Origin of the sequence: Paenibacillus sp. NPDC056722 (assembly GCF_042790635.1) — a bacterium.
Taxonomy (GTDB): Bacteria; Bacillota; Bacilli; order Paenibacillales; family Paenibacillaceae; genus Paenibacillus_AQ; species Paenibacillus_AQ agri.
The window spans coordinates 115,344-508,373 of the sequence record NZ_JBHTYV010000005.1 but is presented as its reverse complement, the minus strand read 5'-3'; the positions used below and the strand labels follow the sequence as shown (position 1 = coordinate 508,373).

The 393,030-nt window shown below is 49.1% G+C and carries 334 protein-coding genes, 1 tRNA gene, 1 rRNA gene and 3 riboswitches (1 of these 339 cut by a window edge); of the genes, 240 read left to right on the top strand and 96 right to left on the bottom strand.

The window, feature by feature from the left end:
• The 3 genes from ACFRAM_RS16230 to gyrA all read right to left on the bottom strand — a co-directional run.
• A 16S ribosomal RNA gene (locus ACFRAM_RS16230) occupies window positions 1–61 on the bottom strand; the annotation flags it as partial.
• A 395-nt stretch (window positions 62–456) separates the two neighbouring features.
• Window positions 457–1,554: an HD-GYP domain-containing protein gene (locus ACFRAM_RS16225; protein WP_379466691.1), complete on the bottom strand. Its 1,098-nt coding sequence runs from the start codon at window positions 1,552–1,554 to the stop codon at window positions 457–459.
• Window positions 1,555–1,776: 222 nt separating this feature from the next.
• Window positions 1,777–4,311: a DNA gyrase subunit A gene (gene gyrA / locus ACFRAM_RS16220; protein ID WP_379466690.1), complete on the bottom strand. Its 2,535-nt coding sequence runs from the start codon at window positions 4,309–4,311 to the stop codon at window positions 1,777–1,779.
• Window positions 4,312–4,662: 351 nt separating this feature from the next.
• Here gyrA and ACFRAM_RS16215 point away from each other — a divergent pair, with 351 nt between their 5' ends.
• The gene (locus ACFRAM_RS16215) at window positions 4,663–5,520 is read left to right on the top strand and encodes a YheC/YheD family protein (RefSeq protein ID WP_379466689.1); all 858 of its coding nucleotides are present in this window, start codon (window positions 4,663–4,665) and stop codon (window positions 5,518–5,520) included.
• 108 nt (window positions 5,521–5,628) lie between these two features.
• Here the strand turns inward: ACFRAM_RS16215 and gyrB are convergent, their stop codons facing one another.
• The 6 genes from gyrB to dnaA all read right to left on the bottom strand — a co-directional run bounded on the left by gyrB (window position 5,629) and on the right by dnaA (window position 12,166).
• A complete protein-coding gene (gene gyrB, locus ACFRAM_RS16210) occupies window positions 5,629–7,539 on the bottom strand; it encodes a DNA topoisomerase (ATP-hydrolyzing) subunit B (RefSeq protein WP_379466688.1) in 1,911 nt (636 codons plus the stop codon).
• A gap of 47 nt (window positions 7,540–7,586) precedes the next feature.
• Window positions 7,587–7,835, bottom strand: a complete 249-nt coding sequence (gene remB, locus ACFRAM_RS16205) for an extracellular matrix regulator RemB (protein WP_066377786.1) — start codon at window positions 7,833–7,835, stop codon at window positions 7,587–7,589.
• Window positions 7,836–7,851: 16 nt separating this feature from the next.
• A complete protein-coding gene (gene recF, locus ACFRAM_RS16200) occupies window positions 7,852–8,970 on the bottom strand; it encodes a DNA replication/repair protein RecF (protein ID WP_066377787.1) in 1,119 nt (372 codons plus the stop codon).
• Window positions 8,971–9,204: 234 nt separating this feature from the next.
• On the bottom strand, window positions 9,205–9,432 hold the full coding sequence (yaaA, locus tag ACFRAM_RS16195; protein ID WP_066377793.1) for a S4 domain-containing protein YaaA: 228 nt from the start codon (window positions 9,430–9,432) through the stop codon (window positions 9,205–9,207).
• Between the two features lie 49 nt (window positions 9,433–9,481).
• Window positions 9,482–10,624 (bottom strand): DNA polymerase III subunit beta, encoded by a 1,143-nt coding sequence (gene dnaN, locus ACFRAM_RS16190; protein ID WP_175373534.1) that lies wholly within the window; start codon window positions 10,622–10,624, stop codon window positions 9,482–9,484.
• Window positions 10,625–10,819: 195 nt separating this feature from the next.
• Window positions 10,820–12,166 (bottom strand): chromosomal replication initiator protein DnaA, encoded by a 1,347-nt coding sequence (dnaA, locus tag ACFRAM_RS16185; protein WP_175373533.1) that lies wholly within the window; start codon window positions 12,164–12,166, stop codon window positions 10,820–10,822.
• 676 nt (window positions 12,167–12,842) lie between these two features.
• Between dnaA and rpmH the strand changes: the two genes are divergently transcribed.
• From rpmH to ACFRAM_RS16125, 12 genes are all read left to right on the top strand, one after another.
• Complete coding sequence (gene rpmH, locus ACFRAM_RS16180; protein ID WP_019914530.1) at window positions 12,843–12,977, top strand: 50S ribosomal protein L34; 135 nt, start codon at window positions 12,843–12,845, stop codon at window positions 12,975–12,977.
• A 392-nt stretch (window positions 12,978–13,369) separates the two neighbouring features.
• Complete coding sequence (gene rnpA / locus ACFRAM_RS16175) at window positions 13,370–13,720, top strand: ribonuclease P protein component (RefSeq protein WP_175373532.1); 351 nt, start codon at window positions 13,370–13,372, stop codon at window positions 13,718–13,720.
• An 86-nt stretch (window positions 13,721–13,806) separates the two neighbouring features.
• A complete protein-coding gene (locus ACFRAM_RS16170) occupies window positions 13,807–14,691 on the top strand; it encodes a YidC/Oxa1 family membrane protein insertase (protein WP_379466687.1) in 885 nt (294 codons plus the stop codon).
• On the top strand, window positions 14,688–15,416 hold the full coding sequence (gene jag, locus ACFRAM_RS16165; RefSeq protein WP_379466686.1) for an RNA-binding cell elongation regulator Jag/EloR: 729 nt from the start codon (window positions 14,688–14,690) through the stop codon (window positions 15,414–15,416). The genes ACFRAM_RS16170 and jag overlap by 4 nt, the downstream gene beginning before the upstream one ends.
• A 352-nt stretch (window positions 15,417–15,768) precedes the next feature.
• The gene (gene mnmE / locus ACFRAM_RS16160) at window positions 15,769–17,145 is read left to right on the top strand and encodes a tRNA uridine-5-carboxymethylaminomethyl(34) synthesis GTPase MnmE (RefSeq protein WP_379466685.1); all 1,377 of its coding nucleotides are present in this window, start codon (window positions 15,769–15,771) and stop codon (window positions 17,143–17,145) included.
• Window positions 17,146–17,294: 149 nt separating this feature from the next.
• Window positions 17,295–19,181: a tRNA uridine-5-carboxymethylaminomethyl(34) synthesis enzyme MnmG gene (gene mnmG / locus ACFRAM_RS16155; RefSeq protein ID WP_379466684.1), complete on the top strand. Its 1,887-nt coding sequence runs from the start codon at window positions 17,295–17,297 to the stop codon at window positions 19,179–19,181.
• Between the two features lie 3 nt (window positions 19,182–19,184).
• Window positions 19,185–19,907, top strand: a complete 723-nt coding sequence (gene rsmG / locus ACFRAM_RS16150) for a 16S rRNA (guanine(527)-N(7))-methyltransferase RsmG (protein WP_379466683.1) — start codon at window positions 19,185–19,187, stop codon at window positions 19,905–19,907.
• 1,002 nt (window positions 19,908–20,909) lie between these two features.
• A complete protein-coding gene (noc, locus tag ACFRAM_RS16145) occupies window positions 20,910–21,725 on the top strand; it encodes a nucleoid occlusion protein (RefSeq protein ID WP_175373526.1) in 816 nt (271 codons plus the stop codon).
• Between the two features lie 232 nt (window positions 21,726–21,957).
• On the top strand, window positions 21,958–22,719 hold the full coding sequence (locus ACFRAM_RS16140) for a ParA family protein (RefSeq protein ID WP_066377813.1): 762 nt from the start codon (window positions 21,958–21,960) through the stop codon (window positions 22,717–22,719).
• Window positions 22,712–23,557 (top strand): ParB/RepB/Spo0J family partition protein, encoded by an 846-nt coding sequence (locus ACFRAM_RS16135; protein ID WP_175373525.1) that lies wholly within the window; start codon window positions 22,712–22,714, stop codon window positions 23,555–23,557. The genes ACFRAM_RS16140 and ACFRAM_RS16135 overlap by 8 nt, the downstream gene beginning before the upstream one ends.
• 96 nt (window positions 23,558–23,653) lie before the next feature.
• Window positions 23,654–24,820 (top strand): aminotransferase class V-fold PLP-dependent enzyme, encoded by a 1,167-nt coding sequence (locus ACFRAM_RS16130; protein ID WP_379466682.1) that lies wholly within the window; start codon window positions 23,654–23,656, stop codon window positions 24,818–24,820.
• A gap of 16 nt (window positions 24,821–24,836) precedes the next feature.
• On the top strand, window positions 24,837–25,337 hold the full coding sequence (locus tag ACFRAM_RS16125) for a DUF4446 family protein (RefSeq protein WP_175373523.1): 501 nt from the start codon (window positions 24,837–24,839) through the stop codon (window positions 25,335–25,337).
• Here ACFRAM_RS16125 and yyaC read toward each other — a convergent pair.
• Window positions 25,309–25,914, bottom strand: a complete 606-nt coding sequence (gene yyaC / locus ACFRAM_RS16120; RefSeq protein ID WP_379466681.1) for a spore protease YyaC — start codon at window positions 25,912–25,914, stop codon at window positions 25,309–25,311. The genes ACFRAM_RS16125 and yyaC overlap by 29 nt on opposite strands.
• A 119-nt stretch (window positions 25,915–26,033) precedes the next feature.
• On the opposite strand from yyaC, the gene ACFRAM_RS16115 reads away from it, so the two are divergent.
• The 4 genes from ACFRAM_RS16115 to ACFRAM_RS16100 all read left to right on the top strand — a co-directional run bounded on the left by ACFRAM_RS16115 (window position 26,034) and on the right by ACFRAM_RS16100 (window position 27,667).
• Entirely contained in the window at window positions 26,034–26,303 is a 270-nt protein-coding gene (locus ACFRAM_RS16115; RefSeq protein ID WP_379466680.1) for a putative Se/S carrier protein, read from the top strand.
• The gene (locus tag ACFRAM_RS16110) at window positions 26,296–27,321 is read left to right on the top strand and encodes a mechanosensitive ion channel family protein (protein WP_379466679.1); all 1,026 of its coding nucleotides are present in this window, start codon (window positions 26,296–26,298) and stop codon (window positions 27,319–27,321) included. The genes ACFRAM_RS16115 and ACFRAM_RS16110 overlap by 8 nt, the downstream gene beginning before the upstream one ends.
• Window positions 27,321–27,533 carry a DUF951 domain-containing protein gene (locus ACFRAM_RS16105; RefSeq protein ID WP_066377834.1) on the top strand — a complete coding sequence of 71 codons (213 nt, stop codon included), beginning with the start codon at window positions 27,321–27,323 and terminating at the stop codon, window positions 27,531–27,533. Before ACFRAM_RS16110 ends, ACFRAM_RS16105 begins: the two co-directional genes overlap by 1 nt.
• A 43-nt stretch (window positions 27,534–27,576) precedes the next feature.
• Window positions 27,577–27,667 (top strand) — tRNA-Ser (locus tag ACFRAM_RS16100).
• Between the two features lie 373 nt (window positions 27,668–28,040).
• On the opposite strand, the gene ACFRAM_RS16095 is transcribed toward ACFRAM_RS16100, so the two are convergent.
• Window positions 28,041–28,238 carry a YjzC family protein gene (locus ACFRAM_RS16095; RefSeq protein WP_066377836.1) on the bottom strand — a complete coding sequence of 66 codons (198 nt, stop codon included), beginning with the start codon at window positions 28,236–28,238 and terminating at the stop codon, window positions 28,041–28,043.
• 213 nt (window positions 28,239–28,451) lie between these two features.
• Here ACFRAM_RS16095 and rpsF point away from each other — a divergent pair, with 213 nt between their 5' ends.
• The 21 genes from rpsF (at window position 28,452) to ACFRAM_RS15990 (ending at window position 52,445) form a co-directional block, all read left to right on the top strand.
• On the top strand, window positions 28,452–28,736 hold the full coding sequence (gene rpsF / locus ACFRAM_RS16090; RefSeq protein ID WP_025706808.1) for a 30S ribosomal protein S6: 285 nt from the start codon (window positions 28,452–28,454) through the stop codon (window positions 28,734–28,736).
• A 48-nt stretch (window positions 28,737–28,784) separates the two neighbouring features.
• On the top strand, window positions 28,785–29,297 hold the full coding sequence (gene ssb / locus ACFRAM_RS16085) for a single-stranded DNA-binding protein (protein WP_175373518.1): 513 nt from the start codon (window positions 28,785–28,787) through the stop codon (window positions 29,295–29,297).
• A 20-nt stretch (window positions 29,298–29,317) separates the two neighbouring features.
• On the top strand, window positions 29,318–29,590 hold the full coding sequence (gene rpsR, locus ACFRAM_RS16080; protein WP_019914552.1) for a 30S ribosomal protein S18: 273 nt from the start codon (window positions 29,318–29,320) through the stop codon (window positions 29,588–29,590).
• A 556-nt stretch (window positions 29,591–30,146) separates the two neighbouring features.
• Entirely contained in the window at window positions 30,147–32,144 is a 1,998-nt protein-coding gene (locus ACFRAM_RS16075; RefSeq protein WP_379466678.1) for an endonuclease MutS2, read from the top strand.
• 311 nt (window positions 32,145–32,455) lie between these two features.
• Window positions 32,456–34,177 (top strand): oligopeptide ABC transporter substrate-binding protein, encoded by a 1,722-nt coding sequence (opp4A, locus tag ACFRAM_RS16070; protein WP_379466677.1) that lies wholly within the window; start codon window positions 32,456–32,458, stop codon window positions 34,175–34,177.
• A 219-nt stretch (window positions 34,178–34,396) separates the two neighbouring features.
• A complete protein-coding gene (locus ACFRAM_RS16065) occupies window positions 34,397–35,350 on the top strand; it encodes a D-alanyl-D-alanine carboxypeptidase family protein (protein ID WP_379466676.1) in 954 nt (317 codons plus the stop codon).
• 360 nt (window positions 35,351–35,710) lie between these two features.
• Complete coding sequence (locus ACFRAM_RS16060) at window positions 35,711–36,736, top strand: LCP family protein (protein ID WP_379466709.1); 1,026 nt, start codon at window positions 35,711–35,713, stop codon at window positions 36,734–36,736.
• Between the two features lie 192 nt (window positions 36,737–36,928).
• Window positions 36,929–37,354 carry a CBS domain-containing protein gene (locus tag ACFRAM_RS16055; protein ID WP_066378522.1) on the top strand — a complete coding sequence of 142 codons (426 nt, stop codon included), beginning with the start codon at window positions 36,929–36,931 and terminating at the stop codon, window positions 37,352–37,354.
• A 175-nt stretch (window positions 37,355–37,529) separates the two neighbouring features.
• Window positions 37,530–37,832 carry a MazG-like family protein gene (locus tag ACFRAM_RS16050; RefSeq protein WP_175373556.1) on the top strand — a complete coding sequence of 101 codons (303 nt, stop codon included), beginning with the start codon at window positions 37,530–37,532 and terminating at the stop codon, window positions 37,830–37,832.
• Window positions 37,833–37,838: 6 nt separating this feature from the next.
• Window positions 37,839–38,756 carry a DUF2232 domain-containing protein gene (locus tag ACFRAM_RS16045; RefSeq protein WP_379466675.1) on the top strand — a complete coding sequence of 306 codons (918 nt, stop codon included), beginning with the start codon at window positions 37,839–37,841 and terminating at the stop codon, window positions 38,754–38,756.
• Window positions 38,757–38,767: 11 nt separating this feature from the next.
• Window positions 38,768–40,774, top strand: coding sequence for a DHH family phosphoesterase (locus ACFRAM_RS16040; RefSeq protein ID WP_379466674.1), 2,007 nt, complete (start codon window positions 38,768–38,770; stop codon window positions 40,772–40,774).
• Window positions 40,771–41,217 (top strand): 50S ribosomal protein L9, encoded by a 447-nt coding sequence (gene rplI / locus ACFRAM_RS16035; RefSeq protein WP_175373511.1) that lies wholly within the window; start codon window positions 40,771–40,773, stop codon window positions 41,215–41,217. The genes ACFRAM_RS16040 and rplI overlap by 4 nt, the downstream gene beginning before the upstream one ends.
• 1 nt (window position 41,218) lies before the next feature.
• Window positions 41,219–42,580: a replicative DNA helicase gene (dnaB, locus tag ACFRAM_RS16030; protein WP_175373510.1), complete on the top strand. Its 1,362-nt coding sequence runs from the start codon at window positions 41,219–41,221 to the stop codon at window positions 42,578–42,580.
• Between the two features lie 214 nt (window positions 42,581–42,794).
• Window positions 42,795–44,081 (top strand): adenylosuccinate synthase, encoded by a 1,287-nt coding sequence (locus ACFRAM_RS16025; protein WP_379466673.1) that lies wholly within the window; start codon window positions 42,795–42,797, stop codon window positions 44,079–44,081.
• A gap of 167 nt (window positions 44,082–44,248) precedes the next feature.
• Complete coding sequence (locus ACFRAM_RS16020; protein WP_379466672.1) at window positions 44,249–44,920, top strand: hypothetical protein; 672 nt, start codon at window positions 44,249–44,251, stop codon at window positions 44,918–44,920.
• A 309-nt stretch (window positions 44,921–45,229) separates the two neighbouring features.
• On the top strand, window positions 45,230–46,804 hold the full coding sequence (locus ACFRAM_RS16015; protein WP_379466671.1) for a peptidoglycan DD-metalloendopeptidase family protein: 1,575 nt from the start codon (window positions 45,230–45,232) through the stop codon (window positions 46,802–46,804).
• A 150-nt stretch (window positions 46,805–46,954) separates the two neighbouring features.
• Entirely contained in the window at window positions 46,955–47,692 is a 738-nt protein-coding gene (gene yycF, locus ACFRAM_RS16010) for a response regulator YycF (protein WP_175373506.1), read from the top strand.
• Window positions 47,689–49,518 carry a cell wall metabolism sensor histidine kinase WalK gene (gene walK, locus ACFRAM_RS16005; protein ID WP_379466670.1) on the top strand — a complete coding sequence of 610 codons (1,830 nt, stop codon included), beginning with the start codon at window positions 47,689–47,691 and terminating at the stop codon, window positions 49,516–49,518. The genes yycF and walK overlap by 4 nt, the downstream gene beginning before the upstream one ends.
• Window positions 49,515–50,837 (top strand): YycH family regulatory protein, encoded by a 1,323-nt coding sequence (locus ACFRAM_RS16000; protein WP_379466669.1) that lies wholly within the window; start codon window positions 49,515–49,517, stop codon window positions 50,835–50,837. The genes walK and ACFRAM_RS16000 overlap by 4 nt, the downstream gene beginning before the upstream one ends.
• Window positions 50,838–50,862: 25 nt before the next feature.
• Window positions 50,863–51,603: a two-component system regulatory protein YycI gene (gene yycI, locus ACFRAM_RS15995; protein WP_175373503.1), complete on the top strand. Its 741-nt coding sequence runs from the start codon at window positions 50,863–50,865 to the stop codon at window positions 51,601–51,603.
• 35 nt (window positions 51,604–51,638) lie between these two features.
• Window positions 51,639–52,445: an MBL fold metallo-hydrolase gene (locus tag ACFRAM_RS15990; protein ID WP_175373502.1), complete on the top strand. Its 807-nt coding sequence runs from the start codon at window positions 51,639–51,641 to the stop codon at window positions 52,443–52,445.
• On the opposite strand, the gene ACFRAM_RS15985 is transcribed toward ACFRAM_RS15990, so the two are convergent.
• Window positions 52,414–52,620 carry a hypothetical protein gene (locus ACFRAM_RS15985; RefSeq protein WP_379466668.1) on the bottom strand — a complete coding sequence of 69 codons (207 nt, stop codon included), beginning with the start codon at window positions 52,618–52,620 and terminating at the stop codon, window positions 52,414–52,416. The two genes, ACFRAM_RS15990 and ACFRAM_RS15985, sit on opposite strands and share 32 nt — an antisense overlap.
• A gap of 344 nt (window positions 52,621–52,964) precedes the next feature.
• Between ACFRAM_RS15985 and ACFRAM_RS15980 the strand changes: the two genes are divergently transcribed.
• From ACFRAM_RS15980 to ACFRAM_RS15945, 8 genes are all read left to right on the top strand, one after another.
• A complete protein-coding gene (locus tag ACFRAM_RS15980) occupies window positions 52,965–54,206 on the top strand; it encodes a S1C family serine protease (RefSeq protein ID WP_175373500.1) in 1,242 nt (413 codons plus the stop codon).
• Between the two features lie 290 nt (window positions 54,207–54,496).
• A complete protein-coding gene (locus ACFRAM_RS15975; RefSeq protein WP_039878010.1) occupies window positions 54,497–54,697 on the top strand; it encodes a cold-shock protein in 201 nt (66 codons plus the stop codon).
• 188 nt (window positions 54,698–54,885) lie between these two features.
• Window positions 54,886–55,116 (top strand): cold-shock protein, encoded by a 231-nt coding sequence (locus ACFRAM_RS15970; protein ID WP_066377880.1) that lies wholly within the window; start codon window positions 54,886–54,888, stop codon window positions 55,114–55,116.
• Window positions 55,117–55,340: 224 nt separating this feature from the next.
• Window positions 55,341–56,744: a cytochrome ubiquinol oxidase subunit I gene (locus ACFRAM_RS15965; RefSeq protein ID WP_379466667.1), complete on the top strand. Its 1,404-nt coding sequence runs from the start codon at window positions 55,341–55,343 to the stop codon at window positions 56,742–56,744.
• Complete coding sequence (cydB, locus tag ACFRAM_RS15960) at window positions 56,731–57,747, top strand: cytochrome d ubiquinol oxidase subunit II (protein ID WP_066377886.1); 1,017 nt, start codon at window positions 56,731–56,733, stop codon at window positions 57,745–57,747. The genes ACFRAM_RS15965 and cydB overlap by 14 nt, the downstream gene beginning before the upstream one ends.
• A complete protein-coding gene (cydD, locus tag ACFRAM_RS15955; protein WP_379466666.1) occupies window positions 57,747–59,621 on the top strand; it encodes a thiol reductant ABC exporter subunit CydD in 1,875 nt (624 codons plus the stop codon). Before cydB ends, cydD begins: the two co-directional genes overlap by 1 nt.
• On the top strand, window positions 59,618–61,546 hold the full coding sequence (locus ACFRAM_RS15950; RefSeq protein ID WP_379466665.1) for an amino acid ABC transporter ATP-binding/permease protein: 1,929 nt from the start codon (window positions 59,618–59,620) through the stop codon (window positions 61,544–61,546). The genes cydD and ACFRAM_RS15950 overlap by 4 nt, the downstream gene beginning before the upstream one ends.
• A gap of 549 nt (window positions 61,547–62,095) precedes the next feature.
• On the top strand, window positions 62,096–62,263 hold the full coding sequence (locus ACFRAM_RS15945; RefSeq protein ID WP_066377900.1) for a CxxH/CxxC protein: 168 nt from the start codon (window positions 62,096–62,098) through the stop codon (window positions 62,261–62,263).
• A gap of 179 nt (window positions 62,264–62,442) precedes the next feature.
• Here ACFRAM_RS15945 and ACFRAM_RS15940 read toward each other — a convergent pair whose 3' ends face one another.
• Window positions 62,443–62,724, bottom strand: a complete 282-nt coding sequence (locus ACFRAM_RS15940) for a hypothetical protein (RefSeq protein WP_379466664.1) — start codon at window positions 62,722–62,724, stop codon at window positions 62,443–62,445.
• A gap of 218 nt (window positions 62,725–62,942) precedes the next feature.
• On the opposite strand from ACFRAM_RS15940, the gene ACFRAM_RS15935 reads away from it, so the two are divergent.
• The 3 genes from ACFRAM_RS15935 to rlmH all read left to right on the top strand — a co-directional run bounded on the left by ACFRAM_RS15935 (window position 62,943) and on the right by rlmH (window position 66,134).
• Window positions 62,943–64,355 carry a hypothetical protein gene (locus ACFRAM_RS15935; RefSeq protein ID WP_379466663.1) on the top strand — a complete coding sequence of 471 codons (1,413 nt, stop codon included), beginning with the start codon at window positions 62,943–62,945 and terminating at the stop codon, window positions 64,353–64,355.
• Between the two features lie 261 nt (window positions 64,356–64,616).
• Window positions 64,617–65,474, top strand: coding sequence for an EcsC family protein (locus ACFRAM_RS15930; protein WP_379466662.1), 858 nt, complete (start codon window positions 64,617–64,619; stop codon window positions 65,472–65,474).
• Window positions 65,475–65,654: 180 nt separating this feature from the next.
• Complete coding sequence (gene rlmH, locus ACFRAM_RS15925) at window positions 65,655–66,134, top strand: 23S rRNA (pseudouridine(1915)-N(3))-methyltransferase RlmH (RefSeq protein ID WP_066377914.1); 480 nt, start codon at window positions 65,655–65,657, stop codon at window positions 66,132–66,134.
• 71 nt (window positions 66,135–66,205) lie between these two features.
• Here the strand turns inward: rlmH and ACFRAM_RS15920 are convergent, their stop codons facing one another.
• Entirely contained in the window at window positions 66,206–66,370 is a 165-nt protein-coding gene (locus tag ACFRAM_RS15920) for a YjzC family protein (protein ID WP_379466661.1), read from the bottom strand.
• Window positions 66,371–66,617: 247 nt separating this feature from the next.
• Between ACFRAM_RS15920 and ACFRAM_RS15915 the strand changes: the two genes are divergently transcribed.
• Genes ACFRAM_RS15915 through ACFRAM_RS15905 form a run of 3 tightly spaced genes read left to right on the top strand, consistent with a single transcriptional unit; the run spans window position 66,618 to window position 67,482 of the window.
• Window positions 66,618–66,923, top strand: a complete 306-nt coding sequence (locus tag ACFRAM_RS15915) for a hypothetical protein (protein WP_379466710.1) — start codon at window positions 66,618–66,620, stop codon at window positions 66,921–66,923.
• Window positions 66,904–67,116 carry an FRG domain-containing protein gene (locus tag ACFRAM_RS15910; protein WP_379466660.1) on the top strand — a complete coding sequence of 71 codons (213 nt, stop codon included), beginning with the start codon at window positions 66,904–66,906 and terminating at the stop codon, window positions 67,114–67,116. Before ACFRAM_RS15915 ends, ACFRAM_RS15910 begins: the two co-directional genes overlap by 20 nt.
• Window positions 67,117–67,167: 51 nt before the next feature.
• Window positions 67,168–67,482: a hypothetical protein gene (locus ACFRAM_RS15905; RefSeq protein WP_379466659.1), complete on the top strand. Its 315-nt coding sequence runs from the start codon at window positions 67,168–67,170 to the stop codon at window positions 67,480–67,482.
• Window positions 67,483–67,650: 168 nt separating this feature from the next.
• Here the strand turns inward: ACFRAM_RS15905 and ACFRAM_RS15900 are convergent, their stop codons facing one another.
• Complete coding sequence (locus tag ACFRAM_RS15900) at window positions 67,651–68,064, bottom strand: MerR family transcriptional regulator (RefSeq protein ID WP_379466658.1); 414 nt, start codon at window positions 68,062–68,064, stop codon at window positions 67,651–67,653.
• A gap of 176 nt (window positions 68,065–68,240) precedes the next feature.
• Here ACFRAM_RS15900 and ACFRAM_RS15895 point away from each other — a divergent pair, with 176 nt between their 5' ends.
• Together ACFRAM_RS15895 and ACFRAM_RS15890 are read left to right on the top strand one after the other, a co-directional pair.
• Window positions 68,241–69,185, top strand: coding sequence for an MBL fold metallo-hydrolase (locus tag ACFRAM_RS15895; protein WP_379466657.1), 945 nt, complete (start codon window positions 68,241–68,243; stop codon window positions 69,183–69,185).
• Window positions 69,186–69,383: 198 nt separating this feature from the next.
• A complete protein-coding gene (locus tag ACFRAM_RS15890) occupies window positions 69,384–70,085 on the top strand; it encodes a DKNYY domain-containing protein (RefSeq protein WP_379466656.1) in 702 nt (233 codons plus the stop codon).
• 187 nt (window positions 70,086–70,272) lie between these two features.
• On the opposite strand, the gene ACFRAM_RS15885 is transcribed toward ACFRAM_RS15890, so the two are convergent.
• Both ACFRAM_RS15885 and ACFRAM_RS15880 read right to left on the bottom strand, forming a co-directional pair.
• Entirely contained in the window at window positions 70,273–70,836 is a 564-nt protein-coding gene (locus ACFRAM_RS15885; RefSeq protein ID WP_379466655.1) for a sugar O-acetyltransferase, read from the bottom strand.
• Between the two features lie 249 nt (window positions 70,837–71,085).
• Window positions 71,086–72,174, bottom strand: coding sequence for a sensor domain-containing diguanylate cyclase (locus ACFRAM_RS15880; protein ID WP_379466654.1), 1,089 nt, complete (start codon window positions 72,172–72,174; stop codon window positions 71,086–71,088).
• Window positions 72,175–72,460: 286 nt separating this feature from the next.
• On the opposite strand from ACFRAM_RS15880, the gene ACFRAM_RS15875 reads away from it, so the two are divergent.
• Complete coding sequence (locus tag ACFRAM_RS15875) at window positions 72,461–73,042, top strand: sensor domain-containing protein (protein WP_379466653.1); 582 nt, start codon at window positions 72,461–72,463, stop codon at window positions 73,040–73,042.
• 121 nt (window positions 73,043–73,163) lie between these two features.
• Window positions 73,164–74,954: a response regulator gene (locus ACFRAM_RS15870; RefSeq protein WP_379466708.1), complete on the top strand. Its 1,791-nt coding sequence runs from the start codon at window positions 73,164–73,166 to the stop codon at window positions 74,952–74,954.
• Between the two features lie 126 nt (window positions 74,955–75,080).
• On the opposite strand, the gene ACFRAM_RS15865 is transcribed toward ACFRAM_RS15870, so the two are convergent.
• On the bottom strand, window positions 75,081–77,132 hold the full coding sequence (locus ACFRAM_RS15865; protein ID WP_379466707.1) for a serine hydrolase domain-containing protein: 2,052 nt from the start codon (window positions 77,130–77,132) through the stop codon (window positions 75,081–75,083).
• A 271-nt stretch (window positions 77,133–77,403) separates the two neighbouring features.
• Here ACFRAM_RS15865 and ACFRAM_RS15860 point away from each other — a divergent pair, with 271 nt between their 5' ends.
• The 7 genes from ACFRAM_RS15860 to ACFRAM_RS15830 all read left to right on the top strand — a co-directional run bounded on the left by ACFRAM_RS15860 (window position 77,404) and on the right by ACFRAM_RS15830 (window position 82,840).
• A complete protein-coding gene (locus tag ACFRAM_RS15860; protein WP_379466706.1) occupies window positions 77,404–77,940 on the top strand; it encodes a DedA family protein in 537 nt (178 codons plus the stop codon).
• A gap of 112 nt (window positions 77,941–78,052) precedes the next feature.
• Window positions 78,053–78,214, top strand: coding sequence for a Spo0E family sporulation regulatory protein-aspartic acid phosphatase (locus ACFRAM_RS15855; RefSeq protein ID WP_379466652.1), 162 nt, complete (start codon window positions 78,053–78,055; stop codon window positions 78,212–78,214).
• Between the two features lie 216 nt (window positions 78,215–78,430).
• Window positions 78,431–78,673 carry a restriction endonuclease gene (locus ACFRAM_RS15850; RefSeq protein ID WP_379466651.1) on the top strand — a complete coding sequence of 81 codons (243 nt, stop codon included), beginning with the start codon at window positions 78,431–78,433 and terminating at the stop codon, window positions 78,671–78,673.
• Window positions 78,674–78,876: 203 nt separating this feature from the next.
• On the top strand, window positions 78,877–79,932 hold the full coding sequence (locus ACFRAM_RS15845) for a LytTR family transcriptional regulator DNA-binding domain-containing protein (RefSeq protein WP_379466650.1): 1,056 nt from the start codon (window positions 78,877–78,879) through the stop codon (window positions 79,930–79,932).
• A gap of 142 nt (window positions 79,933–80,074) precedes the next feature.
• Window positions 80,075–80,920 carry an ABC transporter ATP-binding protein gene (locus tag ACFRAM_RS15840; RefSeq protein ID WP_379466649.1) on the top strand — a complete coding sequence of 282 codons (846 nt, stop codon included), beginning with the start codon at window positions 80,075–80,077 and terminating at the stop codon, window positions 80,918–80,920.
• The gene (locus ACFRAM_RS15835; RefSeq protein ID WP_175373462.1) at window positions 80,917–81,639 is read left to right on the top strand and encodes an ABC transporter permease; all 723 of its coding nucleotides are present in this window, start codon (window positions 80,917–80,919) and stop codon (window positions 81,637–81,639) included. The genes ACFRAM_RS15840 and ACFRAM_RS15835 overlap by 4 nt, the downstream gene beginning before the upstream one ends.
• Before the next feature lie 439 nt (window positions 81,640–82,078).
• Window positions 82,079–82,840: a leucine-rich repeat domain-containing protein gene (locus ACFRAM_RS15830; protein WP_379466648.1), complete on the top strand. Its 762-nt coding sequence runs from the start codon at window positions 82,079–82,081 to the stop codon at window positions 82,838–82,840.
• A 154-nt stretch (window positions 82,841–82,994) separates the two neighbouring features.
• Here the strand turns inward: ACFRAM_RS15830 and ACFRAM_RS15825 are convergent, their stop codons facing one another.
• The 6 genes from ACFRAM_RS15825 to ACFRAM_RS15800 all read right to left on the bottom strand — a co-directional run bounded on the left by ACFRAM_RS15825 (window position 82,995) and on the right by ACFRAM_RS15800 (window position 93,140).
• Window positions 82,995–85,619: a family 16 glycosylhydrolase gene (locus ACFRAM_RS15825; protein WP_379466647.1), complete on the bottom strand. Its 2,625-nt coding sequence runs from the start codon at window positions 85,617–85,619 to the stop codon at window positions 82,995–82,997.
• Window positions 85,620–85,785: 166 nt separating this feature from the next.
• A complete protein-coding gene (locus ACFRAM_RS15820) occupies window positions 85,786–87,357 on the bottom strand; it encodes a response regulator (RefSeq protein ID WP_379466646.1) in 1,572 nt (523 codons plus the stop codon).
• A gap of 3 nt (window positions 87,358–87,360) precedes the next feature.
• Window positions 87,361–89,199 (bottom strand): sensor histidine kinase, encoded by a 1,839-nt coding sequence (locus ACFRAM_RS15815; RefSeq protein WP_379466645.1) that lies wholly within the window; start codon window positions 89,197–89,199, stop codon window positions 87,361–87,363.
• A gap of 148 nt (window positions 89,200–89,347) precedes the next feature.
• Window positions 89,348–91,006 (bottom strand): extracellular solute-binding protein, encoded by a 1,659-nt coding sequence (locus ACFRAM_RS15810; RefSeq protein ID WP_175373457.1) that lies wholly within the window; start codon window positions 91,004–91,006, stop codon window positions 89,348–89,350.
• Window positions 91,007–91,316: 310 nt separating this feature from the next.
• Complete coding sequence (locus tag ACFRAM_RS15805; RefSeq protein ID WP_175373456.1) at window positions 91,317–92,201, bottom strand: carbohydrate ABC transporter permease; 885 nt, start codon at window positions 92,199–92,201, stop codon at window positions 91,317–91,319.
• Window positions 92,202–92,219: 18 nt separating this feature from the next.
• On the bottom strand, window positions 92,220–93,140 hold the full coding sequence (locus tag ACFRAM_RS15800) for an ABC transporter permease (RefSeq protein WP_066377994.1): 921 nt from the start codon (window positions 93,138–93,140) through the stop codon (window positions 92,220–92,222).
• Between the two features lie 147 nt (window positions 93,141–93,287).
• On the opposite strand from ACFRAM_RS15800, the gene ACFRAM_RS15795 reads away from it, so the two are divergent.
• Window positions 93,288–94,031 carry a glycoside hydrolase family 16 protein gene (locus tag ACFRAM_RS15795; protein WP_379466644.1) on the top strand — a complete coding sequence of 248 codons (744 nt, stop codon included), beginning with the start codon at window positions 93,288–93,290 and terminating at the stop codon, window positions 94,029–94,031.
• Between the two features lie 210 nt (window positions 94,032–94,241).
• Complete coding sequence (locus tag ACFRAM_RS15790; protein WP_379466643.1) at window positions 94,242–95,114, top strand: phosphotransferase family protein; 873 nt, start codon at window positions 94,242–94,244, stop codon at window positions 95,112–95,114.
• Between the two features lie 44 nt (window positions 95,115–95,158).
• On the opposite strand, the gene ACFRAM_RS15785 is transcribed toward ACFRAM_RS15790, so the two are convergent.
• Entirely contained in the window at window positions 95,159–96,013 is an 855-nt protein-coding gene (locus tag ACFRAM_RS15785) for a LysR family transcriptional regulator (RefSeq protein WP_379466705.1), read from the bottom strand.
• A gap of 338 nt (window positions 96,014–96,351) precedes the next feature.
• Here ACFRAM_RS15785 and ACFRAM_RS15780 point away from each other — a divergent pair, with 338 nt between their 5' ends.
• Window positions 96,352–97,341, top strand: a complete 990-nt coding sequence (locus tag ACFRAM_RS15780) for a zinc-binding dehydrogenase (RefSeq protein WP_379466642.1) — start codon at window positions 96,352–96,354, stop codon at window positions 97,339–97,341.
• A 61-nt stretch (window positions 97,342–97,402) separates the two neighbouring features.
• Here ACFRAM_RS15780 and ACFRAM_RS15775 read toward each other — a convergent pair whose 3' ends face one another.
• Window positions 97,403–98,845, bottom strand: a complete 1,443-nt coding sequence (locus ACFRAM_RS15775; RefSeq protein WP_379466641.1) for a serine hydrolase domain-containing protein — start codon at window positions 98,843–98,845, stop codon at window positions 97,403–97,405.
• A 188-nt stretch (window positions 98,846–99,033) separates the two neighbouring features.
• Here ACFRAM_RS15775 and ACFRAM_RS15770 point away from each other — a divergent pair, with 188 nt between their 5' ends.
• Window positions 99,034–99,663 carry a type 1 glutamine amidotransferase family protein gene (locus ACFRAM_RS15770; RefSeq protein ID WP_379466640.1) on the top strand — a complete coding sequence of 210 codons (630 nt, stop codon included), beginning with the start codon at window positions 99,034–99,036 and terminating at the stop codon, window positions 99,661–99,663.
• Between the two features lie 87 nt (window positions 99,664–99,750).
• On the top strand, window positions 99,751–100,974 hold the full coding sequence (locus ACFRAM_RS15765; RefSeq protein WP_379466639.1) for an ATP-binding protein: 1,224 nt from the start codon (window positions 99,751–99,753) through the stop codon (window positions 100,972–100,974).
• 106 nt (window positions 100,975–101,080) lie between these two features.
• On the opposite strand, the gene ACFRAM_RS15760 is transcribed toward ACFRAM_RS15765, so the two are convergent.
• The 3 genes from ACFRAM_RS15760 to ACFRAM_RS15750 are packed head-to-tail and all read right to left on the bottom strand — an operon-like array spanning window position 101,081 to window position 103,703.
• Window positions 101,081–101,989: a DUF5643 domain-containing protein gene (locus tag ACFRAM_RS15760; protein ID WP_379466638.1), complete on the bottom strand. Its 909-nt coding sequence runs from the start codon at window positions 101,987–101,989 to the stop codon at window positions 101,081–101,083.
• A gap of 21 nt (window positions 101,990–102,010) precedes the next feature.
• The gene (locus tag ACFRAM_RS15755) at window positions 102,011–103,168 is read right to left on the bottom strand and encodes a DUF4179 domain-containing protein (protein ID WP_379466637.1); all 1,158 of its coding nucleotides are present in this window, start codon (window positions 103,166–103,168) and stop codon (window positions 102,011–102,013) included.
• Entirely contained in the window at window positions 103,161–103,703 is a 543-nt protein-coding gene (locus tag ACFRAM_RS15750) for a sigma-70 family RNA polymerase sigma factor (RefSeq protein WP_379466636.1), read from the bottom strand. Before ACFRAM_RS15750 ends, ACFRAM_RS15755 begins: the two co-directional genes overlap by 8 nt.
• Before the next feature lie 312 nt (window positions 103,704–104,015).
• Between ACFRAM_RS15750 and ACFRAM_RS15745 the strand changes: the two genes are divergently transcribed.
• From ACFRAM_RS15745 to ACFRAM_RS15700, 10 genes are all read left to right on the top strand, one after another.
• Window positions 104,016–106,907 (top strand): S-layer homology domain-containing protein, encoded by a 2,892-nt coding sequence (locus ACFRAM_RS15745; protein ID WP_379466635.1) that lies wholly within the window; start codon window positions 104,016–104,018, stop codon window positions 106,905–106,907.
• A gap of 185 nt (window positions 106,908–107,092) precedes the next feature.
• On the top strand, window positions 107,093–107,740 hold the full coding sequence (locus ACFRAM_RS15740; protein ID WP_379466634.1) for an MBL fold metallo-hydrolase: 648 nt from the start codon (window positions 107,093–107,095) through the stop codon (window positions 107,738–107,740).
• Window positions 107,741–107,899: 159 nt separating this feature from the next.
• Window positions 107,900–109,396, top strand: a complete 1,497-nt coding sequence (mqo, locus tag ACFRAM_RS15735) for a malate dehydrogenase (quinone) (protein WP_379466633.1) — start codon at window positions 107,900–107,902, stop codon at window positions 109,394–109,396.
• Between the two features lie 239 nt (window positions 109,397–109,635).
• Window positions 109,636–110,697: an LLM class flavin-dependent oxidoreductase gene (locus ACFRAM_RS15730; protein ID WP_379466632.1), complete on the top strand. Its 1,062-nt coding sequence runs from the start codon at window positions 109,636–109,638 to the stop codon at window positions 110,695–110,697.
• 49 nt (window positions 110,698–110,746) lie between these two features.
• Complete coding sequence (locus tag ACFRAM_RS15725; protein ID WP_379466631.1) at window positions 110,747–112,399, top strand: ABC transporter substrate-binding protein; 1,653 nt, start codon at window positions 110,747–110,749, stop codon at window positions 112,397–112,399.
• A 20-nt stretch (window positions 112,400–112,419) separates the two neighbouring features.
• A complete protein-coding gene (locus ACFRAM_RS15720) occupies window positions 112,420–113,346 on the top strand; it encodes an ABC transporter permease (RefSeq protein ID WP_175373444.1) in 927 nt (308 codons plus the stop codon).
• Window positions 113,347–113,376: 30 nt separating this feature from the next.
• Window positions 113,377–114,261, top strand: a complete 885-nt coding sequence (locus tag ACFRAM_RS15715; protein ID WP_379466630.1) for an ABC transporter permease — start codon at window positions 113,377–113,379, stop codon at window positions 114,259–114,261.
• A 20-nt stretch (window positions 114,262–114,281) separates the two neighbouring features.
• Window positions 114,282–116,339 (top strand): ABC transporter ATP-binding protein, encoded by a 2,058-nt coding sequence (locus tag ACFRAM_RS15710; RefSeq protein WP_379466629.1) that lies wholly within the window; start codon window positions 114,282–114,284, stop codon window positions 116,337–116,339.
• 36 nt (window positions 116,340–116,375) lie between these two features.
• Window positions 116,376–117,461: an LLM class flavin-dependent oxidoreductase gene (locus ACFRAM_RS15705; protein ID WP_379466628.1), complete on the top strand. Its 1,086-nt coding sequence runs from the start codon at window positions 116,376–116,378 to the stop codon at window positions 117,459–117,461.
• A gap of 117 nt (window positions 117,462–117,578) precedes the next feature.
• Entirely contained in the window at window positions 117,579–118,061 is a 483-nt protein-coding gene (locus ACFRAM_RS15700; RefSeq protein ID WP_379466627.1) for a GNAT family N-acetyltransferase, read from the top strand.
• A 71-nt stretch (window positions 118,062–118,132) separates the two neighbouring features.
• Here ACFRAM_RS15700 and ACFRAM_RS15695 read toward each other — a convergent pair whose 3' ends face one another.
• Both ACFRAM_RS15695 and ACFRAM_RS15690 read right to left on the bottom strand, forming a co-directional pair.
• Window positions 118,133–118,798 carry a GntR family transcriptional regulator gene (locus ACFRAM_RS15695; protein WP_066378080.1) on the bottom strand — a complete coding sequence of 222 codons (666 nt, stop codon included), beginning with the start codon at window positions 118,796–118,798 and terminating at the stop codon, window positions 118,133–118,135.
• 141 nt (window positions 118,799–118,939) lie between these two features.
• Window positions 118,940–119,881: a phosphotransferase enzyme family protein gene (locus tag ACFRAM_RS15690; RefSeq protein WP_379466626.1), complete on the bottom strand. Its 942-nt coding sequence runs from the start codon at window positions 119,879–119,881 to the stop codon at window positions 118,940–118,942.
• A 171-nt stretch (window positions 119,882–120,052) separates the two neighbouring features.
• Between ACFRAM_RS15690 and ACFRAM_RS15685 the strand changes: the two genes are divergently transcribed.
• The 4 genes from ACFRAM_RS15685 to ACFRAM_RS15670 all read left to right on the top strand — a co-directional run bounded on the left by ACFRAM_RS15685 (window position 120,053) and on the right by ACFRAM_RS15670 (window position 124,046).
• Complete coding sequence (locus ACFRAM_RS15685) at window positions 120,053–120,760, top strand: DUF421 domain-containing protein (RefSeq protein WP_379466625.1); 708 nt, start codon at window positions 120,053–120,055, stop codon at window positions 120,758–120,760.
• 137 nt (window positions 120,761–120,897) lie between these two features.
• Entirely contained in the window at window positions 120,898–121,851 is a 954-nt protein-coding gene (locus tag ACFRAM_RS15680) for an aldo/keto reductase (RefSeq protein WP_379466624.1), read from the top strand.
• Between the two features lie 218 nt (window positions 121,852–122,069).
• Entirely contained in the window at window positions 122,070–122,930 is an 861-nt protein-coding gene (locus tag ACFRAM_RS15675; protein ID WP_379466623.1) for a helix-turn-helix transcriptional regulator, read from the top strand.
• Between the two features lie 225 nt (window positions 122,931–123,155).
• Window positions 123,156–124,046 carry an SMI1/KNR4 family protein gene (locus tag ACFRAM_RS15670; protein ID WP_379466622.1) on the top strand — a complete coding sequence of 297 codons (891 nt, stop codon included), beginning with the start codon at window positions 123,156–123,158 and terminating at the stop codon, window positions 124,044–124,046.
• A gap of 69 nt (window positions 124,047–124,115) precedes the next feature.
• Here the strand turns inward: ACFRAM_RS15670 and ACFRAM_RS15665 are convergent, their stop codons facing one another.
• Window positions 124,116–124,517, bottom strand: coding sequence for a RidA family protein (locus ACFRAM_RS15665; RefSeq protein WP_379466621.1), 402 nt, complete (start codon window positions 124,515–124,517; stop codon window positions 124,116–124,118).
• Between the two features lie 363 nt (window positions 124,518–124,880).
• Between ACFRAM_RS15665 and ACFRAM_RS15660 the strand changes: the two genes are divergently transcribed.
• Window positions 124,881–126,863, top strand: coding sequence for an ABC transporter substrate-binding protein (locus ACFRAM_RS15660; RefSeq protein ID WP_379466620.1), 1,983 nt, complete (start codon window positions 124,881–124,883; stop codon window positions 126,861–126,863).
• Between the two features lie 107 nt (window positions 126,864–126,970).
• Here the strand turns inward: ACFRAM_RS15660 and ACFRAM_RS15655 are convergent, their stop codons facing one another.
• Together ACFRAM_RS15655 and ACFRAM_RS15650 are read right to left on the bottom strand one after the other, a co-directional pair.
• Complete coding sequence (locus ACFRAM_RS15655; RefSeq protein WP_379466619.1) at window positions 126,971–128,443, bottom strand: Na+/H+ antiporter NhaC family protein; 1,473 nt, start codon at window positions 128,441–128,443, stop codon at window positions 126,971–126,973.
• Window positions 128,436–129,668 (bottom strand): pyridoxal phosphate-dependent aminotransferase, encoded by a 1,233-nt coding sequence (locus ACFRAM_RS15650; RefSeq protein WP_379466618.1) that lies wholly within the window; start codon window positions 129,666–129,668, stop codon window positions 128,436–128,438. Before ACFRAM_RS15650 ends, ACFRAM_RS15655 begins: the two co-directional genes overlap by 8 nt.
• A 178-nt stretch (window positions 129,669–129,846) precedes the next feature.
• On the opposite strand from ACFRAM_RS15650, the gene ACFRAM_RS15645 reads away from it, so the two are divergent.
• The 4 genes from ACFRAM_RS15645 to ACFRAM_RS15630 are packed head-to-tail and all read left to right on the top strand — an operon-like array spanning window position 129,847 to window position 132,306.
• Window positions 129,847–130,230, top strand: coding sequence for a YybH family protein (locus ACFRAM_RS15645; protein WP_379466617.1), 384 nt, complete (start codon window positions 129,847–129,849; stop codon window positions 130,228–130,230).
• Window positions 130,231–130,276: 46 nt separating this feature from the next.
• On the top strand, window positions 130,277–130,924 hold the full coding sequence (locus tag ACFRAM_RS15640) for a helix-turn-helix transcriptional regulator (RefSeq protein ID WP_066378122.1): 648 nt from the start codon (window positions 130,277–130,279) through the stop codon (window positions 130,922–130,924).
• Window positions 130,925–130,955: 31 nt separating this feature from the next.
• Window positions 130,956–131,372: a RidA family protein gene (locus tag ACFRAM_RS15635; protein ID WP_379466616.1), complete on the top strand. Its 417-nt coding sequence runs from the start codon at window positions 130,956–130,958 to the stop codon at window positions 131,370–131,372.
• Window position 131,373: 1 nt separating this feature from the next.
• The gene (locus ACFRAM_RS15630; protein ID WP_379466615.1) at window positions 131,374–132,306 is read left to right on the top strand and encodes a DsbA family protein; all 933 of its coding nucleotides are present in this window, start codon (window positions 131,374–131,376) and stop codon (window positions 132,304–132,306) included.
• Between the two features lie 123 nt (window positions 132,307–132,429).
• Here the strand turns inward: ACFRAM_RS15630 and ACFRAM_RS15625 are convergent, their stop codons facing one another.
• Complete coding sequence (locus tag ACFRAM_RS15625; protein WP_379466614.1) at window positions 132,430–133,011, bottom strand: TetR/AcrR family transcriptional regulator; 582 nt, start codon at window positions 133,009–133,011, stop codon at window positions 132,430–132,432.
• A gap of 335 nt (window positions 133,012–133,346) precedes the next feature.
• Between ACFRAM_RS15625 and ACFRAM_RS15620 the strand changes: the two genes are divergently transcribed.
• Window positions 133,347–134,408: an LLM class flavin-dependent oxidoreductase gene (locus tag ACFRAM_RS15620; RefSeq protein ID WP_175373427.1), complete on the top strand. Its 1,062-nt coding sequence runs from the start codon at window positions 133,347–133,349 to the stop codon at window positions 134,406–134,408.
• A 22-nt stretch (window positions 134,409–134,430) separates the two neighbouring features.
• Complete coding sequence (locus tag ACFRAM_RS15615) at window positions 134,431–135,369, top strand: alpha/beta hydrolase (RefSeq protein ID WP_379466613.1); 939 nt, start codon at window positions 134,431–134,433, stop codon at window positions 135,367–135,369.
• 191 nt (window positions 135,370–135,560) lie between these two features.
• Here ACFRAM_RS15615 and infC read toward each other — a convergent pair whose 3' ends face one another.
• Together infC and ACFRAM_RS15605 are read right to left on the bottom strand one after the other, a co-directional pair.
• Window positions 135,561–136,079: a translation initiation factor IF-3 gene (infC, locus tag ACFRAM_RS15610; RefSeq protein ID WP_379466612.1), complete on the bottom strand. Its 519-nt coding sequence runs from the start codon at window positions 136,077–136,079 to the stop codon at window positions 135,561–135,563.
• A 55-nt stretch (window positions 136,080–136,134) separates the two neighbouring features.
• The gene (locus tag ACFRAM_RS15605) at window positions 136,135–139,254 is read right to left on the bottom strand and encodes a hybrid sensor histidine kinase/response regulator (protein WP_379466611.1); all 3,120 of its coding nucleotides are present in this window, start codon (window positions 139,252–139,254) and stop codon (window positions 136,135–136,137) included.
• A 175-nt stretch (window positions 139,255–139,429) separates the two neighbouring features.
• On the opposite strand from ACFRAM_RS15605, the gene ACFRAM_RS15600 reads away from it, so the two are divergent.
• Window positions 139,430–140,578, top strand: coding sequence for an SMI1/KNR4 family protein (locus ACFRAM_RS15600; RefSeq protein ID WP_379466610.1), 1,149 nt, complete (start codon window positions 139,430–139,432; stop codon window positions 140,576–140,578).
• 27 nt (window positions 140,579–140,605) lie between these two features.
• Window positions 140,606–140,770: an Imm51 family immunity protein gene (locus tag ACFRAM_RS15595; RefSeq protein WP_379466609.1), complete on the top strand. Its 165-nt coding sequence runs from the start codon at window positions 140,606–140,608 to the stop codon at window positions 140,768–140,770.
• Here ACFRAM_RS15595 and ACFRAM_RS15590 read toward each other — a convergent pair.
• Window positions 140,736–141,203, bottom strand: a complete 468-nt coding sequence (locus ACFRAM_RS15590; RefSeq protein WP_379466608.1) for a VOC family protein — start codon at window positions 141,201–141,203, stop codon at window positions 140,736–140,738. The genes ACFRAM_RS15595 and ACFRAM_RS15590 overlap by 35 nt on opposite strands.
• 159 nt (window positions 141,204–141,362) lie before the next feature.
• Here ACFRAM_RS15590 and ACFRAM_RS15585 point away from each other — a divergent pair, with 159 nt between their 5' ends.
• From ACFRAM_RS15585 to ACFRAM_RS15570, 4 genes are all read left to right on the top strand, one after another.
• Complete coding sequence (locus ACFRAM_RS15585; protein WP_379466607.1) at window positions 141,363–141,797, top strand: Lrp/AsnC family transcriptional regulator; 435 nt, start codon at window positions 141,363–141,365, stop codon at window positions 141,795–141,797.
• A gap of 172 nt (window positions 141,798–141,969) precedes the next feature.
• A complete protein-coding gene (locus tag ACFRAM_RS15580; protein ID WP_379466606.1) occupies window positions 141,970–143,769 on the top strand; it encodes a sensor histidine kinase in 1,800 nt (599 codons plus the stop codon).
• 24 nt (window positions 143,770–143,793) lie between these two features.
• Window positions 143,794–144,954, top strand: a complete 1,161-nt coding sequence (locus ACFRAM_RS15575; RefSeq protein ID WP_379466605.1) for a response regulator — start codon at window positions 143,794–143,796, stop codon at window positions 144,952–144,954.
• Between the two features lie 31 nt (window positions 144,955–144,985).
• Complete coding sequence (locus tag ACFRAM_RS15570) at window positions 144,986–145,954, top strand: quinone oxidoreductase family protein (RefSeq protein WP_379466604.1); 969 nt, start codon at window positions 144,986–144,988, stop codon at window positions 145,952–145,954.
• A 26-nt stretch (window positions 145,955–145,980) separates the two neighbouring features.
• Here the strand turns inward: ACFRAM_RS15570 and ACFRAM_RS15565 are convergent, their stop codons facing one another.
• Window positions 145,981–146,502: a DUF6886 family protein gene (locus ACFRAM_RS15565; protein ID WP_379466603.1), complete on the bottom strand. Its 522-nt coding sequence runs from the start codon at window positions 146,500–146,502 to the stop codon at window positions 145,981–145,983.
• 18 nt (window positions 146,503–146,520) lie between these two features.
• Window positions 146,521–147,435: a phosphatidate cytidylyltransferase gene (locus ACFRAM_RS15560; protein ID WP_379466704.1), complete on the bottom strand. Its 915-nt coding sequence runs from the start codon at window positions 147,433–147,435 to the stop codon at window positions 146,521–146,523.
• Window positions 147,436–147,531: 96 nt separating this feature from the next.
• On the opposite strand from ACFRAM_RS15560, the gene ACFRAM_RS15555 reads away from it, so the two are divergent.
• Complete coding sequence (locus tag ACFRAM_RS15555; RefSeq protein ID WP_379466602.1) at window positions 147,532–148,068, top strand: hypothetical protein; 537 nt, start codon at window positions 147,532–147,534, stop codon at window positions 148,066–148,068.
• A 24-nt stretch (window positions 148,069–148,092) separates the two neighbouring features.
• Here ACFRAM_RS15555 and ACFRAM_RS15550 read toward each other — a convergent pair whose 3' ends face one another.
• The 4 genes from ACFRAM_RS15550 to ACFRAM_RS15535 form a co-directional block, all read right to left on the bottom strand.
• On the bottom strand, window positions 148,093–148,866 hold the full coding sequence (locus ACFRAM_RS15550) for an isocitrate lyase/PEP mutase family protein (RefSeq protein WP_379466601.1): 774 nt from the start codon (window positions 148,864–148,866) through the stop codon (window positions 148,093–148,095).
• 4 nt (window positions 148,867–148,870) lie between these two features.
• Entirely contained in the window at window positions 148,871–149,917 is a 1,047-nt protein-coding gene (locus ACFRAM_RS15545) for a bifunctional transcriptional activator/DNA repair enzyme AdaA (protein WP_379466600.1), read from the bottom strand.
• Between the two features lie 745 nt (window positions 149,918–150,662).
• The gene (tlp, locus tag ACFRAM_RS15540; protein WP_175373413.1) at window positions 150,663–150,887 is read right to left on the bottom strand and encodes a small acid-soluble spore protein Tlp; all 225 of its coding nucleotides are present in this window, start codon (window positions 150,885–150,887) and stop codon (window positions 150,663–150,665) included.
• A gap of 163 nt (window positions 150,888–151,050) precedes the next feature.
• Window positions 151,051–151,914: an aldo/keto reductase gene (locus ACFRAM_RS15535; RefSeq protein WP_379466599.1), complete on the bottom strand. Its 864-nt coding sequence runs from the start codon at window positions 151,912–151,914 to the stop codon at window positions 151,051–151,053.
• Window positions 151,915–152,105: 191 nt separating this feature from the next.
• Here ACFRAM_RS15535 and ACFRAM_RS15530 point away from each other — a divergent pair, with 191 nt between their 5' ends.
• From ACFRAM_RS15530 to ACFRAM_RS15515, 4 genes are all read left to right on the top strand, one after another.
• Complete coding sequence (locus tag ACFRAM_RS15530) at window positions 152,106–154,031, top strand: ATP-binding protein (RefSeq protein WP_379466598.1); 1,926 nt, start codon at window positions 152,106–152,108, stop codon at window positions 154,029–154,031.
• A 265-nt stretch (window positions 154,032–154,296) separates the two neighbouring features.
• Complete coding sequence (locus ACFRAM_RS15525) at window positions 154,297–154,533, top strand: ribbon-helix-helix domain-containing protein (protein WP_379466597.1); 237 nt, start codon at window positions 154,297–154,299, stop codon at window positions 154,531–154,533.
• A gap of 24 nt (window positions 154,534–154,557) precedes the next feature.
• Window positions 154,558–155,685: a DNA polymerase III subunit beta gene (gene dnaN, locus ACFRAM_RS15520; RefSeq protein WP_379466596.1), complete on the top strand. Its 1,128-nt coding sequence runs from the start codon at window positions 154,558–154,560 to the stop codon at window positions 155,683–155,685.
• 89 nt (window positions 155,686–155,774) lie between these two features.
• Complete coding sequence (locus tag ACFRAM_RS15515; protein ID WP_066378195.1) at window positions 155,775–156,119, top strand: zinc ribbon domain-containing protein YjdM; 345 nt, start codon at window positions 155,775–155,777, stop codon at window positions 156,117–156,119.
• Window positions 156,120–156,297: 178 nt separating this feature from the next.
• Here the strand turns inward: ACFRAM_RS15515 and ACFRAM_RS15510 are convergent, their stop codons facing one another.
• Window positions 156,298–157,401: a GIY-YIG nuclease family protein gene (locus ACFRAM_RS15510; protein ID WP_379466595.1), complete on the bottom strand. Its 1,104-nt coding sequence runs from the start codon at window positions 157,399–157,401 to the stop codon at window positions 156,298–156,300.
• A 173-nt stretch (window positions 157,402–157,574) separates the two neighbouring features.
• Between ACFRAM_RS15510 and ACFRAM_RS15505 the strand changes: the two genes are divergently transcribed.
• The 5 genes from ACFRAM_RS15505 to ACFRAM_RS15485 all read left to right on the top strand — a co-directional run bounded on the left by ACFRAM_RS15505 (window position 157,575) and on the right by ACFRAM_RS15485 (window position 161,872).
• Complete coding sequence (locus ACFRAM_RS15505; RefSeq protein WP_379466594.1) at window positions 157,575–157,844, top strand: hypothetical protein; 270 nt, start codon at window positions 157,575–157,577, stop codon at window positions 157,842–157,844.
• 235 nt (window positions 157,845–158,079) lie between these two features.
• The gene (locus ACFRAM_RS15500; protein WP_379466593.1) at window positions 158,080–158,649 is read left to right on the top strand and encodes an ECF-type riboflavin transporter substrate-binding protein; all 570 of its coding nucleotides are present in this window, start codon (window positions 158,080–158,082) and stop codon (window positions 158,647–158,649) included.
• Window positions 158,650–158,764: 115 nt separating this feature from the next.
• Entirely contained in the window at window positions 158,765–160,471 is a 1,707-nt protein-coding gene (locus ACFRAM_RS15495) for an ABC transporter ATP-binding protein (RefSeq protein ID WP_379466703.1), read from the top strand.
• The gene (locus ACFRAM_RS15490) at window positions 160,468–161,298 is read left to right on the top strand and encodes an energy-coupling factor transporter transmembrane component T family protein (RefSeq protein WP_379466592.1); all 831 of its coding nucleotides are present in this window, start codon (window positions 160,468–160,470) and stop codon (window positions 161,296–161,298) included. The genes ACFRAM_RS15495 and ACFRAM_RS15490 overlap by 4 nt, the downstream gene beginning before the upstream one ends.
• A gap of 91 nt (window positions 161,299–161,389) precedes the next feature.
• Window positions 161,390–161,872, top strand: a complete 483-nt coding sequence (locus ACFRAM_RS15485; protein ID WP_379466591.1) for a GyrI-like domain-containing protein — start codon at window positions 161,390–161,392, stop codon at window positions 161,870–161,872.
• Window positions 161,873–161,982: 110 nt separating this feature from the next.
• Here ACFRAM_RS15485 and udk read toward each other — a convergent pair whose 3' ends face one another.
• A complete protein-coding gene (gene udk / locus ACFRAM_RS15480) occupies window positions 161,983–162,618 on the bottom strand; it encodes a uridine kinase (RefSeq protein WP_175373403.1) in 636 nt (211 codons plus the stop codon).
• 371 nt (window positions 162,619–162,989) lie between these two features.
• On the opposite strand from udk, the gene ACFRAM_RS15475 reads away from it, so the two are divergent.
• From ACFRAM_RS15475 to ACFRAM_RS15460, 4 genes are all read left to right on the top strand, one after another.
• Window positions 162,990–164,198: a nitric oxide synthase oxygenase gene (locus ACFRAM_RS15475; RefSeq protein WP_379466590.1), complete on the top strand. Its 1,209-nt coding sequence runs from the start codon at window positions 162,990–162,992 to the stop codon at window positions 164,196–164,198.
• 223 nt (window positions 164,199–164,421) lie between these two features.
• A complete protein-coding gene (locus tag ACFRAM_RS15470) occupies window positions 164,422–164,979 on the top strand; it encodes a TetR/AcrR family transcriptional regulator (protein WP_379466589.1) in 558 nt (185 codons plus the stop codon).
• A 104-nt stretch (window positions 164,980–165,083) separates the two neighbouring features.
• The gene (locus ACFRAM_RS15465; protein ID WP_379466702.1) at window positions 165,084–166,070 is read left to right on the top strand and encodes an NAD-dependent epimerase/dehydratase family protein; all 987 of its coding nucleotides are present in this window, start codon (window positions 165,084–165,086) and stop codon (window positions 166,068–166,070) included.
• A gap of 94 nt (window positions 166,071–166,164) precedes the next feature.
• On the top strand, window positions 166,165–166,521 hold the full coding sequence (locus ACFRAM_RS15460) for a nucleotide excision repair endonuclease (RefSeq protein ID WP_175373400.1): 357 nt from the start codon (window positions 166,165–166,167) through the stop codon (window positions 166,519–166,521).
• A gap of 117 nt (window positions 166,522–166,638) precedes the next feature.
• Here the strand turns inward: ACFRAM_RS15460 and ACFRAM_RS15455 are convergent, their stop codons facing one another.
• Window positions 166,639–167,625 (bottom strand): BadF/BadG/BcrA/BcrD ATPase family protein, encoded by a 987-nt coding sequence (locus tag ACFRAM_RS15455; protein ID WP_379466588.1) that lies wholly within the window; start codon window positions 167,623–167,625, stop codon window positions 166,639–166,641.
• Between the two features lie 149 nt (window positions 167,626–167,774).
• Here ACFRAM_RS15455 and ACFRAM_RS15450 point away from each other — a divergent pair, with 149 nt between their 5' ends.
• The 3 genes from ACFRAM_RS15450 (at window position 167,775) to ACFRAM_RS15440 (ending at window position 170,674) form a co-directional block, all read left to right on the top strand.
• Complete coding sequence (locus ACFRAM_RS15450; RefSeq protein ID WP_379466587.1) at window positions 167,775–168,437, top strand: glycosyltransferase; 663 nt, start codon at window positions 167,775–167,777, stop codon at window positions 168,435–168,437.
• A gap of 273 nt (window positions 168,438–168,710) precedes the next feature.
• Entirely contained in the window at window positions 168,711–169,370 is a 660-nt protein-coding gene (locus ACFRAM_RS15445; protein WP_379466586.1) for a hypothetical protein, read from the top strand.
• 5 nt (window positions 169,371–169,375) lie between these two features.
• Window positions 169,376–170,674: a polysaccharide deacetylase family protein gene (locus tag ACFRAM_RS15440; RefSeq protein WP_379466585.1), complete on the top strand. Its 1,299-nt coding sequence runs from the start codon at window positions 169,376–169,378 to the stop codon at window positions 170,672–170,674.
• A gap of 83 nt (window positions 170,675–170,757) precedes the next feature.
• On the opposite strand, the gene ACFRAM_RS15435 is transcribed toward ACFRAM_RS15440, so the two are convergent.
• On the bottom strand, window positions 170,758–173,538 hold the full coding sequence (locus tag ACFRAM_RS15435; RefSeq protein ID WP_379466584.1) for an O-antigen ligase family protein: 2,781 nt from the start codon (window positions 173,536–173,538) through the stop codon (window positions 170,758–170,760).
• 224 nt (window positions 173,539–173,762) lie between these two features.
• Between ACFRAM_RS15435 and rlmN the strand changes: the two genes are divergently transcribed.
• Window positions 173,763–174,860 (top strand): dual-specificity RNA methyltransferase RlmN, encoded by a 1,098-nt coding sequence (gene rlmN / locus ACFRAM_RS15430; protein ID WP_379466583.1) that lies wholly within the window; start codon window positions 173,763–173,765, stop codon window positions 174,858–174,860.
• 175 nt (window positions 174,861–175,035) lie between these two features.
• A complete protein-coding gene (locus tag ACFRAM_RS15425; protein ID WP_379466582.1) occupies window positions 175,036–175,326 on the top strand; it encodes a DUF6509 family protein in 291 nt (96 codons plus the stop codon).
• Between the two features lie 69 nt (window positions 175,327–175,395).
• Here the strand turns inward: ACFRAM_RS15425 and ACFRAM_RS15420 are convergent, their stop codons facing one another.
• The 3 genes from ACFRAM_RS15420 to ACFRAM_RS15410 all read right to left on the bottom strand — a co-directional run bounded on the left by ACFRAM_RS15420 (window position 175,396) and on the right by ACFRAM_RS15410 (window position 178,891).
• Window positions 175,396–176,145 (bottom strand): esterase family protein, encoded by a 750-nt coding sequence (locus ACFRAM_RS15420; RefSeq protein ID WP_379466581.1) that lies wholly within the window; start codon window positions 176,143–176,145, stop codon window positions 175,396–175,398.
• Window positions 176,146–176,147: 2 nt separating this feature from the next.
• Entirely contained in the window at window positions 176,148–177,323 is a 1,176-nt protein-coding gene (locus tag ACFRAM_RS15415; protein ID WP_379466580.1) for an ATP-grasp domain-containing protein, read from the bottom strand.
• 119 nt (window positions 177,324–177,442) lie between these two features.
• Window positions 177,443–178,891 carry an FAD-dependent oxidoreductase gene (locus tag ACFRAM_RS15410; protein ID WP_379466579.1) on the bottom strand — a complete coding sequence of 483 codons (1,449 nt, stop codon included), beginning with the start codon at window positions 178,889–178,891 and terminating at the stop codon, window positions 177,443–177,445.
• Window positions 178,892–179,114: 223 nt separating this feature from the next.
• Between ACFRAM_RS15410 and greA the strand changes: the two genes are divergently transcribed.
• From greA to ACFRAM_RS15345, 13 genes are all read left to right on the top strand, one after another.
• Entirely contained in the window at window positions 179,115–179,594 is a 480-nt protein-coding gene (gene greA / locus ACFRAM_RS15405; protein ID WP_175373389.1) for a transcription elongation factor GreA, read from the top strand.
• A 173-nt stretch (window positions 179,595–179,767) separates the two neighbouring features.
• Window positions 179,768–179,871, top strand: a riboswitch (purine riboswitch).
• Between the two features lie 176 nt (window positions 179,872–180,047).
• Entirely contained in the window at window positions 180,048–180,668 is a 621-nt protein-coding gene (locus tag ACFRAM_RS15400) for a xanthine phosphoribosyltransferase (protein ID WP_379466578.1), read from the top strand.
• Window positions 180,662–181,960 (top strand): nucleobase:cation symporter-2 family protein, encoded by a 1,299-nt coding sequence (locus tag ACFRAM_RS15395; protein ID WP_379466577.1) that lies wholly within the window; start codon window positions 180,662–180,664, stop codon window positions 181,958–181,960. Before ACFRAM_RS15400 ends, ACFRAM_RS15395 begins: the two co-directional genes overlap by 7 nt.
• Window positions 181,961–182,064: 104 nt before the next feature.
• Window positions 182,065–183,399: an MFS transporter gene (locus tag ACFRAM_RS15390; protein WP_379466576.1), complete on the top strand. Its 1,335-nt coding sequence runs from the start codon at window positions 182,065–182,067 to the stop codon at window positions 183,397–183,399.
• 4 nt (window positions 183,400–183,403) lie between these two features.
• On the top strand, window positions 183,404–184,558 hold the full coding sequence (locus ACFRAM_RS15385; RefSeq protein ID WP_379466575.1) for a hypothetical protein: 1,155 nt from the start codon (window positions 183,404–183,406) through the stop codon (window positions 184,556–184,558).
• A 28-nt stretch (window positions 184,559–184,586) separates the two neighbouring features.
• Complete coding sequence (gene wsfD / locus ACFRAM_RS15380) at window positions 184,587–186,119, top strand: glycan biosynthesis hexose transferase WsfD (RefSeq protein WP_379466574.1); 1,533 nt, start codon at window positions 184,587–184,589, stop codon at window positions 186,117–186,119.
• A complete protein-coding gene (locus ACFRAM_RS15375) occupies window positions 186,116–187,660 on the top strand; it encodes a hypothetical protein (protein ID WP_379466573.1) in 1,545 nt (514 codons plus the stop codon). Before wsfD ends, ACFRAM_RS15375 begins: the two co-directional genes overlap by 4 nt.
• Before the next feature lie 28 nt (window positions 187,661–187,688).
• A complete protein-coding gene (locus tag ACFRAM_RS15370) occupies window positions 187,689–188,939 on the top strand; it encodes a glycosyltransferase family 2 protein (protein WP_379466572.1) in 1,251 nt (416 codons plus the stop codon).
• Window positions 188,940–189,011: 72 nt separating this feature from the next.
• Complete coding sequence (locus ACFRAM_RS15365) at window positions 189,012–191,105, top strand: cellulose biosynthesis cyclic di-GMP-binding regulatory protein BcsB (protein ID WP_379466571.1); 2,094 nt, start codon at window positions 189,012–189,014, stop codon at window positions 191,103–191,105.
• Window positions 191,095–191,949 (top strand): diguanylate cyclase domain-containing protein, encoded by an 855-nt coding sequence (locus tag ACFRAM_RS15360; RefSeq protein ID WP_379466570.1) that lies wholly within the window; start codon window positions 191,095–191,097, stop codon window positions 191,947–191,949. Before ACFRAM_RS15365 ends, ACFRAM_RS15360 begins: the two co-directional genes overlap by 11 nt.
• 173 nt (window positions 191,950–192,122) lie before the next feature.
• A complete protein-coding gene (locus ACFRAM_RS15355) occupies window positions 192,123–192,371 on the top strand; it encodes a type B 50S ribosomal protein L31 (protein WP_175373381.1) in 249 nt (82 codons plus the stop codon).
• Between the two features lie 154 nt (window positions 192,372–192,525).
• Window positions 192,526–193,047, top strand: a complete 522-nt coding sequence (locus ACFRAM_RS15350) for a YcxB family protein (protein WP_379466569.1) — start codon at window positions 192,526–192,528, stop codon at window positions 193,045–193,047.
• A 130-nt stretch (window positions 193,048–193,177) separates the two neighbouring features.
• Window positions 193,178–194,752 (top strand): histidine kinase N-terminal 7TM domain-containing diguanylate cyclase, encoded by a 1,575-nt coding sequence (locus tag ACFRAM_RS15345; protein ID WP_379466568.1) that lies wholly within the window; start codon window positions 193,178–193,180, stop codon window positions 194,750–194,752.
• A 98-nt stretch (window positions 194,753–194,850) separates the two neighbouring features.
• Here ACFRAM_RS15345 and ACFRAM_RS15340 read toward each other — a convergent pair whose 3' ends face one another.
• Complete coding sequence (locus ACFRAM_RS15340; protein WP_379466567.1) at window positions 194,851–195,903, bottom strand: copper amine oxidase N-terminal domain-containing protein; 1,053 nt, start codon at window positions 195,901–195,903, stop codon at window positions 194,851–194,853.
• A gap of 203 nt (window positions 195,904–196,106) precedes the next feature.
• On the opposite strand from ACFRAM_RS15340, the gene ACFRAM_RS15335 reads away from it, so the two are divergent.
• Window positions 196,107–198,674, top strand: a complete 2,568-nt coding sequence (locus tag ACFRAM_RS15335) for a DUF2339 domain-containing protein (RefSeq protein ID WP_379466566.1) — start codon at window positions 196,107–196,109, stop codon at window positions 198,672–198,674.
• Complete coding sequence (locus ACFRAM_RS15330; protein ID WP_379466565.1) at window positions 198,643–199,974, top strand: DUF3999 family protein; 1,332 nt, start codon at window positions 198,643–198,645, stop codon at window positions 199,972–199,974. The genes ACFRAM_RS15335 and ACFRAM_RS15330 overlap by 32 nt, the downstream gene beginning before the upstream one ends.
• Before the next feature lie 83 nt (window positions 199,975–200,057).
• Here ACFRAM_RS15330 and gdhA read toward each other — a convergent pair whose 3' ends face one another.
• Window positions 200,058–201,443 (bottom strand): NADP-specific glutamate dehydrogenase, encoded by a 1,386-nt coding sequence (gene gdhA, locus ACFRAM_RS15325; protein WP_379466564.1) that lies wholly within the window; start codon window positions 201,441–201,443, stop codon window positions 200,058–200,060.
• Between the two features lie 356 nt (window positions 201,444–201,799).
• On the opposite strand from gdhA, the gene ACFRAM_RS15320 reads away from it, so the two are divergent.
• A complete protein-coding gene (locus ACFRAM_RS15320; RefSeq protein ID WP_175373374.1) occupies window positions 201,800–202,078 on the top strand; it encodes a hypothetical protein in 279 nt (92 codons plus the stop codon).
• 188 nt (window positions 202,079–202,266) lie between these two features.
• Here ACFRAM_RS15320 and ACFRAM_RS15315 read toward each other — a convergent pair whose 3' ends face one another.
• The 6 genes from ACFRAM_RS15315 to ACFRAM_RS15290 form a co-directional block, all read right to left on the bottom strand.
• Window positions 202,267–204,198, bottom strand: a complete 1,932-nt coding sequence (locus ACFRAM_RS15315) for a glycoside hydrolase family 30 beta sandwich domain-containing protein (protein ID WP_379466563.1) — start codon at window positions 204,196–204,198, stop codon at window positions 202,267–202,269.
• A gap of 175 nt (window positions 204,199–204,373) precedes the next feature.
• Window positions 204,374–205,762, bottom strand: a complete 1,389-nt coding sequence (locus ACFRAM_RS15310; RefSeq protein ID WP_379466562.1) for an MATE family efflux transporter — start codon at window positions 205,760–205,762, stop codon at window positions 204,374–204,376.
• Between the two features lie 312 nt (window positions 205,763–206,074).
• Window positions 206,075–207,307, bottom strand: a complete 1,233-nt coding sequence (gene pepT / locus ACFRAM_RS15305) for a peptidase T (protein ID WP_379466561.1) — start codon at window positions 207,305–207,307, stop codon at window positions 206,075–206,077.
• Between the two features lie 97 nt (window positions 207,308–207,404).
• A complete protein-coding gene (locus ACFRAM_RS15300) occupies window positions 207,405–208,052 on the bottom strand; it encodes a sortase (protein WP_379466560.1) in 648 nt (215 codons plus the stop codon).
• Window positions 208,053–208,083: 31 nt separating this feature from the next.
• Window positions 208,084–209,379 carry a hypothetical protein gene (locus ACFRAM_RS15295; protein WP_379466559.1) on the bottom strand — a complete coding sequence of 432 codons (1,296 nt, stop codon included), beginning with the start codon at window positions 209,377–209,379 and terminating at the stop codon, window positions 208,084–208,086.
• 407 nt (window positions 209,380–209,786) lie between these two features.
• Window positions 209,787–210,800, bottom strand: a complete 1,014-nt coding sequence (locus ACFRAM_RS15290) for an LLM class flavin-dependent oxidoreductase (protein WP_379466558.1) — start codon at window positions 210,798–210,800, stop codon at window positions 209,787–209,789.
• A gap of 461 nt (window positions 210,801–211,261) precedes the next feature.
• On the opposite strand from ACFRAM_RS15290, the gene ACFRAM_RS15285 reads away from it, so the two are divergent.
• The 4 genes from ACFRAM_RS15285 (at window position 211,262) to ACFRAM_RS15270 (ending at window position 216,326) form a co-directional block, all read left to right on the top strand.
• Complete coding sequence (locus ACFRAM_RS15285; protein ID WP_175370816.1) at window positions 211,262–212,266, top strand: LacI family DNA-binding transcriptional regulator; 1,005 nt, start codon at window positions 211,262–211,264, stop codon at window positions 212,264–212,266.
• A 329-nt stretch (window positions 212,267–212,595) separates the two neighbouring features.
• Complete coding sequence (locus ACFRAM_RS15280; protein ID WP_379466557.1) at window positions 212,596–214,023, top strand: ABC transporter substrate-binding protein; 1,428 nt, start codon at window positions 212,596–212,598, stop codon at window positions 214,021–214,023.
• A 129-nt stretch (window positions 214,024–214,152) separates the two neighbouring features.
• Window positions 214,153–215,235: a carbohydrate ABC transporter permease gene (locus ACFRAM_RS15275; RefSeq protein WP_175370814.1), complete on the top strand. Its 1,083-nt coding sequence runs from the start codon at window positions 214,153–214,155 to the stop codon at window positions 215,233–215,235.
• Window positions 215,235–216,326 (top strand): carbohydrate ABC transporter permease, encoded by a 1,092-nt coding sequence (locus ACFRAM_RS15270; protein ID WP_379466556.1) that lies wholly within the window; start codon window positions 215,235–215,237, stop codon window positions 216,324–216,326. The genes ACFRAM_RS15275 and ACFRAM_RS15270 overlap by 1 nt, the downstream gene beginning before the upstream one ends.
• Window positions 216,327–216,644: 318 nt before the next feature.
• Here the strand turns inward: ACFRAM_RS15270 and ACFRAM_RS15265 are convergent, their stop codons facing one another.
• The 3 genes from ACFRAM_RS15265 to ACFRAM_RS15255 all read right to left on the bottom strand — a co-directional run bounded on the left by ACFRAM_RS15265 (window position 216,645) and on the right by ACFRAM_RS15255 (window position 219,196).
• Entirely contained in the window at window positions 216,645–217,106 is a 462-nt protein-coding gene (locus ACFRAM_RS15265; protein ID WP_379466555.1) for a DinB family protein, read from the bottom strand.
• Window positions 217,107–217,157: 51 nt separating this feature from the next.
• Window positions 217,158–218,135 (bottom strand): LacI family DNA-binding transcriptional regulator, encoded by a 978-nt coding sequence (locus ACFRAM_RS15260; RefSeq protein WP_379466554.1) that lies wholly within the window; start codon window positions 218,133–218,135, stop codon window positions 217,158–217,160.
• A gap of 137 nt (window positions 218,136–218,272) precedes the next feature.
• Window positions 218,273–219,196, bottom strand: a complete 924-nt coding sequence (locus ACFRAM_RS15255) for a LysR substrate-binding domain-containing protein (RefSeq protein ID WP_175370810.1) — start codon at window positions 219,194–219,196, stop codon at window positions 218,273–218,275.
• Between the two features lie 129 nt (window positions 219,197–219,325).
• On the opposite strand from ACFRAM_RS15255, the gene ACFRAM_RS15250 reads away from it, so the two are divergent.
• Entirely contained in the window at window positions 219,326–220,507 is a 1,182-nt protein-coding gene (locus ACFRAM_RS15250; RefSeq protein WP_379466553.1) for an MFS transporter, read from the top strand.
• A gap of 60 nt (window positions 220,508–220,567) precedes the next feature.
• Here the strand turns inward: ACFRAM_RS15250 and ACFRAM_RS15245 are convergent, their stop codons facing one another.
• Together ACFRAM_RS15245 and ACFRAM_RS15240 are read right to left on the bottom strand one after the other, a co-directional pair.
• On the bottom strand, window positions 220,568–221,542 hold the full coding sequence (locus tag ACFRAM_RS15245; RefSeq protein WP_379466552.1) for an aldo/keto reductase: 975 nt from the start codon (window positions 221,540–221,542) through the stop codon (window positions 220,568–220,570).
• 5 nt (window positions 221,543–221,547) lie between these two features.
• Window positions 221,548–222,429 carry a LysR family transcriptional regulator gene (locus tag ACFRAM_RS15240; protein ID WP_379466551.1) on the bottom strand — a complete coding sequence of 294 codons (882 nt, stop codon included), beginning with the start codon at window positions 222,427–222,429 and terminating at the stop codon, window positions 221,548–221,550.
• 104 nt (window positions 222,430–222,533) lie between these two features.
• Between ACFRAM_RS15240 and ACFRAM_RS15235 the strand changes: the two genes are divergently transcribed.
• A complete protein-coding gene (locus ACFRAM_RS15235; protein WP_379466550.1) occupies window positions 222,534–223,418 on the top strand; it encodes a DMT family transporter in 885 nt (294 codons plus the stop codon).
• A 76-nt stretch (window positions 223,419–223,494) separates the two neighbouring features.
• Here ACFRAM_RS15235 and ACFRAM_RS15230 read toward each other — a convergent pair whose 3' ends face one another.
• Together ACFRAM_RS15230 and ACFRAM_RS15225 are read right to left on the bottom strand one after the other, a co-directional pair.
• Window positions 223,495–225,351, bottom strand: a complete 1,857-nt coding sequence (locus tag ACFRAM_RS15230) for a flagellar assembly protein A (protein ID WP_379466549.1) — start codon at window positions 225,349–225,351, stop codon at window positions 223,495–223,497.
• 103 nt (window positions 225,352–225,454) lie between these two features.
• Window positions 225,455–225,546: riboswitch (cyclic di-GMP riboswitch) on the bottom strand.
• Window positions 225,547–225,857: 311 nt separating this feature from the next.
• A complete protein-coding gene (locus ACFRAM_RS15225; RefSeq protein WP_379466548.1) occupies window positions 225,858–226,958 on the bottom strand; it encodes an FUSC family protein in 1,101 nt (366 codons plus the stop codon).
• A gap of 293 nt (window positions 226,959–227,251) precedes the next feature.
• On the opposite strand from ACFRAM_RS15225, the gene ACFRAM_RS15220 reads away from it, so the two are divergent.
• From ACFRAM_RS15220 to ACFRAM_RS15205, 4 genes are read left to right on the top strand one after another with little or no spacing between them, the layout of a single operon-like run.
• On the top strand, window positions 227,252–228,376 hold the full coding sequence (locus ACFRAM_RS15220) for an ABC transporter ATP-binding protein (RefSeq protein WP_379466547.1): 1,125 nt from the start codon (window positions 227,252–227,254) through the stop codon (window positions 228,374–228,376).
• The gene (locus ACFRAM_RS15215) at window positions 228,366–229,172 is read left to right on the top strand and encodes an ABC transporter permease (RefSeq protein ID WP_066378370.1); all 807 of its coding nucleotides are present in this window, start codon (window positions 228,366–228,368) and stop codon (window positions 229,170–229,172) included. Before ACFRAM_RS15220 ends, ACFRAM_RS15215 begins: the two co-directional genes overlap by 11 nt.
• Window positions 229,169–229,996, top strand: a complete 828-nt coding sequence (locus tag ACFRAM_RS15210) for an ABC transporter permease (protein ID WP_066378375.1) — start codon at window positions 229,169–229,171, stop codon at window positions 229,994–229,996. Before ACFRAM_RS15215 ends, ACFRAM_RS15210 begins: the two co-directional genes overlap by 4 nt.
• Window positions 229,993–231,066, top strand: a complete 1,074-nt coding sequence (locus ACFRAM_RS15205; protein ID WP_379466546.1) for an ABC transporter substrate-binding protein — start codon at window positions 229,993–229,995, stop codon at window positions 231,064–231,066. Before ACFRAM_RS15210 ends, ACFRAM_RS15205 begins: the two co-directional genes overlap by 4 nt.
• Before the next feature lie 124 nt (window positions 231,067–231,190).
• Here the strand turns inward: ACFRAM_RS15205 and ACFRAM_RS15200 are convergent, their stop codons facing one another.
• From ACFRAM_RS15200 to ACFRAM_RS15180, 5 genes are all read right to left on the bottom strand, one after another.
• The gene (locus ACFRAM_RS15200) at window positions 231,191–231,577 is read right to left on the bottom strand and encodes a retropepsin-like aspartic protease (protein WP_379466545.1); all 387 of its coding nucleotides are present in this window, start codon (window positions 231,575–231,577) and stop codon (window positions 231,191–231,193) included.
• On the bottom strand, window positions 231,574–231,831 hold the full coding sequence (locus ACFRAM_RS15195) for a hypothetical protein (RefSeq protein ID WP_379466544.1): 258 nt from the start codon (window positions 231,829–231,831) through the stop codon (window positions 231,574–231,576). Before ACFRAM_RS15195 ends, ACFRAM_RS15200 begins: the two co-directional genes overlap by 4 nt.
• 452 nt (window positions 231,832–232,283) lie before the next feature.
• Complete coding sequence (locus ACFRAM_RS15190) at window positions 232,284–233,105, bottom strand: class I SAM-dependent methyltransferase (RefSeq protein WP_175370799.1); 822 nt, start codon at window positions 233,103–233,105, stop codon at window positions 232,284–232,286.
• A gap of 437 nt (window positions 233,106–233,542) precedes the next feature.
• Window positions 233,543–234,394 carry a 1,4-dihydroxy-6-naphtoate synthase gene (locus tag ACFRAM_RS15185; protein WP_379466543.1) on the bottom strand — a complete coding sequence of 284 codons (852 nt, stop codon included), beginning with the start codon at window positions 234,392–234,394 and terminating at the stop codon, window positions 233,543–233,545.
• Window positions 234,394–235,074, bottom strand: a complete 681-nt coding sequence (locus tag ACFRAM_RS15180; RefSeq protein ID WP_066378390.1) for a futalosine hydrolase — start codon at window positions 235,072–235,074, stop codon at window positions 234,394–234,396. The genes ACFRAM_RS15185 and ACFRAM_RS15180 overlap by 1 nt, the downstream gene beginning before the upstream one ends.
• 370 nt (window positions 235,075–235,444) lie before the next feature.
• On the opposite strand from ACFRAM_RS15180, the gene ACFRAM_RS15175 reads away from it, so the two are divergent.
• The 8 genes from ACFRAM_RS15175 (at window position 235,445) to mprF (ending at window position 245,311) form a co-directional block, all read left to right on the top strand.
• Complete coding sequence (locus tag ACFRAM_RS15175) at window positions 235,445–235,918, top strand: MarR family winged helix-turn-helix transcriptional regulator (RefSeq protein WP_083205492.1); 474 nt, start codon at window positions 235,445–235,447, stop codon at window positions 235,916–235,918.
• Between the two features lie 155 nt (window positions 235,919–236,073).
• The gene (locus ACFRAM_RS15170) at window positions 236,074–236,475 is read left to right on the top strand and encodes a DoxX family protein (RefSeq protein ID WP_379466542.1); all 402 of its coding nucleotides are present in this window, start codon (window positions 236,074–236,076) and stop codon (window positions 236,473–236,475) included.
• 17 nt (window positions 236,476–236,492) lie between these two features.
• Complete coding sequence (locus ACFRAM_RS15165; protein WP_379466541.1) at window positions 236,493–237,443, top strand: ring-cleaving dioxygenase; 951 nt, start codon at window positions 236,493–236,495, stop codon at window positions 237,441–237,443.
• Window positions 237,440–238,039: an alpha/beta hydrolase gene (locus ACFRAM_RS15160; protein ID WP_379466540.1), complete on the top strand. Its 600-nt coding sequence runs from the start codon at window positions 237,440–237,442 to the stop codon at window positions 238,037–238,039. Before ACFRAM_RS15165 ends, ACFRAM_RS15160 begins: the two co-directional genes overlap by 4 nt.
• Window positions 238,040–238,200: 161 nt before the next feature.
• Entirely contained in the window at window positions 238,201–238,764 is a 564-nt protein-coding gene (locus ACFRAM_RS15155) for a glycerol-3-phosphate responsive antiterminator (RefSeq protein WP_379466539.1), read from the top strand.
• Between the two features lie 15 nt (window positions 238,765–238,779).
• Window positions 238,780–240,273, top strand: coding sequence for a glycerol kinase GlpK (gene glpK, locus ACFRAM_RS15150; RefSeq protein WP_379466538.1), 1,494 nt, complete (start codon window positions 238,780–238,782; stop codon window positions 240,271–240,273).
• A gap of 132 nt (window positions 240,274–240,405) precedes the next feature.
• Window positions 240,406–242,067 (top strand): glycerol-3-phosphate dehydrogenase/oxidase, encoded by a 1,662-nt coding sequence (locus ACFRAM_RS15145; RefSeq protein ID WP_379466537.1) that lies wholly within the window; start codon window positions 240,406–240,408, stop codon window positions 242,065–242,067.
• A 592-nt stretch (window positions 242,068–242,659) separates the two neighbouring features.
• Complete coding sequence (mprF, locus tag ACFRAM_RS15140; RefSeq protein WP_379466536.1) at window positions 242,660–245,311, top strand: bifunctional lysylphosphatidylglycerol flippase/synthetase MprF; 2,652 nt, start codon at window positions 242,660–242,662, stop codon at window positions 245,309–245,311.
• Between the two features lie 292 nt (window positions 245,312–245,603).
• Here mprF and ACFRAM_RS15135 read toward each other — a convergent pair whose 3' ends face one another.
• From ACFRAM_RS15135 to ACFRAM_RS15125, 3 genes are all read right to left on the bottom strand, one after another.
• Window positions 245,604–247,073 (bottom strand): alpha-amylase, encoded by a 1,470-nt coding sequence (locus tag ACFRAM_RS15135; protein ID WP_379466535.1) that lies wholly within the window; start codon window positions 247,071–247,073, stop codon window positions 245,604–245,606.
• A gap of 121 nt (window positions 247,074–247,194) precedes the next feature.
• A complete protein-coding gene (locus tag ACFRAM_RS15130; protein WP_379466534.1) occupies window positions 247,195–248,040 on the bottom strand; it encodes a DUF72 domain-containing protein in 846 nt (281 codons plus the stop codon).
• Window positions 248,041–248,144: 104 nt separating this feature from the next.
• Complete coding sequence (locus ACFRAM_RS15125) at window positions 248,145–248,648, bottom strand: GNAT family N-acetyltransferase (protein ID WP_379466533.1); 504 nt, start codon at window positions 248,646–248,648, stop codon at window positions 248,145–248,147.
• A gap of 192 nt (window positions 248,649–248,840) precedes the next feature.
• Between ACFRAM_RS15125 and ACFRAM_RS15120 the strand changes: the two genes are divergently transcribed.
• Together ACFRAM_RS15120 and ACFRAM_RS15115 are read left to right on the top strand one after the other, a co-directional pair.
• Complete coding sequence (locus ACFRAM_RS15120; RefSeq protein ID WP_379466532.1) at window positions 248,841–249,458, top strand: TVP38/TMEM64 family protein; 618 nt, start codon at window positions 248,841–248,843, stop codon at window positions 249,456–249,458.
• 81 nt (window positions 249,459–249,539) lie between these two features.
• Window positions 249,540–250,457 carry an aldo/keto reductase gene (locus ACFRAM_RS15115; protein ID WP_379466531.1) on the top strand — a complete coding sequence of 306 codons (918 nt, stop codon included), beginning with the start codon at window positions 249,540–249,542 and terminating at the stop codon, window positions 250,455–250,457.
• Window positions 250,458–250,555: 98 nt separating this feature from the next.
• Here ACFRAM_RS15115 and ACFRAM_RS15110 read toward each other — a convergent pair whose 3' ends face one another.
• From ACFRAM_RS15110 to ACFRAM_RS15095, 4 genes are all read right to left on the bottom strand, one after another.
• Complete coding sequence (locus ACFRAM_RS15110; RefSeq protein WP_379466530.1) at window positions 250,556–252,070, bottom strand: aminotransferase class V-fold PLP-dependent enzyme; 1,515 nt, start codon at window positions 252,068–252,070, stop codon at window positions 250,556–250,558.
• A gap of 75 nt (window positions 252,071–252,145) precedes the next feature.
• On the bottom strand, window positions 252,146–252,622 hold the full coding sequence (locus ACFRAM_RS15105; RefSeq protein WP_175370783.1) for a DsrE/DsrF/DrsH-like family protein: 477 nt from the start codon (window positions 252,620–252,622) through the stop codon (window positions 252,146–252,148).
• Window positions 252,623–252,753: 131 nt separating this feature from the next.
• Window positions 252,754–253,068 carry a hypothetical protein gene (locus tag ACFRAM_RS15100; protein WP_379466529.1) on the bottom strand — a complete coding sequence of 105 codons (315 nt, stop codon included), beginning with the start codon at window positions 253,066–253,068 and terminating at the stop codon, window positions 252,754–252,756.
• A gap of 176 nt (window positions 253,069–253,244) precedes the next feature.
• Window positions 253,245–253,868: an acetate uptake transporter gene (locus tag ACFRAM_RS15095; RefSeq protein ID WP_066378447.1), complete on the bottom strand. Its 624-nt coding sequence runs from the start codon at window positions 253,866–253,868 to the stop codon at window positions 253,245–253,247.
• A 213-nt stretch (window positions 253,869–254,081) separates the two neighbouring features.
• On the opposite strand from ACFRAM_RS15095, the gene menA reads away from it, so the two are divergent.
• From menA to ACFRAM_RS15075, 4 genes are all read left to right on the top strand, one after another.
• A complete protein-coding gene (gene menA, locus ACFRAM_RS15090) occupies window positions 254,082–255,035 on the top strand; it encodes a 1,4-dihydroxy-2-naphthoate polyprenyltransferase (RefSeq protein WP_379466528.1) in 954 nt (317 codons plus the stop codon).
• Between the two features lie 247 nt (window positions 255,036–255,282).
• Entirely contained in the window at window positions 255,283–256,083 is an 801-nt protein-coding gene (locus ACFRAM_RS15085) for an ABC transporter ATP-binding protein (RefSeq protein ID WP_379466527.1), read from the top strand.
• On the top strand, window positions 256,076–257,740 hold the full coding sequence (locus ACFRAM_RS15080; RefSeq protein WP_379466526.1) for a hypothetical protein: 1,665 nt from the start codon (window positions 256,076–256,078) through the stop codon (window positions 257,738–257,740). Before ACFRAM_RS15085 ends, ACFRAM_RS15080 begins: the two co-directional genes overlap by 8 nt.
• 207 nt (window positions 257,741–257,947) lie before the next feature.
• A complete protein-coding gene (locus ACFRAM_RS15075; protein ID WP_379466525.1) occupies window positions 257,948–259,966 on the top strand; it encodes a putative bifunctional diguanylate cyclase/phosphodiesterase in 2,019 nt (672 codons plus the stop codon).
• 185 nt (window positions 259,967–260,151) lie between these two features.
• Here the strand turns inward: ACFRAM_RS15075 and ACFRAM_RS15070 are convergent, their stop codons facing one another.
• Window positions 260,152–261,846 carry a methyl-accepting chemotaxis protein gene (locus ACFRAM_RS15070; protein ID WP_379466524.1) on the bottom strand — a complete coding sequence of 565 codons (1,695 nt, stop codon included), beginning with the start codon at window positions 261,844–261,846 and terminating at the stop codon, window positions 260,152–260,154.
• Window positions 261,847–262,079: 233 nt separating this feature from the next.
• On the opposite strand from ACFRAM_RS15070, the gene ACFRAM_RS15065 reads away from it, so the two are divergent.
• Window positions 262,080–262,511, top strand: a complete 432-nt coding sequence (locus ACFRAM_RS15065) for a MarR family winged helix-turn-helix transcriptional regulator (protein ID WP_175370776.1) — start codon at window positions 262,080–262,082, stop codon at window positions 262,509–262,511.
• 80 nt (window positions 262,512–262,591) lie between these two features.
• Here ACFRAM_RS15065 and ACFRAM_RS15060 read toward each other — a convergent pair whose 3' ends face one another.
• On the bottom strand, window positions 262,592–264,457 hold the full coding sequence (locus ACFRAM_RS15060) for an LTA synthase family protein (RefSeq protein ID WP_379466523.1): 1,866 nt from the start codon (window positions 264,455–264,457) through the stop codon (window positions 262,592–262,594).
• A gap of 283 nt (window positions 264,458–264,740) precedes the next feature.
• Here ACFRAM_RS15060 and ACFRAM_RS15055 point away from each other — a divergent pair, with 283 nt between their 5' ends.
• Window positions 264,741–267,047, top strand: a complete 2,307-nt coding sequence (locus ACFRAM_RS15055) for a helicase C-terminal domain-containing protein (RefSeq protein ID WP_379466522.1) — start codon at window positions 264,741–264,743, stop codon at window positions 267,045–267,047.
• Between the two features lie 52 nt (window positions 267,048–267,099).
• On the top strand, window positions 267,100–268,068 hold the full coding sequence (locus ACFRAM_RS15050; protein WP_379466521.1) for a Gfo/Idh/MocA family protein: 969 nt from the start codon (window positions 267,100–267,102) through the stop codon (window positions 268,066–268,068).
• A 102-nt stretch (window positions 268,069–268,170) separates the two neighbouring features.
• Here the strand turns inward: ACFRAM_RS15050 and ACFRAM_RS15045 are convergent, their stop codons facing one another.
• Window positions 268,171–268,851 carry a CidB/LrgB family autolysis modulator gene (locus ACFRAM_RS15045; protein ID WP_066378604.1) on the bottom strand — a complete coding sequence of 227 codons (681 nt, stop codon included), beginning with the start codon at window positions 268,849–268,851 and terminating at the stop codon, window positions 268,171–268,173.
• Window positions 268,851–269,222: a CidA/LrgA family protein gene (locus ACFRAM_RS15040; protein ID WP_379466520.1), complete on the bottom strand. Its 372-nt coding sequence runs from the start codon at window positions 269,220–269,222 to the stop codon at window positions 268,851–268,853. Before ACFRAM_RS15040 ends, ACFRAM_RS15045 begins: the two co-directional genes overlap by 1 nt.
• A 112-nt stretch (window positions 269,223–269,334) precedes the next feature.
• On the opposite strand from ACFRAM_RS15040, the gene cidR reads away from it, so the two are divergent.
• The 8 genes from cidR (at window position 269,335) to ACFRAM_RS15000 (ending at window position 280,032) form a co-directional block, all read left to right on the top strand.
• A complete protein-coding gene (cidR, locus tag ACFRAM_RS15035) occupies window positions 269,335–270,222 on the top strand; it encodes a cidABC operon transcriptional activator CidR (RefSeq protein ID WP_379466519.1) in 888 nt (295 codons plus the stop codon).
• Window positions 270,223–270,332: 110 nt separating this feature from the next.
• Window positions 270,333–270,617, top strand: coding sequence for an aspartyl-phosphate phosphatase Spo0E family protein (locus ACFRAM_RS15030; protein ID WP_175370770.1), 285 nt, complete (start codon window positions 270,333–270,335; stop codon window positions 270,615–270,617).
• Window positions 270,618–270,763: 146 nt separating this feature from the next.
• Complete coding sequence (locus ACFRAM_RS15025; protein WP_379466518.1) at window positions 270,764–272,164, top strand: DNA-binding protein; 1,401 nt, start codon at window positions 270,764–270,766, stop codon at window positions 272,162–272,164.
• A gap of 522 nt (window positions 272,165–272,686) precedes the next feature.
• Window positions 272,687–273,127, top strand: a complete 441-nt coding sequence (locus tag ACFRAM_RS15020; RefSeq protein ID WP_246316980.1) for a MarR family winged helix-turn-helix transcriptional regulator — start codon at window positions 272,687–272,689, stop codon at window positions 273,125–273,127.
• Window positions 273,120–274,880, top strand: a complete 1,761-nt coding sequence (locus ACFRAM_RS15015) for an ABC transporter ATP-binding protein (protein WP_175370767.1) — start codon at window positions 273,120–273,122, stop codon at window positions 274,878–274,880. Before ACFRAM_RS15020 ends, ACFRAM_RS15015 begins: the two co-directional genes overlap by 8 nt.
• Window positions 274,877–276,775, top strand: coding sequence for an ABC transporter ATP-binding protein (locus ACFRAM_RS15010; RefSeq protein ID WP_379466517.1), 1,899 nt, complete (start codon window positions 274,877–274,879; stop codon window positions 276,773–276,775). The genes ACFRAM_RS15015 and ACFRAM_RS15010 overlap by 4 nt, the downstream gene beginning before the upstream one ends.
• A gap of 327 nt (window positions 276,776–277,102) precedes the next feature.
• Entirely contained in the window at window positions 277,103–279,319 is a 2,217-nt protein-coding gene (locus ACFRAM_RS15005) for an MMPL family transporter (protein ID WP_379466516.1), read from the top strand.
• A 302-nt stretch (window positions 279,320–279,621) separates the two neighbouring features.
• Window positions 279,622–280,032: a hypothetical protein gene (locus ACFRAM_RS15000; protein ID WP_379466515.1), complete on the top strand. Its 411-nt coding sequence runs from the start codon at window positions 279,622–279,624 to the stop codon at window positions 280,030–280,032.
• Between the two features lie 1,146 nt (window positions 280,033–281,178).
• Here the strand turns inward: ACFRAM_RS15000 and ACFRAM_RS14995 are convergent.
• The 3 genes from ACFRAM_RS14995 to ACFRAM_RS14985 all read right to left on the bottom strand — a co-directional run bounded on the left by ACFRAM_RS14995 (window position 281,179) and on the right by ACFRAM_RS14985 (window position 283,943).
• The gene (locus tag ACFRAM_RS14995; protein WP_379466514.1) at window positions 281,179–281,490 is read right to left on the bottom strand and encodes an antibiotic biosynthesis monooxygenase; all 312 of its coding nucleotides are present in this window, start codon (window positions 281,488–281,490) and stop codon (window positions 281,179–281,181) included.
• A 51-nt stretch (window positions 281,491–281,541) separates the two neighbouring features.
• Window positions 281,542–282,261, bottom strand: coding sequence for a 3-ketoacyl-ACP reductase (locus ACFRAM_RS14990; protein WP_175370762.1), 720 nt, complete (start codon window positions 282,259–282,261; stop codon window positions 281,542–281,544).
• A gap of 125 nt (window positions 282,262–282,386) precedes the next feature.
• On the bottom strand, window positions 282,387–283,943 hold the full coding sequence (locus ACFRAM_RS14985) for an FAD-dependent oxidoreductase (protein ID WP_379466513.1): 1,557 nt from the start codon (window positions 283,941–283,943) through the stop codon (window positions 282,387–282,389).
• A gap of 161 nt (window positions 283,944–284,104) precedes the next feature.
• Between ACFRAM_RS14985 and ACFRAM_RS14980 the strand changes: the two genes are divergently transcribed.
• The 3 genes from ACFRAM_RS14980 to ACFRAM_RS14970 are packed head-to-tail and all read left to right on the top strand — an operon-like array spanning window position 284,105 to window position 287,674.
• On the top strand, window positions 284,105–285,478 hold the full coding sequence (locus ACFRAM_RS14980; RefSeq protein ID WP_379466512.1) for a spore germination protein: 1,374 nt from the start codon (window positions 284,105–284,107) through the stop codon (window positions 285,476–285,478).
• The gene (locus ACFRAM_RS14975; protein ID WP_379466511.1) at window positions 285,471–286,580 is read left to right on the top strand and encodes a GerAB/ArcD/ProY family transporter; all 1,110 of its coding nucleotides are present in this window, start codon (window positions 285,471–285,473) and stop codon (window positions 286,578–286,580) included. The genes ACFRAM_RS14980 and ACFRAM_RS14975 overlap by 8 nt, the downstream gene beginning before the upstream one ends.
• 5 nt (window positions 286,581–286,585) lie before the next feature.
• Complete coding sequence (locus tag ACFRAM_RS14970; protein ID WP_379466701.1) at window positions 286,586–287,674, top strand: Ger(x)C family spore germination protein; 1,089 nt, start codon at window positions 286,586–286,588, stop codon at window positions 287,672–287,674.
• Here the strand turns inward: ACFRAM_RS14970 and ACFRAM_RS14965 are convergent.
• On the bottom strand, window positions 287,667–288,809 hold the full coding sequence (locus ACFRAM_RS14965) for a GGDEF domain-containing protein (RefSeq protein WP_379466510.1): 1,143 nt from the start codon (window positions 288,807–288,809) through the stop codon (window positions 287,667–287,669). The genes ACFRAM_RS14970 and ACFRAM_RS14965 overlap by 8 nt on opposite strands.
• Before the next feature lie 186 nt (window positions 288,810–288,995).
• Here ACFRAM_RS14965 and ACFRAM_RS14960 point away from each other — a divergent pair, with 186 nt between their 5' ends.
• The 9 genes from ACFRAM_RS14960 to ACFRAM_RS14920 all read left to right on the top strand — a co-directional run bounded on the left by ACFRAM_RS14960 (window position 288,996) and on the right by ACFRAM_RS14920 (window position 299,115).
• Complete coding sequence (locus tag ACFRAM_RS14960) at window positions 288,996–289,391, top strand: Fur family transcriptional regulator (protein WP_175370756.1); 396 nt, start codon at window positions 288,996–288,998, stop codon at window positions 289,389–289,391.
• A gap of 249 nt (window positions 289,392–289,640) precedes the next feature.
• Window positions 289,641–291,629 (top strand): methyl-accepting chemotaxis protein, encoded by a 1,989-nt coding sequence (locus ACFRAM_RS14955; protein WP_379466509.1) that lies wholly within the window; start codon window positions 289,641–289,643, stop codon window positions 291,627–291,629.
• Between the two features lie 87 nt (window positions 291,630–291,716).
• Window positions 291,717–292,529, top strand: a complete 813-nt coding sequence (locus tag ACFRAM_RS14950) for a uroporphyrinogen-III synthase (RefSeq protein ID WP_379466508.1) — start codon at window positions 291,717–291,719, stop codon at window positions 292,527–292,529.
• Window positions 292,530–292,733: 204 nt separating this feature from the next.
• Complete coding sequence (locus ACFRAM_RS14945; protein WP_379466507.1) at window positions 292,734–293,372, top strand: ThuA domain-containing protein; 639 nt, start codon at window positions 292,734–292,736, stop codon at window positions 293,370–293,372.
• Window positions 293,373–293,478: 106 nt separating this feature from the next.
• The gene (locus ACFRAM_RS14940) at window positions 293,479–293,826 is read left to right on the top strand and encodes a phasin family protein (RefSeq protein ID WP_175370753.1); all 348 of its coding nucleotides are present in this window, start codon (window positions 293,479–293,481) and stop codon (window positions 293,824–293,826) included.
• Complete coding sequence (locus ACFRAM_RS14935) at window positions 293,827–295,497, top strand: AarF/UbiB family protein (RefSeq protein ID WP_379466506.1); 1,671 nt, start codon at window positions 293,827–293,829, stop codon at window positions 295,495–295,497.
• Window positions 295,498–295,986: 489 nt separating this feature from the next.
• Window positions 295,987–297,744 carry a DEAD/DEAH box helicase gene (locus tag ACFRAM_RS14930; RefSeq protein ID WP_379466505.1) on the top strand — a complete coding sequence of 586 codons (1,758 nt, stop codon included), beginning with the start codon at window positions 295,987–295,989 and terminating at the stop codon, window positions 297,742–297,744.
• A 187-nt stretch (window positions 297,745–297,931) separates the two neighbouring features.
• On the top strand, window positions 297,932–298,807 hold the full coding sequence (locus ACFRAM_RS14925) for a M15 family metallopeptidase (protein WP_379466504.1): 876 nt from the start codon (window positions 297,932–297,934) through the stop codon (window positions 298,805–298,807).
• 80 nt (window positions 298,808–298,887) lie between these two features.
• Window positions 298,888–299,115, top strand: a complete 228-nt coding sequence (locus ACFRAM_RS14920) for a hypothetical protein (protein ID WP_379466503.1) — start codon at window positions 298,888–298,890, stop codon at window positions 299,113–299,115.
• A 522-nt stretch (window positions 299,116–299,637) separates the two neighbouring features.
• Here ACFRAM_RS14920 and ACFRAM_RS14915 read toward each other — a convergent pair.
• The gene (locus ACFRAM_RS14915) at window positions 299,638–300,486 is read right to left on the bottom strand and encodes an AraC family transcriptional regulator (protein WP_379466502.1); all 849 of its coding nucleotides are present in this window, start codon (window positions 300,484–300,486) and stop codon (window positions 299,638–299,640) included.
• Between the two features lie 210 nt (window positions 300,487–300,696).
• Between ACFRAM_RS14915 and ACFRAM_RS14910 the strand changes: the two genes are divergently transcribed.
• The 7 genes from ACFRAM_RS14910 (at window position 300,697) to ACFRAM_RS14880 (ending at window position 310,567) form a co-directional block, all read left to right on the top strand.
• Complete coding sequence (locus ACFRAM_RS14910) at window positions 300,697–303,162, top strand: glycoside hydrolase family 38 N-terminal domain-containing protein (protein ID WP_379466501.1); 2,466 nt, start codon at window positions 300,697–300,699, stop codon at window positions 303,160–303,162.
• 177 nt (window positions 303,163–303,339) lie between these two features.
• Window positions 303,340–303,816, top strand: coding sequence for a glutathione peroxidase (locus tag ACFRAM_RS14905; protein WP_175370411.1), 477 nt, complete (start codon window positions 303,340–303,342; stop codon window positions 303,814–303,816).
• Window positions 303,817–304,046: 230 nt separating this feature from the next.
• Window positions 304,047–305,678, top strand: coding sequence for a formate--tetrahydrofolate ligase (locus ACFRAM_RS14900; protein ID WP_379466500.1), 1,632 nt, complete (start codon window positions 304,047–304,049; stop codon window positions 305,676–305,678).
• A 297-nt stretch (window positions 305,679–305,975) separates the two neighbouring features.
• Entirely contained in the window at window positions 305,976–307,340 is a 1,365-nt protein-coding gene (locus ACFRAM_RS14895; RefSeq protein WP_379466499.1) for an FAD-dependent oxidoreductase, read from the top strand.
• A gap of 192 nt (window positions 307,341–307,532) precedes the next feature.
• Window positions 307,533–308,360, top strand: a complete 828-nt coding sequence (locus ACFRAM_RS14890) for a formate/nitrite transporter family protein (RefSeq protein WP_379466498.1) — start codon at window positions 307,533–307,535, stop codon at window positions 308,358–308,360.
• Window positions 308,361–308,748: 388 nt separating this feature from the next.
• On the top strand, window positions 308,749–309,975 hold the full coding sequence (locus ACFRAM_RS14885) for an MFS transporter (RefSeq protein ID WP_379466497.1): 1,227 nt from the start codon (window positions 308,749–308,751) through the stop codon (window positions 309,973–309,975).
• 61 nt (window positions 309,976–310,036) lie between these two features.
• Window positions 310,037–310,567 (top strand): GNAT family N-acetyltransferase, encoded by a 531-nt coding sequence (locus tag ACFRAM_RS14880; RefSeq protein WP_379466496.1) that lies wholly within the window; start codon window positions 310,037–310,039, stop codon window positions 310,565–310,567.
• 75 nt (window positions 310,568–310,642) lie between these two features.
• Here the strand turns inward: ACFRAM_RS14880 and ACFRAM_RS14875 are convergent, their stop codons facing one another.
• Together ACFRAM_RS14875 and ACFRAM_RS14870 are read right to left on the bottom strand one after the other, a co-directional pair.
• Window positions 310,643–311,191, bottom strand: a complete 549-nt coding sequence (locus ACFRAM_RS14875) for a GNAT family N-acetyltransferase (RefSeq protein ID WP_379466495.1) — start codon at window positions 311,189–311,191, stop codon at window positions 310,643–310,645.
• Between the two features lie 36 nt (window positions 311,192–311,227).
• Complete coding sequence (locus ACFRAM_RS14870; RefSeq protein ID WP_379466494.1) at window positions 311,228–311,476, bottom strand: DUF2164 domain-containing protein; 249 nt, start codon at window positions 311,474–311,476, stop codon at window positions 311,228–311,230.
• 210 nt (window positions 311,477–311,686) lie between these two features.
• Between ACFRAM_RS14870 and ACFRAM_RS14865 the strand changes: the two genes are divergently transcribed.
• Complete coding sequence (locus ACFRAM_RS14865; protein ID WP_379466493.1) at window positions 311,687–313,396, top strand: glutamine--tRNA ligase/YqeY domain fusion protein; 1,710 nt, start codon at window positions 311,687–311,689, stop codon at window positions 313,394–313,396.
• Between the two features lie 103 nt (window positions 313,397–313,499).
• Here the strand turns inward: ACFRAM_RS14865 and ACFRAM_RS14860 are convergent, their stop codons facing one another.
• The gene (locus tag ACFRAM_RS14860) at window positions 313,500–314,705 is read right to left on the bottom strand and encodes an MFS transporter (RefSeq protein ID WP_379466492.1); all 1,206 of its coding nucleotides are present in this window, start codon (window positions 314,703–314,705) and stop codon (window positions 313,500–313,502) included.
• 385 nt (window positions 314,706–315,090) lie between these two features.
• On the opposite strand from ACFRAM_RS14860, the gene ACFRAM_RS14855 reads away from it, so the two are divergent.
• The 3 genes from ACFRAM_RS14855 to ACFRAM_RS14845 are packed head-to-tail and all read left to right on the top strand — an operon-like array spanning window position 315,091 to window position 318,609.
• Complete coding sequence (locus ACFRAM_RS14855; protein WP_379466491.1) at window positions 315,091–316,956, top strand: ABC transporter ATP-binding protein; 1,866 nt, start codon at window positions 315,091–315,093, stop codon at window positions 316,954–316,956.
• A complete protein-coding gene (locus ACFRAM_RS14850; protein ID WP_379466490.1) occupies window positions 316,886–317,563 on the top strand; it encodes a response regulator transcription factor in 678 nt (225 codons plus the stop codon). Before ACFRAM_RS14855 ends, ACFRAM_RS14850 begins: the two co-directional genes overlap by 71 nt.
• A complete protein-coding gene (locus ACFRAM_RS14845) occupies window positions 317,560–318,609 on the top strand; it encodes a sensor histidine kinase (RefSeq protein WP_379466489.1) in 1,050 nt (349 codons plus the stop codon). Before ACFRAM_RS14850 ends, ACFRAM_RS14845 begins: the two co-directional genes overlap by 4 nt.
• Window positions 318,610–318,634: 25 nt before the next feature.
• On the opposite strand, the gene ACFRAM_RS14840 is transcribed toward ACFRAM_RS14845, so the two are convergent.
• The gene (locus ACFRAM_RS14840; protein WP_379466488.1) at window positions 318,635–319,237 is read right to left on the bottom strand and encodes a TetR/AcrR family transcriptional regulator; all 603 of its coding nucleotides are present in this window, start codon (window positions 319,235–319,237) and stop codon (window positions 318,635–318,637) included.
• A gap of 157 nt (window positions 319,238–319,394) precedes the next feature.
• Here ACFRAM_RS14840 and ACFRAM_RS14835 point away from each other — a divergent pair, with 157 nt between their 5' ends.
• On the top strand, window positions 319,395–323,123 hold the full coding sequence (locus ACFRAM_RS14835) for an immunoglobulin-like domain-containing protein (RefSeq protein ID WP_379466487.1): 3,729 nt from the start codon (window positions 319,395–319,397) through the stop codon (window positions 323,121–323,123).
• A gap of 163 nt (window positions 323,124–323,286) precedes the next feature.
• Here the strand turns inward: ACFRAM_RS14835 and ACFRAM_RS14830 are convergent, their stop codons facing one another.
• A complete protein-coding gene (locus tag ACFRAM_RS14830; RefSeq protein ID WP_379466700.1) occupies window positions 323,287–324,828 on the bottom strand; it encodes an aminotransferase-like domain-containing protein in 1,542 nt (513 codons plus the stop codon).
• Window positions 324,829–325,118: 290 nt separating this feature from the next.
• Between ACFRAM_RS14830 and ACFRAM_RS14825 the strand changes: the two genes are divergently transcribed.
• The gene (locus ACFRAM_RS14825) at window positions 325,119–325,739 is read left to right on the top strand and encodes a LysE/ArgO family amino acid transporter (protein ID WP_379466486.1); all 621 of its coding nucleotides are present in this window, start codon (window positions 325,119–325,121) and stop codon (window positions 325,737–325,739) included.
• Between the two features lie 426 nt (window positions 325,740–326,165).
• Window positions 326,166–326,846 (top strand): TorD/DmsD family molecular chaperone, encoded by a 681-nt coding sequence (locus ACFRAM_RS14820; protein ID WP_175370396.1) that lies wholly within the window; start codon window positions 326,166–326,168, stop codon window positions 326,844–326,846.
• Between the two features lie 263 nt (window positions 326,847–327,109).
• Here ACFRAM_RS14820 and ACFRAM_RS14815 read toward each other — a convergent pair whose 3' ends face one another.
• The 3 genes from ACFRAM_RS14815 to ACFRAM_RS14805 form a co-directional block, all read right to left on the bottom strand.
• Window positions 327,110–328,054: a 1-phosphofructokinase family hexose kinase gene (locus ACFRAM_RS14815; RefSeq protein WP_379466485.1), complete on the bottom strand. Its 945-nt coding sequence runs from the start codon at window positions 328,052–328,054 to the stop codon at window positions 327,110–327,112.
• Between the two features lie 366 nt (window positions 328,055–328,420).
• Window positions 328,421–331,624: an efflux RND transporter permease subunit gene (locus ACFRAM_RS14810; protein ID WP_379466484.1), complete on the bottom strand. Its 3,204-nt coding sequence runs from the start codon at window positions 331,622–331,624 to the stop codon at window positions 328,421–328,423.
• Complete coding sequence (locus ACFRAM_RS14805; RefSeq protein ID WP_379466483.1) at window positions 331,621–332,541, bottom strand: TetR/AcrR family transcriptional regulator; 921 nt, start codon at window positions 332,539–332,541, stop codon at window positions 331,621–331,623. The genes ACFRAM_RS14810 and ACFRAM_RS14805 overlap by 4 nt, the downstream gene beginning before the upstream one ends.
• 214 nt (window positions 332,542–332,755) lie before the next feature.
• On the opposite strand from ACFRAM_RS14805, the gene cls reads away from it, so the two are divergent.
• Window positions 332,756–334,264, top strand: coding sequence for a cardiolipin synthase (gene cls / locus ACFRAM_RS14800; RefSeq protein ID WP_066379137.1), 1,509 nt, complete (start codon window positions 332,756–332,758; stop codon window positions 334,262–334,264).
• A gap of 293 nt (window positions 334,265–334,557) precedes the next feature.
• On the opposite strand, the gene ACFRAM_RS14795 is transcribed toward cls, so the two are convergent.
• Window positions 334,558–336,090, bottom strand: coding sequence for a phospholipase D family protein (locus ACFRAM_RS14795; protein WP_379466482.1), 1,533 nt, complete (start codon window positions 336,088–336,090; stop codon window positions 334,558–334,560).
• Between the two features lie 303 nt (window positions 336,091–336,393).
• Here ACFRAM_RS14795 and fni point away from each other — a divergent pair, with 303 nt between their 5' ends.
• The 48 genes from fni to ACFRAM_RS14555 form a co-directional block, all read left to right on the top strand.
• Entirely contained in the window at window positions 336,394–337,509 is a 1,116-nt protein-coding gene (fni, locus tag ACFRAM_RS14790; RefSeq protein WP_379466481.1) for a type 2 isopentenyl-diphosphate Delta-isomerase, read from the top strand.
• A gap of 40 nt (window positions 337,510–337,549) precedes the next feature.
• Window positions 337,550–338,041: a GNAT family N-acetyltransferase gene (locus tag ACFRAM_RS14785; protein ID WP_379466480.1), complete on the top strand. Its 492-nt coding sequence runs from the start codon at window positions 337,550–337,552 to the stop codon at window positions 338,039–338,041.
• A 157-nt stretch (window positions 338,042–338,198) separates the two neighbouring features.
• On the top strand, window positions 338,199–339,299 hold the full coding sequence (ychF, locus tag ACFRAM_RS14780; RefSeq protein WP_379466479.1) for a redox-regulated ATPase YchF: 1,101 nt from the start codon (window positions 338,199–338,201) through the stop codon (window positions 339,297–339,299).
• A 229-nt stretch (window positions 339,300–339,528) separates the two neighbouring features.
• Window positions 339,529–340,596, top strand: coding sequence for a peptide chain release factor 1 (gene prfA / locus ACFRAM_RS14775; protein ID WP_379466478.1), 1,068 nt, complete (start codon window positions 339,529–339,531; stop codon window positions 340,594–340,596).
• A 4-nt stretch (window positions 340,597–340,600) separates the two neighbouring features.
• Entirely contained in the window at window positions 340,601–341,569 is a 969-nt protein-coding gene (gene prmC / locus ACFRAM_RS14770) for a peptide chain release factor N(5)-glutamine methyltransferase (protein ID WP_379466477.1), read from the top strand.
• A 146-nt stretch (window positions 341,570–341,715) separates the two neighbouring features.
• A complete protein-coding gene (locus tag ACFRAM_RS14765; RefSeq protein ID WP_379466476.1) occupies window positions 341,716–342,906 on the top strand; it encodes an FtsW/RodA/SpoVE family cell cycle protein in 1,191 nt (396 codons plus the stop codon).
• A 695-nt stretch (window positions 342,907–343,601) separates the two neighbouring features.
• On the top strand, window positions 343,602–344,804 hold the full coding sequence (locus ACFRAM_RS14760) for an FtsW/RodA/SpoVE family cell cycle protein (RefSeq protein ID WP_379466475.1): 1,203 nt from the start codon (window positions 343,602–343,604) through the stop codon (window positions 344,802–344,804).
• 82 nt (window positions 344,805–344,886) lie between these two features.
• Window positions 344,887–345,639 (top strand): stage II sporulation protein R, encoded by a 753-nt coding sequence (gene spoIIR, locus ACFRAM_RS14755; protein ID WP_379466474.1) that lies wholly within the window; start codon window positions 344,887–344,889, stop codon window positions 345,637–345,639.
• Between the two features lie 266 nt (window positions 345,640–345,905).
• A complete protein-coding gene (locus ACFRAM_RS14750; RefSeq protein ID WP_379466699.1) occupies window positions 345,906–347,018 on the top strand; it encodes an L-threonylcarbamoyladenylate synthase in 1,113 nt (370 codons plus the stop codon).
• Window positions 347,019–347,117: 99 nt separating this feature from the next.
• The gene (locus ACFRAM_RS14745) at window positions 347,118–347,690 is read left to right on the top strand and encodes a manganese efflux pump MntP (RefSeq protein ID WP_379466473.1); all 573 of its coding nucleotides are present in this window, start codon (window positions 347,118–347,120) and stop codon (window positions 347,688–347,690) included.
• 131 nt (window positions 347,691–347,821) lie between these two features.
• A complete protein-coding gene (locus ACFRAM_RS14740) occupies window positions 347,822–348,409 on the top strand; it encodes a low molecular weight protein arginine phosphatase (protein ID WP_175370378.1) in 588 nt (195 codons plus the stop codon).
• A 46-nt stretch (window positions 348,410–348,455) separates the two neighbouring features.
• Window positions 348,456–348,538: riboswitch (ZMP/ZTP riboswitch) on the top strand.
• A 242-nt stretch (window positions 348,539–348,780) separates the two neighbouring features.
• Entirely contained in the window at window positions 348,781–349,440 is a 660-nt protein-coding gene (locus ACFRAM_RS14735) for a TIGR01440 family protein (protein WP_379466472.1), read from the top strand.
• A gap of 56 nt (window positions 349,441–349,496) precedes the next feature.
• Entirely contained in the window at window positions 349,497–350,744 is a 1,248-nt protein-coding gene (locus ACFRAM_RS14730) for a serine hydroxymethyltransferase (protein WP_175370376.1), read from the top strand.
• Window positions 350,745–351,186: 442 nt separating this feature from the next.
• Window positions 351,187–351,816 (top strand): uracil phosphoribosyltransferase, encoded by a 630-nt coding sequence (upp, locus tag ACFRAM_RS14725; RefSeq protein WP_066379093.1) that lies wholly within the window; start codon window positions 351,187–351,189, stop codon window positions 351,814–351,816.
• A gap of 66 nt (window positions 351,817–351,882) precedes the next feature.
• Window positions 351,883–353,043 carry a non-hydrolyzing UDP-N-acetylglucosamine 2-epimerase gene (gene wecB, locus ACFRAM_RS14720; protein ID WP_175370375.1) on the top strand — a complete coding sequence of 387 codons (1,161 nt, stop codon included), beginning with the start codon at window positions 351,883–351,885 and terminating at the stop codon, window positions 353,041–353,043.
• A 178-nt stretch (window positions 353,044–353,221) separates the two neighbouring features.
• Window positions 353,222–353,455 carry an AtpZ/AtpI family protein gene (locus tag ACFRAM_RS14715; RefSeq protein ID WP_379466471.1) on the top strand — a complete coding sequence of 78 codons (234 nt, stop codon included), beginning with the start codon at window positions 353,222–353,224 and terminating at the stop codon, window positions 353,453–353,455.
• Entirely contained in the window at window positions 353,448–353,825 is a 378-nt protein-coding gene (locus tag ACFRAM_RS14710; protein ID WP_066379087.1) for an ATP synthase subunit I, read from the top strand. Before ACFRAM_RS14715 ends, ACFRAM_RS14710 begins: the two co-directional genes overlap by 8 nt.
• A 28-nt stretch (window positions 353,826–353,853) precedes the next feature.
• Window positions 353,854–354,621, top strand: coding sequence for a F0F1 ATP synthase subunit A (gene atpB, locus ACFRAM_RS14705; protein WP_379466470.1), 768 nt, complete (start codon window positions 353,854–353,856; stop codon window positions 354,619–354,621).
• A gap of 105 nt (window positions 354,622–354,726) precedes the next feature.
• Window positions 354,727–354,939 carry a F0F1 ATP synthase subunit C gene (gene atpE / locus ACFRAM_RS14700; RefSeq protein WP_039877624.1) on the top strand — a complete coding sequence of 71 codons (213 nt, stop codon included), beginning with the start codon at window positions 354,727–354,729 and terminating at the stop codon, window positions 354,937–354,939.
• 98 nt (window positions 354,940–355,037) lie between these two features.
• Complete coding sequence (atpF, locus tag ACFRAM_RS14695; protein WP_379466469.1) at window positions 355,038–355,526, top strand: F0F1 ATP synthase subunit B; 489 nt, start codon at window positions 355,038–355,040, stop codon at window positions 355,524–355,526.
• Window positions 355,523–356,074 carry a F0F1 ATP synthase subunit delta gene (locus ACFRAM_RS14690; RefSeq protein ID WP_175370373.1) on the top strand — a complete coding sequence of 184 codons (552 nt, stop codon included), beginning with the start codon at window positions 355,523–355,525 and terminating at the stop codon, window positions 356,072–356,074. Before atpF ends, ACFRAM_RS14690 begins: the two co-directional genes overlap by 4 nt.
• 11 nt (window positions 356,075–356,085) lie before the next feature.
• On the top strand, window positions 356,086–357,597 hold the full coding sequence (gene atpA / locus ACFRAM_RS14685; protein WP_175370372.1) for a F0F1 ATP synthase subunit alpha: 1,512 nt from the start codon (window positions 356,086–356,088) through the stop codon (window positions 357,595–357,597).
• Between the two features lie 241 nt (window positions 357,598–357,838).
• A complete protein-coding gene (atpG, locus tag ACFRAM_RS14680) occupies window positions 357,839–358,708 on the top strand; it encodes an ATP synthase F1 subunit gamma (protein WP_175371450.1) in 870 nt (289 codons plus the stop codon).
• 163 nt (window positions 358,709–358,871) lie between these two features.
• Window positions 358,872–360,272 (top strand): F0F1 ATP synthase subunit beta, encoded by a 1,401-nt coding sequence (atpD, locus tag ACFRAM_RS14675; protein WP_175371451.1) that lies wholly within the window; start codon window positions 358,872–358,874, stop codon window positions 360,270–360,272.
• Window positions 360,273–360,337: 65 nt separating this feature from the next.
• Window positions 360,338–360,754 carry a F0F1 ATP synthase subunit epsilon gene (locus tag ACFRAM_RS14670; RefSeq protein ID WP_175371452.1) on the top strand — a complete coding sequence of 139 codons (417 nt, stop codon included), beginning with the start codon at window positions 360,338–360,340 and terminating at the stop codon, window positions 360,752–360,754.
• Window positions 360,755–361,005: 251 nt separating this feature from the next.
• Complete coding sequence (locus ACFRAM_RS14665; protein ID WP_066379048.1) at window positions 361,006–361,263, top strand: DUF1146 family protein; 258 nt, start codon at window positions 361,006–361,008, stop codon at window positions 361,261–361,263.
• Between the two features lie 207 nt (window positions 361,264–361,470).
• Window positions 361,471–362,841, top strand: a complete 1,371-nt coding sequence (gene murA, locus ACFRAM_RS14660; RefSeq protein ID WP_379466468.1) for a UDP-N-acetylglucosamine 1-carboxyvinyltransferase — start codon at window positions 361,471–361,473, stop codon at window positions 362,839–362,841.
• A 150-nt stretch (window positions 362,842–362,991) separates the two neighbouring features.
• The gene (gene spoIID, locus ACFRAM_RS14655; protein WP_379466467.1) at window positions 362,992–364,119 is read left to right on the top strand and encodes a stage II sporulation protein D; all 1,128 of its coding nucleotides are present in this window, start codon (window positions 362,992–362,994) and stop codon (window positions 364,117–364,119) included.
• 60 nt (window positions 364,120–364,179) lie between these two features.
• On the top strand, window positions 364,180–364,920 hold the full coding sequence (locus ACFRAM_RS14650; protein ID WP_175371455.1) for a M23 family metallopeptidase: 741 nt from the start codon (window positions 364,180–364,182) through the stop codon (window positions 364,918–364,920).
• Between the two features lie 246 nt (window positions 364,921–365,166).
• The gene (gene spoIIID / locus ACFRAM_RS14645) at window positions 365,167–365,454 is read left to right on the top strand and encodes a sporulation transcriptional regulator SpoIIID (protein ID WP_019915029.1); all 288 of its coding nucleotides are present in this window, start codon (window positions 365,167–365,169) and stop codon (window positions 365,452–365,454) included.
• A 216-nt stretch (window positions 365,455–365,670) separates the two neighbouring features.
• On the top strand, window positions 365,671–366,669 hold the full coding sequence (mreB, locus tag ACFRAM_RS14640; protein WP_379466466.1) for a rod shape-determining protein: 999 nt from the start codon (window positions 365,671–365,673) through the stop codon (window positions 366,667–366,669).
• 50 nt (window positions 366,670–366,719) lie between these two features.
• Window positions 366,720–367,595, top strand: coding sequence for a flagellar hook-basal body protein (locus ACFRAM_RS14635; protein WP_379466465.1), 876 nt, complete (start codon window positions 366,720–366,722; stop codon window positions 367,593–367,595).
• Between the two features lie 12 nt (window positions 367,596–367,607).
• Window positions 367,608–368,429: a flagellar hook-basal body protein gene (locus tag ACFRAM_RS14630; RefSeq protein WP_175371458.1), complete on the top strand. Its 822-nt coding sequence runs from the start codon at window positions 367,608–367,610 to the stop codon at window positions 368,427–368,429.
• 8 nt (window positions 368,430–368,437) lie between these two features.
• Complete coding sequence (locus ACFRAM_RS14625) at window positions 368,438–368,665, top strand: DNA-directed RNA polymerase subunit beta (protein ID WP_066379025.1); 228 nt, start codon at window positions 368,438–368,440, stop codon at window positions 368,663–368,665.
• A gap of 295 nt (window positions 368,666–368,960) precedes the next feature.
• Complete coding sequence (fabZ, locus tag ACFRAM_RS14620) at window positions 368,961–369,383, top strand: 3-hydroxyacyl-ACP dehydratase FabZ (RefSeq protein WP_379466464.1); 423 nt, start codon at window positions 368,961–368,963, stop codon at window positions 369,381–369,383.
• Between the two features lie 37 nt (window positions 369,384–369,420).
• Window positions 369,421–371,139, top strand: a complete 1,719-nt coding sequence (locus tag ACFRAM_RS14615; RefSeq protein ID WP_379466463.1) for a phospho-sugar mutase — start codon at window positions 369,421–369,423, stop codon at window positions 371,137–371,139.
• Between the two features lie 180 nt (window positions 371,140–371,319).
• Complete coding sequence (locus ACFRAM_RS14610; RefSeq protein WP_175371461.1) at window positions 371,320–373,383, top strand: DUF5693 family protein; 2,064 nt, start codon at window positions 371,320–371,322, stop codon at window positions 373,381–373,383.
• Entirely contained in the window at window positions 373,359–374,558 is a 1,200-nt protein-coding gene (gene csaB, locus ACFRAM_RS14605) for a polysaccharide pyruvyl transferase CsaB (RefSeq protein ID WP_379466698.1), read from the top strand. The genes ACFRAM_RS14610 and csaB overlap by 25 nt, the downstream gene beginning before the upstream one ends.
• Window positions 374,559–374,564: 6 nt before the next feature.
• Window positions 374,565–375,323, top strand: a complete 759-nt coding sequence (locus ACFRAM_RS14600) for a WecB/TagA/CpsF family glycosyltransferase (protein WP_379466462.1) — start codon at window positions 374,565–374,567, stop codon at window positions 375,321–375,323.
• A 113-nt stretch (window positions 375,324–375,436) separates the two neighbouring features.
• Window positions 375,437–376,564, top strand: a complete 1,128-nt coding sequence (locus ACFRAM_RS14595) for a glycosyltransferase family 4 protein (protein ID WP_175371462.1) — start codon at window positions 375,437–375,439, stop codon at window positions 376,562–376,564.
• A gap of 161 nt (window positions 376,565–376,725) precedes the next feature.
• Window positions 376,726–380,604, top strand: coding sequence for an S-layer homology domain-containing protein (locus tag ACFRAM_RS14590; protein WP_379466461.1), 3,879 nt, complete (start codon window positions 376,726–376,728; stop codon window positions 380,602–380,604).
• Between the two features lie 249 nt (window positions 380,605–380,853).
• Complete coding sequence (locus tag ACFRAM_RS14585; RefSeq protein ID WP_175371464.1) at window positions 380,854–381,195, top strand: hypothetical protein; 342 nt, start codon at window positions 380,854–380,856, stop codon at window positions 381,193–381,195.
• 544 nt (window positions 381,196–381,739) lie between these two features.
• Complete coding sequence (locus ACFRAM_RS14580) at window positions 381,740–384,622, top strand: Ig-like domain-containing domain (RefSeq protein WP_379466460.1); 2,883 nt, start codon at window positions 381,740–381,742, stop codon at window positions 384,620–384,622.
• A gap of 86 nt (window positions 384,623–384,708) precedes the next feature.
• On the top strand, window positions 384,709–385,260 hold the full coding sequence (locus tag ACFRAM_RS14575) for a hypothetical protein (protein ID WP_379466459.1): 552 nt from the start codon (window positions 384,709–384,711) through the stop codon (window positions 385,258–385,260).
• Between the two features lie 202 nt (window positions 385,261–385,462).
• Window positions 385,463–385,723 (top strand): alpha/beta-type small acid-soluble spore protein, encoded by a 261-nt coding sequence (locus tag ACFRAM_RS14570; RefSeq protein ID WP_379466458.1) that lies wholly within the window; start codon window positions 385,463–385,465, stop codon window positions 385,721–385,723.
• A gap of 213 nt (window positions 385,724–385,936) precedes the next feature.
• Complete coding sequence (metK, locus tag ACFRAM_RS14565) at window positions 385,937–387,139, top strand: methionine adenosyltransferase (RefSeq protein WP_175371468.1); 1,203 nt, start codon at window positions 385,937–385,939, stop codon at window positions 387,137–387,139.
• Between the two features lie 231 nt (window positions 387,140–387,370).
• Window positions 387,371–391,402 (top strand): Ig-like domain-containing protein, encoded by a 4,032-nt coding sequence (locus ACFRAM_RS14560; protein WP_379466457.1) that lies wholly within the window; start codon window positions 387,371–387,373, stop codon window positions 391,400–391,402.
• 263 nt (window positions 391,403–391,665) lie between these two features.
• Window positions 391,666–393,030, top strand: partial view of a stalk domain-containing protein gene (locus ACFRAM_RS14555; RefSeq protein WP_379466456.1) — the start only. It continues 1,365 nt past the right edge of the window; only the first 1,365 of its 2,730 coding nucleotides appear in the window; it begins with the start codon at window positions 391,666–391,668; the stop codon falls past the right edge of the window.

The window sequence follows — 393,030 nt, the reverse complement described above, 5'->3', positions numbered from 1 at the left end:
CTTGCATGTATTAGGCACGCCGCCAGCGTTCGTCCTGAGCCAGGATCAAACTCTCCAAATTGGTATTTAGAAAGAGCGATTGCTCATTTTGAAACATCTGACGAGAATTAAAATTCTCATTTTTGAATTCACTTTCGTGAATTCGATACTCACTCGTTGTTCAGTTTTCAAAGATCAAGCTGTTCTCGTTGTCCGCTTAATGTCTCAGCAGCAACTCTTATACTATATCATGTCCGGCGTTTTAATGTCAAGCTCTTTTTTTGAATTTCGTTTTTCGAACTTCATTTTCGAGCTCGGCATCGTTATTTCTTGGCCGGAATTAGAATATACCATGTATAGAAGACCATTGCAAGTGTTTTTTTGAGAAAAACTGAATAGCTGCTATATATCTTTAGTTCTCTCTCCATAAAGCCATTAAAAGCCCAGGATATATAGCAGCTATACTGATGATATACATTAAGCAATGATTTCATCAATATACAGCTCACGTTCGGTGGCCAGGTTAACAATAGTGCCCTCAACCTGAACCATAGGCCGGGTAGGATGTGTGCGGTCAGTAAAGATAATCTCTCCATGACGACCATCACTAAGACGGATGCGTGTTCCGTTATACAGCTCTGTCGATTTCTGAATAAAGGTTTGAACGATAGCTGGGTCCAGCTTGCCGAAACTCTCCGTTAAGATCTGCTCTAGCACAAGATAAGGCGACTGGGCCTTCTTGTAGGCTCTCTCCAGCGTCATAGCATGGAAGATATCCGCTACAGCTACAATCTTGGCGTATACATGAATCTGGCTGCCTTCCATCCGAAGTGGGTAGCCTGATCCATCCACCTTCTCATGGTGTTGCAGTGCCGCAAGCCTTACTCCCTCATTTATCGCCGTTACGTTGCGTAGCAATTGATAACCATAAGTAGTATGTCTGCGTACCTCTTCCTTCTCTTCGTTCGTTAAAGATTCAGGCTTCAGCAACAGTGAAGGGTCTACCTTTACGTTCCCTATATCATGCAGCAATCCTGCGAAGGCAGCCTGCAGCCAGTCCTTTTGCGGATAACCACACCATTGGGCAATCTTATATGAAGTCAACGCCGACAACACGGCATTATGATAATTATAGTCCTGTTCGTTCAATGTCCGCGGCGCAAACTTCAGAACATGATATTCCTTCAAATGGCCAATCAGTATTTCGAGTTGGTTTCTCAATTCAAGAATCGGGAGGGGTGCTGCCGCAGCAGAACGATAACAGTTCTTAATGAGGGCTATCATCTTCTCATATTCATCATGCAAAACCGAGTTTCGGGATAGTGTTGACTCATTGATGAGCGAACCTGTTTTTGCCGTAGCAGCTTTATTACCGGACTTGGCCGGCTCACTAGCCTTGGCCTCACTCTCGCTGCCCTCAATCTCCACCTGTTGAATCAAAAATGCCTGAAGAATCTCCATATCGCGCGGCAGCAACACCTTGCCCTTGGGAAACAACGTTCCTCCTAATGGCGTAACAACATCTTGTATAATTTTCGAACCTGGTTTAACTTCTCCAACTGCTATGTATGGCATAAGCTCAGCCCCTTTATTCACTAACCCATTAATAGTGACGCTCTTGTAGATTGAAACATATAACGTCCGGCTGATCGCAGTCCGAAGTTCCTTATTTCACCATGTCCCTAATTATAGTATGTAAGGGGGCAAGCGACCAGTATGAGGCAGGAGAATCCTGAATTTTATTTAAAAAAAGAGTGAAAGTCTCTGTAAAAGAAACTTCCACTCTTCAAATATACTTTATTCCAGATGATCGTCTTCGCTCTTCGTCTCTACTACTGACTCATCGCTTACGCTTTCCTCTGTAACCTGTCCTTCTTCGCCTTCCTCTGATTCAGACAAATCGTCCTCCTCATTCTTGTCGGCCCGGCAAAGGGTAGCCACTGCATCATCTTCACGAATATTGATCAATTTAACACCTTGTGCGTAACGACCCATGGTAGAAATGCCATCCATGCTGGTACGGATCAAAGTACCGCTGGTCGTAATAATCATAAGGTCCTCATCCTTCTTGACGACCTTCAGACCGACCACCAGACCGTTCTTGTCTGTAAGGTTGATCGTCTTGATCCCCTTACCACCACGCGTCTGGGAGCGATAATCGCCAGCTGGTGTACGTTTACCGTATCCCTTGGCCGTTACGATCAGCACCTCAAGATCCAGATCTACACAGTCCATACCAATAACATGGTCGTTGCTGTCTAGGGTAATCCCTTTGACACCCGTTGCGCTCCGTCCCATCGACCGTACATCGTTCTCGGAGAACGTGATCGACATGCCGCGCGCCGTACCGATAATAAGATTCTGCTCCCCGTCAGTCAGCTTCACTTCAATCAGGGAATCCTCTTCACGGAGATTGATAGCAATCAAACCGCCTTTGCGGATGTTGTTATAGTCTTCCAGAGGTGTCTTCTTAACGATACCTTCACGAGTGGCAAAGAAGAGATATTTATCGCTGTCTGCATCCTCTACCTGAATAACTGCACTGATCTTTTCTCCCTGCTCGATTTGGATCAGGTTAATGATCGGCGTCCCCCGTGCAGTGCGGCCAAGCTCCGGAATCTCGTAAGCCTTGATCCGGTATACTTTACCCTTATCTGTGAAGAACATCAGGTAGTTATGGGAGTTACTCACAAAGAGATGCTCCACGAAATCCTGATCCTTCGTATCCATACCGATTACGCCGCGGCCTCCGCGCTTTTGACTGCGATAGGTCGTCACTGGCAGGCGTTTGATGTAGCCGGTGTGCGTAATGGTAATAACAACCTCTTCACGCGGAATCAAATCCTCGTCCAGGATGCTTTCTTCCCCGACAGTGATTTCTGTGCGGCGGTTGTCGGCATATTTATCACGCAGCTCCTGCAACTCATTGCTGATAATCTCCAGAACGAGGTGCTCGTTGGCCAGAATCTCACGGTATTCCGCAATTTTAGCCAGAAGCTCATTGTATTCGTTCTCGATCTTCTCGCGTTCCAGACCGGTCAGACGCTGCATCCGCATATCGAGGATAGCTTGAGCCTGCTCAATACTGAGGCTGAAGGTATTCATCAGTCCTTCACGGGCAATGTCTGTGGTGCGGGAAGCTCTAATGAGAGCAATAACCTCATCAAGGTGGTCAAGCGCAATACGCAAGCCCTCCAAAATGTGGGCACGGGCTTCAGCTTTTTTCAGATCAAATTCTGTACGGCGGCGAATGACCTCAATCTGATGTTGCAGATAGTGGTACAACACATCGCGCAGATTCAGAATCTTAGGTTCGTTGTTTACAATCGCAAGCATGTTGATCCCGAATGTAGACTGCATCGAAGTATGTTTGTACAGATTATTCAGCACCACGCTTGGATTAACGTCACGTCTCATCTCTACAACGACACGCATACCGTTTCTGTCGGACTCGTCACGAAGATCAGTAATACCGTCAATCCGCTTCTCACGTACCAGTTCGGCGATCTTCTCAACGAGCCGCGCCTTGTTCACCTGATACGGCAGCTCATGCACGATAATACGCGCCTTGCCGTTGTACTCTTCGATCGTAGCCTTCGCACGCATCGTAACCGAGCCCCGGCCTGTACGGTAAGCTTGGCGGATCCCTTCACGGCCCAAAATATATCCCGATGTAGGGAAATCCGGTCCTTGAATATATTCCATCAATTCCATTGGCGTAATCTCGGGATTACGGATCATTGCCTGTACCCCATCAATAACCTCTCCCAGGTTATGCGGCGGAATATTGGTCGCCATACCTACGGCAATACCAGATACACCGTTGACAAGCAGGTTGGGGTAACGGGAAGGCAGCACCACTGGCTCGTGCTCTTCACCATCATAGTTTGGTGCGAAATCTACGGTCTCCTTATTCAGATCCCGGAGCATTTCCATTGCGATTTTGGACAGACGCGCTTCCGTATACCGCATGGCAGCTGCCATGTCACCATCAATCGAACCGAAGTTACCGTGACCGTCAACCAGCATATAACGCATCGAGAAATCCTGAGCCATACGTACCATTGTTTCATATACGGCAGAGTCTCCGTGAGGGTGGTACTTACCGATAACCTCACCGACGATTCTCGCTGATTTCTTATGGGGTTTATCCGGAGACATTCCGAGTTCCGACATCGCAAACAGAATGCGCCTGTGAACCGGCTTCAATCCGTCCCGCACATCGGGTAAAGCCCGACTAACAATGATGCTCATTGCGTAATCCATAAATGAATCGCGCATTTCCACGCCAATGTCCCGGTCTTTGATTTGCGGGTTATTTTGTTCAGCCATGAGTGCTGGACCTCCTTCAGTTAAAAAACCGCTACCCTTTATTATATTACTTTCACAAAAGTAGCACAATTAAACATAATAGCCTTTTATCTTTTAAACCTGATTTCTTTTGTTCCTGTAAGGGTATATGCCCTGTCCGCGAACGCCCTCCACACATAGACTGTATAGAGAGAAAGATAGCTTTAATCGTTACATGTTCGTCCAATAAAGCATAATCCCATATCCTTGTATTATACCATTGTTTAAAGAGCTTGTCCTGAAATTTCAGGCCACAGGAGATTAAGCTCCCTAAGGAGTTCTGCAAGCAAGACTCTAAGGAGCAGTACCTGCATATAACCTTTAAGGAGGAGAATGATGAAAATTCAACGAGTCTCCAGCAAATGGGCCAAAACAAATGCAATCCTTCTCAATCCCACATTATCAAATTACATTCCTGACACTCGCAAATACAATTTCTCTACACTTGTAGAAATGCTCGCCGTGCACGCAACAGTGTATGTTAAGCCTGACCGAGGAACATATGGCAGCGGTGTGATGAGAGCCGAACAGCGAGTGGTCTCCCTGGCGCCCAGCATTCAGGCGGACGGCAGCGAAGACCGCAAGGCGATTCGGAAGGAAGAGAAAACGATGTACATTCTGCGCTACAACAAAACAGCGCAAATTTTTGCTTCCCCCCAGGAACTGCATGAGGCTATATTAGGCCGAACACAGGGGAAATTCTATCTGATTCAAAAAGGAATCGATTTGCTGCGGCATCATGACCGTCCATTCGACCTGCGGGTGCTGGCCCAGAAAACGCCGGTCGGCATCTGGGAAACCACCGGAATGCTTGGCCGGGTCGCAGCACCGCATAAAATTGTGACCAATTATCACAACGGAGGCCGCATTCTCCAGGTGAATACTTTATTCAAGGAGCATATGAACCCCTCTGAGTCCAGCACCGCCATCCAGCAGTTAAAGCAGCTTGGTGTTCAAATTGCAGACCAGCTCGAGCTATCCTATCCGGGAATCAAAGAAATTGGTCTGGATGTCGCCCTGGATCAGCATCATGACATGTGGCTTTTGGAAGTGAACACCCTGCCTTCCATCATCGTTTTCAAGTTGTTCCCCGACAAATCCATCTATCGTAAAATCCACCGTTATGCCGTCGCCTACGGAAGGGTCAAGAAATCCGAGAGCACCCTTTCCTCCCGTCGCAAAGCACTCTGACGTCTTTTATTATCATTGTCTAAAAAAGAAAACCTCCGGCCTGCTTATTCCGAGCGGAATAGCAACCGGAGGTTTCTGTATTACTAATACTAGTTATTCTTGTTCAGCCTATACGTCAAGGTTCTTGACGGACTTGGCATGTTCTTGAATAAAGTCACGCCGCGGCTCGACATTGTCGCCCATCAGCGTATCGAAAATGCTGTCAGCCAGTATCGCATCTTCAATCGTGACTTGCAGCATCGTCCGGCTCTCAGGATCCATAGTTGTATCCCAAAGCTGCTCTGCATTCATCTCGCCCAGACCTTTATAGCGCTGGACATTGACTTTCACGTTCTCTCCGAAAGCGGCAATGATCTCATCCCGCTCTTTTTCGGTGCTGGCATACCGTACAACCTTGTTGCGCTCAATCTTAAAGAGCGGCGGCTGAGCGATATAAATATATCCCGCGTCGACCAGTTTACGCATATACCGGTAGAAGAACGTCAACAGCAATGTTCTGATATGGGCTCCGTCAACGTCTGCGTCCGTCATAATAACGACTTTGTGGTAACGTGCTTTGGACAGATCGAAATCATCCCCGATGCCCGTACCCAGAGCGGTAATAATTGCCCGAATCTCAGCATTGGACAAAATACGATCCAAACGGGCTTTCTCTACGTTCAGGATTTTACCGCGCAGCGGCAGGATCGCCTGGAAATGACGGTCCCGGCCCTGTTTGGCCGATCCACCGGCAGAGTCACCTTCGACGATATACAGCTCACTGATGGAAGCGTCCTTGGACGAACAGTCGGCCAGCTTACCAGGCAGGGCACTGACCTCAAGCGCACTCTTACGACGAGTCAGCTCACGCGCTTTACGCGCAGCTTCACGGGCACGTGAAGCCTGCAGTGATTTCTCCAGTACACGGCGGGATACTGCCGGATTCTCCTCCAGGAATTCCTGAAGCTTTTCTCCGAACAGGGATTCTACAATACCGCGGACTTCACTGTTGCCGAGCTTGGTCTTGGTTTGACCCTCGAACTGAGGCTCAGGGATTTTGACGGAAATAATCGCCGTCAGGCCTTCACGCACATCATCCCCGGTTAAATTGGAGTTACCATCTTTGATCACACCGGATTTACGGGCATAATCGTTAATAATACGCGTTAAGGCGCTCTTGAAGCCCGATTCGTGGGTTCCGCCCTCATGTGTATTGATATTATTAGCAAAAGAATAAATATTCTCGGTGTAGGAATCGTTATATTGCAGCGCGACTTCAACCTGGATCATATCGCGTGAGCCTTCTACGTAGATAGGATCCTCGTGCAACGCTTCTTTTTTCTCATTCAGGTATTTCACGTACTCCACAATACCGCCATCGTATCTGAAGGCATTGGACACACCAGTGCGCTCATCTGTCAACGAAAGCTCAATTCCCTTGTTCAGGAAAGCCAGCTCACGAATACGGGTAAGCAGCGTCGTGTATTCAAAGATTGTAGTCTCGGTGAAAATCTCAGGGTCCGGATGGAACGTAGTTGTCGTACCTGTCTCTTCCGTCTCACCGGTAATCTTGATATCGTACTGCGGAACGCCACGTCTGTATTCTTGCTGGTGAACATGACCTTCACGTTTTACAGACACCACGACTCTCTCGGACAAGGCGTTCACTACGGAGATCCCCACGCCGTGCAGACCGCCGGATACCTTATATCCCCCGCCGCCGAATTTACCGCCAGCATGCAGTACAGTCATAACCACTTCAAGCGTCGACTTCTTGAGCTTTGTGTTCTCCCCTACAGGGATTCCCCGCCCGTTGTCGATAACGGTGATGCTGTTATCCTCGTGTATAATCACTTGAATCCGGTCGCAATAACCTGCCAGCGCCTCGTCGATACTGTTATCTACGACCTCCCACACCAAATGATGCAGACCTTTAGCGCTTGTAGAGCCGATGTACATGCCCGGGCGTTTCCGAACCGCTTCCAGCCCTTCTAGTACCTGAATCTGGCTCTCATCATATGTCGGTTGATTCATTGACATGCCTTCACCTACTTCTTTCAGATTATCTCTTTGTTACTGCGGTAGAGCTATATTTCCAACAGCATCTTGGCTCTTTTCTTGAGAGTGGAGGAGGAAATGGGGGAGTAGTACACGCTATTCTTGGTTACGACAATAGATTTCGCTTCCTCTTCGCCAATCCGAACCAGCTTCTTATCCTGCTGGGACTGAATGACGAACTGTTTCGATACCTTGGAAGATTTCTCAATCGAAATATCAAATATAGCAATCAGCTCTGATGACCGGATGATCTTTTCCCCGCCCAAATGAATATACATCTTCTTCCTCCGCTCTTTATAGCTCCACTTGTCCGTCACGGACATGATATAGGCTTGCGCCTTTTAATTTATCGGCATGCAGACCTTCAATTCCCGTAGCGGTAATGAATGTCTGTACCTTGCTTTGAAAGGTTTCAATAAGCTGAGTCTGGCGATAAGGATCAAGCTCGGATAGCACATCATCAAGAAGCAGCACAGGATACTCCCCGATCTCCTCATGGATCAGCTCGATTTCCGCCAGCTTGAGCGACAAGGCTGTCGTGCGCTGCTGTCCCTGAGACCCGTAGACCTGGGCTTCACGTCCGTTGATAAAAAAGGACAGGTCATCCCGATGGGGACCCGTCAGCGTCATGCCGCGCCTGATTTCCTGCTCTCTCGTTTGTGATAACTTTAACATAAAATTGTCTAATAAGACAGCTTCATCTTCTTCCTCTCTCTCGCCAAAAGAGGGTACGTAGCGCAATTTGAGCTCTTCTCCGCCATTTGTAATTCCCTTGTGGATGCTTTCCGCCCAGATCTGCAGCTTCTTTATGAATTCTTTCCTTTTTTTGACGATTTTAACACCATGCTCTACAAGTTGGGCATCCCAGATCTCCAGCATCTCTGTTCCGCCGGCGGGCTTGCCCCATAATTGCTTCAGCAGATTGCCTCTTTGCACCAGAATCTTCTGGTACTGCTGCAGGTGAAACAAATAGCCTGGCTGCACCTGTCCGATCTCCATATCGAGGAAACGGCGGCGAATACCCGGTGTACCTTTGACAATCTCCAGGTCCTCCGGAGCAAACATCACCACATTGAGCGATCCTACGAACTCACTCAGCCGGCGCTGCTCCAGACCGTTGACCTTCGCCTTCTTCCCTTGGGCAGAGAGACTGAGCTCCAGCTTCAGATCTCCGTATTTGCGCTGAATCTCGGCATAGATCTGCGCACTGCCGCTCGGGGCATCGAACGAGATTAGCTCACGATCCTTGGAGGTGCGGTGGCTTTTGGTCATCGCCAGGACGAACAAGGCCTCCATGAGGTTTGTTTTGCCTTGGGCGTTCTGACCGAGGATCAGATTGACATCCCCCAGGCTTTCCAGACGCAGCAGCCCGTAATTGCGATAATGCTGCAGGCCGATATTTTTAACAAACACGAAATGGTTCCTCCCAAGACCCCACAGGCGTGGAGTTTATGCTACAAAGCTTATTTCTTAAGCGAAAATCATGTGGTCCAAGATCGTATGAAGCTTCCACGAGCGTAAAATGCCCTAAAGCTTTATTTTATACCAAAAACACCGATTGTTGTAGTCTCGCAAATACTAGCCGTTCTTCGAACTCAAAAAAGCGACTCCAAAGAGCCGCTCTGATCACTAAGGGGTCTCCCCCTCTTATTTCTGCACTTCCCCGCCAATGACCTCGAACGTGCCTTCATCCTGCACTTCGATACGATCACCCGGATAGAGCTTTCTGCCCCGGCGTTCTTCCTTCTCCCCATTGACCAAGACTAGTCCTTCCTGCAACAGGGCCTTGGCCATTCCCCCTGTGGATACACAATCCGACAGTTTCAGAAATTGATCCAGCTTAATATATCCACTGTGGATAAGTATTTTTTTCATGATTTTTTATCCTTTCCACCACTTATCCACAGGCTCGTGAACAGTGAATTTAGTTAGTCGTACGATATGGCAAAATCACATACATGCTGCGGCTGTCATCCAGCGGACGCAAAATAATCGGACTCATCATTCCGGTGAAGGCAATGACAAGCTGCTCGCTTTCGATAACTTTGAGCACATCTAGCATATATTTGGAGTTAAACGAGATTTTGAGGGGTTCCCCTTTAAAATCAATAGTCTCCAGCTCTTCACGCACTTTACCCAGCTCTGAGGAACTGGAGGAAATTTCGATGCCGCCCTGATCCAGGGTCTGCATGCGGACAATGTTCGTTTTTTCCTCACGGGACAGCAAATAAGCACGGTCAATGGACTCACTTAATTTTTTTGTGTCCAAAGTTAGTTCTGTTTTGTATGCCGTTGGAATAATTCTAGAAGTATCCGGATAAATACCGTCCAAGATGCGGGAATAGAACAGCACTTTGTCGATTTTGAAGAGAACCTGGTTATCGGCTACGACAATATCCACCAGCATATTTTGGTCAGGGATGATTTTGCTCAGCTCGTTCAACGTTTTACCGGCTATAACAACATTGCCAAAATGAACATTCTCTGTTCCCTCCAAATGGGCTGCCCGGGTAGCGAGTCGGTGACGGTCTGTAGCGGTGAACTTGAACTCGTTGTCGCTCAGATTCCAGAGAATTCCCGTAAGAATCGGTGTCGTTTCCTGAGTGGAAATGGAGAATGCTGTCTGCTTGATCATATTTTTGAGCAAATCACCCGGGATAGAGATCATATCATTTTCTTCGATGTTCGGCAGCACTGGGAATTCTTCCGGGTCCAGTCCTACGATCTGAATCTCGGTGGAACCAGAGGAAATATAGGTTTGGAAGCCTTCTTTGACTTCCATGTGGATTTCTTTGGACGGCAATTTCTTGATAATTTCGACGAAAAATTTAGCTGGGAGCACAACACTGCCTGGCTGCTCAACTTTTACGATGGTATGGCTATCATTCTCGGCAGGAATAAACGACTGAATGGAAATATCGGTGTCGCTTGCTGTCAAAGTTACGCCTTGATGGGTAACTTCCAGCTTAATCCCGGTCAGAATGGGAATAGTCGTTCTGCTGGAGATCGCTTTGGATACATGTCCAATGGATTCGTTGAGTTCGTTTTTGAGAATGCTTATTTTCATGATTTCACTCCTAGCTGAAAATTGGGAAGTTGCGTTATGCAGTGAGTTGTTCACACCGTTTATAGATGATGAATTATTATAGTTATTTAATAGTATTAGTAGTAGGGGCGTCTAATATGTGGATAACCTTCGCAAGCCGCATAAAATTAAGCCTACCCACATGTGTATAGATTGTGTATAGGCTCTGTATTCCTCTTATGAAGGATTTTTAATTTTCTCCGCAAGATTATTTACCACTTTGTACAGCTCCTGATCGACCTTTAGTGATTGCGTTATTTTCTCGTGTGCATGAATAACTGTCGTATGGTCACGTCCCCCGAAAGCTTCACCGATCTTGGGCAAGGAATAGTCTGTTAATTCACGAGAGAGATACATGGCGATCTGGCGCGGGAAAGCTACGGCTTTCGTGCGTTTGCGTGCCTTAAAGTCCTCCAGGCGCAAATTGTAGTATTCACCAACTTTTTGCTGAATATCACCGATGGTAATCATCTTCGGACGGCTGGATGGAATGATATCCTTCAGCGCTTCCGCTGCCAGATGGGTGGTGACATCCTGATTGGTCAAGGAAGAATAGGCCACGACCCGAATCAGCGCACCTTCCAGTTCGCGAATGTTCGTATCAATCTGGTTAGCAATGTACATCATCGCTTCATTAGGGATGTCGAGGTTCTCCGCTTTCGCCTTTTTACGCAAAATCGCGATCCGTGTCTCCAGATCCGGCGGCTGAATATCCGTAATAAGACCCCATTCGAACCTGGAACGCAGACGTTCCTCGAGAGTCGGGATTTCTTTTGGCGGTCGGTCACTGGAAATAATGATTTGTTTGCGTTCTTCATGCAGGGCGTTGAATGTATGGAAGAATTCCTCCTGCGTCGATTCTTTGCCGGCCAGGAATTGAATGTCATCAATAAGCAGGATGTCTACGTTGCGGTATTTGTTGCGGAAGCTTTCCCCACGGTTGTCACGGATGGAGTTAATGAACTCATTCGTGAATTTCTCGGAGGAGATATAAATAACCTTGTTATTGGGGTTATGCTCCAGCACGTAATGGCCGATCGCATGCATTAGGTGGGTTTTTCCGAGACCCACTCCGCCGTACAGGAACAAGGGGTTGTAGGCTTTGGCCGGCGCCTCGGCGACGGCCAGCGAAGCCGCGTGGGCAAAACGGTTGCCCGAACCGATGACGAATGTGTCAAAGGTATATTTGGGATTGAGCAGATGGGTCTGCGCCTCTTCGCGCGATACGGCAGGGGATGGGGCAGACTGCTGAATGATCAGCTCAGCCGGCTTATTCTCCTCGATGACGAATTTGACATCCACTTGTTGCCCGGTAACTTCCATAACTGTAGCTCCCACCAGCTTGGTGTAGCGACTTTCCAGCCATTCTACTGCGAATGTTGTCGGAGCCGAGATGATGAGTGACTGTTGGTTGAAGGTTAACGCTTTGGTTGCCTTAAACCAGGTATCGAAACTCGGCTTGCTCAGTTTGGATTGGATGATTGATAATATTTGCTGCCATAATTCGGAAGTATGGCTGTCCACAGACTGTCACTCCTTTAAATCTTCCAAATGTGGCATCAGCCATGAAGTGGAAATGTCGAAGAAAATATATAGATGCTGATATTTATCCCCAATACAAAGGACGAGGGGACAAAAAAATATGGATAAATTTGAATTGTTCACAACTTTATCCACAGCTTGTTGATAATATAGAGAGCAAACAAATCTATTCACATTCAAAAGTAATACCATCATAGCAAAAGCACCCCTGTTTTTCAATGATTCGGGCTATTTTATCCACAAATTCAATCACTTGTGTACAAAATTTAAGAACAACACTACATATTGTTGATAAATTGTTCACCGTTCGACATGAAGCGTCAGAGCTCCGATATTTTTATACACAGGTTGTCCTAGTTTGCGAACAATCGACTTCTTTTTTTAATCACAGGTGGATAAGTGTAGAATGCTGTGGATTATTTTTTGACGAATGGGGGTTGTGGATAATAGCCTTCTATAAGAGGGGAAGGAAGTCTGCAAAGACTGGTTGACTTTTGACCAATTATTGTGTTTAAATATATAAAGGTGTTTTCTGTGAGGATATGTCTTCAAACATTTAAATGATGATACTGTAGATACTGTCCCTACTTTAAGGACGGCCAAGCCGTTTCTGCTTAGATATGACAGTAATTAAGATCCTGTAAGGGAGGTGCAATACATGAGACCGACGTTCAAACCGAATGTGAGCAAACGCAAGAAGGTACATGGTTTCCGCAAAAGAATGAGCACGAAAAACGGCCGTAAAGTGCTGGCAGCTCGCCGCCTGAAAGGCAGAAAAGTTCTGAGTGCGTAAGTTAGGCCATTAAGGACCACTGCGGTGGTCTTTTTTTCAACATATAAGACTGTATTTGATCTCTATTCGTACTCCGCTTTCTTATAGTTCACATGTGAAACGGGTATCGTCTTTCGGAAAGGGCGGTACCCGTTTTTCGCTTGTTGCATTCATACTTTTCCGGTGAAACCCTGCGAAGGTCTAGATTACGCTAGTATGCGTCGGCTACACTTTGTGGGGCTATTCGTATACACCTATATAGGAAGTAATCGGAATTGTCGCACCGTTAAGCGTTGCTCAATCAGTGTACAAGCTGCCGTTTACGGCTATCGCCGGGTGAGTATACTACTAAATAGAAGGAAAAATTCCGGACAACCTAAAACAGACCGGTCTTTTCAAGTAAGGAGATTCTCGTGCACAAAAGTTTGCGATTACGAAACCGCGCCGACTTCAGCCGCGTATACCGCCATGGAAAGTCATTTGCCAACCACCAATTTGTGGTGTATTGGTTCAATAGAAAAGAGGTGGAGCGTTTCCGGCTCGGAGTGTCGGTTAGCAAAAAAGTGGGGAACGCTGTTGTCCGCAACCGGATGCGAAGACTCGTGAAGGAAATTGTCAGGCATCATGAGCCAGAGATCGCCAGCGGGTTGGATCTGGTGTTTATTGTGCGAAAAGGGGCTCTGTCCATGGAATACACAGAGCTTGAGAAAAGTGTGCTTCATGTGCTTCGCAAAGCCAAGCTACTAAAGGCTTCCCGCAAATAAGAAGGGCCGAAGAGGCTTGTTTATTTGTATTCATAATTATGGTATGATTTACGGTGCAATGGAATGTTCAAGAGAGGGGTTTTGAAGTGTCTCTAATGAAGACTAGACGAGGAAAATGGTTCTTCCTCATCGCTGTAATGGTGTTGATGATCGCTGTTTTGTCAGGTTGTTCTCCGTCAGCCACTGTTACACACACTACGGAGGATTTGAAGAATGGCGGTTTCTGGCAAAGTAACGTAGTTTATTATTTTGCTATCGCGCTGGAAACGTTCGCAAAGTGGTTTAACGGACAATATGGACTAGCCGTACTTGTTATGGTTCTTATTGTGCGCACGCTAATTTTGCCGCTTACCATGAAACAGGTGAAGAGTTCGCGTGCGATGCAGGCCATTCAACCGGAGCTCCAGAAGATCCAGAAAAAATATAAAGACACGCCTGAAAAAGTGCAGCAGGAAACAATGCGCCTCTTCCAGGAAAACAAGGTTAACCCGATGGCAGGATGTCTGCCGCTGATCGTGCAAATGCCGATTTTTATCGCACTGTACAACTCGATTTATTACAACCCGCATCTGCGTGAGCATTCCTTCCTGTGGCTGGAGCTTGGTAAGCCGGACCATCTGTTCATTCTACCGGCACTGGCTGCAATCACGACGTTCCTGCAGACCCGCATGATGACGAAGATGAACCCGATGCAGCAGCAGGGGCCTATGCAGTTCATGATGATGGTATATCCTGTCCTGATTTTCATCATGTCCTATAATTTCCCGTCTGCACTTCCACTGTACTGGTTCTACAGTAACATCTACACCATTGTTCAGAACTACTTCTTATACCGCAACAACGATACATCTAAATTCGCTGTCGTAAACTCCGCGAACGACAAGGAAGACAGTCCTGCGAAGAGCAAGAATACATCTTCCGCGAAGGGTAATGGCAGCAAGGCATCGAAGGGGGCCAAAAAGTCGAAATGAGCAAAGTCGTCGCGACAGGAAAAACCATTGAAGAAGCTGTAGAACGGGGAATAGCCCAGCTTGGCGTTAACAGGGACCGCGTTACAATCAATGTACTTGAACAGCCCTCAAGAGGATTCCTGGGATTGATCGGTGCTAAGGAGGCCAAGGTTGAAGTGACCTTGATCCCTGCACCGGCGCCCGCGGCGAGTGCTCCGTCAGTGCCTCAGCAGTCAACCAGAGAAAGTACACAGGAGGCTATCGGCGGTGTACCACGCCAAGATTCCGGACAACCGGGGGAAGAAGCTTACCAGCAAGCTGTACGTTTCATTGTGGATGTCGCCAAGAGCATGGGGCTCACGGTGGAAGTAGAAATCGTCCATGCCAAGGAATCGACTACTCTGCAAATATCCGGTCCTGATCTTGGACTGGTTATTGGCAGAAGAGGACAAACGCTAGATGCCTTGCAGTATCTGGCGAATATCGTAGCCAATCGCTACTCGGACAGCTTCATCCGTCTCGTCCTGGATGCAGAGAATTTCCGGGAACGACGCAAGAAGACACTGGAGGAGCTGGCTGATCGGCTTGCAGGCCGCGTCATCCGCACACGTAAAGAGGTTGTGCTGGAGCCGATGTCGCCTCAAGAACGGAAGATTATTCATTCCAGGCTACAGGATCACAAGCAGGTGAACACACTCAGCAAGGGCGATGAACCCAATCGCCGCGTCGTAATTACTTTGAAGTAGAGACTATATGCCGCAATGACTCCTAGTCTAATCTAAGGGGTCATTGCTTTTTTACAAATAAAACAGATTATATTAGATGAATAAAAGAGTGAAACAAAAAGCGAGAAGGAACGAAGGGGAAGTTTGGAACTGTAGGAGCGAATGCGATCGCCTGAAAGCTTTTCGTAGAAAAGCTGGCATCGAAAGCACAAGCTGTCCCCGGATTTCAACCGCTAGAAGCGGTATATATAGAAGAAATCTGGGGACAACAGCGACCGAAAGTCCAAACATTCTCCGTAGTGACGACTGAGCCTTATATTCGTATCTTAAGTTTATCTTATATAGTTTGTCATATAACGAGGTGAAAGACAGCATGTTCAGCGATACTATAGCCGCCGTCTCGACAGCGCTCGGAGAGGGCGGTATTGCCATTATTCGGGTAAGCGGCCCTGAGGCTATTCCACAAGTAGCTCCACTGTTCCGCAGTAGAGTTCCATTGACAGAAGCGGAATCCCATACGGTTCATTACGGGCATATCGTCAGCCCTGGGAACGGAGAAACCATGGAAGAAGTCCTGGTGACCGTGATGAAGGGTCCGCGCTCCTTTACAACTGAGGATGTTGTGGAGATCAGTGCCCATGGCGGTATTATTTCTGTGCGCCGTGTGATGGACCTGCTGTTGCAGCAGGATATCAGGCTGGCCGAACCCGGGGAGTTCACCAAACGGGCTTTCCTGGGAGGAAGAATCGACCTGACACAGGCTGAGGCGGTTATTGATCTCATCCGTTCCAAATCAGACCGTGCCTTCTCAGTAGCCCTGAAGCAAGTTAGCGGCTCTCTGTCGGAGCGAATTCACGCCCTTCGTCATACTTTGATTGAGACTTTAGCTCATATTGAGGTTAATATCGATTATCCCGAACACGATGTGGAGTCATTGACCGCTGAGTTTATTAAAGATAAGAGTAGTGAAGTGATGGAAGGCATCACTAAACTGCTGAAGACTGCAAGTGAAGGCAAGATACTTCGCGAGGGCATTACGACAGCGATTGTTGGACGTCCTAACGTTGGGAAATCCTCACTCCTTAACGCGCTGGCCCGTGATAATAAAGCGATTGTTACCGATATTCCTGGAACTACGCGTGATGTGATTGAGGAGTATGTAACCATCAATAACATTCCCCTGAAGCTGCTCGATACCGCTGGTATCCGTGAGACAATGGATATTGTGGAACAGATCGGGGTGGAGCGTTCCAAGGCTGCGGTCACCGGAGCTGACCTGATTCTGCTTGTGCTGAACTCCAATGAGGAACTGCATGAGGACGAATTGGCACTCATGGAACAAATCCACGGTAGACAATGCCTGGTGATCATGAATAAAATGGACTTACCGTCCAAATTGGATAAGGCCAAGCTGCTTGCTCATTTTGAAGAAAGCAGTATTGTCCCGATGTCCGTTCTGGAAGAGGAAGGTCTGGATAAACTGGAAGATGCTATTTCAACACTGTTCTTCGGCGGCAAGCTGGAGTCTGGTGATTTGACATATGTGAGCAACGTCAGACATATCGCCCTGTTGAAAAAAGCGTACAAATCGCTGCAGGACGCTTATGACGCTGCGGAGCAGTTCATTCCGATCGACATGATTCAAATTGATGTGCGGCTGGCTTGGGAACAGCTTGGCGAGATTGTCGGCGATACTGCTGCTGATTCGCTGCTCGACCAAATCTTCTCGCAATTCTGTTTGGGTAAATAGGCTTACAACCAAAATCGAAGCTGTCTCTTACGAACAGAGCCGCTACGGGTTCGAAAGGTTCTTACGACCCTCGGCTATGTTCACAGGAGAACGGTAATCACTGATTTTTAGGTTGAGCCATTAATTATTATAATAGGAGGCAACAGGACATGAGTTATGATGGAGGCAGCTATGACGTAATCGTCATCGGCGCCGGTCATGCCGGATGCGAAGCAGCTCTGGCTGCCGCCCGAATGGGCTGCAGTACACTAATGATCACGATCAACCTGGATATGGTAGCATTCATGCCCTGCAATCCGTCTATTGGCGGACCAGCTAAAGGACATGTGGTGCGTGAGATCGACGCTCTTGGCGGCGAGATGGGCCGTAATATAGATAAGACTTATATACAACTGCGGATGTTGAATACAGGGAAGGGGCCTGCTGTACATGCTCTGCGTGCACAAGCAGACAAGTACCTCTATCAACATGCGATGAAAGAAACGATGGAGAAGACACCTAACCTGACGCTGCGTCAGGGGATGGTAGAGCGCCTGATTATCGAAGATGGCCGCTGTGCGGGTGTTATTACGAAGACTGGAACAGAATATCACAGTAAGACTGTTATTCTGACTACCGGTACTTATCTGCGTGGTAAGGTGATTATGGGGGAACTCGCTTATGAGAGCGGACCTAACAATCAACAACCCTCCATTAAGCTGTCCGAGCATTTGCGGGAGCTAGGCTTTGAACTGGCCCGTTTCAAGACGGGTACACCACCGCGTGTACACAAGGATAGTATTGATTTCTCCAAGACTGAGATTCAACCGGGAGATAACAAGCCTAAATTCTTCTCCTTTGAAACAAAGTCTTCGGACAACGAACAGCTTCCTTGCTGGCTGACGTACACTTCGGAAGAGACGCATCAGATCATCAATGACAACCTGCACCGGGCACCTATGTTCACAGGGGTTATTGAAGGTACTGGTCCGCGTTACTGCCCATCCATTGAGGATAAGGTAGTCCGGTTCAGCGATAAATCCAAACATCAGATTTTCCTGGAGCCGGAAGGCAAAAACACATCGGAATACTATGTACAGGGTCTGTCCACGAGTCTTCCCGAAGATGTGCAGCTGGCCGTACTTCGCTCTATTCCTGGTATGGAAAAAGTAGAGATGATGCGTAATGGCTACGCCATCGAATATGATGCTATGGTACCTACTCAGCTCTGGCCATCTCTTGAAACGAAACGGCTACCTGGTTTGTTCACTGCTGGACAAATCAACGGAACTTCCGGTTATGAAGAAGCGGCAGGACAAGGGGTTATGGCTGGTATTAACGCTGCCCGCAAAGTTCAGGACAAAGAGCCTGTTATTCTGGACCGTTCGCAAGGCTATATCGGCGTGTTGATTGATGATCTTGTAACCAAGGGAACCAACGAGCCATACCGTCTGCTCACATCACGGGCTGAATACCGTCTGCTGCTTCGCCATGACAATGCGGATCTGCGCCTGACGCCGATCGGTTATGACATCGGATTGATCAAGCAGGAACGTTACGATGCTTTTGTGGATAAGAAGGAGCGGGTAGAGCGTGAAATCATCCGCCTGCAAGAAACCAAGGTAAAACCAACGGAAGTGAATGCCATTCTGGAACAGTACGAATCTGCACCTATTGTGGATGGCAGCAACCTGCTGGTGCTCATGCGTCGTCCGGAAGTGGATTATAGTTTGGTCGATCAATTTTCCCCATCTCCTGTCGAATTGGATGAGGACATGAAGGAGCAAGTGGGAATCCAAATCAAGTATTCAGGCTATATCGAGAAACAGTTGCAGCATGTGGAACGTCTGCAAAAGATGGAGAAGAAGAAGCTTCCAGAGGATATTAACTATAATGAGATTCACGGCATTGCCATGGAAGCGCGCCAGAAGCTGTCTAACATCCGTCCAATCTCTATTGGTCAGGCTTCCCGGATCTCCGGAGTAACTCCAGCCGATATTTCCATCCTTCTTGTGTACTTGGAGCATTATAACCGGGTGACGGCGGCGAAAGGATAAGTTATGGATCAGACTGTAGCACAATTTACAGAGCTTTTGGGGCAGCATGGGATAAAGCTAAATTCTACCCAACTACATCAATTTGAGCTTTATTATCAGGAATTGGTGTCCTGGAATGAGAAGATGAATCTGACGGGGATTACCGAACGTGATCAAGTCTACATGAAGCACTTTTACGATTCCATTTCGCTGGCCTTTTATCTGAATCTGGAGGAGAGAGGAAGCTTAGCGGATATTGGCTCGGGTGCAGGCTTTCCAGGTATTCCTCTGAAAATATGCTTCCCGCATCTAAAGCTGACGATTGTAGATTCGCTCAGCAAGCGGATCAAATTCCTGCAGCATATCTGCGATACGTTGCAGCTGGAGGGTGTGCAATTGATTCATGGACGCGCTGAAGATATTGCCAGACAGGGTGCCCACCGTGATGCTTATGATGTAGTAACAGCCCGTGCAGTGGCACGGATGGCACTGCTGAACGAATTCTGTCTTCCTTTTGTGAAGAAGGGTGGCGTCTTCGCAGCCATGAAGGGTAGCGATCCTGCCGAGGAATTAACAGAAGCTAAGTACAGTTTGAAGGAACTGCGAGGCCAACTCATGAAGGTAGAGCCTTTCAAGCTTCCTGTAGAGGAATCGGCACGGCATATTATTCTGGTTAGTAAGACAGCCACTACACCAGCGAAATATCCGCGTAAGGCAGGAATTCCTGCTAAAACACCGTTGGTATAAAATGTTTCACGTGAAACATCAGCAACCCTGGATTTCATAGTGGTTGTCCAAGAGCCACTCTCATCGTTGAAGATGGGAGTGGCTCTTTTTTTGTATCCGACAAATGTGTCTCAGATTTAAGCATTCACTTGTGAATAGTTAATAAGTGAGGTTCATAAGTTGTGATTTCGTGTGTACGTGTTTAGTGCTGGCGAGTGTATTCGAAATCAATCAAGCTCTTGTTCTGATTACTCAGGGGGGGAACTGTACATAGAAGGTGGCAGCGATCATTTTTTATTAATAGAGATGGGGCCGTCTATATAAGATGGACAAAAGAAAATAACAGTAGCGAGAAGGTATGAAGGTGGGGGCTGGGACTGTAGGGGAGCAGCGCTCGTCTGAAAGTCCGCTTCAGGAAAGTACTCGTTGAAAGCTCACGTCTAAAGTAAAAGCTGTCGCAAGATTTTAACTGCTAGAAGTGGCTATTAGAGAAGAAGTCTAGTGACAACAGCGAGAGGAAGTACAAACATTCCACCTTAGTGACGACTTATCATAATGTTTTGATCTTAAGCTTGTCTTTATAAATATGCTGTTCATTTAAAATAAAAGCAGGTCGTTATATAAGGTGAACAAAAAATAACAAAGAGCGAGAAGGAACGAAGGAGAAGGTTTGGAATTGTAGGAGCGATGGCGCCTGCCTGAAGCTTTCCATAGGAAAGCTCGCATTGGAAGCATTGCAAGTGACGACACTCACGACACTCACTTATGAAATGTAAAGAGACGCATATTTGATAAATGCAGGAAAAATAGGTCTATATGGAGAATAGGATTATAGAAGAAAAAGTGATAGAATAATATAGTAAGAATTTTATGGGGAATAAGGCTCTCTTCAGTATTTATAGCGGGGGAGAGGGAAGAACTTGCTGGCCTAGGCGAGCAGTTTCCATTGCTGTACGATATGCTTTTACCGGGAATAAGGTCAAGAAGATCGTACTATAACGAAATTAGGTGGTTATGAACGGAATGAAAGAACAATTCACCAAGCTTTTTGGATTTTCCGAGCGGAGCAGCGGAGATGAGATCAAACAAATCCCGGTTCATGAGGTCATCAGCAGTCCTTATCAGCCACGGACAATATTTGATGATGAGAAGATAGACGAGCTGTGCCAGACGATAAAGACGCATGGCGTGATTCAGCCTATAGTCGTTCGCATGCGCGAATCACAGTATGAGATCATTGCCGGTGAACGTCGCTGGCGGGCTGTGAAGAAGCTCGGTATGGAGACCATTCCAGCTATTGTTCGCGAGTTCAATAATTCCCAGGCGGCCTCTATTGCATTGATCGAGAATCTGCAGCGAGAGGATCTAACCTCTATCGAGGAAGCCTACGCGTATCAGAAATTGATTGATCTTCATCAATTGACTCAGGAAAGTCTGGCCCAACGGATTGGTAAGAGCCAATCAACCATCGCCAATAAAATAAGGCTGCTTCAGCTTCCTGAAGAAGTGAAGACAGCGCTTATGGAACGCCAGGTAACAGAGAGGCATGCACGTTCATTGTTGTCTCTGGATAGTGTGGAAATGCAGCTGAAAGTTCTGGAAGAGATTATCTCCAAGGGCTTGAATGTTAAACAAACAGAAGCGCGTATCGCATTTTATAAAGAAGTAACACAAATTAAAAAATCAAAACGGGTTTCCTATACAAAGGATGTTCGTCTAGCTCTTAATACAATTCGTCAATCTATTGATATGGTGACAGGCTCGGGGATGGAAATCAAAACGTCGGAGAACGACCGTGGTGACCATTACGAGATTGTAATCCAAATTCCTAAAAGATAAATTGTTTCAGTAGCTGAAGGCGACCCTGGGGTGTTTGGTCGCCTTTTCTGTGGCCTAGCCAAGGATATACAGCGAATATTCATAATGTTATATCATCTGCTTCTTCGGAAAGGCATCCATAGATGCTTTGCTTATAATTCTCGCAGAAAGTGATGCTGTCCATCAGGTCAGCAACGCCGTTTCTACTTGCGACCTACAAGAAGACTCTTCCTAACTATTCGAGGTGAAATAAGTGTCCAAGATTATTGCCATAGCAAATCAAAAGGGTGGTGTCGGTAAAACAACGACCTCTGTGAATCTGGGTGCCGGCATGGCTACTCTGGGAAAGAGAGTGCTTCTTGTCGATATCGACCCTCAAGGCAACACTACCAGCGGCGTTGGCATCAACAAAGCAGATGTAGCAAATTGCATTTATGATATTCTAATCAATGAAGCGGAACCGGGGGAAACGATACTGGAGACCAAGATTGAAGGTCTGCATATTATTCCTGCCACCATCCAGCTCGCGGGTGCGGAGATTGAATTGGTATCCACCATCTCACGGGAGCTAAGGCTCAAGAAAGCCTTAAATACAGTGAAGGCTAATTATGATTACATCATTATTGACTGTCCACCTTCTTTAGGGATACTAACTATCAACTCTTTGACTGCTGCAGACTCTGTGATTATACCGATCCAGTGTGAGTATTATGCGCTTGAGGGATTGAGTCAACTATTGAACACGGTACGACTTGTTCAGAAGAACTTAAATCCTCAACTGAAGATCGAAGGTGTACTGCTGACGATGCTGGATGCCCGGACCAATCTGGGGATTCAGGTCATCGAAGAAGTTAAGAAGTATTTCCAAGAAAAGGTATATAGAACGATTATTCCACGGAATGTGCGGCTTAGTGAGGCTCCGTCTCATGGACAGTCTATTATTACGTATGATTCCCGTTCCAAGGGAGCGGAAGTGTACTTAGAGTTGGCAAAGGAAGTGATTTCTTATGAGTAAGCGTTTGGGTAAAGGACTGGATGCATTGATCCCGTCCCTGTCTATTAATGAAGATGATAAGGTGGTAGAAATCTCTTTAGGACAGCTTCGTGCTAACCCTTATCAGCCTCGTAAAGATTTCAACGAAGAGGCCATTCAGGAATTGGCAGAATCCATTCGGCAACATGGTGTTATCCAACCGATCATTGTTCGCAGTGTGCTAAAGGGATATGAGATTATCGCGGGGGAACGCAGATTCCGTGCTTCTCAATATTGTGGAAAAGCAACCATCCCTGCGGTTGTTCGCAACCTGAGCGATCAACAGGTTATGGAGATCGCATTGATCGAGAACCTGCAGCGTGAGAATTTGAATGCAATGGAAATCGCCGTTGCCTACCAAGGTCTGATGGATCAGTTCTCGTTGACCCAAGAGGAACTTTCTCTCAAAGTTGGAAAATCCAGATCACATATTGCCAATTTCCTGCGGTTGCTATCTTTACCTGAGGAAGTGAAGGAATATGTTTCACGTGGAACAATTTCTATGGGTCATGCCCGTGCCATTGTCGCATTGAAGGATGCTGACTTAGTCAAAGAGTTGGCGAAGCAGTGTGTGGAGCAAGAGTGGAGCGTACGTGAGCTTGAGGAGACAGTTAAAAATCTTGACCGCAAACCGGCAGGCGCAGCTAAGGCGAAAAGCGTGAAACGCGATCCTTACATTGATAATGTTGAGGAGTTACTGCGGGAACGGTTCAAGACTACAGTCAAGATCAAGCAGGGGAAAGAGAGAGGGAAGATCGAACTGAATTACTACAGTGCCCAGGACTTGGAGAGACTTCTGGAATTGTTAGGTAACTTGTAAGCGATAGTCACTGAAAAACATATCCTGAGATATCCTGGAATGGATAAGGAGGGGTATGTTTTTTAAAGTCAAAATAGAATAGAAGGTGGGCGAAGCGTGGAAGAGTTGGTGTACCTGGATCATGCAGCTACATCTTGGCCTAAACCACCAGAGGTAGCTTCGGCTATGATGGATGCCCTGCAGCATTCGGGGGCGAATGCAGGAAGAGGTAATCATTCCCTCGCCATGGGTGCTGGGCGTGTTTTGATACGGGCTCGCAGTTTGTTGGCTGATTTGTTCGCAGTATCTAATGCGCAGGATATCGCTTTTACTCACAACACGACCATGGGTCTTAATATGGCAATCAGAGGCGCACTGCGTGCTGGAGATCATGTCATAGCGACGATGACTGAACATAACTCTGTTCGTCGCCCGTTGGAATATTTGCGGAGGACTCAGGGCCTCGAAGTGGATTACATCCGGGTGAATGAGGAAGGGCAGCTTAATCTGCAGGAATTACAGACAGCATTTAAGCATAATACTAAGATGGTTATCTGTAATCACAGTTCCAACCTGTTAGGCAGTATTCTTCCGATAGGTGACATTGGCGATCTGGCGAAATCTCATGGCGCAATATTTCTGGTGGATGGTGCGCAGAGTGCAGGGGTGCTGGATATTAATGTGGCCGCGATGAATATTGATCTGCTGGCGTTTCCTGGACATAAGGGACTACTAGGTCCGCAAGGAACAGGTGGGTTGTATATCGCACCACATCTGGATCTTGAGCCGCTAATGCTTGGAGGAACAGGAAGTCAGTCTGAGAATATCGAACAGCCTTTGGTTCGTCCAGACAGGTATGAAGCAGGGACACAGAATGCAGTGGGGATAGCAGGACTGATGGCGGGTGTGAAGAAGGTGAGATCTATCGGTGTAGACGTCATTCGCGAAAGGGAATGGAGTCTGGCTCAAACGATGATGGAGGGTTTGACCGTTATTCCGGGTATCCGATTGTTAGGCCCTGCGTTTGGGGCGCCGCGAACTGGTATCGTCTCCTTCGTGATTGAGGGGCAGGATTCTGCTGGAATTGCCCATCAGCTGGATCGTGAATACAATATAGCTGTACGTGCAGGCATGCATTGTACACCCTTGGCCCACACGGCAGTAAATACGCTGGCCAGTGGGGCCGTGAGGGCAAGTGTAGGTGTTGATTCAACCGAACAAGATATTAGTAGAATGCTGGCAGCTATGAAAGAACTCTACGGTAGTGCCCGCAGCACCAAATAAAAAGGATGGTCCATTCATGTCAGAAATGAATCAATTGATTAATGAACAATTGCAGTGGTTTGTATTGGGGTTCACAGTGTTAATTCTGGTGCTGTTGATTGTGGCCATGGTGCAGGGCAGCAGGCTGCGCAAAATGAAACGCAGATACGAGGCGATGATGACCGGCACAGGGGTAGAAGATTTGGAAAGCCTACTGATTGATTTGAAAAATCAAAGTGATATGCTGGAAGATGGAATGCGTGATCAAGCTGCCCAACTGGAGGCTGCCCAGGTGAAGATCCGCAGTATGAAATCTAATGTAGCACTAAAGCGTTATAATGCTTTTGGTGAGCGGGGCAGTGACCTAAGCTTCTCCTTGGCTGTTCTGGATGAGGACCGCAGCGGGGTCGTGCTGACCAGCCTCCACAACCGTGAGAACTCCTATATCTATTCCAAGCCACTACAGAATGGTGAATCGTCATACCCGCTGTCCCCGGAAGAAAAAGAAGTTATTGCTCTCGCGCTGCAGCGGTCTTAGCATGAAGATTCCATTGCTTCAGGGCTGAATAGAGGCTAGAAGCGATAATGTCCGACAATCGCATCACCAGACTTAACCTGGTATTCTGAAGTACAAAGTATTCCATAAAGCCGCCGACGTTAACGATTCCTGTCAAATGGATATCGCCTACCGGCGGCAATTGTTTATTTACGCCGGCCCCAGGCTTGAGTGGGCCGTCCACGACTTGTATGCATCCAACACTGGTGGAATGGCCCAGGCAGGCATCGATTCCAATAATGAACGGATTGCTGTATCTATCATTTATTAGTGCCAGGGTTTCTTCGAGATTCACGGCATGGACAGGTTCCTCCAGGGTTCCGTATAGCTCGAATAACGGGCTGTGAAAGCGGGTGAGTGCCGTGCCGACAAGCGGGCCGAGAGAATCGCCTGTGCTGCGGTCTGTGCCGATGCAGACGACCACAATCTGAGTGTCAGGAGTGGTGCGGGCAAAATGAAAGAGCAGTCTGTGCGTGATGGCGGAATAGATATCAGGATCAGTATGTGATATTTTTAAACAGGACAATTCTTGCATGGATGATGCTTTAGGCGAGTTCATCTCATCTTCCTTTCTGCTGCTGATTCTATTTGATGATATCTAGTATATGGATGGAAGAACGATTTTATACTCTGGCAACAAGAGATAGGACGAGATACCCAGAAGGAGGCGTGAGAGCGATGGAGGATGAGCTGTTGATTGCTTTTGACTCTACTCAGCAGGCGCTGCGCGCCGAAATGCTGCTTGAGTATGCAGAGCTTGAGATTGATATCTTTCCAACTCCGAAGGAGATTACGGCGGGCTGCGCGATTTCCATTCAGTTCGAAGGGGAGAGGCTGTCAGAGGTTAGGCATATTATTGCGGACCAGAAGATTGAGATTCGCGGGATATTTGGTAAGAATAATGAAGGGTATGTTCTGATTGAAAGTGGGGGAGAACACCATGAATAAGTGGGTGCTTGAAGCTACGGCAGGTGATCAAGTACAGGCTGCACTTCGTTTCAAGGACAAGGTCTGGAACCTGATTACGGATGTAGATATGTGGACCAATATATTATTCTCTGGGCTGAGACTTCTTCTTATTTTCATCCTGACAAGGGTTATTATTCGTGTGGTCTATAAGGTGATAGACCGTTCCCTGGATCGGAAAACAGGGGGAAGACTTCTGGCGAACACCCGAAGGTTCACTACCGTAGGTGAACTGCTCAAGAATGTAGTAACAGTAATCTGCAATTTTGTAATGATTCTGCTGCTTCTTTCAGAGTTCAACTTTAATCTGGCACCGCTATTGGCCAGCGCAGGGGTTCTTGGGCTTGCGATCGGTTTCGGGGCGCAGAGTCTGGTGAAGGATGTTATTACAGGCTTCTTTATCATTCTGGAAGACCAGTTTGCAGTCGGCGATGTTATTCAAACGGGCACGTATAAAGGGACTGTGGAGCTGATTGGACTCAGGACCACCAAGCTGCTTAGTTCGACCGGGGAGATGCATATTATCCCGAATGGCTCTATTACGAATGTTACCAACTACTCGTTGGCCAATGCGCTGGCGGTAGTTGATGTACCGGTTAAAATGGAACGTAGTCTGGAATCCACACTAGGCCTGATTGCTGAAGCGCTCAAGGGGATTGAAGAGCGTAACGCTAATGTATTGGCTTATCCGAATGTACTGGGCATCCAATCGATGAGCACCTCTGAGTACGTGATTCGTGTGGCAGCGCATTGTCTGCCTAATGCCCGGGATGAAGCGCAGCGGCAAATTCAAAGTGATATCAAGCACGCACTGGAGAAGCAATACGAGCTGGAAGCCGCTGAGGCCGAAGCTGAGGAGCGCGCGAAGGCTGAGGCTGAGGAATGTGTAGAAGCGGATAGGGCGGCCACAGAAGCGGCTGGAGAAGCTCAGAAGCCGGGTGGCGTTCAAGGACGTCAACAGGCGGCTGCAACACTGGAAAAAGAGGAGGAAGGGAAGTAATGGAACGTAAGGTATTTCAGCTTGGTGATGTGGTACAGATGAAGAAGTCCCATCCCTGCGGTACCAATGAAATGGAGATTATCCGTATGGGGATGGACATTCGTGTGAAGTGCACAGGCTGTCAGCACAGCGTGCTAATTCCCCGCGCCAAGTTCGAGAAGAACATGAAGAAGGTACTGCGATCAGCTGAGGGCGGAACTAACAATAATTAGACTTGCAAAAAGACAAGCTGCATGATAAAATAAATCTTGCTGCGGAGAGGTACCCAAGAGGCCCAAGGGGGCTGACTCGAAATCAGTTAGGCGTGTCACAGCGTGCGTGGGTTCGAATCCCACCCTCTCCGCCATTTAGACCTTAATATCAACTATCGAAACCTTCGTTCTCTGAACGAAGGTTTTTTTGTGTTTTATAAAGGATCGTTGTTACGTTAAGTTACTCCGGACATACAAAAAGAAGGACCCAAGGGTCCTTCTTTAGGAGGCAGCACATTTTTGATGTTCGGAATTTCTCTGTTTAAGCCCTAGAGTGACGATAGGCTTCGTGCAGGCTGCCGCTTTTTTAAGGCGGCAGCTGTTACTGTTCCCAACTTACAATAGATGCTGATTCAGAATTCCAGTGATTTGGTTCGACTACGAAGTCCAACGGAACCACACCTCTCTTTTGTACTGCCTGAGAATAGTATGTGTCAGGCGAGATTTTTTATACATCCTATTTTAAAATTAATGAACGCGGGCTTTCTCAACCTTTTTCCACTTGCGGTTCTTATTGCTGGTTTCGGGAAAAGTATCACCCTTCTCCATGTGAATACGCTTGGGGTTCTGGATTTCAGTGTGGAAGCTGCGCGCTTCTCCGACCTCTGTATACATGCCGGGGTTAGGGGCTTTATCGCCCTTTTCGTATTCTGTCTTCTCACCCATGGTAATCGTCCTCCTTTTGAGTATTTAAGTCCGTCTTTATTGTGTGCGGAGAGGGAGGGGTTCATGTACAGCAGTAAAGGATTCGTGTCATCCAGAATATAGCTTGCACTTGACTGGCCATTTTGGTATATTAATATGGTTCGAGTTTATGTTTGTGCTCGATCCTTGCTCCTGACGTGATCAGGGGCCTCAGACCATAAGGAGGTGAAATTTATGCGCAAATACGAAGTGATGTATATTATTCGTCCTGACATTGAACAAGAAGCCGTTCAAGCAGCAGTCGAAAAATTCCAAGGCATCATCTCCAACGGCGGGGAAATTACAAAGCACGACGTGCAAGGTAAACGCCGTCTTGCGTATGAGATCAAGAAATTCCGTGATGGCGTTTATGTTTTGGTTAACTTCACTGCAGAACCTGCAGTTGTTACCGAATTGGAACGTATCATGAAGATTTCCGACGAAGTTATTCGTTATCTCATCACGAACGACGTTGCCTAAGATTTTGACAAGCTTTGTAATCAATCGCTCTAAAGGAGGGGAACAGAATTGTTGAACCGTATCATTCTGATCGGACGGTTGACCCGTGACCCAGAACTTCGTTATACTCCCGCTGGTGTTGCCGTAACACAGTTTACGCTTGCCGTAGACCGTAACTTTACGGGCCAGAACGGCGAACGTGAGGCGGACTTCATTCCAGTTGTAACCTGGAGACAGCTTGCAGAGACCTGTGCCAATTATTTGCGCAAAGGACGTCTGGCAGCCGTAGAAGGACGTATCCAAGTACGGAATTACGAGAATAACGAAGGCAAACGTGTATACGTTACTGAAGTTATTGCCGATAATGTCCGTTTCCTGGAATCATCGCAGAACCGTGAAGGTGGAAATACCTCAAGTGGTGCAGGTATGCCTGAAGAACCATCCTATGGTGGTGGATCTGGTAATGGCGGTAACAGTGGACGCGGAAATAACAACAATTTCTCGCGTAACAACAATACTCAAGATCCTTTTTCGGGCGATGGTAAACCGATTGATATATCGGATGATGATTTGCCATTTTAATAAGGAAGGACTGAACTGACATGGCTTTCAAACAAAGAGAAGGCGGAGACAACGACAAGAGACCAGCTCGTCGTGGTGGACGCAACAAGCGTAAAAAAGTATGTTACTTCACTGTGAACAAGATTACTCACATTGATTATAAAGATACTGAGCTTCTCAAGAAATTCATCAGCGAACGCGGAAAGATTTTGCCGCGTCGTGTAACAGGCACAAGTGCAAAATACCAACGTGCTCTTACCATTGCTGTAAAACGCTCGCGTCAAATCGCGTTGCTGCCTTACACAACGGAATAGTACGCTTTACAGAGGCAGCCGGGCAACCGGCTGCCTTTTTTGTTGTATTCAGACTATTGTGTCCAGAAAAGGCGACATGGGCGAAGTGTTACTTGTATAAGACACAAGAAGTTTGACGTTAGCTGGTTTATGTAGTAAATTACAATTATCCTATAACTAAAGGGGAAATTTTGATGTTGGTGAGCGTTCTTAACTAGTAATTTCATATCACCTGGAGAAAAGACAGCAAGGCCCGTCTTAACAATAAGACGTGCTCTGTTTGAGTCCGCGTTACAGCGGTTTCTGAAGTCCGAAGGGTGAATGAGTTAGTTAAGAACACACGAAGCGTCGAATAGCCTGTTTACGGCTGTTATTCTCTTTGTATTTAACCGTGCTCTTGCAGCACGGTTTTTTTGGTTTCATGGGCTCTGCAGGGGATCTGCAGTGTCATAGGAGCTGAACAAAGGACAATAGCCGGAAATGAGGGCAAAGACTGCCGTAGTGGCATTCTTTGCCCTTTTTTGCGTTGAAGGATAGTTAGATGGAAGCGAAAAGCAAGCCAAAGGAGGAAGAAAGCTTGGACAGACAAAGTATGATCACGCTGGAATATGAAACCATTAAAGAGGAGCTTGAACATTTTGCGGTTTCTTATGTGGGTAAGAATTTAATTCAGAAATTAGAGCCGATGAAGACTCTTACCGTGATAAGGAGAGCATTGGAGGAGGCAGAGGAGGCCAGGGACCTTCAGGTCAGAGGGGCGAGTGTACCCATTCCTTCACTGGAAGGGATGGAATGGCTCATGTCACTGATAGGAACGGGATATCTTTACAGTGAGAAGGATTTTACAGCGGTGGCCACCTTTCTGAACAGCTGCAGCCAGTTACGTAAATATATGGCCTCGAAGGAGCAGATTGCCCCCCGGATTGGCGCTTATGCGTCATCATTAATGGAGCTAAGGCATGTACAGGATGAGATTAACCGGTGCATACGTTTTGGTGTCATCGATGATGGGGCCAGCAAGGGGCTGGAGCGGGTACGAAAGCGGCTTAAAGCAGCCCGGCTTCGTCTGCAAAGAAAAATCGAGGGGATCATGTCCCGTCACCAGTCAATTTTACAAGAACAGCTCTTCAGTATGCGTAACGGCCGGTATGTCATCCCCGTGAAACGGGAGTACCACAAGCAGGTCAAAGGGAGTGTGCTGGATCAATCCACAAGTGGGCAGACAGTCTATGTGGAGCCTGATGAGATAGCTGCGCTCCAGAACGAACTGGATCTGCTGTCAGCTGAAGAAGCACGGGAGGAGGCAATAATTCTGAGTATGCTAACCGGGCTTGTAGAGCGGGAGCAGGAAGCGCTGCGACTGAATATTGAGGTCACCGGGACGTATGATTTCATCTTTGCCAAAGCCAAATATGCCCGAAGTATCGGTGGAATTGCCGTCAGGCTCAATGAGCAAGGGATTCTGGTAATGAACGGCGGACGGCATCCGATGCTCAAAGAGATGATTCCCATCAACCTGAGCATTGGCAAAGGCTATCAGTCCTTGATTGTGACCGGACCTAATACGGGTGGCAAGACGGTGGTGCTTAAAACACTAGGCTTGCTAGCGCTTATGGTTCAATCCGGTCTGCTGATTCCGGTGGCGGACGGCAGCGAATTTCCTATTTTCACCGAGATCATGAGCGTAATTGGAGATGGACAGAGTCTGGCGCAATCGCTCAGCACATTCTCGGCACAGATGAAGAGTATCGAGGGCATGCTGCGCAATGCCAGTAAAGGTGTCCTGTTGTTGATTGATGAGCTGGCGGCAGGCACTGACCCAGGGGAGGGGATTGCCCTTTCTATAGCTATTCTGGAAGAGCTGAGCCGCCAAGGAGCTAATATCATCGTCACCACCCATTTTAATGAGCTGAAAAGCTTCGCCGCCGCTACTCCCGGATTTCAGAATGCACGAATGGAGTTTGATAAAGATACATTGCAGCCTTTATACCGGCTGACCATCGGCGAAGCGGGCGAAAGCTATGCCCTGCAAATTGCGGAGAAGCTTGGCATTCCGGTCGAGGTCATCCGTCGTTCCCGGCAAATTGTAGAAGCACAGCATGGGCAAGGACCGCGGGATATCAATCTATGGAGTACCAAGTTTGCAGACCAAGCTAACAATATGGCACAGATAACGGGGAATGAGAACAAGAAAGAGCGGGACCCATATAACAGCGGAAAGGGACAGCAAAGAACTTCTGAGGGAGCCCAAAGCCCGATTGAGGAGGGTCAGCAGATTCAAGTTCCGCGGCGGGATTTTGAAATAGGAGATGCTGTATTTGTCAGTTCACTGGGAAGGACAGGTATTGTCTACGAGCAGCGGAATTCGCTGGGAATGGTCGGCGTGATGATTCAGAAGCAGCGGCTAAGCATCAATCATAAACGTCTTAAGCCGTACATTTCGAAGGAGGAGCTGTATCCAGAAGATTATGATATGGATATTATTTTTGAGAGTAAGGAGAACCGCAAGAAACGCAAGCTAATGAACCGCAAGCATGTGGAAGGATTGACGGTTGAACTGGAAGAAGAACGGTAATAAACATACAAAGATACAAGGGTCTGCCCGCAGGGGCAGGCTCTTTTGCGCGCTCTTTTGCCATGAATGGAGGTGTATTGGTTAAATTATAGACTTCACTTTGCCCGAATTATTGTATATATTCTTCTATAGTATAAGTATAGTGGTGACTACTAGGCATTTTTAACAGACATATATTGAATTGACCAATGGTTTATTCTTCTCTAGAGGAGTACCCCGTTACAATCCAAAGGGATCTACATCCCTTTGCCTTTCATCCATCCTGTCACAGACACCCATGGCATCACAGAATAAGAGAAGGGAAGGAACATATGATTAACAAGAGAAGGAGCGGGATCGCACTGTGGCTGCTTATGATAGCAGTCCTGGTGTCCGCGTGCAACGGAAGGGACTCCAATAGTGCTCTGTCTGTTGCAAGCCACTCAGAAGCGGCAGAACAGCCACAGGCGGGCGGTATTGTTACGTATGGCTACGCTTCGCCATTCCAGGGGTTATTTGAGCCCGCATTCTATGAAGGTGAAGATGATTATAACGTACTACAATTCAGCACAGAAGCGATGTTCACTATAGAGGATGATTTATCGACGAAACCGAATATTGCCACTTGGATGGAAGCGGAGGATCACAGAGTATTCACTTTCAAAATTAAGCCGGGTATCCGTTGGCACAACGGGGACGAGTTAACGGTGGAGGACTGGAAGTTTGCGCTGGAAACCATTGCGAGTCCCGATTACACGGGTTCGCGTTACTATAGTGTGGAAATGATCCAGGGAGCCGAGGCTTATCATACCGGCAAGGCTAAGGAAATCTCCGGCATCAAGGTGGTTGATCCCTATACCATTCGCATTACGATGGCGACTGCAAGAGTGAACTCGATCGACAATCTGTGGCCGTATCCGATGAATAAGAAATACTTCACAGACGTTGCGGTCAAGGATATGCCAAGCAGTGACCAGGTGCGGAAGCACCCCATCGGCATCGGTCCGTTTGAGATCACCCAAATTCAGCCGGGCCAGTCCGTGGAGCTGAAGCGTTTTGACAATTACTATCAGGGAAAAGCACATTTGGATGGTGTACTGTACAAAGTGTCTGATGAGAAGCGGATCACCAGTTTGTTCGAACAAGGTGAGGTTGATATCGAAACGGTGCCCCGCGATGCCTATGAGAGCTTAAGCAAGCTGGATACTGTGGACTTACTGCAGACACCGGAGCTGTCATATGAATATATCGGCTTCAAATTTGGACACTGGGATAATGATGCGCAGAAGGTTGTCATGGACAACCCGAAATTCAAGGATAAAAGGCTGCGCCAGGCCATGTACTACGCACTGGACCGCCAAGGTATTATCAATACCTTTTCCTACGGGCTAGGCCGGCTTATAGAAACACCGATTCCAAGCAGTAGCTGGGCCAAAATCCCGGATTCCGAGATCAATACGTATCCTTACTCACCGGAGAAGGCTAAGGAGCTGCTTGATCAAGCGGGCTATGTTGACAGGGACGGCGACGGATTGCGCGAAGATCCGCAAGGCAAGAAATTCACGATCCATTATGATGCAATGATTGGTAGTGCGATGGCTGAACCACGCACAGCGGCTATTATCCAGGACTGGCGGGATGTTGGACTGGATGTTCGTCTGAGTGACGGAGGTCTGAAGGAGTTAAATACCTTCTACGATGCGGTAGAAAATGATGACCCCTCTATAGAGCTATTCAACGGAGTCTGGGGTCTGGCCAGCGACCCTGATCCATCAGGCTTATGGCGGGAGAATGATCTGTGGAACTACCCAAGGTGGTCATCACAGCGGAATGAAGAACTGATTCGTGACGGAGTTAGTATGAAGTCTTATGATAAGGAATACCGCAAACAAGTGTACTATAAATGGCAGAAGTTGATTAATGAAGAGGTACCTATGATCTTCTTCGCCGAACGGGAGACCATTACCGCAGTTAACAAGCGCCTTCAAGGCGTGCGGGTTAACTCTATGGGCAATATTATTGAACCACAGAAATGGTGGATCAAGGAAGAATAGGGGCTCTGCCCTTTGCGATCTAACCGCAAGCCGGGTTTGTTATTTCAGCCCGCTTGCGGTTTTTGTATTTTCATGGCGGTTATACGTTTCTTAACCTTGTGATTTTGGTGAAAAGTAGGTATCTGAGGGGTATTTTCCAAAAAAATATTTATTTTTTTCAAAAAATATGAAATCAAAATGGGGTTTCATTCGTCATATATATTATGGAGGATGACGACGATGAAGAGACGGAGCATAATATGGGTCGCAGTAGCCCTAATAATCGTTGCCATACTTGTAGTGAGCCGGCCGGAAGGCCTGGGGTTCAAGCCGCGCATTGACGCTAGCGCGTCTGTGCTGCTGGATATGGATAGCGATAGTATATGGATGGAATTGAACGGCGATAAGGCGATGCCGACAGCGAGCGTGACGAAGCTGATGACAGAGATGATTGTGCTGGACCGCATTTCCACGGGAGCCATCCACTGGGCCGACAGAATAACGGTTAGCCCCTATGCAGGCTCTCTGGGAGGCGCAACTTTATCCCTGAAACGAGGGGAGACCTACACCGTTAGAGAGCTGTTCGAAGGAATCACCGTGTACTCTGCCAATGATGCCGCAGTGGCCTTGGCTGAATATACGGCTGGTTCGGAGAATGCGTTCGTGATGCTGATGAATGAGAAAGCCCGCAGTCTGGGGCTGTCGTCAGGCACAGTCTTCACCAATGCCTCCGGGCTGGCATCCAGCGAGCTGGGACCGAGCCGCCCGCCGGGATATATTAGCGGCGAGACCCTGATGACAGCCAAGGACACAGCAAGGCTGGCGGCGGCCCTGATCCGCAGCCATCCCGAGGTGCTGAATGCCAGCAGCCGGACACAGATGCAGTTGAAGGCCAAAGGGCTGTATGCCAGCAATACGAACCTGATGCTACCCGCCATGGGCGGAGCGTTTGCCTATGCCGGAACAGATGGCTTGAAGACCGGATATGATATCCGATCGGGCTATTGCATCGCAGGAACGGCTCAGCGGGACGGACACCGGCTGATTGCCGTTGTGCTGGGGGCGGAGAGCAGCCAGAGCCGTTTTGAAGCCGCTACGAAGCTATTTAACCATGGATTTTACAGAAGTTTGCCGACCGGGGAGAGAGTGAAGCATATCCTGAATGCGACCTTTTCCTTACTGAGCTGGAGATAAAGCATCATGCCGATTTACATCATCGGTATGGTGCTTTACCATTAATACTGTCGTTTTTTGTTGTTTCTTTTTGAGCTCATAGTGATTACAATAGAAATATTGTTCTACAGGCAGATTCAAAGGAGTGCAGTTTTACATTTCCGGCCAAGCCTGAAGTCAAACGAAATTTCCAAATGTTTATTTAATAATTGGTATGACCCTATTTCCGGAAAGGGGGAACAATAAGGCAACAGAATAGGGACAACTATCATTACAGCCGGAGAAGTCCTATCATGGGTGCCTGCGTTAAGAACGAAGGTGACCATTGTCAATATATTGTTATCTGTTATTCTTTCATTCCACAATAAAGAAGGTCAAATGATGAAAAAATTGAAAAAGCGATATATCGCGTTAATTGTGCTTCTGATTCTCGTGACGGGAGGATTCATGTTCCGTAAACCTTTGATGGTGCTTGCGTTCGATCTGTTCCTCTCCGACCAAGTGGAGAGCAAGCTGGTGGAGAAGTCGTATCAGCCTTTGGTGAATGACGACAAGCCCAAGCCGGAGCCCATCGTGTATAAAAATGATCCGTTTTCCCTCATGCTGCTGGGAACAGACCAGCGCGGTAATGAGACCGCACGGTCGGACACGATGATCTACGCGGTGGTGCGCCCGGAGGATTACAAGATCCTGCTGGTGTCGATTCCACGTGACACCTATACGGAAATCATCGGACATAACGGCAACAAGAAAGACAAGATCAATCATGCCTTTGCTTTCGGTGGCCAACAAATGGCCAAGGACACGCTAGAGGCCCTGCTCGGACATGATATTCAATATTATGCTACTATTAATTTCCAGGGACTGAAGGATGCTGTTGATGCTATCGGCGGGGTACCGCTGCCGATCAAGAAAGATATTGTCAACAAGGGCAAGGATCATGAGAAATTCACGATCAAGGGCGGCAAATCCAATTACAACGGTGAAGAAGCGTTGAACTATACACGCTATCGTGAAGATAGCGATTTTAACCGGACCAAACGTCAGCAAGTGTTCATTGATGTGGTTGCGAACAAGATGCTGTCGATCAGCCAGATCGGCAACATTCCGGAGCTGCTCGATATTATGGGTGACAACTTCAAGACGGACATCCAGCCTTCCTTGATTCTTGATTTGGCTAAGAAGTTCATGAGCGGCAAGGAGATGGATATCTCCAGCTTCACCGTCATGGGTGAAAGCAAGCGAATAGACGGTATTTCCTATGACATTGTAGATCAAAAGGATTTGAGTGAAGCTAAGCTGATGATCGATAACTGGATCAATGCGGGAACGCCAGCAGATCAACTGATTCAGCCGGGCAAGGCACTAAACGCGCTGGAGCCGAAGTCTACGCCGGCAGCAGAATAAACCCTAATAAATTCATACCATAAGTTGAAAAAAGCAGCAGCCATTCATAATGTTAGTGGCTGCTGCTTGCTGTCTTCATGGTATAATGAGCTGGAACTATTCATGCGTTTCCGCGTATAATTACGGTGGCCCTATGATAAGGGGAAGGTTAGGCACGTTATTCCTTCGGAAATCTTTGAGGAGGATCAAGACATGAACATTGCATTTTTTCTGCTCCCGAAGCAGGAGGTGGCATGCGTTACGCTCGACTCTACACTGCGGCAGACGCTGGAGAGGATGGAGCATCACCGTTACACAGCCATCCCGATACTGAACAGGAACGGAGAATACGCTGGAACGGTCACAGAGGGTGATCTGCTCTGGTATCTTAAGGATTCGGAAGGCAAGGTTACTTTCGAGAATGCCTCCAAATATCAGCTTAAGGATGTACCACTCAGAATGAACAACAAGCCTGTATCCATTGAAGCGGATATGGAGGATCTGATCAACTTGGCCAAAGTTCAGAATTTTGTGCCAGTCGTCGATGATATGAACCGGTTCATTGGCATTGTCCGTCGCAGTCAGATCATAGAATACTGTGAGAAGTTTGTCTCGCGGCAGTCACAGGAATCGTTATAACTAGCTTATTCTAGTCATCTTAGAGAGCGAAACCAAGGCCTGTATTTCCGGCACCAGCGGAATGCGGGCCTTTTTTGAAAGCGCCGCTGCCGCTGGTGGGCTTGTGTGACCGCAATTTTTTTATGCTATAATGGAGAATAAAGCTTTTAGCCGGAGGTAGAGAGACGTGCCCAATGTGCCGAAGGATCTGGATGTAGCCAAACGCGCCAAGGTGATTGAATGGCTGAAAACCGAAGTAATTGATCAAGTCTCGCGGTTATTTAAAGCCTTATGGGAGGGCAGTACGACCCGTGTAGGTGACAGTCTGGCAAGCTTGCTTATGAGTTCTTATATTCTGGGGCGCAGACTCGGCATTTCTTATCGTGAAATGGATGATCTGCTGCTGGAGAAGCTGAGAAAACACCGCCAGGAAGGCCATCAGCTGGAAGAGTGGTACCAGGATATATCCGCATTAGAAGACCATATGCGTAAGAGGTGAATACTTTTGAAATTTCGTTGGACATCGGTAGCTTGGAGTATTGCTTATTTGCTCTTGCTGCTATCTCTATCGACCCCGCTGCTAATTATCACCACATTATTTATGATTGTTCCGGCTGTTGTGTTGTTCACGAGCCTTAGTACCAAGCAGTTTATTCTGCATGTAGTGCCGGTGCTGCTGATTATTGCTTTAATTACCCCGGTATACTTATTGATTGCGCTTTATTTCTTAATTCCGGCCCTGGTGATGGGCAGATGGTACAAGAGGCGTGCTTCGGCAATGTCCACCTTGCTGGCAGGGACGATTACCATTCTTGGTGAGTTCATGCTTATGCTGCTGCTGGGGACAGCGCTGTTCCATTTTGACCTGACTGGCTATGTGAACGATGTGCTGGAAATGGTGACTTCACCAATGTCGCAACTAGGTACGACCAATCCGCTATTGAACGATCTGAGCTTCACATCTGAGGATGTACGGATGATCAGTCATATGACGATCCAGATGATTCCGATGACGCTGATTGTCAGTTCCTTCATGATTGCTGTTATTACTCACTCCATCGTCCGTCCTATCCTGAACAGCATGGATCTTGCGGTTCCGAAGCTCAAGCCTGCACGGGAATGGAGACTGCCGAGATCTTTTATCTGGTACTATTTGATTGGAATTGTGATTCAACTGATTTTCTCAGGTTCAAAAAGCAACTATATGCTCATGATCGCCGCCAATCTGCTGCCACTCTTAAGAATCGGCTTTATGATTCAGGCCATCGGATTCTTCTTCTTTTTGGCGCATGAACGGAAATGGAATAAAGTGATGCCGATTTTGCTGGCGGTTCCTGTTATCCTGCTTCCGCCGCTGCGGATCATCGGGATCATTGATCTGGTGTTCCCGCTGCGCGAGCTTGTGACGAAATCGAAACGATAGGGTGAGAGGTCATGCCTAAATTTCTGCAACGACGCTGGCACGGCTATCATACCGTCTGGGCGTTCATGCTGCTGCTGGTTCTTATCATAGTCGTGAGCATCTATAATTGGGCCCTGGGGATCGTCAGCTTGTTTCTGGCGGGCACCTTGTGTTTCACAATGCTGAAGGCGGAGATCTCCTTCCGCCGGAATCTGGTGGAGTATATTAACGGGCTGTCGTTTCGCATCAAGCGGATTGAAGGGGAAGCGGTCAGTATGTTGCCGCTCGGGATTATCCTCTACAGCGAAGACCGTACGGTAGAATGGCACAACCGCAATGCGGGTGACATTTTTGCCCGCAAGTCATTGGTTGGGGAAGCGATTCAGGAACTACTGCCTGATCTGCTGCCTTCTCTTGCCGGAAGTGCGCAGGGGAAGCGTGAAGCCGCCAAAGACGGGGCGGTAAAGGACCACCGTGTGGAAATTACCGTGGATGAGCGGTATTACCAGGTGGTGATTATCCCCAGTGAACGTCTGCTCTACCTGTATGAGATTACAGAGCTTGTTGTTCTGCGTGAACGTTATGAGGGTGAGAAACTTGCCCTTGGTATAGTCATGATGGACAATCTGGATGAGTCGGCGCAAGGGATGGATGACCAGCAGCGGACCTCGCTGATTGCCAAGGTAACGAGCGAGATTACCGAGTGGAGCAAGGAGTATGAGGTATATCTGCGGAGGCTTTCGTCAGAACGGTACCTTATGCTGCTCAACCACCGCAGCTTGCAGGCACTGGAGGAGAGCAGATTCGTCATTCTCGACGAAGTGCGGGAGATGACTGCTGATCTGAAGGTGCCGATGACACTGAGCATCGGGCTGGCCTTCGGGGCCGACTCCGCCAGTGAGCTTGGGGCGCTGGCCCAGTCCAGTTTGGACATGGCGCTGGGGCGGGGCGGCGATCAGGCGGCCGTCAAGTCCGGCCAGCGGCTGTCCTTCTACGGCGGCAAGAGCAACGCCGCTGAGAAGCGGACGCGGGTGCGTGCGCGGGTCATCGCCCACGCACTGCGCGATCTGATGCAAGAGAGCGACCGGGTGCTGATTATGGGGCACCGGACGCCAGACATCGATGCCGTCGGGGCATCGATTGGGCTGCTCAAGGCAGCACAGATGTACAACGTGGAGGCTAACATTGTGCTGGAAGGTCCCAACCCGTCCATCACGCGTATGTTGGAACAGATCCGTAAGGATGAGGAGCTGCACAAGTCTTTCATCTCCACTGAGCAGGCTATGCAGATCATGACCGAGCATACGCTGCTGATTGTGGTGGATACCCACAAGGCATCGATGACGATGGAACCGCGGCTTGTGCAGCACGCCAGCCGGATTGTGGTTGTCGATCATCATAGGCGGGGCGAGGAATTCATCAATGAAGCTGTGCTCGTGTACCTGGAGCCGTATGCCTCGTCCACCTGCGAACTGGTCACGGAGCTGTTGCAATATATCCATGACAAGGTTCAGCTAAGTCCGTTGGAAGCGACAATGCTGCTGGCGGGAATCACGGTGGACACGAAGCATTTCGCGCTCCATACAGGCTCGCGCACCTTCGAAGCCGCAGGGTTCCTGCGCCGGATCGGCGCGGATACGATCCTCATTCAGCGGATGCTGAAAGAGGATCTCGAAGAATACATCTCCAAGGCGGAGATTATCAAGCACGCACGTATGGTCTATGACCATATCGCTCTGGTAGTGACTCAGCCGGGGATGAAGATTCCCCAGCTTCTGATTGCACAGACGGCAGATACGCTGCTGGGCATGACGAATGTGGTGGCATCCTTTGTCATCAGTGAGCGGCCTGACGGCCTGATCGGCATCAGCGCCCGTTCACTTGGGCGCATGAATGTGCAGGTCGTAATGGAGAAGCTGGGCGGTGGCGGACATTTATCCAATGCTGCAGTTCAGCTTGAGGCAACTTGCAAGGAAGCAGAGGCCAGACTGCTTAAGGTGCTGGCAGAAATTGAAGCGAAAGAGGGTCTGTTCGAATGAAGGTCATTTTCTTAAAAGATGTTAAGGGACAAGGTAAAAAAGGTCAGGTCAAAGAGGTATCTGAAGGCTATGCTACTAACTTCCTGCTGCCACGTGGTCTGGTTCGCCCGGCTACAGAGGGCAATGTGAAGGTGCTGGAAAATCAGGCTGCTGCTGAACAGCGCCGCAAGGATAACGAGAAGGAAGAAGCACAGAACCTTGGCAAGAAGCTGGACGAGTTGACGCTGACAATGAAGGCCAAAGCCGGTGAAGGCGGCCGTTTGTTCGGTGCTATCACCAGTAAGCAAATTGCTGAAGCCCTGGCTTCCGCAAACGGCATTACTATTGATAAACGCAAAATTGAGCTAGGCGAACCGATCCGTCACCTGGGTGTAACTCAGGTAAGTGTGAAGCTGCATACGGAAGTAAAAGCTACGCTTAAGGTTCAGGTAACGGAGGAATAAGATGGGCGGAGATCTCTTTTTCGATCGGATTCCCCCGCAGAATCTGGAAGCGGAGCAGGCTGTCATCGGTGCTGTTCTACTCCAGGACGAGGCGTTAATTACCGCAATGGAGCGGGTGAACACCGAAGACTTCTACGATAAACCGCATCAGATGATCTTTGAAGCGATGGTGCAGCTCGGAGAAGAGAGCCAGCCGATTGACCTTGTTACGCTGACCGCCAAGCTGCAGGATAAGGGCGAGCTTGAGGATATCGGAGGTGTCAGCTACTTGGCCAAGCTGGCACATGCGGTGCCGACTGCGGCCAACGTCGATTATTACGCGCAGATTATCGAAGAGAAGGCGATGCTGCGGCGGTTAATTCGTACAGCAACGCAAATTGTGAGCGAAGGATACACGGGCGGCGAAAATGTCGGCGATATGCTGAGCGATGCCGAGCGGCGGATTCTGGAAATCTCCAACCGCCGCAGCGGCAGCGGGTTCGTCGCTATCCGTGATGTCCTGATGGAAGTCTTCGAGCGGGTGGAAGTGCTCCATCAGAACAAGGGCAATACCTCCGGTATTCCTTCCGGGTTCGCCGATCTTGACAAGATGACGAACGGCTTCCAGCGGAATGACCTTATCATCGTGGCGGCACGGCCTTCCGTAGGGAAGACGGCCTTTGCGCTCAACATTGCTCAGAATGTCGCGGTTCGTGCCAAAGAGACCGTCGCTATCTTTAGTCTGGAGATGGGGGCAGCCCAGCTTGTGCAGCGGATGATTTGTGCCGAGGCCAATCTGGATGCCAACCTTATGCGTACTGGTGACTTCAAGAGCGATGATGATTGGTCCAAGCTGACGATGGGGATTCAGTCCTTATCAGAGGCTGAGATCTATATTGATGATACGGCGGGGATTACCGTCACCGATATTCGTTCCAAATGCCGTCGGTTGAAAAAGGAAAAGGGCCTCGGCATGATCCTGATCGACTATCTACAGCTGATTCAAGGTCGCGGCAAGGCCGGTGAGAACCGTCAGCAGGAAGTCTCGGAAATCTCCCGGACCCTGAAGATGATCGCCCGTGAGCTGGATGTGCCGGTTATCGCACTGTCACAGCTCAGCCGTGGCGTGGAACAGCGCCAGGATAAACGGCCGATGATGAGTGACTTGCGGGAATCGGGTTCTATCGAGCAGGATGCCGATATCGTTGCCTTCCTGTATCGCGACGATTATTACAATCAGGAGACCGAGAAGAAGAATATCATCGAGATTATCATCGCCAAGCAACGTAACGGACCGGTGGGTACGGTGGAGCTGGTGTTCCTTAAGAATTTCAACAAGTTCGTCAACTACGAGAGGGCCCATGCAGAACCTTTTGCAGGCTAAACCTAATTCTGACAATATCCGAACGATTGTACATTTCGATGTATAATCGTTCGTTTTTATTTGACTTTAAAAATGGCGGCTGGTACACTGGTTATTGTGCTTTAACGGGAAAAACCGCTGAAGCGCCCGCAAGGGCTGCGTACATAAGATCAGTGTACAGGGCCCATATTATGAAAAATAATGGTGCTGTGCGAGCACCTACGGAGGAATGAACATGTCAACGGTAGTCGTCGTGGGAACACAATGGGGAGACGAAGGCAAAGGGAAAATCACTGACTTTCTAGCAGAGAGCGCAGATGTAGTTGCCCGGTATCAGGGGGGCAACAATGCCGGTCACACGATTCTGATTGACGGTAAGAAATTCAAGCTGAGCTTGATTCCATCAGGCGTATTCTATAAAGAGAAATCTTGTGTCATCGGCAACGGAATGGTTATCAATCCGGTTGCGTTGATCGAGGAAATTAATTATATTCACGAGAACGGTTTTGACACAGAAAATCTGGTCATCAGCGACCGTGCCCACGTTATCATGCCATATCATATTCTGCTTGACGCACTAGAAGAAGACCGCAAAGGTCCGAACAAGATCGGAACGACCCGTAAAGGGATTGGCCCATGCTACATGGACAAGGCAGCCCGTAACGGAATCCGGATTGCTGACCTGATGGATGCAGAAGAGTTCGAACTGCGTCTGCGTCATCTGATGGGTGAGAAGAATCAGGTTATCACTCAAGTGTACGGTGCAGAGCCGCTGGACGTTGAAGAGATTCTGACTCAGTATCTCGAGTATGCTGAAGTGCTTCGTAAGTATGTGGCTGATACGTCGGTTGTCCTGAATGATGCAATTGATGCTGAATCCAAGGTATTGTTCGAAGGTGCACAAGGGGTAATGCTTGATATCGATCAAGGCACATACCCGTTCGTGACCTCTTCCAATCCTTCAGCTGGCGGGGTCTGCATCGGTTCCGGTGTGGGTCCATCTAAAATCAAACAGGTTATAGGGGTTGCCAAATCCTACACTACCCGTGTGGGTGACGGTCCATTCCCTACTGAGCTGAATGATGAGATTGGCGATTATATCCGTGAGACCGGACATGAGTACGGTACCGTTACTGGACGCGCCCGTCGTGTGGGCTGGTTCGATAGCGTAGTTGTTCGCCATGCTCGTCGTGTGAGCGGGATTACAGGCTTGTCGCTCAATTCGCTTGACGTTCTGAGCGGACTGAAGACAGTAAAAATCTGCACCGGCTATAAATACCGTGGCGAGGTTATTACACATTACCCGGCTAGCCTCAAAATGCTGGCTGAATGTGAAGCTGTCTATGAAGAGCTGCCAGGCTGGAGTGAGGATATCACGTCTGCTAAGACCCTGGAAGATCTTCCAGCCAACACGCGGAAATATGTAGAGCGTGTGGCGGAACTGACAGGCATTCCAATTGCGATCTTCTCCGTAGGACGCAACCGTGAGCAGACAAATCAAGTATTGCCAATCTATATCTAATTTTGCAGGGGCCTCGTCAGGGGCCTCTTTTTTGTTGCCTTTTTTCCGATTTCATGGATACTTCAAGGTTTCCCGAGGTCTGTTCCCGTCAATACTGGAAGGATGGATGTAGAAGCGGCATGATCCTTAAGGGTCAGCGTTGAACAGATACTAAGGGAGTGGTAAACATGAAACTGGTAAAGCGTGCGCTTGCCGTATGCATGATTGTAGTGCTGGCGAGCACCCTTTCGATTCTGACGACGGGAGTTGTGGTGAATGCCTATATTCAATCGGTGCTGGCGAGCTTCGATATCAAGCTGGAGAAACCTGCACCGGGGATAGTCGGGATGATGCGGAGCCTGATGGGTACGAAGGAGAAGCCTGCTGTAGCAGAGGTTGTGAATGGGGACAAGGGGAAGTCGGTACAGGATAAGGGCAGCAGCAACACGGATACGCCCAAAGCGTCAAGTTCCCCTTCCCCGTCCGGTGGCGATAAGCCGGCCGAGGAGAAGGTGCCGGAGGATGCGCTCCCGGTCATGGGACAGGCTGCTGGCGAGTCCACAGATTCTCATAACCAAGGGGGAAGCGCCCTGGACCAGCAATTGGTGATGACCCCGGAGGCTATGCGTGACCTGAAGGACAACCTGCCGTCTGCAGAGAAGGTTAACATTTTCAATATCCTGATGAACAAGCTGCCTCAGGAGGAGATGCAGAAGATTTCGGCTGCGATGGAGGACGGGCTGACGGAGGCGGAGGTTAAGGAACTTCAGGCGGTTATCGCGAAATATGTGGACCCTAAGGAATATGACGAGTTGATGAAAATGCTTACGCCTACAGTGCCGGAGACTTCACTGCATTGAAATCTGTCATTATTTGGACACGGAATTACCCTTTAATACCCATATAACTGGGAAAAACCCGCTGAAAACGCGGGTTTTTCCATACCGGTAAAGTTGAAAATCCTCGGCTGGCTATGTTAAAGTAGACAAGGACTAAATAAGGTTAATATTTTGTAACCTTTTTCGAGGCCATATCACCAGAGATAATCATACGAATCTAAGCAGCAATAGAAGCAGAAATATATACAGCAGAGGATACACGTGGGGTCGTAATTCTAAGCTTGGCCGCTGACCTGCGGCATGGAGATGCAAGCTGAAAGGGAGAGTTTCATGAAAGGATTCAATTTTATACGCCGGATGGGGAAGCTGCAGAACAACGCGGAGACGCCTGCGGAATCCGGAGTGAAGGATGTTCATGAAGAAGGGAAGCCTCGAAGACGGTGGCGCTACTGGATAGCGGCTTCAGCCGGTCTGGCGTTTCTCACCGTATTTGGCATCAATGCAGAGAAGAAGTATGTGGCTGCCAACACGGAGAGCTTTTACCGGGTAATGCTGCATGATAAGGAAATTGGCACAATCCGCGAGGCGGAAGAGCTGTCCGTCCTCTTTGAGAAGAAGAGACAGGAATATCAGACCAAGTACCCGGGAGCACTGATGGTTGTACAGACGGAAGGGATTACGACGAAGCCTGACCGGGCATACAAACCAACGGTTGAAAGCGAAGCCACTCTGAAGAAGCTGGATGGCATGCTCAAGGCGTATGCGGTAGGTGTGCAGCTGATGGTGAACGGCAAGGCTGTCGGCATCGTCAAGGATCAGGAAACTGCTAATGCTGTGTTGCAGGGAGTGAAGCAGCATTATGTGCCAGAAACAGGAGGATCACAGGGCGCCCAGCTGAAGCGGACATCAGCGAGCGGGACGGCAGCGGCCAATGCTTCCAAGTCCTCTCCGGAGCTATTAGGATCGGCTAAGATTCGTGAGCAGGTGACGATCGAACCGACTAAGGCGGACCCGAACAAGGTGCTGAATATGGAAGAAGCAGTCAAGGTGCTGACGGAAGGCAAAGATGCCCCGCTGCTCTATGAGGTTCAGGAAGGCGACACCATCTCGGCTATCGCCAAGCGGTTTGGGATCACGCAGGCTGATATTTTCCGCAACAATCCGGAGGTCAAGGAATTGACACTACAGATTGGGGATGAGCTACAGCTGACGGTGCCTCAGCCCGAACTTACCGTTGTGACGGTAGAGAAGGTATCCGAGCAGATTGTAACGGAACCGGAAGTGGTCGTGCGTACAAGCGATCTCTTGGAAGCGGGCAAGAGCAAGGTGGTTCGTCCCGGACAAACCGGACTTAAAGAAATGCAGTACCGGTTGACCAAGGAGAACGGAACTGTGGTGCGAGAGGAATGGCTAGGCCAGACGGTGCTGAAGGCCTCACTCCCGGAAGTTGTATACCGGGGGACCAAAGTGGCCATGCAAGCATCTGGCACTAAGGCGGCCATGCAAGCCTCCGGCACCAAAGTGATCGGGCAAGCCTCCGGCATGTTTGCATGGCCAGTCAGCGGTGCTACGATCTCCAGCAGCTTTGGTGAACGCTGGGGCCGTGCCCATAAGGGCGTAGACCTGGTGTCAGGCAACCGGAGCATCAAGGCCTCAGATGCGGGTACAGTCTCCTTTGCGGGCGTGCAGAGTGGCTATGGCAATGTAGTGATTATTAATCACAACAATGGCTATGAGACCTACTATGGCCATCTGAGCAGTATTTCAGTATCCCAAGGACAGCGTCTGGAGAAGGGTGCGAAGATCGGCGTCATGGGCAGTACAGGACGTTCCACCGGCACGCATCTGCATTTTGAGATCCGCAAGAACGGATCGGCATTGAATCCTATGAAGTATTTGAAATAATTCATATCTTCTAACAGGCCGTCCGAAACTTTCTTCGGACGGCTTCTATTTTCCCTGTGCAGACTGCTTAATTGGTAGGATGTGAGGCCACGGCAGGTATGTTAGAATAAAGGAATGTAAGCAAGTACAGATAGAAAGGTGAAGCCGCATATGCAGATGGGAACGATTCTGGTGGTGGACGACGAGCAGCCTATTGCTGATATTTTGAAATTTAATCTTGAAAAAGAAGGCTATGAGGTCATTTGCGCCTTTGATGGAAATAGCGCAGTAGAGTTGGCTTTGTCCAAACGGCCCGATCTCATGCTGCTGGATCTCATGCTTCCCGGCAAGGACGGGATGGATGTATGCCGGGAGGTACGCTCGGCCCATCTGGACATTCCGATCATTATGCTCACAGCCAAGGACGGGGAGATTGACAAGGTGCTTGGGCTGGAGCTGGGAGCTGACGATTACGTAACGAAGCCGTTCAGCACGCGTGAGCTGCTGGCCCGGGTCAAGGCACAGATGCGCCGGCAGCACAAGCCCAGTACGGCGGAGACGCTCAGTAACGAGTCTCCCGTTGCCAAGCAGGGCATTCACCATTTCGATTTGTTTATAGATACGGATATGTACATGGTTTATAAAGACGGAGAAGCGCTCGATCTAACGCATCGGGAGTATGAACTACTCTATTACATGATCCGCCATGCCGGCAAGGTCATGACCAGGGAGCATTTGCTGCAGGCCGTTTGGGGTTTTGAATACTTCGGCGATGTGCGGACCGTGGATGTTACGATCCGGCGTCTGCGGGAGAAGATTGAGGAGAATCCCAGCAAGCCGGAATATATCTTTACCCGGCGCGGTCTTGGCTATTTGATGCATAGCCCCAAAAACGGAGGGTTAGGATGAAGGGACTGTCCTTTTTCCGGACGATTCAGGCCAAGTTCATTATCATTTATGTCCTGCTGATCCTGATTGCGATGCAACTGATCGGCGTCTATTTTGTCAGCTCGATGAAAAATTCACTGACTGATAACTTTACGAAGGACCTCAAGGCGAGGGCTGAGATGCTATCCATTCTGACTGCCGACAAGTTCGGTAGTGAGGCTGGTACCATTGACGAGGAGACAGCGGTAGAGAGCCTGCGCGGCATGGTGAACAATCTCTATATTAACGGTGCCGAAATACAGGTGCTGGATGCCAGCGGCAAGATTATCACGACGTCTGTCCCTTCACAGAATGACTATGTAGGTCAGCGGAATACGCAGACCGTGGTCAGCCGTGCCCTTCAAGGTATCAGCGACAATGAAGAATATATTATTGGCGATGACAATGTGCGGAAGAAGGTTGTAGCGAAGCCGGTACTCTCCGGTGGCAAGGTTGTTGGCGCTATCTACATCGCCGCCGATATGAAGGATCTCTATGCCACGATGAGCCGGATTAACAGTGTATTCATCTCCGGGCTGCTGCTGGCACTGACCCTTACGGCGGTGCTGGGCGTTATCATCGCCCATACGTTCACACAGCCGATCAAGGAGATGACTCGTCATGCTACGGCAGTGGCTGAGGGACGCTTCAATCGGAAAATGCCGGTGTTTGGCAATGACGAGATTGGCCAGCTGAGCCAGGCCTTCAACTATATGACAGGCCGATTGCATGAGGCGCTGTCACAGAATGAGGAAGAGAAGGAGAAGCTGGCCTCCATTCTGACGAACATGAGCGATGGCGTGGTAGCAACTGACGAGACCGGCGTTGTCATCCTGATGAACCGCCGTGCCGCGCTGATGCTGGGTGCCGAAGGGCCGCTCCCGGAGGGCGCGCCCTTGAATGAATTACTCGGCCTCGACTCTGAGCAGGCCGGTGCCTTGCCGCGCGACAATGCACACTCGGCCATGCTGCATCTGTCGCCGATCGGCGGTGGTGACCCCAATATTGTGCGTGTCACCTTCACGCCGATCCACCGCCGGGAAGGCGGGATCGCGGGAACGATCGCCGTGCTCCAGGATGTCACGGAGCAGGAGAACCTGGAGGAATCCCGCCGCGAGTTCGTGGCGAATGTATCGCATGAGCTGCGTACGCCGCTCACGACGATCAAGAGCTATGCCGAGGCGCTGGATGATGGCGCGCTGGATGATCCGCAGCTGGCCGCCCGCTTTGTCGGAGTCATCCGCAACGAAACCGAGCGGATGATCCGGCTGGTAACGGACCTGCTGCATCTGTCGCGGCTCGATTCCAAGGAGGCTCGTCTGCGTATACAGCAGACGGATGTGGCCGAGATGCTAGAGGATGTGGCGGACCGCTTCTCCTTCCAGATCCGGCAGAAGCGGATCCATATCAGTACGAGAGTGCGCAGGGAGGCTGCTTCCGCCTGGCTGGACCGTGATCAGATTGATCAGGTGCTAGGCAATCTGGTGTCCAATGCACTCAAGTACACGCCTGAGGGTGGCAGTATTGAGCTGGAAGCCTTGCAGAATGAGGAAGGCATGCTATCGATCTCTGTACGAGATTCCGGAATCGGGATTCCGAAGAAGGATATTGAGCGCATTTTTGAACGCTTTTACCGGGTAGATAAGGCCCGCTCACGCAACATGGGAGGAACCGGACTTGGACTCTCCATTGCCCGGGAAATTGTGAAGGCGCATGGAGGCTCTATTTCCTTGCAATCTGAAGTCGACCAAGGCTCTAAGGTGACCTTCACGCTGCCTCCAGACGAGCAAAGGGGGAGTGAAGCGTGAAGGAGAGAGTAAAGACATGGATTCTTGCGCTGCTCGTCCTCAGCAGTCTTGTGGAGAGTTATTATCTGATCTATCGCCTGCCGGGCAGCGACTCAGCGGTGATGTCAGAGAATTTGTATGTAAAGACAGACAACATGGGACCAGAAGAAAAGGTTGAGAACCTGCTCTACCCGGACAAGATGATTATTCATATGGGCGAGGACAAGCACACGTTGTTCTATCCCAGTTCAACGTTCTATAACCTGATTATCAACCGGATAAAGGGACGCACCTTCGAGAGCTTCCAGCGGCGGTCGGTGGATGACTTTGACTGGAATAAGATTCGCAAAGAGAACCCCGGCATTGAGCTTTCCTTTGGCGCGGGGATTCCCGTAACGTTACTGCAACGGGTGATGCAGCTTTCGCCCGACTCCCTGTTCGCCGGGGAGAGCATCAACCGAATCTGGATCTACAATGTTAAGAACGATTCCAAGGCGCATGCCATCTTCTTCAGTACGAGAGGCGATATCGTCTATGAGGCGGCCAAAGCCGACCTGACGGTGCAGGACGTCCAGCAGCATGTGGACTTCGGCAAGAACTGGACGCCGTATACAACGGCGAACGGGGATTATTATGTGCCGTCAGACAAGCTCTCACTGGTGCAGGTCGAGATTCCTTCCGGCCTGTATACGATTGAGCAAATGCAGAGTAATCTATTCTTCGATACTAGCAGCACGCGATATATCCGCGAGAAGGACGGATCGGAGATCTATACGGACAGCAAGCGCAGTCTCCAGGTGGATCAGGAGCAGAACTGGATGAGCTATAGTGATCCGGCGGCTCTGCCGGCCGGGGAGAGCACGCCTGCAAAGGATGCGCTGGAAGCCGTGGACTTCGTGAACCAGCATGGAGGCTGGAATGGAACCTACCGGCTGGCTGCGGCGGAAGACGAGTCGCAGGATCAGGTGCCTATCGGGGACGGCGGCAAGGAGCGGCGTGTATCTTTTCAACAATATTATGGTTCTTACCCGTACGGATCGTACCCGATCCTGAATCGTCCACAGCTGAAATTCGGCGTGATTCATCTGGAGCTGCAGAAGGGCACTGTCTCTTCTTATGAGCGTTCGCTATTGTATCTGAACGAGAATCAGGCGGTGAAAAAGGTGGCCGAGCTATCGGGTGGTGAGACGCTGCTTAGTCAATTGGCCCAAATCAGCAAGACCTCGCCGGTTCAGGATTTAACGCCGGCCTACATCCCATCTCTGAAGGGAGAGAAGCTGCAGCTCGTGCCGGTATGGAAGGTTACGCTGCGCGACGGCAGTGTGCTTACCCTGAATTAAGCTATTCACTTGAAGGAGGAACGGTATGGATTGGGGAAGAGCCAAGAATGTGCTGATCTACGCTTTTTTACTGTTGAACCTACTGCTGTGTTATCAGTTGTGGATTGACCTGCGCGATCAGGTCAGCGCCAATCTGGATTTCACTTCCCTCTCCGAAACGACACAGCAGGTGATGGAGCAGAAGGGAATTCGTATTCTGTGCCCCATCCCGGCGGCAACACCACAGCTTCCTGGGATTACATACCGCTACTCCGGGGATGAGCAGAGCGAGCAGCCAGTGCCACTGAAGCGGCCCATAGACAGTAAGCTGATTTTTACGTTCTCCGAGCTTAGTCGTGAGCTGCAAAGTGAAATTCCGGATATCTCTGATTATCAGTTCGATCCCTTGGAGAGCGAGGCAGGCAAATTCGTGCTGCATCCACTGGTGAAAAAGGAGTGGCCGCTGTTCAGAGTCAGGCTGGAGCTGATCTATAACAATCAGAAGATTGTGGCGTACCGCCGCCCCAATATCGAGATAGGGCCCGGTAACAATGAGGATGTGCAGAAGGTGCTTCCAGCATCCAATGCCCTAAGCAGCCTGATTGAAAAATATTTTCCGCCGGACACGGCAGTCAAGGAAATTGTACTTGGTTACTACGGGGAGTTATTCAATTCCGAAAGTCAGGTGGCTGCCCCGATGTGGCGGTTCATGCTGGAGAATGGCAAGTCCTATTATGTGGACGCCATCAGTGCGGACATCATTAGTCCCAAGACAACAACAGATTAGAATATCGTGATTTCAGGATAGAAGGAGTAGTAAACATGGGGATATCTTTTTCAGTATTGTCCAGCGGTTCTACAGGTAACGTGACTGTGGTGCGTAATGGGGAGACGACGCTGATGATTGATGCGGGTCTTAGCGCGAAGCGGATTGACGAACTATTGGGCATGCGTGAGCTGACCGGGCAGGATATAGACGGAATTCTGGTGACCCACGAGCATTCTGATCATATCAAGGGGCTCGGGGCTATGGCCCGCAAATATGAGCTCCCCATCTACGCCAACACCAATACCTGGAGGGCAATCGAGAAGGGCATCGGGAAAATACCGGATCATCATCGCATTATTATGGAGACCGGACAGCAGAGGGATTTTGGCAGCCTGCGCGTAGAGTCGTTCGCAATCTCTCATGATGCAGCAGAGCCGGTGGGCTACAACTTTTATGATGGCAAAGAGAAGCTATGCGTGGCTACAGACCTGGGGTATGTCAGCGATAAGGTAAGGATGGCGATTGCCGATTCTGATGTGCTGGTGCTGGAGGCTAACCATGATATCGAGATGCTGAGGATGGGACGCTATCCGTGGAATACCAAACGCCGTATTCTCGGCGACATGGGTCACCTCTCTAACGAAGCTGCAGGCGCAGCCCTGAGTGAGATCCTGACAGGGCGGACGAAACGCACCTATCTGGCACACTTGAGCCTGGATCATAACATGATGGATCTAGCGAAGATGTCTGTACGCGGCGCCATGGAGGACCGGGGCTGCTTCTACAAGGATAGTGAGTTCAAGCTGTGCGAGACATATTATGACCGTCCTACGCCATGGGATATGGTGAGCCAGCCATAAGCTGGTCCAGTTCGGCCGTCTTGTGCTCCAGTTCCTGACGGGTGATCAGGCCCTTGTCGATCAACAGCTCGATGATGGCGCTGAGGGCAAGTGTCATATGGTAATGCTCATCTTTTAAATCACCGAGCTTACCGATAAATTGCACCAAATCCATGCTTATCGAAGAGGATTCCATTTCTTTGCACCTCCTTTGGGGATGAGATAGGGGTTTGGGAAAAATGTGCAGAATAATTACGGCGGAAAATCCGCGAAAGCGTGCCCGCCTGTGATACAATCAATACAGAGCGTTTAGGCGTAAGTGACAATTGGAGCTTTCTACTATTGTAGTCTTTTAAGTCGTAAAATATTCCCTGATTGAAAGAATATGAGACCCCTACGCTTGGAACCCGCCTATTTGGGTGAATGGATAAAGTGAAACCTTTTGGCACTCTTTGGAGTCTTAGAAGAGTACGAAGCCGTTCGGGTGTTGCTTGGCGTTCAGGTATGAATGCAGTAGCAATAGAGGGGAGAGGATTACCGTTGGGATTGTTTGATGATGATTTTTATTCAACGAAGGTACCACGGCGGAGCAGAGAACAGGATAAATCCAAAGGCTTGTCACGGGGTTGGCGAACTAGCAGATCGCGCCGGAGTCTCTCAACATGGCAAATCTCTGCACTTAGCTCTGTAATCAGTGCGGTGGTAGCAGTATTGCTGTTCAGCCTGGTGACCGGGCATTGGGCGCCGGAGAGAGCAGCAGGGTCTACCGTCATTGAGAACGTGACGCCGAGCAGTGGCGATCCTTACGATCGTATTATTCAGGCGGCGGCGATGGTTCGTCCTGCCGTAGTGAGCATTGTTAACCATAAGGAAGACAACAAGGAAGAGAATATTCTGGATCAGTCATCACTGGGCTCCGGAGTTATTTATAAAAAAGATGCCAATAAGGCCTACATCATTACTAATAACCATGTCGTTCAGGGTGCAGGCAAGCTGGAGATTGTTACGGTGTCTGGGGAGACCCGCAGAGCGGAGCTGGTCGGCGCAGATAAAGTAACCGATATTGCTGTGCTGTCGATTGATGCCAAGGGCATCAACACCATCGCTCAGATTGGTGACTCTTCCAAGCTGCGTCTTGGGGAGACCGTCATAGCTATCGGCAATCCACTTGGTCTTGGTGATACGCTAACTTCCGGTATTATAAGCTATACGGAGCGGAAGATTCCCGTATCGCTCAACCAGGATGGTGTGTACGACTGGGAGCAGGAGGTCATTCAGACCGATGCGGCGATCAATGAAGGTAACAGTGGTGGCGCGCTAGTTGATCTCAACGGCAAGGTGATCGGGATCAATACGATGAAAATTTCGGATACCGGCGTAGAAGGGCTTGGCTTTGCCATACCGACCAATCATGTTATGGAGACGGCAGATGAGCTAACCAGCAAGGGTAAGATCTCACGATCCTATCTGGGCGTCTACACGGTGGATCTGAACAATCCTTATGTCCCGTTGGCCGAAGACCAGCGCAAGGAGCTGAATCTGCCTGTGGCTGTTAAGGACGGTGTAGTCGTACTTGATGCTGTTGGACCGGCAAAGGTTGCGGGACTCCAGTTCAACGACGTTATCACAAAATTTGACGGAGAGCCCATTACGTCTACCCTTTCACTGCGGAAGTATTTGTATAATCACACTAAGATCGGTGATGAATTACAGATTACTTTTTACAGAAACGGGGTTCTAAAGCAGGTATCGGTAAAACTTTTGGAGAAGCCTGAGGAATAAAACCTTCAGAAATGGTATATAATGATATAGCAGTCATGACCAGCCAGGCTGACAGCCCTTACATTGGGAAGTCAGCCTTTTGTGGGAAAAAACGGAGATATTCGGATGGGTCAGCTTGCCTTTACTTCGAAGGTGTGGTACTATGAGAACAATCATACATTTGATACCTAATTCTCGTGTTGAAAAGGGCTGTCAAGTTAAGTAATATACAACCTTTTTCAATGTGTGAATTTTTTCTTTGTTTGAAGATAAAAAGAACATATTAATTTAAATTTGTGGAGGTTACACACATGCAAACAGGTACAGTTAAATGGTTCAACGCTGAAAAAGGATTCGGATTTATCGAAGTTGAAGGCGGTAGCGACGTATTCGTACACTTCAGTGCGATCACTGGCGAAGGCTTCAAAACTTTGGACGAAGGCCAACGCGTTGAATTCAACGTTGTTCAAGGCAACCGTGGTCCACAAGCCGAAAACGTTGTAAAACTGTAATAATAGAAGGTACCGTCCCCGCTTGTTGAAAGTTGGGACGGTCTTTTTTTAACAGAACTCAACAACCTTTGTAAGGGCTCCGTACTGGGGCTTTTCTTATTATTATAGAGGTGTAAGCATAAATCTTAACATTTTGGGGTATCATGTATCGTTAATCCACTTGTGACATAAAGGAAGGAGGAACGGCAATGAACTACCGGAAGAAACCCGTGGAGGAAATCCCGGAAGAGAATACCGCGATTTGGGCCTGTACTAACGAGGGGTGCAATGGATGGATGAGGGACAATTTTGCTTTTGACACTGTGCCTTCTTGTCGTCTCTGCAACGCTCCAATGGTCCGCAGTATGAAGATGCTGCCGCTGCTGCTCAATTCCAACGGTGATCTGAAGTCGCTGAAGAAGGGTATTTCCATTACGTGACCGGCGCCTTTATGAGCCAAGCTTAGTATAGAATAACGCACAAACTCCGAGACGGTTAAACCGTCTTATTTTTTTTGCTTTTTTGTCACTACTTTGTGATATTTGTCACAAAATTATTATTTTTATAGCAAAAATAGAGCGTATAATGTGATTTACATCACACAGTTCCCTTAAAATTTTTGACAAAATAGACGTATTGATAAGGGAGAGGGAAGGGGAGAAATATGGATACAATCATGCTGTCACGTATTCAATTTGCGTCGACGACAATTTTTCACTATTTCTTTGTGCCGGTGTCTATTGGGCTAGCGCTTTTGATTGCCATCATGGAGACTATGTATGTAAGAAAAGGCGATGAAGAGTACAAGAGAATGGCGCAATTCTGGGGAAAGCTATTCCTCATAAATTTTGCAGTCGGGGTAGTTACAGGTATACTGCAGGAATTCCAGTTTGGGATGAACTGGTCCGATTATTCACGATTCGTTGGTGACGTGTTCGGTGCACCGCTGGCCGTGGAAGCTCTACTGGCTTTTTTCCTGGAGTCTACATTCATCGGGCTATGGATCTTCGGCTGGGACAAAGTCTCTAAGAAGGTGCATTTGCTCTCCATCTGGATGGTTGCTTTTGGTACGATGATGTCGGCGTTCTGGATTCTGACCGCTAACTCATTCATGCAGCATCCGGTGGGCTTCACGATCAACAATGGACGTGCTGAAATGAATGACATCTTCGCTCTCATTACGAACGGACAATTACTTGTGGAATTCCCACACACGGTGCTGGCGGCCTACGCTACAGGCGCGTTTCTTGTAACAGGTATCAGTGCCTACAAGCTGCTGAAGAAGCAGGAAGTATCTTTCTTTAAGAAATCTTTTCAAATTGCAGCAATTGTCGGCATTATCTCTTCGGTGGGTGTAGCGGTGGCAGGACATGCTCAGGCGCAATACCTGGTAGAGACTCAGCCGATGAAAATGGCGGCATCCGAAGGACTATGGGGCGAGAGCGGCGATCCTGCACCTTGGACGGTGTGGGCGAATATTGACCCTACGAACAAGACTAACAGCGGTGAATTCAAAATCCCGTATTTGCTTAGCTTCCTGTCTTACAGTAAGTTCTCCGGTGAAGTTAAAGGGATGAACCAATTGCAGGCTGAATATGAACAGCAATACGGACCTGGGGACTACATTCCTCCGGTACGGACCACCTTCTGGAGCTTCCGGATCATGGTTGCTGCGGGTACGGCAATGATCGTGCTTGGTCTGTATGCAATGTACTTGATTTGGCGTAAAAAGATGGACCGTCCGAACACCTGGTTCATGCGGTTCATGTTCTGGGGACTGCTGCTTCCGCCAATCGCCAATACAGCGGGCTGGGTGATGACTGAATTTGGCCGCCAGCCGTGGACGGTATTCGGCTTGATGCAGACCAAAGACAGTGTGTCGCCTAATATCACGAGCGGACAGGTATTATTCTCGGTGATTTCTTTTACAACGATCTATTTAATTCTGGGTCTGGTATTGGTCGGCTTGTTCATCAAAGTTATCAAAAAAGGTCCTTATGCCATGGATAACGATCACGGCGATTCGCATGATCCATATAACAAGGAGGGGTCCCATGCTTTCTCTTAATGAATTGTGGTTTGTATTGATTGCGGTTCTGTTCATCGGGTTCTTCTTCCTGGAGGGTTTTGACTTTGGTGTAGGAATGGAAACACAGCTCTTGGCCAAGAATGATACGGAGCGCCGGGTGCTGATCAACTCGATTGGACCGTTCTGGGATGCCAATGAAGTATGGCTACTGACGGGTGCAGGTGCGATGTTCGCGGCCTTTCCGAACTGGTATGCTACGCTATTCAGCGGATTTTATATTCCCTTCGTGTTCGCGCTACTGGCGCTGATCGCCCGGGGTGTAGCATTTGAATTCAGGGGCAAGCGGGATTCCCTGGCCTGGAAAAGAACTTGGGATGTCTGCATCTTCCTCGGCAGCTTCCTCCCGCCGTTCCTGCTGGCTGTCGTCTTCGCAAGCTTCATCAAGGGCTTGCCGATTGACGCCAATATGCAGATGTATGCCGGATTCACGGATATCGTTAATATCTACACCGTTGTTGCCGGAATTACAGTAGTTCTGCTCTGTCTGGTACACGGCCTGATGTTCACGACGCTGCGTACGATTGGTGATCTGCAGGTTCGGGCCCGAAAGCTGGGGCAGAAGCTGTTGATTCCACTGGGCGTACTGCTGCTGGGTTTTGTGGTAATGACCTACTTCATGACCGATATCTTTGAAAAGCGTGGAACAGTGCTTCTGAGTATAGTAATATTGGGTATTATTGCATATGTACTGGCAGGCTACTTCATGTTGAAGAAGAAGGACAGCTGGGCATTCGGCATGACTGGAGCGGTATTCGCCTTGTCGGTGGCTTCGATCTTCGTGGGACTGTTCCCGCGGGTGATGATCAGCTCCATTGATCAGGCGTTCAACCTGACGATCACGAATGCGGCTTCCGGACATTATTCACTGAAGGTCATGACGATTGTGGCATTGACGCTGCTGCCGTTCGTATTGGGTTATCAGATTTGGAGTTATTTTATCTTTCACAAACGGGTTCACGAGAAGGAGCATCTTGAATACTAATGGATAAAAATTTGCTTGGGTACAAAGGAGTTAGGCCGGTCTTTCTGATCGTCGGCTTCCTGACCCTGGTGCAAAGCCTGTCCATTCTTCTGCTGGCCAAAGGGCTGGCGGAAGTTGTCTCTGCGCTGTTTGCGGGAGCACCGCTGAAGGAACAATGGGGTACTTCCCTATTGTTCCTTCTTGCGTTTCTGGTGCGCCATGTGTGCGCCCTGCTGATGAGCCGGGTATCCTACCGGTTCGCGGAAGCGACCGGAAGCAGCATGCGGCAGCAGATGATGGATAAGCTGTTCCAGCTAGGGCCGAGATTGGCAGGCGACCGGGGCACCGGTACGCTGGTTACACTGGTATTGGAAGGCGTAACAAAGTTCCGCACTTATCTGGAGCTGATCATTCCACGGATGGTTGGAATGTCAGTCACACCGCTAATGCTGCTCGTCTATGTGTACACACAAGACACGACAAGCGGCGTGATTCTCACCGTGACGATGCCGATCATTATTGCCTTTATGATTCTGATCGGAATGACGGCTCGCAAACAAATGGACCGTCAGCTCAAGTCCTATCGGACACTGTCCAATCACTTTGTCGATTCGCTGCGGGGCTTGGAGACGCTGAAGTTCCTGGGCCGCAGCCGTAGTCATAGCGAGAGCATCGCTCATGTCAGCGATCGTTATCGCTCAGCTACGATGCGTACCTTGCGCGTGGCGTTCCTGTCTTCCTTTGCTCTGGATTTCTTCACCATGCTCTCGGTAGCTTCCGTGGCTGTCAGCCTCGGTCTGCGGTTGGTCAATGAGCAGATGACGTTGGTCACCGGGCTGACCATTCTGATCCTGGCCCCGGAATATTTCCTGCCGGTACGGCTTGTGGGTGCGGATTTTCATGCTACGCTGGACGGAAAAGAAGCCGGTGAGGCCATGAAGAGTATTATTGACCGGGAGACCGTACAGGCGGTGAAGTTGACGGCGAGTGGAGCAGGGCAAGGGGTTGCTGAAAAAGGAGCTGCCTCGGGTGCTGTGGCTGGTAATGTCAGTAGTGCTGGACGTGTTGGTGGTGCTGGTCGGGCTGGAACTAATAGAACTGCTGGTACTACTCTTGTAGGGCAACCGTCCTCTGCATCCGACTTTGCTTGGACTAACGGCGCCATTCTACAGTTGAATGGCGTGGGTGTTAAGTATGAAGAAGGCGGATTGTCCTCGCTGGAAGGGGTCAGCCTGCGTTTCGCAGGGGCGGCTAAGATCGGAATTATTGGGGAGAGTGGAGCAGGGAAGTCCACACTGGTGGATATCCTGGGTGGCTTTCTGCATCCTACGTCTGGCAGTATTACCGTGGGCGCTAGCACGTTCAGCTCACTGACAGACGAAGCCTGGCGGAAGCAGACGGCGTATATCCCGCAGCGGCCGTATATCTTCAGTGGCACGCTTGCGGACAATGTGCGCTTCTATTATCCAGAAGCTTCAATGGAGGAAGTTCGCCGAGTAATCGGCGAAGCCGGATTGTCGAGACTGGTAGATTCTCTACCGAACGGGTTGGAAGAAATGATTGGCGGCGGCGGTCGTTCCCTCAGTGGCGGTCAAGAGCAGCGGGTAGCGCTGGCTCGGGCGCTGCTAAGCAGTCGACCGATTATGCTGCTGGATGAGCCGACGGCCCATCTGGATATTGAAACAGAGTACGAGCTCAAGGAAACGATGCTTCCGCTGTTTGCCGGGAAGCTGGTCTTTCTCGCGACACATCGCTTGCACTGGATGGTAGATATGGATCTCATCGTCGTGATGAAGCAGGGGCAAGTAGCTGAGACCGGCACCCATAAGGAACTGATCGCCCGCAAGGGTGCCTATTATGAGCTTATTCAATCGCAATTGGAGGGAATCCATTGAAACGAGAAGGATGGTTCGCCCCATATGTATCTTCATACTTCTGGCGGTTTGTGCTGATTATTGTCCTTGGGGCACTGACGGTGTTCTCAGCTTCTTCTCTGATGTATACCTCGGGGTTCCTAATCTCCAAGGCCTCCATCCCGCCGGAAAATATATTAATGATCTATGTACCGATCGTCGGTGTGCGCACCTTCGGAACAAGCCGGGCCGTGATCCACTATGTGGAACGGCTCGTCGGTCATGACACGATCCTGCGGATTCTCTCTAAGATGCGTGTCCGCCTGTATCATATACTGGAGCCACAGGCGCTGTTCTTGTCCTCACGCTTTCGGACAGGTGACATCCTCGGCATGCTGGCCGACGATATCGAATATTTGCAAAATGTATACCTGCGCACCGTCTTTCCTAGTATTATTGCGCTGTTGCTGTACGGTGCGGCAGTAATTGCTCTTGGCACTTTCGATCTGACCTTTGCACTGCTGATGGGTCTGTATATTCTGGTGCTGGTGGTTGTACTGCCGCTGGTCTCGCTGCTGTTCACGCAAAGACGGCAGCGTGAAGTGAAGCAGGAGCGCAACCGTCTCTACCAGAAGCTGACGGATGCCGTACTGGGCATGGGCGACTGGATGATCAGCGGTCGGCAAAGCCAGTTCGTGGCCACCTATGAAGCCGACGAGCGCAAAGTAGCCCGTACCGATGGCTGGCTGCGGGGCTGGGCCCGCCTGCGGATGTTCATTGGGCAGGCCATTGTCGGCATCGGCGTGCTGTCGATGCTCTACTGGGCGGCGGGGGAATATGCTGACGGAGCCATCGCGGGAACACTGATCGCAGCGTTCGTACTGGTGGTCTTCCCGCTTGCGGATGCCTTCCTGCCGGTATCGGAAGCGGTGGAGAAGATACCGCAGTATCGGAACTCGCTGGAGCGGTTGTCAGGGGTGGAGGAGAAGGATGGGGCGCTTACTCAGGGCGCTGGAGTGAAACAGAATGGGCAGGGAACCCGTGCGGTAAGTGCTGGTGTATTGGAAGTAGCGCTAGTGGCTGGAGGCCGTACAGAAACATTAGATGAAGTACGTACGCAAAGTGCTGGAATAGCGAAAATTAAAGTGACTGTTGCTGGGCGCGACATTTCGACTACTACGGGGCAAGCTGGTAATGAAGGCCACAGCCAACATGATATTGCAATACAAACCCACATCCGGCTGGATAATGTCGGCTACCGGTACGGAGCCGATGATGATTGGTCTGTCCGCGATCTAAGCTTAGATCTCCCGCAGGGGAAAAAGATCGCGATCATCGGCCGCAGCGGAGCAGGAAAATCGACGCTGCTGAAGATCATTCAGGGTGTGATTCAGCCGACGGAAGGTTCGGCTGAGATTAACGGGCGGGCCGCCGCGTCCTACGGCGACGACATTCCTTCGCTGATTGCGGTACTCAATCAGAGTCCGCATCTGTTCGACACCACGGTGGCGAACAATATCCGGCTGGGTGATCCGCAGGCTTCCGAGGAAGAGATCTGCGCCGCTGGCGCGCTAGCGAAGCTCGACAGCCTAATCTCTTCCCTGCCGGAAGGCTATAACACGCCCGTGCGTGAAGCCGGGCAGCGCTTCTCCGGCGGCGAACGGCAACGGATCGCGCTGGCGCGTATCCTGCTGCAGAACACGCCGGTCGTCGTGCTCGACGAGCCAACCGTGGGTCTCGACCCACGCACCGAGCGCGAGCTGCTGGCGACGATGTTCCAGGCGATGGCCGGGAAATCACTGGTTTGGGTTACGCACCACCTTGTAGGTGCGGAACTGATGGACGAAGTGATTTTTATGGAGAATGGAACTGTCGAAATGCGCGGCACTCATGCTGAGCTGCTGGAGAAAGAGCCACGTTACCGCAGGTTGTATGAGTTGGACCGGCCGGTAGAATTCCTTGGTTAGTAAGAAGGCATATAGATTTGGATCATGACAGAGATTCGCGTGGAACTTTAACCGAAATGGAATAAGTGGAAGATAGATAATGACAAAGCCCCGCCAGACAAAAGTCTGACGGGGTTATTTTTTCACAATAATAGAGGACAGGGTCACCTTTTTATAGTTCCGTACATGAATGTTAGCAGGAGAAGTAGAGTGCACCCGACTTTTAATTCAATGGGAGCCTTAAGGGTAAGGCCTACTATTAGATATGAGAGGAGTATTCCTATATGCTCTGTCTGGTACTTGGTGAACTTTTGCTTGATAGTCCGGAATATAAAGACGCCTGCAGCGAACAGGCTGAAAGCAACATACAATATGGTTATGAGCATTGAAATCCTCCGAGTAGTATTTGCATCTGCATCTCTATATTATCGGATATAATTTCCAGTATTGCACCTGCTTCTAAGGAAATGACAGGAATCGACGGCGGGGAGTTCCCTTTTACCTGGAAGTGTGGTAGAACAGTAGAAGGAGTATTACGCCGCAGCGGCACAGAAAGGGATGCTTGGTTGAATGTATGTAGTGTGTAAGGAACACGTGGAGCTGGCCATTGACAGGTTTGTGGACGAGTACGAAGACGCACCGGATGTAGTGGATCTGAAGGAAACGGAGTTCTCTGACTGGGACCCGCCGGCGAAATGTGCGGAATGCGAGAAGAATGCTGAGTATTTGGTCGTGTAAGCGACCCATACGTAAATGATAAGATGATGAAAAGGACGTGAGTGCTCACGTTCTTTTTTTAATGCTCAATATAGGGTCAGGGGTAGCCAACTGGCTTGCAAACTTCCAATAAAATCGTTATCTATAGAGGGTTTTGCTGTTTTTTCTATTTGAGCGAGATGAACAAGGCGTCTTTTTTTTTAGTGTGATATTTCTATTTTATCAAAGCGGTTTCGCTGAAAAAAACTTGAGCTATAGCTTACTAAATAATAAGATTGCTCATTAAGAGTACTGGTGTCAATTTTAGAAGGCACTCTCACCATTGTTTTTTCGCCAAGCGCATTTATTACAACAATGCTGTCTTTAGATATCTCTGAGAGTTGAACAATAGCGGATGTACGAGCTCTACTGAATACTAAGAAAAATAGGACAACCCCTAAAATGATCAGTATAGCGGGTATGTTTTTCTTTATTTTGTTCATGTACCCTCCCCCTTACTGGATATTATATACAACTTGTATCCGTTAGTCTTATTTAAATGTACTTTGCACTGAATAAGTGATAGAAGAGCTCCCACCGATGAGACACTAGCAAGTGGCTCTTTTTTTTCCTCTAAGGCACCTGATGTCGAACTTTCGCCCATGCCCCTGCATAGCATATAGCACCTATTGAGTTACAGGTGAGAAGGGGGCGCACGATCATGGGGATTGAGCTAGCAGCGATCCACTATGTGTATCTGGTGTTCATTGTGTTCATTCTTGGGTTGCTGATCTGGCGGCGGGATACCACGATGATCTGTGTGGTTGGGATTTTTGCTTTGGGTCTGCTCGCGACGAATACGCTGAGCGGTTCGGTGTCGGGGATCTTCAATTCTTTTGTATATGCGACCAAAGAGCTGCTCGGTACGATCATGATTATCTCCATTATTGTAGCGATGAGCCGGATTCTGATTATTACCGGGATCAATGAGACGATGGTTGCGCCGCTCAGCCGTTTGATTCGTACGCCGTCCATGGCTTACTGGGGGATTGGGATCATTATGATGGTGACTTCCTTCTTCTTCTGGCCTTCGCCGGCGGTCGCTCTGATCGGTGCTGTATTGCTGCCTGTTGCCGTTCGTGTCGGTCTGCCTGCGCTGGGAGCGGCCATGGCGATGAATCTGTTTGGTCACGGTATCGCGCTATCCGGAGATTACATTATTCAGGGTGCCCCAAAACTCACCGCAGACGCAGCCGGACTTCCGGTAAGCAGTGTGATGGAGGCCAGTGTTCCGCTTGTGATTGTCATGGGGCTGGTTACGACAGTGGCCGCGTTCTGGCTGATGCGCAGAGATCAGAAGAATGGAACATGGCGGAATGGGTTGGTCACGGTAAAAGGGGGCAGTTCACTCACGGAGGTGGGAGAACAGCTAATAGGACCATTGCTACTTAGCCCTCGTGTCAAAAAAACGCTGGCGATCGTCATTCCGCTTCTATTCCTGCTCGATGTCGTCGCGATGTTCGTTCTGAAGCTGCAAGGCGGGGATGCCACAGCACTCGTGGGCGGTACGGCGGTACTTATTCTGATCGCCATCACCATGCTGGCCCACCGCAACCGGGGACTCGAAAAGATCACATCCTATTTAATAGAAGGATTTGTTTTTGGATTCAAGGTATTCGGTCCGGTGATTCCGATTGCGGCTTTTTTCTATCTGGGCGATTCGGCGTTCACCGAGTTGTTCGGAAAAGTGCTCCCGGAAGCCTCGCACGGCATCGTGAACGACCTCGGTGTCGCTCTGGCGAATCATGTTCCGCTTAACGGTGCAGTGGGCGCGGTCACCATGACCATAATCGGGGCGATCACCGGGCTGGATGGTTCGGGCTTTTCCGGAATTTCACTGGCTGGTTCCATCGCGCAGCTGTTCGCATCCGCCATTCATACCGGGGCAGCGACACTGACCGCACTAGGGCAGGTGGCTGCGATTTGGGTTGGCGGTGGTACGCTGATTCCTTGGGCGCTCATCCCGGCAGCCGCCATCTGCGGTGTTAGCCCGTTCGAACTGGCCCGCCGCAACCTGAAGCCCGTACTGCTGGGGCTGGCGGTGACGACGATTGTGGCGATGTTCCTGGTGTAGAGGGATCGTCTTAACTTGTAAAAAGCATCCGCGGGTAGCGGGTGCTTTTGTGCGTATACGTACGGCTGTCTTGAATGGCTGCACATTGTGGTACACTAAAAGAAAAGTGGAATTTCAGCGGGACTCCGCTGTGTGATCATCCGGAGTGGGTCACAGGGTGAACTGAAATATGGACCTGATCGCCTGCTCGGACGTATACCTTTAAAAGATAATGATTTGACCGGTGGCAGTTAAGCCCCGCACATAAGGGAGGTTCTCAAGATGGCGCATCCACAACATCCGTCCGCACAGTTAGAGACACTGGAGCAGCTTGATGCCGCACTGGCTGAAGTCACGAAGTGGGAAAAAGAGCAGAAAAAGCTGATGATCTGGGACCGCATGTCCCGCCTGCCTTTTAAACTGCTGGACAAGATTACACCGAAGATTATTCACGATAAAATAGGCCAACTGCTCGACGAATTGGGCGGCTATATCCAGAACGGTGGCAACTATCTCGTAGCGGGCCGTAAGGTCGGAACCCTCGTGGCTTCCCAAAGTCAGGCCGCTGGCGGGTCGGAGCGTGGTCCTTATTCCTTGTCTATCATGGATGCGTCTGCACTTCAGCTCATCGAGACTGGACGGGAGACAGCGACCATTCAGGGGGCGACCACCGGAGTTGGCGGTGTGTTCACTCTGGCAGTAGATATTCCGGCCACTCTGGGTCTGTCTCTGAAGGTCATTCAGGAGATTGGCTTGTGCTATGGCTATGATCCGACCGATAAGGCGGAACGGATATTCACGGTAAAAGTGATGCAGTTCGCTTCCTCGGACATCGTGGGTAAGCAGGCGATCCTGGAAGAGCTGAACCTGCAAGAAGGTGGAAGCGGAGATATCCTTGAAGGCACAAACGCAGCCTTATCCAAGATTAAGGGCTGGCACGAAGTCATCACCGTATACCGGGATAACTTCGGTTGGAAGAAGCTGTTGCAGATGGTTCCGGTGGCGGGAATTGTTTTTGGCGCTTATACGAATCGCAAAACGATTGAGGATGTAGGCGAGGCTGCGCGTATGCTTTACCGAAAGAGAAGGATTCTGGCGCGGATGGCGGAGATGCGTGGAGATAGGAGCTTGGAGCTGTAAGCGTAAGAGTTCCAGATTGGAATCGGTAGAAACGGTTAATAAAGAAAAAGTCTGGGACAAGAGGGACCGGAAGTCCAGACATGCTACCTTAGTGAGTCCCGGGCCTTTCGCTGGAGCTACACCCCATGAAAGAAGATAGATTTTAGACATAGTATTGTATGCAAACAGATGGAGGGTTTTATGTTAATTCAGATTATTGGCGTAGGCAAATTGAAGGAAAAGTATTTGATCGATGGCATCGCGGAATATGCGAAAAGGCTGACGCCTTACCTCAAATTTCAGGTGATTGAGGTGGCGGATGAAAAAGCACCCGACTCTCTGAGCGAAGCAGAGGTGGTGCAGGTGAAGGGGCGCGAGGGCGAACGTATCCTCGCGCAGATCAAAAGCGAGGCGCATGTTATTGCGCTCGCGATCGACGGCAAGCTCTGGAGCTCGGAAGAGCTTGCCGGAGAGATCGACCGGCTCGGCACCTATGGGACGAGCCATGTTGTTTTTGTTATCGGAGGGAGCCATGGGCTCTCCGACGATGTTATGCGCCGCGCCCAGCAGCGCATGAGCTTCGGGCGCATGACGCTGCCTCATCAGCTCATGCGCCTGGTGCTGGTGGAGCAGATTTATCGCGCGGTGAAGATAAATCGGGGGGAACCGTATCATAAGTAAGTGAGGTTTTTAAAAAAGACCACCTAGAACGTTGAAGTGTCGACATTTTAGGTGGTTTTAAATTATTTTTCTCATTGTTTTTCCCATTTCCGTCCTTTTTCTTGTGTTGGTGGAAGTCTATCTCCGCTATCAATTTTCACTATTCGAGGTTTAGCTACTTCACCACCTCTTGGACCAACTTCTTTGTATTTTCCAGGAGGTTGGTTATCCATACCAGGCTTTTTTAAATCACTCATATATTATCACCTCCTCTATGACTATCATACCATTTTTTAATACAATTAATAATAAAAGGTAGAGATGATCTGTTATTAAGTATTGTTTATTTGGAGGAGATAAATTGGTAACTACAAAAGTTCTAAAAGAAGTATGGATAGAAGATAATGATTTGTTTTTTCAAGATTTCTCTCCAGTAGGAAAGTATTCATTTTTGTTTGAAAGATTTCTTTTTAGAGGAGAACGAACAGAAAATTTCATAAACTATTGCCCTCATCTTTAAGAGAAGATAAAAATAGTGTTGAAAGATTATATGGTTTTGCTCAACTAGGTGGAATGGATATAACACATCCACAATATAATTTTGAGTCTTTTTATCAGACAGCAGAGTTGAATATACTTATGAATTTTTATAAAGCAGCCAATTATAAAAGTTTGAATTTACCTGATGTATCATTTTTTAGAAGTCATAGTTTGGAAATGTTCCTGTCAATTGATACATTAAGATTTGAAATAATTTTTAGAGTTATCGGCATTAGCCCAACATTATGGCTTGCCAACAAGATTAATTGATTGGAGTAAAGATTTATATACCTCATTATATTTTGCGAGTTCTGGTGCAATTCATTCCAGTGATGATTCGAAATATATGGTTCTATATGCTTTAGATTATTTTACAATAGAATTTTTAAAGAGTACTAACGATAGAATACCATTAAGGCTAATAGTCCCTGAACACTATAAAAAACTAAATCTGAACTATTAAAAAGGTATATTAAGTGCATGGAAATATAAAACTTGTTATATTTGAGACTTAATGCAACAAAATCAGGCTCTTGGAAGACAACCTGAAGAATTATTAATTCCTCTTGTAAATAACGAGTCGTTAGATGTTCTTATTCAACAACATGTAGATAAAAATGAAATTTCTTGGGGAGGGGTAGGGGGTAAGGAACAAGAGACTTTAATTTTTAAGTTTTACATACCTATACCTATACCTATGTTATATAAAATTTATGATTATTTACTTAAGATAGGCTATGGGGCTGATAGATTATTTACAGAATTTGAGGGGATTTCTCAAATGTTGAAAGATAACATGGCTTATAATAAAAAGTTGAACCGCACTTAAACTAGTCACGGAGAGCTTTATTATAAGTAAAGGTGATTTAGATTTCTGGAACATTTAAAACAAGAGGAGGAATAGATTAAGTAGCTTCCCCCTCAGCTCAAGTAACTGAATAATTGATATCTAACTTAATCAGACACCCTGCAGTGTTCACGTAGGATTACGCCGCGATTATCTAATATTTACTATGTCTTCTTTCGTAAGTTCTTGGTATAAGGTAAGTTTTTCTTCGGCGAGAGAAATCATGTAATCAATTTCTTGTCGTCTGGATTCCAGTCCCATCAGATGCTTCTCAAGGATTTCAATCCGCTTTTTTAAGGTAGGATTATAATTAGAAGGATTCTCCCCTTGTTGAATTTTATCCATTACACAGCCCTCACGAGTAAATTCCGTAATCTCCTCAAGCGATAAGCCCAATTTTTTTAGTTTATTTAGACATTGAATGTAGGAAACCTCGCTTTCTTTGTAGACACGTGCCCCTCCATTACTACGCTTGGGTTCATGTAGTACCCCGATTTTTTCATAATAACGAATCGTATAAGGAGTTAATCCCGTTTTTTCTGACACTTGACTTATTGTAAGCATCCGATTTCTGTCCCTCCTTTTTAATGCTGATATTGAAAAATATTATACAGCTTTCAGTCAACTCAAAGCCAATGTTTACAATTGACCCTGACTTCACCCTGAAAAATCTCTTCTCTTGACTTCCAGTCGACTCTAACTTGTAAGTTAACTTTACTAATTGTTAAAGGGGTGTAACAATGAACAACGAATATTTCACGATTCAACAAGCATCGGAAGGTATCTGGGGTGCTATTTCTGTTCCAGGCAGCGGTTCTCTGGGGAATGCAGCAATTATTGATCTTGGGGATTTAACCGTTGTAGTGGATACAACCAACCTGCCGCATTCTGGTGCTTTGTTACGTCATACTGCTGAACAATTAACAAACAAACCGGTTAAATATGTAGTGAATACACATTTTCATGGAGATCATGTCAACGGCAATCAGGAATTTATGAAAAGCGAATTTATATCTACCGTTTGGACAAGAGATTTGCTTTCTGATATGGGTGAAGTGAATATTGATCTCATGCAGCAAAACATTCAAAAGTTAATAACTAGCCTAAATCATGTGCGTTCAAAGCAAAGAGATCCCCACATGCGAACTGAAATCGACTATGATCTTTCGGTACAGCGAGCCCTTTATGATGCCATCCCTTCCCTTTGCAGGGTGATACCCACGATAACTTTTGACGATAAACTCGTTATTCAAGGAACAAAGCGAACAATCGAAGTTTTATCTTACGGAGGCGGTCATTCTTTAAGTGATGCTGTTGTGTACGTTCCAGAAGAGCAAACTTTGATCGCTGGTGATTTAATATCGACTAAGACCATTCCGGTCATACCATACGGTAATCCATACGCTTGGATACGCATCCTTAAACGAATTCAAAAAGACCTCAAGGTCGATACTGTCATTCCGGGACACGGAGATGTATCTAATTCAGATCCAATCACAGATGTCATACGCTTTTTGGAGAATACGATCACTTATGTTTCTGGAGCTGTAAAAAGTGGGAAATCAGAGTCTTACTGGCTTGAACAAGGGGTATTAAAAGGCTATGAGGATTGGCATCTGCCCCAGTATTTCAGATGGAACTTTCGCTGGCTCTTTAACAGTATGCTTGTTCAAAACAACAGATGAGACAACAAGCAACACTGTTTGCAAAATAAATATAGAAACGAGGATAAGTATGAAGTATACCTTATAATTTACACGAAGAAGGCACCCATCGTGTGCCTTTTAATTTCGCTCAATAGATGATACGGTGAACCATACCACAAATAAGGGCAATTTTATTGCGTAAGGAAACAGCCGGGAAGACATGAAGGGATGGTGTTAATGAAAAAGAAGTTAGTACTTACCGGAATCGTAATTTGCTGCTTGGCGATAATATCAGTCTTCTTATATCACAAATTTAAACCGAGATACGTATTTGAAAATGGGACTTGGAATTACGTATCCTACGATGAGGCTGTTGGCAGAAGAGTAAGTCCGATTGACGTCAGAAAGGATGAATTCAAAACTTTAAAGTACAAGAATTTTGCAAGAGATAATACAAGTGTGTACTTTAAAAGTGAAGAAGTAAAAGGGTCTGATCCGGAAACTTTCCAGATTATTAGTGGTAAAGGCAGATATCGTTATGCAAAAGATAAGAACAATGTATATATTTACGTAAGTGATGACTGGTCATTAAATAAAGTAATTAATGCAGATCCTGATAGTTTTGAAGTATTGGAGTTTCCATACTCAAAAGATAAAAACGACGCCTATTGTGGGAGCTTACCACTTTTTGTAGACGATGTTTCTAAATTTAAAGTTATTGAGGGTACAGGCTTTGCAATAACGTCTTCAGTTGGCAGTTTCTTAGGTTCCGTAAATGACCCGAGAGATAAGTCTTCTGAGTATGAACATAATAAACACGAGTATAATCGTAAAAAATATGAATTCATTACTGACGTAGTTTTATACTCGGAAGACGGAGAGGCAAAAACGGATAAGCTTACATATAAGGGATATAGATTGGTAATAGATACTATATAAAGGTGAAAATGTAAAACCTTCCGTTACAGACAGCGCACTGAACCTTATCATATGTGGATGTTTATTCAATCACCGCAATCCGAGGAGGCCATTCTGGCCATCGGATAACGCTAGGGATTGGGGTGAGACCACCATGAAGGTTGTTGTTATATTTCTAACAGCGATAGAATCAGCGATTAGAGCCTGACTAAAGGGCTTTTTTCAAAGAGCGAATGACCTTGCACGGATTGCCTACAGCCAAACTATCTGGCGGAATGTCCTTCGTAACGACACTGCCGGCTCCAATCACGCTGTTCGCGCCGATCGTCACTCCTGGCAGGACTATAGCGCCTGCACAGATCCATACATTATCACCAATATTGACTGGGTGTGTGTATTCCAATCCCGCTAACCGTTGCTCTACATCCATGGCATGTTCTTCCGTTATAAGACAGACGTTGGGCGCAATAAATACGTTGTTACCAATTGTAATTTTCCCGCTGTCCATGAGCTTGCAATTAACATTGAGAAAAAAATTGTCTCCTACCGTGGTGTTGTACCCATAAGTGCAGAAAAGCGGCTGCTCCACAACGCAATTATCTCCCGTCTTTCCCAGCAGTCCGCGAATGGCAGTCCGTCGTGCTTCTTGGTCTAGCGGGTGTATATTGTTATATTCATATAACTTTTTCACGGTATCCGCACGGTCTGCGACAAGCTCAGGATCGCCAGGTTGGTATAACAGACCAGCATGCGATTTTTCTTTTTCGTTCATAACATCAACTCCTCTGTTCAAAGTATTTTATTATAAGGGATGATATGGTTCAACTATAAGATTACGCCATTGGCATTATCGAGATTGTGAGACAGAGATGGCAGGATGTAAATCAATTAAGCAAAAAAGGCACCCTAATCGGGTGCCTTTCGATTGTGCACTTTTGCCGAGACTCGCGGCGTGGATGAATGCCTTCATTGTTTTGACTGGCTTGGTGACTCTCTTAATGGAGTAGCTGTATAACTGAAATCACACTACCAGCTCATCTTTAATAGCAACTCTATTAGTACCGTTAGTCTTGGCGAGATACATTGCTTGGTCTGCTACGCGAATGAGATCGAGTTCCTTCATGCCCTCCACCCATAACGTACAGCCGACGCTGGTGGTCATCGGTAGTTGAAGCTCCTTAATTAGCATCGGTGACTCTAGTTGCCCGATCAAACGCTTAGCAACCTGCACTAAGTCGTCATAGCCGTTTTGCAGCCATGCTGCCACCAGGAATTCATCGCCGCCAACGCGTGCTAATAGATCGGTCTCCCGAACGGCTTGCTTAATTCGCTTCGCGAACTCTACAAGTACGAGATCACCGACTTCATGTCCGTAAGTGTCGTTGCATTGCTTGAATTTATTCAAATCGAGATAGAACACACCGAATGAGCCTTCTTGGCAGCTAGCCCGATTCATCCAGCCTTGGATGCGAGTGCTAAATCCTCTGCGATTCAACAAGCCCGTCAAAATGTCACGCTCTGTCAATTGAATAAGTTCGATCTCTAGTTCTTTACGTTTTTCGATCTCGGCTCTTAATTGAATCAATAATTGCTCATAATCGTTAAGAATACGAATTTTGTCGTCGTAGTTAATTTGTTTGCCTAACTCTGAGCCTAGGGCGAGCGATAATAATTGTAGCGTTTCAATATCGCGGTCAGAGAAAGCGTCGGAGCGACCGGAGATGACCTTCAACACGCCGACGGCAGTGCTGGAGTCAAACAGGGGTACGCAGACCATGCTCCGTGCGCCGACTTTCATAGTAGCCGCCTTGTCGACACGATCGTCCTGCTGTGTATCCGGCGAATACAAAATTTCTTTCTCTGTCACGCACAAACCCGACAAGCTGCCGTTCTTTTTTATTCGAATTCCAAGATGAGGCTGCAGGGTACCGCTGACAGCGGCATAAACCATTTCATCGTCCGCCAGCATTTCTATGGTAGAACCGTCGGCATCGGTTAATAGGCACATCCGATCGCAGATTGTTTGCATAAACAACTTCAAATCAAAGTTAGATAACAGCATCTGCTGTTGGACTTCCATTAAAACTTTTAGGCGATGGTTTTCAAGCATCTTCTTCCCAATTCCTCCATACTAAGCGTAGTAATTATTCGTCATGATTAGATAATATGCTAGCACGTTTAATACAGTTTGTCAGCCAAGCCTAAGCTTGACGGTAAGCTGGGATCGCTGCATCTTTTCGCGATGTTTAGTGAAGAAATCATGTGTTGAGGTCTTATCCCGCTCGTTACTGCGGATAACTCCGTTCATTTTGTGTCATATGACATTATGACACTGGCGGATTTGACATCAAGATCCTTAAAATACATCTACTACTTGGAAAGGATGTGGGCTCTTGATGGCCAGAACCGTTGTTAGCTTTATTCAAAACGGCTATTTCCTGCTGCTTACTTTCGTCACAGGAATGTTTTATTTCAGCTTTTATCTGGTCGCTCTAACCTTGGGCTTGAGCCTTTCTTTTACCGTCGCGGGCGTTCCTCTCCTGACACACGTTTTGCGGACGACGACCGCCTTCCTGCAATTTGAACGAGTACAGACCAAGATCTATACGGACATTACCACCGAGCCTTGCGTTAAATCCGCGAGACCCGATGTGTCGGGCTGGCTTCAAGCGAAAAAGGAGCTGCTGAACGTACGCAACTGGATCGCAATTGGCTGGCTGCTGTTGAAATTCCCGATAGGGATATTAAGTCTGATCAGTGCGGTCTTGCTGTACGCAGCGCCACTTGTATTGATTGCGGCCCCATTCCTCTATCGGTTTATCAACCTTTCCTTTATGGGGGTAGATAGCATTACCAAGGCCGTGATGGTGTCGGCCATAGGAGTCGTATTGATGATGGTGAGCTACAGGCTTGCGGGACGCTTGGCGCACTTGATAGGCGGCTACACGCGTCTGATGATCAAGCATGTGAACAGGTAGACGCTACTCCCGGATTTGCCTCGTATGCTGTCGGATGGTAGTTTACTCTATAGCGGTTTACTCAATACTAATTACGTAATGTCATACTGAAGGTCGTTAGGGGTTGATGGTTTTGTTCGATATGGTCAAGCGATGGTACTGGTACGACTGGCTCATGTTCATAATCCGTCTGATATGCAGCATTTCTCTCGTGTTTACGACTATAGAGCTGAAAGAATATTTTACGCTGCCGATAGTGGCTCTTATGCTGTGGCAGCTGATTGCTTTTTCCGTCCCATGGCTTTGCTTGCAGCTCGATTATAAATACTACCTGTTTACCGAAATCGTGATCTCGGGCGGGTTGTGTTTATATCTGGCTGCATTTTTTCCGCAAGCCTATTTTTCATTCCTGCTGTATGCCTTTTTAATTGCTGCCCACAGCGCGCAAAGGACTTATCTCTGGTCAGGGCCTGTATCCATATTGCTCCTGCCCGCCATAATCAAGCTGTTTGCAGAGCAGAGTGAATACTGGGTCATGGCCGTTCACATCGGGATGGCATATGTCTTCGGATTCTCCTTCCATTTACTCGTGCTCAATTTTCGTCAAGGTGAAGTTATCCGCGACCAAAATGCGGTGCTGGAGCAGTACCTGTCCCAAATCGAGCGCATCACGCTTGCCGAAGAACGGAACCGGCTGTCCAAAGAGCTTCACGATACCGTCGGCCATGCCTACACTTCGCTCATTATGGGATTGGAAACGTTGCGTCCTGAGCTGACAACGGAGACAGGGACGGAAAGGCTCGAATCCCTATTGAACCTGGGCCGCCAAAATATGGAGGAAGTCAGAAATTACGTGCATCAAATCGAATCGCCGCATGAGGCGCTCCCGCTGCTTCAGTCTTTAAGGAAGCTGGCAGAGGAGTTTCAGGAGCATGCTAAGGTGACGGTTCGTTTTCATGCCTACGGGGAGGAATACCCTGTAACGAAGCAAGCGAAGACAGCACTCTATCGCTGCCTGCAAGAGTCGTTGACGAATGCTGTGCGTCATGGAAACTCGACAGAGATTAAGGTATCCGTGCAATTTGAACCCCAGCAGACGAGACTTGAAATTCAAGATAACGGCCGCGGGATGGAGCAGGGGAGAGAGGGCTTCGGCCTCAGTGCCATGAAGGAGCGGGCGATGAACTTGCAAGGCCATGTGGCCGTCTATACGGAGCCGGGAGAAGGCACTCTGGTAACTTGTACGCTGCCCAGACAAACGGAGCTTAAGGATGAAGTCATTCGCCTGTTGGTCGTCGATGACCAGCCCTTTATCCGTGAAAGCCTGCGGACTCTGCTGGAGGAACAGCAGGATTTGCAGGTTGTTGGAACGGCAGAGGATGGGGAGCAAGCGATCGAGCTGTGCAGGCAGGTTCAGCCGCAACTGGTGCTTATGGATCTGGAAATGCCGAATATGGATGGAATCGCCGCATCTCGTAGGATAAAAGAATTGTGGCCCGACATCCGCATTCTGATTCTCACCACGTTCGAGGATACCAGACAGGCTCTGGAGGCGATGCGAAGTGGGGTGGACGGATACTTGTTGAAGTCCATGCAGCCGTTAGAGCTGGCTGAAACGATACGCACCGTCTACCGCAGGGGTACGCTGATCGATCAGGGCATGTCGCACAAATTGTTTGCCCAACTGGAGGCGGACAATAGCGGGGATGATCCTTCGCTAATCAAAGCGTCATCGGCCTATGAATTAACGCCGCGGGAGCTTGAAATTTTACAGTTCGTCTCCAAAGGGCTGCGATATAAAAGCATTGCTTCCAAGTTGTATTTATCCGATGGTACGGTTCGAAACTATGCATCATCGGCTTATATGAAGCTGGGGGTCCGCAACCGGGAGGAAGCGGTGCAAAAAGCCAGGGAGGCCGGGCTTCTGGAATAACCTAAAAGGTATGTATTATGGTGGCGGATGCCGGCATACGGAGTGATTGTGCTTCGTATGTCGGCATCCGCCATTTAGATTTTTAAAGGTCGTTTTTTACTTATTCAGCATTAGGGTTTACGTTCATTAACGTTTGGCAATTGGCAATGTGTAGTAATCAAATGCCAGATCCAATAAGGCACTCGCTTCCTGCCGCTTCAGTGGCTGCTTGGAACGGAAGTTGATGGAGCCGTCCTTATTGATCTGGGTATCCGGGTCCATGATGCCTTGGGATACAAGGGTTGTGATGGCTTTAACTGCCCAGGCATCCGTTTCGCCACGCAATGTAACCTTCTTGGTTCCAGGCTCAGCTTGTCTCAGGTTTTGGATCATAACTGCCGCCATCTCTCTAGTGATAGGAGAATTAGGTTTATAATTAGGCACTCCGGACAACATCTGCTTCTTGTTGGGTTCAATCGTATCAGGCATGCTTTCCCAGCCATGGGCGTGTAGCAGCAACGCTGAGAACTCACTCTGAGTTAACTTTCCATTCGGATCGAAGCGGGTAGCTGTCTTTCCGTTCATGATTTTTAAGGCACGGAGATTTTGAATATAAGACGCATACTTGCTGCCAGCAGGTACATCAGTGAATGGCAAATCTCTATTTAATTTTTGTGCATAACCCACGTAGTGCGGAAGTGCCATGTAATAGAAATAGGTGATTTTGCCGGCCCCATTTTTTTGAAAGGCTACTTTATTGCCGGCTTCATCTTCAAAGAGTAACGGGTGGATCATTTTCAGCGTGCTCTTGCCCAGATCTCCTGTCTCCGTAAACAATTTTCCGTTTGAATAGGAAACGAGGGTCCGCATGGATCCAAGACGCGTGTTTTGGTACAATCCCACGTAGTCCTTGGCCTGCTGCTCACTGATTGCCGAATAGGATGGCTTTGGAGCCGCTTCTTTTTTAGGATAGTAATGATTCATAAATTCCTCATACACGTCGAGACTCATCATAGAGTCGTTATTGTAGGACATGTAGAACGCTGTGTTTTTCTCTGGAAGAAGAACAATCAAGGACGAATGACCAGTCACATTTCCCCCTTTGATAACCACATGTTGACCATTCATCTTCTCTTTGAAGTAGCCTTCAAATCCGATGGTTGTGACAGGGTAGTCTTTGTCAGGGAACACCTGGTAGGTGTGCATTTGCTCAATGCTCTTGGCACTTAAGATTTGTTTGCCTTCATACGTTCCTTTGTTCAGATGCATCATAAGGTACTTTACCATGTCATCTGCGTTGGATACCATGCCGCCGCTAGGCCGATCGGTTGGTATGAATCCCTCCAAGGGGATTAGCTTGCCTTTAGGATCATAATGGGCAGCCATTCTGCTAAGCAGTTCGGGTTTAAACCGCACATTCGTCGAGTTCATGCCCAGCGGCTTGAAAATATTGTCCTCCATATACTGGGCGTATGATGTGCCCGCTACTTGCCCTACCGCATACCCCGCCAGTGTGAACCCAAAATTATCATAGGTGTACGCTTCCCCCGGAGGTCTGACAATCGTCGGCATATTCGCTTCAAGAGCCTCCTTCATCGGGTAGAATTGCTTCACATATTCCGGCTTCGATCCCGAGAGGATATCCGGTTTGTCAAAGCCGCTGGTATACGTAAGCAGATCGTACATTGTCAGTTTTTTGCCTGTTTTATTCGGTACCTTCATCCCTCCCAGGTATTCCTGGATATCGTGATGCAAATCAATTTTCCCCTTATCGACCAGCTGCATAGCTGCCAATGCCGTGAACTGCTTCGTCACAGAACCAATTTGGAAAACGGTGCTGCTGTCTACCGGAATTTTATTTTCCCTGTCGGCATAACCGTACCCCTTGCTTAATAGCACTTTACCATTCGAAACGACCGCGAAATTAGAGCCAACCGTATTATACTTTTTCATCGCATCCGCAAAAACGCCATCTGCAAAGGTCTCCAGTTCCTTGGAATCCCGCGGTCCCTCCAGTTGCTTGGCATCCTGCGGCGCCTTCAGGCTGGTAACCTCAGATGTAACTGGCGGGGGAGTCTGCGGGCTATTAGCTGCGTTCCCTACTTCCGTACAAGCGTTAATGACCGTACCCGTTAACACCAGAACAGTTAATAGTAGTACTGCGCGATTCTTGCGAATCCATTTCTTCGTGTTCTTCATATTCTTCGTATTCTTCATAAATGATGTCTCCTTAACTATTAAATTTGCCTTTTAACCATCGGCTGAGCCCAGTATCGCAAAGGAGTTGTCACACCAACAAGTTGCATTTCGTCATCTATGACATCCTGCTACCTTGAAAGCGTCATGTGACAATTCGGCACTAGGTTCATTGACAAGGGAGGCATTAGGATATCTGAAAGGGCGATGAATCATCCAGGAGACGAGGACAGTCTTCCTTGCCCAAAGCCATTAGAACTGGAGTGTGGACATCATCGCTTTCTTACAAGATATCGTTATCCAGTACGGTTACATTGCCATCTTTCTATGCCTTGCGCTTGGTATTATTGGTTTGCCTGTGCCTGATGAAGTTCTCATGACGATTGTTGGCTATCTTTCTTCCATTGGGCTGCTTTATTTTCCGATATCCCTTGTGGTTAGCGTCCTTGGGGCTATGAGTGGCATGTTGTGCAGTTACGCCCTTGGGCGGAAATTCGGCAAGCCGTTGCTATGGAAGTATGGAAAATGGGTCAGGCTCACGACCAAAAGGTTAGAGAAAACAGAGAGCTGGTTTCAGCGCTACGGCCCCTGGGCAATATGCATCGGCTACTATATTCCAGGGTTCCGCTATCTGACTTGTTATCTGGCAGGGATGAGCGCCATGAACCCGCGGAAATATATACTCTACTCGGGCCTCGGAGCCCTATGCTGGTGTGCGATTTTTATTTCAATTGGGTATTTTCTGGGGGGGACTATTGATTTTTCGAATGATCATGGTTCTTTTTTGGGGTTGTTTTACTCCAGGCAATAGAGGGATCTCAAAAGAGCTAAATATTTGGCAGCAAAAGATGTAGAAGATGTAGAAGATGTAGAAGATGTAGAAGATGTAGTCAGCTTTCCTTAAGAAAGGAAGGGCCATATGCTTGAATAAGCTGGATTTTCAGGACAAAATCGAACTGTTGCGCGGCGAGTTACACGATTTGGCGGATAGATCAGGAATTACTTCAGGAGTAGTTCTGTTGAAGTCTCAAGAGTTGGACAAGCTGCTGAATGAGTACAGCCTAATGTTGGGGATGGAAGAGTAGGTGGGCAGTTGTGCAGTTAAAGAATACATTCGGATTGGGGAATTGTTCGACTCTCCTATTGTTGTGTTGAACGCCAAAAATGAATTTCAATTAAATGAAGTCGAGATGAAATAAGATAGATAAAAGAGAATAGCACGAATTGCACTGTGCAGTGCGAGTCTGGCGAAAAGTGAACTAAAACCTTACTTGAGTACAGGTTTAAGAGGAGATTTCAACTTGTTTACTCTGAAAGATTGCTATCGCTGTATTTCCGGGATCAAGGTTATGACGGTCCGTGAATTGGTGGGCGCCAAAAGAAATCATGATTATATCTTGACTCTGTTGGTCACTGCTTCTGATCTTACAGCAGATGCGAAACGGGAAGTGGAGCAATTCAAAGTTGATTACTGGCATGGTGGTCTCGTAGAGAACGAGCTCCGCGCCTGGGGCAAATGGCAGCTCGAAAAAATCAGAACATAGACAAGGGAAGCAGCCACGGCTACAGTTAAAGCCATAACTTGAGGATGCGGTGCCTCAATGGTTGAGCACAAGAATAAGGAAGGTGTGTCTTCACCCGACCATGGAAGCATATGGTTCAACCTTCTATTGTAGGTTACAATCGGAATATATTGAGTAATGATATGTAATACTCCGTTATGGAGATGACAGGAGGCCGGATACGTATGACCGTATTGCAAATACAAAGTGAAGCTGGAAAAAGCGATGCTGCATCGTCATCAGTGGAACTGGAGCTGATGGCTGGACAGTGTGCGGTGGTGCAGTGTAATTATGAGCATGGCCGTCAGTTTATCCGCTCCGTTCTGGGTGAGTCGTCTGGGCTTGGAATCCAGGCTCTCTACCGCGGTGAGCGTCTGCGGATGAACCGTTCTGAAATCGTGCATCGCGTCGGCTGCTGCTTTTTGGATGACGGATTATATGATCGAATGAAGGTAGCCGATTATTTGACCTTTTTGGGACGGCTATACACCACTCGAATGCCGGCTAGTGAACTGTTGACGCTGGTGGGGCTTGAAGGCCATGCCAAGGTGTTAATCTCCAGACTCAGCTATTCTGAGAAACGGCTGCTTAACTTGGCACGAAGTCTCATCCATAATCCTGAGCTTGTTATATGGGAGAACCCGGAGCAAAATCTCGATCTTGAGAGATGTATCATTCTCAGAAAATTGATCACCGCTCTTGTCGATCGTGGCAAAGCGATACTCGTTACTTGTTCGACGATGGAGCAGGCCATGTTCCTTTCCGAGCATATCTACCGGTTAACGGAGGGAGGACTATACCCGGTTACGACGCAGGACGAACCGGAAGCCTCTGAGCAGACCGTGCAAGGGACAGAAGAACTCGATCCAGAAAGTGAACCAAATGTTTCACGTGTAACGGTGGCCAAGCTGGAAAAGCTGATGATCAAAGCGGATGACAAATTTGTCTTCGTAGACCCGGCGGACATTTATTATATTGAAAGCAGCGATGGGCTATCGCATATCCATACAAGCATAGGTGACCTCACGACGGCGTGGACATTGACAGAACTGGAGGAGAAGCTTGCCCCTTATCAGTTCTACCGCTGCCATCGTTCCTACCTCGTAAATCTTAATCATGCGTCCGAATTGATTACTTGGACACGCAACAGCTACAGCTTAGTTATCCGTGACGACAAGAAGTCAATGATCCCGATGTCCAAGACCCGATTTGAAGAAATCAAGAATATTGTGGGGCTGTAGCGCCTGATTGTTCAACCCTGAAATGACTCCATTCATCCCCCTGACTGCGCTTTTCATGGGGGATTTATTGCTGTTTGGCCTTATTCGCGATAGTCTTGCCGTGAGCTTGAAAAGGCTACTAAGCAATAGTGGGTGAATCGTCATGGAAAGCATCATCGAGGTAGATAATCTTGCGAAAATGTACCAAAAGAAGCAGGCGCTGAAGAATCTTAGCTTCCAGGTGCAGAAAGGAGAAATATTCGGATTTCTTGGACCCAGCGGCTCAGGGAAAACAACGACGGTGAAGATACTGACTTCTCAACTACGCTTTACATCCGGAAGGGTAACGGTATTTGGAATAGCTCCAGACCGCAGCAGCAAAGCAAGTTACTTGGGGCGAATCGGAATTCTGACAGATAATAGCGGCCTATATGATCGTCTTAGCGTCTATGACAATCTGGTTCTGTTCTGCCGTTTGTATGGCGTACCTGAAAAGTCGCTTGAAGGTGTGCTCGATGCTGTGAATCTCTCGGCTGATCGAAATACGTTGGTGCAGCGGTTGTCCAAGGGGATGAAGCAGAGAGTTACACTGGCCAGGGCCATTCTTCACCGCCCGGAGATTCTGTTCCTCGATGAGCCGACATCTGCACTCGATCCGGTCAATGTCCTGCAGATTCATGAGACCCTGCGGCGGTTAAACCGGGAGGGGACGACGATCTTCCTGACTACGCACAACATGCAGGAGGCGGAAGCGCTGTGCGATCGGGTTGCTTTTTTGAACAATGGCGAAATTTCTGCGCTGGATACCCCGTTGCAGTTAAGACTGCAACACGGGGACCAGACCATTACCCTGACGACACCGGAGGGCCCGGAGATTGTAGGAAAGAATGCAGCAGGGGCGATCCGTATTAACGAGTTGATCCGCAGTGGAGAACTGCTGGCGATTCACTCGAATGAGCCGACGCTCGGTGATATTTTTGTAAAATTGACAGGGAGGGGCCTGGAATGACATTCTCACTAAACCGACTGCTCGCCATCGCCGGGAAGGAGTGGAAGGACTCTGTTAAGAACCCGCAAATTCTGCTTATGGCAGGCATGCCCATTGTTCTCTCCATCTTAATGAAAGGACAGAAGGCATTGTCTGAGGGCGGTACCATCGATCACTTTACCATGCCGATTATGATTGCCATCTCGGTGGTCGGTGCTTTTGTTCAGGCTCTTATGATCTCGGAGGAAAAGGAAAAGAACACCCTGCGTGCGCTGATGCTGTCTCCGGCCTCGCCGGTGGAGGTATTGCTGGGCAAAAGTACAATGACCACCGTGTATACGATTGTTGTCATGGCTGTGTGTATGCTGATTACAGGAGTTCCGGCGATAAATCTAGGGTACCTGGTATTATTCATTCTGCTTCTGCTGGTGATTTTTATGGCTTTGGGCACATCTATCGGTCTGATCTCTCGAACGGCGTCCGAAACGTCCATTGTGGGGCTTCCGATCCTGTTGTTTTTTGTTTTTGGCCCCATTTTCGCGCCTGGGCTGAAGGTGCCCTTCGTTATGGATGTGATTGGCTTCATTCCTTCGTATCATTTCATGGAGGGATTGTCGGCTCTTGTTCTAGACAAGGGGATGGAGCAGCTCTGGTTGAGCCTTGGCAACTTGCTAGTATGGACGGTTCTTTCCATGGTGCTGGTCTTCTTAATTTACGGTGGCAAACGTTTTGACAAGTAGCGTCACTGACGGACTTTGCAAGGGGAGGAGGCTTCGTATGAGCAAGGGGACGAAAAATGTAATCCTAGGCGTGATCGTACTCGCTGTCGTATTGTTGATCAAATGGCTTTGGCTCCCGGACGGGATTATCGGTTTTTTGTTTGAGAGGGAGTAGGGGCGATTAGCTAAGAAGGTTCCATGTTAAAAATGTGCTTGATAGCCTGAAGAAAAAGAGGAGAAAACAAGGTTGGAGGCGTAAGCATAACTTGCGGATGAGGGCCCCAATGGTGGAGTGCAAGAATAAAGAAGGTGTGACTTTCTGGGCTGTATACAATACCAGAATGGAGAATAACATATTGCTTCTAAGAAACTCTATCATCATAAGCTGAACATTTATACAATCAAATCCGATAAAATAAAGGCATGATACCCAATCGATTTGCGTAAAAGGAGATTCTGTATGTCTGCTAAACTAGTAAAAAATATCATCGTGCTTTGTTTGGTCTTCGTATTCTTACCAGCGACGTCCATTTGGGCTGCATCCATCATTACGGACCCTACTTTGGCGAAAGCCATTCGGGCAGAATTGAAGCTGCCGGCGAATAAAGAGCTGAAGGCGGCTGATTTGCAGCAGTTGCAGTCTTTATACCCTCCGGAGTCCAAGTCCAAAATTACCAGTCTACAAGGTCTTGAAAATGCCGTTAATATGCAGAGCTTATTTCTGCCCGGCCATAAGATCAGGAATCTAACACCGCTGAGCAAGCTTAAAAAGTTATCGTTTCTAGCTGTTGAAGGAAATCAGATCTCTGACCTTTCACCGATTTCTGGTTTAGGTTCTCTGAAGACTCTGACCGCTGACGATAACAAGATAAAAAGTCTGGCTCCGCTAAAAAATCTGACTAAGCTGACCGATCTTCTTGCCAGCAACAATCAGGTGGAGGATCTAAGTCCCATTCAGAAATTGAAGTTAGAATGGCTCTTACTGAGCGGCAATAAAATTCAAGATTTGACACCACTAAAAAATCATCCAACATTGAAGCATCTCTATCTGGATGATAACCTCATCCGTGATATTGCAGTGCTATTAACGATGCCGCAATTAAAAGAAGTGTCTTTAGCCAACAACCCGTTAAATGAGCAAGCTAAACAGGTTATCGAGCAACTGGAGAACAAGGGTGTCATAGTAGATTTAACAAGTAACAATGCAACCAAGCCGGAGTAGACTTAGGTTTCCAGCACAGCTGAAACAAAAAATAGGCGAGAGGGAAGCTAATACTTTCCCCTTCGCCTATTTATTTTCAAAACAGTTCTCCTAGCGTCCAGTCACTTTAAAACCTCTCCTAGTAGCAACATGCTCCTACTAAGGTCTAACCAATTTACTCCGGAGTCCCCTGCGTCACCCCATGAATATAAGTCAGCGTCGGGCTATCCACCGCTCCTTGCCCAGGATTATAGGTGAAGAAGTACTCGACGGTATCCCCCTGTTGCAGGTTATTTACAGGATAGGTATAGTTACCGTTCCCTGTCGGGGTCATGGCTACGTTCTGCTGCCCGCCGTTATTGATCTTATAATGTAAGTCGGCAAAGGTTGCACCATTCACATAGAAGGTCAGGTTATTGCCTGTTTTCTTCAGGCCTTTCACCGCATCACCAACGATGATTGTACCGGATGATGATGAAGGCACAACGGTTATGGTGGAGGTAGCTATTTTATTGCCATCCGCTGTTGTAGCTGTCACGGTTGTCGTGCCTGGAGCGAGGCCGGTCACGGTACCGTTTTGGCTCACAGAAGCGACGCTGTTGCCTGACACGCTCCAAGTAACCTGTTTATTGGTTGCATTGGACGGAGCTACATTGGCGTTCAGCTGTACAGTCTTTCCGACCTCTACCTGTGCGGTGGTCTGATTCAGCGTTACACCGGTAACAGGTACGTTGCTACCCGGATTCTCGCTGTTTCCTTCTTTATACACACGAACATAATCGACCTGCATCGTTGCAGGGATATCAGACGGATCTGGGGTATTTAAATTATCAAAGTATCCACCGATCGCCAGATTCATAATGAGATAGAATGGCTTATCGAATGGGGCGTTTGGATTGTTCGGCGCGGCCGTGGAATACCATTGATCTCTGCTGACTTTGAAGAAGAAATTGCCGTCTACATACCACTTCATGTTATCTTCTTCCCAGACCATGGAGTACACATGATAGTCATTGGCGAAGGTCTGACCCTCAGGGAAGTGATATTCGCCGGCAATATATCTGTTAACCGGCCATTGTCCGCCAAAGTGTATGGCGCCGCTGGTTGTGCCTGGCAAGCGTCCTTTGGCTTCCATAATATCGATTTCACCGGATGCAGCCCATGCACCATATGCGGAATCTTCCGGAAGCATCCAGAGTGCTGGCCAGACGCCATTCCCTGTAGGCAGCTTGGCACGAATATCTACTCTGCCGTACTGGAAGGACAGATGATCCTTGGTGTTGATTTTACCAGAGGAGTACTGTGCGAACCGGTTAGGGTCCTGTGGAAAGGATTTGGAGTCGTGTAAGACTTTGATGTTCAGCTTTCCATCTTCTACAAAAATATTTTGTGGACTGTCTGTGTAGTGCTGCAGCTCCGCATTTCCCCAACCCCAGCTATGAGGATCGTTGCTGATGTAATAACCTTGTTCATAATTCCATTTGCTCATATCGAGCGATGTTCCGTTGAATTCATCCTGCCAAATGAGATTCATGCCCGCGATCGTCGGATCGGTTGGTGTTCCGATAGCAATATCATCATGATCGGATACATCCGGACGCGGGGCATTTGGATTGCCAATAAAGGTATAGTAGACGAAATTATTGCCGACACTGCCGCCCGCCTGGCCATTCAATGGATAACCGATACGGATCTGCATATCCTCCTGGATAGGTTGGAACCACAGACCGTAGATATAGTCAGCCCAGTATCCCCACTGATTGGCATCGGACATGTGGTTGTAGCCATTCGCGGCGTATACAAATCCGCTCTGACTGGAGTCACTCATAGCCACCCATTGTCCGTTGATGTTAATCTGGTAGACGTATTTTCCAAGCTCGGTGCCAATTGGCGCACCCCCATCAATCTTGGGAAGCGGTACACCTATGGTGCCGTTCACATCCGCTGTATAGGTAGTTCCATCATAGGGAGTGAGCACATACGAATTTCTTACGGGTTCATTAAAAGTGATCGTATAAACGACGTTAGCCGAGGAAGTTCTCGACTCTAATCTGACGTTCATAGACTCCGTTACGGTAAACCAGTAGCCACCGCCGCCTTCAGTGAATTGTCCGAAGTTGTTATCATAGATCCAGCCGCTGGCCGCATTATTTTCAATATCAATCCATGTACTGCTGTTTACAGGTTTTACGAACACCCTCAAATCATCAGCCACAGCTTGATAGGTTATGGATGGATCATTGTTGAAGGTAGGATAAGTAAAGCCTGCACTGCCTGTGAAACCTGCTGTAATCTGCGGCCCTTGTGTAGGTGCCATGGCAGTGATGGTTGTTTTGTTTATGTTTTGAAAAACAAGGTTGTAATCAAGGGTAACCCCAGTTGCCTTGGAGAACAACTGAATCTCAGTTGTTGCGGAGAGAGTGAACCAATAGCCGTTCAAGCCCCCATCGCTCCAGTGCCCCCAGTTCTGGTTATAGGTATAGCCGCCGGCGCTATCAATATCAACCCAGTTGCCAGCTACTTTCACATTTACGCCTACGTCATCTGAAACAGTATTCCAGGTCGCAGAGCCTCCATTGAATATAGGCATGACAAAACCGAAGCTAGCTTGCCCAACCCCTGATTGGGAGATGACAGGTCCGTCTGCTGCTGAAAAGTAATCCATAGAGGTAACGGTCGTTCCTGCTGCCTGAACCTTCGAAGTTGGCAATAGGCCAACACCGGCCAGCAGCACTACTACTAAGAACAAACTCAATATCTTATGCGTCCACCTGTGTTCCGTTTTGTAAATTCGTGTCATACGTATCCTCCTGTAATAAAATATTAGAATTCGAAACCGCTTTCATCCTGTGACATCTTTATTCTATCGAATGTAATAATGGGCTTAAAGGTACAATAATTTTTGTTATAACCCATTTTTTTGGCTTTTGATGATATTTGCTCGTTCAAGCAGGATACCGCCCGATTTATAGAGCTGTGTCCTGGTATTCTCCTTCGCTATCATATTTTCTACGCATCAGTTGCCGGTATTCTGTGGGTTGCATGTCCATGACTTCCCGAAAAGCCCGTGTAAAGCTCTTGTAGCTTTCATACCCGACCATGGTGGCTATCTCGACGATTTTATGATCGGTTTCGGCCAGTAGCCTCCGGGCTTTATCGAGGCGCACATCGCGCAGGTATTCGGCAAAGCCTTTACCGATATTCTTCTTGAACAGGTTTGAAAAATAGGCATAATTAAGCGACACGTGGTTGGACACCATCGCGAGGTCCAGCGGTTTATGATAGCTTTCGTGTATAAAACGTATGGCTTCATTCAAATCCTGCGTGTTGCGATAGCTGCATTTGTACTCATAATAGAACTGGTTCAGACGAAGCAGTTGTTGTTGCATGGCCTGAATATAATCACGAATGCCTGGGTAATCAAATAGATTACGCAAGCATTCGATGTCCAGCGTTTCTTCCCCCATATACGGGCGGATCACTCGCACATATTCCTCCAGCATCTGTACAATGGCGCGGGATAACTGCTGTGTGTACCGGATGTGATAGCGTTGCAGCGTATCTTTGTGAAACACCTTGGAAATGCCTTGGGTGATTGTACCGCTGTTCTTGGTGCCGATTAGCTGGAAAAGGGCATACAGCTCCTCATAAGGAAGCTCCCATTGCTGATCTAGCCGATCAATATGTGTTGGCAGAATGCAGTTCCGATCTGGAAAAAGGTAACTGTGGTGATATAGCTCTAAAGCTTGTGTATAGCTGTTAGGCAGCTCTTTTAACCCTTGCTGCGGGCCGGTCATGGCAGTGATGGCATCCTTCTGCTCCGCCTTGAGGGCAGCAGGAAAGACTCCCGGATCTACGGCTGCATCCACCGCAAGGATCAGGTACGGACGGTGTTGCAGGCATACACATCCCTCTCTGCCATATACACGGTAAGCAATGGATTCTATGCTGTGGCTACTGTCAGCCCCCGGTTGATTAATCCATAGCTCCTCTCTCAGCAGACACAGGCGGTAATTCTGCCACAGCTCTGGATTCTGCCCCTGGGTCTGGAGCACCCATCCCTCATCGCTTACCGCGCCCTGCATGTACATACTTAGCTCTTTGCGATCTGTTTCTTGGGCACGGCGGGAGATATGCTCCATGTTGCGCGAGAGCGCCTGCCTTGTTCTGATCTCATGCTCTACATGCTCCACTGCGGTCTGCAGATCTTCGCGTTTCACAGGCTTGAGCAGGTAGCCCTTGGCCCCAAGCCCGATGGCCCTTTGAGCATAGGCAAAATCGCTATAGCCGCTAATAATTAGGAAATCGACCTCGATGTGCTCCTCTTTGGTCTGCGCCATTAGCGTCAGTCCATCCATATCAGGCATTCGGATATCAGTAATCACCAGCTGGATGACGTGCTGACGCAATATTTCCAGTGCCTCAATCCCGTTTACGGCACAGTAAATGTTTTCAAGCTGCAGAGGAAATTGGCGCAGCATGGCCTGTAGCCCATCGCGAATGTGTTTTTGATCGTCCACAATCAGAATATTGATCATGCTCTACCATCCTCCAAGATTCACATTTTCCCATGGCAATCGTATGGTTACACAGGTATAGTCGCCCTGCACGCTGTCAATCCAAAGGCCACAGCCCTGGCCGTAATGAAGCTGTAAACGCTTATGCACATTCTCCAGGCCCAGTCCGTTTTTGCTGGTAACGATTGGTTTATCTGATTCCCCCCGTAATACAGCCTGTAAGCTGGCTAGCATCTCAGGGTCAACACCTGCACCGTCATCTCGTATTTTGATTAGCAGCAGGCTGTTATTTTCTACAGATACGGTAATTTGGATGTCTACACTGCCGCCCGAAGGCGCCGCGTGATGAACGGCATTTTCGACGATGGGCTGCATGCACATTTTAGGAATCGTATAGCGCAGCACCTCCTGAGGAAGATCCGCCGTCAAGACAATATTGCCGCCTTCCATAAAGTTTATGAAGCGGACATAGCTGTGTATGTTGGACAGTTCTTCGCTAAGGGCAACTGTATCGCTGCGCCACTGCATGCTGTATCGTAGTTGCGAGCCTAATGACACCAACGCGTCGGCGATTGCTGGTTGCCGCTGAACCTCTGCCAGCATACGGATTGATTCCAGCGCGTTATACAAAAAGTGAGAGTTGATCTGTGAATGCAGCGAGTGCAGCTGTGCGTTTTTGGCAATTAGCTGCTTATCTACCACCTGCGTCATCAGCTGTTTGATCTCGTCTAACATGCTATTGTAGCTGACGGCTACCTCGTCGATTTCATCGCCAGGTTCATTTTCACCGAGACCAGTATTAATTTTTGCATCCAGTTGGCCTTGTCGCACCTTACGCATGGAAATCAACACCCTGTCTAACCGGCGGAAAATGCGCCGGGTGGTATGCGAAACGAGCAGCAGCAACAACAGCAGCACACATAATGTGATCGCTACTACGAGTAGATACCAGTTTCGCGGACCCTTCATCAGGTCTTGATGGGAGGCGATATCCACCACATAGGCGTTGAGTGGAGCGATGTAGCGATAGAGTGCGTAGTAAGTATGATCCCCTACACTGACCTTAATAGGGCTATTCTGCTGCAGTACATCCAGCCGCTGATGGATGCTGCCAAGAATCTCGTTTAGCTCGTTCCCAGCCGTTAGGGGAAACACATGCCGGGGATTATATACATTTCGAGCAGGATTACTTCCGTCCATCACCACAGAGAAGAAATCTCCACCGTTCTCCTCGAACAGGTCGCTGAAAAACACGCTATGCGGGGTGCGAACTTCCATAATGGTGGGGAGTTTCTGCTGTTGCCCCTGAAGGCGTACCAGCCGGTAATAGGACAGCGTATGTTCGCCATTTTTAAAAGCAAATAAGCGGTGTGCCGCGCCACCTTCTTCCCGAAGTGTCACCCAATAATTCTGCGGCCAGAACTTGTCATAATGATAGATTTCGGGCCAAATCTCAAACAGGTTTGGATTATCGACATAAAAGCTGAGCTCACTGATCATCTCATGGCTTTGAATAATATTATGCATTTGCTCAAATTGGTTTTGTCTGAATTTCACCAGACGAAGGCCATCCCCGCGCATATTGGAGTGAATAAAATCTACAAAGGCCTTTTGATTCAGTGCAGTGGAGGAAGCGCTCTCAATAATGCCCAGTCTACTGCGCAGCTGTTCGTTAAGCCGCGAGACATGACTGCTGCCGGTGGCCATTGCATCCTTGTATAACTGGTTTTCCTGTGTGCGGATAAATAAAAGGGATACCAAAATCCCAGGGATGACAATCATCATGCTAAAGGCTAAAAATAATTTCTTAGATATGCGCGAATTGCGGTAAAGCCTCTTCACTTTAGTCAGCAGATACGTCATTCAAATAGCCTCCCTACTCTTGTAATATACCATATATTACAAACCGTCCGGTAGGTAAATAGGCTGTTGTGCCAAATGATTAGAACCCCAGAAGAAGGGAATACCGGCCACCATCTCGGTGACCGGTAGTGATCTTAATACAAGCATGTTACTCTGCCATTTTGGCCTTTCGTGCATCCAGTTCCGTCTGACGGTGTTCCATCACCTTGTCAAAGCCATAACTGCTTCGGCGGTCAAGGAAATTATCGAAAACTTTATCAAACTCAGCCTCATTCTTGGCCGTAATCAGCTCAGGCATCACTTCCTCCCAATTCTGAGCAATACGGGCCCAGGACACCGCTACATCAGAATCGCCTTGTGGATCCAGACCTTTGTAGATGCCGCTATCAATATCAGCCCGCTCATTGGCGAAGTCTTCCATTTGCTTAAGAACAGGGGCTTTCGCCGGTCTCCACTGATTAATGATTACAGGGTTACGCATCATCCAATAAGTATCCAGAATGCCATACTGCTTCTCCATTTTCTCAATATCGTTTTCCTGCAAATCAACCATTTCAGGCTTCAACTGCGGCTTGTCACCGACCATCTCCCATGTTTCGCCTTCTTTACCCAGGAATAAATCGCGCTGGCCTTCTTCGCTGGCCAGATAGGTCAAGAAGCGGATGGCCCGCTCAGGGTTTTTAGTAGATTTGCTAATCATCGTCACCATCCAGCCGTCCATGTTGCCGGGGAATAGCTTTGGAGCGTCACCCTTGCTGTTCTTAGGGCCATCGACAGCGATGTAGTAGGAGTCCGGATTGGCGCTTGCAGCCAGCATTGGATTGACCGCTGCCATTCCGTTCCACTCGCGGACCATCATGAAGTAACGGGCGTTATTCGTTTTTTCCTCTACCTGAGTATCGGAATCCACCAGGAAATCTACATTAATTAGCCCGCGCTCGTAAGCTGTGCGGAAGGTTTTCAACCAAGCGATATAATCAGGGTCGGTCACGCGGTCGTATACTTTCCCGTCCTGCTCATGCGGCACAGCTAACAGGTTCTGCAGAAATTCAGTCATCCCGTAAGGGACATTCCCTTGTGCGAAGAAGGGGCTGATAGGCTGGCCTTTATACTCCGGATATTTATCCTTTAACAATTGCAGCGCGTTCAAAAAGCCCTCCGGGGTACTCAGGTCCGGGCTGCCCATCTCCTCATATAGATCCTTCCGAACCAGGAAGGTCTGGTTGGCGGCTGTCATGCCGGTCTCATGCATCAGAGTGGGGCTGTAGGAATCATTCGGCACGCCATAAGTGTTGCCATTTTCTTGCCGGTACCACTTCAGTGATCCTTCACCAGCTACCTTAAAGAAGTAGGGATCATACTGATCAGCCAATTCATTCAGGGCATACACATGATCGCCCTCCCACAGCTTTTTGACAGCGTTTTCCCAAGAACCCATAGAGATTAAGTCTGGGAGCTTGCCGGAGGTCATCATTAAGGTAACATGCTCATTGGCTTCGCCGGAGGGGACTTCCAGCTTGATGTTGACGCCTGTCTTTTCCGTAACATATTTGGAGGCTAAGCTATCGCCCCAGGTTTGGCCGTACCAGTTAGCACCTACGAACCAGGTTAAATCTACGGGGCTGGTATCCAGCTTCCAGGCAGGCTCCTCGGGATTGAGCTTGACTTCGCTCGGCGGCTGCGTACTATCTGTGGGTTGCGGGGTCGGGCTACTTTCGCTCGATGAATTGCTACACGCGGCCATACCTAGCGCCAAGGATGTAGCCAGAACAAGGGTCAAGCCTGGCTTGAGAAGATTGCGTTTCATGACAGGATCATCCTTTCTTTTATCTGAATTTTTCATATAAGCTTCTATATAACTTGAACTAAAGAAAGAAACGAAAAGGAGAGAAGGCGTGGAGGGGAAGATTGGAACTGTAGGAGCGCTAGCGATCGCCTGAAAGCTTTCCAAAGGAAAGCTAGCATCGAAAGCATAGGCTGTCACCGGATTTCAACCTCGACATGAGGTTATTATAGAAGAAATCTGGAGACAACAGCGACCGAAAGTCCAAACTTCACCGTAGCGACGCCGATCCTTATGTTAGTATCTTAAGTTCAATATATATAGACGCATACACCTACCCTTTAATAGCTCCAATCATTACGCCTTTGACCAGATAACGTTGGATGAAAGGATAAACTACCAGAATAGGCAGTGTGGCCACCATCATGGATGCAAATTTGATAGAGTTGCCGGGCAGTCTAGCGCCGAATTGCGCCATCGCTTGCTGCTGCATGAAGGACATGGAGTTCTCTGCAATGATTTTGTACAGCATGGTCTGTAGCGGCAGTAGGTTCTGTGAGCGGATGTAAATGACACCCTGGTAATAATCGTTCCAATGATAGACGGCTGAAAATAGCGATATGGTCGCAATAACAGCCATGCTGTTGGGCAATACGATTCTGAATAGGACGCCATAGTCTGAAGCCCCGTCTACCTTCGCAGATTCCTCCAGGCTATCGGGAATGGTACGGAAGAAACTCATGAAAATGACCATATTAAAAAAAGTGTACATAGAAGGAATGATAAATACCCAGAAATTATCGTATAAGCCCAGCTTCGTCATGAGAATAAACGAGGGGATCAGCCCGCCTGAGAACAGCATCGTAATCAAGGCGATTTTCATATACGCCTTACGGCCAATCAAATTAGACTTGCTCAATCCGTAAGCGACAATGGCGGTGAACAGTACATGCGTCGCTGTCCCGACCACCGTGCGCAGAGTAGTGATGTAAAAACCATTCATCATCGTCTTATCATTGAACACAACACTATAGCTGGCCAGCGATAATTCTTTGGGAAACCAATTGACGGTACCCAGCGATGCCTGCTGTGGCGAGTTGAGCGAGTTAACGAATACAAACCACATCGGGTACAGTGTTAAAAAGCAAACCGCCAGCATCAGCAGGGTATTGCAGACCTCAAATAATCCAATATGCCGAAACCTTCTGCGTCTTTCCATACCTCTGTCCTCCCCCTTTTAAAAAATGCTATCGCCGGTAAGTTTTTTAGCTGTGGAATTAGCCAAAAATAGCAAACCTAGCGCTACAATAGAGCGGGCGAACAGGACGGCTGTTGAGAAGGAATGACGCCCGGATACCAACCCCATGTTGTAGATGTACAAGTCCAGGCTTTCCGCCATTCGCATGTTCATGTTGTTCTTCAACATAAAGATCTGCTCAAAGTTACTACCGAGGATCCCGCTGACAGCGAGGATGAACAGAATAGCGATGGTGGGGCGAATGCTCTGAATGGTAATATGCCACATCCGCTGCCACCGATTTGCGCCATCCAGCTCGGCCGCTTCGTACAGCCCCGGATCAATACCGGATATTGCTGCTATGTAGATAATGGCGCTCCAGCCTGTTTCTTTCAGCGTATCGGTGAAAAAGGTAATCCACCAAAAGTACTTAGGCTCGCTGTTAAACAGGATTTCGCGTTCCTGGACTCCGATCGCCATCATCAGCTGATTGATCACACCACCCTCGCCCAGCCAGTTGAGCGCAATCCCGCCAAAGATCGTCCAGGCAATAAAGTGCGGCAGGTACGAAATGGTTTGAACCGTACGCTTAAATCGAAGACTCCGTATTTCATTAAGCAGTAAGGCAAACAAGATAGGAATGGGAAAGCCCAAGATCAGCTTGATGCTGCTCATCCCCAAGGTATTACGGATCGAACGCCAGAAGCGCTCATCCGACAAAAAATCCTGAAAGTGCTTCAGACCGACAAACGGTGAATCAAATAAGGGCTTGGCGATACTGTAATCCATAAATGCAATAATGAGCCAAAACATGGGGATATAACAAAAGATAAACATCCAGATGATTCCTGGAATGACCATGCTTTGCAATTGCCACTGCTTAAGAAGCGCTTTCATTTGTCCCGTTCTGTATTGGAACATGTTCCGTCCCCCTTTCTATTTCATCGTATGAAAATGCGCATAGGAAAAAAAGCCCATGATTATGGACCCTATCCCATTTTTTTAGATTTGGTTGATCAGCCGCAAAATTTAAGTATGCTGTGATTAAATGAGGGGAGTGTGTGAAGGATGAACAAGCTAGTATGGGAGCAGAATTTCTTAAAGCAAAGTGCTGATTTGAAAGAGTGGAATATACGCATCGGGAATGACTTGCTTGATGACAACGGCAATCCCATAGATACGGGTTGGGGCAACGGCGAGCAGCAGTTTTATAGTGATCATTCCAGCAATCTGTATTTCGATGAATATGGTTTGAACCTGTGCGCGCGCAGTGAAAGCATAGAACTAGCGGGACGGCAGTTTGCATATACCTCGGCCCGTTTGGATACAAAGGACCATTTTTCTTTCTGCTACGGTAAGCTAGTCGTACGTGCAAAGCTGCCTGTAGGGCAGGGGATATGGCCTGCCATCTGGCTGCTGCCCCAAGACCAGGCTTACGGACCTTGGCCCGCCTCCGGTGAGATTGATATTCTGGAAGCGAAAGGTCGTCTGCCCCAGCAAATCTTCGGCACGCTGCACTACGGTAAGGACTGGGAACATAAAGTCATTGAGGAGTTCTCCTACCAATTAGAAGACGGAACGATTAATCAATTTCGTGATTATGCGCTGGAATGGGACGCTGACAAGATGCGATGGCTGGTAGACGGGCATTGCTATGCTGAGCATCGTCTGGAGCCAGGCGTAACGCCTTTTGACGAGCCTTTTTATCTGCTACTTAACCTTGCGGTGGGTGGGTGGTATGACAATGTAGCCGTGGATGAATCTTCGCTGCCGGCGGTTATGACCGTTTCGGGGATCTGGCTGTACCAATAAGCTAGACCTTGATGATTGATTAGATTGAAAAGGCCAGGGCATACCCATGTTGGGGATGCCCTGTTTTTGCATAATGTTGATATAGTGAGCGGTAGCGATCATCCTCTCGATTTTATGTTGAAAGAATGACCACCTAATATTTACAATTAAGCTACGGCTGAGCAACCTTTTGCATTAGCCAAAAAGGAATTAGAGATCGGGGGATTCACTGTGATCAATGTTCAATGGAGTGAGCAAGAGCCATCTTTCGCTGAGTGGCTAAATCAAGGAATGGATGGAATGGATATTACTTTCCGTGAAATAACAACTGGATTTGAAGCCGATATATTGTTACTGCAGAAGAAGGATGAACCTAAGTATGTGTTAAAGGTATGGAAACAACTTTTTAATTCACAAGCACATCAACAATATAAGTTCTTATTTAATGCACAGATTGCAGGATTACCTGTCCCAACGCCTGTTGGTTGGGGAACAACAGATGCGGGGACAGAAGTTCTAGCCACTGATTTTTCAGGCTATCCAGTCGATAAACCATCAAAGCGTCAAATCGAACAATTTGCAAGGGTTCTATATCAGATTCACCATACCCCAACCCATCATCTTGGATTGGATAGTGATACCGGGGGTGAAATCATTGATATAATTATAAATCAGTATTTTCCCGATATTGAACAGCATCAAGATATTATGATTATACTGGAAAGCCTGAGAGGAACCTATCCAGATCGAGAACGCAGGCTAATTCATGGTGATTTTAACTTAGGGAATATTCTTCTTAAAGATCATGAGATCACTATAATCGATTGGACTAATGTTCAAGTGGGAGATATCCGTTACGATGTAGCGTGGTCCGCTGTTCTGCTGTTAATATCTTTAGGAGAGAATGAATACAACTGGTTCAAGTCGGCCTATTTATCTCAGCAACCCTTTGAAGATATTGAACTGAATGTATTTGAAAGCATCGCTGCTTTAAGGTGGCTGCTGCTAAATAGGATCGTTTCATTTCCGAATGGAGAGGAAAAGAGCAAAGAGCTGCAATGTTTTTTGGAGAAACGACTTCCAATAAACTTTGAACTTCGTTAAAGGGCACCAGATCAGAAGATGCTTAATGGAGCTGATACTTGCTTCTAAGTCTGCTCAATCATTTGAAGTAAGCTTGACAATGCACTGGAGAAAACCGAATCCCGGCGATGCACAAACCATACCTGTAAATTACGATACCCTTCAGGCAAACGGTGGGAAGCGATGGCTCCCGCCTCTTCCGCCTTGGTAATCGACGATTGGGGTAGCAAAGACACGCCGAGTCCGGCGGCAACCCCATTTAGAATCACTTCCAACGTTCCAAACTCCATAATCTGATAAGAACTTATCCCGCTCTCACTTAGGAAGCGTTCAGCTTTTGCCCGGTGTGTACATCCAACGTCGAAGAATAACATCGGCTTCGTAAGTAGTTCATGTATGTCGCTTTTATCCGGTTGCGAGATCAGCACCAACTCCTCGTCGAAAGCCGCAATATAATCTATATCAGGCTGGTCAATTGGCCCATACACAAAGGCTCCATCTAGCTCATAATCAAGCACCTTTTGTAAGAGACCATGTGTTTCGCCAGTTACGAGTGATAGATTGACATCGGGATATCGTAAATGATAATCGGTCAGAAGAGGGGTCAGGTGAATAACCGCTGTCGCTTCGATAGAACCTAAGCGGAGAAGGCCCGCAGGATGTTCTGAGTATTGTGTGGATTTTACAGCTTCGTCCATCAGCGTAAGTATTTTATCCGTATACTCCAGCAAGTTCTTACCTGCCGCTGTTAGTGTCATCCCCCGATTAGATCGACGAAAGAGAGGGAGCTTCAGCTCAGCCTCAAGGTGCTGTATTCGGCTCGTCACATTGGACTGGACGTAGTTCAAGGCTTGCGCAGCCTTGGTTATGGTACCCTCGCGTGCAACGGCTTGAAATATTCTCAAATCTCCACTTTCCATTTCCACGCCACCTGCCTGGTATGATTCTTTATGATAGTCGCCTTCATTTTTGATCATTTTACTGGATTATATCCTCTATGTACAATTCACTATATACGATGAACTTAAGATCCGAACGTAAAGCTCGGTCGTCACTACGGTGAATGTTTGGACTTCCGGTCGCTGTTGTCTCCAGATTTCTTCGATTAAACCGCTTCTAGCGGTTGAAATCAGCAGACAAAGGCGAACGCTACGCTCCTACAGTTCCAATCATTCCCCTCCATTCCTCCTCACTTTCTGTTAATCTCTTCTGTTCATCTTATATATATTCATTAACAACGATTAAAGGAGTAATCAAAATGAAAGCAATTGTACATGCCGGACAAAGTGGCCTGAAGGGCTTGGAATATAAAGATATGACAGACAAACAGCCGGGGGCTGGAGAAGTGAAAGTAAGGATAAAGGCGGCAGGGCTGAACCATAGGGACTTGTTCATCATGGCCGGTCGGACAGAACAGGATGACCCTCTGATTATGGGTTCTGATGGCGCGGGCAAGATTGAAGCAGTAGGTGAAGGTGTATCCAACCATACAGTGGGTGCCGATGTCATCATTAACCCGTGTCTCGGATGGGAATCTGTCGACAATGTTCCGCACATTCCAGCCATTGTGGGTGGCCCTTCAGAAGGTACATTCGCCGAGTCGATCATCATTCCTGCACAGAATGCCATCAGCAAGCCTGCGTACCTGTCTTGGGAAGAAGCGGGTGTGCTACCCCTGTCTGCCTTGACCGCCTATCGGGCTCTGTTCACGAGGGGCCGCTTACAGCAAGGGGAGCACGTTCTTATTCCTGGCATCAGCGGTGGTGTTGCGACCTATGCCATGATGATGGCGTTAGCGGCGGGAGCACGTGTTAGTGTAACGTCACGCAGTGAGGCGAAAAGACAAGCTGCCCTCGCACATGGGGCTAATTATGCATTTGACAGTAATGGTGATTGGAAGGAAAGTATGAACGGGAAGAGCGTGGATCTCATCCTCGACAGCATCGGACCTGCGACGTTCCCGCATTATTTTGACATTATTAGACCCAATGGCCGTATTGTCACGTTTGGCGCAAGCTCGGGAGATCGAATAGAGATCCCCGTTCGGTCTATATTTTTCCCGCAAATCAGTATCATCGGTACCTCTATGGGAAGCAGCGAGGAGTTTGCTGATATGCTGCAATTTATGGAACGCCACTGTCTCCGTCCGATCATTGATCGGGTATATCCAATACAAGAAACAGTGGAGGCATTTCACAGAATGCAGCAGGGCGAGCAGTTCGGTAATATTGGAATAAGAATAGATTAAGCGGACACTCTTGCAGATTTGGAGATTGATTTTTGAAGCATACGTTAGTTAAATTGTAATTTCATAATAATACTCCAGTTATTTTGTAATCTTCAGTATCAAGAGATGCATTGTTGGAACATTGGAGTTCAATGGTTTTATTTTTAGTAGAAATATTGTATTTGATCACATAGGGCGTTTCAACGTAAAACAAAGTGAGCACCAAGGTATCTTCGCCACACCAATATGCGTGAGTAGCTACTTCTTGATCGTGGAGCGCCAAATCTTTCGTGAATAAGTCTTGTCCATGAAAAAGAGTGCCGAACTCAAACAAATAGCCCTTATTTACTTTGTTGTCGTACATCATTTGGAACTCTAGCTGATTGTTTTGGAAAGAGAAACGGACTTCCTCTATACATTGAGGATTTTTGTGGATAGTATATCGGGCATCCTTGAAAACTAACTCTTTGTCTATTAAATCTTTAGATACTGGGATGGGGTAGGCTATGTTAGAAAGGTATTTTTGTAATGCAAGTACATCTTTTAAATTAGAAGAAGTCGCATAATTAATTTGCCCAAGGATATATTCATATATAAGATCCAAAAGTGATTGTAGATGCTTCATACTAGGTAGGCATGAGGTTGCTGCGATCACTATCCTCTCCTTAGGAGCTACAAAGCAAAGCTGTCCGTATCTACCATTACCCATGAAACAATCGTTACGACATAGAAATAATTGATAACCGTAACCTTTTGAAAAATCAATTCTATCCTCGTCTCGCATCGTATCAGCATTTTTTGATGTGGCAAGGTTAATGTATTTCTCCGATACAATTCGTTTATTATTGAACATACCTTTCTCTAACAGCATTTGGCCAAATCTTGCAATGCCTTCGGTTGAAATACTTAACCCCATACCCCCCGCTGTAATCCCCTTTGGACAAGTCTCCCACGACGGTCTGGGAATCTCTAGAGGTTCGAACAATCGAGGCATCAAGAAATCGACTAAATTATGACCGGTCACTTTTTCAACAATAGCAGATAGCATGTAAGTAGAGTGCGTACTATATCGATAGTAACTTCCTGGCACATGATGTACCTCTTGGGAGAGGAATGATGCTATCCAGTCAGTATGCTTTACCACTTCGCCATAAATATTATCTTGGTGACCAGCAGTCATTGATAAGAGATGATGTATTGTCATCTGTGACAAATTAGGCGATATATGATCAGGAAGTTTGTCTGGGAAGAACGAGATCACCTTCTCGTGTAAGTCGAAGTATCCTTCATCCCAAGCTATTCCCACCGCAATAGATGTAAAGCTTTTACTAAGAGAGAATAATAATTGTGGTGTATCCTTTCGATAAGGCTTCCGATAGAATTGAGAAATAGCCTGCCCGTCTTTCATTAAAATAAAACTATTTATATCTAAATTAGACTCTTGGACTTTTTTAAAGAACGATAATAAATGTTTTGAAGTTAAACCGTGGTTTTCTGGAAGATCTTGAATAGTGGCTTTAATCAATATCGTGCCCCCTTAAGATTAGTTGTTATATTCACTATAGATTTATAATCCATATTAATCCAATTATATAATACATAGCATCACTGACAGCAGATGTCAGTGATGCTTTTTTATAATGGTGATGATCATTGATCACCGACGGATGGTTGGTATCAATGGATGAATTGTAAAATAAGGAGAGCTTGAGAATGAATCATACGGTATACCTCTATGTATTTGACACAATGGCAGACTGGGAAATAGGTTACTTAACGGCGGAATTGAATTCGGGAAGATATTATAAGAAAGGGCTGTCTCCATCAAAAATAGTTACCGTGGGTAATGAAAAAACGCCAGTAACAACCATGGGCGGATTGAAAATACTGCCTGACATCAAGTTAGATGAGTGCAGTATTGAGGGCACAGATATCTTGATTTTACCGGGGGGAGAGACATGGACAGAAGCCATTCATGAACCAATCTTAGACATTGCCAAGAAGTGTTTGCAGGGAGATATTTTAGTTGCTGCGATTTGTGGGGCTACGATGGGCCTTGCCCAGGCAGGGCTACTGAATTCACGTGGGCATACAAGTAACGATCTGGATTTTCTTAAAATGATCTGCCCCACTTATACGGGCGAAGAGAATTACCAAATGGAGTCTGCTGTAACGGATGGAAACCTGATCACTGCATCTGGAACGGCCCCGTTGGAGTTTTCTGTTCATGTCTTGAAAGCTCTGGATGTGTTTTCTTCAAAAACATTAGCAGCCTGGTACAGTCTTAATAAGACTCATGAAGCTAAGTATTTCTATGAGTTGATGGAGTCATTAATAGAGTGAAAAAGTCGATTCATGTAGTTTTATTACCATTTTCAGAAGCTCACTGATATAATTAATATATTAGAAATTAAATTATGTGGTGAATTCATGAAAGAATTGTACAGTGCGGTGAATCGAAAAACATATTATATTGTAATGTTGATGATCATCGTCCTTATGGTTGCTGGATTAATACTTTCTACAACCGAGCTCGATAGGATTACTTTTGGGTACATTTTGCATGTTTTTTGTGTAATCTTTGTATCTGTTTCTTTGTTGATCTACCCTAAGCATGAAACGCATCTTCTCAGAAAGATCATCATTTTATTAGCATTTGCTTATTTCTATCTTCTTTTCTTTTTATATCCTCAGACTTGGTCCACCTATATTTTTATTTGCCTCATTCCTGCTCTTTCTATTCTATTTTATGATTTAAAGTTGTTTTATTTTTCTTTTATTGTAAATGGAATATTGATAGCCCTTACTTTTAGTTATATCTTCTTGATTGATATTAATAGAGGTAATTTATATGCATATTTACATCAAGATAGTATAGGTAATCTTATTAATATAATAGCTACTCAAGCCTTATTATTTCTTATTTTTTATCTTTCTTTTAGAAGAATGAGAAGTCAGCAACTTTATTATGAACAATTACAGCAATCTGAACGGTTAAAGATGGTCGCACATTTAACAGCTGCTGTGGCACATGAAATCAGAAATCCGGTAACAGTGGTTAGAGGTTTTTTGCAGTTTTACAAAGAAGATGCTTCATTTAGTGATCCTATCAAAAACAAGTTCAAATTAATGATAGATGAATTGAACACAGTAGAACAAATTATCTCGCAATTTCTCACACTGTCCAAACCGAATGGAGACCAAACAACAGAGAAAGTCGACGTGAAGGAAGTTCTGGAGAGTGTGTCAGGTCTGCTCAATTCGTATGCAATGCTATCTGATAATGAGATTCATATAAATGTAGAGGAAGATTGCATTATTTCCATAAATAAAATTGAGTTTAAGCAGTTGCTCATTAATTTAATAAAAAATGCTTTAGAAGCTTCGGATGTTGGTAAATCCGTATCGATTACAGCAAAGAGAAATAATAATTTTGTCGAGATAAAAATCATCGATGAAGGCAGTGGAATGTCAGAAGCTGAGGTGAAGTTGTTAGGCACTCCTTTTTATTCAATTAAGAGTAATGGAACAGGTTTAGGATTAATGATCTGTTTTAATATCGTAGCCAAATATGATGGAGAGATTCTTTATAAAAGCTCTAAAGGGAATGGAACAACAGTTAATATTCGCTTTTTAGCTAAGAATGACCAGTAATATTAGACTTTCGCACAATGAAAAAGGGGATTACCTCAGGCCTTGCGGCTCGATCGGTAACCCCCTTTTTGCAGATAAGTATAAATCTATTGCCTTGCGACAAGGGTTATTTCAGAGGGATTTTGATTTCCAGCTGCTTGTTGTAGTTTTTAACTACCTCTCCCTTAGCATCCAATTTATATACCCCGGAGTTGCCGTTTTCGAACACTGCTTCATAAGGTCTGATGGTCAGGTACTGTGCGTCCGGGCGAATTTTCTCGAACAATAGATCTTCAGAGGTAGTATCCTTGGTAATTTTGGTCGATTCCCTCGCAATAAATTCTACTTTATTCCCCAGATTATCATAAATATCGTACGCCATAGCCTGTGCTTGCTCCGGTACTCCTGTAACCGTCAATCCAATGCGCACAGAAGCTTCTCCCAAAGCGACTACATTTGTTTGGATTTTAAATTGTTTGTTTGCCTTTGGAGCAGGCGCTTGAATGTTACGCACCAGTCCTCCTTGTTTGAGCGAAAACTTCAATGTATACGGGTCTTGGACTCCGTTCAGCTTCAAATTAACACTCAATTCAGAGGAAGCCAGGCTTGCCTTTTGTTTCTCATCTAACCATCCTGTTTGCAATACAACAACCGCCTTGTTGGCATCACCGTCACTGATCCAGCGTGGTGACTTTAACGGGGTCCCTTCAGACTTAGATATTGTTGCGTCAACCCCAATGAGTGTTCCTTCTGCCAGAAAAGGCTCGCCTTTAGCATTTAAGGTTATTCCTGCGAGGTTTCCTGAATATAAGGTTCCCTCACGGCTCAAATTGATCTTGATGTAGTTACCGTCGAACTGTGCAACGCCTGTTAAAGTAAGCTTATCGTGTGAATCGGAGGCTTTCGCTGTATTAAGCACCGTGTTAGCGGCTGGTTGAACAGCGGCTGCATGGGTTGCGGCCGGTATCCCCAGTCCTCCGAGACCTACGGTAGCAGCAAATAGAAATGCAGATAATTTCATTGTTTTTGTTCTCATAATGTTCATCTCCTAAGTTTATTATTGGACTGGCACGCTTAACTCCAGACCTTCGATATAATGCTTCACTGTGTTGCCGGAACTGTCTATTTTGAATGCTCCAGTCTTACTGTTCGGGTCCTCGAACTCATTAAGATAGGCACGAATGGTGAGTCTATTAGGGTACTTGTCGAACGGTTCAGTAAGCAAATCGACATGAAATGGCCCATTGGCAGACGGAAGGTTTTTTTGTGATATAAAATTCAGAACCTCTCCCTGATCATCTTTTACTTCGAAGGATATTCCATCCAGAGAAGATGGATCTCCATCTGGCCCATGCTCAAACATGAGCGATAACCGAGTTGTTAATGGACTGTATTCTAACTTTTGCAGCAGCATAGTCCACCCTTCTGCCTGTGCGCTTAGATCAGGTGTGGAAATTGTATTCGTTGTAACCTTCCGAGCAGGGATTTGAAGAATAAACGGTTCATCAATGTCTTGTAAGCCAATTGTTACAGTCAGTACAAATTGGTCCGGGAACGGTTTGGCGGAAAGACCCAAATTCGAAGAATCCACCAGTCGGAAAATAGCGGTATTGTCCTCCTTACCTCCCATCCAGGTTAGTACCGGCATAGCTTCCAAACGACCGTCTGAGTAATCCTCCAGGGGAGCCCCGTTGATCAATATTTCTGCCGAGATGATTATGCCTTTCTCTAGAAAAGGCTTCCCATCCGCCCCTACCGTCACTCCAGTTAACTTAACGTCCGGTCCTTCACCCTCACCCTTCACGGCAAATGCTAAACGGTTACCGTCAAATACCGCCTCTTCGGCAGACAAGGTGATTCCATCATGCGTATCACTGCTGTTCGGGCGGGAGATCAGACCCAAACGCTGGGCGGCTTGCAACCCCAGATCATCTGCCCGTTCAAAAATGCCGCCTACCCATGGAAGCTGCTTCAGCGCATTGGCCAATGCTGGCGGATAGATTGCCGTTAGCATAACACTGAGCAATATAGCAGCAGCCACAGCTGCGATTTTAGGATATACCTTTCTTTTCTTTTTCTTCTCCGGAGGATCTTGGACAATGGTGGCCAGAGATGCATAAATTGAATCCTGCCGCGACCGTAGTACAGGAGGAAGTTCCGGTGTATTAGCTCTCCCTAGCTCCCTAAGCTGCTTTTCTAAATTATTATTATTCATTTGCAAGTCCCTCCTCCCGCACAGGATGTATCTGTTGGGATAACAATCGCCGTGCGCGGTGAAGTCGTGCCTTGACCGCTCCTTCGGAGATATCAAGCACATCCGCAATCTGCTTAATGGATAAATCCTCATAGTAGAAAAGCACGATAGCAAGCCGCAGGGATTCGTCCAGCTCGTTAATGAAGCTTTGCAGGTCCACAGTCCCTGAATTTTCAAAATGGGCGTAGGAAACGACCGTTTCTTCGGGAATCTCCGCTACAACCACCGTTCGCTCGCGTATGCGAAGTAACTGATTGCATTCGTTAATCAGGATGCGTATGACCCAGGTTTTAAAAAACTTGGGCTGTTTAAGGTTGGCCAACCCTTTGTATACCTTCAATGTCGTTTCCTGAAGCGCGTCCGCGCAATCTTCATCTTTCATCAGAATGGTCTTAGCTAATCTGTACAACTGTGATTCCAGTTGCCTAAAAAGACGGATAAACGCCTCATGGTCGCCTCTCTGCGCCTTTTTGATATCCAGTTCGTTTTCCAGCAAATCATTCTTCCTCCTTGAGGGCCCTCTATATGATTAGATGGAGAAGTCATACAAAAAGTTATTTTCATGGAAAAAAATCTGAAAATTGTTCAGTATCCATCTGGAAAGCGGAACTATGGTCATGCGAGACTGTAACATTGCTGATTCAATAGTACTAAAGGTATTTACAATAATTACCGATAAATATTGTAAATACTCCAATTAGTATTGTAAAATCAATAGGTTGTCTTAATTGGGTTATAAACCCTATATTGGGGTTTGCAGAGATTGACGACGTTCAGTGAAATTCTTAGATTAGAAGGGGAGAAGATAATGTTATTACATGCAGTGCGCCGTAAAGTCAGTCTGATGATGGTGTTTGCCCTGCTGTTAAGCACGCTTATGCCATTCACAGCGTTTGGTGAGGCAACGCAGCTTAAAGACATCGCTGGTTCTTATGCGAAAAAGGAGATTCAATCATTAGTAGAAGCAGGAATAATTTCAGGATATGGAGATAACACCTTTCAGCCGAATAAGGCCATGACGCGCGCCGAATTGGCGAAAATTATCGTTTTATCTCTCGGTCTGAAAGAAAATGGAGATAAAGCGGCACCGTTCAAAGACGTTAACCGGAACAGTTGGTACCGGGGTTATATAGGGGCATTGGTAGATAGCGGGATCACAGAAGGAACATCTGCTACTACTTTTAGTCCTAACTCCAAGGTCACCCGTGAAGAGTTGGTCGTATTCTTCATTCGAGCTTTCCAATTAGAAGATACGGCGAAGAAACTCCCGGTTGATGCCAAGCTGTCCGATCTATCGAAGGTATCCGAATGGGCAAAAGCGCATGTATCTTTGGCCTTTAAGAATGGCTTCATCAACGGGATTCAAGGCAGTGACGGGACACTGAATTTCAAACCGAAAGACCAAGCTGAGCGGCAGGCTCTGGCTCGTCTAGCTTATGAATTCAAAACCAATAAGTCGGTATATGTTGAGAGATCGAAGGAGTTCCTTGCTGAAGAGGTTAACAAGGGTGAAGCCCCTGTGGCAACCCCAACTACAACCCCAGCTGCGACTTCGGTGATAACCGACCGCGGGAACTCTTCGTCAGTTCCAGCACCTGAATCGACACGGCCAGCACCGACGGCACCTGTACCATCGGCACCTGCACCGGCGACACCTGCACCAACAGAGCCACCAGCAACTCCTGCACCGACCCCTCCAACTTCTGCACCAACAAACGGGCTCCAAGTTGTGGTGAAAGGGGAGGGCACCGACTCCATTTATGCCGATGAGCCGACAGAAGTCATATTCCGTGTATCACTCAATGAGGAAGAAACGGTAACTGCGAGTGTGTATAAGGTAGATGGAAGCGGTAATGTGATTTCCAAAATCACATCGCTCTATGATGATGGTCTGGCAAATCATGGAGACAGTCTCAAAGCAGACGGGATCTACAGTGGAAAAGTTACACTGACTGAAAGTACGGAAGGTTACATAAATTTGCAGGCTTATACGGGGGATGCCCCAAGCAGTTCAGTTTATAAATTATCTGTAGTAAAGCATCTTACAGAAGAGCAGCTAGCACAAACGGAAATGATTCAAAACAATACGCAGGACAAACTTGATCAGTTAGTCGCTCAATACGGCGATTTGCAAAAAGCGAAGGAAGAAACCGTGGCATGGCTGCAAACGCAAGACGAAGTACAGTATGCAGGTATCTCCGGTAATGGCGGCAGTATATGGTACGCGCTGGACACAGGGATTCTTGGGGGGATTTCAGCAGCTCCAGATAATACGAAGGGGTTAAGCGGTACAGATGAAGATGCTACTTCCAGTGATGTATTCACAGCGAATACGCTAACGCAAAGTGTGGAGCAAACTGCTGCATCAATAGGCAGCAAGCGGGTTGCTGTAATTTCTCCATTCTCTACCAAGCTGACGTCTTCGACTGTTTATGACGCTGTGTATGATGAGTTTGTTCAGTCCAATTCGTTCCTTGTGGACAGAGTAAAAGATAGCGCAGCTGATGTTAACTTCTTTAAAGGACTAACTAACTATGGAGTCGTAGTTTTAGATACACACGGTGATACGTTCTATGATGATAATGTACTCCAGATGCTCCATAAAAAGTATGGCATTGATTTCAAATATGCTGGTCCGCAAGTCATGTTCTTGACAGGGGAAAAGGCAACGGCAGAGAGTAAAAAAGCATATGAGTTAGACTTGAGAAAAGGAAGACTGGCTATTATCTCCGGTTATTATGCTATAACACCTTCTTTTGTTACACGCTATAACGATATGCTGCCGAATACAATCGTATTTAATGGCAGCTGCCGGAGCATGTACAATCATTCCATGGCAGATGCGTTCATTAACAATGGTGCTGGCACTTATTATGGATACACAGATTATGTAAAGCTTGCGTATGATCAAGCGATTGTCCAATCGGTGTTCAAAGCTTTGATCGATGGGAACCAGACGACCGAAGAAGCATTCAAGGCAGCAGTGGATGCAAATGGCGCAAGCGATGGTTTGGCGGCTTTCGCGATGAAGGGAAGCAACATTGGTACCAAGACAGAAGGGCTTATCAACGGAACATTTGAGACCGGTAATTGGATCGGCTGGAATGGAAATGGGGATGTTCGGGTGATCTCCAAGCTGGGACCACTCAAACCGACAGAGGGCAACTACATGGCTATTATCAGCACCGGCCTTGGATATGAAAACAACGATTTTGGAGGCGTCGATTACAATTCGGATAGTTACATCGAGCAGAGTTTTAGGATTCCGGCTGGAGTAACGACGCTTTCTTTCGACTATAATTTCATTTCTGAGGAGCCAACGGAATTCGTTGGATCGGTATATAACGATACTTTTAAAGCAACGGTAACTTCCAGTGTATATATCAATGCATCTAATGTCGTTACTTCTCATCTGTATGGGGGGGATACTGTAACAACGAGTGTCTTCGGTAACGAGTCCGTCACCATTGGAACCGAATCAATTAATGAGTCCACGGCGTACTGGATTGATGAGAACAAAGTGGCGATTGATTTCTACGGTGGGGATGAAACGACATACATGACCAATTGGAAGCACGTGGAGTACGACGTTAGCCAATTTGCCGGCAAGGCTTCAATTGTCCTTCGCTTCCACGTTTGGGATCAAGGAGACAGTATTTATGACTCTGCCGTGCTGATTGATAATATTATATTAAAATAAAAAAAGTGGTTCGGATAAGGCACTTACCCGAAAGGGACTAAAGAAACGATTGGATCAGGGGTACCTAATCCAATCGTTTTTTATATATCAAAAGCATTATCTAAGATCAAGTATGTAATGGTATAATTTGGGTGTTACATAGAAACTTATATTTATGGACAATGACATGAAGCGGGAGTGTAATTATGAAAATTGAAAAAATTAAGAATAGAAATGTTATGTTTACAACTCGAACTACTTCAGGGTGGGATCTGAACGTTCAACTGATTTTGGGGGATAAGTACAACTATATTATTGATACAGGGCTTGGCTCTCTAACCGTTGCAGCGATTAAAGAATACATAGGGCATGACACCAAACCAATAATTGTTATAAATACACATTATCATTGGGATCATATTTGGGGAAATAGTTCACTTCACGATTGTATGATCATATCTCATAAGCTATGTAGAGAAATGATAGAGCAGAATTGGGAGACTACGTTTCAGAAGTATAACAAGTATCTGGAGGGTGAAGCGGAAATGCATCTGCCAAATCTGACGTTTGAACAAGAATTATATTTTCCTGAAGACCAAATAAGGCTCATATATACCCCTGGCCATACCGTGGATTCTATAAGTGTAATTGATGAAGTAGAAAAGGTAATCAATGTAGGTGATAATATCGGCGACTCCGTGGATGAAATTGTTCCAAGCCTCTATGGTGAAAAAGAAGATTATATCAGCACACTATTAAAGTATCGAGAGATGGATTTTGACACTTGTATATCCGGCCATAATATAGTTTTGGACAAGCCAGTCATTGATAGAATACTAAGCATCGTTTCTTGAGGAAGAGTTGCAAAAAGGAAGCCCCACGAAAATTCCCAGCTTTTAAATAACAAATCCCTGTCATATAATAGTAACTAACTTAATCTATAAAATTAAAAGTGATATACTAGGTGCAGGTTATAATTGAGAAGATAATACTAACGTGTAAGGGCGGTAAACATGAGCAGCAGACAAACCGAAACAGACGTTATTTTAATTGGTGCCGGAATCATGAGTGCGACGTTGGGGACATTGTTGAAAGAATTAGTACCGGATTGGAAAATTACAGTGTTTGAAAAGCTGGCTAGCGCAGGAGAGGAAAGCTCCAACGAATGGAATAATGCGGGAACGGGGCATGCTGCACTGTGCGAGCTTAACTACACTACGGAAAAACCGGACGGAACCATAGATATCAGCAAAGCTGTTATCGTGAATGAACACTTTCAAGATTCGATGCAGTTTTGGTCTTATCTTGTGAACCGTGATCTGATTCGTAATCCGCAAGACTTTATCATGCCATTGCCACACATGAGTATGGTGCTCGGAGAGAAGAATGTAGCGTTCCTGAAGCAACGTTTTAAAGCGCTCTCAAACCACCCGTTATTTCAAGGTATGGAATTCTCCGAAGATCCGAAACAATTGCAGCAATGGATACCGCTTATTATGAAGGACCGGCCATTGAATGAGCCGATCGCAGCCACTAAAATCGACACTGGTACGGATGTTAACTTTGGCGCTTTAACGCGCATGCTGTTCAAACATTTAAAGAGTAAGAATGTCGATATTCACTACAAGCATGGTGTCGAAGATATTAGACGAACCAGCGAAGGCTTGTGGGAACTGAAGGTACGGAATGATAGGGGTCAAGTTGAACGCCGTACGGCAAAATTTGTCTTTATCGGCGGCGGGGGAGGCAGTCTTCCTTTGCTGCAAAAATCCGGTATCCCTGAAAGCAAGCATATCGGGGGATTCCCGATCAGCGGGCTGTTCATGGTGTGTAATAATCCAGAAGTTGTAGCCCAGCATCATGCCAAAGTATACGGTAAAGCGAAGGTTGGTGCACCGCCAATGTCTGTTCCGCATCTAGACACCAGATTTATCGATAATAAAAAATCGTTACTTTTCGGACCGTTTGCCGGTTTCTCACCCAAATTCTTGAAGACTGGTTCGATGTTTGATTTGCTCGGTTCTGTAAAACCCAATAATGTGCTAACGATGTTAGCGGCAGGTGCCAAAAATCTGTCCCTGACGAAATACCTAATCCAGCAAGTAATGCTTTCGAAAGAACAACGCATGGAAGAGCTGCGGGAGTTTATCCCTAATGCTAAAAACGAGGACTGGGATCTATTAGTGTCAGGTCAGCGTGTGCAGGTCATCAAAGATACCGCGGCCGGTAAAGGAACACTCCAATTTGGCACGGAAGTGGTGTGTGCCGGTGATGGATCGATTGCTGCATTGCTCGGCGCTTCTCCGGGTGCTTCTACTGCCGTTTCCGTCATGCTTGAGGTGATAGAGAAATGCTTCCCGCAACATCTAAAAGACTGGGAACCAAAAATAAAAGAAATGATTCCTTCTTATGGCGTGCCACTAGTGGACAATCCTGATCTCATCCAGAAAATTCATACTTCTACAGCTAAGACGCTGGGTTTAAGCAGTGAGCGGCAATCCGTCAGGTAGACTGTGTAAAAAATAAGCAGAATAGCCCTCATTCCTGGATTCCATGGAATGAGGGCTATTTGTTTTTCTGAAAATTACCCGGTGACCGAGTAGAAAGGGACTTGTATCAGATTTTCTGAATGAAAACTAGAAAAACTCTATTGGACGCGAGGAGGTAAGGATGCTACAGTCTTTATAATTCATACTAAAACAACCGGATTATAATGTTTTAGTAAAATCATATGAAGGAGGGATAGCACATGAAATTCGCTCTATTCAGTCTGATGCTTAATCTTCCGAATGCTCTTACGGGTGAGACCTTCACCACACAACAAAAATTTCAGAACGTGCTAAAGCAGGCAGAGCTTGCTGAGAAGCTAGGCTTTGATGCTTACGGCGTAGGCGAACGACACGGAGCGCCGTTCTTATCCTCGTCTCCACCGGTTGTTCTAACTGCAATTGCGGCCAGAACGAGTCGCATTCGATTGCTTACGACGGTGACCGTGCTGAGCGTACTGGATCCTGTGCGGGTGGCTGAGGATTATGCTACGCTCGATCATCTGTCTGGCGGACGGCTTGAACTAATCATCGGCAAAGGCAATGATCCACGCCATTATCCGCTGTTCGGAATTAAGGAAGAGGAGCAGTGGGAATCCCTTGCCGAGCGTTATGACCTGCTCAAGCGGCTGTGGAACGAAGAAAATGTCACCTGGCAGGGACAGTACCGGACGCCGCTGGATAAGGTGACGACACAACCCCGGCCGTACCAGAAATCGATTCCGGTGTGGCATGGCAGTGCCTCTAGCCCGTTATCTACTGAGCTTGCGGCGAAGTACGGGGAGCCGATCTTCTCGTCAAATGGCTTTCATCCGATGGCCAAGTACAAGGCACTGATCGACCATTATCGTGAACGCTGGGAGTACTATGGACACGATCCGAAGGATGCTATCGTCGGAGCGGGGGGTGGCAGTCTATATTTGGCGGATACGAAGGAGGAAGCAATCCGTAGATATAAGCCTTATTATGAGGCATTTAGCTCCACGGATTCGGCGAAGCATAATCAATCGCCATTTAAGAGCCTTGAAGATACGGTAGAGAACGGTCCTACACTGGTTGGCAGTCCGGAGAGTGTAATCGAAAAGGTGCTGACTTACCATCGTGCATATGGGCATCAGGTGCTTAGCATCGGTGCGGACGGCTTGAGCGAATCTGAGCAGCTCGAGCAAATAGAGCGGTTCGCTAAGGATGTTATGCCCGTTCTACGGCGCGAAATTCCCAGCACGGTGTGGGACGGAAAGGAACTGACTTTGCAGCAGGCGTGAGTGTAGCGCATAGTCTACTAAAACGTTTAAGAGAAAAGGGGAGCTGAGTATGAAGAGACAACGGTTTATCAAATGGGCGACTTATGTATCGTTAACAACGGCATTGACACTGGTCTTGGCAGGCTGCGCGGCCAAAGGCGGAGAAGCAACAAGCTCTACCGATTCTTCTGCAGCGGCTCCAGCGGTTGCCAAGCCAGTGGAGGGCGGGGAGCTGACCTACGCGCTGGCGACATCTCCTGACACACTCGACCCAGGAGCAAGCGGCTTTGCAGTATCTCACCGGGTGTTCCGAAATATCACGGATAGCCTCGTCGTTCAGACTCAAGATGGAAGCTTCCAGCCTTGGCTGGCAACGGAGTGGACGAAATCGGAAGACGGCAAGACGTATACGTTCAAGCTACGTCAAGATGTTAAGTTCCAAGATGGAACGCCATTTAATGCTGCTGCTGTCAAAGCGAATTTTGACCATATTACGACGTCGGCTAGAGGTCAGGCCAAATCCCTGATCGGTCCTTTTGAATCAGCGGAGGTGGTGGATGATTATACCATCAAGTTAATCCTATCCCAGCCGTTCGAGCCGTTTCTTAGCGGGCTGAGCTCAGCGTTCCTCGGCATCTCTTCACCACAGGCCATACAGCAGTATGGTGATCAATATGGCAAGCATCCTGTAGGCACAGGGCCGTTCAAATTTGTCAGCTGGACGGAGAACGACGAAATCGCTCTGGAAAAGAACCCGGATTACAACTGGGGGCCACCAACTGCGGATAACAAAGGACCTTCGCATCTGGATAAACTGACGTTCAAGATTGTACCGGAAGAGGCGACACGGATCGGTAGTGTACAAAGCGGGCAGCTGCTGGCTGCAGAAGCGGTTCCACCACAGAACATTGCCGCACTTAAAAATGATCCTCAGTTCCAGGTGGATCAGGCGATCACGAACGGTACAGCCTTCTCTCTCTATTTCAATTTGAAGAGTGACATTTGGAGTGATATCAAGGCGCGCCAAGCGGTGCAGCTTGCGGTCGACGTCGATACCATTGTCAAAACTCTATACCTCGGAACCTACGACCGGGCTTGGTCGTCCATTACACCAGGGCTACTCGGATATGATGCATCGCTTGAGAACAAGATCAAACCCGATCTTGATAAGGCAAACCAGCTGCTGGATGAAGCAGGCTGGAAGAAAGGTGCGGACGGCATCCGTGAGAAGGACGGCAAGAAGCTGATTCTCCGTTATCTTGATGGTTCGCCGAACCGGGAGAAGCGTAACGACATCGCGGCGATCGTCCAGCAGCAATTGAAAGCGATCGGCGTCAATGTGACACTCAACATTACAAAGGATACGAGTACTCCACTGAAGGAAGGCAACTTCGATCTGTTTGGCAATTCTCAGGTGAAAGCTGATCCTGACGTGATGCGGAGCATTTTCCAGTCCGGTAAGGAATACGCCAACGGCGGCACGAACTGGTCGAATCTGTCCGATCCTGAAATCGACAAGCTGCTTGATCTTGGCTCAGAGGAGTCTGATCTGGAGAAGCGGAAAGAAGCCTACACCAAAATCCAGCAATATCTGATTGATCATGCTGTTATCCTCCCAATCTATGTATTCCCATATACGGTAGCCCATCCGAAGACGGTCGAAGGTCTGAAATTTGATTTGCTCGGGTACCCACAATTTTACGATGTAAGCATCCACAAATAACCGGGGAGGAGGCTAATGAAATGGCCGGAACCATTGTAACGCGATTACTCACTTCCTTGCTCGTCGTGGCCGGTTCGTCGATGCTTGTCTTCCTCATCATGTATGTACTGCCTGGTGATCCGGTGCTGCAGATGCTGGATGGCAATGCGACATCGCCTGAGGCAATTGCCGATTTACGCCATCAACTCGGATTGGATCAGCCTTTCTATGAGCAATTCTCCCGCTATTTCATCCATTTGCTGCAAGGGGATTTCGGCCATTCGCGGATTACACAAGATCCGGTTCTGCCGAAAATCCTTGAGCAGGTTCCGGCTACGCTTGCGCTTACTTTCGTCAGCGCCGCTGTCTCCATCGTGGTTGGTATCCTTCTCGGCGTCTTGTCTGCGATCCACCGGAACGGCATTATCGACGTGCTGGCACGATTTGTTGGCCTATTCGGCATATCGATGCCGTCGTTCTGGACGGGGATTTTGCTGCTGCTGCTGTTCTCCATTAAGCTGGGCTGGTTTCCAGCGATGGGCTCTGGAAGCTGGAAAACACTCGTGCTGCCCGGTATCGCCCTTGGGCTTGTAGGTGCAGGCTTTATCGTCCGGATGGTCCGCAATACGATGCTTGAGATCATAAGTGAGCCGTTCATCCTGACCCTACGCGCCAAAGGGCTTGCGGAACGGGCGGTCATGTACCGCCACGCGCTGCGCAATTCCTTGATTCCTGCGCTGACGATGATTGGGGTCATGATCGGCGAGCTGCTAAGCGGAACGGTCGTGATCGAGACGGTGTTCGCGCGGCAAGGGATCGGCCGGATTCTCGCTGACGCAATCATGGCAAAGGATATACCGGTGGTGCAGGGCGTTGTTTTTTTTACCGCAATCATCTATGTATCCGTGAACGTGCTGGTAGACATTTCGTATTCGTTAGTTGATCCGCGCATCCGGCGGTCGACCTAAGAAGTCGCATAGAAGGAGGGAGAAACCAGAATGAAAGATGCAACTGCGCTTAAGCCACTGTGGAAAAGCGAACGAAAACGACCTGCAAGGTCATGGCATCTCGGCGCATCTGATTTGTTTCTATACGCGGCAGAATTGGTTGTGCTGTTTCTGATCGTTTGTGCGATTGTGCCGGGGTGGGTCGCGCCCTATTCCCCCACGATGATGGATGCGGCTCAGTTGCTGCAACCGCCCAGCGTTAAGCACTTACTTGGAACCGATTATTTCGGAAGAGATGTGTTCAGTCTGATCGTCTACGGCAGCCGGGATTCACTGCTCATCGGTCTGGCTTCCGTCATTGTGGGTGGCTTGACCGGTGGTATTCTCGGGGCCTTCTCCGGCTATGTCGGAGGATGGGTCGATCAGGTCATCATGCGTATTATCGAGGTTCTGATGACGATACCGGGGATTCTCTTGGCGCTGGCGATTGCTGCTGCCATCGGGCCCAGCTTGATTAACGTCGTACTGGCGATAGCCGCAGGGACGATTCCGCGCTATGCAAGGGTGATGCGGAGCCAGGTGCTTAGCGTCAAGAACCGGGCGTTCGTCACAGCCTCCCGTTCTATCGGCAGTACGGGGTTTCGCATTTTCCGCAAGCATGTGCTGCCCAACTCGCTGGCACCGTTTCTTGTTATGGCGACAATAGGCATTGGCACCTCCATTCTGACTGGATCCGGGCTTAGCTTTCTGGGGCTTGGGGTCATCAAGGAAATTCCGGACTGGGGCACTGTGCTGGCACAGGGACGCGGGTATTTGACGGTAGCCTGGTGGATTTGTACGTTCCCGGGTCTTGCTATCGCGCTATTTGTACTGGCTATCAACATCATTGGAGACCGGCTGCGGGATAAGCTGGATCCGAGAAAAAGCGGCGCCTGACTGGCGGAAGGAGGCAGTATATGACCCGGCCCTTGCTGGAAATCGAAAGCTTGAAGGTTGAATTCCAGGCATCCGGTGGCACACTTGTGCCGATCGCGGATGTCTCCTTTGATATAGGCCGAGGTGAGACGGTATGTCTGGTCGGTGAATCCGGCAGCGGCAAGACGATTACGTCCAAAGCCATCATGCGCTTGACCGATTTCGACCGGGGGCGCATTGCGGCGGGCAGTGTGAAGCTGGACGGTCAAGAGTTAACGACGCTCCCCCAGAACTTGCTGCGGGCTATTCGCGGCAAAAAAATCGCGATGATCTTCCAGGAACCGATGGCGGCGTTCGATCCCGTCTTTACGATTGGTGCCCAGCTTGTGGAGACGATTCGCCGTCACGACAAACGCAGCGTGAAGGAAGCCCGGGCGCATGCGGAGGAGTTACTTCGCCGCGTCGGATTTCCGGAGCCGAAGCTGCGCCTCGGTCAATACCCGAATGAGCTGTCTGGAGGAATGCTCCAGCGGGCAATGATTGCCATGGCGCTCGCCTGCGGGCCGGAGCTTCTAATCGCGGATGAGCCGACGACAGCGCTCGATGTCACGATTCAGGCGCAGATTCTAAAGCTATTGAACGAACTAAAGACGGAATATGGAATGTCCATTCTGCTGATTACCCACGATCTCGGGATCGCAGCCGAGATGGCTGATCGGATGATCGTCATGTATGCCGGACGGATTGTAGAGCAGGCACCGGCAGCCCGCCTGTTTCAGCAGCCGCATCATCCTTACACCGCTGGGCTGCTGCGTTCCATCACGACGATGGACAGCGACCGCAGTGCGGCGCTGTATACCATTGAAGGAACGCCGCCCAATGTGGCGGAATTCCCTTCCGGCTGCCGGTTTCATCCCCGCTGCCCGCTGGCTACGGACCAATGCCGTACCGAGGTGCCGGCGCTGGCCGGAGAAGACGGCCATGAAGCAGCTTGCTGGCATACGGATAAACTTCTGAACGGTCAGGACATCGGTCAGGTAGCGGACCGCCGGACAGTACTACTGGGTGCGTCGGGGACGATAACTTCGTCCCATAAAACGTCGTTTCCAAGCGTCGCAGCTGAAGCGCTAGCGAAGGCACCACCGCTATTTGAGGTTTCCGGATTAACGAAGCATTATCCGGTCAAAGGACCCTTCGGCTTGACCAAGGCTGTCGTTCATGCTGTAGATGACGTTTCCTTCACGATTCACAAAGGGGAGACCTTCGGTCTTGTCGGCGAATCCGGCAGCGGCAAATCTACGCTCGGGCGTGTCCTGATTCAGCTGGAGCAGGCCAGTGCTGGCCGCGTCTTATTTAGCGGCGAAGACCTGACGGATATGAACGCCGCGAGGCGCCGTGATGTTCGCCGGGATATGCAGATGATTTTCCAGGATCCCTATGGTTCGGTCAATCCAAGATGGACGATTGGTGAGACTATTGCTGAACCGTTAGTCGTGCATGAATCGCTGCCTGCTGCGCAGCGGAAACAACGTGTGGAAGAACTGCTGCAGTTAGTGGGGCTGAACCCGGCTTGGGCTGACCGCTACCCTCATGAATTTTCGGGCGGGCAGCGCCAGCGGATCGGGATTGCCCGCGCAATTGCTCTGCAACCGAAGTTCGTGCTGGCAGACGAAGCTGTATCTGCACTAGACGTGTCGGTACAGGCCCAGATCGTCAACTTAATGCAGAACCTCCAGAGCACCCTCGGTTTAACCTATGTATTTATCGCGCATGGTCTTAACATCGTCCGGCATGTGTCGTCGCGGATCGGGGTTATGTATCTTGGCAAGCTGGTCGAGGTCGCGCCGGCAGATGAATTGTTCCAGCATCCAGCCCACCCCTATACAGCTGCGCTGCTTGCTTCCATTCCTTGGCCGGATCCCAGCCGCAAAAGGGAATTCGTCTCCATTCAAGGAGAAATTCCCTCGCCGATGTCTCCGCCGTCCGGTTGCAGATTTCATACCCGCTGCCCAGTGGCGACGGCAAGATGCCGGGAAGAGGAGCCGAAGCTTGCGGACATCGGCAGTGGTCATGCGGCAGCCTGTCATTATCCGCTCTAATCCATTCACATCTTCATTATAAGGAGGCCATCTGACATGAAATTCGCATTAATGAGCTTGTTGCTCAATACGCCTAACGCCCTGACAGGAGAATCGTTCACGACACAGGAGAAATTCCAGAACGTGCTGAAACAAGCTGTGTTGGCTGAGGAGCTGGGCTTCGACGCCTATGGCGTAGGTGAACGACATAGCGCACCATTCATCGCTTCATCCCCGCCGGTTATCCTTACTGCTATCGCCGCGAGAACCTCTCGTATCCGGCTGCTGACGACCGTGACGGTGCTTAGCGTACTTGACCCAGTGCGGGTGGCGGAGGATTATGCGACACTCGATCATCTTTCGGGCGGACGGATCGAGCTGATCATCGGCAAAGGCAACGACGCGAGCCATTATCCGCTCTTCGGCATTTCTGAGGAGGAACAGTGGGAATCACTTGCGGAACGGTATGCACTATTAAAAAGGCTGTGGAGCGAGGAAAATGTCAGCTGGCAGGGGCGCTATCGCACTCCGCTAGAGAATGTCACGACACAGCCGCGGCCGTTCCAGCAGCCGATTCCGATCTGGCACGGAAGCGCCTCAAGCACGCATTCGACGGAGCTGGCCGCCAAATATGGTGAGCCGTTGTTCTCCTCTAATACGATCCACCGCCAGTCTAAGTATACAGCCCTGATCGAGCATTACCGCGAGCGGTTGGCTTTTTACGGTCATGATCCCGCGAAGGCGGTCATCGGTTCAGGCGCGGGCGGTGCTATTTTTATAGCCAACACGACCGAAGAGGCGATTAAGAAATTCCGGCCTTATTATGATGCGTTCCACGGCAGACTGAAAGCTCCGCACGATCTGTCCCCCTTCCGGGATCTTGAAGATAATATCGAGAATGGTCCGATTCTGGTTGGTAGTGCCGAGCATGTGATTGAGAAAATCCTGCGCTATAACAAGGCGTTCGGTAACCAGGTGCTCAGTATCAGCGTGGACGGCCTGACAGAGTCGGAGCAGCGTGAGCAGGCGGCACGCTTCGCCGAAGAGGTTGCTCCTACCCTGCGGCGCGAGATCAAGAGCTCGATATGGAATGATGTGAACCCAGCAGTGGAAACAGAAGCCATTCAAGAGCCTGTTGTATAGGCGAGATATTGATGAAAGGCCTTTAGCAGAACGAGATAAATCATGGACAGAGAGGGTTTTCTGCACATTTTATAGAATTGTACTTTTTATAAAATGTGTAGAAAGCAGGTCCTGAATTTGATTACTTTAGAAGCTGTTAGCGAACCAATGTCGCCAGAAAATATTGAAATTCAAACATCTATGATGAACTCTCAGCCGTCTTATAATCTTGTGGTTATGGGTAAAGCGTTATTAACATCTGAAGAGATATTGGAAGAGAATACGAATAATTTCGAATCTGGTGAAAAGATGTTTTACATCAGAAAGCATGATGAGAACATCGGGATAGTCACATACCTCCTGAGAAATCCACATGATAATTATACGTGGATTGGTTTACTGATAATACATAAGGATCATGAAGGCCATGGAATTGGAAGAGAAGCTGTGGAATTGATAGAGAGTAAATTGCGTCAGGAAAACGTAGATAAGGTAAGGCTCTGTGTTCAAAAGGAAAATGAAAGCGGGGCTCTATTCTGGGGCAAGAATGAATATGTCATTGTTAACAGCAGCATAGACCACCGTGGCAATCCCATAGATATCTATGAAAAGAAACTGTAGAAAAAAGACAGCCCCATTGAGCTGCCGGATCTTGAATGTCCGGGCAAAGCCAATGGGGCTATTTTTCTCTTTTATAGTATTTGCTCGAATTCAGCAAGCGGGCGTAACAGATTCTGCTTCACGATGCGGGCAGCAGCGTCTGAATCATGTTCTTCCAAAGCCTGAATAATTTGCTCATGTTCTTCAGCTGCGGCCAGCGTTTGGCCTAGAGGCTGCTTCAGGAAAAAGTATTTAAATCGGCGAATATGAATTTGCAAGGAAGAACAGAAGGAAACAATGTAAGGGTTATCGCCAATCTCCATGATTAAGTTATGGAATTCTTCATCATATTCCAGTGCCTGATATAGATCTTTATCCTTGATACTCTGTGTGAACAAACGATTCAGTTCACGCAGCTGTTGGATTTGTTCAGGCTCGATCCGCTGGGCAGCCGTTTCGACAGCCAGGGCATGCAGTACCCCAAGGGGAGCGTATAGCTTACTGATATGATCTTTATCAATAGTGGTTACGCGTGTATCTTTGCCCGGAAACATCTGAACGAGCCCTTGAGCCTCAAGCAATTGCAGTGCTTCCCGGACGGGTGTTCTGCTCACACCAATTGCCGCGGCGAGTGCAGCGTCGTTAAGCTTCTCATCCGGCTGCAGTGTACCTTCTATAATCCACTTCTTCAACTGGGATAATGCCAGGTCTTTGGCCGTGGAGCGGGTTGGTTTTGGATAATCGGAAGGAATAGGCATAATATTTCATCCTCTTTGTTGTAATGACAGATGTATGCCAAGCAGCATCTCTGTCGGTTGGTTTTTAATATATCGCATACTGCTAGCGAAATCAATTCAAGGATAGCTCTAGCGCTGAGCAACTCCCCTAGGCTATTTTTACTATTGAAATGATAAATTTAAAAAAGAGACGTTATTCAATAGCGAATCTTCCATCTCATTAAGATAGCGGATTTCCTCCTCTGTTAATTGATCTTTGTCTAAATGTACTGAATGATATGTGAAGGAATAGAGATGTCTGTAATCAATGAAATACGCAATTTCTTTAAAGAAGGATGTATTGGGGTTCGCACGGGTATATCCACTCATAAATGAGCTAAAGAAGTTTTTAGCGAATCCATCTCTTTCAGATTTTGGAACCGTGAGAGCTGCATGATAGATAACAATGGCGATATCGTAAGCAAACCAATGGTATTCACTATCGCCAAAATCGATAAGAGTGAGTTCAGGTCCTGTCTTTAATAAATTTCCATGATGCAGGTCACCGTGAATCAGTCCGAAGGAGTCACTCGAGATAGGTAACGCATGCAACTCTTTTATGTACTGTTTCCATTTTTGAATAAGCTCAGGGTTGAGAGGAAGTGTCTCCACATTTAGTAGTAAATGGTTTTGATCCCAATGAGGACGAGCGTGAACGGCTGAATATCCTTTGGAAAAGAGGTGTACCCTGCCCAATAATTCGCCCCACTTTTCAAATAAAGCCTCCCCCCAAGCCTCTTGCTGCTCTGGTGCAATGTGGGCACCGTTTATCTTTTCAAAAGCTACATAGTAGTACTCTTCATTAACGGGTTGAATGTATTCATTCCCTACAGTACGTAGAGGCCGAACGACATGGACCCCTTGCGTATGTAAGTATTCCAGCCACTCCAACTCCGATAACGTGTCCCTTTCGGAATGATTTGTTTTCTCCACTATTTTCACAATAAAAGGATCTTTCGCACCGGCCTCGAAGACATTGTCATTATATCCCCCAAGAAGCTTAACTTCTGCCGGGCTTATGCCTAGTTGAGAGATCATTTCACTTACGATTGTTTGATGGATCATGCACTCACTCCTTTACAGATTCTGTATTTCAAATATAATCCATTGTATGTAATAAAAGCGAATCTGAGAGAATGACCCTCCGCATTGTTTTCTCCCCAATAATCATGCGACCGGACCAGGATTGTTTCCACCCTCATTTGGCAACAATGACTGGCAGGAGGGATGGGTAATATGCATGCTTATTGGGACATTTTATTTCGGGCCGCACTTTCGATTTTAGCGCTTTTACTGGTAGCCAAGCTGCTGGGGAAGCAGACAATCTCTAATATGACGTTTCACGATTTTGTGACTAGTATAACGCTGGGCTCCATTGCGGGAAATCTGGCGTTTAATGAATCGTTAAAAACATCCTATTTCATACTGGCGCTTATTGTAGTCACGGCTGTGTCATTTTTGCTATCCTACATAGCTTTGAAGAACCGTAAATTAAGAAACTGGATCTCTGGTTCTCCTACGGTACTGATCGAGAATGGGGAAATTCTTGAGCACAACATGAAGAAACTAAGGTACACACTCGATACTTTGGCTCAGGTATTACGCGGCATGGGGATTTTCAATATGGAAGAGGTGGCTTATGCGGTGTTGGAGGATAACGGGACAGTCTCAGTATTGAAGAAAGAGGAGTACCAATTCGTCACGAAAAAGGATATGAAGCTTCCTGTGAAGACACAGCATTTTCCGGTGGAGTTCGTCATGGATGGGGTCATCATGGAGAAGAACCTGGAGAGTCATGGGTTGACTACAGAATGGCTAGAAAAGCAAGTAAAGCGCAAGGGGAAGCGGCTGTCCGATGTGTTCTACGCCGTAAGAGGCACGCAGCATCAGCTCTTTTTTGATTTCTATGAGGATGGTATCCAAAAGCCGGTGGATAAGGAATAACGCACAATGGACGACCGGAAGAGCCCTCGCTCCACTTTAACATAGTAGTATTAATACCCGTATAAATAGGCAACTGTCAGCGGTGGATTCTACCCTGTATGATGTCTGTAGTTCGCATTAGAAAGGTGGAGAAAGCTTTGAAAAAAAGAACGCTTGGAAACAGCAAACTGGAGGTATCCGCTCTAGGTCTTGGTTGTATGGGCATGTCCGACTTCTATGCCGGGCGGGATGAAGCGGAATCCATCCGCACCATTCACCGGGCATTGGAGCTTGGCGTTACGCTGCTCGACACTGCAGATGTCTATGGTTTAGGCGAAAATGAAGAATTGCTCGGACGGGCTCTGAAGGGCCGCAGAGATGGGGTTATCTTAGCAACCAAGTTCGCCGCAGTAGTTGGTGAGAATGGTGCCGTTAGCGTCAACGGCCGCCCTGAATATGTAAAGGCTGCATGTGATGCCAGTCTGAAACGTCTCGGTGTCGATCATATAGATCTCTACTATCAACATCGCGTTGATCCGGATACACCAATTGAAGAAACTGTAGGCGCGATGGCTGATCTTGTCAAAGCAGGCAAGGTTCGTTATCTCGGTCTGTCGGAAGCTTCTCCTGAGCTTATTCGCCGTGGACATGCCGTTCATCCTATCACAGCGTTGCAGACGGAATATTCGCTATGGGATCGCGATGTTGAGGAGTCCATTCTGCCGACATGCCGCGAGCTAGGCATCGGCTTCGTGCCTTACAGCCCGCTCGGCCGCGGTTTCTTGACCGGACAGATCCAGCGCTATGAGGATCTTGAACCAGACGATTACCGTCGTACTTCTCCAAGATTCCAAGGCGAGAACTTCCAGAAGAATCTAGACCTTGTGACCAAAATCAAGGAGCTCGCAACTGAGAAGGACTGCAAGCCATCTCAGCTAGCCTTAGCTTGGCTACTTGCTCAGGGAGAGAACATCGTGCCGATTCCGGGAACGAAACGCACGCTATATCTTGAAGAGAACCTTGGTGCACTGGACGTTGAACTGACACAAGATGACCTTGCCCAGATCGAAGCGATCGCTCCGCAAGGCATTGTCTTCGGTTCCCGCTACTAAGATTAGGTACAAATAAAAAGGAGCTGTCTCATCGCATCTTTGTCTGCGGTGGGGCAGCTCCTTTTGCTGTTCACACAGAGCGCTGGCTTCATCGCTGGCGTTCTTAGGTTTGCGCTGGTCTGTTCAACTCCACGTTTTTTGCATTTGAAAAATCATTCGTATATACTACTACCATTCTTAGCTTGAATATTACGTACTGAAAGGCTGGTGGGCTTTGAATGAATCATACAAAGCAGCGTCATCACGAGCTTGGGGACTTTCTCAAAACCCGCCGGGCAAAGATTTCCCCCGAGCAAGTAGGGCTGCCCGCAGGAATACGCCGTCGTACGCCGGGACTGCGCCGTGAAGAGGTCGCTTCTCTGGCAGGAATCGGCGTAACCTGGTACACCTGGCTTGAACAGGGACGTCCGATTCAGGTGTCCATACAAATATTGGAGAGCTTGTCCAGAGTGCTGATGCTCAACCGTCAGGAGATTGTGCACCTGTATGCTCTTGCTCAACATGTTCCGCCTTCCTATTATCCCAGCCCTGAAGAGGTCAAGCCGATGCATCAGCATGTATTGGATAATCTAATGGAATCCCCGGCCATGATCGTGGACAATCGCTGGAATGTTATTGCCTGGAATCGGGCTGCGGCGCTTGTATTCTGCGATTTCAGCCAATTAGAGTGCAGCAAGCGCAACCTGATGCGAATCATGTTCACGGATAAACATTTTGCCGGACTGTTCCCTGATTGGGAGATCAGTGCCCAGACGATGCTGGGCAAGTTCCGGGCGGATTGCAGCCAATATATTGAAGATCCATGGATTACGCAATTTGTTGATGAGCTTAGATCGATAAGCAAGGAATTTGATCAATGGTGGCCTATGCACCGGATCGACAAAGACCGGGATATGTACAAATTGCTGAATCATCGCCTGGCAGGACAGCTTAATTTTGAGATTACAAGCTTTCTTATATCGGAAAATACAAACCTGAAGATGTATGTCAATACGCCGAAGAATGGTACGGATACAAGGCAAAAGCTGAAGCAATTGCTGGAATCAGACGTTAGTGAGCAAGTCCTTGTGCATCCATAAGTGTAACCCCGGCAATAGTGGTAAATAGATGAATATGTAAATAGCCAAGGCGCTCTCAGGGGTGCCCTGGCTATTTGTGTTTGGCGGGCCAAGCGTATATTACATCCGATCCAAGCCATATAATGATAGGGCAGACTCCGCAAGTCTGTCCGCGCTGGAGAGTGCTGTGCTGGAAATGGTATACTTCTAATAGATACTGGAGTTTCTCACGGGAGGGCATGGAAGATGAGCGATGAGTTGTTGGAACAACTGGAAACATGGCATGAAGAAGATGAATTTCAAGAAATCGTAGATGCGATTATGGAGATTCCTGAAGAAGACCGGGATTATGAGTTAACCAGTCATTTGGGCAGAGCGTTGAACAATTTGGGTGAATACGAAGAGGCGCTTCAGCAGTTTGAGAAGATCAGTGAGGAAGGATTGGAGGATGCGCTCTGGCATTACCGGGTTGGCGTATCTCATTATTATCTCAAGCAATATGACGAAGCACAGCAAGCCTTTGAAGCAGCCGATAAGCTGGACCCCGAAGATGAGGATACCTTGGAATTCCTGGAATGGATTCGGGAAAAGACCGCGAAGAAGCAGGCCAAAACACCTGCGAAGAGTTCGTATAAGCCGGTTGATGCCTCGAATTTCTGGGATGACAGCGAGGCTGCCCTGCAAAAGTATGTATCTGAGCCGCCGACAGACGACCTGATCGATTCCGTGGAAGAACAATTGGTCTTCAAGCTGCCTCCATCCTATGTTGCTTTGATGAAATTACATAACGGCGGTATTCCTAATCATACGAGTTACCCCACAACAGAAGGGAAATTCATTACGATCGCTGGTATTCGTGGAATTGGACGGGACAAGCCTACTTCACTGTGTGGAGCTGCCGGCAGCCGGTTTGTGATTGAAAATGAGGGTTATCCCGAAATAGGTGTCGTCATTGGCGACAGTCTTGCTCCCACAGAAGGTGTGATTATGCTGGACTATCGTTCATCCGGTAATGTCGGTGAACCGGAAGTTGTCCATGTCAGCCAAGAGAAGGGTCATAAGATTACAGAGTTAGCGCCTAACTTCGAGACCTTTATCCGCGGGCTGGTGAGCCAAGAGGCAGGCGTGACCGAGTAAGATAATCGTTCTAAAAAAACGAGCCGCTAGAGAAATTCTAGGGCTCGTTTCTTTTATATTATCAGGACATTAACCGGCTGCCCAGACATCCAATTCAATTTTTAGTTCAGGCAGACCTAAGCCTTGTATATATGCAACCGTCATGGACGGCGATGTAGGTCCGAATACAGCATTCCATTTTTCATAGAAATGATTCCAATCGATCTCTTCAGTCGCCCAGATGTTTATTTTAATGACGTGATCTGGCGTCAGTTGTTGAGAAGACAAGATGGCGATGATATTGTTCATGGTATTTGTGACTTGCTCATTAAAATCGGCGGGAATATGATTGTCCTGATCGATGCCAATTTGGCCGGAGAAGACGTATAGCTCTGCATTTCGGTCTATTTTGGTGACATGACTGTAGTTTCCAACAGGCTTCGCGATCATTTCGGGGTTATATCGTTGAACTGGAATTTGTTTAAGATTCATTGTGTGCAGGTCTCCTTATAAATGGAAAATATATATTGGTTTACGATTATATATTTTCACCGTTTTTTTATAGAATGCTGGCGATCTAGACAGACTTATCCCGTCAATCTCGATTCTAGAAAAAAACAGCCGTAGAATACCCGATACCAGAGGCTAAGGATTTAATCGATCTCTTTTTCATCAGGTACTCCTCCTTCATGTTTATAAGTGACTTACCGTTCAATATTAACATAAGCGAATAAGAAGTACAAAAATGACGGCAGTTAGCGCGGTACTGCTTGTTGAAAAACTTTACTGTGAGAATCATTATCAATATAATGTAGGGAAACCGCAGTAATGCGGCTGAGGGGATGATGCACTGCGATGAACTTGAATGAGCATATTATGCTGTGGAACCATACTTCGGTGAAAATAATGGATGTACGGTATATACTGCTGGAGCAGGGGGAAACGTCGGTGGAGTACTCTCTTCCGGCTAGTACTTTTGTGTATGTGGTTAGCGGCCGTGCAACAATTTGGCTGGATAATTCAATGTATAGCGTGAATCGGTTCCACGTCCTGCATGGAGGGAAAGGCTCGCGTCTTGACATCGCAGTTGAAGACCAGCTTGAGTATTATTTGGTATTATACAAAGCTGGACTGACATGGCCAGCGGCTCAGGAACAATCACGGCTGATGGGGCCAAACAAACCGTTTCAGCTTCAATATTCATTCGTACCGTTATATCCGCTCTCACTGCTCGGCCAGGTGGAGCTTATGTTTCAAGAGTGGATGAAGTCTGCGCCGTTGGAAAAGTTACATGCAAGAACGCTGTTCTATCAATTCGTATACGAACTGTTAAGCCAGATGCAGCAGCAGGGTATTGAACCTATGCGGCCTGATCTGGTGGCACAGGCACTCCGATTCATGAATGACCGCTATATGGAGCCTATAACACTTGAGGTGATGGCGGACCTGTTAGATTGCAGTACGAGATATTTGACTAAGCTGTTCAAAAGCAGAATGAAGGAAAGCCCGATTCGCCTTCTCACACAAATTCGTATGAACAAGGCCGCGCAGCTATTAATAGATTCAGAAGGTACCTTGCAAGAGATTGCTCAGCGTGTAGGCTACCCTGATGCACATTCACTGAGCCGTAGCTTCAAGAAGCATTATGGTGTGGCGCCTGCATTGTTCAGAACGAAGGGACGCATTGAACATTTAGTTCCCAAATTGCCCTTTAATGCTTCCCGATCTGCCATTGTGCCTGGCATTCCGATTCGATATATTGATAATGAATGTGAGAATAATTATCAATTGTATGGAAAAGGGGATATACATATGTACAAACAATACAAATCAGCCTCTATGGCGACAGCAACATTGCTGTTATGTATGATGTTGTTGCTTAGTGCCTGTTCAAGTGGTAGTACGAGTACAGGAAACAGCGCTTCTGGCACAGGAGGTACTGCAGTATCAGGTCAGAGTTCTAATGATGCATCTCCAGCACAGTCGTCTCAAGCGGCTTTAACCAAAAACTATACGGACAGTCAAGGAACTGTGGTCATTCCGGCGAATCCACAGCGAATAGTAGATCTGACGGGTAGTTTTACCGGTAATTTACTTGCACTAGGCGTCAAACCGGTGGGGGCACAAAGTGATGCTCTAAAGAATCCGTTCCTGAAAGGCTTGGTGGACGGAGTAGAAGCTGTTGGTGACACATTCTCGCCAGAGAAAATCTTAAGCCTGCAGCCCGATCTTATTATTGTAGTCGCTGCTGATGTGATGGAGCCAACCTACAAAGAGTTGGATAAAATCGCCCCGGTCGTTCGTATAGAATATGGAAAGTATTCTTATAAAGATCTGATGCTCGAATACGGGAAGCTTGCAGGCAAGGAGCAGGCCGCAGAGGACTGGGTCAAAGAGTGGGACCGGAAAATCAATGAATATAAACCGCAAATACAGGAGGTCGTAGGTGACAGAACAGTTTCCATCCTCCAGCCGTATGCGAAGGGAATTTATGCATTTGGCGATTTTTATGCCAGGGGCGGTGAAATTCTGTACGGAGAGCTTGGCTTGAAGGCCCCTAAGATTATTCAGGAGGAGGTCCTGGACAAACACGAAGGATTTGCTGACTTATCTTTGGAGCAGCTGCCGGAATACGCTGGTGATTATATCTTTACGAGCAACTGGGGATGGGACGATGGTGACCCGGATGTGGTGTATGGTAGTCCTTTATGGAAGAGTCTTCCTGCTGTAAAAGAGAACCGGGTGTTTTTTATGAATGCCAAAGGTTCTTATTATAATGATGCTGTATCTATGGAAGCTCATCTGGACTTTATTATTAAGAGCTTCCTTGGAAAATAATATCTGCACTTCTTACGCTTGAATAAGGGCGCCCGATGGGCGTCCTTATTCTTCGTATGATCAGATATAGCTGCTATTGCTTTTACTCCTGCGAGAGTCAGAGTCGTTTATACTTTAACAGTGTTGATAGCCATGTCTTCTGTGTATTCAGTGACTGGATTACCACCAGGGCCTTCGAATTTGCGGCCCCAGCCGGTCAGAACAGAAAAGATGAGGACAACGAACAGACATAATGGATAAAAGGAGGTCAAGAATAAGGAGACCGGATTGATTTCCGGTATAAAGCTGTATTCTGTTCTTAAGGAGCCAATAATTGAAGTTACAATAAAGATAAAGGCGCTTAGGAAGGGGATAACTGCTGCAATGGTCATCGAGAAGCAATCCACAAGAACAGCACGCCGGAATGGATGGAGATTTTTACGTTTTCCAATCTCATCTGCAACTGGACCAAAGGTAAGGATCGAAGCACTCGTCACCCCGCCTACCAGAGCTGTAGCAATGATTGTGCCTCCCGCTATGGCCAACTCTGCACCCTGTACGCTTTTAGCCATACGGCTTTTGCAAATATAGCTAGCGATCCTGTCCATGGTTGAGCTCGCTATGAGTATACCCATTATTCCGAAGAGCGACAGAACGAACAGTACCGTGCTGACCATATTGTTAAAACCTTCAAACAGGAACCCTTTCACAGCACCGTCCTTTAAGGAGAAGACATCTGTCCACGTAAATACTCCGGAAATCAAACCAACGACTATACCTACTGCGATCCCAACCGGAATAGCTTTGAATATATCTCTTGTCTTCACTGCCACAATAAGCAAAGCAACTACCGGAATCAACATAATAAGGCCTTTAGGAGTCGCATTCCCCAGTGTAGCTACACCGGTCGTGATTACCTTGTTGCTGGAGCCGAATACATAGAAGAAGATGCAAGCAAGAATACTTCCGGCTAAAGCAAATTTGAACCGGGTGGTCACCACGCCGGCGATTTCCGCCGTTCCTTCCTTACGGGTATAGGCTTGTGTAGAAGCTGAGGCTACAGTGGTATCTGAGATTGGCGCAATGTTATCCCCGAATATAGCACCGGATAAAATAGCGCTGGCCAATACTACTGGATCAGCTCCCAGCAATATTCCGGAGGCGAAGAATACAGGAAAAGCTGTGAACAGTGTTCCGATCGATGTTCCTGTCGAAGCAGAAATGATACATACCGAGATAAAAGTGAATAAGGTGAACGCACCACCGTGCAAACCTAACATATTAGCAAGCCATGCAAACCCTTCGGCCACACCACTCTTAGCCATCAGCTTGGAGAACATCCCGATCACAAGCAGAACGGTCGCAATCGTAATGGCCATTGGGCTACCGATGCCTTTTAGGATAACAGCGTTCCAGTACTTTTTATAATCTTTGGAAAATGCTCCGCCGATGATGATGGAAAGAAACGCGCACATGGCTAGTCCCGTCATATCGAAAACCTTAAATACGGTAAAGAACAGGATACAGAATACCAGGAAAAGCGCTATTGGAATGAATGCCATTGACTTTCCGCCTCTGAATTCTAAAGTAGTGTTATCCATGAGCCGCTACCCCCTTGTCGATGTCCAATTGAATTAATGCTTGTTTTATACGTTCCAGTGCCGCGTAGAGGACATTATCGTCTTTATAGCAGCCATGAACGATACGAATGTATCCTTCGCCCCCTACACCGTATGGTGTACCTTCATTAACTACAACGTTGGCATGATCAATTAGATATTTGCTAATTTCGGCGGAAGTCCCTAATTTTGAAATATTCACCCAAGAGAGAAATCCGCTCTCCGGCATGGCCATAGACACGCCTGGAATGGAATTCATGATTTCATAGACAGCTTTCCGTCTACGGTCAAAGATAGCATTGTATTCTTTCACAAAGCTGCGGTCCTTCATTGCCGCTATGGCTCCTATTTGTGCAGAAGTATTCGTCGCTCCGATTACATTCACAGTACAGCCGTACAATACGTCGATAATTTTGTCATCTGCAACCAGATAGCCTACTCTGAAGCCGCTTAGTCCCATCCCTTTAGAAATTGAAAATACGCTGATCGTTCGCTCCCACATTCCAGGCAATGTTGCTATTGAGACAAACTCAATGTCATCATAGATTGCATCCTCGAATGCCTGGTCTACAACCAGCACCAAATCATGCTCAATGACAAACTTGGCAATTTTCTCAAGGCTGTCGCGTCTTAATACAGTACTTGTAGGATTGTTCGGGTTCGTCAGAAGAACCATTTTTGTTTGCGGAGAAACTCTTTTCTCGAATTCCTCAATCTCAATTTGGTAGTTATTCTCTTCTTTTAGGGGGACGGGAACTGCAATGCCGCCCAGCAGCTTTGGATTAAGGAAATTACTTGGATAGCTGGGAGCAGGAATAAGTACTTCGTCACCCTCTCCGATGAAGGGCATCATCGCAAACATTAAACCGGAGTCTGAACCCGGTGTAATTAGAATATTCCGGTCTGGATCGACACTCATATGGTTATCTTCCTGTAATTTGACGGCTATCGCCTGTTTAAGGTCGCTATTACCGATGGGCATTGTGTAATGGGTAGCCATTCCTTTATCAATGGAATCTATGACAGATTGTTTTACATTCTGCGGAATCACAAGGTCAGGGAAAAAGGGGTCCGCCCAACACATTAGATCAACGCCTCTTTTCATCAGATCCGATACGGCATTTCCTACATCTGCCTTGTGCACACTGGCAAATAGTCCCCCTTGTAAGTCTTTGAAACCCTCACGCATGTTATTTTTGATATCCATCTTACGCTCCCACCCATCGATTTGTAATTTCATGTAACATTACATGACTCAATCCGTTTTATGTGTCATGTTTCGTTTCATGTGTTGTTAGTCAAAATCATAACCACTTGATAAAAAAATGTCAACATGATAAATTATTATTATCATAAAATTTAAGCTATTTTTAGGAGGTGCCATTTTGGCAGCAAATACACCGATTGAGGTACTAGAAGGAATTAATAGATTATTTCCGACAGGTGACCTGGACAAGCTACTGACGTTGTATGATCCTGAAGCTGTATTTGTGGCCCAGCCAGGTGTTGTCGTAAAGGGATGGAATGCTGTCCGTGAAGGACTTAGTCAAATGATAGAACTCAATCTTGAGTTTGAGCTGACGCCTAAGAAGGTGCTGGAATTTGAAGATACGGCACTTGTCATTTCGAAGTGGACTATGAAGGACCCATTAAGCGGTGAGGTCCGGGTTCAAGGTCAGTCCTCTGATGTCGTTCGCCGTCAGCCGGATGGTACGTGGGTATTAATTATTGATAATCCTCATGGTTTGGAATGGGCATTGCAGGCATAAAGCTGGCCCCTCCCATGGAGGGACATTGGATAAAGGAGAGGTTTTTTTGTCACCCGATGAAATTATTAACTCATATAAACCTATGGTGGAGTTTATCGCGAGTATTTGCGGGAAGAATTGTGAGGTTATTTTACATGATCTTCGTCAACTCGAAAGCTCTATTGTAGCCATTAGCAACAATCATATTACTGAAAGACAGGTTGGAGGAACGATAACCGATTTTGCTCTTCAGATTATTCATGACAAGGAATATGAAACCAAGGCGTTTATTGCCAACTACCCCGGAAAAGTTACAGGTAAAGATCAAATGCTGCGTTCGTCCACCTTCTTTATCAAGGATGAGGATAAGAATGTGATTGCTATGTTATGTGTAAATGTCGATACTACGGCGCTGAAGCAAGCCCAAATGCTAATCAAGGATCTATTAATGGAACCGGAAGAGCAAGAAGATCCTGCCGGGCCGGGAAAAGAATTGTTCACGAACTCCATGGAAGAATTGCTACATAATTTTATTACGGAAGCAATTCATAAATACAAACTGGAGGTCTCCCGTTTGATGATTGATGAGAAGAAAGAAATCGTAAAGGATCTTAATGATAAAGGAGTCTTTCTATTAAAGGGAGCTGTCTCCGAGGTGGCCCAACGACTCGAAACTTCAGATCAGACGATCTATCGCTATCTCAAAGAACTCTAATTGACTCTAACTACTAAAGGAGATTTTTTTCATGAAAACACAAGTGAGCACTCCGCATGCCCCTCAAGCTATTGGGCCCTACTCACAAGCTGTCTTGGCTGGAGATTTCCTATTTGTTTCCGGGCAAATCCCGCTTGATCCGCAGACGGGTCTGATGGTTAGCGGCGGAATTACAACACAGACCCATCGCGTACTGGATAATCTCAAGGCAGTGCTCGAAGCAGCTGCTTTAAGTCTGGAAGAGGTCGTAAAAACCACGATTTTCCTTAGCAGTATGGATGATTTTGCAACGGTTAACGAGATTTATGGTAGTTATTTCACAGGTGAAATTCTACCGGCACGGGCGGCTGTCCAAATCGCCAAATTACCCAAAGACGCACTTGTTGAAATTGAATGTATCGCATACAAGGGAGGGACAAGTCTCCCTCTGTTAAGTGGGGGGAATTGAAATGGCGGAGAACAATAAAATGATCTCCTGTGATCTCGAAACAGGGCTGTGTTCTGAGCATGAAGACGAACAAGATTACGAGATGGTCAAGGTCGAGCTAGCACCCGTACGGAGATTCAGAGTTATCTATTATACCGATCCGATCTGTTCTGCTTGCTGGGCGCTGGAGCCGTATATCCGTAAGCTAGAGGAGGAATATGCCCCCCTGCTGACGATTGAATACCGGATGGGCGGGCTGCTGCCGGGATGGGAGCATTTCTCCGATGGAGGTAATGGCATTTCCAAGCCATCTGATGTGGCTCATCATTGGGAAGAAATTGCCGAACAGTCCGGCATGTCTATGGACGGTGACGTTTGGCTGGAGGATCCGCTTCATTCCTCTTACCCGCCTTCAATCGCATTCAAAGCGGCCCAGCTGCAAGGGAAGGAACAGGCGGACGCTTACTTGAGACGTCTTCGGGAGATGGTGTTCCTGGAGAAGGTCAACATTGCCAAGGAAGAAGCTCTTATCCAGGCGTCCATTGATGTCGGTTTAGATACGGAACGATTCAAACGCAGTTATCATGATCCTGCAACGGCAGAGCTGTTCTATCAAGAGATTGAAGAGGGTGCGGAATTAGGGGTTAGAGGTTTCCCGACGATTCTCATCGTTGATGAAGAAGGACAAGGTGCCAGAGTATCCGGCTATCGTCCTTATCAACATTATGTTGAAGCGCTGAACAAGGTGGCCAAAGACGCTTTGCAACCGAATCAAAAGGTATATACAGCTAAACAATTGCTGCAGAAATACAATTTCCTGGGCACTGAGGAAATCCGTATCATGCTTGATGCTTCGAGAGAAGAGACTTTGGCTGAATTGCAGCGTTTGGAGCAAGCAGGGCTAGTCGAGTGCGTTCCTGTGAAATTCGGATTTTTCTGGAGAAATGTAAATTAAATTTTCTTAGATTGTCAGCCTCATTGAGCGACCGGATGTTAAAAGTCCGGAACGCCAATGGGGCTTTTTCGTGTTGCATCTCCAGTTTTAGAAGAGCGGATTGGTTATTTAAGAAACTCCGAATTACTTAAGGAGTGTAAGTGTCACCTCTATCGAATTATCAATAAATGATCGTTCTGGACGAGACTTCAACATTACGGTTAGCCCAATTAACGATATGATTAGCGCCTGTGATACAGCCTTCGCATTTAACCCGCTTTCGAGCTCGCCTGATTGTATGCCTCGTTCAATGGTTTCTTGAAATATGACCGCTAGGTACATTTGATGTTCCCTTGTAAGAATTTCGAATTTCTCATCATGAGGTGCAAGTTCGACCATTGTATTGATGCAAAAGCATCCTTTTCGAGGGCTTTCTGCATACTCATCATCGACCACACTTTCAAAAAAAGTATGAAATGCTTCTTTTACAGATGGATTGCTTTGAAGTCTGGTTCGGATAAGAGAAGCACGGGACTTCGTGTATTTGCGTAGCGCGGCTTCGAACAATTCTTCTTTGCCTCCAAAAGCTGAGTATATACTGGGTCGTTGAATTCCCATTCTGGAAGTTAAATCGCTTAATGAGGTAGCTTCATATCCCTTCTCCCAAAATAGTTGCATAGCTGCATCTAATACTTTTTCTTCGTCAAATTCGCGGATTCGTCCCATAATCAATACCTCTCGTTAATCTTGTTTTTTTATTACTCAATGATTCAAGTCATATGCAACGACTAGTGGCCTTTATATACGTACCGAATAGTACGTTATTATTTTATAATTATCCGTTTATAATGTCAAATACAGGTCGGATTAATAAGATGTTTTCACAATATCTCTTGACAATTCTCGTTTTTTGCATTTATATTAACTAGCAAATAACATACCGATTAGTATGATATTTATTGATATTTAAAGTTCATGAAAATAGGGCATACATATCAACCTGCTTGAAAAGAACCGGAATAATGTTGACAGAAAGAGCTATGGGATAGGAGAGATTGATCATGGAGATAGGTATTACTTCGTTTGTAGAAACAAAGCCGGACACTCAGACTGGTGAAGTGATGAGCCACGCACAGCGATTGCGTGAAGTTGTGGAGGAAATTGTCCTTGCTGATCAAGTGGGACTTGATGTGTTTGGCGTAGGTGAGCATCATCGGAAGGATTATGCGGCATCTTCACCAGCACTTGTGCTGTCTGCGGCTGCATCACAGACGAAGCGGATTCGGCTGACCAGTGCAGTGACGGTGCTCTCTTCAGTTGATCCGGTGCGCGTTTTTCAGGATTTTGCTACGCTGGATGGCATTTCAAATGGACGTGCGGAGATTATAGCGGGCCGGGGTTCCTTTATTGAATCTTTTCCGCTGTTTGGTTATGACTTGAATGACTATGATGAGCTTTTTGAAGAACATTTGGAATTGCTTCTTAAAATACGGGAGTCCGAAAAAGTAACCTGGAAGGGCGGGCATCGGCCGGCGATTAACCATTTGGGCGTGTATCCGCGGCCCGTTCAGAATTCTTTGCCGATATGGATTGGCAGTGGGGGCAGACAGGAGTCTGCTATCCGTGCAGGTCTGTTAGGACTGCCGCTGATGCTGGCGATCATTGGTGGAAAACCGACGGATTTTGCACCGCTCGTGCAGCTTTATAAGATGGCAGCAGCGCACGCTGGTCATGACGAATCACGGCTTAAGGTTGGGGCGCACTCGATAGGATTTGTTGGAGAGAATACTGAACGAGCTGCAGATACTTTTTTTCCTTCTACCATGGCAGGTATGAACAGATTAGGCAAGGAGCGGGGCTGGGGGCATTATGATCGTTCCAGCTACGATGCCGCGCGCAGCTTTGAAGGTGCACTGTATGTCGGCGATCCCGAGACAGTTGCCCAGAAGATCATTCACCTTCGCAAAAATGTAGGCGTTACACGCTTTATGCTATATGTTCCTTTAAGCACGATGCCGCATGCAGAAGTGATGAGAGCCATTGAGCTGTTGGGAACAGAAGTAGCACCCCGAGTCCGGGAGGAAATAACCAAATGGGAAGTTGAGACGGAGAAAAGATCATAATTCAATTATAGGAGTGGTTCGAATGGATTTTGAAAGTCGGGTATTGCCAGAATTAAGGTCGGTATTAGCAGAATTTCCTGGTTTTCAACTGGAGGAAAATTTAGAACTAAGCAGAAGCTATTTAACGGGTCCTCCCATTGAGAAATCGGAGCACGTACACACGACAAGCCGGATGATTCCGAGTATAGCGGGTGAGATGTTGGTCAAAATCTACGAACCTGCCCAGCGAACTGGCGCCAAGCTTCCGGCCTTGCTATGGATTCACGGGGGAGGCTACGTAATGGGGCATCCTGATATGGACGACGCTTTGTGCGAACGTTTCGTGCAGGCGGCTAAATGCGTTGTCGTATCAGTCGATTATCGACTTGCTCCCGAGCACCCCTACCCCGCTGCTATCGATGACTGTTATACCGCCTTGACGTGGATGACGGACGAAGCTGAACTGCTGGGCATCGACTTGGATCGAGTCGCAATTGCTGGTGCAAGCGGGGGCGGCGGTCTGACCGCAGCGCTTGCTTTAATGGCTCGCGACAAAGGCGGTCCGGCCCTCATCTTCCAAATGCCGCTGTACCCGATGATTGACGACCGGAATATTACGGCGTCAAGTCATGAAATTACGGCCGATAACGCAACGTGGAATCGAACAAACAATTTGACGGCCTGGAACATGTACCAGGGCAATCGTACTGAAGACAGCGGGTTGTCCCCATATGCGGTGCCGTCGAGAGCGGAAAGCTTGGCGGGGCTGCCACCGACCTATACGTGCGTAGGACAACTCGATCTGTTCCGGGATGAGACGATCGAATATGTGACACGCCTTGCTCAAGCGGGTGTAGACGTCGAATTTCACCTTTATCCCGGTACCTTCCACAGCTTTGAAGTGATGGTTCCGCAAGCGGAAGTAAGCCAGCGCGTCAGCAATAGTTATGTAGAAGCGCTGGCAAGAGCGCTTCATCCTTAAATAAAAAATTATAGAGAGAATAAACACGATACAACAAAGTTGGAATCACTACACGGGCTGTCCATAGGAATCACTCCAACTGAAGGAATCTCTAAACGAACGAAAAGCATCCTGTTTCACTATAAAAAGTGTGACGGATGCTTTTCGTTCGTGGTCCGGTTATGCGGCTGATTAGTATTTTTGTTTGAGGATCAACGGGGATTTAGCTTCACCTGCGAGCCTTTGCCGCCGGTCTGGATGCCGGTATCCTTTACTCCGGCCTCTTTCAGATCCGCCACTAGTCGTTCTATCACAGTCTTGGCGGCCGCAGCTTCTTTTGCGCCGGAGGCCTTTACGACCAACTGTACCGGCTTGCCGGATCGCAGATGCTTATCGGCTTGGCGTAGCTTGGTGTCGTAATCATGCTCTTCAATATGAGCGGTGAAGCGCAGCTCTTTAACCTTCTCCTTGCTGCCCTTCCCGGCAGCTCGTCCGGCATCACCCTTGCGTGCCGCTGACGATTCCTTCTGCGCGGCCGCTTTGGCTTTTCCTTTTGCCATCAGGCTGCAAGGGGGAGGGCTGCTCATGAGCGAGGTACACACCAGGTCCGCCCCGGCTGAGCGGGCCATAGCCAGCGCCTCCTTTGTGGAGACAATGCCAAGCTTCTCACCTCGAAGTCCAGTGAGATCGACCTCTGATGCCCTTATTTGTTCATTAATGAATACTGCCATGTGAATGAAACCTCCTATAGATAACAATGTAAATCGATCAAATCGTACATTTAAGTTAATCCTTTAGCTTATCCCCACGATCCGGTATGACAAAGGACACCGTGGTTCCTTCTTCAGGTCTGCTGTGAATATACAACCCTTGCCCATATAATTGCGTCAGACGCCGGTTCGTATTGGACAGTCCGATGCCACCTTTACCTTTCAGAGTTGGACTTAACAGCGCATCAGCCTTGTCTTGCTCCATCCCTTTGCCATTATCACTCACTGCCACAAGTGTGGAGCGATCCAGATGGGCAATCCGGATATGAAGTGTCCCCCCTACATTCCGGCTAAGCAGACCATGCTTGACCGCATTCTCCACCAGTGGCTGTATGGAGAGCGGAGGCACCTGTAGACCGCTGATATCCGACTCAACTTCCCATTCAATAGTCAGTCTGTCTGAAAAACGTTCTTTCTCAATATGCAGATAGGCCTTAACCAGATCCAGTTCGTGGGAGAGTTCGACCAGTTCGCCTGTATTAAGAAAATCAAAGCTAATCCGCAAAAAGGATGTAAAAGCACCAACAAGATGCTGCATTTTCTCCGTATCGAGATCGCCCAGTGCCATAATCGAATTCAGCGTATTGAATAGAAAATGCGGATGAATCTGGGCTTGCAGATAAGCGGCTTCTATGCGCAAACGTTCATTGATAGATTGCTTTAGTTCCGTGAGTGCTCTAATCCGGTACCTCAGCTCAACCGCGTCTACTGGCTTGGTAACATAATCGTTAGCACCGGACAAGAATCCAGTGTAGATATCGGCCGGTTGACTACGTGCGGTCAACAGTAGCACCGGAAGCTCCGATAAGGAGTAATGCTCCCGTACTTTTTGTGTCAACTCGTAGCCGGACATGTGCGGCATCATCACATCGGCAATCAGCAGATCCCATTGTTCCTTGTCCAACAGTTCCAGCACCTCGCGTGCTGAATTTGCCGTGGTAATGGTATAGGGCTCTGTTGAAAGAATTCCCATGAGTACATTCAGATTCACGGGATCGTCATCCACTGCCAGAATGTTAACTTTCTTCTTTGTCAGCAGCGGCGGAATCTGCATAGGAACCTCTAACCCGCTCCATTCATTTTCCGGAAAAATCCACTCTGCTAATTGCTCCTTAGCCGCATCCGTAATCGGATAAAGAGCCGCGGCAGGTGTTACCGCCTGCTGATTGAATGAATCCGCAAGAGGCAGATCAAAGCTGAACACGGAGCCTTTGCTAATCTTGGAGCGAACACTTAATGTGCCTCCGTGCAATTCTACCAGCTGCTTACATATGCTCAGGCCAAGCCCGATCCCTCTTCCATCGCTAATCCCATGAGCGCCTTGCTCATACGGAAGGAATATCCGTGCCTGGGTCTCCTTGTTCATGCCCACACCCGTATCCGAGATATGGATTAGCGCCCGCCCATTCTGCACTTCTGTTGAAATGGAGATCATGCCTTCCTCAGTGTATTTGAGGGCATTGTGAAGCAGATTATATAGCACTTGCACCAATCTTTTCTCATCGGCGAGAACGGGAGGTGTGGTGTCTGGAAGATTCATGGTCAACTGCACCGGCTTGCCTTCAATCATAAATTTAAGCATACCAATTACGCCAGGAACCACGGATTGGATCTGTAAAGGTTCCTGGTGCAGGGTAATGCGATGCTCTTGAAGACGAGCGACATCCAGCAGATCGCCAAGCATATGAGACATACGGCGGCTGATGGTGATCAGCAGTTCCATATCTTTGCGGCTACTTTCGTACAGCTTCTCATTTTCTTTGGTCACCACGTTCTGTGCGATGTTCATAATGCCGTGTAGTGGTGTTCGCAGCTCGTGTGAAGTATTAGCGAGAAATTGATCCTTTAACTTGTCTGCTTTCTTGAGCTGTTCGTTGAGCTGGGCATTCTCCTTGGCATTCTGAAAGTATTTCTTGAACCAATAGGCAGAGAAGCCCACGATCGCGGCCACGATATCTATCGGATAGTAGACGAGTACGGAGCCCCATACGTTCCAGAGCAGATTAGAAATAATACCGGCTGCTGATAGCAGCATGAAGACAACATCCTTGTCCTTCTGCTTCCTGAAAAGCATAATCCCCATGATATAGATGAGCCAGATAAATGGTGAGAAAAGAAAGAAGTTATGCACGCCTAAGTGGGTGGACTCACTTACCCATGGAGCTGGTGATACCAGCAAGAATGCTGTGTATAACGAAATTGCAGCGGTGAACACGTATACCAATTTGTTGTTCGTAGGTGCAGCAATGAACTTCCTGAACACAAGCATGATAAAAAAGAGCTGCCACATGGAAGCGATCAATCGGATCTTTAAGGCCCATGTGTAATTGAAAGGCGTTAATAGGTATAGCACGCTGTCATTACGGAACAGAATGATCACTGCTACGGATAGCGTCATTAACCCAACAAGAAGCAAGACCCGCTCTTCAGGACTAAATAAGTAGAGAATAAAGACATACAAGACATGCAGCAGCAAGATGATCACTGTAAGAGCTTGAAACCCCATAGAAATAAAGCGTAAGCTGTCCACTTTGTCCTGACTGCCAAAGAAAACCGGGCCTTCTATGCCGCCCTTGTAAGGATGATCAAAGTTCGCTGCACGAATAAGCACTTCAATTTCTGTCGTGCCTTCTGCAAAATAGGGGGCTGCATAAGAGTTTGTTCTGGGCTTGTACGCCTTATCCGATATAGAAAGGTCACCGGCACCGGCCGAATTCACCCCGTTGATTTCCACAGCGGATGAGGTTTGAATTTGTTTGATCCACAAAGAGACAGGCTGACGCAGCGGATCAACCAGAATACGAAGTTGATAGGTTCCGTAACCATAAGAAGAACCCTGGCTATTCGCCAGCGCCTCGCTCCAGTCTCCCGGGACCTTAAGCGTATGTGATTGATTTTGTAGTGCTGCAATATCCTTGTGGTAGATGAACTTGGAAGGGTAGAACTTCCATTCACCGTTCAGCTTGAAAAGGTCCGCCTTCTCGAGGTCTTGGCCGCGCAGATCCAGTACGCCATTAACCACAGGAGGAGAATCGGATGTCGTAAAAATGCTGAGCCATGCTATCCGAAAACCAAACAAAACGGTGATAAACAATAGAATCGTAGCTATATTTTTCAGAACGGTATTATTTCTCATGTACATCATTATAACAAGAATTCGATATAGCGGACCTATTTCCCCAAACGATTATGCGAACTACTGGTGAAAAAAGTCTGGGCGTGACTCCCGCCCCACTCTGGTAGAATAGTGTAAATACCAACATTGAAAAATTTGCTGCATTATTACAAACTATAATCTGGAGGCGGAGACCATGCAAAATGATCTTTTGACGCAACTAGCCCTTTGGCATGAAGAGAATGAGCATCAGCGAATTGTGGACACTATTATGGAGATTCCTGCGTTGGAGCGGGATCCTCAGCTGATCAGTCAGCTGGCTAGAGCTTTGAACAACCTTGAACGTTACGCGGAGGCGCTTGAGTGGAGCCGCGGTGAGCTGTCCCCGGAATCGTTGATTCTCTCGGATTTCTGGGATGATAGCGACTATGCTCTGAAGGAATATGTGTCCGAGCCGCCGACCGATGAGTTGATTGCGTCTGTGGAAGAAGAGTTGGGCTATAAGCTGCCTGCTGCTTATATTGAGATGATGAAGCAGCATAATGGAGGCATCCCCCGCAACGCATGTTTTCCGACAGAGGTGACGGAATCTTGGGGAGCAGAATACATCTCAATCTCAGGGATTCTAGGCATTGGGCGGGAGAAAAGCTACTCGCTGGGTGGTGAATTTGGCAGCCGATTCATGATTGAGGACTGGGGCTACCCTGAGATTGGTGTGGTTTTTTGTGACTGCCCTTCGGCAGGCCATGATGTTGTCATGCTGGATTACCGAAAATGCGGCAAAGATGGTGAACCGGAAGTGATCCACGTGGATCAGGAGGGCGATTATGCTATCACTTATCTGGCACCGAGCTTCGAGGCTTTTATCCGTGGCCTGGTGAATGATGATGTTTACGATACTTCTGAAGCGGACAAAGAGGAAGCATTACGAAGAGTATCGCACGGCAAATTCTCGACCCTTCTGACAGAACTATGCGGCAACGTGAATGAGACAGAGGACATTGAGGGTCAAATCCGTGTGGTCTGCACCAGGGTTGTCGAGGACAAAGGTCATTTTTCATTCCATGCCGATGAATTATCTATATTGATGTACGATGTGCAGTTCTGGCTGTACACCAAGACTTATCCGAATACGAGCCAAGAGGAATATCTGCAAGTCTATGATAAAATGATTGCCTTTGGCGGCGAGTTCGGCCAGAACGGCTATGCTCCCGGATGGATTACGGACTGGCTGGATCAGAGAATCCAGCAAGGCATGATCACCGAGCGCAGCGGAGCTCTATCCTTCACAGAGCAAGCTATTGAGGACGTGTTGAGCAGGCTCAGGTCAGCAGCAGTTCATTAGGAAGCGGCAACCTTCGCAGAGGAGAACATGCCTGAGTTAGTGGACACGCTACGCTTCGACCCGGAGGCGGATATGTTCTGCATGTACTCCAGCAATAGAGCTGCTGTGCAGAGCTTCGCGGCCGGGTTCAAGGCAGCCTGTGAGGGCGAAGAACGGATTAATGATTTATTATCCCGTGCCGAGATGGACTGAAATCAACGTCCTCCAAAAATTCGATGATCTCCCCGTTGGGACTATGAATGACCGCGTTTTTCACGATAAGGGGTGGTTCACCAAGTGAGAGAATTCCCGGTTCTACATAAGCCTTTGCGCCGTGAGCAAGGGCTTTTTGATAGATAGCCTCCACATCTTCCACATAGAATGCAAAATGCAGTAGTGCGCCATAAGCGATCTCTTCTTCGGAGGTTGCTTTTTTGCCTTGGGCGGGTATGACGGCTTCGTTGTCAAAAATCTCGATGCATGTTCGTTGATCCGGAGAGATCAGCATGGCTGCTTGTTTGAGTTGAAAGGCAGGCAGACTCCAATGATGCCCCACTTGGAACCCCAGCACCTCTGTGTAAAAAGCAATAGTTGCTGTATAATCCTTGGCTTGAATAGCTACATGGGCAAGTCCTTTAATGCTCATTCATCATCACTCCAATTCATAAGATGTGTTAGATTATAGTAAATTGGAGATGTAGAATACATATGGAAAATAAGTATTTTATCGTATAAAGATCACTGAATATAAGGTATTGTAGCTGAAAAGGTTTATTTTCAAAAATCCGACCTGGAGGTCCTCCTATTGGAACACATCATTGACGAAGTTGATAGAAAAATCATGCAGCTGCTACAGCACAATGCGAGAATGCCCATTTCGCAAATCAGCAAAGAGGTATCGATGTCCCAACCGTCTGTGAAAGAAAGAATTGTGAAGCTGGAAGAGAGAAATATTATCTCAGGGTATACGGCGTCTTTTGAATTGCGTGAGCTGAACCGCGGTACGACTACATTTATTCTTTTGAAGACAGAGCATTGCCAGGAGCTTGTGGATTATTGCACCGGAGCCAGGGAAGTGACCGATCTGTTTCGTATCAGCGGAGAATATAACTACTTGTTGAAGGTTCAGACTGCATCGGTGGAAGAGCTGGCTGAGTTTCAAGATGCACTGCTCAGGCTTGGACCCTCCAAGTCGCATATCAGTCTGAAAAATATTTTAGAGAACCGAATCATGCTTTAACTGGATCTGACAGGGCTTGATTCTCCGCTCGTTGAAGATGGATGAGAGTATTTCTAAACTTCTCCAATAAAAATAGTGAGTTTATCTTCCGAAACTGCAGCCATTGGCTGATGTTTTTTGATATTATGAAGCTAAGGTACAAGGACATTTAGCACAGGAGTCGCACACAAATATGAAGTTCAATCTCTATCTTTCTGAAATTTTAATAACTGCAACGGTGTGTTCTTTGGTTCTGGTCTATCTTTCCTGGAGAAGAAGGCAGCTTCCGATAGCAAAAAGTTATGGACTTGGTGTGCTTGCGGGTGCCTTTTATACCTTTGGATATGCTTTTGAACTTATCAGTGACGATCTGAAGGATATCCTCTTCTGGCTCAAATTCGAGTATATCGGGATCCCTTTTGCTCCGACACTATGGATGATAATGGTACTGCAGTATACGGGACGACAAGCATACATACGTAAATGGACTGTTGCTATACTCATGATTGTTCCTGTCTGCACTCTCGCTGCCGTTCATACGAACGATTGGCACCACTTATTCTATAGGAGTGTGTCGTTAGATTTTTCTGAGGGTGTTCCCCTAATCCATTTGAATCACGGCCCCCTGTTCTATCTCCATGTTGTGTACTCCTTCTTTTTTTTCTTCTTAGGCATGGGTTTACTACTTCATATGTGCTTCATAGCTCCGTCCCGAATGAAGAAGCAAATTATTTTTATGATGATTGGCTCTTGTGGGCCATTTGGGTTCTCACTGATGTATGTTACCGGGGTTCTAAAAACCTCCATAGATGTATCCCCATTCGGCTTCTTAATCTCTGGAGTATTCTATTTGCTCGGTATTTATCAATTCAATATGCTCAGGCTCTCTCCCCTTGCACATCAGAAGGTATTTGACTCTATACAGGATGCGGTTATTGTCTTTGATCTGGATCATAATATTTCTGAATACAATCGTTCAGCGAGTCGGATGATCGAGGGTCTTCACAACAGAAACGCTATTGGCCAGCCTGCGGCGACATTCTTCTCCTCTTATCCGGTACTCCTTAACACCATTTTGCAAGAGCCTCTCTCGGAGAACAGGGTATTATCCGGTGACCACGGCAATGAACGGGTGTATCAGGCGCAAATGCTATACATTTACGACAATCGCTCCAGACCAACGGGTAAAATGCTTTTGCTCCGTGATACGACTGATGCTGTACGTTCCGAAGAGAGACTGATCAACAATGCCAAGCAATTGCAGGAGCTTAATACATTCAAGGATGAACTCTTCAGTGTAGTAGCCCACGACATTCGTGATCCGCTGGCGATCCTCCTGAATTTAATGGAGATCCTGGAAGAGGAACTGCCAGCCGGTGGTGAGGGCCACGAGGAGATTGTTCTTGAAATGGGTCAGCAATTGCGCAAAACACTCACCTTAGCAGAGAATCTGCTGGGCTGGTTCCGGAAACACCAAGGTGGCATGATCCGGAGCCCAGACACCCACGATTTGTTCGATGCCATACAGATGAGTCTACATCTTCTGCAGATTCGCAGTGAGGGCAAAGGAATTGTTATGGTGTCTGAGGTTCCCCCAGATACTTGGGTCTACGCGGACAAGGAAATGCTGAATTTAATCGTTCGCAATTTGCTCTCCAACGCTGTTAAATTTACGGATACCGGAGGTAGCATTAAGGTGCGGGCTGAACATTCGGACGGGAAAATGATTGTAGCAATAAGCGACACGGGCGTTGGGGTACGGGAGGATCTGGCCCAAACCTTATTACAATCAGATTATTCAGCTTCTACGGCAGGTACAGCCGGAGAACAAGGCATCGGTTTAGGGCTTGCGATCTGCAGAGAATTTGTTCGATTAAACGGAGGGGAAATCTGGTTTGATAGTAATCCCGCCCAAGGAAGCACATTCTATTTCACCATTCCGCTTCCTCCGGGAGTTTCGAATATAGGTTCAAATATCAAATATAGCTGTTGATTTGTACGAAAGGAGGATTGCTGAATGAAGATCGTACTCATCGATGATGAAAAAGCGATGCACTTAATTATGAAGCGAATGTTGAACAAAATCGGTGAGATGGAAGTTGTGGGAGCCTTCCTGAATACAGCTGCGGCCGAAGTGTATTTAAACGACCATGATGTGGACATCGTCTTTATGGACATCCATATGCCGCAAGAGAGTGGCCTCATGTTCGCTCAGCGGTTAAGAGATAGGGGCAGTAAGATCAAGCTCGTGTTTGTGACATCGCATACCGAATATGCTTTGTCTGCTTTTGACGTCTTTGCCTACGATTATATCGTGAAGCCTGTTGCACTGGAGCGGATACAGCGAACGGTTCAAAGAGCCTTGGCTGAGGCCAAGCGGGAGCAGGGGCCAGCAGAATTGCCGGCAAATCCTTCGGTTCATGTAAAGATCAATTGTCTGGGCCGAATGGAGATCAAGGGTGCACAGAACACTATGCTTAAATGGAAGACTAGTAAAAGTGCAGAATTGTGCGGATACTTACTATTGCATCATGGCAGTCTGGTCTCCCGCTCTAAGCTGATCGAGGATATCTTCAAGGAGATGCCGCTCAAGAACGCAGAGACCTATTTGAACACTACCGCTTATCAACTACGCAAGCTACTTGGCGAGAATGGACTAAGGGACTGTCTGTATTCAGATGGCAATCATTATGCTTTGAATCTGTCCTCAGCTGATGTCGATCTGTTCCGGTTTGAAGAAGGTTGTAAGCAGATGATGGTTATAGACGAGTCGAATCTCGAGCAGGCGTTTGCGCTGGAGCGGCTCTATGTGGGTGATTTGTTCGGAAGTTATGGCTACCCTTGGGCTTTAAGTGAGATTGAGCGCTATTCACTGATGTATGTTCAGTTTACTCAACGCTTATGCAGAGCATTGTTGTCTCGGGGTGATTTCTTGACGGCTATTCCCATTCTCAATAGGCTGGCTACCCACAATGAATTGGATGAAGAGACCGTTAAGCTTCATTTGCAGGCCCTCGCTTTGCAGAAAAATAAAGAGGGCTTGACCCGCCGGTTCTCTAACTTCACGGAGCTACTATTGCGAGAGGTGGGGGCTACTCCCTCGCCAGAAATGGTACTGCTATATGAGCAGTTGCTGTCGCCATTGGAATCATTGCATTCGTTTTATAGTGAAATATAGGTTTATGTGATCACAGAACTGGAGGGTATTTATGAAAGCATTGATTTTTGAGCATTTTGGCGGGCCAGAGGTACTGCGGTATGCAGATATTCCTGATCCGGAGCTGGAGCCAGGGACGGTATGGGTTAGAATGAAGGCGATTGGATTAAACTTCGCTGACATTTATCGCAGACGGGGCGATTACCACTTGGCTGGTCAGGCACCCTACATTTTAGGGTACGAAGGTGCAGGCATTGTGGAGCGGGTTGCGGAGGATGTGAAGACGGTGGAGGTTGGGGACAGGGTTGCTTTTGCCGATGTCCCTTATGCGAATGCCGAACTGGTCAAGGTGGGAATCGATCATATCATTCCATTGCCGGACGACATCACTTTCGAGCAATCAGCCGCATTGCTGCTGCAAGGCCTGACGGCGCATTATCTGGTGAATGACAGCTATTCGGTTCAGCCAGGCGACGAGATTGTGATTCATGCGGCAGCAGGCGGAGTGGGGCAGCTTCTGACGCAGCTGGCTAAGGCCAAGGGTGCCAGAGTTCTCGGCTTGACCTCTTCTCCTGCGAAGCGTGAAGCTGCGCTCTCTGCGGGTGCAGACGAAGTGCTGCTGTACGACAGTGATTGGGCGAACGCGGCGATCCGTTGGTCCAACGACGGCCAAGGTGTGAACGCAGTCTATGATTCAGTAGGTTCCACCTTAATGGATAGCTTCAAGGCGACGAAGATCAAAGGTTCAGTTGTATTCTACGGAATGGCCGGCGGCAATCCGCCCCACATCGACCCCCGTATGCTTATGGACACTTCCAAAACCTTGACCGGAGGCGACCTGTGGAACCATATCGTTACACATAGCAACCGGGTCGAGCGTTCAGAGCAGCTTTTTGAAGCGATCAGACAGGGACATCTAAAGATGGAGGAACCGAAGTCGTTCCCGCTCCGGGAGGGTGCTGAGGCACATCGGTTGTTAGAGAGCAGAAGCAGCACGGGAAAGATTTTGTTAATTCCTTAAACAGAATAAGCGAGTATCATTCCTCTTCATTCAACTTTGGCCCTCGCATTAGCGAACCGATGAATCCCGAAGTCCGGGTAACCGGAGGTGAGAATGCTGTCTCGCAAGGGATAAAGGTTGTCCGTGAAGCGCAGCTCGGCTCCCGTGGCTAGAATTCGGTCTACTAGATGATCCATAGCTTCTACTCGAAGAGGTTCTAGGGTGCGCGGCGAAGTATAATATCCTGCGGTTCGGTCAAACAGCTCAAAGCCTTGCCGTGGGAAAACGTATCTGTACAGCGTGGTGTTCTTTATGGCCGTATACCAGCGGCTTTCAACCGTGATAATGGTTGTGGCCGTAGTGTCTGCGAAAAGGTTGCCAGCCTGGGCATCAGTTGCAGCCGCCGTTTTTCGCAGGACAATTCTGGGGCAGTCTCTGGGAAAATAGTAACTCACCTCATGCTCTTGATCAATCGCCCAGACGAGTGGCGGCATTCCCTGGATGTTTTGTTTCTCTTTAGGGACAAACCTCTTAATGTCAGACTCTTCGCTAAAATGATAAAGATACATTCGGCACCTCTTCCTCTCCTACATAAAGTCAAAAAAGTAACGGATCACATGAAACAGTACCGGCGAGGTGTAGGTCAGGCTGTCCACCCGGCTTAAGTAGCTTTTTTTCAGAGCCTCGAATTTGCCGTCATCGCCGATCAGCAGATCGCGCTTCAGCACAGACACGGTCAAGCTGCCGATGAAGCCGCTAAGGCTGATCAACATCCCGGAGAAGATCCCGAAGATCGGGGTAAGCGGCGTCAAATAAGGATAGATCAGATACGATACCGCCGTGGTAACCACGAACGCGCAAGCGAAGCCTTCCCAGGTCAGATAGGGATTGGCTGTGGGGACCACTTTTCTTTTGCCAAAATAGATCGAGGCCAGGTGATGCACCACATCATTAAGCTGCGTCAGTACAACCAGAAACAGTACAAGTCCCGCCCCATACTCGGGGGTAGCGAACTGGAAATACGCCAGATGGCTAAGCCCAAACACCATCAGCATAAGACCCCACTGGGTCGAACTGACACTGCGCAGAAATCCGACCGTCCCTTTATTGATCATCCGGGGAAGCGGCAGCAGCAAGAACACATAGACAGGGATAAAGACGATGAACATCCCGTACCATTCGATATAGATCCAGTAGAATTGCAGCGGAATCGACAAGTATGCCCACAGGAACAGCCTGCGGTCCGCTTTTCTGGACTTGATCATGGAGAAGTATTCCTTCAGCGCGAAGAAGGACAGTACCATCAGTGAGATTAGGGACACCACGGAATTGAAAAGGGTAGCGAGGCAGAAGATGAACACCATGCCCCACCAGGTTTTGATGCGGTTTCCGATGGGTGCATAATCCTTGTTCGGCTGTACTTTGCTTATTACATAATAGATGAGTTGAATGGCGCATAGAGCTGCCAAAATAAGAACTAGCGTTAACATGCTTCTATTCAGGGCAATCACCAACTTGTCGTGAGGTAGGATTCCATTAAAGGGTTCCTATGTTATTATGAAGGAATAGTCCAATCTTGATAAGGGGAAATTTCGTCAATGGTTGCAGATCAGTCGGTTTTTATCTTGCTTACGAATACCGGAACGCTTTTTACAAAAATGATTCAGACCTACACAAAAGCGCCGTATAACCATGCTTCGATTTCATTCGACCGCGAGCTTTCGGAGATGTACAGCTTCGGGCGAAAGAATCCGAACAATCCGCTGAACGGGGGATTTGTGAGGGAGGATATCCAGACAGGTACATACAGCAAGTATCCCAGTACGACGTGCGTGATCTATGAATTGCAGGTAACCGAACGTGAAGTGGAGAAAATGAAGCGGGTTCTGCATATCTTTATCCGCAGCCGCCAAAAGTACCTTTATAATATTCTAGGCGTAATTGGCATCGCCCTTAAAGAGCCTGTTGAGTTCAGCAACTCCTACTTCTGCTCGCAATTTGTTGCGGAGATCCTTGAGCGTTCCGGCATTAAGCTGTGGAATAAGCTGCCTGCACTCGTGACACCGGATGATTTTCGGCAGAGTGACAGGCTGCAGTTGATTTATGAGGGAAGGTTGAGCGAGTACTTGAAATAGGCCGTATACGATTAGGGCTGGAGCTTAATTGTGTAGAGATAATGCAGCAAGACCAACTTCTTTTAATGCATTCATCGCCTCTAGATAAGGTAGAGGACCATAGCTGATACGCGCCACGCCCAGTTCGGCAAGCTGCTCGAGGGACGGGGTATGCGAGGTTACCATAATGTTCAACGGAAGCGGTGAGTGACTACATAGGGTTTCGATCAGTCTGGCATCGCTTAACCCCGGAACAAAAATACCGTCGGCCCCGGCTTCTGCATAAGCGTGCGCACGGCTGAGGGTCTGTTCAATACAGGCTGCGTGCTGCCCGGCGGCCGTTTGAAAGAAAATATCCGTTCTGGCGTTAATAAAAAGAGGTAGTCCAGCCTGTTGGCCTGCTGCACGGGCAGCGGCAATGCGCAGACATTGATCCGAGGTCGTATAGAGACCTGCATCGCCAATCCGCTGATCCTCCAAGTTAATCCCCACAGCTCCGTTTTCAATAACTAATCCTACATTCACTTTAACATCATCCGGACTTTGCCCGTATCCCCCTTCAATATCAATGGTTAAAGGAAGATCCACCTTGTTCTTGATTCGTTTCAAATTTTCCAGTACGAGTGGAAAAGGAAGTGCCTCGCCGTCCTCATATCCGTGCGAAGCAGCCACGGACCAACTGCCGGTCGCAATGGCCTTGGCTCCGATGGCCTGAACCGCCTGCGCGCTCCCCGCATCCCAGATATTGATAAGCACCAAGGGGTCTCCTTTGGTATGCAATTGATGAAACTGAAGCGCTTGTTCATGTTGGATATTCATATCATTATTCTCCTCCCTGCTCATGATGGAGCAGCCAATTTTTACGTGTCAGACCCCCGCCATATCCACCCAGTTCCCCGTTTGCATTAATGACACGATGACAGGGAATCACTATGGCCAGCTGATTGGCCCCGTTGGCTTGAGCGACCGCGCGGAAGGTCGTCGGTTTGCCGAGGGCTAAGGAGATATCCAGATAGGAGCGTGTTTCCCCTGGCGGAATTTTCATTAATTCTCCCCATACGCTTTGTTGAAAAGGGGAGCCGAGTAGAGCAAGCGGAGTATCGAAGGTCGTCCGTTCTCCGTCAAAGTATTCTGACAGCTCTCGTTCAATCGAGAGAATAGGCTCGGTAACGCCCGGAATAATCGCCGATTTCGTTCGTTTCCGAAGGCGTTCTACCTCGCGTTCCAGACCTCGGCGGTCGATAAATTCCAATAGATACAGGGCTTCATCGTTCCCGATGGCCATCATAGGGCCAAGACGGGTGTCAATCCAGGCGGCTTTCAGGACCTTACCGTCCTCCAGCAGGGTAGGGGCAGCCCCCATGATCCGGGAAAAGGCGTCTCTGAAGCCGCTGCTGGATTCATAGCCGGTAGACAGCTGGCTGTCGATGACGGTCTTGCCCGACCTGATATTCTTCAGGGCAAGACCCATACGGCGTGCACGGGCGTATTCCACAAAGGTCATGCCAAACCGCTTTTTGAATTGACGCCGAGCCGTAGATTCATCGACCGAGAGATTCTTGAAGTCCTGTGTCGTCCAGCGTTTCTCCGGATTGCTCTCCACAGCTTCAACGAGTACACGGACAATCTCCGGGACGTGATTGGGATGAGAGAGTGGACGACAGCGCTGGCAGGGCCGATAAGAGGCCAGCAGCGCCTGCTGAGGATTCGCAAAGAACTCACAATTCTCCAGCTTCGGCTTTCTGGCGGGGCATGTCGGACGGCAAAATACACCTGTGGTTTTGACGCCAACGTAGAACAATCCCTCGTACTCCGTATTTTTCTCCAGCAGCGCCTTGTAATACTCTTCATATCGCTCAGCAGGTAACAATAGCAGCACGTCCTAACCTTTCAATGTTGTTCTCATTATAATATCTTCCGGTAGGTGGCATCGCCGAAATTCAGGCATCAATTTTGGGATCATAGTAAAAATAGTGGTTAACGCTGCATGAGGCCGTTATAGGTTCGACGGTTCTTACGATCGCTGTTAGAGATTACTGGATTGTAAAAGGACTTCTATATAGAACACATTAAAAACAAACATAACCAAGAAAAGCAAGCTTATATAAGCAGTATAGAAGTGCAATTTCCGGCATCGACAGCAATTAACGGCATTTTCGTACCTTAATTCCTCAGCAGCAAGGGGTTAGTGAAGATTAAGTGCAATATTGTACCTTAATTCTTCCAGAAGCCCCGGTTCAACATGATTTTTCGAAAAATAAGATACAATAATGCCCTTATGTCCCTCATTTACCTATATTGAGGAAAAATAAGGTACGAAAATGCTCTTAGTTGAGGAGGTCCCTCTTTTTTCATTGTTAAGACGATTGGTGAAGGGGAATATACCGCTTCTAGTGATATCGATGGATTTGAACAGCCATGGATCATAGGTTTTGCTATCGACGGTCTATGTTACGGTACTAGCTTTCCTATGGAAAGCTTTCAGGCGAGCGCTTTGCGCTTACACAGCCTCAAACGTCCCGTTCGCTTATCTTAGCTAGTTGTTAATTTCTTTTGTTCGACTTATATAGATCCCTTTTTCATTAAAAAAAGACGCCCTCAGCGGGCGTCCTTCTCTATTCCTCGGCATGAGCAGCTTCGTCTTTGACTTCTTCCTTGAAGCTGCGAATGCTCTGTTTGCGGCGTGCATTTTTGTCCTCAATCTGAGCTCGTTCCTTGCTGTCCAGCTCTGAAGAGAATTCGTTCAGGTAGCCTTCAGCTTCCTGCAGGTTCTCTTGCGTATTCTGGATACTTTGCTGCAAATGTTCTACATTATCTGCCCGATTATCTGGCTTTGCCATTGCTTAGATCGCCTCCTGATCATTGAAGCACCCGACTGACTTGGGAGCTAACAAGTAGGTTGATCGTTGCCGGCTCATTTTATGCATAGACTCCTATACAGGCGATGGCTCGATATTAAAAAAACCTCCCGCCTCAAGGACGGAAGGGAAGATGGTTAAGCAGTTACACAGTATGAGTTAGCGTGTCAAAGTCCTCATCGCTTAACTCTAGGCCGGCTGCGGCAATATTTTGCTCCAGATGATTTACGGATGAAGTTCCAGGAATCGGGAGAATATTGGCGGCGCGCTTCAGCAGCCAAGCGAGGGCCAACTGGGCCGGCTGTGACCCAAGGCGCTGTGCCAGGTCATCCAGCGGGCCACCAGCTTTGCCCAGTTCACCTGTCGCAAGCGGGAACCATGGAATGAAAGCGATCTGATTGGCGATTGTATAATCGAGTACGGCTTCTGCATCCCGGTTAGCCAGATTATAGAGGTTCTGGACGGATACGATGCTTGCGGTTTTACCGGCTTCCTCCAGCTGCTCAACGCTCACTTCGCTAAGTCCAATGTGCCGAATTTTTCCTTCTTGCTGAAGACGTACCAGCTCTCCCAGTTGCTCGGCCAGCGGAACTTGGGGATCAATCCGGTGGAGCTGCAAGAGATCAATCCGCTCCAGGCCCAGATGGCGCAGGTTCAGTTCAACCTGCTGACGAAGATACGCCGGTCGGCCTACTGGCACCCAATCTTGGGGAGTTGGCCGGGCAACCCCTACTTTGGCAGCGATGATAAGGTGATCCGCATAAGGGTGCAGAGCCTCCTTAATTAATACATCCGTGACCAGTGGGCCATATGCGTCAGCGGTATCAATGAAGTTCACGCCAAGCTCCACGGCGCGTCGCAAGACGCGTACAGCTTCTTTCGGGTCAGCCGGATGTCCCCAGGCACCCGGACCGCTTAGTTGCAACGTGCCGAACCCAAGACGATTAACTTGCAAATCTCCTAGGGTATAAGTGCCGGATGCCTCTGCGGTAACTTGATTTTGACTCATGTTTTTCCTCCCTGTTTAGTGAGTTTTTGGTGATTGCTTATCCATGCTCTAACATGATTAAATTGTATCAAGAGTTATTATTTTGCAGAATACACATGTGTTCGTGCGCTCTGTTCATGTTGGTTCGTGTTTGACATGCATGTTACAAGTTATTTCTGTCCTTTGAAGCCACCTAGGGAGGTGCATTGCCTATGTCGCACAACACTCAAGATCTGATGCAGCCGGAAGAGCTTATGAAGATGCTCAGAATCAGACCCTCTGCGTCCCGGATGAAGAGCTTACGCCAGCGTGATCTGGCTTTGCGGGTTGGCGTGGATACAAGAGCTATTCAACAGTGGGAAGGCGGAGACAGATTGCCCAGTGCACATAACTTGCAAAGGCTGGTGCAGGCATATGTGGAGGAAGCGGCGTTTTTGCCCGGGACTGAACGGCAGGAAGCGGGGCTGCTATGGCAATCCGTTAAGCAGGTATATGACAGCAGACCCGGTACGTACCGTTATTACCCTGAGTTCGACGAGAACTGGTTTGCACAGATTTTAGCTGATAGAGGGGCAGCACCTAACCGTTCTGTTATTCAGCAAAAGGGATTGAAAACACAGTTCCCTAATGACCCGGCGGAGCCGGCAGTCAGGGCCACTGATTACTCCGTACTCAAGCAGCGCCCCGCGGGCAATCTGCCGGTTCAGCTATCCAGCTTCGTCGGACGCGTACCGCAGCTTGCCGAGCTCCATGATCTGCTGCGCCAATCCTCCTTGGTCACCTTAACAGGTCCCGGTGGAAGCGGGAAAACTTCTTTCGCCCTTCATCTTGCCTCCTCCTTGGCGGTTAGCTATCCGGATGGCATTTGGCTGTTCGAATTTGCAGCGGTGTCTGATCCACAGCTGGTCGTTGCTTACATGCTGTCTACTCTTGGGCTAGAGGATCGGCAGGGGCGGACTTCAATGGAGACTGTTCTGGATGCTATTCAGAATAAAAGCATGCTCTTTATCTTCGATAATTGTGAGCACCTGATCGACGCTTGCGCGGTGGTTGCAGAGTCCTTGTTGGCGTTCGCCCCTGCCCTCGTTATTCTGGCCACAAGTCAGGAACCGCTGAACCTGCCGGGAGAGAACCGTTACCCGGTCCGAGCTTTAAGTATGCCTCCTGAGCAAGAGTTATCCTATGGGCGATTGATGGAGTATGAATCGGTCCAACTGTTCGTCGAGCGGGCCACCTTGCTCCTCCCCCATTTCAAGGTCCAAGAGGCGCAAGCTGTACTTATCGGTGACATCTGCCGGAAGCTGGAGGGCAATCCGTTGGCACTGGAGCTAGCTGCGGCCCGGATGAACGTGCTGTCCCTGGAGCAGATCAATGAACGGCTTACTGATCTGCTGGGTTTTCTCACCACAGGCAAAAGAACAGCCACTCCGCGTCAACAGACCCTGAAGGCGACCATGGACTGGAGTTATTCCTTACTGTCCGAGAAGGAACAGCTGCTATTCCGGCTATTAAGTGTTTTCATGGGCGAATTTACGCTGGAGACCGTGGAAGAGGTCTGTGTGTATCGTCCAAGACATCAGGAGCCTTGCTCGCTTAAGAAGGAAGAGATTTTAGATCTTTTCGCCAATCTGGTCAATAAATCCTTAGTTTCCATGCATAGCTCCACGTCCTCGGACCGGATGACCTATGCCCTGCTGGCCCCGGTGAAGCAATACGCACAGGAAAAGCTGGAATCCTGCCAGCTGGAATGCCACAGGGTGCACGGTGCAGATAAAGAACATATTTACCGGCTTCATGCGGGGTATTTTGCCCGTTTCATTGAAGAGATAGAGCAGGAAGTCAAAGACGGCAATACCTCCATTGCGCTTGCGAAGATCAGGGCCGAGTACGATAATTTGCGTGCCGCTCTGCAATGGGCGTATTCGCAAGACGATCCCGAGGGAACGGGACTGCGGATTGCCGGCTCCCTATGCGAGTTCTGGTCTCTGGAAGGCAATTGGAGCGAGGGATTGCTGTGGCTGTCCAGATTGCTGCCGGCTCCCCATGATCATGAGAACCTGAAGGCGTTGAACAAGGCCCTGAAAGGTAAAGAGTTGTTGATGTCAGCCCAAGGCAATGGAGATATTTACACGGCTTAACCTATCCTTTTATAGGAATTCACTCCGGTCGCGTGATTCAAGAGCGAATTTTGTAGATTCTAACACTCTTTTTTAAAGCCAATAATGAATAACATAACTGACGGTGTGCGAGCTTTGGCTTGCCTGGTCAGTTTTTTTGTTAGGAGCTAGCCTTCTGAATATAGTTGCGTTCAAAATATTGTCAGCAGATATCTCCCTATGGTAGAATTAGTCAATGGAACATTGATATAGGTAACCTAATTCAAAAAAATGAAATGGTGATCATATGGACAACAAGAAGATTAAGGTGGATGTTGCTAATAAGGAGGGGCAGCTTGGTTTTGTATTCACCCGAGGGGGACTTCGTGAAGGAGCGGGTAGAAAGGGAATCGGGGTGACCAAGAAGGTCTCCTTAACCTTAACGGAGGAACTATGGAACAAGCTTGAGAAGCAATGTGCTGATGATGAAGTGTCCCGTTCGGAGCTCATCCGCAAGATGATTGAAGCTTATTATTCGAATTAGTGTAATCGGGAGGCAGGGTCATCTATGCGGGTCAGTGTAACTAAGGATTCTCTTCTGCATGCGCTCCAGCATGTGCTAAAGGCCGTTTCAGTAAATCATCTCATCCCTATCCTGTCAGGGGTTAGCATTCGTAAGAATCAGGATGTCCTGATCTTTACGTCAAGCAATACGAATATGACCATAGAATACAGAATTTCTCTGACCACTAGCTCCACGCTGGAACAAGAGGACGGTGCCATTGTTGTACCTGCACGGTATTTATATGAGATCGTTCGCAAGCTCGAACCGGGGTCTATCAGATTGGAGACTACAGAACAGAGGATACTGCTCCTTTCTTCAGGAGATGCTCATATCCGGTTGTGCGGAATGGATTCGGCAACGTTCCCTACGATTCAAAAGACAGATCGTCACACGGTAGCAAGGTTTAGCATTAATAATGCCGTGCTAAAATCAGCCGTTAGGCAGGTTGCTTGTGCAGTCTCCACTTCCGAGACTAGGCCGGTACTGACGGGAGTGTTTTTCGAGTGTAACAATGAAGTGCTTAGTTTAATCGCTACCGATGGCGTTCGTCTCGCTTCCCGCACCCTAACTGTGGAACATGCTGGGGCTATTCATATCCAGGGCGTTATCCCTGGAGTCAATCTCTATGAAGTATCCAAGATGCTGAAGGACGAGCAGGGGACGACCGTTATTGAAGTGGGGGCTAACCAGATCCAATTTACGTCAAAAGAACTGCATGTTCAGTCCGCTCTCCTTGAGGGGGCCTATCCATCTGTAGAGAAGCTGATTCCACAGTCTTTTTCATCCGAACTCACGGTGAAGACGGTATCTCTATTGCAGGCGGTGGAGCGCGTGTCTGTGTTGGCTTCGGGGAGTATTATTAGGCTGGTTGTTTCGGGGGGCAGTCTGGAGCTATTGTCGCAAACGGCGGAGATAGGGGATGTTCTGGATCAGGTTGCCCTATTAGAAAAGAACGGCGAGGATTTCAGGATTTCCTTGAATGCGACCTTCCTCCTCGATATTCTTCGTTGTATAGATTGTGAGTATGTCAGATTCAGATTTACGGGAATCATGGGGCCGCTTGTTATTTTGCCGCAAGACCTCTCTGCATCTATGCTATTTCTGATTACGCCTGTAAGGACCGCGAACTGATAATAGCCATATATAGTGGAACCCTCTCCCAACTTCCCCTATACTTGTATGGTACGACTATCAATTTATCGAATGGAGTTTAAGAATTCATGTCTACTTTACCAAACTGCCCGGAATGCCAATCGGAATACGCTTATGAAGATCGAGGAATGCTGGTCTGCCCGGAGTGCGGCCATGAATGGTCCCCGGGAGCAGAAGCCGAGCATGACAGCGAAGAAGCGAAGGTCATCAAGGATGCCAATGGAAATGTGCTCAGCGATGGCGATACCGTAACTGTGATTAAGGATCTCAAGGTGAAAGGAAGCTCCCTCGTTGTCAAAATAGGCACAAGAGTCAAGAACATTCGCCTGGTTGAAGGCGATCATGATATTGATTGCAAAATCGACGGTTTTGGTGCGATGAAGCTGAAATCAGAATTTGTCAAAAAAGTATAGCTTACGCCTGGCAGCAAGCATTCTGTTTCTCATGGAGAACAGGGTGCTTTTTTAGAAAATCATCACAAATCAGCGATCTTTCCAGGAATTCCAGCTTGTCTCACAGTCACGGGGTGCCCCTATGCGAAAGGGTATGCTGGTTTTTGTTGTGGAACTGGGGAGCTACCTCAGCGGCTATTCAAATGGCATAACAGTTTAGCAGCATCTCACGCACAGCTTCGTCCATTATCGCCTCATTCTCTGGAGCAAGCCACTCTTCGCGAATAATCATGTGGCTACACGAGTTGCCCTTAAGATAACTATATATAATCTGGGCCTCATCAATCTCATGCCTGCTGATGTCAGCCGATCGCTGAAGTGGACTGCTCCGAAAGTTATCTCTGATGATTGTCGTAATCTCTGTCTGCAGACTGGCGTTACTGAAATCCTCTGATTCAAGCTTGGTTTGAAAAAGAATACGGTTGCCCTGCAGCAACAATAGCTTGAGTGTCCGGTCGTTCATGGGTTCAACCATCGCAATCCGCTGATTTGCTCCCGCAAACTCAATGACCTTCTCTTTCTGCAGCAGGGAGCGTACTGCTCCAATATAATCGCGGTATTTGGCTGCGGCTTCATAATTATAATTCTCCGCAGCATCCGCCATTCGCTGTTCCATACCTTCCAGTATACTCATATCTGTCCCGTCCAAGAGGGCAACAAAGCGGTCCATAATGCCGTTGTATGTGACCAGGGCTTCCCCGCCAGCGCACATCCCGATACACAAGCCAAGGGAGTGGTTGAGGCAAAGCGAAGCTGTTTTAGAGTGGGGATTGCTACATAGAATGCTGTAACTCTCGAGCACTCCCTGTACCGCCCGCTCCGCAGTGCTTCGGCTTGTGTAAGGACCAAACAATAATCGCTCATCGCCTTGTTCGGCACCGTCCCCGGAGTCATAGGATACTTCAATCCTCCGCCGGTCACTTTCGGTTCGGATCACGATATAGGTGTAGGCGAGGGGATTCTTCATTTTTTTATTATAAGGCGGCTTAAGCTCCTTGATTAATGTGCACTCCAGCATAAAGGCTTCGAATTCGGTATCCGTCAGTGTATAATCCAGGTCTTTAATGTTTTTGACGAGACGTTTGACCTTGGGCGAATGGGATTTGGAGTCTTGAAAATAGGACTGGACCCGTCTCTTCAAGGCCTTGGCCTTGCCGACATAAATGATATTTCCCAGACTGTCTTTCATTAAATATACGCCGGGGGTTAAAGGGAGGTTTTTTACCTTTTCCGTCAGATTCATATGTATCCCTCCGTGGCTTCAGATTCATCTATAGCTCAAGTATAGACGATGGGCCAAGGCGTATAAAGAATAGGGATGAGGTCGATCTCTTAATTGGGGATGCATAAGATGAACCCCTCTTATCCATCCTAATCAGGAGCAGCAGGAATGCCAGAAGGGGGACAATCTCATCCATGAATAATAGCAATGATACCAGTTGGAAAGAAGACAATGTGGTGACCCAGGCACAGCGGTCAGTAAAGAAGCTGCACGATGCAGTATCCCAGGCGTTGAGCCATCCGAACGAACAGACGGTCGAACAGGCCGAGAACCGGCTGGAGCATACGGAACAAGCGGTCCATGAGGCGCGGCGGGTGTTTAACGGTAAGGGCGCGGAGTTGGCTGAGGAGTTACTTGCCGATGAGAAGGATCGCCTGTCTTCGCTGGATAATAGTAACCGCTGATAGCGGTTGCGCATAAAGTTGATGCAGCCCTCAAATGCTGATTGCAGCAATGAGGGCTGTTTTTGCGAAAATAACTTCTAATTTAACTGATTTTTATTTAAAATAGTACAGAATGCGCTATAGAAATACCCACTAATCCGATGTATAATTAATGGATAATTACATACATAAGATGCTTACTTCATGGCTTCATAGTGTGGTTGCAAGCGTAAGATAATTTATGAACACAGGGGAGATGAAGAAGATGGCAAAGGGAAAGATATTATCCATTAAGACGATTGTAGCGATCGGCATCGGTTCGGCGCTGTTCGTCATTCTGGGAAGGTTCGGTTCCATCCCAACGGGTATCCCCAATACCAGTATTGAGACCAATTATGCAATACTGGCATTGTTCGCGCTGCTATACGGTCCTACAGCAGGGCTGCTGATCGGCTTGATCGGACACACGTTGAAGGATGCAATTTCCTACGGTTCACCATGGTTCAGTTGGGTTATTGCTTCCGGGGTGGTTGGTCTGATCATTGGACTGATTGTACGCAAGATTTCTATTCATGATGGGGAGTTCGGGAGAAAAGAAATCATTCGTTTCAACATTGCCCAGATTATTGCTAACGTTGTAGCTTGGTTACTGGTGGCTCCAGTTCTCGATATTCTTATTTACGCAGAACCGGCCAACAAAGTATTTACACAAGGGATAACGGCTGCATTGTTCAACATTGTCTCTGTAGCGGTAATCGGCACACTGCTTGCCATCGCATACAGCAACACAAGAACCAAAAAGGGAAGCTTGACCAAGCAGGCATAATCCCCTACAATCCAAACCAAAGGCCGGTGAGTATCACCGGCTTTTCCATTGCCATAAAACATAAATCCCTTGCCTGTTAAGCCAAACCAACTCTGAGGAAGGTCATGTATGAATGATGAATAGAGCGGTAATCGAATTTACGAATTTTAGTTTTCAATACCGGGCTCAGACTGAGCCCACGCTTCATGACATTAACCTGACGATCTACGAAGGGGAGAAGGTGTTAATTGTAGGCCCCTCCGGATCGGGTAAAAGCACTCTGGCCCACGCCATCAATGGGTTAATTCCTGCCACTTATCCGGGAGAAATCAGCGGTAACCTGCGTGTTATGGGTCAAGATCAGCAGGAGCTGGGAATTGCCGGGTTGTCGGAGCGGGTAGGAACAGTCCTGCAAGACCCTGACGGACAGTTCGTCGGGCTCACCGTTGGCGAGGATATCGCCTTCAAGCTGGAGAACGATGCCGTTCCCCAGAGCGAGATGACGGGAAAAGTAACCGAGGCCGCCCACGCTGTGGATATTTACGATTTTCTGGGAGCTTCACCTCAGGAGTTATCGGGCGGGCAAAAGCAAAAAACAACCCTCGCCGGTGTACTGGTGGGCGAGGTTGATATTCTGCTGTTCGATGAACCGCTAGCCAGTCTCGATCCCTATACAGGGACCAAGACGATTGAGCTAATCGATCGGGTACAGCAGCAGACTGGCAAAACAGTCATTATCATCGAACACCGGCTGGAGGATGTGCTGCATCGTGCGGTAGACCGCATCATTGTTATCAATGAGGGACGTATTGCGGCAGATCTCCCGGCTGCGGAGCTGCTTAGCTCGGGATTGCTTCAGGAGGCCGGTATTCGCGAGCCGCTGTATCTAACCGTGCTGAAATATGCAGGCTGTTCCATTACGCCTGATATCAAGCCGGAGCATATAGAAACAATCGGGCTTGCAGAATCTGCTGACAAGCTTAGAGACTGGTACCTTGCCAATGACGAACAGCCAGAGTACCCGGATTGCCCACCTGTACTGGAGCTGCGGGATCTCTCGTTCGGCTATGAGAAGAAGCATCCGGTACTGCACGGGGTGTCCTTAAAGCTCGGCAAGGGGGAAATGGTGTCTATTGCTGGAAAGAACGGGGCCGGCAAATCAACGGTATCCAAGCTGATTTGTGGATTTTACCGTCCTTCATCGGGCTCGATCTTAATGAATGGGCGTGATATCGGCTCCGATTCGATCAAGGAACGGGCCAGCCGAATCGGCTTTGTCATGCAGAACCCCAATCACATGATCTCGAAGACGATGATCTTTGATGAAGTGGCCCTGGGGCTTAAGGTTCGCGGTATGGCGGAGAGCGACATTGAGAAGCGGGTGCACGAAGTGCTTCAGGTCTGTGGATTGTATCCGTTCCGCAACTGGCCGGTCTCTGCGCTCAGTTATGGCCAGAAGAAGCGGGTGACGATTGCCTCCATTCTGGTGCTGCAGCCGGAGATTATTATCCTGGATGAGCCTACAGCCGGCCAGGATTACCGTCATTACAATGAAATGATGGAATTCCTACTGGGTCTAAGCAAGCAGGGGATAACGGTCATTATGATCACTCATGACATGCACCTTATGCTGGAATATGCACAGCGGACCATTGTACTGGCGGATGGCCGAAAGATCGCCGACGATCGTCCGGAACGTGTTCTATCCGATAAGGCCATTATACACAGCGCTAATTTGAAGGAAACCTCGCTGTACAGGCTGGCAGAACGTGCGGAGATTGAGCAGCCCTCCGAGTTTGTCAGACGTTTTATTGCTTTTGACAGGGAGGCTCGCCAAGGATGAAGGTTAAGATGCTATCCTATACCGACTTGGACACACCGATCCACCGTCTGACTGGCGCGACCAAGCTGCTGTTTTTCGTGCTTTGGTCGGTTTCTGCAATGATCACCTATGATACGAGAGTGCTGATGGTCATGCTGTTGTTCAGTCTATTTGTCTTTAAAATCTCTCGGGTACCGTTTCAGCAGTACGCATTTGTTCTATACTTTATTCTGATCTTTTTCGTCCTGAACCATCTGGCTATCTTCCTCTTTTCACCGCTGGAGGGCGTATCCATATACGGCACGCGACATGATATTTTCCATATTGCCGGACGGTATACCGTCACTTGGGAGCAGCTGTTCTACCAATTAAACATTGCGCTTAAATATGCCGTGGTCATCCCGATGGCGTTATTATTCCTGCTGACTACGGACCCCAGTGAATTTGCCGCTTCGCTGAACCGGATTGGCGTGAATTACCGGATTGCTTATTCCGTCTCGCTGGCTCTCCGCTATATTCCCGACATCCAGCGTGATTATGAGAATATTTCATTCTCTGCCCAGGCAAGAGGTATTGATACCTCCCGTAAGGAAAAGCTGCCGACCCGGCTGAAAAATATCGCTGCTATCCTGTTCCCGCTCATTCTGACCAGTGTGGAGAGGATTGACAAGATCAGCACGGCCATGGAGCTGCGCGGGTTTGGCCGGGGCAGCAAACGCACCTGGTACAGCTTGCGACCGTTCACCAAGAGCGACTATATCGCCTTGGCTTTGATTATCCTCATTGCGGCAGCGTCGGCCGTGATTACTTTTTATGACGGCTCACGGTTTTATAATATCTTTGTATAATAATTACCTGATTTTATGAAACTGGACAGAGGGGTGTCTACTTTGCTTCTGTATAATAAGCCACAAATACGGAGAAAAGAGGACAGAGTATATGCATACCCAGATTGTTCGCAAGCCAGAAATGATCCTGACAGGAATAAGTGCACGGACGACAAATGCGGAGGAGGCCGGTCCGAACGGAGTGATTCCGGGACTGTGGGCACAATTTTCCCAAGCTAATCTGGCGGAGGTGACAGGTGCCTCTAACCCTCATCTGACTTATGGGCTGTATACGGAATATGAAAGTGACTTCACGGGTGCTTATACGATCTTGCTTGGTCATGAGCACGGAAGCGCCGAGATCCATAAGGAGAGCGGGTTTGCCCATGCTGTCGTACCGGAGAGCAATTATATGGTGTTCACAACTGCAAAAGGGCCAATGGAAGTAGTGGTTCCGCAGACTTGGGCGGAGATCTGGCAGTATTTCAAGGATTCGCCGGAGAAGCGTACTTATTCTGGTGATTTTGAGCTGTACGATGCCCGTAAGTTTGATGCGGCGGGTGTAGAGGTCCAGATTTATATTGCTGTAGAATAGAAAAAAGCTGCCGGTATTCCCGGCAGCCCGAGGCAGACCCTGAGGGTCTGCCTTTTCTTATATAATTCAGCGGTAATATTCTTCTTTCCCGCTGTTGTGTGCCCGGTAGCTTACGCTCCGGACCATTGTTGGTCGCCCGTCAAATATTTCTCGGTCAGGACGGACAGCAGGTGTATACCGACCTCATTCTCTCCACCTTCAGGGATAATGAGATCCGCGTATTTCTTGGAAGGCTCAATAAAAGCTTCGTGCATCGGCTTCACCGTAGTCAGATATTGTTGGTGAATCGACTGGATGGTCCGGCCACGCTCTTCGATATCGCGGAGTACGCGGCGAAGAATACGTACATCAGGATCGGTATCGACGAAGACTTTGATATCGAGCATGTCCCGCAAATGCTCATCCGACAAGACATGAAGTCCTTCGATGATAACGATGTTGTTCGGCAACAGTTCTTCTGTCTCTGTGGTGGAACGTGCATGAACCGTAAAATCGTATACTGGAGCCTGGGCAGCGAGCCCTTGCTTCAGCTCTTTAAGATGCGCAATCAGCAGCTCATTGTCAAAGGCGAACGGATGATCATAGTTGATCAGGGACCGCTCTTCCATGTTGAGATGCGAATGGTCTTTATAGTAGTTATCCTGAGATATGAATGTTACTTTGCCCGTCCCAAGCCGGTCTATGACGGAACGAGCCACCGTGGTTTTACCCGATCCGGTGCCGCCGGCGATACCAATAATAAGCATGGCGATTTAATATCCTCCCTAACCATTGCCGTTGCAATTCCAATATTGTAGCACAGCGACAACATTTTTTCATCACGATACGACAAATGAAAACTGGCATTTTTTAAAATACGGCAATATTGAGAATTCAGCCATACGGAAGGCTGTTACACGCGTGATTTTTGCATGAAACAGAGGACTTTTATTGAAAATAGGTTAATGGATGATTTCAACTGGGGTTGCAGAAGCAGGGCTGTCGGGGACTGTACATGGATGCAAAGGGAGATATGCCAGCCGGGGTCCTGTGCAAGAGATGTGGACGGCATGCGATAGATGGTATACTTTGTTCAAAGAAATGGGGCGGATTAGCCATAGATCGGGGAGTGGGCAGCATGGAAAACAGTAATGTGGAGGAGCTGAAGGCGCAAGCGGAGGTCTTCCTCAGAGGTTGTCATCAGGAATTGGGATCATCTGAAGCGGAGCTGGAGAAGCGTATTTCGGAGGTACAGAGGGAGATTGCAAGCACGGGGACCTACCGCCATACCGGAGAAGAGCTGACGCATGGGGCACGCATGGCTTGGCGGAATAACAGCCGCTGTATTGGCCGTTTATTCTGGCACACGATGGAGGTCATTGACGCTCGTCAGGCAGAGACCGAGGACCAGATTGCGGAAGCTCTGCTTCAGCACATCGAAAGAGCTGGCAACAGAGGGCGCATTCGGTCCGTAATCACTATATTCCGCAGTGGGGAAGACCCGGCAAGTCGAATTCGCATCTGGAATCATCAACTGATCCGCTATGCCGGTTATCCGGCAGAGACGCCGGGGGGTAAGCGTTCCGGCGACCCTGCTTCCGACGCTTTCACCGCAGTATGTCAGCAACTGGGCTGGCAGGGAACAGGCGGTGACTTCGATGTGCTACCGCTGGTGGTCTCGATTGGCAACGGGAAGCCTCGCTGGTATCCAATTCCTGGGTCTCTCATCAGGGAAGTGCCGCTTACCCATCCTGAAATCGAGCGGTTCCCGGAGCTTGGGCTGCGCTGGTATTCGGTGCCGATCATCTCGGATATGCAGCTTGAAATCGGCGGTATCCAGTACACAGCGGCTCCTTTTAACGGATGGTATATGGAGACCGAAATCGGCTCCCGCAATCTTGGGGATACTGGAAGATACAATCGCCTGCCGGCAGTCGCCGACCTGATGGGGCTGGACCGTTCCACGAACACTTCGCTCTGGAAGGACCGGGCTATGCTGGAATTGAACCGGGCGGTACTGCATTCGTTCAAGCAGGCCGGTGTCAGCATCGTGGACCATCATACGGCGGCAGACCAGTTCGTCAGGTTCCAGCAGCAGGAACAGGAAGTGGGCCGCGAGGTCTCGGGCCGCTGGAACTGGCTAATCCCGCCAATGTCGCCTTCGGCCACCCCCATCTGGTATGACAGCACCTTGAAGGAGTTGGATCTGCGTCCGCGTTTCCGGTATCAAAAAGCCGCTTATACAGGTTGGCTGGATGGAACTGGACTGAATCAGGAGAAGTCTGACGATACAGGGGCCGAAGACAGTGGGGCGGAACTGGTATGTCCTTTTCACCATAAGTCCTGAGCGTCTGCAGGCGTTTCAACCATGTATTGCAACGGCTGTCTGACCAAATTCATTTTTATATAAGACGCACAAAGGGTTCATCCTTTTAGGTAAGCACTAAGCAACCCCCAGATGGCTGACAGCTGCAATTAGGGATTGCTTTTTGGATAGGAGAGGATTATACTCATCCCAAGAGAGTGATTGATCAATAACCAATCGAATGAAATGCTGCAAGGAGGTTAAGATGAGCAAAGAATCGACTACGACCCGTGGCAAGGCTGATGAATCGCCCTCTATCAACCGCCGGGAGCAGATTTTGGAGGCCGCGGTTGTTGTCTTTGCGGAGCATGGCTATTATCGGGCTACGACAGCTCAGGTTGCCGAGAAGGTAGGCATTTCCCAGCCTTATGTATTCAAGGTCTTCAAGAACAAGGAAGAGTTGTTCATAGCGGCTTTGGAACGGTCATTTGAACGTATTGTTCAAGCTTTTCAAGGCGTTAAGGCATCGGCTGACACTCTGCTTCAGGAGGCGATCCGCACTTACGAGCTGCTGATGGAGACGCATCCCAATGAGATTATTCTTCAGGTTCAGGCTCTAGGTATCCGCGATGAGTTGATCCGGCAGACAATGCAGGGTGGAATGAGCAGAGTGACGAGCCTTGTGGAAGGGAAATTCATTGCTGCTGGAATGCCGAATCCTGAGGTGCTAGTCAGCAGCTTTATGGCGAACGGTATGTTGTGCAATATTGCAATGGCCTTAGAGATGCCTCAGCTGAAGCCGAAGCATCCGAAGAAGCCATAGCGAACCAAGCATAATGCAGACATTCTAAGGGCAAATGCCCTTAGAGATTTTTTTCATCATTAGTTATTGATTAATCACTAACAATATAACAAGGAGGAATTATGATGTTATTGAAAAAAGCTTTAGTGCTGGGTGCAACGGGCGGAACGGGAACTGTAATTATTGCGGAGCTGTTAAAAAGAGGGGTGCACACAGTAGCCTTCGGCCGATCCATGCCCAAGCTGGAGCAGCTGGCGGCAGACTTGGGCCATCCGGCCGGTCTGACTCTGACGACAGGGGATGTGTTCAACAGCGAGGATGTGTACTCGGCTGCGCAGGGCGTTGATGTTATTTTTCACAGTGCTTCGGTCCCTTACAACGAAATGATTACGCGTCTGCTCCCTATGGGGGAATCGGTGATGGAAGCTGCGAACAGATTAGGCACCAAAGTAGTGGCTGTAGATGGAATTTATCCCTATGGCAGACGACATAATGAGAAGCCTATCGATGAGGATTATCCCAAGAATCCGCATACCAAGAAGGGAAAGAAGAAGCTGGAGTTCGAGCGCATGTTCTTCAGCCCGCGCTGGAACCATACGAAGAGAATGATTGTGCGTCTGCCTGATTATTATGGCCCTACAGCTAACGATGCTTCCTATTTAGGGACGACACTTGCATCAATTGCTGCTGGTAAGCCGGGGGCGTTCGTCGGAACGATGACCGTGCCGCGGGAATATGTGTATCTTCCAGATGCGGCCGTGATGATTGTTGAATTGGCAAGCCGAGAAGAAGCCTATGGACAGAACTGGAATATTCCAGGCGCAGATGTTATCTCTGGGCGGGACATTGTTAACATCGCCCGAAAGGCCAGTGGAACATCTAAAATGGTGATACCGCTCGGCAAACCTAGTCTCTCCCTGCTGGGTCTGTTTATCCCGGTGATGAAGGAGATTGTGGAGATGCTGTATCTGACGGAAGAACCGCTGCGTTTAAGTGGTAAAAAGTACGAGCGTCTGATCGGGCCGATCCCCGCAACCCCTTATGAGAAGGGCATTACAGAGACAATTCAAGCCATTAAGCGCCGTCAGGTTCTGGTGAAGGCCAAGTCCTGAACCCACGGCTGATTTGCTGAAGTTAGAAATGGTGTTGCGTGATGAACTGTGATAAGATTTAGTTCTATATAGACAGAGGAAGTGACTCTTACAAATGATCAATATCACCATTCCGACACCGGAAGTTACCATTACCAAACAAGAGAATCCAGTGCTTAGCAACATCTACGGATTTACCGATTTCCACCTGATTACCCGTGAGCTGGGCGGAATCTTCATGTTCTACAATGACAAGGACGAGCTGTTGTTTGTAGGCAAAGCCAGAAAGCTCAGACCAAGAATCAAGAAGCATTTTGAAGACAGCGTTTCGCCGATCAAACAGCACCGCGACGAAGTCACCAAGATTGAAGTGTACCTCGTGGAAGATGCGATGGACAGAGAGATTTACGAAACGTACATCATCAATACCGGAAAAGCCAAATACAATGTGGATAAAGTGTTCTACAAATAAGTGTTTTGAGCAAAAACAAGCGTCTGCCTCTCTCGGCAGACGCTTGTTTCGTAATATAAGGTCCGCGAAGGCACTGCTGGTGCTCCGCACGCAATAAAGACCCCTTTCAGGTGTCCGTCAAGGCCGGGTGTGGACACTTTTTTCCAAATTACAAAGCAGGCGCTCCTGTATGCCGTCGCCGGATACCCGGCTGATCGCGTATAGCACGGACCCCGTGACAGGGGTGAAGCGCGGCTCTACGATGGAAAAGACTTTATTGTGGCCATTGCCCAGTAGTACCGACAACTTGTCTTTGAAATAGCTACTGTTAATCACGCTCCCAATGAACGCGACCGGAACGGTATCGCTTGTCAGATATGGAGCCACCAGTTCTATGCCCACCTTCAACTGATAGATCGCCCGGTCTGATACCCGTCCCGCCAGGCAACTCCCCTTGGAGGCTGCTTCAGTGATACAGGGTGTGAACCGCTCGAATTTGCGATCCCGGTCTCTACTGTCTGTGGTAAATCCCCTTTGGCCGAGCTGCCACAGCTCCTGAATCGTGCTTACGTCCCAGTGACAGAGCATATCCCCGATCAGTTCCTGATCTGTCTCATCCGAATGCCCCGCCAGCACTTCATATACGGCATCGTAAGCCAGAAAGCGTGCGCCACTTCTCGTGTAATGATGGAAATCATAATTTCTGATAAGCTGTCCGTCTTCCTTCAATGCGACTATGATTGACCCTGTACCGGAGAGGGCAACGATGCCAGGCTTCGTGAGAAGTGCTCCGTAATGTGCAGCGACCGCATCATTGTAATGCCACTTCGGGCAGTTCAGTCCTTCCACATCAGTTAGCGCTTTCACCCATTCCAGATCCTCTTCTGAATCATAGCCAGCAATGCCGGCAGCAAGCCCGCTCACATCGCCCAGTGTCTTGCCTGCTACTTGTAAAGCCTCGTGTATTCCCTGTTTCACATTGTGTGTGGCCTGCATATCTTTATGTACCCATGCTGCCCCGCTCTCGATATAAGAGAGAATACGCCCATCCAGGCTACTGACCATTACCCGAGTATGGGTACCTCCCCCATCTATTCCGATAACCACTTCCTGATTCTCAAGCATAGGAGCCCTCCTTGGCTATATTCACAACCATTATAGGGGGAAGCCGCGGCCGATGAAAGGACCTGAATCTGAAACGATGAATGAAATAAGCGGGTTAGTCTACACTATTACACGATATTCAATTTGCAGCTTAAAGGAGAAGATATTACATGAGTAGATGGTTAAAGCTAATATTGCTGTGCGCATTCGTTACAATCAGCGTGACCCCGGCATCAGTTCAAGCAGCTCAAGCTTCAGAAAGCGTGTCTGCTCGCGTGGGCAAGCAGTGTGTGAGTCCTGCGCAGGTTAAACTTAAAGAAGACCTCAGAAAGCTGTGGAGCGATCACGTCCTCTGGACAAGAAGCTATATTGTCAGTGCTTTGGCAGGCCTTGAAGATAAGGATAAGACATTGGATAGACTGCTGAAGAACCAGCAGGATATCGGAGATGCCATCAAGCCTTTCTATGGAGAGGCAGCAGGCAATAAGCTGGCTAAGTTGCTGAAGGAACATATCCTGCTGGCCGGCAAAGTTCTTGAGGCTGCAAAGGCTGGCAATGGGGCCGATCTGGAAAAATACAACAAAGAGTGGCACCGAAATGCCGACGATATTGCCAAATTCCTCAGCAGTCTCAATCCGAATTGGTCGGAGAAAGAGCTGAAGGAGATGCTGTATACCCATCTTCAATATGTTACGGAAGAAGTGGTAGCAAGGCTCGGCAAGAACTGGGACACGGATATTGCTGTTTTCGACAAGAATCTGCAGCATATGCTTATGCTGGCTGACATTTTAAGCGGGGGCATTATTAAGCAGTTCCCAGAACAATTTAAATAATGATTCACTCCAAGGCACCCGAAAGGGTGCTTCTTTTTTTATAGGGAGGAGGGCCTAGAGAAGGACAGTGAAATCCTTAACTCAATAAAATAGGTCTTAAGTAACAAATGACAAAGTTAGATATAAAGGCTCACTAATCACCTGAACAATTAAACTATAATAGACTCGTAAAGGGTCGACATATTTTGACATTTATAATTGAGGTGATTGGAATAGATGATTTCTCCCTTTTTTAAAAAGAAAGAAACAGCCGATAAGCAGCAGAGGCCAAATATGGTTCAAAAGATGCAAATTTCTGAGGAGCCTGAAATCGAAACAGAGATCGTGGATGTCTTAGAGCAGCCTGTGGGCATGATTTCGACAGGTAAAGCGCAGCTCGATAAGAAATCGCTTGATTTGATTTTTGCCGTGGAGCAGATGATTCAGGCCAGACAGCATGCTGAGACGAACATACATGAGCTTCAGGACCGCCTTACGCATACGAACGGGCACGTGGAACGGCTCAACCGTGATATTAAGAATCTCAGCAAGGTCATCGACGAGAGAGAAAAGAATGTTATGGAGCTGGAAAAGAAGCTGATCGAAAAGAATCTGAAGGTTGATCAGGTACTGGAAGATTACCGGGAGCTTCAGGCGTCCTTGTCTACCGAAATTGACGAACTCAAGAATAGCATCGATCTGGAGCAACAGAAATATGTGAATCTAGTGCAGAAGCACAATGAAGCACATGCGGAAAAGCTCAAGAAAATGAATGAGCTGGAAGAAAAGATCGGGCGTCTGGAAACAGAGAATGCTCATCTGAAGCAGAAATACGACACCGTGCGGCAAGAAAAAACCTACCTCTCAAGTATGATCAGCGACTTTACCAACCGTATGTCCGTACCTTTCGGCAACACGGGTAATGAGCGCAAAGAAGGAAACGGGGACGTATAGGCTCCATGTCCGCGAGTGAAACCGACAGCACGGTAATGATAGAACTCTTGTCACTTGGTAAGGGACAAGATGGTTATGAGATTGAGGTAGGCTTGACGGACGGCAATGGGTATAACATACGTATTCTTGAACTGGATGAATATACATATAGCCAATTGAATGCACTGGGCCCTTTTGACTCGGACAGAGTTAGGTTGTCGCTTTACCCCAAATGGGACCCGTTTCGGAATATATATTACAGCACGCTCATCAGAATGAAGTCCACATTCAATGAAACGCTGTATTTTGCCTGCTCACAGTATTATGTATCTCAATTGAATGAGTTAAAAGCTATAGAACGTATTGTCCAAGCGGAGGAGACGGTGCCCGAACTTCACCAGCCGTTATTCCGAAGTGAACAGGTGAGCAGTGTGGCCGACTCTACAAAAGAGCGAGCTAAATCCGTCGTAAAGCGGCGAGTAGGCCCCGTTGTACTGCTTGCCCTAGTATGTATTCTATTGTTGTTGTCCCCCTTAAGCGTAGACCGTGCACTCTCGGTCAAGAATGAAGAGGCACTCGAACACTCTGAAATTGCAGAGCAGCCGACGGCCAGCTTTCCTGCGCCTGTTCTTCCTCAGCTAAACAATGTCTCCGACACTGTTCCGCTAACTCCCTCTGCAGAACCTGTAGTTCCTCCACAAGCCTCCCATAAGCCCCAGCAACAGGCTCTGCCAATTGAAGAAGTTGTCATAGACAAGAGTAAATATACATCTAAACTGCCCAAAGGGTATGTCGCGCTGTCCTTTGATGACGGGCCATCCAAGTATACTCAAGAGATCGTGGATATTCTGGTGGAGCATGGCGTGAAAGCGACCTTCCTGTTCATAGGGAAAAACGCGGTGCATCATCCGGATGAGGCAAGATATGCCTTGGCCAAGGGGATGTCAATCGGCAATCATTCCTGGGATCATAGCAAGCTGACGGCGAACAGTGAAGCTGTGAACAAGGCGAATCTGGCCAAAGCTAGTCAAGCGCTGCAAAAGATTACAGGTGCACCGATTTCTCTCTTCCGACCGCCTTATGGAGCCATAGATGCCAAGGTATCGCGTAAGGCGGCGGAGCAGCAGATGAAGGTACTTATGTGGAACCGGGACACGGAGGATTGGCGGAAGAAAGCACCGGAAGAACTGATTCAGTATTTCCATAGCGTTGATCCCTCTGGAGCGATCTTTCTCATGCATGAGAAGAAAATAACGGTGGAAGCTCTGCCAGAAATTATTGAGTATCTGAAAGCGAAGGATCTGAAATTTGTTATATTCAAATAGCAAGACTTAAGAAGCGTATCCGTGAATTAGCGGATACGCTTCTATTTGTTAAGACTATTGATTTATTAGGGACATGCCGAAGGCTAAAATTGTAAGGCAGCAGCAGTATCCACCTGCTCCAATGCCGCAGGATCGGCTGCCAGCAGCTGGTCATATACGGTTTGGTCGAGATCTACGTTCGATCTTTTCAGAGCAGCAAGATACCAGCGGGCCATTTCACGATTTGTAGTGTCACTGTAATCTTCGGTCAGACCCGATTTCAAAGTAGCGGCTGCATCCTGCAACTTCCCGTTAATCATTTTCATTTTGCCGATATTCAGCGTAATAGTGGGAGGAATAGCTAGCGGTTTCCCCTGTAGCTCCTCAGGAGGAAGTGTCTTTTGGTAATCTAGATCAGCAACAATTTGGTTGTAGGCTTGAAGACCGAAGTTTAGATTAGTCTCCATACTGTCTTCATCATCCCTCTTGTATGCAGCTAATCCCTGATCATAGGCGCGGCTAATAAGTGTACCGTACCAATCCATTTCCCAGAGATTGCTGCTGTTTAAGAGATCTCCGTAATTCTCATTCAACCCAAGTCCTAGTGTGGTTTCTGCTTTTTCCGGTTCACCGGTCAACAGCTGTATTTTACCTACATTCAATGCAATGGTCGGTGTGACAGAGTATGGACGTCCTTGCAACTGCTCCGGAGGTAATGTCTTTAAATACTCCACGCCAGCGAGCACTTTGGCATAGGCTTCAAGGCCGGTATTGAAATATGCCTGTTTTCCAGCGTCGTCCCTCAATGTATTGGCTTCAGCTCCCATGGCCAAAGAGCGGCTGATTAATGTATCGATCCATTTAACATCCCAGACGAAATCAACAGCATGATCCCGATACACGCCGAGGGCTAGCTCACCTTGACCTTTGAGGTCGTAGTAATCGGCCAATTGAGTCAGTAGCTGCTTGTTGTAAGGCTCTTTCTTGAGTGCTCGTGTGACTATTTGATAGGACTCATCAAGGAATTGCTCGTTCAGCGTCTGATTAAATACCTGCTGGTTGAGAGAAGAAAGATATATTGCCGCTTCTGGGTGACCAGGGCGTTGATTCAGCACCTTAACGAACGGCTCCTTGATTTCTTCGTACATCTGGCTGACCCGAAGCAGCTGTTTGCCTTTGGCAATCGCATTAGATGAACCGATATAACCGACCAGGATGAACAGCAGGATTAATGAGCCTGTCCCAAGCACGGAGAAATACCCCCAGCGCAGCCATTGCTTATTCCAGTTCCGCTTTAGTGGCTTGCTGTCCATCGCCACGGTCATTCCAGCCAGGCCGATGAAGACCAGTATGCCCATAAAGGCATAGCTTAAATTGAAGTCGAGCAGACTGTGCAGCAAGATAGACAGTGCAATAATGAGATAGAAGAAGCCGTTGGCGAACTCGTCTTTTTCTCTTTTCACATAGCCGAGCAAATATTTATAGAAAATATAAAGAATAAAGCCCATAAACACTATAAATCCTAGAACTCCAACCTCTATCAGATACTGCAGGAAAAAGTTATGCACCTGGAGACTGACATAGGGGTTGTTCTGATAATGTTCATAAAGTGAGGCCCAGCCTCCTCCTCCGGTACCGAGGATCGGATAGTCCTTCACCACCTTCATAGCATCTTTATAAAAGGTGATGCGTTCAAGCACACTATGCTGATTAAAGTTAATGTTCTCTAGCCGCGTCTCCATGTTGGCCGGCAGAATGTTCTTCATGCTGGTGCCGATAAAAAGGAAGGCGATGATTCCTACTAACAGTACGGAGCCCAGTGGAATCCATAGTCCGGATCGTTTGCGCGTATCCAGTCTGTGCAGCTTTCTTCCTAACCAGGGTGCAGCATAACGTTGAATTAGCCAGCTTAGCACAGCAGCGGTCAGTGAGCCTCCTAGCAGATACCCCCATCCCTTTAGAGCAGCGGCAGAGGTGTATAGCTCATTCAGCTCAATACCTACGTTTGTGACAGGTGCAGCAATGATTAGTGAGATAACACCGGCGATCCCAAGATGTACAATCCACAGGATCTGCTGTAACGGCTTCAGAAACAGAAGCAGGAGAATGAAGACAACCGGCAGCATGACCAGTCCGCCCCGCGATAGGGTCAGCAATATGGACACGATAACGGGGACCAGCATCAATCCATGAGCCAGCCCGGCATATCTCTTTCGGGAACGAACGAGGGCGAATACGGCGACGAAGAGGAAGGCCATCAGAAAGGCTGCGTATGTATTGGCATATTGGAAAATGGAAGTCAGCCGCAAGCCGTTAGAGTCGATCATCACTGCATCGTTATATCTTCCGCCTTGTACAGTTCCAGAGAACCAGCCAACCAGCGAGCCGGCGAGTTTCCAGCTTCCCAGCCAGTTCAGTAGTCCGAAGGCTACAATAAAATAAGCGATCGTAAGAAGGCTATTCTGGATAATAACGTTAATTCGTGCTTGCTTCAGTAGGTAGACTGAAATTATGAATATCGCTGCAAACATGCTCTGGATGAACATCATATTCATAGCTCTATAATTGGATACGGCAACCAATAGGGATAGGTTGTACGTAATCGGCAGCAGTACAGCCGCCAAGGGGATGAGATCACGTTGCTCGGTTATTTTGGATTTGGCAGCATCCAGAGCGACCCAGCCCAGCAGCATCAAGAGGCTTATTAAGGCAGCTATATACAGAGGTTTCTCGAAGTCAGTCCTATTCCCATTAAACAAACCGACTTGAAAAGGGGTCCAGACTAAAAATAAGATAAACGCAACAACTAGTGTCCAGATCGGGCTTGCAATCTTTGCAGAGCTTTTAAGCTTCACGGCATGTTTACCGTACACGGGATTTGACACGGGAATAATCTCCTTTTCTTGTAGATATTACAATACTTTATCATACTTATATTTACATAGTCTTCTAATAAATGTTTTTTTGTGTCATTTTAATAAGTTCTGAGGCTTTTATTTACTGCCCTTGTTTTAATAAAAAAAATTTGAGACAATAAATAGGCATTGTTAGCCTGGCTGGAACACGCTAGAATAGACTGGACTTTAATGTGTTGAAAAGAGGATAACCAATGAATAAAGAATCCATTTATGGATTGACTTTTGAACAACTGACGTCATGGCTGCTGGAACACGGGCATAAGAAATTCCGGGCCACTCAAGTGTGGGAATGGCTGTACCGGAAACGCGTCACGGACTTTGCCCAAATGACGGATGTAAATACAGACTGTATCGCACTACTGGCTGAACACTTCGTGATTCGTACGATGGAGGAGCATGTGAAGCAGGAATCGACAGATGGAACGATCAAGTTCTTGTTCCGCCTGAAGGATGGCAACCTGATCGAGACCGTGCTCATGCGGCAGAAATATGGCTTGTCCGTCTGTGTAACTACACAGGTGGGCTGCAATATCGGCTGTAGCTTCTGCGCGAGCGGACTACTGGCGAAGAGCCGGGATCTTTCCGCTGGAGAGATTGTGGAGCAGATTATGAAGGTGCAACTGGATCTCGATAGCAAAGGAAAAGGCGAGCGGGTAAGCCATGTGGTTGTGATGGGCATCGGTGAGCCGTTCGACAACTTCAAGAACATGGTCGACTTCCTTGGGGTCATCAAGGACCATAAGGGGCTGGCCATTGCCGGAAAAGGCATCACAGTATCGACAAGCGGTCTGGCCGATAAGATCAGGGAGTTCGCTGACGCTAATCTTCAGGTGAACCTCGCCGTATCTCTGCATGCGCCTAACAATGAGCTGCGGACACGGATTATGAAGATTAACCGCGCTATTCCGCTGGAGAAATTGATGCCTGCCATCGATTATTATCTGGAGAAGACCAACCGGAGACTTACGCTGGAGTATATTCTGCTGAAGGATGTTAATGACCAGCGGGAGCAGGCATTAGAGTTGACTGAACTAATCGGGGATCGGAAGCCGCTCGTTAACGTGAACCTGATTCCGTACAATCCGGTGGATGAGCACGGCCAGTATCAGAGACCCGAGCGGGAAACGGTGCGTGCGTTTTTTGATACACTCAAGAAGCAGGGCGTTAGTGTCAGCACCCGTCTGGAGCACGGAACTGATATTGATGCTGCATGCGGTCAGCTGCGCAGCAAGCAAATCAAGAAGACCAAAGAAGGCAAGTCTGCACAAGATACAGTTGCGGCAGGCTAAAATTTGAATTGCGGACGTCCCTGCGGGGACGTTTTTTTCATGTTTAAAGTCAGGCACTGTCTGTTCTCAGGAAGAAATAGGTGCTGATTTATGCAGAACCTCGTTTGCCGCCCAGCCGATGTTAGGTTATGATACAGGTACGCGGCAGTTGCGAGGAAAAGAGGTTGATGGATCAGTGTTGACAGTAAAGAGCTACATAGTGGGTCAAATCAAAGACCCGTTCGGAATTATTTCCGGCAAACGATATGAGTTTATGGTTCATCTGGATATTGCAGAGGACGACGAGTTGTATGTGGACGGCGGCGTTTCTGCACGGACCATTGTGAAGGTTGAAGATGAAGTGACCAGCATCGTAAGCTATGATCTGCTGGGTACGGCAACTCACCAGCTTCTGGAGTTCGATCTGGAAGAAGATGAGGAAGTAGAGCTGCTGCAGTTCTGCAAAGAGAATCTGCCGAAAGAATAAGGCATAGCGACAGACAATTAAAAGAGCGCCCCGGGCACGATGCCCGGGGCGCTTTAACGTTAGCAGGACTTAGAGACAGCCGCTGACATAATGATGAATTTGCCGGTTCCACCAGGGCCAGTCATGGTCCACATCCGAGCCCCAATAGTCGATACGGGCCGGGATTTGCTTGCGCTCCAGCAGATCCTGCAGTAAGTGTGTCTCCTGCAGCATCTCGTCTTCATAAGCACCCTGGCCGCAGCAAAGGATGATGTTGCTGTGCCTGTACTGGTTCAGGTAATAGTCATCGACCAGTTGCGGCAGATAATCCAGTGGTGAGTTGAAATAGACAGCCTCACTGACATAATCGCCAAAGAAGTATCTTGTGGAGTAGACCCCGCTAAGAGCGATCAAGGTATCGAAATATTGCGGATAACGGAAAAAGAAGTTACCGCTGTAATAAGCGCCCATGGAGCAGCCGGAGATCAGGATGCGCTGCTCATCGCCGCCATTGTTCCACTTGCTCTGATGAAGGATACCGGGCACCAGTTCTTGAGTAATGTATTTATCGTATTGCTCATGTCTGGCGACTCTATCCTCGATATTCCAGTGCGTAGAGAAGAAGGTCTCCTCATCGATGCTGTCGCAGGCCCAAATCTGCAATTTACCATCATCGATAAATTCCCGGAGCGTGTTCACCATGCCGGAGTCCTCATATTGATAGAATCTGCCGAGTGAGGTTGGGAATACGAGCATAGGCTTGCCGGCGTGACCGTAGACTTTATACTCCATATCACGGTTCAGAAATTGACTGTACTCTTTATGGTAGCTTATCCTCATCCTCACACACCCTGTTCTTCTTGTTGGATATAGCGGACAATCTGTCTGATCTTATCCAGATCCTCTGCGCGGAACTGATAGGCGCTGTTCCCGGAGGCCCTGCTGAATACTTCCTCAATCACATTGAAATGGACGATGTTTGCGCCAAAGGCGGCCAGAATATCTTCATGGCTATAAGTATAAGTTTTGTGATTTTTGCGGCTGGCATAACCGGTGTAGTATTTGCCGTCATAGGGACCGCCGACCTCGTTATTAACAATCATGGAGGCCCATTCCTTGTATATGTCGATGTCATGAGTGTAGTTGATGGCATCCGTCATCCAGGCTCCGGGCGGCCGCATGTTGACCTCCAGCGCAATGATTCGTCCATCCTTATTCGATTTGAACAACTCGATATGGAAGAAGCGTTCACGAATATCGAAGGCCTTCAGAATACTCTTACCCGCCTGTTCCACCTCCGGACTGACGTACTTGAGGCAGAAGTAGAAGAGATGATCATCATTGTTGACGACGTCCATGACGCTTTGCTCAAAACGGTGGCTGGTAGCGAAACGCACATTCCCATTAATATCAACCAACCCGTCATAGGTGAGAATGATGCCGTCGATGAATTCCTCGATAATAAAAGCCACGTCCGCGGGCTTGGTTGCAAAGAAGCCGTTCAGTTCTTCTTCATTGTTGATCTTGTAAGTCATGCTTGCACCTGAGCCAAGGTCAGGTTTGACGACCAGAGGGAAATCGACGGTCTGAAGAAAGGGGTCAATGTCGGTACGGGTAGTTCCTGTGGAGAATTGCACGGTGCTTACACCGCTTTTATGGAAAAACTCTTTCATCTTGGACTTTTGCTTCAGGTTATAAACAAAATCCGTTTTGGTGCCATAGATGTTGAAATCAGTTCGAATGCTGGCGTCCTGTTCCAGCCAGTATTCGTTCAGGGATTCGAAGCGGTCGATTTTGCCGTATTTGTGAGTGAAGTACCCCACGGCTCGCAGAATCTCATCATAATTCTCCAGATCACCCACCTTGTAATACTCTGTAAGCGAGGTTGTCAGCTTGTCCTCCAAGTGGGCATACTCGACATCGCCAATCCCTAACACGGTTGCTCCCTGTTCGTGCAGATGGTAACAAAACTCTGTGCTGTTCTGTGGGAAGTGAGGGGAGAAAAATACAAAATTCATGATAACAACCCCTTTAGCTTAAAAGTATTAATTCCGAGTTGAATTGTATGATTTAGATTCAATCTACCAGCTTCATCCTGATCCGTCAATCCTCGGATTCACCTTGAATCCTTGCTCTGCTAGGAGAGCACGATTTTATAATCCTTAGCCAGGTATTGATGAATTCGCTTGAAATCCGCCGCTGTCAGGTCAACCAGCCGCTTATTCTTTTCCCGGCCTATAATAATTCCAATCGTTTGTGCCGCCAGCGCTGTGGTTGGCATGATTCTGGCGCTGCCGTAAGCCTTGATGGTAGCACCGACATTTTTGCCCGTCACCAGCACATTATCATAGGACTTCAGCTCGAACGAACGCAGCGGCAGACCGTAATGGTCCGGCTTGCCAAATCCGATGCCGGTTGGAATGGTCCGAGTGCCCTGCAGGTCAATCGGATAGCCTCCAATGCTGACATTATCCCAGAACATTTTGCTGCTCATGAGATCAGGGTAGTCCAGCACATATTGCGTCTCGAACCGGTTATAGTCGCGGATGTACAGATAGTCGGGAAAGCCGTTCAGCTCCGCCTTAGCGAAACCGGGAATATTGGCACGCAGGAAGCTCAGGATATGTGGTGCTTCAACACGGCCTTTGGCTACTGCACTCTGTACGGAGATGGGATCGGCAGGATTGACATCATAAATGAGCAGACCGTTGATGATGGCTTCGCCGTCCTTCTGATAGGTTACGTTCAGCCCGCGCAGCTTCAACAGGCTATTCTGGGCCTTGTACTGGTTGGTGATGTTGCTGAAGCCGGTGGCAAACTGCCAGTCTACATAGGTGTTAGGGCCGTATTTTTTGGCTACGTTGGTTAATGGATAATCCTTCAGTACAGCCTGGTGCAGCTTGCCCCAGTCCACATTCTTAAAGTTCAGCATATAGGTGGCGGCCATGTAATCTGGTTTCTTACCGTTATAGATGGTCTCCATTCCCGGAATGCGCTTGCCGTTCAGCTTACCGGACAGGGCATTGAAATCTGTATTTTCCACCCAGTATCTGGAGGTGACGGTTGTTTTGGAGCCGTTCTTTAGACGATAGGTGAGGGATTGCAGGGACTTATCCTTGGCCCCGCTCACGGTGGACACGGAATCAATGGTGACTCCGCTCTGCATCGGGATACCTTGGACCAACTTCTCATAATAAAGGTCGAAATCGGCTGCCTTGCGGATCTTGCCTTTCTTGTAATCATTGAACAGGTTCTTGATCTCACCTTGAACCAGATTCCTCTTGCTGTTGTCGTTCACATCATCCAGGAAAAACATCTGGCCTTGGAGTAACTCGCCGCCCGGGCGGCTGCGCGGGTCTAGAATCATTACCTTCAATCCCTGGTTACGTGCCTCTCTGGCGAGCAGGACGCCTTGAATTTCGCTTCCAATCACAACGACATCATACTGGGGAGCTTCTGAACCAGATGCTGTAATAGCTTGAGCCTTTGAGGAGAAAGGAATAGGGGTGAGCAGCGACAGAATAAGTGCAATAAGCAGCCATCCTTGAAATTTCTTGAGCTTGCTTTCAGCCGGTTTGAGTTTCACTTGCCATACTCCTTACTGTAGTCATTTTTTGAGGCATATACCCTGGAAACGGGGAACACTCATATAACTATGGTACAGTAATTTCATTCTTTCCGGCAGACGGAAATTTCTCGTCAGGATTGGAAATATTAGATTATCATCCCGGTATAGCGTTTTCTTTTCGCAAGTTCGCTCAATATAGGTTACACTACAATAAAGGCAAGCCAAATAGGAGTTGTAGAATATGTCCAATGAAGAAGTATTGTTAACTAAAGAAGGGTTGGCCAAGCTGGAAGATGAGCTCAGAGACCTGAAGACCGTCAAGCGGAAGGAACTGGCCGCACGTCTGAAGCTGGCAATCAGCTACGGGGACTTGAAAGAGAACAGTGAATACCACTCTGCGAAGGAAGACCAGTCGTTCATGGAGACCCGGATCATGATTCTGGAGAAGATGCTGACCAAGGCCCGGATCGTGGATGAGAGCAGTGTGGATCTCTCCGTGGTTAGTGTAGGGGCGACGGTTACATTGAACGATATTGAATATGCGGAGAAAATCGACTATAAGATCGTAGGCCCAGCCGAAGCAGATGTGCTGGATAACAAGCTGTCCTATGAGAGTCCCCTGGGCAAGGAATTGCTGGGGAAGAAAATTGGTGATGTTATCCACGTCAATGCACCTGCTGGTGTCATCAAGTACGAATTGCTCGAAATTAAAATGGTATAGCCAACTCCCGGTGACTCTGGATCAGAGCTCCGGGAGTTTTGTTTTAAGGGCACGGGGATGGCGGCGTTTCGCGAAATGGATGAAATGGTTTATTTCATGAAGACAGGGAGAAACACCCTTAAAATTTTGCTTGTAACACCTGAGCTGACCGTGTAAGATATACAAAGTATTCAATCGGAATATTCATAAAAACTCATATAATCATGGGGATATGGCCCATAAGTTTCTACCGGATGACCAATGTAATTGTCCGACTATGAGTGAAGTAGCGCATCTAGGGTTCCGCTTCTGCTGCTATGGCAGAGAAGGGCTGGTCCAAGCGATGCGGACACTATAATGTGTTACACCACCCAGGGACAAAAACCCAGAAGGACAGATTCACTTGAGAGGAACCGCTCAAGGAGTCTGTCCTTTTTTATTTTTCAACAAGAGAAGGGGCGACGAATTTTCATTATGAAGGTACTAGAGGAACGCATTAGACAAGAGGGCTTGATTCTATCGGACAAGGTGCTGAAGGTAGATTCATTTCTGAACCATCAGGTCGATACGGAGCTGGCACTGGCGATCGGGCAAGAGTTTAAGAGGATTTTCGGTCACCTGCCAATTACAAAAATACTCACGGTGGAAGCTAGCGGCATTCAGTTTGCCATGGCTGCGGGGATTGCACTGGGCGTTCCATTCATCTATGCCAAGAAAAGAAAGGCAGTCACTCTTTCCGAAGCGGTATATTCCGCTCCTGTACATTCCTTCACCCGTCAGGAAGATTATCAGATTAGCATTTCGCAAAAATATCTGGGGTCCGCCGATAAGGTACTCGTTGTCGATGACTTTCTGGCTACTGGAGCAGCGCTGGTGGGGCTGGCTGATATTATCGAGGAAGCGGGCGCAGAACTGCTCGGCGTAGGCTGTGTGATTGAGAAGAGCTTCCAGGAAGGACGTGGGCTGCTGGAGCAGCGGGGCATCAACGTTCATTCCTTGGCCCGGATCTCTTCCATGGCACCAGGGGAGATTCATTTTATAGACAATGATTCGAAGGTAGAATCACAATTAATGAAGGAGAGTGCAGGATGTTAAGCAAACAAAAGGTATTCACACTCGGGCTGCAGCATGTACTGGCGATGTACGCCGGCGCGGTCATTGTCCCGCTGATTGTGGGAGGCGCGCTGGGGCTTAACAATACACAGATGGCGTATCTGATCGCCGCCGATCTGTTCACCTGCGGGCTGGCAACACTGCTGCAGGTCATGGGCACTAAGTATTTCGGCAGCCGTCTGCCAGTCATTCTTGGTTGTACCTTTACGGCAGTAGGTCCGATCATTGCGATCTCGCTCTCTAGTAATCTGGCGACGGCCTACGGAGCAATTATTATCTCAGGCATATTCGTCGTGCTGGCAGCTCCCTTATATGGCAAGCTGCTGAAGTTCTTCCCAACCATCGTTACCGGCTCTGTAGTGACGATCATCGGTCTTTCGTTAATTCCGGTAGCTATGAATAACGTAGCTGGCGGCCAAGGCAGTCCTGACTTTGGGCAGCCACGCAATTTGCTCCTGGCTCTGATTACCCTGCTTGTAATTCTGATCGTCAATCGTCTGGCGACCGGCTTTCTCCGCTCCGTATCCGTGCTAGTTGGCCTGGTTGTCGGTACGGCCATTGGTTACGGTATGGGGATCGTGCATTTCTCCTCCGTAAGCGAAGCCTCTTGGGTGAGCATTGCCCAGCCGTTCTACTTCGGCTGGCCGGAGTTCAATCTGACGGCGATCGTGACTATGATTATCGTGAACATCGTTAGTATGGTAGAGTCTACAGGCGTCTACTTTGCTGTAGGCCGTGCGACGGAGCAGAAGGTAGAGCAGAAGCAAATTGTAAACGGACTGCGTTCGGAAGGCTTGGCGATTATGCTGGGCGGGATTTTCAATGCTTTCCCTTACACTGCATTCTCCCAGAATGTCGGATTGATCTCGCTGACTCGCGTGAAAACACGCAATGTTATCTTTGCCGCAGGTGGAATTATGGTCGTACTTGGTCTGCTGCCTAAGCTTGCTGCACTGACTACCGTCATTCCTAGTGCTGTGCTCGGCGGAGCCATGATCGTGATGTTTGGTTCGGTAGCTGCTTCAGGGATGTCGATTCTGTCGGAAGTTGATCTGCGCAAGGACGGTAACCTGCTGATTGCTGCGTGCAGTATCGCAGTGGGTCTCGGTTCGGCTACACTGCCGGCTATGTTCGACCAACTTCCTGAGTTTGCCAAAATGCTACTGCAGAACGGTATCGTGTCCGGTTCGTTGACCGCCATTATTCTAAATATTTTCCTGTCCAAAACCAAAGATAATGCAGTACCTACAGCGGTTTCGCAGGAAGCCCAATAAGATACGTCCATTAAGGACAGCAGAAGAGCAATCCTATTCCTAGGCTTGCTCTTCTTTGCATGAAGTATATACTGGATTCATAACAAGAGATAGGATGGAACCTAATGAATGATAAAGTCGTGATGCCGCTATGGACCTTTTGCCTCTTTATTGTGGTGATGAACACAACGATGTTTAACGTATCCATTCCAACGATTATTCAGGATCTGCAGATCACCGCCGATTTGGGCTCATGGGTGATCTCCAGCTATTCGATCGGATATGCGTTGTCTACAGTGATATATAGCCGACTGTCGGATCTGGTGCCGATCCGCAGGCTGCTCACCGTAGGCCTGATTACGCTTGGTCTAGCTTCGGTCTTCGGGCTATTTGCACATCATTTCACGGCGCTTTTAATCACAAGAATTCTGCAGTCGGCAGGATCAGGCTCCATGGCAGGCCTCGGTCTTGTTCTGGCCAGCCGGTATGTGCCTGCCGAGCGCCGGGGCGCAGCGATTGCCATGATCTCAGCGGGGAGCGCCATGGCGTTCGGCCTCGGCCCGATTGTAGGGGGCCTTATCAGCCAGTATTGGGGCTGGAACGGACTGTTCGGAGTCACCTGCCTGGTGCTATTAGTGTTACCGGTACTTCTTCGCCTGCTGCCCAAGGAAATGCCGCGGCAGGCGAGCTTTGATGTGCCGGGGGCTGCTCTTACGATCATTAATGCGGCCAGCTTGCTGATTGCTGTAACAAGCCAGTCGCTGATCTGGCTCGGTATCAGCATGGTTTCGTTCGTGATTCATGCACTGCATCTCAAACGGGCAAAGAGCCCGTTCATCAATCCTCAGCTACTGGGCATGCCCGGGTATGGAAAGCTGGTAACCATCGGATTCTGTATCCTGGTGTTGAATCTTGGCAACCTATTCCTGATGCCGCTCGCCCTCGCCAATCTATTCCATCAGTCGGCGCTATCAATCGGCCTGTTCATTGCCCCTGGTGCAGTCTTTTCCGCCTTCTGTACCCGCTTCGTCGGCCGCTGGATCGACCGTTATGGCAATATGCGCTTCCTGCTGATTGGGCATGCGATCATGGCCTTCACGCTGGGAGTCTTCGCGCTGGATCTTTCGGCCTCTCCAGCGATTATTCTGCTCGGCTACCTCTGTTTCTCCCCAGCCTTCTCGGCAACGATGGCATCGTTGAACAACGAGACCTCACTAATTCTTCCGCCCCAATGGATCGGGTCCGGGATGGGACTACTGCAATTGATCCAATTCTTTGGCGGCTCGGTGTCTGTAGCCGTCTGCGGTTTACTGCTGCATGCCCAGAAGGATCTTGCTCCAGCCTTAGCGTACAAGCAAGTATATGGGGTACTGCTGGCGGTCTGCTTATGTTCTCTGGGTGTTCTGATGTGGTACAGAGGGTCACGCTCGAGGAGCCAAGTCATCGCAGAAGGGAAGTGACATATTGAAGCCAACTATGAAACGAAAGCTGAGCTCTATTGCAGTAATAGCCATAAGCATGAGCGTGTTATCTGCTTGCGAAACGACGGTAAAGCCTGCTGCCCAAGAGCCTATTAGTCATACGGAAGCTCCGCAGGAGACAGACAGGGTGGTGCATAAGCCAGGAGAGATGGCGGAGGCACAGATGCTCTATTCATTCATCTCCTCCAGACTTACTGGAACGTATGGCGTATACACAAATCTGCTGGAGACCGACCAAAAGGGCGAGGCCGCCACTGGACACGAGATCTTAAGCGAATCGGCGTCTCTGATGATGAGATATGCAGTTCTTACCGGCAACCAAGCCTTATTCGGTGCTGAGTGGGAGAAGGCAAAGAAGACATTTGATATGGAGGGCGGCTTCAGCTATCGCTTTAGTCCTAAGCTACAGAAGCAGTACCCTGTGAATGCGGCAGTGGATGATCTGCGCTTGATAGGGGCGCTGGAGGAGGCCGGAACGGCCTTTAAGGATGAGAGCTACTCGCAGGAAGCGGCGAAGTACGGGCAAAGATTTTATCATTACAATGTGAAAGACGGATATATGTACGATTTTTACGATAAAAAATACAATGTGACTAACAAGTTTGTAACTTTATGTTATATTGATATGAGTGTGTTGCAGAAATTGTCGATTCCTGTTGAGGAACGCGCCGTGCTCATGCACAACATGCAGGAAATTCAGGAGCAGGGCTATCTCTCGGATTCATTTCCGTTCTATGAGACCCGCTTTGATTATGAAACCGGAAGATATAGCTCTGAGAACATTAATACAGTAGAATCGCTGCTAACTATACTGGCCCTGTCGGAGGTCCATTTGCAGAAGCCTGCCAGCATCCGGTTTATCCGCGAGCAGGTGGAGGCGGGAACGCTCTATGGTCAATATACGCGGGAAGGCACTCCGGTGAATGATATTCGTTCCACAGCGATTTATGCCATAACGGCTATGATCGGGGCGCAGCTCGCAGATGATCAACTCTACCGTACAAGTATCGAACGGATGAACGAGTTCCGTGTGCTAGATACGGGAAGTGTACTGTATGGAGGGTTCGGTGACACGGCGAGCGGACAAGCCTACTCTTTTGACAATCTGATGGCGTTGTTGGCTTACACTTACGAATAGCAAACTGTACAGAAGGAAAGGAAACGCTATGCTTGAATACAATCTCAGACCTTCATTTCGACAAAAGCTGATGTTTTCCAACACCTTGACTTCCCCGGCATTTATAGCAGCATCTGGGGTATTGATTATTACCGTTATCGCCTTATTTACAGCCCCCTATATTGGTATGGCCGATAATGGCGATTTCTTTCGCATCACTTACAGCAACGGGCTTTATTTCAACCAGCCGGACTATGACAGTCAGTACTTTGGCTACTTTATCAAGCAGTTCGGAATCTTTCAGTATTACAATGAGAACCAAGCGATTCTGAGCTCTTCCCAGTCGTTGTTTATCAAGCTGGCGATCGGCCTGAACAAGTTGTTGTATAGCGATAAGGTGTTTGATGTTCGTTTTCAAGCTGCGATGTATACCATACTGTATGTGTGCGCTATTTATATTCTGATAGAATCGATTACGTGGAAAATGTCCCGCAAGCAAGGGCTGCTAATTGCAGCGATTGCTATTTTTATCTTTGGCGATACGGCCTATACGGCTTTTTTTAACTCCTTTTTTGGTGAAAGTGTGGTCACGATCATGATGATTTTTGTATTCGGTTCCTGGCTGGCCTTATACCGCAAACGATACAATGACTACGCGATGCTGGCCTTATTGGTCACTAGCACGGTTATCCTGACCACCTCCAAGCAGCAAAATGCCCCAGTGGGCATGATTATCTCCGTGCTAGCCATCACACTTATCTGGATTCGCAAGGATGCTTTATTTCGCTGGCTGACCATGGGCTCTGTAATCTTGATGATGTTCACTGGCGTTGCAACCTACTTGAATATTTCCAAAGAATTTGTGGATATCAACCAATACCATGCCATGACCCGCGGGGTGCTAAATCAGTCCTCGAACCCGGAAGATACACTGAAGTCCTTTGGCATCGATGAACAGTACGCCATTTTGAAAGGGACGATTTACTATGAGCAATACAGTACGATTGATGTGAACTCACCTATTCTCCAGAGAGAGTTCTACAGTCAATACGGGTTCGTTCCTATTCTGAAATACTATGCCAGCAATCCGGGGCAGTTGACTTCTATTCTGAATGTAGCTGCCAAAAGCGCGTTTACAATAAGGCCGCCGGCGATGGGGAATTACGAGAAATCTGTGGGAAAAGAATATGGTGCACACACCCTTTTTTTCTCTGGCTACAGTTTACTTAAACAAAAGCTTGCTCCTCATACATTCGGTTTTGTTGTTATCTGGGTGCTGCTAATTTTGGGGTTGTACATGCCGTCCTGTATAGCAGCTGTCAAGGAAGGGAACCTGCGGGGAATTCAGCGCATGGCGCTCGTGCTGGCAACGATGGGTGTAGGGGTATCGGGTATCTTGGTTTCGATTATCGGAGCGGGTGATGCCGATTTATCCAAACACGAATTTCTGTTCACGTTATCGTTCGATCTCGTAACCTTCCTGGCTGTGTCCAATGTCATTGGCCGTTCCATATTCAAGGATGTAGAGCGGAATACAACCGGCGGTTACAATCCGGAAGTGCAAAAGGGTGTGGGCGCGTGAGGACTCGAGTTGCAATGGTTGTACTGCCGTTATTCCTCTGTCTGCTGCTCCTTACGCCTGCCCCTGCGCAATCCGCCGCCGCGCCGCTGCGTGTCCTGCTGCTGTTCGATAGTCTGGCGAAAGGGACCGTACACGAGGGCAATGTTGATGAGCTTCAAAAGCAGCTGGCGGCCTACAGTGCGCAGGTTACACTGGTGCACCTGGATCAATATGTTAAAGGCGCCATGAATGATTATTCCAATGTGATAACGGTAATAAATGCCGCTGATATTACTACTGACAATCATGTTTTTCTGGAGGATTTAGCGGATTATAAGGGGCAATATTTGCATATTGGGTATAACCCTATGGCCGATATGAAAGACACCCTGCATCTATCGGTGGCTGTACAGCCTGGCGGTAGCGCAAGTCTAAGGATTGGCGGTCTGCCGGAGGCAAGCCTACAGGTGCAAGATATGCCTTACATTGCTGCAAGCGAAGCAGACCGTTCATATGGGAATCTGTTGTTTCTTGGAAGCAGTGTACAGGCTCCTTATGCTGTGAGCAGCGGCAAGTATACGTATGTTCCATATTTAAAACAGGGAGATGGAAGTTCGCTGGCGATGGCCTGTGTCCTGAGAGAGTGGCTCCGTATTACGGATATCCCTCATTCGTATCTCGTATTAAAAGAGATTTATCCGTTCACTGATCTAAGCCTGCTGCAACAGATGGCGGAACGGTTATACCAGAAGGGCATTCCTTTCATTGCGAGTATCCGCCCTGTCTTTACCAATACTGACTTCCCGGCAATGATGCGGTATCTGGAGGCGCTGAAGGCTGTTCAAGCCCGTAACGGCAGTATTGTGGTTAATGTCCCGGTGATTGGCCCCGTCATTAGCCGGAGCGACGATACGCTGCGGGAGAAGATGAGCAGCTTCATCAATCTACTGGCAGATCAGGGCGTTGCTCCACTTGGCGTCGGCGCAGAGAGCTACTGGACCTATGACAAGGAATATGCACAGGACGGTCTCCTTTTCTTTGACTCGGCAGTGCTTTTTCCCAATAAGGAACTCCATTATATGGAGCAGACCAATACATCGAAGGCATTTATCTCCTCACTATACAGTGTGCCACTGGATGATCTAGTGACACAATACAAAACAGGGAGCAGTGGACTGACAGATCTACCAATGGACACCGCTATAGTCGCCGATTTTCCGGAGGATGAGGCTGGAATGGAGAATCTATTGCAGAAGCTGGAGCAGTCCTGGATTCCTTTTGCAGATTATAAACAGGAAGCGCATAAGGTGGCTACAGACACCTATACAATCACCTCCTCGCAGGGTGTGATCTCTATAAATGGTCAAGAGCTGAATATAGATTACAGCCCCAAGGCTGTGAGCGCAGACTTCGAGTATGAACAGAAGCAGGTCAAGAGCTTCACAAGGCTGTTCAGTGTACAGAACCAGTTCTTTATTGTGGCGATTATCGTGTCCTTGGTGTTCTTCGGCGGGCTGCTGGTTATCGGTTACCGGATGTATCGCCGTAAATATATGAAATAAGAAAATAATTTGTTCTTAGGAGACAACCATGACAATCTCGGATGTGTTGATGGTAATCGCGGTGGTCTGCATCTGGTCGCTGCTGCTGGTGAATGTGGTTCTTATTATTGCCGGATACTTGTATTACATTAAATCTGAAGATGAAGAAGTACCTGCGATCAAGGGTGAGATCCCCTTCGTCTCCATCATGGTACCGGCCCATAATGAGGGCGTTGTCATCAGTCGGACGGTGGAGTCGCTGCTGGAGCTGGATTACCCGCATGACCGCTATGAGATCATTGTCATCAATGACAATTCGTCGGATAATAGCGCGGAACTGCTCGGGAATATCAAGGATCGCCATCCCGGGCGGAACCTGATCGTGATCAATACGGATGCTATAACAGGCGGCAAAGGCAAGTCCAATGCCCTCAATATTGGTTTCACCCACAGCAAGGGGGAACTGATCGCCATCTATGATGCCGACAATACACCTGAGAAAACGGCGCTGAGGTATCTCGTAGGGGAGATTATGAATGATGCTACCTTAGGCGCGGTCATCGGTAAATTCAGAACCCGCAACCGTGATGCGAGCTTAATGACCCGGTTTATTAATATTGAGACCCTCTCTTTTCAATGGATGGCGCAGGCGGGCCGCTGGAAGCTGTTCAAGCTGTGCACCATCCCAGGCACCAACTTCATTATGCGTAGATCGATTGTGGAGAGTATCGGTGGCTGGGATGTCAAGGCAATCGCAGAGGACACGGAGATCAGCTTCCGCATCTATATGATGGGCTACCGGATCAAATTCCAGCCGAAGGCTGTGACCTGGGAGCAGGAACCACAGACGGTGAAGGTCTGGTTCAAGCAGCGGACGCGCTGGGCTAAGGGCAACATTTATGTCATCGTTAAAAATATCCCGTTACTCTTTGAACGGTCTGCGAAGCGAGTCCGCTTCGATATCCTGTATTTCCTGTCCATCTATTTCCTACTTCTGACCTCGCTCGTGACTTCTGATATCCTGCTGATTCTGCATGCGTTGGGTTATGTACATACGACCATTGCCGGATTAAGCAACTTTCTTTGGCTGCTGGCGGTCATCCTGTTCATAGTAGGTACGTTTATTACACTGACGACGGAGAAAGGCGAGATGAGCGTCTCCAACCTATGGATCATCCTGCTGATGTATGTCTCTTATTGTCAGATGTGGATGGTGGTTGCGGCCTATGGATTGTATAACTATATGAAGGACCAGATCTTTAAACGGGAAGCCAAATGGTACAAGACCGAGCGTTATTAACACCGGACGGCGGGCAGAGCTTGAACCCGCTGTCGATGGAAGAGAAATACAAGACAACAGGAGAGTTCAACGATGATAAAAAAACAACTGGCAATATGGGCGGTCTGCCTCACCCTTTTCCTGGTCCCCTTGCATGTCGTGGCTGCCGAAGTTCTTCCTGGAACCCAAGGGAAGAGCTATGAGACTTTCTTTACCGGAACCGACTCCTCATTGACGGGGACAAGCTCCCGGCAGCAGTTCTTTGAGATCATGGATTACTGGAATGTACAAGACCTCAAGATCAACCTGCGTTTTCAAATTTCGCAAATTACGGAAGATCAGTTGTCGAGTGTGACCCTGTCGCTCAACGGCAGTCCCTTCTACACCTTCCGGCCCTCGCTTGGGAACAACGGGGAGCAGCAACTGATCATCCCGGCACCGAAGGGATTCCTGAAGCAAGGGACGAACACGCTTAGCATTCAGGGATATTTGCGGACCAAGATAACTGACGATCAGCTCTGTACTATTGATAATACGCCGGATAACTGGCTGCATTTATTCAATACCTCAAGTGTAAGTGTAGTCTACACGCCGAAAGCCCTGACTGGAGGCATTAGCGACTTCAGTAAGCGTTTCTCAGGCATTGATATGGTCAAAGGGGGCAAAAGCCTGCTCACCGTGCCAGAGAATGCCACGGGTGTAGAACTGGAAGCAGCGTCTTACGCTCTCTCCGGGTACGCCAAGGCCAATACAGTGAATGACCGCACCATTGCACTGCTTCCTTACCGGAGCGATACCGTTCAGGATAAAGAAGCGGTAGTGCTGGTAGCTATGTATGACCGGCTCCCCGCCAACCTCAAGGCCGCAATTACTGCATCGGAGGATATGGGGACTCATGCAATCATCCAACTGGTCAACAAAGACACACGGCCTACGCTGGTTGTCACCTCCAGGGACGAGAACCTGCTGATTAAGGCCGGTCGGCTGCTCAGCAATGGACAGCTTACCCGTCAGATCAGTAGTGATCTGAAAGTTGTCGGTGATACGACAGAGGTAGCTACGCCTCCGTTCGCCCTTAGCTCCAATATTACTTTTACCGAGAGCGGGGACAAGCTAACCGGACCGTATCATCAGGAGCAAACTTACTTTGTCTCGTTGCCTTCCAACCGTTCGATTGCCGATGCCGGTAAGATCAGTCTGGATCTCCGCTATGCGCAAAATCTGGACTTCGACCGTGCGATGGTGACAGTTAGCATCAACGATACCCCGATCGGAAGCAAGAAGCTGAACCGGGAGCTGGCGAACGGGGATACCCTGAATCTGGCCATTCCGCAGAATCTGAACATCTCGGGCAACTTCTCGGTCAAGGTGGTCTTTGATCTGGAAGTAACGAACGCGATCTGTACGCCGAATACAGAGCAAATGCCATGGGCGTATATCGGCAAGGACTCTATGATGCATCTGAACACAAAGGACCGCACCGATCTGCTGTTCAACAATTATCCATATCCGTTCCTGCGCGATGGGGTCTATAATCATGTCGCCATAGTGCTTCCGCAGATGTTGGATGATTATACGTTTCGCAGCGTATCTAATGTGATCAATTTGCTAGGCCAGTATGCGGACGGCAATACGGGTGATATCCAGTTCTATCAGGATAATGTCAACGCAGACCGTCTGAAGAACAACAATATCATCGCCATCGGCAGCTACAAAGACAATAAGGTCATCCGTGATAGTAATGACAAGCTGTATTTTAAATACAATACCGACGGCACTAGAATTACCTCGAATGAAAAAATGAGCATTGAAGACAGCTATGGTGGTGAGATCGGTACCCTGCAGTTGATCGAATCGCCTTTTGCAGCGGGCCGGGGGATGCTGGCTATTACGGGCGTTAGCTCCGATGATTATTATGTGGCTTCCAGGCTGCTCGCCACCGAGAAAGATAAATGGAAGGTGTTCGGCGATGGTGTAGTAGCCGACAAAGATGGCAACGTCAGTGCCTATCGCTTTAAGACCGTCTCCGGTGCCGAGAAGGACTCGGCAGTGCAGCAAGTCCTGGAACGAGGCGACGTGCTCGGCTTTGTAGTCGCAACCGTGCTGGTCATTGCGTTGGTGCTGGTATCCTTGATTCTGCTGCTTCGCAAACATATGAAGAAACGTGGTGATAAGCGTGAGACGTAATCGCAGCATCCTGGTATCTGATGCCGCCTTTCTGTTATTCCTTGTTCTGGCCTACATCTGTATTGTGTTCATTGCCGGGTCACCGAACCATTACATCCAGAACATTATCATCCTGAATGTGGCTTTTATCCTGGCGGTAGTTACCTATTTCACTACAGTGACGGCCGGACTGGTGCTGAACCTTGCGTTTATTTTCGGATACGGATTCTTTATTATGTTCCAGACGATATCACAGGGAGAGACCATTGGTCTGAACACCTATTTCTGGCTTATTATGACCCCGCTTCTAACCGTTGTGGTTTGGATCTTCACGCTAGGCAACCGTCAGCTTCAGACTGAGAATGAGGGTCTCAAGAAACGGGCAGCTCAATTGGCAACGGTAGACGAAAATACCGATCTGCGCAATAGCGTGGCGTTCCAGAAGGATGCCAGCCTGTTTACCGGCATTTCTACACGGTACAAGATTCCTTTAACCCTGCTTGTGGTAAAGGTTAAGTACTGGGATGAAATCCGGCGTTTGATTCCGGAAGAGCAGCTTACAGAGGCGATCTATGATCTTTCGCAAATCAGCCAGTCCAGTATCCGCACCAATGATGCGATCTACCTGCTGGATAAGGATGATGCCACATGGGGACTGCTGCTGTTCACAGACCGCGACGGGGCGAAAATCGTTATTGAACGGATCAAGTACAAGCTGCTGGAGCTGAACGATAACGGGTTCATGAGTAAATACAAGGTTAAATTGGGACTGAAGATTGGGGCTGTGCAATACCAGCCGGACACCATCGAGAACCCGCTTGATTTCATTGTCCAGGCCAAGAAACAGCTGGAGTACGATGTATGATTAGGTAAGACCATACGATTTGTTGGGCTACAAGTGGATTATAAATAACTGATTTTGGGAATGCTGTTTCATTAAGATTGCTTTCATGTCGGAGTTAGCGTATGATGTAGACATGACTTAATTCGTAATATTTACGATTTGAATCCATTTACTCAGAAAGAAGGTCATCGGCCATGAGAGAAGGCATACATCCCAGAATTAACCAGGTCATATTCCTGGATGCCAGCGTAGGTTTCAAGTTCCTCAGTACCTCCACCAAGTCGTCTAATGAGACCATGGAGTGGGAAGATGGCAACACCTATCCGGTGATCCGTGTGGATGCCAGTTCTGCCTCCCACCCGTTCTATACTGGTAAGCAGAGAGAAACAGAAACCGGCGGACGTGTGGACAAGTTCAAGCAGCGCCTGGCGCAGAAGAAATAGACACTATTCCTGACCAGACAACCCTTTTAAGTGGAGGGTTGTCTTTTTTGTCTACTCAGAGTCTGTTTCGGTCCATTCAGGAGGTCACAGCCTGCATAATTAGTGTTAGAATTAAAGGATCGTACAATCTATTACGCGCTGAAGGAGAGTCAGGATGTCACAAGAGATCAAGGTGGATACCGAGCTAAGCAGCGGAGATGTTCAGGAGTTTAACCTGTGGTTCAGCCTGAATAGCAGAATCATCGTCACTTCGTTCAGTGTGGTTGCCTATTTCGCAATCATGCTGGCAATAACTAAGAATTACAGCACTTCCAGTCTGTCTATCCTCGCAGTAACGGCGGTTGGACTGGCTATCATTCTTTGGTTTATTACGCGGTCAAGTTTGATCAAAAAGTCGAAGAAGGCTTTTGAAAGCGACAATCAATCAAAGCTACCCCAAAGCTATGTGATCTCGGATGAGGGTATTCGGCATCAGTCCGATTCAGGCTCCGGGCACGTCAAATGGGAAGAAATATATAAGATTGGGGAGACGGCCAGTTTGTTTGCTTTTTTTGTCTCAGCCAATCAGGCGCTGATCCTTCCCAAACGATTTTTCCAGTCGGAGGACGACAAACAATTCTTCAAGGAATTGGCCAGAAAGCATATGTTCTCAAACCGGGTCAAATTTAAAGGATAACCTTGAAATACAGCGGCTACGTAAATATATCTACTAATCATTTCCTTAAGGATTATGGAAGAATGATTCAATTGTTAGTGAGAGTGAGCTATAATGAGGCAAAGCTATCTAATAATAGGAGAAATTTTACATGCCGTGGATACAGGGTTATCCGTATTATTTAATCATGGGCAGTATTCTCAGTCTTTATATGGGTGTCAAAGCTTATCAGTTCCGTAAAACACCAGGAAGACGCTATTTATGGATTTTGATGCTGCTGGTTAGCTGGATATTTGCAGCGACAGCCGGAGAGATTATGGCTAGTTTCTTTGGAGCGAAGCTATGGTGGAAGAACCTGCAGCAGCCACCGCTGTTTATGAGCACGATTTTTACATATGCCGTTATCAAGGACTACGTGTCCCGCTCAACGGCAGAGCTTCCGCGTCGGCTATTCCTGTACTCTATTCCTGTTTTTGCTTATGTGCTGCTTATCTTTACGGATTCTTATCATCATCTGATGCGCAGCGAGGTGGGTGTGGCAATAGAGGCAGGCATCAGCGGAGTCATGGTTCAACCTACATTACTCAGTATGTGTCTGATCGCCTATGATCAGCTTTTTGGTGTCTATGCCCTTTATTTGCTGACCGTCTCGATGTGGGGTGCTCCCAAATATTATCTGAGACGCAATTTGCTGCTGCTTGGCGGACTTCTGGTGCCTGTGGCTTCCATCTTTTTGCTGCCCATTCTAAAGATTACTGTTACAGGCTTCACTGCCTTTACTTATTTGCCGGCCACGATAGCGGCTTACTTCACCGTATTCAGAGATCCTTATCTTGCCTTGTATCCGCTGGATAAGAATAAGATTTTTGAGAATATGAAGGATGGCATTGTTGTGATTGATCCCCACGACATCATTATGGATATCAATGAAAATGGTGCCATGATGCTATCTGATTTATCTGGAGAGTGGCCTTCGACTTGGCTTGGCAAGAATATTACTCCGTTGCTGGTACAGCATACGGAGCTTGCTCAGGCCTACAGGCAGAGACGAGCAGGCGAATATGAGATCGAAGTAGCTGGCCCGGCAGGCTCTTACTACGGGGTCTCACTGATTGTAACGGAGCCTAATGAACTTGAGACAACAGGGATGCTGCTAGTCTTCAGCGACCAGAGTGAGAAGAAGCGGTACGAGCGGGAGCTGTTGCATCAGGCTACGGTGGATGACCTGACCGGGCTCTATAACCGCAGGCACTTTATGGGGCTGGTACAGAAGCATGGATTGCGGGAGGGAAAGGGCACAGCACTTCTGCTGTTCGATATTGATGATTTCAAATTAATCAATGATACATATGGTCACTTGGCGGGTGACCAGGCGCTGGTCGACCTGTCCAGTAAAATTCTGAGTGTATACAAAGACATCGGCATCTCGGGAAGAGTGGGTGGCGAAGAATTCGCCGTCTGTTTCTTTGCCAGCAGTGAGGCGGCGGCGCTGGAGGAAGCGGAGTTTTTCCGGACTATGATCAGGGAGCATGTCGTGAATTTGGATGGCCGGAATTTCATATCCCTGACCGTGAGCATCGGGATCGTCTTTACTCAGCGGGGTGATGTGACTTTCGAGACATTGTACCGGGAGGCGGATGAGGCGTTGTACTTGTCCAAGACCACAGGCAAGGACAAAGTCACCTTGGGTGGTCAGCCGCCAGTCGGCGAGGTTCTGAAGAGTTAACACGCAAGCTATAAATACAAAGAAGGCCTGACTCCATACTGGAGTCAGGCCTTCTTTGTGACAGGTGCTGCCGTTCGAACGGGACTGTTTTAACCGTTTTAAGGTTGTGCAGGCTGCACGACGATTTTGACGGCTGTGCCGATCGGTGGCAGACTCTTGGTCATCATCGGGGTGTAGAAGCCGATCACCTTGGCCCCTTTTACAAGGCTGCTGTTTTCTATGGCTTCGCCTTTTCCATTAACCACCTCGGTGTCCGCAGCCAGGCGAAGTACGATTTCACTTTGCGAAAGGCCGGTGAGGGGGTCGCCCTTCAGACGGAAGCTGATACCCCCATCTGCATCCTTCAGCACTTCCTCCACAGTGCCTGCGGTTCCAAGCAGGTCAGCTTGTTTCTTTTGATCCAAAACGGTTATGGAATACGTAGGGGTTTGTGGCGGTAAGCTGAAGGTGCTGATCATGGAATGTGTTGCCTGTACAGTCATCCCGATATGAAGATCGGTGAACGCAAGCGTCCCTCCGTCAGCCGACTTAAAGACAGTATCCGGACCGACAGTGAGGATGATCCCGTCCGTACCTGCGCCTTGAATCTGCACAGATTTATATTTGCCGCTTTCGTCTTGGTAAACCGATGTGATAACACCAGTGTCGATCACAGCTTCTTGATCTTGAATGTCTGTATGAATAAGAATCGAGGCCCCTTTCACCGAAACAGATTGATGCAGCACTTCGCTGGCGAAGGAAGCCGGAACATACAGCTTGTCTCCCTTTAACACAGGGGCGGTGCCAAGCGGAGTGTACATTCTATTGATGACATAGCGGTCCTCGCCAGCCTTTACGGTTGTGAAAAAATTGCCTTGGCTCAGCTCAACTGATTTGGTCTTGCTGTTCCATTCCAGCTTGAAGCCCAAAGCCTCTGCCATAGCCCGCAAGGGAATCAGCGGTTCCTTACCTCCAGGAAGTTGATAGCCGGTATCTGTAAGGGCAGTTCCGTTGATCTCAATCTTGAAAACTTGTTGTCCTGCGCTCGTTACAGAGTGTTGCGTACTGTTATTTTGGGTAGTTGATGCTGGCTTGGCAAGAGCCGAGCCTGTGGTTAATGCCATAGATAGCGTTAAGAGGACTGCGCTGGTTTTAAGTACGTTGTTGTTCATGTTGTAATTCTCCTTTAATCACGAGTATTTTAGGCCATTGTTACTTATCTGACGCCGGTTTCTTCCAGAATGTTGCACCTGATGAAACGAAACCTGCAAATTGGTGGGCGAAAAATCTCTGTAGTTTCAGGCAAATGCATCGAATCAGCGTTTATTTGTAGTAAAATGAAAATATTAACAAATTAAGTCATGGGGGAGGCGCTATGGAGCAGTTCAGAGAACGGATGAAGTCTGTACAAGAGCGGCAGAATGAGCTTCTACAAGACTACGGAAAGCTGATCGCTGAATATGAAAGTCATGACTTGGTGAATGAGCATGAGGCACTGAAGAAGAGATATGACGACCATCTTATGATTCTGGATGAACTCAGACTTAAGGCATCCCGGCTGGAGGTGGAGAACTCCGAGCTGCGCATTGCTCTGTCAGAACAAATGTTGGATGAGAAGCGTAATATTCTCCGGGTTTCACAGCAGAAGCTGCATACTTATTTTGCATCCCGAAGCCGTGGCTATGCAGATCGCCTGACGGCTCTCGAGCAGGAGGCTAAACACCGTTTGGAGCGGATGTACAGCACGGCTAACCGTCAGTTGGGTGAGGATAAGGAAGTAATCACCGCCCGGCTCGGGGGCCTTGCTGCTGAATTGAACCAGAGAATTCAGTTACGGCGCGAGCGTCAGAGGGAAGCTGAGCAGGTTCTTCAGGCCGGGTTTGGGGATAAATACCGCGAGCTTGAAGCCGAAGGGGTCAGTGAGGAGGTTCTGCAGCGTAGAAGGAAGCAGAATCAGATCGAGATGAAGATCGGCTTGAACTGGATCAACCGGCTGGGTATTCTGCTCCTGATTCTCGCCGTCGGCGCAGGGTTCAGGTACAGCTATTCCACATGGTTCAATGACTACATGAAGGGCAGCGCCTTTTTCCTGTTGGGGGCCTTGCTGCTTGGCTCCGGGGAATGGCTGTTCCGCAAAGGGAGGAATGCGTTCGCCCTGGGTCTGCTCGGCGGCGGAATCTCCATTCTCTATGGCTCCATCTTTTACAGCTACTTTCTACTGGAGATTATAAGTATCTATGTTGGGTTGTCCCTCTCTGTACTCGTGACGTTAACGGCAGTGCTGCTGTCACTGAGGTATGAGTCCCGGACGATCTGCTCGCTGGGCCTTGTCGGCGGATACCTGCCTCTTTTTTCCTACATACTGGCGTTTGGACTGGAAGGGGGCGCAGTCTATGTTGCGATGGGTTATCTATTCCTGCTGAACCTTTCGGTGGTGCTGATCTCGCTACGCAAGCGCTGGGTGGTCGTTAATTACATCAGCTTTCTGTTCAATACGCCATCCATGCTTATGCTGATCGTGCTGTCTGGCAGTAATGGCGTAAGTATGTTGTATGCAGTGCTGACTTTTGCCATGTATCTGGGTATTACGCTGTGGTATCCGTTCAAGTATCGGTCCAAGCTGTCCTGGTGGGACTTCGCCTTGCTGGGCTGCAATACGCTGGTTAGCTGCATTACCTTATACGTGCTGTTGATGGATGCGGGATTGGGTGATTATAAAGGTGCGCTGGCATTGCTCTTCTGCCTTATGTATCTAGGACTCGGTCGAATGCTCGAGAAGCTGATGGTACAGGAGAAGCAGAGTATGCTGCTATTCTATGCCACCTCATTAACCTTCGCGGTGTTGATGATTCCCTTCCAGTTGGGTGCAGCTTGGTGGTCCATCGGCTGGCTGGTCGAGGCAGTTGTGCTAACCGTATACGGCAGCCAGCATCGGTTCAAGGGGCTGGAACGGGCAGGATGGGGAATTCTGGTCCTTTGCCTGGGAGCCTTCTTCGGGCTGTCTGTGCCAATTCAGGTGATTATGGAAAACGCGGCCCTGCCTAAAGGTGATCCCTATTTCGCCTTGAAATACGCTTTTATTACTACCGGTATGCTGATTATTGCTGTATGGTATGCCGTCCGGCACCAAAGCAAAGAGACGTCGGCAGTGAGTGGGTTAATGGAAACTCGGTTGGCCGTCTGGTTTAAATATGCTGCTTTATTGAATGTTTGGGCTTTTCTACTATATGCGTCGGGCCTGCTCTACCAACGGGTGGTTCCCGATGACTTCACGCATACAGTCTTCTATCGCTGGGTACTGGCCGCTGTGATCTCGATAATTCTGGCCTATGTACTGCCAAAAGTGAGGATTCTGTTTGATACGGTAGTCAGGTATTTCGCCATACTGTTATATGGCGTGGGCTATGTTATTTGTATCGGAATTACGGCAGGGCTACCGAGCCTGGAAGGCGAACTGGCGCAAAATACGTCAGCCGATTATATCGCGCTGGGCTTGCTTGTAGTCTTCAACATTTTTGTCTGGTTCAGCAGCCGCGATGTGATGGTCGCCATTCTAAAGCGGGAATACCGGAGCATGGAGCTGTACCCTGTCATTATGGGCATTTATCTGCTCGGCATTATTACTGCATTCCTCGGTGTGCAGCTTCAATTACATGATGCCGGTCTGATCTTCAGTCTGGTCTATCTTCTGCTGGCGGTGCTGTTCATTCTGTATGGCTTCAGCCGACGGTATGTGTATATCCGCCGCTTCGGCCTTGGGCTCACACTCTTGGCAACAGGCAAGCTGCTGCTATATGACTTGAGCCTGCTGGGCGCTGGTCATAAGATCATCGCGTATTTCAGCTTCGGTGTCTGTCTGCTCGGAATCTCCTACCTGTATCAAAAAGTATCCAACAGAATGGAGGAGGCTTATGCGGAGGCAAAGACGGATACGCAAGGTTAGTATCAATCTGCTCCTCTTAAGCTGTCTCGGACTGAGCGGGTTAGGAGCAGTTATTCTCCCGCCCTACCAGACCTTTGGAATAAGCGTTGCAGAAGCGGCTTCATCCAAGGGGGATGGGGCAGAGAAGAGTGGCCAATGGCGATTCACCAAGGACATCATCGAGCCAGGCGGTGATGCGGCATATCAGGAGTTTTTTCTCGACGAAGAGGTATATCAGCATGCCACCGCCGGCTTGAGAGACTTGCGAATTGAAGACAGAAGGGGACAGTTCGTCCCTTACTACCGGGAATCAGGAGAGGCGGAGCAGAAAGAGCAGAACATTAGCTACAAGACCGACTTAATCCATAAATTCAATAAGAACCTGGAGACGACCTTTGATTACAGGGTGATCCCGAATGAAGAGAACCGTGATATTCAGGGCAGCAGGCTGGAGTTCGATCTGCCCGGTGAAGCATTTCTGAAGCATGTCCAAATATATGGCGGGTATGACGGGAATACGTGGGAACCTCTGAGCAAGGGCGATCTGTATAGGGCTGGAGAGTTTGCACAGAGTGGTATTGATTTGGGATCGGCTTACAAGTTCACCTACTACCGTCTGGTGGTCCCGAATAACGCGGAGAAGCTGGAATTTGGTCTAATGAGGCTGATGCACAAGACAGCTACGGTGACGATTCAAGACTTTACACGGCAGCGAGAACCTGTCTATGAGATGAAACAGGATGGTTCGAAGACGCAGCTTGTTATCCATAATGATAACCGGCTGAAGGTATCGGTGATCCGGCTGGAGACTACCGGGAATTTTACACGTGCTTATATGCTGTATGATGACAGTGGAAAGGAACTTGGTACTGTAGGGGGGAGCAAGCTATATCGGCTTGATTTCAAGGATTCCCGCATTGCCGGGACAGATATTGTTCTCCAGGAGCCCACGATTGCGCCTTACCTCACAGTCGCCATTGAGAACCAGGATGATTCTCCGATTCCGCTCCAGGGAGTCCAAATGGATTACTTATTGGATAAGCTGGTGTTTCCCGTTGATGGGGAAGGGCCTTTCCGGTTAGTGTACGGGAACAGTGGTGCTGTAGCGCCCCAGTATGACATTGTAAGCTTCAGGAGTCATATTGAAGGGGAGAAGATAGGCACAGCCAGACTGGGACCTGAGAGCGCCTTACCAGAGGTGTCAGCTATATCTTCTACCGGGTGGCACTGGCTGACTGGTGCTATGGGGTTTAATGCTGTGATTATTATTGTATCGCTGTTGTTGATTATCTTTCTGATCCGTAAGCTGAATCGGAACTAAGTTTGTGGATATAGAAGAGGGACCCTTGAATTGCAGGGTCCCTACGTCAGTGGCCGGCTATTGAATAGCCGGCCTTATTATTTTTAGATTACACCTTCAGCGAGCATAGCATCTGCTACTTTCTTGAAGCCGGCGATGTTAGCGCCAACGAGAAGGTTGCCCGGATGTCCATATTGTTCAGCGGCTTCTACGGACTGCTTGTAGATGTCGACCATGATATCATGCAGCTTGGCATCCACTTCTTCGAAGCTCCAGGACAAGCGCATGCTGTTTTGAGCCATCTCCAGTGCAGATACGGCTACACCGCCTGCATTAGCAGCTTTGGCCGGTCCGAACAGAACGCCAGCTTTATGGAACTGGTCAATGGCTTCCAGAGTGGATGGCATGTTCGCACCTTCACCAACCGCTTTAACTCCGTTCGCGATCAGCTTCAGCGCCAGGGCCTCGTCGATCTCGTTCTGAGTTGCACTTGGAAGCGCGATGTCACAAGGAATCGTCCAGATCTGGGAGGAATCCTCGGTGTACACAGCGTTTGGATGCTCCTTCACGTATTCGCTGATCCGTTTTCTCTCTACTTCCTTCAGACGACGGACAGTGTCGAGGTTGATGCCGTCTTCGTCATATAGGTAACCGGAAGAGTCACTACATGCTACGACTTTTGCGCCCAGTTGTACAGCCTTTTGGATCGCGTAGATAGCAACGTTACCAGAGCCCGAGACAACCACACGGCTGCCTTCGAAGGACAGGCCTTTGGATTTCAACATCTCATTGACGAAGTACACGGTTCCGTAACCTGTTGCTTCAGGGCGGGCATGGCTTCCGCCGTAGGTTACGCTCTTACCTGTCAATACACCGGCAGGGTAGCCGCCGCGGATGCGTTTGTATTGTCCGAACATGTAGCCGATCTCGCGCGCGCCGACACCGATGTCGCCAGCCGGAACGTCTACTTGCGGGCCAATGTAGTTGTGCAGTTCTGTCATGAAGCTTTGGGCAAAGCGCATGATTTCGCCTTCCGATTTGCCTTTAGGATCGAAGTCGGAGCCGCCTTTACCGCCGCCGATATGCTGGCCAGTTAGGGCGTTCTTAAAGATTTGCTCGAAGCCGAGGAATTTGATGATACTGGAGTTCACGGACGGGTGGAAGCGGAGTCCGCCTTTGTAAGGTCCGATGGCACTGTTGAACTGTACCCGGTAGCCGCGGTTCACGCGAACTTTGCCTTGGTCGTCTACCCAAGGTACCCGGAAGAGAACAAGACGTTCCGGTTCAACAATTCTTTCGAGAATGGCATTCTCTTGGTACTTAGGCTCAGCTGCCAGGATAGGAAGAAGGGATTCCAGAATTTCCTTAACGGCCTGGTGGAACTCAGGCTCATGCGGGTTCCGTTTCACAACGTTGTTGTAGACCTTCTCAACATAGAGTTGAGCATCGTTGCGGGAGATGTCTGTATCGATCGAAGGTACTAAGCTCATGAATTCAACCGCCTTTACGTATAATTATTTTTCTTCGGGTTTAATGCTTCTTCGCGTTACTGCTTTCACGCTGGGATATATTTTTTATTATTTTGGCATAAGAACGCGCCGCTAACAACTGTTTTTTGAAAAAAGTTTACTCTCGATGACACGTTTTTTTGCAGAAAGGGGTGAATAATTATACGTATATGGGAGTAAATACAAGGCAAAACAAGGGTTCTTGGCTATATTTATGCGGGTAATTCCCGAATTTGAACGCTTTCGCACAGTTTGTGCGGAAGTTAAATCTCCCAGCTCAGGGCAGACTGTGTTACAATGGCTTTGCAGCAACTTGTCTTGTAAGGAGATGACTATCAATGAGCGAACAGGTAAATGAGCAGGAACTGGTGGCGGTGTTGTCCGCCAAGACTAAAGTGGATCCCGGATTGATCCGGTTGGTGCTGAAGCATGAGCAGACCTTTATTAATAAAGCCCAAGCTAATGCTAAGGGTGAGGTAGACATTGATAATGATGATCTAGTGGATTATATCACAGCTCAGCGTGATGTGAAGCTGGACGAGCTAACCGTGGAGACCCTTCTCGATGCCGAGATGGATTATCTTATGGACAAGGGACTGGCAGGATACATCGATTAAACTTCAGTTTTATTGATGTACAGCGGCTACCCTGAATATTGTCCTCTGTTTCTATGAATTAAGCAAGCATAAGTCGTGCACTTATGCTTGCTTAATTTTAGAAGTGTGACGGGTATTGTCCAAGAACAGCCTGCCCCTGATGGAGGGGCGGGCTGTTACCTGTTTTTTCGGGTACGCAAGTTGCAGGGTTATTGGATACTGAATTTGAATTTCTCCCAGCCGTCAATGCTTGTGCGATTGGCAATCAGTGCGCTATTACCAAAGTTATCAGCCGTCACGTACCGGTTGTTGGCATTCGATAGTAGCGAGATGGTGCCGTCGCCATTGTCAATCCATTGGAACTGCTCCCAGCCTTGAACGGTGTCTCTGCTCGCAATGAGGCTATCCGCGCCGCCGTTCTCCGCTGTCACATATTTGTTGTTCGCCAGTGCTCTCAGGGAGATCCAGCCGCCCCCTGCATCGGCCACCTGGAATCTCTCCCATGTGCCGACCGTCGTCCGGTTGGCAATCAGTGGACTTGCGCCTGCATTATCCGCTGATACATACAGATTGTTCGCCATGGATTGGAGTGCGATGGTGGAACCGATCGGTACACTGCCGGTGCCGCCACCTCCGCCACGGGTCCAGATGTACGTACCTACAGTTTTGGCGGGGAGGGTGCCCAGGAGCTGCTGTCCTTCGGAGAGGATTTTGAAGCTCTTGGCGGAACTGGTCTGGTTAATAACGACCGTCACGATGCTGTTGTCGGGATTGAGGAAAGCCACATTGGTGACCGTAGCTGCAGAGCCATAGTTGCTGTCTATTCGCTTGGCTCCTGGCTTCACGAATTTGGCGTACTGACCGATAAAATTGACTTCTGGGGCTACCCAATACGTATTGCGGTTCGACGTGCTCTGGATGAGCATGGTCGGCCCTGGTGTTCCTGTCCATTTCTCAGGCTGGATATTCTGGTCCAGCATTGTGACCCAGTTAGTGTAAGAGCCGGACCAGTTGCGGAAATACTGCGCCATCCTGTCGGCTCCTCCCGTGCCCCACACGGCGCGTTCGGTCATTTGCATGGATTTACTCGGATAGGTGTTGCGCACAGCTGTCATGGCCGTAGGATCGCCGGAGTAGTCATGGAAAGCCACCCCTTCAATTGCCGCATTCGCTGCCGCGTTGTCCAAGACACCAGGAAGATGTGTCCAGACCTCACCGAAGTTATGATCGTACGCCCATAGCTTGGTGGAGATGCTGTAGGTGTCGAGCTGGGATTTCAAGGCGATCGCCAGCTCCCGTTCGTTGGCAGAGGTCAGCAGCATGCTGGGATAATCAGGCGCAGCATACAGCGGTTCATTCTGCAGGGTCATCGCATAGATGGGGATGCCACGGCTTTGGTATTCCTGAATGGCGCGACGGTAGTAGACCGCCAGATCATTCGTATTTTCCCGTTTCAAATAGCCGCCAATCAGGCTGTTGTTGGTCTTCATCCAGGCCGGAGCTGTCCAGGAGCTGGCGAAAATTTTGACCGGATTGCCGGTCTCGTTGCCGATGGCGATGGCGCGCTGCACCGTAGAGACTATGTTATAGTCGATGTCCTTCTGGATAGAGAAGCTGCCTCTGGTATCCTCATAAGTGTAGAAATTCCGGCTGGTAAAATCAGAGGTTCCGAAGGTGATCCGGAAAAGGTTCATACCCGCTCCGTTCACGGGATCAATCAATCTGCGGAGTACCTCATCCCGCTTGGCTGCGGACATCAGAGACAGGTTATAAATAGTAGACTCTTCCAGCGATGTGCCGAATCCCAGCATATTCTGGTACTGGACCTCTGGATTTACGGTAATGGCTGTGGCAGTGGAGTTTGTGGGATTGGTGAGGGGAATATCGGCTTGCTTGCTTGTAGCGTACTGGATACCGGCAGAGGCGGCGGCGGGGTTATTGTACCAGATACTGCTCCCCGGTGAACCTGTGGTTGACTCGGAGCTGAAATAGACCTGCGCAGCTCCTGGTGCGGCTTGAGCGGAAGGGGGATGGAACGGTATGGCAAAAGAGGTGAACAGTACGGTTGCAGCTAACATCAGCTTGGAGAGCGGCCTGGGCCGGGCTTGCTTCTGTCTACGCTTGCGAGAGTGCTGAATCATTAAAATTCCTCCTTTTTAAATATAGTTGATAACGCTTACATTATAATAGGAAGCTTGTCTGAAAAAGTATGTGTTAAAATTTAGAAAATAGTCCTCATTTTTTAAGAAATTAAATAAAAAGGGCAATTCTTGACGTCTGAATGACGCGAAGAATTGCCCTTTTTTCGAATATAGATTAATGTACAGCTGCCATCGGTGAAGCAGAGGAGGATTCCGGACGATCCGGTTCAAGCAGCGCGTGTTTTTCCCAAGCCCGGCTCTTCCAGCGGAAGTACATGATTACCGCTCTTAACCATTCGTCTGCTGCTGTGGCAATCCACACGCCGGCAAGACCAAGGTGAAGTTTGAATACGAGCACATAACCCAGCGGTAAGCTCATGCAGACCATGGAGATCAGACCCATGTAGACAGGGAACTTCGCATCACCGGAAGCACGCAGGGAGTTGATGATCACCAGGTTGGTTGTGCGTCCTGTCTCCAGGAAGATGCTGAGCAGGATAACCTGGGCACCCATAATAATGATGCTCTCATTATTGGTGAATAGTCCAAACAGCGGTACCCGGAATAAAATGACGATAACGTCAATAATAACGGTGACCAGCATGGCCCATTTTACACTGGAGAATACACGTTTATACGCTTCTTCTTTACGTCCTGCACCCACCAGATGACCCACAATAATGGAGGTCCCCATGGATACAGCTACACTGAATAGATAGATGTAGTTAGAGATGTTGAGTGCATACTGGCGGGTAGCCATGGCTTCCGAACCCAAGTACGTAATATAGAGTGTGAATACAAGCTGACAAGCTTGATAGATTATCGATTCAAAAGCAGACGGAATGCCGATCTTGAGAATTTGCATCACATAATTTTTGGACAGGTGCGTGTAATATCTCCATTTCACCCGAACTTCCATAATTCTGTAGAGCAGCCAGAAGAACAGGGCCAGACAGATCAGACGGCTCGCAACCGTCGAAATGGCGGCACCTTCCACGCCGAGTGCAGGAAGACCGAAATGTCCGTAAATCAGCAGATAGTTGCCGATTACGTGGAAAATGTTCATCAGCAGGGAAATCACCATCGTCTGCTTGGTGAATCCATGTGTACGAATGGTGGCAGCCAGTCCGTTGATCAGCGCCTGAAAGAAGATCAGTCCGCCAACAATATTCATGTAGGAGAGCGCGTAGTCGAAAATATCACCCTGAACATTAAGCGCATGCAGCAAAGGTCTGCCCAATCCGAACAGCAGTGCGCTCAAGATTAGCCCCACCGCCAGATTAAGGGTAATGGCATTACCGGTCACTTCTGCGGCTTCCCGCGGTTTTTTGGAACCGAGGTACTGGGAGACGACGATAGATGCGCCGTTGCCGATCACGCTAAGGACCAGAATGGCAATGGCGATAATCTGATTGGCTGCGCCTACCCCGGATACAGCATCGTCTGAGACGGTACTGATCATAAAGGTATCGACACTACCCATGAGCATGAACAGGAAGAGCTCCAGAAAGATCGGCCAGGTCAGCTTCATTAGATTAAATTGTTGATGATTTTTGTTTTCCATGATGCACCTTCTTAATTTATATATTTATACACGCATATCGTGTAAGTTCGTTCTACATAGTTTTTTTATCCTTCAAACAAAGTGTAATATTAGCACAGGTTTTCTGAAAATGCAGCATCTTTTCTCCGAAAATTCATGAAAATTGCTTGGATAAACTGGGTATAATACCCGCTGGTGAATTTGTCCGCTATAAATATAGGTATTTATGTGGAAAGAACGGCAGCGGGCGAGTGGCGTTTGCATGGTTTTAAATGAGCGGGCATTAAAAAAGCCGGGCAGAGGATAATTCCCTCTGCCCGGCTTTTAGCCATGCTATGCTTTTTGCTCGAATAGCTTGGCTATTTCTACAATAACCTGAACCGCCTTCACCATGTTGTCGGCGGAGACGTACTCGAACTTCCCGTGGAAGTTCTCTCCCCCGGCAAAGATATTGGGGGTCGGCAGCCCCATGTAGGAGAGCTGCGAGCCATCGGTTCCGCCGCGGATCGGACGGATGATCGGCTTAATATCGAGGTTCACCATCGCTTCATGCGCGATATCAACGATCTGACGTACGGGCTCGATTTTCTCACGCATATTGTAATATTGGTCCTTGATCTCCAGAATCACATTCTTATCCCCGTAGATGCTCTTGAACTCGTCCACAATGGACGTCAGATGCGCCTTGCGGGCCTCGAACTGGTGACGGTCAAAGTCGCGGATAATATAGTGCAGCTTGCTCTGCTCGGCCGATCCCTGAATGGAGATCAGGTGGTAGAAGCCTTCATAACCTTCTGTGAACTCAGGGGCTTCACCCGCAGGCAGTCTGAGATGGAGCGCCATGGCGATTTTGGAGGAGTGGATCATTTTACCCTTGGCCGTTCCGGGATGCACGTTCACGCCGTTCACGGTGATTTTGGCTGCAGCTGCATTGAAGCTCTCGTACTCCAGCTCCCCAAGCGGCCCGCCGTCCATGGTGTATGCATAAGAAGCGTTAAAAGCTGCCACATCGAATTTATGCGGTCCGCGACCGATTTCCTCATCCGGTGTAAAAGCCACTCTGATCTTTCCATGCTTAATCTCTGGATGCTGCAGCAGATAATTCATGGCCGTCATAATCTCAGCGATTCCCGCCTTGTCGTCCGCACCAAGCAGAGTCGTTCCGTCTGTGGTGATCAGCGTATGTCCCTTGTATTCAGCCAGTTCGGGGAAACTCTTTGTGGACAAGACCACATTGAGATCTTTGTTCAGAACAATATCGCTGCCGTCATAATTCTCTACCACTTGTGGTTTTACATTAGCTCCCGTGAGATCCGTTGCCGTATCCAAGTGGGCCAAAAAACCGATGGTCGGCACTTCCTTGTCTGTATTCGACGGCAGCGTAGCCATCACATAGCCATGCTCGTCCACCGTCACCTCCTGCATGCCAATCTCTTTCAGCTCTTCAACCAGCTTGTGAGCCAGCTCCATCTGACCCGGCGTGGAAGGACAGGTGTCATTGTCTTCATTAGATTGTGTATCTATTTCTGCATATGAAATAAAGCGTGTCATCACTTCTTGTTTCAACTTGGCTCAGCTCCTCAATACAACATTTTCAAATCCTCTTTCTTTATAGTATCACGTTCCAACGCTGGTCTCATCCTCAGGCCGTCTTATAAAAAGATCAAAGTGGTTCCTTCTCCACCAGTCTGGCAGTGAGCAGATACCGGTCAGGCGCCGAACCAACGAAAGAGAATGGATAACATGTAATCAGTGTGAGGATAGGCTGTTCACTGGATTTGATCGCCCCGCGTTCGTCCTTGTCCACAATCACACTTCCAGTAATCTCGTACGTGAATTTTCCACTTGCGGTCTCCACCTCGATGGGATCATGGATTTCCAGCTCTCCGAGATTGCGGAATACAGTGTCACGATGTCCAGCCAGCACGCTGTTGCCGTCGGCGCCAATAGCCGCACTGCCAGCGTAGTGGCCAGCTCCTTTTTTCAGCTGAGGACTGTCCGTCCCTTCCAGGATGGCTACTTTTTTATTCAAGGTTGGGAAAAAAATCTCCCCGACCACCTCGCCCTCTATATAAGACGGCTTGGAGCCGGGTGCTGTCGAAGGGACGTTTATCATCCCTGCGGGGAGGGGTTGCTCTTCAATATGGGAGAAATTTACAGCTTCCTCCCTCTTTTTCTCCCAGGCTTGCAGGGCTTGCCTGGCCTCTATAGGGGCTTTAACCACCTGCACGACAGCATACAGCAGCACAGACAAAGAGAGTATGAGGATCAGCTTCACGGCAATGACGGTACCGGAATGCTTCTTCTTCATACTCTCTCCTCCAGACTTAGGGAAATTCAGTTTACCCCTTCGATCTCAACCTGCGTAGAACGATGACACTGATTACAGCTACAGCCAAGCTGATGAGAATCAGGTTATACCAAGGCTCCGCGGTATCCGGGAGCTTATCTCCGGCGTCGGGAGCAGCCAGTGGCAGCTCATCATCGGCCAAGGTGATATCATTACCCGGCGAAGATGTCGGTGTTGGTGCTGGCTTTGCTGTGCTGCCAGCAGTAATGCCTGCACCCGGAGAAACTTCTGGCGCAGTTCCGCCACTCTGATCACCGCCACCCAATGGGACCGCATCGTCGGTGATGATAATGTCGCGTGGCCCTGGCGTTGCCGTTGGCGTTGGGGCGACCGATGGTCCAGGCGTTACAATGACGCCTGGTATACCCGGCGAAGCTGTAGCCGTAGGCAGAGTTGGCGGTCCGGATGTAGGCTGATTAGTAGCTGAAGCCGTCGGTTCAGCGCTCGGTCCTGCCGAAGGTTCAGGCGAGGCCGTAGCAGATGGAGTCGGACTCGGTCCGGTAGACGGCTCCGGCGAAGCTGTTGGTGTCGGCCCAGTACTAGGCTCTACCGAAGGTTCAGGCGAGGCCGTAGCAGATGGAGTCGGACTCGGCCCAGTAGACGGCTCCGGCGAAGCTGTTGGTGTCGGCCCAGTACTAGGCTCTACCGAAGGTTCAGGTGAGGCCGTAGCAGATGGAGTCGGACTCGGTCCGGTAGACGGCTCCGGCGAAGCTGTTGGTGTCGGCCCAGTGCTAGGCTCTACCGAAGGTTCAGGTGAGGCCGTAGCAGATGGAGTCGGACTCGGCCCAGTAGACGGCTCCGGCGAAGCCGTTGGCTCCGGTGTCCCCGAAGCGGTGAATTCAAAAGCTACCGTAGTCTGCTTCCCTTGGTATTCGTTGCCGGCCTCCCATGGGAAGGTGACATCCATGATGATGGCTTCCTGACCGCCTCCGGCCAGCGATCCTACCGCTACTCTTCCGGGTGCTTCGCTCATTACCCCGGAATAAAGGATTACTCCCCCTTTTTCAAGGGTCATCTGCAGGATTTTGTACAATTCAACGTCCCCGGACTTGAATTTAAAGTCTACATAATAATCAAAGTCCTCGTTACCTTCATTAATAATCGTGTAGTCAGAGCGCATCTGATCGCCAGGCTTCATATTGCTCATGGTTGCTGTGCTCGTCGTATGCGAATTCACTTTAAGTTTAATGGTGTCCTGCGCGCTTGCCCCACCCGCATGCCAGATGACACCTGCCAGAATAATCAGGGCATACGCAGCTATAAAGGCCGAGCGATATTTCTTGATCACAGTCTTCGCTCCTCTCACTTGGGGCCCTTTGCCATGTGCATAGACAAACTATGTCGGTACCCGCCAAAATACGCTGTTACTTAACGCATATATCCTCATACTTTGTCGAAAAGTAGTTCTTTATAGAACTACTAATAATGAACGGGATTAACCGTTCTCGCTACCTGTGATCCTTTGATGCACAGAGTAGAAGATATAATGAACACAATTGTTCGTTATAGCGAATAACTAAAGTATAATCAAAATGCGATATAAAGAAAAATGACCAATTTCAAGTGTTATACCTGAAATCGGTCATTTTTAAATCATTACATACTATTATTGAGTGATTCCTCTTGTTATCTCTTTATTTTTAGCAATTACACCAACTAAGGTGTATTTTATTAAGAACGGATCTGTTGGTGGTATTAGCTCTCTTTGATGGCCTCGGCCACCAGCTCATAGGAATGCAGCCGTGCGGAATGGTCGTAGACCTGCGAAGCGATGATCCATTCATCCGCATCCGTTTCTTCGAGAATCTGCTGCAGTTTTTCCTTGATGGCAGACTTGTCTCCGGCAATGGAATATTTCCCTTTGTCGAGAAGGATAGCTTTCTCGTGTGGGGTCCAGAGCTCATCCATGCTGTCAACCGGAGGTTGAAGCTTCCCGGTACGGCCGCGGATCAGATTCAGGAATTGCTGCTGCTGCGAGGTAGCAAGCCGCCGGGCTTCCTGCACGGTATCTGCTGCTGTAATTCCGAGACCGACCATAACATGCGGTTTCTCCAGTACTTCAGACGGCCGGAAGCTGCTACGATACAGATGAAGTGCAGGCAACAGATATTCTGGTGCAAAATGGCTGGCGAAGGCGAATGGCAGGCCCAATTGACCAGCCAATCTGGCACTGAAGCCGCTGGAGCCTAGCAGCCAGATCGGAACGTTCTGGCCTTCGCCAGGAACGGCGCGCACACCTGCCGGGCGGAACTCCGCGCCGTTCGGATCGAAGTAGGCCCGCAGCTCGCTAAGCTGCTCGGGAAAATCGCTCCCGTCGCTGCCAAGTCCCCGGCGCAATGCGCGGGAAGCGGGCTGATCCGAGCCTGGTGCCCGGCCGAGGCCTAGATCAATACGGCCTGGATATAAGGATTCCAGCGTGCCGAATTGCTCGGCAATGGTGAGAGGGGCGTGGTTGGGCAGCATGATGCCGCCTGAACCGACACGGATCGTCTTCGTGCCCGCTGCCACATGGCTGATCACAAGCGATGTCGCGGAGCTGGCAATACCGGGCATATTATGATGCTCGGCCAGCCAATAACGGTGATAACCCCAATCTTCGGCATGGCGAGCCAGGTCGAGTGAATTATGAAAAGAATCGCGTGCTGTGCCGCCCTCAACAATCGGGGCCAGATCCAGCACAGAGATACGAACGTCCTGAAGTTTTTTCAAGTATAATCCCTCCCATACTATTGATAACAGTATTTGCAATGCTGTGCGGAGATACACAGGACATTATACCATGATTAATTATAATTTACACACTTCAAGTAAGTTAATTGCTTTTTGAAATTCGGGGTCTTCACGACGAGACGCCAGATATATAAGATGAACAAAAGAATATGACAAAAAGCGAGAAGGAGCGGAGGGGGAAGTTTGGATCTGTAGGAGCGAAGCGCTCGTCTTTGTCTCCGGATTTTATCCGCGAATAGCGGTATAATCCAAAAAAATCTGGAGACAACAACGGCCGGAAGTCCAAACATTCCACCGTAGTGACGACCGAGCTTTACGTTCGGATCTTAAGTTCGTCTTAAATAACATATTTTGAAAGCGATTAACAAATGCACTTGTCAATTTCAAACAGCCTTGCTATAATCCCCTTGAAAAGGTTTTCTAAAAAGGAAGTATCCATAATGAAGCCAACAATCAGAGATGTGGCCAAGATGGCCGAAGTATCCATCAGCACCGTATCCAGGGTGATGAATTACCCGGATTCTGTGGTGGAGAGCAAGCGTAAACGGGTCATGGATGCAGTACAGAAGCTGCAGTACCAACCCAACGCTTTTGCGCGTGGTCTGATTTTCAAGAAATCCTTCACGTTAGGACTGTTAATACCGGATATCGAGAACCTCTATTTTGCAGGAATTATCCGGGGCATGCAGGATGCATGTATTAAGCTAGGCTACAGTCTGATGATCTGCAACACAGACCGTGACAAGGAACGCTTGTTGTCCTACATCGATAACTTCCATGAGAAGCAGGTGGACGGCATCGTGTTCGCCAGTGACGTTCTTTACCCCGAGTATTACGACAAGCTTGTTGGTTGCCGTATTCCTTTTGTACTCTTATCCTCCCACACCTACGACTATGAAATTCCTTCTATTGAGGTTGATGACGAAGCGGCTGCCTATGATGCGGTAAAATTCCTGATTGAGCTTGGCCACAAGGAAATCGGTATGATCGGCTTTAACCATGACAATTCCATCGCTGGTCCACCACGTTATGAAGGGTTCATCAGGGCCTTGACGGAATGTGGTCTTGAACAGAATATCGGCAAAATCAGATACGCCAATCATCGTTTTGAGCATGCTTATGAGGCTGCACATGAATTGTTCACGGCATATCCGGAGCTAACCGCCGTCTTCTGCGTAGCTGATGAATTTGCGATGGGTACGATCTCCTATCTTAAAGACCGGAATATTCATGTCCCAGGCCAGGTATCCGTTGTCGGCTTTGATAACCTTAGAATGTCTAGTATGTTCATTCCGAAATTGACCACCATCGCACAGCCAATCTATGAACTTGGATATCGTGCCGCTGAGAAACTGCATGAACTGCTGGTGACTGGTTCGGTTGCTATTCTGCGAGAAAGAATGGACCACAGACTGATCGTGAGGGAATCCTCTAGGGAAAAATGAGTGGCAGCATTCTTTTTCCGTTCATTTTGAAAAGCTTTTCACAAAATAACTATAATTATACGAATTGCATTCTCTTCTCCTACCCCACCATGAATTACACCCTACTATATTTCGCAATTTTAAATAAATAAAACTATGTAAGCGAATTCATAATGACGCGATCTCCGTTTGTAAGCGCTATTATAATAGCGAATGCATAATCTGACTGTTCGAGTACGGTGCTAACCCTATTTTGAAAACCTTTGCAAGGAGGTGATTCAGGAAAGCTGGTGGCGTTCGGCTACCGGGCATGATTGACAGCAGAAAGTTCTCTAAACAACTAAAAGGGGATGTATGCAATGATGAAAAAGTCTTCAACACGCAAGGTAACTCTGCCTCTGGTAGTCTGTTTGTCCTTCGCTATGATGTTAAGTGCATGTGGCGGCGGCAACAGTAATAACGGAGCAGCATCAACAGATCCTCCGGCAAAAACTAATAATCAGGCGGCTAATTCAACAAATTCAGGTACAGACACCGCGGCGGGATCACCGCTGGATTTAGCGATGAAGGGTGAATATAAAGGGACCAAAGTCACCGTGTTTGGACCATTTGTCGATGCCGATCAGGTGAAATTCGAGAATAGTATCAAAGAGTTTGAAGAGAAGACCGGTATCGATATCCAATATGAGGGCTCCAAAGAATTTGAAGCGACGATCAACATTCGGGTAGACGGTGGTAACGCGCCTGATATCGCTGATTTCCCGCAGCCGGGGCTACTTGCCGCCATCGCCAAAACTGGGAAGGTCATTGATCTGACCAATGTCCTGGACCAGGAAAAGATGAAAACCAACTACAACAAGAGCTGGCTGGATATGTCTACAATGGACGGCAAAGACGGCCAGATTATGGCTGGTATCTGGAACCGCAGCAACGTGAAGAGCCTGGTGTGGTATCCGAAGAAGCAATTTGACGAAGCCGGCTACAAGGTGCCTGAGACATGGGATGAGATGATGGCCCTCACTGAGCAGATCGCCAAGGACGGTGACCCTGCCTGGACCATCGGTATCGAGAGCGGTGCGGCTACCGGTTGGGCGGCTACAGACTGGGTGGAGGATATCATGCTCCGCACCACTTCCCCAGAGAACTATGACAAATGGGTCAAAGGAGAGCTGCCGTTTACTTCTCCTGAGGTGAAGCATGCTGTGGAAGTGATGTCGCAGATCTGGATGAACAAGGACTACGTCTATGGCGGCACGAAGTCGATTGTAACTACAGCGTTTGGCGATGCGCCAAAACCAATGTTCGATAATCCGCCCAAAGCCTGGTTCCACCGTCAAGGCAATTTCATCACCAGCTTCTTCCCTGAAACGGCCAAGGTGGATGTCGATTACGACTGGTTCTACCTGCCGTCGATTGATCCTCAATACGGCAAGCCGGTTCTCGTAGCCGGAGACATATACGCGATGTTCAACGATCGTCCGGAAGTCCGGGCCGTAATGGAATTTTTCACAACAGGTGAGTCGGTCAAGAGCTGGGTTCAATCAGGCGGTATGATTGCTCCGATGAATGATGCTTCCCTGGATTGGTACAGCTCCGAGTCCGACAGACGCATGGCGAAGCTCGTTCAGGACGCGTCAACCCTGCGCTTCGACGGCTCTGACCTTATGCCGGGCAAAGTGGGTGCAGGCACCTTCTGGAAAGGAATGACCGATTATGTGAGCGGCACGGCTACACTGGATCAGGCACTGGAGCAAATCCAGTCGGGATGGAATAACTAATCGGAACACATCGTCACAGGACTGTATGACAACAAGAAGAGAGGCAGGACACATCACCGTAAGCTGCCTCTCTTTTTCTTGCTTGCGAAGAGAGTTTTGCTCAGCAGAACTTATAGGAGGAAGCTAAACATGGGTGCACAAGCAAAGCAACGAATCAGTGTATCGGCGGTGTTGTTATCCCTCGGTGTATTGCTGGCCAATATCGTTGTGAATGGACTTATCTTTCTATTTTTCCGGGATTCAACGTTGAATCCACTAGTGACCGCCGTTCTTGCCGTGCTTTGGGGGGTGTTGGGCGTCTATCTGATTTACTATACATTGACCTGGGCGGTTGAGAGATACCCCGCTCATATTCGCAGGAGGGTGCTCCCCTATGTTTTTGTAGGACCTGCGGTGCTGATTCTGGGCTGGCTGCTGGTGCTGCCTGCACTGCGGACGCTTTACCTAAGCTTCTTCAATGCTTCTTCGGAGAAATTCGTTGGTCTTAGCAACTATGCTGCAATTTTTAATGACCGTCTACTGGCGACGGCACTGCGAAACAATCTGCTCTGGGTGTTCGTGGGAACACTGGCCTGTGTAGCGTTGGGATTGCTGATAGCCATTCTCGCCGACCGCAGCAGCTACGAGAAAATCGCCAAAGCGATTATTTTTATGCCCATGGCGATATCTTTTGTGGCTGCAGGTGTCATTTGGAAGTTCGTTTACTACTATCAGCCGGGTGATGAACAAATCGGGTTGTTGAATGCTATCGTGACTTATTTTGGCGGTGAGCCGCAGGCATGGACGAGTATGATTCAGCCGTGGAACAATTTCTTCCTCATCATCATCCTGATCTGGATGCAGACGGGGTTTGCTATGGTCATATTTTCAGCAGCGATCAAAGGGGTTCCCGAAGATATTCTGGAGGCGGCGAGAGTAGATGGTGCGGGTGAGATTAAAATTTTCTTCAGTATCATTGTTCCTTTCATCTCAACCACGATCCTGACGGTTACGACAACCATTATAGTCTTTACTTTGAAAATATTTGACGTCGTCATGGTGATGACGGGAGGTCAATACGATACAGAAGTGGTAGCCACGCAGTTCTACAGACAGTTCTTCATGTACCGGAATTTTGGCTACGGCTCGACGCTGGCAATTGTTTTGCTGATAGCAGTCCTGCCGGTGATCTTCATTAATCTGCGTCAGTTCCGCAAGCAGGGGGGATTCTAATGGTTGGTAACAAGAAGAGAAAAGGCAGCAAAACGGCTGTTAACATCGTTCTGGGCATCATCTGCTTCATCTGGTTGCTGCCGACGCTGGGCCTCTTCATCTCTTCCTTCCGACCGGCGGCGGATATTTTGCAGACCGGCTGGTGGAAGGTGTTCCCTCATCAGGAATGGAGGGCAGGGGAAAGCATCCAACTCTCCAAGGATGTGGACCTGCGCCAGCCGATCGAGGTCAAGGGTAAGACGTATACAGATGACCAGTTAAAAGCAGGAGTAACGGTAGATGGTAACCGCCTAATGTGGGAGAACCGCCGGGCACGCACTCTAAACATCCAGGAGCAAGGGTGGAAGACTACGCCAGATCTGACGCTTGAGAACTACAAGAATGTACTATCCGGCAAAGAATACAAGCTGAAAGAAGCCGATGGTAGTGAAAAGGTGCAAAAAGGCTCTGGTCTGTCGCAGGCGTTCTGGAATACGCTCACGATTGCCGTGCCGGCCACGGTGATTCCGGTGCTGATCGCCTCATTTGCCGCCTACGCTTTCGCTTGGCTCAGGTTCCCGGGACGCAAGACGCTGTTCGTCACCATTATTGCCATGCTGGTCATCCCAATTCAGGTGGCACTTATTCCGGTGCTGAAGGATTACACCGCGCTTGGGCTGAATGGGAGCTATCTGGGAATCTGGCTGGCGCATACTGCATTCGGATTGCCGCTGGTGACTTACTTTATGTACAATTTTATTAGCCAGCTGCCTAAGGACCTGTTTGAGTCAGCCTTTATGGACGGGGCTAGTCATTTTACGATTTTCAGCAGATTGATTCTGCCATTGTCTGTTCCGGCTCTGGCTTCAATCGGCATCTTCCAGTTCCTGTGGGTGTGGAATGATTATCTGGTGTCGTTGATCTTTATTGGCAGCCAGCCATCTGTGCAGGTCATGTCCATGAAGATCGCCGACCTTGTCGGCTCGCGCGGCAACGATTGGCATCTGCTTACTTCGGCCGCATTCATCTCTATGCTGATGCCACTGGCGATTTTTTTCCTGCTGCAAAAATATTTTGTCAGAGGTCTCATGGGTGGATCGATAAAAGGATAAGCGCAGTGATAAGATAACACTATATAGATTGAACTAAAAAATTTAAACTAAGGGGGGACGGAATGGAGGGAAAGTTTGGAACTGAAGGAGCGTAAGCGACCGCCTTTGTCTCCGGATTTTATCCGCGAAAAGCGGTACAATCAAAAGAAATCTGGAGACAACAGCGGCCGAAAGTCCAAACGTTTTCCGCAATGACGATCTAACCCCGTGTAAGAATTCTAAGTTCAATCTATATATGATGATAAGTTAGCGCTATAAGAGATCAAAAGGCCCCTGTCCTGCTTCCCTAGTGGAAGTGTGACGGGGGCCTTTTGATTGTTACAGGAAATCAATATCCGGGAATATTTGTTTCAAATGGTGCACCATATGACTCAGATAATCCTCGATCAACCATTGGAAGGTGACGTTGTCCCCGTTAGGCAGCTTACAGGACAAGGATAACTGAGCAGGCTTCAGATCCGAGATTACCCGTAATATGGACTGATTCAGGCTAAGCCAGAGACTCAGTACCTCTTCCACGGAGGTCTGGCTGTAACGCTGCGCGGCTACCCAATGATTTTGCTCATAAGGGAAGAGTAGCAGGGGCTGTGGTTCGTACGAAATCTGGATGAACCTCGATACATTATTGATAGCTGAATCACACAGATGGCCCAGAATCTGCAGGCGAGACCATTTGCCAGGTGCAAGTGGCTCTAGCGCCTCGGCATGAGTGAGGCTTCGAAAGGCCTGCGGCACTTCTTGCAGCAGCACCTGTATACATGGAACAGCGTTCAAAGTCATCGTTGTTACCTCCTTATTCATACAGCGGCCTCACCGGAGCGGACCCGCTGTCTATGTAGTGGCGCCTTCCTCCAGCTCCACCGGCAGGATATGCTCGGAGGCGACAGCCTTGCCTTGCATCTGTTCAATAATCAGTTCGACCGCGCGTTTACTAATCTCTTCAATCGGCTGCCGGATAGTCGAAATCAGCGGGTTTTGCAGCTTGCGCTGAGCTATGCCGTCATAGCCGATGATGCGGACATCCTCCGGAACCCGTCTGCCACTGTCCTGGCAAGCCTTGAGGGCATACGCCGCCAGAATATCGCTGCTGGCAAAAATTCCGTCGATATCCGGGTGTTCCAGGAATAATTGCTCCAGTAGAGCTTCGTATTCCTCCAGTTTAAAGCCATTGACATCTGTGTGCAGCGAGGTATGCCATATTCCGCGCTGCTCCGCAACGTCCCGGAAGGCGACATATCTCTGATGGGACAACAGATTAAGGTGCGGATGAACGCCGATGTGGGCCAGCTTCCGGCAGCCTTTGTCGGCCAGAAGGCCCGTTGCCAGTGTTCCCCCCCGATAGTTGTCAGAACAGACGTAGGGGATCTCCGGTGAGATCTGCCGGTCAAAGGTGACTAGCGGCAGGTGAATCTGGCGGTACGCCTCTACCTCCAGTGTATGGCTCCCCATAATAATGCCATCCACGCGGCTGGAGCGCAGCATGTCGATATATTCGAACTCCTTGAGTTTGTCCAATTGGGAGTTGCAGAGCAGTAGCTTATACCCGTTCCGGTAGGCATGCTCTTCAATGTGGCTTGTCAATTCACCGAAAAACGGGTGTGAGACAAAGGGGATAATAAGGCCAATAATGTTGGATTTGGAGCGGCTTAATGAACGGGCCAGTTCATTGGGACGATAGTTCAGCTCCTCCATGGTATCGTAGACCTTTTTCTTCAGTTCTTCACTGAGATAACCTCTGTTGTTCAGCACTCGGGATACGGTTGTCACTGAAACCCCGGCCTTCAGTGCCACATCTTTAATTGTCGGCATTTCATTGATCTCCTGATTCCATTATATATATGTTAATACTAACTTGGAGGGGCCTTTGTGTCTATAATCGTAAGGCCTTCCTGACTATTCATAACAACCAAGCTACTCTGCTGTTTGAAAGGGGCTCATTGTATATTTTAGTTCTTATTTCTCAGACCCGGTTCTGTTTTCACTCCGGTAAGGTCACTTATCAGGAAGTCTCTGAGCCGATCGATGAAAATGCCTGTAGCATGACTGATGAATCGATCCGTCCGGTAAATAAGCCTTAATTCACGCTGTGGCGGATGATTAATAATCGGTATAGAGCAGAAGCTGCGATCCTCCAGATGATTGAGCAGACTGGCAGGCTGGATCGTGCCCCCAATCCCCGCTTTGACCAACTGAAGTACAGAGGTGGCCGATCCGGTCTCCATAAGGGGAGTGATTTTCAGTCCTGCTTCCCGGAAGCAGTCCTCCACAAGTTCCCGCCCAAGCAAGCCTCTGGGATACATCACCAAAGGGAGATTAGGCAGCTCGGATAATTCAATATGTTCGCGGTCAGCATAAGGATGATCTTTGCGAATGACCAGCTGGTACAGCTCAATGCCTAAATCCTCTTCGACCAGCATGGGGTCCCTTGGTCCTTTGAGGCTAATTCCGATATCCAGCTTGTTATCCAGCACCTCTTGCCGAATTAGAGTGGTAGCGTACACCTGTAGTCGTATATTGGGAAATTCCTGGTGAAATTGTACGAGAAGTGGCGTAAGGCGATAGTCGAGGTCAGAGGGAAGCAGACCCAGCCTGATTGTTCCGCGACTGTCGGAGCGAAGCTCATTGATGGCATTTTTGGCGTTCTGCTCATCCTGGATCATCCGGGAGGCATAGGCTTTGAGCAAGACTCCGGCTTCCGTAAGCGCGATTTTTTTACCAATACGGTCGAAAAGAGGCATATTCAATTCACCCTCCAGCACCCGTATCTGTTGGCTTAAGGTGGGTTGGCTGATGCCTAGCTGTTCTGCGGCCCTGGTGAAATGCAATTCTTCGCAAAGTGCGAGAAAATAATGCAGATGTCGTGTCTCCATGAACTGCTCCTTATCAATCATAGTTATTTTCTATGATAATAATATAAATAATAGTATTGAACAATTCTTATGCTGGGTCGTATACTCAGGAAGCAGAAATGATACTACTATTAAAAGGAGATGATCCACATGCCAATTGTTCTTTTACTGGCCGCGTTGTTTCTGGCCTCTTTAAATATGCGCCCGGTCATCACCTCTGTGGCGCCGCTGCTAAGCAACATCCAGGGTGATCTAGGAATGAGCGGATTATCCGCTAGCCTGCTCACCACGTTGCCTGTATTATGTATGGGTGTGTTTGCACCCTTGGCTGTTAAAATCAGCCGAAAAATCGGCATGGAGCGGGCTATTCTGTACTCTATGGTGCTAATTGGTGCAGCTACAGCGGCCCGGGTAGTAACGAACTCCTCCGGCGTTCTGATTCTCACAGCTTTCTTGTCCGGTATCGGGATCGGAATTGCCGGACCGCTCTTGTCAGGCTTTATCAAGGCTCATTTTCCCAGCGGTTCCGCACTGGTCAGTGTGTATTCGGCCTCGCTGGTATTCGGGGCTTCACTGGCCGCAGGATTATCTGTCCCTCTGTATACCTTGCTCGGAAATTCATGGCAAAAATCATTGGCCATATGGGCAATTCTGGCGATTGCCGCCATTCTTGTCTGGTGGAAGGTTGCTTCGAAGCCTATCCCGGTCAACAATAGCGCCGATTTTACGCTGCCGCTGACCAATAAACGAGCCTGGCTGTTAACAGTATTCTTCGGGATGATGGCCAGCATCTTCTATTCGCTGACGGCCTGGTTGGCCCCGATTGTATCTTCGATGGGGTATACCAGACATGAAGCAGGGAATCTGCTGACCTTGTTCACCTTAATTCAGATCCCGGTCAGTATTATCATTCCGATTCTGGTAGCTAAATATAAACGGCGCACTTTCTGGCTGGTGCTATGCAGCTTGTTCGAACTGGTTGGGATAATTACACTAATCAGCGCAGTATCACCATTCTTGAGTGCAATCCTGCTGGGGATCGGGGCAGGAGGTTTGTTCCCGCTAGCGTTGATGCTGCCGATTATTGAAGCTAAGCGGGCAGAGGAAGTCAGTTCCTGGTCGGCCATGAATCAGGGCGGCGGTTATATTCTAGGTGCTGCTGGTCCACTTCTGATTGGCCGGATTTATGACTGGACGGGTGAGTTCCGGCTGGCTCTAATCGGGCTCATGATCGTAATTGTTCTGATGATCGGTGTGCAATTGTGGATCGGTAGAGGGTCAAAATCCCCGGTTGCAGCGGTGACGGGTAATCCGGAGCCGACGCGTCCTTGAATAAATTGAAAACAGCAAGTCCCGAGATGAGGGACTTGCTGTTTTTTAGCTTTATAACGCTTAAGGCAAACGGTAGTAGGCGAATGGCTGACCATAACGGAAAGCGCTACTGGCTTCTTCCAGTTTGCGGAGCGTCTCCTCATCAAGCGCCAGGGTGGTGCTTTTAAGATTCTCTTGCAGCTGATCTACTCGGGTAGCGCCTACGATGACGCTGGAGACGGCAGGCTGATTCATCAGCCAGGCGAGAGACAAGGCGGTAGGCGTAGTGTCCAGCTCTGTCGCCAACTGGCTTACCTTCTCGCCGAGCGCGATCCGGTCTTCGCTGAGAAAGCGGGAGAAGGTTGGATCGGTATGGACCCGCGAGCCCTGTGGGACATCGCTGACAGTCTTATATTTACCGGTCAGGATTCCCCCAGCTAGCGGGAAGTATGGAATAATGCCAATGCCTTGATCGAGGCAGAGTGGCAGCAGCTCATTCTCTGGGGTCCGGTCAGCCAGCGAATAGCTACACTGAATGGAGACGTATCTGGTGAAGCGGTGTGCTTCGCTGATACCAAGGGCCTTCATCAACTCCCAGGCTGCATAGTTGGATGCACCGATATAGCGGACTTTGCCCGAGGAGACCATGTCGTCCAGCGTACGCAAGGTCTCTTCCAGCGGAGTATGGGGATCAAAGGTATGGATCTGATACAGATCAACATAATCCGTCTTCAAGCGGCGCAAGCTGCCTTCGAGCTCTTGCATTAGATGATGACGGGAAGAGCCGCTTCCATTCGGGCCTTCGCTGCGAATTAGCCCTGCCTTGGTAGCCAGTACGGCACGGTGACGTCTGCCTTTCAAGGCCAAGCCAATAATCCGCTCCGACTCTGTACCAGCGTAGATGTTGGCAGTATCAATGAAGTTGATCCCTCCATCCAGCGCTGCATGGATAATTCCGATGGAAGTATCTTCGTCTGCCCGTTTGCCGAAGGCATTCGTACCCAATCCCAGCGCAGATACCTGTAGTCCACTATTTCCAAGCCGATAATAGTTCATAGCCATCACTCCGTTTCTTTATTGGTGAATAACTGTAGCGCCGTCTCAATGAAAAGCTTCACCGCAATTGATGAATTCTCAAGCGATTGGACAGCGATATGGATGTCGCGGTAGGCATCCGGAGACAGCTCGCGCACGACCACGCCCGGAGGCAGGGACATTAGCGACAGATCGGACATAATGCCGACGGCCAGCCCCTCGTGTATCATGTTCAATGCGGTGGAGAAATTGTTCACCACATACTTGGGGTTCAGTGTGCTGCCGCTGCGGCGGAACAGGTCCTCTATCGGCGGCTCATAGCCAGCTCTGCAGATCAGCAGCGGTTCTTGCTGGAGATCACTTACCGAGATGATTTTGTGCTTGCCAAGAGGGTTGTCCGCCTGCACCACGCCGTACAATTGCTCGCGGAAGAGGGGGAAAGTCTCAAATTCTCCAATGGGAGGCAGGATTAATCCGACATCAATAAAGCGGGAATCCAGCCAGTCCTTAACCTCAGTGACAGAGCCTTCAAACATTTCAATCTCCACACCGGGATATTGAGAGGCGATTGAACGGATAATTTTTGGGAAAAAATAAGCGGCAGCCACAGGAAAAGCGCCAATGCGGATACGGCCTTTCTCCAAGCCCTTCTCCAGAGCGATCTCCTGATTGACCTTGTCAAAGCCGGCCAGAATTTCACGAAAGAGGACAAGGACGCGCTTTCCCACATCGGTAAGCGCCAGACCATTGCGCCGGTCACGGAGCAGGAGCTTTACATCCAGTTCGTCTTCCAGTGTTGAAATAGCCCGGCTGACAGCGGGCTGGGTCATGTTTAGCTCCAGTCCGGCTTTGGTGAAACTGCCGCTTTCGGCGATTTTGACGAATAAGGTGATTTGATTGTTGTTCATATCTTTTTTGATATGCCCCTTATGATTAATATTTATTTCTATTATGAGTATGATTATTGTATCATTTGACATGAAGCCGATTCAAGGAGATGAAACCGACATCTATGCAGAAGAAAAATATACTGCTGCTTTTATTTCTTGTTATTGTTTGGGGCGTTAACTGGCCCCTGTCTAAGATCGCACTAGCTTACGCGCCACCCTTGCTGTTCGCAGGGATTCGAACGCTGATCGGCGGCGTGCTGCTCATTCTGCTCGCTCTGCCAAGATGGAAGAGTCTGCGCTTTAAGCAGTTATGGCCGGTTTATCTGGTTTCTGCCATTCTCAGCATTGTCTTCTACTATGGCTTTCAGACCATTGGGCTGCAATATGTGCCAGCCGGCCTGTTCTCTTCGATTGTCTTCTTGCAGCCAGTTCTGCTAGGGATTTTCTCTTGGATATGGCTGGGGGAGAGCATGTATGGGCTCAAAATCGCCGGACTGCTACTGGGTTTTGTTGGAGTAGCTTCTCTGAGTGTCGGCGGATTTACAGGCAGCATTTCCCCTTGGGGCATCTTCCTCGCCCTTGCCAGCGCGCTAAGCTGGGCATTTGGTACAATCTATATGAAGCTGAGATCTGACCGTGTGGATACGTTATGGTTGACCGCTATGCAAATTACGATTGGCGGACTGATTCTGACGTTTTCGGGTTCTGTGACCGAGCAGTGGGGAGATATTGTGTGGAATGGTGCTTTTATCGCTGATACCTTGTTTATTTCAATTTTTGTGATCGCGATGGGCTGGGTCGTATACTTTAAACTTATTAATGAAGGGGAGGCAGGCAAGGTGGGTTCGTTTACCTTCCTGATTCCGTTAATCTCGATTGGCAGTAGTGTCATCTTCCTTAAAGAACAAATCACACTTAACCTGGTGATCGGACTGCTGTTGATTGTGTGCAGTATAGTCCTAGTGAATGTGAAATTCGGGCATTCAGCCAAACTTTCGTCTAACTGAGCAGGATCAGACGCCGTACATTCAATAGTAAAAGGAGGCCCTTGCTGGTAATACCGCGAGGGACCTCCTTTTTAATTTATTGTCGGCGCTGCAGCGTCTGTGGAGTGATCACGGCGTTCTCCAGCGACCCGGTAACCTCTTCGGAGTAGCCGCCAACACTGATCGTGCCACCGCTCATTTTGTGTAGAACAAGTCTCTTTCCGGCCTTCAAGGTGGACTTGTCTTCACTTGTTCCTCCAACCGTCTGCGCGGTGATGGCACCTTTCGCTTCCAGATTGGAGTCTTCGCAGACTGCATCTCTGCTTGTGTAGGCAATATCTCCAGCGGACAGCAGCTCACTTTTCCGGGTACCTTCTCCGTAAAGGGTGATGTTGCCGCCAGATTGAATAATGCTGCTATCGCTATAGGGAAGATCAATCCGGACTTTAGTCTCCTGCATAACAACAATGCCCCTGTACATATCCTTAAGCAGCTTCAGGAAGGATTCCACAAGCGCATCATTCAACAACCCGATAAACTGATCTGGCTGTAAAAAGACCTCCAGCAAGCGTTTCAACTGTTTCGTATCCTGTGGGTAGGTATGCTTGATATCGGAGAGAACGTTCAGAAGCTCGGGGATCAGAATCGCAAATCGTTTATATTTGGTATCGAGCAGAAGCTGAATGACCTGGCCGTAATTGACAGGCTGCTGGCGGTTGGCTAGCTTTTGGGACAATACCTTAGCCGCTTTCCGTAGCAGAATGCCTTCCTCCATGATCTGTTTGGAAAGATGATAGAGCCGGTTGTTGAATACGCCATGATATCCCGAATACAGCTTGCTCTCCGTCACATCGCCCATAATCCAAATACTTCCGGTTGCCACGATGGTCGCATTCTTCACACTTCCGTAAATATAGACATTTCCAATCGCTTCAATAATCATCTGCTCTTCCACATCGCCGTGAACAGCAACGTCCCCCGCGAATACGATATGCCCGGTCTCAGCATTGACATTCCCCAGGACCCTGTGCGCTGCAGCAATATCAAAGGTAGAGCCCTTCACTCCTGTCAGGCGGGGTCTTCCGGTACGAAGCGCCATGACCTTCACTCCAGACACAAGCTGTGTATGTTCCTTGGCGGTAAGCCGGATATCTTCAGGTGGCGTAGCAGGAAGCAGATGTCCGTACACATCATATCCGGGTACCCCTTCGATGGATGGATGCTTGATGGCTATGATGTCACCCTCCTGAACTTCGGGGATGTCCGGGTAATTCTGCCCTTCCTGTCCGCTCACGTTTCGATGAAAGATTTCGGCTGTTAGGGCTTCCTCGGAGAAAGGAATTTCGATTCGTGCATTGGTCGCGGGTTTGGGCGCAGTGCCTTCCGCTACACGGACTGGCCGTCCGGTGGGGCGGTTCAATTCCTCGTAGATTGCGGGAATATTGAGGTTCTGTGAGATGGATCTTTTATCAAAATCAGCCAGGACCTGCTCGATGCGAAGTGTAGACAGCAGGGCTTTCTTGTCCTGCTCCGCACTGACAGCGATGTTGTTCGTGGCTGCACAGTTCTTCAGGCGCCAAGCGTACTGTTCTACCCGCCGCACGGTAAGGAAGGCAGACAGCTTGTCTTCGGAGACTGTAATCTCGTACGGGGCTGATTCTTCAATCTCCCATTCCAGGCGGTCGGATGACAATACTTCTGTAGGGGTAGTAATGATCTGCCGGTTCTTCCTAAGGACTACGGGAGACACGGGAGAGACGACAGCAGGTTTGCCGCCAGATAAGGGTGAGGTGATGAAAAATTGATTGTTTTGAATAATGATGATGCCATTCTTATTGTTGGTGTCGTCCGATGGTAGAGATTGCGTAGCATCATTCAAGATGGATTCAGAGGGATCTATCGGCAAAGGCCGGGTAAGTTCTTTTACGTCATTTCGATCAGGGCGGTGCGTCATTCTGTTACCTCGCTTCTTTGTATAATCAAAGGCATCTGTACATAGAGAGTACCGTCATTCCGGTACGATAATCCGCTAGGAATATCCGCCATGCAGGCGTCTAATTGGCAGCCTGGCAACCATAAATGCAGCTTGTGCATTCTTAGGCCCATTGCTTTGCGTCCTACCCTTTCGAATAGTTTGCCTTTAAAAATGGATCAATGATGTATACTCAGCATCAGGCACTTTAATCGACTAAAATCGACAAAAAAAGAAGGCGCCGGTACGTCGTATATTTAAAATGTCGGCATTAAATCCTTTTAATTTTAGTGCTAAAGTAACGAATTGACAATAGGGAATAAATAATTTCACCCAGACCATTCACATGTAAAAGAGAGGCGTCTAAGCCGGATGGCCCGGGACGTCTCTCACAGGATCACATAATCCGTAGAAAGTGGCTATATATTCCACATTTCCTTAATTATAACGTGTAAGATGGTTTTAGTAAAATAAAAGGACTCTCCGCTTTATAACTTGTGGGAGAGTCCTTTTTTCATGTAATGAATTCCTTGGGTGATGTCTCGCTTAGCCTCGTGCGGTACCGCCGAACAGGTGGCATATTCCGCCCGTTCCACCTCATCCAGCACCCGGTTCAGGTGCGAGAAGACTGCACCAAGATCGCGCATAGCGGTCAGAGGGCAATGGCTCTGAAGCTGGGAGAAGCAAGAGAGCTGCAATTCCCGCGCATGATGCAGGGCATCCGGGAGAGAACGGGGGCGTTCGGTATCCGACAGGGTTTCCGTTCCGTACAATGCGATGCAATCGGCAGTGGCTTCCAGCGAACCGGCCATCCCTTCTGCGGCTGCATAATGCGGTGGCAGCAGGGCGATCTCATCTATAATTTCCTTCACGTAGGCATGAACGGTTTTAAGATGAGAAGTAACTGTACTAAGCCTGTTCAATTCATTTCGGCATTGGTAATGCGATAGCGTGTAATGAATTTCTTTCTGCTTCTTGCCGCTTCGCTTCAGCAGTTCACCGGCTTGTTTCGATACCGCATTGCTCTTCTCCGTACTTTGTTCACCAGCGGCAAGACCTCTCAGTGCTTCTGCCAGCAGTTGGCTTCCTTCAAGTGCCAAGGCTTTTACCTTGACGAACCCCTTCGGCGGAACGATAATCATATTGATAAGAATGGCAATCAGCACTCCGATGAAGGTCTCGGTTATTCTGGAGACTACATAATCGTTTTGATAGAAGGAAAGGGCCATAACAGAGGTGACGCCTACTTGGGTCACGGCCTGAATATTCACGCGGCAGGCGGTGGCGATGCCAATGCCGATGAGCAGCATAAGCAGGATGGAGAGTCCGCTTATGTTAAAGAACTTGCCGACGATCAGAGCGACGATCCCGCCAAGAATGATGCCCAAAAGGCGGTAGATTCCTTTTTCTACAGAGCCCTTAACCGTACCTTGGGTAATCAGAATGGCAGCTAGCGGAGCAAAGTACAAATAGTGATTACTATAAAGACTGTGCACCACCACCCAGGAGAGCGAAGCGGCCAGCGTAATTCGTATCATATATAGGGAAAAACCAAATTTCTCAAGGCGGTCAAATAACCCCTCGTTCATGTGCTTCATCTTCTTTCGCAAAAATAAGAAAACATTAATTTATCTTTCATCCGTTTTCATTATATCACCTCATTTTTGATGAAAATCCTTATAAGTTTTACGAAGTTGTTAAGTTTCTGGGGGATGTTAACAATCTAAGTTATCGCATAAGATGAAGCAATCTATTATGCTATACCTATATGAGGTGTCGAACGAAAGGAGGAATTGTCGCTTATCCGCACTGGGCATGCCGATATCGATTGTTCCCCGCAGGAAGCGGGTAAAATAGGATTGTATTACTAAAGGCAGGGAGGTTGTTAGCTATAGCTACCCAGGAAGGTACTATTATTTCTTTTGACAAGGTAACGAAGCAATACGACGATGAAGAGGCTGTACTTAAAGAGGTCAGCTTTGAGATTGAACGGGGTAAATTCTATACATTACTGGGCCCGTCCGGTTGCGGTAAAACGACGATTCTCCGGCTGATTGCCGGATTCGCTGAACCGACAGGCGGCTCGATTATTTTGAACGGAAAAGTGATTAACCACATTCCCGCCAACGAGCGGCAGGTCAATACGGTTTTTCAGGACTACGCTTTGTTTCCACACCTGAACGTATTTGAGAATGTGGCTTTCGGCTTGCGTATCAAGAAGCTTAAGAAGGATGTCATCACGCAAAAGGTGCAGGAGGCGCTGCGCTTCGTGAACCTCGCCGGTTACGATCAGCGGGCCATTACAGAAATGTCCGGCGGACAGCGTCAGCGTGTAGCCATCGCCCGGGCCATCGTCAACGAGCCGCAGGTCCTGCTGCTGGACGAGCCTTTGTCGGCGCTGGATTTGAAGCTGCGGACAGAGATGCAGTACATTTTGCGGGAGATGCAGCAGCGGCTGGGAATCACTTTTATCTTCGTCACGCATGATCAGGAGGAAGCACTGGCGATGTCTGACTGGATCTTTGTGATGAACAAGGGCAAAATCGAGCAGAGCGGCACGCCTCACGATATTTATGATGAGCCGATCAACCGTTTTGTGGCTGACTTTATTGGAGAATCGAACATTGTGCCGGGTGTCATGATCAAAGATAATCTGGTGGAGTTCAACGGACGTCGCTTCGAATGCGTCGATGCCGGCCTGCGCCCGAATGAAGGTGTGGAGATTGTGATTCGACCGGAGGATTTGGAAATCACTGCATTAGAACAAGGGAAGCTGCGTGTGCGCGTCGATTCCCAGCTGTTCCGGGGTGTGCATTATGAGATCAGCTGTTATGACGAGTCCGGACATGAATGGTTAGTCCATTCTACACGTCAAGCTACTGTCGGCAGTGAAATCGGGCTTTATTTTGATCCTGAAGCGATTCATGTTATGCGGTTCGGGGAAACGGAGGAAGAGTTCGACAGACGTCTGGAAGCTTATGGCGAGGTGGAGAGCCATGAACAATAAGGGCCGGTCGTTCTATCTCATCCCTTATTATTTGTGGATTGCCTTGTTCGTTATCGCTCCGGTGTTTCTGGTCATCTACTATTCCCTGTTTGATCTGGACGGCCATTTGACGCTGGACAATTACGTGAATTTCTTTACGCCTGTATATTTAAAAATGACGCTGACCTCCTTCTGGTACGCGTTTCTGATCACAATATTCTCGCTCCTGGTCGCCTATCCGGCGGCTTATCTGTTGACGAGAACGAAGCATAAGCAGCTTTGGCTGCTGCTGATTATTTTGCCGACCTGGATTAATCTGCTGCTGAAAACTTATGCATTCATCGGAATCTTCGGCACCTTTGGACCGATCAATAACCTGTTCGATGTGCTTGGGATTGGTGAGCAGCAGATTTTGTTCACGGGCTTCAGCTTTGTGTTCGTGTCGGTCTACATCTTTATTCCGTTCATGATTCTGCCGATCTTCAGTGCGCTGGAGGAACTCAATCTGTCCCTGCTCGATGCCGCGCGTGATCTGGGGGCGTCGGGTTGGACAACCTTCCGTAGGGTGGTTTTTCCACTGACGATTTCGGGTGTGCGTTCCGGCTGTATGGCAGTATTCATTCCAGCACTATCTCTGTTTATGATCACAAGGCTTATTGCCGGTAGCCGGGTTATTACGCTCGGGACGGCGATTGAACAGCACTTTTTGGTTACACAGGATTGGGGCATGGGCTCCACAGTAGCCGTATTTCTGATTGCGATTATGGCGCTGTTCATGATTCTGTGGGGCGGCGCACGGAAAGGGGTGCAGAGATGAGGAAAAGAAACGGATTCTCCAATCTGTATCTCGTTTTAGTGTTTGCTGTGCTGTACGCACCGATTGTGTATCTGATGTACTACTCGTTCAACAGCGGGGGTACGATGCACAAGTTTGAAGGCTTTACCCTGGAATATTACCGCGAAGTGATTCAGGATAGCCGGCTGATCATTATCGTAATCAATACGCTGGTCATTGCGCTGCTGTCTTCGGCGATTGCTACGGTGATCGCGACCATTGGTGCGCTGGCGATCCATCGGGTCCGCAGCCGCCGGGCGAAGAACACCTTATTGTCGCTGAACAATGTGCTCATCGTCAGTCCAGACGTTATCATCGGGGCCTCGTTCCTGATTCTGTTCACGATTGTGGGGATCAAGCTTGGCTTCATGTCTGTACTGCTCTCGCATGTGGCCTTCAGTATCCCGATCGCGGTGCTGATGATTCTGCCGCATCTGCAAGAAATGAGCCCTACATTGACTGATGCGGCCCGCGATCTGGGTGCCAGCCGCCGGGATGTGCTGACGAAGGTCATTCTGCCGATCATCAAGCCGGGTATTTTCAGTGGTTTCTTCATGGCACTAACGTACTCGCTTGATGACTTTGCGGTTACCTTCTTCGTGACCGGTAACGGATACTCTACCTTGTCTGTGGAGATTTATTCCAGAGCGAGACAGGGCGTATCGCTGTCCATTAATGCGCTCTCGACCCTGATTTTCCTCTTCACCATCGTGCTAGTAGTCGGTTATTACTTCCTGACAACTCGCAAGAACCGCACAGCTACTCCGGTTGCAGAATCGGTAGCAGAAGCGGGGGTGCCTAGATGAAACAGCTGGTTAATGCCTTTCTGGCGATTGTCATTGTCGCTTTTGGTCTGATGTATCTAGGGTCATGGATGAACTCCAGCCAGGGCTACACGGGAAAAAATACGCTGACCATCTACAACTGGGGCGATTATGTTGATCCTGCCATGCTGAAGGAGTTCGAGAAAGAGACCGGGATTACGGTCATCTACCAGACCTTTGATTCCAACGAAGCGATGCTGACCAAGGTAGAACAAGGAGGAACGACCTTTGATGTCGTGATTCCTTCGGATTATGCTATCTCTAAGATGAAGGAAGAGAACCTGCTGATTCCATTGGATCACAGTAAGATTCCGAATCTCGTCAATATCGATCCACGGTTTATGAACCTGCCGTTTGATCCGGATAATCTTTATTCGGTTCCCTATTTCTGGGGAACGGTCGGGATCATCTTCAATCCGGAGATGACGAAGGGTATTGATTTCAGCAGTTGGGATTCCCTGTGGGACAGCCGACTGAAGAATAACATTTTCCTCGTGGATGGGGCACGTGAGGTCATGGGCATGGCGCTGAACAGCCTGCATTACTCCGTCAATGATACCAATGAGGACCATTTGCAGCAGGCTCTGACGAAGCTGAACAAGCTGTCGCCTAACGTAAAGGCGATTGTGGGCGACGAGATCAAGATGCTGCTGGCAAATGAGGAAGCAGCGGTAGGCATCGTCTGGTCTGGCGACGCTTCGGAGATTATGGGTGATAACGACAAGCTCGACTATGTCGTGCCGAAAGAAGGGTCGAACAAATGGTTCGACAACATGGTCATTCCGCGTACGGCGAAGAACGTGGAAGGTGCGCATAAGTTCATCAACTTCATGCTGCGTCCTGATGTAGCAGCGAAAAATACTGAATACGTGGGCTACTCCACACCGAACGCTCAGGCTCTAAAGCTTCTGCCGCCGGATATTTCGGAGGACACCCGCTTCTACCCGTCGTCCGATATTACAGACCATCTGGAGGTCTACGACAACCTGGGCAAAAAAATGCTCGCCCACTACAACGAGCTGTTCCTGATGTTCAAGATGAACAAGAAATAATTAGCCGCTCGCTTGTGAGAGGCTAATGGACAAAGAGAAGCGCCCAACTGCGGAGTATCGCGGCCTGGGCGCTTTTTGGATTGGGGGGCGGGGGTAAACGGTTTGGGTATAGGTTTAAGTATAGCTAGCAACCCGCTATTTTTAGTTTCATTAGCCGGAGGTTAAGGATCGCTCCGGCTTGTTTTAAGAAATTAAAACCGAGTATGCCGTCGATTTCCATGCCATAGTCCATATTTCCGATTTCAACTTGAAAATTATTTAGTGCCATATTACCGATCGCTAAGGAATCTAGAGTTTTGGTGTACACATACTCAACTCCGCCCACACCTCGAATAATATCAACCACGTCGTTTTCTTCAGGTACCATTCCTATGTCCCTTACAATGTCGGCGTTCAGTAGTGTGCTGGCCGATCCAGTATCCAAGAGCACTTTACCGAGCTGTATTTCTTTCCCCCTAAATGCTACAACCAGGCTAATGAAGGGGAGTTCGTATCTTTCTTTAATGTTCATCTTGGCCCTCGTATTTCTACATATCTCTCCCTTGCCACCACGTTAGGGCGGGAAGTGTGGAAGAAACAATACTCCCGGTGGGGGGCCTCCTGGTGCAGCTCACTATATCGTTTCAATGCCTTGGTAGAATCGTCAAAGGATTCAATGACGTTCATCTCTTCAATATAACGCTGCCCTTCCTTTGAATATGCTTTTGTTGCCTCAAGAACGACCCATTCATTGGGAAAACGCTCCTTAATCTCATCCCATCGCATCTTGGACACCTCCGGGTTGGATAATTGCTCTTATTATACCATTCTTCATTGCATAAATATCAGAATGTGCTTCCTCAAATCCCACCACTCTCACCCTTTCATAAACATAAAAAAACGCCCCGAAGCCCCTTGGTTAAGGGGATCGGGACGTTCTTCGTCTCTTACTGGTCAGTATAGGGTAAATTCGGGTTTTTGACCAGTCTAGTTAGTATGCATTTTTGGCGGCTCATAACCATAATCAGCGATCGGTGGTCGATGGTTAATGGTTGATAATGGATGGTTGGTGCTTGGTGCTTGGTGCTTGGTGCTTGGTGCTAGATGTCTTATGAATAAAAGCACTGCGGGCTCAGAGATCCTACGATTGCTGGTTAAGCCTGATTTACTATTTGAAACAATGGATATACCTTGATACCTTTTATTTCCGGCTTTAAGGTCGAACACACTAACGGGTCTTATTTAACTCCGAGTCGCATCCGGTAGCTGATTAGCACATCTAGAGTCTTGCCTTGAAAATGCTGCTCTACCGCGGTCTGGAATTCGGTGATACTGCCGTCAAGATCCTTGGAGCCAAGCTTCCACACGGTTTGGATGGCTCCCTGGCTGAGGGCCAGGCCGATATATCGTGCTGCATCACAGGTCTCCGTATGGTGAAATACGATTTCACGGGCGAAGGAGAACAATCCGCTGTCCTTGATTCTGTCCAGGTGGCTGTCCTTATCCCACTTGTGCGCTCTTTCTGATGCCGGCACCAACGTGTCCAAGATCTCATTTGCCTTGTCAATTAGGTTGTTATATAGAATCTCGACATTCGCTTGCAGGGCCAGCGGCCAATCGCAGTCATACGCGGCGAAGACGCCTCCGTCCCGCAGGACACGGGAGATTTCCTGGAGTGTGCTCACAGGCTCCATCCAGTGAAAAGACTGCGAGCAGGTAACGATGTCTACACTGCCTGTTGCCAACGGTAATTGGTTGGAATAACCTTGGGCAAAAGAGATTGCTGCGGCATCTGACATTTCTGCGAGCTTCTGCTGTGCCTTGCCCAACATATCAGGATTGGGTTCGATGCCATGAACTGCATCAGCTGCATGGTTCCAGATGAAGGTGGACAATCCGGTGCCGCAACCAATATCTGCGACAAGGGCAGGTCGGTGTCCGAGGTAAGTGGTGAGCAGTTCAGACACTATCTGTGGGGCCTCTGGGCGGTAACGGTCATAGTCCTCCTGAAAGCCAAGAAAACGGTCGATATTCGGTTTGCTGTTTCCGGCAGGAATCATACGGTTCTCCTCCTTGGGGTTGAATGGGTTCATCCATTCTTGATTCTATAGTTACTATACACCCTCCTGATCCAACGTGGCTCTAAGAATAGCGGTTTCATTTCGCAAGGTCACATTATCAGATGGCTTAAATATAAAGAATCCCCGGCGCCAAATGGCATGACCGGGGATGGTATGGTTTGTAGAGGCAGGTCACATAGCTACCATGTGTTACCGGAGCAGTTCCGGAACTACACGGAGGTGACCCCGTAGGTTTCGTTATTTAGAGAGCAACTCTGTGAACTAATTGGTGTACAGGGTTCGCCGTAGGTTTACGGTGTTACCGGAGTAACTCCGTAAACTACATGGTTGTAGAGGGATCACCGTAGGTTCCCGGTGTTACCGGAGTAACTTCAGGAACTATACGGTTGCAAAGGGTTCCCCCGTGGTTCTGGGTATTACCGGAGCAATTCCGGATCTATTGCCGGAACAAGTCCTTCGTCAGCAGCACGGGTCAATAAAGACGTGATGGCTTCATAACCGCTATCGCCAAGGTTCATGCTAAATTCGTTGACATAGAGATCGATATGCGACTTTGCCACTTCCGGGGACAGCTCCTGGGCATGACTTAGCACGTAGTCGCGGGAGTCCGTCGGATGATCCCAGGCATATTGCAGGGAACTGCGAATCCATCCCGAGATGGCTTCGGCATCCAGATCGCGGCGGGCGATAATGGCTCCAAGCGGGATCGGTAGTCCGGTATCTTCTTCCCACCAGCTGCCGAGATCCGTCAGGAGATTAAGGCCATAGGAAGAGTAAGTGAAGCGGGCTTCGTGAATCACCAGTCCGGCGTCAATTTTCCCATCGCGTACAGCGGGCATGATCTCGTCAAAAGGCATCACGACAATCTCTCCCACACCGCCTGGAACGTTCTGGGCTGCCCACAAGCGGAACAGCAGATAGGCGGTGGAGCGTTCGCTGGGAACAGCGATTTTGCGTCCGGCGAGCCCGGCTGGACGCCGTACTGCCAGCGGTCCGTTTCCGGTCAGTACCAGTGGCCCGCAGCCGCGGCCAAGCGCGCCACCACAGGGCAGCAGCCGGTAGTTCTCCAGCACCCAAGGCAGGGCGGCGTAGGAGATTTTGAGTACTTCTGGTCCAGTGCCGTCGGCAGCAAGCCCGTTCGTAATGTCGATATCGGCGTACATCACATTCAGTGCCGGGGCATCCGCCACCAGCCCATGCGCCCAGGCATGAAATACAAAGGTATCATTTGGACAAGGGGAGAATGCAATATTAAGCTCGTTATTCATTACAGCACCTCCTTTAGGATAGCGGCTGCTGCCGCAAGCGCGTCCATCGCTTCGCCGATGGCCCAAGCTGCCCGGTCGCGGGGACCGACCGGGTTCGAAATCGCGCGGAGCTCCAGCACCGGGAGCCCCAGCGCATGTGCGGCCACGGCGACCCCGTGGCCTTCCATGGCTTCGGCGGCCGCCCCGGGATGGCGCGCCGCAAGAGCGGCGGCCGTCTCTGCCGTGCCGGTCGCCGTAGACACCGTCAGCACAGGTCCTGTGCTGACAGCAAGGCCGGCCGCTGTCAGCGCGGCCGTTACGGCCTCTACCGTGCCGGAATCACCCGGCACGGTCACGCTGCCGAAGCCAAGCTCGGCAGCACTGCGGAAGCCCTCCGGCGTCTCGGCTCCGAGGTCGGCGGCAATCATCTCGCTGGCAATCACCAGCGAGCCTACCGGAGCCACCCCCGGGAACCCGCCGCCGATCCCGGCGTTGATGACGCAGCCGTAGGAGCCGGCTGCCAGGGCCGCGGCGGTGCCCGCCGCAGCAGCTGCGGTGCCCGCGCCCGCAGCCACAACGTGGAACCTGCTGCTGCCCTGCAGCCCGCGCAGGACGGCGTCGCGTTCCGCCGCGACCGCAGTCACGATCAGCACACGCCGCTCAGCCTGCCCCGCGGCATCATTTGGTGTAGCAGATGTCATGAGTAGGCCTCCTTTTAAACGAAAAGTAATATAGTGGTATTTGTTAAGAAATGAAGAGGCTTACATTTTAGATATTCGTAAGACAAAGAATACGCCGTTTTGCGGGCCAGGTCAATTCGGACAAAATTTCCACGGAAGATTGTTGACAATGGCATGGATGAGGCGTATATTTATCTTAAATTAAAGATAATTAATTTAAAGACAATATTCTCTTATTCGAATCCATTTCATAATGCGAATGTCAATCCGAATAGGTACGATATCTCTCTAGTTATACCTAAACCTAAACCATGTACAACTAGATATCGATGATAAGACGCTCATTTATGAAATTGGTTCATTCATAATAAATTACAGGGAGGTGGAGCATATGAGCATTGAACAAGAGCCTTTATCCGGGGCAAGCGGAGCGGAGCAGGAACGGGATGAAGCGGCTTCCTTGAAATTGTTCGTCGTCTTGTCTAAAGCCTACAAGACCTTAATGGACCTGGCAGTGAAGGATATGAAGAGCCACGGCTTGTCTTCCGCTGAATTTATGATTCTGGAGGTGCTGTATCACAGAACACGTATTCCACTGCAGCAGATCGGTGAGAAGATTCTGGTGACCAGCGGCAGTATTACGTACAATATCGACAAGCTGGAGAACAAGGGCTTGCTGAAGCGTGTGCCGTGCAGCGATGACCGGCGGGTAACCTATGCTGAGATTACAACTGCAGGCCGGGAGCTATTCGACGATATTTTTCCGCTTCACGTCTCTTCCCTGCATCGTCTGATGGGCGGATTGAACACGGAAGAGAAGGAACAGGCAACGGAGCTGCTGAAGAGACTTGGCAAAGGCGTATAGGGCGGCAGTAACTGCGGCCCTTGCCGTAAGGCCAGAAAGCCGGAAAGAATAGTGTCAGGAACAGGGAATCTGATATAAAGAGGAAGCATCAAATTTTTTTACCTAATATCTTAATGTTAAGATAATTAAATCAAAGAGAATGGAGTGGGGTAAAAATGGTTAGCGTAGGCTTATTATTGCTCAGACTGGTGATCGGGATTTCTTTCATCGGGCACGGTAGTCAAAAGCTGTTTGGCTGGTTCGGAGGTTATGGTCCCAAGGGAACCGGAGGTTGGATGGAGTCCGTCGGCATGAAGCCTGGTGTAACTATGGCGGTGCTGGCGGGAGTGATGGAACTGGTTGGTGGAGTGCTGTTCACCTTCGGGTTGTTGACTCCGCTCGCTTCGGCACTGATTATTGCTACCATGCTTGGAGCGATTGTGAAGGTTCACGCTCCGAACGGGTTCTGGGCAACGGCTAACGGAATTGAGTTTCCACTCACTTTGCTAGTGGTTGCCGCCGGAGTGGCTCTGACCGGGGCCGGATCGATTTCACTTGACGCACTGTGGTTTAACTAAGAAAGGGGCAGATAATTATGACATTACGAAGCGCAGGCATTCATCATATTACAGCTTTTGTGGGCGACGTGCAGCGGAATGCTGACTTTTATGCCGGTATTCTCGGACTACGATTGGTGAAGAAAACCATCAATTTCGATGCACCTGAGGTGTATCACCTCTATTTCGGGAACGAAAGCGGGTCGCCCGGTACGATTATTACGTTCTTTCCTTGGTCAATGGGACGTAAGGGAAGAATTGGCGGTGGGCAGGTTGGTGTAACTACTTATGCCGTGCCGACAGGATCGCTGGACTTCTGGGAGCAGCGACTGGCTGCATACCAGATTTCAGTAACCAAAGTCAGCCGGATCTCTGAGTCCTATTTGTCCTTTGCTGACTACGATGGTCTGCGAATTGAGCTTGTGGAGCGTGAAGAGGGTCCTCTTAGCGGCTGGTCCTTTGGTGGTGTTCCTGCTGAGCATGCTATCAAGGGCTTTGGCGGGGCGGTTCTGTACAGCACAGAGCCAGCTAAGACAGCGGATACGCTGTCCCGTACACTGGGCATGGAGATCATTGCTGAAGGGGACGGTTATCTCCGCTTCAGAGCGGCGGGCGAGCTGGGCAATATTATTGATCTGAAGGCAGAGCCTGTGCCGCATGGCTCGGGAGGCACCGGAACGGTTCACCATATTGCCTGGCGTGCCAGCGATGATGCCGAACAGCTTGCCTGGAGTCGTCTTGTGCAGAGCCACGGCTACCAGCCGACGCCTGTTCAGGACCGTCAGTACTTCAACGCCATTTACTTCCGTGAAGAAGGCGGGATCCTGTTTGAGATCGCAACAGACCCTCCCGGTTTTGCCCGCGATGAGGACCCGGATGCGCTAGGTGAGAAGCTGATGCTCCCTACCTGGTATGAACCACACCGTGCCGCGATTGAAGCTAATTTGCAGCCGTTTGACATTCGAGAGATTGGAGTGAAGTCAAGATGATACACGTATTTCGCAAGGGCACAGATGAGAGTAAGCCAGTAATGGTAATGTTCCACGGAACGGGTGGTGACGAGCAGGATCTGCTGCCACTGGCGGGACTGCTTTCCCCGGGATCGTCCGTGCTTGGCATCCGTGGCAATGTGCTGGAGAACGGAATGCCCCGTTTCTTCCGGCGGTTGTCCGAAGGGGTATTCGACGAAGAAGATCTGATCTTCCGCACGCAGGAGATCAAGCAGTTCCTGGACGAGGCGGCGGCCAAATACGGGTTCTCTGCCGACAAAACGGTTGCCGTTGGTTATTCCAATGGTGCTAACATCGCTGGAAGCTTGCTGTTCCACTACGGGAAGGCTTTCCAGGCTGCAGTGCTGCTGCACCCGATGGTACCACTACGGGGTCTCAAGCTGCCGGATATGAGCGGCCTTCCGGTCTTTATTGGAACTTCAATGAATGACCCGATGGTTCCAGCGCATGAAAGCCGGGAGCTGGAAGAGCTATTGCAAGGCGCAGGTGCAGTTGTGAATACGTATTGGGGCAACCAGGGGCATCGCCTGAATGTGGAAGAAGCGGAAGCGGCCAGAGACTGGCTGAAGCTGTAATTAGTCTGATTGTGTCAGCGGCAGAGCAGAAACAGCATATCCATTTGCTAATCCCGGGAGGGGCGATGGATGTGCGTGATCTGCTCTTTTTGCTGTAATAAATGTTATATTGGTAGTAGCGGATAGAGCGACACACTCATGCTAGGAAAGGGGCAGCGCCCATGTCCATTCAGGGACAGAATGTTTTACCTGCGATCCGAAAGATGAAGCATCTGGAGAAGCTGTTGCAATCCTCTTACGAATATATTGTGCTGCTCGAGAGCCATATCGGGCAACTGAAGGACATTGTTGATCTGGCAAAATCACACCGGAAGAAGCTGCTGCTGCACGTGGATCTGGTTGAAGGACTGAAGAATGATGAAGCTGCGGCAGATTTTCTATGCCAGAGCATCAAGCCTGCCGGCTTGATCTCGACCCGGGCCAATGTGATTCTCAAAGCGCGGCAAAACGGTTTACTGGCCGTTCAGCGGGTATTTCTGCTGGATTCCAGTGCTCTGGATAAAAGCTATGCTCTGTTAGAACGGACACAGCCTGATTATATTGAGGTGCTGCCGGGTGTCATCCCGGGCCTTATCACAGAAGTGAGGGAGCGTACAGGTATTCCGATTTTTGCTGGCGGGCTAATTCGTACTGTGGACGATGTGGAGAAGGCGTTGGCAGCAGGAGCAACCGCCGTGACGACTTCCCAAATGGATCTGTGCCGGCATTACGATAACATAAAATAAACCTGGAGGTGCAGTGTGGATAAAAAGTATATTCTGGCCTTGGACCAAGGCACGACTAGCTCAAGAGCCATTCTATTTGATCGTAAAGGTACGATTATTCATATTGCTCAGCAGGAATTCAAGCAGCATTTCCCACAACCGGGCTGGGTGGAGCATGATGCCAATGAGATATGGATCTCCATTCTGGCGGTCATTTCGTCATTGTTCACCGAGACCGCTATCTCTCCGGAGGAGGTTGCTGCCATCGGGATCACCAATCAGCGGGAGACGACCGTAGTTTGGGATCGGGCTACGGGGATGCCCGTGTATCATGCAATTGTATGGCAGTCCCGACAAACAACGGAGATTTGTGAGGATCTTAAGGCTCAGGGTCATGATGAAATTTTCAGGCAAAAGACAGGTCTTCGTCTCGACGCATACTTCTCGGGCACGAAGGTGAAGTGGATTCTGGACCATGTTCTGGGGGCGCGGGAGAAGGCGGAACGCGGAGAGTTGTTGTTCGGGACGATGGATACTTGGCTGATCTGGCGGCTGACCGACGGGGGTGCTCATGTTACCGATTACTCCAATGCCTCACGGACCCTGATGTACAACATTCACGAGTTGCAATGGGATGAGGAGCTGCTGACGCTGCTGAACATTCCGCGCTCCATGCTACCAGAGGTTCGGTCATCCTCCGAAGTCTATGGCTATACCAATCGGCAGCATTTCTTCAATGCTGCTGTCCCGATCTCGGGTGCTGCGGGTGACCAGCAGGCCGCATTGTTCGGGCAGACCTGTTTTGAGCAAGGGACCGCGAACAATACCTACGGCACCGGGGCATTTATGCTGATGCATACCGGTGAGCAGGCTATTGCCTCAGGAAATGGACTGCTCACCACGATTGCCTGGGGATTGAACGGGAAGGTCGAGTATGCGCTGGAGGGCAGCATCTTTGTGGCTGGCTCGGCCATTCAGTGGCTTCGTGACGGACTGCGGATGATCAAGAATGCCGGGGTTAGTGAAGAATACGCTTCGCGGGTGAATTCAACAGAAGGTGTCTACGTGGTGCCGGCCTTTGTTGGCCTAGGTACGCCGTATTGGGACAGTGAAGTCCGGGGTGCGGTGTTTGGCCTGACACGGGGCACATCGAAGGAGCATCTGATTCGTGCGACTTTGGAATCGCTAGCTTATCAGACCCGTGATGTACTTGCGGCCATGGAGGAGGACTCCGGGATTTCTCTCAAAAAGCTGCGGGTGGGTGGTGGCGCAGCCCGTAATAACTTCCTGATGCAGTTCCAGAGCGACATGCTGGGTGTTACGGTAGAGCGGCCAGTGATTAGCGAGACTACGGCGCTCGGAGCGGCGTATCTGGCGGGTCTAGCTGTAGGATTCTGGCAGGATCAGAATGAGATCTCTGCATTATGGCAGATTCAGCGTGCCTTCGACAGAACGATGGATGAAGGGGCAGCAGATGCTTTGTACGGCGGATGGAAAAAAGCGGTGCGTGCCGCACAGGCTTTTCACTGAAAAGTCAGCATGGTATACTTACCTCAACAAGTTAATACAATAGGTTGGAGAACTGGAGAAACCACAACAGCCGCTGCGCAAGCTATCGCAGCCGGCATGTTTGTGGTTTTTTTACTATGGGAGGAAATAGACATGGGGACTTTTTCGGCGGGCAAACGAGATCAATATCTGAATCAAATGGTGGAACAGGAATGGGATGTGCTGGTGATTGGCGGGGGCATTACAGGGGCGGGAATTGCTTTGGATGCACAGACCCGCGGCCTGCGGACCGCCCTTTTAGAGATGCAGGATTTTGCCGGGGGCACTTCTAGCCGGTCGACCAAGCTTGTGCATGGTGGACTCCGCTATTTGAAACAGTTGGAGATTGGTGTGGTGGCAGAGGTGGGCAAAGAACGGGCGATTGTGTACGAGAATGGACCTCATGTCACTACACCGGAATGGATGCTGCTGCCGATTTATGAGGGGGGTACCTTCGGGAAAATGTCGACATCCCTTGGACTCCGGGTCTATGACTACTTGGCTGGGGTTAAAAAGGGTGAGCGCCGAACGATGCTGAGCGCTGGGGAGACACTGGGCAAAGAACCGCTGTTGAAGCAACAGGGTCTCAAAGGCGGTGGTTATTATGTGGAGTATCGGACGGACGATGCCCGCTTGACGATTGAAGTGTTAAAGGAGGCTGTGAAGCACGGGGCGCTGGCTGTGAACTACGCCAAGGTGGAACAGTTTATGTATGATAATAAACAGTTGGCGGGTGTAGTAATGATCGATCAGTTCAGCGGACGTTCTTATGAGCTTCGCGCGAAGCATATCATCAATGCTGCTGGACCTTGGGTAGATACACTAAGGGAGAAGGACCATTCCAAAGAGGGCAAAATGCTGCATTTATCCAAGGGCGTTCACCTAGTGTTTGACCAGGGGCGTTTCCCGCTGAAGCAAGCAATTTATTTTGATACCCCTGATGGGCGCATGATGTTCGCGATCCCGCGGGACAACAAAACTTATGTAGGGACGACCGATACGAATTATAAAGGTGATCTGGTAAATCCGCTGGTTACTGAAGCTGACAGGGTGTATATCCTTCAGGCGGCTAATGAGATGTTCCCCGGCATGAAACTGACTGACGGTGATGTGGAATCGAGCTGGGCAGGACTGCGTCCTCTGATACATCAAGAGGGCAAAAGCCCGTCTGAGATTTCCCGCAAGGATGAAATTTTCGTCTCGGCTTCAGGTCTGATCTCTATGGCTGGCGGCAAGCTGACTGGCTACCGCAAAATGGCGGAGACGGTGGTGGATCTGGTCGCAAAGCAACGGAGTGCTGCTGGACTTGCTGCTATTTCTGGATGCCAGACCGGGCACATGCCGATCTCCGGCGGTGATGTTGGGGGATCCATTCAGTATAAGAAGTTTGTGCAAGAACGTATTCCGGAGGGAACGAGGCTGGGACTGTCGCCACATGAAGCGGAGCAACTGGTACGGAGATACGGTTCTAACATTGGCGCGGTCTATACGTTAATTGTGAAGCACGCTCTGAAAGCAGAGAAGGAAGGACTCCCCGCATCCTTGCTGGCTGCTCTTCTGTATTCCATAGAAGAGGAAATGACTCTGAGACCGGTGGACTTTTTTATACGCCGCACAGGTGCGCTTTTCTTCAATATAGCCTGGGTAGAGGCGTGGAAGGATGCTGTAACCACCTATATGGGAAAATATTTCGGATGGACGACAGAATTGACGGCTCAGTATGCCGAAGAATTAAATGAGCGATTGGCCGAAGCGATTCAGGCTGCGGATGCCTAAGCGTGACACTGGTTAACAGAAGAAGCGGCGATTGTAAAACGGTCGATGTTGCCGGAAATCTGAACAAGGGGGCGTAGCTCCAGTTCATTTCAGGACGGAAGCAGGGAGACATTCCTGACTCCGTCCTCTTTTTCTTAGAGTGTGGTAGCAGAAAATACATGGGTTATTTATGCGTTTGGTGGACGTGGTTAGATCTCTTTTCAAATTCGTACTGAAATAAAGTTCTCTCATGCGGCTGCGTAGCTATCAATACCTGTGTTTCCACCATATAGTTGCAGAGGCGTACTTTTTTGGTTACGCTCTTAGTAAACTATGGAAGCAGGCTCGTTTAGGGTGGATGGTAAAGGGGATAGATGATCTAGTTTCTGGTAAAATAAATAAGGCTATATTGCAGGGTATATGCTCTGGATTCAGTCTTATATATTAGAGGTAATGTGATGGTTACAGGTGCTGTTTGTTACATGCCAGCCGGTTTACGTATTGTTATAATGGACAAGTTGAAATTCTCGCACATGAACCGCTGCCCGGACCAAGGACAGTGCGGCAGGTTTTGCCGGCGGAACGTGTGGCAGTAGCAAGGGCAGGTGGATTTATGCATTCAATGAAAGAGGCGCTGGAGCGGTTCAAGATTGTAAGGCTACTGGTATCCATTTACCGGATTCGGGCGGTACGCGCTCTTTTTCCGCTGGCGATTATAGCGCTTGTATATTGGGAAGGACAGCACGAACTGAAGCAGGTTCACCTGGGACGTACGCTTCGCGAGCTGAAGGACGTTCCGGCATCATCTATCTTTCAGATGATGGGGATTGCATTGCTTGCGGTAGCGGTAATGAGTGCTTATGACTATTTGATACGTGCTCATTTCAAGCTGAAGGTAAGTTTATGGAGCACGTTCCGTTATGCATGGATTGCCAATACATTCAATAACCTGATCGGCTTTGCCGGGCTGGCTGGTGTGGGGCTACGGACACTGCTATATAAGAAGAGCGGCGTATCCTCAGCCGTTCTGACACCGGCGATCGTTTTCCTGTCACCGCTTATGATCACGGGACTATCCCTGTTATCCTGGGGCAACATCTTTGGCATTCTACCTGCAGCGGGATTGATGCATGAGCATCGTTGGCTGGTGTTTGCAGTCTGGGGCATGGCGCTCTACCTGCCATTCTTTGTGTTCGTCCAGCGGTCGGCGTTATACGCGAAATGGATTAACCGCGGACAGGGACGAACACCGTGGCTCACGGTAGGGAGTTCAGTTGGTGCGTCGTTCCTGGAATGGCTGTTCGCTGGTATTACATTCTGGTCGATTGGACACCACCTGCTGGGTGGTGTGCATTTTGTGACTATCTTCAGCATTTACACGATTGCAGCCATCGCTGGTATTCTAAGTATGGCTCCCGGCGGGATCGGTGCATTCGACCTTATCGCACTTCTGGGTCTGACCCAAATGGGTTATCAGACCGATCAGGCTATGGCGGTGCTGGTGATTTACCGTTTGTTCTATTATCTGATTCCCTGGCTGATCGGTCTTGTGCTGGCCGCGCTGGAGATCGGGCTGCAGGGCAGAAAAATGCTGGAACGCGCAGCTGTGGGGCTGGAGCCCTCACTGAATCTGTGGCAGAAAATCTGGCGTTGGCCAGGACAGTACACCTTCCTCAGCGACCTTGGGGTATGGGCGCTAGGCAAACTGGTCTTTGCCAGCGGTCTCATTCTGCTGCTGTCCGCAGCAACGCCGGAACTGCTGTACCGGTTGGAAATCACGGAAAAGCTGCTGTCATTTCCGATCATGCGGCTATCGCATCATTTATCCGTCCTGATCGGCTTTATGCTCATCCTGCTGTCACGAGGCATCTCCCTGCGGATCCGTAGAGCCTATATTTGGACCAGCCTCTCGCTGCTGGGTGGCGCGCTGTTTGCTTTTACCAAAGGTTTTGATTACGAGGAGGCTATCTTCCTGCTGGTAGTCGGGGTGATCCTTTGGATATCCAGAGCCCGGTTCTACCGGGTCAGCGCGCCGGTCAGCCGGCAGAGTACGGCCAGGTGGCTGGCACTGACTTCGGTGATTGCCGTTATCTACTATTTGCTTGGCAGTCATGTGCATCGCGGTTTTATGAAGCATCTTCCGCCAGGCATTCATCCGGAGTGGCTGCAACGACACAGTAATGTTGCCTTTACCGCAGCCAGCGGGCTGATCTTCTCCTGGCTCCTGCTGACGATGTTTGTCACGCTTCGGCCTCACCGTGATTCCGAGGAGCTGTCAGGCCCTCCGGACATGGACCGTCTGACACAGTTTCTGAAGAAGGTGCCTGGCAACTCCCTAACCCATGTGCTGTATCTGGGCGACAAAAGCTTCTATTGGGCACAGGATGGGCAAGTGCTGCTCCCTTATTCTCGGGTGCGAGATAAGCTTGTTGTGCTTGGTGATCCGCTGGGTGCGAAGGAGCTTATTAACAACGCCATCAGTGAGTTCCGGCAGGCGGCGGACAAGTATGGGTTGTCCGTAGTCTTTTATCAGGCTACACCAGCATTCCTGCCGGTATATCATGAGCAGGGCTATCATTTCTTCAAGCTAGGCGAAGAAGCTATGGTATCGTTGGAGACGTTCACTCTCAGTGGCCGTAAGAATGCCGACCTGCGTAGTGTCAACAACCGTTTTGAACGGGAAGGCTACCAGTTTGAAATATCGCAACAGCCGCATTCAGCCGTCCTAATCAAAGAACTGCGCTCGATTTCGGGAGAGTGGCTGGGCGGTCGGACGGAGAAAGGGTATTCGCTCGGCTGGTTCAAGGAAGCCTATCTGCAGCTCGCTCCAATTGCACTCCTGAGACAGGCTTCTGGTGAGGTGGTAGCCTTCGCTACCCTTGTTCCCGGGTATGACGGGGGTACGACACTCTCCATAGATTTGATGCGTCACCGGAAGCAGGCACCGAACGGGACGATGGATTATTTATTCATCCGGTTGATGGAATGGGCCAAGGGTCAGGGCTATCAAAGATTCAATCTTGGTAATGCCCCCCTTTCCAGTGTCGGTCAGAATGCCGGTGCACTGCGGGAAGAAAAGCTCGCCCGTCTGGTCTTCAAGAAGGGTGGCCACTGGTATGGCTTCTCCGGTCTGCGCCGTTACAAGGAGAAGTTCAGTCCAGAGTGGGAACCGCGTTATCTCGCGTATCCGGCTTCCTTGCAACTGCCGATTCTGACCCTGGATCTGGTACGGCTCGTATCCAAGCATCCGGAGGCGGAAGAGTAGGTTGTGCCGGGTGTGAATAACGGGAATGGCGTCTGTTGAATTCCTATTGAGTACCCAATTACGGAGCCTGCATACTATGGCTAGAAGCAAATCACAGCGCCATAAACTATGAGATACACGAAGACCCCTTCCACCAATAGGCGGAGAAGGGGTCTCTTTTATTTGCTGCTGAATATGTAATTTATGTCGTCTCCACAGGTAATTTTAACGGTTTGACTTCAAGCCCACTGTGCACTAGCCCGGAGCGAAACAGCTACGAGAGGTAAGATTAAGCGCGGCAGTGTTATCCCTATCATTCTTCATTCTCCTCGTGGGGAAGGGCCCAGACAGAGACGCTTCCGCCGTTCACAGGAAAGGCCGCCCAACCGTCCTGCCCGATGGTAAGCTTCTCCTTGCGAGTGCCAGTGAAATCCACCCACACCTCACCGGCGCGATGCTTGCCTACCTGCATCCGCTTCTCACCTTTGTCGCCATTGGAGATAACCACTGCACAGCCGGAGCCTTCGATCTCCTCCACACCAAGCCGTACCCAGCCGATCGTGTTGGGGTGGTCCAAATAATCCTTTTGCTCACCGTAAGCTTTGTGGTAACGGGCGTACAGCAACGGGTCGATCGCGGCTTTCTTGCCTTCGATCGGGGCCGGGCCGCCGATCCCGTAATAGTCACCGTAGAAGACGACGGGATACCCGTCGCGGCGCAGCAAAATGAGAGCATAAGCGATTTGTTTGAACCAGTCACCGACCCATGATTCCAGCGCCTCATGCGGCTGGGAGTCATGGTTGTCGACGAAGGTGACCGCATTGCCGGGATGGCTCTGCACCAATGTATCATTGAAAATGGTGCTTAGATCAAAATCCCGCCCGCCAAGAGCGGCAGAATACAGCTTGTAGTGCAGCGATACGTCAAAGAGATCAATCCGATAATCCACCGTGTCCAGAAATTCGCGGCAGGAGGCAAGATCAGGATTCCAGAATTCGCCTACGATGTAGAAGTCCTCCCCGCGCTTGTGTACCATCTCCGCTGCAAATTCTTTTATAAATTCATGGTTAATGTGCTTGATGGCGTCGAGGCGGTAGCCGCTGCATTGCAGTGTATCCACCAGCCATCCTCCCCACTGGAGCATTTCCTTTTTGACTGCGGGATGGCTGTAATCAATATTTGCGAACATCAGATAATCGTAGTTACCGAACTCATCATCCACGTTCTTATTCCAGGTCTTGTTCTCACCTACAATACGAAATACGCCGGAACGGCCCTCCTTGGCATTGAAGTCCGTGCCATTGAAATGATCGAAATTCCACTTGAAGGCAGAATGCTCGTCTCCGCGTCCCGGAAAAGTGAACTTCGTCCACCCCTCGATCTCGAACGGCTGCGAAATTTCCTTCATCCGGTCATGGGGATCGACTTCGACTACCTTGAATACCTCGGTCTCGTCCGCACCGGCCTTATGGTTCATGACGAGATCAACATATACAGCGATGCCGTTCTTTTGGCACTCGGCTATGGCGTCGACCAGTTCTTGCTTGGTACCGTATTTGGTGCGTACTGTACCTTTTTGGTCATATTCACCGAGATCATAGAGGTCATAGACACCATATCCGGTGTCTTCTGCGGAGACAGCCTTGGTCACGGGCGGAATCCATATGGTGTCAATCCCGGCGCTACTCAGCTCTGGTGCCATTTCCGCGAGATGTTTCCAGTGCTTCCCGTCTGCGGCGACATGCCACTCGAAAAACTGCATCATCGTATGATTTCTCTTCATCTCTCTGCCTCCTTCGCTGCTGCAGTGCTTTCAGATCGCTCTTCAGGCTTCTTCGGTTATTCTTCACTTTTTAAAGGGAGGGAATACCAGTTATTTGCAGATGTAATGATCTTTTTTTAAGCTATTGAAAGAGATCAAGCTGGCGCGGAGCCAGACCCCCGTCTATGCCGAGCATATTCTGAAGCTCCTTGGCGTTGTCAGTAGCATCGCCGCCGGAATTGTTGTTGAAGACTACGTAGAGATTACGGCAGCTTTTCTCCAGCTTCAACAGACGCTCCTTCCACTCGCCAAGTTCTTCCCGATCATACCGGTATAGATAGCGCAGCTTGCGCCAATCCGGGTGGCTGCTTTGGTGCCAGCCGGAGACATTGCGGCCGTGCAGTCGCACATAAGTGATGTCCGGGGAGGTGGCCACCGCTACAATCGGAATCGAGCCAGTCCCGGCCTGCGGCTCATCCACTACCGTATGAATCCAGCCTTCACGCGCCATGAAATGCAGCGTCTTGTCGCGGAATGCCGGACTGTACCAGCTCTCATGGCGAAATTCAAGGGCGCAGGGCACGTCTTTCATCCGTGCTCTGATGTCGCGCAGCATATCCACATTATCCTTGGTGCAGTCGAACCAGGGCGGGAACTGGAACAGTGTCATGGCCAGCTTGCCGGATTCGATAACGGGCTGGATGGATTCGTGGAAAGCGGCGAACATGGCGTCTTTTGTATCAAAGTAATTCTTTTTATCGCGTAGATGGCCAGTCATTCCCTGATAGGCTTTCACGATGAACTGGAATCCGTCAGGGGTTTGGTTGACCCATTTCACATAATTTCTGACCGGCTGAACCGCGTAGAAGGAACTGTCGATTTCTACGATGGAAAAATGGGCGCTGTATGTAGACAACCGTTCGGCCGGTTTGATTTTTCCGTACAATTCCTCATGGTCGCCGAAGCCGGTCAGCCCTATTTTGATCAAAGGCTTTCTCCTCCTTGGCTGCGCTCTGGATGTTCGTTAGGGTACATGTATCTTCTATATAAACTAAAAATACAGGTTCGCAAACAGGTAGTGCATGGACGTGTCTAGGCCCGTCCCTCATACTCAGGCCGCAGGATGGACATGATCTGCAGTGATTCAAAGGCATCGCCGCTCTTGATGCACTCTCGCAGAGTCCCTTCCAGTCTGAATCCCTGATGACGATAAATACGCTGTGCCCGTGTGTTTTGATCTCTGACGTCCAGCCACAGCCGATGCGTTTCTGTATGGTTAAAGATCCAATCGATCAACAGCCGCAGTGCTTCCGATCCATAGCCGTGTCCTTTGGACACAATGACAAGCCGCATGATGCAGACTGTCAGATTGGGGTCGAGCATTCCTGTCAGAATAACATATCCGGACCTTTCCCCGTCGGCATTCAGTATGATGAAATGCAGTACATTTTCATCGGCAAACGCCGCCATATGCTGCTCCCGTGTCCATTGTCCAATATATCTGCGATTGTCGTCTGCCTGTTCGGCGGCCATCACGAAATCAAGGTCCTGCTCAGTGGTTTGCCGCAAGTGTATGAAATTGGATTGAATGTCCATAATCGCCCACCTTCATAATGGTTATTAACCCGGATTATAACAGAACTATGCTTACGGGATGAAGATACTTGTACCAAATTCGCCGCGTCAATTTTGTCCCAATGTATTGTATAATTGAAACTCAGTGCTAGGTGATTAACCTGAGGTGGCATGGAGCTACTGATTCAGGATGGATGAGGAGAGCGGCACGTTATGTACTATCTGGATATCGCTTCATGGCTGACAGAGGATAATCTGCGGCACATGCTGGAACAATATCGTTCGTTCGGACCTTTTCCGGGCATTGCATTAACTTTTATGAAATCATTTGTGCCACCCCTGCCTACCATCGCTATCGTCGGTTTGAACGGTGCGGTGTATGGTTTGTGGCTTGGCTTTTTGTATTCGTGGATTGGTCTGGTCGCGGGCTGTGTAACGACTTTTCTGATTGTCCGCAAAATCGCTTCCCACCCCTATCTGCGCAAATGGGCCCTGCGCCCAAAGGTGGCGAAGAGCATGACCTGGGTACGCCAGCGGGGCTTCAGCTATGTGTTTCTGCTTAGTTTGTTTCCCGTAGGGCCATTCGTCGTCATTAATATGGCTGCCGGGCTGGCCGGAATGCGGCTGCGTTCCTATCTGCTCGCTTTGATCGCGGGCAAAGCGATTATGGTGTTTGCTGTCTCCTATATCGGCAATGATCTGGAGCGGTTTATCCGCCGTCCTGCGGAAGGACTATACGTACTGCTCTTTATAGCGTTGTCTTTCTGGGGCGTCAAAGCCATAGAAAGGTATTTTACCAGAACAGCAAGTGATGGCGGCAGTGGCAAATAATTTAAACAAAAAGTAACATAGAGGACAAGCAGAGATCTAAAGTTTAATTAGACTCCAGATATGAAAGGAAGAGGTGTCGTTATGAAATACCGTAAGCTTGGAAGTACGGGACTGAACGTGTCTGTGATCGGAATTGGGACCTGGCAGTTTGGCGGGGAATGGGGCAAGGATTTTACCCAAAACGAAGTTGATGCCATGCTGGACAAATCCGGGGAACTTGGAATCAATCTGATTGATACAGCAGAATGTTACGGCGACCACTTGTCAGAGAGGTTCATTGGTAACTATCTGGCCCGTCGTAAACGTGAGGACTGGATTGTCGCGACCAAGTTCGGCCACGGATTCAAGGGACATCTCCAGCGGGAACAGCTGTGGAGTGCCGATCAGGTGCTGAAGCAACTGGATGATTCACTTAAATCGCTCCAGACCGAGTATGTCGATCTCTATCAGTTCCATTCGGGGACCGACGCCGAGTTCGAGAACGACAAACTGTGGAGCATGCTGGATAGACAGATGCAGGCCGGAAAAATTCGTCACTTAGGAATTTCCATTAGTGCCTCTGGCACAGGTGTTCACCAGACAGCCTCCGCTCAGGCAGTTGGGGCAGAGGCCATACAGGTCGTATATAACCGTCTGGAACGCGGCCCGGAAGAAGAAGTCTTCCCGCTGTGCGCCAAGCATAACCTGGGTGTGCTGGCACGGGTACCGCTTGCCAGCGGCTATCTAAGCGGGAAATATAAGCCGGATGCGGCCTTCCCGACCGGTGATGTCCGGGCGAATCATAATGCGGACACGCGGCAGAAGCAATTGCTCGAAGTCGCCAAGATTGCAGAAAGTGAAGTGCCGGAAGGCATTCCAATGGCGCAATGGGCTTTGGGCTGGTGCCTTCAGCATCCTGCAGTAACGAGTGTAATTCCTGGCTGCAAGGATGTCGCACAGGTCATCGCCAATGCGGCTGCCGCTGATCTGGACATGGTAAAGGACGGGCAGTCTCTATAGTAGGCTGTTTCGCAAATAGGCTATCTCAATAATAAGATGTCTCGCTGATCAGTCATCTAGGTGTTAGTTACGCTGGAGGTCAGCGGGGTTAACGAAACTCACAGGCGAAACCATCCGGCGGCATCCTTAATTGCTGGTGCGGCAGCAGTAATGTGCTGCCAGCCGTTAGTTTCGGGGTTATACCTGTAATCCTGTTTCCACTCTTCAATATGCAGTACGATGGCGCGGATGGCGGAGACCATTCGCGCCACTTCTTTATCTGTCATGATGGGGTGGAGCGAGAGGCGGACCCAGCCCGGCTTGAGTGACTGATCTCCAGCATAGATAGCCTTGATGAAGCCAGCGGAGTCCTTAGGGCCGAGCCCCAGCAGAAGATGGCCGTAGGGGCCTGCGCAAGAACAGCCTCCGCGGGCCTGAATGCCGAAGCGGTCGTTCAGCAGCTGCACCGCGAGGTTATAGTGGACATCGCGTATCGTAAAGGAAACAATCCCTAGTCGTTCCTGTTGCTCTCCGGCCAATACGGTTAAGCCGGGTATAGTCTGCAATCCATCCAGCAGCTGTCGGCAAAGTTCCCGCTCCCTGAGCAGCATGTATTCACCGCCCCCGTTCATGGTTTCTTTCAGATGAATAGCCAGTGCAGTGCGGAAGGCCTGCAGGAAGCCCGGCGTGCCGCCATCCTCGCGGGTTTCTATATCCTCTATGTAGCGGCGGCCGCCCCAGGCATCGACCCAAACCACGGTGCCGCCGCCAGGCTCGTCGGGAAGGCGGCTGTTATAAAGGGCGGAGTCGAACAGCAGCACGCCGCTGCTTCCGGGTCCGCCGAGGAATTTATGCGGGGAGAAGAAGATCGCGTCGAGCTTCTCCTGCGGTGAAGCCGGATGCATATCGATCGGCTCATAGGGGGCGCTGGCGGCAAAATCAACAAAGCAGACCCCGCCGTGGCGATGCATGGCTGCGGCGAGCTGAGGGTAAGGCGTGCGGATGCCTGTCACATTGGAACAGGCCGTGAAGGCGCCGATTTTCAGGCGCCGGTGCCGGTAAAGACGCAGCAGGTATTCGAGCTGATTCAGATCGATGTTCCCGTCCGCTCCCGGTGGTACAGTAACGACATCGCCAAGACTCTCCTGCCAAGGCAGGAGGTTGGAATGATGCTCCATGTGGCTGACGAAGACGACCGGGCGGTCTTCAGGGTTAAGGCTCCTGCCATGCAGCCATTCCGGCATCTTCAGACCCAGAATGCGCTGGAGCTTGTTTATTGCCCCGGTGGTGCCGTTGCCGCAGAAGAGCAGCGCATCCTGCGGCCCTGCGTGGACATGGGCTTTAATAATATTCCGGGCCTCGATATAGGCCAAGGTCATCGTCAGCCCGGTAGTGTTGGACTCAGTATGTGGGTTGCTGACATAAGGGCCGAAAGTCTCCAGCATTCGGCGCTCAATGGGCTCGTAGAGACGTCCGCTGGCGGTCCAGTCAGCGTACAAAAGAGGCTGTCTGCCATAGGGCGTCGTAAGCGTAAATCCTGTTCCGATGGTGTGCTCGCGAAAGGATGCAAAATAAGTTTGCAGCGAAGATGGCATCTCCGGGGAAGAGGCGGGGATGATATTCAGCACGGACATTCCCTCCAGCCTGTAGTTTCTTTGGCCTCAGTATATGCCCCGCTCCGGGAATAGGTTAACGCCCAAGCCTGAGAGCTAGATGAACAGCTGCATGTCACTCTCCAGCGCATCCTTCAAATAGGCAGCCGCATCAATAATCTCAACCTCCGGCAGGAATTCCTCCGGTTTGAAGCCCATGATTTCCACCGAGAGTTTGCAGGCGTAGAACTTGATGTTCTTTTTACGGGCGCCCTTGAGAAAATGAATCAGCTTCGGCGCGCCCTGCGCTTCCATCATCTCCTCCAGCATCATCCGGCCCAGCCCGCTGAAATTCATCCGCGACAGGGGGAGTTGTTCCGGTCCTTTGGGGGTCATGACATCCATCAGCTTCTCGTAAATACTCTTGTCCTCCAGTGTCATCTTCTCCGGGTCACGGACCAGGAACAGCCCCCAGAACGCAAAGAACATGGTCACCTCGCATTCGATATCCCGAGCAGTATTTGCCAGGATCAATCCCGCCATTGCTTTGTCATAGTCCCCGCTGAACATCAGCAGATTCATCTTTTTGCCCATCCGTCATCCCTCCGAGATCCTCTTGGAATGAGCTTAGTATGGTTAGACCAGCATGAACTATGCTTTTGTCACAACTTGTTCGTACTTCAGCGGGAGATCATGAAAAAAGCTCCCTTGCGGGAGCCCTGAATCTATTCATTATGTCCGGCAGGATCTGCTCCTGCACCGCTGCGAATATCTTCACGGCGAGCGGCCAGCCAGATGCTGCCGGTGAAGAGAACGATCATACCCAGGATAATGGCGAAGCGCCAATCCCCGGCTTTGAAATTCAATTGAAGTACGGTCAGCACCAGCGCCACCTGGGTCCAGACGAGTGTTCTTTTGCGAAAAGCGGCGATGTCTCCTGTCATCTTGGGGAGCCCGCGGATGACGCGATAAGCAATAATGAGAAGAATTAGGGCGAATACGGCCGTGCCAATCCATTCAGAAGAAGTGAACACATTCATTGTCTCCAAATCCTTTCGGTTAACATGAGGGTTCTAATCTGATTATTGCAGTATACAGATAGTGTACCACGCCTATGCGTGAGGGACAGCACATCTGCATAAAAAAAGGATAAACGCGCTCCGCCAGAGTGGCAGGTGTACGTTTATCCGTTGTTTTTGATGCAGGAATTGAATCCTTATTTTTTGAAAATACGCAGTGGCGCGCCCATTGGCAGGAACGAACGTCCGAAGTGAGCGTTCAGTACCGAAGCTCCGCAGCCATAGAAGGAGACCAGAGCGATGCCTAGCTCTGCAAAGGCAGCCAGTTTATGAAAGGCTTCAGCCGCAATCCCGAAAGAATCAAACGTCAGACCCAGGAACAGGAAGTCAATCAGGATGAAGATGATCAGCAGGACCTTATTGGCCTCCACGGCACCGATCGTCATGAAGAGCGTGAAGATCAGGTATCCCAGAAACACAAATCCGAGCTGCTTCGGATCCACGGCTTCGGCCAGGGTTGTTCCGAATACACCGAGCTTGATCAGCCAGCTGGCGGCCATGCCGAACCAGAAGAAGGCATAGGCTCCAAAGGCGGTCATGCCGAAGGTATTATTGTGCTTAGCATCCTGAATGCTGGCAAATAGTTGGGCGAAGGCGCCCAGGAAAATAGCCCAAGGAATGACATAGCTGAGTCCCGAGGTAATCTCGAGCTTCTGTGAAGATGCGACCAGCGTGACGATAGCTAGTCCGAACAGGCCAATGGCACCAGGATCGGCAGTGACGATCTTGACGGATTGGGGGGATTGCGGTTGCGCTGACATAAAAGTTAATGCCTCCATTATTTAAAAGTGTTCGCTCATGACAACAGCACCCTGAAGGGCGCTGTTATTGGCCTGCCTATCATATCATACTGCCCTGCTTCTCTGGAATGATTTTTTGTTCATTTCTTGTCGATTCCTGACAGGTCACCTCGAAATTACGATATAATGACTCTATGATATGAACTGTTCATTTAAGTGATAAGGGTGATCGATTTGAATGTAAGAAGTTTTCTGAAGTTTGTGGAGCTGCCGACGAAGGCAGCAAGCATGATTCCTTTTCTAATGGGAACGTTGTACGCCTTGTACCGGTTCGAGGATTTTTATATTCTGCGGTTTGGTCTGATGTTCATTTCTCTGCTGAGTTTTGATATGGCTACGACGGCGATTAACAATTATTATGATTTCAAAAAAGCATCCAAAACACATGGCTATGGCTATGAGACGCATAATGCGATCGTTCATTTTAAGCTGAAAGAGCGTACGGTGGTTGCGACCATTATCATCCTGCTCGTGCTGGCGGCCGGGGGCGGGATTGCGCTGGTGTCACAGACAGGCCTTCTGGTCTTCCTGCTGGGGGGATTGTCGTTCCTCATTGGTATTCTGTATTCCTTTGGTCCCATTCCAATCTCACGGATGCCGCTGGGAGAGTTGTTCTCCGGGCTGTTCATGGGCTTCGTCATTATCTTTATCTCGGCCTATATCCATACTGACAATAGTGTCGTCTCGCTACTGATTCAAGGGGGCTGGGTCAATCTACATATTAATCTTGTAGAGGTAATTTATCTCTTCTGGTTTTCTGTGCCAGCCATTTTGGGGATTTCGGGTATTATGCTTGCGAACAATATATGCGACATCGAGGAGGATATTGAAAACCGCAGATACACTCTTCCTGTCTATATTGGTAGAGAGCGGGCACTCCTGTTGTTCAAACTGCTATATTATGTCTCTTATCTTGACCTTGTAGTGTTATTGATCCTGAAGGTTCATCCGGTGCTCGTCCTGCTGATCCTTCTGACTCTAATTCCGCTCCGCCGCAATGTTGCAACGTTTCATGCGAAGCAGGAGAAGGCCAGCACCTTTATTCTTTCCGTTAAAAATTTCATCCTGATGAATGCTGCCCGCATCATGGTTTTGGGTATAGCGGTACTCTTGCAGAATTTCGCTTAATTCCATTCATTCTATTCTAGCAGCACCTTTCGGAACGACTCCGGGGGTGCTGCTTTTTGAATTGTGCCAAATCATTGCAGTTTGTCCAATGCGGCGTCGTTTTCCCGAATAATGTGTCATTAAGGATAGTAAGAGGGAATAGTTTCCGCTAGAATAAGGTAAAGTAACCTAATTTAAGGCAGGTCTTCCGCTAGCTTCCGGAAGATCGGCCTGGGATAACGGGTTGATTTGGAAGGAGATGAAAGGGATGGCTGTTGCAGAGAAGCCGGTGATTTCAATCTCTGGCTTGTGGATGAATTACTCAGATAGAATGGTTCTCCGGGGGATTGATTTGGAAGTCTACCCTGGGCAGATTATCGGCTATATCGGTCCGAACGGTGCTGGGAAAAGCACTACGGTTAAGATCATGCTTGGTTTGGTTGAGGGATATAACGGGACCGTAGAGATCTTCGGGAAGGATATCGCTGACGGCGACAACACTTATAAGAGACGGATCGGCTATGTGCCGGAAGTCGCGGAACTATATGATAGCCTGACGGCACGGGAGTATCTGTGCTTCATTGGCGAGCTATACGGCATGAAACGCAGCGATGCAGACGACAAGGCCAAGCGGCTGACCGCTCTGCTAGGTCTGGAAAAGGCCTACGACATGCGCATCTCCTCCTTTTCCAAAGGAATGAAGCAGAAAGTGCTGCTGGTCTCCAGCATGCTGCATGACCCGGATATTCTGTTCCTCGACGAGCCGCTAAGCGGTCTTGATGCCAATAGTGTTATGGTGGTGAAGGAGATCTTCGCTTCACTGGCCGCACGAGGCAAGACCATTTTCTACTCTTCGCATATCATGGATGTTGTCGAGAAGATCAGCAGCCGTATTGTGCTTATTGCTGGAGGGGATATTGTGGCCGATGGCAGCTTTGCGGAGCTGAAGGACCAGAGCCGGGAAGGCTCGCTTGAAGAGATTTTTAACCAGTTGACCGGCTTTGACAAATACCGGGATATCGCCGGTGAATTCGTGACCATAATTCAAGAAGGTGCTGCAGATGAATGATTTTCGGGTACTGAAGCTGCTGGATCGGCTGGAGGGACTGTTTTCCAGAGTTGGCATCGATTACGGCGTTATGCGTAGCATTCTACAAGTCAAACTGACGATGGATGGGAGAAGGGCACCTACAGTTCTTGCAGCTACACAAAGATCAGCTGAGCCGAAGGAAGGCTCGCCGTTTCGTCCGCAGTGGGTTTACTTGATAATGGGTACGTTCTTGATCCCGCTCATCATTCCATCCGGCCATTACATGCTGCAAATGAGTCTGGTTCTGGGTGTGGTGATGTTCATGATTACCACTACACTGGTCTCCGACTTTTCCTCCGTACTGCTGGATATTAGGGACAAGAATATTCTGTTCTCCAAACCGGTGAATCGCCGTACCCTGAATATGGCCAAGAACATCCATGTGCTGATTTATCTGTTCACTCTCACGATAAGTCTTGCCGGGCCTACCCTAATCGTCTCGCTATTCCGGCAGGGGCCTTTGTTTTTTCTTTTATACTGTGTAGCCATTGTGCTGATGGACTGCTTTATCCTGGTGATTACAGGGCTTCTGTACCTGCTGATCCTGAAGCTTTTCGACGGAGAAAGATTGAAGGATATCATCAACTATGTGCAGATTGTACTGATGATTGCCATAACCGTTGGCTATCAACTGATTTCCAGGCTGTTTAACCTGGCGGAGTTTAGCGCATCCTTCAAACCGGCATGGTGGCAATATCTTATTCCTCCGGTCTGGTTTGCTGCCCCGTTTGAGCTGGCATTTGGTGGAGGGAGAGGCATTCATTTTAGCCTGTTGTCCGGTTTGGCGATTATTCTTCCGCTCCTCCTGATCATCACATACATAAAGCTTATGCCCCAATTTGAGAAAAACTTGCAAAAGCTCTCGGCACAAGAGGTCGGTGGCCGGGAAGCAGCGAGATTATCTGGATGGCTATCTACTGTAGTTTGCCGGAACCGGGAAGAGGGCATGTTCTTTCGATTTACCTGGTCCATGATGAAGACAGAACGGGACTTTAAGCTAAAGGTATATCCGACGCTAGGCTTCTCCATCGTGTTCCCTTTCATATTCATCTTAAATATGATCTGGCTAGGAGATGGGGGCGGGATCGGAAATTCAAAGGCATACCTGTGGATATACTTTAGCGCTACGTTAATGATGACCATTGTACAGATGCTGCGGTATTCAGGAAGTTATAAAGGAGCTTGGATTTACAAGGCCATCCCACTGCCAGGGGAACATGCAGTGTACAGAGGCATGCTAAAGGCCGCGCTGCTCCGGCTGTTCATACCAATTTTCTTAGCAGAAGCGGTGGTATTCACTGTGCTCTTCGGGATTCGGATCCTGCCGGATCTTGTGGTTGTACTGTTTGCAACGCTTATTTATGCGGTGGTGTGTTTCCTGGTGCTGCCGCGGTCGCTGCCTTTTTCAGAACGCTTTGAAGCAGCTAAGCAGAAGGAATTCACGGGAAGCAGCTTTCTGATGCTGTTCCTGCTAATCGGCATGGTGGGCCTGCATTATCTGGCAACCTTACTGACAGGTGGCGTCTACATATATCTTGTGCTGCTGGCCGCCTTCAATTTTGTGTTCTGGCGTCGTACATTCCCGGAAGGGAAGAGGATGGAACCCTCCGGGATGTCAAATATGGACATTTTTTAACGGAGACCAAAACAGGGGGCAAGTTCCAGTATTTACTTAGACAGTCTGATTAATAAAAGGTAAAATTACACCTAAAGTTGCTTTTCCAGGGATAGCCTATAATCTTTACGCACTCTTCCATTTATCCGATATACGTGTACTGATCCTGACTTGAGAAACGCACTGTGGCGATGATGATAATTACTATACCGGTGAAGAGGTTGACACATGGATCAAATGGGAATCCGTTATAATATTTGGATCGTTTTACTAACTTTCGCGCTGGTCTCTGCTGCGGTTTATGCTGCCGTGAATTTGATTTCGCAAGTTTCCCGTTCTGCCGGTAAAATCCGGCGAATGTGGATGCTGTCAGCATCCTGCGTTCTTGGCAGTGGCCTATGGGCAATGCATTATATCGGCATTATGGCCGGCCGTTTACCATTTGAAGTCAGCTACCAGCCGGGTAAAGCGCTGCTGTCCCTGCTGGTGTGTATGTTATCTTGTTATGCTGCGTTCTGGGTTGTGTTTCCGCACCGTCTCAAGCTTTGGCGAGCGGGTGCCGGGGGCCTGCTGCTTGGCGTGGGGAGCTCTGCTATGCATGATATCGGGATGTCTTCTATCGTGCTGGAGGGGGGGATTCGCTATCCTATCCTCTCACAGGCCATCTCGATCCTAGCCGCTGTGCTGATGTCTTCCATGGGCCTCTATTTGCTTCGCAAGTTCAAGGATCATCCTAGCTTCAATAAGTGGAGACTCTATTTTGCAATATTGATTGGACTTTCGGTGACAGGGCTTCATTATTTCAGTCTCAGAGCCAGCCAGTGGGAATATTACAAAGGGCCTGGTGGGTCTTCATCCCTCCTGATGGATACGGATGTAATTCTGCTGAGCGGCGTATCGATTGTAACGGTTCTGATGCTTGCGGTCTCCGGAGGAGCCGTTTTCCTGGACCGGCATGTGCTTGAACGGATGGCTTATCATGATCCGCTGACCGGACTGCCTAACCGGCATGGCCTCGAGCGTTACTTCCTTGGAGATTTCTTCGGCGGAACATCCGGGGCGGTGTTCTTTGTGGATCTGGACCGCTTCAAATCGATCAACGATACGCTGGGGCATGATATCGGGGATATGCTGCTGCAGGAGGTCGCCAAAAGACTGGAAGGCTGTGTCGGCACCATGGGGAAGGTGTTTCGGCTAGGCGGGGACGAATTCCTCATCGCCCTGCCTATGTGCTCCGTGCCAGAAGCGGAAGAAGTAGCCGAGCGTATTCTGCAGGAGCTCAAGCACTTCTACAGCATCCAGGGTAATGAACTGTACGTGACAGCAAGCGTCGGGATCAGCCTGACTCCTCTACATGGCACCGACCGGTCGTCCTTGATGAAAGCCGCAGATACTGCACTTTACACCTCTAAGGACTCCGGCAAGAATAAATACAGCATTTTCGATCAGGAGATGAATCGTCACCAGCTGCGGCGGATGTCGCTGGAGAAGGATCTGCGCAAGGCGTTGGCCCGTTCTGAATTCATGGTCGTGTACCAGCCCAAATGGGATTCGTTGTTGAATGTGACGGTTGGGCTTGAAGCCTTACTGCGGTGGAGACATCCTGAGCATGGAATCATCTCTCCCTCGGAATTTATTCCGATAGCTGAGGAGACTGGTTTGATCGTGCCTATCACCTACTGGATGCTGCATGATGTATGTAGCCAGAACAGGCTCTGGCATCAGGAGGAAGTGGCGAATGTCGCCGTCTCCGTTAATATGTCAGCACGGATGTTCGAAGGAAACGGGCTGTATGAGGTTGTGGAGGAAGCGCTGGCGCAATCGGGGCTGGAGCCGCATTTTCTGGAACTGGAGATTACAGAATCTATCGCGATGAACAACATGGAGGAGACTGTAGCCCAATTATCCAAGCTCAGGCTGCTGGGCGTACGGGTATCACTGGATGATTTCGGTACAGGCTTCTCTTCGCTGGGCAATTTAGACGAGATTCCGGTTAATACGCTGAAGATTGACCAGGTGTTTATTCGTAAAAGTAAGCTGCATTCCAAGAAAGCGATCATCAGCAATATTATTGCCATCGCCAGTAACCTGAACATGGACGTCGTTGCTGAAGGCGTAGAAACGACCGAGCAGATCGAACTGCTGCAATCGCTGGGCTGCAGAGTGATGCAAGGGTACTATTATGGCCGGCCGATGCCTGTGAACGAGTTAGGGCAGTGGTTTATTGAGAATACGGCAGTATCCTGATCTGACATGTAATCATTTTGTTTTCATGTTCAACATACATAACTTTCGAAATCATGCCGGACAGGAGTTAACTTGTCTATATGGCTACATAGTTCTGTTATACAAAAAAAGCAGGCCGGGGGGATCCCCGGCCTGCTTTGCTGCTTTAAAAGTATATCTACTTCACTCCTAGGGCTGCTACGGTCTCAAACCTTGAACTTCTCTACCAAGAAGCGCAGCTTATCGGCCATTGAGGACAGGATCGTTGCAGCGGCTTCCACCTCTTCCATCGCAGCAAGCTGCTGTTGGGAGGATGCCGACAGACTTTCCGCCCCTGCCGCAGTCTGATTGGATACCTGAACAACATGCTGAATGGCCGTGACTAGCCCGGAGGCTAACTCGGCGAGTTGGCCAACTACTGTAGAGATTTGCCGATTTTGCTCTGCCATGCTGGATACCGACAGTTCAATTTCGGTGAAAGAAGTCCCGGCTTGGTCTATCATTTCACTACTCTGTTCCATTTCTTGCGTGGAGTATGACATCATCTCGGTGGCCTTTTCCATCTGGCTTACGGTCATTTTAATCAGATCACCGATTTGAGTAGCGGAATGAGAAGAACGTTCTGCCAGCTTGCGGACGGACTGGGCGACAACGGCGAAGCCCCGGCCTTCGTCACCAGCACGTGCTGCTTCAATAGCTGCATTCAGGGAGAGTAGATGGGTCTCCTCGGCGATGCTGGAAATGACGGTAACAATGCTCTCGATTTCCTTGGAGTTGCTCGACAGAAGATTGATCATGCCAGAGAGCATGCTGATACTGCCGCTCATAGTCATCAGCTGTGCTGTGGTAGAATCCATCGACTCTCTGCCCGTTCGGGCTTTCTCTGCATTGCCATTGGCAAGATCAAGCGCAGTACCTGCCATAGCAGCAATCTCCGAGATGAAGCTGGACATGTTCTGTACGGCTTTGTAGCTGTCCTCGAGATTCAGGAGCTGGGCGTTTGCCCCATCGGCAAGCTCAAGGGTAATCCCCACACTATGTTCCCCGGCCCTGTTGGTTTCCTGAGCGCTGGCCGACAGCTCTCCAGAGGAAGAGGCAACCTGATAGGAAGTGTCATTCACTTCGGTGATCAGCAAGCGAAGATTGTCGGTCATGGCATTGAAGTCGCGCGCCAAGGTTCCGACCTCATCTTTACTGGCGAGAAGAATAGGGTCGTGTGTCAGATCGCCCTGGGCTACGAGATTAACGGAACGGGACAACCGGGTTAACGGGCTGACCATGCAGCGAATAAGCAGGTAAGCGACTACAATAGCCATCACAAAAATGGCTGCACCGATGATAAAAGGCTGAACAACCACATCCATCGTTCTTTCCTGAATTATTGAGCCGTCAAAATTGATAGCCATTAAGGCGATAATGGGTTTGGCAGGATCGTGATCCTGATAGATAGGACCGTAGCCGGTTTTGAGGGAGGTTCCATCGTATGTATAAACTTTGGAATATGTGGAATGCTGCATTTTGTTGATCATTGACTTGTCTTCATCGCTAAAATAAAACGTATCGCCTGCTTTATAGCCGCGCTTCTGGAAGCTGCTGTCAGCGGCTAGAACTTTGCCGTCCAACGACAGGATGAAGGCTTCTTTGAAAATAGGCTTGTGAGCAACGATCCAGCCAATACGCTCTTCTATCTTAGCAAGCTTGCTTGAATCTCCCGCAGTAAGTGCGGAAATGTCTTCTGGATTCACCAGGCCGGTTGTAATATTGGCGCAGCCTACCAATTCAACCCCGGCGGCCTCGTCCACTTGACTGTAAGCGGCACGATACCCGAAGAATCCGATGGATGAGCCCACAAGCAGCAGCACGATGAACATCATCCAGGTTAATTTTGTTGCCAATTTCATTCTTCTTCCCCACCAATTATGACTGATTGTTCGCAAAGAGTCTCTTTCTCGATGCTCACTGCTACGATTATAGCGTAACGAACTCAGCATTCTTGTGTCGAAATTTGCTTGTTTGAGGAATAGTTGTGACAACTCTATGGCGAAATTGGCAAAATATTGACCGAGAGTCATTGAATCCGGGAGTGTTAAAATGGTACGCTGGTTTTAGGACAAAGTGATTGGGAGCTGAAGGAATGTCGAAACAAATAGATCCGGTGATTGAAGGCATCGGGATATCCATGTGGAGGGTGCAGCGGAAAATTGTGTCCCAAATGTCTTTGCATAAGGAAATTGGCCTAACGTTTCCTCAACTAGGCCTGCTCAATATGATTGCCCACGAGAAAAAATCACGTGTGATCCAGTTAGCTGAGAAAATGGAGGTTAAATCCAGCGCCGTAACGGTGATGCTCGATCGCCTGGAGCTGCTGGGCTTCATCGCCCGGGTACCGGATGAGCAGGATCGCAGGGCGGTTGTGGTCACCATCACGGCCAAAGGTGAGGAGTCGTTGAAGGAGGCACAATACCGTTCCAAGTTACTGCTGGCTGAGCATTTAGCCATACTGGAACCGGAAGAGCTTAAAGCCTTTGCCAAGTACTACGAAATGCTGGACAAGCAGGAACGCTGAGAAGCACCAAGCCTTCAACTATACAAAAACGGCCACACTCCGGATTAATAGGAGTGTGGCCGTTTCTTCTTGGAATGGTTCTATTTCTTGCTTTCAGCCTTAAGCGGCAATTGGGTTACATAGCTGTCCGAGAGCTGCAGCAGCCGTAGTGCCCGGTTATATTCATCCTCCGTCGCGGCAGGCGCTTTGCCTCCTAAAGCGATAGGATACTGTGTGTTGTCCTCAAAGCTGCTACCCGGAATTAGCAGTCCGGAGCTGGCAATGAACGATCCTGATGGCAGATAATAACGCTGTGGCAGCAGATTGACAGATTCACTGAGCAGATCTTGGCCAAAATGCAGATTGTTCTCCATGGAGACACCGAGGAGCCCGGCGGCTGTCGGCATAATATCAATCTCCCCGCCAACCTGATCCAGTACCTGCGGCTTCGTGATGCCTCCGCCATGGATAATCAGCGGAATATTCATCATATTGGCATAGCTGTAGTCATGGCCGTAGATTTCTTGCATCAATGCTTTGTCGTCATGATCCAACGAGTAGATGGGCAGCCCCATATGGTCGCCGTAGATCATAATCAGACTGTTATCCCAGACGCCGTTTGCTTTCAGCTCTGCTACAAATTGGCCGAAGGCTTCATCTGCATAGTTCTGGGATCGGATGTAATCGCCAACGAAAGTACCTTCATAACGCTCAGGAAGCTTCATCCGGTACTTCTCGGCCGGAATGGTAAAAGGGTGATGGGCAGACATCGAAATGATCTGAGAATAGAATGGCTGACCCGCCTCATTCATTTCTTTTAATTTGCCCGCTGTCTTGCGGTAGAGCACTTCATCGGATGCCCCGAAGAAGAATACGTCCTCATCACCGAAGAATTGGTGATCATAATAATGCTCCCAGCCCAGGGAACTATATAATTCCCCGCGGTTCCAGAACTCCACATCATTCGTATGGAAGGTGGCGGTCTGATAGCCATTGGATTGAAGCAGGCGCGGCAGACTCGGAAGTGTCTTGTCTACATACGACATCGTGGCTGCGCCGCGGGGAGGAATATAGAAGGACGTATTCACGACAAACTCGGCATCCGAGGTGTTGCCCTGCCCCACCATTTGATAGAAATTCGGGAAGTACAGACTGCTCTCCATCAGGCGGTTCAGATTTGGCGTAACTTCCTTGCCGTCCAGCTTCAGTCCAAGCAGGAAGTTCTGGAAAGATTCCATCTGGATAATGATCAGATTCTTGCCTTTGGCAACGCCTTGCAGGGATGAATGATCTTCAGCGCGAACCCCTTTTAGCGTGTTTATAGCATCCTGGGTGATATCACTAGCATTTATAATCTCAGTTTTGTCTTTGGCAAAAATGGTATAGGCCTCATAATTGAGAATACCCATCTCCTGTGCTTTCTTGATCTCATTCATACTGGCTTTATTAGGCAGAATATTGAACAGGCACAAGGCTAGAGATACTGCAAACAAAATACTGAATCTCCCTTTTCCACTACCAAGGTTGATCTTCGTCTTCTTGTAATCCCGGCCGTTCTTGTTGAAGAAGAAGTAGAAGCCAAGTACGATAACATCAGTGAAGATCAGGAGATAGTAAGGGTCCATCAGTGAGAATACGCTGTTGCGGACGGCAGTGACCTGATTCACCTGCTCAGCGGCATGGTAAGTGACAATAACCCCGTAATATTTGAAATACATAATGGCGGCAAAAAAGATGGCGGTCACCAGCAGGTTCACCGTCATGTAATATCCTAATTTGCGTTTGGAAGCAAAACGTTCAATAATGCAAAAAAGTGCCCATGCAAAAGGAATCTCCGTAATTAGAGACTTCCAAGGGAGAATATCGCCAAAGATAACGCCCCAGGCCAGAAAACTTTTCAGGACAAAAATAATGGTGAAGAATACAAAGGGTTTGATGATCCACCGTTTCAAGGTATTGGATGACACAGCTCCGCCTTCTTTCTACGTGATGACACGCTTCTTCCCGGACAGAGGAAGCGGTGTAAGGACAAAGAAATTCCATATTAACAGAATTTATTATCTCCCCCTGAAATGTAAATGTCAAAAACACTGCATGCCAGCATTAGCGCAATGTAAAGCGGAAGTGAATGACAGTACAGCCGCTCCTGCTTCTCCTGCCATCAGATGACTTTATACAGCGAATAAAAGACAAAAACGACGAATGGAATACATAGGGTTGTCAGCGTCGGTACGAAAAGGAGGAGAAAGGATGCAGCATAGGATATCTATATCCGTCAGAACGCTTGTAGAGTATGTATTCCGTAGCGGGAGCCTGGAGCCGGGGTTCCGTAGTGCGTCTTCCATGGTGGAAGGGACACGTATTCATCAGAAGATTCAGCAGCGGTACAAGGAAAGCGACCAGAAGGAAGTCTATCTGAAAACAGAGATTCCATACAAGGAGCTGCTACTTGTGGTGGACGGCCGCTGTGATGGTCTTCTTCTGTCAGAAGAAGGCTCGCTGGTTGTTGAGGAAATCAAATCCACGGCTGGGCCGCTGGACATGCTGGGTGAAGGTCGTGAGGTCCACTGGGCGCAGGCGCTCATGTATGCTTATATGATTGCACTTGAGCAGGGCTTAACTTCCATGGAAGTAAGGCTAACCTATGTTCAGCGCGGGGGAGAGGAGGAGCGGAGCCTGCAGCGGAGTGTCAGCATGAAGGAACTGGCGGATTTTGCCGCTGATACAGTGGCGCGCTATGCACCTTATGCTGAAATGCTGCTCCGGCATGATATGGCCAAGGAGCAGAGCATCCGCGAGCTTGGGTTCCCCTTTCCTGCCTATCGGAATGGGCAGCGGCATTTCGCTGGTGCCGTGTACAAGGCGGTCTCGGAAGGCGTTAATCTCTTCGCTCAGGCACCGACAGGCATCGGCAAGACGATGTCCACCCTGTTCCCGGCGATCAAGGCCATTGGTGAAGGCCGGGCGAAGGGATTTTTTTACCTGACCGCCAAGACAATTACCCGCATGGCCGCTGAGGAGGCGCTGGCGCTCCTGTCGGCCAGGGGCCTTGTCCTGCACGTCATTACACTGACTGCCAAGGATAAAGCCTGCTTCCGGGAGGAGGGGCTTTGTAGTAGTGAACATTGCCCGTTCGCCGAAGGTTATTACGACCGGATCAATGAGGCGCTGCTGGACATGCTGGGCCAGGAAACGCTGATGACACGGGAGGTTATCGCCGGCTATGCGAAGAAACACGAGGTCTGCCCCTTCGAGTTCTCGCTGGATGCCGCTTATGTCTGCGATGCCGTGATTTGTGATTACAACTACATTTATGATCCCCGAATTAGCCTGAAACGTCTGGCTGAAGAGCGGAAAAAGGATACAGTCCTGCTCGTGGATGAGGCCCACAACCTGGTGGATCGGGGAAGGGAGATGTTCTCAGCTGCGTTGCAGAAGGCTCCGTTCTTGGGACTGCAGCGGCAGTACAAGGTAAGCAATTCAAGGTTGAGCGCTGCTGCCAAGGCGGTGAACTCGTTCTTCATCGCGCTGCGCAAGCTGTGCAACGAAGAGGGTCAGGGTTGGTGGAATGACTTCCCTGAAGAGCTGCCGGGTCTGCTGGAGAATTTTGCAGCCGAGGCAGAACTGGAATTGATCCATCCGTCGATGATGCTGGCCGCCGATCCTGAGGAAGGGGAATCCAGTCTGCTGGACACCTTCTATGCCGTACAAGGGATGCTTCGCACCTTCAAGACCTATGACGAGCGATATGTGACCTATGCGGAGATTCGCCGTGGAGATGTTTATCTAAAGCTCTTCAACCTGGATCCTTCCTATCTGCTGCGGCAGATGGCCAAAGGCTTCCGCAGCCAAATTCTGTTTTCGGCTACCTTGGCCCCGATGTCGTATTACAGAGATATGATTGGTGCTGCTGAAGAGGACTACACCTTAATTGTGGCTTCCCCTTTTCAAAAGGAGCAATGGGAGGTGTCGTTGCTCCCGCTGTCTACACGCTATCATGACCGGGAAGCATCCCTGCTGCCATTGAGCGAGGCCCTGCACAGGATGACCGGCAAGCCGGGGAATTATCTGGCCTTTTTTCCTTCTTATCTTTACTTGCAAAATGTATATGATCTATTCAGCGAGCGATATCCCGACATCGCTACTCTAGTACAGGGTTCCGGCATGAGTGAGGAAGCACGCGAAGACTTCCTTGCAGCCTTCCGTCCGGACGCAAATCAAACGCTTCTTGGATTTGCTGTGTTGGGCGGTATTTTCTCGGAGGGAGTGGATCTGCCCGGCGACCGGTTAAACGGGGTTATGGTGGTCGGTGTAGGACTTCCGCAGCTGGGGCTCGAACGTAATCTGCTACGCGCCTACTTCAATCGCCAGGGCAAAAATGGTTTTGACTATGCCTATGTCTATCCGGGGATGTGCAAAGTGCTGCAGGCCGGCGGAAGACTGATCCGCACGGAAAACGACCATGGCACCATTGTGCTGGCCGACGACCGCTTTACGCAGCAGCCGTACCACTGGTTACTCCCCGAAGAGTGGCGGGACTACCTTATCTGGCAATAACATCGTATAATCTATGAAAGGGCATACAATTCAGACTCACAGGAGGCAGATCATGACACTTAACATCGGATTGATTGGTACAGGCTGGTTCGGTAAGGTTCACGCCGATTTACTGGCTGGAATGGAAGATGTTACGCTAGTAGCGGTATGCGGCAGTAGCAAGGAGAAGGCGGAAGAGATGGCCCGTCATTATGATGCTGAAGGCTATGGCGATATTACGGAGATGCTGGAAGCTCATAAGCTGGATGCTGCTTATATATGCGTTCCCCCACAGTCCCATGGTGACATTGAGCGTGCGTTGATTCGTCATGACATTCCCTTTTTTATCGAGAAACCGCTAAGCTACAGCACCGAAATCCCGGCCAGCCTGCTTCAGGAGATTAAGGAGCGCAATCTGCTGACCTCAGTGGGCTACCACTTCCGCTATCAGGATAATATCCGAAGGCTGAAGGAAACGTTGACCGGGGATAAAATCGGGATGGTTACCGGTCAGTGGATGGGCGGTATGCCAGGAGTAGCATGGTGGCGCAACCAGGAGCAGTCCGGTGGGCAGTTTACGGAGCAGACAACGCATATCGTAGATTTGCTCCGTTATCTGGGCGGTGAGGTAGAAGAAGTGTACGGCTTGTACGGCAATCGTATTGTACATGAGCAGCATGAGAACGTCACGGTTGCCGATATCGGTACGGTGTCGCTGAAGCTTACTAGCGGCGTCATTGCCAATATTTCCAACACCTGCGTGCTTCCTGGAGAAGTCGGCCGGGTCAATCTGACCTTCTATAATGAACAAGGGCTGCTGGACTGGAATCTTGATCGCCTGCTTACTGTTCGTGTCGGGGGCAGCACAGAGCATGCTAACAGCGGCGACCCTTATGCCGCTGAGAGCGAGGCGTTCCTGCATGCTGTGCGTACTGGCGATCGCTCCCGCATTCTCAGCGACTATGAGGACGGCTATAAGACGTTGAAGGTGACTTGTGCGGCCTATGAGTCGGCACAGACTGGACTGCCGGTTAAACTGTAGGTTAAGTAGAAGGATCGAGTTCCAAGTGAGATCATAGAAAAAAAGCACGCAGCTCCGGGGATTTCTTCGGAGCTATGTGCTTTGGCCCAAGCCGGGACGGCCTTAGTGGAGGAACACTGCGAGCAGTGGCGGCGCAATGCCGATGGTCAGCAGCGCCGTCAGGATCATCGCAATGCTGGAGATGGTACCGGTCAGCGAGCTAAGCTCGAAGGCCTTGGAGGTACCTGTACCATGCGCTGCGGTTCCCAGCGATACACCGCGCGCAATTTCATTGTCAATGCGGAAGAGACGCAGCACGGAAGGTCCCATCATTGTGCCCAGTATCCCGGTGAGGATAACGAAGACCGCCGTAATGCTAGGTACACCCCCGATACGCTGCGAGATACTCATGGCAATCGGAGTAGTAACCGACCGCGGGACCAGGCTGGAGACCAGATCGCTGCTGAGATGCAGCCATTTGGCAAGCAGCATGGAGGAGATCACCGCAATGATCGTACCTGAGAGCACGCCTGCCGCAATTTCGGCGGCGTGTTTTTTGAGTACCTTGAAGTTCTTATGCAAAGGGATAGCGAACGCAATGGTTGCCGGCTGCAGCAGGTTAGTCAGCCACTTGCCTCCCGCATTGTAAGATTCATAAGGGATGCCTGTCATCAACAGAATGCCAACAATCAGCAGAGGTGTAATGATAAGCGGAGATAGGTATACTTTGCTGTGTAACTTATAGGCGCGCTTGGCAAGGAGATAGAGTCCTATGGTTAGCGCGAGGAACAATAGTCCGGTCATCATAAAGGTTTATGCTCCTTTGCCTTGGATATAGCTCCTGTGAGCAGCCCGGAGCAGGCCATGACTGCGAATGTACCGACCACTACGACTGCCAGCACCCGCAGTCCGTCGGTCTCCAGCATATCTGTGTATTTCATGACGCCGATCGCGGAAGGAATGAAGAACAGAAGCAGCTCAGCCAGCAGCCAGGAGGCTCCGACCTCCACCCAGTTCAAGCGTATGACGCCGAATTCAAGCAGAAGGAATAAGATAACCATGCCCAGAATGCTTCCGGGAATGGGAAAATGCAACCATGAAGCCAGTGAATTGATCAACAGTGAGAATACAGTGAGGCCGCCTATTTGCAGCAATCCTGAGATCATTTTTTTCATAAATGCGCCGCCCCTTTCATCGTAATGAAAGTTTACATTATTTATTTTCATAGGTAAAATGAATAGATCGAATAGCTGACATTCCTTTTGTCTATGCATAGGAGGCTGAGCCGTGGACATCCGGCAACTACAATATTTCGTTCAAATCGCAAGACTGAACAGCTTTTCCCAGGCGGCTAAATCACTGTATATCTCACAGCCTACAATTAGCAAAATGATCAGGAATTTGGAGATCGAACTGGGTGCTGACCTGTTCTACCGGGAAGGCAAAAGCATCCGCCTGACAGATGCGGGCGAGATTCTGCTAACCAAGGCGCAGAATATTGTAGATTCATTCACCAGCTTGTCCTCTGAGCTGGATAGCTTGCGCGAGCTGAAGCAGGGCCATATCCAGATGGGATTGCCGCCAATGGTAGGTGCGAGCTTCTTCCCAGCAGTTATCGGTGAGTTTCATCATCGATACCCTGGGGTGACGATTCGCCTGCATGAGGATGGCGCCAAGAAGGTGGAGAATGATGTGGAGACGGGTCTGCTGGATATCGGTGTCATTGTGCTGCCTGTGGATCAGGGGAAGTTTAAATTCTTCTCTATTCTGGAGGAAAAGCTGGAGTTGCTAGTTCCGGCAGGGCACCGCCTGGCTGGACAGGAATGCGTGAAGCTGGCGGAACTGGCGGAAGAAGAGTTTATCCTCTTCCGTGAGGATTTTATGCTGCATGATCGGATTATTACAGAATGCGTCAAAGTAGGTTTTCAACCTAAGGTGGTATACGAGAGCTCACAGTGGGATCTGATCAGTGGAATGGTAGGGGCGGGACTCGGAATTGCGCTCCTGCCAGAGACGATTTGCCGTGACATCGACCGCTCGCGGATCGCTGTCATTCCGCTGACGGCTCCGGTCATTCCCTGGCAACTGGGTATTATCTGGCGCCGGGATCGCTATCTTTCATTTGCGGCACGAGAATGGATTTCTTTTGCTAAGGGGATCTTCGTAGGTCATTAGTCTCCCGTTTTGTTGAATCATCGACAAATTTTTCTTTTTTTTGAAAATATGTTTTTTGGCATCATGATTTATGATAGGGGAGAAGTTGATAGAGAGAAGGTGAGAGAATCGTGAGCCTTTACGATGCTTCCTCCCGTAACATTCATAGGAGAGATATAAGAGAAGACGAACTGCTGATTACGATTGAGAGCTTGAGATGTCAATTACTTGAGGTTGCCGAACAGCATAGTCTAAGTGATCGTGCTGTAGTAGAGCTGAGCGAGCGGCTGGACGGTTATATTTTGCTAGCCCAGAATAAAATGATGGAGAGTCTGCGCAGCCGGAAGGCGGGAAACGGCCCGTCTGCCAAAAATTCTAGGAATTCGGCGCTAAGAAGCCAGACCGCGTTGCAATAGTTCAATAGTCTTTTGCATCCATAATCATATAGATGGTAGAATTAGGGGAGAGAACAGCTCCTCTTTTTGTTGTGCTTTCTGGACAATTATCCTATAATTATGTAAATAATTAGAAGCTGTTATTATATCATTATAGGAGGTGCCGGGTGGAGGCGAAGTTTACAACTATACGCTCAGAAATTGAGAAGAATCTATCCCGTTCGGGTCATAATCTCGCTTCTTTTGCGAAAGTTTCCGGCCTGAACCGCGGCAGTCTCAGTGCTATATTGCATGGGAATCCCCCAAAGCCTATATCATTAGGGCAAATGGACGCGATTACTCGGGCTTTCGGGTTTCCTGAAGGTTGGCTGTATCCGCTCTATATTGATGAATGTTTTTATGAGGACAAGGTCTCCCGTCGCAGAGCAGAGCCGTTTCTGATCCGATGCGCTGAGATCGGCAAGAAGCCTTGTATTGATGAACTTCTGAGCAGAATCCTTGAGTATCCGAAGCAGATTGACTTGATTTATTCAGTCGCAGAGAAGCTTTTCAATAATGGGAAAATCAACGAATCTGTCATTTTCTATAAAATTGTAGCCGAGAATGAGCAGGACAGTTACTCGGAGCGTCTGGCTATCAGTCAATATCGCATTTTCAAATCCATGCAGTCTGTAGTAGATATGGAGGAGAAGTTTAGAGCGGTGATCACGTTCGAGCCGTTTCGGGGACGTCTGCCGGAGGCCATGCAGCTGGATGGTCTGCTTAAGCTGGCGAACGTCTGCTTTACCCTGCACCGGTGGCGGGATGTAGAGAAATATGCCGACGAATTGCGCGCGCTCGCGAATGGATTATACCGGGATGAAGTGCGCAAGAATGCTAGCAAGCGCCGGGAGACGATGCATACGGAGCGGCCACTTGTGGTGTATTACGGACATGGTTATTTGCTGAAGGCGGCCGCGCTGACCAAGCAGGGGCGATATGAAGAAGCCAAGCGGTATACGGCCGGATATGCAGACCTTAGCTGGTTTGAGATTTTGGATGAAGAAGGTCACAAGGCGGTCGAAGACTTCAAGCTCTTCTCCAAAGCCAACAGCTTCACTCTGGAGATGCTGGACGGCAACATTTCCATCCTTCCATCTTATATTTCCTTCCTGGCCGATCACCCGGGCGAGATTCTGCCTGGCCTAATCACGATCATGGAATCTGCGAACCAGTTTGGCTTTTCTGCCGATAATGCACTGACCAAGTTCTCAAGGGAAATGCTGAGATTCGGTCAATTCCAGGACCCGATCAATGTAGACAGGCTATTCCGGCTCAACTATCAGATTGCTATTTACCTTATCAACCATCAGGAGTACCCGCGGGGAATCGACCATATTATCGAATGTCTCCAGCTGTCTGCCAGACTGAATAATGAGAAAGGCTTCATCAATTGTGTCACTCTCTTCGAGATTAACAGGGAATATGCCAGCGACAGGCAGAAGCAACTGTACACAGATCTTATGAAGGAGGTGAGACAAAATGAAAAAATCGCTGCTGACGATGACCGCCGTTTTAGCGTTGTTTAGTTTTATTATCATTGGAACACCGGCAGGCAAAGGAGGTAACGGGGGATCGTTCACCACGCTTGAACACGGAGTGGGGTACTAATCCTTAGGACTCAGGGACGTATCCAACGCTTGATCCTTTCTTTATGACCATAGAACGCGGCAGTAAGCTGCATCGTTATAATATTGTTATACCAGCAGAACAGTGATGCCTCCCAAGATAACTATGGCTGCATGCTGTAATACCACGAGATGATGCCCGGTTTCTTAGGGGTCATCTTTTTTTGTACCCTTTGCAACTGCTTAAACAGCAGAATGAAGGGTCTTTTTTATAGCAAAAAGCAAGGTTTTGAGTGTTTTGAATTTCGTGAAAAATGATACCGCATTCATTATTTGACAAAGTGTTTTGCTGTAAATATAATTTAGGTTACCTAATTAATAAACAGTTTAATTATTAGCTAACCTAATTAATTTTGCGGGGTGATAAAGATTGGGATAAATGGAGAAAATACAGTCGCGAATAGGCTTTTCATTGCATTGCGCATGTTGCATAAGGTCCAATGGCAGCATACGGTGGAGGGCAATAAGCCGAGTGAGATGACTTTGATGATATGTATTCGCAAGCACCGGCATTCCAATGAGCAGGGCCTGAAGGTCTCGGAGATCGGACGCATCCTTGGATGGGCTGCTCCTACAGTCACTCAGTTGGTCAATAGTCTGGAGGCCAAGGGAATGGTGGAGCGGCGGGCTGATTCCGAGGATCGGAGGGCTGTCCGTATCCAATTAACAGAGCGGGGAAAAAAGGTCACGCGAAGAGTACATGCCTATATGAATGAAGAGCTGGTTAAGCTGGTGGAGTACTTGGGCGAAGAAGAGAGCAATCAGTTGTGTGATCTGCTGTTGAAGGTCCATGCATATGCCCTGAGCAGTCCCCGACCTGATTTCGATCGGTTACAAATGAACGGAGATGAGAACCTTGATTAAATTACTAAGACAACTAAAGCCTTTTAAGCTAGCGGTCATTGGTGTACTAATCCTTGTATTTCTGCAGTCCATGGGGGACTTGTATCTCCCCACACTGATGTCTGACATTGTGGACAAGGGAATTGTGCACCAGGACCGCAGCTATATATGGCGGATTGGCGGATTCATGCTGCTGGTAGCTGCCGGCGGAGCGCTGTGCTCGATTATCGCCAGTTATTTTTCAGCCAAGATCGCTGCAGGTTTCGGAAAGAATACGCGAGCGCTAATGTTCAATCATGTAGAGAATTTTACGCTCCACGAGTTCGACAAGGTGGGTACAGCATCGCTGATTACCCGCACGACTAATGATATTACACAAGTACAGACCGTTCTGACTATGATGCTGCGGATGATGGTTGCGGCACCGATGATGATGATCGGCGGGATCATTATGGCGGTCTCGGAGGATGCCAAGCTGTCGTTGATTTTTGTGGTAGTTATTCCGCTGCTTGTGGGTGCAATTTTCCTGATTGGCATGAAGGGCTTGCCGTTGTTTAAAGCGATACAGGTCAAGCTGGATAAGCTCAACCTTGTGCTGAGAGAACATCTGACAGGTATCCGTGTCATTCGCTCGTTCAACCGGATTGACCATGAGAACAAAAGATTCACGGAAGCCAACCGTGATCTGACCGATACGGCGATTAAGGTTAACAAGATTATGGCCGGACTGATGCCGCTTATGATGATTGTTATGAACTTTTCCATGATTGCCATCCTTTATTACGGAGGTATCCGTATCGGCGACGGTGACCTTCAGGTCGGTTCGTTGATGGCCTTCATTCAATACGCCATGCAGATTATGTTCTCACTGATCATGGTTTCGATGATGTTCGTACTGATTCCCCGTGCTTCCGCATCGGCTGTACGGATCAACGAGGTATTGGATATGAAGCCGGAAATTCTGGATCCGTCGGCAAGTGAGCTTGACAATACAGCCGTATTGACCAAGCGTGATGGTCGTGACGGTATGCGCGGATACGTGGAATTCGAGAACGTCAGCTTCTCCTACCCGGGTGCAGAACAACCTGCGTTGTCAGGGATCAGCTTCAATGCCCGCCCGGGTGAAGTCACGGCGATTATCGGGGGTACCGGGTCTGGTAAATCCACAATGCTGAGCTTGCTTCCCAGATTCTATGACGCTGCTGAAGGCTCCGTGCGGGTGGATGGCGTCGATGTTCGCGATATGACTCAGGAAGAGCTGCGCAGCAAGATTGGTTATATTCCACAGAAGGCTGTTCTGTTCACTGGCACGATCAAGGATAATATCCGGTACGGTAAAGAGGATGCGACTGATGAAGAGATTATCCATGCTGCCAAGGTGGCACAAGCCTTCGATTTTGTATCAGCCATGAAGGATGGATTCAACTCGGAAATTGCTCAGGGCGGGAATAACGTCTCCGGGGGTCAAAAGCAGCGTCTGTCTATTGCCCGTGCACTGGTCAGAAGACCGGAAGTATATCTCTTCGACGACAGCTTCTCGGCGCTTGATTTCAAGACCGATGCCAAGCTGCGCGCCGCTCTCAAAGGAGAGACGACAGAATCCACCGTTCTTATTGTGGCTCAGCGGGTCAGCACAGTAATGGATGCAGACCGGATTATTGTGCTGGATGAAGGCAGAATCGCTGGTACGGGAACGCACAGGGAATTGCTGGAGAACAGTGAAGTGTACCGCGAGATTGTGTCCTCGCAGTTGTCAGAGGAGGAAATAGCATGAGTGAGAAGAACAGCCAGATGAAACTTCCGGGCGGTGGAAGAGGCCGGGGTCCTGGTGGACCTGGCGGCGGACCTGGGATGATGCTGCCAGCGGAGAAGGCCAAGGACTTCAAGGGTACGCTCCGCCGTCTGATTCGCTACCTGCGTCCACGTCAGGTGCAGCTGATCGTTATCTTTATTATGGCGATTGCCAGTACGGTATTTAGTATTTTAAGCCCGAAGATTATGGGTAAAGCAACGACCAAGCTGTTTGAAGGCGCCTATGGAAAGTTGACAGGTGTAGAAGGAGCTTTTATCGATTTTGGCTATATTAATGATATCCTGCTGATTCTGGGTGGTCTTTATCTGTTCAGTGCCCTGTTCAGCTATTTACAGCAATATATCATGGCCGGTGTGGCCCAGAAGGTTGTCTATGATATGCGCGAGCAGATCAATCTTAAATTGGAACGGCTGCCGCTGAAATATTTTGATTCCAGAACTCATGGGGAAATTCTCAGCCGGGCTACTAATGATGTAGACAACATCAGTACCACCTTGCAGCAGAGCTTAACGCAACTGATAACATCTATCGTTACTATTATTGGTGTCATTATCATGATGCTGACCATTAGTCCTTGGCTGACCCTGATTACAGTGGTGACGTTGCCGCTCAGTTTTGTGGCCATACTGGGGATCACGAAACGTTCGCAAACCCATTTTATCGGGCAGCAAAAATCACTTGGGCAGTTGAACGGACACGTAGAAGAAATGTATACCGGTCACCGTATTATTAAAGCCTTCGGCCGTGAAAAGGAATCGCTTCGTCAGTTTAATACGATTAACGATGATCTCTATAATTCCGGCTGGCGCGCCCAGTTCATGTCAGGCATGATTATGCCGCTAATGACCTTTATCGGGAATCTGGGTTATGTGCTTGTCTGCGTAGTCGGCGGTATTTTTGTCACCAAGAAAATGATTGATGTCGGGGATATCCAAGCCTTTATCCAGTATTCACGACAATTCACCATGCCGATCACGCAAACAGCGAATATTGCTAACATCATTCAGTCCACAGTTGCTTCCGCAGAGCGGGTATTCGAGCTGCTCGATGAAGAAGAGGAAGTTCCGGAGAAAACGGCTGCTGTGAAACACGAAGCTGTGGAAGAAGAAGGTGCCGTGGAATTCCGCCATGTGAAGTTTGGCTATAAAGAGGATGCGATCCTCATTGAGGATATGAATATTGAGGTCAGCCCAGGTCAGACGATCGCGATTGTAGGACCGACTGGTGCCGGTAAGACCACGATGATCAATCTGCTGATGCGCTTCTATGAGCTGAACGGCGGCCAAATTCTCATTGACGGTGTTGACATCACGGATCTGAAGCGCAGTGAGCTGCGCAGCAAATTCGGGATGGTGCTTCAAGATACCTGGCTCTTCAATGGTACAATCCGTGACAACATTGCCTATGGACGTGAGGGTGCCAGTGAAGCCGATGTGGTGCGTGCGGCCAAAGCAGCGCATGCGGACCACTTTATCCGCACCTTGCCGCTGGGCTACAATACGGTGCTGAACGAAGAAGCCTCTAACATCTCGCAAGGTCAGAAGCAACTGCTGACGATTGCCCGGGCTATCTTGGCCGATCCGTCCATCCTAATTCTGGATGAGGCTACAAGCAGCGTCGACACCCGGACCGAGGTACAGATCCAGAAGGCGATGAATACGCTGATGGAGGGTAGAACAAGCTTTGTTATTGCTCACCGCTTGTCCACGATCCGTGATGCAGACCTGATTCTGGTTATGAACAAGGGAAGTGTCATTGAGAAAGGCAACCATGAAGAACTGATGGCGCAAGATGGCTTCTATGCCGATCTATACAACAGCCAGTTCTCCGAGGAAGCTGTTCCTGAAGTTAGCTGAGGCTAACCGCGGGGAATGTCATAACGGTTAGCGGCCTTAAAGTGCCCCTCATCTCCGTACGTAGTATGCGGTGGTGAGGGGCACTTGTCTGTCAGGGCAAGGCCCGGCCCGGCTTCATGCGGTCCTAGGCCGTGTAGAAGCTGCAGGGTATGCCGCTTATTCCGTAGTTTAAACCGCGCAATTGCGCGGCTTTTTTTATTGTATAAGTAGTGCTGGATGCATGAAATCACGGATGGTATTTAGGCAGGTCAGCGTGTATGATATGAATATAAAAATGACCCGCGGTTCATTTTGCGTTCCGCAGGCTCTGCAGAGAGGATGAAATAGATGTCAGGCTACGGAAAATGGGTTGCAGGCAGCAAAAGTAAGTGGATCACGCTTCTTGTGTGGATCGTAGTAGTCGGCCTCCTGAACATGCTATGGCCTGCTGTGAATTCACAAGTGGCGAACAACGCCCCTAATCTGCCGGAGAATGCGCAATCGGTTCAGGCAGAAGTAGTTGCGGGAAGAGAATTCCCAGGCGGCAGCGGTGTTCCGGCCTTGTTGGTGTGGCACCGGGAAGGCGGAATGTCTCCGGAGGATCTAGTACATATCGGGGCCATCTACAATACCTTGGAACAGCAACCTTTGCCATATCAAAATTTCGTGCCCCCGCTCGGTAAAATTCCTCCACAGGCGCTTCAGGCTTCACTCTCGGAAGACGGCAGCACGCTGGTGACGCCTGTACTCTTCGATTCTTCAGCAGATAGTGGGCAGCTTAAAGAAGCAGTCGCGGACCTGAAGGGGATCATCCGTACGGAAACCGGCAGTGATCCGACAGCAGCGGGTACAGCGGACAGCGTGTTAAGTCTGCGCGTCACCGGACCTGTAGGCATCTCCATTGATGCCAGCAGTCTGTTCAAGAACGCCGATGTATCCTTGCTAATTGCGACTGTGCTTCTTGTACTTATTTTTCTGCTGATCATTTACCGTTCTCCGATTCTGGCGATCATTCCGCTGGTTGCGGTGGGCTTCGCTTATGGGGTTACGGGACCTATATTGGGCAAAATGGCTCAGGAAGGCTGGATTACCGTAGATTCGCAAGCCATCTCCATTATGACCGTCCTGCTATTTGGAGCAGGTACGGATTATTGCCTCTTCCTGATCTCCCGATTCCGTCAATTGTTGAAGAGCGAAGAGAGTAAGGGCCGTGCCCTGCTGCATGCGATTACAGATTCTTCCGGGGCAATTGCCATGAGCGGCTTCACCGTGGTGCTGGCACTATTCGCATTGCTGCTGGCGAAGTTTGGAGCTTACCATCGCTTTGCGGTTCCATTCAGTCTGGCCATCTTTATTATGGGTATCGCCAGTCTGACACTGGTTCCGGCGTTGCTAGCGATCTTTGGCCGGGCCTCGTTCTATCCATTCATTCCGCGTACTCCTCAAATGGAAGCAGAGCGGGCGAGGGCCAAGGGAAAGCCAGCGCCACAGCCGCGTGTATCCCGCAAAAAAGGCATCGGTGGGCTGGTGGTTGCCCGTCCGTGGGCAATTGTAGGTGTGACTGTGCTGCTGCTTGGTGTGCTAGCTTCTTTCTCTAGCGGAATTAAGTTCACGTATGATATCCTGTCTTCATTTCCGAAGAATATGGAATCTCGCCAAGGGTTCGACCTTATTGGTACCAAGTTCTCCCCTGGTGAGTTGGCTCCGGCCAAACTGATGATTGATACTCAAGGCAAGGCAGATGGCGAAGACCTTAAAGTCGTCCTGGGTGCACTCTCTTATGTGGGTAAAGTTTCTGATCCCCAGCCGGGCGCAGTGAACAAGGAGATCCTTGGCTACGATATTGAATTCAAGAGCAATCCGTATGCGCTTGAAGCTATGAGCCATATTCCAGCGCTACGGGCGACGGGAGAGCAGGCGCTTGTAGATGTGGGGGTTGCGAACCCTGAAGGCAAAGTCTGGATCAGCGGACAGACGGCGACCCAATATGACAACAGAGCCACCGGCGAGCGGGATATGGATCTCATTATTCCCGTGGTTATCGGAATGATCACCTTGCTGCTGCTCGTTTATTTGCGCTCAATTATCGCTACTATTTATTTGGTGGGGACCGTAATCCTATCCTTCTTCTCCGCACTTGGACTAGGCTGGATTATTATTCATTATGTCCTTGGCGCAGAGGCCATTCAGGGAGCAATTCCACTTTACTCCTTTGTATTCCTGGTAGCACTTGGCGAGGACTACAACATCTTTATGATCTCGAGCATATGGAAAAAAAGAAAGGTTATGCCCCTGAAGCAAGCGATTGCGGAAGGGGTCAATGAGACGGGTTCGGTCATTACTTCTGCCGGTCTCATCCTGGCGGGGACCTTTGGCGTGCTGGCTACGCTGCCAATTCAGGTGCTTGTGCAATTTGGCATTATCACAGCCCTTGGTGTTCTGCTGGATACCTTTGTGGTACGCCCGTTCCTCGTACCGGCCATTACCCTGCTATTCGGTCGACTGGCCTTCTGGCCGGGCAAGCATGTGGAAGTGGCGGAGACGCAGCCTAATGTTGGTGAGTAAAAGAGAGTTCGACCTAAGAAGCCAGAGTAAGTAAATGATGCGTTTATGAATTTGCTATGCTCTCCACAACTAAAGGGGAGATTCATTGGTAAGTCTTAAGCTGTCGAGGACATCCTCTTCAGCTTTTTTTATATCCCATTCGCTAAGTTCATCATCTTCTGGAAGAGCATATTGCAGTTTAATGTAGGAAGGTTAGCGCTACAACTTTCTATGTGTCAATTCAGGGGCTACGCAGCTCGTGATGGTGGTTACTTGTCGGCATTTGCGCTCTCGGTTTCGCTGTTACGACTTCTATTTATGCAATGACTGCAGATGCATCTGTTGAGAAACAAATTGATGAGAATCTTGATGGATTAGTAGAACAGTTACAAACTGAAGCTGCTAATAAAACTGAGCTTGCCATAAGCAGTAATCCTTATGATTACCTCAAAAATAGTGCGGCATATTCGAATATTGTAAATCTTGGGACGGATGCTCTCCCCATATTGGAAAAGAAAATGGATGAGAGCGAAGGAAGCAACCTTTTTGATTACATTTTTGCAGCTGCCATTGAGGAAATCTCGAAGATTAACCTTAAAGAAGATCAGAGTACAACTTGGGCTTCAGGAGATAACTTTTCTGAGGAATGGAAACAAAAGCTTAGCACCCTTCCTGAAGAAGTTGAAAAAATCGCAAATTCTGATTTGTCTAAGACCAAAAGCTTGCTTTATTAAAAAAGTTAGGTGTACCTGATGTACCATTTATTATGGATCAGGTAGAGTCTGGGAAAACGGAGCTTTTTTCCGTGGTTCAGTCTTTTATTCCAGGTGCTCAAGCAAAGTGCTTTACAGCAACTGATGAAATACGGTGGGTAAAGGAAAACAAAGAGGAGTTTAAAGACTTGAAAGAGTATGTTTTATCAAAAGGTAAGCTTTAGCAGAGGTCGCCTTATCAGTATAAAAAGGTGAACAGCGAAATGAGTTGGCCTCATCGAGTAGATATATTATGATTCAAAGCGCAGACTCGGTATCTCCCCGGTGAAATCTGAAGCTACGGTCGTAGTTGCAACTAGAATAAACAGCTACGGTTGTCCCAGACTTTCTTGGTGATGAAAAAATCTACATATGCCCAACTAAGGGCATTATTGTACCTCATTTTTCTCTTTTTTAGATAAAATAGGAATATAAGAGCATTAATGTACCTTATTTTTGAAAAAAAAGCTCTGTAGAGGGCGTTTTGGAAGAATTAAGGTACAAAAATGTCCTTAATTGAATTTGACGCCTAGCTGCAGCCAATTTAAGGTACAAAAATGCCGTTATATCCCCCTGCCCTTTGGAATCGATGGGTGCACTCTTTTTCTACTCACACATCAAGAAGATGGGGAGTAACGAAGGAGAAAGTTAGGGACTGTAGGAGTGAGGCGCTCGCCTGAAAGGTCTTCAGAGGAAAGCTCACGTCGAAAATATGAGCTGCTTCTCGATTTTAGGCGCTATCAGGGTTAATAAATAAAGCTGGAGTTAACAGCGATCGGAAGCCTAAATAAGCCATCATAGTGACGGCCGAGGCTCTTACTCAGATCTTAGATCGGTCATATATAGCTATCCAAATACAAAAACTAAGCAGCCTGATTCCTATGTTTAAGGGGGTCAGGCTACTTAGTTTCACTTGAACACAATGATAATTGTAGCATTAGAGAGGGCTCATAATGGCCTTTTTCAGCCATATCAAATACTAGCAGATCATATCAAATACCAGTAGATCATATATACCAGTAGATCATATATACCAGTAGATCATATCGACACTAGCACACTTATATCAACCACTAGTACGCTCGTATCAACCAATAGCTCACCAACAACCACTAGCATTAAGGTGTGCTAGTTCCCAGGCGTACGGCTGATCAGCAGCTCGTACTTGTCGAGCGAGGCGCCGAGAATAACGTCACTGCCGCCGGCACCGCGGTGAGACTGCTTGAAGGATTCGCTGGAGGTCCATCCCTTGAAGCTCTCTTCATTCTCCCACACGGTACAGATCTTTAATTCCTCCACGCCTTCCTTGGCACTGCCATGCCATACTTCCATGCGCACAAAGCCCGGCATGTCCTGTACGCCGCCTGAACCTGCAAAACGCTGGGCCATAGCGGCGCCATGGCCTTCCTTGACTTTAATCGTATTCGTAACTACTAGCATGCAATGAACCTCCCTAAGATAGTATGAGTGAGAGAATAAGATACAGACTATTTATTGCGGGTTCGTGGTCCAAATACCGGCGGTCTTGAGGAAGACGCGATCCGGCAGCTTCAGGGCAGCAATAGTCAGTTCAGCTACATCCTCCGGCTGCATCATACGGTCTTCGTCACCAATCTTCAGACCTGCGTTCTCAGCCAGTGGAGTGTTGACCGTACTTGGCGTCAGCGCGGTTACCCGGATATTATGTTTGCGCACTTCCTGAGCCAGAGATTCGGTCATGCCCATCAGCGCGAACTTGGAGGAACAGTAGGCAGAGCCTGTAGCAAATCCGCGTTCGCCCGCTGTGGACGAGATGTTGATGATATTGCCGCTGCTGCGCTCAATCATGGCTGGCAGTGCAGCTCTGGTAACATAGTAGACACCGAACAGATTGATCTCAAGGTGGCGTCTCCAGTCCGCAGGGTCCATTTCCAGAAAGGTACCGAATTGGGCAACCCCGGCGTTATTAATAAGCGCATCGAAAGCGCCAAGGTCATTCTGGAGCGAAACAACAGCCCGTTCTGCCTCTTCCTGTACGGAAATGTCGGCAACGGCAATGCTAACCTTGACGTCGTAGACTTCCGTCAACGCGGCTTTCAAGGCTTCTAAATCGCCCGATGTTCTGGAGATCAGGCCCAGGTTGGCTCCTTCTTTGGCCAATGCAAGGGCTAGTGCTTTCCCGATCCCTTTACCTGCACCGGTAATTACAACGCTTTTTCCTCTCAGATCCATAACTTCGCTTCACGTCCTTTTAAAGAATAGATAACAGCTTCCGCTTCAATTATACCTGAGCGGGCAAAGACAAGCACGCCGCCCCCGTTGGTAGCGTCGTCATGCTTGCCTCAGCTACTCAAATCTCATGGGATTTTCGGACTGATGGTATCCAGGGGCAGTGTGGCCGGTCCTTCTAGAACGGCACCATCATAGGAGAAGCGAGAGCCATGGCAGGGGCAATCCCAGGTCCGTTCTCCGTTATTCCATTCACACTCACAGCCCAGATGGGTGCACGTCCGGTCGACCAGATGAAGGTGGCCTTCCAGGTCTCTGTACGCGCCGACACGCTTCCCATCATGAAATACAACCGCCCCCTCGTCCCGCTTTAGATCCTTGGTCTTCTTGTGGATGATCTCGACCTTACCTGCGATAAGCTCCTTGGCGACATTGGCGTTCTGCACAATGAAGTTCTTGATGCCAGGATTTGCTTTGAAGCGTGAAGGATTGTACAGCTGTGTGTAGGGGTTGTCCTTACCCTGTATTTGATCGGCAATGATCTGTGCTGCCATGGTACCGCTGGTCATTCCCCATTTCCCGAAGCCGGTGGCGATATAGATCTCCTTATTGCCCTTTATTTTTCCAATGTAAGGAACTCTATCGAGGGTGATCAGGTCCTGGGCCGACCAGCGGTAAGGCATTACCTTAATCCCCAGCAATTGCCCCGCGAACCGCTCAAGGTTCTCATAATGACCAAATGTGCAAATGCCTTGGCCTGTCTTATGATTGTCTCCGCCGACGATTACTAGCTTGCGGCCCTCCCATTCCACGGCCCGCAAGGAGCGGGTAGGCTGTCCGGCACTCAGATACATCCCACCTTCGAACTGCATTTCCGGCTGAATAGCCAAGCAGTAGGAGCGTTCGGCATGCAGGCGCGAGAAGTAGAGCGCCCCACCGTCATAGAAGGGGAAGTGGGAAGCGGAGACGGCGTGACTGCAGGTAATCGCGTGCTGATCTTGCTCAGTGAAAAGCGTAAGCCTGCCGCGGTTCTCTACTTTTTCAGCAATGGTTGTGTGTTCGTACACTGTACCGCCATTTTTAAGAAAGACCTGAAGTAGCCCCAGCAAATATTGTACGGGGTGAAAGCGGGCTTGTCCCGGCAGGGTAATAGCCCCTTCTACCCGCAGAGGGAGAGATACTGAATCAAGCCATTTGCCCGGTAACCCCAGGGTCTGATAAGCTGCAAATTCCTTTTCAAGCTGTTTTCGTGTCTTGTCATCTCCGGCATCGACATACAGGTAAGCATCATCCCGTGTCATGCCGCAGGCCAGATGTAGCTCTTGTGCGGTACGAATCATCCATTCCATGGCTTCATTGTTGGATTTATAGTAGAGGCCGGCCTGTTCCTCTCCAAAGTGCTCTAAGAGATCGTGATAGATCAGTCCGTGCTGGGCAGTGATTTTGGCGCTGGTGAACCCGGTGGTTCCATTAAGGATGGTCCCTGCCTCCAGCAGGGTTACCTTATAGCCGGCTTTGGAGAGCAGGTAGGCCGTCGTGATCCCGGTGATTCCCCCTCCTACAACAGCAACGTCCGTCTGGTGATTCCCGTTCAATCGCGGAAAAGTCGGCATATCGACAGTATCCCGCCATAAAGATTCAGGAAACTGCGGCAAATTAGCCGTAAGCCGGTTCTCTGGATTCATGCTCTGATCCCTCCCTACTTTTGCGTTACGTTGTTCAATTATTACCACAACCTGGGGAAAAGAAACTTCAGTTCAGAGGGCAGTGCATGATTTGCGGGCGATGATGCCAAAATAAGGACACATCTTCGTAAAGTGGAACCAAAAGAGGGGAGGGAACCAGAGTGTCAGAACAACCGCAGAAGCATGCTGCTTCCCTGGAATGGATCACGGAAAAGCTGGATAATATCGCAGATCTGGAGGATAAGCGGCTGCTTGCGCCTGCCGGTGATGCCCGGCTGGTCTTTATCAAGAGCATTACAGATTCAGTTAAGATCAGCCACGGTATTATTGCTCCGTTCTATGAGATGGAGGACAACGAAGCTTATAAGGATTACATTCGTACCTATCCAGGCAGCGAAGAGGCGACGACGGGTGAACGGGCATTGGAACTGCTGCTGAGCGGTTATGCTGCTGTAGCTATTCTGGACCGGCTCTATTTCTTTGATGTTCTACATGCCGAGAACAGCGCTGTGTCGGAGACCATCACAGAGAGTGTGACCCAGGGCCCGTCTGATGGATTCACCGAGAATCTGGCGATCAATCTCAATATGGTGCGGCGACGCTATCAATCCTCGCAATTAAAAATGGAATCAATGCTGATCGGCAATCTGTCACGGACCAAGATGGCAATTCTATATGATGAGAGCCGCGTGAATCATGATGTGCTGGCTGAGGTCAAAGAAAAGCTTCAGACCCTGAGGGTGGATATTCTGCAGGCTACAGGCGAGCTTGAGAAGTATTTAAGCAGCGACAAGCTGCGGATTTTCCCCAAGACCATTGTAACGGAGCGGCCGGACCGCGTTGTATTCAACCTCTCCGAAGGCAAAGTGGCGCTGATGATGGATACTACAGGCTATGCTATTGTGTTGCCTTCCATCTTCAATGATTTCTTTACCGCAATGGATGACAAAATCCAGTTTCCCTTCGTCGGAAGATTCCTGAAGTTCCTGCGGGTCGTTGGAGTGGCGATGACGCTGTGGCTTCCGGCTATATATGTCGCTTTCACCTCTTACAATCCGGAGATCATCCGGGTGCAAATTGCGCTGCTTGTGGCAGGAAGCCGTGCAACCGTGCCGTATCCTTCTTTTGTGGAAGTTCTGATCATGCTCATTATGATGGAATTCCTGACAGAAGCCAGTATCCGGCTACCCCGGGCGATTGGTCCGACGGCGACCACGGTTGGTGGTCTGATTCTGGGTCAGGCGGCCACACAAGCCGGTCTGGTCGGCAACATTATGATCATTCTGGTGTCCGCAGTCGCCATTTCGAACTTTCTGATCCCGCTGAATATGATGAGCTTCTCGGTTCGTGTGCTAAAATATTTCTTCGTGTTTGCTGCTGCCCTTCTTGGTCTGGTTGGTGTGGTGTCCTGTTTGGTCGGCTTGATGATTTATCTATGCAGCCAGCGGAGTTTCGGCCAGCCGTATTTCCGGCTGTTCTTCATGGACAACATCAGCTTCCGCAGATTCAAGAAAGGCGGGGGCACTGATGGTTAAAAGCCGCTATTTCTACTGTCTCTTTCTGATGAACAGTCTGATCAACATTATTAACTTTGTGCCCAGAGAGCTGATGGACAGACGTTTTGACGGAGCGTTAATGTCGATCCTGATTGCGGTGCCAATCGGTACAACATTTGTCTATGTGTTTACCAAATTGATGGACAAGTTCCCCGGCAAGGGGATTCCGGAAATCTTTAATTCGCTCATGCCGAGGCTTGTGACGACACCGATGCTTTTGGTCTACGCGGTGCTATGGTATGTAGCTGGGGTGATCACATTGCTCTCATTCGTGGACATCACCTTGCGATTTATCAGCCCGGACACAGGGGCGTATCCTGTTGTCATTGGGTTTCTGATTCTGGTGTGTATTTGCTGCCGGGTAGATGGTCTGTCTTTGTTGTACACGCTTGAGGTGATCTTGGCCATCACCTTACCTCTGATTCTATATGCGAGTGTAAAAGCGCTGATCAACCCTAATTTCAGTTGGGACTCCGTGTTTCAGATTATGACATTTATCTGGCATAGGCCGGATATCAAGAGTATGGCTGCCGGTACTTTTCTATTCAGCGGGTACATTAATTTGGCCATTTTCAACCGGCTATTTCACAAAATCAAATTAAGGCATGTCTGGCTCATCGCTGCGGAAGGATTGATTGTGCTATTAATTACGTTTCTGGTTCCTATCGGCTACTTTGGGACGGTTGGAGTCGAACGTCATGTATACACTTGGTTCTCAACCGCTGACAGCATCCGGATCGAGACGTTTTTGATTGAACGGATGTTGTTTATATTTTATTTTGCCTATATGACCCTATCCATTATGAGTGTGATCGTACACTGGCACGTGGGGCTGGAGTTGTTCAAGAGTATTATGCCGTTCGCCGAGAAAAATTCATCCAAAGCGAAGCTGTGGAAAGAAGCGATCATTCTGGGGTTGTTCTGCATGGCTACGCTGCTGTTGATGTTCATGGATCAATATGAGCTTAACCTACTGGCGGAGTGGTTTCTGCAGATCCGCTGGCTTGGAGAAATGTCGATGATAGCGACACTGTTCTACTGCGTTATAAAAATGCGGAAGGCCAGGAGGCGGAATCCTTGAAGAAAGTGTTTCTTTTGCTTATAACGATACTGTTGCTACTGACGGCTGGCTGTGATTTCAAGGATATCGACCGGCGAATATTCGTGGTTGCCATGGGGATCGACCCTGGGGAGAAAGAAGGTAACCTTAAGGTTAGTCTGAAGCTGGCCGTACCGCAGGGTGATATTACTAAGATTGATGAGAAGATGCAGATATTGACGGAAGAATCCTACAGCATCTCGGAAGCACTCCGTATGATGAAATCCAGAGTGGAGAAGGAACTGGATTACGTGCATTGCAAATCGATCATCATGGGAGAGAAGCTTGCTGAAAAAGATATCCGCCATGTGATGGACTGGGCCGTGCGGCGCAGGGATATCCAGTTGATCCTGAACTTTGGCGTGGGCAGACCGGAGGCGCTGAAAGTACTGAATATAAAGCCTCAGTCGGAGCATATTCCTTCTAATTCGCTTATCATGGCGATGAGCGGCGAAGGGACGGAGTCGCCTTTTATTGCGAGCGTGTATTCCTATCAGCTAATGAAAAATGTTTTTGAAGTGGGCATAGATCCTACTCTTCCGATTATTGAATCTCAAGGAACAGAGCAATTTCTGATTAACAAGATCGCTCTACTCGATAAACAGAAAATCCGTCTCACTCTCTCCCCCGATGAAACCAGACTTTTCAATCTGCTGACACGCCGCGAGCTGCGGACCAATCTCCCCGCTCATTACAAAGGTGGGATGTATCAATACTATACGGAGGGTACGTCAGCCAGTTATCGAATTTTTACCCCTGAAGAGGGAAAGCCTTATATTCAATACAAGGTGAAGCTCTTGGGTATTCTTGAAGAGAATAGCTCTCAGGATATAGTCACTCATCAGGTCCTTCAACAGCTCTCCAAGGCTGGGGGAGAAGAGCTGAAGGAAGGGATTGAGAAGCTTCTGGTCAAAATTCAACGAAGCGGACTGGACCCATTTGGCTGGGGATTGCGATACGCGTCAAGACATTTCAACAATGACACGGAGATGAGGGACTGGAAAGCTATTTATCCGAAGCTGGAATTCAAAACATTGGTGGATGTGGATATCAAATACTCCGGCATGATTAAATAAGCTGCCTTTCATAGGATTGGTTCTCGTGGGGATAAGGGGGTTCGGAGCAGACCTTGTTCCGCCCGGAATTCTTAGCCCGGTAGAGCGCCTGGTCCGCGTGCTGGGTCAGCAGGCGACTGACGGCTTCATCATAATCAGGTCGACAGCAAGCTGCACCGACGGAGATGGTAACCGGAATTCGCTGTCCGTCTGGCAAAAGGAACAAGTCGTGCTCTACCGCTGCCCGGATCCGCTCCCCGGCTTGCTCGGCTTCATGCAGCGTGCAGACGGGGAGCAGCACTGAGAATTCCTCGCCACCATTGCGAGAGACAACATCCTGAGGGCGAGCAGCTCCGATCAGCCGCTGGGCAAGCTGAATCAGTACCTGATCGCCTGCTGGATGTCCATACGTATCGTTAATGGTCTTGAAATGATCGATATCCACCGCAAGCAGGGACAAGCTCTCGCGCTGCCCGGCTGCCTGGAGCAACTCGTCCTCCAAATGCCGCTGGAACTGTTGCCGGTTATTCAGTCCGGTTAGAAAATCGGTCGTGGCCCGCACTTCAAGCTGGTTAAACAATTCATTGGAGCGCTGGATATATTCCGCAACATAATAGATGATAAGACCTGTAGCAAGAGAGGCTGCCAGCTCTATTGGAAAGACCTGCATGACCGTTTGAAAACCGTCCAGATTGTTAAGCAGCAAGGCAAATACGAGCCCCATGGTGACCAGATTACTGACGGTCATTTTGCGTAGCCGGGTCCAAGGCTTAAGCGCGATCCAACTGCAGCAAGCGCCGCAGAGCAGCAAGGAAAAGGCGGCGGAAAGGGAATTGTATGTAATATCATAGAAGAGAAGCCGACTGACGGCCAGAAGGACGGCACAGACAGCAGCAGGAAGCCAGCCGAGATAAGCGCCTGCGATAATAATAGCCAGATGCCGCAGATTCGCGTAGGTGTTCGGTCCAATAGGGAACGAGTAGCTCATCAGAATTATGCCGAAGAGCCCGAAGATCAATCCGGCGATGACCCCTGCCAGAGGCGACATTGTACGGCCTAGGAAGTTGTATCGCTTGGAAAGACTGCCGGAGAGGAAGACAAATGTAACGAGAATGCAGAAATTAGTGAACAAGCTGGTAAGCAGGTCAATCAGCATAACTTTCAATGGCCCCTTGCATGGAGAATTGGCTAAATCTGGTCTATTCAATGACTGGATAAGTCCATTTTAGCGAATTTTACGGAAATGGCTATATAAAATATAGTAGAGCTCTGGCTATTTTTATTGACCGTATCGTCTTTAATACTTATACTTGATCTAAAAATAAATAAGAGGATGATCGAAATGAGAAACCTTAATCTGACTTCTCAACGGCAAGCCGTTTACGATATCGTTCGGAATTCGCATGATCACCCAACTGCTGCTGAGGTAATGAACCGACTGGTGGAACAGGGACACAATCTTGCTTATGGCACAGTCTATAACTCCCTTCGTTATCTGTCTGACAAGAAGCTGATCCAGGAGCTAAAGCTCGGGGAATCGGCAAGCCGATATGATGCGAGAATGGATGATCATCAGCATATTATATGCGAGGTGTGCGGGGCGGTGGATGAAGTGATGAGCCACGTTCCGGAAGAATGGATAAACGAAGTGGCCAGCGAAACAGGGTATACCATTGGGCATGCCCATGTCGTATTCGGCGGAATTTGCCCAAACTGTAAAGGGAAAAGAACGAATTAAGAAAACAGGGACTTTCGTCCTTGTTTTTTTGTGTTCAAGATATTATTCATATAAGAAAAGACCGCTTTCATTAAAGCGGTCTTTTCATTTTTTATAGGAGTATTCTGAAGAAATATGTGAGAATATTCAAGAGGATGAGAAGGGAAAAAGACTGTGAAAGCTGAATTATATTTATATACATAAAGTTGTTATTAACTTCAAGAGCATACCTACTTAAGACCCAGATGAAAGAGAGAGTGATCACACCTCATGAACAAAAATACGGTTATCTCCATCCGTACAAAGCTCGTTGCCACCTACATGCTTGTGCTGCTGGTGCCAAGCATGATTATTGGCTGGCAAACTTATCAATCAGCCAGCCGTGAAGTGGAAGATCAATTAATAAATAACGCGAAGGAGAGCGTAGGAGCGGTCAACAGCATTATTAATGCCAATATACAGTCCAAGATTAATGATATTGAATACTTTGCCAGACAGCTGAAGGCAGGTGATATTAACAGCGAAGCAAATGGTGAAGCTTCTTCAGGGATTCAGGCCAGGTTAAAGGAATATACGGCGCTGCATTCGGATGTGCTAGATATTTATGTGGGAACAAGCCGGGCCAAGGCGCTACATGCCTCTGAATCCAAGCTGCCGGATGACTATGATCCACGCAAGGAGAATTCCTATGTCAATGCGTTGAAGAACAGCAAGGGGGTAGTGATTTCCCCGGCTTTCCAATCGGCCGACAAAGAGAATGTCATTGCCATCTCTGCCGTATTGGAGAGCGGTGATGGTGTTGTAGCCCTGAATCTCAATTTGGCCGAACTGGGCAAGCTGACAAGTCTTAAGGTAGGGAAGGAAGGGTATATCCTAATTATGGATAGTAGCAAGAAGTTCCTGGTCCATCCTACAGAGACGATTGGCGCAGAATCCGGTGCTGATTTTGTGAAGAAGATGTTCGAAACAGAGGAAGGTTCCTTCGATTACGTCCATAAGGATGATAACAAGAAGATGACCTTTATGGTCAACGAGCTGACGGGCTGGAGAATCGGGGGCACGATCAATATGAACGAGGTTAGTGATGTAACAACGGCTATCCGCACTACAGCCACGTTGGTTATCATTGGCTCTGTCTTGGTAGCAATGGTACTTGTCTATATTAATGTGCATTCCATACTTCAGCCGCTTCGCCGATTGAGAAAGGCCACAGAGGTGATCGCCGAGGGTGACTTGTCGAAGAATATCGACGGCTACCGGATGGATGAGGTCGGCGTGCTGGCCGGAAACTTCCAATCCATGGTGGTCAATCTGCGGAGCATGATCGTTGGTGTACAGGAGATGACGGACAATGTGTCTTCCTCTGCCGAGGAACTGACTGCGAATGCAGAGCAGACCACAAAGGCTATTGAGCATGTGACTATCGCCATCCAGGAGGTGGCGGGGGGAACGGAGCGTCAGGTTAACAGCGTACATAAGGGCATGGAGAGTGTGACAGCAACAGCCAGTGAAGTGATGGGGATCTCGGAGGTTATGGAGCAGGTGTCTGCAATGATGGATAAAACCTCAGTGTCTGCTTCGGAAGGCGGCGATTCGGTTATTAGTGTCGTGGACAAAATTAATGGCATCCACGAGACAGTGGAAGAGCTGGGCGGCGTGATCGACAAGCTCAATAGCCGTACTGATCAGATCACCGGTATTGTGGGGGTGATTAAGGGAATTGCCCGTCAGACCAACTTGCTGGCGCTGAATGCCTCCATTGAGGCCGCAAGGGCGGGCGAGCAGGGCCGTGGGTTTGCTGTTGTGGCCGCAGAGGTGCGCAAGCTGGCGGAGGAATCAGAGCAATCGGCGACACGAATTGCCGATCAAATCACTTCCATCAATGGGGAAATGACGCAGGCTACAATCGCTATGGAAGCTGCTAAAGAGCGTGTATCGGAAGGGATTCTGGCGGTCGATACGACAGGCCGATCCTTCTCGCGTATCCGCAGAGCAGTTAAGGGAGCTGCGGAGAAAATCGAAGTGATGGGTGGAGCTGTCCGTACACTCACCTCAGAAACAGACAGTATGGAAAAGGCGATTGCCGAAATTCGCCTGATCACTGGTGAAGCTGCTGTCAGCACAGAGACAATCTCCGCTGCCGCGCAGGAGCAGTTGGCTTCTGTGGAGGAGATCGCCTCATCGTCCGCGGACCTCAGCCATCTGGCCGAAGAGCTACAGAAGCTGGCGAGCCGTTTCAAGCTGGATGAACGGCGGTAATCAATAATCCTTCTTTCCATCTCCTGGTATTTACAAGTATACTGATAAGCAAAATAACAGGGTTATGATAAGGAGAGAGCAGATTTCATGGCAGAGCAATTAAAAGGTCTCACCATCGCCCTCGCCGGTGCGCGTAAGGCCGAGGAAATGACCAAGCTGGTACAGAATATGGGTGGAACGGCGCTGCTGCGGCCTGCCCAGGGAACCGTATTTCTGGATGATGATGCGTTGCGTGAAGGCCTGGAGGGCTGGATTGCCAGCCCTCCTTATCTAGTGATACTGACTACGGGCATCGGGCTGGAGGCGCTGTTCACCATGGCGGGCAGCATGGGGCTGGAGGAACGTTTTCAGGAAGTCTTGTCAGGCTCCCTTATTGCCGCCCGGGGCTATAAGACCGTTAATGCTTTGAAGAAGAGAGGGCTGGTCCCTGTCGCTCGCGACGATGATGGCAGCAGTGTTGGTCTGATCCGGGGCATGGAAAGCCTGGATCTGCAGGGCAAAGACGTTTTGCTGCAGCTTCACGGTGATCCGGCACCCGTTCTCACCGAATGGTTGGATACTGTTGGAGCCGCAACCCGTCAGATCCTGCCGTACCGCCATACCCCTCCCGAGCCTGGTGAGCTGGACAGGCTACTGGATGAAATTGTGACCGGAAAAGTAGATGCCGTGGCCTTTACCAGTGCGCCACAATTTCGGTTTCTCTCTCAATTTGCGAAGGAGAAGGACAAGCTGGAAGCACTGCGGGAGGCTTTTGAAAAAGACGTGCTTGCCGTGTCGGTCGGGCGTATTACCTCTGCCGCACTTCAAGAAGAGGGGATTACGCGGATCGTCATGCCAGAGCATGAGCGGATGGGCAGCATGTTCGTAGAGCTTGGCCGCTACTTGGCTGCGGGCCGTTAAGTCTGAAGAGGGCAGCAGGCGGCCCGAAGAGAAGGCTGGTCTAGAGAGCATTTTTGCCGCAATCAAGGGCGGAAATGCTTTTTTAACTGGAGGACGAATATCCGGAAAAAGTCCGTTATGAATGGACATCCCGGGAGGTTTTCCTTAGAATAAAGGGAACGCATACCAATTACACCAGACGAATAAGTAAGGAGGAGTGCACCTATGGACAAAAGAAAATGTCTATTACTTGGTGACTACACCCATCCCCGTTTCCATCCCTTGCAGGGAGTGGATCAACAAATCGGTGAAATTTTGCATGAATTGCTGACGGTTCAATGTTCAGAGAATAAGAAACTGTTGCTGAGCGAGCATTTGGCCGGCTATGACTTATGTATTGCTTATAATGAATTATGGAATGAAACGGTGTCACCCCAGCAGACCGCAGGGCTACTAAGCTATGTGAGCGGTGGCGGCGGACTCATTGTTCTGCATACCGGCGTATCTCTGGCAAAGCGCTATGAGCTGGCCCAGTTAATCGGTGGGAAATTCACCACCCATCCGCCTTATGGTCCCTTGAAATTCCGCGTGCAGCAGCATGATATTACAGAGGGAATTGAAGATTTTGAACTGGATGAGGAGCCATACCGCTTCGAATTTGATCCTTTTACTGAGAAAACTGTACTTCTGGAATATGAAGCCGATGGTGAATGGCTACCTGCTGCATGGTGTCACCGCTTTGGTCAAGGACGAGTTGTCTATCTGATGCCTGGCCATCATGAGCCTACGTTCCGGCATCCGGCCATCCGGGAGCTGATCCTGCAGGCTGCAACCTGGGCTGCACGCATTCCTCATACTTCTTAGAGAATAAAGGTCTCGTCGTTCCTTTTGTGAATTCGCTGCTCAGTGGGGTATACTTTAACCATGACTTCTGTTTACAACAAAACGCAATCTTTGGGAGGAAAGTGCCATGAGTGATTTGTTTAAAAAAGCGATCTCTTTAGGAGTGGGCCTCACCATAGTCAGCAAGGAAAAAGTTGAGAAGGCAGTGGAGGATCTTGTGAAGCGCGGAGAGCTTGCACCTTCCGAATCGAAAGCATTAGTCGATCGGCTTATCGAGCGGGGAGAGGAAGAACGCGGCGTATTCAAGTCAGCCATACAAGAACAGGTACAACGTGTATTGAATGATCTGAAGGTGCCGTCACACAAGGATATTGAAGCCCTTGAGGCCAAAATAGCCGGACTGGAGCATCGCATAGCGGCGCTGGAGGGCATTTCCCGGTTAGAAGGAACTTTACCGGAAACGCGTAACGAATAAATGGCGGTCCGCATCAGGCATGCTGGACGTTATCGGGCGATTGCCATGGCGCTTATGCGTCATGGCTTTGGTTATATGGTCGAGGAACTTGGACTCTACCATCTTCTATCCCTCCCGCGCCGTCTGGTCACACAAGAGGTTCATGAAAGTGTAACCCTCGGGGAGCGGATCCGCCGGGTGCTGGAGGATTTGGGGCCAACTTTTGTCAAGTTGGGTCAGCTCGCCAGTACCCGCTCCGATCTGCTGCCCGATTCCATTATTCAGGAGCTGGTGAAGCTCCAGGATCATGTGCCGCCGTTCTCGGCGGACACGGCCCGGTCCATTGTGGAGCAGGAATTGGATCAGCATGTGGACGAGATCTTTCAATCTTTTGAATATAAACCGCTTGCCGCTGCTTCCATTGGTCAGGTTCACCGTGCTGTACTGCACGATGGGGTGACTGTTGCAGTCAAAATCCAGCGTCCTGGCGTGCTGCGGACGATGAGTCGTGACCTGGAGATACTCCGCGACCTGTGCGCTCTGGCAGAGAGGCGCATGGACTGGGCCAAGCAGTATGGCCTGTCCCGCATGGCGGATGAGTTCTCCAGGTCTTTGCTGGGTGAGCTGGATTATAGCCAGGAAGGGCGCAATGCTGAGAAAATAGCAGGTCAGCTCGAACAACACGAGGCGATTTACATCCCGGAGATTTATTGGGATTATTCTTCAACAAGGGTGCTGACCATGGAGTACGTGGAAGGCATTACCTTGAACCGCCGCCAGGAATTGCTGGACAAGGGTGTCAAGCTCAAGGATGTCGCACAGCAGCTTGTAGAGACGATGCTGAGCCAGGTATTCATTCACGGCTTTTTCCACGCCGACCCGCACCCCGGTAACGTGATGCTGATGGAGAACGGGAAGCTGGCTTTGATCGACTTTGGGATGGTTGGCCGGCTGAGTGATCAGATGCGGGAGCATTTATCCGCGCTAATTATCGCCCTGATGCGCAAGAATACAGAGGCGATGGTGCGGGCAATTCTCAAGCTTGGCGTGATTCCGGAGAGTGCAGACCGGGCGGCGCTGCATAACGATGTCGACCGTCTCCGGGATGAATATTATGATGTTCCTTTCAATCAGGTCAGTATCGGCAAGGCGCTGAACGATCTCTTCGGCATTGCCCGCAAACATCGATTGGTGATTCCGCCGGATCTGGCAATACTGGGCAAGACGATGCTGACTATGGAAGGGGTCGTCGGGAACCTCGACCCTTCTTTCAGCATTGTCCAGATGGCCGAGCCTTTCGGCAAGCGGCTGGCCAAAGAGCGTTTTACCGGTAGCCGGATCCAGCGCAAGCTGTGGGACGGCGTAGCAGACCTGGCCGAGAGTCTGATTGAGCTGCCGGCACAGGCGCGTCAGCTCTCAGCGCTGGTCAGCTCGGGTAAGCTGAAGGTTGAGGTTGGACTGCCTGAATTTCAAGCCCTCCAGCGCAAGCTGGACCGGATCGGCAACCGGCTGTCCTTCAGCATCGTGCTGCTGGCCTTTAGCATCATCATGGTGGGGCTGATTATAGGCTCAGCGATGCGGGGCGATCCTTCGCATCTGTGGGATTTCCCTACGGTGGAGATTGGTGCAGTGGTGGCGCTGCTGATGTTTCTGTGGCTGCTGTTCTCGATTTTCAAGTCGGGCAGGTTCTAGCGAGTTGAAGCAAAGGCTGCAATTTGGGGTATATTAATAGGGCGGGCTAATGAATCAGGAAATATTCTTGTCCATTTTCACCACAAAGAGCTGAGGATCAAGTACAATATAGAGGAACTTTCTAAGCCTAAGCTGGATTCTCATGACGAAAGTGTTGAATATAAAGCAATGGAGTGCCGTCTGAACTGTCCGGTGACTAGCTGCCCTTTAAGAAACCGAACCTTGACGACTCCGCTATGGTGATCAAGGATACATTGGGACGGAAGGGCTCCGGTGACGGAGTTCTTCCGCTTTTTGTTTGAAATATAAGAATTTATATGTTCTACACTATAAACTATCCTTATATTTCTCGCTGAAACGAATACCGTCCCTCAGTGGACGGCAAAGCCGTTTCTACTTGAATAGGGATGTTGCGGAAGGTCTGAAGTTTAGGAAGCGAAGAGATGCTGAGAAGTATCAATATTTTGTAGAAACAGTGAGGTGGAGAATTTGCCGGGTTTTAAAGATTTGGGAGTTTCAGAGGTGTTGACTGGACTTCTTCAAGGACAAGGAATTGTCCAACCGACCCCCGTACAACAGGAAGCGATTCCGCCAGTTGTACAGGGATTGGATGTTATTGCACGGGCTAAGACAGGAACAGGGAAGACCCTTGCGTTCCTGCTGCCGATTCTAGACAAGATCTATGTAGAGCGGGCTTATCCGCAGGCGCTAATCCTGGCTCCTACACGTGAGCTGGCTTTGCAAATTACGGAAGAGGCACGCAAGCTGGCGCGTCACACAGGCGTCAAAATCCTCGCTGTATACGGCGGCCAGGATGTGGAGAAGCAGCTCCGCAAGCTGGAAGGCGGCCGTCACCTGATTATCGGAACGCCGGGCCGTCTCTTGGACCATTTGCGCCGGGAGACACTGGATCTCGGCGGGGTGAAAATGCTCGTTCTGGACGAGGCGGATCAAATGCTGCATATGGGCTTCCTGGAGGATGTTGAGTCCATTATCACGGCGGTGCCTTACCGTCGTCAGACGATGCTGTTCTCGGCAACTATGCCAGATCCAATTAAGCGTCTTGCAGCCAATTATATGAAAGAACCGCTGGATATCGTGATCAAGAGTGGTTCGCCGATTCCGCTGGACAATATCCGTCAGCAGGTAGTGGAATGCTCTGACCGGAACAAGGAGGAAGCATTGCAAGCCTTGATCGAGCGGGACCGTCCGTATTTGGCGATGATCTTCTGCCGGACTAAACGCCGGGTGTCCAAGCTGAACGAGACATTGCGGCAGGCTGGTTACGAATGTGATGAGCTGCATGGTGATCTGTCTCAGGCGAAGCGTGAAGCGGTGATGAAAAGATTCCGCGACGCCAAGCTACAGCTTCTTGTCGCTACAGACGTAGCAGCCCGCGGTTTGGACGTTGAAGGCGTAACGCATGTCTTCAACTATGATATGCCGCTGGATGTAGACAGCTATATTCACCGGATCGGGCGGACAGGCCGTGCCGGTGGCAAGGGCTTGGCGATTACCTTCGCTTCGCCGCGTGACCATCAAGGGCTCGACATGATCGAGCAGGGCATCTCGCAGCGGCTTGATCGCCGCCGCTACGAGAAAGACGAGTTCGGCGTCGGCGAATTCTCCGCCGCTGCACCAAGCAGCGGAAACCGCCAAGGTAACCGCCGTGGTGCTGAATCGGTACGGGCCGGTCGCGGACCGAAGACTGGCGGCCGTGGCGCAGCCCGCAGCGGCGGAGCGCCGCGTGCGGAGGCTAATGCGCGTCAAGGCGGCAATGGCCGCGGACGCGCTAAGGAAGCTGCCGTGTGGGAACAGCCGGCAGCTGGCTCCCGCCCGGGCCGCAACGCCCAAGGCGGCAATGGCCGCGGACGCGCTAAGGAAGCAGCCGTCTGGGAACAGCCGGCAGCTGGCTCCCGCCCGAGCCGCAGCGCCCAGGGCGGCAGTGGCCGCGGACGCGCCAAGGAAGCAGCCGTGTGGGAACAGCCGGCAGCCAGCTCCCGTCCGGGCCGCAGCGCCCAGGGCGCCAATGGCCCGCGGAGCGGCTACAGCGCTAGTGGCACGCACAGCGGAAGCCAAAGCGGTAACGGCGATAGTGGCTCGCGTGGCGGAAGCCGGAGCGGCTACGGCGGTAATGGCTCGCGCAGTGGAGGTCAGAGCGGCTACGGCGGTGGTGGCTCACGCAGCGGAGGCCGTAGCAATAGTTCCGGCGGCCGTAAAGGCGGCGGGCGTGGCTCATCCAGATAAAGGCGATGGACAGGCGTAAGTAAACCTTGTTACCATAGTGCAGTTGGCGTTTACGCTGACGACTATGGTAATATTTTTTTGGGAATATAACAGATTACAGTGTGTCTAATTCTTCTTAATGAAACATTTCCGGTGATTTGCCGGTCTAATAGAGAAGAAAACGGGTTTAGGAGGGAGAAGTAGAAAGATGTCCAAAAAAGTAAGAGTCCTGTTCTTATTCATCATTGTCATTGCTATCGGCTGGGGGATCGGTAAATATACGATTCCTTCGGCCTCAGAGGAACAGGGGGCGGCAGTCAATCAGCAGGATGACCTTCAGGGTCAGCCTGCGGCTTCGCCTAAGCCGACGGAGATTCCGGGTGATGAAGGATCGGACAAGCCGGATAACGCTGGCAACAGTAACACAAGTGGAGGAGATGTGCCTGCAGTTTCGACGGACCCGGCTGTTTCGGGGAACGGTTCCTCTGAGCAAACGGCTGCCAAACCGGACAGCATAACGGTGATGGTGAACAAGCAGTACGGACTGCCGGACAATTACAAACCGGAGGATCTCGTCTATCCGAATGTGCGGTTTACGTTCAAGGAGAAAATTGAGAAGCGGATGATGCGCAAGGAAGCGGCCTCGGCGCTGGAAGAGTTGTTTGCCGGTGCGCAGAAAGATGGCATTTATCTGGCGGGTGTCTCCGCTTACCGTTCCCAATCCACACAGGTGAGACTGTTTAACAATTACGTCAAACGTGATGGTGAGGAGAAAGCGCGCAGATACAGCGCTGTTCCAGGCCATAGCGAGCATCAGACCGGACTAGCTATTGATGTGACAAGCAGTGACGGGAAATGTGCGGCTGAAAGCTGCTTCGCTGGTACGCCGGAAGCCAAATGGTTAGCTGAACATGCAGCGGAGTATGGGTACATCATCCGCTATCCGGAAGGCAAGGAGAACATTACCGGATACATGTATGAGCCATGGCATATTCGTTATGTCGGCAAGGAAATAGCGGCTGATATTGTACAGAGCGGTGTTACGCTGGAGGAATACTATAACGCGGTTCCGGTGTCGCAATAGGCATGGATTTTCGCATGATGGAAGGGGATGTCCCATAAGCCATAGGCTTACGGACATCCTCTTTTGCATGGTCTGACCTAATGAGATGGATGATGGTAGCTGGCCGGGGGCTGTTAACTTGTGCGTCTTGGCTAGTGACTTGTGAGACTGCAACAGGTACCCTGTACTCCGTAACCGTGACCGTGACCGTGACCGTAACCGTAACCGTAACCGTAACCGTAACCGTAACCGTAACCGTAACCGTAACCGTAACCGTAACCGTAACCGTAACCGTAACCGTAACCGTAACCCGTAACCGTAACCCGTAACAGGTGCCCCGTACCCCGTGGTTTAAAATAAAGGCAATTCGGTACCTTAATTAATGGTGAAGTCGCTATATTAGCGAAATAAGTGCAATATTGTACCTTAAATTCACGAAAAAGGCTCTTTTTCAAACTAAGATGAGAATTAACATACGATTTTGCACTTAATTCCTTAAATTACACGTATAGATAGAAATTAAGGTACATATTTGCCTCTATTTCCCACCTTCTTAATCTTCTAGGCCTAGACCAATTGTTTATTAGGCAAAAAGGAGTGTCCCATAGACCAAGGAATAGCTCTTGTGTCGCTTGGGGCAATACGCAGAGCAGCGATTATCTAATCACAGCAGAATCGATGCTCTGTTGGCTATATGGTTTTGCGAATAAAAAGAATCCGTCACCTCGCGTAGACATCTCACTTTCGGGACAGCTCCTTCGCGTTGTTTTAGTGAAGCTTATCTCTTAAATTATAGCCGCCCGGGAGAGATCCCTTTAATTACAATGCAAGCGTGACTCGGGTGCGTGGTTTCATTCCCCAGCTTCTTCTATTGGCAGCCTGAGTTGCTCTTTTCGATAGCTCAGCGGGCTTTGTCCATAGCGTTTTTTAAAAGCCCTGCTGAAATAACTGAGGTCGGCAAAGCCGGCTTGTTCTGCCGATTCTGAGACAAGGGCGTCTGGCAGGCGAAGCAGTTCGGCCGCTTTTTCCAGCCGGATCTGATTCATCCGTTCCACAATGGTATGCCCTGTGAGCTTCTTGTATTGCCGGGACAGATGGCCGTAGCTCATATGCAGCGAAGCAGCCAATTCCGCGACACTCAGGCGCCCACCCTGATAGTCCTCCAAGTAAATCTCCACTTTTCGTACCAGCGGGTCCTGATAGGTTCTGGTTAACCCCGATTGTCCCTCCATCGATTGCTGAAGGGTGCAGAGTTGTTCGAGCAGTCCGACGAGCAAGAGCTGGAGTCCAAGCTCTGAACGCTGCAATGCAGCTTCGCGAAGGAAATGAATCAGCATGGCTCCGAAGCCAGCTTCATCACGGTAGGAGCCGGGCTTCCACTTTTGGAGCCGGAATAACCGTGCATACAGTGAACCTCCGGGCATATTCTCCTCCACCCCTTCTGCACGCCGAATCCGCCACCTGAAACAGAGGCCTTCATGCGGATTCCCCTTAGTATACGTATGAGAATGGACCATCCCCGGGGGAATAAGGAAGAACTCGTTGGCCTGCACACAGATGGAATCTCCGCCGAAATGCGTATCCAATCGCCCGGTCAGCACATAGTTGAATTCGAACCAGGTGTGGGCGTGGGGTGGGCATTTGCTGGCGGTACCTATTTGTTCAAAAATGATATCTACCCATTCAATAATGACATCCATCACCTGTATTTCTTCGCATAAGCGATTGAAAACAGGAGGAAGAGCGCTTTTCCAGTCGTTTAGTTCCATTTTAAATTATGGCTTCTTTCTTTTTTGAATACATTATATCATAATTGGACAAATATACGTGTGTTTTGGAAATGTACGCAGGCGTCTTACGGCCTCACAATGGAAGGGAGAAGATGACCTTACTTAAGGAGGCGGCAAGAGATGAAAAAACTGCATTTGCTCAGCAATGCCCACCTGGACCCTGTATGGCAGTGGGAATGGGAGGAAGGGGCGGCAGCAGCTGTATCAACCTTTCGCGCAGCGGCGGAGTTTTGCGAGGAATTCGACGGTTATATTTTTAATCACAATGAAGTGATTCTCTATAAATGGATTGAGGAGTATGAACCCAAGCTGTTTGCACGTATTCAGCGGCTGGTGAAGGAAGGCAAGTGGAGAATCATGGGCGGTTGGTACTTGCAGCCTGATTGCAACATGATTTCCGGGGAGTCTTTCGTTCGGCAGATCTTGCTGGGCAAAGCCTATTTCCGGGAGAAATTTGGTGTGGAGCCGACAACTGCGATCAATTTTGATTCGTTCGGACATACCCGGGGACTGGTGCAGATCCTTGAACAAGCCGGATATGATTCGTATATCTTTATGCGTCCTGATGAGATGGATGCCCTTCCAGCAGGAGATTTCATTTGGGAAGGCTATAATGGCTCGAAGGTGATGGCCCATAAGATCGAAGGCGGCTATAACACCAATATGGGCAAAACCCGTGAGAAAATCGAGCGCTGGCTGAGTGATCACGGAGACCGTGACACAGGACTTGTGCTCTGGGGAGTAGGCAACCACGGCGGAGGTCCATCCCGCATCGACTTGACCCAGATTGGAGAGCTGATGGCGGAGCGGAAAGATTTCGAGATTATTCACTCCACGCCGGAGGCGTATTTCGAGGATTTGCGAGCGGCTGAGCTGCCATCCTTTGCGGGTGATCTCAACCCCCGATTTGTGGGCTGCTACACCTCCATGATTCGCATTAAGCAGAAGCACCGTCAATTGGAGAATGAGCTGTTTATGACGGAGAAAATGCTGTCAGCAGCGGCGCTTCAGGGCTTGCTGTCGTATCCTTCTAACGATCTGTATGAAGCGTTGTGTGACCTGCTCACTGCACAGTTCCATGACATCCTGCCTGGGACATCGATACAGCCGGCGGAGGAGGCTTCACTGCGACAGATTGACCATGGGCTTGAGATCGTGGCACGTCTGAAGGCTAGAGCCTTCTTCGCACTGGCTTCGGGTCAGCCCAAGGCGGCGCTGAAAGAATATCCGATCCTGATCTATAATCCGCATCCGTTCCCGGTGAAGGGCATTTTTGAATGTGAATTTATGCTGGAGGACCAGAACTGGAATGAAGAGTTCTCAATGCCTCAAGTCTACAGAGATGGGCAACTGCTCCCGTGTCAGCCGGAAAAGGAACTCAGCAACTTGAATCTGGACTGGAGAAAAAGAGTGGTCTTTGAGGCCGAACTTGCTCCTTCCTCGATGAACCGTTTTGATGCCCGGATTAAAATGTTGGCGGAGAAGCCGCTTCCGCAGCTCACAGAGCAGGACGGGGCCTTCCGGTTTGAAACTGCCGATCTGAGCGTGGTCATTAACGCTGCAACAGGGCGGATGGATGAATACTCCGTCAAGGGCGTTTCGTACCTGCGTAAGGATGCATTTGCAGCGTTGGTCCTTGCAGACAATGAAGATCCATGGAGAATGGACACCATTGCTTTTGGCCCTGTAGAGGGCAGGTTTGAATTGATGAATGAGGAAGAGAGTGGTGTATTCTCCGGGTTGAAGAATCCGCTTCCGGCGGTACGGGTCATTGAAGATGGCGCGGTACGTACGGTGATTGAATCGGTGCTGACATACGGCAATTCCCGCATTTGTCAGCTCTACAAGCTGCCGAAGCAGGGAACCGAGATTGAAGTCGAGCTGCGTGTCTACTGGAACGAGAAGGACAAGATGCTCAAACTGTCCATCCCTACTGTTCTGGAGCAAGGGGACTTCCTTGGTCAGACGGCCTTTGGGGTCAATCCGCTGGATCGGGAGGGCAATGAAACGGTGGCCCAGAAGTGGATTGCAGTGGAAGATGCAGCACAGAACATGGCGGTTACTTGTATCAATAACGGAATTTACGGCGGAGATTTCCGTCAAGGCGAGGTCCGTCTGTCGCTGCTTCGGGGCGCAGGATACTGTGCTCATCCGATCGGAGACCGTCCGATTATGGTACAGGATCGCTTCCAGCCGCGAATGGATCAGGGTGAACGCAGCTACACCTTCTGGCTGAATGCGGGAGAGCTTGCAGATCGTAGAGATCAGGTGGACCGGGAAGCGCTGGCTCATAACGAACGGCCTTACGCATTGTCATTCTTCCCGTCAGGAGAGGGTGAGCCGCTGGAATCCTTTATCGTTCTGGAAGATGAACGTATCCAGCTCAGCGCTTTCAAAAAAGAGGAGCAAGGCGACGGCTACATTCTGAGACTGTTCGAGCCGACTGGCTCCGGAGGCTCCACTACCCTCAGTATCCCTTCACTTGGCATCCGCAGTGAAGTCAGTCTGAAGGGATTTGAATTCAAGACATTCCGTATTCAGCCTGCCTCAGGCACGTTTGAGGAGATTCCGCTCTGCGAACGCTAATACATTGACTGTGCCAGCCGCCAGACGGTCCTTATGGATCGCTCGGCGGCTTTTATTTGCCTAAGGATTACAGTGATGTGATACACAATCGAGGATAGATATGGCGTACTTTTGTATTCGGACCGGAATAGGAGTAAAATATAGAAAACCAATGAATTTTGAGAGGATGGTAGCACAATGTCGATCTACAGTTTTGCCGGGGTTACGCCTGCGGGCAAGGAAGTACCGTTCACGGAATATGAAGGCAAGGTGCTGCTGATTGCCAATACGGCCAGCAAATGCGGGCTGACTCCGCAGTATGGAGAGCTGCAAAAGCTGTACGAGCAGTATGGAGAACAAGGGCTGGTAGTCTTGGGCTTTCCCTGCAATCAGTTTGCCGGACAAGAGCCAGGAACTAGTGAAGAGGCAGCAGAATTCTGCCAGATTAACTATGGCGTCTCCTTCCCGGTATTTGCCAAGGTAGATGTCAATGGACCAGAAGCCAGCAAGCTCTTCGAGTATTTGAAGGAACAGCAACCTGGTGAGGGCGAGAGCAGTGACATCCAGTGGAATTTCACCAAATTCCTCGTCGACCGTAGTGGCAATGTGACCGCTCGCGTTGAGCCGAAAGAATCGCCTGAGACGATGAAGGACAGCATCGAGTCCTTGTTATAAATCTTGAGTAAGCAAGAAATTTTGGAATCACATGTTCTCCCGGACACGGCTTTTGGCTGTTGTCCGGGAGTTTGTCTATTTAGCCTTGTAGAGATCACTGAAGTGTGAAAATAATCCTTGACGCTTTTCATAGACCTTGTATTCTTTAGTAGCAATGATACATAACAGGAATTCGCATAAAGCAGGAAAGATTTCAGAATAATAATTGGCAGGAGGGTTCTGTACAAGGCATGAAATTGATTACGGAAGTAGCGGCAAGAGCAGGAATTGGTGAACAACATCTGGAGCTGTACGGTAAATATAAAAGCAAGTTGGCGCCTTCACTCTGGGAGGAGCTTAGCCACCGTCCGGACGGAAAACTTGTTCTGGTGACGGCGGTCAATCCCACACCGGCTGGAGAAGGGAAGACGTTAACAACGATTGGTCTCGCTCAGGCACTTAACGCTTCCGGGGTAAAGACGGTGGCTGCGCTGCGTGAACCTTCGCTGGGGCCTTGCCTGGGTATGAAGGGCGGAGCTACTGGCGGGGGCCAATCACAGATTGTCCCGGCGGACGAGATAAACCTCCATTTTACCGGAGATATTCATGCGGTGACCTCTGCGCATAACTTATTATCTGCTATGATCGACAATCATATCTTCCACGGCAATGCGCTGGATCTGGATCCTCAGCGAATTGTATGGAAGCGCGTCATGGATATGAACGACCGCAGTCTGCGGAGCATTGTTACAGGTCTGGGAGACGGCAACGGTACCGTCCGGGAAGCTGGTTTTCAGATCACTACAGCTTCAGAGATTATGGCTGTGCTCTGCCTTTGTGATGATTTGTCTGATCTTAAGAAACGTTTGGGCCGGATTCTTGTTGGATATAACCATCTCGGTCAGCCAGTCACAGCACAGGAGTTGGGTGCGGTCGAGGCCATGGCAGCCCTGCTGAAGGAAGCGGTAAAACCGAATCTGGTACAGACACTGGAAGGTACGCCGGTTATCGTGCATGGTGGACCTTTTGCGAATATAGCCCATGGCTGCAGCAGTGTTATAGGTACTCGCTATGCGCTGAAGCTGGGTGATCTTGTCGTCACGGAAGCTGGCTTTGGCGCTGATCTTGGTGCCGAGAAATTCATGGACATTAAATGCCGCCAAGCTGGATTAACCCCTGCCGCAGCCGTGCTGGTGGTTACCGTGAAGTCCCTGAAATACAATGGCGGTGTTGCCAAGAGTGAGCTCGGGTCCGAGAATCCAACAGCCTTGCTTGAAGGCATTCCTAATATGGAACGTCACATTGAGAACCTTGGTAAATTCGGCGTGCCCGTTGTTGTGGCCATCAATCATTTTGCGGGCGACAGCCCGGCCGAGATCGAGGCGATCCAGGCAGCTTGCCACCGTCTGAAGGTACCGTCTGCCGTATCCAAGGTATGGGCAGAGGGCGGAGCCGGCGGTCTGGAGCTGGCGAGTGAGCTGCTGCAGGTGCTGGAGCAAGACAGCGCTAATTTTGAGCCTTTGTATGAGGATAACCTTGATATTACGGATAAGATCACCACTATTGTGCGTGAAATCTACCGTGGTGCAGAGGTGAGCTTCTCTCCCGCAGCCAAGCGCAGCCTGGCTGTGATTGACCGGCTGGGTCTGAATGAGCTGCAAGTGTGCATGGCCAAGACGCCGTATTCTTTCTCTGATCAGGCCAAGCTCCTTGGGGCACCCGAAGGCTTTACTATGGGCGTGCGTGACATCACACTGTCACTAGGTGCCGGGTTTGCTGTAGTTATTACCGGCAACATCGTGACTATGCCCGGTCTTCCAGCTCGACCGGCAGCCGAAGGGATACGAGTGGATGAGGATGGCGAGATACACGGATTAGAATAAGATTGGAACGAAACTATAGCCCCGAGCTTTACTTGTCTGTATGGACGGTAAGGCTTGGGGCTTTATGTATTTATAGGCTTGACTTGACGGTCATAATGGCTCTGTGACATGGAGAAGCTAAAGGTAACAGCAATTCAGCAGGAAGCGGACACAAAATACTTAAAATTGTGAACAATTTAAGGAATTGCAGAAATAGACTTGAAATGTGATAAAAATCACAATATAATCAGTTCATAAAGTGAAATAAATCACAAACAAATAATATATAAGCTTTTCAAATTGGAGGAGGAAGAAATCATGAAAGTAGCAGTCATTGGATGTACCCATGCCGGAACCGCAGCCATCGTTAACACAGCCCAGCTTTATCCAGACGCCGAGATTACGGTGTACGAACGCAACGACAATATTTCGTTCCTGTCCTGCGGGATCGCCCTTTATGTAGGCGGTGTTGTTAAGGACCCTCAAGGACTCTTCTATTCCTCGCCAGAGAAGCTCGCTGAGCTCGGGGTGAAGACGAACATGCGTCATGAAGTGATTGCGGTGGACACCAAAGCCAAGACACTCCGGGCCCGCAACCTTGCGAATGGACAGGAATTTGATGATACCTACGACAAGCTGATCATGACTACCGGCTCTTGGCCGATTATTCCGAAGCTGGAAGGCATGGATCTGGACGGTATTCTGCTCTCGAAAAACTACAATCACTCCAACACTATCATTGAAAGAGCCCAACAAGTGAACCGGATTACGGTAGTTGGCGCCGGATATATCGGAGTAGAGCTGGTTGAGGCGTTCCAGATGAACGGCAAACAGGTAACCTTGATCGACGGGGAAGAGCGGATTTTGAGCAAATACCTGGACGAAGAATTCACAGCTCCTATCGAGCAGTCGCTGAAGGATCATGGTATTACCTTGGCGCTTGGTGAGAAGGTTAGCTCTTTTGTGGGCGAGAATGGCAAGGTTACTAAGGTTATCACAAGCAAAGGCGAGCATGAAACTGAGCTGGTGATCCTCTGCATCGGCTTCCGTCCTAATACGGAGCTATTGAAAGGCCAGGTTGACATGCTGCCGAACGGCGCGATTGTTGTGAACAATTATATGGAGACTAGTGCGCCGGATGTCTTCGCCGCTGGCGACAGCTGCGCGATCCACTACAACCCAACTGGTAAAAATGCTTACATTCCGCTGGCAACTAACGCTGTACGGATGGGTACTCTGGTGGCCCGTAATCTTGTCGCCCAGACTATTCCTTACATGGGCACGCAAGGAACATCCGGCATCAAGATCTATGAAGATAACATTGCCGGGACGGGACTGACGGAGGAAGCTGCCAAGGGTGAAGGTATGGAAGTGGATAGCGTTATGATCACCGACAACTACCGTCCGGAGTTCATGCCTACATTCGAGCAGGTGCAGCTCAAGGTTGTGTTTGAACGTGCGACACGCCGCATCCTGGGTGCGCAGATTATGTCCAAAATGGATTTGACGCAATCCATTAATACGATTTCGGTCTGCATCCAAAATAAGATGACGGTGGATCAGCTGGCCTTTATCGACTTCTTCTTCCAGCCGCACTACAACAAGCCTTGGAACTTCCTGAATACTGCCGGACTGCAGGCATTGCCGAAAACCCTGGCTGCCAAGGAACCCGCGCTAGTGTAATATCATCATATTTAAACCGGAGCCAGAGTACTGGCTTCGGTTTTTTTGCGTGTTCAAACGCTAATTATGACATGTCAGTGAAAATTTTCACTTGTCTTTTGCAGTAGTGATTATTATCACGTTAATGTCTTATATGACACGCTACAATGGCATAAAGGAACAAATTTAAAGTATTAAAAGGGGATACGAACCATGGCTTATAACAAACCTCAGCAAATTGCTGAAGCAACGGTGGAGAACGGAATCAAGAAGGCGCACAATCCGCTGAGTACCGTCCTTATACTTGGCTTCCTGGGCGGTGCCTTTATCGCCCTCGGGTTTTTACTGGATATCCGCGTGATTGCATCCGCGCCTAAAGAATGGGGCTCCATTGCGAATTTCATCGGGGCTGCAGTCTTCCCGGTAGGTCTGATCCTTGTGCTATTGGCAGGAGCGGAACTGTTAACAGGCAATATGATGGCGGTGCCGCTAGCCTTTATGGCGAAGAAGATTTCATTCAAGGAAGTCGTCAAGAACTTGACGCTAATCACACTTAGCAACTTGGCAGGGGCCTTGTTTGTTGCCTATTTCTTCGGGCATGTCGCCGGGCTGACGTCAGACGGAGTCTATCTGGATAAACTGGTGGATATGGCGGGACATAAGCTTGAAGCCGGATTCCTCCCGGCTTTCGTCTCTGGTATCGGCTGTAACTGGCTAGTCGCCTTGGCGGTATGGCTTTCCTACGGCGCAGACAGCTTCAGTGGCAAAATCCTGGGCATCTGGTTTCCGACCATGGCGTTCGTCGCCATCGGCTTCCAGCACGTTGTAGCCAATATGTTCCTCATTCCGGCGGCTATTTTTGAGGGGCACTATTCCTGGTACGAGTATTTTATGAACTTTATTCCGGTCTGGTTGGGAAATCTGACAGGCGGGGCTATCTTTGTAGCGGCAGCCTATTGGGCAGCTTACTTGCGCAAGGCGCCTACGGCGGTGCAAGCGGTGGACAGCATGTCTGTTGCCAGTGCGAAGAAGCATGCTTAATGCGTAGCACAGGGCTACGTTGATGAACAGACATTCTCTGGGGTTCGCAGGTCCTGAAGTCAAGTTACAGGCATGCTTCCTTGGGGGATGTTTTTTTGTACCATTACATAATAAAAATTCGCCGCGGTCTCGACTCGGGGGAACGAAATCGAAACGCACGGCGATTCTAATAGGGAGTGTTTCTTAGGCTCTATTACCCTGGGAATACGGGGGTGAATCAGAGTCATTCTAGACAATGGAGAACGGTCATCTCGTTGACTTCGATCACTTTGATATAATATCGCGATGATGCGACAATGCGGCAGTGTACATGCTTGCCCTACAGCTACTGATGGGAGGATACTGGTGGAATTGACGACACCAATCTTACAGAGGATGTACACTAGTTATGAGGTTTTTATCTGCTTATCCTAAAGAAGTAAAAGTATTTCTGATTGCCAGCCTGATCAATGCGACGGGCAGTGCGCTGATGTGGCCGCTCGTGACCATGTATGTGTTCGATGAGCTCGGACGCAGTATGAAGGATGCCGGTCTGGTCATTCTGATTCAATCCCTGGGAGGGATTGCTGGGCAACTGCTGGGTGGCTCCCTGTACCATAAAGTTGGCGTGAACCGCCTGATCGTCGGAGCGCTCGCCATGAACGCCCTTGCGTTGTTCACTCTTCCGGCCGCCAGTCACAATTGGACGATTTTCATGATCGTGATGGGGTTTGTGGGGCTATTCAATTCGTTGTCACTCCCGGCTATTCAGGCCTTTATTGGTTTTCGCTTTGCCAAGCAGCGGGGTGAGCTGTTTAACATCGTCTACGTCGCCAATAATATAGGTGTGGCGCTGGGTACGGCCTTGAGCGGTTTTCTCGCCGATATCTCCTATATGCTGAGCTTTGTGATGAACGGTGTGACCTCAGCCGTATTCGCCGTGTTTTTCTTCATGTATTTGCGGCGAGTCGGAACGGGACCGGAAGCAGAGGAAGCGGATTATAAAAAGCATCAGCCCCGCAGCCAGTCCGGCTGGCTACTGATGGGCAATACAAGAATCTACCTCTATATGTCGGTAGCTTCGCTGTTCCTGCTGGTCGGCAACTCCATCTGGAACACGGGTGTGTCACCGTTTATTATTTCGGAGGACTGGCCCAAGAAAGCGTATGGCTTCCTTTGGACGCTGAACGGCATTCTGATCTTTGCTGCCCAGCCCGTGATCAGTTTGCTGAAACGCTGGTTCGCCAAAGATTCCACGGCCCAGATGACGGCTAGTGCGCTGCTCTATTTGAGCGGCTATGCCGTGATCCTGGGCGTGCAGAATTATCCTGGCCTGATTCTGGCCATGGTGTTAACTACGTTCGGTGAAATGTTAATCTCTCCGGCTATGCCGGCTTTCATCACCGAACATGCAAACCGCAGTGCCCCGTTCTACCTGGGGCTGAGCGGAGGCATTGGGGCCATCGGCAGAGTTATCGGGCCTTATTTCATGGGTAGTCTATACGACAGTGGAGGATTGTCGCCTACTGCCTGGCTGGCGTGTGCCATGGCCGTGTTGTCCACCTTGTTCTTCATTATTCATGCCTATATCAATCGCTGGCGCGGCTCGGCGGACCAGGCAACCATATCACCTTAGGCCTGGGCATAGAGCCACCGGCCTGATATAAATTCCAGAGTCTAGGGCAAGGGGGGAGCTTATGCAACGAATGGATGGCGGCGGACTGATGATCCGGCCCTCGGAGATCAGGGATGCCGGGGAGCTGATTGCGCTGGATCATCTCGTCTGGACCGAGGAAACGACACCGGGACCTTTGAAATGGCGTTCGCGGGAGGATTATTTGCAGCATTCACCACCCGGCTCTCAGTTATTGGCTTTGAATCAGGGCCGGCTATGCGGGTATGTCGGCTTTGGCAGTCCCAGCCCGATGAAGAGCCATCGGCATGTCTGTGAGATTAATATTGCTGTCCATCCGGAGTTTCGGCGGTCCGGTATTGGACGTCAATTGGTGGAAGCAGTCAAAAGGCATGTCAGGGATTACGGCATCCGCAAGCTCCGCCTGCGTGTGCTTGCAAGTAATGAGGTGGCACTGACCTTCTACCGATCCTGTGGATTTCAGGAGGAGGGACGATTGCGGGAAGAATTTTATCTCGGCGGACATTATGTCGATGAAATCTTTATGGGCCTTATGCTAACTGGAGAGCATAACGAAGAGACGGGTACCGCCTAAAACCAAGCAACCCGTTCTCCATTGTGAAAGGAAGAACGGGTTGTTTGGCTGGGACATAAAGGTTAGGATTTGTGGCTAGCCCAATAGCTGCCACTCACTGCGCAGCAGGCCGTACACGGCGTGGTTCACGTAGTCGTCCGGCAGCTTTTCTGCCTGGCGAATTACACCTTCCAGCACAAAGCCCAACCGCTCAGGAATGGCGCGGCTAGGAGCGTTGCCTGTAGCACAACGGATTTCTACACGGTTCAGCTCCATCTCCAGCAGCGCGTAATCTACGAATACCCGCACCGCACTGGTCATATACCCTTTGCCCTCGTAGCCTTCGCCCAGCCAGTAGCCGATGCCGACGGAACGGTTATGCCAGTCGATCTCATGATAGCCGATCACGCCGGCCAGCTCGCCCTGCACCCACAATCCTGCGGAGAAGCCCCCGTTGTCGCTGCCCAGCTTCATGGCATTCTTAATGAAGCTGGCGATATGAGCCTGCTCCGTAACGCCATCAACCCATGGCAGCCATTGTCTAAGCCGCTCCCGTGAGCGATCTACCAGTTGGAACATCGGGCGGGCATGCTCCGGCGCCAGTGGTTTTAGCATAAGTTCTTCGTCTATAACGTAATTAAACAAGTCGCAGCCTCCTTTGCAGCCCATGGCCAAATCTGTCTATCTGCGCTGTCTCCACTCCAGCGCATAAATGTCCTCTTCCAGCGACTGCATCCGCTGTCCTACCAGGCCACGGCAATCTTTGAGCGCTTCATTATAGATGGAAGGGCCCAATTCTTGCAGGAAGAAGTCGAGCAGATTATCTGCGGCCAGGTGACCGATGGTCTCACCGCGTTCAGCCTCAAAGTGGCTGCGGATATGCTCTACAAGAAGCTCCCGCTGCTCCTTGGGCAGCTTGATGACTTTCACAGGCGAATCCCCCTTTTAGATGTAAATTAAGGTAAAAAGGCTCTATGCTCTCATGCTACTCTATCGCCGGGAGTGAAGTCAAAAGATTCATAGGTACCGGAAGAAAGCATTTGGAACCCTGTCCGCTTTTATTGAACAATCCCTGCGTAACGGGTATATTAGTAGGAAACATGTTCATACAAGGTAGTAGTAACATTCCAGAAAGAAAGGTTGATATCTGTGGAGAACCGTAGCACCCCCTCCAATTTTATTAAGAATGTCATTACCGAAGATCTCCGCTCGGGTAAAGCCAAGGAAGTGATCACCCGGTTTCCGCCGGAGCCGAACGGCTATTTACATATCGGACATGCCAAGGCGATTTGGATCAACTTTACACTCGCGGATGAGTTCGGCGGCAAGACTAACCTGAGATTCGATGACACGAACCCTGTCAAAGAGGATATCGAGTTCGTCAATTCCATTAAAGAAGACGTGAAGTGGCTCGGCTATGAATGGGAAGAGCTGCGCTTCGCCTCCGATTATTTCGAGGAAATGTACGCGCGCGCGGAACTGCTGATCAACAAAGGTAAAGCCTATGTGGACGATCTCAGCGCTGAACAGATCCGCGAGCTGCGCGGCACGTTGTCGCAGCCGGGACAGAACAGTCCTTACCGTGAACGCAGTATTGAGGAGAACCTCGACCTGTTCCGCCGCATGCGTGCAGGGGAATTCCAAAATGGCGAGAAGGTGCTTCGTGCCAAGATCGACATGCTTTCGCCGAACATTAACCTTCGTGATCCAGTCATTTATCGGATCTCTCATGCTCATCACCACAACACCGGCGACAAATGGTGCATTTATCCGATGTATGCCTTTGCCCATCCGCTAGAAGACGCTATCGAGGGTGTAACGCATTCCCTGTGTTCCCTGGAGTTCGAAGATCAACGTCCATTCTATGATTGGGTGATCGCGGAATGCGAAATGCCGTCTGTACCGCATCAATACGAATTTGGACGCCTCAACCTGGCTCAGACCGTAACGAGCAAGCGTAAGCTGAAACTGCTGGTTGACGAAGGCCATGTCGATGGCTGGGACGATCCGCGTATGCCGACGGTTTCCGGTCTGCGCCGCCGTGGCTATACACCTGAAGCGATCCGCAATTTTGTATTCGAGACCGGAATCTCCAAGAACAATGGTCTGGTAGACTATCCGATGCTGGAGCATTTCATTCGTGAGGATCTGAAGCTGACTGTGCCGCGCACAATGGCGGTTCTTCGCCCGCTTAAGGTTGTCATTACGAACTATCCGGAAGGCCAAAGTGAGTTGTTGGAAGCGGAGAATAATTCAGAGAATGAAGAAATGGGCGTTCGCCAAATTCCGTTCTCCCGTGAAATCTACATCGAACGCGATGACTTCATGGAGAATCCGCCAAGCAAATATTTCCGTTTGTTCCCTGGCAATGAAGTGCGCTTGAAGCATGCTTACTTCATCAAGTGCAATGAGGTTATCAAGGATGAGAACGGTGAAGTTGTAGAACTGCATTGTACCTATGATCCTGAGACGAAAAGCGGCAGCGGATTTACAGGTCGTAAGGTTAAAGGAACGCTGCATTGGATCGAAGCCAGCCAAGCCGTTCCGGCAGAATTCCGCCTCTTGGAGCCGCTGATTGCAGCAGAAGAGCCGGATAAAGTGGTTGACGTCGAAGGTCTGGATGAAGCGGAGGACAAGCCGGAGCCAACCTTCCTGGATCAGTTGAACCCGAACTCCCTGGAGATTCTGCAGGGCTTTGTAGAGCCAGGTCTGAAGGACAGTGTACCTCAGGACAAGTTCCAATTCTTCCGTCACGGTTACTTCAACGTAGACAGCAAATATTCAGCGCCGGGTCATCTGGTGTTCAATCTAATAGTATCTTTGAAAAGCTCGTTCCAACTGCCGAAATAAGCACTCTGGAATCGCAGTTACGAGGATCAGACGTACAAAAGGGGAGTTCCTGCAGACACTGAACAGTGCTGCGGAACTCCCCCTATTTGTACATAGCGCTGATTTAGAACTCTACTTCTTCCACTAGCTCTGGTTCTTCAGGGACAGGCTGATAGCGGCCACGAATGACAAACAGCCACATAAACCCGAAGCCGAGCGTTCCGATAAAGGTCAGGAATACGCTGCCCTGATACATGCTGAGGGCCCCGAGATTCTGATACAGCCATCCTCCGAGAATACCGCCTAGAATCCCGGAGATTCCGCTCCAGGTCAAGGTATAGAGCGCTTGTCCTGAAGAATGGTACGGACGTGGTACGAGCAGACGAGTTAACTGGGCACCAACGTAGAAAAATCCACCGAAGGTTACACTGTGCAGAATCTGTATGAGAGCTACCTCCAGCGGCATCGTTGCATCAGCCATCAGCCACCACCGCAGAACATACAGGGCACTGACCAGCGTCAGACAGCCGATCAGCACCGATATTTTACGTTTCAGGAATCGTTCGCAGAGAGCGAATACGCCAACCTCCAGGATGGACGAGAGAAAGACAGCCAGTCCAATCATGGTTTTGGAGCCGCCCAAATCCGAGATATACAGTGACATGAACGTTGTATTCATCGTATTCGGAATGGAAACGAGAATCCCGAAGAGAATAAAGCACAGGAAGAACGGGTTAGCAAAGAGTTTGCCAAAGCCTCTGAATGGCAGCGGAGCCATCCCGATGGAATGATTCAGCTTAGGCAGTGCCAGTAGCGATACCATCGAAGCACATAGTAGTGCTGCGAACAGATACGATAAAATCGAGACACCCGTTCGATCAATAATGGGGCCTACAGCCAACGCAGTGATGGCCCATCCCAACGAGCCCCAGAGCCGGAAGGACTTGAAACGATAGTTTGTTCCGTCTATATAGCTCAGAATGATCGTATTGCTCTGGGCAAACAGCGGCCCTTGGAAGAAAAAGAACAAGATAATGGAGATATAGATCATCTCATATGTATTTGCTTGAAAGACAAGCTGTGATAAGAGCAGTGTTCCCGTCAGCATGATCAGCACGATTCGGCGGATGTTCTGGTAACGGTTCGTCCAAATGCCCCAGAACGGATTAGCGAAGATGGAAACGAGCGCACCCAGGGAAATGACACTGCCGATCTCAAGCTTGTTCATCCCTACATCCTGAAGGTATAGTTGAAAAAAGCTGGTGAACAGGACCATGGTTCCATATACGAAGAAATTGAACCATTTTAAGGACGTGAAAGAAGATTGCATATGAAGGTTCTCCCGCAAATTGGGCACTCCTTTCCCGCTAAATGCTGTACATATATTCATTGCCGCCGTCTCTAGGCAACTTCTATCACTGTAACACGTGTTGAAAAGGGATACAAACCAACTTTTGAGCAGATTTCCAAATCTCTGGTGATTTTTGCGCGATTGTCGTTATATATACAAGGCACAAGGTGCCATTTTCTTAGATTATCCATGATTAACAGCAGCTATCCCGGTTTTACCTACTGGCTTCGCTGTGTCCTTGGTCCCTATTTTAATTTTGAATTGTTTAACTTCAGTTTAAAAAGCAAGGTTATTATTGGACTACGGGAGACGGGAGCTGAAAGCCTTCTTCTATTTATTTAACCGAACGAAAAGGAGAACCTCCATGAATAACAAAAAAACTGTACAGAAGCAGGGGGCGGCACTTAAACCGTTTCTGACTCTGCTGAGAGAAACCAAGCCCTCCTACAGCCTGCTGACGACGGCCATTGCGCTCAGTGTCATCTCTACGCTGGTGGGTCTAGTAATTCCTATGTTCACCAAAACACTGGTTGACGGTTTCTCGCTGGCTTCCATAAGTAAACTGCAGATTGCCGGAATCGTTGGAGCTTTTATCGCTCAGACGATTGCCGGGGGCGTGTCCATCTACTTGCTGAATTATGTCGGACAAAAGATGGTAGCGGGTCTGCGGGATCGGCTGTGGCGCAAGTTCCTTGTGCTGCCGGTGGCTTATTATAATGATAACCGGACTGGTGAAAGTGTCAGCCGGATGACTAATGACACGGGAATCATTAAAACCTTGATCTCCGAGCATTTGGCCAGCTTGTTTACCGGAGTCATCTCGATTGTTGGCTCCATTGCCGTTCTGCTCTATTTAAATTGGCAAATGACTTTGGTGCTGTTCGCTGTACTGCCGCTGTCGGCCTTAATATTGGTACCGCTGGGACGGCAGATGTACAAAATCTCCAAAGGGATGCAGGATGAGACGGCTTCCTTTACCGCCACGCTGAGTGCGGTACTATCGGAGATCCGCCTGGTGAAGGCTTCTGGTGCAGAGAAAAGGGAATATGAGGCTGGTAGAAGCGGAATTATGAACCTGCTGACCTTCGGTATTCGTGAGGGTAAGGTAAGTGCCATGATCAGCCCGCTGGTATCTTTTGTATTCATGATGTTGCTTGTTGTAATTATCGGTTATGGTGGCATGCAGGTATCGTCAGGGGCACTCACCGCCGGTGAACTGGTCGCTTTCATTCTCTATCTCATCCAGATCATTATGCCGTTGACCCAATTGACCACTTTCTTCACGCAAATTCAGAAGGCTAAGGGCGCTTCGGAGCGTATTATCGAGACTTTGGCGGCTGAAGAAGAGAACTACGAGGGAGAAGCTGAAGCCACAGCTGCCCATGGGCCGATCACAGTGGAAGATGTGAGCTTCGGCTACAAGGACGGCGAGAAGGTACTCAGCAATGTGAGTTTTACCATGCTTCCGGGCCAGGTTACAGCCATTGTGGGACCCAGCGGTGGAGGGAAGACGACATTGTTCTCCATGCTGGAGCGCTTCTATGAGCCCGAGAGTGGTGAGATTCGACTGGGGGATAGGCCTGTTACGGACTTTTCCTTGAAATCCTGGCGGAGTCTGATCGGGTATGTGTCTCAGGAAAGTCCGCTGCTGGCGGGTACAATTGCTGACAATCTCAGCTACGGCCTTGAACGGGAAGTCAGCCTGGAAGAGATGCGTAGAGCAGCTTCGATGGCCTATGCTGACGGCTTTATCGACGAATTGCCGGATGGGTATGAGACGGATGTCGGCGAACGGGGCGTGAAGCTGTCAGGTGGACAGCGGCAGCGGATTGCCATAGCCAGAGCGCTGCTGCGCGATCCTGAGATTCTGATGCTTGATGAAGCTACCTCCAGTCTGGACAGTCAATCCGAGGCGGTAGTGCAGAAGGCGCTGACGAATCTGATGAAGGGCAGAACAACGATTGTCATCGCCCACCGGTTGGCTACGGTTGTCCATGCGGACCAGCTTATTTTCATGGAAAAGGGCCGGATTACCGGCAAAGGAACACACGAAGAATTGCTAAATCATCATGCGCTGTACCGGGAGTTTGCCACCCAGCAGCTGCAAATGAATGAACCATCTGCCTATGACGGCAGCAAAGAGGAGGTTCTGTCTAAAAATGACCAAAATTCTGGTAGTGGACGACGATCCGCATATCCGCGAATTGGTGGAAGTGTTTCTGAGAGCTGAAGGGATGGAAGAGATCTACTCGGCTTCTGACGGGCTGGAAGCTCTCCGTCTTCTAGAGAACACTTCGGTGGATATGGCGATACTGGATGTCATGATGCCGAATATGGATGGCTGGGAGCTATGCCGGGAGCTGCGAAGATTATATGACTTTCCGATCTTGATGCTGACGGCCAAAGGGGAAACGATGCAAATTGTAAAAGGCTTTGAACTTGGCACCGACGACTATCTGGTCAAGCCGTTTGAACCGCCGATCCTGATCGCCAGGGTGAAGGCGCTGCTCAAGCGGTACCAGATTTCCGCTGCGCAGAGTGTGGTGATCGGCCATCTGCGGATGAACCGTAAAACCTACGAGGTGCACACTGCGGATGGGGAGATTACATTGCCGCTCAAAGAGTTCGAGCTGCTCTTCAAGCTGGGCAGTTATCCAGGGCAGACCTTGGCCCGGGAACGGCTGATCGAAGACATCTGGGGTTATGATTTTGAAGGTAATGAGCGGACGCTGGATGTGCATATCAACCGTCTGCGGGAACGATTCCCGAGAGAGAAATACGGATTCGCGATCCGGACGCTGCGTGGTCTGGGGTACCGGTTGGAGAGTGATATATGAATAAATCCAAGAAATTAATCCGATTTTTTTTGTTCATTGGATTCCTCGGCGTGATTCTTCTTAGCTGGAGTGGGTCTTATTTCGTAATGAACTGGATATTTTCCAGGACTCGCCGTCCTGCTCAGGAATATACGGCAGGGCTACTGACCACGGGTGTGTCGGTTGTGTTCTTCTTTTTGCTGGTGCTGTGTGTCTCTGGCATCTTCCGTGGCTGGGAGCGGGTCTTCTACAAGTCCATTATTGAAGGCCTCCGCAGAATCTCCACCGGTGATTTCAATGTCGTTCTGGCTAAGGATAAAGATTATGGTGAATTTGGCGAGATTGCTGAAAGCATCAACAAGATGGCCAGCGAACTGGGCCGGATGGAGACCATGCGCCAGGATTTCATCTCCAATGTCTCCCATGAGATCCAGTCGCCTTTGACCTCTATCCGGGGCTTTACCCGTGCACTTCAGTCGGAGACGCTCAGCCCGGATACCAGGCGGCATTATCTCGACATTATTGAAACCGAGAGCACAAGGCTATCGGGGCTGAGCGACAATCTCCTGAAGCTGTCTGCGCTGGAATCGGGTGATTTTCCGTTTGAGAAGCAGCTCTACCGGCTGGATAAGCAGCTGCGAAATATGATTCTAGCATCCGAACCGCAGTGGCTGGAGAAGAATATTGAGGTGGAGGCTGAGCTTGCAAGCGCGGAGGTATACGCCGTGGAAGATCTCTTGAGCCAGGTGTGGACCAATCTGCTGCACAACAGTATTAAGTTCACTCCAGAGGGCGGATATATTCGTGTCCGGATGGAGGTAGTGGATGGAGTTGTTCAAGTGGAAATCAGAGATAGCGGGATCGGAATCTCGGCAGAAGATCTGCCGCGCATTTTTGAACGCTTCTACAAAGCAGACAAAGCCAGAAGTGCTAGTGGAGGTGGCAGCGGCCTTGGGTTATCTCTTGTGAATAAGATTATTGAGATTCACGAGGGAAGCGTAACGGCAACTAGCCGTCCCGGGGAAGGGACGGCTTTTGTAGTAAGCTTGCCTGTGCAGACCCCATGATGTAGGCCGGTTCATGTGCAGAATGTTATTGTTTAAGACCTTTCTCCAGCAGCGCCCAAAGCTGTTCGAACTCCTGATCGATACCGGGGCGCTGCCATTCGTAAGCATGAGAGGGGTGATGATAGCCTGCTGTAGCCTGTACGATGGAGCGGGATAGCACTTCCGGCGGAGCCGATTCTGCCAGTATACCTTCCTGAACTCCCCGTTCGACCACGCTGCTCATCTGCTCATAGATGCGCTGGACATGGGCCTCGATAAGTGCGGCCGAATTTACTGTAACCTCTGCATACATTTTGAACATCTCCGGATCTTCTGAGGCGCAGCGACGCTTAAGCTCAATTAGCTTCAAAATATAAATCCGCAGCTGTGCCAGCGGATCTTCTGTTGTTTTCTGCGCAATCTCGGCTAGGGGCGCGAGAATTTGCTCCTCCAGCCATCTCTCCGTGACCGCCTCGCGCAATGCCACCTTGCTAGGATAATGCCTGTATAAGGTACCGTGGCTGACCCCGAGCAGCTTCGCCACATCGGTGACCGATGTTTTGTCCGGCCCGAACCGGCGCAAGGTCTGCTCAGCGGCATCCAGGATTTCTGTTTTGCTTAAGAATGAGCTTGATTTGGATTGTGCCATGGATTCTTCCTCCTCCAATGATAAAAGAATAGCATAACGGGTAGCAGATGAGTATATTACACAAAAATACTACAAAATCCGACAAGAGTTTACACTTGTTCTCTATCCTTAGTGAAGGAACTACATATTCATTACGTTCACTGGGGGTTTAATTATTTTGCAGAAGAAAAAAGTTCGTTCATTGCTGACCGCTACTCTGGCTGTAATGACATTGGGACAGAACTTATCGCTGCCTACAGCATATGGCGCTTCAACGGAACCGATGGCTAGTCCACCTGCAGACAGCAACGGAAAATGGATGACTGGGGAATATCATGTTCACACCTATGAGTCAGATGATGCGCAGGAATCATTGAAGGATGTATTGGATACCGCCTTTGACAAGAATGGTCTGGACTGGCTCTTCCTGGCCGACCATCTGCGGATGTCCGGTCGTGACCATGAAGGCGTGCCTCTGCCAGGAGGGTCCATCCCGATGTCCAAAGGGATCATCGACTATCAGACACCTATAATCAAGGAGCTTCAGGCTTCGGGAAAATATGCTGGCAAAACCATCTTCTCCGGATTTGAATGGGATATGCCTCAGTATGATCACGCTGCTATCGGGATTGTGACGAATGATCCAGGCTCAGCGGCATCCTTAAAAGCTGTCAATCAGTTTGAATATTTGTTTACCAACCGTGCTGAGAACCTCTTCGATCCTGCGGATGTTGCCAAATGGGCTGCGCTGGATAACAGAGCTTTCTCAACGAAAGCAGATACCCGCAAGGGCATTCAATGGCTCAGCGATCACTATCCGGAGAGCTATATGCTGATTAACCACCCTTCGCGTAAAAATGGCGGAAGCTCTGAGCTGAAAATTGAGGATGTCCGCGACTTCAACAATATTGATCCGCATGTGGCTTTCGGTTTCGAAGGGATGCTGGGCAACCAGATGTCTCCTGACCGGGGGGAAACAGCTGAAGTATACGGCGGAACAGACGTGAAAGTAGCCAAAGTTGGTGGCTTCTGGGATGCACTGCTTGGCGAGGGCCGCAGATTCTGGAACTTCGCCAATTCCGACTTCCATTTCAAGACCAGCAAGGATAACAAATATTCTAGCGGATACTGGCCGGGGGAATATTCCAAGAACTATACCTGGGTCAATGGTTCAAGCGTTCAGAATATCGTTGACGGTATGCGCTCAGGTAAATCTTTCTCCGTCTTCGGTGATCTGATCAACGCGCTGGATTTCAAGGCATCCGGTGACGGGCGTGAGGAAGCAATGGGCGGGGAACTTGCGGTTAAGCAGGGCGACAATGTCGAGGTTACCATCCGTTTCAAGAGTCCTGCGAAGAACAACAACGGTGACGCTGTCTCCGTGGATCATGTCGATCTGATCTCCGGTGAAGTCGGCGGCAAGGTTCAGCCGGGTACTCCTGATTATTCCAATCCAACGAATGATACCACTAAAGTCGTGGCTCGGTTCACTAGTGCAGACTGGACTACGGATGCTGAAGGCTACAACGTGATTACTTACAAGCCGGGAGCGGCAGACAAGAGCCGGTATTACCGGCTTAGAGGGACCAACCTCGGGCTTAACGTACCGGGAGAGACGAAAGACGGCGAACCTTTACTGGATGTAAAGAATAACACCGCGGATAATGCTACTCGCTTCCAGGAAATCAACAGCCGCAACTACGGCGATCTTTGGTTTTACTCCAATCCGGTGTTTGTGAACGTAGAGCCATACACCGACCAGCAGGCAGTGGAAGATACGGCAGCAGCGCTTAAACTCGATGGTACTAACGGAGTTATTGCAGACCTGAAGCTGCCAGCCGAAGGCCAGCATGGTGCCAAGGTTCAATGGGAGAGTACAAATGCCGAGGTGATTCGCGTCGCTGACGGAACTGGCTATATTACCCGTCCTGCTGCCGGACAACCGGATGCGGTGGTATCGCTCAAAGCGACAGTTAGCCGCGGTACACAGAGCACTGTGAAGACGTTCGAGGTGACAGTAAAAGCTAAGGAATATACAGATGGAGAAGCTGTACAGTTGGCCAAAGAAAAGCTGACACTGGGCGATCTTAGCGCCGTGAAGAGTGACTTGTATCTGCCTGCTGCTGGTGTGCAGGGGACAAGCATCGTCTGGGAAAGCTCTAATCCAGTCCTGATGACCAAGGAAGGCAAGCTGGCTTTCCGTCCGAAAAAGGATACATCCATTACCTTGACGGCAACAATCTTGCGCGGAAATGCTTCTGAAGTGAAGACCTTTGAAGTCAATCTTAGCGGTGACGACAGCATTACACCACTTGAGCTTTCCGGGGTGATCCAGTCTGCAGATGGAGTCGTACAGCCAAGCGGTGCCTGGATTAATCAAGATGCAAATGTGAGTGTAATTGCCAGCGTTTATGTTCCAGGCACTACGGTTTCCCTGCAGGTGTCCCTGGATGGAAGCGGAGAATTCCAGCCTTACGAGAGCGATCATTCGCTGAAGATCACAGCCGAAGGCCAGCATAAGCTGGAGTTCCGGGCTACGGATTCGCTCGGCAATACAGCTGTACTGCCGCTTGCTGTGAATATTGACCGCACAGCGCCAGTGATCACGCTGAAGGGCAGTAGCACGATATCGTTGACTCAAGGCGACAGCTTTGTCGATCCAGGTGCGGAGGTTACGGACAAACTAGGAATTGCAGGCTCTATCGTAGTTAGCGGTTCAGTGGATACCGGAACGCCAGGCACTTACAAGCTGCAATATAATGCCAAAGATTTGGCTGGCAATAATGCTGTGGAAGTCGTACGTACGGTAAACGTATCTCGCTCGGGCAGCGGGAATAACGGAAACGACAACGGTAATTCGGGTAACGGGAATAGCGGAAACGGCAATGGCGGGACCCCTACCCCGGCTCCGACAGTTACGCCTACCCCTTCCCCAACTCCAGGGAATACAACGAAGCCATCCACTGAAGCAGTGGAGCTGCAAGTCAATGCGTTGCAGGGAGGGGCTGCCAGTCTTAAAGATGCAGCCGATCTCAAGATTCCTGCAGGAGCACTGACTGCAGACAGTAAAGTGGCGCTGAAGCCGGTAGCACTTCCTACTGGCGGAACTCTGACAGCTGCTAGCTCGGGCGTAGAGATTACCAGTACTAATGCTGGTCTGCTCAATAAACCGGTCGAATTGACACTGGTTTATGATAAGAACAAAATTACTTCAGGCCATAAGGCTGCCGTCTATTATTACAGTGAGCAGCGTAACAAGTGGATTTATGTAGGTGGAACTGACAATGCTAATGGCAACGTTACTGCTAGCATTAATCATTTCTCCACTTATGCCGTGTTCAACTACCAAGCCCTGCCGATGACCGACTTGAACAATCATTGGGCTGAGGCCTATACGGACCGTCTGATTGGTATGGAAGTCATGAAAGGTTTCGACGATCATAGCTTCCGTCCGGATGAGAAGGTAACCCGGACTCAATTCGCTACCCTCATTGCCAGAGCTTTGGGACTGCAGTCTTCCGGCAATGCTGCAAGCTTTGCAGATCAGGAGGCCATCCCGGCTTGGGCTGCAGGAGATATTGCGGCTGCTGTAGAAGCCGGAATCATCCGTGGTTATGAAGTCGGTGACAAGACGATCTTCAAAGGCTCTGAGGTCATCTCTCGCGCTGAAATGTCGGTAATGCTTGCGAACGCACTGAACAGCGCGCCACATAAGAAGACTAGCGACAGCATCACGTTTACGGATCGTTCCGCAATCCCGCAATGGGCGGCTGCGTCCATTGAGACCGGGGCTGCGGCAGGCATTCTGGGCGGGTTCGAGGATCAAACCTTCCGTCCGGAGCGCACAGCAACCCGTGGTGAAGCCGCAACGGCGATCTACAGATTGCTTGACGCATTGTCCATTTAATACAGTCGGTATTGTATCCGACGGAATAAAAAGCAAACGCCGCTTTCCCTGTTGGCTAGGGAAAGCGGCGTTTTTGATCTTCAAATGCTGGTCTAGAGATAGTGACGCTGCTAAGCTGCGGAAGAGCAACAGGGGAAGAGAGCGGGGGCTACGATATTCTGCTCTAGGAATGCCGCTGCAAATTGCGGATTATCCCGGCTAAAATTGGCAGGCCAGTTTCCAGCTCTGCGATTGAGGCGTAGGCGTAGGAGAGCCGCAGATGACGGTTGTCCCCACGGTCATACAGATCGCCGGTATTGAGCAGGAGGCTGGACTGCAGTGCTGCTTTGAACAGCTTGCGCAGGGGCAATGGCTGACGGAGCGACAACCAGATATAGAAACCACCTGCAGGTATATTCCAGGTGGCCAGCTCGCTGAAGTGGACTTGGAGCATCTCCAGCACCGCGTCTCTTCGCATTCGCAGCTTCTGACGCAAGACATTGGCATGTGCTTCATGATAACCACCGCTCAGCCATCTAGCCGCGGCAAGCTGAGACAGAGAGCTTGCACCGTAGTCGCTTTGCATCTTAATATCGGCCAGTCGTGAGATGACCGCTTCCGGGCCAACAATCCAGCCGATGCGCAGGCCGGGGCTGGCGGCTTTGGACAGGGTCCCGAGGTGGAGGACCCGTCCCTCAAGATCCAGGGCTTTCAGTGGCGGAGGCGGGGGCATATCCAGCCACAGTTCCTGGTAAGCCCCATCTTCGAGGATTGGCAGGCCAAGGGCGCCTGTAGTGGCCATCAACGCATTCCGCCGCTCTTCATCCATCAGAATGCCCGTAGGATTATGAAAAGTTGGAATTGTATACAACATAGCTGCTTTGGTCCGGTAAGCCTCTTGCGCTATATTGTCTGTCATTAGCCCGCGATCATCCATTGGCAGACCACTAAACTTCACGCCTGCGGACTGGAAGGCATGAATGGAGTAAAGGTAGGACGGTTTCTCCAGCAGGATGGCCGCGCCGCGGGGCAGCAGCCCCATGGCAATAAGCTGCAGTCCTTGCAGCGCCCCTGAAGTAATCAGGATGGAGGCGGGGGAAGTACGAATACCGGATGCAGATAGCTTGTTGCTAAGAGCTGTCCGCAGTTCCAGGCTGCCAAGCGGCTCTTCGTAGGACAGCGGCAACAGTGGCTCGCGCGAAAGCCCGGCGAGAATCTCCTGCATAACCTGGCCAGGCAGCAGCTCCGGGGCAGGTTCACCTGTGCCAAGGCGGATTAGTCCTCGCTCATACTCCAGCCGGTTAATAGCCTGAATCGTTGGCAGGTTGGGATAGTGAATGCCTTCTTCCACATAATCATTCCAATTGCCCGCCCGGACCTGTCCGTCGAAGCTGGTGGATTCCTGTTTAACACCGGAACCATCACGCTCGGCAGAGGGGGTGGCAACTCGGGTTCCACCGCCTCTTTTCCCCTCAATCAGCCCCAATGCTGTCAGTTGCCCCAATGCGGTTACAAGGGTGCTACGGTTGACGCCGAGTTGTCGGCACAGCTCCCGTTGCGGAGCCAGTCGCATGCCGGGGGCCCAGGCCCCGCTTCTGATTTTGCCGATAAAATAATCCGATATCTGGGCATGAAGCGGCAGCGCGGAGGTTGCGTCTGGTCGCCATTCACCAGTGCCACCGGGAGTGGTTGTCCTTGATGCTGATACGGCGTTAAGAGCGTCCAATGGGTCTATACTATCTTTTGATGTAGGAGAAGAAAAAGCAGCTTGCTTGGAAGTAGGCTTCACGGCAGAACTCCTTTATATAAAATCAGTATCGTTTAGGACCGCTCTGGCGGCTCATTCTGTGTTGAGTATATCATGGACGGGCAGTTTTGCTGTATCTTGGTTGGGTATTGATCTGGAATTTGGATGGTTACGGTTATGAGGCGGGAAGGTACTATCAATGGGGCGCAGTTATGCTGTTCACCAAAGATTTTCTCATCATAAAGAAATTATCAGGAGGGTTCTTACAAATGCTTGAAGCGGTTATACATGGAATCATATTGGCGTTTGGACTTATTTTGCCGCTGGGGGTACAGAATATATTCGTCTTTAATCAAGGTTCGCTGCATTCGCGATTTCGCGGAGTGCTGCCGGTAGTGCTGACCGCTGCCCTATGTGATACGCTGCTGATTGGTGCTGCTGTCGGTGGAGTTTCGCTGGTTGTTATGTCCGTGGACTGGGTAACACCTGTAATTTATAGCGTAGGATTGATTTTCCTGGCTTATATGGGCTGGAACATCTGGGGCAGCACCCCGGCACAAGGCGAGGTGAAAGTATTGCCTTGGAAGGGGCAGGTAGCCTATGCCTTGTCGGTGTCCCTGCTTAATCCCCATGCACTGCTGGATACTGTAGGTGTCATCGGAACCAGTTCCCTGCAATATGGCAGTGGCGAACGGTGGGTATTTGCCGGTGCGACGGCTGCAGTCTCGTGGTTGTGGTTCATTGGAATTGCCATTGCCGGGCGGCTGGTCGGACAAGCGGACCCCTCGGGCCGCATTCTGCGTGTCTTGAACAGGGCATCTGCGCTGCTGATCTGGGGAATTGCGATTTATATGGGGATGCAGTTGTGGAATATATGGACTGGAAAGTGAAGACGGAATAGAGGGCCATTGAGAAGTACTCAGCGGCAACGATTGGTTTACACTTCTCCTGGATAGTTATCCTAGATATTTATCCCTTTTAGGTCACTGGAATTGCTTGTCTTCCGCAGGCATACAATAGTTGCAGCACAGGTTGCAGAGGAGGAGATTTATACTCGATAGGGTACTCCGTGGAGATAGAGAAATCTGATGATTCCCAAGCGCCTGCCGATTTGCTGCTGAATTTGACAGATCTGCGACAAATGAAGGGAATGGACATAGAATGCTCACCGAAAGCGTTTTATGGTTCAGATATAATTTAGATATAGAAGGAACATTGCATCCTTTTTCCAAGATCACAGCTAGGATACCGGAAGATGCCGAGCGGCTATTCCTTGCCGCGGTACCCGGGAATAACAATAGGGGAGGATTTGTCAAATGACCTTACAATCCGCTTCATCGCTTGTTGTGCCGGAAGCTTACACCCGTTGGCTGGAAAGTCGAGGATTAATATATCAATTGCTGGTGGATTTCTTCGGAAGAAAGCCATCCCTTTCGCTGGTGGCCCAGTGGTGCGGCAAACGCCAAATGAACGTTGCTGCAGAGATGACCGAAGGCGGCCGCGAACTGAAGCGTTACCTCTGCAGTCTGGAACCCGGCAAGTTGCCGCAGATCTGCAAGCAGGAGACGCAGGAATACACCCGGTTGATGAATGAACGGGCTGCACGTGAAGCAGCTAACCGGGGTCGGGCCAAAGAATTCTGCAATGTCTTGTCCGATGTATATGCCTCGGCGGGAGTCGTATTCAAGAAATGCGGTGAAGAAGCCGATGATCATATTGCTATTGAACTGGAATTCATGGCGGTGATGCATGAACGGATGCTATATAACTGCTTCACAGTTAGAAGTGCCATGGAGCTGCTGGAGATTCAGGAGGCTTTTCTGGAAGAGCATCTGTTGAGATGGACCCCGAAGTTCTGCGAACGTCTTAATTCCTTGACGGAGAGCAAGTTGTACCTCGGCTTGAGTCACATGCTAGAGGAGTTTTTGCCGCAAGATCTGCAAATGCTGCGAGCCTGGAAGGCTTCGCTGGAGACAAGCGCTACCTCTATGTCGTAAGAAAAGCCCGGGCAACCGGGCTTTTTTGTGTGCTTTTATGTGCTTCAAAAGCAGTGACACCAGTTTTGTTTACTTTAAAAGAAGCGTCAGGCTGGCCTCTGTGTGTTTCAAAGGCAGTGAGAGGCAAGAATTGTTGTGCTTCAAGGGGAGCGCAAGGCAGGTTTCTTGTACTATAAGAGCAACGTTAAGCTGCTCTTATAGTACAAAGCGGGCGTCGACTTGGAGACGCCCGCTGTGCTTGCAAGTCAGCGTGCTGCCCCGTGTTACCCCCGGGGCAGCACGCTGACGGTAACCCCGGCGGCAATGGCTGCCACATCGCCGGGGTTCACGAACCCGGCTGCACGCTGCATAGCCGCTGCCGTGCCACAGGCCGCGCCGAGCGTCAGCCGCGCCGGCCAGTCACCCCCAGCCACAGCCGACGCCAGCAGGCCGGCGGCCGTGGCATCCCCACTGCCGAGCGGGCTCACGGCAGTGATCTGCGGCAGCGTTACGCGGTAACGCTGCCCGTCCGCGGCGGCAACAGCGCCGCGGGAGCCCAGCGTGACGACAGCGTCACGCGCCCCAAGCTCCAGCAGCGCTTCCAGCGCCTGCCGAGCGGTGTCTTCGCTGCCGGTGTCCGCCAGACCGGCCAGCTCTGCGGCTTCGTGCTCGTTGGGCTTCACGAGCTCGGGTCGGCCTTGCAGACCGAGGCGCAGAGCCTCGCCGCTGGCGTCCAGCATCACCTTGGCACCGCCGTGATGGGCGATATCCGCCAGCTCTGCATAGAGCCAAGGGGGGCAGCCTGGGGGCAGGCTGCCCGAGAGCAATACCCACCGGGAACGGCGGGCCAGCTTCTCCAGCCTGCTGCGCAGGGCTGAAAGGTCCTCCCCGGTGATGACCGGCCCAGACTCAATCAGCTCCGTCTGGGTAGCAGAAGCAGAGTCGAGCACGGTCAAGGCTAGCCGTGTCTCCCCCTTTGAGACTTTGACGAAGTCGGCGTCAACGCCTTCTTCAGCCAGACCAGCGAGCAGATGCTCACCGGTATATCCGGCTATAAATCCCGAAGCGATTACCTCTGTCCCTAACTGGTGTAACACCCGTGCGGCATTGACGCCTTTGCCGCCGGGTAGGGTTAGAGAATCGGTGATCCGGTGGACTTCATTTACTTGGAATCCCGGGACAGTATAGATTTTATCGACAGCCGCATTCAGCGTGACGGTTGTAATCATGTTAGGTCTTCCTCTCTATGGGCATTCATAGCTTCATTGTACTGTTCGAAAATCCCCTGACACAAGATGCCGTAACCCCATTACTCTTGACCTTTTGCACTGGAATATTCCCTAATAACATGCCAAGAGGCCCCTCCATACACGGAGGGGCCTCTTGGATCATCCAATCGTTTTACAAGTAAAAGCTTCTTGCAATATAAGACGAACTCAAGATCGAACATAAGGCTCAGTCGTCACTACGATGGAATGTTTGGACTTTCGGTCGCTATTGTCGCCAGATTTCTTCTTTATAAACCGCTCCTAGCGGTTGGAATCTGGCGACAGCCTGTGCTTCCGATGCGAATATAGCGAGTGAAAGATTAAGCTTTATTCTTCCACAGTCTTTCTGCGGAATTTCATCAGGAATTCGTACACTACCGGTACTACCACGAGTGTCAGGAGTGTGGAACTGATGAGACCACCGATAACTGTGACGCCGAGGCCCTTGGAAATGATGCCGGCGCTGTTTTCGAGCCCGCTCACGAGCGGCAGCAATGCGCCGATGGTAGCGAGTGCCGTCATCAGGATTGGACGCAGACGCGTTCCTCCTGCTTCCAGCAGGGCTGCTCGGGTGGTAAGTCCTTCTTTTTCTTTATGAATAACACGGTCGATCAGTACGATCGCGTTGGTGACGACGATACCGATCAGCATCAGACCACCCATCAGAGCGGAGACGTTCAAGGTCTCCTTGGCTAATAGCAGGGCAACCAGCGCTCCGATGACAGTGAACGGAAGCGAGAAGAGAATGGCGAATGGAGCAAGTCCGCCGCCAAAGGTAACCACCAGTACGAAGTATACGATGGCGATTGCAGCAGCCATAGCGATACCGAGTTGTCCGAAGGTGTCATTGATCTGTTCCGTAACACCACCGAACGTAACGGTTACGCCATCCGGCAGGTTAAGAGCTTCGATTTTGGTCTTCACACTATTGGAAGCGGCGTTAACGTCAGTAGCGATGATATCTGCTGTAACATCCACTTTCATTTTGCCATCCATACGAGTGATCGAGTCCGGTGAAGAACCTTTCTCTACCTTGGCTACATCTTTAATCGGCACGGTGATGCCAAGCGGCGAGGTGAGAAGCGCATCCTCCATCTCATTAATGCTGGTATACGTATCTTTTTCAGTCTCAATATAGACATTATAGTTTTTGCCATCCAGCTTGACCTCGGTCAGAACCGGACGTGCGCCAGCTGGACTGAGCTTCATAGCGATTTGTCCGGCTGTAAGACCCAGTGAGCTAAGTTTTTGCTGATCCGCAACGATGGTGTATTGATCATAGGCTGCAGATAGGCTTGTTTTGCCATCCTTGAAGTTGGCGGTGTCCTTCTGTACAATTCCGGCAATTTCATCGGCTACAGGCTTCAGTTGATCCAGATTATCTCCGAAAATATTCACCGTCAGCGTACTGCCGCCAAGGCCGCCACCGGCCATACCGGACATATCGCCCCAGACTCCTTCTGGAACTTCTTTGGTGAGTCCTTCGATCAGTTTCTCTTTCACGGCTTCAAAGTCAGGTGTATTACTGTCGTAAGCAACATAGAATAGTCCCGACTTGCCGCCAGAACCGCCCAAGCTGAACGGGCTGCTTCCGCCGATGGAATACTGCATCTTATCTACATGACTCTGTGCCAAAATATATTTCTCTGCTTTCAGGCCTTGCGCCTGCACATCCTCCAGACGCTGTCCTGCTTTAGGCGAATAGGTCAACGTAACGTTCTTCTCTTCCTGGGATGGCATGAAGCTGACACCGATCGGCTTGATCAGGAACAAGCTACCTACCAGGAGAATAACGGCAACACCAAAAGTGACTAGCTTGTGGGACAAGCACCAATCCAGCACTTTTTGATACCAGGCAGACAATCTGTCCGGTTTATCGTGATTATCGTTCTTCTTTTTCAGACCGTTACGGAACAGTGAGTGCGCCATTGCCGGTACAAGCGTGATGGCTACAACGAGTGAAGCCAGCAGGGCGAAGACCATAGTCAGGGCAAATGGCAGGAACAATTCGCCGACCATTCCGCTGACAAATGCAAGCGGCAGGAACACGGCAATCGTAACAATAGTGGACGACATAATCGGCACGAACATTTCGCGTGTTGCCGCGCTAATTAACTCTCTGCCGCGCAGCTTCTCGCCTGAGAGCGATAAGCGCCTGTAGATGTTCTCAATGACGACAATGGAGTCATCCACGACCCGTCCAATGGCTACGGTCATCGCGCCGAGTGTCATCATATTCAGGGTAATATCCATCTGACGCAGGCACAGAACTGCAATCAGCAGTGAGAGCGGGATGGAGATGATCGAGATAATCGTTGAGCGGATATTCCGCAGGAAGATCAGAATAATGATGACCGCGAACAAGGCACCAAAAGCAGCCTTGGATAACATGGTACTTACTGAATCCTCGATCGGCTTACCTTGGTCGAGCAGAACCGTCAGATCGAGACCCTTGAACTGTTCTTTCAGCTCTTCGGTCTTCTTCTTGACATTGTTGACTACTTCAACGGTGTTGGCATCATTGGCTTTGACTATCTGAATACCAATGGATTCCTTCCCGTTAGTACGGGAGATGGATTCAGAACGGCCTACAACTTCAATATCTGCCAATTCGCCAAGTTTGACGGTAGGAAGTCCTGCTCCGAGGGCCGCTCCGGCTGCGGCATTCGCTCCGGCTCCACCGTTGTTTGCAGCACCTCCTGCGGCCGCACCACCAGCAGCTCCTGGAGCTGCGCCGCCGCCTGGTACTCCGGCTGGAGCCCCGCCGGCTGCGCCAGCACCGCTCGGCATTACAGGGATAGCAACATTTTTCAAGTCATCAATGGTTGTGACATTTCCGTCGACAACGACGGCTTTCTGCGATGCTTCCATTTCGAACAGGCCGAGTGGCACACGCAAGGAAGACCCTTGAACGATGCCTTTTACCGTATCTTCGGTCAGTCCATATTGCTTCAGCTTATCTTGATTAAATTTCAGGGAGACTTCCTTGACGTACTGTCCGGCGATTTGTACGGACGCTACGCCTTCGAGGTCTTCCAGTGCTGGACGGATGTCGTTCTCCGCAATGCTGGTCAATTCTTCAAGCGGCTTGGAGCCATCACCGGCAAGGCTGAGGGAGACGACAGGAAGAGAGCTGAGACTGAAGCGGGAAATTCTCGGCTTCTGCACATTGTCCGGCAGGACGACTTCATTCAATGCTTCGCGGACGGCTGCTGTCGCATTGTCCAGGTTGGTGCCGTAATTAAATTCAATGAAAATGCTGGAGGCATTCTCCAGGGAGGTGGAGGTCAGCGTTTTGACACCATCCACGTTGCGCAGCTTCTGTTCTAAGGGTTTGCTGACATCATTCACAACCCCTTCTGGCGCAGCGCCTGGATAAATCGTTGTGATACTCAGGTAGGGAATACTGATATTCGGCAGGGTCTCCTGCTTCATGGTCAGTCCGCTGTACAGACCGGCAAAGACGATGATGATCGTCAGAAGCCAAATCGCAAATTTGTTTTTCAGGGAAAAATTAATCAAACTTTTCATGGCGTACAATTCAGCTCCTCTTGGTTATGCATGTAAGACGATAATAACTTTCTTAATTCCTTCAGGGGCTCGGCAAGTTCGGGACAGGCTTGCAGGTTGAACAGCATCCCTAGAATAATGGCTCTCCGCGGGTGGGAAACGAGCATCTCCCCTTCCAGAATGGCAAGTGAATCCGCGGCATCTTTCTGTTGTCTGGTCTTTAGAGGGATGACACCGAGCAGGTCTTTCATTTCCTTAATCAACTGAAGCGGGTTCTTGCGTACGTTCCCCTCTTGGCCAGCCAGCATCCCTACAACCATCGCATGTGAGATGAGCGGGGTGGGCTTGTCTGCAAGCAGGGAGGCCGCGATGATGTCCATCATCTTGATCAGATGATCCGCCATGCGAGCCGTAGGTACAAAGGATTCAGGATGGAAGAGGACGCGTACATAAGAGCTGATCATACCGTGAACGATCATGGATAAATCGCCTGTATAGGGCAAAATTTCCTTACCGTATAGGCCTTCCATTTTGGATTGGAACCAGCCCATCACTGCCACATTACTCTTTTGCAGCCATTCGGGGATATCTGAATAGCCTTTTCCGGCAAAATCCTGAATTTGGCGCTGCAAAAACTCACGCAGCTCGTATACATGATTAAGCAGAATTTCGACCTGGTTCCGCAGTTTTTCGCGCGGTGTCTTCCCGGTCTCCTGCTCTGCATGAACCAGAGGGTCACGAATCATCTTGAAGCAGTATATATAAATGCTGCGTTCCAGCTCCTCCTTGGATTTAAACAGGAGATAAAGGCTGCCCTTGGACATGCTGCTTAGCTCCGCGATTTCTTGCATGGAAGTGGAGGAAGAACCTTTCACAGCGAACAGTTGCATCGCCGTTTTGATAATTTGTTCCTTCTTGTCCTGGGTACGGTCTACCACCGATGAATCCCCTTTCTGACTGATAAGTTCTGAAATTGACTGGTTAGTCATGAAAATTATATTATAACTTTCTGGGTATTACAAATTTACACAAACAAAGGTTACAATTTTGTCGCAATTATCAATTTGGCATCGATTTTGTAGGAAGAACCCTCGTATTCATGTAATATATAAATGTGTCATTTCCGTGATGTAAAAAGAAGGTAGGTAGAATATGAGAAGAGGATTGCAGGCAATTGTCATTATTGGGGCTTTTATAGCTTTTTATTACTTCGGCTTTGGTCTGTTCGGTAGTACCGGCACGACCATTATTAGTATTTTCTCTACATTGACGGTCATATCCATTGGACTTGCCATTTCTATGGAGAACCGTAATCCTTCCACAACGATGTCTTGGATCTTACTACTGGCGTTGATCCCGGTAGTGGGACTTATCTTTTATTTCCTGTTCGGACAGAACGTGTTCAAGCGCCGTAAATATGATAAAAAGGCCCAGCTTGACATGATGGCCTACGAGCGAATTGAGAACGATGCGCTGCGCACTCACCATGATTGGTCGGAATTTGCAGAGCCTCATCAGAAGCTGTTGGGATTGTCGCAGCGGTTGGCACGGACGCCTATCTCTTGTACGTCGGAGACGCGGGTCTTAACCAACGGGGAGGAGACTTTTGGAACCCTGCTTTTGGAGCTGAGGCAGGCGCAGCATCATATACACATGGAGTATTACATCTTCCGGGCAGACCATATCGGGACCCGCATTCAGCAGATCCTGATTGAAAAAGCGCGTGCCGGCGTGACCGTTCGATTCATGTATGATGCAGTCGGGAGTATTCAGCTCTCCAAGTCGTTTCTGAAGGAAATGAGTGATGCCGGGGTGCAGGTGGCGGCTTACGGCAACTCGACCTCCTTTTTCTCCAGCCGGGTTAATTACCGAAATCACCGCAAAATCGTTGTCATCGACGGCGATGTTGGCTTTATGGGCGGACTTAACGTCGGCGATGAATATTTGAGCCGCAGCAAAACTTACGGGTTCTGGCGCGATACGCATATGCTGGTACGTGGTGAAGCGGTACGGACAATGCAGATTATTTTCCTTCAGGACTGGATGCATACGACGGGGGAGAAGATTCTGGAGCAGGATTACCTGTCCCCCAAGCTGCGGTATATGGCTGGGGACGGCGCGGTGCAGATTATTGCCAGCGGGCCGGATAATGAACGCCGGGCACTCAAGAACTTATTTTTCTCGATGATTACCTCTGCGCAAGAATCCGTATGGATTGCTTCGCCGTATTTCATTCCCGATGAGGATATTCTGACCGCACTGCGCGTTGCAGCGATGTCGGGGCTGGATGTGCGGCTGCTGTTTCCGGCCAAACCGGACAAGTGGATTCCGTTTCTGGCATCCCATTCTTACTTTCCGGCACTGCTGGAATCCGGTGTGAAGATTTATGAGTATGAGAAGGGCTTTATTCATTCCAAACTGCTCATTACGGACGGGGAAATTGCCACGATCGGTACGGCAAATATGGATATGCGCAGCTTCCATCTGAATTTCGAGGTGAATGCGCTGTTGATCCGGACAGAAAGTGTGGCGCGGATTGTCGAGGACTTCGAGCGCGATCTGCTCTCCACAAGACAGATTGTGCATGAGGAATTCATGAACAAACGCCTGATGGAACGGATACTGGAATCGGCGGCGCGTCTGATGTCCCCGCTGCTGTAGGATAGAATGATAAACCACTTAGACAGCCTTATGTAAGGTGCTCTAAGTGGTTTTTTTGAAAATGAATCCATTTCATAATGCGGATTTCAATCCGAAAAGGTACAATATCTAGTTAAACCTAAACCGTGTACAACTAGATATCGATGATTAGACGTTCACTTATGGATTTATGAAATGGATTCAAATATAAGAATTTATATGTTTTACGCTATAGATCATCCTTATATTTCTCACTGAGACGGATACCGTACCTTGGCGGACGGAAAACCGTTTCTACTTGTATCAGGATATATTTAAAAAGTGGTGAACCCGATGAATTTCTGTATACGGAACACCATGTATTTAATCCACGTGACCCCGCTTTGGTAGGTATCAAGGGGGAGACTGTAATCTGCGCCGTCGTTATTCCACAGGCGGGTGAAATAAGCCTCCATTTCAGCGTATAGCGGCTGATCCCTCTGCAAGGTTACCCACAGGTTGTTCTCCAGATTGTAATCATCGAGGTTTCGAGCCGTAAAGTTGCTAGATCCACCCAGGATGACGGACCTGCCATTTTCCTTGGCGACAAAAAGCAGCTTGGCATGATACTGCTCCTTCGTCGTGTTGTACCAGCGGATGTCGATCTTTCCATCTGAACGGCGGTTCAAATCCATGGCTACAGGCCGATTGGGGATACCGATTTTATCTCTGCCGAAAGCATTCTGATTGGGGTCCAGCAGTAACCGGACGGTAGCGCCACGTTTTGACGCCTCCAGCAGCGCCTTAATGATCTTGTCGTCAGCCAGGTAGAACATGCCCATCCATACGGTGTCACCTTTTCCGGCAGAGGAGATGGCTTCCAGTGTATACTTATAGACTTTACCCTCTGTCAGATACCGGACCTCAAGGGGTTCCCCGGCGCTCCTCTCATTGGCTTGAGAAAATACGGGCTCCTTGCGCAATAAGGGTCCTGTACCAGAAAGACGGGCTGCGGCTTGCTCCGTCTGCAAAATATCGGCGAGAATGGGGCCCTGAACCTCCAGTGCGATATTGGAGTTGTAGGCACTGGCATCATGTACATTCCCCGAGGATATCAGCGCCGTTGTTTCATTCATAATCAGCTTGCGGTGATTGGCCTTAACATTCAAGAGCTTCAAATAAGAGCGGGCGGTGATCTTCGGACCGTTACTGGCCATCAGATTGGGAATCCGCCCCTTGCCGGATTGCCCGAACCACTGAATGAAGGTGCGCCAGAAGGCAGAATATACGGGTGTGGAATCCCTTAGTTTATCAACATCGGTCATGATTACCGTTATGCCGGCAGCTTTCATCTCTTGTAGCAGAGGGTTGGGAGCAGAATTGTAATTTGTATTAACTTCGTCAGTAATAAACACAATCTCCATCTCGGGATACGCGGCCTTCTGGAGTAGTAGCTTATCCGTAAGCATTTTGCTGACGGGTGGAAAATACTGACCCTTATGTGTGTAGTTGTTGAAGAGAAACATGTCGATCACCAGAAACTCCCGGGACTCTTCGATGATCTGGAGAATGCGCGGCAGAATTTGTTCCTTCTGTGAGCCGTTTTCCGTACCATCCGCATGGGTCAAGTCATACCAAAAATGTACTTGGTTAACCTTGTATGAGGGGCTTTCATAAGAAAGACCGGGCGGCAGGGGTTTGTGGGTCTGGTAAATCATAACGGCAGCCAGCCAAAGGATCAAAAGGGTGAAAAGCCCTCCTACCCAAAGCCAGAGGCGATGCTTTCGGTGTTTCTTAGCGAATAGTATAGATTGCTTATTGGCGAAAGATGGCGGTTGCGGGCGAGAGGCTTTGCGGCCTGGGCTCATTAATGTTCCTCCTGAAAGTATTCTGAACATCCTGTGCCCGGATGTGTTAGATCCGGTATTCTACCTCACCTATTACCGCCATTCAAGACTACCTGAAGCAGCCGCTAAAGATTCGTAACCGCCACTGACGAGGAAAGAAGATGGGTTCAGTTTTCCAGAAAACCAGGATCGCTATCCCTTGTCCACTTCATATCCTCTTATTGTAAATTCCATTAGCGGGATGTGTTATAATAAATCCAACTGTTAAGAAGAAGTCTGGGCTGACAACAGCCATTAAATAGAGTGAGAAACGGGGGCGACATCATGAACCATACATCACAGAATATACAGAGCTTCCCTAAGGCGGATTCCGGGGACGGTCTTCAGCCCGACGGAAACAGATCACTGCTGCCGGATTCTAGAACCGGAGAACGTAAAATTGAACATGTACGCCTATGCCTTAATGAGGAGGTAGGAGGCAGCGGGATTACGACAGGCTTTGAACGTTATCGTTTCCGTCATAATGCGCTCCCCGAGCTGGATTTTGACGGCATTTCTCTGGACACTGTATTTCTGGGCAAAAAGCTGCGCACCCCGCTGCTGATCAGCTCCATGACCGGGGGCAGCGCTGCTACCGGCGCGATCAATGCCCGGCTGGCGGAAGCGGCCGAGCGGCGCGGCTGGTGCCTTGGTGTAGGATCGGTCCGGGCCGCTGTGGAACGTTCCGAACTGGCGTCGACCTTCCGTGTACGGGACAAGGCGCCCGGCATTCCGGTCATTGCTAACATTGGAGCGGTTCAGCTATCGTACGGCTTCGGTGTGGATGAATGCCAGCGGGCGGTGGAGATTGCCGGAGCAGATTGGCTGGTGTTGCACCTGAACGGCCTTCAGGAAGTGTTCCAGCCGGAGGGGAACACTGGATTTGCTGCGCTGCTGCCGAAGATTGAGAGGCTCTGCCAGGAACTTCCCGTGCCTGTAGGCGTCAAAGAGGTGGGCTGGGGCATCGATGGCGAGACCGCGGTCCGGTTGTACAATGCCGGTGTCGCCTTCATTGATGTAGCGGGAGCAGGCGGAACCTCCTGGAGTCAGGTCGAGAAGTTCCGTAGCACCGATCCCGTGCGGCGGGCCGCAGCAGAAGCTTTTGCCGATTGGGGTATTCCTACGGCTGAAAGTATCGCGGATGTCCGAGCGGCTGCTCCGCAAGGCGCCCTGATCGGGAGCGGCGGACTAAGGCACGGCGTGGATGCCGCCAAGGCGCTGGCGCTGGGCGCTAATCTAGCGGGCTTTGGCCGCAATTTGCTTGGCCCTGCTGTGGAGTCGGAGACCGCGTTGGACAATGCTTTAGCTCAGGTGGAGCTGGAGCTGCGCACTGCAATGTTCGGTATTGGCGCACCTGATCTAAACGCGCTACGAGGTACACCCCGTTTGCTGAGAAAATAGGTTATTACCAAGAATACTGATTTTGGGAAGGAATAATGATATGATCAAACTTCTTCAAATGGACGAGTCGACCTTTCAATTCTTTTTAAGCCAATCTACCAGGGAATATGCTGCTGAAAAGGTGAAATCAGGAGCTTGGGACCCGGATAATGCCCTTAAGCTGTCACAGGAAGCGATAACCCGCTTCCTGCCAAGCGGGCTGCATACAGAAGGTGCGTACCTTTATTCGGTAGTGCATGAAGATGTAGAGGAGTCAATCGGGTATATCTGGTTCAATGTGACCGAAGGCCGCGGCGGGCGGGAAGCCTTCATCTATGATATTTACATTTTTGAGCCTTATCAGGGCAAAGGTTATGGCAAACTGACCATGCAGGCACTGGATGAAGAAGCACGCAAGATGGGAGTCACCAAGATCGGCCTGCATGTCTTCGGCCAAAATACACGGGCGTTTGAACTATACAAGAAAATGGGCTACACCGTTACGGACATCTCCATGTCCAAAGAACTGAAGCTAGAAGAGGGCGCTTCATAGCTACGCGGCCAAACCATGAATGTACTAGATGTACAAATGTCCTTTCCCTTGATTTCCGGTGTTGCTGGACCATTTGTTCTAATATATAATGGTTTAGATCGTACGACTTATCGGTGATCTGTTCCAAAATCAACTGAAAATAGGAGTTGTCATATAAATGGCTTTGAAAGCAGGGATCGTCGGGCTTCCTAACGTAGGGAAATCCACATTGTTTAATGCTATCACACAAGCGGGTGCAGAATCCGCGAACTACCCATTCTGTACCATTGACCCGAACGTTGGCGTGGTGGAAGTCCCGGATGAGCGTCTGGACAAGCTGACCGAGCTGGTTCAGCCGAACAAAACGGTTCCAACCGCGTTTGAATTTGTGGATATTGCAGGCCTCGTGCGCGGTGCGAGTAAAGGCGAAGGGCTTGGCAACAAGTTCCTGGCTCACATCCGTGAAGTGGATGCGATCGTCCATGTCGTACGCTGCTTCGAAGATGAGAACGTTACGCATGTCGATGGCAAGGTGAACCCGATCAGCGATATTCAGACCATTAATCTGGAGCTGATTCTTGCCGATCTGGAGAGCGTGGATAAGCGGATTGAGCGTTCCCGTAAGAACATTAAGGGTGGAGACAAGAAATACGCACAGGAGGTTGAACTTCTGGAGCGTATCAAGGAAGCTCTGTATAACGATAAACCTGTCCGCAGCGTAGAATTGACTGAGGACGAGCGTCTGATTATCCGCGATCTTCACCTGTTGACACAGAAGCCGGTATTATATGCGGCCAATGTCAGCGAAGAGGAAGTGGCAAGTGCGGAGAGCAATCCATACGTGCAGCAGGTACGTGATTTTGCTGCTTCCGAGAACGCGGAAGTTGTGCCAATCAGTGCCAAGGTGGAAGCGGAGATTGCTGAGCTGGAAGGCGAAGACAAGGCGATGTTCCTGGAGGAGCTGGGTCTGGAAGAATCCGGGCTAAACCGTCTGATCAAAGCCGCTTACCGTTTGCTAGGTCTGTACACATACTTCACGGCGGGCGTTCAGGAAGTTCGTGCTTGGACCATCCGTAAAGGAACCAAAGCGCCAGGAGCAGCCGGTGTTATCCATACCGACTTTGAGCGCGGGTTCATCCGTGCGGAAGTCGTTGCTTATAACGATCTGGTAGCAGCAGGCTCGATGAACGGTGCCAAGGAACGCGGACAGCTTCGTCTGGAAGGTAAGGAATATCTGGTGCAAGACGGCGACGTGATGCACTTCCGCTTCAACGTATAAGGAAGCAGAGGCCTATTTATAATAAAGGACAGCTTGGAGGTAGTGTTTTTCCTGGCTGTCCCCTTTTTATATAGAAAATATCTTAGTATCATGTCGGTTCTCAGCGAAGTGAAGTGTAGCCAACTGCGAGGAACGGTGGTATAATATAAAGTCGTGTATCATCTTTGATTTACCGACATTTAGTATGCTTGAAAGGTATTGAACTTTGAATTAGGAGAGGTGAATTCCCTTGTTGGACCGATTGCAATCCTTGGCGGACCGCTATGAGAAACTCAGTGAACTGCTTTGTGATCCGGATGTTGCAAACGACAGTAAGAAACTGAGGGATTATTCCAAAGAACAATCTGATCTGCAGCCCGCTTATGAGGCTTATGCTGAATATAAAAATGTAATGGAAGAGCTGGAAGCCGCCAGAATGATGCAGGCTGAGAAGCTGGACGATGAAATGAAGGAAATGGTCAAGATGGAAATCGATGACCTGTCGTCGCGCCAGACTGATCTGGAGGAGAAAATCCGCGTTCTGCTGCTGCCTAAAGACCCTAATGATGATAAGAACGTAATCGTGGAAATCCGCGGCGCTGCCGGCGGAGATGAAGCGGCTCTGTTTGCATCTGATCTTTACCGGATGTACACGCGTTATGCTGATGCACAAGGCTGGCGTATCGAACTGATGGACGTTAGTGCGAATGACCTTGGCGGATTCAAGGAAGTTATCTTCCTGATTAACGGCCGGGGTGCTTATAGCAAAATGAAATACGAAAGTGGCGCGCACCGCGTACAACGTATTCCAACCACAGAATCGGGCGGACGTATTCATACCTCTACTTCGACGGTAGCCGTAATGCCAGAAGCTGAGGATTTTGAAATTGAAATCCATGACAAGGACATTCGTGTGGATACCTTCTGTTCCAGTGGAGCGGGCGGTCAGTCCGTTAATACAACGAAGTCTGCAGTTCGCGTAACTCACGTGCCAACAGGCATCGTGGCTACCTGTCAGGACGGCAAATCGCAGAACTCCAATAAGGAGAAGGCGCTACAGGTTCTTCGCGCTCGTATCTCTGACATGAAGCGCCAAGAGGAAGAAGCGAAGTATGCCGGAGAGCGCAGAAGCAAAGTCGGCACTGGTGACCGCAGTGAGCGGATTCGTACGTATAACTTCCCGCAAAGCCGGGTGACGGATCACCGGATCGGCTTGACACTGCACCGTTTGGAGCAAGTGATGAACGGGGAGATCACGGACATCATCTCGGCATTGTCGCTGGCTGAACAGACCGAATTGATGGAAAAAGGAGAATAATGCTTTGAAACACGACGTATATGTCATGCCTCGCGTGCAAAGCATCCGGGAAGCCTTTGCGGAGGCTTCTTCTTTTTTGAGCCGTAGCGGCTGCAACGAGCCGCAGCGCAGTGCCCAGCTCCTGCTGGAGCATGTGCTGGGCTTGTCTGGCGCGGCGTATTACATGGCGCTGGCGGATGCTTTTCCAGCGGATGTCCGGGAAGCTTGGGAGGCCGGGGTTACCCGCCGTGCATCCGGTGAGCCGGTGCAGTATATCATCGGCGAGCAGGAATTTTACGGCCGGGCTTTCGAGGTGACACCGGATGTGCTGATTCCCCGGCCGGAGACGGAACTGCTCGTGGAGGCGATCCTGCGGTACGCCGGTGAGCTATGGCCGGCTGCTGCGCCGGGCGCAGCGGCTCAGCAGGGCCGCGCGGCGGATGGAGCCGCGCAAGAAGGCGGCGCCCCTGCCACAGGCGCCGCACGTCCGCTGACCGCCGTCGATATCGGCGCCGGCAGCGGAGCGATCTCTGTCACGCTGGCGGCGGAAGCGCCGGCGTGGGCGGTCTGCGCCGGCGACATCTCGCCGGCGGCACTGGCCGTGGCCGGGCGCAACGCGCAGCGGCACGGCACGGCCGTGGACCTGCGGCTCGGCGACCTGCTCGAGCCGTTCGCGGGGATGGAGACGGATATTCTCGTCTCCAACCCGCCGTATATTCCCGGCGGCGACATCGCCGGGCTCCAGCGCGAGGTGCGCGACCATGAGCCGCGCACGGCGCTCGACGGCGGCGCGGACGGGCTGGACCCGTACCGCCGCATGATGGAGCAGCTCCCGCTGCTCCCGGCTCCGCCGCGCCTGATTGGCTTTGAACTTGGCTTCGGACAGGCAGAGCAGGTGGCTGCGCTCCTGAAAGCTGCGGGTCACTGGAACGAGATCATCACCGTAGATGATCTCGCCGGGATTCCCCGTCATGTGCTTGGACTAAGCAGATAGATCGAGAACCGTTGTTATAGGTACAATGGGGGCCGCTGGCTGCAAAGGATTTGTATTTTTACTGAGCCGTCCCTTACAATAGACAATGGCGGCTGTTCTGTACATGATGAGTACCCGAAAGCCAGCAGAGAGCAAGGAGGCAGAACATGCTTCAGAAAATTAAAAAAATCGATGGCGTCATCATAGTCGTTCTGTTAATTTTGATGTGCGTCAGCATTTCAGCCATATACAGTGTCACCCATGGGAGAGAGAAGCTTGACGGGCACCATATCCAAATGCTGAAGTATTATGTGATCGGCTTTATTGCGCTGGCCGGAATCACTTTTCTCGATTATAGGATATTAGTGAAGTATGCCTTATACGTGTACTTGGGCGGTATCGGCTTGCTAGTGCTTGTCAGCTTCATGGGCGAGACCAAGAATAATGCGCAGGGGTGGCTGTCGCTGCCAGGCGGCATGAGCCTTCAGCCTGCTGAGTTGTTCAAGCTCGTACTCATTCTATTTTTGGCGGCTGTACTTGTCCGAAAGAAAAAGAACAAATTATTGTTCTGGCGTGATGTCGTACCGCTGACTTTGCTTACATTAGTTCCCTTCTTGATTGTCATGACCCAAAATGACTTGGGTAATGCCTTGGCTTATCTTGTCATTCTGCTCGGGATGCTGTGGATCGGGAATATCAAGTTCACACATGCTTTGATCGGGTTAATTGTTATTGCAAGTTCGGCAATTGCCGGAATTATGAGCTACATCCATTATCATGACGATATCAAGGTATTCCTTACAGATATTGGTCGTTCCCACTGGATTGAACGTTTTGATCCATGGCTTGTGCCTGACAAGGCAACACCTAAAGCGAGTTATCATACGAAAAATGCCAAACTGGCTATTGCTTCCGGCGGGATGAGTGGTGAAGGATACATGAAAGGGAGTTCCGTACAGACGGATCGTGTGCCATACACCTATTCCGACTCTATCTTCGTGCAGATTGCCGAGGAATTTGGATTCGTGGGTTCCGCGCTGGTATTGTTACTGTACTTTATCCTGATCCACCGAATGATACTGATTGCGCTGGAAAGCAGGGATAGGGGAGGGCCATTCCTGATCGTCGGCATTGTCGCGATGATGCTCTATCAAATCTTTGAGAACATCGGAGCCTTCATCGGCCTGATGCCGTTAACGGGAATCACACTGCCGTTCATCAGCTTTGGGGGAACCTCCCTGCTCATCAACATGGCGAGCATTGGTCTAGTCATGAGTGTGCGCTTGCACGGCCAAGAAGTAGAAGAGGATTTGCCTAATCCGGGCAATTCCTATCAAGCCCCTGCGAAGCAGGCATAACTCCATATCATCATTACATCTGCAAACCGCTGGAACTGTCTGAAAAGATAGTGCCCGGCGGTTTTTTTTGCGTTATGAGCAGGGGTGGTGGATTTAAGAGTGATGTATAAATTTGTATGCTTTATAGGGATCATTTACAATAAATGTACGAGCTACCGTTCTTAACGGTGAAAAATAGTTCACCCCCCCCCAACTAAGAGCATTTTTGTACCTTATTTTTCTTTAATATAGGCAAATGAGGGAAATAAGGGCATTTTTGTATCTTATTTTTCGAAAAAGCACGCTGGACAGGGTATTCTGGAAGATTTAAGGTACAATATTGCACTTAATTTCCCTCAACCGGTTGATACAGACGATTTAAGGTACAGAATTGCCGCTAATTACAATTCGGAGGTCATTAGGTGGATCATTCGCATGAAGGCAAATGATCTGACAGGGGTTGCGGAGCTTTTAAAAGAATAGAAGTAGTTTATAAAAGAAAATATGGGGCCAACGCGATCGGTGGTCCGAGCATTCACCATAGTGACAACAGCTGACTTAAAGTGGATAGCAAGTTTTTCGTGGATAGTAGTGAGTTCTCCATGGATAGTAAGTTCTCCGTGGATAGCAAGTTCTTCATTGGAAGTAAGTTGGTCATAGAACGACATTGCTAAATAAGTGCTGAAAATGAACGAGGATAAGGAGCAGACTGAACCATGCTGGAGAAATTGAAGAGAGTGGACCCTGTGATTGTTGTTGTACTGATTTTGCTGATGAGTATTAGTATATTTTCTATATACAGCGTTACAGTCGGGAGGATTAGTCCCTTGAAACTGGACGGTTTTCACCTCCAGATGCTCAAGTATGATCTTTTAGGGTTTATAGCTTTTTTCGTGCTTGCCTTTGTGGACTACAAATTGTTTATCCGCTATGGAAAATACATTTATGCCTTGGGCCTTGGACTATTGGTACTGGTCATCTTCATCGGCAAAGAACAAAACGGGGCGCAGGGCTGGTTGAAGCTGGGGAACCTGACGCTGCAGCCTGCCGAGCTTTTTAAGCTCGTACTGATTCTGTTTCTGGCCTCATTCCTGTTGCGCAAGCAAGGGGCTGTTCTGACTTTCTGGAGAGGGGTCATACCCATTGGCCTGCTGACGCTGATCCCTTTTGTATTAGTGCTTGTGCAGAATGATCTGGGAAATGCACTGAGTTATATTGTGATTATGCTCGGTCTGGTATGGATCGGAAACATTAAATTCAGACATGCGCTGATTGGCCTGCTCCTGATTGTCGTTACCGGAGCGGGTCTTGCGCTGAGTTATATTCACTATCATGATCAAGCCGTTCATTTTCTCGGGGAGACGATTGGACGAAAGCATCTGATTGCACGTCTAGATCCTTGGCTTGTCCCGGATTTGGCCACAGCAGATGCAAGCTATCATACCAAGAATGCTAAAATTGCTATCGCCTCGGGCGGTATGGGCGGGGAAGGATATATGAACGGGGACTCCGTACAAGCCGGGAGGGTTCCATACACATATTCGGATGCTATCTTTGTGCAGATCGCTGAAGAATTCGGTTTTTTGGGTTCTGCGTTTGTCCTGCTGCTCTTTTTTATCCTTATCCACCGAATGATCGTCATCTCACTGGAGTGCCGGGAACGAAGTGGTACATTCCTCATTATTGGCGTTGCAGCTATGCTGCTGTATCAGATTCTTGAAAATATCGGGGCGTTCATCGGATTGATGCCGCTAACAGGGATTACACTCCCTTTCATCAGTTATGGCGGAACTTCAGTGCTCATCAACATGGCTGCGATGGGCATTGTAATGAGTGTACATTTGCACGGAGGCGAGGCTGAGCCCGACTTCCCTGTTCCTTCGGCTGGCTCGGCCAATCCGCGAATGTTAAAGGTATAATTTAATAGATTACTAGGTTTGGACTCTCTCTCTCTTGGACATACTGACGAATATGAGAGGTTAAGAGAGAGGGGCGGCCGATATGAATAGTAATCCAGGTCACAGAGGGGATTCACTGCGTATTACCTTTAAGTATACTGCCATTTTAATTTGTTTTTTTATGGTGATCCTCATGATGTGGGAAGGACAGAAAACCGATGCGGCCGTAGCTGAATCCTCTATTCCTACGGAGTCCATCCGGCTACGGATTCTGGCTAACTCGGACGGGACACAGGATCAGCTTGTTAAACGTCAAATCCGTGATGCTGTGGTGGCTCAAATGAACCAATGGGTGTCTGGCCTTGAGGACCCGCAAAGCCTGGAACAGGCCCGGGCCTTAATTCGGCGGCATCTGCCGGAGCTGAACGCTTTAGTGGGCCAAGAACTGGAGCAGCGGGGCATCGATTATACGTATAATGTGGAGCTCGGCGTGGTTCCGTTCCCTACCAAAATGTACGGGGGCAAGGTGTATCCGGCTGGTGATTATGAAGCCCTGCGTGTGACACTGGGCGCAGGCAAGGGTCAAAACTGGTGGTGTGTCCTGTTTCCGCCGCTCTGCTTCATAGATGCCGGGTCCGGCGATGCCGCAGCCCCAGCTGCTGCCAAGGCGAAGACTGTATCTGCTGCCGGATCGGAAGGCAAGACCGTAATCAAAGCTCAAGGTGAAAAGGCGGCGCAAGGAGACGGAGTGAGTACAGATCCAAGTGCCGAGTCCGGAAAAACGCCTGAGGTGAAATTCTTCGTTTGGGAACTGCTGCAGAATCTGTGGAACTGGGTTAGCGGATTGTGGTCCTGAGGGGTGATATGGTAGTATTTTAAAAGCTGAGCGTTACGGCTCCACAGGGTGGGGTCGTTTTTTTGAAATATTTAGAAACGGCTGACTTTGCCTGTTTCTATGAAAGTGCTCTGTTTGTAATCATTAATCTACTCTTTGGAAAGCTTGTGATATGGATGGAAAAGAACATCGAGACCAAGTTTGCCCTTCCGCGGCAGACAGGAAATATAGAGAACACAACGTACTTGAAGCTTCACTTGCTGGATGAGACGGCAGGGGCTTCGCTTATGGAAAAAGAAGAAGATCACGCCGCGATTACCGCAGCAGCAGCCCTTCTACGGGAGGGCGGAACCGTAGCGTTTCCTACGGAAACCGTGTACGGTCTCGGGGCTGACGCCCGGAATACAACGGCGGTAGAAGCGGTGTTCGGGGCAAAGGGGCGTCCGTCCGACAATCCGCTAATTGTTCATATTGCGGATCAGAAGGCGCTGGATGAATTGGTAGAAGAGATTCATCCGACAGCGGCGGCGCTGATGGAAGCCTTCTGGCCTGGTCCGCTAACGCTCGTGCTTCCTGTCCGGACTGGCGTGCTGTCTCCAAGGGTGACAGCGGGTCTGGATACCGTTGGCGTTCGTATTCCCGATCATCCGGTGGCACTTTCACTGCTGCGTGAAGCCGGCTGTCCGGTAGCGGCACCCAGTGCCAATCGTTCGGGCCGGCCGAGTCCGACACTGGCTTCACATGTTATGGAAGACTTGAACGGGTTCATCGACGCGGTCGTCGATGGCGGTGCCGCCGGCGTCGGACTGGAATCGACGGTGGTACAGGTCTTGCCGGACGGCACGGTGGCCGTGCTGCGACCCGGCGGAATTACCGCCGAGCAGCTGGAGGCGGTGGCCGGCGCGGGCGCTGTGGATACCGCGCCCGCCCATGCAGCCGAGACCGCAGCTTCGCCTGCGGCCTCGGCTGTCCGTTCGCCCGCTGGCGACAGCGCGGGCGAAGACACTGGCCCGGCTCCGCGAGCGCCGGGCATGAAGTACACGCACTACGCGCCGCGCGGCTGGCTCGGCGTTGTGCGCGGGTCTTCGCCGCAAGCCGTGGCGAAGACTGCGGCAGAGCTGCTGCAGGCGGCGCAGCGTGACGGCGGGATTACGGGGCTGCTCCTCTTCGAGGAGCATGCCGCGCTCTATCCCGCCTCTCCTGCTGCCTGCGTGGTATCTCTCGGCTCGATTCACTCGCCGGAGGAAGGGGCCCGCTCCCTATATGCCGCGCTGCGGCGCTTTGATGAAGCGGGAGCGACCTACATTCTGGCCGAGGCTTGTCCGGAGACCGGCCTCGGCGCTGCCATTATGAACCGGCTCATGAAAGCCGCCGGCGGAACTGTTATCGCGGCCCGATAATCTCCCGCAGATACACCCCCTTTTCCCCTAAAGTCATGTTTACCTTCTTGTCCGCATATTGTGGTTGTACAAGATATTTGCGACTTTGGGGGTATGACCATGGGCTTAGGAGAGGTATATGCCGGTTGGGGACAGGTTGTAACGATTGCTATTATGGCAATTGCGCTGGGAATGGATGCTTTCTCCCTTGGAGTAGGGATCGGGATGAAAGGTATTCGTCTGCTGCATATTCTGCAGCTCAGCCTGCTGATTGCCTTTTTTCATGTGCTCATGCCTCTGCTCGGTCTGGTGACAGGGAGCTACGTCGGGCATTTATTGGGACAGGTTACCACCTATGTTGCCGGAGGATTGCTGCTCCTTCTGGGCGGGCATATGATCTTCAATTCCTTTCACTCGGGCGATGACAGTCCGAGAGTATGGGATCATCGCACCTTCTGGGGGATGCTATTGATATCGCTCAGTGTCAGTGTAGATTCTTTTTCGGTAGGCGTATCTTTAGGGATGTTCGTGGACAGTATTCTGCTGACGATACTAGCTTTTGGTGTCTGCGGAGGGCTGATGTCGATTACAGGTTTGCTGTTAGGGCGCCACGTCAGTCGTGGGCTTGGGTCTTACGGCGAGGCGATTGGCGGGGCGATCCTGCTGGGGTTTGGCTTGCTGTTCATCTTCTGATACAATAACGGCATCGGGATTGTTCTATTTCAATTATGCGTTTCTGTCCATAGTTCCTGTACAGTCAAGTAATTTGTGCAGACCAAACTATGGCGGGATGAATTTAAATATTTTATGGGAGGTGGATAAACATGCTGCATATTTTATTCGTCTGCACCGGCAATACATGCCGCAGTCCCATGGCAGAAGGGCTTCTGCGGAAGTACGCCAAGGAGCGCGGAATGGAGCTGGAGGTGCGGTCTGCAGGGGTATCCGCCATTTCAGGCACATCTATATCCAGACATACCGCGGCGATTCTGCGCGATGAAGGCGTTCATGATTCAATTCAATCCTCACAGCTTACAGGTCAACAGGTGGCCTGGGCGGATCTTGTGCTAACACTGACAGGCAGTCACAAGCGGCATTTGCTACAATTTTTCCCGGATGCCGTGGCGAAGACATATACGCTCAAAGAATATGTACATGATGAAGCGGAGGTCGCTGAAGATATCCAGGAGCTGGATAGTCTCTACGCCGAAGCAGAAATGAGCATTGCTCTTGGAGGAGAACCGGATGCGGCTGCACTGCAGCGGATCATCGAGATTCGGCAACGCATTCCGAGCTTTGACATCTCCGATCCCTTTGGCGGCACCCGTGATGATTATGAGCTGACAGCTGCTGAGATCCGCAAGGCGCTGTATAGCCTGCTGGATAAGCTGGAGTCAGCACGGCGTTTGTAAAGATGGTTGATTTTCGGCTCTCTTTGCTTTAAGATGTAAGAAATATCGGTTCCGGTGTAACTGGCGACAACTGTGGATCAAACCACGATGGAGCATCGGAATAAACGGCCGGTCGCCTGGGCAAAAGAGCAAATCCGCAGCTACCTGCGGACTGCTCTTTTTTGTTTGAAATATTTGGAATTATCTGACTGTTAGATAATTCCAAATATTTCTTACTTACAGATATGGGTGATGTATAGCGTAATCAAGAGTATCTGCCAGCCTCCGAAAGTTTTGAACTTTCGCCTCCTGGAGAGGTACAGCCGTATCTGTCCCTGCAGCGAAAGTGGTGATGATGAGAGTTGCGTCATAACATTTTAGGAGGTAGAGCAATGGATGAAGTGGTGAAGCAGAAGTCTTGGGAAGAACGCGCGACTATCCCGGCAGGAACTGGCGGGAAAGAAGATTCCCCATCTGACAGTGCAATCTTACTGTCTGAGGCTACGGCTACTGTAGTTCGAGAGCTTGCAGCAGCAGGGAAGCTGGGTCCCGGCAAAATTCTTGTCGTAGGAGTCAGCACCAGTGAAGTGGCCGGTGCCCGAATCGGGACTGGTGGAGCGCTGGCTGTGGCAGAGCAACTGCTTGAAGGCATTACTCAGGTCGCTGATGAACTCGGATTCCATCCGGTGTATCAATGCTGTGAACATTTGAATCGCGCATTGGTTATGGAACGCTCTTTGCTGGATGGGTTAGGGTTGCAGGAGGTTGCAGCTGTGCCGATTCCCGGCGCAGGAGGTTCTATGGCTGCTGCTGCCTACCGCTCCATGAAAGACCCTGTGCTGGCAGAAACCGTACAGGCTCATGCTGGCATAGATATCGGAGAGACACTGATCGGCATGCATTTAAGACGTGTGGCCGTGCCTTTTCGTCCTAGCCTGCGCTATATTGGAGAAGCCAGAGTGAACGCTGCATGGAGCAGACCTGCCTTGATCGGCGGCGAGCGTGCAGTCTACCGGACACAGGAACAAAGCGGAGCCCGGCTCTGCGAATAACTTAATGGTTTTCATTAAATACAACATAAACACAATACCAGGGAGGAACTAAGAACATGGAACAATTGCGTAAGAGTGACCCGGCAGTACTGGAAGCGATGGGATTGGAGCTGAAACGTCAGCGCGCGAACATTGAGCTTATTGCCTCTGAGAATATCGTCAGCGAAGCCGTTATTGAAGCTATGGGTTCGGTGCTTACCAACAAATATGCTGAAGGCTACCCGGGCAAGCGTTTTTATGGTGGTTGTGAAGATGTAGACATCGTCGAAGATCTGGCACGCGACCGTGCTAAGCAACTGTTTGGCGCAGAGCATGTCAACGTGCAGCCACACTCTGGCGCACAAGCAAACATGGCCGTTTATTTGGCAGCCCTGAAACCTGGCGACACTGTACTTGGTATGAACCTGGCTCATGGTGGTCACTTGACGCACGGTAGTCCGGTTAATGCTTCCGGCTTGCTCTATAACTTCGTGGCTTATGGTGTGCAAGAGGATACTTTCCTTATTGATTATGATGAAGTGCGCAAGGCAGCCTTCAAACACCGTCCTAAATTGATCGTAGCTGGTGCGAGTGCTTATCCGCGTACCATTGATTTTGAAAAACTTGCTGCCATTGCCAATGATGTTGGCGCACTGTTCATGGTAGATATGGCCCACATCGCAGGTCTGGTTGCTGCTGGTCTGCACCCGAACCCAGTGCCACATGCTCACTTTGTAACAACTACAACACACAAAACGCTGCGTGGACCACGCGGTGGCTTGATCATCTGTAAGCAACCTTGGGCTGCTGCGATTGATAAGGCTGTATTCCCAGGTACGCAAGGTGGACCACTGATGCATGTGATTGCTTCCAAGGCCGTTGCTTTTGGTGAAGCGTTGCAGCCATCCTTTAAAACTTATGCCGAGAATGTAATCAAGAATGCTAAGGTGCTGTCCGAGACGTTGCTTGGTGAAGGTATTAACATTATTTCTGGTGGAACAGACAACCACTTGATGCTGATTGATACTCGTAACCTGGGCGTTACCGGTAAAGAAGCGGAAAAAGTACTGGATTCCATTGGTATTACCGTGAACAAGAACGCCATTCCGTTCGACCCTACCAGCCCATTTGTAACTAGCGGTATCCGTCTGGGTACACCTGCGGTTACTTCCCGTGGCATGGATGAGAAGGCGATGAGTGTTATTGGCCGCATCATTGCGAATGTGCTTAAGAATCCGAAGGATGAAGCGGTCTTGACTGAAGCTGGTCGCCAAGTAGCTGAGCTGACAGATCAATATCCGCTGTACCCTGAGTTGAAATACTAATCTCTATAATTTCAGTATTCGTGCTGTTTTTCTGCCTCTGTGGGCCGGGCTTCCGGCTCTACGGAGGTTTTTTTGTTGCATAATGTTCACAATTAGAAGATTGGCTATGGCTTGAAATGTAATGAAATCAATCATGAAAGTTCATGGAACTTTCAATAAAAAGCGTGATGAAATTGTGAAAAGTATGAAAAATCTGAAAATGTGCAGACTAAACGACGTTTTCATCAGGCTGCGACAGACCCGAAATGGGTTATTAGATCCCGCAGTTGGATAATAATGTGAAGATTGACTTTTTTCGAAGAGTATAAGTTGCAGTTTCTGTCGTAGGGTGAAAAGCGGCGGCGGTGATGATATAATAGATGAGATTTAGCCACTGAACAGGTGCAAAGCGCTTACTAGGGCTTGAGACTAAAGACTTTATAATTACCGGAGGGACAAGTTAATGGGAAAATTGGTGATTTGCGATCATCCTTTGATTCAACACAAACTGACATTTATCCGCGACGTGCGGACTAACACTAAGGAGTTCAGAGAACACGTTGATGAAGTTGCCACATTGATGGCTTACGAGATTACGCGCGATATTCCGCTGGAAACGATAACCGTGCAGACGCCGGTTGCTGAGACACAAAGTAAGGTGATCTCCGGAAGAATGCTGGGACTGGTTCCTATCCTTCGTGCCGGACTTGGTATGTTGGAAGGCGTACTGAAGCTGCTGCCTGCGGCCAAGGTAGGTCATGTTGGCCTGTTCCGCGACCCGGATACACTACAGCCTGTTGAGTACTACGTTAAGCTTCCTACAGATGTACAGGAACGCGAACTGATTGTCATTGATCCAATGCTGGCTACCGGCGGTTCCGCCATTGCTGCCATTACTTCACTGAAGAACCGTGGCTGTACCCAGATTAAGATGATGAACCTGATTGCTGCACCGGAAGGTGTTGCTGCTGTACATGAAGCTCACCCGGATGTAGACATCTATGTGGCAGCTTTGGACGACCATCTGAATGAGCATGGATACATCATCCCTGGACTTGGTGATGCAGGTGACCGCCTGTACGGAACAAAGTAATCACGAATACTATAACGGAAGCTTGTTTAGGAAGAATTGCAACTATGGAGAAAGTGGGTAGGGGATATGTCCAAAATTAAAGTGATGACGATTTTCGGAGTGCGCCCCGAGGCGATCAAGATGGCACCCCTGGTTCTTGAGCTGGGGAGACATCCCGAACATATCGAATCTATCGTCTGTGTAACGGCCCAGCACCGCGAGTTGCTGGATCAGGTGCTTGAGGTGTTTAAGATTACACCGGACTATGATCTGGATGTTATGAAAGACCGCCAGACCCTGAACGAGATTACCATTCGGGTACTGGAAGGATTGGAGCCGGTGCTTCGTGAGGCCAAGCCTGATCTGGTGCTGGTACACGGTGACACGCTGACTACATTCCTGGCCAGCTATGCTTCATTCCTGCAGCAAATTCAAGTCGGGCATGTGGAAGCAGGACTTCGGACCTGGAACAAACTTTCCCCTTATCCCGAAGAGATGAATCGTCAGTTGACCGGTGTGTTGGCCGATTTGCACTTTGCTCCAACAGACAAGTCAGCAGACAACTTGAGACACGAGAATAAAAAAGAATCAAGTATTTATATCACAGGCAATACGGTTACTGATGTGTTTCAATATACCGTACAGCCGGACTACCGGCATCCTGTACTTGATTTTGCGTCAGGAAAAAGACTTATTTTGATGACGGCGCACCGCAGGGAATCGCAAGGCGAACCGCACCGTCATATTTTCCGTGCTGTCAAAAGAATCGCTGATGAATTCGAAGATGTGGTCATTGTGTATCCCGTGCACCCGAGTCCGGCAGTCAAGGAACCGGCGCATGAGATCCTGGGCGGACACCCGAGAATCAAGCTGATTGATCCACTGGATGTCGTAGACCTGCATAATTTTTATCCGCATACCCACTTGATTTTGACCGATTCCGGCGGCCTGCAAGAGGAAGCTCCTTCATTCGGAGTACCTGTGCTTGTGCTGCGTGACACTACGGAACGCCCGGAAGGGATCGAGGCCGGAACACTGGAGCTTGTGGGGACGGACGAAGAGAAGGTGTATCAACGGACACATGCTCTGTTAACTGATCAGGAGCTCTATCAATCCATGAGTCAGGCCGCAAATCCATATGGAGACGGCAAGGCATCCGAGAGGATTGTCAATGCGATTTTGCATCATTTTGGAGTGGTTGAGGAGCGTCCGGAAGAGTTTCACAGAATGTTCACAAAAAATAAATAAAATCATTAAAACTAATATTCTGAATGAATTGAAATCAACATACAGTGAAACTGTACGGTTTATATGGTTTTGGAACGTTTTGCTGTGATTATTTTCATGTTTTCAAGGGTTTTTGGGCAATGTTCAATGAATTGACAAAGAGTCTGGGAATTCAGTAAAATTAGTTGGGATTGTAGCCATGAAAGAGGAAAAAAACAGGGAAAGCCTTGGACGTACTGCTCTTGTCATTGGAAGTGCAGGCACTTTGTTAGCCGCTTACATTATTATAGGTTTCTTTCTCGCCAAATGGCTGAGAGACCTGATGGACGGTCACAATTATTGGCTGGCTATAGGCACGATCACCGGTATGATTTTGGGGATTGTGAATGTGGTCCTGTTAATCAAAAAATTTTTGGGGGAGCAGAATGGATAATATGACTCCCATGATCAATACTGTCACCAGAGTGACCCTTGTCCTTATGGCAGGACTGGTAATGGGATGGGCGCTTCATCACGAGACCCGGACTATTACTCTGGGCATGGCTCTGGGGCTGGTGGCGGGATTGGTAAATTTCCGATACCTGGCCGTTAAGGTCAGACGGGTAACGCAGAGTATTGCGAACAAGGAAGGGAATGCCTTCAGCCTCGGTTTTGTCACACGGATTTGCTTCGCCATTTTGGTCACCATGTTCTCGGTCAAAATCGAGCATTTCTCGCTGGAAGCAACCATAGCCGGCCTTTTCATTCCCCAGCTTCTCGCTATTCCTGCGGGAATATATCTGAGCATCAAGAAAAAAATGTAACCAGATTAAAGAGAAAGGGGGGGATGCTATGCATGCTATGCCGAAAATCGTGCTAGGCGGAATTCCGATAGACTTGTCCGTAGTGCTGATGCTGCTGATCAGCTGTACAGTGGTATTTGTTCTGGTTATGCTGTCAGTTCGCAACCTGTCCGTTGAGAATCCTTCCAAGCTACAGAACTTTATGGAATGGGTTGTGGAGTTTGTGCAGGGGGTCATTGGAAGTGCAATGGATCTGAAGAAAGGGAAGCCTTACATATCTTTAGGGCTGACGTTAATCCTGTTCATCTTCGTATCCAACTTGCTCGGACTGCCGTTTTCAGTCGTGACTATGGCGCATGAGCCGGTTACAGTATTCGGACATGTGATTGAAGCTACGAAGAATCTTGCACATGGCGACCACGTTGAGATCCTGTGGTACAAATCGCCGACAGCGGATATCAATGTCACTGCGGGGCTAGCACTTATCGTGTTTGTACTGATGAACTACCTGGGCATTAAGCTCAACGGCAAGCATTATTTCAAGCACTATATTGAGCCGTTTCCGATTTTCCTGCCGCTCAACATTATTGAGAACTTGGCCAAGCCTATCGCTTTGGCAATCCGGCTTTACGCGAATATCTTCGCAGGTGAAGTTCTGATCACTGTCATTCTGAAGCTTGGAATTCTCAGTATACCGTTCCTGGCCGTTTGGCAGGGCTTCAGTATATTCGTCGGCGCACTGCAGGCGTTTATCTTTACGATTCTGACGATGGTCTATATCGCGCAGATGACGATCCACGAAGAAGAAGCACATTAATGAGCTGTCGTGAAGACAAACGGCAGCCGCCGATACTACCTTCGCGGGAGATAAGTTATATCATTAAACACAATTTGAACCGAAATTAAAGGAGGATATTTACAAATGGAATTTTTAGCAGCAGCAATCGCGGTTGGTTTGGGCGCACTGGGCGCAGGTCTTGGTAACGGTATGATCGTTAGTAGAACGGTAGAATCCATCGCTCGTCAACCAGAAGCTCGTAACGCCCTGCAAACAACAATGTTTATCGGTGTAGGTATCGTCGAGGTTATTCCTTTGGCCGCAACAGTTATTGCATTCCTGATCATGTTTTCTTAATAAACCGTACCTACGGTTTGGCGGGGAGGGCAAGGTGCCATCCGCGCCTTACTTTTGTATACGTCCGCAAGACGCGGTAATGGAAGGGAGTGACCTCAGTGGATATCGTTTGGTCAAGTATCGTTTTTTCAATCGCAGCGTTCGTGATTCTTTATTTCCTCTTGAGCAAGTTTGCGTTCAGTAAATTGTTTGGAGTAATGGAGAAGCGCCGCGAGCTAGTAATGCAGCAAATGGACGAGGCGGCGAAGACCAGAGAGCAGGCGGTCGCGTATGTGGAGGAGCAAAAGCAGGCTTTGAACAACGCACGCCAGGAAGCTCAGAATATCATCCAGCAATCTCAGATCACCAGCAATCAACAAATGGACAAGATTCTGGAGCAAGCCAAATCCGAAGCTTCTCGCATCAAGGACGAGGCTGTCCGGGATATCGAGAACGAGAAGAACAAAGCTGTCGAAGAGCTTCGCAGCGAGATTGGTACAGCATCCGTTCGGATTGCTTCCAAGCTGATCAAGAAAGAAGTAAGCGCGAGCGGCGAACAGGAGCAGCTTGTTGATCAATACCTCAAAGAGGTAGGAGGCAGATCATGAGCCGCGATACGGTAGTTGCGGGACGCTATGCTAAAGCGCTGTATAGCGCTGCGGTAGAGAAAGGAATTACGCTTCAGGTTGAAGAGGAGCTCAAGACGGTAGTCGAAGTTCTTCATAACGATCATGAAGTGAAACGCTTCATCCTGGCTCCGCGCATCTCGCAATCCGACAAACTGAAAGTGCTGCGTTCTGTGCTTGAAGACAAGCTTTCCCCGACTGTGTTGAACACGGTAGAACTGCTTGTATCTCGGGGCAGAACCGACATTTTTGCCGATCTGCTGGAAACATATATCAAAATCGAAGGAGACGCTCTCGGAATCGGAGATGCCACTGTATACTCGGCTTATTCGCTTAGCGAAGATGAGAAGACAGCGGTAGCAGCCGAATTCGGTCAACTGGTGAACCGCACGATCCGTGTGAAGAACGTGGTTGATGAGAGTGTGCTCGGCGGACTGAAGGTTGTTATCGGCGATACGCTGTATGATGGCAGCTTGTCCGGCAAGCTGGAACGTCTCGAGAAATCTTTTAACGATAAGCATAGAAGATAGGGGTGAGGATATTGGGCATCAGACCTGAAGAGATCAGCACTTTGATCAAAAGTCAAATTGAGCAATATAAAACCGATATCGAAGTTGCCGAAATTGGCACCGTCATTCAAGTCGGCGACGGTATCGCCCGTGTCTACGGTCTGGAAAACGCGATGGCAGGCGAATTGCTGGAGTTCTCCAACGGTGTAGTAGGCATGGCACTCAACCTGGAAGAAAGCAACGTCGGTGTTGTTATCCTGGGTGAGTATACGGAAATTCGTGAAGGCGATCAAGTGAAGCGTACGGGCCGCATTATGCAGGTTCCTGTTGGCGAAGCCCTGCTGGGCCGTGTCGTGAACGCGCTTGGACAGCCGCTGGATGGCAAAGGACCAATTGCAACCACTGAATTCCGTCCTGTAGAAAACAATGCACCAGGCGTTATCGACCGTAAATCGGTTCATGAGCCGATGCAAACAGGTCTGAAGGCGATTGATGCGATGGTGCCGATCGGCCGCGGACAACGTGAGCTCATCATCGGTGACCGTCAAACCGGTAAAACCGCAATCGCAATCGATGCTATCATCAACCAAAAAGGCAACGGTATGAAATGTATCTATGTTGCCATTGGACAAAAGCAATCCACAGTAGCACAGGTAGTGGAAACTCTCCGCCGCCATGGTGCGCTCGAATATACCATCGTTGTAACTGCATCGGCATCTGAGCCGTCTCCATTGCTCTTTATCGCTCCGTACGCAGGCTGCGCAATGGGTGAGTACTTCATGTACAAAGGCGAGCACGTACTGGTTATCTACGATGACCTTTCCAAGCAAGCTTCCGCATACCGCGAGTTGTCCTTGCTGCTCCGTCGTCCACCGGGCCGTGAAGCTTTCCCTGGTGACGTATTCTACTTGCACTCCCGTCTTCTGGAACGTGCAGCGAAGCTTAGCGATGAGCTTGGTGGTGGTTCATTAACCGCTTTGCCGTTTATCGAAACACAGGCTTCTGACGTATCGGCTTACATTCCTACGAACGTAATCTCGATCACTGACGGCCAAATCTTCCTGGAATCCGACCTGTTCAACGCTGGCCAACGTCCTGCGATCAACGTCGGTATCTCCGTATCCCGTGTAGGGGGATCCGCACAGATTAAGGCTATGAAGAAGGTTGCGGGCTCGCTCCGTCTGGACTTGGCTCAATACCGTGAGCTTCAAGCATTCTCCCAGTTCGGCTCCGACCTCGATAAATCTACACAAGCCCGTCTGAACCGCGGTGCCCGTATGATGGAAATTCTGAAACAGGGTGTTAACCAACCGCTGTCCGTTGAGTATCAAGTAGTTAGCTTGTACACGGCTGTTAAAGGTCATTTGGATGATATTCCTGTCAAAGACGTTAGACGTTTCGAGAAAGAATTCTTGGCATTCGTAGATAGCAGCGCTCCTGAGATCTTCAAGTCTATCACCGATACGAAGGATCTGACTGCGGATAACGAGACTGCATTGAAAGAAGCCATTGAGAAATTCAAGAAAGGTTTCGCGACCAGCTAAACCTTGATTATAAGGCTCTTCCGCTTGCTTGGGCAACGCTGGCAGAGCTCTTGTTAATAGAATGATTTCAGTGATATTGAGCTTTGACTTCGTCAAAGCTCAAAGTTGATGCATACGAAGATAGCTTTGACTTCGTCAAAGCCAAGTTGATGCTTACGAAGATAGCTTTGACTTCGTCAAAGCCAAGTTGATGCTTACGAAGATAGCTTTGACTTCGTCAAAGCTTTAAGGTGGTGAAATCATGGCAAGAAGCATGCTTGATATTAAACGTCAAATCAAAAGCGTTAAGAACACCAGACAGATTACCAAAGCGATGGAGATGGTAGCTGCCTCCAAGCTCAGAAAAGCGCAGGAGAAAGCCGAGGCTGCTCGTCCTTATTCAGAGAAGCTGAAAGAGGTCGTTACGAGTATCGCTTCCGGTTCGGATGGTATTCAGCATCCCATGCTGATCTCCCGTCCTGTTAAGAAGACAGGATACCTAATCGTTACTTCGGACAGAGGTTTGGCTGGTGGATACAACGCCAATATTTTGCGTAAGGTGACTATGCTCATCGCAGAACGCCACAAGTCGAAAGACGAGTATGTGTTGTTTGTTATTGGCCGCAAAGGCCGTGACTTCCTGCGCCGCCGTGAGTACCCGATTATCGAGACGGTGACCGAGCTTTCTGATACACCGAAGTTTGCGGACATCAAGTCCATTGCCAACTCGTCTGTTCAGAAGTTCGTAGATGGTGACTTTGACGAGCTGTATGTATGCTACAACCGTTTCGTTAATGCCATCACTCAGGTTCCGACCGTTGATCGGTTGCTGCCGATGGAAACAGTGAGCGAGAAAAAGAGTCATGAAGCCAGTGCGAACTATGAATACGAGCCTTCTCCTATGGGCGTTTTGGAAGTGCTGCTTCCGAAGTATGCCGAGACTCTGATTTATAGCGCAATACTGGATGGCAAAGCCAGTGAGCTGGGTGCGAAGATGACAGCGATGGGCAATGCAACGAAGAATGCGTCGAAGATGATCGGGGATCTTACCCTTACGTACAACCGTGCTCGTCAAGCGGCAATTACACAGGAAATTACCGAGATCGTAGCCGGGGCAAACGCGCAGTCTTAAAATATATAGAGTGTTAAGTAGTACTTAACATTAGCTTATATTTTACGAGAATCGGGTGCCGTATAAGCGATACGCGGTATCGCTGCCTTTTAGAGCGTAAGTTCTGTAAGGACGGCACTGTCGTTTCTCCTTAATGTAATAGCTTTCGAGGAGGGAAACTAAGATGAACAAAGGACGCGTTGTAAGCATTATGGGTCCGGTTGTGGATATTGAATTTGAACGCGGCCAATTGCCCGAGATATTCAACGCCATTAAAATTGTGACCAGCTTGGAGAATGACCGCAAGATCGATTTGACGCTTGAGGTTTCCAACCATCTGGGTGACAATCTGGTGCGTTGTATCGCCATGTCTACTACAGACGGGCTGGTACGCGGGCTGGAAGCTATCGACCAAGGAGGACCAATCTCGGTTCCTGTTGGCGAAGTGACACTGGGCCGTGTATTTAACGTACTCGGAAATCCGATTGATAACGGTGCAGAGATCGTAGCTGAGCAAAAGAACCCGATTCACCGTTTGGCTCCGACATTCGATGAATTGTCCACGCAAGCGGAAATTCTGGAAACTGGAATCAAGGTTATCGACTTGCTTGCTCCTTATGCTAAGGGCGGTAAGATCGGTCTGTTCGGTGGTGCCGGTGTAGGTAAGACCGTAACAATCCAGGAATTGATCAATAACATTGCTCAAGAACACGGTGGTATCTCCGTATTTGCGGGCGTGGGCGAGCGTACTCGTGAAGGGAACGACTTGTACCATGAAATGACGGACTCCGGCGTTATCAAGAAAACAGCGATGGTGTTCGGACAGATGAACGAGCCTCCGGGTGCGCGTCTGCGCGTAGCACTGACTGGTCTGACCATGGCGGAATATTTCCGTGATGTGGAAGGCCGCGACACGCTGCTCTTTATCGACAACATCTTCCGCTTTACTCAAGCGGGTTCCGAAGTATCCGCCTTGCTCGGACGCATGCCGTCTGCCGTTGGTTACCAGCCTACGCTGGCAACCGAAATGGGTCAATTGCAAGAGCGTATTACCTCGACGAAAAAAGGTTCCGTTACTTCCATTCAGGCTATCTACGTGCCTGCGGATGACTATACTGACCCGGCTCCAGCTACGGCGTTTGCCCACTTGGATGCTACAACCAACTTGGAGCGTAAAATCTCCGAGAAAGGGATTTTCCCAGCGGTTGATCCTTTGGCTTCCAGCTCCCGGATTCTTGCACCTGAAGTTGTTGGCGATGAGCACTACAACGTGGCTCAAGGCGTGAAGCAGTTGCTTCAACGTTACAACGAGCTTCAAGACATCATTGCGATCCTCGGTATGGATGAGCTTAGCGAGGAAGACAAGGTGATTGTAGGCCGTGCTCGTAGAGTGGAACGCTTCTTGTCTCAGCCTTTCCACGTGGCCGAGCAGTTCACCGGCTTTAAAGGCAAATACGTGCCGATTAAAGAAACGGTTCGCAGCTTCAAAGAGATTCTGGACGGCAAGCATGACGATCTTCCGGAAGCCGCTTTCCTCTTTGTAGGTACGATTGAAGAAGCAGTCGAAAAAGCGAAATCATTGTAACCCTGAGCTGAGTTAAGGCTCTCGATGCAAGCTTTACTATGGTAAAGCTTTTAGGAGGAATGGAAGTGAACACTTTTCTATTGGAAATTGTCACGCCGGATCGTCTAGTCTACTCAAAACAGGTAAACAGCCTGACAGTACGTGGGGTAGAAGGCGAATTGGGTATTTTGCCCGGACACATTCCGCTTGTAACTCCACTCCAGGTTGCTCCGCTGTCTATTAAAGCGGACGGTGTGACGATCTCAATCGCCGTACACGGCGGTTTCGTTGAGGTGCACAAAGACAAGGTAACCGTGCTGGCTGAAAGTGCCGAGCTGCCTAAGGATATCGATGTTGAGCGCGCCGAGGCGGCTAGAGAACGGGCTCAGCGCCGTTTGCAGTCGCTTAGCAAGCAGGACGATATTGATCATCGCCGTGCGGAGTTGGCGCTGCAACGCGCCGTTACACGGATCAAAGTGTCCACTGGAAAAGGACAACAGTAGCAGTATGGCGGTCAAGCTTATGGGCTTGGCCGCCTTTTTGTATCTATCAGCTGGACAGCGAGTAAATTACTGGATTCTACTTAAAAAGTATGATTTAAGGTCTTATGGAGGTTGTTAAAGTGAACATCTGGTGATATTCTAGGATATTGGAGCTATATTGTTTAAAAATTTGTAAAAGTACTGGATTCTTTTCACCTACGCAAGTATGATATAAGAGTCGATTTCCGAGTAAGGTTACACGGGGGGTAAACATGAACGAAATGTTGACCGCGGAGTTGTCTAGCGCAATCGGCCGCAGCGGTTTGGTTTCAATGGTTGTATCTTTGCTCTGCGTTGTATTATCTTGGTGGGCTTTGCAGAACCTTAAGCTCGATCTCATCATAAGATATCCCAAGAGCCCGCAAAGCAGGCTGCTGCATTTGTTACTGGCGATTGTTCTGGGTCACTTCGTGGCTGGGTTCCTGCTGGATTATCTGGGCTGGAGCTCGCAGATCCGCCACATGTTTTAAGATGTAAGGGTTTGGTTATAAGTTCGTAGGCCATAAGTTGCAGTAAGATATCGAATAATAACTTTTTATTATGTCAACACTGAATTTTAAGGGATGTACTCGAAAAACAGGATGAAATGACGGAATATGCGATAATATGACAGTGGCACTTAAATTTAAGATGAAAACATTTATTTCGAGAAATAATGGACGCGGAGGGAAACCGAAATGAGCAAATTTATCGTCCGCGGTGGCAACAGATTGACCGGGAGCGTGAAAGTTAGCGGCGCAAAAAATTCCGTACTACCGATCATAGCCGCCTCTTTATTGGCAGAAGAAGGAGTTAGCGTCATTGTGGACGCACCTCCGCTTGACGATGTAATGACGATTAGCAAAGTGCTGGAATCTCTGGGTGCAGGGGTTACATACCAGAACGATATTATTGAGGTCGATGCCAGAAGTATCTCCTCATGTGAAGCACCTTATGAATGGGTGCGCAAAATGCGTGCTTCTTTCCTAGTAATGGGGCCACTGTTGTCCCGATTGGGACGTACAAGGATCTCTTTGCCAGGCGGGTGCGCAATCGGTACTCGTCCCATTGATCAGCATTTAAAAGGATTTGAGGCGCTTGGTGCAGAGATCAGTCTCGGCCAAGGCTACATTGAAGCGAAAAGTAACGGAAGGCTGCGCGGAGCCAAGATTTATTTGGATGTAGCCAGCGTAGGCGCGACCGAAAACATAATGATGGCGGCAGCTCTTGCCGAAGGCGTGACCGTAATTGAGAATGCGGCCAAGGAACCTGAGATTGTTGACCTGGCCAACTATTTGAACGGAATGGGCGCTATCGTTCGCGGCGCGGGCACAGGCGTGATTCGCATTGAAGGTGTTGAGTCTCTGCATGGCGTGAAGCATCATGTTATTCCGGACCGTATCGAGGCAGGCACCTACATGGCTGCTGCAGCGATCACAGGCGGCGATGTTTATGTAGAAGGTGCCATTGCTGATCACCTGGGACCCGTGATTGCGAAGATGGAAGAAATGGGTGTAACCATTATTCCGGATGAGAACGGTGTGCGTGTCATCAGCGACAAGCCGCTGAAGGCTGTTGATCTGAAGACTCTGCCGTATCCTGGTTTCCCAACAGATATGCAGTCACAAATGATGGCGTTGCTGCTTCGCTCTGAAGGCACTAGCGTGGTTACCGAAACTGTATTTGAGAACCGCTTCATGCACGTGGATGAATTCCACAACATGAATGCAGAGATCAAGATTGAAGGCCGCTCCGCAATCGTTACGGGCAATGCTCGCCTTGTAGGCGCCAAAGTCTGCGCTACCGATTTGCGTGCAGGAGCCGCGTTGATTCTGGCAGGTCTTGTGGCTGAAGGAACTACAGAGGTATCCGGAACGCATCATATCGACCGTGGGTATGTTCATTTAGCGGAGAAGCTGTCGGGACTTGGTGCGGATATCTGGCGTATTTCCATGGAAGACGCTGCTGCTGAGAAAGAAGAAGTCGCTAAGACGGAGGCTTCCAAAAGCGAGACTTTCAAGAACGAAGAAGTGAAACCCCGTTTTCAAGTTCAACCGACCTGGGTATAATTCGCACTAATTTGCAAAGATAAGCCAAGTGGCGTTCCTGCCACTTGGCTTTTTTGTCCGACTCTCTTTCTCTCAATTCCTGTTCTAGCAGTTGGCCGAAACTCATATCTATAAGAATCAGCCAGTGAAGCACAGGAAGGAGCCATAGAGATGAAAGATTCCCGTTACACCCGGCGCTGGAAGAATCCGCGCCTCATTTTGCGGCGCGCGGCGCCGTATGCGAAGCGCCTAGCGCCAGTCGCTTGGCTGGCAGCGCCTCTCCTGGCGGCGCTGCTGCTGCCTCTGGCCGTGGTTACACCGCGGCACGGCCAAACCCCGCCGCCTGCACCGCCGCAGCACACAGCGGCTCCGGCGGCGCAGGCCCCGGCTGCGGAGAACGTCCCGCAGCCGCAAATCTCTGTCTATTTGTCGCGCAGCGGACAAATAGAGACACTGCCGCTGGAAGACTACGTCAGCGGCGTGGTAGCCGCCGAGATGCCGGCGGACTTTGAGCTGGAGGCGCTCAAAGCGCAGGCCGTGGCGGCCCGCACCTTTATTGCCCGTCGCCTCGTAGCCGGCGACGTCAGCGGCGTGCCCGTGCCGGGCGCGAATGTTACCGACACAGTGAGCCATCAGGCTTACGTGTCGTCCAAGAAGCTGAAGCAGGACTTTACGCCAGTTCAGCAGGAGAAAATCCACCGCGCGGTTCTGGAGACCCGTGGCGTGATTATGACGTATAACGGACAGCCGATCACAGCCTCTTTTTTTGCTTCCAGTGGAGGATATACCGAGAATTCAGAAGAGTATTGGAAGGGAACGGTGCCCTATTTGCGCAGCGTAGCCAGTCCATGGGATAAAGAGATTACCCCCAATTATGCAGTAACATCAACGTTCACGGTTCAGGAGCTGATATCCAAGCTGGGAGCGGGTAAAGGAGCTGTCCCGGCAATCAAGGATCTATCGGCGTCCGTCAAGGACGGAACCACTTCCCCGTCAGCGTTGCCAATGGAAGTGTTGTCTCTTACAACAGGGCACCGGATCAAGGAGATTTCGATCGGCGGGCAGGTGTTCACTGGCCGGGAAGTACGAGAAAAGCTGGGACTAAGGTCCAGCCAGTTCACTTGGAAGCGCAAGGGAGACCAGATTCTGATCACTACCTATGGCAATGGACATGGCGTGGGTATGAGTCAGTGGGGGGCGAACGGGATGGCTAAAGAGGGTGGAACGGCGACCCGAATTCTCAAACACTACTATACGGGGATCAACTTTGCACAAGTCTCAACTCTTTTGAAAAAATAACTTGAAAGATACGTATAAAAGCAGATTGCCCGGTAACACTGGTTACTGAGGTGATAAACTATGAATGAACAAGACAAAAACAAAACAAACCATGATGAATCTCTCAAAAATAAGCAGGGAGATTCAGGTGCGAAACCTTCTTCATGGAACAGACTGTTATCCAAGCGGTGGGTATTCCCGGCAGTCTACACGGCGGCAGCGGCAATCATACTAACCTTGGTGTGGGTCTATCAGGACGCGGGTACTAAACCGCTGACTCAGGACACCGCCGCGGTTGTCAACAAGGAAGCCGGAGCGGACGAAGCGATTGCAGCAAACGGAAATCCCGATGCCATGGAAGTTGTGGCTTCAGCTGAAGACATTGCCTGGCCGGTGAGCAATCCCGGCGAGATCGAAGTGGTCAAGCCGTATTATGACGAGAACGGGACTGAAGAGAATCACGTAGAGGCAATGGTGCAATATAACGACACCTTTACGCCTAATACGGGAATTGATATTGCCCGTGAAGACAACAAGCCGTTTGATGTCAAGGCTGCACTGAGCGGTAAAGTCACTCGGGTAGAGAATCATCCGGTGAACGGTACAGTAGTGGAAATTACTTCTGCTGGCAACTTGAAGACAGTATATCAAAGCCTGGGCGAAGCCAAGGTGAAGCAAGGCGATGAGGTCAAGCAAGGAGATACTCTTGCTCCTGCCGGACGCAATGAAGTCGAGAAAACGCTCGGCAATCATGTTCACTTTGAAGTGTACGAAGACGGCAAGCTTGTGAATCCTTCCGATTTGCTGCCAGAGCGCAAATAATTATTTTTTCGAAAGGCAGGGGGCCAGGTGCCCTCTGCTTTTTTGCGTACAGGACTTTACAAGCCCTACAGTGGCCCGGTAATCATTGCCCGCTGACACGGACAATCAGGAGCGATTGTGCACTGTTTTACGGTTGTCCACCAAATAAAATGAGCCTCCCAAGGCTTGTCATGTCCTGAAAGCGCGAATATATAGGCCCGCCACTCATATAATGTACCAAACTATCCACAGTTGGGAGGCGGGAGCGTGCACGACTACATCAAGGAACGTACGATCAAAATTGGACGCTGCATCGTGGAAACTAGGCACACGGTCCGAACCATAGCCAAAGAATTTGGCGTTTCCAAAAGCACGGTGCATAAAGACTTGACGGAGCGTCTGCCAGAGATCAACCCTGATCTGGCCGATCAGGTGAAGCACATTCTCGAATATCACAAATCCATCCGACATCTTCGGGGAGGAGAAGCCACAAAGATTAAATATAAAAAGACCACTGGAAAAAAGCGTGAGGTTGCTGTAGCGTCAAAGCCATAACATTTTCGGAATTTTAAGGAATATTTAAGTTTTAACGCATTGTATACATCCCCTAAAGTATGGTATTTTTAAATTTGGTACTATATATGTTGAACTAAGGAAATAAGTCCAATTGCCTACTTTTTTCGTAGGACCGAAAATGGACGTATCATTCTTTGGTTTGGTCTATATAATTTCTAATTTATTCTAAAATAACACTTTGGGGGCTCTTTCATTATGCTTAGCAAGGATATCGGAATCGATCTCGGCACGGCCAATGTGCTCATTCATGTTAAAGGAAGGGGAGTCGTTCTGGATGAACCTTCTGTGGTCACGCTTGAAAGTGATACGAAGAAAGTCCTTGCGGTGGGAGAGCAAGCCCGGCGGATGGTTGGCCGCACTCCCGGGAATATCATGACGATCCGTCCACTTCGGGACGGGGTTATCGCTGATTTTGAAATTACGGAAATGATGCTCAAGTATTTCATCGACCGTGTGGGCGGTCGCAGTTGGTACGCACGGCCCCGCATTCTGATTTGCGCGCCTACGAACATTACCTCTGTTGAGCAGAAGTCTATTCGCGAAGCGGCGGAACGCAGTGGGGCCAAGGAAGTGTTCATGGAAGAAGAGCCAAAGGCCGCAGCGATCGGTGCGGGAATGGATATTTATCAACCAAGTGGAAACATGGTCGTCGATATTGGCGGCGGAACGACGGATGTAGCCGTATTGTCCATGGGCGACGTCGTTACCGCCTCTTCGATTAAAGTTGCAGGGGACAAGTTCGACGATGCCATTTTAAAATATATTAAGCAAAAGTATAAACTGTTGATCGGGGAGCGCACCGCGGAGGACATCAAGGTCTCCATTGGTACAGTACGACCAAGCGGCATGCAGGCGGAACTTGATATCCGCGGACGTGACATGGTTAGTGGACTGCCCCAAACCTTAACCATATCCTCCAGCGAGGTGCAGGAAGCCCTGTGGGACCCGGTTTCTTCTATAGTTGCTGCTGCCAAATCGGTGCTTGAACGTACACCTCCTGAGCTGTCAGCAGATATTATCGATCGTGGCGTTGTTCTGACCGGAGGCGGTGCGATGCTGAATGGATTGGACGAGCTGCTGTCAGAGCAATTGCACGTACCTGTCTGGATTGCCGAAGATCCTATGCATTGTGTTGTTAAAGGGACGGGAATCATGCTGGATCATTTGGACAAGGTCGTTAAGAAAAAGTTCTAGGCAGCCGATAATAAAGGATAGAAGAAGACCTAGGAAGGGGACATCCTTTAATGCTAAGAGGACTGTACACGGCTGCTGCCGGCATGGTTACACAACAACGTCGGCATGATACGGCAACGCAGAATATCGCAAACTTGAATACAACGGGGTACAAGCAGGTTGACAGTGTCAGCCATGCGTTTCCTGATGTGCTGATTTCCGCCATGAGTAATGGCGTGACAAAGCCGATCGGACGGGTCAACACAGGTGTATTTGCAGAGCAATCGATTTCCCAATATTTGCAGGGTGATTTGATTGAAAGCGGCAAACCGGTTGATTTTGCACTGGACACGAATTTACAAGTTGCGGACCCCGTTACAGGCGAGAACATTACGTTTGACGGATCAGGCAAGTATACCAGTCCCCAAGGAGAGGTAATCTACCGTCCCCAAGCCTTTTTTACTGTACAGGATAATGACGGCAACAATCTCTATACACGCAACGGCAGCTTCACGGTTACTCCGACGGGCAATGTGCTTAGTGCAGGCGGGTTCAAGGTGCTGGACGATCAAGGCAACCCGCTGGTCTTGACAGAACCGCAGGACAACCTTAAAGTGGACGGGCAGGGCAATTTGCTGGACCCTAGAACAGGACAGCCTTCGGGGACGAAGATTGGCGTCAGTGTCATCACCAGACCCCAGGAGCTGGTGCGTGATGGTAATGGTGTATTTCATGCGGAGGATGTCAACACTGCCGGTATCCGGTTTGCGAACAATGGAGATAACCTGAAGGTTCGTCAGGGCTTTTTGGAGAACTCCAATGTGGATGCAACTCAGGTGACTGTAGATCTGAACGCTGCTTACCGGGCATATGAAGCGAATCAGAAGGTTATCCAGTTCTACGACAGCAGCCTGCAGAAGGCCGTTAATGAAGTTGGCAGGGTATAGGAGGATTGATTCATGAATAACTCAACAATCAGTGCAGCGGTCTCCATGTCCAGTCTTCAGAAACGTCTGGATGTTATTGCCGATAACGTCGCGAATGTAGATACAGTTGGTTACAAGGGCAGACAGGGCTCCTTTGAGGATGTATTGACCCGTGTACAACAGCAATCGCCCGATTATAACCAGCCGGGACGAAATACACCGCTTGGCTTCAATATTGGGTTTGGGGTGCGTATGTCTCAGGTTGCAAACAATTGGGAAGAAGGCCCCTTGAAAGAGACGGGGAATCCGACAGACTTGGCTCTTCAAGGGAACGGAGTATTCGGTATTCAGGTGAACGGAGATACTGTATATACACGCCAGGGTGATTTTCACTTTACCCCGGATATCAATAATGCGGCGAATATGCTGCTAGTGGACAATCAGGGTCATTCTGTATTAGACACACAGGGGAACCCGCTTACGGTGCCCGCTGGCGTTATTGCAGCGATTGACGAGACCGGACAGGTGCTTACTAAGCAGCGGGAAGATGGTCCTGTGACGGAGGGTCCGCGAATCATGATTGCAGAGCCATTCAGCAAGGATGCACTGCAAGCCATCGACGGCAGCTATTATAAATTAGCGGATGGCATCACAGCACAGCAGGCTTTTGTGCAGAGGGCTGCGAATGAGGCAGCGACAGTTGGGGTGCGCTCTGGCTGGCTGGAGCAATCCAACGTGGATCTCAGCAAGGAAATGACTGAGCTGATGAAGATTCAGCGCACGTACCAGCTGGCCGCCCGGGCCTTGTCCTCCAGTGACCAGATGCTTGGCCTGGCCAATAACATGCGTGGGTAGGTGAAGTAATGAGTCGTCAGAATCACGATAAGCAGGAAGAAGAACGTACACCGGTGAAGAAGCGGGGCGTGCGGAAGTGGACCATTATCCAGTGGTTTCTGATTCCATTGCTGCTGGTGGCTGCCCTTGCAGGAGGGCTGGTAGCCGGGTATGTTGTATTAGGCAAAAAAGAATTCAGTGATGTGCTGCAGTGGAGCACATGGAAGCATGTCTATGATCTGGTTTTTGCTCCGTGACCGGAGTAATGTGGGAACTCCCTTGTTGACAAGGGAGTTTTCTTTTTTATACTGGAAAATGTATAATGATGGGGGACTAAGTGAACAAAAAGGACCCTCTCCACCAGGCTGCCGCGTACGGTGGAGAAAGCCCCTTATCTGAACCTCCACTTCTGCAGGTGGTGAAGGATAATATAGTTTTTGCCGAAGCAGACTGAGTTTATGCAGTCCGGCCTAAGAAAGTATGATTTATGTACGAGGCTGCAGCTGCAAGCTAGTGTAAACACGCGGTACATCCGAAAGGAGTTTTGTCATAATGTTGAATGTTAATGAAATTCAGGAAATTATCCCCCACCGGCCTCCATTTCTGCTGGTGGACAGAATTACTGAGATAGAAATGGGCAAACGTGCAGTAGGCATCAAAAATGTAACGGTGAATGAACCTTTCTTTGCAGGGCATTTTCCCGGATATCCTGTTATGCCAGGTGTGCTGATCACCGAGGCGCTGGCTCAAGTGGGCGCAGTGGCAATTTTGGGTGTTGAAGCTAACCGTGGCAAAATCGGCTTCTTGGCCGGGCTCGACGGCTTCCGCTTCCGCGGTCAGGTAGTTCCAGGTGATACCCTGGTGCTTGAAGTGGAGATTACCCGCCTGAAGGGAAGCATCGGAAAGGGACAGGCCACGGCAAAAGTGGATGGCAAGGTTGTTGCATCCGGAGAAATTATGTTTGCATTGAATTGATACCCTATAAATGATATATGGAGAAGGAGAGATTCATATGACCCAATTAAGCCCGAAAGCTGCAGAAACGCTAGAAAACTGGTTGCAAGATCCATCTGTGGATGAATCTACAAAGGCGGAGCTGCGTGCGCTGGAGAACGACCCACAGGAGCTTGAGGAACGTTTTTACAGAGATCTGGAATTCGGTACTGGCGGTCTGCGCGGCGTTATTGGTGCGGGCAGCAACCGGATTAACCGTTACACGGTAGGCAGAGCAACTCAAGGCTTCGCTCAGTATATCCTGGAGCAGCACACCGGAGAAGGCCGTCCTTCTGTCGTCATCGCCCATGATTCCCGTCGTTTCTCTCCGGAGTTTTCTTTAGAGACAGCACTGGTGCTGGCAGGCAACGGGATTGAAGCTTACTTGTACCCTTCCCTGCGTTCTACTCCGCAGCTGTCTTTCAGTGTTCGCCACTTACAGGCAACCGGCGGTGTAGTAATTACGGCTAGTCATAACCCTCCCGAATACAATGGTTATAAGGTATATAATTCTGAAGGCGGACAGCTTGTCCCGCATGAAGCGGAGAAGGTCATTTCCTACATAATGGAGGTAGACTCCTTCGATACTGTGAAACGTATTTCTCAAGAAGAGGCTGAGAGCCAAGGATTGCTGCATTGGCTGGGTGAGAAGGAGGATGAAGCCTTCACCGATACCGTTGCTGCGGTCAGTGTAGCGCGTGAGGAGATTGCAGCCAAGCTTGGCCGTGATTTCAAAATCGTATACACACCTCTACATGGTACAGGCAATCATCCTGTTCGCCATGTACTGGAGAAAATCGGATTTACCCAAGTGCATGTAGTGCCGGAACAAGAGCAGCCGGACTCCGAGTTCACCACGGTGAAATCACCGAATCCGGAGGAGCGTGAAGCCTTTACACTGGCGATCAAGCTGGGTGAAGAACTGAACGCTGATCTGCTGATCGGAACAGACCCTGATGCGGACCGTATGGGTGCTGTAGTGCGTGACAACGAAGGCAAGTTCGTCGTGTTGTCCGGTAACCAGTCCGGCGCGCTCATGATTCATTATTATCTGAGCCGTCTGCAGGAGCAAGGCAAGCTTCCGAAGAATGGTGCAGTGGTCAAAACCGTTGTAACAAGTGAAATGGGTGCTGCTGTCGCTGAGCACTATGGTGCAACCATTTTCAATACATTAACAGGCTTCAAATATATTGGGGAAAAAATGACCCAGTTCGAAGCATCCGGCGAGTACACGTATCTGTTCGGCTATGAAGAAAGCTATGGATACCTGGCCGGCAACTATGCGCGCGACAAAGATGCGGTTCTGGCGGCTATGCTAATCGCTGAAGCTGGAGCTTACTATAAAGCACAAGGCAAAACATTGTACGATGTTCTTCAAGAGCTGTACGAGCAGTTTGGTTACTTCCTGGAAAGCCTGGAATCACGCACTTTGAAAGGGAAAGATGGTGTCGCACAAATCCAGGGCATTATGAGTGACTGGCGCAGCAATCCGCCACAAGAAATTGCTGGCTCAGCTGTCAGTGAAATTCTCGATTTCTCTCTCGGTCTGAACGGACTGCCGAAGGAAAACGTTCTTAAATATATGCTGGCTGATGGTTCCTGGTTCTGTCTGCGTCCTTCCGGCACAGAACCGAAAATCAAGGTTTATTTTGCAGTGCGGGGCGAATCGCTACAGAATGCTAAGGATAAGATAGCAGCTCTGTCCGAACAGGTTATGGCTCGTGTCGATGGGAAATAGGAAATAAAACAAGAAATTGGATTTCTCCTGGTGATCAAAGCCCGGGTATAATGTGGTAAAGCGGGGACTTGGGCCGGATAACAGGTACTGTTATGCTTAAGCCTCCATGAGCTTTGCCCGGTACACCGGGCTTTTGATTTGTGAAGAGAGGTCTTTCAAGTGAAAGAGGAGGTACTTTTGGTGCAGCAAAAATGGCAGCGATGGAACATTTCTTCGAGAAAGTGGCTGTGGATAATAGTTGTGGTCGGCCTTATAGCTGCCCTGCCTGTTGTCTACGATCGCCTGGTGACGGAGAGATCATCGAAGACGGTGGAATTGGTATTTGATTATCGGGATCTGGTGGCAGTCTCCAGCTACCGGTCAAATCCGCAGGATTATATTTCGGAACAGCTGGATCGCCTGAAGGAAGCGGGCGTGCAAAGCATGGCTATCTATGAAAGCACGCTGGATGATTTTCGCCGGGCCCGCCGTTTGATGATGTGGGGAGCGGCGGATATCGCCAACCTGACGGATACGATTATCCCGGAAAATCAAAACTACACGTATATTCTTTTTACAAGCGCAAAGAATCATGATGCTCTGGCACCTCTGCTGCGTGATAAGTTCACGGAATTGGGCATTGCTACGAGAGACTGGAGCTTCCGTGGTCAGGAAGGACTTATTGTCGAGACGCCAATTGAAAATGCCTCGATGAAGCCTATTCAGCCAGACCCGATTACGCTCGAAATGCTGCATGCCAAGGGATTCAACATCGTACCCCGGCTTGTAGATTCCTTACCGTACAATGAGGCTTCCGTGAAAAAGCTGGTGGATCAATATGCACAGCTTGGCGTGAAACGAATTCTTTTCGAAGGGGAGTCTGTAAAAGGCTTTAAAGATGATGCAGAATTGCATAGTCTCACAGCCTTCGCGGACCTCCTTAAGCAACATGGGATCGGAATTGCAGCCATTGAGAATATAAAGAAACAGCAAAAGGGCTTCAATAAGCTTGCTTATATGCTCGATTATAATGTGACACGTCTGTATTCCCTGAGTGAGGCAGATTCATCCCTGAAGCCCGATGTTATAGCTGACCGGTTCGCTCTGGCCACCAAGGACCGCAACATCCGCATGCTGTACTTGAACACGATCTCGACAAGAGATACGTCTAAGGCGCAGATCTCGGATACGTTGGATAATCTGATTACGAGCCTCAGCGAGCCTGGAGGCGCAGTCGATAAAATCAAGGATAACGGTTTTACGTTGGGACAGGCGACAGCGTTTGATGTTCAGCACTCGTCTTATCAGCGTTACCTCAAGCTGGTGGCTGTGGTTGGCGCCCTGGCGTTGGTAGCGTTGATGGTCTCGTACTTTATACCATGGCTTACGCTCCCTGTCTGGGTACTGGGGCTGGTTGCAGGTGCGGGATTGAGACTCTTGCGCCCTGAGCTGTTTGAGCAGGCCTTGGCACTTGCTGCGGCCATTAGTGCGCCAACTGTGGCGACTGTGCTCGCCATTCGTAAAATCAATCAAATGGGCCCTCCAGTCCGCAGCAGCGAAGCTGGAAGCAAATTAAGCAAGAATAGCAGCACCTATGCTGTAATGAGTCCTCAGCGGCGCCTGACACACAGCCTGGTCTTGTATGTGAAGACAGCGTTGATTTCCCTAAGTGCGGTGCCTTTCGTGATTGCTCTGCTTAACAATATCACCTACAGCCTGGTCTTGAATCAGTTCCGCGGGGTTAGCTTGCTGCATACTGCACCAATCGGACTGGTGGCGTTGTACGTGCTCCTATATCGTGGAGAGTTTACCTTTAACAAAACAGGTAAGCTGCTGCGTACACCGATTACACTACTTTGGGTAATTGCAGCCGGGGTTATCGGAATTGTCGGCATGTACTACTTGAGCCGTACGGGTAACAGCGGCAGTGTAACGCCAATTGAGAAGGTCTTCCGTACGTTCCTGGAGAACACTGTCGGTGTTCGTCCTCGGAATAAGGAGTTCCTGCTTGGACACCCGTTGTTTATTCTTGGGGCATTCCTGGCCTTTAAATACCGGAATGCAGCCTTCATTATGATCGTGGCTGTTATTGCACAGCTCTCGATGGTCGATACCTTTGCACATATCCATTCTCCGGCCCTGATCTCACTGGTGCGCGGTCTGCTCGGTCTTGGACTGGGATTGATCATTGGGATTATCGCTGTTATTGTTTGGCAAATTGGGGAAGGGTGTTGGAAAAGATGGTCGCCACTCCTCAAACGATAGTTATTTCGGGTTATTACGGTTTTCAAAATAGTGGGGATGAAGCTGTTCTGCAATCCATCCTGAATGCATTGCAGAAACAGTCGGCAGCTGCTGGCGTATCTATTGAACCTGTGGTTTTGTCCATTGATCCTGAATGGACGACAGCCAATTATGGAGTAAAGTCCGTACACCGGATGAAGCTGAAAGAGGTACGGAAGGCGATCTCGGAAAGCTCCGGTCTCATTAGTGGAGGAGGAAGCTTGCTCCAGGATGTGACCGGTAGTAAGACGATTCCTTATTATCTGGGTATTATCAAGCTGGCCCAGTGGATGGGGAAGCCGACCTTCATTTATGCCCAGGGCATTGGCCCGGTTAGCCGCAAGCTGTTCCATCCTTTGATCAAATCAGTTTTTCGTAAATGTGCTTATATTTCTGTGCGGGACGAGCAGTCCCGCCAGCTTTTACACACGATGGGGCTTGGAGGAAAGACTATTGAGGTTGTGCCAGATCCGGTTATGGGATTATCATTGCCTGAGGAACAAGGCGGACAGGCTACTGACGTAGCGGCAAGAAAGTTTGCCGATGCTGCTGCTAAGAGTAGTTCTGCCTACGCTGAAGATTCCGAAGCAGGAAACGAAGTTTCTTTACCGGTAGTCGGAATATCGGTGCGTTATTGGGAAGGGGACCGTGCGGAACTGAAGGCGATTGCGGGTGGCTTGCTGAAAGCTGCTGAAAAAACACCGCTGCATTTCAAATTTCTGCCCTTCCACCATCCATCTGACAATGAGGCCTCCCGTTATGTCATGGATCAGCTTAAAGATGTGGCATCAAAGGGGAGTAAAATCAGTATTTGTGAGGATACGCTCCATCCGCTGCAAATGCTGCGTGAGGTTGAAGGGTGTGATGTGCTGATCGGTATGCGGCTGCACAGCCTAATCTACGCTGCAGGCAGACGTGTGCCACTGATTGGCATCTCTTATGATCCGAAGATCGATCATTTTCTGGACAGAATCAATTGCCAGCCAGTGGGAGCAACGACCACGCTGGATAGCGAAAAGGTGGCTGCCCAGGTTCTTGAGCTTCTGGAAAACGGAAGTGACTGGAGACTGGAACGGGAGGCACTTATTGCTTCTCTGGTCAGTGACGCCGAGTCTCCGGCCCGGCACATTGCACAATATTTACACCGCAAAGGGTGATATAGAGTGAAAGCAGACAGTGTGATACCTACAGTACCCATTTTCGGTATTCGGGTATCCAAAGTAGATATGGCCGCAACGGTCTCCTATTTGACTGAGGCTGTGCAATCCCGCACGCCGCATCAGGTCATTACCGCCAATCCAATTATGGTTATGGCAGCGTTGGATGATCCGGCCTATATGAAAATCATGCAATCCGCAGAATTGGTTGTACCTGATGGTACAGGCGTTGTATGGGCAGCCAATTACTGCCATCAGCCTGTAGCTGAGCGTGTCGCGGGTTTTGACCTGTTACATGAATTGCTGCATGCTGGGGAAAAATATAACTGGAAAGTATATCTCCTGGGATCTACTCCCGAAGTGATTCAGGAGACAGCAAGCCGGTTGAAGTCCAGGTTTCCTGGAATTGTCATCGTAGGTTACCGTGATGGATTCTTTGGTCTTGCCGAAGACGATGGTGTTATTGCTGACATCCTTGAAGCGGCTCCGGACATGCTGTTTGTTGCCCGTGGTGCAGACAGTCAGGAACCTTGGATTGCCAAGTACAAATCAAGGCTGGCAGTGCCGATCATGATGGGAGTCGGAGGAAGCTTCGACGTCATTTCTGGCAAAAGCCGCCGGGCGCCTGTAGCTTTTCAAAAAATGCGTATCGAGTGGCTATATCGTCTTCTCAAGGAGCCTACTCGGTACAAGAGAATGCTTGCCCTGCCGAAATTCGCAATAAAAGTGATGCGCGAGAAAGATAAAGTAACAAAAGTGGAGTAAAATGATGATTTTCGCCGATAAAGTAGGATAATTAGCCTAGAAACGGAATTGGAATTCTCTTTTGGAACAGCGTATAATTCAATGCGGTAGAGAAATGGGGGTTGACTGATCAAATGTTAATCATATACATCGCCGGATTTATCGTCTGCATGGGCCTAGCGTTGTGTCTGACACCGTTGGTGAAGAAGTTCGCCATCAAAATCGGTGCAACGGATGTGCCGAATGCCCGCAAAGTGCATACGAAGATTATGCCTCGCCTTGGCGGATTAGGTATTTTTCTGGCGTTTGTGTTAGGCTTGCTTGCCGTATTACCGTTCATACCGTATGAATTTACTACGCGGGAGGCCAACTTCATCAAAGCGTTGCTGAGTGGCGGCGGACTGATCGTTCTTCTTGGAGGACTGGATGACCGTTTCGAATTATCGGCAAAGGTGAAGCTACTGGGCCAAATTGCCGCAGCCTGTATCGTTGTATTCGGCTTCGGAATTACTGTTGACTTTGTAAACATTCCTTTTAATAATACGTATTCCTCACTGGAAAGCTGGATTGCTATTCCACTGACAATCTTCTGGATTGTAGGGGTAACCAACGCCGTGAATCTGATTGACGGATTGGACGGGCTCGCTGCGGGTGTGTCCGGAATTGCGATAGCTACCATTGCTGCAATGGCATTTATCATGGGTAATATCATGGTTGCGCTGCTGTGCTTACTGCTTCTCGGCAGTATTGTGGGCTTCCTGTTCTTTAATTTCCATCCAGCCAAGATCTTCATGGGAGATGCTGGTTCCCTGTTCCTGGGCTTCAGCCTGGCGCTTCTGGCCCTGCTAGGGTTTAAGCAGATTGCTGTCGTCTCGTTCATTACCCCGCTGTTGATCATCGGAGTGCCACTGTCGGATACCTTCTTCGCCATCGTACGGCGGAAGCTGCAGAAGAAGCCGATTTTTGCACCAGATAAAGGCCATTTGCATCACTGCCTGCGTGAACTTGGATTCAGCCATCGTCAGACGGTGCTGATTATCTACGGCATTGCCACCTTCTTCGGAATTCTGGCAGTCATCCAATCCTCCGCAGCTCTGTATGAGGCAAACTGGGTTACCTTCGTCGTCATTTGTGTAATGTTGTTCTTCCTGCAGATCGGTGCCGAGATTACCGGATTGGTGGGTAAGACCAAACGTCCGCTGCTTAACTTTATTTTAAGAATGCGTATGAAACTTGATCCGGAGAGAAGTTCCAAGTCCTGATTAAGAATTATAGTGAACTTTTAATTATTTGTTCTTAACATTAAAACTCACCCGATTCCGGGTGAGTTTTTTACTGTTTTGCTAAAAATATCACTTACATGAACCGATATAGAACAGAGTGATGCTTTACCAGAACCCCTATTCAAAGGAGAGATATGCACATGCAACGCTTTAAGAGACCATTCGTATGGCTGCTGCTGGCGGCTTTGCTCGTTACCATGTTCCCAGGTCGGTACACACCCGTTGCGACAGCAGCAACAGCATCCACGACTTACTTTAGTCCGGATGATCTCCTGCTGCGGAACACGATTTCCCTGAAACAGGACGTTGTGAAAACTCCTGGTGATACTACCGATCCAGAGGGTCTAATCAGCCGTACCAGCGCCTATAAGACAAGCAATCAGACGCTAACTATTACAGGTACCTACTCACAAGTTACATCGACTACGATGAAGGTTGTGGTTGAACAGCTTACGCAAGACACAACAGGGAAATGGGTTACAGACCCTACGCGCTTGACCACCGGTACTGTTACTCCTGACACCAACAGTCCAAACAACCGCTTTACAACAAGTGGAGTTGTTCTATATCCGGGCTATAACAAAATTACGTTCTCGGGAAACCAGGGTAACCTGCAACGCTCCGAGTCCTTTTATGTACTTTATGACAAAGTGCCGTTTATAACATCTCTTAAAGTTTTGGGTGGTCCGGCAGCCTTGGATCTGAATGAAGGCACACAGGTAGTTGTTCCTGTTTCTTCTATTACCATTCAAGGTAAAGTAGCCAATGCTACAAAAGTAAGTGTAGCAGTCAATGATGGACCTGTCCTGCAGACATCACTTCTTGAGGATGGCACGTTCTTCACTCCCGCACTGACTATCAAGCCGGGACTCAGCAAAATCAAAATCACTGTGCAAAATGCTTCAGATTCCATAAATATTGACCGGACGATCTATTTCTTTGACAAAAACCAGCCGTATGCTTCATTGAATATTGTTCATGGCGGTGTGGAATATAACCTTTTGAACAATACGCCTACGTTGACCGCACCTGACACAACGGCAGCTCTGAAAGGGCAGATTCTTGTACCCTATAGCGCCACTTCTTTTTTAACAGGGGCTAAGTTTACTATTAATAAAGGAACAACTAATGCTGTTGTTCTTCCAATCGATAATGTTGCAAGTGAAGTCGTCATTCCTGGACCGAATGGTGTCACGCCAGCTTATAAGCTGGTTGAATTTACAACAAAGACTGAGCTAAATATTACTGCAGGCTCCAATGACTTCACTTTGGCTCTTGATTATGACCAATACAGTACATCGTTGGTGAACTCTTATAAGTATTTGCTCAATGAGACAGTAATCGACGATATCTTCTATCTGCCAGGTTATACGGGAACTGGGCCTCTAACCAATATCTCTAAGCTCCCTTTAAACGGTCAGCAATTGGAGAAGGACAATTTCTACATTCTCGTTAAAACTAATAGAGCAACTACAGCTGTTCTTACGGCTAATTACTTGCCTTTGAGTAAAGCGCCCCTAGATTTAACTGCAATTCCAGTGGCTAATCTAGGCCAAAACGAATATGTATATCACATTACCAAGTTTGCTAACGGACAGCAAAAGGTGCAATTTAAATATACAGGATCTCAATCCTTCTATAATGCTGATATCTCCTATGTATCCAAGAATTATATTTACGTGAATAATATACAAGATGGACAGACTTATGAGTTTAATTCCAATACTAGTAACAAGCTCACATTTGAAGGTGAATATCTTGGGTTTGAGAACATTCAAAGTGCCCAAGTACAGATCAATGGTATCGATAGTGCTTCTTTACCACCAGAGGTAAAATTTGATCTGAGCAATGTTAGTCTAGCTAACCCAACATTCAAGTTCACCTTACCTATTACGCAGTCGGGACCTTTGGTATACGGTGAGAATAAGATTGTATTTACCGGCGTATCTAACAGTGGAGGAAATCAACGTACAATTACAAAAGAACTGCGTATCTATATTATTGATACCAATGTCTCTAACCTGACTCAATTTCATCCTTCGTTAGGAGAGGGACGTACACCATTTACAACTAACTCCTTGTCTAATGAGACGGAACGTAATAAAATTCTGGCGCTCCCACCTGAATTTGTTTACAAGGATGAGAAATATACTACAAATCAGGAGAAATATGATCTCGTTCTGCGCGGTGGCGGTGCGACGATTTTGAATCTCTATCGCGGTTCGGAATTAGTTTTTACATCGGTAGGCAAAGCGGATATGCTTCAAGATGATCCCAGACCACTTTTTCCCGAAACTGATACAACAGGACTTATATACGATTACTATGGTAGTGACAAAGATTTCCTCCTGCGCTTGCGTGACATCAAGTTTGATGCGCCTGGAAGTCATGTTTATTCTCTTGAACTGATCAACAAGACAGGTGCCAGAACGACACAACGTCTTGAAGTAACTCGTGAGGTATTGCCGTACCGGGTTCTAGCGCCAGTTCCGACGGTGGGAGATAAAATCATTGTGAACAAAAACTTTGTCCGCTTTGATATTGAAGCCGAGGGCGCTACCAAGGTAATGATCGACAAATTCGAAGCAGTGAAACGTAATGACCTTCAGAACCGCTTCACTTATGATTATGTTGGTCTGAAGCCTGACAAATCTACGTCTATTAAGATTCAGATTGTACGTAACGGCACGACCATCAATGATACAATCCAGGTTTATTATGCAAGTGCAACCCAAATCGACACGCAGTACATGGCTGAAAAGGTTGCAACAAAATACAGTGTTTTCAACAAGGGACTTGAGCTTTCCTTCCCTAAAGGAACCCTTATGAAAGGCTTTGCCAGTTCAGGGGCTGCCAAGTACTATCCAGATACAAAATTGTTGTTCGGGATTGTAGATCCTGTTGATGGTGTCGTTGAACGTGTCAATGATTACGGGAATATCATCAACGTCAGTGCTGCGGACGCCAGAACACCTGAAGGAAAGAGCCCGCTTGTAATTCCTCAGGAACTGGTGCTTCGTTTCACTTCGACAGCCAGCACGAACAACTTTTCAAGAGTTTCAGATATTTATTGGCTTAATGGTGGTCTAGGAGAAGTAGGTACAAAAGGAACAGCAAATTATGTACCGGCTACAAACGGGATCGCTCCGTACTCGATAGAAGGATACTTTACGCAGTACAGTCAAACTCGTAAAATTGTTCCTTCCCAGCGCGGTGAGCTCAAACTGAGCTTTAGCCCAAGTGTTGTGGATGAAGTGGGATCTACTATAACAGTATTCCGCTACACAGACTCCGGAAAGTGGGAGAATGTTGGCGGGGAAGTGGATACCAAGAATCATACCGTTACTGTTCCATTTGATGAATTTGGTTATTACACAGTGATGAAGCTACGTCGTGGCTTTACGGACATTACTAATCATCCGTGGGCGAGAAATATACTGAATGGATTATACTCAAAGGGGATCATGACTAATCTTCGTGCGGATGCCTTTGGAGCCGATGACACGACAACTCGTGGGGAGTTCGCAACCTTGCTGGTGAAAGGTTTGAATATTCCGCTAAGTTTTAATCCAAACCAGCAGACATTCTTTGACATTGTGCCAGAGGCCGTATCAACCACCTGGGATTTCAAGCATATTGAAACTGCAGCCAGAGCCGGTATCGTTACAGGACTGAGCGATGGTTTCTTTGGACCAGATCAGCCGCTGACCCGCGAGCAAGGCGCTGTGATGATTGCGCGTGCCCTGAAACTAAAGATGTCTATGAACGACAACAAGCTTCTAGCAAGCCTCTCCAAATCATTCGGTGATACCGCTAATATGGACTTCTATACGCGACCAGCTATTGAGGCTGTATCGAAGGCGAAGATCATGGAAGGGACACCAGTGACTATAACGGGACAGAAGAAACCTACCTATAATTTTAATCCAAAAGGTAAGTTAACTCGTGCTGAGGCAGGGAAAATTGCCGTAGAGCTTCTGAAAAAGAGCACAAGCATCTTCCCGAAGACCTTTAACTAAAATCATTCTGCAACAAAACGGCCAATTCCGCGAAGGTATTTGCGAATTGGTCGTTTTATTTTTCCATATTTGGAGTTTGACAGACCATGCTTGAGCCTACATAATTAAGTAGCATTAATGAATTTTCCATTCATACTGCGTTTTTCTGGGGAATAGCTTAACTTACCAGCTACGTTCACTTTGTAATCTGCTCCCATTTACGATACAATAACGTAGAAAATATTATTTTCTGAAAGGTGAAAGCCATCGATGAAACCGATTTTATCAAAAGCTCAACTGGATTACATGAAAGCCAAGAATATGTTTGAGAATAGAGCTAAGGTATTGGAGAAGGAAATTGCAGCTAAGCGTGCGCTTCAGGAGATTACTCAGGAAGTTATGGAAGAGCTTGTACAAGCTACTGGCTTCCATGATGCGTATAACGAGCTTGTTATTGCTGAGAACGCGTTAATTGAATGGTCTCACTCTACAATTAAGCATGAGAAGAGCTACCGTGAGAACCGTGCAGCAATTGATGCTATGTATGATAATGTGAATTCTAGCCCAGAGAAACGCCAGGAGCTGATTCAGCTCTCAATGAAGATTCGATAAGCTTATGTATAGAACAGGGCGCTTATGCGCTATAGGGTGTCTAGCCAGTCCACAGTGACTATGTTAGACACCCTATTTGTTATCCGCCTGAATTCCTTTCCTATAATAAATAAAGGAGTTTCAGATAGTGTATCTTAGCAAATATTACTTAATGACGTCTTGAAACCTGCTATGCTATGCTGTTTTCCGTAGCCACCCATCATTAGAAATAGTTAGTAATACATACATATGTAGCTTCTATTGGGGCGGAACCGGAAAGAAAATTCGAAAATATTTTTTAGAAACCGCAACTTTTCCAAACCTTCTGCGTTTAAGGTGTAGAGTCACTTACACAGAGCACTGAAGACAGTGTTCGATCATAAAGCAATTTATCCAAATGGAAAAATTAGCTTTACGTGACTTGAGGCACATTGTATAATACTTAGGTAGAATTAGGAATCTAGTATTATCATGCCTTCAACTCGTTTACCAGTTTCTGTGATACCCGTCACAGACATTATTTATACTTAATTTGCTCAACTCGGGAAAGGGGGTGCATCGGCTAATGAGTGACATGAGCTACCCAACTAAAGAAAATTCTCAGTTCATGAATGTCCAAGGAGGAGAAAAAAAGGTTATGAAGAAAATTTTATCCGTAGCATTATCTACAGCAATGGCATTCTCGATGTTTGCCTCTGTAGCGTTTGGTGACGCAGCAGCAACTCCGCAACAAAAGTTTGACGCTTTGGCAGCTAAAGGTATCCTTAACGGCTACCCAGATGGTAAAGCTCACCTTGAATACGATCTGACTCGCGCTGAGTTCGCTAAGATCGTTACTAAATTGTTCGATCTGCCAGAAGTAACTAACAAATTGTCTTACAAAGACAAAGGTTACAATGCAACTAACTGGGCAGTTCCTTACATCGAAGCTGTTACTGCAGCTAACCTGATGGAAGGTAAAGATACTGTTAAAGGTATCTTCGACTACAACGGTAAAGTAACTGTTGAAGAAGTAGCGACTGTATTGTTCCGCGCATTGAAGCTGGAAGCTCCAGCTACAACTGATAACTCTGCATCTGCATGGGCTAAAGGTTATGCTCAAGCGATCATCGACAAAGGTTTGGTTGCTCAAAACACTGCATTCAAAGCAAACGCTACTCGTTCTTTGGTAGTAGAAACAGCTTACGCGGTTGACCAATTGAGCAGCACTCCAGTGTTGACAGTTGCTTCTGCTGAAGCTCTGAGCCCAACTAAAGTAGTTGTAACATTCTCTGACAAAACAACTACAACTGTTGAACTGACAACTGCACTTGTTGCAGGTGTTGAAACAACAATCAACTTCAAGCACCAAGAGAAAGACTACACTGCTAAAGTAACTTTGGCTGCTCCTAAGGTTGTATCCGTAACTGCGCCAAACGCTAAGCAAGTAGTTGTTAAATTCAACCGTTCCATCGATACTGATACTGTTGCTGAATCCAGCAAAGTTATCGATGGCGTTGTGAAAGTAACTAAAGTTGGAAGCAAAGACGATGAAGTTTCTAACGCTGTTGTTAACTTCAACGATGACAACACTGAAGCTGTAATCACTCTGCCAGGCGTTAAGTTCCTTAAAGGTGACTACACAGTTGTTGTGAGCGACGCTGTGAAAACTACAGCTGGTGAAAAGCTTCCTGCATTCACTAACTTGTTGAACGTAGCTGATACTGTTGCTCCTACCGTTGCATCTGTAAGCTCTACTGCTAAAGCAACTACTAAAGATGTTTACGTGAAGTTCAGCGAGCCAGTTAAAACTACTGGTATTATTGCCACTGTTAATGGTTCAGCTTCTTCTGTAACTGTACAAAATGATACTTACACTGAGTTCAAACTGAGCGGAGTATCCTTGGATAGCGGCAAGACCTATGATGTAACACTCACTAACGTTACTGACTTTGCTGGTAATGTAGCTAACCCTAACCCAATCAAAACTACTGTAACTGTAGTATCTGATGTAGCTGCTCCAGTTATCAAGAGCGTAACAGCTATCAGCGACAAATTTGTTGAAGTTGAATTCGACAAAAACGTTGAACGTGCTTCCCTCGTAGGAAATGTTCGTCTGCTTAACGCTGTTGGCGAAAGCCAAGGTACTTTCCGTGTAGTTACTTCCGACAACGGTAAGAAATTCACTTTGGAAACTCCTTTGAGCAGCTTCCCTAATTCCGGTACCTTTACTGGATCGGTTGTTTTCGGAGCAACAGTTAAGGATACTCTGGGCAACATCTTGGGAACCGAAACTAAAAAAGACATTACCTTTACTAAAGACACAGTAGCACCTACAGTAACTGGAGTTACTTACACAACTAGTACCACTAACAAAGGTCTGGTTTTGAAATTCTCTAAAGATGTTACTTATGCTGGTAAAGGCGATGTATACCTGATCAATGACAAAACTGGTGAATCCACTAAAGTAACGCACAGCACTAGCAGTGTAGTAGGCAGTGGTAAAACATTTACATTGACTGGCGTAAGTGTTTCTTCTGGATCGTACTCTGTGCGTCTGCCACAAGGACTCTTCAAAGATAAGTCCTTCTCTGCTAATGAGTCTGCTGCAGCTGTATTGGCTGTAACAATCGGTTCTGCTTCTACTGATACAACTGTGCCAACAGTATACAGCTTCGACGCTGTTAACAATGGCATCGTGATCAATGATAGCCAAAAGACTGTTGGTACAACAACTTATGGTGATATCACAATTGAAGTCAATCTTTATGATGAAGGTGGCCTGAATACTGCTTCCCTCATTGATAATAATAGCTATACTCTTGGTAAAAAGAACGAGCCTAAGGGCTTGCCTTCAGGTTCTTTCGTAACTATTCAAACATTGACTGATAAAGGCGTAGTTACTTCGAGCGCTGCTAATCCGAAATATGCTCGTGCAACTGTACACATCCCAAGCTCGGCTATCGAGAAAACTGAAGATTACGAATTTGTTGTAACTGGTGTTACTGACGTAGCTGGTAATGCAATCGATGGATCCCAATCTAAAAAGGTTGCTAAGCTGACTAGCAGAATTGCTCCAGTGTTCAACTCTGCTGTAGTATCCAGCGGAAGCTCTTCTGAGCTGATCATCGGATTCACCAAGGATCTGAATGATGCTACATCTGAGCTGCAGTTGAAGAAGAACCTGAAGTTCTTCATTAACTCCGATACTAATGCAGTTAGCGAAGACGACATTCTGTCCATTACTAGAATCGAGTACGGTTCTGATAAAGGTAAATGGTCGGTTAAATTTGCTAAGCATGCTATCGACAGCAAAGTTACCACTAAAGAAGTTCTTGATCTTAACAGCAATGACGTTAACAGAATCCTTATCAAAGTTGTTAAGACCGATGACCTTACTGATGCTAACAAAGTGTTTGATGGTGACGGCAACCTTCTTAAAGGTGAAACTCAAATCTCCGCTAAGTAATCTCCGATTACTGAAGCAAAGCATAGCCTCTTCGGAGGCTATGCTTTTTTTATAGCTATTTCTAGATCTCATTAAGGAGGACATTGATGAAACCGGTATGGAAAGCTTCACTCGCAGCGCTGTTATTGATAGGCGGAATTTGGGCTGGATCGGTGATGAATATTACTGCCGAAGGAGCCGGTGTGGGCTCACAGCCTGGAACAGCAGATGATCCTGTAGTGACAAAGAGTTATGTAGACCAACAAATTCAAAAGGCTTTGCAGGGTGGTACAGGCGTAACACCTACTGCGACAGTGGCTCCTACAGCTACAGCCATTGCAACTCAAGCGCCCACAGCAACACCAAACCCAGCTAACACATCAAGTAACGAGTCGGTTATTGTTGATGTAAAGCCTGGTCAAAGCTTAATTGCTTCGGCTGGTGCAGAGTTTATCGTTCGTGCAGGCAAAGCGGTTGTCCTTTCCCAGGACGCCAATGGTATTGCTGATTTAACGGAAGGTAAAGATTTGGGCAATGGAGTATCAGCTCCCACCAACCATTTATTGTCCTTCCCGCGGGATGGACGGGGTATTGCTGTCCAAGAAGGACAGACACTTGGGCTCGTGGTTATGGTTCGTGGTGGATATACTTTGAAATAACAAAGAACTGATGTTGTTTCCATTATTTCTCCTTATACTAATCATGCCCACGTATAGAAACGACTATACTTAAAAATTATATATAAAACGTTTGTTTCAAGAGGCACTCTTTTCCTACATTGACAAACATTAAGCCGATTGAAGGTATTTCAGTATGCGCACAATAGACCTGTATTCTTACAATATGCAGGAGGTGCAGCACATGGCACGTAATAATCGTAAAGTCGTACCTGAAAGTCGGACGATGCTAAAGCAAATGCAATATGAAATTGCAGCGGAATTTGGATTGTATGGATCATCCTATGGTGGTGGAGCGGATACGGAGTTTGCTTCCGAACTAGGCTTTACAGGATCAACTTCACAAAGCCAATATCTGGGGCATCTAACTTCCAGAGATAACGGCTCTGTTGGTGGAGAAATTACGAAGAGACTCATCCAGCAAGCGCAACAATCATTGTTTTAATCCTAAATTCCCAGGGTACCAACGAAACCGGGCGGAATTGACAGCTTCTTTTAAATAAGATAATATGACTTCTGAGGAAAGCAATCGACCTTTTCCCTGTGGAAAAGGTTCATTTTTTTGAAGATACATGCATTTTAGCTGCTTTCTAATATATTTTTCTGAACTATTGAGCTGTTAAAAGATTCATATAATTGCTATGGGAGGTTGATGTTCATGTCTATCAAGGGACGCCACTTATTCACTTCTGAATCAGTAACAGAAGGGCACCCGGATAAAATCTGCGATCAGATTTCTGATGCTGTACTTGACGCTTTTTTGGCGAATGATCCAAACGCCCGTGTTGCCTGCGAGGTGGCTGTAGCCACTGGTCTGGTTTTGGTAATTGGTGAAATCAGCACTAAATCGGAATATGTAGATATTCCGGCTATTGTGCGCAACACGATTAAAGAAATTGGCTACACTCGTGCCAAATATGGTTTCGACTATAATACTTGTGCTGTCCTGACTTCTCTAAATGAGCAGTCCGCAGATATTGCCCAAGGGGTTAATGCTGCACTGGAGAATCGTGATCCTGCACAGGTTGCTGAAGAGACTGCTAACATTGGTGCAGGCGACCAGGGCTTGATGTTTGGCTTTGCGACGAATGAGACGCCAGAACTGATGCCACTTCCAATCGCGTTGTCGCACCGGATCGCTCGTCGTTTATCTGAAGTTCGTAAGAACGGAACTTTGAACTATCTGCGTCCAGATGGCAAAACCCAGGTTACTATTGAGTACCAGGATGATAAACCTGTACGTGTAGACGCTATAGTTGTATCTACACAGCACGCAGAGGAGATCTCTTTGGAGCAGATTCAAGCGGATATTAAGGAACATGTAATTCTGCCTGTGGTTCCTGCTGAGCTGCTGGATGGAGAAACCAAATACTTTATCAACCCTACGGGTCGCTTTGTAATTGGTGGACCACAAGGTGACGCTGGTCTGACCGGTCGTAAAATCATCGTCGATACTTACGGCGGTTACGCACGTCATGGCGGAGGCGCGTTCTCCGGTAAAGATCCAACTAAAGTAGACCGTTCTGCAGCATATGCAGCGCGTTATGTAGCGAAGAACCTTGTAGCGGCTGGTCTTGCTGACAAATGTGAAATCCAACTGGCTTATGCCATCGGTGTAGCAAATCCTGTTTCCATTAACGTAGATACATACGGTACAGGTAAAATCAGCGAGGAGAAACTTGCGAAGCTGATCAGCGACAACTTTGATCTTCGTCCAGCCGGTATTATCTCCATGTTGGATCTGCGTAAGCCGATCTATAGACAAACTGCAGCTTACGGACATTTTGGACGTACGGATGCTGATCTTCCTTGGGAACGTGTAGATAAGGCTGAATTGTTGAGATCCTTGTCGGGCATCTAAGTAAAAATCTTACTATGCAGCCAGCAATCATATTCTGATCTTAAAACACCCCAGAATTGCTACTTCGATTGAAGTGGCGATTTTGGGGTGTTTTTTTGTTCGAATACGAGTAATGATGATGGAGCTTCATGAAATAGCGCTACTAAACTTTGGAAGCACTTCAACCGAAATATAAGAGTATATGCGCTTCGATAAAAATGTGAAGTACGGCTTGAGAGGAGTTATCGAAAGATGAAAAGGAAAATCTCCATGTGGACGGCATTGTTTTTAGCAGGAGAGTTATTATTGGGATCGGTCAGTACATCATTCGGGATCGGGAGTTCAGCAGTGTATGCTGCTTCTGAATTCGCTATTAATGTCTCCCCAGGACCGGGAGCAGCTTATGTAGGTGTAGACACTACACTCAGATTGAACTTCGACAGGCTGGTGAATCCTCAATCTGGGGAAATTAGCATCACTCCTAAAGGGGGCAGTACGCCTTTTGTATCGATTCCTATAGGCAGTTACGGATTAATAGGTACTTCCAAGGATTACGAGCTCAAATGGGGGGCTGGACAACTACTGGCTCCGAATAAGACCTATACGGTTACTATACCGAAAGGCGTGTTTAAAGATGCTGATGGCAATGACTCGGCCATTACTGTGTGGGATTTCACAACCGCTCCCGAGGCCAATAAAGAGATTACAGCCAGTGAGTTCTCTCCTGCCAATAATGCAAGAGTAGATGCTGGCACTCTGGCGCAGATCAGTCTGAGGCTTAATAAGAAGCTGCTACCAGGCGGTGGCTCTGTGAAACTGATCTCTTCAGCCGACAATTCAACGGTTCAAAGCTTTAAAATGGCAGACGGAGAACCCGGTGTGGATATAAAGAGCAGTGCGGACGCTACTTCAGTCACTTTAACCTTGGCAAATAAGCTGAAGGTTGGGGCGAATTATTATGTATTAATTGATGCCTATGCGTTCAGGGATGATGATTTCAGAACGTTCGCAGGGATTTCAAACGGCAGTGTCTGGGCATTTTCAACCAAGGCAGTAGCAGACTTCCCGGTAACTCCTTCTCCGGCGAATGGCGCGGGGGAAGTACCTACCACAGGCTCGCTTGCACTGATCTTTGACCGTCCAATGAAACCGGCATCTGGAGTGATTACTGTGGCTGCTGGTGGGGTCCTTGATGGCAGAACCAGATGGCTTGATGTAAATTCTACCGGGGTCACCGGCGGAGGCAGCAATGTGATTACGTTAAATCCGGCTTCTACAGCATCTCCACTGCTGAACGGTACTGCTTATACAGTCACAATACCTCAGGGTTCTTTTTACGATCAGGACGGTAATGTGTTCCCGGCTTCAGGTCCATACACTTGGAGCTTTACGACAGTCTCCCAGGCAGGACCTAGTGTATCGTCACTAAATCCATCTGACCGCAGTGAGGGTGTGGCAATCAACAAAACATTTGCAATTACGTTTAGCCGGGATGTCAATTTCAATGGCTCGATAGCTAATGGTGTCTCTTTATATAAGAGCAATGGAGTCAAAGTTCCAGCTTCCGTTACTAAAGGCACTACGGCGAGGGAGTACCTCATCACGCCAGCAGCAACATTGGATGGAGATACAACCTACTATATTGATATCGCCAAAGGTGCTTTTACCGATGCTACAGATTCTAAAATTCTATACGATGGTTTAAGCGGAAAAAGCTCTTGGAGCTTCCGTACCGCAGTTATTGATAAAACAGCACCACAGCTATCAAGCTCACAGCTTGAAAATAACCGAACAATTCGGCTGAGGTATAATAAATCGCTGAATTCTTCGACTGGACTATTGACCTCAAGCTTTACAGTGACCGTAAATGATGAGAAACGGCCCATCGATAGTGTCTATATTCAGGGTGACAGTGTTTTTGTAGTGCTAAGCACAGGTGTTGCTGTGGGGCAGGTTGTTAGAATCACATATTCCGGCGGATTGCGGACTATACTGGACACTAGCGGTAATGCCGCAAGCACATTTTCCTCCAGAGAGGTAACGAATACTGTTGAATCTTCAATGCCAACACCAAAGGATGGAAGAATTTCCGGTCGATCGGTGGTGCTTAATTTTAATGACACCCTTAAATCAGTGAATTCCTACGCATATAGCCAGTTCGCAGTAACAGCAGATGGATATTCACTTGGAATCAGTTCTATCAGCTCTAGCGGGAATACTGTATATCTGACAGTGAACAGTGAACCAGGGAATGGTACGGTAGTCCGGGTATCGTATAATGCGTCCTCGTATCCTTTACAAAATCAATTTGGACAAAATATAGCGGACTTCAGCGAGTTTTTTATTCGGAATACTAATGACACCATTCCTCCAGAATTTCAAAGTGCCACGGGTGCTGGAAATAAAATTACGCTAAGCTATAATGAAGGGCTCTCTACCACAAACCTGCCCATGAATAGTCAGTTTTCTGTACTTGTCGGAAATACGCCTAACTATGTAACCAATGTAGCTGTCAGCGGCTCACAGGTCATCTTGACTCTACAAAGTGCTTTGGCAGTAAACAAGGACGCGACAATTTCATATGTACCAGGAACATCGGGAATCAGCGATCTGAACGGTAATCGTGCGGCCTATATTAACCTGCAGCCGGTGACGGTGTCGTCAACTACCGCTGTGAGTGAGATTACCAGCGCGACAGTCAATGCGGACGAGCTTATTGTGACATTCAATAAGAATATGCAGGCTTCATCTACCTTATATAATAATCAGTTCGGAGTGAGAGTCGATGGCAGCACTGTGGGCGTGCAAAGCTATGCTTTGTCTGGAACAACATTGAAACTTGTTCTCTCAACGGTTGTGAAAAGCGGACAGAAGGTTGATATGTCCTATATGATTGGTTCAGGATTGATCAAAGATCTTAATGGGAATAGCCTTGCTTCCTTTAATGGGTTGACTGTTCAAAATCTGACAGGGACTACGTCAGGAAATGGTAATCGTCCAGCTTACCTGGGAACACTCGCGGCGAGTGAGTTCGGAATGGAGTATGCGCTCTTAAAAAGCGATTCTGCATCTGTAGCGGATGATCGTTCTTTGTATAACCAATCTGTTAAAAGATACAGTCTGACATCTGATCGTGTAGCTGCCAGTTATGAGTATTTAGATAAGGCAGGAAGCCCGTTACTTGCTTTTGAGGTGCCTGCTACTGAACGTTCAGCTTATGTATCCATTCCGCTGAAGCCTTTGCTTGATGCGGTAAACCGGAACAAAAATGCTAAGCTCATTATTCGTTTCGGTGAGAACCTCTATAGTATTGCACTTAATGATATTGATATGAACAATCTTGTTACTACCTTGATCGCAGATGCCAGCAGCGTCTCGTTGGTACTACGGATGGAGAGCGTTCCAGGCGGAACCTTTGCACCGTTTGAACAAAAACTTCAAGGTCAAGGATTGCAACCGATCACGGGTTTGATGGATGTTCGAATGACAGCTGTAACAGGCAGTAACTTTTCCAATTCACAGCCAGTCAATGTAAAAGGGGAGTATACGGTCCGTACGACAGCATCTTTAAACAGTGCCCAGACTTCGGCGGCTCGCTTGGATCTGACTTACTATGATGCCGTGTATCTGCCTACCAAAGTCAGCAAGTCCGGAAATTATACGCTGCTCCGTGCCCTTATCCCAGGTAACCTGGTTGTGGGAACGTTTTTGTCCACACGGACCTTTACTGATATGGGCAATCATTGGAGCAACAGTGTTGTTGCAGAACTGGCAGCAAAGAACATCATCGATAGCAGCTATGGCTCTACTTTCAAGCCGGGGCAGAAGATTACACGAGCCGAATTCGCGGTGATGCTAAGCAGAGGACTGGGACTGCAAGGAGACCGTGATGCCGCAGGACGCTTCCGTGATGTTCAGCCATCTACGCAAACAGGCGATTATATCGGTGCTGCAGCTAAAGCAGGTATTATTACCGGGAATACAGATGCTACTTTCCGGCCGAATGACTATATCACCCGTGAGCAAATGGCTATTATGATGATACGCGCCATGGAGTACACTGGAAATTATATTACGCTTACTGGTACTCCTTCAGGAGCGTTGAGCATCTTTAAAGATAAGGCCAAAATTCAGAATATGAGTGCCGAATTTGTAGCCAAAGCAGTTCAGTCTGGTATTATCCTCGGCATGCCAGGAGGTACCTTCCTGCCACAGGGGAATGCCACTCGTGCGGAAGGTGCGGCTATGCTACAGCGGATGCTGAGCAAAGCGGGATATTTGTAACAACTGAATATTGATGAAGAAGAGGTTGAATTTGTCTCAAGCCCGGCTCATAGAGTCGGGCTTTTTCTATGAATACAAGCGTAAAGCAGCTCGCCACTGTACGAACATTTGCCGCTGCGAAAGCTCTTAATCTCGCAATTTCCGCAACTTTTCAGGCTAAATCAAGTCTATTATTGATGTATACTAGGAAAATAGGGCATGGATTTCCAGACGTTGAGAATAGAATTGAAGAGTAGATTAAGAGATGGGAGAGTTATTCTGAAATGAACAATGCTTTCACGGGTAAGCAGCGTAACGAGTCTGTGCAGGAGAGAAGAACAACGACTGCGAAGAGATGGGTCGCCGCCTCATTGGCAGGTGTGCTTTGGATCATGCCGGTAATCGGTAGTGAAGCCATGAGTCCATGGACAGCAAGCAATGCTTCGATAGCAGCTGCGGCAACGGCACTAACAGTCAATAAGCTCAGTGAGGATGTTATTACCTCTGGAGCCGTTATGATGAAGTATAAATATACAGCTGTACGCTCGGGAAAAAGCGCCTCCGGATTAGCAGATGTGATCCGTGTCGACCTGAGCAATCCTTATGTTTCCCTGGATGTCATGACCGGCAAGGGTGGTACGCTGACCACTCGCCAAAGCACTGGCGGTATGGCGAAGGAGACGGGCGCAGTCGCAGCGGTGAACGGAGATTACTTTAATACTGGAGGAGAAGGTTCTCCCATTGGAGGTCAAGTATCTGGTGGAGTGCTTGTGTCCACCCCTTCCCAGCTGGATGGCATGTATGCTTTTGCCGTGACTAAAGACCGGAAACCAATTATTGATGAGTTCAGTTTCCAAGGGACGGTATCCTCGGGGGATGGAAGTCAATTCCCGCTCTCAGGTGTTAACAAAGGGGCCTACAATCCGGAAGGCGGCACTTCTACCTACAGCCATGCGAATGCCCTGTACATATATACTGATGTATGGACGGCGCTGGATCGGCCTAAGAATAGTTCTACTACTCCGACAGAGGCGCTGGTAGAGAACGGTGTAGTCACTAAACTCTCTGAAAATGCTGCGCTGCCGATAGCTGTTCCCAAGGGTGCTTTCATTCTGCGTGGACATGGACAAGCAGCCAAGTTTATGATGGATCATTTGACAGTTGGTCAACCCGTAACCAGCACTTATTCACTTATTTCCAAAACAACACAGCAGGCTTTGGACCCGAGCACGCTGCAAACGATGATCGGTGGACATACGATCCTCGTAAATAACGGGAAGGCCTCGGCGTTCTCCCGCTCTACGAGCAGTATCGACGGTACTCGTGCCCGTACGGCACTGGGTTATTCCCAGGATGGCCGCTATGTGTATGTGATAGCTGTAGAGAAGAACAGCAACAGCACCGGAATGTCGCTCAGCGAGCTTCAGTCCTTTATGACCAATATTGGAGTCTGGAAAGGACTTAATCTGGACGGTGGCGGTTCGACAACCATGGTGGACCGGCCACTTGCCGAAACCTCGACTACGCTGACTTTTAATACAGAGTATGGTACAGAGCAGCGGAGTATCGTTAATGGACTCGGCGTGTACACCTCTGCGCCGCAAGGTGAAGTAAAAGGTATTAAAATTAGTGGAAACACTACATTGCTG

Excerpts from the sequence above, each read along its gene's own strand:
- ACFRAM_RS15685 (WP_379466625.1), top strand. The coding sequence starts at position 120,053 with ATGCATGCTTATTGGGACATTTTATTTCGGGCCGCACTTTCGATTTTA.
- mnmG (WP_379466684.1), top strand. The coding sequence starts at position 17,295 with ATGAGTTATGATGGAGGCAGCTATGACGTAATCGTCATCGGCGCCGGT.
- ACFRAM_RS14710 (WP_066379087.1), top strand. The coding sequence starts at position 353,448 with ATGGATAATATGACTCCCATGATCAATACTGTCACCAGAGTGACCCTT.
- ACFRAM_RS15310 (WP_379466562.1), bottom strand. The coding sequence starts at position 205,762 with ATGGAAAACAAAAATCATCAACAATTTAATCTAATGAAGCTGACCTGG.
- ACFRAM_RS15495 (WP_379466703.1), top strand. The coding sequence starts at position 158,765 with ATGAATAGAGCGGTAATCGAATTTACGAATTTTAGTTTTCAATACCGG.
- ACFRAM_RS15805 (WP_175373456.1), bottom strand. The coding sequence starts at position 92,201 with ATGGAAAGACGCAGAAGGTTTCGGCATATTGGATTATTTGAGGTCTGC.
- ACFRAM_RS15055 (WP_379466522.1), top strand. The coding sequence starts at position 264,741 with ATGCAGCATAGGATATCTATATCCGTCAGAACGCTTGTAGAGTATGTA.
- ACFRAM_RS15940 (WP_379466664.1), bottom strand. The coding sequence starts at position 62,724 with ATGAACAAAATAAAGAAAAACATACCCGCTATACTGATCATTTTAGGG.
- mqo (WP_379466633.1), top strand. The coding sequence starts at position 107,900 with ATGAGCAGCAGACAAACCGAAACAGACGTTATTTTAATTGGTGCCGGA.
- ACFRAM_RS15105 (WP_175370783.1), bottom strand. The coding sequence starts at position 252,622 with ATGGGCAAAAAGATGAATCTGCTGATGTTCAGCGGGGACTATGACAAA.
- ACFRAM_RS15445 (WP_379466586.1), top strand. The coding sequence starts at position 168,711 with ATGGTTCAAAAGATGCAAATTTCTGAGGAGCCTGAAATCGAAACAGAG.
- ACFRAM_RS14750 (WP_379466699.1), top strand. The coding sequence starts at position 345,906 with ATGGAAAAAGAAGAAGATCACGCCGCGATTACCGCAGCAGCAGCCCTT.
- ACFRAM_RS15465 (WP_379466702.1), top strand. The coding sequence starts at position 165,084 with ATGTTATTGAAAAAAGCTTTAGTGCTGGGTGCAACGGGCGGAACGGGA.
- ACFRAM_RS15005 (WP_379466516.1), top strand. The coding sequence starts at position 277,103 with ATGTCAGGCTACGGAAAATGGGTTGCAGGCAGCAAAAGTAAGTGGATC.
- ACFRAM_RS15390 (WP_379466576.1), top strand. The coding sequence starts at position 182,065 with ATGAATGATAAAGTCGTGATGCCGCTATGGACCTTTTGCCTCTTTATT.
- ACFRAM_RS15820 (WP_379466646.1), bottom strand. The coding sequence starts at position 87,357 with ATGATCAATATTCTGATTGTGGACGATCAAAAACACATTCGCGATGGG.
- ACFRAM_RS15330 (WP_379466565.1), top strand. The coding sequence starts at position 198,643 with ATGCGGAGGCAAAGACGGATACGCAAGGTTAGTATCAATCTGCTCCTC.
- walK (WP_379466670.1), top strand. The coding sequence starts at position 47,689 with ATGAAGGGACTGTCCTTTTTCCGGACGATTCAGGCCAAGTTCATTATC.
- tlp (WP_175373413.1), bottom strand. The coding sequence starts at position 150,887 with ATGGCAAAGCCAGATAATCGGGCAGATAATGTAGAACATTTGCAGCAA.
- ACFRAM_RS15190 (WP_175370799.1), bottom strand. The coding sequence starts at position 233,105 with ATGATTCCTGCCGGAAACAGCAAACCGAATATCGACCGTTTTCTTGGC.
- ACFRAM_RS15350 (WP_379466569.1), top strand. The coding sequence starts at position 192,526 with ATGTCACAAGAGATCAAGGTGGATACCGAGCTAAGCAGCGGAGATGTT.
- ACFRAM_RS15180 (WP_066378390.1), bottom strand. The coding sequence starts at position 235,074 with ATGACATCTGCTACACCAAATGATGCCGCGGGGCAGGCTGAGCGGCGT.
- ACFRAM_RS15635 (WP_379466616.1), top strand. The coding sequence starts at position 130,956 with ATGAAAACACAAGTGAGCACTCCGCATGCCCCTCAAGCTATTGGGCCC.
- ACFRAM_RS15575 (WP_379466605.1), top strand. The coding sequence starts at position 143,794 with ATGAAGATCGTACTCATCGATGATGAAAAAGCGATGCACTTAATTATG.
- ACFRAM_RS15315 (WP_379466563.1), bottom strand. The coding sequence starts at position 204,198 with ATGATTCAGCACTCTCGCAAGCGTAGACAGAAGCAAGCCCGGCCCAGG.
- rpmH (WP_019914530.1), top strand. The coding sequence starts at position 12,843 with ATGAGACCGACGTTCAAACCGAATGTGAGCAAACGCAAGAAGGTACAT.
- ACFRAM_RS16115 (WP_379466680.1), top strand. The coding sequence starts at position 26,034 with ATGGAGGATGAGCTGTTGATTGCTTTTGACTCTACTCAGCAGGCGCTG.
- wecB (WP_175370375.1), top strand. The coding sequence starts at position 351,883 with ATGTCCAAAATTAAAGTGATGACGATTTTCGGAGTGCGCCCCGAGGCG.
- ACFRAM_RS14795 (WP_379466482.1), bottom strand. The coding sequence starts at position 336,090 with ATGAGCCCAGGCCGCAAAGCCTCTCGCCCGCAACCGCCATCTTTCGCC.
- ACFRAM_RS15655 (WP_379466619.1), bottom strand. The coding sequence starts at position 128,443 with ATGGATAACACTACTTTAGAATTCAGAGGCGGAAAGTCAATGGCATTC.
- ACFRAM_RS14960 (WP_175370756.1), top strand. The coding sequence starts at position 288,996 with ATGAGAAACCTTAATCTGACTTCTCAACGGCAAGCCGTTTACGATATC.
- ACFRAM_RS15880 (WP_379466654.1), bottom strand. The coding sequence starts at position 72,174 with ATGCTTGAAAACCATCGCCTAAAAGTTTTAATGGAAGTCCAACAGCAG.
- ACFRAM_RS15490 (WP_379466592.1), top strand. The coding sequence starts at position 160,468 with ATGAAGGTTAAGATGCTATCCTATACCGACTTGGACACACCGATCCAC.
- ACFRAM_RS15365 (WP_379466571.1), top strand. The coding sequence starts at position 189,012 with ATGATAAAAAAACAACTGGCAATATGGGCGGTCTGCCTCACCCTTTTC.
- ACFRAM_RS14785 (WP_379466480.1), top strand. The coding sequence starts at position 337,550 with ATGATCAAACTTCTTCAAATGGACGAGTCGACCTTTCAATTCTTTTTA.
- ACFRAM_RS15695 (WP_066378080.1), bottom strand. The coding sequence starts at position 118,798 with ATGCCTATTCCTTCCGATTATCCAAAACCAACCCGCTCCACGGCCAAA.
- ACFRAM_RS15020 (WP_246316980.1), top strand. The coding sequence starts at position 272,687 with ATGTTGCATAAGGTCCAATGGCAGCATACGGTGGAGGGCAATAAGCCG.
- ACFRAM_RS15710 (WP_379466629.1), top strand. The coding sequence starts at position 114,282 with ATGACCCGGCCCTTGCTGGAAATCGAAAGCTTGAAGGTTGAATTCCAG.
- ACFRAM_RS15970 (WP_066377880.1), top strand. The coding sequence starts at position 54,886 with ATGAACTACCGGAAGAAACCCGTGGAGGAAATCCCGGAAGAGAATACC.
- ACFRAM_RS15185 (WP_379466543.1), bottom strand. The coding sequence starts at position 234,394 with ATGAATAACGAGCTTAATATTGCATTCTCCCCTTGTCCAAATGATACC.
- ACFRAM_RS15050 (WP_379466521.1), top strand. The coding sequence starts at position 267,100 with ATGACACTTAACATCGGATTGATTGGTACAGGCTGGTTCGGTAAGGTT.
- ACFRAM_RS15455 (WP_379466588.1), bottom strand. The coding sequence starts at position 167,625 with ATGCTTGAGAATCAGGAAGTGGTTATCGGAATAGATGGGGGAGGTACC.
- cydB (WP_066377886.1), top strand. The coding sequence starts at position 56,731 with ATGCTTTCTCTTAATGAATTGTGGTTTGTATTGATTGCGGTTCTGTTC.
- ACFRAM_RS14650 (WP_175371455.1), top strand. The coding sequence starts at position 364,180 with ATGAATGAACAAGACAAAAACAAAACAAACCATGATGAATCTCTCAAA.
- ACFRAM_RS15335 (WP_379466566.1), top strand. The coding sequence starts at position 196,107 with ATGGAGCAGTTCAGAGAACGGATGAAGTCTGTACAAGAGCGGCAGAAT.
- ACFRAM_RS15725 (WP_379466631.1), top strand. The coding sequence starts at position 110,747 with ATGAAGAGACAACGGTTTATCAAATGGGCGACTTATGTATCGTTAACA.
- ACFRAM_RS14915 (WP_379466502.1), bottom strand. The coding sequence starts at position 300,486 with ATGGATGTCATTATTGAATGGGTAGATATCATTTTTGAACAAATAGGT.
- ACFRAM_RS14810 (WP_379466484.1), bottom strand. The coding sequence starts at position 331,624 with ATGAAAAGTTTGATTAATTTTTCCCTGAAAAACAAATTTGCGATTTGG.
- ACFRAM_RS15665 (WP_379466621.1), bottom strand. The coding sequence starts at position 124,517 with ATGAATCTTAAACAAATTCCAGTTCAACGATATAACCCCGAAATGATC.
- ACFRAM_RS16215 (WP_379466689.1), top strand. The coding sequence starts at position 4,663 with ATGATGAAAATTCAACGAGTCTCCAGCAAATGGGCCAAAACAAATGCA.
- ACFRAM_RS15080 (WP_379466526.1), top strand. The coding sequence starts at position 256,076 with ATGAATGATTTTCGGGTACTGAAGCTGCTGGATCGGCTGGAGGGACTG.
- ACFRAM_RS15870 (WP_379466708.1), top strand. The coding sequence starts at position 73,164 with ATGGTCAAGCGATGGTACTGGTACGACTGGCTCATGTTCATAATCCGT.
- ACFRAM_RS14580 (WP_379466460.1), top strand. The coding sequence starts at position 381,740 with ATGAGTGACATGAGCTACCCAACTAAAGAAAATTCTCAGTTCATGAAT.
- ACFRAM_RS14635 (WP_379466465.1), top strand. The coding sequence starts at position 366,720 with ATGCTAAGAGGACTGTACACGGCTGCTGCCGGCATGGTTACACAACAA.
- ychF (WP_379466479.1), top strand. The coding sequence starts at position 338,199 with ATGGCTTTGAAAGCAGGGATCGTCGGGCTTCCTAACGTAGGGAAATCC.
- ACFRAM_RS15210 (WP_066378375.1), top strand. The coding sequence starts at position 229,169 with ATGAGGAAAAGAAACGGATTCTCCAATCTGTATCTCGTTTTAGTGTTT.
- ACFRAM_RS14840 (WP_379466488.1), bottom strand. The coding sequence starts at position 319,237 with ATGGCACAATCCAAATCAAGCTCATTCTTAAGCAAAACAGAAATCCTG.
- ACFRAM_RS15440 (WP_379466585.1), top strand. The coding sequence starts at position 169,376 with ATGTCCGCGAGTGAAACCGACAGCACGGTAATGATAGAACTCTTGTCA.
- ACFRAM_RS15245 (WP_379466552.1), bottom strand. The coding sequence starts at position 221,542 with ATGAACTATTATCGGCTTGGAAATAGTGGACTACAGGTATCTGCGCTG.
- noc (WP_175373526.1), top strand. The coding sequence starts at position 20,910 with ATGAAAGAACAATTCACCAAGCTTTTTGGATTTTCCGAGCGGAGCAGC.
- murA (WP_379466468.1), top strand. The coding sequence starts at position 361,471 with ATGAGCAAATTTATCGTCCGCGGTGGCAACAGATTGACCGGGAGCGTG.
- ACFRAM_RS15355 (WP_175373381.1), top strand. The coding sequence starts at position 192,123 with ATGAGAGAAGGCATACATCCCAGAATTAACCAGGTCATATTCCTGGAT.
- ACFRAM_RS15845 (WP_379466650.1), top strand. The coding sequence starts at position 78,877 with ATGACCGTATTGCAAATACAAAGTGAAGCTGGAAAAAGCGATGCTGCA.
- ACFRAM_RS14625 (WP_066379025.1), top strand. The coding sequence starts at position 368,438 with ATGAGTCGTCAGAATCACGATAAGCAGGAAGAAGAACGTACACCGGTG.
- gdhA (WP_379466564.1), bottom strand. The coding sequence starts at position 201,443 with ATGAGCTTAGTACCTTCGATCGATACAGACATCTCCCGCAACGATGCT.
- ACFRAM_RS14990 (WP_175370762.1), bottom strand. The coding sequence starts at position 282,261 with ATGGATCTGAGAGGAAAAAGCGTTGTAATTACCGGTGCAGGTAAAGGG.
- rlmN (WP_379466583.1), top strand. The coding sequence starts at position 173,763 with ATGAATAAAGAATCCATTTATGGATTGACTTTTGAACAACTGACGTCA.
- ACFRAM_RS15225 (WP_379466548.1), bottom strand. The coding sequence starts at position 226,958 with ATGAACGAGGGGTTATTTGACCGCCTTGAGAAATTTGGTTTTTCCCTA.
- ACFRAM_RS15965 (WP_379466667.1), top strand. The coding sequence starts at position 55,341 with ATGGATACAATCATGCTGTCACGTATTCAATTTGCGTCGACGACAATT.
- ACFRAM_RS14935 (WP_379466506.1), top strand. The coding sequence starts at position 293,827 with ATGGCGGTCCGCATCAGGCATGCTGGACGTTATCGGGCGATTGCCATG.
- ACFRAM_RS15165 (WP_379466541.1), top strand. The coding sequence starts at position 236,493 with ATGACATTACGAAGCGCAGGCATTCATCATATTACAGCTTTTGTGGGC.
- ACFRAM_RS14585 (WP_175371464.1), top strand. The coding sequence starts at position 380,854 with ATGAAACCGATTTTATCAAAAGCTCAACTGGATTACATGAAAGCCAAG.
- udk (WP_175373403.1), bottom strand. The coding sequence starts at position 162,618 with ATGCTTATTATTGGTATCGCCGGCGGCACCGGATCGGGTAAAACCACG.
- ACFRAM_RS14950 (WP_379466508.1), top strand. The coding sequence starts at position 291,717 with ATGGCAGAGCAATTAAAAGGTCTCACCATCGCCCTCGCCGGTGCGCGT.
- fni (WP_379466481.1), top strand. The coding sequence starts at position 336,394 with ATGAACCATACATCACAGAATATACAGAGCTTCCCTAAGGCGGATTCC.
- ACFRAM_RS15460 (WP_175373400.1), top strand. The coding sequence starts at position 166,165 with ATGATCAATATCACCATTCCGACACCGGAAGTTACCATTACCAAACAA.
- ACFRAM_RS15825 (WP_379466647.1), bottom strand. The coding sequence starts at position 85,619 with ATGACACGAATTTACAAAACGGAACACAGGTGGACGCATAAGATATTG.
- ACFRAM_RS15865 (WP_379466707.1), bottom strand. The coding sequence starts at position 77,132 with ATGAAGAACACGAAGAAATGGATTCGCAAGAATCGCGCAGTACTACTA.
- ACFRAM_RS14940 (WP_175370753.1), top strand. The coding sequence starts at position 293,479 with ATGAGTGATTTGTTTAAAAAAGCGATCTCTTTAGGAGTGGGCCTCACC.
- ACFRAM_RS15600 (WP_379466610.1), top strand. The coding sequence starts at position 139,430 with ATGCAAAATGATCTTTTGACGCAACTAGCCCTTTGGCATGAAGAGAAT.
- ACFRAM_RS14760 (WP_379466475.1), top strand. The coding sequence starts at position 343,602 with ATGCTGGAGAAATTGAAGAGAGTGGACCCTGTGATTGTTGTTGTACTG.
- ACFRAM_RS16105 (WP_066377834.1), top strand. The coding sequence starts at position 27,321 with ATGGAACGTAAGGTATTTCAGCTTGGTGATGTGGTACAGATGAAGAAG.
- ACFRAM_RS14910 (WP_379466501.1), top strand. The coding sequence starts at position 300,697 with ATGAAAAAACTGCATTTGCTCAGCAATGCCCACCTGGACCCTGTATGG.
- ACFRAM_RS14820 (WP_175370396.1), top strand. The coding sequence starts at position 326,166 with ATGACCTTACAATCCGCTTCATCGCTTGTTGTGCCGGAAGCTTACACC.
- ACFRAM_RS15510 (WP_379466595.1), bottom strand. The coding sequence starts at position 157,401 with ATGAATCTGACGGAAAAGGTAAAAAACCTCCCTTTAACCCCCGGCGTA.
- ACFRAM_RS16125 (WP_175373523.1), top strand. The coding sequence starts at position 24,837 with ATGTCAGAAATGAATCAATTGATTAATGAACAATTGCAGTGGTTTGTA.
- ACFRAM_RS15265 (WP_379466555.1), bottom strand. The coding sequence starts at position 217,106 with ATGACTTTGAACGCTGTTCCATGTATACAGGTGCTGCTGCAAGAAGTG.
- ACFRAM_RS14740 (WP_175370378.1), top strand. The coding sequence starts at position 347,822 with ATGCTGCATATTTTATTCGTCTGCACCGGCAATACATGCCGCAGTCCC.
- ACFRAM_RS15765 (WP_379466639.1), top strand. The coding sequence starts at position 99,751 with ATGAAAGAATTGTACAGTGCGGTGAATCGAAAAACATATTATATTGTA.
- ACFRAM_RS15320 (WP_175373374.1), top strand. The coding sequence starts at position 201,800 with ATGAGCGAACAGGTAAATGAGCAGGAACTGGTGGCGGTGTTGTCCGCC.
- ACFRAM_RS15530 (WP_379466598.1), top strand. The coding sequence starts at position 152,106 with ATGTCGCACAACACTCAAGATCTGATGCAGCCGGAAGAGCTTATGAAG.
- ACFRAM_RS15745 (WP_379466635.1), top strand. The coding sequence starts at position 104,016 with ATGTTATTACATGCAGTGCGCCGTAAAGTCAGTCTGATGATGGTGTTT.
- ACFRAM_RS15475 (WP_379466590.1), top strand. The coding sequence starts at position 162,990 with ATGGAAAACAGTAATGTGGAGGAGCTGAAGGCGCAAGCGGAGGTCTTC.
- ACFRAM_RS15240 (WP_379466551.1), bottom strand. The coding sequence starts at position 222,429 with ATGAACAACAATCAAATCACCTTATTCGTCAAAATCGCCGAAAGCGGC.
- ACFRAM_RS15230 (WP_379466549.1), bottom strand. The coding sequence starts at position 225,351 with ATGACGCACCGCCCTGATCGAAATGACGTAAAAGAACTTACCCGGCCT.
- ACFRAM_RS14665 (WP_066379048.1), top strand. The coding sequence starts at position 361,006 with ATGAACGAAATGTTGACCGCGGAGTTGTCTAGCGCAATCGGCCGCAGC.
- ACFRAM_RS15345 (WP_379466568.1), top strand. The coding sequence starts at position 193,178 with ATGCCGTGGATACAGGGTTATCCGTATTATTTAATCATGGGCAGTATT.
- atpE (WP_039877624.1), top strand. The coding sequence starts at position 354,727 with ATGGAATTTTTAGCAGCAGCAATCGCGGTTGGTTTGGGCGCACTGGGC.
- ACFRAM_RS14815 (WP_379466485.1), bottom strand. The coding sequence starts at position 328,054 with ATGATTACAACCGTCACGCTGAATGCGGCTGTCGATAAAATCTATACT.
- ACFRAM_RS15895 (WP_379466657.1), top strand. The coding sequence starts at position 68,241 with ATGAACAACGAATATTTCACGATTCAACAAGCATCGGAAGGTATCTGG.
- ACFRAM_RS15945 (WP_066377900.1), top strand. The coding sequence starts at position 62,096 with ATGTATGTAGTGTGTAAGGAACACGTGGAGCTGGCCATTGACAGGTTT.
- atpG (WP_175371450.1), top strand. The coding sequence starts at position 357,839 with ATGGCAAGAAGCATGCTTGATATTAAACGTCAAATCAAAAGCGTTAAG.
- ACFRAM_RS14615 (WP_379466463.1), top strand. The coding sequence starts at position 369,421 with ATGACCCAATTAAGCCCGAAAGCTGCAGAAACGCTAGAAAACTGGTTG.
- ACFRAM_RS15450 (WP_379466587.1), top strand. The coding sequence starts at position 167,775 with ATGAGTAGATGGTTAAAGCTAATATTGCTGTGCGCATTCGTTACAATC.
- ACFRAM_RS15270 (WP_379466556.1), top strand. The coding sequence starts at position 215,235 with ATGGTTGGTAACAAGAAGAGAAAAGGCAGCAAAACGGCTGTTAACATC.
- ACFRAM_RS16095 (WP_066377836.1), bottom strand. The coding sequence starts at position 28,238 with ATGGGTGAGAAGACAGAATACGAAAAGGGCGATAAAGCCCCTAACCCC.
- ACFRAM_RS16110 (WP_379466679.1), top strand. The coding sequence starts at position 26,296 with ATGAATAAGTGGGTGCTTGAAGCTACGGCAGGTGATCAAGTACAGGCT.
- ACFRAM_RS14745 (WP_379466473.1), top strand. The coding sequence starts at position 347,118 with ATGGGCTTAGGAGAGGTATATGCCGGTTGGGGACAGGTTGTAACGATT.
- ACFRAM_RS14985 (WP_379466513.1), bottom strand. The coding sequence starts at position 283,943 with ATGAATCCAGAGAACCGGCTTACGGCTAATTTGCCGCAGTTTCCTGAA.
- ACFRAM_RS15590 (WP_379466608.1), bottom strand. The coding sequence starts at position 141,203 with ATGAGCATTAAAGGACTTGCCCATGTAGCTATTCAAGCCAAGGATTAT.
- upp (WP_066379093.1), top strand. The coding sequence starts at position 351,187 with ATGGGAAAATTGGTGATTTGCGATCATCCTTTGATTCAACACAAACTG.
- ACFRAM_RS14845 (WP_379466489.1), top strand. The coding sequence starts at position 317,560 with ATGAATAAATCCAAGAAATTAATCCGATTTTTTTTGTTCATTGGATTC.
- ACFRAM_RS14735 (WP_379466472.1), top strand. The coding sequence starts at position 348,781 with ATGGATGAAGTGGTGAAGCAGAAGTCTTGGGAAGAACGCGCGACTATC.
- ACFRAM_RS14880 (WP_379466496.1), top strand. The coding sequence starts at position 310,037 with ATGCAACGAATGGATGGCGGCGGACTGATGATCCGGCCCTCGGAGATC.
- dnaB (WP_175373510.1), top strand. The coding sequence starts at position 41,219 with ATGGGCGGAGATCTCTTTTTCGATCGGATTCCCCCGCAGAATCTGGAA.
- ACFRAM_RS15740 (WP_379466634.1), top strand. The coding sequence starts at position 107,093 with ATGAAAATTGAAAAAATTAAGAATAGAAATGTTATGTTTACAACTCGA.
- ACFRAM_RS15550 (WP_379466601.1), bottom strand. The coding sequence starts at position 148,866 with ATGAATATCCAACATGAACAAGCGCTTCAGTTTCATCAATTGCATACC.
- ACFRAM_RS15100 (WP_379466529.1), bottom strand. The coding sequence starts at position 253,068 with ATGAATGTGTTCACTTCTTCTGAATGGATTGGCACGGCCGTATTCGCC.
- ACFRAM_RS15905 (WP_379466659.1), top strand. The coding sequence starts at position 67,168 with ATGCAACAAAATCAGGCTCTTGGAAGACAACCTGAAGAATTATTAATT.
- gyrB (WP_379466688.1), bottom strand. The coding sequence starts at position 7,539 with ATGTCAATGAATCAACCGACATATGATGAGAGCCAGATTCAGGTACTA.
- ACFRAM_RS15795 (WP_379466644.1), top strand. The coding sequence starts at position 93,288 with ATGAACAAGCTAGTATGGGAGCAGAATTTCTTAAAGCAAAGTGCTGAT.
- ACFRAM_RS15570 (WP_379466604.1), top strand. The coding sequence starts at position 144,986 with ATGAAAGCATTGATTTTTGAGCATTTTGGCGGGCCAGAGGTACTGCGG.
- mnmE (WP_379466685.1), top strand. The coding sequence starts at position 15,769 with ATGTTCAGCGATACTATAGCCGCCGTCTCGACAGCGCTCGGAGAGGGC.
- ACFRAM_RS15160 (WP_379466540.1), top strand. The coding sequence starts at position 237,440 with ATGATACACGTATTTCGCAAGGGCACAGATGAGAGTAAGCCAGTAATG.
- ACFRAM_RS15285 (WP_175370816.1), top strand. The coding sequence starts at position 211,262 with ATGAAGCCAACAATCAGAGATGTGGCCAAGATGGCCGAAGTATCCATC.
- ACFRAM_RS15885 (WP_379466655.1), bottom strand. The coding sequence starts at position 70,836 with ATGAACGAAAAAGAAAAATCGCATGCTGGTCTGTTATACCAACCTGGC.
- ACFRAM_RS15930 (WP_379466662.1), top strand. The coding sequence starts at position 64,617 with ATGGCGCATCCACAACATCCGTCCGCACAGTTAGAGACACTGGAGCAG.
- ACFRAM_RS15595 (WP_379466609.1), top strand. The coding sequence starts at position 140,606 with ATGCCTGAGTTAGTGGACACGCTACGCTTCGACCCGGAGGCGGATATG.
- ACFRAM_RS15525 (WP_379466597.1), top strand. The coding sequence starts at position 154,297 with ATGGACAACAAGAAGATTAAGGTGGATGTTGCTAATAAGGAGGGGCAG.
- gyrA (WP_379466690.1), bottom strand. The coding sequence starts at position 4,311 with ATGGCTGAACAAAATAACCCGCAAATCAAAGACCGGGACATTGGCGTG.
- ACFRAM_RS14890 (WP_379466498.1), top strand. The coding sequence starts at position 307,533 with ATGGCTTATAACAAACCTCAGCAAATTGCTGAAGCAACGGTGGAGAAC.
- ACFRAM_RS15650 (WP_379466618.1), bottom strand. The coding sequence starts at position 129,668 with ATGGATATCAAAAATAACATGCGTGAGGGTTTCAAAGACTTACAAGGG.
- ACFRAM_RS15555 (WP_379466602.1), top strand. The coding sequence starts at position 147,532 with ATGGTTGCAGATCAGTCGGTTTTTATCTTGCTTACGAATACCGGAACG.
- ACFRAM_RS15415 (WP_379466580.1), bottom strand. The coding sequence starts at position 177,323 with ATGAATTTTGTATTTTTCTCCCCTCACTTCCCACAGAACAGCACAGAG.
- ACFRAM_RS15780 (WP_379466642.1), top strand. The coding sequence starts at position 96,352 with ATGAAAGCAATTGTACATGCCGGACAAAGTGGCCTGAAGGGCTTGGAA.
- ACFRAM_RS15470 (WP_379466589.1), top strand. The coding sequence starts at position 164,422 with ATGAGCAAAGAATCGACTACGACCCGTGGCAAGGCTGATGAATCGCCC.
- fabZ (WP_379466464.1), top strand. The coding sequence starts at position 368,961 with ATGTTGAATGTTAATGAAATTCAGGAAATTATCCCCCACCGGCCTCCA.
- ACFRAM_RS15085 (WP_379466527.1), top strand. The coding sequence starts at position 255,283 with ATGGCTGTTGCAGAGAAGCCGGTGATTTCAATCTCTGGCTTGTGGATG.
- ACFRAM_RS15420 (WP_379466581.1), bottom strand. The coding sequence starts at position 176,145 with ATGAGGATAAGCTACCATAAAGAGTACAGTCAATTTCTGAACCGTGAT.
- jag (WP_379466686.1), top strand. The coding sequence starts at position 14,688 with ATGAGCAAAGTCGTCGCGACAGGAAAAACCATTGAAGAAGCTGTAGAA.
- yycI (WP_175373503.1), top strand. The coding sequence starts at position 50,863 with ATGGATTGGGGAAGAGCCAAGAATGTGCTGATCTACGCTTTTTTACTG.
- ACFRAM_RS15975 (WP_039878010.1), top strand. The coding sequence starts at position 54,497 with ATGCAAACAGGTACAGTTAAATGGTTCAACGCTGAAAAAGGATTCGGA.
- ACFRAM_RS15690 (WP_379466626.1), bottom strand. The coding sequence starts at position 119,881 with ATGATCCATCAAACAATCGTAAGTGAAATGATCTCTCAACTAGGCATA.
- rplI (WP_175373511.1), top strand. The coding sequence starts at position 40,771 with ATGAAGGTCATTTTCTTAAAAGATGTTAAGGGACAAGGTAAAAAAGGT.
- ACFRAM_RS14965 (WP_379466510.1), bottom strand. The coding sequence starts at position 288,809 with ATGCTGATTGACCTGCTTACCAGCTTGTTCACTAATTTCTGCATTCTC.
- dnaN (WP_379466596.1), top strand. The coding sequence starts at position 154,558 with ATGCGGGTCAGTGTAACTAAGGATTCTCTTCTGCATGCGCTCCAGCAT.
- ACFRAM_RS14560 (WP_379466457.1), top strand. The coding sequence starts at position 387,371 with ATGAAAAGGAAAATCTCCATGTGGACGGCATTGTTTTTAGCAGGAGAG.
- rpsF (WP_025706808.1), top strand. The coding sequence starts at position 28,452 with ATGCGCAAATACGAAGTGATGTATATTATTCGTCCTGACATTGAACAA.
- ACFRAM_RS15875 (WP_379466653.1), top strand. The coding sequence starts at position 72,461 with ATGGCCAGAACCGTTGTTAGCTTTATTCAAAACGGCTATTTCCTGCTG.
- dnaN (WP_175373534.1), bottom strand. The coding sequence starts at position 10,624 with ATGAAAATAAGCATTCTCAAAAACGAACTCAACGAATCCATTGGACAT.
- ACFRAM_RS15920 (WP_379466661.1), bottom strand. The coding sequence starts at position 66,370 with ATGAGTGATTTAAAAAAGCCTGGTATGGATAACCAACCTCCTGGAAAA.
- ACFRAM_RS15705 (WP_379466628.1), top strand. The coding sequence starts at position 116,376 with ATGAAATTCGCATTAATGAGCTTGTTGCTCAATACGCCTAACGCCCTG.
- ACFRAM_RS15095 (WP_066378447.1), bottom strand. The coding sequence starts at position 253,868 with ATGTCAGCGCAACCGCAATCCCCCCAATCCGTCAAGATCGTCACTGCC.
- ACFRAM_RS14905 (WP_175370411.1), top strand. The coding sequence starts at position 303,340 with ATGTCGATCTACAGTTTTGCCGGGGTTACGCCTGCGGGCAAGGAAGTA.
- cydD (WP_379466666.1), top strand. The coding sequence starts at position 57,747 with ATGGATAAAAATTTGCTTGGGTACAAAGGAGTTAGGCCGGTCTTTCTG.
- ACFRAM_RS14575 (WP_379466459.1), top strand. The coding sequence starts at position 384,709 with ATGAAACCGGTATGGAAAGCTTCACTCGCAGCGCTGTTATTGATAGGC.
- ACFRAM_RS14885 (WP_379466497.1), top strand. The coding sequence starts at position 308,749 with ATGAGGTTTTTATCTGCTTATCCTAAAGAAGTAAAAGTATTTCTGATT.
- ACFRAM_RS15620 (WP_175373427.1), top strand. The coding sequence starts at position 133,347 with ATGGAGATAGGTATTACTTCGTTTGTAGAAACAAAGCCGGACACTCAG.
- ACFRAM_RS14590 (WP_379466461.1), top strand. The coding sequence starts at position 376,726 with ATGCAACGCTTTAAGAGACCATTCGTATGGCTGCTGCTGGCGGCTTTG.
- ACFRAM_RS15065 (WP_175370776.1), top strand. The coding sequence starts at position 262,080 with ATGTCGAAACAAATAGATCCGGTGATTGAAGGCATCGGGATATCCATG.
- ACFRAM_RS15235 (WP_379466550.1), top strand. The coding sequence starts at position 222,534 with ATGCAGAAGAAAAATATACTGCTGCTTTTATTTCTTGTTATTGTTTGG.
- ACFRAM_RS15670 (WP_379466622.1), top strand. The coding sequence starts at position 123,156 with ATGAGCGATGAGTTGTTGGAACAACTGGAAACATGGCATGAAGAAGAT.
- infC (WP_379466612.1), bottom strand. The coding sequence starts at position 136,079 with ATGGCAGTATTCATTAATGAACAAATAAGGGCATCAGAGGTCGATCTC.
- ACFRAM_RS16025 (WP_379466673.1), top strand. The coding sequence starts at position 42,795 with ATGTCAACGGTAGTCGTCGTGGGAACACAATGGGGAGACGAAGGCAAA.
- yycF (WP_175373506.1), top strand. The coding sequence starts at position 46,955 with ATGCAGATGGGAACGATTCTGGTGGTGGACGACGAGCAGCCTATTGCT.
- ACFRAM_RS14715 (WP_379466471.1), top strand. The coding sequence starts at position 353,222 with ATGAAAGAGGAAAAAAACAGGGAAAGCCTTGGACGTACTGCTCTTGTC.
- rlmH (WP_066377914.1), top strand. The coding sequence starts at position 65,655 with ATGTTAATTCAGATTATTGGCGTAGGCAAATTGAAGGAAAAGTATTTG.
- rpsR (WP_019914552.1), top strand. The coding sequence starts at position 29,318 with ATGGCTTTCAAACAAAGAGAAGGCGGAGACAACGACAAGAGACCAGCT.
- yaaA (WP_066377793.1), bottom strand. The coding sequence starts at position 9,432 with ATGAAAAAAATACTTATCCACAGTGGATATATTAAGCTGGATCAATTT.
- ACFRAM_RS14920 (WP_379466503.1), top strand. The coding sequence starts at position 298,888 with ATGAGATGGATGATGGTAGCTGGCCGGGGGCTGTTAACTTGTGCGTCT.
- ACFRAM_RS15720 (WP_175373444.1), top strand. The coding sequence starts at position 112,420 with ATGGCCGGAACCATTGTAACGCGATTACTCACTTCCTTGCTCGTCGTG.
- ACFRAM_RS15615 (WP_379466613.1), top strand. The coding sequence starts at position 134,431 with ATGGATTTTGAAAGTCGGGTATTGCCAGAATTAAGGTCGGTATTAGCA.
- ACFRAM_RS15835 (WP_175373462.1), top strand. The coding sequence starts at position 80,917 with ATGACATTCTCACTAAACCGACTGCTCGCCATCGCCGGGAAGGAGTGG.
- ACFRAM_RS15215 (WP_066378370.1), top strand. The coding sequence starts at position 228,366 with ATGAACAATAAGGGCCGGTCGTTCTATCTCATCCCTTATTATTTGTGG.
- rsmG (WP_379466683.1), top strand. The coding sequence starts at position 19,185 with ATGGATCAGACTGTAGCACAATTTACAGAGCTTTTGGGGCAGCATGGG.
- ACFRAM_RS14925 (WP_379466504.1), top strand. The coding sequence starts at position 297,932 with ATGTCCAAAAAAGTAAGAGTCCTGTTCTTATTCATCATTGTCATTGCT.
- ACFRAM_RS15830 (WP_379466648.1), top strand. The coding sequence starts at position 82,079 with ATGTCTGCTAAACTAGTAAAAAATATCATCGTGCTTTGTTTGGTCTTC.
- ACFRAM_RS15010 (WP_379466517.1), top strand. The coding sequence starts at position 274,877 with ATGAGTGAGAAGAACAGCCAGATGAAACTTCCGGGCGGTGGAAGAGGC.
- ACFRAM_RS14570 (WP_379466458.1), top strand. The coding sequence starts at position 385,463 with ATGGCACGTAATAATCGTAAAGTCGTACCTGAAAGTCGGACGATGCTA.
- ACFRAM_RS15675 (WP_379466623.1), top strand. The coding sequence starts at position 122,070 with ATGAATCATACAAAGCAGCGTCATCACGAGCTTGGGGACTTTCTCAAA.
- ACFRAM_RS15755 (WP_379466637.1), bottom strand. The coding sequence starts at position 103,168 with ATGAATAATAATAATTTAGAAAAGCAGCTTAGGGAGCTAGGGAGAGCT.
- ACFRAM_RS14855 (WP_379466491.1), top strand. The coding sequence starts at position 315,091 with ATGAATAACAAAAAAACTGTACAGAAGCAGGGGGCGGCACTTAAACCG.
- ACFRAM_RS14900 (WP_379466500.1), top strand. The coding sequence starts at position 304,047 with ATGAAATTGATTACGGAAGTAGCGGCAAGAGCAGGAATTGGTGAACAA.
- cls (WP_066379137.1), top strand. The coding sequence starts at position 332,756 with ATGAGAAGAGGATTGCAGGCAATTGTCATTATTGGGGCTTTTATAGCT.
- mprF (WP_379466536.1), top strand. The coding sequence starts at position 242,660 with ATGCATTCAATGAAAGAGGCGCTGGAGCGGTTCAAGATTGTAAGGCTA.
- ACFRAM_RS14945 (WP_379466507.1), top strand. The coding sequence starts at position 292,734 with ATGGACAAAAGAAAATGTCTATTACTTGGTGACTACACCCATCCCCGT.
- atpD (WP_175371451.1), top strand. The coding sequence starts at position 358,872 with ATGAACAAAGGACGCGTTGTAAGCATTATGGGTCCGGTTGTGGATATT.
- greA (WP_175373389.1), top strand. The coding sequence starts at position 179,115 with ATGTCCAATGAAGAAGTATTGTTAACTAAAGAAGGGTTGGCCAAGCTG.
- ACFRAM_RS15175 (WP_083205492.1), top strand. The coding sequence starts at position 235,445 with ATGAGCATTGAACAAGAGCCTTTATCCGGGGCAAGCGGAGCGGAGCAG.
- ACFRAM_RS14690 (WP_175370373.1), top strand. The coding sequence starts at position 355,523 with ATGAGCCGCGATACGGTAGTTGCGGGACGCTATGCTAAAGCGCTGTAT.
- ACFRAM_RS15040 (WP_379466520.1), bottom strand. The coding sequence starts at position 269,222 with ATGAAAAAAATGATCTCAGGATTGCTGCAAATAGGCGGCCTCACTGTA.
- ACFRAM_RS15935 (WP_379466663.1), top strand. The coding sequence starts at position 62,943 with ATGGGGATTGAGCTAGCAGCGATCCACTATGTGTATCTGGTGTTCATT.
- ACFRAM_RS15890 (WP_379466656.1), top strand. The coding sequence starts at position 69,384 with ATGAAAAAGAAGTTAGTACTTACCGGAATCGTAATTTGCTGCTTGGCG.
- ACFRAM_RS15145 (WP_379466537.1), top strand. The coding sequence starts at position 240,406 with ATGGGGACTTTTTCGGCGGGCAAACGAGATCAATATCTGAATCAAATG.
- ACFRAM_RS14895 (WP_379466499.1), top strand. The coding sequence starts at position 305,976 with ATGAAAGTAGCAGTCATTGGATGTACCCATGCCGGAACCGCAGCCATC.
- ACFRAM_RS15505 (WP_379466594.1), top strand. The coding sequence starts at position 157,575 with ATGAATAATAGCAATGATACCAGTTGGAAAGAAGACAATGTGGTGACC.
- ACFRAM_RS15200 (WP_379466545.1), bottom strand. The coding sequence starts at position 231,577 with ATGAACATTAAAGAAAGATACGAACTCCCCTTCATTAGCCTGGTTGTA.
- ACFRAM_RS15155 (WP_379466539.1), top strand. The coding sequence starts at position 238,201 with ATGTCCATTCAGGGACAGAATGTTTTACCTGCGATCCGAAAGATGAAG.
- ACFRAM_RS15630 (WP_379466615.1), top strand. The coding sequence starts at position 131,374 with ATGGCGGAGAACAATAAAATGATCTCCTGTGATCTCGAAACAGGGCTG.
- ACFRAM_RS15170 (WP_379466542.1), top strand. The coding sequence starts at position 236,074 with ATGGTTAGCGTAGGCTTATTATTGCTCAGACTGGTGATCGGGATTTCT.
- ACFRAM_RS15135 (WP_379466535.1), bottom strand. The coding sequence starts at position 247,073 with ATGAAGAGAAATCATACGATGATGCAGTTTTTCGAGTGGCATGTCGCC.
- ACFRAM_RS15115 (WP_379466531.1), top strand. The coding sequence starts at position 249,540 with ATGAAATACCGTAAGCTTGGAAGTACGGGACTGAACGTGTCTGTGATC.
- spoIID (WP_379466467.1), top strand. The coding sequence starts at position 362,992 with ATGAAAGATTCCCGTTACACCCGGCGCTGGAAGAATCCGCGCCTCATT.
- yyaC (WP_379466681.1), bottom strand. The coding sequence starts at position 25,914 with ATGAACTCGCCTAAAGCATCATCCATGCAAGAATTGTCCTGTTTAAAA.
- ACFRAM_RS14995 (WP_379466514.1), bottom strand. The coding sequence starts at position 281,490 with ATGCTAGTAGTTACGAATACGATTAAAGTCAAGGAAGGCCATGGCGCC.
- ACFRAM_RS15565 (WP_379466603.1), bottom strand. The coding sequence starts at position 146,502 with ATGTATCTTTATCATTTTAGCGAAGAGTCTGACATTAAGAGGTTTGTC.
- ACFRAM_RS15340 (WP_379466567.1), bottom strand. The coding sequence starts at position 195,903 with ATGAACAACAACGTACTTAAAACCAGCGCAGTCCTCTTAACGCTATCT.
- ACFRAM_RS15275 (WP_175370814.1), top strand. The coding sequence starts at position 214,153 with ATGGGTGCACAAGCAAAGCAACGAATCAGTGTATCGGCGGTGTTGTTA.
- remB (WP_066377786.1), bottom strand. The coding sequence starts at position 7,835 with ATGTATATTCATTTGGGCGGGGAAAAGATCATCCGGTCATCAGAGCTG.
- ACFRAM_RS14765 (WP_379466476.1), top strand. The coding sequence starts at position 341,716 with ATGCTTCAGAAAATTAAAAAAATCGATGGCGTCATCATAGTCGTTCTG.
- ACFRAM_RS15045 (WP_066378604.1), bottom strand. The coding sequence starts at position 268,851 with ATGACCGGACTATTGTTCCTCGCGCTAACCATAGGACTCTATCTCCTT.
- ACFRAM_RS16135 (WP_175373525.1), top strand. The coding sequence starts at position 22,712 with ATGAGTAAGCGTTTGGGTAAAGGACTGGATGCATTGATCCCGTCCCTG.
- ACFRAM_RS15515 (WP_066378195.1), top strand. The coding sequence starts at position 155,775 with ATGTCTACTTTACCAAACTGCCCGGAATGCCAATCGGAATACGCTTAT.
- ACFRAM_RS16040 (WP_379466674.1), top strand. The coding sequence starts at position 38,768 with ATGCCTAAATTTCTGCAACGACGCTGGCACGGCTATCATACCGTCTGG.
- ACFRAM_RS15605 (WP_379466611.1), bottom strand. The coding sequence starts at position 139,254 with ATGAGAAATAATACCGTTCTGAAAAATATAGCTACGATTCTATTGTTT.
- ACFRAM_RS14825 (WP_379466486.1), top strand. The coding sequence starts at position 325,119 with ATGCTTGAAGCGGTTATACATGGAATCATATTGGCGTTTGGACTTATT.
- ACFRAM_RS16225 (WP_379466691.1), bottom strand. The coding sequence starts at position 1,554 with ATGCCATACATAGCAGTTGGAGAAGTTAAACCAGGTTCGAAAATTATA.
- atpB (WP_379466470.1), top strand. The coding sequence starts at position 353,854 with ATGCATGCTATGCCGAAAATCGTGCTAGGCGGAATTCCGATAGACTTG.
- ACFRAM_RS15535 (WP_379466599.1), bottom strand. The coding sequence starts at position 151,914 with ATGAGTCAAAATCAAGTTACCGCAGAGGCATCCGGCACTTATACCCTA.
- ACFRAM_RS15730 (WP_379466632.1), top strand. The coding sequence starts at position 109,636 with ATGAAATTCGCTCTATTCAGTCTGATGCTTAATCTTCCGAATGCTCTT.
- ACFRAM_RS14860 (WP_379466492.1), bottom strand. The coding sequence starts at position 314,705 with ATGCAATCTTCTTTCACGTCCTTAAAATGGTTCAATTTCTTCGTATAT.
- opp4A (WP_379466677.1), top strand. The coding sequence starts at position 32,456 with ATGATTAACAAGAGAAGGAGCGGGATCGCACTGTGGCTGCTTATGATA.
- ACFRAM_RS15300 (WP_379466560.1), bottom strand. The coding sequence starts at position 208,052 with ATGAAGAAGAAGCATTCCGGTACCGTCATTGCCGTGAAGCTGATCCTC.
- csaB (WP_379466698.1), top strand. The coding sequence starts at position 373,359 with ATGGTCGCCACTCCTCAAACGATAGTTATTTCGGGTTATTACGGTTTT.
- ACFRAM_RS15800 (WP_066377994.1), bottom strand. The coding sequence starts at position 93,140 with ATGTTCCAATACAGAACGGGACAAATGAAAGCGCTTCTTAAGCAGTGG.
- spoIIR (WP_379466474.1), top strand. The coding sequence starts at position 344,887 with ATGAATAGTAATCCAGGTCACAGAGGGGATTCACTGCGTATTACCTTT.
- wsfD (WP_379466574.1), top strand. The coding sequence starts at position 184,587 with ATGCTTGAATACAATCTCAGACCTTCATTTCGACAAAAGCTGATGTTT.
- ACFRAM_RS15815 (WP_379466645.1), bottom strand. The coding sequence starts at position 89,199 with ATGACGTATCTGCTGACTAAAGTGAAGAGGCTTTACCGCAATTCGCGC.
- ACFRAM_RS15125 (WP_379466533.1), bottom strand. The coding sequence starts at position 248,648 with ATGGACATTCAATCCAATTTCATACACTTGCGGCAAACCACTGAGCAG.
- ACFRAM_RS15255 (WP_175370810.1), bottom strand. The coding sequence starts at position 219,196 with ATGGAGACACGACATCTGCATTATTTTCTCGCACTTTGCGAAGAATTG.
- ACFRAM_RS15000 (WP_379466515.1), top strand. The coding sequence starts at position 279,622 with ATGACTGCAGATGCATCTGTTGAGAAACAAATTGATGAGAATCTTGAT.
- ACFRAM_RS15280 (WP_379466557.1), top strand. The coding sequence starts at position 212,596 with ATGTATGCAATGATGAAAAAGTCTTCAACACGCAAGGTAACTCTGCCT.
- ACFRAM_RS15195 (WP_379466544.1), bottom strand. The coding sequence starts at position 231,831 with ATGCGATGGGATGAGATTAAGGAGCGTTTTCCCAATGAATGGGTCGTT.
- ACFRAM_RS15580 (WP_379466606.1), top strand. The coding sequence starts at position 141,970 with ATGAAGTTCAATCTCTATCTTTCTGAAATTTTAATAACTGCAACGGTG.
- ACFRAM_RS14630 (WP_175371458.1), top strand. The coding sequence starts at position 367,608 with ATGAATAACTCAACAATCAGTGCAGCGGTCTCCATGTCCAGTCTTCAG.
- ACFRAM_RS15785 (WP_379466705.1), bottom strand. The coding sequence starts at position 96,013 with ATGGAAAGTGGAGATTTGAGAATATTTCAAGCCGTTGCACGCGAGGGT.
- ACFRAM_RS15075 (WP_379466525.1), top strand. The coding sequence starts at position 257,948 with ATGGATCAAATGGGAATCCGTTATAATATTTGGATCGTTTTACTAACT.
- ACFRAM_RS15660 (WP_379466620.1), top strand. The coding sequence starts at position 124,881 with ATGAACTTGAATGAGCATATTATGCTGTGGAACCATACTTCGGTGAAA.
- ACFRAM_RS15485 (WP_379466591.1), top strand. The coding sequence starts at position 161,390 with ATGCATACCCAGATTGTTCGCAAGCCAGAAATGATCCTGACAGGAATA.
- metK (WP_175371468.1), top strand. The coding sequence starts at position 385,937 with ATGTCTATCAAGGGACGCCACTTATTCACTTCTGAATCAGTAACAGAA.
- ACFRAM_RS15120 (WP_379466532.1), top strand. The coding sequence starts at position 248,841 with ATGTACTATCTGGATATCGCTTCATGGCTGACAGAGGATAATCTGCGG.
- ACFRAM_RS15985 (WP_379466668.1), bottom strand. The coding sequence starts at position 52,620 with ATGGAATCCTCTTCGATAAGCATGGATTTGGTGCAATTTATCGGTAAG.
- ACFRAM_RS16020 (WP_379466672.1), top strand. The coding sequence starts at position 44,249 with ATGAAACTGGTAAAGCGTGCGCTTGCCGTATGCATGATTGTAGTGCTG.
- ACFRAM_RS15760 (WP_379466638.1), bottom strand. The coding sequence starts at position 101,989 with ATGAGAACAAAAACAATGAAATTATCTGCATTTCTATTTGCTGCTACC.
- ACFRAM_RS15770 (WP_379466640.1), top strand. The coding sequence starts at position 99,034 with ATGAATCATACGGTATACCTCTATGTATTTGACACAATGGCAGACTGG.
- ACFRAM_RS15110 (WP_379466530.1), bottom strand. The coding sequence starts at position 252,070 with ATGTCCGTGCTGAATATCATCCCCGCCTCTTCCCCGGAGATGCCATCT.
- ACFRAM_RS15840 (WP_379466649.1), top strand. The coding sequence starts at position 80,075 with ATGGAAAGCATCATCGAGGTAGATAATCTTGCGAAAATGTACCAAAAG.
- ACFRAM_RS15400 (WP_379466578.1), top strand. The coding sequence starts at position 180,048 with ATGAAGGTACTAGAGGAACGCATTAGACAAGAGGGCTTGATTCTATCG.
- ACFRAM_RS14730 (WP_175370376.1), top strand. The coding sequence starts at position 349,497 with ATGGAACAATTGCGTAAGAGTGACCCGGCAGTACTGGAAGCGATGGGA.
- ACFRAM_RS15500 (WP_379466593.1), top strand. The coding sequence starts at position 158,080 with ATGAAGAAGATGGCAAAGGGAAAGATATTATCCATTAAGACGATTGTA.
- ACFRAM_RS15395 (WP_379466577.1), top strand. The coding sequence starts at position 180,662 with ATGTTAAGCAAACAAAAGGTATTCACACTCGGGCTGCAGCATGTACTG.
- ACFRAM_RS16065 (WP_379466676.1), top strand. The coding sequence starts at position 34,397 with ATGAAGAGACGGAGCATAATATGGGTCGCAGTAGCCCTAATAATCGTT.
- ACFRAM_RS16015 (WP_379466671.1), top strand. The coding sequence starts at position 45,230 with ATGAAAGGATTCAATTTTATACGCCGGATGGGGAAGCTGCAGAACAAC.
- ACFRAM_RS14595 (WP_175371462.1), top strand. The coding sequence starts at position 375,437 with ATGTTAATCATATACATCGCCGGATTTATCGTCTGCATGGGCCTAGCG.
- ACFRAM_RS15205 (WP_379466546.1), top strand. The coding sequence starts at position 229,993 with ATGAAACAGCTGGTTAATGCCTTTCTGGCGATTGTCATTGTCGCTTTT.
- ACFRAM_RS15715 (WP_379466630.1), top strand. The coding sequence starts at position 113,377 with ATGAAAGATGCAACTGCGCTTAAGCCACTGTGGAAAAGCGAACGAAAA.
- ACFRAM_RS14850 (WP_379466490.1), top strand. The coding sequence starts at position 316,886 with ATGACCAAAATTCTGGTAGTGGACGACGATCCGCATATCCGCGAATTG.
- ACFRAM_RS15260 (WP_379466554.1), bottom strand. The coding sequence starts at position 218,135 with ATGCCGACAATTAAAGATGTGGCACTGAAGGCCGGGGTTTCAGTGACA.
- ACFRAM_RS15070 (WP_379466524.1), bottom strand. The coding sequence starts at position 261,846 with ATGAAATTGGCAACAAAATTAACCTGGATGATGTTCATCGTGCTGCTG.
- ACFRAM_RS15900 (WP_379466658.1), bottom strand. The coding sequence starts at position 68,064 with ATGCTTACAATAAGTCAAGTGTCAGAAAAAACGGGATTAACTCCTTAT.
- ACFRAM_RS15370 (WP_379466572.1), top strand. The coding sequence starts at position 187,689 with ATGACAATCTCGGATGTGTTGATGGTAATCGCGGTGGTCTGCATCTGG.
- ACFRAM_RS15250 (WP_379466553.1), top strand. The coding sequence starts at position 219,326 with ATGCCAATTGTTCTTTTACTGGCCGCGTTGTTTCTGGCCTCTTTAAAT.
- mreB (WP_379466466.1), top strand. The coding sequence starts at position 365,671 with ATGCTTAGCAAGGATATCGGAATCGATCTCGGCACGGCCAATGTGCTC.
- ACFRAM_RS16055 (WP_066378522.1), top strand. The coding sequence starts at position 36,929 with ATGAACATTGCATTTTTTCTGCTCCCGAAGCAGGAGGTGGCATGCGTT.
- ACFRAM_RS16060 (WP_379466709.1), top strand. The coding sequence starts at position 35,711 with ATGAAAAAATTGAAAAAGCGATATATCGCGTTAATTGTGCTTCTGATT.
- ACFRAM_RS14975 (WP_379466511.1), top strand. The coding sequence starts at position 285,471 with ATGGTTAAAAGCCGCTATTTCTACTGTCTCTTTCTGATGAACAGTCTG.
- ACFRAM_RS14955 (WP_379466509.1), top strand. The coding sequence starts at position 289,641 with ATGAACAAAAATACGGTTATCTCCATCCGTACAAAGCTCGTTGCCACC.
- ACFRAM_RS15990 (WP_175373502.1), top strand. The coding sequence starts at position 51,639 with ATGGGGATATCTTTTTCAGTATTGTCCAGCGGTTCTACAGGTAACGTG.
- ACFRAM_RS15810 (WP_175373457.1), bottom strand. The coding sequence starts at position 91,006 with ATGAAACGCAATCTTCTCAAGCCAGGCTTGACCCTTGTTCTGGCTACA.
- ACFRAM_RS15625 (WP_379466614.1), bottom strand. The coding sequence starts at position 133,011 with ATGGGACGAATCCGCGAATTTGACGAAGAAAAAGTATTAGATGCAGCT.